This window comes from Paenibacillus sp. cl141a (genome assembly GCF_900109305.1).
Lineage (GTDB): Bacteria > Bacillota > Bacilli > Paenibacillales > Paenibacillaceae > Paenibacillus_AQ > Paenibacillus_AQ lautus_A.
The window spans coordinates 168884-630256 of sequence record NZ_FNZO01000002.1; the positions used below are offsets into that span (position 1 = coordinate 168884).

General features: G+C 51.6%; 439 protein-coding genes, 9 tRNA genes, 6 pseudogenes, 2 riboswitches and 3 other annotated features (2 of these 459 only partly in view). Of the genes and pseudogenes, 330 read left to right on the forward strand and 124 right to left on the reverse strand.

Annotated elements, in window-relative coordinates:
* Positions 1-391 carry the 3' portion of a VanZ family protein gene (locus BMX45_RS05875; RefSeq protein WP_090909525.1) on the forward strand. Its footprint begins 158 nt before the window's first position, so the window shows 391 of its 549 coding nt (coding positions 159-549); the start codon falls outside the window, past its left edge; its stop codon occupies positions 389-391.
* A 6-nt stretch (positions 392-397) separates the two neighbouring features.
* Positions 398-1333, forward strand: a complete 936-nt coding sequence (locus tag BMX45_RS05880; protein ID WP_090908916.1) for an LCP family glycopolymer transferase — start codon at positions 398-400, stop codon at positions 1331-1333.
* Positions 1334-1451: 118 nt separating this feature from the next.
* Here the strand turns inward: BMX45_RS05880 and BMX45_RS05885 are convergent, their stop codons facing one another.
* Positions 1452-3245, reverse strand: a complete 1794-nt coding sequence (locus BMX45_RS05885; RefSeq protein WP_090908917.1) for a glycosyl hydrolase family 28-related protein — start codon at positions 3243-3245, stop codon at positions 1452-1454.
* A 489-nt stretch (positions 3246-3734) separates the two neighbouring features.
* Between BMX45_RS05885 and BMX45_RS05890 the strand changes: the two genes are divergently transcribed.
* Positions 3735-4652 carry an ABC transporter ATP-binding protein gene (locus BMX45_RS05890; RefSeq protein WP_090908918.1) on the forward strand — a complete coding sequence of 306 codons (918 nt, stop codon included), beginning with the start codon at positions 3735-3737 and terminating at the stop codon, positions 4650-4652.
* On the forward strand, positions 4642-5418 hold the full coding sequence (locus tag BMX45_RS05895; protein WP_090908919.1) for an ABC transporter permease: 777 nt from the start codon (positions 4642-4644) through the stop codon (positions 5416-5418). Before BMX45_RS05890 ends, BMX45_RS05895 begins: the two co-directional genes overlap by 11 nt.
* Positions 5419-5554: 136 nt before the next feature.
* On the opposite strand, the gene BMX45_RS05900 is transcribed toward BMX45_RS05895, so the two are convergent.
* A complete protein-coding gene (locus BMX45_RS05900; RefSeq protein ID WP_090908920.1) occupies positions 5555-5974 on the reverse strand; it encodes a bactofilin family protein in 420 nt (139 codons plus the stop codon).
* Positions 5975-6009: 35 nt separating this feature from the next.
* On the reverse strand, positions 6010-6981 hold the full coding sequence (locus tag BMX45_RS05905) for a M23 family metallopeptidase (RefSeq protein WP_090908921.1): 972 nt from the start codon (positions 6979-6981) through the stop codon (positions 6010-6012).
* Between the two features lie 270 nt (positions 6982-7251).
* Between BMX45_RS05905 and cls the strand changes: the two genes are divergently transcribed.
* Positions 7252-8682 (forward strand): cardiolipin synthase, encoded by a 1431-nt coding sequence (gene cls, locus BMX45_RS05910; protein WP_090908922.1) that lies wholly within the window; start codon positions 7252-7254, stop codon positions 8680-8682.
* Positions 8683-8849: 167 nt separating this feature from the next.
* A complete protein-coding gene (locus tag BMX45_RS05915; RefSeq protein WP_015737304.1) occupies positions 8850-9767 on the forward strand; it encodes a YitT family protein in 918 nt (305 codons plus the stop codon).
* 59 nt (positions 9768-9826) lie between these two features.
* Here the strand turns inward: BMX45_RS05915 and BMX45_RS05920 are convergent, their stop codons facing one another.
* Both BMX45_RS05920 and BMX45_RS05925 read right to left on the reverse strand, forming a co-directional pair.
* Positions 9827-10897 (reverse strand): serine hydrolase domain-containing protein, encoded by a 1071-nt coding sequence (locus tag BMX45_RS05920; protein WP_090908923.1) that lies wholly within the window; start codon positions 10895-10897, stop codon positions 9827-9829.
* Positions 10898-10940: 43 nt separating this feature from the next.
* Positions 10941-11522 (reverse strand): TetR/AcrR family transcriptional regulator, encoded by a 582-nt coding sequence (locus BMX45_RS05925; protein ID WP_090908924.1) that lies wholly within the window; start codon positions 11520-11522, stop codon positions 10941-10943.
* Between the two features lie 228 nt (positions 11523-11750).
* On the opposite strand from BMX45_RS05925, the gene BMX45_RS05930 reads away from it, so the two are divergent.
* Positions 11751-12824, forward strand: coding sequence for an SPL family radical SAM protein (locus BMX45_RS05930; protein ID WP_090908925.1), 1074 nt, complete (start codon positions 11751-11753; stop codon positions 12822-12824).
* Here the strand turns inward: BMX45_RS05930 and ligD are convergent.
* Genes ligD through BMX45_RS05945 form a run of 3 tightly spaced genes read right to left on the reverse strand, consistent with a single transcriptional unit; the run spans position 12807 to position 15571 of the window.
* On the reverse strand, positions 12807-13724 hold the full coding sequence (gene ligD, locus BMX45_RS05935) for a non-homologous end-joining DNA ligase (RefSeq protein WP_090908926.1): 918 nt from the start codon (positions 13722-13724) through the stop codon (positions 12807-12809). The genes BMX45_RS05930 and ligD overlap by 18 nt on opposite strands.
* A gap of 5 nt (positions 13725-13729) precedes the next feature.
* On the reverse strand, positions 13730-14635 hold the full coding sequence (locus BMX45_RS05940) for an ATP-dependent DNA ligase (protein WP_090908927.1): 906 nt from the start codon (positions 14633-14635) through the stop codon (positions 13730-13732).
* A gap of 6 nt (positions 14636-14641) precedes the next feature.
* Positions 14642-15571, reverse strand: a complete 930-nt coding sequence (locus BMX45_RS05945) for a non-homologous end joining protein Ku (protein ID WP_090908928.1) — start codon at positions 15569-15571, stop codon at positions 14642-14644.
* 428 nt (positions 15572-15999) lie between these two features.
* Between BMX45_RS05945 and BMX45_RS05950 the strand changes: the two genes are divergently transcribed.
* The 7 genes from BMX45_RS05950 to BMX45_RS05985 all read left to right on the forward strand — a co-directional run bounded on the left by BMX45_RS05950 (position 16000) and on the right by BMX45_RS05985 (position 22170).
* Positions 16000-16290, forward strand: coding sequence for a hypothetical protein (locus BMX45_RS05950; protein ID WP_036665182.1), 291 nt, complete (start codon positions 16000-16002; stop codon positions 16288-16290).
* Between the two features lie 3 nt (positions 16291-16293).
* Positions 16294-16476, forward strand: a complete 183-nt coding sequence (locus tag BMX45_RS05955) for an H-type small acid-soluble spore protein (RefSeq protein WP_090908929.1) — start codon at positions 16294-16296, stop codon at positions 16474-16476.
* Positions 16477-16796: 320 nt separating this feature from the next.
* Positions 16797-17267, forward strand: a complete 471-nt coding sequence (gene tsaE / locus BMX45_RS05960) for a tRNA (adenosine(37)-N6)-threonylcarbamoyltransferase complex ATPase subunit type 1 TsaE (RefSeq protein WP_090908930.1) — start codon at positions 16797-16799, stop codon at positions 17265-17267.
* Complete coding sequence (gene tsaB / locus BMX45_RS05965; RefSeq protein ID WP_090908931.1) at positions 17254-18045, forward strand: tRNA (adenosine(37)-N6)-threonylcarbamoyltransferase complex dimerization subunit type 1 TsaB; 792 nt, start codon at positions 17254-17256, stop codon at positions 18043-18045. The genes tsaE and tsaB overlap by 14 nt, the downstream gene beginning before the upstream one ends.
* A gap of 19 nt (positions 18046-18064) precedes the next feature.
* On the forward strand, positions 18065-18589 hold the full coding sequence (rimI, locus tag BMX45_RS05970; protein WP_090908932.1) for a ribosomal protein S18-alanine N-acetyltransferase: 525 nt from the start codon (positions 18065-18067) through the stop codon (positions 18587-18589).
* Positions 18586-19629 carry a tRNA (adenosine(37)-N6)-threonylcarbamoyltransferase complex transferase subunit TsaD gene (gene tsaD / locus BMX45_RS05975; protein ID WP_090908933.1) on the forward strand — a complete coding sequence of 348 codons (1044 nt, stop codon included), beginning with the start codon at positions 18586-18588 and terminating at the stop codon, positions 19627-19629. The genes rimI and tsaD overlap by 4 nt, the downstream gene beginning before the upstream one ends.
* A 513-nt stretch (positions 19630-20142) precedes the next feature.
* Positions 20143-20481: a binding site (T-box leader), on the forward strand.
* A gap of 165 nt (positions 20482-20646) precedes the next feature.
* The gene (locus tag BMX45_RS05985) at positions 20647-22170 is read left to right on the forward strand and encodes a 2-isopropylmalate synthase (protein ID WP_090908935.1); all 1524 of its coding nucleotides are present in this window, start codon (positions 20647-20649) and stop codon (positions 22168-22170) included.
* 460 nt (positions 22171-22630) lie between these two features.
* On the opposite strand, the gene BMX45_RS05990 is transcribed toward BMX45_RS05985, so the two are convergent.
* Positions 22631-24583 carry an ABC-F family ATP-binding cassette domain-containing protein gene (locus BMX45_RS05990; RefSeq protein WP_090908936.1) on the reverse strand — a complete coding sequence of 651 codons (1953 nt, stop codon included), beginning with the start codon at positions 24581-24583 and terminating at the stop codon, positions 22631-22633.
* Between the two features lie 286 nt (positions 24584-24869).
* On the opposite strand from BMX45_RS05990, the gene BMX45_RS05995 reads away from it, so the two are divergent.
* From BMX45_RS05995 to tatC, 5 genes are all read left to right on the forward strand, one after another.
* On the forward strand, positions 24870-25517 hold the full coding sequence (locus tag BMX45_RS05995) for a 5-formyltetrahydrofolate cyclo-ligase (RefSeq protein ID WP_090908937.1): 648 nt from the start codon (positions 24870-24872) through the stop codon (positions 25515-25517).
* Between the two features lie 3 nt (positions 25518-25520).
* On the forward strand, positions 25521-25997 hold the full coding sequence (gene moaC / locus BMX45_RS06000; RefSeq protein ID WP_090908938.1) for a cyclic pyranopterin monophosphate synthase MoaC: 477 nt from the start codon (positions 25521-25523) through the stop codon (positions 25995-25997).
* Positions 25998-26041: 44 nt separating this feature from the next.
* The gene (locus tag BMX45_RS06005) at positions 26042-26533 is read left to right on the forward strand and encodes a MogA/MoaB family molybdenum cofactor biosynthesis protein (protein ID WP_009593970.1); all 492 of its coding nucleotides are present in this window, start codon (positions 26042-26044) and stop codon (positions 26531-26533) included.
* Positions 26534-26751: 218 nt separating this feature from the next.
* Positions 26752-26988 carry a twin-arginine translocase TatA/TatE family subunit gene (locus BMX45_RS06010; RefSeq protein WP_009593973.1) on the forward strand — a complete coding sequence of 79 codons (237 nt, stop codon included), beginning with the start codon at positions 26752-26754 and terminating at the stop codon, positions 26986-26988.
* A gap of 78 nt (positions 26989-27066) precedes the next feature.
* Positions 27067-27840, forward strand: a complete 774-nt coding sequence (gene tatC / locus BMX45_RS06015; RefSeq protein WP_090908939.1) for a twin-arginine translocase subunit TatC — start codon at positions 27067-27069, stop codon at positions 27838-27840.
* 161 nt (positions 27841-28001) lie between these two features.
* On the opposite strand, the gene BMX45_RS06020 is transcribed toward tatC, so the two are convergent.
* Both BMX45_RS06020 and BMX45_RS06025 read right to left on the reverse strand, forming a co-directional pair.
* The gene (locus tag BMX45_RS06020; protein WP_090908940.1) at positions 28002-28829 is read right to left on the reverse strand and encodes a WYL domain-containing protein; all 828 of its coding nucleotides are present in this window, start codon (positions 28827-28829) and stop codon (positions 28002-28004) included.
* Positions 28798-30129, reverse strand: coding sequence for a helix-turn-helix transcriptional regulator (locus tag BMX45_RS06025; RefSeq protein WP_090908941.1), 1332 nt, complete (start codon positions 30127-30129; stop codon positions 28798-28800). Before BMX45_RS06025 ends, BMX45_RS06020 begins: the two co-directional genes overlap by 32 nt.
* A 203-nt stretch (positions 30130-30332) precedes the next feature.
* On the opposite strand from BMX45_RS06025, the gene BMX45_RS06030 reads away from it, so the two are divergent.
* The 5 genes from BMX45_RS06030 to groL all read left to right on the forward strand — a co-directional run bounded on the left by BMX45_RS06030 (position 30333) and on the right by groL (position 37395).
* Positions 30333-31151: a nucleotidyltransferase domain-containing protein gene (locus BMX45_RS06030; protein ID WP_090908942.1), complete on the forward strand. Its 819-nt coding sequence runs from the start codon at positions 30333-30335 to the stop codon at positions 31149-31151.
* Positions 31152-31169: 18 nt separating this feature from the next.
* Positions 31170-32435 (forward strand): class I SAM-dependent methyltransferase, encoded by a 1266-nt coding sequence (locus BMX45_RS06035; protein ID WP_090908943.1) that lies wholly within the window; start codon positions 31170-31172, stop codon positions 32433-32435.
* 4 nt (positions 32436-32439) lie between these two features.
* Entirely contained in the window at positions 32440-35055 is a 2616-nt protein-coding gene (locus BMX45_RS06040; RefSeq protein ID WP_090908944.1) for a metallophosphoesterase, read from the forward strand.
* 368 nt (positions 35056-35423) lie between these two features.
* Positions 35424-35705, forward strand: coding sequence for a co-chaperone GroES (groES, locus tag BMX45_RS06045; RefSeq protein WP_006212454.1), 282 nt, complete (start codon positions 35424-35426; stop codon positions 35703-35705).
* Between the two features lie 61 nt (positions 35706-35766).
* Positions 35767-37395 (forward strand): chaperonin GroEL, encoded by a 1629-nt coding sequence (gene groL / locus BMX45_RS06050; protein WP_009593977.1) that lies wholly within the window; start codon positions 35767-35769, stop codon positions 37393-37395.
* 86 nt (positions 37396-37481) lie between these two features.
* Here the strand turns inward: groL and BMX45_RS06055 are convergent, their stop codons facing one another.
* Entirely contained in the window at positions 37482-38711 is a 1230-nt protein-coding gene (locus BMX45_RS06055; protein WP_090908945.1) for a site-specific integrase, read from the reverse strand.
* Positions 38712-38777: 66 nt separating this feature from the next.
* On the opposite strand from BMX45_RS06055, the gene BMX45_RS06060 reads away from it, so the two are divergent.
* Positions 38778-39182: a replication-relaxation family protein gene (locus tag BMX45_RS06060; protein ID WP_175495050.1), complete on the forward strand. Its 405-nt coding sequence runs from the start codon at positions 38778-38780 to the stop codon at positions 39180-39182.
* Between the two features lie 689 nt (positions 39183-39871).
* On the opposite strand, the gene BMX45_RS06065 is transcribed toward BMX45_RS06060, so the two are convergent.
* Positions 39872-40708, reverse strand: coding sequence for a hypothetical protein (locus BMX45_RS06065; protein WP_139212434.1), 837 nt, complete (start codon positions 40706-40708; stop codon positions 39872-39874).
* Between the two features lie 22 nt (positions 40709-40730).
* On the opposite strand from BMX45_RS06065, the gene BMX45_RS06070 reads away from it, so the two are divergent.
* The 9 genes and pseudogenes from BMX45_RS06070 (at position 40731) to BMX45_RS06100 (ending at position 45440) form a co-directional block, all read left to right on the forward strand.
* Positions 40731-41078 (forward strand): hypothetical protein, encoded by a 348-nt coding sequence (locus BMX45_RS06070; RefSeq protein ID WP_090908948.1) that lies wholly within the window; start codon positions 40731-40733, stop codon positions 41076-41078.
* A gap of 647 nt (positions 41079-41725) precedes the next feature.
* Positions 41726-42028 (forward strand): helix-turn-helix domain-containing protein, encoded by a 303-nt coding sequence (locus BMX45_RS06075; protein ID WP_175495051.1) that lies wholly within the window; start codon positions 41726-41728, stop codon positions 42026-42028.
* Positions 42029-42397: 369 nt separating this feature from the next.
* Positions 42398-42700 (forward strand): hypothetical protein, encoded by a 303-nt coding sequence (locus tag BMX45_RS06080; RefSeq protein ID WP_090908950.1) that lies wholly within the window; start codon positions 42398-42400, stop codon positions 42698-42700.
* Positions 42697-42882 (forward strand): hypothetical protein, encoded by a 186-nt coding sequence (locus BMX45_RS31715; protein ID WP_090908951.1) that lies wholly within the window; start codon positions 42697-42699, stop codon positions 42880-42882. Before BMX45_RS06080 ends, BMX45_RS31715 begins: the two co-directional genes overlap by 4 nt.
* A complete protein-coding gene (locus tag BMX45_RS30940) occupies positions 42872-42946 on the forward strand; it encodes a hypothetical protein (RefSeq protein WP_368087163.1) in 75 nt (24 codons plus the stop codon). The genes BMX45_RS31715 and BMX45_RS30940 overlap by 11 nt, the downstream gene beginning before the upstream one ends.
* A 359-nt stretch (positions 42947-43305) precedes the next feature.
* Entirely contained in the window at positions 43306-43530 is a 225-nt protein-coding gene (locus BMX45_RS31235; protein WP_175495052.1) for a hypothetical protein, read from the forward strand.
* Between the two features lie 296 nt (positions 43531-43826).
* The gene (locus BMX45_RS06090; protein ID WP_090908952.1) at positions 43827-44267 is read left to right on the forward strand and encodes a NucA/NucB deoxyribonuclease domain-containing protein; all 441 of its coding nucleotides are present in this window, start codon (positions 43827-43829) and stop codon (positions 44265-44267) included.
* A 492-nt stretch (positions 44268-44759) separates the two neighbouring features.
* Positions 44760-44930: pseudogene (locus BMX45_RS06095) on the forward strand (DUF2935 domain-containing protein); the annotation flags it as partial.
* A 120-nt stretch (positions 44931-45050) separates the two neighbouring features.
* Positions 45051-45440, forward strand: a complete 390-nt coding sequence (locus BMX45_RS06100) for a YmaF family protein (protein WP_083829990.1) — start codon at positions 45051-45053, stop codon at positions 45438-45440.
* 462 nt (positions 45441-45902) lie between these two features.
* Here BMX45_RS06100 and BMX45_RS06105 read toward each other — a convergent pair whose 3' ends face one another.
* Entirely contained in the window at positions 45903-46142 is a 240-nt protein-coding gene (locus BMX45_RS06105; protein ID WP_090908953.1) for a WGxxGxxG family protein, read from the reverse strand.
* A 167-nt stretch (positions 46143-46309) separates the two neighbouring features.
* Positions 46310-46996: a hypothetical protein gene (locus BMX45_RS06110; protein WP_090908954.1), complete on the reverse strand. Its 687-nt coding sequence runs from the start codon at positions 46994-46996 to the stop codon at positions 46310-46312.
* A gap of 211 nt (positions 46997-47207) precedes the next feature.
* On the opposite strand from BMX45_RS06110, the gene BMX45_RS30945 reads away from it, so the two are divergent.
* Entirely contained in the window at positions 47208-47372 is a 165-nt protein-coding gene (locus tag BMX45_RS30945; RefSeq protein ID WP_139212436.1) for a sporulation protein Cse60, read from the forward strand.
* Between the two features lie 89 nt (positions 47373-47461).
* Here BMX45_RS30945 and BMX45_RS06115 read toward each other — a convergent pair whose 3' ends face one another.
* Positions 47462-48619, reverse strand: a complete 1158-nt coding sequence (locus BMX45_RS06115; protein WP_090908955.1) for a PsbP-related protein — start codon at positions 48617-48619, stop codon at positions 47462-47464.
* Between the two features lie 562 nt (positions 48620-49181).
* On the opposite strand from BMX45_RS06115, the gene BMX45_RS06120 reads away from it, so the two are divergent.
* The 5 genes from BMX45_RS06120 to BMX45_RS06140 all read left to right on the forward strand — a co-directional run bounded on the left by BMX45_RS06120 (position 49182) and on the right by BMX45_RS06140 (position 54278).
* The gene (locus BMX45_RS06120) at positions 49182-49994 is read left to right on the forward strand and encodes an undecaprenyl-diphosphate phosphatase (RefSeq protein ID WP_090908956.1); all 813 of its coding nucleotides are present in this window, start codon (positions 49182-49184) and stop codon (positions 49992-49994) included.
* A gap of 141 nt (positions 49995-50135) precedes the next feature.
* Complete coding sequence (locus BMX45_RS06125; protein WP_090908957.1) at positions 50136-50771, forward strand: pyridoxamine 5'-phosphate oxidase family protein; 636 nt, start codon at positions 50136-50138, stop codon at positions 50769-50771.
* A gap of 80 nt (positions 50772-50851) precedes the next feature.
* Positions 50852-52057 (forward strand): phosphoenolpyruvate hydrolase family protein, encoded by a 1206-nt coding sequence (locus BMX45_RS06130; RefSeq protein ID WP_254777981.1) that lies wholly within the window; start codon positions 50852-50854, stop codon positions 52055-52057.
* A gap of 129 nt (positions 52058-52186) precedes the next feature.
* Positions 52187-53398 carry a Tm-1-like ATP-binding domain-containing protein gene (locus tag BMX45_RS06135; protein WP_090909526.1) on the forward strand — a complete coding sequence of 404 codons (1212 nt, stop codon included), beginning with the start codon at positions 52187-52189 and terminating at the stop codon, positions 53396-53398.
* Positions 53399-53447: 49 nt separating this feature from the next.
* On the forward strand, positions 53448-54278 hold the full coding sequence (locus tag BMX45_RS06140; protein ID WP_090908959.1) for a phosphoenolpyruvate hydrolase family protein: 831 nt from the start codon (positions 53448-53450) through the stop codon (positions 54276-54278).
* Positions 54279-54457: 179 nt separating this feature from the next.
* Here BMX45_RS06140 and BMX45_RS31240 read toward each other — a convergent pair whose 3' ends face one another.
* Both BMX45_RS31240 and BMX45_RS06145 read right to left on the reverse strand, forming a co-directional pair.
* The gene (locus BMX45_RS31240) at positions 54458-54634 is read right to left on the reverse strand and encodes a hypothetical protein (protein WP_015737268.1); all 177 of its coding nucleotides are present in this window, start codon (positions 54632-54634) and stop codon (positions 54458-54460) included.
* 183 nt (positions 54635-54817) lie between these two features.
* Positions 54818-55135, reverse strand: a complete 318-nt coding sequence (locus BMX45_RS06145; protein ID WP_090908960.1) for a hypothetical protein — start codon at positions 55133-55135, stop codon at positions 54818-54820.
* Between the two features lie 170 nt (positions 55136-55305).
* Between BMX45_RS06145 and BMX45_RS06150 the strand changes: the two genes are divergently transcribed.
* The 5 genes from BMX45_RS06150 to BMX45_RS06170 all read left to right on the forward strand — a co-directional run bounded on the left by BMX45_RS06150 (position 55306) and on the right by BMX45_RS06170 (position 60316).
* On the forward strand, positions 55306-56283 hold the full coding sequence (locus BMX45_RS06150) for a LacI family DNA-binding transcriptional regulator (RefSeq protein WP_090908961.1): 978 nt from the start codon (positions 55306-55308) through the stop codon (positions 56281-56283).
* A gap of 155 nt (positions 56284-56438) precedes the next feature.
* Positions 56439-57365: a prenyltransferase gene (locus BMX45_RS06155; protein WP_090908962.1), complete on the forward strand. Its 927-nt coding sequence runs from the start codon at positions 56439-56441 to the stop codon at positions 57363-57365.
* 16 nt (positions 57366-57381) lie between these two features.
* Positions 57382-58113 (forward strand): DUF6081 family protein, encoded by a 732-nt coding sequence (locus tag BMX45_RS06160; RefSeq protein WP_090908963.1) that lies wholly within the window; start codon positions 57382-57384, stop codon positions 58111-58113.
* A gap of 260 nt (positions 58114-58373) precedes the next feature.
* Complete coding sequence (locus BMX45_RS06165) at positions 58374-58754, forward strand: BlaI/MecI/CopY family transcriptional regulator (RefSeq protein ID WP_090908964.1); 381 nt, start codon at positions 58374-58376, stop codon at positions 58752-58754.
* Positions 58751-60316 (forward strand): M56 family metallopeptidase, encoded by a 1566-nt coding sequence (locus tag BMX45_RS06170; RefSeq protein ID WP_090908965.1) that lies wholly within the window; start codon positions 58751-58753, stop codon positions 60314-60316. Before BMX45_RS06165 ends, BMX45_RS06170 begins: the two co-directional genes overlap by 4 nt.
* Before the next feature lie 356 nt (positions 60317-60672).
* On the opposite strand, the gene BMX45_RS06175 is transcribed toward BMX45_RS06170, so the two are convergent.
* From BMX45_RS06175 to BMX45_RS06185, 3 genes are read right to left on the reverse strand one after another with little or no spacing between them, the layout of a single operon-like run.
* Positions 60673-61593 (reverse strand): glycine betaine ABC transporter substrate-binding protein, encoded by a 921-nt coding sequence (locus tag BMX45_RS06175; RefSeq protein ID WP_090908966.1) that lies wholly within the window; start codon positions 61591-61593, stop codon positions 60673-60675.
* Between the two features lies 1 nt (position 61594).
* On the reverse strand, positions 61595-62428 hold the full coding sequence (locus BMX45_RS06180; RefSeq protein ID WP_009594457.1) for an ABC transporter permease: 834 nt from the start codon (positions 62426-62428) through the stop codon (positions 61595-61597).
* Positions 62421-63623, reverse strand: a complete 1203-nt coding sequence (locus tag BMX45_RS06185) for a quaternary amine ABC transporter ATP-binding protein (protein ID WP_009594445.1) — start codon at positions 63621-63623, stop codon at positions 62421-62423. The genes BMX45_RS06180 and BMX45_RS06185 overlap by 8 nt, the downstream gene beginning before the upstream one ends.
* Positions 63624-63993: 370 nt before the next feature.
* Here BMX45_RS06185 and BMX45_RS06190 point away from each other — a divergent pair, with 370 nt between their 5' ends.
* The 10 genes from BMX45_RS06190 to BMX45_RS06235 all read left to right on the forward strand — a co-directional run bounded on the left by BMX45_RS06190 (position 63994) and on the right by BMX45_RS06235 (position 75058).
* Positions 63994-64563 (forward strand): GbsR/MarR family transcriptional regulator, encoded by a 570-nt coding sequence (locus BMX45_RS06190; protein ID WP_090908967.1) that lies wholly within the window; start codon positions 63994-63996, stop codon positions 64561-64563.
* Between the two features lie 172 nt (positions 64564-64735).
* On the forward strand, positions 64736-66064 hold the full coding sequence (locus BMX45_RS06195; RefSeq protein WP_090908968.1) for an alpha/beta hydrolase: 1329 nt from the start codon (positions 64736-64738) through the stop codon (positions 66062-66064).
* 32 nt (positions 66065-66096) lie between these two features.
* Complete coding sequence (locus BMX45_RS06200; protein ID WP_090908969.1) at positions 66097-66657, forward strand: GNAT family N-acetyltransferase; 561 nt, start codon at positions 66097-66099, stop codon at positions 66655-66657.
* A gap of 168 nt (positions 66658-66825) precedes the next feature.
* Positions 66826-67326 (forward strand): winged helix-turn-helix domain-containing protein, encoded by a 501-nt coding sequence (locus BMX45_RS06205; protein WP_090908970.1) that lies wholly within the window; start codon positions 66826-66828, stop codon positions 67324-67326.
* Between the two features lie 64 nt (positions 67327-67390).
* On the forward strand, positions 67391-68719 hold the full coding sequence (locus BMX45_RS06210; RefSeq protein WP_090908971.1) for an MFS transporter: 1329 nt from the start codon (positions 67391-67393) through the stop codon (positions 68717-68719).
* A 262-nt stretch (positions 68720-68981) separates the two neighbouring features.
* Positions 68982-70094, forward strand: coding sequence for an outer membrane lipoprotein-sorting protein (locus BMX45_RS06215; protein ID WP_090908972.1), 1113 nt, complete (start codon positions 68982-68984; stop codon positions 70092-70094).
* A gap of 272 nt (positions 70095-70366) precedes the next feature.
* Positions 70367-71554 (forward strand): alanine racemase, encoded by a 1188-nt coding sequence (gene alr / locus BMX45_RS06220; protein WP_090908973.1) that lies wholly within the window; start codon positions 70367-70369, stop codon positions 71552-71554.
* Positions 71555-71781: 227 nt separating this feature from the next.
* Positions 71782-72063 carry a CopG family ribbon-helix-helix protein gene (locus BMX45_RS06225; RefSeq protein WP_028406492.1) on the forward strand — a complete coding sequence of 94 codons (282 nt, stop codon included), beginning with the start codon at positions 71782-71784 and terminating at the stop codon, positions 72061-72063.
* A 3-nt stretch (positions 72064-72066) separates the two neighbouring features.
* The gene (locus BMX45_RS06230; RefSeq protein WP_006212388.1) at positions 72067-72417 is read left to right on the forward strand and encodes a type II toxin-antitoxin system PemK/MazF family toxin; all 351 of its coding nucleotides are present in this window, start codon (positions 72067-72069) and stop codon (positions 72415-72417) included.
* A 424-nt stretch (positions 72418-72841) separates the two neighbouring features.
* The gene (locus tag BMX45_RS06235) at positions 72842-75058 is read left to right on the forward strand and encodes a Tex family protein (RefSeq protein WP_090908974.1); all 2217 of its coding nucleotides are present in this window, start codon (positions 72842-72844) and stop codon (positions 75056-75058) included.
* A gap of 266 nt (positions 75059-75324) precedes the next feature.
* On the opposite strand, the gene BMX45_RS06245 is transcribed toward BMX45_RS06235, so the two are convergent.
* Positions 75325-75885 carry a CGNR zinc finger domain-containing protein gene (locus BMX45_RS06245; protein WP_090908976.1) on the reverse strand — a complete coding sequence of 187 codons (561 nt, stop codon included), beginning with the start codon at positions 75883-75885 and terminating at the stop codon, positions 75325-75327.
* Positions 75886-76028: 143 nt separating this feature from the next.
* On the opposite strand from BMX45_RS06245, the gene BMX45_RS06250 reads away from it, so the two are divergent.
* Positions 76029-76499: a DinB family protein gene (locus tag BMX45_RS06250; protein WP_090908977.1), complete on the forward strand. Its 471-nt coding sequence runs from the start codon at positions 76029-76031 to the stop codon at positions 76497-76499.
* 98 nt (positions 76500-76597) lie between these two features.
* Here BMX45_RS06250 and cmpA read toward each other — a convergent pair whose 3' ends face one another.
* Together cmpA and BMX45_RS06260 are read right to left on the reverse strand one after the other, a co-directional pair.
* Positions 76598-76729, reverse strand: a complete 132-nt coding sequence (gene cmpA / locus BMX45_RS06255) for a cortex morphogenetic protein CmpA (RefSeq protein ID WP_015737250.1) — start codon at positions 76727-76729, stop codon at positions 76598-76600.
* 83 nt (positions 76730-76812) lie between these two features.
* Positions 76813-77160, reverse strand: coding sequence for a hydrolase/acyltransferase (locus tag BMX45_RS06260; protein ID WP_090908978.1), 348 nt, complete (start codon positions 77158-77160; stop codon positions 76813-76815).
* A 116-nt stretch (positions 77161-77276) separates the two neighbouring features.
* Here BMX45_RS06260 and BMX45_RS06265 point away from each other — a divergent pair, with 116 nt between their 5' ends.
* The 12 genes from BMX45_RS06265 to BMX45_RS06320 all read left to right on the forward strand — a co-directional run bounded on the left by BMX45_RS06265 (position 77277) and on the right by BMX45_RS06320 (position 85968).
* On the forward strand, positions 77277-77765 hold the full coding sequence (locus tag BMX45_RS06265; RefSeq protein ID WP_175495074.1) for a SprT family protein: 489 nt from the start codon (positions 77277-77279) through the stop codon (positions 77763-77765).
* 26 nt (positions 77766-77791) lie between these two features.
* Positions 77792-77867, forward strand: a tRNA-Asn gene (locus BMX45_RS06270).
* A 3-nt stretch (positions 77868-77870) separates the two neighbouring features.
* Positions 77871-77959 (forward strand) — tRNA-Ser (locus BMX45_RS06275).
* A gap of 364 nt (positions 77960-78323) precedes the next feature.
* A tRNA-Glu gene (locus BMX45_RS06280) sits at positions 78324-78398 on the forward strand.
* A gap of 71 nt (positions 78399-78469) precedes the next feature.
* Positions 78470-78545 (forward strand) — tRNA-Lys (locus tag BMX45_RS06285).
* A 38-nt stretch (positions 78546-78583) separates the two neighbouring features.
* Positions 78584-78666 (forward strand) — tRNA-Leu (locus BMX45_RS06290).
* Positions 78667-78865: 199 nt separating this feature from the next.
* On the forward strand, positions 78866-79198 hold the full coding sequence (locus BMX45_RS06295; RefSeq protein ID WP_090908980.1) for a KGG domain-containing protein: 333 nt from the start codon (positions 78866-78868) through the stop codon (positions 79196-79198).
* 272 nt (positions 79199-79470) lie between these two features.
* Positions 79471-81120 (forward strand): AraC family transcriptional regulator, encoded by a 1650-nt coding sequence (locus BMX45_RS06300; protein ID WP_254777984.1) that lies wholly within the window; start codon positions 79471-79473, stop codon positions 81118-81120.
* 117 nt (positions 81121-81237) lie between these two features.
* On the forward strand, positions 81238-82254 hold the full coding sequence (locus BMX45_RS06305) for an ABC transporter substrate-binding protein (RefSeq protein WP_090908982.1): 1017 nt from the start codon (positions 81238-81240) through the stop codon (positions 82252-82254).
* 40 nt (positions 82255-82294) lie between these two features.
* The gene (locus BMX45_RS06310; RefSeq protein ID WP_090908983.1) at positions 82295-83302 is read left to right on the forward strand and encodes a FecCD family ABC transporter permease; all 1008 of its coding nucleotides are present in this window, start codon (positions 82295-82297) and stop codon (positions 83300-83302) included.
* Positions 83295-84314 carry a FecCD family ABC transporter permease gene (locus BMX45_RS06315; RefSeq protein ID WP_090908984.1) on the forward strand — a complete coding sequence of 340 codons (1020 nt, stop codon included), beginning with the start codon at positions 83295-83297 and terminating at the stop codon, positions 84312-84314. The genes BMX45_RS06310 and BMX45_RS06315 overlap by 8 nt, the downstream gene beginning before the upstream one ends.
* A 22-nt stretch (positions 84315-84336) precedes the next feature.
* Positions 84337-85968 carry an alpha/beta hydrolase gene (locus tag BMX45_RS06320; RefSeq protein ID WP_090908985.1) on the forward strand — a complete coding sequence of 544 codons (1632 nt, stop codon included), beginning with the start codon at positions 84337-84339 and terminating at the stop codon, positions 85966-85968.
* A gap of 98 nt (positions 85969-86066) precedes the next feature.
* On the opposite strand, the gene BMX45_RS06325 is transcribed toward BMX45_RS06320, so the two are convergent.
* Positions 86067-86708: a hypothetical protein gene (locus BMX45_RS06325; RefSeq protein ID WP_090908986.1), complete on the reverse strand. Its 642-nt coding sequence runs from the start codon at positions 86706-86708 to the stop codon at positions 86067-86069.
* A 178-nt stretch (positions 86709-86886) separates the two neighbouring features.
* On the opposite strand from BMX45_RS06325, the gene BMX45_RS06330 reads away from it, so the two are divergent.
* From BMX45_RS06330 to BMX45_RS06355, 6 genes are all read left to right on the forward strand, one after another.
* Positions 86887-87252, forward strand: coding sequence for a helix-turn-helix domain-containing protein (locus BMX45_RS06330; protein WP_090908987.1), 366 nt, complete (start codon positions 86887-86889; stop codon positions 87250-87252).
* Between the two features lie 103 nt (positions 87253-87355).
* A tRNA-Leu gene (locus BMX45_RS06335) sits at positions 87356-87438 on the forward strand.
* A 187-nt stretch (positions 87439-87625) separates the two neighbouring features.
* Positions 87626-88045, forward strand: a complete 420-nt coding sequence (locus BMX45_RS06340) for an organic hydroperoxide resistance protein (RefSeq protein ID WP_090908988.1) — start codon at positions 87626-87628, stop codon at positions 88043-88045.
* A gap of 131 nt (positions 88046-88176) precedes the next feature.
* Entirely contained in the window at positions 88177-88419 is a 243-nt protein-coding gene (locus tag BMX45_RS06345) for a zinc ribbon domain-containing protein (RefSeq protein WP_006212369.1), read from the forward strand.
* Positions 88420-88508: 89 nt separating this feature from the next.
* Positions 88509-88784, forward strand: coding sequence for a hypothetical protein (locus tag BMX45_RS06350; protein ID WP_009594434.1), 276 nt, complete (start codon positions 88509-88511; stop codon positions 88782-88784).
* An 85-nt stretch (positions 88785-88869) separates the two neighbouring features.
* Positions 88870-89295 (forward strand): thiol-disulfide oxidoreductase DCC family protein, encoded by a 426-nt coding sequence (locus BMX45_RS06355; protein ID WP_090908989.1) that lies wholly within the window; start codon positions 88870-88872, stop codon positions 89293-89295.
* 11 nt (positions 89296-89306) lie between these two features.
* Here the strand turns inward: BMX45_RS06355 and BMX45_RS06360 are convergent, their stop codons facing one another.
* The 3 genes from BMX45_RS06360 to BMX45_RS06370 form a co-directional block, all read right to left on the reverse strand.
* A complete protein-coding gene (locus tag BMX45_RS06360) occupies positions 89307-89783 on the reverse strand; it encodes a FixH family protein (protein ID WP_090908990.1) in 477 nt (158 codons plus the stop codon).
* A gap of 40 nt (positions 89784-89823) precedes the next feature.
* Positions 89824-91236 carry a PepSY-associated TM helix domain-containing protein gene (locus BMX45_RS06365; RefSeq protein WP_090908991.1) on the reverse strand — a complete coding sequence of 471 codons (1413 nt, stop codon included), beginning with the start codon at positions 91234-91236 and terminating at the stop codon, positions 89824-89826.
* An 83-nt stretch (positions 91237-91319) separates the two neighbouring features.
* Positions 91320-92180 (reverse strand): thermonuclease family protein, encoded by an 861-nt coding sequence (locus tag BMX45_RS06370; RefSeq protein WP_090908992.1) that lies wholly within the window; start codon positions 92178-92180, stop codon positions 91320-91322.
* Between the two features lie 307 nt (positions 92181-92487).
* Between BMX45_RS06370 and BMX45_RS06375 the strand changes: the two genes are divergently transcribed.
* The 11 genes from BMX45_RS06375 to BMX45_RS06425 all read left to right on the forward strand — a co-directional run bounded on the left by BMX45_RS06375 (position 92488) and on the right by BMX45_RS06425 (position 103744).
* On the forward strand, positions 92488-93645 hold the full coding sequence (locus BMX45_RS06375; RefSeq protein ID WP_090908993.1) for a P-loop NTPase family protein: 1158 nt from the start codon (positions 92488-92490) through the stop codon (positions 93643-93645).
* On the forward strand, positions 93645-94892 hold the full coding sequence (locus BMX45_RS06380) for a TadA family conjugal transfer-associated ATPase (protein WP_090908994.1): 1248 nt from the start codon (positions 93645-93647) through the stop codon (positions 94890-94892). The genes BMX45_RS06375 and BMX45_RS06380 overlap by 1 nt, the downstream gene beginning before the upstream one ends.
* Entirely contained in the window at positions 94893-95750 is an 858-nt protein-coding gene (locus BMX45_RS06385) for a type II secretion system F family protein (RefSeq protein ID WP_090908995.1), read from the forward strand.
* Between the two features lie 15 nt (positions 95751-95765).
* Positions 95766-96638, forward strand: a complete 873-nt coding sequence (locus tag BMX45_RS06390; protein ID WP_090908996.1) for a type II secretion system F family protein — start codon at positions 95766-95768, stop codon at positions 96636-96638.
* 20 nt (positions 96639-96658) lie between these two features.
* Complete coding sequence (locus tag BMX45_RS06395) at positions 96659-96850, forward strand: Flp1 family type IVb pilin (RefSeq protein WP_015737227.1); 192 nt, start codon at positions 96659-96661, stop codon at positions 96848-96850.
* Positions 96843-97517, forward strand: a complete 675-nt coding sequence (locus BMX45_RS06400) for a TadE family protein (protein ID WP_090908997.1) — start codon at positions 96843-96845, stop codon at positions 97515-97517. Before BMX45_RS06395 ends, BMX45_RS06400 begins: the two co-directional genes overlap by 8 nt.
* 83 nt (positions 97518-97600) lie before the next feature.
* Positions 97601-99751 (forward strand): hypothetical protein, encoded by a 2151-nt coding sequence (locus BMX45_RS06405; protein WP_254777986.1) that lies wholly within the window; start codon positions 97601-97603, stop codon positions 99749-99751.
* A gap of 17 nt (positions 99752-99768) precedes the next feature.
* Entirely contained in the window at positions 99769-100758 is a 990-nt protein-coding gene (locus BMX45_RS06410; protein ID WP_254777987.1) for a TadE/TadG family type IV pilus assembly protein, read from the forward strand.
* A gap of 147 nt (positions 100759-100905) precedes the next feature.
* Entirely contained in the window at positions 100906-101418 is a 513-nt protein-coding gene (locus tag BMX45_RS06415; RefSeq protein ID WP_090909528.1) for an A24 family peptidase, read from the forward strand.
* 12 nt (positions 101419-101430) lie between these two features.
* On the forward strand, positions 101431-103287 hold the full coding sequence (locus BMX45_RS06420; RefSeq protein ID WP_090908999.1) for a DUF6382 domain-containing protein: 1857 nt from the start codon (positions 101431-101433) through the stop codon (positions 103285-103287).
* A gap of 271 nt (positions 103288-103558) precedes the next feature.
* Positions 103559-103744, forward strand: a complete 186-nt coding sequence (locus BMX45_RS06425; RefSeq protein ID WP_090909000.1) for a hypothetical protein — start codon at positions 103559-103561, stop codon at positions 103742-103744.
* A 261-nt stretch (positions 103745-104005) separates the two neighbouring features.
* Here the strand turns inward: BMX45_RS06425 and BMX45_RS06430 are convergent, their stop codons facing one another.
* On the reverse strand, positions 104006-106330 hold the full coding sequence (locus BMX45_RS06430) for a helix-turn-helix domain-containing protein (protein WP_090909001.1): 2325 nt from the start codon (positions 106328-106330) through the stop codon (positions 104006-104008).
* Positions 106331-106565: 235 nt separating this feature from the next.
* Here BMX45_RS06430 and BMX45_RS06435 point away from each other — a divergent pair, with 235 nt between their 5' ends.
* The 5 genes from BMX45_RS06435 (at position 106566) to BMX45_RS06455 (ending at position 112157) form a co-directional block, all read left to right on the forward strand.
* Positions 106566-107501, forward strand: a complete 936-nt coding sequence (locus BMX45_RS06435; protein ID WP_254777989.1) for an ABC transporter permease — start codon at positions 106566-106568, stop codon at positions 107499-107501.
* Positions 107502-107582: 81 nt separating this feature from the next.
* Positions 107583-108425 (forward strand): carbohydrate ABC transporter permease, encoded by an 843-nt coding sequence (locus BMX45_RS06440; RefSeq protein WP_090909530.1) that lies wholly within the window; start codon positions 107583-107585, stop codon positions 108423-108425.
* 61 nt (positions 108426-108486) lie between these two features.
* Complete coding sequence (locus BMX45_RS06445) at positions 108487-110022, forward strand: extracellular solute-binding protein (RefSeq protein ID WP_090909002.1); 1536 nt, start codon at positions 108487-108489, stop codon at positions 110020-110022.
* Positions 110023-110063: 41 nt separating this feature from the next.
* Positions 110064-111008 (forward strand): DUF1861 family protein, encoded by a 945-nt coding sequence (locus BMX45_RS06450; protein WP_254777990.1) that lies wholly within the window; start codon positions 110064-110066, stop codon positions 111006-111008.
* Between the two features lie 138 nt (positions 111009-111146).
* Positions 111147-112157, forward strand: a complete 1011-nt coding sequence (locus BMX45_RS06455; protein WP_090909004.1) for a glycoside hydrolase family 130 protein — start codon at positions 111147-111149, stop codon at positions 112155-112157.
* Positions 112158-112356: 199 nt separating this feature from the next.
* Here the strand turns inward: BMX45_RS06455 and BMX45_RS06460 are convergent, their stop codons facing one another.
* Positions 112357-112830 carry a DUF2621 domain-containing protein gene (locus BMX45_RS06460; RefSeq protein WP_009594427.1) on the reverse strand — a complete coding sequence of 158 codons (474 nt, stop codon included), beginning with the start codon at positions 112828-112830 and terminating at the stop codon, positions 112357-112359.
* A gap of 125 nt (positions 112831-112955) precedes the next feature.
* Between BMX45_RS06460 and BMX45_RS06465 the strand changes: the two genes are divergently transcribed.
* The 12 genes from BMX45_RS06465 (at position 112956) to BMX45_RS06520 (ending at position 131467) form a co-directional block, all read left to right on the forward strand.
* Complete coding sequence (locus BMX45_RS06465; RefSeq protein ID WP_090909005.1) at positions 112956-114077, forward strand: deoxyribonuclease IV; 1122 nt, start codon at positions 112956-112958, stop codon at positions 114075-114077.
* Positions 114078-114209: 132 nt separating this feature from the next.
* Positions 114210-115109 (forward strand): formyltetrahydrofolate deformylase, encoded by a 900-nt coding sequence (purU, locus tag BMX45_RS06470; RefSeq protein ID WP_090909006.1) that lies wholly within the window; start codon positions 114210-114212, stop codon positions 115107-115109.
* A 326-nt stretch (positions 115110-115435) separates the two neighbouring features.
* Positions 115436-117796: a DUF7408 domain-containing protein gene (locus tag BMX45_RS06475; protein ID WP_090909007.1), complete on the forward strand. Its 2361-nt coding sequence runs from the start codon at positions 115436-115438 to the stop codon at positions 117794-117796.
* Positions 117793-118722: an ABC transporter ATP-binding protein gene (locus BMX45_RS06480; RefSeq protein WP_015737216.1), complete on the forward strand. Its 930-nt coding sequence runs from the start codon at positions 117793-117795 to the stop codon at positions 118720-118722. The genes BMX45_RS06475 and BMX45_RS06480 overlap by 4 nt, the downstream gene beginning before the upstream one ends.
* On the forward strand, positions 118719-119666 hold the full coding sequence (locus BMX45_RS06485; RefSeq protein WP_090909008.1) for an ABC transporter permease: 948 nt from the start codon (positions 118719-118721) through the stop codon (positions 119664-119666). The genes BMX45_RS06480 and BMX45_RS06485 overlap by 4 nt, the downstream gene beginning before the upstream one ends.
* Before the next feature lie 34 nt (positions 119667-119700).
* On the forward strand, positions 119701-121386 hold the full coding sequence (locus BMX45_RS06490; protein WP_090909009.1) for a phage tail tape measure protein: 1686 nt from the start codon (positions 119701-119703) through the stop codon (positions 121384-121386).
* A 70-nt stretch (positions 121387-121456) separates the two neighbouring features.
* Positions 121457-122446 carry an AAA family ATPase gene (locus BMX45_RS06495; protein WP_090909010.1) on the forward strand — a complete coding sequence of 330 codons (990 nt, stop codon included), beginning with the start codon at positions 121457-121459 and terminating at the stop codon, positions 122444-122446.
* Positions 122443-123390, forward strand: coding sequence for a DUF58 domain-containing protein (locus tag BMX45_RS06500; RefSeq protein ID WP_090909011.1), 948 nt, complete (start codon positions 122443-122445; stop codon positions 123388-123390). Before BMX45_RS06495 ends, BMX45_RS06500 begins: the two co-directional genes overlap by 4 nt.
* Positions 123391-123649: 259 nt before the next feature.
* A complete protein-coding gene (locus tag BMX45_RS06505; RefSeq protein ID WP_090909012.1) occupies positions 123650-125656 on the forward strand; it encodes a vWA domain-containing protein in 2007 nt (668 codons plus the stop codon).
* Complete coding sequence (locus BMX45_RS06510; protein ID WP_090909013.1) at positions 125640-128660, forward strand: VWA domain-containing protein; 3021 nt, start codon at positions 125640-125642, stop codon at positions 128658-128660. Before BMX45_RS06505 ends, BMX45_RS06510 begins: the two co-directional genes overlap by 17 nt.
* Positions 128661-129026: 366 nt before the next feature.
* Complete coding sequence (gene tkt, locus BMX45_RS06515; RefSeq protein ID WP_090909014.1) at positions 129027-131048, forward strand: transketolase; 2022 nt, start codon at positions 129027-129029, stop codon at positions 131046-131048.
* 101 nt (positions 131049-131149) lie between these two features.
* Positions 131150-131467: a pyrimidine/purine nucleoside phosphorylase gene (locus tag BMX45_RS06520; protein WP_015737208.1), complete on the forward strand. Its 318-nt coding sequence runs from the start codon at positions 131150-131152 to the stop codon at positions 131465-131467.
* A gap of 120 nt (positions 131468-131587) precedes the next feature.
* Here the strand turns inward: BMX45_RS06520 and BMX45_RS06525 are convergent, their stop codons facing one another.
* Positions 131588-132514, reverse strand: a complete 927-nt coding sequence (locus BMX45_RS06525; RefSeq protein ID WP_090909015.1) for a copper amine oxidase N-terminal domain-containing protein — start codon at positions 132512-132514, stop codon at positions 131588-131590.
* Positions 132515-132677: 163 nt separating this feature from the next.
* Entirely contained in the window at positions 132678-133574 is an 897-nt protein-coding gene (locus BMX45_RS06530) for an NAD(P)-dependent oxidoreductase (RefSeq protein WP_090909016.1), read from the reverse strand.
* Between the two features lie 197 nt (positions 133575-133771).
* Here BMX45_RS06530 and BMX45_RS06535 point away from each other — a divergent pair, with 197 nt between their 5' ends.
* The 3 genes from BMX45_RS06535 to BMX45_RS06545 all read left to right on the forward strand — a co-directional run bounded on the left by BMX45_RS06535 (position 133772) and on the right by BMX45_RS06545 (position 136466).
* Complete coding sequence (locus BMX45_RS06535) at positions 133772-135127, forward strand: glucose-6-phosphate isomerase (RefSeq protein WP_009589268.1); 1356 nt, start codon at positions 133772-133774, stop codon at positions 135125-135127.
* Between the two features lie 106 nt (positions 135128-135233).
* Positions 135234-135866, forward strand: a complete 633-nt coding sequence (locus BMX45_RS06540) for a YigZ family protein (RefSeq protein WP_009589243.1) — start codon at positions 135234-135236, stop codon at positions 135864-135866.
* A 6-nt stretch (positions 135867-135872) separates the two neighbouring features.
* On the forward strand, positions 135873-136466 hold the full coding sequence (locus BMX45_RS06545) for a TetR/AcrR family transcriptional regulator (RefSeq protein ID WP_015737204.1): 594 nt from the start codon (positions 135873-135875) through the stop codon (positions 136464-136466).
* A 178-nt stretch (positions 136467-136644) separates the two neighbouring features.
* Here the strand turns inward: BMX45_RS06545 and BMX45_RS06550 are convergent, their stop codons facing one another.
* Positions 136645-137046, reverse strand: coding sequence for a secondary thiamine-phosphate synthase enzyme YjbQ (locus BMX45_RS06550; RefSeq protein WP_015737203.1), 402 nt, complete (start codon positions 137044-137046; stop codon positions 136645-136647).
* A gap of 189 nt (positions 137047-137235) precedes the next feature.
* Between BMX45_RS06550 and cysT the strand changes: the two genes are divergently transcribed.
* The 4 genes from cysT to BMX45_RS06570 are packed head-to-tail and all read left to right on the forward strand — an operon-like array spanning position 137236 to position 141001.
* Positions 137236-138051, forward strand: a complete 816-nt coding sequence (gene cysT / locus BMX45_RS06555; protein WP_015737202.1) for a sulfate ABC transporter permease subunit CysT — start codon at positions 137236-137238, stop codon at positions 138049-138051.
* Positions 138048-138845 carry a sulfate ABC transporter permease subunit gene (locus BMX45_RS06560; protein WP_090909017.1) on the forward strand — a complete coding sequence of 266 codons (798 nt, stop codon included), beginning with the start codon at positions 138048-138050 and terminating at the stop codon, positions 138843-138845. Before cysT ends, BMX45_RS06560 begins: the two co-directional genes overlap by 4 nt.
* 1 nt (position 138846) lies before the next feature.
* Complete coding sequence (locus tag BMX45_RS06565) at positions 138847-139911, forward strand: sulfate/molybdate ABC transporter ATP-binding protein (RefSeq protein ID WP_015737200.1); 1065 nt, start codon at positions 138847-138849, stop codon at positions 139909-139911.
* A 31-nt stretch (positions 139912-139942) separates the two neighbouring features.
* Positions 139943-141001, forward strand: coding sequence for a sulfate ABC transporter substrate-binding protein (locus BMX45_RS06570; protein ID WP_090909018.1), 1059 nt, complete (start codon positions 139943-139945; stop codon positions 140999-141001).
* 209 nt (positions 141002-141210) lie between these two features.
* Here BMX45_RS06570 and BMX45_RS06575 read toward each other — a convergent pair whose 3' ends face one another.
* Complete coding sequence (locus BMX45_RS06575; protein WP_090909019.1) at positions 141211-141798, reverse strand: GNAT family N-acetyltransferase; 588 nt, start codon at positions 141796-141798, stop codon at positions 141211-141213.
* Positions 141799-141986: 188 nt separating this feature from the next.
* On the opposite strand from BMX45_RS06575, the gene BMX45_RS06580 reads away from it, so the two are divergent.
* The 4 genes from BMX45_RS06580 (at position 141987) to BMX45_RS06595 (ending at position 145587) form a co-directional block, all read left to right on the forward strand.
* The gene (locus BMX45_RS06580) at positions 141987-143264 is read left to right on the forward strand and encodes a serpin family protein (protein WP_090909020.1); all 1278 of its coding nucleotides are present in this window, start codon (positions 141987-141989) and stop codon (positions 143262-143264) included.
* Positions 143265-143376: 112 nt separating this feature from the next.
* Entirely contained in the window at positions 143377-144405 is a 1029-nt protein-coding gene (locus BMX45_RS06585; protein ID WP_015737196.1) for a TIR domain-containing protein, read from the forward strand.
* The gene (locus BMX45_RS06590) at positions 144402-144638 is read left to right on the forward strand and encodes a hypothetical protein (protein ID WP_009589256.1); all 237 of its coding nucleotides are present in this window, start codon (positions 144402-144404) and stop codon (positions 144636-144638) included. The genes BMX45_RS06585 and BMX45_RS06590 overlap by 4 nt, the downstream gene beginning before the upstream one ends.
* A 151-nt stretch (positions 144639-144789) precedes the next feature.
* Entirely contained in the window at positions 144790-145587 is a 798-nt protein-coding gene (locus BMX45_RS06595; protein WP_175495053.1) for an MBL fold metallo-hydrolase, read from the forward strand.
* Between the two features lie 95 nt (positions 145588-145682).
* Here the strand turns inward: BMX45_RS06595 and BMX45_RS06600 are convergent, their stop codons facing one another.
* Complete coding sequence (locus BMX45_RS06600) at positions 145683-146093, reverse strand: GNAT family N-acetyltransferase (protein WP_090909022.1); 411 nt, start codon at positions 146091-146093, stop codon at positions 145683-145685.
* A 222-nt stretch (positions 146094-146315) separates the two neighbouring features.
* Here BMX45_RS06600 and BMX45_RS06605 point away from each other — a divergent pair, with 222 nt between their 5' ends.
* The gene (locus tag BMX45_RS06605; protein ID WP_090909023.1) at positions 146316-147077 is read left to right on the forward strand and encodes a TioE family transcriptional regulator; all 762 of its coding nucleotides are present in this window, start codon (positions 146316-146318) and stop codon (positions 147075-147077) included.
* Positions 147078-147207: 130 nt separating this feature from the next.
* Here BMX45_RS06605 and BMX45_RS06610 read toward each other — a convergent pair whose 3' ends face one another.
* Together BMX45_RS06610 and BMX45_RS06615 are read right to left on the reverse strand one after the other, a co-directional pair.
* Positions 147208-148014, reverse strand: a complete 807-nt coding sequence (locus BMX45_RS06610) for a Cof-type HAD-IIB family hydrolase (protein WP_090909024.1) — start codon at positions 148012-148014, stop codon at positions 147208-147210.
* Positions 148015-148053: 39 nt separating this feature from the next.
* Positions 148054-148956, reverse strand: coding sequence for a DMT family transporter (locus tag BMX45_RS06615; protein ID WP_090909531.1), 903 nt, complete (start codon positions 148954-148956; stop codon positions 148054-148056).
* Positions 148957-149243: 287 nt separating this feature from the next.
* On the opposite strand from BMX45_RS06615, the gene BMX45_RS06620 reads away from it, so the two are divergent.
* Entirely contained in the window at positions 149244-149954 is a 711-nt protein-coding gene (locus tag BMX45_RS06620) for a metal-dependent hydrolase (RefSeq protein WP_015737190.1), read from the forward strand.
* A gap of 89 nt (positions 149955-150043) precedes the next feature.
* Here BMX45_RS06620 and BMX45_RS06625 read toward each other — a convergent pair whose 3' ends face one another.
* Positions 150044-151045 (reverse strand): lipoate--protein ligase, encoded by a 1002-nt coding sequence (locus BMX45_RS06625; protein ID WP_015737189.1) that lies wholly within the window; start codon positions 151043-151045, stop codon positions 150044-150046.
* A 175-nt stretch (positions 151046-151220) separates the two neighbouring features.
* On the opposite strand from BMX45_RS06625, the gene cobD reads away from it, so the two are divergent.
* The 11 genes from cobD (at position 151221) to BMX45_RS06680 (ending at position 162534) form a co-directional block, all read left to right on the forward strand.
* Positions 151221-152345, forward strand: a complete 1125-nt coding sequence (gene cobD / locus BMX45_RS06630; RefSeq protein WP_090909025.1) for a threonine-phosphate decarboxylase CobD — start codon at positions 151221-151223, stop codon at positions 152343-152345.
* Positions 152346-152427: 82 nt separating this feature from the next.
* Positions 152428-153162: an adenosylcobinamide amidohydrolase gene (locus BMX45_RS06635; protein WP_090909026.1), complete on the forward strand. Its 735-nt coding sequence runs from the start codon at positions 152428-152430 to the stop codon at positions 153160-153162.
* On the forward strand, positions 153159-154136 hold the full coding sequence (cbiB, locus tag BMX45_RS06640; protein ID WP_090909027.1) for an adenosylcobinamide-phosphate synthase CbiB: 978 nt from the start codon (positions 153159-153161) through the stop codon (positions 154134-154136). The genes BMX45_RS06635 and cbiB overlap by 4 nt, the downstream gene beginning before the upstream one ends.
* Complete coding sequence (locus tag BMX45_RS06645; protein WP_090909028.1) at positions 154127-154957, forward strand: histidine phosphatase family protein; 831 nt, start codon at positions 154127-154129, stop codon at positions 154955-154957. Before cbiB ends, BMX45_RS06645 begins: the two co-directional genes overlap by 10 nt.
* 152 nt (positions 154958-155109) lie before the next feature.
* A riboswitch (cobalamin riboswitch) is annotated at positions 155110-155313 on the forward strand.
* Between the two features lie 255 nt (positions 155314-155568).
* Positions 155569-156573: an ABC transporter substrate-binding protein gene (locus BMX45_RS06650; protein WP_009589273.1), complete on the forward strand. Its 1005-nt coding sequence runs from the start codon at positions 155569-155571 to the stop codon at positions 156571-156573.
* Entirely contained in the window at positions 156570-157616 is a 1047-nt protein-coding gene (locus tag BMX45_RS06655) for a FecCD family ABC transporter permease (protein ID WP_090909029.1), read from the forward strand. The genes BMX45_RS06650 and BMX45_RS06655 overlap by 4 nt, the downstream gene beginning before the upstream one ends.
* A complete protein-coding gene (locus tag BMX45_RS06660) occupies positions 157613-158398 on the forward strand; it encodes an ABC transporter ATP-binding protein (RefSeq protein ID WP_090909030.1) in 786 nt (261 codons plus the stop codon). Before BMX45_RS06655 ends, BMX45_RS06660 begins: the two co-directional genes overlap by 4 nt.
* 65 nt (positions 158399-158463) lie before the next feature.
* A complete protein-coding gene (gene cobT / locus BMX45_RS06665; protein WP_090909031.1) occupies positions 158464-159534 on the forward strand; it encodes a nicotinate-nucleotide--dimethylbenzimidazole phosphoribosyltransferase in 1071 nt (356 codons plus the stop codon).
* Complete coding sequence (cobU, locus tag BMX45_RS06670; protein WP_090909032.1) at positions 159531-160109, forward strand: bifunctional adenosylcobinamide kinase/adenosylcobinamide-phosphate guanylyltransferase; 579 nt, start codon at positions 159531-159533, stop codon at positions 160107-160109. Before cobT ends, cobU begins: the two co-directional genes overlap by 4 nt.
* The gene (gene cobS, locus BMX45_RS06675) at positions 160106-160927 is read left to right on the forward strand and encodes an adenosylcobinamide-GDP ribazoletransferase (protein WP_015737179.1); all 822 of its coding nucleotides are present in this window, start codon (positions 160106-160108) and stop codon (positions 160925-160927) included. Before cobU ends, cobS begins: the two co-directional genes overlap by 4 nt.
* Positions 160928-161139: 212 nt before the next feature.
* The gene (locus BMX45_RS06680; protein WP_015737178.1) at positions 161140-162534 is read left to right on the forward strand and encodes an L-cystine transporter; all 1395 of its coding nucleotides are present in this window, start codon (positions 161140-161142) and stop codon (positions 162532-162534) included.
* 134 nt (positions 162535-162668) lie between these two features.
* Here the strand turns inward: BMX45_RS06680 and BMX45_RS06685 are convergent, their stop codons facing one another.
* Positions 162669-163757 carry a M24 family metallopeptidase gene (locus BMX45_RS06685; protein ID WP_090909033.1) on the reverse strand — a complete coding sequence of 363 codons (1089 nt, stop codon included), beginning with the start codon at positions 163755-163757 and terminating at the stop codon, positions 162669-162671.
* Between the two features lie 184 nt (positions 163758-163941).
* Here BMX45_RS06685 and BMX45_RS06690 point away from each other — a divergent pair, with 184 nt between their 5' ends.
* Together BMX45_RS06690 and BMX45_RS06695 are read left to right on the forward strand one after the other, a co-directional pair.
* Positions 163942-164463, forward strand: a complete 522-nt coding sequence (locus BMX45_RS06690) for a GNAT family N-acetyltransferase (protein WP_090909034.1) — start codon at positions 163942-163944, stop codon at positions 164461-164463.
* 129 nt (positions 164464-164592) lie between these two features.
* On the forward strand, positions 164593-165069 hold the full coding sequence (locus BMX45_RS06695; RefSeq protein ID WP_090909035.1) for a GNAT family N-acetyltransferase: 477 nt from the start codon (positions 164593-164595) through the stop codon (positions 165067-165069).
* 62 nt (positions 165070-165131) lie between these two features.
* Here the strand turns inward: BMX45_RS06695 and BMX45_RS06700 are convergent, their stop codons facing one another.
* Positions 165132-165476 (reverse strand): hypothetical protein, encoded by a 345-nt coding sequence (locus tag BMX45_RS06700; protein WP_090909036.1) that lies wholly within the window; start codon positions 165474-165476, stop codon positions 165132-165134.
* Positions 165477-165662: 186 nt separating this feature from the next.
* On the opposite strand from BMX45_RS06700, the gene BMX45_RS06705 reads away from it, so the two are divergent.
* The 7 genes from BMX45_RS06705 (at position 165663) to BMX45_RS06730 (ending at position 173830) form a co-directional block, all read left to right on the forward strand.
* Positions 165663-166820 carry a response regulator gene (locus BMX45_RS06705; RefSeq protein ID WP_090909037.1) on the forward strand — a complete coding sequence of 386 codons (1158 nt, stop codon included), beginning with the start codon at positions 165663-165665 and terminating at the stop codon, positions 166818-166820.
* 172 nt (positions 166821-166992) lie between these two features.
* Positions 166993-167484: a hypothetical protein gene (locus BMX45_RS06710; RefSeq protein WP_090909038.1), complete on the forward strand. Its 492-nt coding sequence runs from the start codon at positions 166993-166995 to the stop codon at positions 167482-167484.
* A gap of 77 nt (positions 167485-167561) precedes the next feature.
* On the forward strand, positions 167562-170768 hold the full coding sequence (locus tag BMX45_RS06715; protein WP_254777991.1) for a hybrid sensor histidine kinase/response regulator: 3207 nt from the start codon (positions 167562-167564) through the stop codon (positions 170766-170768).
* Between the two features lie 110 nt (positions 170769-170878).
* Positions 170879-171802, forward strand: coding sequence for an AEC family transporter (locus tag BMX45_RS06720; protein WP_090909039.1), 924 nt, complete (start codon positions 170879-170881; stop codon positions 171800-171802).
* 111 nt (positions 171803-171913) lie between these two features.
* Entirely contained in the window at positions 171914-172078 is a 165-nt protein-coding gene (locus BMX45_RS31245; protein ID WP_009589346.1) for a hypothetical protein, read from the forward strand.
* A 225-nt stretch (positions 172079-172303) separates the two neighbouring features.
* Positions 172304-172747, forward strand: coding sequence for an Rrf2 family transcriptional regulator (locus BMX45_RS06725; protein WP_090909040.1), 444 nt, complete (start codon positions 172304-172306; stop codon positions 172745-172747).
* A 228-nt stretch (positions 172748-172975) separates the two neighbouring features.
* Complete coding sequence (locus BMX45_RS06730) at positions 172976-173830, forward strand: VOC family protein (RefSeq protein ID WP_090909041.1); 855 nt, start codon at positions 172976-172978, stop codon at positions 173828-173830.
* Between the two features lie 100 nt (positions 173831-173930).
* Here the strand turns inward: BMX45_RS06730 and BMX45_RS06735 are convergent, their stop codons facing one another.
* A complete protein-coding gene (locus tag BMX45_RS06735; protein WP_090909042.1) occupies positions 173931-174446 on the reverse strand; it encodes a hypothetical protein in 516 nt (171 codons plus the stop codon).
* Positions 174447-174651: 205 nt separating this feature from the next.
* On the opposite strand from BMX45_RS06735, the gene BMX45_RS06740 reads away from it, so the two are divergent.
* Positions 174652-175257 (forward strand): winged helix-turn-helix domain-containing protein, encoded by a 606-nt coding sequence (locus tag BMX45_RS06740; RefSeq protein WP_090909533.1) that lies wholly within the window; start codon positions 174652-174654, stop codon positions 175255-175257.
* Positions 175258-175280: 23 nt separating this feature from the next.
* Positions 175281-176087 carry an MBL fold metallo-hydrolase gene (locus tag BMX45_RS06745; protein ID WP_090909043.1) on the forward strand — a complete coding sequence of 269 codons (807 nt, stop codon included), beginning with the start codon at positions 175281-175283 and terminating at the stop codon, positions 176085-176087.
* A gap of 88 nt (positions 176088-176175) precedes the next feature.
* Here the strand turns inward: BMX45_RS06745 and BMX45_RS06750 are convergent, their stop codons facing one another.
* The 5 genes from BMX45_RS06750 to BMX45_RS06770 all read right to left on the reverse strand — a co-directional run bounded on the left by BMX45_RS06750 (position 176176) and on the right by BMX45_RS06770 (position 181935).
* On the reverse strand, positions 176176-178752 hold the full coding sequence (locus BMX45_RS06750) for a rhamnogalacturonan lyase (protein WP_175495054.1): 2577 nt from the start codon (positions 178750-178752) through the stop codon (positions 176176-176178).
* Between the two features lie 325 nt (positions 178753-179077).
* Positions 179078-179893, reverse strand: a complete 816-nt coding sequence (speD, locus tag BMX45_RS06755; protein WP_090909044.1) for an adenosylmethionine decarboxylase — start codon at positions 179891-179893, stop codon at positions 179078-179080.
* Between the two features lie 316 nt (positions 179894-180209).
* Positions 180210-180572 (reverse strand): VOC family protein, encoded by a 363-nt coding sequence (locus BMX45_RS06760; RefSeq protein ID WP_090909045.1) that lies wholly within the window; start codon positions 180570-180572, stop codon positions 180210-180212.
* Positions 180573-180602: 30 nt separating this feature from the next.
* Positions 180603-181061, reverse strand: coding sequence for an SRPBCC family protein (locus BMX45_RS06765; protein ID WP_090909046.1), 459 nt, complete (start codon positions 181059-181061; stop codon positions 180603-180605).
* A gap of 88 nt (positions 181062-181149) precedes the next feature.
* On the reverse strand, positions 181150-181935 hold the full coding sequence (locus tag BMX45_RS06770) for a helix-turn-helix transcriptional regulator (protein ID WP_090909047.1): 786 nt from the start codon (positions 181933-181935) through the stop codon (positions 181150-181152).
* A gap of 188 nt (positions 181936-182123) precedes the next feature.
* On the opposite strand from BMX45_RS06770, the gene recQ reads away from it, so the two are divergent.
* The 3 genes from recQ to BMX45_RS31250 all read left to right on the forward strand — a co-directional run bounded on the left by recQ (position 182124) and on the right by BMX45_RS31250 (position 186281).
* Positions 182124-184007 carry a DNA helicase RecQ gene (gene recQ, locus BMX45_RS06775; protein ID WP_090909048.1) on the forward strand — a complete coding sequence of 628 codons (1884 nt, stop codon included), beginning with the start codon at positions 182124-182126 and terminating at the stop codon, positions 184005-184007.
* Between the two features lie 113 nt (positions 184008-184120).
* Positions 184121-185893 (forward strand): B12-binding domain-containing radical SAM protein, encoded by a 1773-nt coding sequence (locus BMX45_RS06780; protein WP_090909049.1) that lies wholly within the window; start codon positions 184121-184123, stop codon positions 185891-185893.
* A 211-nt stretch (positions 185894-186104) separates the two neighbouring features.
* On the forward strand, positions 186105-186281 hold the full coding sequence (locus BMX45_RS31250; RefSeq protein WP_009589329.1) for a hypothetical protein: 177 nt from the start codon (positions 186105-186107) through the stop codon (positions 186279-186281).
* A gap of 143 nt (positions 186282-186424) precedes the next feature.
* Here BMX45_RS31250 and BMX45_RS06785 read toward each other — a convergent pair whose 3' ends face one another.
* The 4 genes from BMX45_RS06785 to BMX45_RS06800 all read right to left on the reverse strand — a co-directional run bounded on the left by BMX45_RS06785 (position 186425) and on the right by BMX45_RS06800 (position 190032).
* Positions 186425-187390, reverse strand: a complete 966-nt coding sequence (locus BMX45_RS06785; RefSeq protein ID WP_009589359.1) for an alpha/beta hydrolase — start codon at positions 187388-187390, stop codon at positions 186425-186427.
* A 55-nt stretch (positions 187391-187445) separates the two neighbouring features.
* Positions 187446-188414, reverse strand: coding sequence for a type I phosphomannose isomerase catalytic subunit (locus BMX45_RS06790; protein WP_090909050.1), 969 nt, complete (start codon positions 188412-188414; stop codon positions 187446-187448).
* 74 nt (positions 188415-188488) lie between these two features.
* On the reverse strand, positions 188489-189079 hold the full coding sequence (locus BMX45_RS06795) for a tRNA 5-(aminomethyl)-2-thiouridylate-methyltransferase MnmM (protein WP_090909051.1): 591 nt from the start codon (positions 189077-189079) through the stop codon (positions 188489-188491).
* Positions 189079-190032: a tRNA modification radical SAM protein MnmL/YtqA gene (locus BMX45_RS06800; protein WP_090909052.1), complete on the reverse strand. Its 954-nt coding sequence runs from the start codon at positions 190030-190032 to the stop codon at positions 189079-189081. Before BMX45_RS06800 ends, BMX45_RS06795 begins: the two co-directional genes overlap by 1 nt.
* A gap of 311 nt (positions 190033-190343) precedes the next feature.
* On the opposite strand from BMX45_RS06800, the gene BMX45_RS06805 reads away from it, so the two are divergent.
* Both BMX45_RS06805 and trmB read left to right on the forward strand, forming a co-directional pair.
* A complete protein-coding gene (locus BMX45_RS06805) occupies positions 190344-190526 on the forward strand; it encodes a hypothetical protein (RefSeq protein ID WP_015737155.1) in 183 nt (60 codons plus the stop codon).
* Between the two features lie 190 nt (positions 190527-190716).
* Positions 190717-191430 carry a tRNA (guanosine(46)-N7)-methyltransferase TrmB gene (gene trmB, locus BMX45_RS06810; RefSeq protein WP_090909053.1) on the forward strand — a complete coding sequence of 238 codons (714 nt, stop codon included), beginning with the start codon at positions 190717-190719 and terminating at the stop codon, positions 191428-191430.
* A gap of 118 nt (positions 191431-191548) precedes the next feature.
* Here the strand turns inward: trmB and BMX45_RS06815 are convergent, their stop codons facing one another.
* Positions 191549-192676 (reverse strand): MGDG synthase family glycosyltransferase, encoded by a 1128-nt coding sequence (locus BMX45_RS06815; protein WP_090909054.1) that lies wholly within the window; start codon positions 192674-192676, stop codon positions 191549-191551.
* A gap of 666 nt (positions 192677-193342) precedes the next feature.
* Between BMX45_RS06815 and BMX45_RS06820 the strand changes: the two genes are divergently transcribed.
* The 5 genes from BMX45_RS06820 (at position 193343) to BMX45_RS06840 (ending at position 196520) form a co-directional block, all read left to right on the forward strand.
* A complete protein-coding gene (locus BMX45_RS06820; RefSeq protein WP_009589322.1) occupies positions 193343-194581 on the forward strand; it encodes a glycosyltransferase family 2 protein in 1239 nt (412 codons plus the stop codon).
* An 80-nt stretch (positions 194582-194661) separates the two neighbouring features.
* Positions 194662-194808: a sequence feature (ribosomal protein L20 leader region), on the forward strand.
* 51 nt (positions 194809-194859) lie between these two features.
* The gene (gene infC / locus BMX45_RS06825) at positions 194860-195354 is read left to right on the forward strand and encodes a translation initiation factor IF-3 (protein ID WP_009589332.1); all 495 of its coding nucleotides are present in this window, start codon (positions 194860-194862) and stop codon (positions 195352-195354) included.
* A 26-nt stretch (positions 195355-195380) separates the two neighbouring features.
* Positions 195381-195581: a 50S ribosomal protein L35 gene (gene rpmI, locus BMX45_RS06830; RefSeq protein ID WP_007127239.1), complete on the forward strand. Its 201-nt coding sequence runs from the start codon at positions 195381-195383 to the stop codon at positions 195579-195581.
* A 30-nt stretch (positions 195582-195611) separates the two neighbouring features.
* Positions 195612-195971, forward strand: coding sequence for a 50S ribosomal protein L20 (rplT, locus tag BMX45_RS06835; protein WP_006212255.1), 360 nt, complete (start codon positions 195612-195614; stop codon positions 195969-195971).
* 204 nt (positions 195972-196175) lie between these two features.
* Positions 196176-196520 (forward strand): hypothetical protein, encoded by a 345-nt coding sequence (locus BMX45_RS06840; RefSeq protein ID WP_090909055.1) that lies wholly within the window; start codon positions 196176-196178, stop codon positions 196518-196520.
* Here the strand turns inward: BMX45_RS06840 and BMX45_RS06845 are convergent, their stop codons facing one another.
* Positions 196521-196970, reverse strand: a complete 450-nt coding sequence (locus BMX45_RS06845; RefSeq protein WP_015737151.1) for a GNAT family N-acetyltransferase — start codon at positions 196968-196970, stop codon at positions 196521-196523. It lies immediately after the preceding gene.
* 609 nt (positions 196971-197579) lie between these two features.
* Here BMX45_RS06845 and ilvB point away from each other — a divergent pair.
* From ilvB to BMX45_RS06865, 4 genes are all read left to right on the forward strand, one after another.
* Positions 197580-199322 (forward strand): biosynthetic-type acetolactate synthase large subunit, encoded by a 1743-nt coding sequence (gene ilvB / locus BMX45_RS06850; RefSeq protein ID WP_090909056.1) that lies wholly within the window; start codon positions 197580-197582, stop codon positions 199320-199322.
* 1 nt (position 199323) lies between these two features.
* Entirely contained in the window at positions 199324-199809 is a 486-nt protein-coding gene (gene ilvN / locus BMX45_RS06855) for an acetolactate synthase small subunit (RefSeq protein ID WP_009589349.1), read from the forward strand.
* Between the two features lie 164 nt (positions 199810-199973).
* Positions 199974-200966: a ketol-acid reductoisomerase gene (gene ilvC, locus BMX45_RS06860; RefSeq protein WP_036639716.1), complete on the forward strand. Its 993-nt coding sequence runs from the start codon at positions 199974-199976 to the stop codon at positions 200964-200966.
* Positions 200967-201130: 164 nt separating this feature from the next.
* Positions 201131-202669, forward strand: a complete 1539-nt coding sequence (locus BMX45_RS06865; RefSeq protein ID WP_090909057.1) for a 2-isopropylmalate synthase — start codon at positions 201131-201133, stop codon at positions 202667-202669.
* A 268-nt stretch (positions 202670-202937) separates the two neighbouring features.
* Here the strand turns inward: BMX45_RS06865 and BMX45_RS06870 are convergent, their stop codons facing one another.
* A complete protein-coding gene (locus BMX45_RS06870) occupies positions 202938-203918 on the reverse strand; it encodes an aldo/keto reductase (protein ID WP_009589355.1) in 981 nt (326 codons plus the stop codon).
* A 137-nt stretch (positions 203919-204055) separates the two neighbouring features.
* Between BMX45_RS06870 and BMX45_RS06875 the strand changes: the two genes are divergently transcribed.
* Positions 204056-204823, forward strand: coding sequence for a hypothetical protein (locus BMX45_RS06875; protein WP_090909058.1), 768 nt, complete (start codon positions 204056-204058; stop codon positions 204821-204823).
* A gap of 312 nt (positions 204824-205135) precedes the next feature.
* On the opposite strand, the gene BMX45_RS30955 is transcribed toward BMX45_RS06875, so the two are convergent.
* A complete protein-coding gene (locus tag BMX45_RS30955; protein WP_139212437.1) occupies positions 205136-205360 on the reverse strand; it encodes a hypothetical protein in 225 nt (74 codons plus the stop codon).
* Between the two features lie 252 nt (positions 205361-205612).
* Here BMX45_RS30955 and leuB point away from each other — a divergent pair, with 252 nt between their 5' ends.
* The 12 genes from leuB (at position 205613) to BMX45_RS06935 (ending at position 221311) form a co-directional block, all read left to right on the forward strand.
* Complete coding sequence (gene leuB, locus BMX45_RS06880) at positions 205613-206689, forward strand: 3-isopropylmalate dehydrogenase (RefSeq protein ID WP_009593065.1); 1077 nt, start codon at positions 205613-205615, stop codon at positions 206687-206689.
* A 173-nt stretch (positions 206690-206862) separates the two neighbouring features.
* On the forward strand, positions 206863-207402 hold the full coding sequence (locus BMX45_RS06885) for a peroxiredoxin (protein WP_009593058.1): 540 nt from the start codon (positions 206863-206865) through the stop codon (positions 207400-207402).
* 276 nt (positions 207403-207678) lie between these two features.
* Positions 207679-208086, forward strand: a complete 408-nt coding sequence (locus tag BMX45_RS06890; RefSeq protein ID WP_036672645.1) for a hypothetical protein — start codon at positions 207679-207681, stop codon at positions 208084-208086.
* A 326-nt stretch (positions 208087-208412) separates the two neighbouring features.
* Positions 208413-209537: an ATP-binding protein gene (locus tag BMX45_RS06895; protein ID WP_009593063.1), complete on the forward strand. Its 1125-nt coding sequence runs from the start codon at positions 208413-208415 to the stop codon at positions 209535-209537.
* A 78-nt stretch (positions 209538-209615) separates the two neighbouring features.
* The gene (locus tag BMX45_RS06900; protein ID WP_090909059.1) at positions 209616-211133 is read left to right on the forward strand and encodes a leucyl aminopeptidase; all 1518 of its coding nucleotides are present in this window, start codon (positions 209616-209618) and stop codon (positions 211131-211133) included.
* Positions 211134-211211: 78 nt separating this feature from the next.
* Positions 211212-212177: an aldolase catalytic domain-containing protein gene (locus BMX45_RS06905; protein ID WP_090909060.1), complete on the forward strand. Its 966-nt coding sequence runs from the start codon at positions 211212-211214 to the stop codon at positions 212175-212177.
* A gap of 182 nt (positions 212178-212359) precedes the next feature.
* A tRNA-Pro gene (locus tag BMX45_RS06910) sits at positions 212360-212433 on the forward strand.
* A 78-nt stretch (positions 212434-212511) separates the two neighbouring features.
* Positions 212512-212582: transfer RNA gene (locus BMX45_RS06915), tRNA-Gly, on the forward strand.
* Between the two features lie 604 nt (positions 212583-213186).
* Positions 213187-215055 carry a ribosomal protection-like ABC-F family protein gene (gene abc-f, locus BMX45_RS06920; RefSeq protein WP_090909061.1) on the forward strand — a complete coding sequence of 623 codons (1869 nt, stop codon included), beginning with the start codon at positions 213187-213189 and terminating at the stop codon, positions 215053-215055.
* 108 nt (positions 215056-215163) lie between these two features.
* Positions 215164-215440: a binding site (T-box leader), on the forward strand.
* A 66-nt stretch (positions 215441-215506) separates the two neighbouring features.
* Complete coding sequence (pheS, locus tag BMX45_RS06925) at positions 215507-216541, forward strand: phenylalanine--tRNA ligase subunit alpha (protein WP_009593059.1); 1035 nt, start codon at positions 215507-215509, stop codon at positions 216539-216541.
* Between the two features lie 29 nt (positions 216542-216570).
* A complete protein-coding gene (gene pheT, locus BMX45_RS06930; protein ID WP_090909062.1) occupies positions 216571-219021 on the forward strand; it encodes a phenylalanine--tRNA ligase subunit beta in 2451 nt (816 codons plus the stop codon).
* A gap of 259 nt (positions 219022-219280) precedes the next feature.
* The gene (locus BMX45_RS06935; protein WP_090909063.1) at positions 219281-221311 is read left to right on the forward strand and encodes a hypothetical protein; all 2031 of its coding nucleotides are present in this window, start codon (positions 219281-219283) and stop codon (positions 221309-221311) included.
* 93 nt (positions 221312-221404) lie between these two features.
* Here the strand turns inward: BMX45_RS06935 and BMX45_RS06940 are convergent, their stop codons facing one another.
* Both BMX45_RS06940 and BMX45_RS06945 read right to left on the reverse strand, forming a co-directional pair.
* The gene (locus BMX45_RS06940) at positions 221405-221791 is read right to left on the reverse strand and encodes a cupredoxin domain-containing protein (RefSeq protein WP_090909064.1); all 387 of its coding nucleotides are present in this window, start codon (positions 221789-221791) and stop codon (positions 221405-221407) included.
* Positions 221792-222118: 327 nt separating this feature from the next.
* Positions 222119-222478 carry a phage holin family protein gene (locus BMX45_RS06945; RefSeq protein ID WP_015737141.1) on the reverse strand — a complete coding sequence of 120 codons (360 nt, stop codon included), beginning with the start codon at positions 222476-222478 and terminating at the stop codon, positions 222119-222121.
* A gap of 156 nt (positions 222479-222634) precedes the next feature.
* Between BMX45_RS06945 and BMX45_RS06950 the strand changes: the two genes are divergently transcribed.
* From BMX45_RS06950 to BMX45_RS06965, 4 genes are all read left to right on the forward strand, one after another.
* Positions 222635-225004: an endonuclease MutS2 gene (locus tag BMX45_RS06950; RefSeq protein WP_090909065.1), complete on the forward strand. Its 2370-nt coding sequence runs from the start codon at positions 222635-222637 to the stop codon at positions 225002-225004.
* Between the two features lie 110 nt (positions 225005-225114).
* A complete protein-coding gene (locus tag BMX45_RS06955; RefSeq protein WP_009590305.1) occupies positions 225115-225534 on the forward strand; it encodes a DUF350 domain-containing protein in 420 nt (139 codons plus the stop codon).
* A 161-nt stretch (positions 225535-225695) separates the two neighbouring features.
* The gene (locus tag BMX45_RS06960; protein ID WP_090909066.1) at positions 225696-226253 is read left to right on the forward strand and encodes a hypothetical protein; all 558 of its coding nucleotides are present in this window, start codon (positions 225696-225698) and stop codon (positions 226251-226253) included.
* 138 nt (positions 226254-226391) lie between these two features.
* On the forward strand, positions 226392-227600 hold the full coding sequence (locus BMX45_RS06965) for an MFS transporter (protein ID WP_368087164.1): 1209 nt from the start codon (positions 226392-226394) through the stop codon (positions 227598-227600).
* A 167-nt stretch (positions 227601-227767) separates the two neighbouring features.
* Here BMX45_RS06965 and BMX45_RS06970 read toward each other — a convergent pair whose 3' ends face one another.
* The gene (locus BMX45_RS06970) at positions 227768-228994 is read right to left on the reverse strand and encodes an NAD(P)/FAD-dependent oxidoreductase (RefSeq protein ID WP_090909068.1); all 1227 of its coding nucleotides are present in this window, start codon (positions 228992-228994) and stop codon (positions 227768-227770) included.
* A 138-nt stretch (positions 228995-229132) separates the two neighbouring features.
* On the opposite strand from BMX45_RS06970, the gene BMX45_RS06975 reads away from it, so the two are divergent.
* From BMX45_RS06975 to BMX45_RS07030, 12 genes are all read left to right on the forward strand, one after another.
* Positions 229133-229369 carry a hypothetical protein gene (locus tag BMX45_RS06975; protein WP_090909069.1) on the forward strand — a complete coding sequence of 79 codons (237 nt, stop codon included), beginning with the start codon at positions 229133-229135 and terminating at the stop codon, positions 229367-229369.
* A 44-nt stretch (positions 229370-229413) separates the two neighbouring features.
* Positions 229414-229800 carry a spore coat protein gene (locus BMX45_RS06980; RefSeq protein WP_090909070.1) on the forward strand — a complete coding sequence of 129 codons (387 nt, stop codon included), beginning with the start codon at positions 229414-229416 and terminating at the stop codon, positions 229798-229800.
* Between the two features lie 190 nt (positions 229801-229990).
* Positions 229991-230491: an Lrp/AsnC family transcriptional regulator gene (locus BMX45_RS06985; RefSeq protein WP_009590307.1), complete on the forward strand. Its 501-nt coding sequence runs from the start codon at positions 229991-229993 to the stop codon at positions 230489-230491.
* Positions 230492-230505: 14 nt separating this feature from the next.
* Positions 230506-231711 (forward strand): aminotransferase class I/II-fold pyridoxal phosphate-dependent enzyme, encoded by a 1206-nt coding sequence (locus BMX45_RS06990; protein ID WP_090909071.1) that lies wholly within the window; start codon positions 230506-230508, stop codon positions 231709-231711.
* Positions 231712-231829: 118 nt separating this feature from the next.
* A complete protein-coding gene (locus tag BMX45_RS06995; protein WP_009590300.1) occupies positions 231830-232093 on the forward strand; it encodes an aspartyl-phosphate phosphatase Spo0E family protein in 264 nt (87 codons plus the stop codon).
* Between the two features lie 217 nt (positions 232094-232310).
* Positions 232311-232871 carry a cob(I)yrinic acid a,c-diamide adenosyltransferase gene (locus tag BMX45_RS07000; RefSeq protein WP_090909072.1) on the forward strand — a complete coding sequence of 187 codons (561 nt, stop codon included), beginning with the start codon at positions 232311-232313 and terminating at the stop codon, positions 232869-232871.
* A gap of 3 nt (positions 232872-232874) precedes the next feature.
* Positions 232875-233939, forward strand: coding sequence for an RluA family pseudouridine synthase (locus BMX45_RS07005; RefSeq protein WP_090909073.1), 1065 nt, complete (start codon positions 232875-232877; stop codon positions 233937-233939).
* On the forward strand, positions 233936-234298 hold the full coding sequence (locus BMX45_RS07010; protein WP_015737131.1) for an arsenate reductase family protein: 363 nt from the start codon (positions 233936-233938) through the stop codon (positions 234296-234298). The genes BMX45_RS07005 and BMX45_RS07010 overlap by 4 nt, the downstream gene beginning before the upstream one ends.
* 297 nt (positions 234299-234595) lie before the next feature.
* Complete coding sequence (locus tag BMX45_RS07015) at positions 234596-235495, forward strand: 5'-3' exonuclease (protein ID WP_175495056.1); 900 nt, start codon at positions 234596-234598, stop codon at positions 235493-235495.
* Positions 235496-235624: 129 nt separating this feature from the next.
* Entirely contained in the window at positions 235625-235819 is a 195-nt protein-coding gene (locus BMX45_RS07020) for a hypothetical protein (RefSeq protein ID WP_090909074.1), read from the forward strand.
* 94 nt (positions 235820-235913) lie between these two features.
* Entirely contained in the window at positions 235914-236810 is an 897-nt protein-coding gene (locus tag BMX45_RS07025) for an ROK family protein (protein ID WP_090909075.1), read from the forward strand.
* 184 nt (positions 236811-236994) lie between these two features.
* Complete coding sequence (locus tag BMX45_RS07030) at positions 236995-238020, forward strand: HRDC domain-containing protein (protein WP_090909076.1); 1026 nt, start codon at positions 236995-236997, stop codon at positions 238018-238020.
* Positions 238021-238173: 153 nt separating this feature from the next.
* On the opposite strand, the gene corA is transcribed toward BMX45_RS07030, so the two are convergent.
* Entirely contained in the window at positions 238174-239109 is a 936-nt protein-coding gene (corA, locus tag BMX45_RS07035; RefSeq protein ID WP_009594304.1) for a magnesium/cobalt transporter CorA, read from the reverse strand.
* Between the two features lie 442 nt (positions 239110-239551).
* Positions 239552-239680, forward strand: a riboswitch (SAM riboswitch).
* A 131-nt stretch (positions 239681-239811) separates the two neighbouring features.
* Between corA and metA the strand changes: the two genes are divergently transcribed.
* The 22 genes from metA to glnA all read left to right on the forward strand — a co-directional run bounded on the left by metA (position 239812) and on the right by glnA (position 267686).
* Positions 239812-240729: a homoserine O-acetyltransferase MetA gene (metA, locus tag BMX45_RS07040; protein WP_015737127.1), complete on the forward strand. Its 918-nt coding sequence runs from the start codon at positions 239812-239814 to the stop codon at positions 240727-240729.
* A gap of 24 nt (positions 240730-240753) precedes the next feature.
* Positions 240754-241938, forward strand: coding sequence for a PLP-dependent transferase (locus tag BMX45_RS07045; protein ID WP_090909077.1), 1185 nt, complete (start codon positions 240754-240756; stop codon positions 241936-241938).
* Positions 241935-243155, forward strand: a complete 1221-nt coding sequence (locus BMX45_RS07050; protein WP_254777992.1) for an aminotransferase class I/II-fold pyridoxal phosphate-dependent enzyme — start codon at positions 241935-241937, stop codon at positions 243153-243155. Before BMX45_RS07045 ends, BMX45_RS07050 begins: the two co-directional genes overlap by 4 nt.
* 164 nt (positions 243156-243319) lie before the next feature.
* Positions 243320-244453, forward strand: a complete 1134-nt coding sequence (gene mqnC, locus BMX45_RS07055) for a cyclic dehypoxanthinyl futalosine synthase (protein ID WP_090909078.1) — start codon at positions 243320-243322, stop codon at positions 244451-244453.
* A gap of 267 nt (positions 244454-244720) precedes the next feature.
* Positions 244721-245626 carry a putative sporulation protein YtxC gene (locus BMX45_RS07060; protein ID WP_090909079.1) on the forward strand — a complete coding sequence of 302 codons (906 nt, stop codon included), beginning with the start codon at positions 244721-244723 and terminating at the stop codon, positions 245624-245626.
* 463 nt (positions 245627-246089) lie between these two features.
* On the forward strand, positions 246090-248027 hold the full coding sequence (gene thrS / locus BMX45_RS07065) for a threonine--tRNA ligase (RefSeq protein ID WP_009594316.1): 1938 nt from the start codon (positions 246090-246092) through the stop codon (positions 248025-248027).
* Positions 248028-248132: 105 nt separating this feature from the next.
* A complete protein-coding gene (locus BMX45_RS07070) occupies positions 248133-248879 on the forward strand; it encodes a 3D domain-containing protein (protein ID WP_090909080.1) in 747 nt (248 codons plus the stop codon).
* 130 nt (positions 248880-249009) lie between these two features.
* Positions 249010-249210, forward strand: a complete 201-nt coding sequence (locus BMX45_RS07075; protein ID WP_009594314.1) for a hypothetical protein — start codon at positions 249010-249012, stop codon at positions 249208-249210.
* Positions 249211-249409: 199 nt separating this feature from the next.
* Complete coding sequence (liaF, locus tag BMX45_RS07080; RefSeq protein WP_090909081.1) at positions 249410-250501, forward strand: cell wall-active antibiotics response protein LiaF; 1092 nt, start codon at positions 249410-249412, stop codon at positions 250499-250501.
* A gap of 5 nt (positions 250502-250506) precedes the next feature.
* The gene (locus BMX45_RS07085; protein WP_090909082.1) at positions 250507-251589 is read left to right on the forward strand and encodes a sensor histidine kinase; all 1083 of its coding nucleotides are present in this window, start codon (positions 250507-250509) and stop codon (positions 251587-251589) included.
* A gap of 19 nt (positions 251590-251608) precedes the next feature.
* Complete coding sequence (locus tag BMX45_RS07090; RefSeq protein ID WP_009594299.1) at positions 251609-252262, forward strand: response regulator; 654 nt, start codon at positions 251609-251611, stop codon at positions 252260-252262.
* A gap of 162 nt (positions 252263-252424) precedes the next feature.
* The gene (locus BMX45_RS07095; protein ID WP_090909083.1) at positions 252425-254083 is read left to right on the forward strand and encodes a S1C family serine protease; all 1659 of its coding nucleotides are present in this window, start codon (positions 252425-252427) and stop codon (positions 254081-254083) included.
* A 130-nt stretch (positions 254084-254213) separates the two neighbouring features.
* On the forward strand, positions 254214-254900 hold the full coding sequence (locus BMX45_RS07100; RefSeq protein WP_009594308.1) for a response regulator transcription factor: 687 nt from the start codon (positions 254214-254216) through the stop codon (positions 254898-254900).
* A gap of 1 nt (position 254901) precedes the next feature.
* Entirely contained in the window at positions 254902-256356 is a 1455-nt protein-coding gene (locus BMX45_RS07105; protein WP_090909084.1) for a sensor histidine kinase, read from the forward strand.
* Between the two features lie 52 nt (positions 256357-256408).
* The gene (locus BMX45_RS07110; RefSeq protein WP_090909537.1) at positions 256409-257359 is read left to right on the forward strand and encodes a 4-hydroxy-3-methylbut-2-enyl diphosphate reductase; all 951 of its coding nucleotides are present in this window, start codon (positions 256409-256411) and stop codon (positions 257357-257359) included.
* Between the two features lie 252 nt (positions 257360-257611).
* The gene (locus tag BMX45_RS07115; protein ID WP_090909085.1) at positions 257612-258568 is read left to right on the forward strand and encodes an ABC transporter permease; all 957 of its coding nucleotides are present in this window, start codon (positions 257612-257614) and stop codon (positions 258566-258568) included.
* 31 nt (positions 258569-258599) lie between these two features.
* Positions 258600-259496, forward strand: coding sequence for a carbohydrate ABC transporter permease (locus tag BMX45_RS07120; RefSeq protein ID WP_090909086.1), 897 nt, complete (start codon positions 258600-258602; stop codon positions 259494-259496).
* A gap of 79 nt (positions 259497-259575) precedes the next feature.
* Complete coding sequence (locus tag BMX45_RS07125; RefSeq protein WP_090909087.1) at positions 259576-261240, forward strand: extracellular solute-binding protein; 1665 nt, start codon at positions 259576-259578, stop codon at positions 261238-261240.
* 79 nt (positions 261241-261319) lie between these two features.
* Positions 261320-262894 carry a helix-turn-helix domain-containing protein gene (locus tag BMX45_RS07130; protein WP_090909538.1) on the forward strand — a complete coding sequence of 525 codons (1575 nt, stop codon included), beginning with the start codon at positions 261320-261322 and terminating at the stop codon, positions 262892-262894.
* A 38-nt stretch (positions 262895-262932) separates the two neighbouring features.
* Positions 262933-264723, forward strand: a complete 1791-nt coding sequence (locus BMX45_RS07135; protein ID WP_090909088.1) for a sensor histidine kinase — start codon at positions 262933-262935, stop codon at positions 264721-264723.
* Positions 264724-264908: 185 nt separating this feature from the next.
* The gene (gene aroF, locus BMX45_RS07140) at positions 264909-265964 is read left to right on the forward strand and encodes a 3-deoxy-7-phosphoheptulonate synthase (RefSeq protein ID WP_090909089.1); all 1056 of its coding nucleotides are present in this window, start codon (positions 264909-264911) and stop codon (positions 265962-265964) included.
* A gap of 297 nt (positions 265965-266261) precedes the next feature.
* Entirely contained in the window at positions 266262-267686 is a 1425-nt protein-coding gene (gene glnA, locus BMX45_RS07145) for a type I glutamate--ammonia ligase (RefSeq protein ID WP_090909090.1), read from the forward strand.
* Positions 267687-267834: 148 nt separating this feature from the next.
* Here glnA and BMX45_RS07150 read toward each other — a convergent pair whose 3' ends face one another.
* Complete coding sequence (locus BMX45_RS07150; RefSeq protein ID WP_090909091.1) at positions 267835-268875, reverse strand: LacI family DNA-binding transcriptional regulator; 1041 nt, start codon at positions 268873-268875, stop codon at positions 267835-267837.
* Positions 268876-269456: 581 nt separating this feature from the next.
* On the opposite strand from BMX45_RS07150, the gene BMX45_RS07155 reads away from it, so the two are divergent.
* From BMX45_RS07155 to BMX45_RS07190, 9 genes are all read left to right on the forward strand, one after another.
* Positions 269457-270797 (forward strand): ABC transporter substrate-binding protein, encoded by a 1341-nt coding sequence (locus BMX45_RS07155; protein WP_090909092.1) that lies wholly within the window; start codon positions 269457-269459, stop codon positions 270795-270797.
* 105 nt (positions 270798-270902) lie between these two features.
* On the forward strand, positions 270903-271796 hold the full coding sequence (locus tag BMX45_RS07160) for a carbohydrate ABC transporter permease (protein ID WP_009595691.1): 894 nt from the start codon (positions 270903-270905) through the stop codon (positions 271794-271796).
* The gene (locus BMX45_RS07165; RefSeq protein ID WP_090909093.1) at positions 271796-272632 is read left to right on the forward strand and encodes a carbohydrate ABC transporter permease; all 837 of its coding nucleotides are present in this window, start codon (positions 271796-271798) and stop codon (positions 272630-272632) included. Before BMX45_RS07160 ends, BMX45_RS07165 begins: the two co-directional genes overlap by 1 nt.
* 25 nt (positions 272633-272657) lie before the next feature.
* Complete coding sequence (locus tag BMX45_RS31720; RefSeq protein WP_254777993.1) at positions 272658-274301, forward strand: hypothetical protein; 1644 nt, start codon at positions 272658-272660, stop codon at positions 274299-274301.
* Positions 274268-275383 carry a GH36-type glycosyl hydrolase domain-containing protein gene (locus tag BMX45_RS31725; RefSeq protein ID WP_254777994.1) on the forward strand — a complete coding sequence of 372 codons (1116 nt, stop codon included), beginning with the start codon at positions 274268-274270 and terminating at the stop codon, positions 275381-275383. The genes BMX45_RS31720 and BMX45_RS31725 overlap by 34 nt, the downstream gene beginning before the upstream one ends.
* 78 nt (positions 275384-275461) lie before the next feature.
* On the forward strand, positions 275462-276346 hold the full coding sequence (locus BMX45_RS07175; protein WP_090909094.1) for a hypothetical protein: 885 nt from the start codon (positions 275462-275464) through the stop codon (positions 276344-276346).
* Between the two features lie 102 nt (positions 276347-276448).
* Positions 276449-277537, forward strand: a complete 1089-nt coding sequence (serC, locus tag BMX45_RS07180) for a 3-phosphoserine/phosphohydroxythreonine transaminase (protein ID WP_090909095.1) — start codon at positions 276449-276451, stop codon at positions 277535-277537.
* Positions 277538-277669: 132 nt separating this feature from the next.
* Entirely contained in the window at positions 277670-278134 is a 465-nt protein-coding gene (gene trmL, locus BMX45_RS07185) for a tRNA (uridine(34)/cytosine(34)/5-carboxymethylaminomethyluridine(34)-2'-O)-methyltransferase TrmL (protein WP_090909096.1), read from the forward strand.
* A 198-nt stretch (positions 278135-278332) separates the two neighbouring features.
* Positions 278333-278587 carry an AbrB/MazE/SpoVT family DNA-binding domain-containing protein gene (locus tag BMX45_RS07190; RefSeq protein WP_009595823.1) on the forward strand — a complete coding sequence of 85 codons (255 nt, stop codon included), beginning with the start codon at positions 278333-278335 and terminating at the stop codon, positions 278585-278587.
* A gap of 285 nt (positions 278588-278872) precedes the next feature.
* Here the strand turns inward: BMX45_RS07190 and BMX45_RS07195 are convergent, their stop codons facing one another.
* Positions 278873-279958, reverse strand: a complete 1086-nt coding sequence (locus BMX45_RS07195; protein ID WP_090909097.1) for a phosphodiester glycosidase family protein — start codon at positions 279956-279958, stop codon at positions 278873-278875.
* On the reverse strand, positions 279955-280362 hold the full coding sequence (locus tag BMX45_RS07200) for a hypothetical protein (RefSeq protein ID WP_090909098.1): 408 nt from the start codon (positions 280360-280362) through the stop codon (positions 279955-279957). Before BMX45_RS07200 ends, BMX45_RS07195 begins: the two co-directional genes overlap by 4 nt.
* A gap of 381 nt (positions 280363-280743) precedes the next feature.
* Between BMX45_RS07200 and BMX45_RS07205 the strand changes: the two genes are divergently transcribed.
* Positions 280744-281400, forward strand: coding sequence for a DNA-binding response regulator (locus BMX45_RS07205; protein WP_009595829.1), 657 nt, complete (start codon positions 280744-280746; stop codon positions 281398-281400).
* 111 nt (positions 281401-281511) lie between these two features.
* The gene (locus BMX45_RS07210) at positions 281512-282726 is read left to right on the forward strand and encodes an aminotransferase-like domain-containing protein (protein WP_090909099.1); all 1215 of its coding nucleotides are present in this window, start codon (positions 281512-281514) and stop codon (positions 282724-282726) included.
* A 123-nt stretch (positions 282727-282849) separates the two neighbouring features.
* Here the strand turns inward: BMX45_RS07210 and BMX45_RS07215 are convergent, their stop codons facing one another.
* On the reverse strand, positions 282850-283629 hold the full coding sequence (locus tag BMX45_RS07215; protein ID WP_090909100.1) for a DUF2161 family putative PD-(D/E)XK-type phosphodiesterase: 780 nt from the start codon (positions 283627-283629) through the stop codon (positions 282850-282852).
* A gap of 264 nt (positions 283630-283893) precedes the next feature.
* On the opposite strand from BMX45_RS07215, the gene BMX45_RS07220 reads away from it, so the two are divergent.
* Positions 283894-285789, forward strand: coding sequence for a PrkA family serine protein kinase (locus tag BMX45_RS07220; RefSeq protein WP_009595712.1), 1896 nt, complete (start codon positions 283894-283896; stop codon positions 285787-285789).
* 217 nt (positions 285790-286006) lie between these two features.
* Complete coding sequence (locus BMX45_RS07225; protein WP_090909101.1) at positions 286007-287068, forward strand: globin-coupled sensor protein; 1062 nt, start codon at positions 286007-286009, stop codon at positions 287066-287068.
* Between the two features lie 125 nt (positions 287069-287193).
* Here BMX45_RS07225 and BMX45_RS07230 read toward each other — a convergent pair whose 3' ends face one another.
* Positions 287194-288585: a SpoVR family protein gene (locus tag BMX45_RS07230; protein WP_090909102.1), complete on the reverse strand. Its 1392-nt coding sequence runs from the start codon at positions 288583-288585 to the stop codon at positions 287194-287196.
* A gap of 273 nt (positions 288586-288858) precedes the next feature.
* Here BMX45_RS07230 and BMX45_RS07235 point away from each other — a divergent pair, with 273 nt between their 5' ends.
* Positions 288859-290655, forward strand: coding sequence for a S9 family peptidase (locus BMX45_RS07235; RefSeq protein ID WP_090909103.1), 1797 nt, complete (start codon positions 288859-288861; stop codon positions 290653-290655).
* 61 nt (positions 290656-290716) lie between these two features.
* Here the strand turns inward: BMX45_RS07235 and BMX45_RS07240 are convergent, their stop codons facing one another.
* Positions 290717-291700 (reverse strand): cation diffusion facilitator family transporter, encoded by a 984-nt coding sequence (locus BMX45_RS07240; protein WP_090909104.1) that lies wholly within the window; start codon positions 291698-291700, stop codon positions 290717-290719.
* 330 nt (positions 291701-292030) lie between these two features.
* Between BMX45_RS07240 and BMX45_RS07245 the strand changes: the two genes are divergently transcribed.
* The 4 genes from BMX45_RS07245 (at position 292031) to glpX (ending at position 294904) form a co-directional block, all read left to right on the forward strand.
* Positions 292031-292204, forward strand: coding sequence for a GapA-binding peptide SR1P (locus BMX45_RS07245; RefSeq protein WP_090909105.1), 174 nt, complete (start codon positions 292031-292033; stop codon positions 292202-292204).
* A 198-nt stretch (positions 292205-292402) separates the two neighbouring features.
* Positions 292403-293065: a helix-turn-helix transcriptional regulator gene (locus BMX45_RS07250; RefSeq protein ID WP_009595798.1), complete on the forward strand. Its 663-nt coding sequence runs from the start codon at positions 292403-292405 to the stop codon at positions 293063-293065.
* 13 nt (positions 293066-293078) lie between these two features.
* Positions 293079-293885 (forward strand): pyruvate, water dikinase regulatory protein, encoded by an 807-nt coding sequence (locus BMX45_RS07255; protein ID WP_090909106.1) that lies wholly within the window; start codon positions 293079-293081, stop codon positions 293883-293885.
* A 41-nt stretch (positions 293886-293926) separates the two neighbouring features.
* Positions 293927-294904: a class II fructose-bisphosphatase gene (glpX, locus tag BMX45_RS07260; RefSeq protein WP_009595806.1), complete on the forward strand. Its 978-nt coding sequence runs from the start codon at positions 293927-293929 to the stop codon at positions 294902-294904.
* Positions 294905-295001: 97 nt separating this feature from the next.
* Here the strand turns inward: glpX and BMX45_RS07265 are convergent, their stop codons facing one another.
* Positions 295002-295505: a hypothetical protein gene (locus tag BMX45_RS07265; RefSeq protein ID WP_009595848.1), complete on the reverse strand. Its 504-nt coding sequence runs from the start codon at positions 295503-295505 to the stop codon at positions 295002-295004.
* Between the two features lie 236 nt (positions 295506-295741).
* On the reverse strand, positions 295742-296599 hold the full coding sequence (locus tag BMX45_RS07270; protein ID WP_015737093.1) for a DegV family protein: 858 nt from the start codon (positions 296597-296599) through the stop codon (positions 295742-295744).
* A 174-nt stretch (positions 296600-296773) separates the two neighbouring features.
* On the opposite strand from BMX45_RS07270, the gene BMX45_RS07275 reads away from it, so the two are divergent.
* Complete coding sequence (locus BMX45_RS07275) at positions 296774-297631, forward strand: hypothetical protein (RefSeq protein ID WP_090909107.1); 858 nt, start codon at positions 296774-296776, stop codon at positions 297629-297631.
* Positions 297632-297709: 78 nt separating this feature from the next.
* On the opposite strand, the gene BMX45_RS07280 is transcribed toward BMX45_RS07275, so the two are convergent.
* Positions 297710-298621: a hypothetical protein gene (locus BMX45_RS07280; RefSeq protein WP_090909108.1), complete on the reverse strand. Its 912-nt coding sequence runs from the start codon at positions 298619-298621 to the stop codon at positions 297710-297712.
* A 269-nt stretch (positions 298622-298890) separates the two neighbouring features.
* Here BMX45_RS07280 and BMX45_RS07285 point away from each other — a divergent pair, with 269 nt between their 5' ends.
* The 5 genes from BMX45_RS07285 (at position 298891) to BMX45_RS07305 (ending at position 304405) form a co-directional block, all read left to right on the forward strand.
* A complete protein-coding gene (locus BMX45_RS07285) occupies positions 298891-299640 on the forward strand; it encodes a DeoR/GlpR family DNA-binding transcription regulator (protein ID WP_090909109.1) in 750 nt (249 codons plus the stop codon).
* Positions 299640-300551 carry a 1-phosphofructokinase gene (pfkB, locus tag BMX45_RS07290; RefSeq protein WP_090909110.1) on the forward strand — a complete coding sequence of 304 codons (912 nt, stop codon included), beginning with the start codon at positions 299640-299642 and terminating at the stop codon, positions 300549-300551. Before BMX45_RS07285 ends, pfkB begins: the two co-directional genes overlap by 1 nt.
* A gap of 80 nt (positions 300552-300631) precedes the next feature.
* Complete coding sequence (locus BMX45_RS07295; protein WP_090909111.1) at positions 300632-302602, forward strand: PTS fructose transporter subunit IIABC; 1971 nt, start codon at positions 300632-300634, stop codon at positions 302600-302602.
* Positions 302603-302836: 234 nt separating this feature from the next.
* Positions 302837-303691, forward strand: coding sequence for an MBL fold metallo-hydrolase (locus BMX45_RS07300; RefSeq protein WP_090909112.1), 855 nt, complete (start codon positions 302837-302839; stop codon positions 303689-303691).
* Positions 303692-303802: 111 nt separating this feature from the next.
* Positions 303803-304405 carry a YitT family protein gene (locus BMX45_RS07305; protein WP_090909113.1) on the forward strand — a complete coding sequence of 201 codons (603 nt, stop codon included), beginning with the start codon at positions 303803-303805 and terminating at the stop codon, positions 304403-304405.
* Between the two features lie 96 nt (positions 304406-304501).
* Here the strand turns inward: BMX45_RS07305 and BMX45_RS07310 are convergent, their stop codons facing one another.
* The 3 genes from BMX45_RS07310 to BMX45_RS07320 all read right to left on the reverse strand — a co-directional run bounded on the left by BMX45_RS07310 (position 304502) and on the right by BMX45_RS07320 (position 306566).
* Complete coding sequence (locus BMX45_RS07310; protein WP_090909114.1) at positions 304502-305173, reverse strand: bifunctional 2-keto-4-hydroxyglutarate aldolase/2-keto-3-deoxy-6-phosphogluconate aldolase; 672 nt, start codon at positions 305171-305173, stop codon at positions 304502-304504.
* Between the two features lie 65 nt (positions 305174-305238).
* A complete protein-coding gene (locus BMX45_RS07315) occupies positions 305239-306201 on the reverse strand; it encodes a sugar kinase (RefSeq protein ID WP_090909115.1) in 963 nt (320 codons plus the stop codon).
* Positions 306202-306359: 158 nt separating this feature from the next.
* Positions 306360-306566 (reverse strand): DUF1657 domain-containing protein, encoded by a 207-nt coding sequence (locus tag BMX45_RS07320; protein WP_090909116.1) that lies wholly within the window; start codon positions 306564-306566, stop codon positions 306360-306362.
* Between the two features lie 161 nt (positions 306567-306727).
* On the opposite strand from BMX45_RS07320, the gene BMX45_RS07325 reads away from it, so the two are divergent.
* A complete protein-coding gene (locus tag BMX45_RS07325; protein WP_090909117.1) occupies positions 306728-307588 on the forward strand; it encodes a DUF421 domain-containing protein in 861 nt (286 codons plus the stop codon).
* A 167-nt stretch (positions 307589-307755) separates the two neighbouring features.
* On the opposite strand, the gene BMX45_RS32205 is transcribed toward BMX45_RS07325, so the two are convergent.
* The 6 genes from BMX45_RS32205 to BMX45_RS07350 form a co-directional block, all read right to left on the reverse strand.
* Complete coding sequence (locus BMX45_RS32205) at positions 307756-307839, reverse strand: putative holin-like toxin (RefSeq protein ID WP_223260591.1); 84 nt, start codon at positions 307837-307839, stop codon at positions 307756-307758.
* A 284-nt stretch (positions 307840-308123) separates the two neighbouring features.
* Positions 308124-309239, reverse strand: coding sequence for a GerAB/ArcD/ProY family transporter (locus BMX45_RS07330; protein WP_090909118.1), 1116 nt, complete (start codon positions 309237-309239; stop codon positions 308124-308126).
* Between the two features lie 32 nt (positions 309240-309271).
* The gene (locus BMX45_RS07335; protein WP_090909119.1) at positions 309272-309475 is read right to left on the reverse strand and encodes a hypothetical protein; all 204 of its coding nucleotides are present in this window, start codon (positions 309473-309475) and stop codon (positions 309272-309274) included.
* 11 nt (positions 309476-309486) lie between these two features.
* Positions 309487-310653, reverse strand: a complete 1167-nt coding sequence (locus BMX45_RS07340; RefSeq protein ID WP_090909120.1) for a Ger(x)C family spore germination protein — start codon at positions 310651-310653, stop codon at positions 309487-309489.
* A complete protein-coding gene (locus tag BMX45_RS07345; protein WP_090909121.1) occupies positions 310653-312113 on the reverse strand; it encodes a spore germination protein in 1461 nt (486 codons plus the stop codon). The genes BMX45_RS07340 and BMX45_RS07345 overlap by 1 nt, the downstream gene beginning before the upstream one ends.
* Positions 312114-312317: 204 nt before the next feature.
* On the reverse strand, positions 312318-312845 hold the full coding sequence (locus BMX45_RS07350; RefSeq protein WP_009595805.1) for a DUF2062 domain-containing protein: 528 nt from the start codon (positions 312843-312845) through the stop codon (positions 312318-312320).
* Positions 312846-313078: 233 nt separating this feature from the next.
* Between BMX45_RS07350 and BMX45_RS07355 the strand changes: the two genes are divergently transcribed.
* The 14 genes from BMX45_RS07355 to BMX45_RS07420 all read left to right on the forward strand — a co-directional run bounded on the left by BMX45_RS07355 (position 313079) and on the right by BMX45_RS07420 (position 325987).
* Positions 313079-313429: a PadR family transcriptional regulator gene (locus BMX45_RS07355; RefSeq protein WP_090909122.1), complete on the forward strand. Its 351-nt coding sequence runs from the start codon at positions 313079-313081 to the stop codon at positions 313427-313429.
* 2 nt (positions 313430-313431) lie between these two features.
* Positions 313432-314112, forward strand: a complete 681-nt coding sequence (locus BMX45_RS07360) for a permease prefix domain 1-containing protein (protein WP_090909123.1) — start codon at positions 313432-313434, stop codon at positions 314110-314112.
* Positions 314109-314681, forward strand: coding sequence for a DUF4825 domain-containing protein (locus BMX45_RS07365; protein WP_090909124.1), 573 nt, complete (start codon positions 314109-314111; stop codon positions 314679-314681). The genes BMX45_RS07360 and BMX45_RS07365 overlap by 4 nt, the downstream gene beginning before the upstream one ends.
* A 25-nt stretch (positions 314682-314706) precedes the next feature.
* Positions 314707-316029, forward strand: a complete 1323-nt coding sequence (locus BMX45_RS07370; RefSeq protein ID WP_090909125.1) for an LLM class flavin-dependent oxidoreductase — start codon at positions 314707-314709, stop codon at positions 316027-316029.
* Between the two features lie 249 nt (positions 316030-316278).
* Positions 316279-317259, forward strand: coding sequence for an aldo/keto reductase (locus BMX45_RS07375; RefSeq protein WP_090909126.1), 981 nt, complete (start codon positions 316279-316281; stop codon positions 317257-317259).
* A 68-nt stretch (positions 317260-317327) separates the two neighbouring features.
* Positions 317328-318668, forward strand: coding sequence for an LLM class flavin-dependent oxidoreductase (locus BMX45_RS07380; RefSeq protein ID WP_090909127.1), 1341 nt, complete (start codon positions 317328-317330; stop codon positions 318666-318668).
* Positions 318669-318672: 4 nt separating this feature from the next.
* On the forward strand, positions 318673-319449 hold the full coding sequence (locus BMX45_RS07385; RefSeq protein ID WP_090909128.1) for an ABC transporter permease: 777 nt from the start codon (positions 318673-318675) through the stop codon (positions 319447-319449).
* A 41-nt stretch (positions 319450-319490) separates the two neighbouring features.
* Positions 319491-320507, forward strand: a complete 1017-nt coding sequence (locus tag BMX45_RS07390) for an ABC transporter substrate-binding protein (protein WP_015737072.1) — start codon at positions 319491-319493, stop codon at positions 320505-320507.
* Positions 320508-320528: 21 nt separating this feature from the next.
* Positions 320529-321302: an ABC transporter ATP-binding protein gene (locus tag BMX45_RS07395; RefSeq protein WP_090909129.1), complete on the forward strand. Its 774-nt coding sequence runs from the start codon at positions 320529-320531 to the stop codon at positions 321300-321302.
* Positions 321303-321336: 34 nt separating this feature from the next.
* Positions 321337-322179 carry a sulfurtransferase gene (locus BMX45_RS07400; protein WP_090909130.1) on the forward strand — a complete coding sequence of 281 codons (843 nt, stop codon included), beginning with the start codon at positions 321337-321339 and terminating at the stop codon, positions 322177-322179.
* Between the two features lie 138 nt (positions 322180-322317).
* Positions 322318-323187, forward strand: coding sequence for a helix-turn-helix transcriptional regulator (locus BMX45_RS07405; RefSeq protein WP_254778013.1), 870 nt, complete (start codon positions 322318-322320; stop codon positions 323185-323187).
* 68 nt (positions 323188-323255) lie between these two features.
* Positions 323256-324152: a phytanoyl-CoA dioxygenase family protein gene (locus BMX45_RS07410; protein WP_090909131.1), complete on the forward strand. Its 897-nt coding sequence runs from the start codon at positions 323256-323258 to the stop codon at positions 324150-324152.
* Positions 324153-324359: 207 nt separating this feature from the next.
* The gene (locus BMX45_RS07415) at positions 324360-325208 is read left to right on the forward strand and encodes an AraC family transcriptional regulator (protein WP_254778014.1); all 849 of its coding nucleotides are present in this window, start codon (positions 324360-324362) and stop codon (positions 325206-325208) included.
* A 260-nt stretch (positions 325209-325468) separates the two neighbouring features.
* Positions 325469-325987 (forward strand): DinB family protein, encoded by a 519-nt coding sequence (locus tag BMX45_RS07420; RefSeq protein WP_090909133.1) that lies wholly within the window; start codon positions 325469-325471, stop codon positions 325985-325987.
* 74 nt (positions 325988-326061) lie between these two features.
* On the opposite strand, the gene BMX45_RS07425 is transcribed toward BMX45_RS07420, so the two are convergent.
* The gene (locus tag BMX45_RS07425) at positions 326062-327090 is read right to left on the reverse strand and encodes a LacI family DNA-binding transcriptional regulator (RefSeq protein WP_090909134.1); all 1029 of its coding nucleotides are present in this window, start codon (positions 327088-327090) and stop codon (positions 326062-326064) included.
* Between the two features lie 330 nt (positions 327091-327420).
* On the opposite strand from BMX45_RS07425, the gene BMX45_RS07430 reads away from it, so the two are divergent.
* The 4 genes from BMX45_RS07430 (at position 327421) to BMX45_RS07440 (ending at position 331909) form a co-directional block, all read left to right on the forward strand.
* On the forward strand, positions 327421-328470 hold the full coding sequence (locus BMX45_RS07430) for a 2,3-butanediol dehydrogenase (RefSeq protein ID WP_090909135.1): 1050 nt from the start codon (positions 327421-327423) through the stop codon (positions 328468-328470).
* A 204-nt stretch (positions 328471-328674) separates the two neighbouring features.
* Positions 328675-329433, forward strand: a complete 759-nt coding sequence (locus BMX45_RS07435) for an ABC transporter ATP-binding protein (protein ID WP_090909136.1) — start codon at positions 328675-328677, stop codon at positions 329431-329433.
* A complete protein-coding gene (locus BMX45_RS31730) occupies positions 329430-330104 on the forward strand; it encodes an ABC transporter permease (protein WP_254777995.1) in 675 nt (224 codons plus the stop codon). The genes BMX45_RS07435 and BMX45_RS31730 overlap by 4 nt, the downstream gene beginning before the upstream one ends.
* A 50-nt stretch (positions 330105-330154) precedes the next feature.
* Positions 330155-331909, forward strand: coding sequence for an ABC transporter permease (locus BMX45_RS07440; RefSeq protein ID WP_254777996.1), 1755 nt, complete (start codon positions 330155-330157; stop codon positions 331907-331909).
* 142 nt (positions 331910-332051) lie between these two features.
* On the opposite strand, the gene BMX45_RS07445 is transcribed toward BMX45_RS07440, so the two are convergent.
* Both BMX45_RS07445 and BMX45_RS07450 read right to left on the reverse strand, forming a co-directional pair.
* Positions 332052-333056 carry a FecCD family ABC transporter permease gene (locus BMX45_RS07445; protein WP_090909137.1) on the reverse strand — a complete coding sequence of 335 codons (1005 nt, stop codon included), beginning with the start codon at positions 333054-333056 and terminating at the stop codon, positions 332052-332054.
* Between the two features lie 2 nt (positions 333057-333058).
* Entirely contained in the window at positions 333059-334099 is a 1041-nt protein-coding gene (locus BMX45_RS07450) for a FecCD family ABC transporter permease (protein WP_090909138.1), read from the reverse strand.
* Positions 334100-334250: 151 nt separating this feature from the next.
* Between BMX45_RS07450 and BMX45_RS07455 the strand changes: the two genes are divergently transcribed.
* The 4 genes from BMX45_RS07455 to BMX45_RS07470 all read left to right on the forward strand — a co-directional run bounded on the left by BMX45_RS07455 (position 334251) and on the right by BMX45_RS07470 (position 336799).
* The gene (locus tag BMX45_RS07455; RefSeq protein WP_090909139.1) at positions 334251-335267 is read left to right on the forward strand and encodes an iron-hydroxamate ABC transporter substrate-binding protein; all 1017 of its coding nucleotides are present in this window, start codon (positions 334251-334253) and stop codon (positions 335265-335267) included.
* Between the two features lie 136 nt (positions 335268-335403).
* Positions 335404-335859: a MarR family winged helix-turn-helix transcriptional regulator gene (locus BMX45_RS07460; protein ID WP_090909140.1), complete on the forward strand. Its 456-nt coding sequence runs from the start codon at positions 335404-335406 to the stop codon at positions 335857-335859.
* Positions 335860-335924: 65 nt separating this feature from the next.
* Positions 335925-336308, forward strand: a complete 384-nt coding sequence (locus BMX45_RS07465; RefSeq protein WP_090909141.1) for a DoxX family protein — start codon at positions 335925-335927, stop codon at positions 336306-336308.
* Entirely contained in the window at positions 336305-336799 is a 495-nt protein-coding gene (locus tag BMX45_RS07470; RefSeq protein WP_217648110.1) for a VOC family protein, read from the forward strand. Before BMX45_RS07465 ends, BMX45_RS07470 begins: the two co-directional genes overlap by 4 nt.
* 141 nt (positions 336800-336940) lie before the next feature.
* Here the strand turns inward: BMX45_RS07470 and BMX45_RS31255 are convergent, their stop codons facing one another.
* A complete protein-coding gene (locus BMX45_RS31255; RefSeq protein WP_175495046.1) occupies positions 336941-337117 on the reverse strand; it encodes a hypothetical protein in 177 nt (58 codons plus the stop codon).
* A 219-nt stretch (positions 337118-337336) separates the two neighbouring features.
* Here BMX45_RS31255 and BMX45_RS07475 point away from each other — a divergent pair, with 219 nt between their 5' ends.
* Complete coding sequence (locus BMX45_RS07475) at positions 337337-338089, forward strand: exodeoxyribonuclease III (protein ID WP_090909142.1); 753 nt, start codon at positions 337337-337339, stop codon at positions 338087-338089.
* A 114-nt stretch (positions 338090-338203) separates the two neighbouring features.
* On the opposite strand, the gene BMX45_RS07480 is transcribed toward BMX45_RS07475, so the two are convergent.
* Entirely contained in the window at positions 338204-339103 is a 900-nt protein-coding gene (locus tag BMX45_RS07480) for a LysR family transcriptional regulator (protein ID WP_090909143.1), read from the reverse strand.
* Positions 339104-339247: 144 nt separating this feature from the next.
* Here BMX45_RS07480 and BMX45_RS07485 point away from each other — a divergent pair, with 144 nt between their 5' ends.
* Both BMX45_RS07485 and fabV read left to right on the forward strand, forming a co-directional pair.
* A complete protein-coding gene (locus BMX45_RS07485) occupies positions 339248-339997 on the forward strand; it encodes an SDR family NAD(P)-dependent oxidoreductase (RefSeq protein ID WP_090909144.1) in 750 nt (249 codons plus the stop codon).
* Positions 339998-340218: 221 nt separating this feature from the next.
* Positions 340219-341409, forward strand: a complete 1191-nt coding sequence (gene fabV, locus BMX45_RS07490) for an enoyl-ACP reductase FabV (RefSeq protein WP_090909145.1) — start codon at positions 340219-340221, stop codon at positions 341407-341409.
* A gap of 115 nt (positions 341410-341524) precedes the next feature.
* Here fabV and BMX45_RS07495 read toward each other — a convergent pair whose 3' ends face one another.
* Positions 341525-342217: a GyrI-like domain-containing protein gene (locus BMX45_RS07495; protein ID WP_090909146.1), complete on the reverse strand. Its 693-nt coding sequence runs from the start codon at positions 342215-342217 to the stop codon at positions 341525-341527.
* 95 nt (positions 342218-342312) lie between these two features.
* Here BMX45_RS07495 and BMX45_RS07500 point away from each other — a divergent pair, with 95 nt between their 5' ends.
* Together BMX45_RS07500 and BMX45_RS07505 are read left to right on the forward strand one after the other, a co-directional pair.
* Positions 342313-342807, forward strand: a complete 495-nt coding sequence (locus tag BMX45_RS07500; protein ID WP_090909147.1) for a GyrI-like domain-containing protein — start codon at positions 342313-342315, stop codon at positions 342805-342807.
* A gap of 234 nt (positions 342808-343041) precedes the next feature.
* On the forward strand, positions 343042-344454 hold the full coding sequence (locus BMX45_RS07505; RefSeq protein WP_090909148.1) for a sodium/glutamate symporter: 1413 nt from the start codon (positions 343042-343044) through the stop codon (positions 344452-344454).
* A gap of 91 nt (positions 344455-344545) precedes the next feature.
* On the opposite strand, the gene BMX45_RS07510 is transcribed toward BMX45_RS07505, so the two are convergent.
* Both BMX45_RS07510 and BMX45_RS07515 read right to left on the reverse strand, forming a co-directional pair.
* Positions 344546-345403, reverse strand: a complete 858-nt coding sequence (locus BMX45_RS07510) for an AraC family transcriptional regulator (RefSeq protein WP_090909149.1) — start codon at positions 345401-345403, stop codon at positions 344546-344548.
* 135 nt (positions 345404-345538) lie between these two features.
* Positions 345539-346651 carry a DUF3626 domain-containing protein gene (locus tag BMX45_RS07515; protein WP_090909150.1) on the reverse strand — a complete coding sequence of 371 codons (1113 nt, stop codon included), beginning with the start codon at positions 346649-346651 and terminating at the stop codon, positions 345539-345541.
* A gap of 216 nt (positions 346652-346867) precedes the next feature.
* On the opposite strand from BMX45_RS07515, the gene BMX45_RS07520 reads away from it, so the two are divergent.
* A complete protein-coding gene (locus BMX45_RS07520) occupies positions 346868-347629 on the forward strand; it encodes an SDR family NAD(P)-dependent oxidoreductase (protein WP_090909151.1) in 762 nt (253 codons plus the stop codon).
* 252 nt (positions 347630-347881) lie between these two features.
* Here BMX45_RS07520 and BMX45_RS07525 read toward each other — a convergent pair whose 3' ends face one another.
* Entirely contained in the window at positions 347882-348613 is a 732-nt protein-coding gene (locus BMX45_RS07525; RefSeq protein WP_090909152.1) for an MORN repeat-containing protein, read from the reverse strand.
* Positions 348614-348850: 237 nt separating this feature from the next.
* On the opposite strand from BMX45_RS07525, the gene BMX45_RS07530 reads away from it, so the two are divergent.
* Entirely contained in the window at positions 348851-349912 is a 1062-nt protein-coding gene (locus BMX45_RS07530; protein WP_090909153.1) for a suppressor of fused domain protein, read from the forward strand.
* A gap of 147 nt (positions 349913-350059) precedes the next feature.
* Entirely contained in the window at positions 350060-351043 is a 984-nt protein-coding gene (locus BMX45_RS07535) for a diaminopimelate dehydrogenase (RefSeq protein WP_015737036.1), read from the forward strand.
* A gap of 49 nt (positions 351044-351092) precedes the next feature.
* Here the strand turns inward: BMX45_RS07535 and gdhA are convergent, their stop codons facing one another.
* The gene (gene gdhA / locus BMX45_RS07540) at positions 351093-352472 is read right to left on the reverse strand and encodes an NADP-specific glutamate dehydrogenase (protein WP_036674176.1); all 1380 of its coding nucleotides are present in this window, start codon (positions 352470-352472) and stop codon (positions 351093-351095) included.
* A 388-nt stretch (positions 352473-352860) separates the two neighbouring features.
* Here gdhA and BMX45_RS07545 point away from each other — a divergent pair, with 388 nt between their 5' ends.
* Complete coding sequence (locus tag BMX45_RS07545; protein ID WP_090909154.1) at positions 352861-353748, forward strand: hypothetical protein; 888 nt, start codon at positions 352861-352863, stop codon at positions 353746-353748.
* A 92-nt stretch (positions 353749-353840) separates the two neighbouring features.
* On the opposite strand, the gene BMX45_RS07550 is transcribed toward BMX45_RS07545, so the two are convergent.
* A complete protein-coding gene (locus BMX45_RS07550; RefSeq protein WP_009595825.1) occupies positions 353841-354677 on the reverse strand; it encodes a YitT family protein in 837 nt (278 codons plus the stop codon).
* Between the two features lie 320 nt (positions 354678-354997).
* Between BMX45_RS07550 and BMX45_RS07555 the strand changes: the two genes are divergently transcribed.
* The 3 genes and pseudogenes from BMX45_RS07555 to BMX45_RS07565 all read left to right on the forward strand — a co-directional run bounded on the left by BMX45_RS07555 (position 354998) and on the right by BMX45_RS07565 (position 357848).
* Positions 354998-355762: an SDR family oxidoreductase gene (locus BMX45_RS07555; RefSeq protein WP_090909155.1), complete on the forward strand. Its 765-nt coding sequence runs from the start codon at positions 354998-355000 to the stop codon at positions 355760-355762.
* Between the two features lie 134 nt (positions 355763-355896).
* The gene (locus BMX45_RS07560) at positions 355897-356433 is read left to right on the forward strand and encodes an SMI1/KNR4 family protein (RefSeq protein WP_009595770.1); all 537 of its coding nucleotides are present in this window, start codon (positions 355897-355899) and stop codon (positions 356431-356433) included.
* A 224-nt stretch (positions 356434-356657) separates the two neighbouring features.
* Positions 356658-357848 (forward strand): annotated as a pseudogene (locus tag BMX45_RS07565) (multidrug effflux MFS transporter).
* Positions 357849-357938: 90 nt separating this feature from the next.
* Here BMX45_RS07565 and BMX45_RS07570 read toward each other — a convergent pair.
* The gene (locus tag BMX45_RS07570; RefSeq protein ID WP_090909156.1) at positions 357939-358436 is read right to left on the reverse strand and encodes a DinB family protein; all 498 of its coding nucleotides are present in this window, start codon (positions 358434-358436) and stop codon (positions 357939-357941) included.
* A gap of 128 nt (positions 358437-358564) precedes the next feature.
* A pseudogene (locus tag BMX45_RS07575) lies at positions 358565-359295 on the reverse strand (IS5 family transposase).
* A gap of 344 nt (positions 359296-359639) precedes the next feature.
* On the opposite strand from BMX45_RS07575, the gene BMX45_RS07580 reads away from it, so the two are divergent.
* On the forward strand, positions 359640-360866 hold the full coding sequence (locus BMX45_RS07580; RefSeq protein ID WP_139212438.1) for a chymotrypsin family serine protease: 1227 nt from the start codon (positions 359640-359642) through the stop codon (positions 360864-360866).
* A 383-nt stretch (positions 360867-361249) separates the two neighbouring features.
* Here the strand turns inward: BMX45_RS07580 and BMX45_RS07585 are convergent, their stop codons facing one another.
* The 3 genes and pseudogenes from BMX45_RS07585 to BMX45_RS30965 form a co-directional block, all read right to left on the reverse strand.
* Positions 361250-361744 carry a hypothetical protein gene (locus BMX45_RS07585; protein ID WP_175495057.1) on the reverse strand — a complete coding sequence of 165 codons (495 nt, stop codon included), beginning with the start codon at positions 361742-361744 and terminating at the stop codon, positions 361250-361252.
* A 322-nt stretch (positions 361745-362066) separates the two neighbouring features.
* Positions 362067-362195: a LuxR C-terminal-related transcriptional regulator gene (locus BMX45_RS32210; protein WP_090909540.1), complete on the reverse strand. Its 129-nt coding sequence runs from the start codon at positions 362193-362195 to the stop codon at positions 362067-362069.
* Between the two features lie 218 nt (positions 362196-362413).
* Positions 362414-362497: pseudogene (locus BMX45_RS30965) on the reverse strand (IS5/IS1182 family transposase); the annotation flags it as partial.
* A 406-nt stretch (positions 362498-362903) separates the two neighbouring features.
* On the opposite strand from BMX45_RS30965, the gene BMX45_RS07600 reads away from it, so the two are divergent.
* The 3 genes from BMX45_RS07600 (at position 362904) to BMX45_RS07610 (ending at position 365549) form a co-directional block, all read left to right on the forward strand.
* Positions 362904-363929, forward strand: a complete 1026-nt coding sequence (locus BMX45_RS07600) for a leucine-rich repeat domain-containing protein (RefSeq protein ID WP_090909160.1) — start codon at positions 362904-362906, stop codon at positions 363927-363929.
* A gap of 753 nt (positions 363930-364682) precedes the next feature.
* A complete protein-coding gene (locus BMX45_RS07605; RefSeq protein WP_090909161.1) occupies positions 364683-365300 on the forward strand; it encodes a DUF2975 domain-containing protein in 618 nt (205 codons plus the stop codon).
* A gap of 18 nt (positions 365301-365318) precedes the next feature.
* Entirely contained in the window at positions 365319-365549 is a 231-nt protein-coding gene (locus BMX45_RS07610) for a helix-turn-helix domain-containing protein (protein WP_009595835.1), read from the forward strand.
* Positions 365550-365842: 293 nt separating this feature from the next.
* Here the strand turns inward: BMX45_RS07610 and BMX45_RS07615 are convergent, their stop codons facing one another.
* The 3 genes from BMX45_RS07615 to BMX45_RS32095 all read right to left on the reverse strand — a co-directional run bounded on the left by BMX45_RS07615 (position 365843) and on the right by BMX45_RS32095 (position 369167).
* Complete coding sequence (locus tag BMX45_RS07615; RefSeq protein ID WP_090909162.1) at positions 365843-366679, reverse strand: sulfurtransferase; 837 nt, start codon at positions 366677-366679, stop codon at positions 365843-365845.
* Between the two features lie 168 nt (positions 366680-366847).
* The gene (locus tag BMX45_RS07620) at positions 366848-369055 is read right to left on the reverse strand and encodes an acyltransferase family protein (protein WP_090909163.1); all 2208 of its coding nucleotides are present in this window, start codon (positions 369053-369055) and stop codon (positions 366848-366850) included.
* On the reverse strand, positions 369039-369167 hold the full coding sequence (locus tag BMX45_RS32095) for a hypothetical protein (RefSeq protein ID WP_302847874.1): 129 nt from the start codon (positions 369165-369167) through the stop codon (positions 369039-369041). Before BMX45_RS32095 ends, BMX45_RS07620 begins: the two co-directional genes overlap by 17 nt.
* 47 nt (positions 369168-369214) lie before the next feature.
* On the opposite strand from BMX45_RS32095, the gene BMX45_RS31260 reads away from it, so the two are divergent.
* A complete protein-coding gene (locus BMX45_RS31260; protein ID WP_175495058.1) occupies positions 369215-369382 on the forward strand; it encodes a hypothetical protein in 168 nt (55 codons plus the stop codon).
* A gap of 130 nt (positions 369383-369512) precedes the next feature.
* Here BMX45_RS31260 and yhbH read toward each other — a convergent pair whose 3' ends face one another.
* Both yhbH and BMX45_RS07630 read right to left on the reverse strand, forming a co-directional pair.
* Entirely contained in the window at positions 369513-370673 is a 1161-nt protein-coding gene (gene yhbH, locus BMX45_RS07625; protein ID WP_009595852.1) for a sporulation protein YhbH, read from the reverse strand.
* Between the two features lie 165 nt (positions 370674-370838).
* On the reverse strand, positions 370839-371261 hold the full coding sequence (locus BMX45_RS07630; RefSeq protein ID WP_228468856.1) for a hypothetical protein: 423 nt from the start codon (positions 371259-371261) through the stop codon (positions 370839-370841).
* 211 nt (positions 371262-371472) lie between these two features.
* On the opposite strand from BMX45_RS07630, the gene BMX45_RS07635 reads away from it, so the two are divergent.
* Positions 371473-371850, forward strand: coding sequence for a DUF423 domain-containing protein (locus tag BMX45_RS07635; RefSeq protein ID WP_090909164.1), 378 nt, complete (start codon positions 371473-371475; stop codon positions 371848-371850).
* Positions 371851-371932: 82 nt separating this feature from the next.
* Here the strand turns inward: BMX45_RS07635 and BMX45_RS07640 are convergent, their stop codons facing one another.
* Complete coding sequence (locus BMX45_RS07640; RefSeq protein ID WP_235201615.1) at positions 371933-372472, reverse strand: hypothetical protein; 540 nt, start codon at positions 372470-372472, stop codon at positions 371933-371935.
* A gap of 233 nt (positions 372473-372705) precedes the next feature.
* On the opposite strand from BMX45_RS07640, the gene BMX45_RS07645 reads away from it, so the two are divergent.
* Positions 372706-373008 carry a YunC family protein gene (locus BMX45_RS07645; protein WP_090909165.1) on the forward strand — a complete coding sequence of 101 codons (303 nt, stop codon included), beginning with the start codon at positions 372706-372708 and terminating at the stop codon, positions 373006-373008.
* 190 nt (positions 373009-373198) lie between these two features.
* Here the strand turns inward: BMX45_RS07645 and mtnA are convergent, their stop codons facing one another.
* Both mtnA and mtnK read right to left on the reverse strand, forming a co-directional pair.
* Positions 373199-374284: an S-methyl-5-thioribose-1-phosphate isomerase gene (mtnA, locus tag BMX45_RS07650; RefSeq protein WP_090909166.1), complete on the reverse strand. Its 1086-nt coding sequence runs from the start codon at positions 374282-374284 to the stop codon at positions 373199-373201.
* Entirely contained in the window at positions 374281-375504 is a 1224-nt protein-coding gene (gene mtnK, locus BMX45_RS07655; protein WP_090909167.1) for an S-methyl-5-thioribose kinase, read from the reverse strand. The genes mtnA and mtnK overlap by 4 nt, the downstream gene beginning before the upstream one ends.
* Positions 375505-375814: 310 nt before the next feature.
* Here mtnK and BMX45_RS07660 point away from each other — a divergent pair, with 310 nt between their 5' ends.
* The 6 genes from BMX45_RS07660 to sufB all read left to right on the forward strand — a co-directional run bounded on the left by BMX45_RS07660 (position 375815) and on the right by sufB (position 381887).
* Positions 375815-376291 carry a Dps family protein gene (locus BMX45_RS07660; protein WP_009595811.1) on the forward strand — a complete coding sequence of 159 codons (477 nt, stop codon included), beginning with the start codon at positions 375815-375817 and terminating at the stop codon, positions 376289-376291.
* Positions 376292-376720: 429 nt separating this feature from the next.
* Entirely contained in the window at positions 376721-377503 is a 783-nt protein-coding gene (gene sufC / locus BMX45_RS07665) for a Fe-S cluster assembly ATPase SufC (RefSeq protein ID WP_015737018.1), read from the forward strand.
* A 22-nt stretch (positions 377504-377525) separates the two neighbouring features.
* Positions 377526-378830, forward strand: coding sequence for a Fe-S cluster assembly protein SufD (gene sufD / locus BMX45_RS07670; protein WP_090909168.1), 1305 nt, complete (start codon positions 377526-377528; stop codon positions 378828-378830).
* Positions 378827-380047 (forward strand): cysteine desulfurase, encoded by a 1221-nt coding sequence (locus BMX45_RS07675; RefSeq protein ID WP_090909169.1) that lies wholly within the window; start codon positions 378827-378829, stop codon positions 380045-380047. The genes sufD and BMX45_RS07675 overlap by 4 nt, the downstream gene beginning before the upstream one ends.
* Complete coding sequence (sufU, locus tag BMX45_RS07680) at positions 380037-380456, forward strand: Fe-S cluster assembly sulfur transfer protein SufU (RefSeq protein ID WP_015737015.1); 420 nt, start codon at positions 380037-380039, stop codon at positions 380454-380456. Before BMX45_RS07675 ends, sufU begins: the two co-directional genes overlap by 11 nt.
* Positions 380457-380489: 33 nt before the next feature.
* Positions 380490-381887, forward strand: coding sequence for a Fe-S cluster assembly protein SufB (gene sufB / locus BMX45_RS07685; protein ID WP_015737014.1), 1398 nt, complete (start codon positions 380490-380492; stop codon positions 381885-381887).
* Between the two features lie 284 nt (positions 381888-382171).
* Here the strand turns inward: sufB and BMX45_RS07690 are convergent, their stop codons facing one another.
* Positions 382172-383218, reverse strand: coding sequence for an HD-GYP domain-containing protein (locus tag BMX45_RS07690; RefSeq protein ID WP_090909170.1), 1047 nt, complete (start codon positions 383216-383218; stop codon positions 382172-382174).
* Positions 383219-383306: 88 nt separating this feature from the next.
* Complete coding sequence (gene moaD, locus BMX45_RS07695) at positions 383307-384044, reverse strand: molybdopterin converting factor subunit 1 (RefSeq protein ID WP_090909171.1); 738 nt, start codon at positions 384042-384044, stop codon at positions 383307-383309.
* A 111-nt stretch (positions 384045-384155) separates the two neighbouring features.
* Between moaD and BMX45_RS07700 the strand changes: the two genes are divergently transcribed.
* The 10 genes from BMX45_RS07700 (at position 384156) to BMX45_RS07745 (ending at position 394977) form a co-directional block, all read left to right on the forward strand.
* Positions 384156-385589, forward strand: a complete 1434-nt coding sequence (locus tag BMX45_RS07700; RefSeq protein ID WP_090909172.1) for a bifunctional metallophosphatase/5'-nucleotidase — start codon at positions 384156-384158, stop codon at positions 385587-385589.
* A 70-nt stretch (positions 385590-385659) separates the two neighbouring features.
* Positions 385660-386484 carry an undecaprenyl-diphosphate phosphatase gene (locus BMX45_RS07705; RefSeq protein ID WP_090909173.1) on the forward strand — a complete coding sequence of 275 codons (825 nt, stop codon included), beginning with the start codon at positions 385660-385662 and terminating at the stop codon, positions 386482-386484.
* 108 nt (positions 386485-386592) lie between these two features.
* The gene (locus BMX45_RS07710; RefSeq protein ID WP_090909174.1) at positions 386593-387696 is read left to right on the forward strand and encodes an HD-GYP domain-containing protein; all 1104 of its coding nucleotides are present in this window, start codon (positions 386593-386595) and stop codon (positions 387694-387696) included.
* 12 nt (positions 387697-387708) lie between these two features.
* Complete coding sequence (locus BMX45_RS07715) at positions 387709-389970, forward strand: MMPL family transporter (RefSeq protein ID WP_090909175.1); 2262 nt, start codon at positions 387709-387711, stop codon at positions 389968-389970.
* Between the two features lie 137 nt (positions 389971-390107).
* The gene (gene yfkAB / locus BMX45_RS07720) at positions 390108-391247 is read left to right on the forward strand and encodes a radical SAM/CxCxxxxC motif protein YfkAB (RefSeq protein ID WP_009595820.1); all 1140 of its coding nucleotides are present in this window, start codon (positions 390108-390110) and stop codon (positions 391245-391247) included.
* Positions 391248-391272: 25 nt separating this feature from the next.
* Positions 391273-392604 (forward strand): hemolysin family protein, encoded by a 1332-nt coding sequence (locus tag BMX45_RS07725; protein WP_090909176.1) that lies wholly within the window; start codon positions 391273-391275, stop codon positions 392602-392604.
* Between the two features lie 28 nt (positions 392605-392632).
* Positions 392633-393664, forward strand: a complete 1032-nt coding sequence (gene ytvI / locus BMX45_RS07730) for a sporulation integral membrane protein YtvI (RefSeq protein ID WP_090909177.1) — start codon at positions 392633-392635, stop codon at positions 393662-393664.
* A 149-nt stretch (positions 393665-393813) separates the two neighbouring features.
* Positions 393814-394035 carry a spore coat associated protein CotJA gene (locus BMX45_RS07735; RefSeq protein WP_090909178.1) on the forward strand — a complete coding sequence of 74 codons (222 nt, stop codon included), beginning with the start codon at positions 393814-393816 and terminating at the stop codon, positions 394033-394035.
* Between the two features lie 6 nt (positions 394036-394041).
* Positions 394042-394317 carry a spore coat protein CotJB gene (locus tag BMX45_RS07740; protein ID WP_090909179.1) on the forward strand — a complete coding sequence of 92 codons (276 nt, stop codon included), beginning with the start codon at positions 394042-394044 and terminating at the stop codon, positions 394315-394317.
* Between the two features lie 90 nt (positions 394318-394407).
* On the forward strand, positions 394408-394977 hold the full coding sequence (locus BMX45_RS07745) for a manganese catalase family protein (RefSeq protein ID WP_090909180.1): 570 nt from the start codon (positions 394408-394410) through the stop codon (positions 394975-394977).
* 125 nt (positions 394978-395102) lie between these two features.
* On the opposite strand, the gene BMX45_RS07750 is transcribed toward BMX45_RS07745, so the two are convergent.
* On the reverse strand, positions 395103-396458 hold the full coding sequence (locus BMX45_RS07750) for a sensor histidine kinase (RefSeq protein WP_090909181.1): 1356 nt from the start codon (positions 396456-396458) through the stop codon (positions 395103-395105).
* The gene (locus BMX45_RS07755; RefSeq protein ID WP_090909182.1) at positions 396455-397141 is read right to left on the reverse strand and encodes a response regulator; all 687 of its coding nucleotides are present in this window, start codon (positions 397139-397141) and stop codon (positions 396455-396457) included. Before BMX45_RS07755 ends, BMX45_RS07750 begins: the two co-directional genes overlap by 4 nt.
* A 180-nt stretch (positions 397142-397321) precedes the next feature.
* Between BMX45_RS07755 and BMX45_RS07760 the strand changes: the two genes are divergently transcribed.
* Together BMX45_RS07760 and BMX45_RS07765 are read left to right on the forward strand one after the other, a co-directional pair.
* Positions 397322-397714, forward strand: a complete 393-nt coding sequence (locus tag BMX45_RS07760; protein ID WP_090909183.1) for a DUF6220 domain-containing protein — start codon at positions 397322-397324, stop codon at positions 397712-397714.
* Between the two features lie 7 nt (positions 397715-397721).
* Positions 397722-397931 carry a DUF5957 family protein gene (locus tag BMX45_RS07765; protein WP_090909184.1) on the forward strand — a complete coding sequence of 70 codons (210 nt, stop codon included), beginning with the start codon at positions 397722-397724 and terminating at the stop codon, positions 397929-397931.
* Positions 397932-397946: 15 nt separating this feature from the next.
* Here the strand turns inward: BMX45_RS07765 and BMX45_RS07770 are convergent, their stop codons facing one another.
* Positions 397947-398225 (reverse strand): hypothetical protein, encoded by a 279-nt coding sequence (locus BMX45_RS07770; protein WP_090909185.1) that lies wholly within the window; start codon positions 398223-398225, stop codon positions 397947-397949.
* Positions 398226-398414: 189 nt separating this feature from the next.
* On the opposite strand from BMX45_RS07770, the gene BMX45_RS07775 reads away from it, so the two are divergent.
* Positions 398415-399101, forward strand: a complete 687-nt coding sequence (locus BMX45_RS07775) for an HAD family hydrolase (RefSeq protein ID WP_090909186.1) — start codon at positions 398415-398417, stop codon at positions 399099-399101.
* A gap of 108 nt (positions 399102-399209) precedes the next feature.
* On the opposite strand, the gene BMX45_RS07780 is transcribed toward BMX45_RS07775, so the two are convergent.
* Genes BMX45_RS07780 through BMX45_RS07805 form a run of 6 tightly spaced genes read right to left on the reverse strand, consistent with a single transcriptional unit; the run spans position 399210 to position 405891 of the window.
* Positions 399210-400325 carry a YheC/YheD family endospore coat-associated protein gene (locus BMX45_RS07780; protein ID WP_090909187.1) on the reverse strand — a complete coding sequence of 372 codons (1116 nt, stop codon included), beginning with the start codon at positions 400323-400325 and terminating at the stop codon, positions 399210-399212.
* Positions 400307-400831: an N-acetyltransferase gene (locus tag BMX45_RS07785; protein WP_090909188.1), complete on the reverse strand. Its 525-nt coding sequence runs from the start codon at positions 400829-400831 to the stop codon at positions 400307-400309. Before BMX45_RS07785 ends, BMX45_RS07780 begins: the two co-directional genes overlap by 19 nt.
* A 53-nt stretch (positions 400832-400884) precedes the next feature.
* A complete protein-coding gene (locus tag BMX45_RS07790; RefSeq protein ID WP_090909189.1) occupies positions 400885-401991 on the reverse strand; it encodes a YheC/YheD family endospore coat-associated protein in 1107 nt (368 codons plus the stop codon).
* Complete coding sequence (locus BMX45_RS07795; RefSeq protein WP_090909190.1) at positions 401988-403361, reverse strand: YheC/YheD family endospore coat-associated protein; 1374 nt, start codon at positions 403359-403361, stop codon at positions 401988-401990. The genes BMX45_RS07790 and BMX45_RS07795 overlap by 4 nt, the downstream gene beginning before the upstream one ends.
* Positions 403358-404482, reverse strand: a complete 1125-nt coding sequence (locus BMX45_RS07800) for a YheC/YheD family endospore coat-associated protein (protein WP_090909191.1) — start codon at positions 404480-404482, stop codon at positions 403358-403360. The genes BMX45_RS07795 and BMX45_RS07800 overlap by 4 nt, the downstream gene beginning before the upstream one ends.
* A gap of 14 nt (positions 404483-404496) precedes the next feature.
* Positions 404497-405891: a YheC/YheD family endospore coat-associated protein gene (locus BMX45_RS07805; RefSeq protein ID WP_090909192.1), complete on the reverse strand. Its 1395-nt coding sequence runs from the start codon at positions 405889-405891 to the stop codon at positions 404497-404499.
* Positions 405892-406027: 136 nt separating this feature from the next.
* On the opposite strand from BMX45_RS07805, the gene BMX45_RS07810 reads away from it, so the two are divergent.
* From BMX45_RS07810 to BMX45_RS07825, 4 genes are all read left to right on the forward strand, one after another.
* The gene (locus BMX45_RS07810) at positions 406028-407194 is read left to right on the forward strand and encodes a DUF445 domain-containing protein (protein ID WP_090909193.1); all 1167 of its coding nucleotides are present in this window, start codon (positions 406028-406030) and stop codon (positions 407192-407194) included.
* 77 nt (positions 407195-407271) lie between these two features.
* The gene (locus tag BMX45_RS07815; protein WP_009595776.1) at positions 407272-407619 is read left to right on the forward strand and encodes a YlbF/YmcA family competence regulator; all 348 of its coding nucleotides are present in this window, start codon (positions 407272-407274) and stop codon (positions 407617-407619) included.
* A gap of 141 nt (positions 407620-407760) precedes the next feature.
* Positions 407761-408048, forward strand: a complete 288-nt coding sequence (locus BMX45_RS07820; RefSeq protein ID WP_015736991.1) for a hypothetical protein — start codon at positions 407761-407763, stop codon at positions 408046-408048.
* A gap of 179 nt (positions 408049-408227) precedes the next feature.
* Positions 408228-409562, forward strand: a complete 1335-nt coding sequence (locus tag BMX45_RS07825; RefSeq protein WP_090909194.1) for a DRTGG domain-containing protein — start codon at positions 408228-408230, stop codon at positions 409560-409562.
* A gap of 84 nt (positions 409563-409646) precedes the next feature.
* Here BMX45_RS07825 and BMX45_RS07830 read toward each other — a convergent pair whose 3' ends face one another.
* The 3 genes from BMX45_RS07830 to BMX45_RS07840 all read right to left on the reverse strand — a co-directional run bounded on the left by BMX45_RS07830 (position 409647) and on the right by BMX45_RS07840 (position 410939).
* Positions 409647-409958 carry a YtpI family protein gene (locus BMX45_RS07830; RefSeq protein ID WP_090909195.1) on the reverse strand — a complete coding sequence of 104 codons (312 nt, stop codon included), beginning with the start codon at positions 409956-409958 and terminating at the stop codon, positions 409647-409649.
* 147 nt (positions 409959-410105) lie between these two features.
* Positions 410106-410609 carry a sporulation membrane protein YtrI gene (locus BMX45_RS07835; RefSeq protein ID WP_009595061.1) on the reverse strand — a complete coding sequence of 168 codons (504 nt, stop codon included), beginning with the start codon at positions 410607-410609 and terminating at the stop codon, positions 410106-410108.
* A 3-nt stretch (positions 410610-410612) separates the two neighbouring features.
* Positions 410613-410939 (reverse strand): YtrH family sporulation protein, encoded by a 327-nt coding sequence (locus BMX45_RS07840; RefSeq protein WP_009595060.1) that lies wholly within the window; start codon positions 410937-410939, stop codon positions 410613-410615.
* A gap of 178 nt (positions 410940-411117) precedes the next feature.
* On the opposite strand from BMX45_RS07840, the gene BMX45_RS07845 reads away from it, so the two are divergent.
* The 8 genes from BMX45_RS07845 to BMX45_RS07880 all read left to right on the forward strand — a co-directional run bounded on the left by BMX45_RS07845 (position 411118) and on the right by BMX45_RS07880 (position 420328).
* Complete coding sequence (locus tag BMX45_RS07845) at positions 411118-414813, forward strand: DNA polymerase III subunit alpha (RefSeq protein ID WP_090909196.1); 3696 nt, start codon at positions 411118-411120, stop codon at positions 414811-414813.
* A gap of 146 nt (positions 414814-414959) precedes the next feature.
* Entirely contained in the window at positions 414960-415454 is a 495-nt protein-coding gene (locus BMX45_RS07850) for a phosphatidylglycerophosphatase A family protein (RefSeq protein ID WP_090909541.1), read from the forward strand.
* Between the two features lie 156 nt (positions 415455-415610).
* On the forward strand, positions 415611-415799 hold the full coding sequence (locus tag BMX45_RS07855; RefSeq protein WP_006212044.1) for a hypothetical protein: 189 nt from the start codon (positions 415611-415613) through the stop codon (positions 415797-415799).
* A gap of 92 nt (positions 415800-415891) precedes the next feature.
* Positions 415892-416785, forward strand: a complete 894-nt coding sequence (accD, locus tag BMX45_RS07860) for an acetyl-CoA carboxylase, carboxyltransferase subunit beta (RefSeq protein WP_009595062.1) — start codon at positions 415892-415894, stop codon at positions 416783-416785.
* Entirely contained in the window at positions 416785-417768 is a 984-nt protein-coding gene (locus BMX45_RS07865) for an acetyl-CoA carboxylase carboxyltransferase subunit alpha (RefSeq protein ID WP_015736987.1), read from the forward strand. Before accD ends, BMX45_RS07865 begins: the two co-directional genes overlap by 1 nt.
* A 119-nt stretch (positions 417769-417887) precedes the next feature.
* Entirely contained in the window at positions 417888-419315 is a 1428-nt protein-coding gene (gene pyk / locus BMX45_RS07870; RefSeq protein ID WP_009595064.1) for a pyruvate kinase, read from the forward strand.
* A 106-nt stretch (positions 419316-419421) separates the two neighbouring features.
* Positions 419422-419931 carry an acyl-CoA thioesterase gene (locus BMX45_RS07875; protein ID WP_090909197.1) on the forward strand — a complete coding sequence of 170 codons (510 nt, stop codon included), beginning with the start codon at positions 419422-419424 and terminating at the stop codon, positions 419929-419931.
* Positions 419932-419935: 4 nt separating this feature from the next.
* Positions 419936-420328 carry an FxsA family protein gene (locus tag BMX45_RS07880; RefSeq protein ID WP_009595058.1) on the forward strand — a complete coding sequence of 131 codons (393 nt, stop codon included), beginning with the start codon at positions 419936-419938 and terminating at the stop codon, positions 420326-420328.
* A 126-nt stretch (positions 420329-420454) separates the two neighbouring features.
* Here the strand turns inward: BMX45_RS07880 and ytvI (BMX45_RS07885) are convergent, their stop codons facing one another.
* Complete coding sequence (gene ytvI / locus BMX45_RS07885; protein WP_090909198.1) at positions 420455-421573, reverse strand: sporulation integral membrane protein YtvI; 1119 nt, start codon at positions 421571-421573, stop codon at positions 420455-420457.
* 378 nt (positions 421574-421951) lie between these two features.
* Between ytvI (BMX45_RS07885) and citZ the strand changes: the two genes are divergently transcribed.
* The 5 genes from citZ to BMX45_RS07910 all read left to right on the forward strand — a co-directional run bounded on the left by citZ (position 421952) and on the right by BMX45_RS07910 (position 427191).
* Complete coding sequence (gene citZ, locus BMX45_RS07890) at positions 421952-423064, forward strand: citrate synthase (RefSeq protein ID WP_090909199.1); 1113 nt, start codon at positions 421952-421954, stop codon at positions 423062-423064.
* Between the two features lie 146 nt (positions 423065-423210).
* Entirely contained in the window at positions 423211-424503 is a 1293-nt protein-coding gene (icd, locus tag BMX45_RS07895; RefSeq protein ID WP_009595069.1) for an NADP-dependent isocitrate dehydrogenase, read from the forward strand.
* A gap of 14 nt (positions 424504-424517) precedes the next feature.
* Positions 424518-425459: a malate dehydrogenase gene (gene mdh / locus BMX45_RS07900; RefSeq protein WP_015736984.1), complete on the forward strand. Its 942-nt coding sequence runs from the start codon at positions 424518-424520 to the stop codon at positions 425457-425459.
* A 153-nt stretch (positions 425460-425612) separates the two neighbouring features.
* Positions 425613-426038, forward strand: a complete 426-nt coding sequence (locus tag BMX45_RS07905) for a hypothetical protein (protein ID WP_009595065.1) — start codon at positions 425613-425615, stop codon at positions 426036-426038.
* Positions 426039-426324: 286 nt separating this feature from the next.
* Positions 426325-427191 (forward strand): SDR family oxidoreductase, encoded by an 867-nt coding sequence (locus BMX45_RS07910; protein ID WP_015736983.1) that lies wholly within the window; start codon positions 426325-426327, stop codon positions 427189-427191.
* Between the two features lie 129 nt (positions 427192-427320).
* On the opposite strand, the gene BMX45_RS07915 is transcribed toward BMX45_RS07910, so the two are convergent.
* Positions 427321-427695: a hypothetical protein gene (locus tag BMX45_RS07915; RefSeq protein ID WP_090909200.1), complete on the reverse strand. Its 375-nt coding sequence runs from the start codon at positions 427693-427695 to the stop codon at positions 427321-427323.
* Positions 427696-427907: 212 nt separating this feature from the next.
* Here BMX45_RS07915 and BMX45_RS07920 point away from each other — a divergent pair, with 212 nt between their 5' ends.
* The 15 genes from BMX45_RS07920 to BMX45_RS07990 all read left to right on the forward strand — a co-directional run bounded on the left by BMX45_RS07920 (position 427908) and on the right by BMX45_RS07990 (position 444920).
* Positions 427908-429461 (forward strand): fumarate hydratase, encoded by a 1554-nt coding sequence (locus BMX45_RS07920; protein ID WP_090909201.1) that lies wholly within the window; start codon positions 427908-427910, stop codon positions 429459-429461.
* Between the two features lie 162 nt (positions 429462-429623).
* Positions 429624-430595, forward strand: coding sequence for a bile acid:sodium symporter family protein (locus BMX45_RS07925; RefSeq protein ID WP_090909202.1), 972 nt, complete (start codon positions 429624-429626; stop codon positions 430593-430595).
* Positions 430596-430620: 25 nt separating this feature from the next.
* On the forward strand, positions 430621-432438 hold the full coding sequence (pnpS, locus tag BMX45_RS07930) for a two-component system histidine kinase PnpS (RefSeq protein ID WP_090909203.1): 1818 nt from the start codon (positions 430621-430623) through the stop codon (positions 432436-432438).
* Positions 432439-432508: 70 nt separating this feature from the next.
* The gene (locus tag BMX45_RS07935; RefSeq protein ID WP_015736978.1) at positions 432509-433240 is read left to right on the forward strand and encodes a response regulator transcription factor; all 732 of its coding nucleotides are present in this window, start codon (positions 432509-432511) and stop codon (positions 433238-433240) included.
* A gap of 176 nt (positions 433241-433416) precedes the next feature.
* Positions 433417-434595, forward strand: coding sequence for a methyl-accepting chemotaxis protein (locus tag BMX45_RS07940; protein WP_090909204.1), 1179 nt, complete (start codon positions 433417-433419; stop codon positions 434593-434595).
* A 129-nt stretch (positions 434596-434724) separates the two neighbouring features.
* Entirely contained in the window at positions 434725-435729 is a 1005-nt protein-coding gene (locus BMX45_RS07945) for a PstS family phosphate ABC transporter substrate-binding protein (protein WP_009594622.1), read from the forward strand.
* A 58-nt stretch (positions 435730-435787) separates the two neighbouring features.
* A complete protein-coding gene (gene pstC / locus BMX45_RS07950) occupies positions 435788-436720 on the forward strand; it encodes a phosphate ABC transporter permease subunit PstC (protein ID WP_015736976.1) in 933 nt (310 codons plus the stop codon).
* Positions 436721-437596 (forward strand): phosphate ABC transporter permease PstA, encoded by an 876-nt coding sequence (gene pstA, locus BMX45_RS07955; protein WP_009594637.1) that lies wholly within the window; start codon positions 436721-436723, stop codon positions 437594-437596.
* Between the two features lie 47 nt (positions 437597-437643).
* Entirely contained in the window at positions 437644-438399 is a 756-nt protein-coding gene (gene pstB / locus BMX45_RS07960; RefSeq protein ID WP_009594645.1) for a phosphate ABC transporter ATP-binding protein PstB, read from the forward strand.
* A gap of 54 nt (positions 438400-438453) precedes the next feature.
* Positions 438454-439113 carry a phosphate signaling complex protein PhoU gene (gene phoU, locus BMX45_RS07965; protein ID WP_015736975.1) on the forward strand — a complete coding sequence of 220 codons (660 nt, stop codon included), beginning with the start codon at positions 438454-438456 and terminating at the stop codon, positions 439111-439113.
* Between the two features lie 133 nt (positions 439114-439246).
* Positions 439247-441907, forward strand: a complete 2661-nt coding sequence (polA, locus tag BMX45_RS07970) for a DNA polymerase I (protein WP_090909205.1) — start codon at positions 439247-439249, stop codon at positions 441905-441907.
* 144 nt (positions 441908-442051) lie between these two features.
* Positions 442052-442885 carry a DNA-formamidopyrimidine glycosylase gene (gene mutM / locus BMX45_RS07975; protein ID WP_015736973.1) on the forward strand — a complete coding sequence of 278 codons (834 nt, stop codon included), beginning with the start codon at positions 442052-442054 and terminating at the stop codon, positions 442883-442885.
* A 122-nt stretch (positions 442886-443007) separates the two neighbouring features.
* Entirely contained in the window at positions 443008-443748 is a 741-nt protein-coding gene (locus tag BMX45_RS07980; protein WP_090909206.1) for an MntP/YtaF family protein, read from the forward strand.
* Positions 443749-443757: 9 nt separating this feature from the next.
* A complete protein-coding gene (gene coaE / locus BMX45_RS07985; protein ID WP_090909207.1) occupies positions 443758-444357 on the forward strand; it encodes a dephospho-CoA kinase in 600 nt (199 codons plus the stop codon).
* Positions 444354-444920, forward strand: coding sequence for a lytic transglycosylase domain-containing protein (locus BMX45_RS07990; RefSeq protein ID WP_090909208.1), 567 nt, complete (start codon positions 444354-444356; stop codon positions 444918-444920). The genes coaE and BMX45_RS07990 overlap by 4 nt, the downstream gene beginning before the upstream one ends.
* A 70-nt stretch (positions 444921-444990) precedes the next feature.
* On the opposite strand, the gene BMX45_RS07995 is transcribed toward BMX45_RS07990, so the two are convergent.
* Positions 444991-445218: an alpha/beta-type small acid-soluble spore protein gene (locus BMX45_RS07995; RefSeq protein ID WP_006212016.1), complete on the reverse strand. Its 228-nt coding sequence runs from the start codon at positions 445216-445218 to the stop codon at positions 444991-444993.
* Between the two features lie 146 nt (positions 445219-445364).
* Here BMX45_RS07995 and nrdR point away from each other — a divergent pair, with 146 nt between their 5' ends.
* The 6 genes and pseudogenes from nrdR to BMX45_RS08025 all read left to right on the forward strand — a co-directional run bounded on the left by nrdR (position 445365) and on the right by BMX45_RS08025 (position 449948).
* Positions 445365-445838 carry a transcriptional regulator NrdR gene (nrdR, locus tag BMX45_RS08000; protein WP_006212015.1) on the forward strand — a complete coding sequence of 158 codons (474 nt, stop codon included), beginning with the start codon at positions 445365-445367 and terminating at the stop codon, positions 445836-445838.
* 179 nt (positions 445839-446017) lie between these two features.
* Positions 446018-446090: transfer RNA gene (locus BMX45_RS08005), tRNA-Ala, on the forward strand.
* 300 nt (positions 446091-446390) lie between these two features.
* Entirely contained in the window at positions 446391-447062 is a 672-nt protein-coding gene (locus BMX45_RS08010) for a hypothetical protein (RefSeq protein WP_090909209.1), read from the forward strand.
* Positions 447063-447343: 281 nt separating this feature from the next.
* Positions 447344-447976: pseudogene (locus BMX45_RS08015) on the forward strand (Type 1 glutamine amidotransferase-like domain-containing protein).
* A gap of 719 nt (positions 447977-448695) precedes the next feature.
* Entirely contained in the window at positions 448696-449751 is a 1056-nt protein-coding gene (gene vanG, locus BMX45_RS08020) for a D-alanine--D-serine ligase VanG (protein WP_090909210.1), read from the forward strand.
* A 14-nt stretch (positions 449752-449765) separates the two neighbouring features.
* Positions 449766-449948, forward strand: coding sequence for a hypothetical protein (locus tag BMX45_RS08025; RefSeq protein WP_139212441.1), 183 nt, complete (start codon positions 449766-449768; stop codon positions 449946-449948).
* 537 nt (positions 449949-450485) lie between these two features.
* Here BMX45_RS08025 and BMX45_RS08030 read toward each other — a convergent pair.
* Positions 450486-451676 carry a YhgE/Pip domain-containing protein gene (locus tag BMX45_RS08030; protein ID WP_090909212.1) on the reverse strand — a complete coding sequence of 397 codons (1191 nt, stop codon included), beginning with the start codon at positions 451674-451676 and terminating at the stop codon, positions 450486-450488.
* A 211-nt stretch (positions 451677-451887) separates the two neighbouring features.
* Entirely contained in the window at positions 451888-452667 is a 780-nt protein-coding gene (locus BMX45_RS08035) for a nuclear transport factor 2 family protein (protein WP_090909213.1), read from the reverse strand.
* Positions 452668-452862: 195 nt separating this feature from the next.
* On the opposite strand from BMX45_RS08035, the gene BMX45_RS08040 reads away from it, so the two are divergent.
* From BMX45_RS08040 to BMX45_RS08055, 4 genes and pseudogenes are all read left to right on the forward strand, one after another.
* The gene (locus tag BMX45_RS08040) at positions 452863-453474 is read left to right on the forward strand and encodes a TetR/AcrR family transcriptional regulator (RefSeq protein ID WP_090909214.1); all 612 of its coding nucleotides are present in this window, start codon (positions 452863-452865) and stop codon (positions 453472-453474) included.
* Between the two features lie 93 nt (positions 453475-453567).
* A complete protein-coding gene (locus tag BMX45_RS08045) occupies positions 453568-453849 on the forward strand; it encodes an ArsR/SmtB family transcription factor (RefSeq protein WP_015736966.1) in 282 nt (93 codons plus the stop codon).
* 96 nt (positions 453850-453945) lie between these two features.
* Positions 453946-455013 carry an LLM class flavin-dependent oxidoreductase gene (locus tag BMX45_RS08050; RefSeq protein WP_090909215.1) on the forward strand — a complete coding sequence of 356 codons (1068 nt, stop codon included), beginning with the start codon at positions 453946-453948 and terminating at the stop codon, positions 455011-455013.
* Between the two features lie 131 nt (positions 455014-455144).
* A pseudogene (locus BMX45_RS08055) lies at positions 455145-455870 on the forward strand (MFS transporter).
* Between the two features lie 539 nt (positions 455871-456409).
* Here the strand turns inward: BMX45_RS08055 and BMX45_RS08060 are convergent.
* Positions 456410-457345, reverse strand: coding sequence for a ketopantoate reductase family protein (locus BMX45_RS08060; protein ID WP_090909216.1), 936 nt, complete (start codon positions 457343-457345; stop codon positions 456410-456412).
* A gap of 191 nt (positions 457346-457536) precedes the next feature.
* Here BMX45_RS08060 and BMX45_RS08065 point away from each other — a divergent pair, with 191 nt between their 5' ends.
* A complete protein-coding gene (locus tag BMX45_RS08065) occupies positions 457537-458109 on the forward strand; it encodes a TetR/AcrR family transcriptional regulator (RefSeq protein WP_090909217.1) in 573 nt (190 codons plus the stop codon).
* A 569-nt stretch (positions 458110-458678) separates the two neighbouring features.
* On the opposite strand, the gene BMX45_RS08070 is transcribed toward BMX45_RS08065, so the two are convergent.
* The 4 genes from BMX45_RS08070 to BMX45_RS08085 form a co-directional block, all read right to left on the reverse strand.
* A complete protein-coding gene (locus BMX45_RS08070) occupies positions 458679-459590 on the reverse strand; it encodes a DMT family transporter (protein WP_090909218.1) in 912 nt (303 codons plus the stop codon).
* Between the two features lie 44 nt (positions 459591-459634).
* A complete protein-coding gene (locus BMX45_RS08075; protein ID WP_090909219.1) occupies positions 459635-460015 on the reverse strand; it encodes a RidA family protein in 381 nt (126 codons plus the stop codon).
* A gap of 122 nt (positions 460016-460137) precedes the next feature.
* Positions 460138-461136, reverse strand: coding sequence for an alpha/beta hydrolase (locus BMX45_RS08080; RefSeq protein WP_090909220.1), 999 nt, complete (start codon positions 461134-461136; stop codon positions 460138-460140).
* Between the two features lie 42 nt (positions 461137-461178).
* On the reverse strand, positions 461179-461373 hold the end of the coding sequence (locus tag BMX45_RS08085; protein ID WP_090909221.1) for an MBL fold metallo-hydrolase. The gene runs 702 nt beyond the window's last position; 195 of the gene's 897 nt are visible here — the last part of the coding sequence; its start codon lies beyond the right edge, outside the window; its stop codon occupies positions 461179-461181.

Below are 461373 nucleotides of genomic sequence, written 5' to 3' on the forward strand. Positions count from 1 at the left end.
TGAACATTGGTTTTCATGGGTTTCGTTTACTTATGCCGGAGAGATTGTCAGCATCGATGCCAAGGGCGTGCCCGGCTTTGTTGAATTCTTTATCCGAAAGGCAGCCCACATCGGGGAATACTTCGTCCTTGGAGGCCTGTTGCTGCTGCTGTTGACGAATTTGCTGCGAATCAGGGCTAGCATAGTCATACCTGTGTCATGGTGCTTGTGCGCGTTGTATGCCGTTAGCGACGAGCTGCATCAAAGCACATCGGGATACCGCATCTTTAAGGCACAGGATGTTGTCCTGGATTCGATTGCCGCATTGGTCGGAATAATGCTGGTCAGTGCATATACATATTGGAGGTCTATGAAATCAAGGCCAAGGGAAGTGTTAGACCGGAAAGGATGACGAGGCATGAAAAAATGGCTGAAGATTACGGCGGGAGCGCTCGTGAGTTTGACCGTGTTGGCAAGCGGTTATGGTGTGTATGTGTACCAATCCGTCAAAGCGACGGCTGAACATATTTATGAGCAGCGGGAACCCTCGCCGCCTCCCGCTTATATAACAGCCGATCCCATCCTGCAGGAGATCCAGACGGCGGATATTGATCGGCGCGAGCCCTTTACGGTGCTTGTGCTGGGAGTAGACGAACGCCCGAATGACCGGGGAAGGTCGGACGCGATGATTATGCTGTCCGTCAATCCGTCGAAACAGTCGATCCTGATGTTTAACATTCCTCGAGACACTCGCACAGTCATCGCGGACCGCGGCACGGAGGACAAAATTAATCATGCCTATGCGTTCGGAGGCATCCAAATGTCCGTTCGGACCGTTGAGGAATGGCTCCGATTTCCGGTGAATTATTACGTCAAAGTCAATATGGAGGGCTTTGCGAACATCATAGACGCGCTTGGCGGAGTCGATATTGATAACGCATTGGCATTTGATTATGAGGGCCATCATTTCGCTAAGGGACGGCTGCATTTGAACGGCCGGGAAGCATTAGCTTTTTCACGGATGCGTTATGAGGATCCCCGCGGTGATTTAGGCAGGAACTCCAGGCAGCGTCAAATCGTGAAAGAAGTGTTGAACAGCGCGCTTGACGTGTCAACGGTCTTCAAGCTTGAAGCTTTGCTTAAGGAGGTCGGGTCAAGCGTAAAGACAGACGTCCGATTTGATGAAATGAAGACGTTTGTTACCGACTATCGCCAGGATATGAAAACTATCAAACAGATCGAAATTCAGGGAGGCGGGCAGAAGATCGGCGGAGTCTGGTATTATCAAGTGAGCGAGAAGGAACGCCAGCGTATCCATCAACTGCTAAAAGAGCATATGGATCGAAACGAATGAGACGATGAATGCAGGGATGCTTAATGGCTCTGACAATGAAATAGCGGGGTAAAGAGGGTGAAGACGTTAGCGTCTTCACCCTCTTTATGCTTTATTGCATAGATTATCGCCACGCCGATTAACCCAGCTTGATCCAGGTATGGACGCCCTTTGAACGCTGTTTGCAAATATACAGCGAATCAACCCCGTTGCTGTCCTCAACCATGATGATTCGGCCGCGGTGGGCAGCAGAAGCAGCCGGTATCGCAGGCAACGGACTGAGGATCATGCTGCTGGAGCGAACCAATTCGGTAAAGACAGCCGAACTCGCGATCGTTTCCTCCCCGTAAGGAATGTTATTTACCAGATTCGGCAGCACGAATATCGAATGGACTTGGAGATTAAGCGGCTCGTATACCACGAGGTCGACGATGTCCGTGTAGTATTTCTTGAACGTTTTCGTAATGGTAAAGCGTTCGGAGCCGGAAGGAAGAATAAGAGTCAGATCGTTGGTGTCCCCGCCGATATCAATAAATAGCGGCGTTGATTTACCCGACAGGTTCGTGCCTGACAGCACGAAGGTGTAATATTCATGCTTATGCAGACGTTCTACGGTTCTCATACGGAGCTTGGTCTTTGAGCCGGTCGAACTTTGGGTGACGATACAGCCGGATGGAGCCGCTTGTTTAAAGGCAAAGCCGGGGTCAGGTTCGACGGAATACGGGACATCATTCGTAAACATGGCGCTGAGAGACGGGTTTCGAAGCAGGTTATGACCAGAGGAGCCGATATAAGGTACGGTACGTCGTTCCGTTAAATAGAATGCATCCCGAAATGATGTCCGGTCCGCGATATTCTCGACAACTACGCAGCCGACAGGGTCCTTGATAAGCGTGCCGTGTGTCGTATTGGGGTGATTGGCTTGAATCCGGTAGTTACGCGGTCCGAGGATGATATCCTGCGATGCCGTAGAACCCGGATCTACGGTAACGATGTATCCTTTATTGGGATTGTAATCCGTGATCGCGTAGTGATCCAGACGGCATCCGTCAATCCACACGCCTGACGTATGTCCGTAAATTCCCACAAAGCTTTCATAGGTCGCTTCCGCGTGGCATTCTTCGATCGAAACGGCACGGGCATTATCCAGCTTGATGAGTGGAGCGGTCATCACATGATTCGCCGCTTTCGCATCCCTCATGACATCTTCCTCGGTGCGTCCCTCTGCAGGAGAAGCGGGGGGGACGGTTTGTTCGCTCCTTTCGAAGGCCGTTGACGTAATATGAATGCTGTCCGAATTCACAATTTCCAGATGGGGGTAATTTCGCACAGACCTTGAGAAGAAACAGCTATCAATCGTTGTGCACAACACAATATCCTCTAACTTTAAGCCCGTACCCAAGTAACCCGTCTCCTGCCAGAAACGGCAATCGCGAAACGAGATCATATAGCCTCCATAGCCCGAGGTGGGATTCGTCCCGCTTCGCATCCCCTGAATATAAACCCCGAATTTTCCTTCACCGCATGCGCTTGAGAAGAAACGCTCAAACATTTGGTGTGCGCCCTGAGGCAGATAGATGCCTCCGCCCGCAGCGTGGTTAATATAAAAATCTCTAAATAAGATAGTCTCGGCCATGTCTTTATCACTGTATAGGGCATAGTCTGTACCCGTATAAATAATACCGCTGTCATACATTCCGTCCCCGTAGATGGTAAGTCCAATTCCTTGGGTGGCGTTGGTGTTGGGCCTTTCCTGTTTCGGTAATACCAAGGTTTGCGTGATGCGATATCGGCCTTTAGGCATATAGATGACGGAATATGCACCGGAGGCACACGCTTGGATCGCTTGTTGGAAGGCTATCGTATCATCTGAAACGCCATCACCTTTTGCGCCGAAATTTTTCACATTGGCTTGACTGTTCAGTACAGGCATTTTCGTACCCTCCCATCTGTCGGAATGTTATCCTCATACAAAATATGATCAAGCATCGGATGGAGTGATGCCAATTCACCTAATTGTCCTTAAATATCCAGGAAATATTATGTTTTCGTTTGACAAAAGAGTGCAAATTTATTAGGATACATTCTGTATCAACAACCATTATATCAAGCCATTTCTCATTGGGAGTGGAACATTCATGGAAAATGAACTGAAAATGTATTGTATATGTTGTCGGCGGATCGTGTCGATGATCGAGGGAGTCAGCGTGTTTAAAACCGGTTTTTATCGATACGATATGCCTATGGGGATATGTGGAAACTGTAAAACGGCTGCATCCAATGAGCTATTTTACATGGCGCAGGACCTTTGAATGATGGGCTGATTCAGACGGCCTGGAGCGGAGTCTATTAGACTCATGTCTGGTATTGTGTATAATGGGGAATATTGATCTTGTTTCGTTAGGGGCAAAGGAGAATTCACATGAAGCAGGAACCGCTGGTAAGACTGCTCGGGGTTACGAAGAAAATATCGTCGAAGGTTCTGGTAGATGATGTGACCTTTGATATCGCACCTGGGCAAATCTTCGGATTCCTCGGGCCGAACGGGGCAGGCAAGACGACGACCATTCGCATGATGGTTGGGCTGATGTCCATTACCCAAGGGGACATAACCATTGGAGGATACAGCATTCGGAAAAATTATGAGCAGGCTGCTGCCCAAATCGGGGCGATCGTCGAGAATCCGGAAATGTACAAGTTTTTATCCGGTTACAATAATTTGAAGCATTTTGCGCGCATGATGCAGGGGATTACGAAGGAGCGTATCGACGAAGTGGTGGAACTCGTCGGGCTCGGGAACCGGATCCATGAGAAGGTGCAGACCTATTCGCTGGGGATGCGCCAACGGCTCGGGGTGGCACAGGCGCTGCTGCACCGGCCCAAACTTCTGATCCTGGACGAGCCTACGAACGGCTTGGACCCGCAGGGCATTCGGGAGCTGCGTGATTATTTGCGGCGATTGACGCAGGAGGAAGGGACCACCGTATTCGTATCCAGCCATCTGCTGTCGGAAATGGAGCTGATGTGCGATACCGTCGGGATCATCCGTCACGGCAAGCTGGTCGATATCCGGCAGCTTCGCACGGACGAGGGAGAGCGGATGTTTGAAGAGACGGCATTTACCGTCAGCGATGCGGATGCCGCCGCAGCGCTCCTCCAGAACTACCAGCCGATAGCCCGGGAGCATCGCATCCTTGTTCGCGGTGACCGGGATATGATTGCGGACATCAATGCGGCATTGGTCGAAGCGGGCATACGCGTATATGCCATACAGCCGGTAACCCGGTCGCTGGAGGATCAATTTTTGGAAATGACGGGAGGGGGATCTCTTGTTGAATAACTTTCCCCGTCTTGTTGCCAATGAGAATATGAAAATTTACTACCGCGTGCGGACATGGGTCATGATGGGCATACTTGTCTTATTTAATGCGGCCATGCCTGTCATGCTGTACTTGACGGATGCGCCGATGGATGTCTGGACCGTGTTCACTTGGACGGAGAGTTTCACCATATACCTCAGCGCGATCTTCACGGTTGTCATCGCCGCGGATATCGTGGCCGGGGAATTTAGCGGGGGCACCATCAAATTGCTGCTGATCCGGCCGTGGAGCCGGGGGAAGATTCTGTTATCCAAATTCGCGGCCTTGTGTCTGTTCGGGCTGCTCTGTGCGGGAATCACCATGGTGGTGGGCATCGCTGTCTCGATGCTGCTGTTCTCCGGCAATGCCGGATTCTCGGACGGATTTGATGGATCGCCCATGAGCAATTCCCTCTTGCTCCTGCTGACGGATACGATCCAGGTGTTTGTCATTTCGCTGATTGCATTTATGCTCTCCACGGTGTTCCGTTCAGGCGGCCTTGCGATTGGGTTATCGCTGCTGGTCCTGTTCACCAAGGATATCTTCGGTTTTATCTTTAACCCGGAGCGGTTTGTATGGGCGAAGTATTTGCTCTTTCTTCACACCGATCTGAGCGGGTACATCAGCTCGTCCGTCGGGCCGGGAGGCGTGGGGCTGGGCTTTTCCGTAGCGATTTTGGCCGTCTATTGCATACTGTTCATGCTGGTCTCGTGGCTGGCCTTCACCAAGAGAGACGTAGAAGCATAATTCAAAACGATGAGAAAAGAGCTCCTTCCGCCGTGTGGATTACATGGATGAGAAGGGGCTCTTTGATTGTGTCGGCTGTAGGATCCGGCCGAAGCGGATATCGTGTTCGAATTCGGATGGTCGTCCATACGCCGGGTTAGCCTGCTTCCGGACGCTTGAGGGGCAGTGCGGCGTCAGTGGGTTCCGAGGCTTCCTGAGATGAGGTCTGCTGGTCCATCCGGCTTGCCCCGTGAAGAAGCCCGCCCTCCATAACGATCAGGGAAGCGGCATGAACATCCCCGTACATTTGCCCCGTTGTCGTAATCGTCAGTTTATTTTCCGCCGTCACATCCCCATAAACCTTGCCGGCCACGATGACTTCCCGAGCGGAAATATTGGAGCGGGCAATCGCGGCTTCGCCTATGGTGACGCAGCCTTGGCTTTCGATGGAGCCGTTAAAGCGGCCGTCGATCCTCAGGTCATCCTCGCATTGCAGGACGCCCTCCACTTCGCTTCCTGGCCCGATCAGCGTATCGGTCCGCTCTGATGCCCGTTTCTTCTTGTTTTTCTTCTTCATATGTCATTCCTCCTATTCGAAAATGGACGGTGTGTTTATTGCAGATAAGGCAAAGGGTCAATCGTCTGATTGTTTTTGACGACCTGGAAATGAAGGTGAGGGCCCGTGCTTCGCCCGGAGGAGCCCAGCTTGCCAATCGTTTCGCCCTGCTCGACATGATCGCCTGCCGACACGTCCAGGCTGTCCAGATGCATGTACCACGTCTCCAGACCATTCGGATGCCTGATGACGATATACAGCCCCCGCGCTCCGCCGCGTTCCGCTGCCTTCACCTCGCCGGCGCCTGCGGCATAGATAGGATCGCCGGTTTTCCCGGCAATATCGATGCCGGCATGATAGGCCGAACGGCCGGTAAAAGGATCGCTACGATAACCAAAATTCGAGGTGAGCCGCTTGGAGGTGGTCGGCCATAATGAAGGTGTGCCCTCACGCCTTTCCTGGGTTTCCTGGGCCTGATCCAGCGTACGCGGAATATGCTGCTCCATGCGTGAAATCAACTGCTGCATGTTCTCGAAATCATCCCGGGTCTCCCTGGCGAGGTTTAACATTTCATTCTCATGAACGGCAATGAATTCACCGCCGACATGCTGCTTATCCCCGTCAGCGATGGAGGAGGTCTGGCCGGACAGGCTGCCGTGCTTCTCAATAAACTGCTGAAGCTCCTGCTCCAGCTGCTGAACGCGCTCCATCTGGACCTTCGTTTGCTCTGCTTCACCCGATAGCTGAATGATCGCTTTATTTAGGCGTTCGATGGCTTCATTCTTATCGGTGACCGTCACTTCCATTTTTAAGGCTTCCAGGCTTTTCAGCGTCAACTGCTGCTCCAGCCCCGAGATGGTCTGAGCCGACTGGATCTGGAGGGAAACGATCAGTCCGGCGATGGACAAAATAGCGGCCGCGGGCACCGCTATCATCAAAGGTTTGGACAGATGGACCTGTTTGACTGAATGCTGGGCATCCTGAAGCACCAGCAAGGTTAAGCGTTGTTTACGGCGTGCGGTTTTCATGGCATCTCCCTTCCATGCATTATTTATGGTTTACAAGGGCACCCGCTAGACTTGGCCAACTCCTTATCTAGTATGTATTCTATTCTTTCGAAGAACATGTCAAAAATTATTAGATAAGAGAACTTATTCAGTATGGCGCCGCATTGGGTAATTGAATAAATACATATGGAATTGGTCAATGATGTAGTGTAGTTAATTGCTTGTCTTTCATTTCAAACGTTTTGACAAAGGGCTGCTCAATATATTATTCATCGTGAGGAGGCTGCCGATATGGTGTGGCTTCTGGTTGCACTTATTACTTTTATTTTGCAGATGGTTGCGGTGCTGCTGCTTGAGTTTCGAAATCCGTCCAAGGCCGTGGCATGGCTGTTTATTTTATTTTGCCTCCCCTTTATCGGGTTTGTACTCTATTTCTTTGTGGCGCAGGATTATCAGAAACGATTGAAGATTCGCAAGCGGGGTTCCCGTTTGTTTCAGGAAATCAGGGCACATTTGTGGGATCGGGCGGCGGTCGTCCGAAGAAAAGGAGATATGAACAATCCCGGCTTTCATCATAATGACCGTTTGTTCAATCTGCTCAATCACTTGTCGGAGAGTCCCATCACGGGCTGTAATCAAAGCCGGGTGTTGACCGATGGGGAAGAGACGTATGAGGCCATGCTGAACGCCATGGAGGAGGCCAAGGATCACATTCACGTGGAGTTTTACATCTTTCGCCATGACCGGATCGGCACGAAGTTTCAGGACGTCATGATTCGAAAAGCGCAGGAAGGCGTCAAGGTGCGCCTGGTTTGTGACGGGCTGGGCAGTTATAAACTCAAGAAAACATTCATTCAACGCTTCAAAGAATCGGGAGTGGAGTTCTATTTCTTCCTGCCCGCCATGGTCTCGATGTTCAGCCGTAGAATCAATTACCGGAACCACCGCAAAATCGTCGTCGTGGACGGCACGATCGGTTTTCTGGGCGGCATTAACGTCGGGGACGACTATCTTGGCGAATATCCGAATATGGGCTACTGGCGCGACACGCATCTGGAAATAAAGGGGGATGCGGTCTATTTTCTGCAAAATGTGTTTCTGCACGATTGGAAGCTCGCGTCCGGAGAGCGCATTGCGGATTTCGGGCTGTTTCCGGAGCATCAATGCACCGGGGAGGAGCAAGTGCAGATATTGAGCAGCGGACCGGATCTGAACTGGAATGCCATTCAGGAAATGTGCTTCGGGGCGATTTCCGTGGCCAAAGAACGGATATGGATCACCACGCCGTATTTCATTCCCGATGAAGGTATTTATGAAGCCCTGAAGACGGCTGCGGTGAGCGGCGTGGACGTACGGATCATTATTCCGGATCACGCCGATTCCCGCCTCGTCAAGATGGCAAGCTTGTCCTACGTGGAAGAGCTGCTGGCAGCGGGAGTCAAGTTCTACGAGTATGAAAAAGGGTTCATCCATGCCAAGGTGCTCATTGTGGACGAGCTTCTCGGTTCGGTCGGTACGGCGAATATGGATATGCGGAGTTTCTTCTGTAACTTCGAGCTGACGGCCGTACTGTTCGATCGGCTGCCTATTGAGCGGTTGGTTTCGGATTTTAAGGAAGATCTGCAACATAGCAGGCTTATTGATGCGGAGGGTTTCCGTCAGCGCGGAAGATGGCAGAAAGCGGCCGAAATTATGTGCAGGATGCTGTCGCCATTGCTGTAAAAGTAATATTTTACATGAGATGTGAGAATGACGGAAATCCGAGTAAAAAGCAGGATAAACTGCGAAAAATCTATGTCCCGCTTTTATTTATATGATAGAATATTTATATAGGATCCACTTATAAATATATATTAGCTTAGTTTCATAAAGTTGAACGGGGGAGATTTATGTCAAGTGATGTGAAGATTCTGGCGCAAGTGAAAGCGGAGCAGCAGAAGCCGGAGAATCCCAAGGCAGGCTCAGCGACCTTGAAGCTTCTCCGCCGTCTGGTGTTCTTAACTTTCGGCGCGATTTTGATGGCAGTAGGGCTGGAAATCTTTCTGGTGCCGAACAAGATTATTGACGGAGGGATTACCGGAATCTCGATTATGGTTTCCCATATCACCGATATTCCGCTGGGTGTATTCCTGACTTTGTTCAATCTTCCGTTTTTGTTTATGGGATATAAACAGATCGGAAAAACCTTTGCATTATCCACGCTGTTCGCCGTATTGGTCATGTCCGTCGGCACTTATTTCCTGCATCCCGTCGATCCGATCACGATCGATCCGCTGCTTGCGGCCGTGTTCGGCGGCGTGCTTCTCGGAATCGGGGTCGGCCTTGTTATCCGGTCCGGCGGTTCCTTGGACGGCACGGAAATCGTGGCCATTCTGATCAACAAGAGAACGCCGTTCTCCGTCGGCGAAATCGTGATGTTCATCAACGTATTCATTCTAGGCAGCGCAGGTTTCATTTTCGGCTGGGACCATGCCATGTACTCGCTGATTGCGTATTACCTTGCGTTTAAATTGATCGATATTACCATTGAAGGCATTGATCAATCCAAATCGGTTTGGATTATCAGTGATAAGCATAAGGAGATCGGTGATGCGCTGACCCAGCGTTTGGGACGCGGCGTAACCTACCTCGAAGGCGAGGGCGCTTATTCCGGAGACAGCAAGAAGGTTATCTTTGTGGTTATCACTCGCCTGGAAGAAGCAAAGCTCAAATCCATTGTGGAAGACTGGGACTCCCAGGCCTTCGTAGCCGTCGGCAACATCCATGATGTGAAGGGCGGCCGCTTTAAGAAAAAGGCAATCCATTAATACAATCATTTCAGGCTCCACCCGGTGCGAGAGTTAGCGCGGGCGGAGCCATTTTTTGTTTAAAGAGTATCGGCTTGCAGGCGCAGCGCCTTCTTCTCGCGCAAATAATGGCGAATGATTCGCGACATGGCCTGCACGGCGGCGGATTGACCGACGGCCTGGTTCACGGTTCCGGTGAAATAGAGGCCCGACTCCGGGTGATGGAAGGCAAATGCCCCGGATTGGCCCCAGTGGCCGATGAGTCCGCGTCCCAGACTGAAAGGAGATAGCGGCTGTCTTGAAATGCCGATGCCATAGAAGAAGGGGCCGGGAGCAAACAGGAAGTTCCACTGCCTCTGGAGCTCCCCCAAATCACCCAGCGGAAACAAATCCCCGTTAAAAAAGGACCGCAAAAACGTCATCGTTTCCCTTGCCGTGGAGACGATCCCGCCCTCCGCACCGACTGATGCCATATACAAGGGAAGGTCCAGTCGCTTCTGCTTGTAATGGAACGGAACGGGGGACGCATCCTCCGGGTCATGATAAAAATAGGTTTGCGTCAGCTTGAGCTTGTCGAAGATGTATTCCTGGAATACGGCCTGAATGGATTCGCCCTTGATATTCTCGATGATTTGGCCAAGCAGCCGATAGTTGGTGTCGGAATATTGGGCTTTTTTCTGCTGTCCCGGTTTGAATTTAGGCGTTTTCCTTTTGGCCGCGGCCAGGACTTGGTCCAGGCTCCAAGCTCGATCCTTCCCGGCGATCAGATTCGAGAAGACGGTTTCCGAGAAATAGTCCGGGATGCCGGACGTATTGGACATCAAATGCTGAACGGTGATTTCTTCGCCGTAATCCCTGTTCTTAAACCTGTGGAGCCCGGTCATAATCTCTTCGGGCAGGTGCTTGCCAATGGGATCATGGAGCTCCAGCCGCCGCTCGGCGCGTAATTTCAAGAGTACGGCAGTCACGTACAACTTGGTCACGCTGGCAATGAAATAGCGGTCGTCAGGCTGCATATCACCTCCGCTGCCGACTATGGACAATGACCGCTCCTGGTCCTCGACGCACATCACCGTGCTAAACACATTTCTTTTATTGGCGATTTGAGTCACACATGCATCCAGAACCGCTTGTTTCAGGGGTGTTCCCATTCCCGTTCTACCTCCCGCGAACCGTAATTTTTCGTTCTTTTAGTTAGATTCCGTTCTCCTCACGTTTCCGAGCACGCGCAGCACGTATGAACGCTTCAGCGGCTTCGTCCATCATATTCATCATCTGCTCGTCATCCACGTTCTTCGTGAACAGATCGTTTGCCACCATGACGCAGAGACCTGTCTGAAACACCTGCATGTTCAATAAAATAGATTGCAGCTCCTGATCCGAAAATCCGCCGAGCTCCGGATCCTGCCTCATTAATCCGATCACCTCGCCCAGTTGTTCCGGCGTATTCTTCATATGGGGATTGTCCTTCATCATGAGGTCCGGATAAAGCACGGGATATTCCTTGGCAAAGCGGAGACTTGCCATGCCGATATCCCGGAACGGCTGTCCGGATTGCTGCTCCATGATCATGCCTCTGGCCACATGGAAGGCTCTTTCGACGACCTGCTGAAGCAGTTCCTGGACGTCGTTGAAATTGACATAGATCGGCGCGATGGAGCTGCCGAGACGTTCGGCTACTTTTCGGATCGTAATGGACTCGATGCCATCCGTTTTGGCAATGTCGAACGCGGCTAGCACGATATCTTGTTTGGTAAACTTCGTTTTTGGTGCCATGATGTCTACAGCTCCTTAAGTTATTCATATGTAGAACGATCAATATATATCACTTGATATATATTGATTATAATGAGTAATTGGACCGATTTCAATCCGATTCTCATGAAGCGTTCATGGAATCATGATTTGTAAATCCAGTAAAACCCACTTATAATAAGAACATATGTTTGTTAAAATAAAGAATAATGACATAGAGCATGGCAGGTCCAGGGAGGAGGAAGCGGAATGGCTCGTACGCAATATGAACGCATAACCACCAAGCAAACATTAAACCGAGTGAAGGAAGAGCGGATGCCCTTCGATTGGTCCATCAATCCGTATCGAGGTTGCGGACATGGCTGCAGCTTTTGCTACGCCCGCGCATTTCAATCGTTTATCGGGATGGGAGCGGAAGACGAGTTCCAGCACCATATTTTTATGAAGTCGAATGCGGCGGAAGCGTTGGAGAAGCAGCTGTCGAGCGCGGCGAGGAAGTTTAACTATGACATTGAAGCGATGCGGAGATCGATCGGACAGGTGACGATCGGAACGGCAACCGACCCGTACCAGCCGATCGAGGGCAAGGAGACCCTTACGCGGGAATGTCTGAAGCTGCTCGCTAAATACCGCATTTCTACCAGCATTACGACGCGTTCTCCGCTCGTATTGAGGGATTTGGATATCTTGACCCGGATGGAGAACGTGTCCGTCAACATGAGTCTCAACACGCTGAGCGGGGACGTCATCCGGAAGCTGGAGCCGGCATCGCCTCATCCGGAGGCCAGGCTTGATGCGATTCACAGATTATCGGCTGCTGGCATTAGAACAGGCTTGTTTGCGGCGCCTGTGCTGCCCTTTTTGACGGACGAGGAGCCGGAACTGAAGGAGCTCTTGTCCCAGGCAAAGGGAAGAGGCGTTTCCTTTGCGATGATCTCCTTGCTGAGACTGTCGCGCGACGTGAAGAAATGGTACCTCGAAACACTGAAATACCACTTCCCCGAGGTGGTTCAATCCTACCGCGAGTTATATGGACAAGGGGCTTATGCGGAAGAGCATTACGTTCGTTCCTTCAAGTCGATGGCGTCCAGGCTGTTGAACGAATATGGGCTGAGCGGATTGACCATGGGGGCACCTGCTGCCGTCAACCGATCCGGACCGATTGCAGCCTCGGAGAATGATACATCGGATGAAGGGGCCAACGATAACCCTGCGGGGGAATGGGCTGCTCCTGTACGTCCAAGGAAGCTTCCTCAACCGGCGGCCCCGGTTTCCGGAGAGGAACTAACTCCCGATGTTGAGCAGCTATCCTTTCCTTTTTGACGCTGCCTTACCCTTTGGCTTCAGATGCCGGATGACATTTTCGATCGGTTGGGGCGGCAGGGTCTGCAGCAGGTCGCCCTTTTCCCTCAGCCGTTCTTCGATGTTCAGCAGGTGAAACTCCGTGGGAGAAACGTCCTGGCGGACTTCGTCCCACGTGAGCGGCGTGGAGACGGTCCCGAGCCGCCGGGCCCGCGGGGTATAAGGAGCGGCGAGCGTCCTTCCGCTGTAGTGCTGAAGATAATCGAAGTAGATTTTATCGCCGCGGTTCTTCTTCAGCCGCTCGATGGTGAACAGCTTCGGGAACTTCTCCGTCACGTATTGGCCCACGAATTGGCCAACCGTTCGAAGTTCATCGAACGTTACGCCTTCCGGAATCGGAACGATGATCTGCACTCCGGTCGCTCCCGAGGTTTTCGGGACGGAGGACAGGCCCAGGGAGCTGAGCACGTCCCCTACAATGGCCGTCGCCTCCATAATCCGGGGCTCCTCCGGGAGCGTGGGATCCAAATCGATCATCCATTCGCAGGGCAGATGGCTGCCTGCCAGATGCAGGGAAGGGTGAAACTCAAGCGCAGCCAGATTCCCCAGCCAGAGCAGTTCCGGCAGCCCGTTGAGCAGCACGTAGTTAATATTTTCGTGCACATAAGTCTGGACAAAAGGCGGCAGCGGCTCGGGTGCATTTTTCTGGTAGAAGGATTCGCCTTGGGCTCCGTGCGGGTACCGGATGGTCGTGAGCAGCCTGCCCCGGCAGTACCGCAGCAAGAACGGAGAGATGGCCGCAAGCTTTTGCAAATACATGGCCTTGGTAATGCCGGCCTCCGGCCACAGCGGTTTGTCGGGATTCGTAATTTGAATCTCTTGCCCCTCGATCGTCAGGGTGCCTTTAATGGTACGAGCCATATGGTTTACACCCCCTCAATCGATACGAGTTTGGGATGGCGCATCATGCCATCCTGGCTCCACTCGAGAAATGTGACCTGGACTGATAAAGGCTGGTTAAGCCAGGCCAGCTGTTCTTTCTTCAGGTCGGTATGGAGCGATCTCCATATCGCGTCGGCACGATGGTTTTCGGCATATTGCAGCAGTTTCTTCTTCGTTTGCTCATTGAGCCCCAAGGAAGCCCGGCCGATGTAGTTCCCCTCGTCGTCTGCGATGACGAGGCTGGCTACGCGACCTTCCCTGATGATCATGGCGACGGCGGAGGCTGCCATGTTCACGGCAATTTTCTTTTTGTACCAATCCCGATGCTTTTTGCCCTCACGGTAAGGCGAGGAGAGGCGCTTCATGACAATGCCCTCCCAACCGCGCTGTTCCGCCCAGTCCCATAACGGTTCGCCTTCAAGAAACAGATCGGCGGTCAGCAGGCCTGGAATGTCGGAAACCGTCCCCTTGAGACGATGATGACGTTCCAGATAAGGCAGCTTGCGCAAGTCCTCGTCGCCATCCACCAAGAGATCGAACAGCACATAAGTAAACAGAGGAGCGCTCGTACTGACCGTACGCGAACGCTCCCGCTGAAGAACCTTCTGAAAGACGGGGCGGCCAAGCTCCGGATGAAAATACACGACCTCGCCATCCAGGAGAAGACGCCGATCCTGCAGGACGGATAATGCCTGAACGACTTCGGGGTACAGGGATGTTTTGTCGAGCAGCTTGCGGGAATACAGGGATACGCGATTCTGGTCAAGCCCGGCCAGAATGCGTACGCCATCCCATTTCAGCTGATAACCCCAATCTTCGCCGGTCGTAATCTGATCCGTCGAGATCGGAGCCATCGGCTCTTTCGGCAGCAAATTCTGCATCTGTCCCATGCGGCTTTAGGATGGGGAATCGGTTTTCTTGGATTTGGTCGTCCGGCGTTTCGGTTTCGGAGCATCCGCGTCAGCTTCCCCGCCGCTGACCTTGGCTGCAGGCTCTTTGGCAGCGGTCTTCCGGGTCGTTTTACGCGGCTTCGGCTTGGTGCCCGGGTCCGTTCCGATCGGCTTTACGGCCTCGATGCTGGCCTGAAGGGCCGCCATCAGATCCACGACGTTGGTCTCCTGACGGGCAGGGGCAATTTTGATCTCTTCGCCGGACACTTTGCTGTTGATCAGGTCCAGCAGGCGTTCGCGATAATCATCCGTATATTTTTCAGGGTCGAAGGGAGTCGACAACTGGTCAATCAGCAGTTTGGCCATATCCAGCTCCTTGGCGTTGACCTCGGTTCGCTCAGGCAAATTCGGGACCTGCGAAATCGGCCGGATTTCATCCGGGTAGAAAATCGTCTCGATCGACAGGCATTCATCCAGCACACGAATCGCAGCCAAACTGCTCTTGGAGCGAATGGCAATTTTTGCGATGCCGATTTTGCCGGACTGCTTCATCGCTTCCAGCAGCAGCCGGTATGCATTGGCACCTGCTTGATCCGGCGAGAGATAGTAGGTCTTCTGGAAGTAGATCGGATCGATCTCGGTCAGATCGACAAAGTCCAGAATGGTGATGTTTTTGCTGTTTGCTTCGGCGAGCTGATCAAGCTCCTCTTTTTCGAACAACACGAATTTCCCCTTCTCGTACTCATAGCCCTTCGTAATCTCCTCCCAGGCAACCTCCTCTTCACATACCGGACATTTGCGGATGTAGGAGAGCGGGCTGCCGCACTCCTTGTGAATGTACCGCATCGAAATATCCTTGTCTTCCGTAGCCGAGAACATCTTCACCGGCACGTGCACCAGACCAAAGCTGATCGCGCCCTTCCAAACCGTATGCATTCTATGAAACCTCCTATCAAGTTCTAATATGTTTTGGGTATGACCATGTAGTAAGCTCAATAAACGACGACTATAAATTTTTGAACTACCTCTAGTAGTGCGTGTTCAAAAAGGTCGGTTTTCAGCACCGAGGCTTATGCTTCCGATGAGCGTTTTTTCAAAACGCTTCAGTTGGATGAAGCTAGGGACGTCAGGAGCGGAGCGTACGTTTTGGGTACGTGAGCACCGGAAGGCCCGGCTGAATTCAAGATTCGATGCCGAGCTGCTTCCTGATTCGCTTCGTGATCAAAAGCGGACTTTTTGAACTACCTCTAGTAGTGTGCCCAAAAAAAGACTCTAGTATGAGTTATAGCTCAGGATTGCATAATTAGAACCTGTTTGTGGCATATTGACGATGAACGCTGCCTGTAAAAGGAGGTAATCTTCTCATGATGGAGTCTAGAGAAACCGAAACGTCGGAAGAGATACAGAAGGACAGAGCCTCGGACCATTCCGCATCCGAACCGGTGAACGGCGACATGGTGGATTGGAACAGCCTGACCTCGGAGGAGAGCGAGATCTCTCGGGAATCTACCATGTTCGATATTGACCGGATGATTAACGAAGGCCTTGGCGGAGGCAATGTCACGATGGATAACGGACTGATCGGCCCATCCACCACCGACACGATGGAGGTCGTGGACGAATCGCCAAGAGAACCGGAAGAAGGAGGATCATAACGTATGGAGATGCAGCGCGCCGTGGAGATTTTTAACTCCAAGGATACCTACAAGGTGAACCTGGAAGGGGAGCCTGTCTGGATCGAGCAGATCGATCCGCGGAACGGGATGGCTACCGTTCAGGTTGGTTCCCGTCCGACCAATACGCTGACGGTGAATGTGGACCGGCTGAAGGAAGGCGAATAGCCTGATTAAAGGGGCTAAGCTTCCTTACGGAAGCTTGAAATGGCATGAAAACACACCTTGTTCGGGGTTCCGTACTGTCGGAAACCGGATAAGGTGTGTTTGGTTTGCGTATATTTAGCCGTTAACGCAGCCCTCTGAAAAATAATTGGATATCATCCATCAGCAGATCAGGAGCTTCCAATGCGGCGAAATGGCCGCCCCGGTTCTTGCAGCGGATTGGGAGGACCGATATAATGAAGATCAAGTATTTTGAGATATGGGCAAACTAAATAAAGGGTGGGTTATCAGTGAATAATGGCCGTACGGAGGGCCGGTTTCGAATGACTTCAAGCAGTCTGGAGGAGACGGAGCAGCTTGCTGCTTGGCTGGCCGCGAGGGCGGAGGCGGGGACCGTCATCGGTCTGGACGGGGATCTTGGAGCAGGAAAAACGGCATTCTCCCAACAATTTGCACGGCATCTTGGGGTGAACGGGGTTGTGAATAGCCCGACGTTTACCATTATTAAAGAATATGAGGGGCGTCTGCCACTCTACCATATGGATGTATACCGTTTGTCGGTCGATGAGGCGGATGAGCTTGGGCTGGACGAATATTTTTATGGTGACGGGGTTTGTCTCGTGGAATGGAGCAGCCTGATCACCGAGCTTATGCCTGAGCAGTATCTTCATATCCAGCTGGAAACGACGGGCGAAACGAACCGGATCATCACGCTTTCAAGCCAGGGCGGGCCTTATGGCGAGTGGTGCCGGGATTTGAATGAAAAATGGGGTAGCATGAATGAACAACAATGACAAAAAGCCGCAGCAGCGGTTTTTGGCGCTGGATACGTCAACGGCTTCGCTGGCGGTATCCGTGATGGAGCAGGACAAGCTGCTGTCGGAGGTTAACACGAATGCGGACCGCAACCACTCGGTGCACCTGCACCCCGTGATGGATCAGGCGCTTGCGGAAGCCGGCATCGGCATGGACCAGGTAGACGGCATTGCCGTAGGATTGGGGCCAGGTTCCTATACGGGCATTCGCATAGCGGTGACCGCAGCCAAAACATTGGCATGGGCCAATCAACTTCCGGTCGTCGGGATATCCAGCCTGCATGCTTTGGCATGGGGGGGCTTGAAATCCGGATGCAGCGAGACGGCAGCAGAAAAGGGAGTCCACTGGGTCGTTCCGCTGCTGGATGCCAGACGTAGACAAGTGTATACGGCATTATTCGCTGCCGATTCCGAACGCCAAGCGGAAGCGCCGGTACGTATGGAAACGGACGGCATCCGTCTGATGCATTCCTGGGTGGAAGCCATAAAGGAACGCATCAGCAAGCTGCCTGAAGAGGAGCGCCCGGTCTGCATTTGGTTTATCGGGGAAGTGGACCTTCATGCGGAGGCCGCCCGAGGTCTGGTGCCGTGGTTTGGAGACAGGCTCCGGATTCATCCGTACTCGCTGGAGGGCCGCTGGATGGGGTATCTGGGAGCGGCCAGATTACTCGCCGGGGAAGTGGATGATGTGCATACCTTGGTGCCCAATTATACACAGCTTTCCGAAGCGGAAGCGAACCTGCTGCGCAAGCGGTGAAGGGAGCGTAGGATTCGTAATGGACGAGCAGAAGAAGCCGGCGGACGGTGAAGAAGGTTTGTCCTTCCGGCTGATGACCCTGGAGGATATACCGGAGGTTCTCGAGGTGGAGCGCGAAGCGTTTACCGTGCCCTGGACCGAGGAAGCTTTTCATAATGAGCTGAAACTGAATCATTTTGCGCGTTATATGATTATGGAATACGAAGGCCGAACCGTAGGGTATGCCGGCATGTGGACGATCGTGGATGAAGCGCACGTCACGAATATTGCCCTGCTGGAGCAGTATCGCGGACGCAAGTGGGGCGATCGGCTGCTGACGGAACTGATGAAGACCGCTGCCTATATGGGGATGGAGAAAATGACGCTCGAGGTTCGGGTGTCCAATCACGTTGCCCAGCGTTTATATATCAAAAAAGGGTTTAAACCAGCCGGTGTCCGGAAGGGGTATTATTCCGATAACCAGGAAGACGCACTCATCATGTGGGCAGATCTGCCCCCTTATCGAGAGGACGATGGCGAGGAAGGAAGTCAAAGGCTATCATGAAGGATGAAAAAATAGACCATCAGCACAGCTGCATATTGGCGATAGAAACGAGCTGCGATGAAACCTCGGTTGCCGTCGTAAAGGATGGCTGCGAGGTATTGTCCAGCGTCATTGCCAGCCAGATTGAAACGCATAAAGCATTCGGCGGGGTGGTGCCCGAGGTGGCCTCCCGCAAGCATGTGGAGAGCATTACGTTAATTATTGAGCAGGCCGTAGCCGAGGCCGGGATCGAAATGAAGGATTTGTCGGCGATCGCCGTCACGCAGGGTCCCGGTTTGGTCGGAGCGCTTCTCGTGGGCGTCATGGCCGCCAAAAGCCTGGCCTTTGCGCTGGGCAAGCCGCTGATCGGCACGCATCATATTGCGGGTCATATTTACGCAAACCGCTTCGTGGGCGACATCACCTATCCTTGCATGGCGCTGGTTGTTTCCGGCGGCCATACCGAGCTGGTCTACATGAAAGACGAGGGCAGCTTTGAGTTAATCGGCAGGACGCGGGATGATGCGGTTGGCGAAGCATACGACAAGGTGGCAAGGGCGCTTGGCTTCCCTTATCCCGGAGGCCCTCATGTCGACCGTATGGCCTTGGAAGCCGAGGAAGTCGTGGATCTTCCCCGCGTATGGCTGGAGCCGGATTCTTATGACTTTAGCTTCAGCGGTTTGAAATCGGCTGTATTAAATGTCGTCAATCAGAGCAAAATGCGTGGAGAGGACGTTCGGACGGAAGCGATAGCCCGGGGCTTTCAGGAATCCGTCGTGGAGGTGCTTGTGGAGAAGGCGGTTCGCGCCGTCAAAGCATACGATGCCAAACAGCTGCTGCTGTGCGGAGGCGTAGCCGCCAATCGCGGACTTCGTCAAGCATTGTCCGAGCGGTGCGGGCAGGAAGGAATTCCGCTGACGATCCCGCCATATCAATATTGCACCGATAACGGAGCGATGATTGCGGCCGCCGCGCATTTGAAATGGAAGAGGGAGAGCTTTACGCCGCTGGATATGAAGGCTGATCCTCAAATGTCGCTGGAATTTTGGGCGGAACATTAAGCTAAAGCTTCTTGACACGTCTCTGTCCAGAACGTATAATCATGATCAAATTCCAGAATGTTGAAACGCAAAGAACAGGACCAGTAAGGTAAACCTTGGATGAAGAGAGCTGCGGGACGGTGCAACGCAGACGACAGGAGCCTGAACTCACCTGGGAGCGGAGCAGGGGAACCTCGCGCAATGAAATGCCTCTAGGCATAGATGAAACTGCGGAGTTTGACCTTGCTACGGGATGGCCTCCGTGAGAACGGCTGCGCACAAATCCTTTGTGATTTGGCGATGGAGGGGGCTTTAAGGTCCGGGTTGCAATGACCTAGGATTAGAGTCAACAAGAGTGGTACCGCGATAGGATAGCCTGTCGTCTCTTGCATAAGAGATGGCAGGCTTTTTTGCATGCTTAGGCAGCGGGAGGCTCGGATCAGGCAGAAAGCATATAACAACGAAGCCATGTTGAAGAGGCAAAGCTACCTGGTGAAGGGGAGCCGGATATGTATTTGGATAACAGCATATCGTATAAACGCGATGAACGGGAGCAGTAGAAGGGAGCTGTCTACAGAGAGCTGCGGTTTTGGTGCAACGCAGCGGCAGCAAGCTTTGAATCTCGCCCGGGAGCGGAAGAGGGAACGTCTGCAGGTTGGATGATTTGATCCATCCGGATCGGCTGCCAAGAATGCAGATAGGACTCTCTTACGGCGTTCCTCCGTCATCGGGAAGTCCTTTCTCATCATGACCCGGCCGGCATGAGGAGATCATGGACAGTGAGTGGACACGTACGTGCGGCAGCATCGCTGCACAGCATGGCGTGTCAATTAGAGTGGTACCACGGAGGGTCTTTAGCCCGTCGTCTCTTATGATATAAGAGATGGCGGGCTTTTTTGCTGCCGGCAGCAGCAGGGTGGGAAGCGGACGCAAGTCGACGTGCGGACGTGCATTTGAACATAACCAGTAGGATAGAACAACGGAATCCAATCGAATGAAAATCAGGGTTATACCCTAACGAAGGAGGAATATCGGAAGATGAATGAATCCAAGAGAACGATCCGAATTTTCGATACGACATTGCGGGACGGAGAACAGGCACCAGGGGCAAGTCTCCAGCCCGAGCAGAAGATGGTGCTGGCCGGAAAGCTGGCGGAATTGGGCGTTGACGTGATGGAGCCCGGGTTTCCGGTATCCAGTCCCGGAGAGTTCGCCGCTGTGCAGGCCATTTCAAGGCAGCTGCAGCAGGTGGAGATTTGCGGGTTCGCGCGAGCGGTAAAAGGGGATATTGATGCGGCCGTCAAGGCAACCCAGGATGCGGCCAGAAGGCGGATTCACCTGTTTATATCCTCTTCCGACATCCATCTTCGCCACCAGCTGCGCATGAGCCGTTCGGAAGTCGTGGCAAGGGCGCGTGAAATGACAGCTTATGCGAGGCAATTCAGCGATGTGGTGGAATTCACGGCGATGGATGCTTCACGAACGGGCATGGACGACCTGATCGAGATGGTGGAGGCCGTTATCGAAGAGGGAGCCACGATCATCAATCTGCCGGATACGGTCGGATATGCGCTTCCGAACGAATACGGCGAGATGTTCCGGCGCGTGCGGGAAGGCGCCCGAGGCGGGAAGACGGTTGCCTACAGTGCCCACTGCCATAACGATCTCGGTTTAGCCGTGGCCAACAGCCTGGCCGCGATCGAGAACGGCGCGAGTCAAATTGAGGTCACCGTGAACGGGGTGGGCGAACGTACAGGCAACTGCGCGCTGGAAGAGCTTGTCATGGCTCTATCTACCCGGGGTGACATGCTGCGGGCAGAGACGGGCATTACGGCCGAGAAGCTGTACGAGGTATCCCGCCTCGTCAGCGGCGCGATGCATTTTCCGATCGCCTTCAATAAGCCCGTGGTCGGCCGGAACGCCTTCCAGCATGAATCCGGCATTCACCAGGACGGTCTTCTGAAGGATCGAAGCACCTACGAGATTATGGATCCGGAGAAGCTGGGTATTCCGCGAAGCATGATCGTACTGGGCAAGCACTCCGGACGGCATGCCCTGAAGGATCGCTTGGCCCGTTACGGCGTCCGGCTCGAGGGAGCTGAGATGGAATCCTTGTACGATACCTTCAAGGAAGCGGCTGACCGTCAAAAGGTGGTCAGCGATGATCAGCTGCTGCAGATGGTCAGCAGCACATTGGGCAAGCCGGCACAGGTGTACGAACTGGCCGAGGTGCAGGTCATTTCCGGCACGGGAAGCAGCAGGGTTGCCGCGGTTACGCTTCGCCAATGGAGCGACCAGACGGAAGCTGCCTACTCCAGCGTGGCGGACGGTCCCGTGCAAGCCGTCATATCGGCGATCAGCCAAGGAATCAGCAGCGACATCCGGTTTGGCGATCTGGAGCTCCATTCTTTAAGCAGCGGCGAGGACGCGCATGCCGAAGCGGCGGTAACGGTGGAGAAGGCCGGCAAGATCTTCCGCGGCACGGCCGTGCACCAGGATATCGTCATGGCCGCGGGCTTGGCATACGTTGCGGCATGCAACTCGGCGTTGATGTCGGTTTAGGCAGGGAAGCGAATAAGGGACTTCAGCGTGCCTAGCTTTTATTTGCTTAAGATTGGCACAAGCGACCTTCAACCCGGAACGGGGAAGGTCGCTTTTTTCCATAATAATAAAAAGTAGGCCCTATATAGGAGCTAATTATATAGAACATCAAACTCTGTCAAGTTGTGAACAACGTTATCCACATATTCGCCAAAAAATGTGCATAACCGAGAAAATTGTCGATAAATCGGTCTTTTGCAAGACGCTGAAAAGAGGGGACAGGATTTTCAAATTTCCCGGTGGAAACTGTGGATAATGTGAATAACTTAGTGGATAAAGCTGGATATAGGACCGGAGATCCGCATATAACAACAAAAAAATGGCCGTTTCGGCCATTTTCATGGTAAACTTATGCACCATTCCTGGGGATAAGTTTGTGTATAAACGCAACTCTTCATTTGAAACACTTTTGTGAATTTTTTTAGGCTTCCAGCAATGACTCCCATTCGGCAAAAATTTGCTCAAGCTGACTCTTTTTCTCCTCTAACGACTGCTGCCGTTCTTGGAGTGCCATATAATCCTGATAGATCTCCGGCAAGGTCATTTCGCTTTCCAATTGGGCAATGTCCGATTCCAGGACATGAATTTGCTCCTCCAGGCTGGCAAGCCTGCGCTGACGGTTTCGTTCCTCCCGTTTCGCCTGCTTCTCGGCTTCGAAGGAAACGGCCCCTTGCTTCTCGGGCATAGCCTCGGCTTTCCCTTCCTGTTTCAGGGTGTGGCGGGCAAACGGCTCGGAAGGCTCGTTGTTCATATCAAGAATTTCCTGTTTTTTCTCCGTATAGTCGTCATAATTACCCAGGAAATGTTGAATACCGTCCGGATGAAGCTCGATGATGCGTTCCGCCATCTTATTAAGGAAGTAACGGTCATGGGATATGAACAATAAAGTGCCCTCGTAATCCATGAGTGCCGATTCCAGCACCTCTTTTGCAAACAAGTCTAGATGGTTCGTCGGCTCGTCCAAGATGAGCATGTTGGCTTCCAGAAGCATGAGCTTGGCAAGCGAGACGCGTGCTTTTTCCCCGCCGCTTAAGGAGCTGATCTTCTTGAGCACATCTTCGCCGCTGAAGAGGAAATTTCCCAGAACGGTACGAATGCGGGCTTCCTCCATATGCGGATAGGTGCCCCACAGCTCTTCCAGGACGGTGTTGCTCGGATTCAGCTCGGATTGCTCCTGATCGTAATAGCCGATCTTTACTTTTGTACCCCATTGCAGCGACCCTGCCGTCGGTTTCATGGTACCGATCAAGCATTTCAGGAGCGTCGATTTGCCCACCCCGTTGGGTCCGATCAAAGCTACGGTTTCCCCGCGGCTGAGATCAAAGGAAACTTGCCGAAACAGCGGTTTGTCCTGCTCGAACGCAAGCGACAGATCACGTACATGAAGGACGTCTTTCCCTGACATATACTCGGCTTCAAAAGAAAAATGAGCTTTCTTAAGATCGCCCAGCGGTTTGTCAAGCCGCTCCATTTTATCCAGCGCTTTGCGGCGGCTCTGCGCACGCTTGGTCGTAGAGGCCCGTACCAGGTTTCGCTGAATGAAGTTCTCCATGCGGGAGATCTCGTCCTGCTGCTTCTCGTATTGCTTCAGCTGGGATTCGTATTCAGCTGCTTTCAGCTCAATGTACCGGCTGTAGTTGCCTGTATATTTTTTGGAATGGCGGCGTTCGATCTCCACGATGGTGGTCACGAGCCGATTCAGGAAATACCGGTCATGGGAAACGACGAGCAGCGAGCCGGAATAACCGCGCAAATAATCCTCCAGCCAGGTGAGGGTTGCGATATCCAGATGGTTGGTCGGTTCGTCCAGCATCAGCAGGTCGGGTGCCTGCAGCAGTATTTTCGCAAGAGCCAGCCTTGTCTTCTGCCCGCCGCTTAACGTGGCAATGGACGTATCCGGCGAAAAGCTGCCGAATCCCATGCCGTGCAGCACGCTGCGGATGCGTGTTTCGATCTCGTATCCGCCTTGATCCTTGAACCAGTCCGAGCGGATCGCATAACGATCCAGAAGCTCCTGGTATTTCTTCGGATCTTCGCTCGACTTGGGGTCGGCGATTTGCTCCTCCATCTGACGAAGCTCACGCTCCATCGCCAGCAAGGGAGTGAAGACATCCAGCATCTCGTTCCATATGGAGGAATCGGACTGAAGCCCGCTGTTCTGGGCAAGATAACCGACGGTGGTTTCCTTGGCTTTGAAGATTTGTCCGCCATCATAGGACATCTCGCCGGCCAAAATTTTAAGCAGCGTCGATTTCCCGGCTCCATTGACTCCGACGAGGCCGATTCTTTCTCGTTCAAGGACTTGCAGATTGATCCCGTCCAGGACGGGCGTAACGCCATATAATTTCGTAATGCCATTGGCTTGCAGCAGCATGTTATGTGAAACCTCCATCTTCCTATATGATTCTTCCATTAATTCTTCATTATAAGAAAAACGACTCCCGACGTACATGCTAAGACATACTGCGCGTAGACGCTGTTTTTCTGGCGATCTGAATGGTCGCGTGCTTTGGAGCTTATGCGTTTCTTCTATTTTAAATTAAGTGTACATGAAAATGACCGAACAATCGACCATGATCATCGACTTCCGGCATTCTTGGCTAAAGGAAGGAACAGTGGTAAACTAAACATAATTATAAGCGTGAGAGGAAAGATCACGTGTGAACCCTGAGGAAGATTTGAAGCGGGCATCCGCAAAAGCCGCCCTGCGCAAAACGATGGCATTGCGACGGAACGAGTTATCTGAGGAAGAGCGGACCAAGCGGTCGAAGCAAGCCTGCGCGTTTGCTGTGGAGGTGATGGACCATCTCCATCTTCAGAGCATGATGATCTATGTTCCATTTCGTTCCGAGCTGGATTCCCGGCCTCTTATCGAATGGGCGTGGAAACAGGGGATCCAGGTTATCGTTCCACGGAGCTTGCCCCAAGACCGTTCGATGGAATTGTATAAGCTTCAGGCATGGGACGAGCTGGTTTCCGGCGCTTACGGCATTTCGGAGCCTGATCCGTTACGGTCGCAAAAATGGAATCATCCGGGGCCGGATATCATCTGGGTCCCGGGGCTTGCGTTTGACAGAATGGGCGGAAGGCTTGGATACGGAGGCGGTTATTATGACCGGCTGTCGGACAGGCTTAACCAGGGAGCACAAACCGGCGCTCATCGGATCAAGAAGCCCTTGTGGGTGGGGATCGGTTACGAGGTTCAGGTCTTAGAACAAGTTCCTATGGAAGAACATGATAGGGTATTGGACGGTTTGGTTACGGAACAGGGACATAACGTGAAGACCAGACCTGCAGCGGAGGGATAAGAGATGGAACTGAGTCATTTTAATGACCAAGGCAGAGCACGAATGGTGGATGTCAGTGATAAGGATGTGACCGCCCGGACAGCGGTAGCGAAGACAACGGTCCGTATGCATCCGGGTACGCTGGCCCGCATCCAGGAGGGGAAGATCGGCAAGGGAGATGTGCTTGCCGTGGCACAGGTTGCGGCCATTATGGCGGCCAAGAACACGTCGAACTGGATTCCGATGTGTCATCCGCTGCCGTTGACCGGCGTGAATGTGGCGTTCAGCGATAACGCCCAAGACGAGTTATATATTGAAACGACCGTGAAAACCACAGGCAAAACCGGTGTTGAAATGGAAGCTTTGACAGCTGCTTCAGCCGCTGCGCTGACGGTCTATGACATGTGCAAGGCCCTGCAGAAAGACATGATCATCGGCCCGACCCTGCTGGTAAGCAAAACCGGCGGCAAGAGCGGGGATTACATACAAGAAACGACATAGCATAGATACAGGAGATTCGGACGAGTGGGAAGGAGAGAGGGCAGATGGTGTGGAAAACGGCGATCCTGACGGCGAGCGATAAAGGCTCGCGGGGGGAACGCGAGGATACGAGCGCTCAAGTGATCCGGGAATTGGTGGAGGAAGAGCTGAGCGGTGAAATCATCGAATACCGGATCGTACCGGACGAGCAGGACGAAATTATCGCGGCATTGATCGAGCTTACGGATTATTATCAAGTGGACCTTGTTCTCACGACAGGCGGTACGGAGCTGGCGGTGCGGGATGTTACGCCCGAGGCGACCAAGCGGGTCATCGAACGCGAAGTGCCCGGCATTGCCGAAGCGATGCGTGCTACCGTCATGCAGAAGAATCGGAGCGCCATGCTGTTTCGGGGCGTATGCGGCGTCCGCGGCCGTACCTTGATTGTCAATCTGCCGGGCTCTCCCAAAGGCGTGCACGAGAATCTGGCCGCGGTCATGGATCAGCTTCCGGAGGCACTGTTGATGGTAACGGGTCAGTATCGCGAACAGCTCTAACAGTAACCTATTAGATAATTATGTAAATAAACTGTCACGTTTCTGGACTGTATATGTGATTTACATTATGGTATGATAGCGATATATGAGCTTGTTTCACTGCTGAAGTCGGATGATTTTCTTTAGTTAATAACCTGTTGCAGCTGCAGGGCACGATGGATTAATGTCATCCTGAAGTCCTTTTGAAGGCATTAAGCAGGACGAGGAGGAGAACAGATATGAGTACAATTGGAGTGCCGGGCATTATTTTGCTCGTTATTTTGGCGCTGCTCTTGTTCGGACCGAACAAACTTCCTGAACTTGGACGTGCGGTTGGAAGAACATTCCGTGAGTTTAAGGACGGTGCGCGGGAGATTATCGCTGACGATGCACCGGCGAAGAAGAAAGAAGAGGCTCCCCAGCAAGCCGTTGCCGCGGAGCCAGCCAAGATTGAAGACAAGCGTCTTCCGGAATAGAATTAAAGCAAGGCTTGAAGTCCCTTCCTTCGGGAGGGATTTTGTTTTGTCAGGGTCACATACAGGGTGGTGGTTAACTTGTCGGAGCAAGTGAAAGATATGGCGCTTGTGGAGCATTTGGGCGAGCTTCGCAAACGAATTATTATTGTGCTCGTGGTATTCGTAGCGGGCCTGATCGGGGGGCTTTTCGTTGCGGAGCCGATCTATCATTATTTGACGGCGGCCGAAGAAGCCAAGAACTTTGAGCTGCATGCCTTCTCATTCTGGGATGGTATCGGAATCTACATGAAAATTGCCGCCATTTTCTCGCTCGTCATTTCCGTACCGCTGATCTTCTATCAGCTCTGGGCGTTCGTCAAGCCGGGGCTGCGCAAAGAAGAACAGAAAGCGGCCATACGTTACGTTCCGTATGCGTTTATTCTGTTCCTCGTCGGGATCACGTTTGGTTATTACATCGTATTTCCGATGACGCTGTCGTTTACCACGGCGATTACGCAGAGCATGGGGCTTCAGGAAACCTACGGGATTACCAATTACTTGAATTTCATGTTCAATCTCGTATTGCCGCTGGCCTTGCTGTTTGAGCTTCCGCTTGTGGTGATGTTCTTAACGAGAATTCGCATTCTGAATCCGCTGCGGCTTCGCAAGATGCGCAAGGTCGCGTATTTCGCGCTGGTCTTTATCGCGGTCGTCATCACGCCGCCGGACTTTATATCGGATTTCCTGGTCACGATTCCGCTGCTGCTTCTGTACGAATTCAGCGTGTTTCTGTCTTCCGTGATCTATCGCAAGCAATTAGAAGCGGACATGGAACGGGACAGCCGCTACGTAAGGGCTGACGAAGAGGATTGACCGTATTGTTTTTTTGCAAAATAAGAGATCCTCTAAGAATAAAAACACCCGCGAACTTCACTCCTCGGGGAGTATGGTTTGCGGGTTGTTTTTTTGTCGAAAGAATGATGGATTAGAAATCAATGTGCATCATTGCCTTAGTCTTCTTCATGGGAATCATGTCATGGCTGCGTCTTACCTTCATCGTGCGCATATCTCGCCAGAGCCAGTGCTGCGGTTTCTTGCATTCGGGCCAGCAGCGTGCTTCCTTCTACGACTTTCACCCTCAGGCCGAGAAAACGAATCCGCGAAAGCAGAAATTCGCACTCATCCTCCAAATAGCAGACCTGAATGCGGTAGGTATCGGAAGGTTCCTCATAATGCACCGTTTTGTCAAAGCAGGAAAAGGCGTAAAGGATCCGTGACAATTCCCCGTTGTACCGCCGGTGGATTTCAATGATCGCTTGCTTCTCTCGGTTTTCCATCAGCCGCTGCAGCCGTTCCTTGATGCGATCGATCCGGAAGGAGGGGAGCGAAGTCGCTTGTATATATAAAATATGATCGAGTTTCGTGTACATGAGTCCTCTACGGCTTTTGCTGTACCAGATCAGCATCCATTCCCGTTTGATCATGGAATACTCCAGTTTGTATGGGAAACCGGACTGATTGCTGCGCGTTTCTCCAAGCTTCGTGCGGTAGCTTAGGCGAAAGCCCTGATCCTGCATGATCATTCTACGCAAGGTTCGAAGATGCGGATGGTATACGCTTCGTTCCTGTCCCTTGGCTTTCTCCAGAATGATTCCTTTCATCTCGGCACCGCTATGCTCCAAGTGGAGGAGCTCTTTGAGCCGTTCCAAGGTACCGGGCGTAAAGGCGTTTGCGGCCTCGGGGTGCACCAGCATCATTTTCAGCCATCCCCGTTCCTGAGCGGTAATGGCAATCGAGTCGGTTTCCTCAAGCCTAGTGATGATCTGGTAGTTAAATATCTTCTCGAATGGATTCTGGCTCATAATAAGCGGCAATCTCCTTCCATTCCTTAATGAACTCCTGTCGAAGGGAGCGTGGTTTGAGCACCTCGCAGCTGGAGCCGAAGCTGCGGAGCCAAGGCTTAATTTCGCTTGTGCCGTTCACTTCAATTTCGTATAAGAACGAACTCTCGGATTCCATGGTAACGGTCCCCCATTGCCCTTGCGCTGTAACCCGGTTCAGCACGAAATTTACTTTGCTGTCCTCCGGGTTAAAGAATCTGGCTACGACTTTGGTGGGATTCCGGGTATCGGTTACCCAGCTGTGCTCGAATTCGGCCAGCGTTTCCATGAGTCGCTGCTGGAATACTTCTTCTTCAACCACTTCGCCTTCTTCGATTTGAGTCAATCCTTCCATGCGAAATTTCATGAGGCCCTGTCTGCCGTTATGACCGATCAGGTACCAACGTCCGTATTGATGGTCATAGATCACGCGCAGCGGCAGCACCGTTTCCCGAAGCCCTTTGGATTCCCTATGGAACAGCGGATTCGTGTTTTGGGAAGCATAGCGTGAAGTGCTTTTGGGCGATAAATACAGGAAACGGATTCTCGCTCTTTTGGTGATGGCCTGAAAAATGGTGTGCAGATGCGCCTCATCCAATATGCGTGAAGGGTAATGATACTTATAAATATAGGCCGGGGCCGAGTGTGCGGCGATGTCACGATTGCGCAAGGCCCTTTTTAAATTGTCTCGAAGCATATACCCCTGCACGGACGGGAGCTGCGTGTTCGACATGACGTCCACATAATCGTAGAGATCAAGTAGCTCGTCGTCCGACAACGAATCGATGAGATCACGGGCGCTCCTGTAACGGTACGGCCGTTCTGAGCCTGTCTTCACGATCACTCCGACTTCTTCCAGGTATTTGAGATCCCCCCGTATCGTCTTCTCATCGGGCAGGGATTCTCCATCGGGGAAGTGCTCGCCGCATAGGTCGATCAGCTCTTTTGCGGTTAACTGCTGATGCTGCAGCTGGGTGAGGATCATGGACAGCCTTAAGCTTTCCGATGCTTTGAGCGATTTACCGCGGAACAATAGCAGCAAGAGCGGATCAGCGGTTTCATAGTATGAATAGCGCAAGCCTTCGAATAGGGCGACGCTTTGTTCTTCCGAGAGCTGCGGCTGTAGCGATTCAATCCTGTTTTTTAAATTTCGGAGGGTTTTATCATAGGTATGTACCGAAATGCCGAGTCGATCGGCCAGTTGTTGCCGGTTGTATGCGCCGCCGGCCAGCGCCAGAATACGAAGAAATTGGATTTCTTTATCAAAGCTTTCCCGTGCCATGGCGCCCTCCTTCAAATCATATATTAGATCGTACGTGATCCAGTCTGTAACTATTGTAGCAAGGATAGGGAACCGAATAAAGGAAGGAAACGATGACATCTTTTTGTTATCGCCATACTTTTGCCCTGTTGAAATAGGAACGCATGGAAGACAATAAGGCTATCGGAAATCACACGGCAACTACAGAAGGAGGGATTCCGGATATGAAGATAACGCAGGAAATGAAATCGACGATTCAGCAAGAACTTGAGCGAATTGAACGGGAGGAAGGGGTCCTTGTCCTGTATGCCTGCGAATCAGGCAGCAGGGCCTGGGGCTTCCCGTCCGCAGATAGCGATTACGACGTAAGGTTTATCTATATCAGGCCCGTGGAGTGGTATTTATCGATCTTCGACAAGCGGGATGTGATTGAGCGGCCCATCAGCGACAGGCTGGATATGAGCGGTTGGGATTTGAAAAAAGCATTGGGGCTTTTTCGCAAGTCGAATCCGCCCCTGCTTGAATGGCTGGAGTCCCCCATCAAGTATAAGGAGACGCTTGGCATCGCCCAGCAAATCCGCAGCATATCTCCGCTTGCGTTCTCGCCCAAATCTTGCATGCACCACTACCTGAACATGGCCAAAGGCAACTACCGGATGTATTTGCAAGGGGGAGACGTTAAGATCAAAAAATACTTCTATGTACTGCGTCCGATCCTGGCATGCGACTGGATTCAAGCCTACAACGAGATGCCTCCGATGGAATTCGAGCTGCTTGCGGATCGCTTATTAGATCAGGGAAGTGCGCTGAAACAGGAGATTGATCAATTGCTTCTTCGCAAACGTTCGGGTGAAGAGATGAATATTGAACCGAAGCTTCCTATCATTAACGCATTCATTGAAGAGAAATTGAACGAATATGAGTTGCTGGCCAAGGGTAAGAAGCATCAAGATACGGATCTGGACCAAAGACTGGATGCTTTGTTTCGGAACGCGCTGGTTGAAGCCTGGGGAGCCGGAGGACGGCAGTTATTCACGGTTTGACGAAAGGAGAGGGTTAATTTGGCAATTTTACAGCTCACATCAACGAATCCGCAGTTTTCATTTCTCATTAAGAAGAACCCGAACTCCGGTATGCAGCTTCGGAGCGTGAGGCAAGAGATGGCTTACGGTTGGTATTCCGAGTCATCTGCGTTTAACGTGTATTTCAAGGATGCGGATAACGAAATATCCTTTAAACAGCATCAAGGGGAGAGCTTCGAGTATTTGAACGTTTCCCGATATAACACGCCATTGTTTCCGCTGGCTGCCATTGGCGAATTTTTTGCAGCTCCCTTCAAAAATCACGATGAACGGGATACGGAGGGACACGAGCATGTTTTTTATATCAATCTCATTCATATCGAGAAAACGCGTTATATTGAATTTTTTCAGAAGCATCTTGAGGAATATTCATTCTCTCTTCGGCATGCTGCCCATAAAAGCTATGCGCTCACCATAACGACCCAGAAGAGTCTTTACCATCTGCTCCATACGGTCAATGTGTTGTGCCTGTTCCTGGGGATGTTCGGGAACGAGTATCTTGATGCCTCGGAGAAAGTGCTTGAGAAGCATATTCGAAGCCTCAATGTCATCGATGCCCCTTACTACATACGAAGCCTGTTCGTGCGCAATTTTCTGAATAGCCGGGATCGATTCATGCAGTTCAAGCAGGAGCTTGAGTGTACACCTAGATACAGCATCGACTTTGCTTATGGCAACACGGCAATGCAGCGCAGAAGTTACATTGCTCAAGTGCTGCCATTCGACAAGCCGATCCTGGATATCGGCTGCGGCGAAGGATTTTACGCCCTATCTTTTGCCGGAAAAATAGAGGAGACCTATTATGCGGTCGATATTAATGAAGCTTTGTTGGAAGTGGTAGAGCGTAAAGCGGAAGCGAAGGGGTTGGATAATCTGGTGACCTTTCCGTCGGTTGCTCACTTTCTGGAGGGGTATGACGATGAAAGCGTGGACGTTATTTTGACCGAAGTGATTGAGCATATGCCGGAAGCGGAAGCGGCAGACCTTATTCGCCAAGTCGTGCAGGAGATCCGCTTTGGGAAGCTCATTCTTACGACGCCGAATGCCGATTTCAACCCGTATTATGAACTCGAAGGTTTCAGACATGAAGACCATAAGTGGGAAATGGGGCAGAAGGAGTTTATAGCATGGTGTGATGATATCCTGCAGAATCTGGACGTTCAATATGAGTACGTGATGGTCGGAGACAGTGTGGACGGATTGCATACAACGCAGGGAATGATTGTTACGCGGAAGGGGGAGTAAGGCTGTGGAACTGCATACCCAAATGCACACGATTTTTATGATGGTTGGCCCAACGGAGTGCGGAAAGACGACGTTTGCGAAGGAATTCCTGATACCGTCATTGCAATGGAATTATCCTGATCGCAATTATAGGAGCAATGTCCAATATCTATCATCGGACACTATACGTCAGGAGCTGCTCGGCCATGATTATGATAAATACGATCAGGTGATGCTGGAGGCGAGCTCTCATGCGTTTCAGTTATTGTTTGAGCGGCTAAAATTGACGACTTCTTTTCCGATCCAGGCTGACTTTGTTGTGGTGGACACAACGGCCTTGGCCGAAGATTTCCGGAGCAAGGTTCTTGAAATCGCGCATGAGAACAATTACCGAGTAGTAGTTATTTTGTTTGATTATCGGAAACGGGAAGATTACTACGCCTCCGATCGTTCCAAGAAGCTGATATCCACGCATATTAGCCGCTTGAAAAAAGAGGTGCTCCCCGTCCTTGCCCGGGAAGGATATGATGCCATTCATAAAGTGCGAGCTAAGGATTTTCTTAACACGAAGAAGGAAACGGCGAAACCTGCTTACGAAGTGATCGTGGACAATAGAGAGGAGTATCTGTCTTCGATCCTGAGTCAAGAGATGGAATACATTGTAATCGGTGACGTGCACGAGCGCGTGGACGCACTTCAGGGGCTTTTGAGGAGTTATGGTTACGGGGTGACTGACGGAAAGTTAATTGTTCCGGAGAAACAGCGAAACACCAGGATCATTCTGGGCGGGGATTGGATCGATAAAGGGAAGCAAACTCGGGCCATGATCGATTTCCTTTACAATAATATGGAGCATTTCCTTCTCGTTTTGGGGAATCATGAGAACTTCGTTTATAAGTACCTGAAGGGAGAGATCAGAGGCGTTGAGCCATGGCTGCTGCATTCCTATTTTGATTCTACGGAAACGTTAGGTCAGGATGAAGCGCTACGGGAGCGCTTCGATGAACTTGTAGGCCGGGCTAAGCCATTTTATCGATTTGTGGGCCGGCAGGGACCTTCATATTACGTTACCCATGCTCCCTGCCGGAATAAATATGTCGGTAAACTCGACTCGAACTCCCGGCGCCATCAGCGTTCCTTCCGTCTGGAACGGAGCAATCCGGAACTCACAACAGAGCAGCAGCTTCAATTTTTAAGCGAAGAAGCGGTCAGTAATCATCCTTATCATGTGTTCGGTCATGTCGCCGCCGTGAGACCGTTTCGGATCAAGAACAAAATTCACATCGATACGGGAAGTGTGCATGGGCATATGCTGACGGCTGTTCAAATCAGCCAAAAACCGATCTATCGGAGCTTTAAGTCGCCGCTTAGGGAGCAAGACCCTGCGTTCCTTCTTCAAACATTACCGGTTTTGTTTGCAAGATCAGAGCGTAACAGTATGGATCTCCGGGATTTAGACCGCAAAGCCCAGCGAAGATTGTTGTATTGTGCGGAGCATAAGATCAATTTTATTTCCGGAACGATGTCGCCGGCAGATAAGGATTTAGCAAAGGGGGAACTGGAGTCCCTCTCAAAAGGATTAGAATATTACAAGAATCAGGGGATTGAACATGTAGTGCTGCAGCCTAAATATATGGGCTCCAGATGCAGTATATATCTGTTCCGGGATCTGGAGCGCTGCTATGCCGTCAGCCGTAACGGTTACCGAATCAGCGGGATTGATTTAACTTCGGTGTACGAACGGCTGCTGGAGAGATTCTCGTCTCATATGCAGACCGAAGGCATCGAAATGATGATGCTGGATGGGGAACTGCTGCCATGGAAGGCACTCGGCAAAGGCTTAATTGACAGACAATTTCAACCGATCGCGGCTGCGCTTGAGTCGGAAACAAGGTTTCTTAAAGAGACGGGCTGTGAGGAGGCTTACGCTCAGCTCCTCACAGCCTATGAAGCAAGCGGCTTTGAGCATGAACAGTTTCGACTATCCAAATCCGCTCTTATAGAGAAGCACGGGTCGAGCAGCTATCAATCCTATAAAAATATACGGGATGTTCGGAAAGCTTATGTGCCGCTCGGGAAGCATGAGGAAGCTTATCGCATGTACAAGAAGCAGCTCGAACTTTATGCGGGGGACGCGGAATTAGACTACAAGCCGTTTGCCATCCTGAAAGAAATTCGGGATACCGGAGAAGAAGTTATGCCGGGTATGAACATCGCGGCCATGTTCCGTTTCCTGAATGACGACGAGATTCTGGTTCTGGACTTGCGTGATCAGGAGAGCTATGAACAGGCGGCGGCTTTCTTTTCAGCACTGACGACCCGGAACCAAATGGAAGGCGTTGTGATCAAACCGGAAGAGGAGCAGGAGAACGCTGCTCCTTATCTGAAGGTGCGGAATCCGGAATATCTCTCGATTATTTACGGTTACGATTACCGGTTCCCGCACAAATACGCGAAGCTGATGAAGCAGAAGAACACACAGAAGAAGCTTCGCACCTCAATGGCGGAGCATCGGCTTGGAAAGAGCATGCTTAAGGTAAAGTATGACGAGATTTCCCCGGACAATGGGGACTACCAGGAGATTGCAATGCAGCTGCTGTTCGAGATGGAAAAAGAAAAGGAAATCGACCCTAGGCTTTAGCCGATGGGGGACGGACATTTAACTGAACGTTAAACAGCCTGAAAGATGAAACCTTTCTGCGGAAGGGCATGCTTCGGGCTGTTTTTTTTGCCGAATGATGACTAGATCTATGGTTCTATTCCTGCAGTGTTCCTAAAGTCTCAGGCATATTTTGGCTGGTCATGGATACAATGGTGAAGGGGGTTTAGGGACAACCTCTCCCAAAGTACGGATTGCAAAAAAATGATCAAAAATTCATGCAAAGGACTTGAAATTTTAAGACAACTTGAGTATCATAAAATTGGTTGTTAGCACTGAGGGTTGTCGAGTGCTAATACATAAAGCTTTGAAAAAAGCATCACAACATATTTAAAGGAGGCTATTTTTTCATGATCAGACCTTTAGGTGAACGCGTATTGGTAGAACCGATCGAACAAGAAGAAACTACGGCATTCGGGATTGTACTTCCTGACTCTGCTAAAGAAAAGCCGCAAGAAGGTAAAGTTATTGCTGTAGGCAGCGGCTCCCTGAAAGACGGCGCACGTGTACCTTTGGAAGTTAAAGAAGGCGACCGCGTTATTTTCTCCAAATACGCTGGAACAGAAATCAAATACGAAGGTAAAGAATATTTGATTATGAAAGAAAGCGACATCCACGCGATCTTAGGCTAATGAATGCCTGAATATATCCTGTTTTACCATTCTATAATCCACTAGGGAGGTATGTAATACCATGGCAAAAGACATTAAGTTCAGTGAAGACGCCCGTCGCTCCATGCTTCGCGGTGTAGATGCTTTGGCAAATGCAGTTAAAGTAACACTCGGACCGAAAGGCCGTAACGTGGTTCTTGAGAAAAAATTCGGAAGCCCGCTCATCACGAATGACGGCGTAACCATCGCTAAAGAAATCGAGCTGGAAGATGCATTCGAGAACATGGGTGCTCAGCTTGTAAAAGAAGTAGCTACCAAAACCAACGATGTTGCCGGTGACGGAACAACAACGGCAACGGTTCTGGCACAAGCCATGATCCGTGAAGGTCTGAAGAACGTAACGGCTGGCGCAAACCCAATGATCATCCGCAAGGGCATCGACAAAGCGGTTAAAGCAGCCGTAACCGAGCTTGCAAATATCGCGAAAGAAGTGAAAAACCATCAGGAGATCGCTCAAGTCGCTTCCGTATCCGCAGCTGACGAAGAAGTAGGTCAACTGATTGCAGAAGCAATGGACAAAGTGGGTAAAGACGGCGTTATCACCGTTGAAGAATCCCGCGGCTTCTTGACGGAGCTTGAAGTAGTAGAAGGTATGCAATTCGACCGCGGCTACATCTCTCCATACATGATCACCGATACGGATAAAATGGAAGCCGTTCTTGAGAATCCATACATCCTGATTACCGATAAAAAAGTAACCAACACGCAAGAGATCCTGCCGATCCTTGAAAAAATCGTACAGCAAGGCAAACCGCTCGTACTGATCGCAGAAGACATCGAAGGCGAAGCGCAAGCCATGCTGATCGTGAACAAACTGCGCGGAACGTTCAACGCTGTTGCTGTTAAAGCTCCTGGCTTCGGCGACCGTCGCAAAGCCATGCTGCAAGATATCGCTGCATTGACTGGCGGCCAAGTGATTACGGAAGAGCTCGGACTCGATCTGAAAACAGCTTCCATCGATCAATTGGGTACCGCTCGTCAAGTGCGCGTAACCAAAGAGAACACGATCATCGTGGATGGCGCTGGCAACAAGGAAGACATCGATGCTCGCGTGAAGCAAATCCGCAACCAATTGGAAGAAACGACTTCCGATTTCGACAAAGAGAAACTGCAAGAGCGTCTGGCTAAATTGGCTGGCGGCGTAGCGGTTATCAAAGTCGGTGCGGCTACGGAAACGGAATTGAAAGAACGCAAACTGCGCATCGAAGATGCCCTGAACGCAACACGCGCTGCGGTTGAAGAAGGTATGGTATCCGGTGGCGGTACAGCGCTCGTTAACGTATACAACGCTGTTGCTGCTGTTCAAGTTGAAGGCGACGAGAAAACAGGCGTGAACATTGTTCTGCGTGCTCTGGAAGAGCCAATCCGCACGATCGCAGCAAACGCTGGCCAAGAAGGTTCCGTCATCGTAGAGCGTCTGAAAAAAGAAGAGATCGGCATTGGTTACAACGCGGCTACTGATACTTGGGTGAACATGTTCGAAGCTGGTATCGTTGACCCTGCGAAAGTAACGCGTTCCGCTCTTCAAAACGCTGCATCCGTTGCGGCCATGTTCCTGACAACCGAAGCGGTTATCGCTGACAAGCCAGAACCAGAAAAACCAGCTATGCCTGACATGGGCGGCATGGGTGGAATGGGCGGCATGATGTAAAACAGGGTCTGACCCCTTGATTTATAAGGGTTTGTGAGTGTGGGGAAGGCCATTTCCCCACATTTTCCCCACATAAGGTAACATGATTAGAGGCTTCTCATGAGTTCACTGAACTTGTGGGAAGCTTCTTTTTTCATGGTCTTTGTTACGTGCGTATAGACATTACGAGTGGTGTCATCGTCTTTATGTCCGAGACGTTCCATAATTTCGGTTAGTCCGACTTTAGCCTCGGCAAGTAATGAAGTGTGGGTATGTCGGAGAGAGTGAGGAGTTAATTTTTCATTCAAACCGGCAAGCTTAAGCAACCGGCGCATACGATTTTCGATTGTCTTGATAAATTCTGGATAACCAGCATTCAAGGGGTCGGTCTTGGCAATTACAAAATCACCGTCATGGTAGGTAGTTCGGTACTCCATCATGATTTCCTTTTGCCATTTACGGTGTTTCCTCAGCAGTTTGACTACGTCTGGATCTATATCAATCTTACGCTTTGATGTTTTAGTCTTGGGGGTAAGTAATTGATACTCCCTTGTTCTGTTGGTTGGATTATAATACGTTTTGGTGATGCTGATCGTATGCTCGTCCATATCAAGGTCAGACCAGCGTAATGCACAGAGCTCGCCTGCACGCATACCACTGTAGGCAAGGAGCATGAATATGATGTGGTCCTGATCTAAACCCTGGGTTTCTGCCGTATTTAGAAACTTCGCTAACTCCTCTTTCTCCAAATACTTCACCACTTCTTCCTCTTGCTCAATCTCCTCGACGGTCTTCTGTGTTCTTGGCAGCTTAGCGAATTGAGTTGGATTGTTCTTTATCACATCGAGCTCTACCGCTTTGCTGAAGATCATCCTGCCAGTAGAGTGAACACCGGATATTGTATTGTATGACAGGCCTTTCTTCTTACCATTTGCTTTCTGTAGATCATTGAGTGCATCCTGATACATTTTCTTTGTAATGTCCTTCATCTTCACGTTCTCAAAATACCTCATTAAACGGCCTGATTCGTGTTCCCGCACTCGGACAGAGCTAATCTTTACTGTATTCTTATAGATCTCCAGCCATGTCTTAACGAACTCTTTGAAGGTAACATTCTTCTCCTGGACATATGTTCCTTGATCCAGTTCAGTTACCAGAGCTGCAGCTGCCTTTTCGGCATCTCGCTTAGTCCTGAATCCACTAAGCTCTTTCTGTTTACGCTTATTTGTAATCGGATCCCGACCAATATCAACGGTAACTGACCAGGTTGCATCACACGTGCATTTCTTTCCTTTTTCGCATTTACATCCACGTTCCTGAAGTAGGCCATAATACATTTCCCTCCTTAATGATCAGTGTCGATTGCTGGTTAGTGTGCTGGTTGCTCGTAGCTGAGATGTCTTGTGCTGCTTGGCCGGAAGGAGATCGGTAGTTCAAGCTTAAAGCGAAAGACACCGCATGTGCAGCATACGGTCATGAGAAACGAGGTGTTTTTATGGCTGCAGCCAGAGCAGTGGCGGGAGGAATTCACCCTCAAATGGGACGATAACACGATCATTACCGATGCACTGTTTAAATTAGACGGCAAGTATGGGTTCCTGGAGATCGATATCACGCAGTCAATGGCTCAGAATGAAAAGAAGATCAATATGTATAAACGGCTGCGGGTTAGCGGCCGCTGGCAGGCGAAAAACGGGCCTTTTCCTGAAGTGTTGTATGTGACGATAAGCGAATATCGGAAAGAGAAATTATCGAAGATGCTCGGGGATCTGCAGGGGCGGGTAGTAACCGTTAATGACATTAAATGAAATACTTTTATTTCTTTGGTTCCGATTATTGGTTCCCGGATTAAAGGGGATGAGAAGTTAATAAACAAACCCAATTATAGTAAGGGTTTATGGTGTTTTGGAATATCGGGAACCATAACAATTAATCATATTAAGGATCAAAGCACCTCCTTTGTAGGATGGTGCTTCTTTTCGTTCGTCTGCTGTAAAAGGCATCACAGATTCAGACCTTCTGACTCGGAATGTCCGGACGCTAGGGTCCCCAGTCTTGAATGATCCCCCCCATATTCCCGAATCAGACTCGGTAGCTAATTAAAGAAATCTCGAGAAAATTAAAGAACAGCATTTTTGCACTTAATGACAGAAATTCTGTTCTTCCTGGTATGGATCCGCGAGCAGCTAATCGGCTGCCAGCGTCGAAAACGGCTAAAAATCGGAATCGGAGCGCCTGACTATTGCACAAAATTCCGGATTTTAGACATATGTCCATGCGACTGCTGCTTAGGGTGTTGAAGAACTTAATATCGAGGCTATTAGAAAGCTGACAGCGAGTAGAACTTCTGGAGGGAAAGGCTATAGAGTATATTCAGGTGCTTTGAAACACATTAGACGACGACAAAATAACTGCTCCACATCATGTAGATGTGGAGCAGTTATTCGTAAATTTATGATATTAGATCAATTTTTTAAGTTTTTTCATGCGGATTAGATTACCCTTTTGTGAAGCTTGCTTCTGTAGAAATGGTAACTGAATTACTTGTATAGTCTCTGATGATAAAGCTTGCATTCCCATCCCAATTTTCTGTGTGGAGCCCTATTCCGTTATGTCCTGCAAAGGTAATATTGAAATCACCGCTTGTTCTTGCTCTAGTTGATTTAGTCGCAAAATCATGATCTATTTTGGCAGAACCAGTCACGGAGACTAGGGGCAGTTGTCCATACGTACCGGCATTTGTAGCGTTATACACTTTTAGATGCGGTGAAGTTGTATGAGTAGTGTAATAGGTTTTAATCGTAAAGTGACTGTTAGGATAAACCAAGTGTCTGTACTCGAAATCCCAAAGAAAGTCATAACTGCCAATACCATTGGTGTATTCCATTGTTCCGATACTATCTTCGATTTTATGTTCTGTAAGAGTACCAGATAAAACGCTAAAACTTCCGTCAGCATGTTCAATTATCTTTTCGATGAAGTAGTCATCTGTTGGATTAGCGCCGCTATTTTTAGTGCTTAAAATAGTTTCCGACTCCAGATCTATTTTATTTAGTTGAGTTCCTCCTAGTTGCTGAATATAGGATTTCTCAAGTTCGATATCACCAATGACGGCATCCCTGAAGTCATTTTGTAAACTTTTCACTGCTTCTGAATCATAAAATTCATCTAATTTTTGCTTACGCTCATCACCTTTGTATGACTTGTATATATTTAATTCCTGTTTACTTAACTCAGCAGTACGACTATCAAAATTTGCTTTGAGATCTTGCAGCTTTTCCTCTGTACTTTCTACTGGTGCAGCAAATGAGGTTCCAGCAACGACGGAAAACATTAGGATAAACGACAATAAGATCTTGAAAACATTTATTTCCTCCAAAGTATTTTTTTGGATTATTTTTATGTTACCCTATATTTGGGTGGAAAACAACCAGAGAAGAGAGGCGATGAAAATGATGAAGGTAAAATTAAGGATTCCATTGTTTATATTTGCGCTAGGAATTTCGGTGTTTTTATCTAACTTGGTTAGTGGTGCTGAAAATATTGCTTATTTAGTTATCCTGATATCGTTAGTTGCTGTTTTTGAAAAAACGAACTTGAGTGAAAAAAAAGTTAATATCCTATATGGTGTATTAATAGCAATTGCTGGCTTAGCAATTGAATTTTTAACTGAGCCAGGAGATTACCTACAATTCTTTAGTTAATAGTGCTCGGAAAGTGAAAAACAACCCCATTGGCTACTACAAACCGGTGGGGTTTTCACAGTTATTAGCGTGATTCCATCCAGTGTCTGACCAGAATTTATAAGCGGAAATTATGCTCCTAATAATATAAACACCTAGAAACAGGAAAAAGTTATGGAAAGATCCTGATTTTTAGATGTCCCCTTCCTAGTAGACTTCATGCGGAAAGTCAAAGTGTAGACATTTTCAACAAATTCCCGGATTTTAGACATATGTCTGCCTGAAACCAAAGAAATTATAAGCAAAAAAGAACACCATATACGCAGATGGGGTGAATGTACCTCCAAATGATGTTGGGTGTTTTTTCGTAAACCAGTTCTTATGGAATTCAGCTTAAAAAGCGGATGGGTGTTTTGGGTTTCCGCGATTTCCGTCGGTTTGAGCGACAGTATTCTTTTCGCTATCACCAAGGGTGTCCACTAATGCCGACTCCCTTTCATTATTTGACGGTATTAAACGCAACCCCTGAATGACCAGCATAAACCCTTTCGGTATAAGGAATAACAGCGCAAATTGACCAGCATTGAAATAAATAAAGCTTGTCTTTATTAGTGAATTTAAATACACTAATAATCAGTGAATAATATTGCACTATGGAGGCGAGCGCTATGAGCCAAAGGGTTACCAGCGAAGTAAAGACCAGGGATGGAATCAAGTTCAAAAGTGGTGTTGAAAAGATGGGGCTGTCGGGAAGCGAGTTTTCAACTTACTTATATCTCATGCAAAACATACAATCGGATAATCTTTCGGAAGTGAGCTACACAGAAATTGCCGATCATTTGGGAATAAATCGGAGGACTGCCATTAATGCTATCCAGGCTCTTACGGACAAAGGATTAATCAAGAAGTATATTGGCGACGAAGCAAATGGGGGAAGAGCGACCAACGTTTACGAACTTTACCGTCCGTGATCTAGAGGGGGTCAATTCACCCCCACTACAATAATTGAAATTTGCTAGAGGGGCCGACCCACCACCACTAGAGGGGGTCAATTTACCCCCCCCCCCCAAGAAAGAAATAAAAAAATAATAATATAAAACATATAGCGAGAAGCACCTATCCTCATCCTCGCTTAGTGCTGAGCGGGTCCTTCCAGCGCTGTAAACCAAGTGCGGGTGCGGACGACCCCGATCTAGGCCTAGATTTTAATTCAAAAAAACACTTCCGCTTCCGCTTCGGTCTGTCCGAATTGGGGGCGTTTTTAATTTTTGCTTCGAAATTAAGCAGCCGAACTAGCGAAGTGAAAAAAATGATCAAAATTCGGAAGTTGAGGTGAGATAATGGGCAAAAAGAAAGCGGAAGGGATTCGCAGAGGGTTTCTTTTGTCCGATGAATTAATTGAGAGTAACTATAAAATTCATTGGAGGTACGCCATGAAAATAACACGAAATTCTATACCAAAACAAAAGCAATCAGAGGTACAAGATATCAAGGAAAGAGTCACGAAGTATATTCCAGGGAAACATGGGCTTATAGGCATCGTCATACCGAAAATTGTTATTAATCAAGCAAGAAGAGAAGCAGTACGGAAGCAACAACTGTCAGTTGACGACTGCCTGCCCAAGGAGTTTGTAATTAAATGAACACTGAACAACAAATTGAATTTCTGAAAAGAAGGCTCGTTGATCTGCAGCAATATGTTAACCGGGAAATTGAATTGATTATAGATGATATCAAGCGACTGAAGAGAAAAGAAGAAGATCATAAGACCCAAACAAATACTAGGGATTGGTCAACAACAAGCGTACGAACTAATAAATTCTAATCAGTTTCACTATGTGCGAGTAGGGCGAACTATCCTTATCCCTAAAAAAGCGTTTATTAATTAGTTAGAGGGTAATAACAAGGGATGATAAGATATCCAGTAAACTCGGCTTCCCACATTCCCCACACATTTCCCCACATAGTCATTTTTACTCGGTAATATCCGACGGAATCAACAGACCGAAATCCTTGATACACCGGACTTTTTAACAATGTGGGGAAACAGAAAACCGCCCAAAAGCATGGGCGGCATGATGTAAGTAAGGCCTTAAAAAACCTTATAATACCGCTATTTAATAGGCTCCCGAGAGGGAGCCTTTTATTATCAATCACGCGAGCATACTAATATGTGTGGGGCTATCCCCATAGATAAAGACGACAATGACACGCTCGGCAGCATGAGGGCGTAACTCTTCTCGCCTTATTGTTATCTTTTTCTAATATTAATCTTCTTCTCTCCTCATCTGGTAGTGGTGGTGAAAGTGGTGATGATGATGGTGGTGATGATGGATCATATGATGGCCTGACGGGTTACTGTAGGGATGAAAATGTGGGTGATGGCCATGCTCGTGCTCGTGGCCGTAATGATAAGGCTGTGGTTCCCTTTGTTGATTACCTTGAACGCTATAGCTTTGTTGATTCATTTTGATCTTCTCCTTTTCATCATGAGATAGTGCATATTATGTGTACAAATGAATAGTGACACTTGACCTAAATAAATTGGGCGATCAGTATAAGTACCGGCATTCAGAAGAAAGCTGAGAAGGGACACGGCCTCGGCATATATATCACGCCGCTTCTGACATGTTCTGCGGCTCTCCTTTTCGTGATTTACAAATATATGCCAACTTGCTTATACTAAAAAAGCAAACTGAAGGCATCGATAAGAAAATCCCTGTTGGCCTATGCTGGCAGTTTTTTTGTTTTGAATGGGGGAGAATTAGCATGAAAAAGTTATTTTTGAAGTTTGGAACAACGGTCTTACCCTTGTTATTGGTTTGGTTGGTCCTTAATTATTTTCCAGAGTTAGACGACAGTAGTGTCAACCCACCAATACCGGGTACCGTTGTCGAATTGGAGTTTCCAGCGGATACATATCCTGAGACAGCGGACCACATAAAAAAGGCCATTGAATCCGGGCATTCCGATGTTTGTACCATTGATCGAACTGGTGCAGATGATAACAGGAGTTCTTCACTAAAGGGAACCCCTACGAAAAAAGGTTATGATCGGGATGAGTGGCCGATGGCCATGTGTGCCGAAGGCGGAGACGGTGCAAGTGTCGAATACATAAATCCATCTGACAATCGAGGAGCAGGCAGCTGGGTAGGTAACTATTTGGAGGGATACCCGGACGGTACCCAGGTACATTTCATTTTTAGATAGCAAAAAAGCCTACTAGCTAATGCCAGTAGGTTCTTTTTTTATGTTTAGCCGTATTAATCGACTCACATGCTTTACTTCATCTAAGGGCACCCAGACTGGCCCATAAACACTCCGCATCTTTAAGCGATCTGTACAAGAATCCGGTATGCCTTGTAATACTTCGCCATTGGTAAGGTATACGGTTACGCTTTGCTTCTCTCGAATGGCTATTTTTAGTTCTTTATTCCACATCTGATTGATCACTCACCCATGACAATAGTAATAATGTCAGTATATCAGAGGTAGGTAAAATTTACTACGATGCATTGAACACGCGGCAGTTGCAATCTCCACTACGACTAGAAATGTAGCTGCAAGACTAACAGCCCATACTATTAAGCCAATTAGGAATATCCTATACGTTTTAACGCCTAATTGTTTTTTCTACATATTTTTCTAACATAGCATATTGAAACATGCTATCCCCATATACATTGTATCGAGCCACTATAAATGGTTGTCTTATTTCGTGCGCCGAAAGGTGGGGTAGGGTTGTCGGATCCTTTTGTAGTCAGGTCATTAGACGAAATACGTTTTTGGTCACGCATTATGAAAGAACATTCTTTTTTTCTTCGATTAGGATTTAGATGTGAAGATACGCAGTTAATCAATGAGGCTAGCAGATCATGTTTTTCGTGAAGCTGAACGATTCTTATTTATCCTAGACATGTTCGATCGGTCATTATCTGGCATGAAGGTAAACAAGAAAGAAATCATGCATTAATATAAGGGAGGCGCTATTGGATGGAAATAAAAATCACGGGCTTTGTTGTTCATTCCGATAACTCTGATTCCAGTCATTCCCATCAACTCTTTCTAACATCTTGGGATGGAAGACCGGTTAACGTTCATGTCCATCCCTTTCAAGGAGATACCTCTTTTGATGTTGGACATTTCCATCATTACGTGGGTATAACTGAACCAGCTCCAAGCGGCGTGCCACACGTTCATAATTACCATGCCCAAACATCATTTAATGACCAGCACAAGCACATGATTAGAGGAACAACTGGACCCGCCATTCCATTGGCAGGCGGTGGGCACTATCATTATTTTGAAGGTTATACCACCGTAGATGGGAGGATCCCACATGCTCATCGTTATAGCGGAAACACAGGTGATGAACAAGGGTAAATAATAGTTTCGTTCATTATGCTTTTTGTTTTAATATAATATGCCTTTGACTATTACCTCATGCCTTTGCATTATCAGACGCCCTTACATAATATGAAGTATTCCTTCGTTCTCTTTATGCTGCTTGTCATGCTATTGCCGCACCGACCTGGGTTTTTAACAAATCATGATCGTCCTGCTCGTAGTCTTCCGGCAACCTTTTATTCCATCGTATCCAATCCAAATCCGGATTCATGAAAGTATAGCGGCAACTTAGAATGATAACGACGCAAATAACATCCATACCACTTGAAATCAACCCCTTGAAGATTCATACGGAGTAACAAAATAGAAGTTCCGGTAAAGTAGAGTAAAGCATGAAGAATGGGGATTTAAAGTCACGAGTTAAAGGTACCTAAAAAGAAAAATCCTGCTCTTATAAGAGCAGGATTTTGCCTGTGTTGCCTAAGCTTATCGCCAAAATTAATGGCGCTCCGGGGTACGGCGTCTTAACCCGGCAAGACCGGCAAGACCAATTAATCCAAGCCAACCCCAATCTCTATCGTTATCATTGGTGGCTGCGTTGGTGTTATAACTTCTAGCGTTCACGCTGTTTGTGCTCATGTCATTTGCATTCCTGTTGTTGTTATCGGCGGAAACAGGGACAACCAACATGCAAGCAATGCTCATAGCCGCGAGAAAAGACATGCAGATTTTCTTCATGTTAAGGACCTCCTTTCTCAGTTTCTCTTAAATGCATGGGCAGGTACCAAAATTATCTTGCCCCAAATAATCTTTAACGATTCTTTACCAAACGAGTGTACTTCTGCCTTCCGAGTAGTGAGACTGTGCGAATTTTCCTTTTTATCCGCAATTTCACCGGATTAATGTCAATCCATTTCGAAATGGACCGAGCCGCTGTCTCGCGGATCGGTTATTGTTTTGCGGGCGATGAGATTCCCCTCACTGTCCAAACCTTCGATATCAAAAGGTGTGGAAGCGGGCGACGGCAGAAATACGAACCAGATCATCCTTCCAGCTTCCGCAGCAGTCAGCTTAGCGTTATAACTACCTTTGCCCTTGATTTTGACGCTTACTTTTTTTATCGAGGGGTCCAGAATATCCCCGAACACCATGGGAAAAGGGGTAGAGAGATGGTCTAATTCAGGCATGCCCATGTAATTTAACGCTGCTAGGGATTGTGAAGATTCGCCGATTCCATATCCGCCGCCCCAAGCCCATTTCCAACCGATCCGAGTTTTTCGCACATATTCTACTTGCAAATTATGGCTTCCAACTTGGTAAGGTCGTTTCATAAATAAAAGAGTGCCTCCGCTCACGGGCTCGCGGTGAATGACATGCATGGAGGATGGGCCTCTAAACTGTTCGACCGCGTTATCCGGGGTCTTCCCGAGCGGGATATGAAGGATATTGTCCTGCCCCAGCGCTCGCGACATGCGCCGATCCGTTAATCCGCCAGGGCGTTCCATCACATAGATGAAGGCGTAGAAGAGAACGGCCGAAAGCAATATCAGTTTGGCAGCAAACCTGATGATTCGTTTGTGTTTAACTTTCATAATGCGTCCACCACCACAACATTTTTTATCATCATTTCTCTAAATCGAACAACAACTCCACCAATATACCATAATTTGGGGTGTTATTTAGCAGTGCGTGTGGAAAACAGATCAATGGCCCGTGTAAGTTATAGATGATCCGCGTCCGTTTACACGATTCCAGCAGGGAACTCCCGTTTAATGTCGAAGTTTGAAATTAGGGGGTGCTTATATGCTAAAAACATTGAAGGTCGAGCTCTTTAGCGATTCCAATCTGGACGAATTGCAGGATCAGGTGAATGAATTCCTGTATAACATTCATCCTGACGATGTGAAGGATATTAAGCTTTCATCGGCAGACGGAACGTATGATATTTTAGTCATATATAAAGAATAGAGAAAAGCACCCTAAAGGTGCTTTTCTCTATTCTTGCATGACTGAGCTGAAAAAGGGCGCTATTCAAAAAGGGGCATTTCCATTTTCAACTATGGGGTCTTTTCGATGGTCGAAACTCCTATAAGAATGGAATTGGTGGTTCCGCCGCTAATATTTTCGAATGAAAAATAGGTTGCCGGAACTCCCCTCATCGTTACATCATCGTCTTGCAAAATATCGCCGGTAGAGTGGGCATAAAAACCGATAATGGAATTGTCGTTATCATCGACGATGTGAATTTCGGTAACGGTAACGCCCTCGTCGAGTTCCTCTTCGATGATATCAACTACGTATCCACTGACCTCAAACATCTGGTCCAAATAGGGGCTCAGATTTTTGTTGAGGTGACGTGACGTGATGTTGGGATCGACTTCAGCCTTCGCTCTCTTTTGAGCTTCGGGCGTAAGCGCTGGAAATAACTCATAGTGCTCAACAAAGTAGTTATAGGTTAGCTCGTCAAGTGCTCCGTCTTCAATTTCTATTGGGATAATATAAGCCATGATTTCAGCGAATAGGTTTTGTTGTGTCAATTCCTCGGCATTACTGCCATCATTAGTATTCGGGAGTGCAGCCTCTTCGCTAATTTTGACGATTTCGAATGAATCCATTATTTTTTGGACAACCGCCTTACCCCCGTTATCGTAAGCTGTTTTGGAACAGGAAATCGAAAGAGTGTAAAGCTCATTGCCGTTCGAAACAAAATATTGAGTCAATACCACTTGCGCGTTTAACTCTCCTTGAGTATATTCGCTCTCCAGGATCCCGGCTGCTTTCTCGGGAACGTCGATGTAATTCAATTTTTTAAAGTTTTGTATCACCTCTCCGCCAGCTCCATTGGATAAAGCATGGACCGAGGAGTTAGCTGCTTCCTCGGGAGTTGCGGATGATTCCTCGACAATCAAATTTAGATTATCGGCAAAATTGCCCTTGGGATTCGAATCGACAAATGCAGCAACGATTTGAGGCATGTTAAGTTGTGCATCCTTCCATGTAGAAGGATATGAAAAGGAGAAGTTCTCGCCCGTATAGAGTTGGGTTTCCATGTTTCCTGTATCCTCTGCACTTACAGCAGCCGTGTTTTTCGCCACTTCCTGGTCTGCCGGTGCAGGGACGGATGAAGGTTGTTCGGTTGTGTCTTTCTGAGAACTGCATGCAGTCAGGATGATGAGTAAAAGAAATAGTACGGATAATTTTGTTCGGTGCTTCATGACTAGGCTCTTTTCTGTTGTCCCTATCGGCTAGGGTATTTGCTCGACCGGAATAATTCCGCTAGTTGCTGGTAATTTGGTACGCAAGCTTTTATCAAGAATAGGAAGATTATAGAATAGTCTATCAGAACTAGGTATATATTTCTATGTTTCATGATAAATTCCGAGAAATTTGTGGAAATACCGATGATTATGGGAAAAAAGAACCATGTCTTATGTTGATATAACCGTTTGATATCGGACGCCAGAGGTGAAGTCGGCATCCCCAACTTTTTATGTCCCGCTAATGAAGCTTTAAGGTTCCATTAAGCTACGTATTTTATGATGGAATCACCTCTTAACAATAGATTAGGAGCCCCTCTAATTCCGTGGTTAGAGGGGCTTCTCTTGTTTACATATCTTTTTTGCGCAATGGATCAACGGGCGCTTATCGTTTTTCCGGCAGCTTCATGCACCAACGATTACTCTGATCGTGGTTTGATTCTTTCTGTTTTTTTGAGATATGATAGACTAGTATTTTTATCTAAGCTATACCCATTGTTGCAAAGAAAGTAGGAGAGTAATGGAAGATTTCATCTTGTGGTTGAAGTACCTGCTGTTGGGGATCGTGCAAGGGGTTACGGAGCCGATTCCGGTATCCTCCAGCGGTCATTTGATTGTCGCCCAAAGGCTGATGGGCATGGAGCAGAACGGGCTGTCGTTCGAAATACTGACCAATACGGCCTCATTGATTGCGATCGTGTTCATCTTTCGCAAGGATTTGCAGAGATTGATTGTGAATGGCCTAAGTTATGTTCGGACACGACGACCGGAGTTTAAATCTGACTTCATGTTCATTCTGTATATTATTGTGGGTACGATTCCGGCTGTCATCATCGGACTGTTGTTCAAAGACCAGATTGAGGAAATATTCGCTTCGGTTCGCACGGTAGGCGTCGCGCTGCTATTTACGGGAGTCGCCCTTTGGCTGATTCGGAACCTTCGCGGCCGCAAGCTGGATAATGACTTGTCGTTCAAGGACGCGCTTATCGTAGGCTTGGCACAGGCGGTGGCGCTGATTCCTGGGATCAGCCGATCCGGTTCGACCGTCATTACGTCGATCGCCGTGGGGATGAAGCAGGAGACGGCCCTGCGGTTTTCCTTTATGCTGTACATTCCGATAAGCCTCGGCGGCATGGTTCTGGGCGTGTCGGATATCGCATCGGATCCCGATTTTGCTCCGCTGTTCATTCCCTATTCGATCGCGTTTATCGCGACACTCATCTGCACCTATTTTGCGATGAAATGGTTCATGAATATCATGGCGCGCGGGAATCTGAAATATTTCGCTTATTATTGCTTTGTGGTCGGCATTTTGCTGCTTGTCTTCTTATAAGAATGAGGGAAGGCTTCTCATAAGGTTCCTTGAACTTGTGAGGAGCTTTTTTTCATACTGTGGAAGGGAAGCAAGGCGATCATTGCGTAGTATCGGAATATAAGAAAGGTATAAGATGAAGCTAATAGGAGGGTGATTGTGATGTCAAAATTTCCGTTTCAATCGGTCATTTCATCGGAGGAGGAACTTCGAAACTTGTTCGGCGATTCCAATCACGTGGTCAAACATAAAACGATTCATCGATTGGACCATCATTGCAAAGACTTTATTGCGAAAAGTCCCTTGTTGTTTATGGCTACTTCCGACGCATCCGGATCCTGCGACGTTTCGCCCCGGGGAGATGCGGCGGGATTTGTGCATGTGATCGATGAATCCTGCTTAATCATTCCCGAGCGTCCGGGCAATCGACGGTTTGATTCGCTGCGGAATATCCTCTCCAACCCTAGAGTCGGGATCGTGTTTGTCATACCGGGTTTGAAGGAGACCTTACGAATCAACGGCTGCGCCGTCTTGGTAAGGGACGAGGAAATCCTGGACCGGCTTAGCGTACGGGGCAAACGCCCATGGCTTGGCATTGCGGTCTCGGTCGAGGAATGCTATATGCACTGTGCAAAAGCTTTCATGCGTTCGCAAGCATGGGATCCCGATTCTTGGATACCCAGCGATCAGCTGCCGAATCCGTCCAAGATCATCGCGGATCATGTGAATCAACACCATGTGACGGAGGAATCCGTTACCCGGGGAATGCAGGATAGTTACACGAATCGCCTCTATTGATTTTCATTTATAATAGGTATAGCGATATAAAGAAACGATGAGAGATGACGGTCAGATTGAAGATAAGGGGACCAATAACTTTGATAACGACCAGAGAACAGGTATTGGATCGATTATATAGGGGGATACAGACCCAGGAGCGACTGATCGGGGTAGCGGCAGGGGCAGGAATATCGGCAAAATATGCGGTCAAAGGCGGTGCCGATCTGATACTGGCCTTGAATTCGGGCCGTTTTCGGCAGATGGGGCTGGGCTCCCTGGCGGGCTTCATGCCCTATGCGAACTGCAATGAAATGGTGATGGATTTCGGCTCGCGCGAAATTCTTTCCGTGGTCCGCGACGCACCGGTGATATTCGGTCTATGCGGAACGGATCCAACCGTTCAGCTGCCGGGATACTTGGATGCCATTCGCGGAAGCGGATTTGCCGGCATCATCAACTATCCGACGGTAGGAATGATTGACGGACAGTTCCGCGAAGCCTTAGAGGAAGAAGGCATCACGTATCTGCAGGAGGTGGAAGCCATCCGGATTGCCCATGAACGCGATATGTTTACGATGGCCTTCGTATTCAATCCGGAGCAGACGACATGGATGCTGGATGCGGGAGCGGATATCATCTGCGCCCATCTGGGCGTTACGGCAGGCGGGATGATGGGGACCTCGAAAGCATGGTCGCTGGAGAAGGGCGCCGAAATCGCCAGAGAAATTTTTGCCGTATGTGACGACTCGGGCAAGCAGCCGATCAAGCTCGTATATGGCGGTCCGGTCCATACGCCCATCGATGTCCAGTATATGTACGACAACACGTCCGCCATGGGGTACGTGGGCGGCTCGAGCTTTGAGCGAACGCCGACGGAAGAAGCCATCGTGGATGCGACGCATCGTTTTAAGGCAACGGGCCATCTGGAGCAGGACCGCCAGCTGATGGATAAGCTGACGCAACTTGATGAACCGATGGACTATGTTGCCTTTGTGAAAGAATACGTAGCCGAGCATTATGCAGACCCGATTTCAATGACGGAGCTGGCCGAACGGATCCACGTTTCTAGAACGCATCTTAGCGCGCTTTTTAACAGGGAAGTGGGGTGCAGCTTTCCCGAATATATAGCCAAATACCGTATTCACAAGGCGCAGGATATCATGAAGCACAGCAAGCTGTCCCTGGGGAGAATAGCGGAGCTGGTTGGTTACCCGGACTATGTTCATTTCAGCAAGACCTTCAAAAAATACGCGGGCTTGTCTCCCCAGGCCTATCGTCAGCATATGAAAGACAAATATACATAAAGATCGTACATGGATACGATCCTTTTTATTTGAAAGCGCTGTATTATGGTCTTGCAGGGATCACATGCCGGACCCGTCGGTCAGAACGGGGCAAGCGATCCTGAGAAGAGACACGGGGAGGTCTTTACGGTGAAAACCATAGCCATTGCGGGGACGTTTGATACGAAGGGTGCTGAGTTTTTATACGTTAAATCGGTGATCGAGAGCTTGGGGTTACAAACGTTTACGATTCATAGCGGCGTGTTTGAGCCGATGTTCACCCCGGATGTAACCAATATCGAGGTTGCAGGGGCGGCAGATGCGGATCTGCGCGAAATCGCGGCCCGGAAGGACCGGTCGGCAGGGACTGCAGTATTGGCTCAAGGGATAGAACAAATCGTGCCGAAGCTGTATGCAGAGGGCAAATTCGACGCCATACTGTCATTCGGCGGTACGGGGGGAACTTCCATCGTCACCGCCGGCATGCGAGCATTGCCGATCGGCGTACCGAAATTAATGGTCTCCACCGTCGCTTCCGGCAATACGGCGCCTTATGTAGGGACGAGCGACATTATCATGTTTCCGTCCATCGTGGATGTATCCGGCCTGAACTCGTTTTCCACCAAAATATTCACGAACGCGGCACACGCGATAGCCGGCATGGTTAAGTTCGAATCGGCTGCGCCGATGGATAAAAAGCCGCTGATTGCAGCGACGATGTTCGGGGTAACGACCCCCTGCATCGATTATGCCAGAGAGCATCTGGAGTTGCATGGGTACGAAGTGCTGGTGTTCCATGCAACCGGCACGGGCGGGCGAACGATGGAAAGCCTCATTGAGGCCGGATTCATTGACGGTGTATTGGATTTGACGACAACGGAATGGTGCGATGAGCTGGTTGGCGGCGTTTTGGCGGCAGGGCCGAATCGGCTGGAAGCAGCCGGACGCTGCAAGGTGCCGCAGGTCGTATCGACCGGGGCGCTCGATATGGTCAACTTCGGTCCTTACGATACCGTACCGGAGGCATTTCGGGGACGAAACCTGTACAAGCATAACCCTTCGGTTACGCTGATGCGGACCACGGTGGAGGAGAACCGGCAGCTTGGCGGGATCCTTGCGGATAAACTGAATTCGTCGCAAGGTCCTACGGTGTTGATGCTGCCGCTGAAAGGCGTATCGATGCTCGATGTGGAAGGCGAAGCATTCCATGGAACGGAAGAGGATCAGATGCTGTTCGACACGTTAAGACAACGGATAGACCGTGAGACCGTCGAGCTGATCGAGATGAATACCGATATTAACGATCAAGCTTTTGCTGTGGCCGCGGCCGATAAGCTGATGGGATTGATGAAGCGGCAATGAGAAGGGGAAGCCACAGGGCCAAGCATTCAAACTGAAGGAGGAACATATCATGGCCATGCAAACAAGAGCAGAGGTATTAGCGAAACTAAAATCAGAGGTTGGAGCGGGTAAGGTGTTGTTGGGAGCTGGAGCAGGGACAGGGATTTCTGCCAAGAGCGCCGAAGCGGGCGGCGTAGACTTAATCATTATTTATAACTCGGGCCGTTACCGGATGGCCGGGCGGGGATCTCTCGCTGGACTGATGGCGTACGGGGATGCCAATCAGATCGTGGTGGACATGGGGAACGAGGTGCTGCCGGTCGTGAAGCATACGCCGGTTTTGGCGGGAGTTTGCGGTACGGACCCGTTCCGGATCATGGATATTTTTCTGAAGCAGCTCAAGGAGCAAGGGTTCGCGGGCGTGCAGAACTTTCCGACGGTGGGCTTGATTGACGGCGTATTCCGGGCGAATCTGGAAGAGACGGGCATGGGCTATGATCTTGAGGTCGAGATGATCCGGAAGGCGCATGAGCTGGATTTGGTGACCACGCCGTATGTGTTTGACGTCGATCAGGCGAAGAAGATGGCCGAAGCCGGAGCCGATGTCCTGGTTGCTCATATGGGTCTTACCACGAAAGGCACCATAGGCGCGAAAACGGCACTGACGCTCGACGACTGCGTGGACAAGATTCAAGCGATCTGCGATGCCGGAAAAGCCGTCAACCCGGACATTATGATTCTGTGCCATGGCGGTCCGATTGCGGAGCCTGAGGACGCGGCGTATGTATTGTCCAGAACCCATGGGGTGGAAGGATTCTTCGGAGCATCCAGCATCGAGCGTTTTGCCACCGAGGTTGGCATCAAGCAGCAGACAGAGGCATTCAAGAATATTTCGAAATGAAGTCGTAAGCTGGAAAAAGTATGGTTATGATCCTAAGGAACGCAGAAGACTCCCGTCAGGGAGTCTTCTTGGTGTTTTATTGTCCGTTGGACTAAACCAACAAGGCCTGCAAGCGAATTGAAAACGGCGCATGAAATGGACATCCTCTTTCGCGCCCGGCGGCTCGCCTGTCGTCTGGATCAATCATCATCCTTGCGTTTGCTCTTGGATGCAGCCACGGCAAAGGCAATAACGACAAGCGGAATGAAGATAAACCATGGGATCGTAATCGTGGTCCCCAATAGCAGGGCAAACAGCAGCAATACCACCATGCCAATGATCAAGTACAGGCAGCCTCTGCCGAACGTCTCCATCATCCATCAGCTCCTTTTGAGAAGGATAACGCAATGGACAAGTCGCAGGTTTCGCAAAAGATGGCAAAAAGGCAGAAGCCCTGCCCTTGCCATCACGCCCTTTACGGTCACGCTGACAATGAATGAAGGTTTCCACCCAATCACAGTGTAAAGTATGAAAAGCATACCAGATCAAGATCAAATTTTTTATCGCTGTTCCTCTTTTGCGTTCATTTTATAATCCTTCAAAGCGCTAAGATTGGCTCGGGAATTTCCAAGCGGCGGCTTTTTGTCGCCTGGTTCCAGAGGCAGACGGTGAAGCACTTCCCGAAGCAGGGCATGATTCTCCCACACGATTTCATGAATTTCGCCCACCGTATAGAATAAGGCGCCCAAGATTGCGCCGCCAATAAGCCAAGCGATGCCTGTCAGCCAATTGCCCTCCATGATGATATGAATGATGACTCCTCCGATAAAACCGCCGATGAACCATACAGCGCCAAGCGTCTTGAACAGTTTGGGCATGATGATACCTCCATAGGGATGATATCAACAATCGTACCAAAAAAAGTAAGTCATGGATATGGCGCAATACGAACGCCGAGGCCTCAACTGCTGGTGGCTTAATTTTGAATAGAGAAAGCAATCATGATAGTATCAGGAATGAACCAGTGGATGAAGGGGGCATATCGATTGTGGCCAATATTAAAGAGATAGCCAAGCTTGCAGGCGTGTCGGTATCAACGGTATCCCGGGTGCTGAATAACCACCCTTATGTCAGAGAAGAGAAGCGGGCACGCGTGCTGGAAACGATGAAGCAGCTGAAATACGCCCGGAATATGAATGCGGTCCATCTGATTACAGGGAAAACGATGAATATTGCCATCATGCTGCCGTTTATTAATCATGCCTACTTCTCCTTGCTGATGGAAGGAGCCGGCCAAGAAGCGCTTGCCGCTAGCTATCGCCTCATCCTGTGCCAAACCGGGTATGCGCCGGATAAGGAAATGGAAGTGCTGGAGATGCTGCGTAACCGCGAGATTGACGGCATCATTATTCTATCGTCCGCCGTGACACCTAAACAGATCGAAGCCTATTGCGCTTACGGACCGATTGTATGCTGTCAGGATGCAGGGGAACGCTTATTTTCTTCTATATATATAAACCATGCTGAGGCATTTCGCAGTGCCATGCATTATTTGATAAAGCGGGGACATCGCCGCATCGGCTTCACCGTAGGAAGACTGGACAGTCCGAGCACGAGAGCCAGACAAGCGGCCTATGGAGAAGTGCTTCAGGAAATCGGAGAGCCTTACCGCGAGGAATGGATCCTGGACGGCTGTATTGATCTCGAGGACGGTGCAGCGATTATGGATCGGCTGTCGAGCATGGAGGAACGTCCCAGCGCCTTATTGGTGACGGGCGACCATGTGGCCGCCGGGTTAATCTATGAAGCGGAGAAAAGAGGGCTGTCCATCCCGCAAGAGCTGGCCGTCATCGGATTCGACAACCAGCCGATCGGCAAAATGCTGGGCCTTACAACGATCGATAACCGCCTGTTTGATATGGGTACGGAGGCTTTCAGGATACTCTATGCACATATTCAAGGGGAGCAGAAAAAGCCGATTCGCAAGGAGCTTGCTTTCGAGCTGATTGAACGCTCGTCGGTCTAATGGCTGCAAAACCAGATTCTAACAAACGGATTACAAAGTTCGACAATTGTGATATTCTTATTTAGGCAAGTGCTTTGTTTCACAACGCTAAACGTCTGCAAGCGATTTGCAGGCGTTCTATTCTGTATTATTGAAGGGAAAGGAGCATATCAAACGTGGATGCCCTTACACAGTTTAAAAAAGCTTCCCGAATCAAAGTGATTCCCGTCATGCTGATTCCGGTCGCTTTGGGAGCGCTCGGGGCTTACGTATGGACGGGTACATTTCATATAGGCCTTTTTTTATTGACCTTGATCGGGAGCGGCGCTGCCCATTTGTTCTCCAATATGGTGAACGATTTATGGGACTATAAGAACGGAACGGACACGGAAGCGCATGAGCATGTAGATGCAATCTCCACCAACTCCGGGTTTTTGACCAAGGGGGTCTGGTCGCTCCGTAAGTTTGAGATTGTCACCTGGACGCTGTTCGGGATCGCGGCGCTGAGCGGCATCATCCTCAGCTTGATCAGCGGCTGGTGGGCTTTCGTCTTTGGCGGACTCGGCGGGTTGATCGCTTACTTTTACGTCGCACCTCCGATTCGATTCGGTTATCGCGGCAAGGGCTACAGTGAAATTGCGATTTTGCTGTCCTTTGGTATTTTGCCGGTGATGGGCGCATACTACGTTCAAACCTCACATATGGATGTTCGGGCCTTGCTGCTGTCACTGCCCATCGGGCTGCTGACAACGTTGATTTTGTTCAACCATCACTTTTTGCATTGGCAGGCAGACCGTCAGGCCGGGAAGAAGACCCTGGTCGTGGTATGGGGCGAAAAGAGAGCGCTGAACTTCTCGAGAGTTCTGCTGCTGCTGGCATGTCTTTCCTTAATAGCCTGCGTACTGGCCGGGGCGCTACCGCCTTACGCACTGATCGCGCTGATTACGATCATTCCGTTGTATCTTGTCTATGGAAGGCTGAAGGACAGCAACCGTTCCGAGGCGTATTTACCGCTGATGGGCGCGTCAACGATGACCACCATGCGCTGCGGTGGCGTGCTGATCCTGTCATTGATCATTCAGGGAATCATTCAGACTTTGTAAGGAAGAAGGGAAATAGATGGAACAACAACGTGTTTTTGGTGATTTTCACTCCATCCTGTCCGAGAGCGGGACTTGGAAGATCGGCGGGTTCCCGCTGCCGGACGGTTCATTCTGGGAATATCGCGAGCCGAATGCGGTCGTTATCGTCCGCAATGGCATTCTGTACGTACGCGCGCCGCTGAGCCGCCAGAATAACCAGATCCAAATTCTCGATAACGCCAAGCATATGTATTATTCCAACGAAGAAGTGGACGTGCCGGAATCCGGCGAGGTGACCTTCGAGCTGCAAATTCGGGCCCGCACCCAAGGTACGGTTCCCGGCGACTTGTATGACGGCTACGTATCTTTGAACCTGCTTGATTTCAGCACCGGCGCGGCACTGGACTTTTTTGCTTCGAACGACAAATACGCCAGCGTGTATGCGGTCCTGCCGTTCCCGGGCGTGCAGGTGCCGGAATCGGACAAGACCCGTTACTTCTGCATCTTCAAAGAGGAAGATACGCACTTTACGCCGCGGGAATTCAACACGTACAAAATCACGTATAACCGTGCCGAAGACGAAGCGATCTTCTACGTGAACGGCGAAGAGATCCGCCGGGAGACAAACATCCCGATCAAGTTCAACAAATTCACCATTGCGCTTGGCATCATGACCGAAAAAGACCTGACGCCGGAGGGCAGCGTATCCGTGCATGGACAAACCGTCATTGCCGAATATTCTCCCGTGACGGTCACGATAAAAGAGTAGACTTAAAAAAGATCATGCCCATCTGTTGGGCATGATCTTTTTTAAGTCGTGAGAAGGAGGGACTGCAGCAATGCTTGAGGCCGAATCGGGTAAGATAAAGCCCCCGAAAGGCCGAAGAAGCCGAGCCGGAAAGACGGAGATAGGGCAATAAAAGGTTGTATTGAATTCTTCTTCATTGACAATTAACGATTACGATTGTAAACTGTTCATTGTCGACCTATTGATTACATATGTAAATGAAGAAAGAAGGATGATCATCCATGAAAAAATTACCTCGCATTTCGGAAGCGGAATGGGAAGTGATGAAGGTGTTTTGGAACAGGTCTCCTGCATCCGCCCAGGAAGTCATTGAACAACTGAATCCTGAAACGGCTTGGAAGCCGGCCACCGTGAAAACCCTGATTAACCGCTTGCTCAAGAAGGAAGCGATCGGATTTCAACAGACGGGAAAAAGCTATCTCTACTATCCGCTGGTTAGCGAAGAGGAGTGCCTTCGGGCAGAAAGCCATTCGTTTCTTGAACGACTGTACGGAGGAGCCATAAAGCCGATGCTCGTCCATTTTCTCAAAGAGGAGAAGCTATCACGCGAGGAAATCGAAGAGTTGAAGCGGATCCTCGATGAGAGGAAGGGCTCATCATGAATGCCATTGTTGAACGGATACCGTCCGTTGTAAAGTGGATCGTTGAAACCTCGTTCGTGACAACCGTGATGGTCGTCCTTATTTTGGCCATCCGAATGATGTTGAAACATCGTATGCCGATCAAGTGGCAATACGGGATGTGGTTTGTGCTGATGGCAAGAATGATCCTTCCTTGGGCACCAGAGAGCGGCATGAGCCTGTTTAACATGTTCCCGTTCATGGAACGGCAAGCTTCCTCGGCGGTTATGAATTCCGCGCAGGTCATATCCGGAGGACATGCAGGAGGGCTGCCGCCTGTGCATACGTTGCTACCGTCGAATAGAGAAGAGAATGTTGCATCCCCGATCCCTTCAAACGTTGGAATTCCTACGAGGGATATCACTATGTTCGCCATATGGGCAGCGGGCGTGCTCACGTTTGGAGGAGTCCTGCTCAAGGCGAATCGGAACTTTGGACGACGACTTAGAAAGGTGCGTCCCATGCCCGCCGATTCCGATCTCATCCGACTTCTGGATCGATGCAGGGAAGAATTGGGGGTGAAACGCCGTGTTCCGCTACTTGTTTCGGCCGAAGTGGACGGGCCGAGCTTGTACGGAGTCTTGCGTCCCCGAATTTTACTGCCCGCTCATAGCAAGGGGACGTTTTGCTCCAAGGAATTGCGTTATATCTTCCTACATGAACTGGTGCATTTGAAACGCAAAGACATCGCAGTCAATGTGATGATGACCGCATTACTCCTTATACAGTGGTTTAACCCGATTCTTTGGTACGCTTATTGCAAAATGCGGGAAGATCAAGAGCTGTCATGCGATGCGGCGGCGATCTCACGTATCGACGTCAGCGAAGTACAAGATTACGGTTACACGATTGTTAAGCTGCTTGAGCGCAACGTTCAGCGTCTCGTTCCATTACTGGCCGCCGCAAAGTTTTCGCCGGAACAATCCCACCTAAAGAGGAGAGTCATGATGATTGCAACATTCGAAAAGCATTCGAAAAAGTGGTCCGCTGCCGGATTAGTCCTCATTCTGCTGTTAGTCGCCGTGTCGCTGACCAATGCCAAGGCTGAAGCGGAAAACCTTGTCTTGGCCAAGGAACTCGCCGAGATCCAACAAGTCAATGATCCTATTCTTCACGCGATAGATCCCGCTGTTCGCAGCCAGGTTGAAGACACCATCCATGAGGTGATGACCGATCTCGGTATGGCGCTGCCATTAAAGAGAGTAGAGCATGTTCCAAGTCAGAATCAATGGTTTCTCGAGTTCGAAGGCGACGAAACCGGAATGACGTTACTGTGGGTAAACGATGAGACAGGCAAATTCGAGAACGCTTCGATCGGAATCGATCTGCCGCCGGGTCGCGTGGAAGCTGCCTTAATACATCAATACGAAAATGCTTTGGATAAGCAAGGATATGCTAAACAAGCGGATATTACGGTACATCGCGTTATCGACAATATGCTGGACGATGGACCGTATCAGGTGCAGACCACGATAAGCGATGCAAATACGCAGGTTGTTTTCATGGATGGAACAGTCATCCACTTTCACGCAAATGGCTCCTGACACGATAACGAACAAGCAAATGAATATGGAGGAGCATTCCTAGCCCTGCTGCCCGGGTGTCAAAGCCGGCAAGCCTGTGAGTCGCAAAGGAATTCACAGCATTAAAGCCATCCCTGAAGAAAGGGATGGCTCTCTTTGCGGGAAAGATTGGGGGCCGAGCCCAAGAAAAGAGGATGTATCTGTGGAGGAGACCTGGCGTTCGCCTTTGAAACCGGGAAAATACCGCAAAAATATCATCCTGTTTTCCTGGTTTCAACAGCGACCGGAACGGATACATCCTCCCCAGAACAGGCCGACTAATCTTGATCACCTAAAATAAGAAAGCCATCCCACAAACCAAGGGATGGCTTTCATCGTTATTTCAGATCTTCAATCGAATTGGCTTCCACGTAAGACGGAACCACCAGTCCGGTTTTTACGCCTTCCATGTTGGCGCCAAGGTCTTCCACTTGGTCCTTGAATTTATCCCAGTAGTCCGCATGCGTCAGCGGCAGCCAAGCAGCCACGGTGGCGTCCACGTCGCCGTTGGCAACGCCGGTCCACATAGGGCCTGCTTCAACTTGAAGGGCTTCAACTTTGTAACCCAGCTTTTCTTCCATGATCACTTTCAGCAGGTTGGTGCTGGCAATTTCGGAATCCCAAGCCACATAACTGAATTTGAAGCTTTTGCCGTCAACCGGTTGAACGCCTTCGAGCCAAGCATCGACTTTCTCAGCGTTGCTGTCCGCCCATTCTTTGGCAGCAGCCTCAGGGTCTTGGCCTTCTTGGATCGCGGTCATAATCTGACCCATATCGTCGGATGTCCATTTGAAATTGCTCAGGAACTTATAGGCTTCCGGATGATCTTCCTGAAGTCCTAGGCGGGCAACGGTATGAATCTCTTCCGCTTCACCGTAAACCTTCTTCGGATCTTCCAGATACTTCAGATCGTATTTGGCGAACATCCAGTGCGGAGTCCAACCGGTAATAATGATCGGATCTTCGTTCTTGATGGCTTTATCGAGAGTTGCCGTCATGGCCGCACCGGAACCTTCGATCAGTTTCCAGTCGGTCAATCCATATTCCTCAATCGCAGCAGCCGTTGCTTTCATAATACCCGCTCCAGGATCAATACCGATGATTTCATGTTTGACTTGATCGCCGAGGGAAGCGGTGGAACCGCCATCAGCCCCGTTGTCCGTCGTTCCATTCGCGCCGCCGTTTCCGCCCTGACCGCAAGCGGACAGGACCAGAATAGCGGCCAAGCTCAGCAGCATCCAAAACTTCTGTTTCTTCAAATTAAGCACCCCTTTTTTTCGATTTAAATATATTTTGTGTAAAGCGGTCGAGGACAATCGCCAAAATGACGACGGCCAAGCCGGCTTCAAACCCTTTACCGATTTGCAGCTGCGTTACTGCACGATATACCTCGGCACCGATACCTTGGGCACCGATCATCGAAGCGATAACCACCATCGACAACGAGAGCATGATGGTCTGGTTGATGCCGGCCATCAAGGTTGGCATGGCCAGCGGCAGCTGCACCTTGAACAATTTCTGCCCGGAAGTCGAACCGAATGCATCCGCAGCTTCCGTCAATTCGCCGGATACTTGATTAATCCCGAGACGGGTCAGGCGAATCGTTGGCGGAATAGCGAAGATAACCGAAGCAATAACCCCCGGAACCACGCCCAGACTGAAGAATGTGACGGCAGGCAGCAAGTATACAAATGCCGGCATGGTCTGCATAAAGTCCAGAACCGGTATGATCACGCGGGATGCGGACTTGCTATAGGCGGCCCATATCCCTAGCGGAACACCTAGAATGACGGAGATCAATGCTGCCGTGATGACCAGACTGAGCGTGCTCATCGTCTGTGACCAGTAGCCCAAGTTGTCGATCAGCAGGAAGCCGATGGCCGTGAACAAGGTTAACGGCAGACGGCCCAGCAGGTAGGCAATGACGGCCAGGATGACGATGAACAGATACGGATGAGGAAGCATGAACAAATCCGTAAACAACTGCACAACGTTCTCGATAATGAAGGAGATGGCATCAAAGAATCCGGAGAACACGTCTCCCATCCAATCGACCAAGGAATCAACCCAGCTGGCAAGAGGGATCTTAGGCATCTTGCGTCACCTCCTCGTTCTTGGTTTCTCCGGCCAAGGCACCAAGGACGGCACCGCGGACGATAACGCCCATCAGTCGGCCGGTATCATCCACAACGGCCAATGGCACTTTGGACATGCTCGTAATTTCAAACAATTCATTTAGCAGCGTGTCGGGGCCGACGCTCGGTCCGTCCGTGATGAGAATATCCGCAAGCTTGCGGTTATTCTTCATGGCATCCGATGCATCTTCCGCCGTAATGACGCCGAGCAGCTTCTTCGAACGGTCGATCACGAACAGGTTCGAGATGCCGCGTTCACGCATAAGCTCCAGCGCAACCCGAGGCCCGCGATCCATCGTGATGGTTTCCGGACGGCGCATCACCCGTGAAGCGGTAAGCACCTTGGACAGATCCACGTCTTCCACGAACCGTTCGACGTAGTCGTTGGCAGGCTGGGTCAAGATCTCCTCCGGCGTGCCGATCTGCACGATCGAGCCGTCCTTCATCAAGGCAATGCGGTCGCCGATCCGAAGAGCTTCGTCCAAGTCGTGGGTAATGAACACGATGGTTTTTTTCATTTTGTCCTGAAGCTCGATCAATTCGTCCTGCATGTCTCTGCGAATGAGCGGATCCAGTGCGCTGAAGGCTTCGTCCATCAGCAGAATCTCCGGATCGTTGGCAAGCGCACGGGCCAGCCCGACGCGCTGCTGCATGCCGCCGCTGAGCTGATCGGGCATTTTTTCCTCCCAGCCCTTCAAGCCTACAAGCTCAAGCGACTTCATGGCCGCTTCGCGGCGCTTGCTCTTGTCTACCTTTTGAATCTCCAGACCGTATTCCACATTGTCCACAACCGTGCGATGGGGGAACAAGGCGAACTTCTGGAACACCATGCTGATTTTTTTGCGGCGTACTTCCCGCAGCTGTTCCTTGTTCATCTTTCGCAGGTCCTTGCCATGTATCAGGATTTCGCCCGATGTCGGTTCAATCAACCGATTTAGCAAACGGACGAGCGTAGACTTCCCGCTGCCCGATAGCCCCATAATCACGAAGATCTCGCCTTCCTGAATATCGAAGCTGACACGGTTAACGCCAACCGTTATATTTTTCTCTTTTGCAATTCGCGCTTTACTCCAGCCTTGCTCAAGCAATTGAAGCCCTTGTTCCGGGTTCGCGCCGAACAATTTGCTGACTTTGTTAACTTGCAGAATAGCCAAAAGTACTCCTCCTTTTATTGTATAGAGACGCGTCCATTTGTCCGAGTCTTTGCCGCTGTCGTCTCGTAAACCCATGTCACCCATTGTAACAACCGATACGTAAAGTATCAAACGTTATATCCGTACGTAAAGTACGTACAGTAAAAACTGTACAAAGTTATCCTTTGAAATGCTCCCATATGCTCCGATATCCTCCAGAGCGACCTTCTTTACTTTTAAAATAGCTTTCCCTACAATAGATCAGAGAATGTGTGTGGATTCGGCTTGTTTAGATTTCATGGAGATCGTTCACACTACACTTCGAGTCCACCTAGTTTTGTTGTGTTGACATGACTTCTTGGATGGCTACAGTATAGAGGAGGCTGCAAGCATGGGCTTGTACCATTTAGATGATGAACGGCAGGCAGCCGTGCAGAAGATTCGTAAGCGTGTCATTGAAAATATTGGACGAAATATGGACTTGTACGGCATTCCACACTCAACGGGACATTTATACGGATTACTTTATTTTGCAGATAAACCGATGAACCTGGATGAAATGGGACAGGAAATGAAGATGAGCAAGACCAGCATGAGTACAGGCGTGCGGACGCTGCTCGATTATAAAATGGTCAACAAGGTGTGGGAAAAGGGCTCCCGCAAGGATTTGTACGAAGTGGAGTACGACTGGTACCAGACCTTCTTCGATTTTTTCGATATTAAATGGCGCAAATCGGTGGAGAGCAACATTTTGGTCCTGCGCAAAGCGCTTGACGAAACGGAGAAGCTTCGCAAAGCGCATGAGCATGACGAAGAGCTGGTAGCGGTGCTGCAAGAGGATCAGGCGAAGATGCGTGAGGCCGTTGCTTACTATAAATGGCTGGAGCGATTGATTGATACTTTCGTGGATGGCGAAATCTTCAACTATGTGCCGAAAGAGCCGCCTGAGGGCAAATCCTGATCTTGAATATGGGGAAATTCCCCAGTATAATATGAAGTAAGGCAATGCTTACCTAAGAGGTACAACCTGATTTTATCGGGTTGTGCCTTTTTTTGTTATATGGCGCTGCCTTAAGCCAATAAACCGCATGTTAACCGCACATGTGGTGCAAAAATAATCAGGAGGGGTTAGAATGGTCAGTATGTCCTCAAGAATGGTAGAGATCGCAGATTTTCCATCGGTTAGCTTAAGCAATACCCGGAGTTTGTATGTATATCTTCCACCCAGTTATCACGAGAATACGGAGAAGCATTATGCCGTACTCTATATGCATGACGGGCAGCACGTATTTTCGGCGGATGAGCGAGGCGGCTCGTGGGAAATGCACGTCACCGCGGATCGGCTGGTTTCCGAAGGGCGGATGGAGGAGATTATCATCGTCGGCATCGCCACGGTTCCCCATCAAAGGCTGAACGAATATTTCCATGACAACCCGCGGATGCATCAGGTGTTCGATCCGCCGTTTGCCGGCGAACGGTACGAAACCTTTATCATTGAAGAAGTAATGCCTTATATCAACCAGAATTTTCGCACGTTGAGGGGCCCGGAGCATACGGCTATGATGGGTTCGTCCGCGGGCGGGATCGTCACCTACAACATCGGTTTCCGGAGGCCGGATGTGTTCGGTAGCATTGCGGTCATGTCGCCTTATTTCGTCAGAGCCCAATTCGATGAACGGGGCGAATTGAAGGAACATCCCTTTTATGAAAGATACGGTACGCACCCGAATCTTCGGGTTTGGCTGGATATGGGCGGTGCGGAAGGTGTTTTCATGGAAAAATACGCCCGGGAGGAAGCGGAACGCTTGGTTCAGGACGGTTTTGTGCCGGGGGATGATCTCATGCTGTTCCTGGATCCGGGAGCAGCTCACAGCCAAAGCGACTGGGCAGGCAGAGCGCACGCACCGCTGCTGTATTTTTTCGGCGACATTGGTGAACCGGTCTCGATCAAGCTGGATGGCGACGGCGTCGCAGGGGTAAACGGCCCCGTCAAGCAACTGAATCCGGTCATTACATACGACAGCGGATTTGTTCAAACGTTGATGAATGGGACATATCATGTTGAGTCTCCGGAATTGCTCACGATACTGCCGGACGGAACGCTTAAGCCACGAACTCCCGGCAGCACCCGGATTACGCTGCAAATGGGAAACTTAAGCGCGGATAAAGAGATTACGATCGTTGAAGAACTTCCGGAATTCGTGAACGTCGCGATTGAGGTGAAGGTACCGCCTGCAACGCCCGTTTCTCCCATGATCTATGCCGGCTTTGAGATTCCGTACAGCGGAGAGGGCGTTTACAGGGGAAGCGCGATGGTGCCGCACGGTTTGTCTTTTACGTTCAAGGTATCGCGAGGGTTTGGATTGCATGAGAAGATCGGGGATCCCAAAGTCAAACGGCGTTCGTTTACGGCATCGTCCGACTTGGAGCTGTTTTACGAGGTTGAGGACTGGGATGTTTAAAAGATGGATTGGCAATTGGAGGTTGAATCAGCATGACCATCAGATCAGCAAGGCCACAGGATGCGGGTGCGGCAGCCAGGCTGCTGTATGACGCACTGCACGATGTAGCTCATCGGTTAACGGGGGAAGACAGCGAAGAGAACGCGATTGAAGTGCTGGAGCATTATTTCCGGGCGGACGAGGGCAGGCTCAGTTACCGACAGTCTGCCGTGAAGGAGATCGACGGCGAGGTGGCCGGCATCATCGTTGCTTACGGCGGCGATCAAGCGGTCGAATTGGATCGTCCCATCTTGGATCGGCTGCGGAAGCTGAAGAGCGACCCTACCGTAACGCTGGATCAAGAAGCGGATGAGGATGAGTACTATATCGATACGTTATCCGTTTCCCCGCAGTTTGGAGGCAAGGGAATCGGTTCGGCGCTCATACTTCATGCGGAGAACCGGGCGAAGGAACTTAAGTACCATAAAATTGCCCTCGCCGTGGTGACGGACAATGTTCGTGCCCATTCGCTGTACGACCGAAAAGGATATAAAACGGATAAGGACATCATGATTAACGGGCATGTTTATCATCATATGGTCAAGCCCGTGTAGAAAAAATAAACAATGTATAAACCGCCTATTTACAAATGGTAATAGGTGGTTTATTATTGTGACATACCGATCTAGAAAATTAGATTGATAAACTAAATTAGATCAAACGAAAATAATCGTATGAATAACAAGTTTAGAATGAATAATACAATTAGAATGGAGAGTGGCATGATGGATCAAGATCAAAATCAAAGCATCGAAATATCGGTGGAGCAAGCGAAGCTGCTTGGCAGCGCCCAGCGGGTGAAAATTCTCGGAACCATGCTGGATACGGCCAAAACCTCCAAGCAAGTCGCGGATGAATTGGGAGATTCGCCGGGAAGCATCCACTATCATATCCAGAAGTTATATGACGGCGGGCTGATAGATTTGGTGGAGACCCGGACGGTCGGCGGCATCGTTGAGAAATATTATAAATCCAAAGCGAAGTGGTTTAACACGAAGGGAACGCAAACGATGGACCCGGTTCTTGCCGAAGATTACGACGCGGCGACCCGAACCCGAATTAGCTTGAGGCTGCAGCTGAACGCCGACCAATATGAAGAGATGACAAAGGAATTCAAGGAACTGCTCGAAAAATGGGTGAATAAGACCATCGCGACCAAAGGGGAAGACAGCAAGGAGTATGCCGTTGGGATCAATGTGGTTTCGACGGAAACGTTCAAATAGGAAGGGGCCTCGCAGCCTCTTCTCCTAAACTATAAAATTTTAATAAATAAGGGAGTGTTTCTCTGTGGAGATTTTAAAGAATCGCAATTTTCTGCTGTTGTTCATTGGCCGAATCCTTACGAATATCGGTGACAGCCTGTATGCTGTAGCGGCTATGTGGCTGGTATACGATCTGGGAGGTTCGACGCTGTATACAGGACTTGCCGGCCTCCTCTCGATTCTCCCCCGGATCATTCAATTGTTATCCGGCCCGATGATCGACCGCGTTCCCATACGGGGGCTTCTGGTGTCAACCCAGTTATTTCAAGCGCTTCTTCTGTTGATCGTTCCGCTTGCATTTTATTTCGACTTTCTGACGGTCGGCCTTGTACTGGCGATTACGCCGATTCTATCGACGCTGAATATGTGGGTATATCCGGCCCAAATGTCGGCCCTTCCTAAAATTCTCGAAAAGAAGCAGCTGACGCAAGGCAATTCGCTGTTCTCCCTGGCCTACCAAGGCATCGATGTCGCTTGCAATGCCATATCCGGCGTATTGATTGTCGTGCTGGGCGCAGTATCCCTTTACTTATGGAATTCCATTGGATTTTTCGTCGGAGCGTTGTTGTTTGCGCAATTGAAAATCAAGAAATCCATCAAAACTTCTGATAACAACGAAAATAAAACAACCTCGAAAGAGTCCCTAACTTCAAAAACGATGCAAAAGGCTCTTAGCCATTATTGGGCCGACATGAAAGAAGGTCTCCGTTACATCCTGGCAACCCCGCTCGCACGGGTACAGATGGGGATTATCGTCATTAATGCCGCAGGCGGCGCTACCTTCACGGTGATGCCTGCGTTCGCCGACAGCCTCGGCGGAGCCGGCGTGTACGGGATATTGCTCATGGCCCAGGCTTGCGGAAGTTTGCTGGGAGCGATCCTGGCTCCGTATATGAAGCTGGAGCGCCTGCCGCTTGGATATCTTTTTGCCGGAGCATTTTGTTTATCGGGTGCTGCCTGGTGCCTCAGCGTGTTCACCCCTTGGACCTGGCTTGTCGTTCTGGTGTACGGCCTGGCATGGTTTCCGGGAGGCATTACGAACGTCATCATCAATTCGGTCATTCAGAAGGCGATACCCGAGAAAAGATTGGGCACGGTGTTCGCGGCAGCAAGCGGACTCAGCGGAATTGCCATGCCGCTTGGCAGCCTGATTGGAGGTGCCCTTGGCGTGGTTGCGGCCAGCTCCTTCGTGATCGCGGGATGCGGAATCGCCGTGTTCTGCGTAGGGATCTACTGGGTCTTCGACTCGACCACCCGCAGCCTTCCGTCACCTGACCAAGTGGATGAGGAATGGTTCGCGCCTTATACGAATGCAACGCCTGAGAAGTCCGTCTCGTTGCATGCTGCCCATTAAGATGGCTGACTTGGATGAGGTTGATGCTTGTTGAAGAACAAGTCTCGGATAGGGAAACCCATCCTGAAATTTCAATAACGAGCCCGGATGAATCGGCGATCGAATGGATTCATCCGGGCTCGTTTTTTACGCATTGAGCGATCTTAAGCCCGCGCCGCAGTCCGCTGTAATCATGCTTGTCAGGCTAGTCTGCATAATGTGACCAAGTCCCTCATAGACATGTATCAATCAAGTCAAAACAAGTGTTGAAGGGGATGATGACATGCGCCGGATTTCATGGGTGCTGCTCGCGGTAGTATTATGCTTAACAACAATACTGGCGGGATGCGGGAAGAAAAATGCAGACAGCGTTGTGAAGGATCTGGGCAAGGTGGCTGATAAGCTGGAAAGTGCCAAGGGCGCTTACCAGGGAGCGGGCGTTATGACCATACATACCGGTTCGGCGCCGCAAGAGTATCAGGTTGAGGTATGGTACCAATCTCCATCTTACTATCGGATCAGCTTAACCAACGGGCAAAAGGATATTACGCAAATCGTGCTTCGCAACGATGACGGAGTGTTCGTGCTGACGCCAAGCTTAAATAAGAGCTTCCGCTTCAAGAGCGACTGGCCGGATAATCAGGGGCAGGTATATCTGTATCAAACGCTGCTGAGCAGCATTCTGAGCGACAATACGCGCCAGTTTGCCGAGGACAAGGACAGCTACGTGTTTGATGTAGCCGCCAACTACCACAGTCATTCCTTGATTCGTCAGAAGATCTGGCTCGCCAAGGACAACTACACGCCGAAACAGGTACAAGTATCGGATTCGGAAGCCAATGTCGTCGTTGAAGTGAAGTTCAATACCTTTACATTCGATACGAACCTGACCAAGGATTCGTTTGATACCAACAAGAATCTGAGTGCCATGAACGATGCGAAGGGGACGATTGCGGAAGTGGACGAGAACGGGGTACCGGTGGCTTCCACTACGGAGGGGAACGGCGCTCAGGGAACCGAGGGCTTGACGGAAACGGCAACCGGCGGAGACATGGGATCCTTCGGCATCATCTATCCGGAATATGTGCCTGCAGGGGTTACGAACAAGGACACCATGGAAGTTCCGGAGAGCAAGGACCATGCGGTTATTCTGAAGTACGACGGCGTATACCAATACACGATCATGGAATCCAGACCATCGGATCGTGCGGTTTCCCTCGTTCCGGGCGAAGCGGTTTATATTGATTTCACGACGGTCGGCCTGCTCACCGGCGATCAGCAAAGAACGCTGACTTGGAGTTCGGAAGGCGTGGAATACCGGATCACGAGCGCCAATCTGCCTGTCGAAGAAATGAAGAAAGTCGCTGCTTCCATGCAGGGAGAATCGGGTAAATAATACGAAGTAGGCGGATACCAAGCATTGAAGGAAGGCAATCTTCCGACAATGAGGCCATTCGCCTATTTCCTCCAAATAAAGGAATTTGGGCAGGGGACTTCATCGATATTTTGCAGTGATTCCGACGTTTCACCAAGTTTCGCCGTCCGGATGGAACCACGAGCTCCATAAATAAGCAGTTTGTCTCAATTGACAGTTGCTCCCGGGAACATTACCATTAATCTATTGTAAAGCATAATGCTTTTTTCAAAATGGTAAGAAGGTGACTGGAATTGCAAGCGATATATCGACCTACCCTGGCGGAAATCAACCTGGACCATTTGCGCGCCAACTATAACGCTTTTCGTGAGGCGCTGCCGGATCACATGAAATTGCTTGCTTGTGTGAAGGCGAACGCTTATGGTCACGGAGCCGTAGAAGTGGCACGCGAACTTCAGCAACTGGGTGCGGCATACTTAAGCGTGGCTTTCCTTGATGAAGCGCTTGAGCTTCGGCAAGGCGGCATCTCTGGCCCGATCCTGGTGCTCGGTTATACCCCACCGGAGGCTGTTGAGATCGCTTACGAGTATGATGTAACCATAACCCTGTTCAGTTCGGAAGTGCTCCAAGCGATAAAGGCACTGCCGGTCAAGCCGGAGAAGCCGCTTAAGGTACACATCAAGATTGACAGCGGAATGGGTCGTTTGGGCCTGCTTCCCGGCGAGGATGCGATTTCTTTTATAGAAGAAGCGTTTTCGCTGCGACAGGTTGTGGTCGAAGGAATGTTTACCCATTTTGCAAGAGCGGATGAAGAGAACAAAGACTATACGTTGGGACAGTATCGCCGTTTCCGGGGCGTTGCGGACGCTCTTCGGGATAAGGGTTGCCATATCCCGATCATACATACGGGCAACAGCGCTGCTGCGATCGATACACCTGAGCTATCCTATAATATGGTTCGAGTCGGCATCGGCTTGTACGGACTATATCCTTCGGACGAGGTGAATCGAAAGACAGTGAGCCTCCGCCCTGTCATGACGCTAAAGACAAAGCTTGTCTACGTCAAAAATTTACCTCCGCATTCCGGCATCAGCTATGGGACGAAGTATGTAACGGAGCAGGAAGAACGAATCGGGACCCTTCCCATCGGTTATGCCGATGGCTTCTCTCGTATGCTGAGCGGTAAAGCGGAAGTGCTGATACGCGGCCGCCGCGTCCCTGTAGTCGGAAATATCTGTATGGACCAATGTATGGTATCGCTCAAATCTTTCGCCGAGGAGGCGGAACAAATCAAAGCTGGTGAAGAGGTTGTACTCATCGGCCAGCAATCTGGCGAATGCATTACGGCAGATGAGCTGGCAGCCAAGCTGGGGACGATCCACTATGAGGTCGTCTGCATGATTGCCCACCGGGTACCGCGTCTTTATATACGCGATGATATACCGGTAAAGACTGTAAATGCGCTCTGGAACAACCTTTAAAAAAAGCATGTCGCCATAAGTTATTTATTCAGGAAAGAAGGAATACGTACAGATCTTCCCGAATTAGGAATATGTCGTTTAAGTCTGTACGAAAGTGTCGATTGTAGTTTATAATGATATGCAGCATACTTGATATACCTTCGGCATATATATTCTTTTGTATAATTTTCCTTGAATAATGTAATACTGGTGCACAGGGCGAGAAGGTTGTGGGGGTGTAATAGAAGGTGGCCAATATGCAGAACACCAAACGAATCATGATCAGTTTACCGGATCATCTTTTGCAGGAAGTGGACGGGATCGCTCAGCTGGAAAATTCCAACCGCAGTGAGCTTATTAGGCAGGCCATGAAGTTGTACCTGAATGAACGGAAGAAACGTTACATTCGTGAATCCATGCAGCGGGGTTATATGGAAATGGCCAAAATTAACCTGACCATGGCTTCTGAGGCGTTTCACGCGGAGGAAGATGCAGACAACACTCTAGACCGCTTAGTAAGCGGGGTGTAGACAGTGATCGTTAAACGGGGCGACGTATTTTTTGCGGATTTATCACCTGTTGTCGGTTCTGAGCAAGGCGGCGTGAGACCGGTCCTTGTCATTCAGAACGATATCGGCAACCGGTTTAGTCCGACTGTGATTGTTGCAGCCATTACGGCACAGATTCAAAAAGCCAAGCTGCCGACTCACGTCGAAATCGACGCGGCGTCGCATGGATTTGACCGGGATTCCGTCATTTTGCTAGAGCAGATCCGGACGATTGATAAGCAGCGGCTAACCGACAAAATCACCCATCTTGATGATGAAATGATGAGCAAGGTGGATGATTCCTTGCAAATAAGTCTGGGCTTGATTGATTTTTGATTCAATCAAAGGCGTTGCATGTTCCACATAGAACGGTTACGGCCAACAAAACCCTCAAGGAGTATTCCTTGAGGGTTTTTATATGGCGGTGAGGCGCGTTTATCCCTTAGGGACGATCGATTACGCGTTTGTAGGTATGAGCACGTATGCCGTGGTGACCGCTGCTGCAATGAACAGAAGGCAAACAACAGACCAGGCAATCGCATATTTGTCATTCATCGAAGGTGACCTCCCGATCGTAATGGGGTGTGGATATCCGGCAGCAGCATGTTCGTAGTAACAGAATATAAGCCGAAACTTAAAATTAGATGAAATTGACATTAAATGCAGCTTAAAGCCTTGCGAAGTGAGCGATGGAGTGGAAATAAGCGCTTAAGTTTGGGATAATAGCAAATATAGTTTCATTGAAGAAAGAGGGATATCATTGTCTGAATTAGAAGCTGTTGTGGAAGTAAATGAAGAACAGATTCGCAAGGAAGAGTCGAAACGGATCGTGAAGCAGATCGCGAAGGAGCTTCAATTGTCCGAGAAACAGGTGCGCACGACCGTTGAACTTCTGGATGAGGGCAATACCATACCGTTTATTGCGCGTTACCGTAAAGAAATGACAGGCGAACTGGATGAGAACCAATTGCGTGATATCGAAGAGCGGACAGGTTATTTGCGCAATTTAGAGGTCCGCAAGCGGGAAGTCATCCGCATCATAGAAGAGCAAGGCAAGCTGACGGAAGAGCTGAAAGCATCGATTACGGCGGCTGTGAAGCTGCAGGAGGTGGAAGATCTCTACCGTCCGTATAAGCAAAAACGCAAGACGCGGGCGAGCGTCGCCAAGGAAAAAGGGCTTGAGCCGCTGTCGGAGTGGATATGGTCGCAGCCGAAGCAGGCCGATGCGATGGTGGAGGCTGCGAAATATATCAATGAGGAGAAAGGCGTGGCTTCGGCGGAAGAAGCCCTCCAAGGCGCGATGGATATATTGGCGGAGAACATTGCCGATGATGCAGCCGTTCGTTCCTGGGTACGCCGGTTCAGCCTGGATCATGGCATTTTGACGTCGGAGGCAAAGGATACCGAAGCGGAATCCGTGTACGAGAACTATTACAATTACCGGGAATTGGCGAAGAAAATGCCGCCGCATCGGATACTGGCCATTAACCGGGGCGAGCGCGAGAACATTTTGAAGGTGGGGCTGGAGGTTCCTTCCGAATCCATACACGGGTATATCGGAAAGCAGGTGCTTAAAGGGCCATCGGCCGTGACGGACATTCTGACGGCGGTGATCGAGGACTCCTACAAGCGACTCATTGCCCCATCGATAGAGCGCGAGGTGCGCGGGGAGTTGACGGAAAAAGGGGAGAACCAGGCGATCTCCATCTTTGCGGGGAATCTGCGCAGCTTGCTGCTGCAGCCGCCGGTGAAGGGGCGCCGCGTGCTGGGCGTCGATCCGGCTTACCGTACCGGATGTAAGCTTGCTGTAGTCGATGACACGGGCAAGCTGCTGGAGGTAGCCGTCACGTATCCGACGCCGCCGGCCAACAAGAAGCGGGAGGCTGCCGCGAAGTTCAAGGAGCTGATTGCGAAATACGGAATCAAGCTCATTGTCATCGGGAACGGTACGGCATCCCGCGAAACGGAGCAATTCGTAGCGGAAGAAGTCATTGCGGAGCTCGCCGACCCAGAGCTTGCTTACCTCATCGTTAATGAAGCCGGGGCGAGCGTGTATTCGGCTTCGAAGCTGGCGCAGGAAGAGTTCCCGGATCTGGATGTGGCCGAGCGCAGCGCGGCCTCCATTGCACGCCGCGTGCAGGATCCGCTGGCCGAGCTGGTCAAGATCGACCCGAAGTCGATCGGCGTGGGCCAATATCAGCATGACGTAACCCAGAAGCATCTGGAGGAAAGCTTGAAAGCCGTCGTGGAGTCTGCGGTGAACCATGTCGGGGTGGATGTGAATACGGCATCGCCATCGCTTCTCTCATATGTGGCCGGCATCAATGCCACCATAGCGAAAAATATTGTGAAATACCGGGAAGAGAACGGGAAGTTTGTCAGCCGGAAGCAGCTGCAGAAGGTTCCGCGTCTCGGTGCCAAGACTTATGAGCAGTGTGTGGGCTTCATGCGGATTTCGGAAGGCGAGAACATCCTGGATCGTACTCCGATCCACCCGGAATCCTATGCAGTGGTTGACCGTTTGTTCCAGGAGCTTCAGGTTGGCCTGGACAAGCTGGGAAGCAAGGAGCTGGCTGAGCTGCTGGATGCCCAGCAGCCGGAGAGCCTGGCCGTGAAGCTTGAGGTGGGCGTGCCGACGCTTCGCGATATTCTGGACAGCCTGCAGCGTCCGGGACGCGATCCGCGGGAGGAACTGCCGCTGCCGATTTTCCGCCAGGACGTGCTGAAGATCGAGGATCTTGTGCCGGGAATGGAGCTTCAGGGAACGGTACGCAATGTCATCGATTTCGGCGCCTTTGTCGATATCGGCATCAAGAGCGACGGCCTTGTGCATATCTCCCAGCTGAGCGATGGATTTGTTAAACATCCGATGGATGTCGTCTCCGTGGGGGATAACGTGACCGTATGGGTGCTGAACGTGGATTTGAAGAAGGGGCGCGTCGGATTGACGATGCGCAAGCCGAAAAACCAAGGATAGAACTAAAGTGAGCTAAAGAAGAGCCGTATTCTCCTTTTGGGAGAAACGGCTCTTTTTTTGCATCATACAAAGTTTGTTCTGGAGGGTCTTGGGACATAACGATAGCAATGACTTCATGATCCAGTGTACCTGGCTGAAAACCGGTACGTTCAACTGCTGATTGACCCAGAGTATTTCTGCTGGCGTCCCCCTTTTAATGCTCATGACTGATCCCCGGCTTTTTCGACATGTATGTTGCGATATACTGCGTCAGCTTAAACGAACGGCTATTCCCCGGGCTCTGACTGCTGCTTTTTCTTCGCTCGAAAGCGTCTGACCTTCATCAGATTGCCGCACATTTTATCGTCGCAATAACGTTTGGAGCGGTTTCGCGTATCGTCGTAATATACCCAGAGGCAATCCGGATTGGTGCAGATGCGAAATCGCGACAACTCGCCTTGCTCGATGGTTTGCGCAAAGGAGCCGGCGATCTCGGCAGCGGCTGCTTGCAGGCCTGGATTTTGCGGAATATAAGAAAGCATCCCTTTATGCTCCTCATCGATCTTGAGCTGCCGAATGACCGGCCCTGTCGCCATCCAGCGGTTCAACTCCTCTACTTGCTGGTGGGAGGGAAGAGCACCCCCAATGATGCGCTGAACGCATGTTCGCAGGAAGGAACGAAGCTGCCGGAGAAGTTCCAGTTCATCCGAAGTCAGCGGAACGGCGATGTGGAGCTCATGCTCGCTAATAAATTCAGTGAGCCAATCCTCACGGGCGAGCCGGTCCTCGGATCGGCCGCTGCCTCTCCAGTCATGCCATTCGCTGTTTATAAAATCATCCCATAACATGAAGCTCATCCTTTCTTGCTCATTATTGTAACAAGTAAATAATCATGTTGCTAGTTACTTGTAATGGGATCTGAAGTGTGTTAATTTTGATGTAACTCTCTATTTTATTTATGGTGGTTACAATCTAAACGGAGGCGATGGACATGAACATGAAGGAATTGCTGCTGCAAAATTGGGATTATGCGATGGATCAGGAGGATTGGTATCCTCCGATTCTCCCCGCGCTGAAGGAGGTTACGCTGGAGCAGGCATTGTGGAAGCCGGAAGGGGAAGCGGCGAATTCCATTTGGGAGAATGTGCAGCATCTGCTGTATTACAAGCAGCGTCTGCTCGGAAGATTGGAAGGAATTCCGCTTCATAATGAAGGGATAGGAAACGACGAGACGTTTCAGATCCATGACACCAGTGAAGAGGCCTGGGATACGGCCCGGGAGCAGCTTCAGGAGGTCCACGCTGCTTTAAGACAGAAGTTCGAGGCCATGACGGAAACGGAGATTATCGAATCGCCGCAGCGGATACTCAGCTTAATCATGCATGACGCATATCATACGGGGCAAATCGTTTTTATTCGGAAGCTTCAGGGCTCCTGGCCAGCTAGACGAAGCGAATTATAGGAGCGGATTCCACGAATGCAGTCCACCTATTACCATGCAAAAATAAGCCGGACAGGAGCGTCCGGCTTATTGTCAACCTTATGGATCGATTGCAGGCCCTAACGGGCATTCGAATTTTCTTCACCTGGGGAATTCCGGTAAAAGTACCAGCATTCGTTCAGCAGCTTGATCTGACGTCTGTCCTTCTTGCGGAAAGCGCGTGTCAACTGATTGCAGAGCCATTGCGGCAAGGGTATCTCCTCCTCTTGCTATTTCCATCTGTATGGATAGCATATGGGGAAAATGCCCAAAGCGTGCAGGTCTACCTCGATTATTACGCTTCTTCCTCGTACCATTGCTCGAGCTGGGCTTGAAGGGCCCGAATTTCGGTAAGCAGCGAGATGAGCGGATATTCCTTTTCGTTCAGGGAAGCAAAGGCCTGCTCAAGCTCATTTATGTATTCAAGACCACCCTGAATGCTCAGCGATTCCTGCAGCAAATCCAAATGGTCGCATTCGGCTACGGCAAGAGGCAGCTGAGGTTTGCCTGCGGCGGTGAGTTTATCGATTTCCTTGTTCAGGCGTAAATTCAGGGCACTGAGCTGGTAAGCATAATCACTGGGCATTTCGACAAAGAATAGCTCGTCCTGACCCTTTAAAATAACGTAGCGCATATTCGGCATGATTGCAGGTTCTCCCTCCATACTTTCTACTTGACAGTGTAGCCCAGAGAGAAGTTAAAATTCAAGTAGCATTTATCGGGGCAAAGGAAGGATCAGACATAGTGACAACGAACGAGATGAGTAATGAGGAGCTGCAGGCCTGGGTCGAGAAAATCTCGCTGGAGAGCTTTCGGGTTCCGTTCAGGCATCAGGCTACGTTTAATCGGCGATTGTCTTCGACCGGCGGCCGCTATTTTATGAAAAGTCATCATATCGAGATCAATCCGCATCAGCTGGCCACGCACGGCAGGGATGAGGTGGAGAAGATCATCAAACATGAGCTGTGCCATTATCATCTGCACATTGCGGGCAGGGGATATCGCCATCGCGATGCCGATTTCAAGAAACTGCTGCAGGCCGTTGGAGGAAGCCGTTTCTGCAAATCGTTGCCGAAGGGCAAGGCGGCGGGCCGACGGCAACCGGAACCGTACCGATACATGCTTCGCTGCAGCGATTGCGGAACGGAATACCTGCGTAAACGGAAGATGGATCCCGCCCGGTATCGGTGCGGAAAATGCAGTGGGCGTCTTACGCTTCTGAAGCTTGACTCCCCTAAGAAGTCATGATAAATTATTAGTATTCAACTTCACGTTCCCTGATAGCTCAGTTGGTAGAGCACTCGACTGTTAATCGAGTTGTCACAGGTTCGAGTCCTGTTCGGGGAGCCATATGGAGAGATACCCAAGTGGCTATAAGGGGACCCTCTGCTAAGGGGTTAGACTGCGTAAGCGGTGCGAGGGTTCGAATCCCTCTCTCTCCGTTGAGCATTACATTGAAGAAAGCTCCCATCACCAAGTGATCGGGAGCTTTTTTTGCATAGGGATGAGAACCCAGATAGGGTTCGTCGGAGCATAATCAGCGTTAGGGATACTTCGCAGTCTCGACCGAAGGGAGAGTATCCCTCTCTCTTTCGTTGTAAGCTCAAGGGAAAATGCATATGCATACCATGTGAAGCGTGAAGAAAACAGCGTTCAAGAAGGGAAGTTGACACCGGATTTTTTAGGCTGATTTACGGGCCGAAAAAGCTCCATAAATCAATTTGAAAATTCGCGAAAAAAAAGCTTGCCAGCATTTTTAAAATTATGCTATACTCAATCTTGTCGTCACGGCGACGTGGTTAAGATGGCCCGTTGGTCAAGGGGTTAAGACACCTCCCTTTCACGGAGGTAACAGGGGTTCGAATCCCCTACGGGTCACCACTTTCTATATAACTTCGGGATGAGAACCCCGAGTATTCCTTTCTATATGGCAGCCGCACGATTGTCATCGAGAGCCATTAGCTCAGTTGGTAGAGCACCTGACTTTTAATCAGGGTGTCGAAGGTTCGAGTCCTTCATGGCTCACCATTTTTACTTAGTACGAAAAGACGTATCCCTTATATTATGCGGTAGTGGTGGAATGGCAGACACGCTATCTTGAGGGGGTAGTGGGTGTATACCCGTGGAGGTTCGAGTCCTCTCTACCGCATACCATGTTGAAGAAGAAGCTTCACGCATAGCGTGGAGCTTCTTTCTTGATATATCAGGATTTTCATAGAGATTATCCAGATTTTGGACGTTTTTCCTTGCGCATTTATGCAAAACCGGTGTTTCATCTCTGGTCAAGAGGTTAATATCATATCGTGGACGAGCAACAACTTCCAAAAACCTATAAGGAGTGATTCAGAATGGCTAATAACAATAATGGAAAGATGAGCCGTGAAGAAGCAGGACGTTTAGGTGGAGAAGCAACAGCGAACAACCATGATAAAGAGTTTTACCAAGAGATCGGACGGAAGGGCGGCGAAGCGACATCCCGCTCCCATGACAAAGAATTTTATCAGGAAATCGGCAAAAAGGGCGGAGACTCCACGTCAAACTCCCATGATAAGGAGTTTTATCAAGAGATCGGCCAAAAGGGAGGCGAAGCGACTTCCGACTCCCATGGCAAGGAGTTCTATGAGGAAATCGGCCGCCAAGGCGGCGAGGCTAGAGCCCGGCAGCGCCAACGGGGAAATTAATAATAATTCAGCGGATGTGAGAAGAGAGTCCCCTTGGAGAGGGCTGAAACTCTCTCATTCAAAAGATCCGCCTTTAGACATACTTGTAAATAGCAGCAGCCATGACTCCTTAAAGGGAGATATGGCTGCTTTCTTTTTTAGCCTGACTATCATGGCGCATTATGGAAAAGACGAAGAACGTGCTGGACAATTGATATGGTGTATGATAATTATATGATAATGATAACCATTCTCATTTAAGGTTGGGGTCTGCAATGAGGTTAAACCTATCGATGAACACCAGCAAGGGAGAGCTACGAGAATACAGCGGGTTCATGGCCCGTTTATGGAATATGGATATTGTTCATGGGCAAGGAATGTCCTTGGAACAACAGTTGGCCGTGCAGCCGGCCTTAATCGTCCCGCTTTGTGGAGAGACCTGTTTGCAGCAGGCAGAGCAAGTGACACGAATGAATAAGGGGTGCGTTTATTTTTGCGCGGCGGGATCTACTTTTGGTATTACGAGCGGTGAGTACTGGAGTTCCGAGGGACAGGAACAGGCAGCAGTCGCGATCCTTCATTTTGGCTTCTATGAAGGGATGTCGGGCTGCGGTCGGTTGCATGAAGTGGACGGCACGGCATTCATGCCCTATGACGGCATCTTTGTCATCAGCTCCCCGGACCGCTTGAATCTCGTCTGCCGGGCGATGTATAAGGATTTTCACAGCATGGATCCCATGAAGCAGTGGAGGGCTCAGCTGGATTTTCAGGAGCTGCTGTACACGATGATGGCCGAATGCAGCCCATATGCCAAGAATGATAAACGGCAAGCGCTGGAGCGGGTGAAGGAGTATATCGAAGAGCATTACGATGAAGATTTAACGATCGAGCAGCTGGCGAATCTCTCCGAGCTGAGCCCCAAGTATTTTGTAGAGGTCTATAAGAAGACCTATGGGCACAGCGCAATGGATTATTTGGCGAGCGTCCGTTTGAACAAGGCCAAACAATTGATGCTGGGTTCGGATTCCTTGCTGCGTGAGGTTGCCCATATGGTGGGGTATAAGGATGAATTTTATTTCAGCCGCAAATTTAAGAAAGCTTTCGGGATCTCGCCCTCCGCCTATATGAAGACAAGGAAAAATAAACTGGCGATGTACGGCTCAACGAGCCTATTGGGTTACGCCATGCCGCTGGATTTCACGCCGTATGCGGCTCCGCTTCATCCGAAGTGGTCACAGCATTACTATAACCATCTCGGCCCGGATATTCCGGTCCATCTGGATGCATACCGCCAGAACCATAACAAATATGCGAATCTGGAAAAGCTGGCCACGGCACGTCCGGAGCTCATCGTGTGCGCGCAGGGGGTTGAGGAGTGGGAGAAGGAGCAGCTTCGGCAGATTGCCCCTCTCTATGAAATGCCGGGAGAGCAGGAAGGATGGCGGCTCAATCTGCTCAGTCTCGCCAAAATGCTGGACAAGCTGCCTGAAGCAGAGCAGTGGATTGAAGCGTTTCATCACAAGATGTCGGCTTACCGGGAGAAGCTCCCCTCTAGCAATAGGGAAACCCGCACGCTTTTGACCGCGCGCCTGCATCAGGATGAACTTCGGGCATACAGCCATCCGGGCATGAAGGAAATACTATTCGATGATTTCGGTTTTCAGCCGGCCCTGCCTATGGATCAGCAGAATGAGGGGTGTTTGACGATGGAGCAAATCAGGGACAGCCGTGCAAACCATCTGCTTCTTCTGATCCGTCAAGATTCCGAAACGCTTGCCTATTGGAGAAGACTGCAGGCGACGCCGGAGTGGATGACCATCTCCGCGGTGAGGGAGGGAACGTTCCATCAATTATCCTCATATCCTTGGCGTGAGTATTCGCCCATTGCAATGGAGCAGATGGCGGAGGAGGCCTTCCGGTTGTTTTCCGGAAAATGTCCATGAGGAATCCGGTTATTTGTCCATGGTGCAAAAAGAGCAGATCCGATAGTATGATCAATAATGATAATCATTATCAATTATTAAATGATCATGGATCATGGAAGGGGTAACTGGAGAGAGATGAAACGGATGAAAATGGTTTTGGGGTTACTGCTGGTACTTGCTTTGGTACTATCTGCTTGTGGCGGAGGTAACGAGGCTAAAGATACAGACGGAGCAAGCACGAGTAATGCAGGAAGCACGAACACCGCTGAGGAGAATAAAGCTTCGAAGGAAGAAACACCCGCTGCGGGCGAAACCAAAGTTGTGAGATATCTTGATCAGGAATACACGCTTCCTGCCAAAACGGAGCGGATCGTTATCACGGGTGCCGTCGAAGCCATGGAGGATTCTATTGTACTGGAAGTGAATCCGGTCGGAGCGATCAGCTTCTCGGGCTCTTTCCCTCCATTGTTTGAGTCGATTACGAAGGATGCCCAGTCGGTAGGCGAGAAAACGGAGCCGAATTTCGAAACGATCCTCTCGCTTAAACCGGACGTGATTTTGGGATCTTCCAAGTTCAAGCCGGAAGTCGTGGAACAACTGAATAAAATTGCCCCGACGATACCCTATTCTCATGTATCCACCAACTGGGAGAGCAATTTGAGATTGCTGGGCGAGTTGAGCGGCAAGCAGGAACAGGCTGAGCAAGAGATCGCTAAATATAAAGAGGATCTGGAAGCCGCAAAGGCAACCATCGGAGACAGCCTGAAGGACAAGAAGGTTTTGGCGCTAAGGGTTCGTGCGGGGGAGATGTACATTTACCCGGCTGGGGTATTCTTTAATCCGGTATTGTACGAAGATCTGGGAATCGCCGTACCGGCTGAGGTTGAAGCCGCTCAAGCGCAGGAGCTGGTCTCCAAAGAGAAAATGGCTGAGATGAATCCGGATTACGTGTTTGTCCAGTTCTCTCCGGACGAGAACAAGGATACGCCGAACGCACTGGAAGAGCTGCAGAATGATCCTATCATGAAAAACCTGAACGCGTTCAAGAACGGAACGGCTTTTGTCAACGTGGTTGACCCGCTTGCTCAAGGCGGTACCGCGTACAGTAAAATCGAGTTTCTGAAAGCTGCCGTCGAAAATCTTACGAAATAATATCATTCAGTCCAGTATAAACGTATAAGGCGTGTTGTTCATGGGGTTCAAAAAATCGCTGCCGGCGTTCATCCTTGTGATGGCCCCGGCAGTCTGCTTATTACTCATAGCGGCCTCCATCCTGTATGGAGCCAAGAATATTTCGATGGATACCGTCTGGGACTCCATCTTCGCTTTTGACCTGGAGAGCATCGACCATCAGATCATTATGAGCTCCCGGCTGCCCCGAGTCGTCGGGGCTATGTTGATCGGTGCTTTTCTGGCGGTTTCGGGCGCTCTTATGCAGGGGATGACAAGAAACTATCTAGCCTCCCCCTCCATTATGGGGGTATCGGACGGTTCGGTGTTCGCGGTGACCTTGTTCATGGTATTCATTCCGAATGCCAGCTCCAATATGTACATTGTCAGTTCATTGGTTGGTTCCGCGATCGGTGCAGCCGTCGTGTTCGGATTAGCATGGCTTATTCCAGGGGGGCTCAGTCCGGTTCGGCTGGCTATACTCGGAACCGTGATCGGGACGTTTCTTAGCGGAACGGCCGAAGCTTTGGCAGCTTATTTTCAGATTTCCCAAAGCATCAGTTTTTGGTACAATGCCCGGCTGCATGCCATGGATCCCGAGCTGATCAAGCTGAGTATTCCGTTTGCGATCGTCGGTTTGTTCCTCGCCGTGGTTTTGTCCAAATCGATTACGCTGCTCTCCCTCGGGGACGAGACGGCCAAGGGGCTTGGCGTCAAAACATGGCTGGTCAAAGGCCTCGCGATGCTGGCGGTGGTGATCTTGACGGGCGTATCGGTGGCGCTGGCAGGGAAGGTTGCCTTTGTAGGCTTGATTGTCCCTCATATTGCACGGTACTTATCGGGCTCCGATTACCGATGGATCGTACCGGTGTCGGGCGTGCTTGGCGGCATGTTCCTGGCGCTGTGCGACATCCTCGCCCGGTTCGTGAACAGCCCTTTCGAGACGCCGGTCGGTGTCATCACTTCGCTGATCGGCGTGCCGTTCTTCCTCTATCTGATCAAGACGAGGGGAGGGGCTCAGCGTGCGTAACGCATCTAATCGGTTCCCGATAGTGCTGGCAGGCGGGATAGCGGTCGTATTGGCAGCCGTTTATTTCAGCCTGACCAACGGAACGTTTGACATGTCCATCAAGGAAGTATTCCAGACGCTGTTTCGGATGAAGCCCAATTCGGACTTTGATCTTGTCGTGTTTGAATTCAGGCTTCCCCGAATCGTGCTTGGCGCCCTCGTCGGGTTTGCGCTCGGTATGGCCGGTGCCGTCATCCAAGGGGTAACCCGCAACGGGCTTGCGGATCCGGGCATCCTCGGCATCAATGCAGGCGCCGGCATGGCGGTCGTACTGTTTATGTTCCTGCTGCAAGGGCAGATCACGATGACCGGCTGGCTCGGGGTGATGATGATGCCCATGTTCGGCATCGCGGGCGGTTTGGCAGCGACCACGGCCATATACATGTTTGCGAGAGAAAACGGAAAGCTGGACCCACAGCGGCTCATACTTGTGGGCATTGCGATCGCATCCGGCTTTGGAGCCGTTACCATGTATGTTTCGCTTAAAATGAACCCGAAAGATTATGAGATGGCGGTTGCCTGGCTCGCCGGCAGCCTTCATAGCGCCAACTGGAAGTTTGTGGTGACCATGCTGCCGTGGCTCGTTATTTTGCCGCCTGTCATCTGGCTTCGCTCTCAAGTGCTCGACTTGTTTCAGCTGAGCGAGGAAAGCGTGAAGAGCGTCGGGGTATCCGTCGAGCGCGAGAAAAATAGATTGCTTCTGTGCAGCATCGGCCTGGTGAGCGCCAGCGTAGCCGTATCCGGCAGCATCGGGTTTGTCGGCCTGATTGCTCCGCATCTGGCCAGGCAGCTTGTCGGACTGCGGCACAGGCATATCATCCCGATCAGCGGCCTTGCCGGCATGGCGATTGTTGTCATAGGCGACTTCATCGGCAGGACGATATTCGCTCCGGCCGAGCTTGCTGCAGGCATTGTGGTATCCGTGATTGGGGTTCCGTATTTTATTTATTTATTAATTCGCATGAGAAAATAAAAGCAGCTTTCGGGAGGATCACATGAATCGTTACAAGCAGCTGGCAGTTGAGGGCAGAGAGCTTACACTGTATCTGCCTCCTTCCTATCTGGACTCAAACCGTTCCTATCCTGTTGCCTATGTTCAAGATGAAGGAGATATGTTCACGGACTGCCTGAACTATTTGAATCATTTGTTTGCGGCAGGCCGGCTGGAAGAGGTCATCCTGGTCGGAATCTCGACAACGAACCGGAATCGTGAGTATACCCCTTGGCCGGCTGAGCCTTTGCTGGAGAGCAATCCTCCTTTCGGCGGGGAGGGGAGAGCTTATGTCGATGAGGTAGCGGATGTCATCAAAGCATACATAGACCATCAGTACCGAACGCTTCCAGCGCCTGAGCATACGGCCATCATCGGAGGTTCCTTTGGCGGTTTGATCTCGATGTTCGCGGGATATTGGCGTCCCGATACCTTCGGACGAATCGGCATGCTGTCGGCTTCGTTATGGTACGAGGGGGTGATGGACTACATCCGGAAGCAGGGAAAATGGCCGGCAGAGCAGCGGGTGTATATGTCCGTCGGACAGCTTGAAGGGGCGTACAAGCAAAATGCGCAGAAAAACATGTTTGTGAACAACGTGGAGGCCCATCGGTTCTGGCTTGAGCAAGGGGTGAGCCCTGAGCGGCTGCAGCTGGCGGTAGATCCTGACGGAACCCATGATCCTATCTTTATGTCCAGAAGATTTCCGGATGCGCTGCGGTGGTTGTTCGTCGGGGAAGCAGAGGAGCAAGCATCGGCGAAGGGGCGAGCTCAATATGAGGATCCGAATTATCAGGAAAAGCACGAATCGCATAATAACCAAGATAACCAAGATAACCAAGTAAAGGCCTCGTTGTTTTCCGTACCGGGAACGCTGACCTGGTCCATGCAGTCCGACGAGACGGGCCGCGAATACCGCATTTTCATCGCCGAGCCGATGGGACCGCCTCCTGAGGGAGGTTATCCCGTGTTATATTCGCTGGATGCCAATGCCACCTTCGGCACGCTGGCCGAAGCCATCCGCCTGCAATCCCGCACACCTCGTGGCATTCCCTCTGCGCTCATCGTCGGCATCGGCTTTGACAGTGACAGCCCTATCGTAAGCAGCGAACGCTTCTATAACTTTACGGAATATGCCGATCCCGCTGAACTGCCTGTCCGGCCAAACGGCATGGATTGGCCGGAGACGGGCGGGGTGGAGGCGTTCCTTACCTTCATCGAGCAGCAGCTGAAGCCGGCCGTGGAGCGACGGTATGCAGTGAACCGATCGAAGCAGGCGCTGTTCGGACACTCGCTCGGTGGATTTTTCACTTTGTATACCTTATTCACCAGACCGGAAACCTTTTCGCGGTATATTGCGGCATGTCCGTCGGTGTGGTGGAAGAATTACGCGCTGTACCAGCGATGGGAAGAGGGGAAAACCCGTTTAGGACAAAGCGGGGAGCGCAAGTCGCTCCGCTTGTACGTGGGGGCCGAGGAGAAGCCGTCCATGGTGAAGGATGCCAGGGAACTCTATGCCTTTCTCAGAGGGCATGAAGATGTGCTGGAGACGACGTTCGACGAAATTGAGGGTGAGGGGCATGTTTCGATATTGCCGGCCCTCATAAGCCCCCTGCTTCGTTTTGTGAATGCGTAATCAACCAAAGAATGCCTCAATCATAAATAAGCAGCTTCGAATCCAGTGAACATCGGGATATCGAAGCTGCTTATTCTGTGTTGTATGCAGACGGGTCGTTAATCGGGCAATTCCGGATCATCGAGAATGGAAGAATATTTCGGGTATAATCTGCGAATGCAATCCGGACAAATATCATGGGTAAACTCAATGGGGAGGCGGCTCTCCAAATAGCTCTCCACAGGCTCCCATTCATCCGCTTGGCGAACATATTTGCACACGGCACAGATCGGGATATGTCCTGGAAGAGGGAAGCTGTGGGCCAGCGCTTGTTCCAGCAGCAGTTCCCTGTGCTTGAACTTCGTAATATCCGTGAACGATATCATGGCTCCGTGAACACGGCTGTCCTTGTTCATCATCAGCGGCAGCACCTCGCACAGAACCCAGTTCTGCCGGTCATTCCATTCCACGGCATATTCAAAAGAATAATCAGGCAGCTTGCCCAGTATCACTTCCTTTACGGAGGGCAAATCCACCTCCTGGGAAAATGGATCGAATACAGAACACAAGTGCCGGGAAGTCATATCGAAAAAAGATGCTCCATGCCACCTAAAGTCAGGCGGGACACCGTATTTTTCGGCCATGGCAATGAGCGGATCGTTGATTTTGTCTATGATGCCATCCGGGGTAAGAACCATCAGCCCTTTATTCAAGGAGTGTACTGCATTATTCCAGGATGTGGTCATGGTATCGTAGGGCAATTTACTCGCTCCTCGTACGGAATAGACTCATGAGTAAAAGATACGACGATCCATGAGTACTATGGTATAATTTAGGCAATATATTTAGATTATACACGTAATTAAGTCATTATGCAAGAAAAAAAATACGTACATAAGATATTTTTCTTTTAAAGAGAAATAGGAAGGCGGTTGTTTGATGCAGTCTATTTACCAACGAATCGAACATCTCATAGAAAGCCGGGGTATGACCAAGAAGGCGTTTTGTGAAACCCTCGGGATCAGCACAGGAAATTTTGGTGACTGGAAGAGGGGAAAAACAACGCCGAGCACGAATAAATTGATTGAGATTGCAGCATTTTTTTCCGTCAGCCTGGATTGGCTGATTATAGGAAGAGGTAGTCCGACCAACCGTGTCAAGGAAGCTCGCGGGGAATATGAAGTAGATCCGGAATCTTTGGATCCTGCCTTAATGTCTGGTCTGACAGAGCATGAGAAGGAATTTATCCGCGAATACATCGAGTTTTCGGCTTATCGGAAGGATAAGCGCAGCGACAAGAGCTAGCTGATGAAAACGGCCAACCCAAAGGCCCAGATTTTGGCGCTTTACTTTTGAACAAGAGGGCAGTATAATAGGGAATGTTCGCTGCAGAACATCCCTTATACATGCGGTAGTGGTGGAATGGCAGACACGCTATCTTGAGGGGGTAGTGGGTGTATACCCGTGGAGGTTCGAGTCCTCTCTACCGCATACTTTATAAAGAAGCTGTTTATCAAGTGGAATTCCCTTTGATAAGCGGCTTTTTTTGTTATGTTCTTCGCGTGCAGGAATAACGCTGCATCTATGGTGAAATGCCCTGTTTATCGTTTCAAATTGCCCTGAAAGTTTAAAGAGTACATGTAGAGACCATAATAGGGCATGAAGGAGATGAACGAGCATGAAACCATTATACACAGCAGATGTTAAAGTCGTCGGAGGGCGGGAAGGCTCGGTTGAATCTGCCGATGGCGTTCTCAATCACAAATTAAGCATGCCGAAAGAGCTCGGAGGTCCGGGCGGAGCCGGAACCAATCCGGAGCAGCTGTTCGCGGCCGGTTATGGCGCCTGCTATGAAAGCGCCTTGGCCAACATCGCCCGCAAGGAGGGCGTCGAGCTGAAGGATGTCGTGATCCACTCCCAGGTGTCGATCGGAAAAGACGAAGGCGCTGACGGCTTTAAGCTGGCAGTGAAGCTGAAGATCGAAATGCCGGGCATCGAACGAAGCCAGGCGGAGGATCTCGCGAAGAAAGCGCACGCGTTTTGCCCATATTCCAAAGCAACCCGGGGCAACATCGACGTGGAGTTAAGCGTAAGCTAACGATGGAGGATTCGGATGGCTCTCTAAAATGGGGGTCATCCTTTTTTGTCGGCTAAAGACGCTCAATATGAAACTTTTTACATGATACGCCGTACTTCAGTTAAAGCTATGCATTGAAAGGGGCGCTTGGAATGCGAATAGAACAAATGATAGAGGAACGGTTTGTATGCAGCAAATGCGGAGGGAACCACTGCCAGACGAAAGAGGTCTCGATGTCTGGGGCAGGCTTGAGCAAAATGTTTGATATCCAGCACAATCATTTCCTATTTGTTTCCTGCACGAACTGCGGATATGTGGAAGTCTTCAACCCGGATATATTGGAAGGTAAAAAGAGGGGGCAGCTGGGCTCGATCCTGGATGTGTTCTTCGGTTGACATCACCCTTAAAATTCTTTAATATGACTAAGTACCAGAAAGTACAAACCAGTCATAAGGAATTTAAATAAAATAAACGGGTGATGAACATGCCATACAGACCGCAGATTGCAAATGTGACCACAGCTGGAAGCAATGAAAAGGAAGGGCTTTACGAATTCATTATCCACACGGCTGACGGAACGGATATTCGCGTATTCTATAACCGCTTCCCGGAATGGAAACTGACTGCGCTTAGCCGACTTGGGAAAGTACCTTGCCCGGTTTGTCGTAAGGATTTCATATGCAAATGCATGGAGAAATTCTCGAACGAATTCGACCAGCAGATGAGAGACGGCGAGTGGCTGAACAAAGCTGCTGAGTAATAAACCAATAAGCGTACTTGATCAAGCGTAGGAGAGGGCTCCTGCGTTTTTTCTTTTTTTATGGCGTGAAGGGAGCGAATAAAATATGAAGGATCGTGCAACCGAAAATCATGAGGAATATGCAATTGTGCTGGTTGATGGCGTGTGTCATATGTGCCAGGGGCTGACTCAATTCATTATCAAGCGAGATCCCCCGGGGGCTTTCCGGTTCGCTTCGCTGCAATCCGAGATCGGTCAGGAGCTGTTGAGGCAGGGAGGGCTCGATGGAGATTCCCCGGAGACGATGGTGCTGATTGAACAGGGTAGATATTACACCAGATCGACGGGAGCTCTTCGGATTGCGCGGCGTCTTCGCTTTCCTTGGCCGCTGTTGTATGTCCTGATCCTGATTCCCCCTTTCTTCCGGAACCTGGTGTACCGCTGGGTGGCAAGGAACCGTTACCGGTGGTTCGGGCAATCCAGTGAATGCATGGTCCCGACGCCGGACATTCGGCGCCGGTTTTTATCCTGATTCCGCTTGTTTCAATGATGATGTTCTGCCGTGCCTTCTTGGAATGTCGGAGTTCCCGCTTCCAGGTAGGCGAGCTCGGCCTCGGACAGTTTGCCGACGGCGAACGGTTTCTGGGGAATGATGATGGAGCCGTTGTTGCCGCTGTGCAGCTTGATGAAATACAGCCCCTCTTTTTCGAAGGTTTTGGTCACCGTATACACGCCATCACCCACCTCGACCGCATCCGTCATGGGATCCCGCAGGGAACCGTCATGGCTCCACAGCTCGTAGTGGACAAAATCCGCATCGGGCACTCTTTTGCCGTCTTGGGTAAGGATAATCTCGATGGTCTCCGGCTGTTGGACGGATAATACATCCGGGATGTTCACCTCGGCCATCAATGGGATTTCTTTTTCATACCAGTCGGCTGCCTCGGGACTGGCCGAACAAGCGCTCAGCAGCAGAACCGATAGCAGTACGGTTATAATAATACGGCCTTTCACGATCATGAAACCGCCACCCCTTATATTTGATTGAGTCCTAAGCGAATCAGGCGTTCAGGAAAGCCTTGATCGCCGGTACCTTTCGTACGATGGCGTAATCGATGATCCACACGATGATGAGGGACAAGCCCACAAGCGGGAACAGAATCCCCAAAGCGATAAACAGCAGCAGGAACAGCCTCATGCTCTTGGCGCTTGCCTCGGGCGCTTTCGGAGCCCCCAGTCCGTGGTCCGGTTTTCGTTTCCACCACAAGTACAAACCGCTTACCGCAATGAGAATGATGCCTAGGCATATCAGCAAACTGAAAATTTGGTTGACGATGCCGAATTGGGTTCCTTTGTGCAGCGTAATGCCCAAGGCAACGGCTTTGCCGACGGATCCGTAATGATCATAGCGATAATCCGCCAACACCGCTCCGCTGTACTGGTCGATATGCAGGGTGGCTTCGTCCTGCGCTTTCGGCGGATAGGCCGACAACGTATACACCCCGTCCGCTTGCTGTGGGATGCTGATGGTGTAACTCGGATGCATTCCCTCGCTTCGGGCTACGTACATGACATCTTCAATCGGAAGCGGCATAAAGTCGGAGATGGTGGAGTTGGGAACCTCCAGATTTTCGGCCGCCCAAGGCACCTCTGCCACTTCCTTCGTCCGTACCACATGGGAGGATGGCGCACTGCCCGACCAGATGGAAGGAGGATAGCCGGCACCGGTATTGGTTGCTACGATTTGGAAATTGCTGCCCCACAGGCCTGACCAAGGTAATCCGGTCATGACGAGAAACAGCATGCCTGCTGCGATCCAGAATGCGGGAACGGCGTGCAGGTCCCGGCGAAGAATTTGCTTGCCCTTGCCAAGCCTCGGATACAGGATCCCTGCGAGGCTTCTTTTCTTTTTGCTTTTGTTTTTATTTTTCGGGAACCATAAAAACAAACCGGTGATGATGAGCACGATCGCCCAGCAGGCGGCAAGCTCCACGATCCGGTCCCCGATGGTTCCGACCATCAGCTCGCCGTGGAACTCCTCGATTTTGTCCATGATCCGGTCTTTGTCTTTCAGTTCGCCCATCTTTTCTCCCGTATAGGGGTCCATGAAGACGGTCATGGATTCGCTGCCCGAGGTCAGACTGATTTCCGTGGAGCGGGAATCCGACTCGCCGGGGCGGTATTTCGTGATGGTAGCGTCAGGGTAGAGCTCTTTCACTTGTCCGACCAGCTTGCTGGGCGTTACCCGTTCGGCTTGTGGGGTTACCGTGTAGTAGTCCCGATATAACGCTTGTTCAATCTGAGGCTTAAATAAGTAAACGGAGCCGGTTACAGCCAGGATGATCAGAAAAGGAGCGAACATGATGCCGGCATAGAAATGCCATCTCCAGACGGTTTTGTACAGTGGGGCAGAGCTTGGATTTGCTGATTGATTTTCATTGGGTTTGGCTGCCGGCGTTTTCTTTTTCCCCATGGCTCGTGGCTCCTTTTCAAATACGGCTAAAATTTATATAAGATGAACATATGCGTTCATTTCATATGCAATCAGGTTCATAGCTACTTCAGCGGTGCCCGGAAACCGGCTTGCTCGGCTTCTTCCTCGCTGCAGAACCACTGCTCCTGCTTCGTGCGCTCATAGTACGGGGATTCGGGCGTATGATAGATTTTCTCGCCCTTGGAGTTGATGTTGCCTTTAATGTCGCAGGCTTGCTCGGACGGTTGGGGCTTCTCGGTAGGCGCTTGGATTGCTGTGGCGTCAGGGTTGTTGTTCTTATTCGTATCGTCCTGTTCCTCGGGATGGAATCCGTCTTCCTGGGCGTAGTTCTCTACGCTCCATATGCCGAGCCCCTTGTCCCGGCTGATTCGCTGCAAATCATCGAATTTGTCCACATAGCGCGTGTTGGGCGGATAAATGTAGGCAACGCGGGCCAGTCCTTCCTCAAGCAGCGATTCCTGGACCATTTTCCCGTCGGCATACACGTAAGCGAGCAGCCTGGAGTATTTATCCCGGTTCGGACCGATATCGAACTCCAATTCAAGCCGATCGGCTTGTTCCACGAGCTCCTTCGTAAAAGCCTTGGCCTCGGGCCCGAACGGCTGGACGCCCAGTTTCGGATGGCTTGTCTCGGGCGTGTCGACCAGCAGCATGCGAACATTCTCTTTTTTGCCTTCGAACATGACGCTGATGGTGTCGCCGTCAACGGCTTTGACCAATTCCACGGCAACCCGCGGCAGGTTCAGATCATCGGTGGGATAAGTTGTCTGCTTGGCATTCGTTGTGCCGGCGTCTGTCTTGGCTTCGGATGTACGTTTCGCTGCGGTTTCTTCGTTCGATGTCGCAGGGGACATCAGCGGCTGGCTGCAGCCGGATAATAACAGCAGGGCGGTTAGAAAAGCGGCTAGTATACGTTTGTTCATGGGTGTCACTCTCCAAGCTTGGAAGTATTGGTTTAGATGGTTTAGGAGTTTATATATGTTAATTCTATATAAGAAGTTTCTATATAGAGAACACTCGTTCTAAGCCTATATAGTAGGACATTTATCCTTGCTTTGACAATAGTGATTAAGGGCTATCTCTACATAAAAAATAAAGTCTTGCCGTTCTCCTGCAACTGTGATATTCTAATGTCAAATTAGAACAGACAACGGAAGCACCGTTCATTGTCCGCGATTTCGCGGCTTTGACGGTGCTTTTTTTGCGTTGTTACAGAGGAGAGGGATTGGCATGATGATACCGGCCCGACTTGTGCTGGCAGTGCAGGATTCCCGGTATGTCGAACCGCTGCTGAATTATGTGCATGGAAGCTCCTACGGATCGGCTCTGCAGGTGACCGCATTCACCCGCGTAGAATCATTCCTTCATTATATGGACTCGGGGGAGAAGCCGAATTTGGTCGTGGGGGATGCGGATATGCTGGAGAACTGGCTCAGCCAGAGGGAGGCATCGGTTCCATGGCTGCTCCTAAGCGAAGGCCATTCAGCGCTTTCTCTTATGGAGGGCTGCGACAGCACCCCCAAATACCAGCCGCTGCCTCAGCTGCTGGACATCATGGTAACCCGTTGCAGGCGAAGCGGGGGAACGCTGGAGAAATTGAATTCGGGATCAACACCGGTGATCGGCATCGTCTCTTCCCTGGGAGGGAGCGGGAAATCAACGATCGCCATGAACATGGCGAAGCAGCTTGGCGTGCTCGGTTTGAGAGTTTTCTATCTCAATTTGGAGAGCGTGAACAGCAGTGCGTTGTTTCCGTCCGGATCCGTCGGCATGGAGGGGAGCTTTTCGCGATTACTGTATGACGTTAAGGCCTCCCAAGAATCGGCTTCCGAGACGGAGCTGTCGATAGCTCCCTATATCATCAGGCATCATGGCTTGAAGTGCGATTCCTTTGAGCCCAGCTTCAACGTTAAGGAAATATCGGAAATGACCGTGGACGATACATCCCTGCTGTTGACCTCCCTGATATCATGCCATCATTACGATGCCATTGTGGTGGATACCGAGGGGGACTCGGGGGAACGATTGCAGGCGGTTCTCGAACAGGCCGGACTGCTGATCTGGGTGCTGTTGGATGATTTGATCAGCATGCATAAGAGCGGCGTATGGCTGGATCAATTGGAGCTTAAGAGCCCCGCCCAGTTCGGAAGCGTGAGGAAACGGAGCCGCTTCATCGTCAACCGGTACACGGGTCAGCTTGTTAACGGGCTTCCCCGCAAGGATATGAGCATAGACGGCGTGCTGCCTTATATCCCTTCATGGAAGCAGCTCCATCGGGAAGATCTGCTGTTGTCCTCGCCGATCTATCAAAGGGAGGTATTGAAGCTCTGCCAGCAGCTGCTGGAGGGCTCGGGTATCATGCCGGTTCATGCGGGCGGTGGGAAGTGATGTTGGAGGATCCGTTTAAATCGGTTCGGGATCAGGTTCGCTCCGAGCTTGATATGAGTGCGAGCGTTAACAACTCGGAATTAATGGCCCGCATCGAGGAAATGGTGTGGAGAAGACGCGAGCTCATGGAGCTGACCGCAGCCGAGAAGCGGAGGCTGGTGCGGAGGGTATTCGACTCTTTTCGCGGGCTGGATGTGCTTCAACCTCTGGTGGACAACCCCCGGATTACTGAAATTATGATAAACAGCCACCAGGATATATTCATCGAGCAGGACGGCGAGGTCAAGAAGCTGCCGCTCCAATTCGAGTCCCAGAGCCGGCTGGAGGATATCATTCAGAGCATTGTGGGTACGGTAAACCGGGTGGTGAATGAATCGACGCCCATCGTTGACGCGAGATTGAAGGATGGCTCCCGGGTGAATATCGTGCTCCCGCCCATCGCGCTGAAAGGGCCGACCATGACGATCCGCAAGTTTCCGGAATCGCCGATGACGATGGATGACCTGGTTGGAAGGGGAGCGCTGACGGAGGAGGCGGCAGAGCAGCTCCGGATATTGGTTAAGGGCAAGTATAACATTTTTATAGGCGGCGGGACGGGGTCGGGGAAGACGACTTTCCTGAATGCGCTGTCGCAATATATTCCGCCTGATGAACGTGTCATTACGATCGAAGACTCGGCGGAGCTGAAGATCGTGACGGTCCCGAACCTCGTGTCGCTGGAGACCCGGAATGCCAACACGGAAGGCCGGGGGGAGATCGCGATGCGCGATCTGATCCGTTCCTCGCTGCGGATGCGTCCCAATCGGATCGTGGTGGGCGAGGTGCGGGGCAGCGAGGCGCTGGATATGCTGCAGGCCATGAATACCGGGCATGACGGAAGTTTGTCGACGGGGCATGCCAACAGCACGCAGGACATGATCAGCCGTTTGGAGACGATGGTGCTGAGCGGTGCGGATCTTCCGATCAGCGTAGTCCGCCAGCAGATTAGCTCGGCGATTGATATATTTGTGCATTTATCCCGGTTAAGGGATCGATCGCGACGCGTAACGGAGATTAGCGAAGTGATTGGAATGAGCGACGGCGAGGTGGTGCTGAACCCGCTTTACCGGTTTCGTGAAACGGGCGAATCGGGCGGCCGGGTGATCGGGCGCCTGGAGCCTTGCGGCAATCCGCTTCAATCGGCGGACAAGCTTCATATGGCCGGGATTACGGCTTGGCCGCTGCAGAAGACGATGGAGGTGACATAAATGAAACGCTCCGGCAGTCCTGCCTGGATGTCCAAAGAGGGCCAAGGCGGCCGAGTGATCAAGAGGAGCAAAGCCGCCGGTAAACCCGAGCATGCAGCGGGGGCTCGAACCCATGCCCTTCCGGATTACAGTGTCTATCATCTCTCCATGAGGCAGAGAACGGCATGTGTGATCCTTGGCGGCCTTTTGTTTTGCTTCATCGGTTATCTGTTCTATCACAACCTGATATTGTCGCTGCTGCTGGGAGCGGGGGGGCTGATGATCCCTAAATTGTGGCGGCGGTTCATGCTGGAACGCAGACGAAGGACGATGAATCTTCACTTCAAGCAAGCTCTCTATTCCTTGTCCTCGTCCCTGTCGGCCGGCCGCTCCGTGGAGAACGGGTTCAGGGATGCCGTTCAGGACTTGCTGCTTCTGGATCCCGGGGGCAGCAGCGATCTGATCTTCGAACTCAAGGTCATTGTGTCCCGTTTGGAGTACGGTGAGCCTATTGAAGTGGCACTGCAGGATTTTGCAAGAAGGGCGGGGATGGAGGATTTAACGAATTTTGCCGATGTCTTCTCGACTTGCAAACGCACAGGCGGGGATTTGGTCGAAGTCGTGCGCAGAACCTCGTCCGTCATCGGGGAGAAGCTGGATATCCAGCAGGAGATATCCGTGATGATTGCACAGAAGCGATTCGAATCCAAGGCGCTTCTAGCCGCCCCGTTCCTCCTGCTGCTGTTCATGAATATGACATCCCCCGATTATATGGAGCCCATGTACAGCGGATCGGGGATCATGATCTCTACTTTTGCACTGGCGGCTTTAGGAGGCTGTTTCTTATGGATCACCAAAATGATGAATATCAAGGTGTAAGGAGGTGAGGCGGGAATGCTGACATGGATGTCCGGCGTGCTGATGGTTCTGCTTGTGGGTGGTTGGGTGGTGCTGAATCAAACGTGCGGCGAACGATACCATCGTCTTGGCAGATTGTCCATGGATGGGCTCAGGCTGCAGCGGTTAGCGCCGCCTCTGTTGTTCCTGCTGGAGCGGGGGAAGGTTCCGATGCGCTTCCCGATTGTATTCTACCGGATGCAGGGCTCCGTTCAGAAGATCCATGGCCTGCGGCACAGCGCGGAATTGACGTTGTTATTTATGGCCGAGGCCCTTGCGTATACATGGCTTATTTTGATCGGCGGCTGCTTGTGGTCATTGCTGTCCGGGGACGTAATCGGACTTCTGGCTGGATTGGCATTGGGGGCATTGCTGCCCGTCGCTTTGATGAAGGACCTCCATAAAAAGGTCACGCTGCGTGAGCAGGATATCGTGATGGAGCTGCCGGAGCTTCTGAACAAAATTGTGCTGCTTGTCGGCGCCGGCGAGACGGTGCAGAGGGCGATCATTCATTGCGTGGAACGGAACGAGGACGCGAGCCATCCCCTGTATGCTGAACTGAAGAGAATGGTGCTTGAATGGGAGGGAGGCCATCCGTTCCAGCAAGCCTTCGAGCAGTTCAATAAACGGTGCGGCGTTCAGGAAGTATCGATATTTACAACAACCGTCCTGCTTAATTTTCGGCGCGGCGGTAATGACTTTGTCCTGGCACTGCGGGATTTGTCCAGAGTGCTGTGGGAGAAGCGCAAGGCCATTGCAAGAACAAGGGGCGAGCAGGCCTCCTCGAAGCTGGTGCTGCCAATGGTGGTCATCTTCATGATCGTGATTGTTTTGCTCGGAGCGCCTGCATTTATGATGATGAACATGTAGAAGGGACCGGTGTACGAAATATGATGTTAAACATGGCGAAGAACGGGATGAAAGCTTTTTGGAAGGATGAGAAAGGGATCGGAACGCTTGAGATGATCCTGATCCTCGTCGTTATTTTGATTATCGCGCTTATATTTAAAGATCAGATTACGGCCTTGGTGAACAACTTGTTTAAAAACGTGAACAACAAGAGTAAAGAGTTCCTTGAATAATCGGCTGCAGAGAAGATGGAAGGACGATACGGGGAGCTTCACGGTTGAAGCCTCCCTGGTTCTTCCCATCGTGCTGACGGTGACGATTTTGCTTCTGTTCCTATGCTTGTATATTTATCAGCAGTCCATGCTGGTTCAGGCATCGGCAGCTGCTTCTGAAAGGACTGCGTATATCTGGGACAACAGCCATAAGATCGCTGCCTCGGGATCCGTGGAACAGGGCCGCCATGATGCGTTATATTGGCGGTTAACCGACGATAACGTTGTCGGGACCTTATTCGGTTTGGCGGGGGGAGACAGTACGAGGTCGATTACACTGCCGCAAGGGGAGGTTGAGGGCGGAAAATTGCCCGAGCTTAAGATGTCCAAGGGCGGCACGGCCGTGCCTTCCAGCATGGCTGGAGAGATGCGTTATACGAATCAGCTGCTCATGCGAAAAGTAACGACGTCGTTAAACGAGCAGGTCTCTCTGACGCCAATCAGCCGAATGCTGGACGATGGCGGCCAGATCAAGGTCAACTCACAATCGATTGTGGTTGATCCCGTTGAATTTATCCGCACGGTGGATTTGATGCGGTATTACGGATCGAAGTTTCAAGGCGGGAGAAACGGAACGGATAAGGCAGCCGCAGGAGAAGTTCTACAAAAGTTCGGAGGTTCGCGATAGTCATGACGAAGCAAGGGAAAGCGCGGTCTAGTCGGAGAAGGAGAGAGGTGGGCCGATCGCCTGATGGATCTGTATCTGTTTTTTTGATTATCGCTCTGGCAGCCGTATTTATGTTTGTAGCCATATTCATTGATTTCTCGCGTATCGCGGCCATGAAGGTGCAAAGCGAGAGGCTGACAAGAGCAGCCGTACGCTCCGTGATGTCATCCTACGATCCGCAGCTTCAGAAGGAATACGGACTGTATGCCCATGGAGGCACCAGCGGGGATCTCATTATGGGCAATGTGCTGAATGACAGCTTGAATCCGGGAGACCGCAGCGATGCGTTCCGGTTAATGGCGATGGAACTCGATAGCTCGGGGCTTGAATTGCAGCGTCCATTGGGCGCTTATGACATCTTCAACCGGCAGATCATCGAGGACATGAAGTATAAAGCGCCGATCGATTTCACTTTAGAATTAGTGGGCAAGTTCAAACCGCTATCGCAGTCCATGAAGGAAGCTTCCAATACGGTCGATGTGCTTAAGAAGCTGCGCAAGCTGTATGACAAGCGGGAAGCGGCGCTGGATGAGATGCTGGCAAAACAGCGCAAGGCAGGAGAGCATGCGATCCAGCTATCGAAGCTGGTTATGGATCCGCCTGGACAACCAATCAACGATACTTCGCTTGGGGGCAGCATCCAAACCGCTGCCGACGGGGCATCGCAGTATGAGGATTATAAAGATAAACAACAGGAGGACGCGGACAGGCCTCCCAAGGAGAAACAGTATACGCTTCTACTCATGGCTTACCGGAGCGGAATGTCTTCCATCGGCTCGCAGATATCGAGAGAGGCCGGACGGTTTCAGCGGGAGAATGACAAGCTTCTAGCGGATGCGCAGCAATTATGGGAGGAAGCCAGGAGTTTGAACGAGGAGATGAAGCAGGCCATCAAGGAATCCGAGAACCGTTCATCTAATGCGGGGTATGACCAAGTGACGAATGACATAACGCCGGGGTCTGCTGCTTCCCCCGGGTCAGAAGCGGAGATGATCCAATCCATTCGGAAGCAAGCGGACAAATTAATTCATAGCGATGACTTCTTAAACGGCTTTCGGCAAGAAATCGACAACCAGGAGCGTCGATATCAACAGGTTGTCCGAGCTGTGGCCGCGCTACAGTCTTCATTGGGCGGGGAGGGGATGAAGGGAGCCGTACTCGGAGCTAGCCGCGAATTGCAGAATTACATTTCTAATTATGGGGTATCAGGCAGCGGAAATATCATGGATCGGCAGCAGGCGGCGTTGGAGCAGTTTCGCACATCGGATAAGGAACGGAAGGCGATGGAGAAGCTGGCCAATCAGAAGCTGAAGCAGGCATCCAAAGCCATCGAGGCGATCAACGGGCTGAATGGACAGCATCAAGCCATTAGTGATGAGTTTCGTGAACTCCAGCAGTACTATGACGAAAGCCTTCAATTTAATGCGGAAGCGGACAGCATGAGTAAGGGAAAGCCACTGGACGACGATCCGTATGATGCCGGCAAACAAGCAATGGATAATATGGACGGTATGTTTGGATTTATGGGGAACGTGCTTGGCGGTGTTAGGGATGAACTGTTTCAGAATGAGTACGCCGTTCATTATTATCAGCATTTCGATGTCGGGAACTTATCCGGAATCGTTGACGGGTCCAGCACGGGAGAGGAGATAGTGCAGGAGTTCGCTATCGGGAACCAGGAAGTGGAATATATTCTGTACGGATTTCACAACCCCGCCGGGAATATATCGGCGGTTTATGCAGAAATCTTCGCTTCCAGGCTCGCCATTCGGACGATGGAAGGATTCGTCGTCAACAGCAAATTAGGAAATCCGTTGGCGGTTTTGGCGGCAGCCATTCTGTATGGGATTGAGAAGGCTATCGAGGATATGATCCAGCTGTGTCAGAAGGGAAGCGTTCAGCTTTCCAAGTATGTACCCGTTGAGCTTACCTACAGGGATCATTTACGAATATTTTTGTTTATTCACAGCAATAACGAGAAGAAGTTATCGCGCATGCTGGCGCTGATACGATTAAATACCGGCATCAATCCAGCGGAGCGATTTACTTATGCTACAGGGGAAGTTAGGACGGCCATGCGTTTATGGTTTCTTCCGGGAGTGACGAAGTCGATCGGCGTTGCATTCGGAAGCGACGGGGATGAAGTTCAAGGAAGTCGGTACTTGGTCAAGCGCAAGGCGGATTTTTCCTATTAGGATTAGGGGTTACTTGAATGAAATGTTTATCGGTATTACGAAAGCCTTTGCGTAATAGTAAGGCGTCGGCGGAGCAAGGAAGCATGGTCGTGGAAGCTGCGCTTGTGCTGCCGATGTTTATGTTTTTTGTCATTTTTCTCATATATATCGTGCAGATGACGTTGATATCGACGGCGCTCCAAAGCACCGTTTCCGATACCGTCAAAACCGTAGCGGCCCATATGTATCCTGTTTCGCTAGCCGTGCAGGCGAATGCAGGGGGTAACGGAACAGGCGAGGGCACACCCAGCACGTCCCATTGGGAAATACCCAAATTGTCGCTGTCCGATTGGGTTTCGAAATATAGCGACTCGCTTCCTTCTCCTGCTAAGGAGTGGATCACGGAAGCCGTCGCTTCAGGTGAGGAGCCTCTGCAGCAGCTTAAGAACCAAACCGTGGAAGCCGTACTCGATCCCGTGGTCAAGCCGATGATGAAGCCGTTTATGCCTGACCGCCTTCTGGATTATGACCGAATCCATGTGTCCAATGTTCACATACCCAATTTGAAGAGCGGCACGAGTCCTTATTTTGGCATTGAGGTGAATTATGCCCTTCCAATCCGGGTTCCTTTCTTGAACAAACGCATCGTGCTGCAAGCGAAGGCTCAGGAGAGGCTGTGGATTGGAGACACGGGAGAAGGCGGGGGAGATTCGGGGAACGGGGACGGCTCAGAGAACGGAGCCATTGAGCTGTTGGAGAAGCCGAATCCGGCCGTCGCAAGCAAGCAGGCTAAAGTAAAGGTGAAAGTAGAGGCAGGGGCCAGCGCTCAATTATCAGTCTATTACAAGAGCGGTCAGAGCACGGCTAAATATTTGGGTTGGAAGACCGCGGATGATAACGGCTATATCGAATGGGAATGGAACGTGGGGTTTAATACAACGCCGGGGACTTGGCTGTTCGTGGTTGAGACGGCAGACGGGCAGCGGATCGAGGTGCCGTTTACGGTGGTAGCGCGGTCGGGTTCATGAGAGGTTCAAGAGCAAGGTTATGAAATATAGGGTTCTAAAGTAATATCCAAGGAAAGTCTTTCCACTAGAAGCAATTCGTTGTGCGTCAATAGTTAAAGTTCTATTCAGACTATTCCTTGAATAGTCGCGCAGGGGAGGTTGATGGGTGTGGCCGTTGCCTTTGGTATTTGTGCCGTTTATCTGATTGCGGCCTTTATTACAGATCTTCGTTCCATGAAGATACCGAATGCTCTAACCGTACCAGCTATGCTGTCCGGCCCGATCTTTCATGGCGCTCTGAACGGATGGGAAGGCCTGCTCTTTTCTTTGAAGGGTCTTGGAGCTGGGTTTCTCATCTTGTTGATCATGTATTTTATAGGGGCTGTAGGAGCGGGCGACGTTAAGCTGTTCGGTGGGATCGGCGCCTGGACCGGCTTGTGGTTTACCTTGCAGGGCATTATGTATTCTGTCCTTTTTGCCGGTGCCATCGGTTTGCTCATTCTGCTCTGGCGGCGGGAGACGATGAAGCGAGTACGCCGTGTCGTTGGCAGTATCGCCGGAGTTTTTGTCATGAAGAGCTGGTTGCCATGGCGCAACAGCCAGGAGGAGCACTTGCGATTTCCCTTTATGATGGCTGTTCTTCCTGGCATGATCAGCACGTATCTAGTACTCCACATGTAGGAGGCGGCGCTTATGTTCGGATTAAAGGCGGATTTTATGCAGAACGGCGGGACGATCATGGTGCTGGACCGGGATGAAGGGATCCAGTCAGCAGAATTGAATCATGTGCAGCTGGGTATGATCCGTTCTTCGAGAATCCCGCACTTTTTGAAGCTGCATATGAAAGAAGTCGATTACAAAGTAACCTTGGAATATGATATCACTGGCAAAAAGATGCTGTCTCAGGCATTGAAGAGCGAGCGCATGACGTTGACCGAGTACTACGGGCTGCTGCTGCAGATCGCTACCGCATTGGAGGACAGCAGGCTGTATATGCTTCAACCCGAGAATTACATACTTCATGAGGATTTTCTGTTTGTTGAAGGTTCCCTGCATCTTGGCACATTATATTTAACCTATGTTCCCCTTGCCGTTAATGAGACAACCAGTAACCGTCTCCCTGTAACGCTTAAGGAGCTTATGACAAGGCTTCTCCTATCGGTCTCGGAGCTGAAAGGAGGAGGGATACAAGCATTGATGTCCTTCTGCAGTGAACAGAGCTTCAGTTTGCCGGGACTTAAGCGGCTTGTCATTGAACTGCTTGCAGGAGAAGATGGTGAAAGCGAACAAGCAGGAACGCAAGCGAAGATGGCAGTGCCTGCACGTGTGAATGAAGGATTGCCCTATACCGATATTCCCTCAAACAGCAGCGTCTCTAGGCCTGCCTTCTCATTTGCAGAGCCGGCTCACAGCCGGAGTGCGGCATTGCAGACGGAGAATGACGGCAACACAGATAAACAGAGTTTAATTCGAAGCCTGACGGAACGTACCAACGAGATGTTTGGGAAAAGCGGGCGAAACGAAGAGGGTAATTCTCACGCCGGTCGCCCCCCATCAGGTCTTCCCGCGTGGTCACCTGGCACAGATGATTCAAGTCTTGATGAAGCGGAGCATGGCAAATCTTCGCCGGTTCGGACCTATATTTTGCTAGGATGTTTGCTCGCCGCAGCGGGAGCATGGAGAATGTTGTACATGAATCAACCGGGTCCGCTGATGCTGGGGCTATCGGTAGGGATTACGATTCTGCTCGCCGTGATCGCTTGGCTCGGCTACACGGGCAAACTCCGGCTGCACTCACGGCGAGCGGAGGATTGGTCCGGTTCATTGCCCGTGTTTGAATCTACAGAGCTAAATCCGCAGGAGCATGCCAAGTGGAAGTCCGTCCCGCGTTTTGAGGCTGATCCCTTATCAGGTCTTCTTACGGGAAAACAGGCAGCGGACTCAGGGAAAGCATCAGAAGCAGAGCTTGGTGAGGGGAATGAGCATTGGAGATGGCAGTTTCCTAAATCTCCATTTAACATTGAGCGGGATCACCCTCCGGCGGGATCTTCTGCACAGTCTTTGCGGGACCAGGCTTTTTCGCGTTCGCCTAACGCCGGGGCAGGAGATTCTTATAGGGAAGAAGGGGATTATTATGCCCAGCTGTCCCAACGGACGGAGGTGCTTTCGTCCTCTGGTGGTGGGGGAGCTACCGTGCTGTTAAGTCCAGAAACCGCCGTTCGTCCGTCTGGGCAACATTCGAGGGACTATCTTGAGCTTAACGAACCGAATGCAGCCGTTCCGCAGCGAATTGAACTGCATCAGCCCCATTTCATCATCGGCCGATCTCCCGACGTCGCCCAATTTGTAGCTGAAGGTGTGGGGACTTCACGGGCACATGTCGAACTTTCGCGCGAAAGCGGTGGATACGTCCTGAAAGATCTGGGTTCCAGAAATGGTACGATGTTGAAGGGAGAATCCATGGTGCCTTATAAAGAATACCCTCTGATGGAGGGCGATGCCTTTATTATTGCCGGATGGACGTTTACCCTGCGCAGGGGGTTATATTAGTACGGGATTATTATAGTAGAAATAAGATTTGCGAAGCTATTATTCTATGAGGTTAGAGGGGTTTTGGATTATTGCAGAAAACCAAAGGTGTACCCTAATTTTTAGAGGGGCCCTTTGGTTTTTTTATTTTTTACTAGATTTATAAAAACTTCTGGTATGGTGATTATGGTAAAATGTACCGATTAACTATTCATGAGACTAACTATATGTTAACGATGAAATAAACAGCATCTTGTGTATTTTGATTCATGTGTATAAGGAGGACTTTGATGTGTCTGAAGATCTAAATAAAGAAATATTGAAAGAGCTAAAAGAAATCAATAATAAACTAGACACCTTGAACTCGTCCAAAGGAATATCAGGAACTCTAAAAGTTATTGCCCTGATATTCGGGTTTTTAGTGATAGGACCTTTGCTTGTAGGGATAATGGTGTATCTATTTAATTTAACTGGCTAAGGTAAATAGCCCCTGCCAGAAGCCCAGACGGACAATCCCGGAAGGGGCTTTATAAGCTTCAACAAGAGTAACTCGTCCAGCGACGCTGGTATGGCAGGTAGCCGATGCTTTTTTGTGTAGAATCATCTATAGGTAAAAATGAATTCTTTTTGTATTGTACCTTGAGAACAGCACTCTACTCATGGAGATCGCTGTCATAGCTGGAGCTGAAAATTGAGCCGCAGCACCAGTTTTTCTCGCAAACCGAAAGCTCTAATTTGTTTATTCTCCAGCCCTTTCATTGCCTCTTATCGCCTCTTGCTCGCGGAAGACGGAAGGAGTTAGGCCGTATTTTTTCTTGAATAGAGTGGAGAAGTAAGTGATATTGTACATTCCGACCGATTCACTGATTTTGGCTGCAGTCTCATGAGTGGAAGCAAGCAAATCCCTAGCTTTCTCCAGCCTGATGTGATTCAGGTATTCACTGAACGATTGACGGGTTGCTTTTTTGAAGAGCTTACCCAAATAGCTTGGCGACAGGCCGGCAATGTTGGACACCAGCTCCAGAGATAAGTTTGGCTCGGCATAATGTTCCTGGATGTAATTCTGCACTTTTTCAATGATATCATTGTGCTTCTGGGCATTCATCCAGAGATTCTTCTCTTCGATTAATGTGCAAATATTAAAACAATAGCGATTGAAAGTTTCCTTGATGTCCGTCAGATGTTCGGCGGATTCAATTTCGGTCACCGCATCCAGATACTCGTTGAAATTGGAATCCGGCACATGCTGCAAATAGTCAAAGTGTTTAAGTAAGGATAGCATGAGCTGGGTGCTGTATGTAATGACCTGATTGATTGAACCGTTAGAGATCTGTTCCACGAATTGTCCGATTGCATCCCGGATTGCTTCCGGCTTCCCGGACTGCACAGCATCGATTAGCTTCTTCTCGAAGGCGCTGGGATAACTTAAGGCCGTCATCATATGGGGCCGTGTTGTTACGGCATCCAGGATCGATTCCTTCCCGTAGATTAGCCGGTATTTAACATACTGCTGCGCCGAAGTGTAGGAGTAAGAAATATTTTTCCTTCCGTAACTTATATCCCCTATGCCAATGGATACCGTCACCTTGAAGTAACGGTTCAGAAAACCCTGAATATTGCCCAAGGCAGCCTTGAGCTCCTCAGGCTGTTGGTTGTTCGTACACTGAAGGATTGCGACGGCTTCATTTCCCCCCATAAACAGGTAATCACATGCTCCGATAGGCTCCAGCATCTCTTTTGCAATATTGCCTAGAGCGAAGAGCAGCAGCGGCTGCTGTTCCGTCTCCATCCTCCCTCTTGTCGGTTCCAACGCATTGATTTTGAATACAAGCACGCAAAAATAAGGCCCCGATACTTGCTTGTCGATATCCCGAATTAATTCGCTCGGAACAGAATGTTCCAGCGGATGACCCCAGAGTAACGAAAGTAAGTAATGCTCACGAATCGTTCGGGAAGAGCGGTTGATCACGAATTGCATCGATTTTTCACGTTCCTCCAACGAATGGAAAACCTCGGTCATCATCTTATATTCATCTATGAACGGCGAATCGGAGACTGGAGAATCCGTGTCCGGCATGATCCTTTCAAACAGCGTCGATAACGGTCTATAAATGCTCTTGGTCAGAAAAATAGAGATCAGCAGACCTGCCAGTACGATTCCGGCTGTCACAAGCAGCGTAACGTTGCGGAGACGGTCAATGTTGGAGATGAGTCCGGAGTAAGGGGAAACGCTTACAAAATACCAGTCCATTTTCTCCGACTTCACATAAGTGACCAGATGCTTTTTATTTAGAATATTTGTTGTGAAGCTGTTCTCTTCCTTGTCCTGATTTAGAATTTGCTGCACATACTGTTCCTCGGACCAATCTTTCAGAAATAAACTTGAATCGGTATGGGAGAGCACTTTGCCCTCTTTGTTGATGACAAAAACGTTGTTGGCGGAATCCGTTTTGCTGATTTTGCGGATTGTCGTCAGAATCGACTCTTCTTCCACATTGATATAGATAAGCGGGTTGTCGGAGGTGTTAAATGAAAAATCCGGGTACAGCAGAAAGGTCAGGAGCTGAAGCGGCGTATCGTTGTTGCGGTCGGCAACGGTCAAGCTGCGCGGATAGAATTCCATGTACCGCTCCGCGCTAAGGGTGATGAGCGAAGAGTCGAATGGAAGCCCGGCAGTATCGACGGCTGTTCCCGTAGAAGGCCGGTAGATCCCGGCACTGTAAATATAGGGATATACACTTATAATCTGGTTCATTTGTTGGAATATCCGATAATTGTTCGTCTTGTCCTCCAACGTGTCATTCAGGAATGAGGTGATCTCCGGCTGGATGAGCAGCGCATTACCGATTGTCATGACTTGGTTATAGACGACCTCCGAGGCGTAAGTGATTTGGGATAACATGGCTTTGGAATTGCGGTCGATCTCCTTGACGGCGCTTTTGGAGAAGAGAAGGAAGAGGACGCCGGACAGCAGGCTGACAGTTAGTAGAACGAGCAGGAAATATGAAATTGTAAGTTTTTGAAACGCCTTGTATCGAACAAGCCGATTCATGGTGTTCCGCATGAAGAATTCCTCCCAATTCCGTTAATATAACCTCTTCACTATAGGACATATATGGCTAAAAAGGTACTCCTTCTCGCAAAAATGAAAGCCGTTTCGATAATTTGAAAGCCCTTTAATCGAATCGTGAAAGCGATATCCTGTATTTGAAATTGGAAACGCTGACCCGCTGCGATAGAGTTAGAGCAAGCGTCAACGCAGCCCAAAAATGTACACTGCAAAGAAGGAGGATAAGAAATTGGAAAAGAGACAGCGTCCGGCATTCGGCATGTTTTCTGATATCCGTAGGAATGGAACATCTTACTTGCTGGTCCTTCCGGCAATGGTTTACACGTTTATTTTCGGGTATATGACGTATCCGTATATACTGATTGCTTTCCAACGATTCAATTATACAAAGGGCATATTTCATAGCGAGTGGGTAGGATTAAAGAACTTCGAGTTCTTTTTCGGGTCGAGCAAGGCGTTTACGGTCACCTTTAACACCATCTTTCTAAATTTGCTCTTTATTGTCTTTGGAACGCTGACGGCACTGGCCATCTCACTGATCCTGAACGAGCTGCGCAAGAAGCTGTTCGTCAAAATCAGCCAATCCATGATGTTGTTTCCGAACTTCATTTCCTGGATCGTCATCAGCTATGTGCTGTATGCTTTTTTTTCTATGGATATGGGGATCGTGAACAAATTGCTGAACCAGCTTGGCCTCGCCTCGGTCAACTGGTACACCGAGCCGAAGGTATGGCCGGCTGTTCTTACCGTCATGCATGTGTGGAAAGGAGCAGGGATGAGCGCCATCATTTATCTTGCTACCATCACCGGGATAGATGAGACGTTGTATGAAGCAGCCGAGATTGATGGGGCTAACCGGTGGCAGATGTGCATGCGCATTACGATTCCGTTGATGATGCCTACGGTGGTTATACTGATGCTGCTCTCGGTCGGCAAAATCATGTACGGCGATTTCGGGATGATCTACGCCTTGATTGGCGACAATGGCACCTTGTATTCGACCACGGATATCATTGATACGTACGTATTCCGCTCTTTGCGTCAGATTGGCGACCCTTCCGAAGCTATGGCTGTCGGATTGTTCCAGTCCGTCATCGGGTTTATCCTAGTCTTCGGCACGAATGCCATTACCCGCAAATTTTTTAAAGATGGCGCGCTGTATTAGAATCCGGTTTCGGCGATAGATTCCCGAAGAAAGGCTTTAGGAGGTATAGAAGTGAAGACGTTTTCATTCAGCAAGACGATTATGTATGCTCTCATTACGATTTATTCGGCGCTTTGTTTGCTTCCAATGCTCCTGGTTCTGATGATCTCGGTCACGGATGAAGATGCCATATTGAAGAACGGATACAGCCTATTCCCGGAGGAGTTCTCGTTGTATGCCTATAAGCTAATCTTTACAGGGGGTTCCCAAGTCATGCATAGCTACGGTATTTCCATCTTTGTCACAATTGTTGGTACGGTGCTGGCGATTCTGATTACGTCCATGGCTGGCTATACGTTGGCGAACAAAAATGTGAAATACCGCAATCCATTGGCGCTCTATTTCTTTATTACCATGATTTTTTCGGCGGGAATTGTTCCCTGGTATCTGATGAATCGGTCGCTTGGATTGACCAATAACATCTTCGCTTTGATCATTCCGTCGCTGCTGTTCAGCCCGTTCAACCTCTTCCTTGTGCGGAATTTCATGAGTGGGATTCCCGACTCGCTGCGAGAGTCGGCAAACATAGACGGGGCCAGCGATATTACGATTGCCTTCCGGATCTATCTTCCTTTATGCAAACCGGTATTGGCGACGATTGCGCTATTCTACGGACTGGATTACTGGAACAATTGGTGGAATGCAATCATGTTGATTGACAGCAAGGATTTGTACCCGCTGCAATTTATGCTACTGCAAATGCAATCGGAGATCAGCATGCTGAACGAGATGACGATGCTGGCCGGAACAAGCGACATCACGCTTCCTTCAGAATCGGTCAAGATGGCAACAGCGATCGTGACAATCGGGCCGATCGTCTTACTCTATCCGTATTTGCAAAAGTACTTCGTGAAGGGCCTGGTTATTGGTTCTGTCAAAGGCTGATATACTCCCCTTCGGGGTTAACATACATTAAGCACTTTATAGAAGGAGGTCAATATTTAATATGAAAAAGTATGGTGTGTTTCTATTGGCTGTGGTTCTTGTGCTTTCGACTTTAATTGGATGCGGCAAGGGAGACAATTCTTCAGTCTCCAATTCAGAGAATGATGAGAAGCCTGCCAATACGGTCAAAATCAAATATTTAGTTCCAGGCACAGAGCCGAAAGACTACAAGGAAGTGTTCCAAAAGGTCAATGAGAAGCTGGCTGCGGACGGTGTCGGCGTTGAGGTGGAAAAAATATATATCCCATGGGATGCGTGGGATCAGAAGCTGAACTTAATGCTGTCCACCGGGGAAGATTTCGACCTGTTCCACGTCATGCAGGACCGCACGCCGTTCTCCAGCTATTATAACCGCGGTGCACTGGCGGATATCACGGATGCGATCGAAAAGCATGGAGAAAATCTGAAGAAATATATTCCGAATGATATCTTCGACGGAGCTAAAATCGATGGCAAGTATTATGCCGTTCCCTCTTATTGGGTTGAAATGGCGAGTGAAGGTCAATTCAATATTCGTCGTGACATTCTCGCTGAGAATAATCTCGAAGAGCCGACGACACCAGCTGAATTGATCAGCGCTTGGGAGATTGTCATGAAGAACTGGAAGGGAAGCAATAAGCCCTATCTTGGCACACGCGCCGACTTTGACCCGATCTACCTGCATACGTCCATCCTGCATCGGACTTATGACACGTTCCCGTTTACCGTGAAGGATAAGTTCTTCTATGTGAATCAAAGCGGCGAGGTTAAGTCTTGGATTGAGACCGAAGAGTTCAAGAAAGATGCGTCTTTCATGCGCGAACTGTACACAAAGGGCATTACCAATCCCGATATCCTGGTCATGAAGCAAGAGCAGGTAGATGCCCAACTCGACAGCGGTGAATGGTTCGTCCGTTTGGGAACTGGCGGAAGCTTGAACGGGCTCAAGAAGTACAATCCAGAAGCCACTGTAAACGATATCGGCGTTGTATGGTTTAACCCGGAGAAAGAATATATGCGTCCGCTCACCTTCAAGAACGGAAATGCCGTACCGGTAAACAGCAAAAATCCGGAAGCGGCCGTCAAATTCATGGATTGGATGCTGGCAAGTCAAGAAAATTATGATCTTGTACAATATGGCATTGAAGGCAAGCACTACACCAAGGACGGTGAGAAGGGCTTTAAGCCGATCAAAGACCCGAATAACAATAATAATCCGGGGTATAGAGGTTCTGATTCGCAAAACGGCAACGTAAACTTTATGCGATTTGACTTCGAGAATAGCATTCCAGATAACAACAAAGTCTTGTTTGAGCCAAATCCGAATGCAATCAACAGCATCGCGGCGAATTTTATTTTTGACCCGACGAATGTAAGGGCCGAATACACCAATATTTTGTCGGAAGCTTCGGCAAGCATCACGCCGATTTATATGGGGGTTCAAGAATACGATAAGGCCTTCCCGGCTGCACTAGATAAAATGAGGAAAGCCGGTCTGGATAAAGTGGTTGCGGAATACCAGAAGCAATTCCAGGAGTATCAAGCTTCACTTAAATAAACGAGTTGAAAAACAAAAGGAAGGTGTGGAGGAATTTGGCCTTGCAGAAGCAACGAATTGAATTTGAAGCGACAAAAACGATCTATGAAAGTGCAACCTTGAAATTTCATGGCGTGGATGGTTTTGATGTCTACAATATTTCGATTCCATTCAAACGCGATGGGAAGCGCTATTTGTTCGGGCGGGTAGAACGTCGCGAGGAATGGGCCCGCTCTTGGGTTCGCCTGTTCGAGGAAACGGGACAGGACGAATGGACGTTGGTGAAAGACAGCATGATCTATACGCTGGAGGACCCTTACATCAGCGAAATCGGTGACGAGCTTGTCATGGGCGGGACCCATGTGCAATATCAGAGCGGAAAATACAGCACGTTTTTCGGCTATTTCTTCCGAGGCACCGACATCCATAATTTGTACTACTTCACGACCGGCCCTAACAAAATGAAGGATATCCGCCTTGTTCCGTTGTCGGACGGCAGGATCGGCGTCTTCTCGCGTCCGCGCAGCGCCGAGATGAGAGGCAAATTCGGGAGCGAATCCATGATCGGCTTTACGGTCGTTGACAGACTGGAAGATTTGACTGCGGACGTCATCGAGAACGCACCTTACATTCATGGCATCTTCGGGGAAGGCGAATGGGGAGGCGTCAATCAGGCGTATCTGCTGGACAGCGGCAACATCGGAATCATTGGCCACATTTGTTACCTGGATCAGGATGAGCACGGAGGGGAATTGAAGGTGTACCTGAACATGGCCTTCGTCTTCGACCCAACCACCCGTGAGTCATCGAATCTCCATGTGATCGGTAGTCGTTCCTGCTACCCGGCAGGACCTGCCAAAGCACCGTATTTGGTGGACTGTGTTTTTTCTGCGGGCATTGTCATGCGCCCGGACGGCAAGGCTGATCTTTACAGTGGTCTTAGTGATTGTCAGGCAGGACGCATTACGATCGACGATCCGTTCGCAGGATACGGACGCCTTGTTTAGAGGGAAATCATAATGACTGCGCCCTCGCATGATGACTATGACGCACCAAGACTACTAAGCCCATGCTTCCGAGGCGAGTTTTGCTCAAAGCTGATGCCTGAAGCAACGCTCACAGAACTTTTAGGAGGATGCTGATTGATGAAAACCACAAATATACCTATCATTGAAGCGCTGGCGTCCAGCCCGATTATTCGCCGTCACCCGGCAAATCCCGTACTGGACGCGGCACGTGTGCCGTATCCCACCGCACTTGTCTTCAATGCAGGCGTCGCTAAGTTTAACGGCCGCTACATCATGGTATTCCGCAATGACTACGGTTCGCTGGAGAAGCAGACGATCGAGCCGAGCCATACGACGGATCTCGGCATCGCCTTCAGCGACGACGGCATTCACTGGACGGTGGGGCCGAAGCCGATCTTCAAGCTGCACGACGAAGAGATCGTGCGCGCCTATGATCCGCGTCTGACGGTTATTGACGGCCGCTGCTACATGTGCTTCGCCGTTGATACGCGGCACGGCATCCGGGGAGGTATCGCAGTAACGGACGATTTTGAATCCTTTGAAGTATTGAGCATGTCAACGCCAGACTTGCGAAATATGGTGCTATTCCCGGAACGGATCAACGGCAACTACGTCCGGCTGGAACGGCCGTTCACGGTGTATAGCCGCGGCGGAGTAGACCGGTTCGACACCTGGATCTCGGAGTCGCCGGATCTGATCTATTGGGGCCGTTCCGAGCTCCTGCTGGCGGTGGAGCAGGTGCCGTTCGCCAATGATAAGATCGGTCCGGCCGCACCGCCCGTGAAGACGGATAAGGGCTGGCTCACTACGTTCCATGCGGTGGATATTGATTCCGCTAGAGGGAAGAACGGCTGGGAGCCGACCTGGAAGAAGCGGTATACTGCCGGCATTATGCTGCTCGATCTTGACAATCCGAAGAAGATCCTTGGCATGAGCGCATCGCCCCTGCTTGCGCCCGAGGCACTGTACGAGACGGATGGGGGCTTCCGCAATGATGTCATTTTCCCCGGCGGCATGGTGCTGGAGGAGGATGGGGAAGTGAAAATCTATTACGGGGCCGCCGACACGGTGGAATGCTTGGCTACCGCTCATGTGGACGATCTAATCCGGCTCTGTTTGGAGGGATAAGGATGGGGCAGGCGAAACGAGGCATCTTTCCGTCTTCAAATTAGTCAAGAATGGCATGATACCTGCGGTTCGGATTATATCCTGATGTGGAACAAACCAGCCCGTGGGGCATGTACGGAATTCAACCGCCATGCACCACGGGCTGGGCTTTGTTTCCTTTTTTTGTAAGTTTGGCCGATCCATTAAACTCAACAGACTTCTACTTATTGATCAAATGCTGATAAGGCTTGTAGTCGATTTCCTTCTTCTGGAGGAAATTCATCAGGAATTTGTAATCCCGCTTCGGCGTAGCCACGATGTAACCTTTGATGCAGTGATCCCGGGTGACTTCGGTTGCGCCGGATTCGACGGCGATTTTGCCGATTTCGGCTGCAATGGAGTGTTTGGCGATATCCCGGAACGGTCCCGGAACAGGCTGCACCAGCTCGTCCAGAAATGCTTTGGATTCATCCGTCCACAGCGGGCGGCTTCGCTCTACCCAGTAATTTTGCCAATCGAGCTTCGATTTGCCGTCAGCCTTGGGAAGCACTTTCAGAAACTTGCGGAACATGAAAAATCCGCCGATGCCCATCAGCCCGAGCATGACCCATCCCCAAAAGGCAATGGAGTTCATGAACCATGACGGCGGCGCACTGGACGACAAATATCCCATGACGGCCCCTGTGCTCTTCATCTGTATATCACCTCAATGATTATTGTCACATGACACTTTCATGAGAATTATAACGCATTTCTAGATTTATTTCGATATACAAGCTAAAATAGGTGTAATTGTGTGTTAAAAAAGGGGGATGCAGCATGTTGAAAATTGGTTCCCACGTGTCGTTTTCGGACAAGGGATTGCTGACTGCGACGGCTGAAGCCACGTCTTACGGCTCAAGCTCGTTCATGATATATACCGGCGCTCCGCAAAATACGCGCCGCAAGCCGATCGACTCCATGTTTATCGAAGAAGGCAAAGCCGCCATGCAGGAAAGCGGGATTGAAGAGATCGTGGTCCACGCGCCGTACATTATCAACCTCGGATCGTACAAACCCAATACGTTTGAGCTGGCGGTGAGCTTTCTGCAGGAGGAGATTCGTCGTACGCATGCGGTCGGCGTGAAGAACATTGTTCTCCATCCCGGCGCATATACCGACAAGGATGCGGAATACGGCATCGACCGAATTGCTGAAGGTCTTAATGAAGTGCTCGGCGGTACGGATGAGACTGAAGTGAAGATTGCGCTTGAGACGATGGCCGGCAAAGGTACCGAAATGGGACGCAGCTTTGAAGAAATTGCTTCCATTATTGATAAGGTGAAGTACAACGACCGTTTAGCCATTTGCCTGGACACTTGCCATATTCATGATGCGGGATATGATATCGTGAATGATCTGGACGGCGTGCTGAAGCAGTTCGACAAGCTGATCGGACTCGACCGTTTAACGGTCGTCCACGTGAACGACAGCAAGAACCCGCGCGGAGCGGGCAAAGACCGTCATACGCCGATTGGAACCGGATGGATCGGGTATGAAGCCATTCAGAGAGTGGTTCATCACGAGAAGCTCCAGGGCAGACCGTTCATTCTCGAAACGCCGTGGATCGGTAAAGATCCAAAAACCCAGCGTCCGATGTACGAGATCGAGATTGCGCTTCTGCGCGGAGATGTGGAAGGCCGTTTCGGTCCAGCTTTCACGCAGCAAGTGGAAGAGCTGGGTGCTTTCTTTGCCAAGGAAGGCATCGAGTCCCGTTCATTTGTACTGGATACCTGGACGCTGCTGAAGAATGATGCCAAAGCCAAAAAGGCCGATCCTCGCGAACCGATGGAGCGCCTGTACGATATGGTCATGGCAGCCGGCCTGCTGTCCGACCTGTCGGAGGAGCAGATCAATCAGCGCCTGATCGCTTGGTTGTCTGGTGTTTCCCTGACATCCTAAGTTTCATTAGAAATGGCATATTAGTAAGAAACGGAGGCATTCTCAAGAAAACGTCCGCATGCTGCGGATTGTTTTTCTTGAGAGGTGCCGTTCATGTTCATTGCAGATTTAAAAGGAGGATCACCGAGTCTCATGGAAATTCACATCAAGAAGGACCTGCCGTCTGCGGCAGGTCAGTACCCTAATCGTGCCCGCATGCTGATCTCCTGTCCGGATGGACCGGGAATCGTGGCAGCAGTATCCCAGTTCCTGTACCAGCATGGCGCCAATATCGTTCAGTCTGACCAATATACGATGGACCCGGCCGGCGGCATGTTTTTTATGCGGGTTGAGTTCGATCTGGAGGACTTGAACACGAAGCTTCCCCAGCTGGAGGAATCCTTCCGGGAAGTAGCCGATCAATTCCGCATGGAATGGAATATCTACCATGCCGCCCGCAAGAAACGCCTGGCGATTTTTGTTTCGAAAGAGGATCACTGCCTTGTAGAACTGTTATGGCAATGGCAGGCTGGCGACCTGGATGCGGATATCGCATTGGTGGTCAGCAACCATCTGGATATGAAGGAATACGTGGAATCCTTCGGTATCCCGTATCACCACATTCCGGTTACGGCGGATACGAAGCCTCAAGCGGAGCAGCGTCAGCTGGACGTGATCGGCGATGATATCGACGTGATCATCCTTGCGCGTTACATGCAGATTATTTCGCCAACCTTTATCGACCATTACCGGAATCGGATTATCAACATCCACCATTCCTTCCTCCCGGCCTTCGTCGGCGGCAAGCCATATGCGCAAGCATATAACCGCGGCGTCAAGATTATCGGGGCAACCGCCCACTACGTAACCGAAGAGCTCGATGGCGGACCGATTATCGAGCAGGACGTGCAGCGCGTAAGCCATCGGGACGACGTCAATGAGCTTAAGCGCATCGGACGCACCATCGAACGCGTGGTGCTGGCAAGAGCCGTCAAATGGCATGTCGAGGATCGGATTCTGGTCCATAACAATAAAACGGTTGTATTTAGCTAGTCCCTGTTATTCCGACGATTCATCATAGAGAGTACAATGGAGCAGCCTGACACTTTAACGCTGCAATGGATTACCCCTTGATCCCGCTCCTCTTCTTGGAGCGGGATTTTATTTTGTATTTGACTTAAGTAATAACGCTAATTTGTTGCCAAAAGCTGAAAAAATGGTTCCTTGGAGCTTTTTATGGAAGTAAACGTCAAACTTTTTATAAATTCGACTCGTCAATATAGTTGAGCTTGTGAAGAGAGTCTTTACATACATCTTCTAAAACCTATGGATCGTTTGTCTTTGAACAGCAATTTATATGCGGAGAGGGGAATCATCAGTTGTCGTTTTATACAAAGAAAACGTGGATGCTGCTGCCGATGGTGGCGCTGCTGATTGTGGCAACGTTATCTCTGTCGATTCCGGCAGGAAACGTCTACGCCGACGGAGCGAAGATTGGCATTCAATCCGAGGTGGGCTACCAAGGCAAAATCAAACATGAGAAATGGAATCCGCTCAAACTCACCTTAACGAGCGACCGGGATATATCCGGCGATGTGGTTGTACAGATTCAGAACTACAACGGCTTCGGATATCAGACTTCTTATGTTCAGCAGGTGGATCTGCCGAAGGATACGCCGAAGGAAGTCGTGATCGGCATTCCGGGAGCCGTACTGAATAAAGACAATAACCAAATCCTTTTCTATGAAGGTTCTTATACGAAGGGGAAGCAGGTTCCGTTTGCCACAGGCAAAAATTACGTGCAGGCTTCTCCGTATCAAGGCGCGCTCATGGCCGTCTTGTCCGATGATCCGGACACGATGAATTTCATGAACGTCCTGAACGGCAAGGGCAGCAGCGTGAACGTGTTCCCGCTTAAGGACGCGAGCGTTCCTACGGATGCGATGCTGCTGAACGGGCTGGACGTCATCGTAATGAACAATTATGCATCCGATACGTTGTCTGAGCCTCAACAAAAGGCGATTACGGATTGGGTCAATGGCGGCGGCACCCTGGTTCTGGCCGGGGGCGCAGGGTATGCCAAAACGGCGGCGCCGTTTGCCGACATATCGCCGGTCACTGCGAATGGCACCGCGACCGTGAACTCGCTGGATGAACTGGAGAAGCTTGGCGGGAAACCGCTGAAACTGGATGGGCCATTTACCATTTCTACGGCGAAAGCGGTGGAAGGTGTCCAAATCGGGATTGCCGCGGACGGACAACCTTTGTTTGCCTCGAAGGCTTATGGCCAGGGTAGCGTTCAATATGCCGCTTACGATCTGGCGATGGAGCCGGTAAGCTCTTGGGCAGGCCATCCGGACGCGTGGGCATCGGTACTGCGCAATAACCTGCCGATGATGAATTCGCAGAATGGCATGTATTACAATTCGCTCATGGACAATTTGAATTATGTTCTGGAGTATTTCCCGTCGCTGAAGATGCCTTCCTTCACGCTGCTGCTGTGGATGCTCATTATTTATGCGGTCGTCGTCGCGCCGCTGCTCTACTATATATTGAAGAAGGCGGACAAGCGGGAATGGGCGTGGTTCCTGATTCCGATCATTGCCGTCATCGCGAGCGCTTCCGTCTATGCGGTCGGCTCGTCGGACAAGACGCGCGAGCTCGCGCATACCATCAATCTGATTGAACTAAATGGCCAGGGAGATGCGGTGAAATCGACCGCTTCTGCATTTTTCACGCCTCGAAGCGGGGACTATGCCTTGGAGTTTGGGGAGAATACGTATTTGAAAACGGGGCAGTCCCGGAACACGTTTGGAGGAACCGCCGAGAACAAGAGTTTTGTCCGGGTAGGGCAGGAGTCCACGACGCTGGAGCTTCGGGACATGTCCCAATGGTCATTGGCCAAGGTATGGGTGGACCATCAGGGTACGGAGGAGATGGGGCGTCTGGGCATGGATTTAAAGCTGGATGCCAAAGGGAGGTTAAACGGTAAGATCACCAATGACACCATTAACGATTTGACCGAGGTGGTGCTGGTTGTCGGAGGCAGTGCCTATAAGCTGGGAGATATCAAGAAGGGCGAGGCGGCAGCCATTCCTCAGGATCCGAAACAAATCATCAAATTTACGGGCGGTGACTTGTCCGGGATGCTGTACCCATACTCGCAGAATGATCCGAAACAGCGGGAGCGCGATATTTTGTCCAACTACGGATACTCGAAGGGAATGGTCAACAAGGATGCTTACATTCTGGGATGGAGCAAAGACCATTTGACGAATTATACGCTGAAAGGGGCCGAGGTGGACAGCGATCAGCTCAATTTCTGGATACAGCCGGTGGAAATGGATTGGGGACTGAACGGGGAAATCAACATTCCTTACGGCTTCCTGTCTCCGGAGATATCGCAGGTGAATTCGCCGATGTTCGGGGTGTATCCGCACGGGGTTGAAATGGGACAAGGCAATCTGATCGCCGAATTCCCGCTCATATCCGAAGGCCAAGTGAAGTATTCGGAGTTGTCCATCAAAGGCACCAAATTCAACAACAACGTCACGATGGAGATCTGGAACTCGAAGAAGAGCGAATGGGAGCCTGTTACAGACGCGAACAATGTGCATACCATTAACCAGAATCCGGAGCAGTATATCGTGGGGAATCGCATCCGATTCATGATCACTGCCAAGGATCAGACCAACTTTATGATGCCGGAGCTGTCTGTGAAGGGGGAGGCCACTCAATGATCGAGATTAGAAATCTGAGCAAAAGATACGGAGCGTTCCATGCGCTGAAAGATATCAGTCTTCATATCGAAAAAGGGACGGTATTCGGATTTGTCGGTCCTAACGGAGCAGGCAAATCCACGACGATGTCCATATTGGCTACCCTGATGCTTCCTACCTCGGGCGTTGCCAAAGTCGGCGGCTATGACGTGACCCAGCATCCCAAAGAGGTCCGCAAGCGGATCGGTTATATGCCCGATTTCTTCGGCGTGTACGATCAGCTGAAGTCTACAGAATATCTGCATTTCTACGGGGCAAGTTACGGCATCCCGCGCGCCGAGCGGGAGCAGCTCATTCCGCAGCTGCTGGAGCTCGTCAATCTGAGCGACAAGGCGGATACGTACGTCGACAGTCTCTCGCGGGGGATGAAGCAGCGTTTATGCTTGGCCCGGTGCCTGGTGCATGATCCGGAGGTATTGATCCTGGATGAGCCGGCCTCGGGGCTGGATCCGCGGGCGCGGATCGAAATGCGCGAAATATTGAAGGAACTGAAGCTCATGGGCAAGACCATCATCATTTCATCGCATATTTTGCCTGAGCTGGCCGAGATGGTGGATGAGATCGGGGTAATCGAGCATGGCGAGATGGTTGCCCAAGGCAAGGTAGCCGATATTCAGAGCCGCCTTCGCGTGAAAAAAGTCATTCATATCCGCACGCTGGAGCGTGAAGAGGAGCTGGCCGAGAAACTGCGTGACGAACCGTTCGTCACGTCGGTATTAACGGATAACACCGGCGTCCATGTTCATTACGGCGGGGATGATGCGCAGCAAAGCGCCCTGCTTCGGCAGGTGGTTTCCTGGGAAATTCCGATTGTCTCGTTTCAGGAAGCGCAGAGCAATCTGGAGGATGTATTCCTCGAAATTACCAAAGGAGGGCCCCGCGAATGAATTGGAGCAGAAAGCTGATCAATCCGGTCATCGACAAGGAATTCCGGCTGCGGATGCGTTCTACGCGTTCCATGCTGTCGGTGTTGTTTTATGTATTGGCGCTAGGCGCCATAGCCATGGGCTTCATTTATCTCTTCTTATATTTGGGACAGCAGGGGTCTCAGCGATTCGATCCGCAGATGAGCCAGATGATGTTCTATGTCCTGAGTTTCGCCCAGCTTGTCCTTATCGCGTTCATGGCCCCTGCGCTTACGGCGGGCGTCATCAGCAGCGAGCGGGAGAAGCAAACGCTGAGCATGCTGCTGACGACGCAGCAGAGCTCGGCTACGATCGTGCTGAGCAAGCTGGTATCGGCACTCAGCTTCATGACGCTGATCGTGCTGGCTACGCTGCCGATCTACAGCATTGTGTTCCTGTATGGCGGGATTTCGCCGAAGCAGCTCGTTTCCGTGTTTGCTTTTTATTTATTCGTGATGCTGCTGCTCGGTTCGCTCGGCGTAATGTTCTCCACGTTATTCAAAAGAACCATCGTCGCGATAATCGTCACCTACGGGGCCGGACTGATCATCTTCCTTGTTACGGGCCTGCTGTACTTGTTCTTCATGGGAATCGAACAGCGGAATATGTATCAAAGCGGGCAGCCGATCGTGCCGGGCAGCTATTCTTGGGTCGGTTATGTGCTGGGCCTGAATCCGGCCGGGGCGATGATGAGTTTGTTCAACCCGTCTTTCTCGGAGGACGCGTTCTTGCTGCGGGGAGGAAGCCTGAACAGCAAGGCTCCAATCGAATTGTGGCTGGAATTTTTCATCGTGTATTCGGTGGTGATCGTTCTTGCCCTGTGGGTTGCCGTACGGAATATCCGTCCTGTCGCAAGGCGCAAACGCAAGGATAAGAACGAAACCCAGCTGCCGCAGGAGCCGGAAACGGCGGGGAACGAAGCGTAACATCATGCAAGGAGTACGGTGAGGAGGGATAGCAATGGACAACATCATGCGTTTTATCGAAGCCGCAAGACGGCGGCTGCAGCGGTTCCGCGTCATCACGTATGCATTGTACGGGCTTATGGCAGGATTGGCCGCGCTGCTGCTGCTGCTGGTGCTTGGGAGATTCGTGCCTATAGCCTGGCTTCCCGTCGCATCCGTGGCCGTTCCTTTGGGGGCAGGCTTCATAGGCTTGTTATGGGGATGGCTGCATCGGGTGCCGATCGAAGAAGCGGCTTTAGCGATGGACCATGTTCCGGATGGAGCGGAGCGAAGCGATATGATGGTGACGGCGCTGTCGTTCAAGGAGGAAGAATCGCTGGCCGCCAAATGGCAGCGCGAGCAGGCGGAGCGTTACGGTGCGCGTTTTGCGGAACGGCTGCCGGAGCGCCTGCCTTCCCCTAGCCGAAAAAAACAGCTTCTGATCTGCGTTGCTTCGCTTGCTGCCGTACTCATCCTGGTGTTCGTCCCGAACCCGATGGATAAGAAGGTGGAAGCTGCCAAAGAGGCGCAGAGCTGGATGAAGGAGCAGGCAGCCAAAACCGAACAGCTGGCGGAGGAGCTCCAGAAGGAAACGCTGGATCCTGCCGATCGAAAAAAGCTCCAGGAAAAGCTGGATGAACTGAAAAAAGCGCTGGAGCAGGAGAAGCATCCTGAGCAAGCGCTGGAGAAGCTGGAAGAAGCCATGAAAGAGCTGGAGAAACTGGCGAAACAGCAGGAGGAAAAAGCGAAGGCGCTGTCAGAGCTGGCTAAGCAAATGCAGCAGGAGAAGGCGCTGTCCCAGGTGGGGAAAAAGCTTGCCGAGGGCATGGCCGATGAGCTGAAGCAGGAAATGAAGAAACTCACCGAGCAGGTGAAGAAGATGTCCCAGGAAGAGAAGAACGAGCTGTCCGATGCTTTGAAAAAGCTGGCTGAGGAAGCTGCCAAGCAGATGGAAGACGGCAAGCTGGAGCAGGAGCTCAAAAAAGCGGCCGATGCGCTGAAGGAGGGCAAGCTGCCGAAGGAGCTGGAAGAAGCGCTCCAGCAGCTCGCCGAGGAGCTGGCGAAAGCAGCGCAAGCCAAAGCCGCGTCCGACAGCCAGTCGCAGTCCGCTTTCTCGCTGGCGTCCTCCCTTGCTTCGCAAGGATTGAGCTTGGCCGATCAGATGGCGGCTGCAGGGATGTCGGTATCCGATGCGTGGAGTAACGGCGGCAGTGCCGAGGCGTTGGCTCAGGCCGGCTCGGGTGCAGGCTCAGGAGAACAAGGAGAGGGTTCGGAGGGAGCCCCAGGTGAAGGCGGCTCCGGTGCAGGCCAAGGTCAAGGCTCCGGCACAGGCAGCGGCTCCGGATCGGGAAGCGGCTCGGGCTCAGGAGCAGGTTCCGGATCGGGCGGCAGCGGCGGATCGGGAAGCGGCACAGGCAGCGGAGCCGGTCTTGGCTCAGGCGGCCGCGAGCTCGTGACCATCCCTAGGGATTACAAGGGCAGCGGCAATGTGCAGAACGATTCCGGCGAGATCAAGGGCAGCGGCGGAGATATACAGAAGGGCGGCGTATCGCCGACGGTCCCGGGCATGTCCAGGCCTTATGAGGAAGTGTACCGCGATTACGAGACCGAGGCGCGCAAATCGTTAGACCGCAATCAGCTGCCGGACCAGATGCAGGGGTTAGTTGAGGAATATTTCATACAGATCAATCCGAACCCGTAGGGATCGAAGAGCCGAGCACCAAAGCTAGAATGAGAACTTGAACTTTACCAAGAAGATGGAGGTTTCGTCCATGTCGGATATTGCAGTGAGACCACAGGAATGGATGGAGAAAATATCAGGCCTGCGGGAACATATCGGCAAGGTGATTGTCGGACAGCAGGATGTTGTGGAGCAGATGCTTTGGTGTATCTTTGCGGGGGGCCATGCCCTCCTGGAAGGGATTCCAGGTCTCGGCAAAACGATGCTCGTCCGCACCGTGTCGGAGGCGTTGGACCTGTCCTTTTCCCGCATCCAGTTTACGCCGGATTTGATGCCGAGCGATATAACGGGCACCAATATTCTGTCGTTCGGGCAGCATGGGGACACCGGGATGACCTTTCAAAAGGGTCCGCTGTTCAGCAGCATCGTGCTGGCCGATGAGATTAACCGCGCCACGCCCAAAACCCAGAGCGCCTTGCTCGAGGCGATGCAGGAGAAGACCGTCACCGTGGGAGGCGTAACCCATCAGCTGCCAAAACCTTTCTTCGTTCTGGCCACGCAAAATCCCTTGGAGAACGAGGGGACGTATCCATTGCCGGAGGCCCAGCTTGACCGCTTTCTGCTGAAGATCGAAGTATCGTATCCCAGCGCGGACGAATTGAAGGAAATCGTGAAGCGGACGACGTCCTCACACGAATTCCAGGTGGAACGGCAAATGACCGGGGACGAGCTGCTGGAAATCCAGCGCGGGGCAAAGGAAGTGTTGGTTGCCGAAGAGATTCTGGATTATGCGGTTCGTCTGCTGATGATGACGCATCCGGAGGAGGCGGCTGCACCGGAGGCTGTCCGTAAATACGTCCAATTCGGTTCCGGACCGCGCGGCATTCAGTCCATTATCTCGGTAAGCAAAGTCCGGGCCTTGTGCAGCGGGCGGATGCATGTATCCACGGGCGATATTCGGGCCGTGGCTTTATCAGCGCTGCGCCATCGCTTGTTCCTGAATTTTGAGGGGCAGGCGCTCGGCATTACCACGGACCATGTCATTCGGGAGGTTCTGCAAGCGCTGGAGGCATCCGCGTGAGCGGGGGCGCGCACCTGCTTCCTCCGGAATGGCTCCCCCGTCTGGAGCGCTTGAGCCTGGATGCCAAACGACGGGTCGCCGGAACGCTGCAGGGAAAGAGGCGATCCCGCCGGCTCGGCTCGTCCCTCGAATTCGCCGATTACCGCGTGTATTCGCCCGGGGATGATGTCCGCAGGTTTGACTGGGGCGTCTATTCCCGTACGGGAAAAGCCTTCGTTCGTCAATTCATGGACGAACAGGAGCTGACCGTGAGCCTGTTCGTGGATTGCTCCGCATCGATGGGGGCCGTCATGTCATCCCCTACGGAACCAAGCACCGCCGATCCGGCGGGAACGAAGGGCAGCCCTAAATGGCTGCTAGCGCGTCAACTCGCCGCAAGCATCGGCTACATGGCGTTGTCGTCTTACGACAGGCTGCAGGTTGCCTGTTACAGCCGTTCGATTAACGCCCGTCTTCCGATCATGAGAGGAAAGGGCTCGGCCCATCGCCTGTTTTCGTTCCTGCAAGGGGCAGAAACGGGAGGCGAGGGCAGTTTGGGCGCAGCGCTTGCGGTTCCTGGCGCACTGCCCCGGCAGCCGGGAATGACCTGGGTGTTCTCCGATTTTTGGCTGGAGGGCGGCGAGGAGGAATTGTTCAGGTCGCTTTCCCTTTTGTCCGGTACCGGACAGGAAGTGGTGCTGGTGCATGTATTGTCGCGGGAGGAGCTGGAGCCTAAATTATCCGGCGATCTGCGGCTGGTGGACAGCGAAACGATGAGCGGCAAGGAAGTGGCGCTGACGGGCAAAGTGCTGGATGCTTACAAGGAGGAGCTGGAGCGATACCGGACGATGCTGTCCCGCGTATGCGCGGAACGGGGCATGTCTTACGTGCTCATTCCGGCGGATATGCCGCTTACGGACGCGATGTTCGGGGTGCTTGCGGGAGCTGGTCTGGTTACTGGATAGAGCGGGACTCCTGTAGAGGCGCTGTCCATGCATTTGCCGGATTCCTTGTGCTTTCGGAGGTTTGGCGACAGGATAACACAGATGATGCACAAGCGATTGCTTAGCAGGCTTCACCAGGACCTGTCTGCGATCGCAAGAAACGAACAAGCTGAAAACTGGTTCGAAAAATAGGAAGAAATGGATAAGCCTTCATCCGATGCTCGGGGAAATACAGGCATGTCTCGTTAGTCAGGGTCCATGGGAGTAAGGAGGGGACACGTTGGGGATTCAATCTTGGCTGAGTCTATGGTTCGGTTTAACGCTGCCGGCCATCGTGCTCATGTATATGTTCAAGCGGAAATATGTGGATACAACCGTTCCCAGCCACTTGCTGTGGGAGCGGGTGCTCCGGAACCTGGAGGCCAACAGGCCGTGGCAGAAGCTGCAGAATCGGCTTCTGCTGTGGCTCCAGCTGCTTGCTGCGGCATTGATGGTCTTCGCACTGATGCAGCCCTTTATGCAGGTGTCCGGCGGAGGCAGCGCCCATGTGGTCATCGTTGCCGATACCTCGGGCAGCATGAGCGCGCAGATGCAGCCGTCCGCTGAAGGCGGAGCCGCAACCAGGCTGGAATGGATGCAGCAACGAATTAAGGAATATGTGAAGGACCGAGGGAGACGGAGCGAGATCACCCTGCTGTCCGTAGGAGCAAGTCCCATGACGCTTGTATCCCATGAAAGCGACCGTACCGCCATCGATAAGGCCGTGGATGATTTACGTCCCTATTACGGACAGGCGTCCTACAGGGAAACCTTATCGCTCGCTTCGGCGCTGACGCGGGAAGAGCATGATGCAGAGGTCGTTATTTTTACGGACAGCTACTGGAAGCCGGACACGGCCCCCATAGCGTTTCAGGTTCCGGTTTCCGTTGAGAAGGTGCAGGGCGATCTTCCGCATAACGTGTCGATTGATCAATTCGGCATTTCACCAAAAGGCAATGCGGATTCATCTTATGCGGCGGTGGCTGTCCTCAGCACGAATGCCGAGGTATCCGTATCGGCCGAAGTGAATCTTTACGGAGATGAACAGCTGCTGACCAGCAGGATGCTTGAATTGGAGCCGGGTAAGAGATTAACCGAATCCTTTTCCGATCTGCCGTTTGCTGAAGTGTACCGACTTGAGTTATCCCAGGATGACGGGTATGCGGCAGACAATCATTCCTTTGCGTTCGGTTTGGGTCACGGATCTTCGCGCGTCCTGCTGCTGACTTCAGGCAATCTGTTCTTGGAGAAGGCGCTTCAGCTGAGCGGTGCCGAAGTCACCCGGGTAGCTTTGGACGAGTCCAAAGCTAAAACCGCCGAGGATAACGGCAGTGCGGATAAGGAGGCGGGTAAGGGCAGCGCAGCTGCGGATGTGCCGCCCGTGCCTGAAGGCGAATTTGATCTGCTTGTCATTGACGGGAACGTGCCGGAAGGGTTCCGGCAAGGGAAGTGGGCGGATCTGACCGCCAAGACTCCGTTATGGACGATTGGCGGAGAAGGTGCCAAAGTCGGCAACCAAGGAGGACGCGCCGTGCTAGCCAAGCATCCGGTGACTGCCTATGTCACCTTGTCCGGGGTCTATTTTGGTACGCTGGTGGATCAGGCCCCTGCATGGGGGGAACCCGTCATCAAGCTGGGGGATCAACCGATCGTCTATGCGGGAAGCGAAAACGGGCGGTCGCGATTATCCTTCAATTTCCTGCTTCAGGATAGCGACCTTCCGTTATCCCCTGAATTTCCGGTTATGGTCAGCAATGCGCTGGAGTGGATGACCTCAGGCAAGGGAAGCGGGCTTGGCCGATATATGGCCGGCGCGCAAGCGGATATTCCGATTGCAGCGGATACGGTAGCAGCCAAATGGATCCCTAAGAGCGGTCTTGCTATGGCTGACGGCCTCCCTGCCGCGGAAGCCTTCCGGAATGAGCAAGGGATATCGCCGGTACAGCTTGTGCCGGAATATCCGGGGCTGTACGCTTTTGAACAGCAGAATGAAGCGGGCGAGAAGCTTAATTATTGGCTTGCTGTAACTGCAGACCCGTACGAGGCGGATTGGAGCAACGATCAGGGCCCGGCGGTAAGTCAAGCGGCAACGAACGCGGGTGAGTCTGAAGCGGGAGATGGTTCCGGCACTTCCGGGAGTAACGAAACGACGAACCGTGCCGGCTCGTTAATGCCATGGCTGGCCGCTTTGGCACTGGCTGTGATCGCAGCGGAATGGGGGGTGTACCAGCGTGGGCGTTCAATTTAGCCAACCATGGTTGTTGCTGCTGCTGATTCCGGCAGGTTTATTTCTCTACTATGCCTACAAATCGGATTTCCGATTAAGCGGTTTTCGCAAAAAACTGGCCTTATTCTTTAGAACCTGCGTCATTTTATTATTAATCCTTATGATTTCGGGTTTGCACGGCTTTACCGTTCTCAGGGATAAACAGGTCGTGTATCTGGCTGACCGTTCCGACAGCATGGGGGATTCGGCCCGGATCACGAGCTGGATCAACGATTCCCTTGCGGCAAAAGGCGAGAAGGATGGCACCGCCGTTGTTTCTACGGGTCTTGAAGGCGCCGTGGAACGGCGTCTATCCCCTGCGGAGAATGCGGGCGCTTCCTTGAACGCGCTCCTGGAGCAGCGGTTTACCGGGCTGGAATCCGGTCTTCAGCTGGCCGGCAGCCTGTTCGAGGGCAGGAGCGATTCCCGAATCGTGTTGATCTCCGACGGGGAGGAGAATGTGGGCAGCATGGCGGCGGCAGGAAGGCTGCTGAAGGATCGGGGGATAGCCGTTGACGTGCTTCCGACTCCGAAGCAGGCCGTCCAGGATGCTGCCGTGGAGGAGCTGAAGGTTCCGGAAAAGCTGTATCAGGCGGAGTCGTTCTATGTGGAGGTCATGGTTCGCAGCACATTCAAGACCTCAGGCGAGCTGCGCATTTACGAGGATAACCGCGAGATCGGCCGGGAACGCGTGGATGTAACTCCAGGCGAGAACCGGTACGCCGTGAAGGGCCTGGCCAAGAACCCGGGACTCCACCGTTACCGTGCCGAAATCTTCATGGACGGGGATGAAGCCTCGGCCAATAATGCGGCATTCGATTTTACCCGGGTGGAGGGTCCGCCGAACGTGCTGATCGTGGAGGGAACCCCGGGCACGTCGGGCAATATCACGGCAGCGCTCGAGTCCGGCATGATCGGCACCGAAGTGATTCGGCCGGAGCTGCTCCCGCTGGAAGCGGCCAAGTATGCCGTGTACGACAGCATCATCTTTAATAACGTTTCCGGCAGTGACGTCGGCGGCAAACAGATGGAGCTGATCGAGCAGGCTGTCCGTAGCTTTGGCATCGGGTTTATGATGGCGGGCGGCGAGGACAGCTTCGGGATGGGCGGATATTTTAAAACCCCGATCGAAAAGGCGCTGCCGGTCTCGATGGAGCTGGAAGGCAAGCGTGAGATTCCATCGCTTGGCCTCATACTGGTCATCGACCGTTCGGGCAGCATGGAAGGAAACAAGATCGAATTGGCCAAAGAATCGGCCATGCGCACGGTGGAGCTGATGAGAGCAAAAGACACGGTCGGCGTCGTCGCCTTTGACGATCAGCCGTGGTGGGTCGTACCGCCGCAGAAGCTCGGTGATAAGGAAGAGGTGCTTAGCAGCATCCAGTCGATTCCGAGCGCCGGAGGGACCAATATCTATCCTGCCGTTTCCTCGGCGCTGGAGGAAATGCTGAAGATTGACGCCCAGCGCAAGCATATCATTCTCATGACCGACGGTCAGTCCGCGATGAATTCCGGATATCAGGATCTGACCGATACGATGGTGGAGAACAAAATCACGATGTCTTCCGTGGCGGTCGGGATGGATGCGGACACCAACCTGCTTCAATCCTTGGCGGATGCGGCCAAGGGCCGCTATTATTTCGTTGAGGATGAAACCACGCTGCCGGCGGTATTCAGCCGGGAGGCCGTGATGCTGGCCAAATCCTATATCGTGGATAAACCCTTTGTCCCGGCCGTTCAGAACCCGGGCGATTGGGCGAGTTTGTTCCAGCAGGGCGTTCCGGGGCTGTATGGTTATGTCGCGGCAACGCCGAAGTCTTCCGCCCAGACGGTTCTGTCCAGTCCGGAGCCGGACCCGATCCTGTCGCGATGGCAGTACGGATCCGGCCGGACGGTGGCATGGACGAGCGATTTAAGCGGGAAGTGGTCCAAGGAGTGGGTGTCGTGGTCCGGGTTCGCCGATACGTTGACCGAAATCGTGAAGTGGACGTTCCCGCAGTTTACGTCGTCGCCCTATGAAGTCACTACCGAGACGGCCGGCAACCAGGTGAAGCTGCAGGTCATCGCCAATGGCGAGAATTCGCCGGAGAAACTGAATGCGGTGATCGGGGATGACGAGGCCGGCGAGCAGACGGTGGAGCTCATTCAGGAGGCGCCCGGCCGTTATACCGGACTCGTCAACGTCTCCAAGCCGGGAGCCTTCCTCATGTCCCTTGAGGATGCGAGCGGGGAAGAGCCGCTGCAAGCTGCGCCGGGCACCGGCTTCGTTGTGCCGTATTCGCCGGAATACCGGCTATCTTCCGGCAGCGGCGAGGAAGCGATGAAACGGCTGGCCGAAGCGACCGGGGGCCGCGTGTTATCCTGGGATGACCCGGCCGAAGTGTTCGACCGGGAGGCGACCTCGCGGATGCAGCTCCATGATTGGAGCTACCCGCTGCTGGCGGCGGCCCTGCTGCTGTGGGTCGCCGACATCGCCGTGCGGCGCCTGGCTCTGCCATGGGGCGCCATCGGCGCTAGGCTGGCCGCCCTGCTCCGCAGGCGGCCGGCCCCTGCCGGCGAGGCGGCGCCTGACGCCGGCCTCGAGCGGCTGGCGGCGCGCAAAGCCCGCGCCGCCCAGTTCTACGGCGGCAGCTCCGCGAAGCCGCCGCCGCAGGCCCCGCCCGCGCGCGAGCGCAGCGGCGCGGGCCACGTTGCCGGGGGCGGGAGCTCCGCCCCGGCACCTAGCGCAGCTCCGGCAGGCCGCAAGGCCCCGCCGGAGGCGCGCGATTCGCAGCGGGCGAATGCCCCGCTGCGGGAGGAGCGGCCGGCGCAGGCGAAGCCGGCCGCAAGCCAGGGCGCGCGCAAGGGAAGCGCGCCCACGCCGCCACCCCCGCCGCCGAAGGCGCAGGGGGACGGCAACGGCCGGCCCGGGGAGACCGAGCCGGCTCCGGAAGGAGGCTCCTCCATGGATCGCCTCCTCAAAGCCAAAAAACGCGGCACGCGCTGATGTGCCGCCGCAAGCTTCGGTCCGGCTGTCGATGTGCAGCTTAGGCCGAAGCTTTTTCTTTGCTCCAATGCAGTAACTTTTTCCATGCTGCCGATGTCCCGAAAATCGTTTGACGGATGTCGAATCCGGTTATAACCGGACTATTAAGGGAAATAATGCAAGAGGGATGTCGGCAGTCCTGACGACTTTTACACAACATTGACAATTACGTTATGGAAATGAAAGACGTGTGGTGATACAATAAGAGTCAAAATGATATTCTCAACATTCCTAACTGCTCTGATACCAAGCGAATCGGGGCTGGAGGGACGTAAGAAGCCTTCATTTTCGAAGCTTACTATGGAAAAGATTTGAGGAGGACGAATCATGACAACTGAACATAACCAAACGATCGACAACCTGTCCATCGCAACGATCCGGACATTGGCGATCGACGCGATCGAAAAAGCCAACTCCGGTCATCCGGGCATGCCGATGGGATCCGCGCCTATGGGCTACCAGCTGTTCGCGAAGACGATGAATCATAACCCGGACCAGCCGGCGTGGATTAACCGCGACCGTTTCGTCTTGTCTGCAGGACATGGCTCCATGCTGCTCTACAGTCTGCTCCACCTGAGCGGCTATGACTTGTCCATTGAGGACCTGAAACAGTTCCGTCAATGGGGAAGCAAAACACCGGGGCACCCGGAATTCGGCCACACGGCCGGCGTTGATGCAACGACAGGTCCGCTCGGACAAGGCGTGGCCATGGCTGTAGGTATGGCAATGGCCGAGGCTCACTTGGGTGCGACTTACAATAAAGACGGCTTCAACGTGGTCGATCACTATACGTACGCGATTTGTGGCGACGGCGACATGATGGAGGGCGTGGCTTCCGAGGCGGCTTCGCTGGCAGGTCACCTGAAGCTGGGCAAATTGATCATGTTGTACGATTCCAATGATATCTCCCTTGACGGCGAGCTGAACCTGGCCTTCTCCGAGAACGTGGCGAAGCGTTTTGAAGCATACGGCTGGCAAGTGCTGCGCGTAGAAGACGGCAACGATCTGCCTGCGATCGAGAAAGCGATCGAGGAAGCGAAAGGCGATTCGAACCGCCCGACGCTGATCGAAGTGAAGACGGTCATCGGTTACGGCAGCCCGAACAAACAAGGTAAAGGCGGCCATGGCGGTACGCACGGTTCTCCGCTCGGAGCCGACGAAGCGAAGCTGACCAAGGAATTCTATAAATGGGTATATGAAGAGGACTTCTACGTGCCGGAGGAAGTGCGCGAGCATTTCGGCAAAGTGAAAGAACGCGGCATTGCTGCGTATCAAGCGTGGGTGGATCAGTTCGCGAAATACAAAGAGGCTTATCCGGAGCTGGCTGCGCAATTCGAGCGCGGCGAATCCGGCGAATTGGCTGAAGGATGGGACAAAGACCTTCCGAAATACAGCGCGGACGACAAAGCGGTTTCCACTCGGGTGGCTTCCGGTAAAGCGCTGAACGGTTTGACGGCAGGCGTACCGCAGCTGCTTGGCGGATCGGCTGACCTGGAAAGCTCCACCATGACTCACCTGAACGACCTGGCATCTTTCACCGCGGAGAGCTATGAAGGCCGCAACGTGTATTATGGCGTTCGCGAATTTGCGATGGCTGGCGCGATGAACGGCATCGCTCTCCATGGCGGATTGAAAATTTTCGGCGGTACGTTCTTCGTATTTACCGATTATCTGCGTCCGGCCATTCGTCTGGCTGCGATCATGAAGCTGCCGGTTACGTATGTGCTGACACACGACAGCATCGCTGTCGGCGAAGACGGCCCTACGCATGAGCCGATCGAGCAATTGGCTTCCCTGCGCATTATTCCAGGCGTGACCGTTATCCGTCCGGCAGATGCGAATGAGACTTCCGCTGCATGGGCTTATGCGGTGGAGAACACGGACCGTCCGGTAGCCTTGGTGCTGACTCGTCAAAATCTGCCGATCCTCGCAGGCACGGCGGACCATGCGCGTGAAGGCATCAAACGCGGAGCTTATGTTGTTTCCGACGCGAAGGATGGAAACGTGCAGGCTCAAATCATTGCAACGGGTTCCGAGGTTCAGCTTGCCGTTAAAGCACAAGCGGCATTGGCCGAAGAAGGCATTGCTGTACGCGTCATCAGCATGCCGAGCTGGGATCTGTTCGACAGCCAGGATCAGGCTTACAAAGATTCCGTGCTGCTTCCTGACGTTAAAGCCCGTCTTGCCATTGAAATGGCTCATCCGTTCGGATGGGAGCGTTACGTTGGCGACAAAGGCGACATTCTCGGCATCAACACGTTTGGCGCTTCCGCTCCTGGCGACCGCGTCATTGCCGAGTACGGATTTACCGTTGAGAACGTGGTTAGCCGCGTAAAAGGTTTGCTGTAACAAGACCCTGATTTAACTCCATATTGATTTTCCGGCACCCGTATCATGCGGGTGCCGTCCATATATCAAGCCATACCTATTTTGGAGGAGGAGAGTTGTCGATGTCTCAATTCAAGAATGCGACCGTCACGAAAGCAGCCAACGTGTACTATGAGGGGAAGGTAACCAGCCGCACGGTGCTGCTGGAGAATGGGGAAAAGGTCACGCTCGGCATCATGCTGCCGGGAAGCTATGAATTCGGCACGGACGGCCCTGAAATTATGGAAATCCTGTCCGGCGATTTGCGTGTTCTGCTGCCCGGGGAGCAAGAGTGGTTGGAGATTCAAGAGCCCGCGACCTTTAACGTGCCGGGCAATTCAAGCTTCAAGCTGGAAATCCGCACCGTGACGGATTATTGCTGCTCTTATCCAACGATGTAGGAGGACAAGCGGCGCCTAAAGCAGTGAATATGCCAAAAAGGCTCGAGCCGATGGCTCTGAGCCTTTACTGTCAATGCCGGATGTCAACGCAGGCCGTTAAGGGCGGTTGATATAATGGACTTATTCCTCCGGGATCGTCACGATCTCGCCTTTATATCCGGGAGCCCGGTTGTCAAGCTCTACGTATCCTTCGCCCCATTCTTGGCCGCGATCGAGCAGGCGGTAGCTGGTGACGCCGGAAGGGTATCGGAATACGAATTTGGCAAGGGTCCAATTGCCCGTATCCGGCTGCTTGCCGATCTCCGCTTTTAACGCAGGCAGGAAGAACAGCTTTTGGTTTGCTGGTGCCTTGGCGGAATAATCCAGCTTGCCCTGCCATTTCAAATATTTGACGCTGCCGCGGATTTCGAAATAGCTGGCGATATCGTTATCTACCAGGAAATAGCGTTGGGATTGGCCTTTGGGAAAATAATAGTCCACGCCCTGCATTTCCATGGGCAGCATGTCCAGCTCAGGTTTCTTCAATTCGGATGAATAAGGAAGCTTGGCTGCAGCGTTCCTGGCGGTGGCCAGATCGGAGCTCTTTAAGTCGGCGATGATATCGGGATCTGCCTTATTGATATACGCTGTTTTTAGAGAGCCGTTCCAATAGACGCTGGCATCGAAGGCTTGGGCAACGGCCCTTAGGGGAATCAAGGTCTTGCCTTTATGCAGCAGCGGGGCTGCAGGGAGCGCCTTCTTAACGCCGTTCACTTCCATGCTGGTGCTTCCGGCCGCGAGAATCACCGTTCGGTTATCGCCTTGAATGGTCACCTGTTTCTTCTGGTTGTCGTATTTCATGACGTAGTTACCCAGAGGCTTGAGATCGGTAAGGGTAACAAAGGTGGTGCCCTGCCTGATCAGCACGTCGCCACTTGCGGTTACGTTGTTAATGGTAGCGGATGGTTTAACTGCTGCAGAAGCTGGCGAAACGGCTATTGCAGGGGACAGAACAGCGGTTAGTACGACAGCGGCTGCCATTGCTTTTAATCGTTTGGTCCATTTCATGTTGTAAATTCCTCCTTTGCATAGTAGACGGAAGTGAAACGCAAAAAGTTTCTTGCCGAGAGGAAAATGATGGAATGGTCAAAAAAATAGCTCCTTCTTCCTAGTCCGGATGAACCGAAAACTAAAAAGAAGGAGCCGTTATAGATGCATGGCTTGTCTGGCATTAGGGCTGCTGGCCGCCGATTTTCTGACCGATCCAAGCTTCATAGCACTTCACGACGGCAGAGAGATCCTCATCGCCATAGCCTTCGCTGGCACCAGCTTGAAACAGGCTCTTGGCCAGGTTCAGCATGGGCGACGGCATCCCGACGCCATCGGTGAGCGAGGAGGCCAGCTTCAGGTCTTTGAGCATGAGGGCCAGCGAGAATTGATTGCTGAAATCGCCTTCGATGATTTTGCGTCCCTTCAGCTCGGCCGCTTTGCTGCCTGCCGATCCCAGCTGCACGAGCTCCAGGAAGTTGTCTGCCGGTATGCCTGATTTCGCGGCGATGGCGAAGCCTTCGGCCAGTGCCAGGTTGTTAATGCCCACAATCGTATTGTGCGCGAGCTTGGCCACGGCGCCGCTTCCGTTAGGCCCCATGTGAATGACCTTTTTGCCCAGGGTGTCAAAAACGTCGGCTTGCGCTTCGATGACGGCGGCATCACCGCCAACCATGAAGACCAAGGTGCCATCAATCGCTGCAGGCTTGCTGCCGGTTACCGGGGCATCCAGGAAGGAGGCGCCGAGGCCGGAAACGGCGGAGGCAATTTCCTTAACCAGGCTTTCGGAGATCGTGCTGCAGTCAATGACGGTCATCCCGCTCGTCAGGGAGCCAAGCAGGCCGTTCTCTCCGTAGAATACATCCCGGATGGATTGGTCGTTACTTACCATCGTAATGACAAGATCTTGCCCTTCGGCGGCTTCCCGAGGCGTCTCCGCGATGGAGGCTCCCTGTTCGGCGAGCGGACGGCATTTCTCGTGGGTGCGGTTATATACCGTTACATCGTAATCCTGCTTTAACAGATTGGAGGCCATGGGAGCGCCCATGGTGCCCAGTCCGATAAACCCGATTTTTTTCATAGTCTATATCACCTTCGATTATGGATTCCTGATCCACTCTATCTTAGCACGGGTTCCCGAAACGAAGCCAGTCTTTGCAGGGAATGGAAGGGAGAAGGAGTCCCGCGCATGAAGAATAGATGACAGTTGGCCCGTGAAACTTGCGGTCTTTATTAAATTAAAGTATCCTATTTCTAAATTCACAGGAGGTTTAAGGCATGTCTAAAAAAATCAAGTTTGATTACAGTAAAGCACTGACCTTTGTCAATCAGCATGAAGTTGATTATTTCGCTGAGCCGATCCGCACAGCTCATGAACAGTTACATAACGGTACGGGAGCCGGCTCCGATTATTTGGGCTGGATCGACCTGCCGACTCAGTACGATAAAGAGGAATTCTCCCGCATCCAGAAAGCGGCCGCCAAAATCCAAAGCGACTCGGACGTTCTGATCGTAATCGGAATCGGAGGCTCCTACCTGGGAGCGCGCGCAGCCATCGAAATGCTGTCGCATTCGTTCTATAACGAGCTGTCGAAGGACCAGCGCAAGACGCCGGAAATCTACTTTGCGGGCAACAACATCAGCTCCACGTATGTTTCGCATCTGCTTCAGTTGATCGAAGGCAAAGACTTCTCCGTCAACGTCATCTCCAAATCCGGCACAACGACGGAGCCGGCCATCGCTTTCCGTATTTTCCGTGCGGAGCTGGAGAAGAAATACGGCAAGGAAGAAGCGCGTAAACGCATTTACGCTACGACGGATCAAGCGAAGGGCGCCCTCAAGAAGCTGGCAACCGAGGAAGGCTACGAATCCTTTATCATTCCTGACGACGTGGGCGGACGTTATTCCGTGCTGACCGCAGTAGGTCTGCTTCCGATCGCGACGGCAGGCATCAATATCGAAGAGATGATGCAGGGCGCGGCTGACGCCTCCAAGGAGTACAGCAGCCCGAACGTTGCCGAGAACGAGGCTTACCAATACGCAGCGGTTCGCAACGCGCTTTACCGTAAAGGCAAAGGCATCGAGATCCTGGTGAACTATGAGCCTTCCCTGCATTTTGTATCGGAATGGTGGAAGCAGCTGTACGGCGAGAGCGAAGGGAAGGATTATAAGGGGATTTACCCGGCATCCGTCGATTTCTCTACCGATCTGCACTCCATGGGTCAATTCATCCAGGAAGGCAGCCGCAACATCTTCGAAACGGTCATTCAGGTGGAGAACGTATCCGAGCATATTACGATCGAATCGGATCCGGACGATCTGGACGGATTGAACTTCCTGACCGGGAAAACATTGGATTTTGTCAACAAAAAGGCGTTCCAAGGCACCATGCTGGCCCATACAGACGGACAAGTTCCGAATTTGATTGTGACAATTCCAGATTTCACTCCCTATTCGTTCGGATATCTGGTATACTTTTTCGAAAAGGCCTGCGGTATCAGCGGCTATCTGTTGGGTGTCAACCCGTTTGACCAACCGGGCGTAGAGGCGTACAAGAAAAATATGTTCGCGCTGCTCGGCAAACCTGGGTACGAGAAAGAGAAGGCCGAATTGGAAGCTAGACTTTCCGAATAACCCGACACTTTCATTGGATTAGACGCAAGACGCTGAAGGAAGCAGTCCGCTGGCATATCATTGCCGTGGACTGCTTTCTTGGCAATATAGAGGTGGTTGTTGTTTCATGCTGGATCGTTACAAAACGGTGCGTCAGGCGGGCTCCAAGGAGATCGTCATCAAGAAATCGCGTTTCATCGGGCATGTGATGCCGGTAGAGACCGAAGAGGAAGCCGTCGCTTTTATTGAAGAGATCAAGAAAAAACATTGGAATGCTACGCACAATTGTTCCGCTTACATGATTGGCGAGCGGGATGAGATTCAGAAGCAATCGGATGACGGGGAACCGAGTGGAACGGCCGGCAAGCCGATTCTCGAGGTGATCCGCAATCAGGGGCGGAAGAATGTAGCTATCGTGGTCACGCGTTATTTTGGGGGCATTATGTTGGGTGCGGGCGGGTTAATCCGGGCGTACACCGACGGAGCCGTGGCTGCGATCGAGTCAGGCGAACCGATTACAAGGGTTCTTCACCGGGAGATTTTCGTGGAGCTGGATTATACCTGGCTGGGTAAGGTGGAGAACGAGCTTCGTAACCGGAACGTACGCATGGGAGAGACAAATTTTGCCGACACGGTGACTTTGACCTGCTTGCCGCTCGATGGTGATGCGGAGAGCTTTATGACTTGGATGGTGGATTTGACACAGGGGCAGTCCTTGATCACGGAGGGAGAGCGGCTTTATTTTATTGAAGGGGAATAAAATAATATGGCAAGAAGAGCAGTCGAACGCGAGTTGTCGAGAGAGCGGATACTGGAAGCAGCCAGGCATTTGTTCATAACCAAAGGATACAGGGCCATTTCGATGCGAAGCATCGGACAGCATTTGGGTTATAGCCACGGCTCCTTGTATTATCACTTTAAGGAAAAGGCGGAGCTATTCTACGCCATTGTCATGAAGGACTTTAATGATCTAAATGATTTGCTGTTGGAGGTCTCGGTAAAGCCTCCCTGTGACGGGGTATCGAAGCTGGAGCAGCTGATGCTGGAATTCGTTCGTTTCGGTCTGGATAATCCTTACCAGTACGAAATCATGTTCATGATCCGGGACGAAGAGCTGCTGTCCTACTGTCGCTCTGAGCAGGGACGCTGTTTTGAAATGTTTGCTATGCTGGTGCGTCAGTATTTGCTGGAGGAGAATTACAGTGAGGAAGAACGGCGAACCGTTCCGCTGACTTTGTTTTTGTCGCTGCATGGATTTATATCATATTATATTCAGGACAGAATCGGTTTTGATGAGATTAAACCAGCCGCTCTTACCCATATCAAAGTGTTATGCCGGAGTCTGTACAGCAGGGTCTGATGTTTACATGCTGCCAAGACGTGCAGCTTGACACTTCAATCCGTTACAACGGCCTAGCGTTGAAACGTCAATCACCTAATGAACCATAAAACAGACAGGTCCGCGCTCCCTTGCATGCACCTGTCTGCTTTTTGTGCTTTTATTTCATTCGCTTGACTGTCGGCATCCGTTGCCGGTTTTATCCTTCCATGATCTTCACATGATATTGGCGCTGCCTCGGCCCGTCGAATTCGCAGAAGTAAATCCCCTGCCAGCGTCCAAGAAGCAGGTGCCCGTTCTGAATGATCACGGTCTGCGAAGGGCCGCAGGTGATCGATTTAAGGTGGGAGGCCGTGTTGCCCTCCGCATGGCGATACTTGGGATGATTCCATGGATAGACCTCATCCAAAGACATCAGCACGTCCCGTTTCACATCGGGATCGGCGTTTTCGTTGATGGCGATTCCCGCCGTCGTATGCGGACAATAAATCAGGACCGTTCCTTGCTGGACTCCGCTTTGTTTCACAAAAGAGTGGATCTCCCTTGTAATATCCCTCATCTCATCGCGTCCTTGCGTAGCCAATTCACCGGTATACAGCATCTCAATAACCTCCTCAACTTTTTCCATTTCTTTTATTTTACCCGATAAAGTGCAAAAGATGGATTGACGATCGGATTCAGCTTTTGGTAAAGTATGTGTAAAGTAAAACCAAGTATACAAATAGGAAATATAAAGATGGTTTGTGGAGGAGTCGACCGGAATGCCATCCGGAGGCGGGAGGGATACGAGATGACAACATGGATTCGTCATAAAGGTTGGACTTGGGGTTTTCGAAGCACTGTACTGCTTTATTTTCTTGCCTTGATCGTACTGCCGATCTTTGGGGTGTATGTGCAATCATTCTCTGCGGGATGGGGCCATTTTGCGGAAAGCGTAATGGATCCGATCGCCTGGAAGGCCGTGCTGCTTACCATTAAACTGGGCCTAATCTCTACTTTCATCAACGTGCTTATCGGAACGATGATTGCTTGGGTGCTCATACGGTATCGATTTCCGGGAAGGACGCTGCTGAACAGTCTGGTGGATCTGCCCTTTGCGCTGCCGACGGCCGTTGGCGGCTTGATGATTTTGCTGCTGCTTGGGCCGGGGAGCCTGCTTGGAGGCCTGGCGGAGAAGCTCGGCTTTGAAATTGTGTTCCATCAGCCCGCGATCGTGGTCGCCATGCTGTTTGTCACGTTCCCGTTTGTAATCCGGGCGGTTCAGCCGCTGCTGGAAGAGCTGGATCCGCTGGAGGAAGAGGCCGCCTATACGATGGGCGCTTCCAGAACGAGAACCTTTTTTAAAGTTATCCTGCCCTCGATGCTGCCGGGAATTATCAGCGGAGGGATGCTGGCCTTCTCGAGGGCATTGGCTGAATTCGGCGCCGTTGTCCTGGTGGCCGGCAACATTCCAGGCAGGACGCTGATCGCTTCGGTATTTATTTTTGGCGAGGTGGAGAGCGATAATCCGGCCGGAGCGGCTGCCGTATCGATTCTGCTACTTACGCTCTCCTTCATCATCCTCTGGGTGATCAATGCCGTGCAGCAGAGGGGGAGACGAGCTTGAAACGATTATGGATCGGACTTACGTATGCCGTATTTGTCATTCTGCTGATCATTCCCCTGTCCCGAATCGCGATCGGTGCGTTCGATAAGGGGCTGGACGGGTTTGCGGAGGGTCTGTTCAGGCCGGAAGCCCTGCATGCCCTGATGATGACGGGCCTGATTGTGGTATTCGTTACTTTTTTGAATGCGTTGTTTGGCATCATGATGGCGCTGTATCTGGTGCGGGCAAATTGGCTCAGCCGAAAGATCAAGGGCATTCTGAACAGCATTGTCGATCTGCCTTACGCTGTTTCGCCGGTCATCGGCGGATTGATGATTGTGCTGCTGCTGGGACCCGACAGCATCATCGGCGGTTTTTTTGAAGGGATCGGGTTTAAGGTGGTGTATGCGTTCCCCGGCATGGTGATTGCGACGCTCTTCGTCACGTTCCCGCTGATGGTTCGCGAGGTGATGCCCGTCCTGCAGGAGATCGGAAACGATCAGGAGCAGGCGGCATCGACGCTTGGGGCTTACGGGTGGACCACGTTCGTGAAAGTAACGTGGCCCTCCATCCGGTGGGCCGTCGTATACGGCCTGGTGCTCACGGTAGCCCGTTCATTGGGCGAGTTCGGCGCCGTACTGGTGGTCTCCGGCAACATTATGAACAAAACCCAGACGGCGACGACGCTTGTGTATCAGGACGTGGAGAATTTCAACGTGGCTGCGGCGAATGGAGTGGCGCTGGTACTGGCCGCCTTCTCCGTAGGTCTCTTGCTGCTGATGGAATGGGCCAAAAAAAGAAAGGATGTGCATTGATATGCATGTGGAAGTTCGCGATTTGAACAAGCATTTCGGTACGTTTCACGCCGTCAAGAATGTCAGCTTCGAGATTGAAAAGGGACATCTGATCGGGCTTTTGGGGCCCAGCGGAGGCGGTAAAACCTCCATCCTGCGCATGCTGGCCGGGCTTGAGAATCCGGATTCCGGACAAATCTCCTTTCATGGCCAAGTGGTCAATGACCTGCCGCCTCAGGAGCGCGGCATCGGCTTTGTGTTCCAGAACTATGCCTTGTTTAAGCATATGACCGTGTTTGACAACATCGCTTTCGGCTTGAAGGTGAAGAAGGCCGCCAAGGCCAAAATCAAAGACCGGGTGATGGAGCTGGTGGAACTGACGGGCTTGAAAGGCTTCGAGAGCCGCTACCCGCACCAGTTATCGGGCGGACAGCGCCAGCGCGTAGCCTTTGCCAGAGCGCTTGCGCCCGAGCCGCAGCTGCTCTTATTGGATGAACCGTTCGCCGCGATTGATGCGAAGATCCGCCAAGAGCTGCGCTCCTGGCTTCGCGAGCTGATCGAGCGGGTCGGCATCACGTCGATTTTTGTTACGCATGACCAGGATGAGGCGATTGAAGTCGCGGACGAAATCATGATCATTAATCAGGGGCGCGTCGAGCAGAAGGGGACGCCTTGGGATATTTACAAGGAGCCGAAGACGCCGTTTGTCGCTTCCTTCATAGGCGAGTCTACCGTCATTTCTAGCGCTGCCGAGCTGAAGGGATTTGAGGCAGCCGCTAACAAGAATGCGACGCGCGCATTAATTCGCCCGGAATATATCGAGATTGGAAGCGAGCATGATTTCAGCGTGCTGTCCGCCACGGAGACGGGGATCGTCCGCCATCTGCATTTCCGCGGCAGCGAGTGGCTGGTGGAGGTGGAGGTCAAGGGACATAAACTGATCACCTACCGGTCGCTGGAGAAGGAAACGCTGCAACCGGGCCAAGAGGTCCGCGTCCTCGTTCACCGGGCATACCTCTTTAACGACGAGCACAGCTGGATCGAGGAAAATCGCCTGAAGGTCGATCCGATGCCGATTATGATCTGATGATGCTAAAATAACGAAGGGAAGTGGATTCATGCGGATCTTGAATATGAAACGAACCTCATTCCTGCAAGTGGGCATGGCGCTTCTCTTCAGTTTGCTTATCGCAGGATGTGCCGATGATCAGCCCGTCAATGAAGATGCGGTGTCGCAGCCGGGCGAGCGAACGATCGTGCTGGGCGCGTACAGCGTGGCCAGGGATGCGTTGTCCGAGATTATCCCCGCTTTTCAAACCGAGTGGAAGGCACAGACGGGAGAAACCATTCGTTTTCAGGAATCCTACGAGGCCTCCGGAACACAGGCGCGCGCCATTACGGGCGGGTTTGAAGCTGACGTCACGCTGCTTGCCATGGAAGGGGATGTCGATAAACTCGTCAGGGCAGGACTCGTCGACAAGGAGTGGAAATCCCAGCCGTATAACGGCATGGTGACACGCTCGATTGTCGTTCTCGGTACCCGCGCTGGAAATCCGAAAGGGATACGGGATTTCGACGATCTGACCCGTTCGGACGTCAAGGTGCTGTATCCGAATCCAAAGACTTCGGGCGGAGCGCAGTGGGACATCAACGCGATATACGGCGCCGGCCTGAAACAATCGGAAGAGAATGGAACGCGTGATCCTGCCGAAGCGAAAGCCTTCCTTGAAGCGGTTCACCGCAATGTGGAGTCGCTCGATAAAAGCGGGCGGGCTTCGATGGCGGCATTTGAATACGGGGTCGGGGATGTGATCGTTACGTATGAGAACGAGCTGCTTGCCCGGATTGCCCAAGGCGTCCAGTATGACATTGTTGTACCGCAGCATACGATGCTGATCGAGAATCCGGCCGCAGTCGTGGAGCGGTTTGCTAAGAAACACGGCACTGAGGATGTATCGGCGGCTTTTGTGGAGTACTTGCGTACGCCGGAAGCGCAGAACATCTTCGTGAAGCATGGCTTCCGTCCCGTCGAGGAATCGGTGTTTGAACAGACGAAGGAGCGGTTTGTCAACCCGCCGGGGCTATTCGATATCGAGTATCTGGGCGGATGGGACCAGGTGCGCGAGACGCTGTATTCGAAGCGAGGGGTTTGGTATCAGGTGCTGGCAGGGCTGTGATGCCTGGTGGAATATGGAGCGATTAATAGGTTCATGAGGGTTCGTCGCGTGCTGAGTTGCGTTTCATACATGGCCCGTCGGCGACAAAAAAGAGATAAAGCGAGCCGTTCAGGATACCTATCCTGACTGGCTCGCTTATTTGTACGTACAGAACATTAGCAGTCGTCTGAATGACGCCTCCTATTTTGCAAATATGCCACGTATACAGATTATTCCGTACCATCTGGCTCTATAACGGTTGCTTTGCGCGCTTCCCATTCTTCTCGCAGAATGCCCATGCGAATGGAGTCGTAATAGACGCCGTCGTAATACCGGCACTTTCGCATACGGCCTTCGAGCTGCATGCCCACCTTTTCCGCACAGCGCATCATTCGCGGATTGCCGGACCAGGTCGTAATGCCGACACGGGCGATGGTGAGATTTTGGAACAGGCAATCTACCCACAATGACAGTGCTTCCGTACCGTACCCGCCGCTCCAACGGCCCGGGTCATAAATCAGGATGCCGGCTTCCAGCCAGCGCGAGGCCTCATGCTCCCAATAGAACGTGACGATGCCAATCGTTGTGCCCTCGACTTCGATGAGCAGATCGCTCGGAAATTGATCGGTTTCGAAGTCGGCATTCCACTGCGTTTCAAAAATTTCGTAGGAAATCTGCTTGAGCGGAAAATAGGGGGCGTCGTATTTTTTCCATTCCGGGTTCTTCGTGCCATAGATCAGATTATATAGAACAGGGGTATCCTCGGGTTTCCTGGATCGCAGCGTCACTTTGTTGCCTTCAAGACGAATTTTTTGCATATGTGGAAATTCCTTTCGCTCTGCATGTCTTTTTAGGTATGTTGCTGGAACTATCTATTCATTGTAGCGGTGATGAAGTGGATTGCCAACTGAATTTGGATAAATGATCCTTTATATGAAACATTAGGAGTGTTGATTCCGTCAATAGCAGATAGATCAAAAATCTGGCATTGAAGGGGGACAAGGTAATGCGGAAAAAAAAGATACTCACAGGCCTATGTTTGCTTGTTGGGCTTACCGCCTGTGCTCAGGACAGCGGGATCCAGCCAGTGGAATCGCAGGGCATTGCGCATAAGCAGACCCAAGTGAAGGAATTGTCGGCGCAGGAACGCAAAGAGGTATTAGGCAAGGTCGATGCCGGCATGGTGAAAGCGCAGAATGATTTTGGTTTACGGTTGCACCAGACGTTATCGGATAACCCTGAGTACACGAGCGATAACCTGATTATTTCTCCATACAGCATCACGCAGGCCTTGGCACTGGCTTATAACGGGACTGCGGGCGATACGGCTGCCGAGATGGCCGATATGCTGGGCTGGAGGGGCATGAATGATGCAGGCATCAATGAAGGCAACCGCCAGCTGCGCTCCTTGCTGGAGAATGGAGGCGGCGTTGTGCTGAACGTGGCCAATTCCGTTTGGCACCGGCCAGGCCTTAAGCTGAAGGAGGCTTATGCGGAAGCCGTAAAGGACAGTTACGGCGCGGAGGTCAGGGAGACGGACCTTCAGCAGGAGGACGCGATGCATGCAATTAACCAATGGGTGAAAGACAAAACCAGTGGCATGATCCCTAAGATATATCATGAGCCGCCAGGCGGCGTTGCGGTCCTGATCAATGCCATATATTTCAACGGCGGGTGGACGGATGAATTTGATCCGGCAAATACCGTGGATGAAGAATTTACGCGATCTGACGGCACCATTCAACAAGTCCCTATGATGAAGAGGGAAGATAGATACAGCTATAAAGAAGGAGAGTCCTGGCAGGCCATCCGAATTCCATATGGAGATGGCCGCATGCACATGCTGGTCATCCTGCCGAAGGAATCCTCCACGATCGATAAGCTGCATCGGCAGCTGTGGAAGGATGCCTCTGTCTGGAAAGGCGATTACTCGTTCGAAACGGTTCAGCTCAGTCTGCCCAAGTTTAAGGCGGAGCAGAGCTTCGAGCTTCCGGATGCCCTTAAGAGCCTTGGCATGGTCAAGGCATTCGACGCGGCCGAGGCTGATTTTAGCAAAATGGCCGAACAAGGAGATGGATTTTGGATCGATCATGTCACACACCAGACGATTGTCGATGTCAGCGAAAAAGGGACAAAGGCCGCAGCTGTTACAGCGGTGGGAATAACGGAAAGCGCCGAGCCTACCGAGCCGATCGCCATGAAGATCAACCGCCCTTTTTTCTTTGCCATTGAAGATCGGGACACGGGTGCATGGTTATTTATGGGGTCTGTTTTGAAACCGTAGCATATACTATACCAACATGCGCCTGCCATAATTTTCACCCAAAAATAGGCAACTTTGTTATAATGGTCGAATAAGACTAAAATGTATAACAAAGGGAGAATAGGATGTGCCTATGACCATACCGAAGCCGAATTTATTCATAGGTTCTTCCAGAGAGGCCATTAAGTATGCAAGGGCGATCCACGAACAGATCAAACGCTCCGCCCAAGTGACGCCTTGGTACGGGGGTACGTTCGGGGCGAATATGTATACGATGGAAGCTTTGGAGAAGCAGCTGGCGTCCAGTGATTTTGGTGTGTTCGTCTTTTCTCCGGATGATGTGGCGCTCATTCGAGGCAAACATGTATTTGTTACCCGCGACAACACGTTGTTTGAGATGGGGCTGTACTGGGGAAGGCTCGGACGGCGAAGGGTATACTGCATCATTCCGGATCAGGTAGAGGCAGACAGCAGTTCCGTTCAAGACGTGATCGTTAAGGATTATCACCTACTCTCCGACCTGCAGGGCATTACGCTGCTCGAATACGAGCTTCGAAGCGACGATGATTACAAATCTGCCGTCGATGTCGCCTGCGGGCATATTCTGAGCGCGATCGAAACTGAAGGATTCTATAACAACCCGAGCACATTGATTGAACAGAAGGATGCGGAGCTGAGACGCAAACAAAGCGTGCTGCATTTTTTCTGGGAATATAACCGAAACGTGCATGTGAGCGATGAAGCGGAAAAATATCATGCACTGAGTGAAGCCGTCCGAAACTCCTTGCTCCCGCCGGCTGCAGGGGATTTCCGGGTGACCGGCGCAGCCTTTTGGGGACGAAGGGATGAGGGCATTGCCCAAATTGGGGGTAATGTAGGTAAAGGACGGTATTTCCCGTTCGATGGGAAAAAGGATCATTCGCCAAGCAACCAGTCGATTTACGTGATCGATGTCTATAATAGTGGAAAATGGGCATTTTATCACGAAGAGGAAGTTGCGCAGGTGTATGTGTTCTGCTATCCTTTAGGTGTAAATCATGTATTGTCCGTGCATTTTACGGGACATGAGATTCTTACGGATGAAGATCTCGCGGAGGTTGTGGAACAGAATCGTGAGCTGCTTCGTACCATCAGGCATTTAGTTGGAGGGGATTCGTCGTGAGCAGGAATGAGAAGAAGAGAACGTCAGGTCATCCGCAGGGGTCCGCCAATGGCAGCAGCTGGGTGGTTCGGGGGCCCGTACCGATGATGAGTACGCTGAAATCCCGGAAGCGCTCGGTCAGACGCTCAAGCAAGAGCAGTGTATATGTCGGTCCTTCCGTGGAAGGTGTGGATAAGAAGTACGTCAAGGTCATCAGCGGAGCTGTTGACGATAATAAGCCCTCGTTTGCTTAATGAATTGCTATCATAAACGTATCGTATGGCAGGAATGACGAAAGACCGTCCGGGATGAGCCCGGCGGTCTTTGTTTTTTTCTTCGTGCGCTAATACAATAAAGGGACAAGGTTTGCTTAACTGTGAAGGAATCAATACATAAAAATGGGGGATGCGTGTGAGCGGAGATACATTAACTTTTCTGGGAACCGGGGATGCGATGGGCGTCCCGCGGGTATATTGCGATTGCGAGGTATGCACGGAAGCGAGGAATACGGGCGTGAACCGGCGATTGCGCTCCTCGGTGATGGTGCAGTGCGGCGAAACGTCCTTTATGATCGACTGCGGTCCGGATTGGCGCGGCATGATGGAGGGGTTCGGAATTCGGAAAATGAGCGATATGCTGATTACGCACGCCCACTTTGATCATATCGGAGGCCTTCCGGAATGGAGCGATGCCTGCAGATGGCAGAGGGAAAAAGGCCGGCTATACGCCCCAGCCGAGGTGCTGGACCAGATTGTCCGCCAGTATCCGTGGCTTCCGCGGCAGATGGAGATGACGCCAGTCGATGATGGATTTACATTGGCTGGCTGGGAGATTTCGTGCTGGAAAGTAAACCATGGCAAAAACGGGTACTCCTACGCCTACCGGTTCCAGAAGGACGGGTACATATGGGTATACAATTCGGATTCGATTGATCTCAGCCCGAAGGAAAAGGAGCCGCTGAAAGGCGTGGATCTCCTGGTGCTGGGAACCAGCTTTGTTCATGAAACCGCCCAATTCGAGACCCGCTCCGTCTATGACATGAAGGAAGCGGCAGAGTTGCTCGCCGAGGTGAAACCTCGCCAAACGGTGTATACCCATATGTCGCATGACGTCGACGTTCGGAAAGAGCTGCCTCTGCCGGAGGGAGTCCGTGTGGCGGTGGCAGGGATGACCGTGAAATTGAATAGTGAAAATATGGAGTAGTCCGGCCATGTGTGCGGCTCGGCGGCTCCCAAGCAGAGACCTATAGCGTGAACATACGGCAGGATGGCCGCTTTAAGTCGCTGAAGGGATTTCACTCAGACAGATCCGGCCATGCCGTATCGTTCAGGGTACAGCAGCTTGAAGCCGGCCTGTTGATACAGCTTGATTCCGGGAACGTCCGTGATGAAGGTGACCTCGGCTCCGCTTGACGCTATTTTTTTCAGGCGGGCGAGCAGTTCGGACACGATCGTATCTTCAAGCTCTTGATCCCGATAGGATGCCGCGGCCATAACATCTACCAGTTGAAAATACAAAGCGCCGTCGCCGATCACCCTTCCCATACCGATCAGCCGGTCATTGCCGTCCCGGGCAAGGACGGAGAGCAGGCTGCGGTTGAGAGCCGTCTCTGCGATCGATTCCTCGACCTCAGGCAGCCCTGCATCGAATCGGAGATCGATATATTCCTTAAGCTGTGGAACTTCCTCGGTTATGTGCATATTCATCATGATCAGCCCCTCCCGCTGTTAAGAATAAATTCAACTTGCCTCTACACCAACCAATATACTACATTGATGCAAGTGGGAAGCTGCCGGGCGGCGAATTCGCCAGCACTCTTGTTGATGCTGCACAAACCTTATCAAAGCACTTTAATGTTTTAATTTAAGGTTTGCCAATGGCCCGCGATTCTGGTAAAGTAGGTTCTCAATCGTGGTCGGGGAGGGGACGGCATGCATTACTACAAGCCGAAAGACATCGCCAAAGAGCTGCATATCAGCACGAGTGCTTTAAGGCATTACGAATCTTGGGGAGTGGTGCCCTCACCTGAGCGGAACGAGAAGGGGTACCGTCTATACACGAAGATGCATCTCGCCTACTTCCGGTGTCTGCGGGCCATGTTCCCCGGGTTCGGTTATGCCGTAACCTATGATGTGATTCGCCATATCCAGAAGAGGGAGATGGATGAAGCCCTTTGGCTCGTGAACGGGGAGCAGGTCAAACTGCAGCATGAAAAGACCATTGCGGACGAAACGCTTGCCCTGCTTGAGAATCCCGGGCTTGACAGCATCAGGGATAAAAAGCTGAAGGCGCATATGACGATCGGCGAAGTTGCCGAATTGACCAACGTGGAGTCGTCCGCCATTCGTCACTGGGAGAAGGAAGGCTTGATCACTCCCGATCGCAACCCCGAGAATGGATATCGGCTGTACAGTCCTTCACATGTCCGGCAGATTTTGCTGATTCGCTCGCTGAGGCGGACCGTATATTACCTGGAGAGCATCAAGGAGATTATTCAGGCCGTGGAGCATCAGAGCATTGAGCAGGCCAAAAAATTGGTCCGCGAAGCGTTGTCGGTCATTCATCAACGAAATCTGCAGCAATTCAACGGCATTCATAAGCTGATGGAGCTGTGCATGGAGGTAGGCTTGCTGGAGTTCGACGATGCGGCTCTTCTGAAGCCGATTCTAACATTTAACCCGGATCGGGAATGATCGACAGGTCGCGGCGGCCTTGCGTTTCCCAAGGAAACGGTTTGGGCACCGCATTGGCCCGGTTTATGGACAGGAACAAGCCCCCATGAATATCATGGAGGCTTGTTTGCGCAGCTAGTTATTGTTCGTATTAACCTTGGTTGAGCACGAATTTATCAATGACATGCTTCACGCCGTCTTCGTTATTCCCCAACGTAACGTAATCGGCAATCGCCTTAAGCGGCTCAATCGAATTGCCCATAGCGACGCCAAGTCCGGCTGCCTCCAGCATTTCGTGGTCGTTCCAGGAGTCGCCGACAGCGATGGTTTCCTTGAGGTCGCAGCCAAAATGATCGGCCAGGAAGGTCAGCGCATGTCCCTTCGTGCCTTCCTTATGCATGAACTCCAGAAAATGCGGCTTGGATTTGGTAATATGCACTTCATCGCCGAGCAGCTCGCGGAATATAGGGATCAGTTCATCGAGATAGTCGGGATCGTCAATAATGAGCATTTTCGGTGTCGGTTTCCGAACCATCGTCATAAAATCAGGCTCGATATAATAAGGCGTCCGGTTCAGGGCGCAGTAATCGATCAGCTTCTGATTCTCTTCGCGGGCATACAGCTTGTCATCGATGTAGGTTTGCAGATGCAGATTGTGCTCCACGCAGTATTCAAACAGCTTTACGGCAGCGTCGACGGGAACGAAGCGTTCATAGAGAACCTTTTCGTCGAGCAGGTTTTTGATCAAGGCACCTTGGTAGGTGATGATGGGAACGTTGAGTCCGGTTTGACGGGCAATCGCCTGGGCTGACGCATAGGCACGTCCGGTTGCCAGCGTCACGACGACGCCGTGGGCGACCGCTTGCTCAAGCGCCCGCTGGACGCCTGGGGTTACTTCCTTATCGTCATTGATCAGGGTGTCGTCAATGTCGATGGCCATCAATTTGTAAGTTGTCATGGGTATCTCTCCTTTTTGATTCTGTCTCTGTCTATAACTCTATTGTACCTTCTGTGGCGCAGACTTCAATTCCGCAATCACCATTCCCGCCAAAATGCACAGGCAACCGATGCCGCCGAAAAGCGTAAGCCGTTCTCCGGCAAACAGAATTCCCGTCAGTGCCGCGAATACGGGCTCCGTTGCATAGATGATGGCTACCCTGGACGGCATCGTGTATTTTTGGCAGACGGTTTGGATCCAGAAGGCGAATGCGCTGGTAGGGCCGATGGATACAGCGAGCGCCCACAGCACGTTTGGCTCGGTCAGCTTCTCCATCAGATCCGCTGCATGGCCCACATGTTCGGTTAAAGCGGAAGCTATCAGGCTGAATACCCCAACGACGGCCATCTGGAGCGCTGCCAGCAGCAGGGAGGGATATCGGCCGGCATAAACGCCCGTATAACCGATATGGAGCGCAAAACCGATGGCGCAAACGAATACGAGCACATCGCCCTTGTTCAGGCTCATGCCGGATCCGGCGAAGGTGAGCAGGTACAGGCCCGCTGCAGCAAGCAAGGCGCTGATCCAAGTGAATCTGGAGATGGAGTGCTTTAACAGCGCGTACGATATGAAAGGCACCAGCACGACGGACAAGCCGGTAATGAAACCTGCATTGGACGTGGTCGTGTACAGAAGGCCCGCCGTTTGAAAGGCATAGCCGATAAACAAAAAAAGACCGAGCAGGCAAGCATGCAGCAGCATCCTGCCGGATATTAGCTTCCACTGATTCCGGTAAAAGAGGGTGATAATCAATGCGAGGAGCAGGGCCGCTCCCAGAAAGCGGGCCGAATTAAAGGCCATAGGCGGGAGGACGCGCACCGCATACTGAACGATGAGGAACGTGGATCCCCACATCATGGCAACCAGAAGCAGGCTGATGTCGGCGATACGTGAGCGATTCACTAGGTAGTCATCCTTTCCGATGATGCGAAACTCAAATTGCAGCTTCCCGTACTTTCGTCCCCGGGCGTAAGCCATGGGCAAGTGATCAAATTGTATCCCATATGAGCGGATCGGACAACCATTTTTAAGCCTGCAAAAGTGGAAGGGGTAGACAAAAAGAGGATGATTTTGCTATACTAATGAACCGAACGTATATTCTCATGACCCTGGGCTATCGGACGTGGAGATCAGCAAGCGATCCATCGATTCCATAGTCAGCATTGAGCTTAGAAAGGAAGAATGTCATCATGATGGGCAGAGCTCATTTGATTATCAGCACAGGGGTCACGTTATCCGTCATGGGCATGAGCGGAGTGCCTGTCACGTTGCCTGCCGCGGCAGTGGCTTTGGTCAGCTCGCTGCTTCCCGACATCGACGAGCCCAACTCCCTGCTGGTGCGCAAGGCGATTCCTTCCGGGCTGCTGCGAATTCTACAGCTGGCGATGATTGGCGCTGCCATATTCGTCGTATTCTACGGCAAGGAGTATGCGCCTTGGAATATCGCCCTGGCCGGGCTGATCGGGGTTGTTTCGTACCTGCCGAGCCGGACGCTGCGCCATGTCGTCATGTTCCTGATCGGCTTGGGACTGATTTCCTTCGGGCAGGGCTTCAGCCCATGGAATACGATCGCAGGCAGCGTGCTGATTGCAGGCTCCTTGGTGACCCATCGGGGGTTAACCCATACCGTCTATGCCGCAGCCGGATGGACGGGCCTGCTGTATTTTGCGTCACAGGGCAAGATCGGCGGGGAAAGCTTATGGTTTGCCGGCGGTTTATCCTACTCGATTCATTTGCTCGCAGATGCGCTGACCAACCGCGGAATCCGTCCGCTTCCTCCGTTCAAATGGAGAATCAAGCTGAAGATCATGAGCACCGGAAGCAAATGGGGACGCACCGTAGAGAATGCCTGCATTGTGCTGACGCTGGCCCTTGTTTGGTACGTGTTTATGGCTTCTTAAATCCGGGATATGCAGTTTTACAATGAAAAAGCCTCCCGCCCTTATGCAATGCATACGGGGCGAGAGGCTTATTTAGATTTCAGCCGGATCTATTCCTCAAGAAAGATGAGGCCGATCAGATCGTCGAGCTCGAGGTTGCCGAAGTAATGCTTGACGTCGATGCCGGATAGCGCGGTGCGCACCGCCGTTTCTTCGTACCGTTTGCCGCGAAGCAGATTCTCGATATCCGCGACATCGCCGACGCCGAAGAAATCGCCGTAAATTTTAATCTCTCCGATATGCCCTTCACGGATGTCCATGCGGATATCGATGATGCCCACCGGGAACTTCCTCGCATGCTTCACGTTGCTCTCAGGGGACAGCCCGTAGTTCCAATCCCAATTCTGGTAGCGTTCCTTCGAAATCTGGTTGATGATCTCCCAATCCTTCTCCTGAAGCACGTATTGCGGTACTTGATCCGGTTCCATCCCGAAGATCGAGCGAAGCAGCTCCGCGCGGAACTGTTCAATGGTCATGTCGGTGCCAAGCAGCTCCTTGATGTTCGCTACGCGGCTGCGCACGGACTTGGTGCTCTTGGATTTGAATTTTTCCGGATTGGCATTCAGCGAGGCCTGCACGTCATCCAGATTCAGATCGAACATGAGCGTGCCGTGGCTGAACATGCGTCCCCGCGTCGAGAACTGAGCGTTCCCCGAAATTTTCTTCTCGCCGACCTGCAGGTCATTCCGGCCGCTGAGCTCGGCTGGCACGCCCATCTTTTGCAGGAAATCGATGACCGGCTGCGTGAACTTCAGGAAGTTGTGGAACGACTGGCCGTCGTCCTTCGTAATGAAGCTGAAATTCAGGTTGCCGAGATCGTGGTACACGGCTCCGCCGCCGGACAGCCGGCGCACAACCTGGATGTTGTTGTCGCGAACGTATTCCTGGTTGATCTCTTCGATCGTATTCTGATGCTTTCCGATGATGATGGAAGGCTTGTTGATATAAAAGAGAAGGTAGCTCTCGTCCATGGACAAGTGCTTAAGCGCATATTCTTCAATCGCTAGGTTGATGGATGGGTCGTGAATCCCCTGATTATCGATAAATAGCATAGCATCCTCCGTCGTCACAATTCAAAATGTGGTGCTTCCAGACTATTGTAAACCAATTTGAAGGCAGAGACAAAGCATTCCATGTTGACGAGTCAGGGACGGTAGCGACATAATGATGGCATTACATAACGGCGGGGCTTGCAAGAGCCATGGGCATGGAACAGGAGGAGCCCTTATGAGCGATAATAACCAACCTTTGATCGAGGTGTACGGACACGGCGGGGACGTGGAGACGGCGGCGGCTGCATATGGAAGGGCAGCCTCGGCTTTTCTGGATTACAGCGCCAATATTAACCCGTTGGGACCGCCCCAAGGGGTCATGGCAGCGTTACAAGAAGGGATGAGCGCGGTGATTCGTTATCCGGATCCGGGGCACCGCGAATTCAAGAGGCTGCTCGCAGAGGAATTGAACACCGATGACCGGCGCATTCTTGTCGGAAATGGAGCTGCAGAGTGCATGGCACTGTTGCTGCTGGGCCTGCAGCCTCGAACGGTCGGCGTGGTCGATCCCTGTTTTTCCGAATACCGGGAGTTGTCCTTGAAATTTGGTTCGGACATTCGCTCCGTGTGCGGTCAGCCGGAGCGGGACTGGCGTGCGGACAAGGCAGATATGATGGAACTGATCGCCTGCACGGATCTCGTATTTGTGGGACAGCCGAACAATCCGAACGGGGTTCAGTACAGCCTGGAGGATATTCGCGAGCTGGCGGCATGCGCTGAGCAAGAAGGGACCTGGCTGGTGCTGGATGAGGCCTTTATCGATTTCATTCCGCCGGAGGACAGACAGACGTTGATGCCGGAACTGCAGGACTATCCGCGGACGATCATTGTCCGGTCGATGACCAAGTTTTATGCGATACCGGGCCTGCGGCTCGGGTATACGGTTGCCGACCCCGAAGTGATACGCGCCATGGCAGGCAAGCAGGTGACGTGGAGCGTCAATGGACTGGCGCTGCTTGCGGGAGAGGCTTGTCTTGGCAGCGGCAGGGAATATGAACTGGATACGCTGCAATTGATTCGCTTGGAACGCGAGAAGCTAATACATGGTTTACGAGCGCTGGGGCTTGACGTTACGCCGGGGGAGGCCAATTTTCTGCTGATGGAGCTTCCACAGCCTTGGAATGCAGGGACGTTCCAGCAGGAAATGGGCAGGCGGGGCGTGCTCGTCCGCAGCTGCGCCATGTACCCGGGTCTCGGTGAGCGCCACATCCGGTTAGCCGTTAAGGATGCCGGTTCTAACGACAGACTGTTGGCGATAACCGCGGAGGTCCTTGGAAATCCTTCTGCTGACGCGACTTAGGGATTTCTAGCAGCAGATCCATATGAAGAACGCTACAGGTACAGTTGGTTCAGATATTTAAGGAGCAGGGAGAGAAAAAAACATGGCAGTACCTTTTCTGAAAGGCAGCAATCGTCCATATTGTTCGGATGCATGGCCGGGAGCCATCGTGTCCTTAGATTCGGAGCAGCAGCATCCGCATATTCGGATCTCGCTTCCGAGTCCGGCTGAATCCATAAGCAGCGCCATATACGGCGGCGGTTTTCTGCACTTGGACCATATCGTGAACCGTTATGTCGACAAGCATTACGATTGCAGCGATCCGATAAACGATATGGTTGACTTTATGGCTGGGCACGGCTATCCGGCCGATTCCACGGCAGGATTGATGACGGCGGTAAAACTGAAATATGCCTCCATTCGGGAGGCTCGGGGCGAGCAAGCTTCCGTTCTATGCTGTACTACCGCGGGCGTGGGCAATGCTGCCCGCGCCGGGTCGAGACGCACGACCTTCGCGGCTTACCAGCCGGGCACGATTAATGTCGTGCTGGTGGTGGACGGAAGGCTGACGCCGGCTTGCATGGTGAACGCCATGCTGACGGCAGCGGAAGCGAAAGCCGCGGCGCTGCATGACCTGGGGGTGAAGGATCATGAAACCGGAGCCGCCGCCACGGGGACGACGACGGATGCGATGGTCCTTGCGGTCAGCGGCAATACAGCCTATGGCGTGAACCATCATTATGCCGGAACCGCGACCGATCTGGGCGGCATGATCGGACGTCTTGTCTACGACAGCGTCACGGAGAGCATCGCCGCCGAAAGAGAGGATCGGATATGACCGTCGTATGGGTCATATGGGCGGCGGTTGCGCTGGACCTGCTGATCGGAGATCCGAGATGGCTGCCGCATCCCGTCATCGGCATGGGGAAGGCGATCCGAAGGGTCGAAGGTTGGATTCGCCAGCGGACGACTTCCGCCCAGGGACTGAAGCGGGCGGGGATATTGCTGCCGGTGATCGTGGCCGGCGGCTCCTTCGTGCTGTCATGGCTGCTGCTGGAGCTGTGCGCGGCGATTCATCCTTGGCTTGCCTGGGGGACGGAGATCGTTCTCATTGCGACTACGATTGCGATCAAGGGGCTGCGCGAGGCAGGCTTGGAGGTCTACGGCCATCTTCGTTCCGGGAATATCGCCGAGGCCAGGCAAGCGCTCAGCATGGTGGTCGGGAGGGACACCGCTCATCTGGATGAGCCGGAAATTGTGCGGGGGACGGTGGAGACGGTTGCGGAAAATATCGTGGACGCGGTCATCGCTCCGCTGTTTTTTGCCCTGATCGGTGGGGCGCCGCTTGCGATGGCCTACCGCGCCGTGAATACGCTGGATTCCATGGTCGGTTATAAAAACGAGAAGTACCTGCATGTAGGCTGGGCCTCCGCCCGGCTGGACGATCTCGCCAATTGGATACCGGCACGCCTGACCGCCGGGCTGTTGACCATCGCGGCGGCGATGTTCTCGCTGCAGTGGAAACAAGCGATCAAGATGGTTAAACGAGATGCGCGTAAGCATCCCAGTCCGAACAGCGGCTTCCCGGAATCGGCCGTTGCCGGTGCCCTGGGGATTCGCCTGGGAGGCGAAAATTCGTACCAAGGCGTGATCTCGTTCCGGGCTTACATGGGGGACCCCGACCGACCGCTCGAAGCGGAGGATATCCGGGTGACAAACCGTCTGCTTGTGGGCGTATCGGTTTTGTTTACGATGCTGGGTACCGCGGTGCTCGGACTTGCTGCCGCGGCAGGAGGAAGCCTATGGATATGAGGATCATCCTGCATCTGGTCCGCCACGGCCGCACGTTGTGGAACGAGGAGCGCCGTTATCTCGGCCATGAGGATCAGGGAATCCTGGCTGAGGGAAGGGAACGGCTCCTCCCGCTGCGGGAGGAACTTCGTTGCAGGCATTTTGTCCGGATCTATTGCAGCGATCTCCTCCGCTGCCGGCAGACGCTCAATGTGATTTTATCGAATTCAAAAAGGGGTGCTGTTCCTGATGATGACATATTGGGCCGGTTTATACCGGGCGTACGATATGACCCGCGGCTGCGCGAACTGGATTTCGGGGATTGGGAAGGAAAGACCTACGAGGATTTGAAGACGGATTCCCTCTACCGGCGCTGGATCGATAACCCTGCGGAAGTTACGCCGCCCAGCGGGGAGAGCTGGGAAGCTTTCGGTTCCCGCGTCCAGGCCTTTTTGTCGGGATTGCATTTGGATGTGAAGGAATTGTTGCATGTGGAAGAAGCTCCGGATATCCTTGCACAGGCACAGGCACAGGCACAGGCACAGGCACAGGCACAGGCACAGGCACAGGCACAGGCAGAGGCAGAGGCACAGGCACAGGCACAGGCAGAGGCACAGGCACAGGCAGAGGCAGAGGCCAGGCGTGGTGATGTTGGCCGTGGAACGCTCGCTGAAGGAGTTGACGTGCTTGTGGTCACCCACGGCGGCGTTATTCGCGAGATGGCCGCGGCTACCGTGCCGGATACGGAATTCTGGGCGACGTCGGTTTTGCCGGGCGAGGTGCTCAAGCTGCAGCTGACATGGGACGGAGCACGGTGGCGGGGCGTACGGTTAAGCGAATAAAACGAAAACGTATGATTTCGGTCGGAATAGGCGATAACGGGCTAAATCGGTGTCATGACGCAATCGAAACGCCCGAAACTTTCAGTTGTAAGGGGATGGTTTATCGCCTATAATCTTGTGCAGAGAAACCATGCTTGGCCTATCATCCATAAATTCATATGATTTGCGAGGGTCCCGGACAGAGGGCGTTATTGTTATCTGCCGGGTTAATAGGGAAGCCGGTGCAAGTCCGGCACGGTCCCGCCACTGTGAAGCAGGGACTTTTCCATATGCCACTGAGCCTTTAGCGCTTGGGAAGGCGGAGAAGTCGTTACAACCTGCAAGTCAGGAGACCTGCCCTCAGCGAATGAAAGACGGTCCTTCGAGGAGAGGATTACGTTTACCGGACGCATGGAGCCATGCGGACGGAAGTTTAAGGCGCCATCGTTGAACGGTTATCCCGGCGTCCTTATGATACAAACGTAATCCCTGAGTCCTTGTCATCGAGGAGTCGGGGATTTTTGCTTCTTAGGGTATGAAGATTGAACGTTTCTTACCAGTTAAGGATCGGTCGAAGGAATTTAGACACGCCTGCGCCAGGTTCTCAATTATGTTTAGGGGGATTCCAAGAGATGAAAGCATTAAACAAAACATGGTCCGTACTTCTGGTAGCCATACTGATGGCCCTGGCCTTGATCGGCTGCGGCGGCGAAGAAGCAGCACCGAAGGATGCGACGCCGCCGGCACAGCAGCAAGAGCAGAATAACGAAGCGCCGGCGGATTCGGCGGAAGAGCTTAAGACCACGTATCCGCTGACCGTCAAGGATTCTACGGGCGTGGAAATGACGTTTGAGAAAGCGCCGACCAAGATTGCGTCCCTGACTCCGTCCGAGACGGAAAAACTGTTTGCATTGGGACTGGATGAGGAGATCGTTGGCGTATCCGATAACGACGATTACCCCGAAGCGGCCAAATCTAAGCCTAAACTGGGCGGGTTCCAGGTGAACGAAGAGGCTATTATCGCAGCCGACGCCGATGTGGTATTCGCGGCTTCGATGAATGCCCAGAATGCCGAGAAATTGCGCGAGCTTGGCGTTACCCTGTTCGTCAACGATCCGAAAACCATCGATGCGGTGATGGAGAACATCGAGCTGATCGGTCAAATTACGGACCGTCAAGCCGAGGCGAAAGCGGTCGTCGATCAGATGAAGCAGGAATTGGCTACCGTTACGGAAGCCGTGAAATCCGTGAAGGATGAAGACAAGAAGAAAGTGTACGTGGAGTTCTCTCCGGGATGGACCGTCGGCAAAGGCGAGTTCATGGATGAGATCATTACCGCAGCTGGCGGCGTCAATGCAGCCGGCGATGCGGAAGGCTGGTTCGAAATCAGCGAGGAGAACATCATCGCCGCGAACCCGGACGTTATTCTGTACACAGACGATGTGGTGGACGAAGCCACCAAGAAAACATTGGACCAGCTGATCAAGGAGCGGGGCGGCTGGGATCAGATCGAAGCGATCAAGAACGATCAGGTCATTTCCGTGGATGCCAATCTGCTCAGCCGTCCGGGCCCGCGCGTGACGCAAGGACTGATTGAAGTGGCGAAGGCCGTTTATCCGGAATTGATGAATCCATGAGTAAAAAACTTGCAGGATTCGGTGCGGCCGGCCTGATCCTATTACTGCTAACCTTGGTTGTCAGTCTCGGAATCGGCTCCGTTCACCTGCCTGTGAGAGAGATTGGAGCGATGCTCCTGCACCGGCTGCCGGGAATCGGCGATTCCATCGTTCCAGGCTGGGAAGCTTCCTCCGAGCAAATCCTGATGAAGGTGAGATTGCCGCGGATCCTGCTCGGGATGCTTGTTGGAGCCTCCCTGGCGGTGGCCGGAGCCGCCTTTCAAGGCGTGCTTCGCAATCCGCTGGCGGATCCGTTTACGCTCGGTGTGTCCTCGGGTGCTGCGCTTGGCGCGGCATCCCTGATTTTTTTCGGAATGGAATATTCCTTTGCCGGAGGTTACACGCTGCCGATTGTAGCGTTTCTGACCGGAGCGGGCACCCTATGGGCCGTTTTGCTGCTGGCAAGGGATCAAGGAAAACTGCCGATCCATGGGCTCATCCTGTCCGGGGTGGTGATGCAGTCCTTTCTGGGCGCCGTCGTTTCGTTTCTGACGGTGATGTCCAAAGATACGGTGAACCAAATCCTGTACTGGACGATGGGAAGCCTGAGCATGCGCGGATGGTCGTATACGGCCATCCTTTTCCCGTATTTTGCAGCGGGTTTCGTATATCTATGGAGCAGGTCTCGGGCGCTTAACATTTTGTCGCTCGGGGAACGGCAGGCCGCTCATATGGGATTGAATGTCGATCGGCTGAAGACCAGCGTGCTGATCGTTGCTACCCTGCTTGCCGCCGCAGCCGTATCGGTTTCCGGCGTGATCGGGTTCGTCGGGCTTGTAGTGCCGCATATGATTCGGCTGATCACCGGCTCCGATTACCGCGTGATTGTTCCCCTGTCGGCGCTGGGCGGCGCGATTTTCATGGTTTGGTGCGATACGGCAGCCCGCTCCGTCTTGGCGCCGACGGAAATCCCGCTCGGGGTGGTCACGGCATTCATAGGCGCCCCGTTCTTTGCTTATCTGCTGTACCGGAACAAAAAACGGCGCAGGGAGGGGTTATCATGATTACGGCCCAAGGGCTTGGCAAAGCCTATGGCAAGGCGTCGATTCTATCCGGGGTGGACCTTCACATTGCCGAAGGGGAATGGTGGGGGATCATCGGACCGAACGGCAGCGGCAAGTCCACCCTCATGCAGCTGTTATCCGGCGTGGAGAGTCCTACGGAAGGAAGCGTGACGCTTCTGGGCAAGGAGCTTGGACGCTATAACCGGAAGGCACTGGCCCGAATCGTGGCGGTGCTGCAGCAGGAGGGACTCGACCCTACCGATTTTACCGTCCGGGAAGTGCTGGAGATGGGGCGATTCCCGTTCTTGAACTGGCTTGGCCGTGAGGATAAGGATGCGGCCCCGCTTATCGAGGCCGTTATTCGAAAGCTGGATCTGAACGGCCTGGAGGAGCGCCGGCTTACCGAGTTAAGCGGAGGACAGCGCCAGCGTGTCGCTTTGGGCAAGGTGATGGTCCAGGAGCCTTCGCTGCTGATGCTGGACGAACCGACGACCTATCTGGATATCCGCTATCAGCTTCAGTTCATGGATATGGTGGCGGAATGGCGGAACTCGTCCGGCATTACGGTGATCAGCGTACTGCATGACCTCAATCTGGCTGCTCAATTCTGCGATAAGCTCCTGGTTCTGGATCAGGGACGGATCGCAGGGGTGGGCAAGCCGGAGGACGTGCTGACGGCAGCGTATATTCGCCGGATTTTCCGGGTGGAGCCCTCCATCGTGACCCATCCCGAGAATGGGGCTCCGCAGGTGCTGTTAACGGCGAACAGCACCTGGTCCTAATGCGGTGTTGCCGCAGGTTCAGCCGCGTTGTAAGATTTAGGAGCAAGAGGAAGGAGGTTGTTTCATTGACGGATACACTCATAAGTCGTTTGAAGGGAATCACCGCTAACATTAAACCGCTGGATACCGAAGCGCAGGCGGAAACCGCCGCCTATTTGGATACGTTGACGAAGCCTCCGGGCAGCTTGGGCAAGCTGGAGTCGCTTGCGATCCAATTAGCGGGAATCACGCGGGAAATGAAGCCCTCGTTTACCAAAACTTCCGTGGTTGTCATGGCCGGCGATCATGGGGTGTGTGATGAAGGAATCAGCGCATTTCCGGCCGAGGTGACGCCCCAAATGGTGATGAACTTCCTGAATGGAGGGGCAGCCGTTAACGTGCTGGCCCGTCAGGCGGGGGCAGACATTCATTGCGTGGATATCGGCGTAGCGACCGAGCTGACGCATGAGAGGCTCCTGTCCCGGAACATTGGCAGAGGAACCGCCAATATGGCCAAAGGACCCGCAATGACAAGGGAAGAAGCGCTGCAATCCGTAGTGACCGGAGCTGAGGTGGCGGCAGAGCTGGTTAAACAAGGCACGCAGATGTTCGTAACCGGAGAGATGGGCATCGGGAACACGACGCCAAGCGCGGCTATTTTCTCGGTTCTGTCCGGCAAGCAGCCGTCCGAGGTTGTGGGACGAGGAACCGGCGTGACGGATGAACGGTTGAACCATAAGATTCGTGTTGTGGAACGGGCGATACAAGTCAATGCGCCTCATGCCGATGACCCGCTCGACGTGCTCTCCAAAGTCGGGGGCTTCGAAATCGGCGGATTGGCCGGATTGATTCTGGGTGCGGCTGCTCATGGCTGTCCTGTCATCATTGACGGATTCATATCCAGTGCCGCGGCGTTGGTTGCCAAATCGATCTGCCCGGATGCCCTTCCTTATATGATTGCTTCCCATGTTTCGCATGAACAGGCGCATGTTCTTTTGCTGAAAGAGCTGGGACTTCAGCCGATGCTGCAAATGGACATGCGCCTTGGCGAGGGGACAGGCGGGGTGCTGTGCCTTCATCTGGTCGAGGCGGCGTGCAGGATCGTGAACGAGATGGCGACGTTTGAGAGCGCCGGCATCAGCGGAGGAACTGTATGAGTCATCATGGAAGCGTATTGGTTACGGGCGGGGCGAGGAGCGGGAAGAGCTCGTTCGCGGAGAAGCTGTGCATGAAGCGCGCCGATTCCGGTACATATATAGCGACTGCGCAAGCCTATGACGATGAGATGCGGGAACGGATCCGGATTCATCAAGACCGCAGGCAGGATTCAGCCTATGGTTGGCAGACGGTGGAGGAGCCTGTCGCACTGCCCGAATTGCTGGAAACGCTCGGTCAGTCTGCCTCGGATGCCCCTGCGTTGGTAGTGGACTGCCTGACGCTGTGGCTTACGAATGTGTTGCTGCAGGCCGAACCTGAAGGCACGGCCGTCATGGAAGAACGGCTGGGGCTTCAAATCGGCAGGCTGGCAAGAGCGGTCCAGGTTTACCCGGGCATGGTTATATTGGTAACAAACGAAGTGGGTTCAGGGATTGTGCCCGAATATCCGCTGGGCCGGATTTATCGCGACTGGGCAGGGATCATGAATCAACGGCTGGCCCAGGTCTGTGACGAGGTATTTCTGGTGACCGCGGGAATTCCAATGGAAATCAAGAGCAGGGAGTATCGGATATGAGCAAGATGATCGAAGCGGCTGCGGCCGCTTTTCAATTTTTATCGAGGCTTCCCGTGCGGAGGGAAATTCCCTTTACGCCCGAAGTTCAACAGCGGAGCGTCGTTTTTTATCCTTTCGTAGGGGCAGTCATAGGTGTTATCGTTGCCGCATTGGGACTGGGCTTAAGCTTTGTGCTGCCTTCCTTTCCTGCTGCCGTCATCCTGCTGGCTGCATGGGTAGCGCTAACCGGAGGGCTTCATCTCGATGGGTGGATGGACAGCGCGGATGCGCTGCTGAGCCATCGGTCGCGCGAACGAATGCTTGAAATTATGAAGGATAGCCGGGTAGGCGCGATGGGGGTCATGGCCTGCATGCTGCTGCTCCTTCTGAAAGCTTCCTTAATTATGTCCGTTTGGGATTTGTCTGAGGGGGTATGGAAGCAAGAAGCGTGGCTGCTGGTGCTCGCTCCGGTCTGGAGCCGCTGGTTTATGGTCCACGCCATGTATCGATGGCCGATGGCACGGGGAAGCGAGGGGCTGGCAGCTTTGTTTCACGGACTGTCCGTTAGAAGGAGGTCGCTGGCAGGCATAGTCGCGATCCTGTTAACGCTGGTCGTCATAGGCCTTCTCTGGTGCACGACAAGCACACTGGATCTTGCGGCGATTGGAATCGGAGGAATCCTCGTCATCCCGTTGGCAGCCTGGGCCGTTGGAAGTTTGACGGCCGAACGGATGAGCCGAAGACTCGGGGGACTGACGGGAGATACCTATGGGGCGTTGAATGAATGGATCGAAACGATTGTGTTAATTTTGGTAGTTCTCCTTTTGAAGTTTACATGATATGATAGTAGAGCAATGTGGTGGTATTCCGATCAACATAGTCGTCATAATTCGCGTCAACAGAAAAATAACGTTTTTGACAGGAATTTTCTCAAACGGGTAATGATATGTTTAGAGTGGGCTATGAAATGGATATGAATACATACTAGCGCACTTATGACATGAGGATGACGCAGTATATCCTTATTTATAGAATGGGAGGAATCATTAGGATGGAAACGCTTTGGGTTATCATCAATGTCCTTGTTCTGATTCTGCTGGTCGGTATTTTGTACTGGATGCAGAGAAAGCATTACTCGTTTACCAAACGCGTGTTTGCCGGACTTGGACTGGGTGTGTTGTTCGGAGTGGCACTGCAGCTCATCTACACTTCGACCTCCGATGTGGTGGTGAAATCCACCGATTGGTTTAATCTGGTTGGCTACGGTTATGTCAGACTGCTGCAGATGATGGTCATTCCGCTGATCATGGTGTCGATCATATCGGCCATCATGAAGCTGAAGGGCGGAAAGAACCTGGGCAAAATGAGCGGACTGATCATTACGGTGCTGCTTCTGACGACGGCGGTAGCCGCCGCTGTCGGAATTACGACCGCGCTGGCGTTCGATTTGTCCGCCGTCAATATTCAGGGCGGCGCTGCCGAGGAGCAGCAGGGCGCACTGCTGCAGGAACGGCTCGGGGATGTCGAGGGCCGTACGCTGCCGCAGCAGATTCTGGATTTCATTCCGAGCAATCCGTTTGCCGACATGACGGGAGCACGAAGAACTTCGACGATTGCGGTCGTCATATTCTCGGCATTCATCGGGATCGCCGTGCTCGGGTTGGACCGTAAAAATAAGGAGCAGGCGGAGACCTTCCGCAACATGATCTCCGCCGTATACGGCGTGGTCATGCGTATCGTGACGCTGGTGCTTCGTTTGACGCCTTACGGGATTCTGGCGCTGATGGCTAAAACGATCGCCACGACCGATCTTGCGGTGATCATGAATCTGATCGATTTCGTTCTGGCTTCGTACGTGGCCTTGATTGCCATGTTCATTATCCATCTGGTGCTGCTGGCGATATTCGGGTTCAATCCGTTCAAGTACGTCAAGAAGGTGTTCCCGACGCTGACCTTTGCCTTTACGTCGCGTTCCAGCGCGGCTACGATCCCGCTTAACGTGCAGACCCAGAACAAAAAGCTGGGCGTCTCGGAAGGCATCGCGAACCTTTCGGCATCGTTTGGCGCCACGATCGGGCAGAACGGCTGCGCGGGCATTTATCCTGCCATGCTGGCCGTCATGATTGCCCCGACAGCCGGCGTGGATCCGACGTCGTGGTCGTTCATCCTGACCTTGATCGTGGTCGTTATGATTAGTTCCTTCGGCGTGGCGGGTGTCGGAGGCGGAGCTACCTTCGCATCGCTCATCGTGCTCTCCACGATGAACCTGCCGGTTGCCTTGGCAGGCCTGTTGATTTCCGTTGAGCCGCTGATCGATATGGGACGGACGGCACTGAACGTGAATGACTCCATGACGGCCGGCGTGATAACCGGGAAAGTCATGAATGAAGTGGATAAAGACGTGTATAACGACGACAACATTGAACTGGATATGGTTCAGGCATAATGAACGCATTCAGGGGAGCCATCTTGTAGGCAGTGTTTCTGCCTTCAAGATGGCTCTTCTGCGTGAATAGAGAAAAGCCCGAATACCGTAAGCGAAACGGTGATTCGGGCTTTTTTTTCATGCTGAGCATAGTTTTATCCGATGACGGTCAGTTCTTTCGGGAAGGAGGTCAGCACCTCGACGCCATCGCCGGTCACGATGACATCGTCCTCGATTCGCACGCCGCCGACGCCTTGCAGGTAAATGCCGGGCTCGATGGTGAAGACCGCCCCAGGCTGCAATATGTCCTGATTCAACCCGTGAACGGACGGATATTCGTGGACATCCATGCCAAGCCCGTGACCTAGGCGATGTACGAAGGCATGGCCGTAACCTGCGTCGTCAATCACTTTGCGTGCCGCTTGGTCGATCGAGCCATAGGTCACGCCGGGTTTGACGGCCTGAATCCCGGCCAGATTCGCAGCAAGAACCGTCTCATAGATGTTAACGGCTTCCGGCTTCAGATCGCCTACCGCAAAGGTACGGGTAATATCCGACGCATAACCGCCGGCGTATACTCCCAAATCGAACATGAGCAGATCCCCGGCTTCGATTTGGCGCGCACCCGGAACGCCATGAGGCAGGGCGGTGTTGGGGCCGGATAATACCATCGTGGCGAAGGAGGGCGCGTCCGCGCCAAGCTTTTTCATCAAGTATTCCAGTTCCGCGACAAGCTCCAGCTCGCTGACGCCGATTTTTACCCGGGCCAGGCCTTGCGTCAGAACATCTTCGACCAGCCTAACCGCATTTTTGATGATCTTCACTTCCTCGGCAGACTTTCGAATCCGAAGATCCCGCAGCGCAAGGCCGACATCTTCGATGCGGTCCGCGTTCACATGCTGCCGCAGCTGTTCATAGCGGGAGACGGTCAGCTGATCCTTCTCCAGCGCCAGCGTTCCGGCGGTGCCTTGAATCTGTTCCTTAAGCAAAAGGTAAGGGTTATCGGTATCCTGATGAGTGACAATGTTCTTCACGGTTGAAGCGGCCTCGGCCGCATTCGCATCCAATGCCGGCACGATAAGCACCGGATCATTAGCGGAGGAGAGGAGCAGGCCGAGAAAGCGCTCATGGGGATCGCTCGCAAAGCCGGTCAAATAATAAACATGCTTGGGGTCTGTCACCAGGACATGATCCCAGCCCTGATCCTTCATGGATAACAGCAAACTTTGCAATCGTTCGTTCATCCTGTTCATTCCTTTCTTTACTCAAAGACGTTCATCATGCCGTTAATGTAAGGGTATCGCGTTCCATCGCGTAAGTAAAGTTTTCCTCGTGAATGAATCGCGCTTGAGAAAATAGAAGCGTTTTTCCGTTACCTCTTGTACAATAGATCTCGTAATAAAGACATCTATTCGGAGGTAGAACATCGTGACGCATCCATACCGTATCGATTATGCCGTCAAAGAGGATTTGCCGGCCATTGTGGACATTTACAATTCAACGATTTCAAGCAGAAAAGTAACGGCAGATCTGGAGCCGGTCACGGTGGAGAGCCGCATACGCTGGTTTGAAGAGCACAGCAACGATTTTCGCCCTCTTTGGGTCATGCGATCGGATGACGGGCTGGTTGCGTGGATGAGCTTTCAATCCTTCTATGGCCGTCCCGCCTATAACGGGACAGCTGAAATCAGTATCTACGTTAACGAGAAATATCGCGGCGTTGGTGCCGGCAGCCTATTGATCCAGAAGGCCATCGAGGAGTGCCCGCGTCTACGCGTCAGCAACCTCGTCGGATTCGTATTCGGTCATAATGAACCAAGCCTCAAGCTGTTGAAGAAGTTCGGCTTCGACCAGTGGGGGCTTCTCCCAGCGGTTGCGGAGCTTGACGGAGTCAAGCGGGATCTGGTTATTGTAGGACGTGCGATTGAAGTATCGATACGTGAAGGATAAATTTCAGGTCCATAAGAAGAGTCATCGCAGCGCGAAGATGAAGATACGTGCAAACCCTTCACGGTATTCTGCATTCCAAACCCTAACCAATATCCAGTACACTTGGGGAAAACAAGGGACGAAAAGGGTGTGAAGGATGTGAAGGCAGAGATTCGCATATATCAAGCAGAGCTGAAGGATCTGGACAAAGCGGCCTCGATGTTGAATCAGTATCGACAATTTTATGAACGGGAAGATGATCTGGACGGGGCCCGGCAATATATCAGGGAAAGGCTGACCCATGGCGATTCCGTCATATATTTAGCGGACTGCACCCGCTGTGAAACCCTGGTCACGCCAGGCTTTCTACAGTTATATCCATCCTTCTCGTCGCTATCCATGTCCAGGTTATGGATTCTGAATGATCTGTACGTGGATTCCGAATATCGCGGGCTTGGCATTGGAAGGGAACTGCTTCATCAAGCCCGTGCGCACGCCGTTCAGACCAAGGCCAAAGGCTTGACCCTCTCGACGCAGCTTCACAACACGGCGGCTCAACGCCTGTATGAATCCGCAGGATATAAGCGGGACGATGAATTTGTGCATTATCATTTGGGTTTATCCTGACCCAAGGCATCCATCCATAACAAACAAAGACGATACCCCTAAGGAGTTATCGTCTTTGTTCTTTATTGATAAATCGAGCGTATTTTTCGAAAAACCTCAACCCGGGCAATTTTCAGCTCCCACATTTGGTCCAGCAGCTTCCGCTGCATATCTTTATCGTCTGTTGCTTTCAATTCATGATACAGGGCAGACATCCGTTCATTGATTTGATCCACGCATTGCCACAGCTCCTGTTCCGTGCATTCCTCCGACTTCGCTTGTTCCTCGCCCAGCGATTCCTGCATGTGGTGAAGCGTACGAATGATGTCTGCTTGCCACTTCCGATCTTTCAAGCGAATCGCCAAATTGAGAAGATCCAGATAATCATCAAGGGACAGAGATGTCGGTTCTTTATCGCCATGTTCCATGTTGAATGCCCCCTTAGCAAACGTATAAACCTGTTTATACCAAGTATTATACTTGGAATTATGAGTTTTTCAAGTGAAAAAATAAGAGAATATTGTCATAAACATGCTTTCGATTGTTGCAACCATGCGCAGGAATCAATATAGTTTACATAGGACCGTATTTTTCCAATCCAAGGAGTTATATGAATGAAGGTAATTCTCGTAGATGACGAACCGTTGGCCTTGAAGTATTTAGAACGTCAGCTGTTAAAACTGGATACCATGCCTATAGATGTAATCGGTACGTATACGAATCCTTTTGAGGGGCGAAAGGAAATTCTTGCAAGGGACGTGGATATCGTATTTTTGGATATCAGCTTGCCGGAATTGAACGGGATCGAGCTGGCGGAGCAGCTGCTGGAGCAGAAGCCCCATCTCTGCGTTGTATTTGTGACGGGATATCACGAATATGCAGTTACCGCATTTGAATTGAATGCCGTCGATTATATCGTCAAACCGGTCCAGATCGATCGAGTAGCCAAAACGATGGAGCGGTTGCGAAGTCGGATTGCGTCCAGACCGGAAGAGGCCCTGAACCCCAATCGTAAAATTCGGATGACGATGTTCCGCCAGGTTATGATCGAACAGCCGAACGAGCAGGGGCAATTCGCCATGCTTCATTGGCGGACAACCCGGGCCCAAGAAATATTCATTTACTTGCTGCAGCATCGGGGGCAACTGGTGCGCAAGTCGGCACTGATCGATATGCTATGGCCGGAGTTTGACATGGATAAGGCCTATCCCCAGCTGTATACCGCCATTTATCATATCCGGAAAACACTGGAGCCCTATGGTACCCGATTTCAAATCACCAACACGACGGAAGGCTACGTGCTGAATGTGGAAGACGTGCAGCTGGACATCGAGGAGTGGGAGAACTGGTTCATGGCGAACCCCTCGGTGTCGGCCGATTCGATAGATGGCCATCTTGAAATGATGAAGCTGTATACGGGCGATTACCTGCAGGAATATGATTATTGGTGGGCGGAAGGCGAGCGTCAAAGACTGAAGGAGCTGTGGCTCAGCGTATCGTCATCCATGGCGGAATGGTATGTGGATCAGGAACGCTTCGAAGAGGCCGTACTGTGCTTCGCCTCGATCCAGCGGCTGCATCCCTTGGAAGAGAAGGCCTATTTTTCATTGATGAAAATATACGGCTTGCAGGGGAACCCGGCCCATGTGCACCGTCAATTCAGCCTGCTGCGTCAAGTGCTGGAGGATGAGATGGGTGAGGAGCCCAGCCCTTACATCAAGAAATGGTATGACGAGTGGAGCGATGGAATCCAAATCACCCATATGCAATAAATGACCTAGCCAAGCCATCATAAGATAGGGAATCACCGGTCGCTATGACCGGTGATTTTTTGTATGTCAACCGAATGGCTGTTTTTTTTGGTTCCTGTTCAGAAATTGTAGAGGACCGCCTCTTATACTGTAGAGTGTGAACCATAAGAATCGGGAGGTACAATATTCGGTTATGAAATTCATTCGGAAATTTAAGGAATCTTCGCTGCATAAAGCCATGGGGCTGGAGCTTGGCACGTTTCGGGAGATCGAGCTGGATGCAACCAAGGATGTCCAGCATTGCCGAGGCTTCTATGTTTACTTCAACGGCAAGCGGATTGGCATCGTTGCAACGGACGAGGGACCGGTATTTCTGTGTGATCAGGAGAAGTTTTTGCTGGGTGAGCGTACCGTTCATTTTTTGCTGCAAAAAAATGCCGAGTTTAACACGTTTATCTTCATGTGGAATGGGGGCGTGAAGCTTCAGATTCCATATTTGCGGTCGTTAATCGAATATAACGGAAGATGGGTGGATGATTCGATATTCGACTTTTTTTCGTGGATTTATGAAGCTTCCGGGAGAAAAAGATTCTACTCCTACTATACGGTGAAGCATGTATCCGCTGACGAATTATGTCCGCACCAGCCTCTTCAGCGTGCGGGCAAAACGCTTTCGATTGTTTAGGCGGCCTGGCGAACGCGTAGATTCATGTGAACTTTAGGGAATAGGAACAGACAATTGCATCGTAACGATGTAAAATAATGGACAGTTATGTAGTGTTATTGATTCTTACAACGTTATATAAAGGACTGTTAATATTGTCGATCTATTCCAATATCCAATCGAAGCCCGTCTCCGGCAGAAGGTTGCTGGGGATCACTTTTCTCTTTATCGTGATTTTACTTTCCGTTCGCTTGGTCTGGTTCAACACCATTACGGTACCCGAGGAACTTCCATTACGGCAAGGAGTGCTGGATCTTCGGGCTTGGCCGGCGGACGACCGGAGCAGGGTCGCCCTGAACGGGGAGTGGGCCTTTTATCCGAATCAATGGAAGGGCCGTGATGGAACGTCCCAAGGAGAGCCTGCGGGAGCCGACCCGCGCTGGATACAGGTTCCGGGGCCATGGGAGGGCGTGAACGAGAATGGAAACCAAATCGGTTACGGGACCTACCGCCTCAAGCTGCTCGTACCGGATCGGAACAAAACTTACGGCATCTGGATCAGCGATATCCGTACGGCCTATCGTTTGTATGTAAACGGGGAATTATTGCACGAATCAGGACGTCCGTCCGATCTGCCAGAGACCCATGTGGCCAGAATCGTCCCCCATATGGAACTCATCCCCCCTACTGGCGGTGATGAGCTGGATATCATCGTGGAAGTGAGCAACTATCAGTATGCCGATTCAGGCGGGATCCGGCTGCCGATCCAATTCGGAACGGCGGAAGCGGTGATGAGAGGAAAAGCCTTCTCCGAGAACATGCAGCTGCTGGTGTGCATCGTGCTATTGCTCCATGTCATATATGTTTTTATTTTGTACTTGATCGGCTATCGAAGCAGAGGGCTTATTTATTTTGCCGGGCTTATTCTGTTTACGCTGCTGGCTACGCTGAGCGACGATGATAAGCTACTGTTGGTGTGGCTGCCCGGCATTCCTTTCGAATGGGCGGTGAAGCTTAAGGTTATTGCTTACGTCGCGATATCTTTATGCTTGATTCTGTGCACCAAGCATTTGCTAAAGCCGAGGATCAAGGAGGGCTTTTACCGGGCTTACACGATGTTTGTGGTTTCGTATGCCGCAGTCTATTTGCTGCTTCCGTTTCATCTGATGGTCCATCTCTCTAAATATTTGACGGTGGTATTGTTAAGCGCCGTGCTGTTCGTGCCTTCGCTGGCCAGGAAGGCGGTCAGCGAGCGGACGGAAGCTGCGATCATCATCTTGCTGTCGGCGGTTGCGGTTTCCTGCAACATTATGATAAGCGGAATTTTAAGATTCCGGTATTTCAAGGAACTGCCTTTTTACCCGATCGACCTGATCGTTGCGTTTCTCGGGTTTGCTTCCTTCTGGTTTATCCGGTTTACCAGAAACAGCGTCATGCTTAGGGAACAGGCCGAGCAGCTGCAGCGAGCGGACAAGATGAAGGATGAGTTTCTGGCAAATACGTCCCACGAGCTGAGAAATCCGCTGCACGGCATCATCAACATGGCGCAAACGCTGCTGGAACGCAAAGGTAGCGTATTGGAGCAAGAGGGTCGCAATCAGCTGGAGCTGATCACCGGCATCGGCAGACGGATGTCACTGCTCCTGGACGACTTGTTGGATGTTTCATTATTGAAGGACAAGCGCGTTCGGTTGAATGTGCAGAGCGTCCACCTCGGTTCGGCTGCTCAAGGCGTGCTGGACATGCTCCGTCCGATGGCGGAAGGCAAGCGAATCGAGCTCGTATGCGAGATCGCGGAGAAGGGCCCCAAGGTATGGGCGGATGAAAGCCGCTTGGTACAAATCATGTTCAATCTGGTTCACAACGCCATCAAATATACGGAGGCCGGACGTATCACGGTGGCTGCCGAAGTCATGCAAGGAAAGGCTTACGTCCACGTTCGCGACACGGGGATCGGTATGGACGAAAAGACTTTAAGCCGAATATTCCTTCCCTACGAGCAGGGAGATTCCCGTTTTGCCGCTTCGGGAGGCGGTTTGGGGCTTGGACTGGGCATCAGCAAGCAGCTGGTTGAGCTGCATGGAGGGGATATTTCCGTAACATCCGCTCCAGGGCAGGGAAGCAACTTCACGTTCACGCTGAAAGTGGACGATATGATGAAGCAGGAGAACGCGGATAAGCAGGAGTTTATCGCGGACTCCCCGGCTTCAAATCCAGAGAAAGAGAAGGAGACGCAATCGAATATGTCAGATATGCACGAACAGGATGACGCCGAATCGGAGGCTCTGGGGCTTGCCCGTCCAAGCGACGGCAGGCTGCTTATCGTTGACGACGATCCGGTTAACCTCAAGGTCATCCATCATTTGCTTGCAGACGAGGGGTATCGGGTCGTGACCGTTACCCGCGCCGAGGAAGCTCTTCAGCTGTTGGAGCAGGGAGAATGGGATCTTATCATCTCGGACGTGATGATGCCCCAGATGTCGGGGTATGAACTGTCCAGGACGATTCGGCAGAGGTATATGCTATCGGAGCTTCCCATCCTGCTGCTGACCGCCAGAAACCGGCCGGAGGACATTCATATGGGCTTCATCTCCGGAGCCAACGATTACTTGATAAAACCGGTGGATCACCTGGAATTAAAAACGAGGGTACGCGCCTTGCTGGAGTTGAAGCGGTCCATTAAGGAGAGGCTGCATATGGAAGCGGCTTGGCTCCAGGCCCAAATCCAGCCGCATTTCCTGCACAACACCTTAAATTCGATCGCTTCGCTTAGCGAGGTGGATCCTTCCCGAATGATTGCGCTCATCGCAGAATTCAGCCACTATCTGAGAGCCAGCTATGATATCAGCAACCTGGATCGTTTCATACCGTTGGAGCAGGAGCTTGGCTTGGTTCGCTCTTACCTGTATATCGAGGGGGAGCGGTTCGGGGAACGGCTGCGTGTCCGTTGGCATATCTCCGACGAGGTTGCCGTGCAGCAATGGAAGCTTCCTCCCTTGACGATGCAGACGATCGTGGAGAATGCGGTCGTTCACGGGGTATTGGCACGGACCCAGGGAGGGACCGTAACCATCCGCATCGTACGAGAGGCTGAATCAGCAAAGGTGATCATCGCGGATGACGGCGCGGGGATGGATCCCGAGAAGCTCCGAAGGATGCTGGGAAGCGGACATCGCGCCACCAAGGGAGTCGGGCTTATGAACACGGACCGCCGTTTGAAGCAGATTTATGGGCAGGGGCTCATGATCGACAGCTCAAGGGACAGAGGAACCACGGTGTCATTTGTCATCAAGAAGATGGCATAATCAAAGCCTGAGCCTATTAAACCTATAGTCTTTGAATCTTGGACGAATGCCGCAGGTTTAGGTTAGGATGTAGAGATGATGATATTTTACTTCGTATAAGGGTGGACTTCATGATCTCTTCTTTTTTGGCTACGATTTACAGCGTATTCCTTCCGATATCGCTGCCCGTCATCGGCGGAGCGCTGCTTAAGCGATTTAAAGGAATTGAAACCAAGGGGCTCTCGGCCCTGTCTTTATATGTGCTGAGCCCGGCACTGATCTTCGAGACGCTGGAAAAGGCTTCGATCACCTCGAACGAGGTGACGGTGACGGTTGCCTTTTGCCTGTTGAACGTGATCGTCCTCTGGCTGCTCAGCGCCTTCGCAGGTAAAATGCTGGGTTTGTCCCAGACGGAGAAATCGGGCCTCGCTTTGACCACCATTTTTACCAACAGCGTGAATTACGGGCTTCCCCTCGTGCTGCTTGCATTCGGGCAGGCAGGGCTGGATAAGGCTTCCGTGTATGTCATCGTGCAGATCATCATCATGAATACATTAGGCGTGTATTTGGCAGCGCGGTCTCATTTTTCGGCCGTAAAAGCGATCAAGACCGTATTTACACTTCCTTCGGTTTATGCAGCAGCGTTTGCCGTACTCTTCCGGTTGACGGATTTCCAACTCCCCGAAGGGTTGAATACCGGTGTTTCCATGCTGTCCGCCGCCTATGCCCCGCTGGCTCTTGTCATACTGGGAGCCCAGATGGTTGGGGTTCGGGAGGGTGGAGCGTCGCTCGCCGTCTCAAAGCGCGGATTCTGGTCGGGCATGGCGATGCGAATGCTGGTGGGCCCGTTGGTGGCTTGGGGATTGCTCGCGATGTTATCCATTGAGGGAACCTTGTTTGCAGTCATTCTGATTCTGTCGGCGATGCCTGCAGCCGTGAATGCGGTCATCCTTGCCGAAGAGTACGATGCCGCGCCCAAGCTTGTATCCAGGTGTATTCTGTGGACCACGCTGGCTTCTTTTATCGTTCTGCCTGCCATGATTGGCTTTCTTTAAGATTTCTCGCCTCCGGAAGATTGGTTCAACTCTTGGACTAGCGTGTAAAGAGTAGTAAGCGTCAAGAGATAACCATCATCTGCGAATCCGAATCGGATGGAGGTGGAAACTATGAGCAGACCGCGTGACCGAGACGTGGAGATCGAGACCCGCAATATCGAGGAGCGTAACGACTCCAGCAGGGTAGCTTCTACGTTGATCAAGTATGTTGCTTATCTGATCATCTTTTTTGGTTTCTTGTACTTCCTGATCAAATACGTATTCCCGATGTTCTAAGTTCAGGCCGGGTTACGTCGTGAGAATAAGCCTCTCCTTAGCCACAAGCGGGATGGAGGCTTTTTTCATGAAGCTAGGGCAGGATCGCAATGTGCATAATGGATGGATGGGCAAGTTTTTCCTATTATTCCATGGACACGGCGGGAGCGTTGACTTTGGAGTCTAATGTAACTATGATGGTTACATGCTAGTCATCTGAAGATTTGGACCGTCAGGAGGGATCGCATGAACATAAGCAGCCGATTTGCAGTGGCCATTCATATTCTTTCCGTGCTGGAGATGAATAAGGCTGGCGTCAGCACTTCAGATTATATTGCGGAGAGTGTGAACACGAATCCGGTGGTCATCCGGCGGATTGTCGGCATGCTCAGCAAAGCGGGCCTGGTCGAGGTAAAACCCGGCGTAGCGGGAGCGAAGCTGGCTAAGCCTCCGTCCGGGATTACGTTGCTGGATATTTATCATGCCGTTCATGTCGTGCAGGAGGGTTCCCTGTTTGGCATTCACGAGAATTCGGACACGAAATGTCCTGTTGGCAAACATATTCAAACGGCGATCGTTCCGGTGTTCTCGGCCGCCCAGAAGGCCATGGAAGATACGCTGCATGAGGTGAATTTGGAGCAAATCGTCCGGAAAATCCATGCATCTGCTAACGGAATATCCAGTGAATAGATGATATATGATCCATGATACGCTCAATCCTTGCAGGATGGGCGTTTTCTTTTGGGCCTGGTTGGTGTGTGCCTTTGTTCATATGTTAATTACTGGGTTTGACAACAGGATGGTCCTGTAACTATAATGATTACAAGTAAGATGTAACTGTTTTGATTACAAGTTAAGCCTGTCGCAGACCTGAATATATTTTTTGAAAAAATCAACAACAATTCAAGGAGTGAGAATATGACAGCCATTATACATCCATCCACAAAGCTCGGACCCGTCTCTCTTCGGATTCGCAATCTGGCACAATCGGTACGCTTTTACACGGAAGTCGTTGGATTAAAAATGCTGCGCCAGCATGGCCGGGTGGCTGAATTGACGGCGGACGGCAAGCAGCCGCTGCTGATCATTGAGGAGGTTTCGGACCTGATAAGACCGCAGACCCGGACGGCGGGGCTGTACCACTTTGCGATCCTGGTACCGGATCGGGAATCGCTCGGGCTCGCGCTTGCCAATCTGATCGCCCATAACATGCCGGTCGGCCAAGGCGATCATCTGGTCAGCGAAGCGCTGTACATCAATGATCCGGACGGAAACGGCATCGAGATTTATGCCGACCGGCCACGGGATACCTGGAAGCGCGATGCCAAAGGGGAATATGTGATGGCCACCGACCCGGTCGATGTTGAAGGACTGCTGGCTCTCTCCAAAGAGAAGGAATGGCTTGGACTTCCGGAAGGGACCGTCATCGGGCACGTGCATTTCCATGTGTCCAACCTGCAGGATGCCCGCGCATTTTATTGCGATGTGCTGGGTTTTGAGCTGACCGCCCATTATGGGGGAGCTGCGTTGTTTATATCTGCAGGAGGATACCATCACCATATCGGACTCAATGTTTGGGCGGGACTCGGGGTACCGAATACGCCTCCGAACGCTGCGGGAATGGAGAATTATACGATCGAGCTTCCGAGCCATGAGGCGCTTGAGGCGGTAACCGGCCGTATTCGCGAAGCGGGGCTGCACCTGGAACAGCGGGACGGTGTTTGGGCCGTTCAAGATCCTTCGGACATCTGGATCCGGTTGGTTGTTGCATAATATCATACGAACGAAGAAGCCTGTCCGCTATATTAGCGGCAGGCTTTTTTTAATGAAACATCACCGTTAGGATGATCAGGCTAGACAGAAAGCAGGGTAGCTAGATCCGGTTTAATTCAGCCAGCGTACGGAGCATGAACTCCGTGATATTCGGAATGTCTTCCATTTGCTCTTCGTTGATTTTGCGGGGAAAGCGAAGCTCGATCGTGTCATGGATGGGAACCGCATCGTCGCCGTAGGCGTAGCGTATCGTTTGCACCGGCGGGAGCTCGGGATTCCATATCTCTTTAATAATCTGCGCGATAACCGGGCACGAGTAGGCAGGATCGGCAATGTTTTTATGAAAGCGGAGCTTCAGCTCGCAGCCCGGCTGTTCTTCCGGAATTTCCAAAATTTCGGCCGCCAAATCCCGCAGCCCGGTCTCCAGGCAAATTTCGGCTGAAGCACCGGATTGCTGAACCAGCTCGAACCGGAGGCTAAAACTTCTGGACAAGGTCGCCATGTCCAGGAGGTCCTTCCGGTCGGTAACGCGGATGATGTCATCGAGATTGTCGAGGTCATATACCGCATTCTCGATGCCAACCTTTAGATTTTCGAATATAGTCGGGTCAAACATGGAGGCACATCCTTTGATGAACATAATGTCGTAATAGACGATTGTGGATACTATATCACAGCCGCCAGGCGAAGGGGAATGGCTCGTCTGATAAGCCGGAGACCTGCGTCAGAATTGACCGATAGATCAAAGTCATGGTAGGATGAAATCCAATAACAGTAAAAATTAATTTACCGGTAAAATGTATGGAGGTGTTAAAATGAAAATGACTGGCGTCTATAAAATTCAAACCCATGAGCAGCTCAAAGCGATTGCGGATCCTCTCCGCACCAAAATGCTGATGAATCTGGTGAAGGATGCCTACACCGGACAGCAGCTGGCCGAGATGCTCGGCATCACGCGGAACAATATTTACTTTCATCTCAAGGAGCTGGAGAAGCATGGCATCATCCATGTGGTCAGGAAGGAAGAGAAGAACGGTATCGTGCAGAAATACTATCGTGCCGTTGCAAGCCGCTTCATTCCAGAGGATCATTTGCTGCCAAGCCTGGATTTGGTGGAAACCTCAAGACAGGTATTCATGGAGACGCTTGATGTAACGCGGGCCAAAATCGAGACTGCCCCGGCTTCTTCTTTTGCACTGGACAGTACGAGTGAGCACCACAGGAAAAATCTTGCGGAAACCTACCGCTTTCGTGCAACGCAGGAAAGCTTCCATGCTTTTGTGGAAGAATTCAAGGGGCTTCTGGATAAACACTTCACGATGGAAGGCGCCGAATCCGGCAGAAGCTCACTTTCTGAGGAGGAGAAGAGCTATTATATGTCGTTGATAGCATTCCAAGATGATCATGAGAATATCACCATTCGATAATCCTGGACGGGGGATACATACATATGGACAATAATCAATATACCATCGTGATCGATGATGCGTGGTTTACGGTATCGCAGCTGGATGAGGGCACGTTTGCCATCAGTGAGTACGGGCATTGGGAGAAGGTGCATTCGTTTCTGTTGATAGGGGACGAGCGTGCCGCATTGATCGATACGGGCCTTGGCATCGACGACATGCGGCGGATGACCGATCAGCTGACGGATTTGCCTATCATGGTACTGACCACGCATGTTCACGCAGATCATATCGGCAGTCACGGGCAGTACGGGGAGATCTATGTGCATGAGGCTGAAGAGGATTGGCTGGTCAGCGGCATTAAAAAGCTTTCGATTGAGCAAATCCGCAAGGATATATCGCGCGATATTACGAGACCCGTACCGGCTTCCTTCGATCCGGCAGCGTACACCCCTTATCGGGGGCAGCCGACCGGCCTGCTTCGGGATGGGGACGTCATCGAGCTTGGCGGGCGAAGTCTGGACATCTACCATACGCCGGGCCATTCGCCCGGACATATTGCGGTATTTGAACCCAACCGCGGGTACTTGTTCACTGGCGATTTGCTGTATGATGAGACGCCGGTATATGCCTTCTACCCGACGACAAGTCCCGGAGATCTCGTTAATTCGCTGGAGCGGATCGCGAATATCGAAGGCGTAAATCGGATCTTCGGTTCTCATAATACGCTTGGACTGGACCCGGCATGGCTGGACGTGGTGAAAGAAGCCGTGCAGGAGCTCCGGGAAAAAGACCTTGTCCGATTTGGAACGGGCATTCACCGGTTCAACGGATTTTCGGTTCAATTCTAATATTGCCATGAAACAAAGCCGCCTCCGGATCAGCAACTGGCATCCGGAAGGCGGCTTTTAGGTTAGGAATTGTCTTTAGGCGATTAAGCTATTTCCACATGCTGATGAGCGTCCATGCCTGATAGGACAAGTTCATCCGGGCTCTATCCGATATCGCACCGGGTTTCTTATGCTCCTCCAGCTGAGAAACGAATGTATTTAAAAATTTGAGCGCCTGTTCCCTAGAGCCCTTGCTCATGTGATGCTCTGCCTGTTTCAAGGCATTGCGCAACCGGGACAGCAGCGGGTTAGCCAGGTCCCCTGAGCGGGAATACTCGCTCACCAGTTGATCCAGCACGTTCAGCATGCCCGGGGATTGATAAACGGGGATAGGAACCTCCGAGAAATCCGTATCGGATGCGAAATAAAAGCTGGTGTAAGAGGGCTGGTTATACGTTGTATTTTGTCTGGCAACCTCGACCCGATACTGCGGATCATGCATGAGTGTATAGAGCTTACGGTCGGTGACCTCGGTGCTCAGGTAAATCCGGAGGGCCGAGCTGTCCGTGGTCCGGACCACCAGTTCCTCTCTCCAATCCCCGAAGAGATCGGCGACGAGGGCAGGATTTCCCTTCGTCCCGTTATTGGCGCGCGTGCCTTCTGCAGTTAGCAACGTCCCGTTGCGCCAGCTTTCGATGACCGGTGTCTGATCCAAGTTACCATTCACGATCTGGGTGGTCATATCCGCAGACCATTTGATGTTCATGTTTGTGCCCGGCATGGTCGTAGAGAGCTGTTCTCCATCTGCAGACCACGTGCCGACGGCCCATGTTTCGAGTCCCCGCTGATCGGGATCGATATCGCCGATCATGCCGCGTCCGGTGTCTTTTCCGGTATAGCCGCCGTAGAGGAGCACGCCTGTTGCCGCATCACGGAGGGAATAGCCGTAAGGGGCGTAGGCACCGCCTTCATGAACCATGAAAATCTCAAGACCCGGCCGATCCGGATCGATGTCGGTGACGTGCATGGCGTCCCCATGACCAAGGCGGGCCATCGCTCCCGGATCCGCGCTTTGAGGAGGGAGCACATCCATGGAGCTGTACAGCAGCGTGCCGTCATGGTCAATCGTTGCCGAACCGTAGACGATTTCCTGTTTACCGTCGCCGTCGACGTCAGCCGCGCTTAACGAGTGGGCCCCTTGCGTCGTTAACGTACCGAATGCGGCATCGGTCCCGTCCCGGCCATGCGGACTGTCGTTAAACGGATTGGTCATCGGGGTCCAGCCGCTGTCCACAACCCAATGCTCGCTTAAGCGCCGGCCATCCCACTTGTAGGATACGAGTGTGGATCGGGTGTAATAACCGCGGGCGAATACGGCAAAGGGTTGTTCCCCGTCAAGGTAAGCAACGGCGGCAAGGAAGCGATCCACGCGATTGCCGGGTTCGATCCGGGCCATGGCATAATCGCCCCACATGAGACCGTCGTCATGCCTGCCGGGTTTATACCGGATCGTCTCGAGCTCTTTGCCGGATGCGCCTTCAAATACGCTGAGATATTCCGGACCATCCAAGATGAACCCTTCGAATGACCGGAGATTGTTGCGGGCGCTTCGCTGCGGCGCATAGGTGTCCATGAAGTGATCGACCAGGCTTTCGGCATCGGTACGGGATAACGGATAATGGTACTTCTTATCGATGCCGAAGCTTTCTTCGAGCGTGGCCGGCCAGCGGCCGCTTACGACCTCTTCATGCTGATGCCAGTTCATGAACAGGTTTACCATGTGCTCGTAGTTGCCGGATTTGCTCAGCCGGTAATCGTCCTGATTGGAATATCCGGCCTTCATATCCTCGGGCAGCAGCGTGATGTATCTCTGGGAGATCATGTTGCCGGCTGGATCATAGCGAAGAATCTTGGTGCCCGGTGCCGTTTTGAGCATCATTTCCGCTTTGCCGTCCCCGTCAAAGTCATACACCATGAACTGCGTATAGTGGGCGCCGGAACGGATGTTGACGCCGAGGTCGATCCGGTACAGCAGGATGCCCTCCAGTGTATAACAGTCAATGTACGTGTTGCCGGTATACCCGATTTGGGAAACGTCCTTGGAGTTGGAAGGGTCCCATTTGACAAAAAGCTCGTACTGCCCATCGCCGTCCACATCGCCGACGCTGGCGTCATTGGCAGAGTAAGTATAAGGCTCCCCGGCCGGGGTGACTCCGCCATCCGGCTTGTTTAGCTTCAGATCGTAATAGGGGGAGGACCAGGGAGTGGAGGTGAGGCTCTGGTCGACCTCTTTTCCATTAACGACGGCAGATACGTAATAGGAGGATGATGACTTGCCGGATCGGTCCAGGTAATTAGTGCTGTTTTCGACGACGGCAATCTGGGTGCCGTCCCGATAGACATGAAAGGTCGGACCGGTAAGCCCCGTTTCGCCATATCCGGTTACTTCTCCGGCAAGCAATCGCCAGCTCAGAAAGTTGCCTTCTGAAGTGGAGGCCGATACGATCCCCCTATCCAAATACTCCAGCTGAATCCGGCTGGTGTTAGTGGCGCCTTGCTGCGTGCTGCTTGCCGCTTGATGCGAGGGCGCCGCTAACGACTCGATGCTCCCTGTGATGATCATGGGGAGCGTAAGAGCCGCTGCCAACAGCTTGCGATGCAAGCCGAGTTTACTTCCATTCTTCATGTTCAGCCACCTTTCTCCTTGTGGTTCGGATGCTGGCGTGCAGCATTCCGTATGCGATTTCACAAATGGCTGTGCGACTCCTCCTTTCTGGTTGGAATGGGGTAATAAGTAAATCACTTTCATTGTATGGAACCTGGGTGAATGACAACATACAAAAAACAGGCCATTTGATTTAAAAAACAGAGTGAATTCTAATCCCGAAAGTCGATTTCTAGGGTAAAGCTATAGAAGCCAAACAGGCCGGGCTCCTGGGAGCCCGGCCTGTTTGCTTGCTCGCATGAAGGACATGCAAGAAAAGAATGGCCGCCGCAGGGTAGCAAGCCATTCAGTAACTCCGGTCCATGTTCTTGCCGTAATAAATCTCGTCCATCTCCAGATTGATGCGTTCGGTGATTTCCTGCTGTTCGGCCTCGGACAGCTTATCCTTCGTGTAACCGAACAGATAGTTGTCCAGATCGAACTGCTTCAGCTTGCACTTGGTATGAAAGATGTTCTCCTGATATACGTTGACGTCGATCATATCGAACAGCTCCTTGGCTTCGTCCGGAATATAGTTCTGGATGGAGCTGATCTCATGGTCGATAAACAGCTTGTGTCCATGAATATCCCTCGTGAATCCCCGGATTTTATAGTCTATCGTCATAATATCCGTATCGAAGGAGTGGATCAGGTAGTTCAGGGCTTTGAGCGGTGAGATTTCCCCGCAGGTCGACACGTCGATATCGGCCCGGAAGGTGCTGATGCCCTCGTCCGGATGGAATTCCGGATACGTATGGACGGTAATATGGCTCTTGTCCAGCTGGAGGACCACGTTATCCGGCAGCGGCCCCGGCGATTCGTCATAGGATTCCTCCGGCACCTCCACGACGGGGCCCTCGGAGACTAGCACCGTCACGCTGGCGCCCTGCGGGATATAATCCTGCTTGGCAATGTTCAGGACATGCGCGCCGATGATTTCGGCCACATGGCTCAATATTTTCGTCAGCCGATCGGCGTTGTACTGCTCATCAATATATTCAAAGTACGCTTCCCGTTCTTCCCGGGTCTTCGTATAGCAGACGTCATACATATTAAAGCTGAGCGATTTCGTCAAGTTGTTGAACCCATGCAGGGTCACGCGTTGTTCTGGTGTCATATCCATATGAATTTCCCCTTGTGTAGTTAATATATCAGTTCGAGTACATATTATCTCCGAAACCGTCGATTCCTAATCTGTCCATGCTCCGCCTTCCGAAGCAGCATTACTATGTTCTTACCCGGATCGGGTTCAACGTTAACAGAGGCGGAGGAATACCGGAGGGGAAGCAGCGGCGGCTCCCAAACCCCAAAAAGGCCAACCGGATTTCTCCGGCTGGCCTTATCTATCAGAACGACATCTGCTGCATGCAGCTTATCCCTCTGGCGTTTATATGGATTCACTTCATATGCTTGAACTTTGATGCTGCGAAACGGATGGATTACTCCGTAAATTCCAGCAGCTCGATCACATTGCCAAACGGGTCGCGGATGGCGCTGTACAGCCCGGGAGGGCACGGCTTGGGCGTATCGAAGATGACGTCGACGCCCTTCGATTTGTAGTTCGCAATGGCTTCGTTTACATCCGGGGTCTCGATTCCGATGATCACCTGTGCCTCATGCGGGTATTCCGTATTCGTTGGACGGTCGCATTTCTGCAGAACGAGGGACATGCCCTCATGCTTCAAGCTGACGATCTGATCATCATAAACCCTCGAGATTTCGAATCCCAGAATGTCGCAGTAAAACTGTTTGGCTTGCTGTATATCGCTTACATTGATCGATAGAACGCATAGGTTTGGCATATGCTCGCACTCCTCCGCTCATGGTTTGTTTTACTTGCAGCACAGAATCCCGTTCCCGGATTCGATATTAGATTTCAAGCTGGCCAGCATCCCCTTCCACGCATCGATATGCCACTCCCGGGCTTGCCGGGACGCTTCGGAATCCTTCCAGCCTGTATGCTCCAGGGTAATTCTCGTGCCGTCCGCCTCAGGGGAAAAGGCAACCATAACCGCTGTCAGCTCGCCTTGATTCATCGTTTCCGCGAAGGGATCGGGTCCCTTCCATTCAAAAACAAGCACGCGTGGCTCGTCATACCGCAAAATGGTACACCCGGCGGTGCACATCGATTCGCGATCGGCGGGGTTAAAATACAGCTCGAATTTTCCGCCCGCTCTCGGCTCGATTTCCGCAGCCGGCGCAAACCACTCGGTTATCCTTGCGGACTCGGTCCATGCTCGCCACAGGAGCTGCACATCGGCCTGAATGACGGTTTCTTGAATAATGGTCATGTATATTCCTCCATTATATAGCGCTGATTGTTCCAGACAACTCTTCTTGCCGTTCCATTATAAATGGACAAGTACATCGAAAATTCTTCTACCTTGCGCTGTTATTCCGATCCTTCTCAAACAAGAGCAGCGGCAGGTTAACCACAATCGGCGGGTCATGGGGCAGAGGCTCACGTAAGGCAATCTTCACGTCAAGATCGGTTCCCCTGTCGATATGGACAGGCTCCTCCAGTTTGCCGCGCAGGGATTTGTCCAGCAGAAAATAATCCTTTGGATTGAGGCTCCAGGGGATGCCCGCGGCCAGCACGTAATACGTGCCGGCCGGCATGCCGGTTAAGGTGCAGGTCCGATTCTTGAGGTTGACGGCCGTACCGGTTACGGGCTTCTGATCGGGCACGGGCCTTGGGAACAGACCGACATAAATCATGCCGCGGAACGCCTCGGGAGCTTCGATCCGGCAGCGGATCCGGGGCAAAGCCTGCGATTCTTCCCTTGCCCAGGCTAACGGTTTATGCTCATATTGATTCACATAACGATGAAGGGACTCGGTGTTGGAGCGGAACTTCTTCGGAGACAGGCCGACAAGCTGCTTAAAGCGAGTGTTGAAGGTCCCCGGACTTACCAAACCGATGTTCATTCCGATTTTCACAAGCAGGGAGGGGCTTTGAAGGAGCTCGGTTTTGCCCGATTCGACCCGGAGGGCGGACAGGTACTGCCTGACGGGAATGCCGGTTACCCGCTTGAATATCCTGGAGAAATGGTAGGGGCTGTACCCCGCGAGATCGGCGAGCAGCTCGGTTGTCATCGGCTCGTCCAGATGCTCCTTCATATATTGAATGGTTTGCCGCACGGCTTCGGCATGATCATCGTTCATTAGGGATCACCAACTTCGTTTTAATGGCTCTACAAGACAGGAGACATATTTCCACATTTATGAAATTCTGCTCGTCGAATGCAATTTCCTTCCCCGATTCGGTTGCCCATTCATGGAAAGGCCGTTAAACTTAAAGGATGAGGGCTTTCTAAAACGGAAAACCAAGGTGAAATAAGGAGTTTATATCCATGAATGTGGAAACAAATGATAGAGAATCGATGAATATGGACACAGCGCGGGAATACCTGCAAAAATATTACGGCTATCCCGATTTTCGGGACGGACAGAAGAAAATCGTCGCGAGCCTGCTAACCGGCCAGGATACGCTCGGGATTATGCCGACGGGCGGGGGCAAATCCATCTGTTATCAGATCCCGGCACTCCTCAGCCCAGGCTTGACGTTGGTCGTATCGCCTCTGATCTCCCTGATGAAGGATCAGGTGGATGCACTTACAACGGCGGGCGTGGCGGCGGCTTATATCAACAGCACGCTCAGCGGCAAGGAAGTGAACGAGCGCATACGCGCGGCCAAGCGCGGTGACTTGAAGCTGTTATATGTCGCACCGGAACGGCTTGAGCTGGATTGGTTCCGTGAGGAGATGGCAGGCCTCGACATTTCGATCGTTGCTGTCGACGAAGCGCACTGCGTATCCCAGTGGGGTCATGATTTTCGGACCAGCTATCTCTCCGTGGCTCCTTTCGTGAAGGGGCTGCCGAACCGCCCGATTGTCGCGGCCTTTACGGCGACGGCTACGCCGGAGGTTATGGAGGACATGCAGCGCCTGCTTCGACTGGAGCAGCCGCAGGTATTCGTGACGGGACTTGGACGCGACAATCTGGAAATGTCGGTGCTTCGGGGCGAGAACAAACGGGAGTTCGTGCTGGATTATGCGGCCTCGCATACCCACCAGCCAGGCATCATCTATGCTGCCACCCGGAAAGAGGTGGATGATTTATGCCAGCGCCTGCAGGCGAAGGGGCTTCTTGCCGGACGTTATCATGCCGGCATGAGTGATGCGGAGCGAGCGGACAGCCAGGAGGCCTTCCTGTATGACGATATTCGCGTCATTGTCGCAACGAATGCGTTCGGCATGGGGATCGATAAATCCAACGTTCGGTACGTCATCCACTACAATATGCCGAAAAATATGGAGTCTTACGTCCAGGAAGCCGGCCGCGCCGGGCGGGACGGAGAGCCCAGCCAGTGCATCCTGCTGTTCAGCGCCCAGGATATCATGACGCAGAAATTTCTGATCGAACAGAACCCCCAGGAGGGCGAGCGGAAGCAGAATGACTATCGAAAGCTGCAGCAGATGATCGATTACTGTTACACCACAAGGTGCCTGCGCAGCGCGATGCTGGATTATTTCGGGGAAGAACACGAGGACAAGCCCTGCGGTACGTGCAGCTCCTGCACGGACGACCGGGAGCTGGTGGATATCACGGTGGATGCCCAGAAAATCTTCTCCTGCATTCACCGGATGCGCGAGCGCTTTGGCGTGTCGATGATCGCCTCCGTGCTGAAGGGCTCGCGGGCGAAAAAGGTACTGGAATATGGCTTTGACCGGCTTCCAACCTATGGCGTCATGTCGAACCGGACGGAGAAGGAAATATCCGAGACGATCAATGTGCTCATCTCGGAAGGGTTCCTGGGGCTGACCGAAGGCCAATATCCCGTCGTGAAACTTCAAAGCGAGGCGGCCGACGTGTTAAAGGGCCAGCGCGAAGTGATGCAGCGCGTTCCGCGGCCTTCCAAGGCTGCAGGCAGCCAGCGCAGCGGCAGCCGCCGCGACTACTCGCCGTCTGCCGTTAACGAGACGGTGTTTGAGCAGCTGCGCTTGATTCGGCGCGAGCTGGCAAGCAAGGAGCATGTGCCGTCCTACATCATTTTTAACGATGCAACGCTGCGCGAGATGAGCGTGGTCTGCCCGCAGAGCGAGGATGAGATGCTGAACGTCAAAGGGGTCGGTGAAGTGAAATTCCGTAAATACGGACGTCCGTTCCTTGAGTTTTTCCTGAATGGCCAGGGCGCGTCGAATGACGGTGACGATTTATATGATTATGAAGAATAGGCTTGCATGTCAGGCGGAACTTATGGCGTATTCCCGTTTTATCACTCAGGATAAAAGCGTTCGGTACCGTTAGGTAATAAATAACATTATGTAGAAGGAAAGTGGGCCCTACCATGAAAGTCATACTATCAACCTTGAATGCCAAGTACATTCATACCTCCTTGGCCATTCGCTGCCTGAAGGCATACAGCGAGAAGGATTTCGATATCGAACTGACGGAGTACACGATCAAGGACCCCGTGATGAATATCGTCTCCGACCTGTTCCAGCGCAAGCCGGATGTGATTGGATTCTCGTGTTATATATGGAATATCGAAGAAACGATTAAAGTGATCGATATTGTGAAGAAGATTATGCCGGAGGTCACGATCATACTGGGCGGGCCCGAGGTGTCCTACGACACGGAATATTGGATGAAGCGGCTGCACCATGTCGATTTTATCGTCATGGGCGAGGGCGAGGAGACCTTCCATCACTTGCTGCAAACGATCGAAGGGGACAGGAAATTCCATTTTGTGTATGGCGTGGCATACCGCAAGCAGGACGAAATTATCGTGAACCCGGGAAGACCGAAGAGCATCCTGGCCGAGCTGCCTTCCCCGCATCGTTTTCCGGAGGATATCCCACATCTCGGGAAGCGGGTCGTCTATTTCGAGACCAGCCGGGGCTGTCCCTTCAGCTGCCAGTTCTGCCTGTCGAGCATCGAGGTGGGGGTTCGCTATTACGACATTGAACGGACCAAGGCGGACATTCTCTACCTGATCGAGAACGGGGCCAAATTGATCAAATTCGTGGATCGGACGTTTAATATTAAGCGGGATTATGCGCTTGAAATGTTCGAATTTCTGATCGAGAACCATGGCGGCTGCGTATTCCAGTTTGAGATCACGGCGGATATCATGCGTCCGGAGGTCCTGGAATATTTGGCGAACCATGCGCCTCCCGGCATTTTCCGGTTTGAAATCGGCGTGCAGTCCACGAATGATCCGACCAACGAGCTGGTGAAGCGCCGCCAGAATTTCACCAAGCTGTCGCGCACGGTGACGATGATCAAGGAGAGCCGCAAGATCGACCAGCATTTGGATTTGATCGCAGGGCTTCCGGAGGAGGATTACAATACGTTCCGCAAAACGTTTAACGACGTGTTTGCCCTTGGACCCGAGGAACTGCAGTTAGGCTTCCTGAAGATGCTGCGGGGAACCGGGCTGCGGATCGATGCGGACAAGTATAACTACATCTACATGGACCATGCTCCGTATGAGATCCTTGGCAGCGACGTGCTTCCGTTCTCGGATATCGTCCGGTTGAAGAGACTGGAGGACGTGCTGGAGAAGTATTGGAATGCCCACCGAATGGACCACACCCTCAATTATTTGATGAAGCATGAGTTTACGTCGCCGTTCGATTTCTTCCAAGAATTTGGCGACTACTGGGAAGGACAGGACTGGCAAAAAATCGGCCATCAGCTCGAGGACCTGTTTACGCGGTTAACAGCCTTCCTGGAGTTTCGGAACACGCCGAACATGAACGTGGTCTCCGGTCTGATGAAGTTTGATTATTTCCTGGGCCATAAATACAAACCGCGCAAAATATGGTGGGATCATGCCCAAGACAAAGCGCAGTGGAACGCCAATGTTCGCAAAATCGTGGAAGACCCCGCGGCACTATCCGCCGATTTCGCCGATCTTGGGATCACGGAGCGCGATCTTCAGAAGCATGCGATGATCGAGGTGCTGCCATTCAACCTCGACGATGCCATTCAAGGAGGTACGGGCTATCCGGACCATGCGGTGCACGCCACGATGCTGCTGGTATTGTACCAGCAGAACGAAACAGGGCAGCCCCAGTACTACACGATGCCTTTGGAGTTAGCGACGCAGGCATAATAGGGGATACGAGGGACAAGTCTTTTCCAAGATTGGTTGTGACACGGACTGGTTGTTTTGGCGTAATTGCCTAATTTCCGCTGCCAGGAACTGGCGGCCCGCTCTTTAACGACCCTTTTGCGATCATAACGTCTATCTAAAGGCGTTTCCGGAATAAAACAGCCCCGGCATCGGTATTCTAATTGGCATCAACCGATGAGGAGGGGATGTTATGAGCGACAATCGGAAGGGGCAAGAACAGCTTTCGTCTGATGAGCCGACCATCGCACCGGGCATGGAAACCAATGACGATCTGCGCGAAGAGGCTACCGAGGACGAGGTAGCGCATGGAGAGTACACCGAGGTCACGCAATTGATCATCGATCGCACGCCGAGCGATGAAGAGTAAGGTGCTTCGATTGAGCCTTTACGCTGCCAATGTCAAAGGTTCTGTATACACTAACGAACTGCTTAGCAGCATAATAAAAGGGATGCCCTGGATTTTCAAAAAAACCGGGGCATCCCTTTTATGTGTTGTGGCATCACGCTTTGTTACATCACTCGTATCGATTCTTGCGGTACATTGTCCGAGCCGGAGGTGTGCCGTTCGAGCCAGTCGAGCACATCGGCTGCCACATCGGCACGGTTGGTCTCGTGCAGCATTTCGTGGCGGCCGCCCGGATACAAACGGTATTCGAGGTCCTGAACGCCATGCTTCCGGTACAATTCGATCAACCGCCGCACGCCTTTGCCGCGGTGTCCGACCGGATCATCCTCGCCCGAGAAAATATAGACAGGTTTATCCTTCGGAAGACATTTCATCAATTGAGGCTGGTGGATCTGTGACAGCAGCTTGAAGAAATCACGAAAGAAGCGAGCGGTGCACACCTTGCCGCAGTATGGGTCGTTGATATACTTATCCACTTCGGCTTCATCCCGGGATAGCCAATCGAAAGGCGTGCGAATAGGACCGAATCCTTTGTTGTAAGGACCGAAGACCAGGGCGTTCAGCATCAGGCTCCGGTGCGTGTTTCCTTGCAGGCGCATTTGTGCAGCCGCCAAGCTCATGCCGAACGTCAGTAGTCCCTGGGGACCGTTGGTGCCTGATAGGATGAATCCGTCGAATAATTCACCGTCCGAACAGATGATTTTTTGCGTCAAAAAGGATCCCATGCTGTGCCCCATCAAATAATGCGGAACGCCGTCATGGCGCTTCTTGAGCTCGGCAGCAAGAAGCAGCTGGTCTTCAATCATTCCTTCAAAACCGTCTTCCCCGGCATCGCCGAGATGCGTAAGCCCGGCCGTTAGCCCATGGCCACGGTGGTCGTTGCAGTATACGGCATAGCCGTGCTCCGTGAGCAATTCGGCAAGCTCCTCGTAGCGCTTGCCGGTTTCGCACATGCCATGCGCGATTTGCACAATGGCACGAACGGGATCATCCGGGCCGGGCAGCCATTCATATACAAAAACATGCATACCCTGCGTATTCAGCATCGTAAACGTGTCGGTTTGCATCATTAGGGCTGGCACCTCCACAAGAACGAATGGTTTATATCATTTATTTATACCCTGTTTAAGGCAAATATGAACGCAGAACCGTGGATTGCCCGTCCAATGTATAGGCCCCCAGATTCGCAGGCAGCAGGAAGCACTGCCCTGACGTGTAATCGATGGAGCCGTTATCCCAGCTGAGGGTTCCTTGGCCGTCGCATACAACCACGATCGTGAAGCTTTCCGCGGAAGTGGACAAGGACCATGCACCGCTCACGACGCCTTTTTCCACGACGAAATACGGGGATTTGGCAAGCTCAAGCCATTCTCCCGGCGCCGTTCCTTCCGTGCTCATGGTGGTTGCGCCCGATCCTTCATAGGCCGTCACGTTCAAGGAATCTTCGATATGAAGCTCGCGCGGCTTACCGTCAAGGCCCGGTCGATTATAATCGAAAATCCGGTAGGTCGTATCCGAGTTTTGCTGGATTTCCGCCACCACAACGCCCGCGCAGAGCGCATGCACGGTTCCTGCAGGTATGTAGAACGTATCTCCGGCTTTTACGGGCACTTCTTGAAGCTGGTCCATAACGGTGCCGTTTTCCATGGCTTCCTTCAAGGTTTCCCGGTTCACGCCTTCTTTCAGGCCGTAGATGATTTTGGCGTCCGGTTTAGCATCCAGCACATACCACATTTCGGTTTTGCCAAGCTCGCCCTTCGGAAGCCCTTCGTAGTCATCGGTCGGATGGACCTGAACGGAGAGGTTGTCATTGCAGTCAAGCAGCTTGATCAGGAGCGGAAAACGTCCGTTAACCTCGGAGAATCCTTTGCTTCCGAACCATTCCCGTCCGAATTGCTCCCGGACCTCATCCAGGCCGCGTCCGGCAAGCTCGCCGTTCACGATGCTGGTCGTGCCGTTTGGATGGTCAGCGATCATCCAGCCTTCCCCGATATGTCCTTCAGGAAGATCCAAGCCAAACTGCTCTAGTGCCCGGCCTCCCCACACGCGTTCTTTAAATTCAGGCTGGAACAACAATGGATATGGTTTTGTCATTGTAATCATCTACCTTTCATCATGTTTGGAATATTCTATGGATGTGAAGTGCGGTACCTCTCCTAGAACTTATATCATATCGGCTTCTTTCGTTCCAGTGCAATGAGATATGGCGCTTCGGAACGCTGAAGGCCGCGATACAAAATCGTTTGCACTTTGTGCTGGGGCAATTCACCGGCCCAAGCTTGGACCGCGTCCGCTTCGGCATCGCCGCCCTTGTGGCCTGGATACAGGACGATGGTGATAATGCCCCCGGGGCGGAGCAGCTCGATCGCAGCCTCCAGGGCCGTGAGCGTACTGGCGGTCTCCGTCATGATCCGTTTATCCGATGAATCTGCCGGAAGGTAACCGAGATTGAACATGATCGCACCCATGCGGCCGTGCTCCATCTCAGGTACGCACTCCCTCATAAGCGAATGGCTCTGAAGAAGAAGGCTAACCTCCGCAAGGGTGCCGGGCGGCTCCTTGTCCAGCCTTTCCCGAGTCAGCTGCAGCGCCTGCTCTTGAATATCGAAGGCATACACTTTGCCCTTGGAGCCCGTGCATTTGGCTAAATACAGCGTATCGGCCCCGGTTCCGGCGGTTGCATCCAGCGCGATGTCTCCGGGACGGAGCCTTTCGGATACCAGTTTGTGGGCAAAACTCAAAACCGAGAGAAAGCCCATCAGGATACCTCCCACAATTTACCCTGCCACGTATTCCGGCGCTTAAGCTCGGCGTCGATGCCGTTAAGCACTTCCCATTTTTTGAGACTCCACGTCGGTCCGATCAAGAGATCCCGTGGAGCGTCTCCGGTAAGGCGGTGGACGATCATTTCCGGAGGCAAAAACTCCAGGCTATCCACGATAAGGCTGATGTATTCGTCCTGCTCCAGGAATCGCAGCAGCCCGGCTTCGTATTGCTTCACCATCGGCGTCTTGCGCATAAGGTGCAGCAGATGGATCTTGATTCCCTGCACATCCATCTTGGAGACCGCCCGGCCGGTGGCAAGCATCATGTCATGATCTTCTTGCGGAAGCCCGTAAATGATATGTGTGCAGACCCGGATATGATGTTTGCGCAGCTTCTCGACGGCTTCCAGATAACATTCGGTATCATGGGCCCGGTTGATCAGCTCGGAAGTGGAATCATGGATCGTTTGCAGACCCATCTCCACCCACAGATAGGTTCGCTCGTTCAACTCCGCCAAGTATTCCACGACATCGTCAGGCAGGCAATCGGGACGTGTGGCGATCGATAAACCGACAACCCCCGGCTGCTGCAGAATAACTTCATAATATTCGCGAAGTTCTTCAACCGGAGCATACGTGTTGGTATAGGCTTGGAAATAGCCGATATATTTGGCGTTCGGCCATTTCTGGTGCTGCCGGTCACGGATGGTGTTGAACTGGGTAACGAGATCATCCCGCCGCCTTCCCGCAAAATCGCCGGAGCCGCGGGCGCTGCAAAAGGTGCATCCGCCCTTGGCTATCGTGCCGTCACGGTTCGGACATGTAAAGCCGGCATCCAGCATAACCTTGAATACCTTCTCCTGGAATTGGCCGCGCATCTCGTAATTCCATGTATGAAAACGTTTGTCGCCCCATAAGGTCGGGGCAGGTATAAGTGGTGTGCTCATGTTTGCTCCTTTATAACCGCTTAAGTTGAATTGAGACAGGTTCAGCCAAGGCCCCTGGCAGCCCCTAATTTACTGGCCTTTTACTTAAATGAAACAGCTACGTCCATTGTAACAAAAAATAAAGGGTTGCGTTATATACAGGTCTTCAAGCCTAATTAAGACGTTGTTACTTGAATGGATTGCATATAATTGGTATATTTAAAATAGAAAAATAAAAAGATGTTTCAAGCAATTTTGGCATGGGTATATAACGGATAGGATTCATATTTGTGTGACGTCATGGATACAATAATACCGTGAGGTGATTACGAATGAATTCATCGACAGTAAAGAATGACAGTAAAGACAAAATCGCTGTGGAGCTTACCCCGAATGAAGCCCTAGCCCTTACCGGCGTGGAGTTTAACTCCGATCAGGGAGTCAAGGCTTCGGCACGTCGCAAGATTCGGGCCGCCTTTGAGAAGACGTTTGATTTTACGTCGGAAGAAAGGTAGACTATTCACAGTTTAACTATCGCGGAACCCCAATTCCAAATATAAGAAAAAGGAACCTAAAGCCTCTGCGTTGAGCAGAGCCTAGGTTCCTTTTTCTATGGGCTCTTTACTTTTGGGATCAACTTCGTCACAATAAATGCAGTATCGGGATATCATTCTAAATTTACTTGGAAAGTTTCGGAGGTATGACATGCGTTTACGCGGAAGAAAAGGTATACGGGAAAATCTGGAGCAGCAGGAAGACCTGGTCGTTTTGGACCCCGGTCAATATAGAGGGAAGTGGGCTTCGTTATTTGGCAACGACCTTCCGATCCATGTCGAATTCGGCATGGGCAAGGGCCAATTTATAAGCCAGATGAGTTACAAGCATCAGCAAGTGAATTTCATCGGCGTCGACATGTACGACGAGCTGATTCGCCGCGCAAGCGAGAAGGGGCGCAACGTCTGGGCCCAGGAGGGAATCGATACTCCGCCGAATCTGAAGCTGGCGCTGTTTAATATCGAGAATGTCGAGGAGGTATTTGAGCCCGGCGAAATTGAACGGTTATATTTGAACTTCAGCGATCCGTGGCCAAAAACAAAGCATGCACGCCGTCGTCTGACGCATCCGCGTTTTCTGGACAAGTATTCCCGGATCCTGAACGAGCGGGGGGATATCCATTTTAAGACCGATTCGGTCACGCTCTTCGAATTCTCCCTGAATGCATTTGCCGATTATGGTCTGCAAATGACGAACATTTCGCTGGATCTGCATCGCGACGGGTTGAACGAAGAGCATGTCATGACAGAATACGAAACGAAATTCGTCGGCCAGGGCATGCAAATTCATCGCTGCGAGGCGATTGTAGGCAAGGAAGCCCTTGCTTCATACCATCAGAATCGCCTTGAAAAATACGGAAAATAGCATCTAAATGTGATAGTTTCTCTCTATGATAACGTTTACAAGTATTATAATAGAAGAAAATCTATCCATTCGGGTGATACGCTCGCGATCGTACGCAGCAAAAAAGGTGTGCTCCTTATCAGGAGTACACCTTTTCGTTTTCCAGCATGTCGATGATGCTGCGGGCGCTTTGCATGGGATGAAAGCGTTCGATGTCCTGCAAGTTTTGCGCCCGTTGTTCTTGGATCAGGTCGTATTGATGAAGCAGCTTGTTCATCCATTTGCCCAGAACCTCCAGGGAATGGATGGGCTCTCCCAAGCCCTGCGCCGTGAAGTACTGGCAGTTTTCTTCTTCCTGTCCCGGAAGGGGCTGATGGAACAGCATCGGAATTCCTTTGGCCAGGCCTTCGGTGCATGTCATGCCGCCGGGCTTCGTAACGAGCAGATCCGACACCTCCATCAGCTTGTCGATCTCCCGCGTAAAGCCCAATATCCGGATATTCGGATGCTGGAACCTGGAATTGCTCTCCATCTCCTCGCGTCCCTTATCATTGTTGCCGAGGCAAAATATGATCTGGACTTCTTCTCGCCATCGGGTCAGAAATTCATGCACAACTTCGTCATTCATGATGCCCCAGCCTCCGCCCATCACCAGCACGGTAGGCATATCGGACAGGTTAAACCGCTCCCGGATTTCCTCTTTGCTCGGATGCGTCCAGAAGTCGGGATGGATCGGTATGCCGGTGACCTGAATTTTGGCTTGGGAAACCCCGCGATTGAGCAGCTTTCGCTTCACTTCCGGCGTGGACACGAAATATCGGTCGACCTCAGGGCTGATCCATGTATCGTGAGCATCATAATCGGTTATAACGGTACACAGGGGCACATTAGTGCCCAACCGTTTCAAACGCGAGATAACCGCACTTGGTATGAAATGGGTGCACACAATGATGTCGGGTCGGAGCTGCCTGACCACGTTCTTGGTACTTGTATAGAACATTCGGTGAAGCGCTAAAGCAGTAAAACGGTTAAAGGATTTTTGATGGCGGTACATGTACCCGACCAGTCTTGGGCGAGTCGTAATGGTCTTTCTGTAGGCCGAAATGATCAATGGAGCGATTTTAGGGTTCAAGAAGCTCCCGAGCTCGAGAACTTTGGTCTGTACGCTAGGGGACAACTGGCGCAGGCTGCTGGAGAGTGCATGAGCGGCCTGTGTATGGCCTGCACCGAACCCTTCAGATAACAGCAAGACTCTTTTTTTAGCCACTACTTTTCACCCGTTCTGCAGCGTTATTCTTTAACTTTAACATATCGATTTTGGGAAGAGAAATCAACCACTTCCCCCTTGTAGGCAAGGGACTTTGGTCCCGGAAACGACCAATTGATTCGGCAAGCTTCTCGCTGGACCCTTGCTACTTAAGGAGTTAGCCAGCAGCGCGCATTTTGTAGAAAATCAGGGTCCGTGGTCTTTTGACTTGAGTAGGAGATGCCGCTACAATGATTCAAACGGACGTCAAAAAGTTTATTAGAGAGAGAGAGCACTGAAAAAACGAAAACTTTTTGGTTGTCTGTTGCGTTTATTTATTGGCGGACAAGTCGAAAAAGATAAAATGGGCAGCCAAGAGAAATAAAAAGCAAGAAAACGGATGAAAATAAGAACTAAAGCCGTTTGAAACGAAGCTTGCTGGCATACGGGAATGCAAGCTGAGCTCTTTTACGAAGTTTTTCCGTAAATTAGAGCATTCCACGGTTTTGACAAAAGATTCAAAAGTGTGGAAAATCGTGTATGACGTGCGAAGTTGCCCCGCGGCACCGAGGCTACTAGAAGGACAGACACAAGTCACAGGGTCATATCAACAACAAAAATGCGAAGAACTTAGAGAGAAAAAACAACAAACATTCTCGGGTTATAAAAAGGGGGTAACGGAGAATCATGACAGACGCCATCTTTATCGCGCTCCAACTATTCTTGGCCGCGGTGGGTGTGTACCAGTTCGTATTCTCTTTGTTTGGTCTGGTCAAAAGAAAGAAGAAACAACAGTTTGAACCCAATAAATCATTTGCAGTGTTAGTTGCTGCGCATAACGAAGAGCAGGTTGTCGGGGCATTAATGGAGAACCTGAAACAGCTTAATTATCCGAAACATCTGTACGACGTATTTGTCATTTGCGACAACTGTACAGACCGTACAGCAGAGATCGTCCGTGCCCACGGGATGAACGCCTGCGTGCGCACGAATCAGAATCTTCGAGGCAAAGGCTATGCCATCGAATGGATGCTGAAAGAGCTCTGGGCGATGCCGCGCCAGTATGACGCGGTCGTTATGTTTGATGCGGATAATCTGGCGGATCCGAATTTCTTGAATGAAATGAACAACGATCTTTGCTCTGGAGCGAGAGTTATCCAGGGATATATCGATACCAAGAACCCAGAGGATTCTTGGATCACCGCTTCTTACGGGGTTTCCTACTGGTATATCAACCGCTTATGGCAGCTGTCCCGCAGCAATCTGAACATGGCCAACTTCCTCGGCGGAACGGGAATGTGCTTCGAGACCAATCTCTTGAAGGAGATCGGCTGGGGTGCTACCAGTCTGGTGGAGGATTTGGAGTTCACCATGCGCAGCGTCATGCGCGGCGTGTATCCGAAGTTTAATTACGACGCGAAGGTATTCGACGAAAAGCCGCTTACGTTTAAGGCCTCCGCCAGGCAACGTCTGCGCTGGATGCAGGGTCACTTTACAGTTGCCCGCCGTTATTTCTTCCCGCTGCTGTGGCGTGCCATTAAGGAACGCAGCCTTGTGAAGCTGGACTTGGCCCTTTACGGAGTCAACGTCTACATCGTGCTGCTGACTTTCTTGTTGACGGCCATCATCTGGGTTGACAGCTCGTTCTTCAATGGTCCGAACATCGCGAACCTGTACGGTTATTTACCGCTGTGGCTGAGCTTTACGGCGATTGCGGCGAATGTGTTCACGTTCATGATTGCGATGATTCTGGAGAAGGTGAAGTATAAGAAGGTATACATGTATCTGGTGCTGTTTCCGATTTATCTGCTGTCTTGGTATCCCATCACGGTATACGCGTTCTTCACGCAGAACAACAAGCAGTGGAGCCATACGGAGCATACCCGGGTAGTGCGCCTTGAAGAAGTGCAGAGCAAACAAGGCTAATCCAAAGTTTTTATTCCATTTGTGTTGACAGATGTTAGGATGACCTGTTATACTATCCTAGTCTGTTAAACAGAATATCTGATTGCAAGCAGAAGCGCCGCTTCTCACCTGACCGACATGCGTTGGCTGGTTTGATCACGAAATCAATGAATGGATTCAACTTCATTTGTGAGATGAGTATCAAATAGGGATGTCGGTGGTTAACCCGTCATCCCTTTATTTTTTGCAAACAGGAACAACAAGTAATTTGGAGGTGGAGGACTATCAGTAAGGAACATATGATCAATGACGAGATTCGGGCCAAAGAAGTACGTTTGGTTGGTGCCGAAGGTGAGCAAATCGGGATCAAGCCGATTCGTGAAGCACTGCAAATGGCAATTGATCTCAATCTGGATCTGGTGAACGTGGCCCCTCAGGCGAAACCGCCGGTATGCCGCATCATGGACTACGGTAAATTCCGCTATGAGCAGCAGAAGAAAGAGAAGGAAGCACGGAAGAACCAGAAAATTGTGGACATCAAAGAAGTATGGTTCCGAGCCAACATTGAGGAGCATGATTATCAAACCAAGCTTCGCAATGTCGTTAAGTTTTTGAAAGACGGCGATAAAGTGAAATGCTCCGTGCGTTTCCGCGGCCGTGAAATCACCCATGCTAACATCGGTCAGAAGATCTTGGAGCGCGTGAAAACGGAAGTGGCGGATCTCTGCGTCATTGAGCGTCAACCGAAATTGGAAGGCCGCAGCATGATTATGATTTTGGCTCCAAAAGCCTAAGAGAAATTAGAGGAGGAAGTACTACAATGCCTAAAATGAAAACACATAGCAGCCTGAAAGGCCGCTTCAAAATTACCGGTACTGGTAAAGTTAAACGTTATAAAGCTTACAAAAACCACTTGCTTTCCCACAAATCCAAGCGTGCGAAGCGCGTATTGTCCAATAGCCCTGTCATGGCGCCTGGAGATGTTAAACGTTTGAAGCAAGGTCTGGCTAACTTGAAATAGTAAACAACAATTATTGGGAGGTCTTTTGATATGGCACGAGTTAAAGGCGGATTTGTCGTTCGTCGTCGACATAAAAAAGTATTGAAGCTTGCGAAAGGTTATTTTGGTTCCAAACACCGCATTTTTAAAACAGCTAACGAGCAGGTTATGAAATCCCTCGTTTATGCATACCGCGATCGTCGCAATACGAAGCGTAACTTCCGCAAATTGTGGATCGTTCGTATCAACGCGGCTGCTCGTCAAAACGGTCTGTCCTACAGCAAATTGATGCATGGACTGAAGCTTGCTGGCGTGGACATCAACCGCAAAATGCTGGCTGATCTGGCTGTGAATGACCTGAACGCGTTCAATTCCTTGGCTACTGTAGCTAAAGAAAAAGTGAACGCTTAATTATACGTGTATGAAAAAACCGCCGTAATATTACGGCGGTTTTTTTTATTTTGCGTCCCCGCGCTTTCGTACATCATTTCGGCGGCGCGGGTGCTCGGCTCATGAAGAGCATCGCCTATCTTTTGCTATCGTGAGGGCCATGAAACAAGCAAGGGAACTCCTTCCGGAATAAATTGAAATGTATATTAGCTGAGGAGGGATCTTATGCACAAGCCTGTCAGCAAGGCAAAAGTGAAATCATATGTGGGCAAAGAGATCGTGGCGTATAAGAAAGACGGGACTATGGTGACGGGCAAGCTGGTACGCGTCTCCGGCAACCGCCTTTTTGTGGAACCGGCAACCAAGGGGAAAAAGGTGAAAACCAAGGCAATTATTCCGCTCGCGTTGTTTGACCTTCTTGCCATTGGTACGGCCCCTTATGCATATGGCGGCGGGTTTGGAGGCTACCCTGGCGGCTTTGGACCGGGTTACGGCGGCTTCGGGCCGGGCTTTGGACCAGGCTTTGGACCGGGTTTTGGACCAGGATTCGGGCCAGGCTTCTTCTGGTAATTAGAGGAACCAAATCTTTTCCAACTCATAACATCGGCTGGGTTCGATCATTCTGGTCACCGTATAGCCAAGCTTTCGGTAAAAATGAAGGCCGGTGTGGTTGCCGATGTCCACCATGACTTTGGCACGTTTGCATCCGCGGGATACAGCGAAACGTTCGGCATGTTCCATCAAACGGACACCCCACCGTTTTCGCTGTGCGGTGGATGCGACGGCCAACATATCGATATACAGCAGCTCGCCGTGCATCATGAAATGGATAAAAGCAACGATTTTTTCGTTATCCTGAGGCGAAGCGACAAGGGTCACGCCGCGCCGTAAACGAGAGGGAATATCCTTGCGGATGAGGTCCAGCTCTTTTTTGGTCATATGGGAAAGCGGGACGAGTTGGGACTCGATGAGCTGCAGAATCATCGGATCATCCTGGTCCGGTTTTCGGTAACGGATCATCGTGTTGTTTCCTCCCTTCACCGCGGTTAAGTCTGCTCCATTTATCATATGTAGCAGGGTTTCATAGGGTGTTTTGCTTCAAGGCGGCGGAGGAATTGCGCCCTTTGCGAATGAAAACCTTTCATCGGAAGTAAAATAAATGTGTTGACTTCTGGATTGAATGAATCATATAATGTTTCTAAACATTTTAACGAACATATCCAATCGGCAATGATGAGGACGAAGTTTAAAGGGCTCTTTTGCTCAGAGAGTGGATGGATCAGCTGAAACCACCACCAAAACCCCTTTTATACGAGCTCACCTCGGAGCTGTTTCCCTGAAAGATGCTACGCTATGACTTTATCGCATTAAGTCGTAACAGCGTTTATTAGGGGGAATCGTCTTAGTCCGCGTTACGGACTGCAGATATTGAAGACCTGTGTTCATGCGTTCTTCATACCTGCTGAGGCTCTGCACTGCGAGGTGTAGGGCAAATATGGGTGGTACCACGGAAGCTAAACCTTTCGTCCCTCACACGGAGATACTCCGGGTGTGGCGACGAAAGGTTTTTTTGTTGCTTGAATCATGGATGAAAGAGAAGAGTGCCAATATTTGAGAGGAGGATGACTGATGAGCGCGCAAACTCCAGAAGTGCGGTCTACAGAACAATTACGAGAGAAATGGTTGAAGCCTGAAGTGATTACCGGTTCGGAAATCTTGCTTCGGAGTCTTCTGCTCGAAGGTGTCGAGTGCGTCTTCGGATATCCGGGCGGAGCCGTCCTGTATATCTACGATGCGATGTATGGTTTTAAGGATTTCAACCATGTCTTGACCCGACACGAGCAAGGTGCCATTCATGCCGCTGACGGTTACGCCCGCGCAAGCGGCAAAGTCGGCGTATGCATAGCAACTTCAGGACCGGGGGCAACGAACCTTGTGACCGGTATCGCAACAGCTTACATGGATTCCGTTCCGCTCGTTGTTATTACCGGTAACGTTGCAACAACCCTGATCGGCACGGATGCTTTCCAAGAAGCGGATATTACAGGCATCACGATGCCGATTACGAAACACAGCTATCTGGTAAGGGATGTTAAGGATCTGCCAAGGGTGATACACGAGGCCTTCCATATCGCCTCAACCGGCCGCAAAGGACCGGTGTTGATCGACATTCCGAAGGATGTATCGGCGGCAACCACGCTGTTCCAGCCGGAAGAGCGAATTCAGCTGAGAGGATATAATCCTCGGACGGTGCCGAACAAACTTCAGTTGGATAAACTGGCCCGCGCGATCGAGGAGGCCGAGCGTCCGATGATTCTTGCCGGCGGCGGCGTGATTTACTCCGGTGCTCATGAAGGACTGTACGAATTCGTGAACAAAACCGGGATTCCGATCACGACGACGCTTCTCGGCCTTGGCGCCTTCCCGACAGGTAACGATCTGTGGACAGGAATGCCGGGCATGCACGGAACCTACACATCGAACCATGGTATTCAGCAGTCTGATCTGCTGATCAACATCGGGGCAAGGTTTGATGACAGGGTTACCGGCAAGCTTGACGGATTCGCGCCTCACGCGAAGATCGTTCATATCGACATTGACCCGGCCGAGATCGGCAAGAACGTGCCGACCGATATTCCGATTGTCGGTGACGTGAAGACGGTGCTTGAGATGCTGAACCCGATCGTTTCGTACGCTGCGAAAGCAGACGCGTGGAGAGACCAGATCCGCAAATGGAAAGCCGAGTATCCTTTCCGTTACGTCGATTCGGATACGGTGCTGAAGCCGCAATGGGTTATCGAAATGCTGAACGATACCACGAAGGGCGAAGCCATTGTAACGACTGATGTTGGTCAGCACCAAATGTGGGCCGCGCAGTATTACAAGTTCAACCAGCCGCGTTCCTGGATCACCTCCGGCGGACTCGGAACGATGGGCTTCGGATTCCCGTCCGCGATCGGGGCACAGATGGCGCATCCGGACCGCCTGGTCATTTCGATCAACGGAGACGGAGGCATGCAGATGTGTTCGCAAGAACTGGCCATCTGCGCCATCAACAACATTCCGGTGAAAATCGTTGTCATCAATAACCAAGTGCTCGGCATGGTTCGACAATGGCAGGAACTGATTTACGATAACCGTTACAGCCACATCGATCTGGCAGGCAGCCCTGATTTCGTCAAGCTGGCCGAAGCTTACGGTGTCAAAGGACTTCGCGCCACGACGAAAGAAGAAGCTCAGCGTGCTTGGGCCGAAGCGATGGAAACACCAGGACCCGTCCTCGTTGAATTCGTTGTTGAGAAGGGCGAGAACGTGTATCCGATGGTGACGCAAGGGTCGACAATCGATCAAATGCTGATGGGGGATGCGTAAGATGAGTACAAAACATACCATTGCCGTACTAGTAAACGACCAGCCGGGTGTCCTGCAGCGCGTATCCGGATTATTCGGACGCCGGGGCTTTAACATCGAGAGCATTACCGTGGGGCAGTCGGAGGAAATCGGCTTGTCCCGGATGGTGATCGTAACCACCGGAGACGAAACGACGCTGGAGCAGGTAGAGAAGCAGCTTTACAAGCTGATCGATGTCATTAAAGTCATCAATCTGAGCTCGAAGCCGATGGTTGCCCGGGAGCTCGCCCTGATCAAAGTAAAAGCCGAGCCGTCGGCAAGACCGGAAATTATGGGCGTTGTCGAGACCTTCCGCGCATCCGTCGTGGATATCGGCACGACCAACCTGATGGTTCAGGTTGTCGGCGATACCGTCAAAATCGATGCGATGATCGAGCTGCTTAAGCCTTATGGCATCCAGGAGCTTTCCCGCACCGGGGTTACCGCGATGATTCGCGGCAACGCGTAATGATGTAACATTATTCTTTTTATCCGATGACAAAGTTATTGCAATATAAGCGTTAGACACCTGCATGGCATGAGCGGGTGTCTCAGCAGATCGGGTAAGCAGCGGTCTATTGAGATACCCGCTCATCATGAAGGGTCTTTAAAATCAAAGGAGGACTTATACAAATGGCAATTACTACTTATTATGAACAAGATGCAGAACTCAGCGTGCTGAAAGACAAAACAATCGCGGTTATCGGCTACGGAAGCCAAGGTCATGCCCAAGCGCAAAACCTGCGCGACAGCGGACTTCAGGTTGTCATTGGTCTTCGTGAAGGCAAATCGTTCGACAAAGCGAAAAACGACGGTTTCGAAGTACTCCCTGTAGCGGAAGCCGTTAGCCGTGCGGATGTAGTACAAATCCTGATGCCGGACGAAACGCAAGCATCGGTGTACAAAAACGATATCGAGCCAAACCTGAAAAAAGGCGCGGCACTGATGTTCTCCCACGGTTTCAACGTTCATTTCGGTCAAATCGTAGCTCCTAAGGACAACGACGTTCTTCTGGTTGCTCCGAAATCCCCGGGTCACATGGTTCGCCGTACGTACGTTGAAGGCTTTGGCGTACCTGGATTGATCGCAATCGAGAAAGACGCGACTGGACAAGCTAAGGCGATCGGTCTTGCTTATGCAAAAGGCATCGGCTGTACTCGCGCAGGCGTTATCGAAACTTCCTTCCGCGAAGAAACCGAAACAGACTTGTTCGGTGAGCAAGCGGTATTGTGCGGCGGTGTATCCGCATTGGTCAAAGCAGGTTTCGAAACGTTGACCGAAGCCGGATATGCGCCGGAAATGGCATACTTCGAGTGCCTGCATGAACTGAAGCTGATCGTGGACATGATCTATGAAGGCGGTCTAGCAAGCATGCGCGACTCCATCAGCAACACGGCGGAGTATGGCGACTATGTAACAGGCCCTCGCGTGGTAACCGAAGATACCAAGAAGGCAATGAAAGAAGTCCTGTCCGATATTCAACAAGGTAAATTCGCCCGCGACTTTATCCTTGAGAACCAATCGGGACGCGCTTTCCTGACAGCTACTCGCCGCAACGAGTCCGAGCATCCGATCGAAGTGGTGGGTGCAGAGCTTCGCGAAATGATGCATTGGATCAAAAAATAAGAATATATAGAATTCATAAGGAATTCTTCGGGGTTTGGGGCAGACCGGCATGAGATGATGATGCTGCTGCCCGGACCCGTCAGATTAAGCAGCCGGCGGCAGGGGATTCTATCAACTGCCGCCGGATGTTTACGTCATGAGATAAACTTCAAGGAGGTGCCGACATGCGAAAGATTTATGTCTTTGATACAACGCTGAGAGATGGTGAGCAGTCTCCTGGCGTGAATTTGAACACTCGGGAAAAGGTGGAAATCGCCCTTCAGCTCGAAAAGTTAAAAATCGACCGCATGGAAGCAGGGTTTCCAGCGGCGTCACCCGGTGACCTTGCAGCTGTGAATGCAGTGGCACGCGCGGTTAAGGACGTTACGGTCATTGGATTGTCACGCTCCAGAGAAAATGACATCGATGCGGTTCGCGAAGCGCTTCAAGGCGCCCAGGACCCGTGCATTCACGTGTTCCTGGCCACTTCGCCGATTCACCGCAAGTTCAAGCTGCGGATGGAGAAGCAGCAGGTGCTGGAAACGGCGCAGGCTTCGATCCGTTACGCTAAGAAGTATTTTTCCAAAGTGGAATTTTCCCTGGAGGATGCGGGCCGGACCGAGCTGGATTTCATGGCCGAGGTCGTCGCCATGGCAGTGCGCGAAGGCGCCAATGTCGTGAACATTCCGGATACCGTGGGATATTTGAACCCTTCGGAATACGGGGCCATCTTCAAATACTTGAAGGAAAATGTTCCGGATATCGAGAAGGTTCAGCTGAGTGCGCACTGCCATAACGATCTGGGCATGGCCACGGCGAATACCCTTGCCGCCATTCTGAACGGGGCCGATCAGATCGAAGGCACGATCAACGGAATCGGTGAACGTGCAGGCAATACCGCGATCGAGGAAATTGCGATGGCGCTCGAGACGCGTTCCGAATTCTTTGGAGCGAAGACGGGGCTGGCCTTAACCGAAATCGCCCGCACGAGCCGCCTTGTGAGCAAGCTGACCGGGATGGTTGTGCCGGGCAACAAAGCGATTGTCGGCGCGAACGCATTCGCCCATGAATCCGGTATTCACCAGGACGGTATGCTGAAGGAGAAGACAACCTACGAAATTATGACCCCGGAGTCCATCGGACTTAAAGAAAGCAAGCTGGTATTAGGCAAACATTCCGGCCGCCATGCTTTCCGGGAGAAGCTGCTGGATCTGGGTTATGAGCTGAACGAAGAACAGGTGAATGACGCATTCGCCAAATTCAAGGTGCTGGCCGACAAGAAGAAGGAAGTATCCGATGAGGATCTGCTGGCTCTGCTGGAGGAGAAACTGATCGATACGCCGGAGGTCTTCAAGCTGGAAACGATCTTTGTTGCTTACGGCAACGAATCAACGCCGACGGCGCGGGTGCGCATTGCGACAGAAGATCAAACGATTGAAGAAGAGGCCGAGGGCAACGGTTCCGTGGACGCGATCTATAACGCGATCGACAAGGTGACCGGAGAAGAGGTTACGCTTGCGGATTATTCCATCAAGTCCGTAACGCACGGCAAGGATGCCCAAGGTGAAGTGCATGTCGTGCTGTCCCAAAATGACGTGGCCGCGCAAGGCCGCGGCTTGAGTACCGACATTCTGGAAGCGAGCGCACGAGCCTACGTCGATGCGGTGAACGTTCTGATCGAGAAACGCAAAACGTTTAGCAGGCGCGAGCGCGCTACGCTGTAATCATTCTTGGCGTGGCGGAAGCTCTGCTCTCCGCATGAGCGCTGAAGGTGCATGCCATAAAAAAAGAGGGGCCGCTATTGAAGCGGCCCCTCTTTTTTTGCTTTATTAAACTGTGGGTCAGACGTGTGGCCAGACGTGGAATGCAGGTATCAAGACACTAGCATCGAGGTTTAAACGGCCTCATAGCGGTGCGCCGATACCGGATTGAAGCAGCTGAACAACGAGATAAGACAGGGTTTCGCTTGGGCGTCGATGCGGAGTCCGCATCTTACCAGGCGTAGGCCTGCGGAGCGGCGCCGCCCGGACCCGGGAATATTTCATCCAAGCGCTTCATCACGGATTCATCGAGTTCGATCTCAAGCGAGCGCAGGGAGCTTTCGAATTGCTCCAGCGTACGCGGTCCGATAATCGGTCCGGTAACGGCGGGGTTCTTCAGCACCCAGGCAAGAGCGACGTTATCCTGCGGTTCGCCAAGTTCTTGGCAGAGAGCGGCAAACTGTTCCAGCTGCGCGCGGTGCTTCTCTACGCGCTCGGCATTGCCTCCGCTGCGCGAGCCCTCGATTTTTTTAAGGGCATTGCGTCCCAGCAGTCCCCCGTCCAGCGGACTCCAAGGAATCACGCCGAGACCCAACTGCTGTGAAGCGGGGAGCACTTCGAGTTCCGGCAACCGGCAGGTCAGGCTGTATTTGTGCTGCTCGGAAACGAGACCGAGGAAGTGACGGCTCTGGGCCGCGGCCTGCGCAACCGCAATCTGCCAGCCGGCAAAGTTGCTGGATCCGACATATCCGATTTTTCCTTGATGAACCGCAACCTCAAAAGCGCCCCACAGCTCGTCCCAAGTGACGGAAGGATCGACGTGATGCATTTGGTACAGCTCGATATGGTCGGTCTGCAGACGCTTCAGCGACCCTTCGAGATGACGGCGAAGTTTATAGCTCGACAGCCCGGCTTCATTGTTGGGGCCATCCAGAGGATCACTCATGGAACCGTAGAATTTAGTAGCCAAAACGACTTTTTCGCGGCGGCCTCCGCCTTGGTTAAACCAACGTCCGATGATGGTTTCGGTCAGGCCGGAATTCTCGCCCCAGCCGTAGATGTTCGCCGTATCAAAGAAATTGACGCCGGCGTCAAGCGCTGCATCCATGATGCGAAAGGCTTCCTTTTCATCCGTGGCAGGACCGAAATTCATCGTCCCCAAACACAGACGACTTACTTTCATGCCGGATTTACCTAGAGCTGCGTACTTCATAATCGATGATCACTCCTTGGTCGTTTAGGGTATAAGGCAAATTCACCCCTATTGTAGCGTATTGGCAGAAAAATGTAACTAACGGCGTTCTGGAAACGTTAGTATGGATAGGGACTGATTTTACGAGGAGGGGTAGGATGAATCGATTAGTTCCTTTCAGGATACTTTCATTGCTTGTTGTGTTAACCTCGGCGTTGATGATCAGCGCTTGCAACCAAACAGAGCCCAAGACTGCTGTCGATACTGATTTCAAGGAAACCATGTCTGACCTGACCAATCTTCAATCCATATCGCTAACGGAAAGTAACAAACAAATCATTAGGGAAACCTTTGATTCGGTGAAAGTGCTTCAAGACAAATTACAAAATCATCCTAGCCCAACTTGGGTTGTAGATAAAGAGGACGTGAAGATATCGCTGAGCGAATTTGTTCTGGCGAGGATAAACAGAGACTTAATATTTGCCCTAAACCAAGTGAAAGAAATTCCTTCCGATGCCGCATTACTGAAAGATATGGTCATCACGCAACTAACGGCGAATTACGCCAGACAGTCGGGCGTGGTCGTAACGCCCAAAGAAGTCAGTGAGGAAATCGAATTTCAAAAAGCAGCGCTGGATGAAGCTGATCCCAATGACGACAACCACCGGTTGATTCTTTACATCATGGAGAACCGAATTCGCATTTCGGGTAAGACGGAAGAAGAGTTTTGGAACAGTGCGGAGGTGTATGAGGATTACGAAACCTCATTGTACAACAGTAGATTAATCGCAAATATTCTGTCCGACGAGAGCACGAAGGGGATGGACAGCTATTATGAGCTACAGGAAAAGCTGTTCAACGATTTCCAGAAGAAGCATTCCATTCAGGCTCCAGATTTTAACGAATTATTACAATCAGCTTCCTAATTCTGCTCCCTCCTTTTCGATACCATATCCTTGTTCCTACAGCTAGTCTCGTTCCTGCTCCTTTTTCCTTCCTCTACCTACAAAGACTAGGACCAACCAAGAATCTCTTTAAGTTGTTACCCTCCGGATGTTACCTTCAAGAGCCGCCCAATCATTTTGCATAGGGCGGCTCTTCTCCCCCCCACCACCCTTGTGGTCAGGGAGATGTGCTCTTCTCCAGTGACCTGCCAATCCATTAGCTTCGAAGCAGCGGAGAGGACGAATCGATTCCGGAAAAGCGGAGCGGTCGCCTTTGGAGCCGAATTTCAACCCCTAACATATAATCCAGAAATTCGGCGACAACAGCGATTGGAGGAACGATACGTACTCGGAGCTTCCCGCATTAACTCTTCGAAGCTCTCGCATAAACTGCTCTCGCATAAACTGCTCTCGCATGAACTGCTCTCGCATGAACTGCTCTCGCATGAACTGCTCTCGCATAAAGCTGCTCTCGCTAAAGCCGCTCCTGTACAAGTAGACCACGCATAAAGCACCCACGAAGCTTTACTCGCATTAAGTCTTACTCGCCTTAGGCCTTACTCGCATTAAGTCGCTCTCGCGAAATTAGCTCTTCGAGCTTCTGTACAACTTCTATGACGCCGTCTCCCTGATCACATTCCCCCTACTTATAGGCAAAACGAATTAAGTTCATAGTTTCTATATCTTGGTCAATCAAGGGGAAAGTATGTTACAACAGTAACTAGATGATTAAATACGACCAGTGTATATATAAATAAGGAGTGACAAAGGATGGCAGAAACGAAAAAAATCGCGGTAATCGCGGGAGACGGCATCGGTCCTGAGGTAGTGGCGGAAGCGGAGAAAATCATTAAGCGTACCGAAGAGGTATTCGGACTTTCATTCACGACGGAACATGCGTTGTTTGGCGGCATTGCGATCGACGAGAAAGGAACGCCGCTCCCGGAAGAAACGCTGAGCGTATGCAAAAGCGCCGATGCGGTATTGCTCGGTGCGGTAGGCGGACCGAAATGGGACAACAACTCGAAGGAGCTTCGCCCGGAAACCGGATTGCTCGGCATCCGCAAAGAGCTTGGCCTGTTCTCGAACCTGCGTCCGGCCGTCATTTTTGACTGCTTGAAGGATGCATCCACACTGAAGCCTGAGGTTCTGGAAGGAACCGACTTGATGGTTGTTCGTGAACTGACGGGAGGCATATACTTCGGCGAGAAGTTCAGACGCGAAGGTGCAGGCGGAGAAGAAGCGGTAGATACCTGCGTATACAATACCGCCGAGGTAGAGCGCATCGTGCATCAAGCCTTCGAGATTGCACAGAAGCGCCGGAAGAAGCTGGCTTCCGTCGATAAAGCGAACGTGCTGGAAACGTCCCGCTTGTGGCGCGAAACCGTAAACCGCATCGCTCCTGAATATCCGGACGTCGAGCTGGAGCACGTGCTGGTAGACAACTGCGCAATGCAGCTTCTGCGCCGCCCGTCCAGCTTTGATGTCATCGTAACCGAGAATATGTTCGGTGACATTCTGAGCGACGAAGCAGCCATGCTGACAGGATCCATCGGCATGCTGGCATCCGCATCCATGGGCGAAGGAGCTTTCGGTCTGTACGAGCCGGTACACGGTTCGGCTCCGGACATTGCCGGCCAAGGCTTGGCGAACCCGATCGCAACGATTCTTTCCGTAGCGCTTATGTATCGCCTGACGTTCGGATACGAGGATGCGGCTGACGCCATTGAACGCGCAGTTGCCGAGGTGCTTGATGCAGGACACCGGACGGCAGACATTGCCGTTGATAGAAGCAAGGCGCTCAGCACCACGGAGATGGGCGATTTGATTGCCGCGGCTATCCGTTAATAGAAGAAGCGTGCGTTCAAGAAAACTTCTTATTTATAATAATTATAATAAAGTAACGTCTACAATCTTGACTTTGATTAGCCTCGATGATAACATTTCTATTAAATGTTCATAGAACATACCATGTAGAAAATACACGTATTTTCTTACATATGTTAAGGAGGAATTCAATCATGGCAGAACGTTTGGTTGGTAAAGCGGCTCCTGATTTCACAATGGAAACTGTATCAGGAGACGGTAAAGATTTTGGTAAAGTCAGCCTGTCCGACTACCGCGGCAAATGGCTCGTATTCTTCTTCTATCCGCTGGATTTCACTTTTGTATGCCCAACTGAAATCACGGCTCTCAGCGATGCTTACGATCAATTCAAAGCATTGGATACGGAAATTCTGGGTGTGAGCGTTGACTCGATTCACAGCCACAAAGCTTGGATCAACACAGCTAAAGAAGCTAACGGTCTGGGAGCATTGAACTTCCCGCTGGCTTCCGACATCACCAAGAACGTAGCTAGAGACTACGGCGTTCTGATCGAAGAAGAAGGCGTTGCTCTGCGCGGCCTGTACATCATCGATCCAGAAGGCGAATTGAAATATCAAGTTGTTAACCATAACGACGTTGGCCGCAGCGTAGAAGAAACGCTTCGCGTGCTTCAAGCACTGCAATCCGGCGGATTGTGCGCAATGAACTGGAAGCCGGGCGACAGCAACCTGTAATTTTATTTTATGAAATAGCAACCCTCATTACCTGACATTACTTGCAGGTAATGGGGGTTTTTTCACTCTGGTTTTATTGGATGAAATAGGGGAAGACTTTTGTTTAGGAAACCGCGCTTGCGTTAATATATAATTAAATAAATAGGTTGGCCGGCTTATGATTAGGAAATCATGCCAAAATTTTAAATCAAGGTTTTTTTCATGAAGGAATTAGCCTGCCTGAAAGCGAATACAATATTGAAACGATTGAGAATCCACAAAAGGAGGGTGAACGATATGAGTTTTTGCTGTGGGGCTAGTATGATGGGTACAAAGGGTACACTGAAGCATTATCGCACTCAAGTACATAATGTTCCCCTACTGTCTTGTCCGGTCTGCCATCGCGTCGAGGTTCATCATCGGGTTGAGAATGAGTATGAGATATTGGCTGAATATGCCCATGGTGACGGTGCATCCCAGGTGGATTTTCAGGATTACGTGATGGAAGATGAGGATGCCATTTTTGAGAATGTGATCAATCGGGAGTCGGAGGATCCGCTCACGGTTGTTCAGAGTCAGATTGATATGTCGCTGGATCTCCTGGTGGTTGCCAAATGGATGGAGGACGAGAAGTGGCAGGGCGAACTGAAAAGACGGCTTGCCGTGATGAGCCAGCGCAGGCTCCGACTCCAGAAGCAGCCTTAATTAGGGATTAATAAAGCCTCGTGAATGCCCGGGGCTTTTTTAATGTTTCAAATCAAGCGGATTTGGGTAATTACTTACATTAGCTGTGCAATGACGGATGTTATATCAATTACATAAACCAAAATACATAAGTAATGACAATGGTATTTTTATGCAATTATCCATTTTTCGACAGGATTTCTGATTGACGATTCTTTGTTTCGATGACTATCATGGAAGGAAGCAGATTCGGGCTGCTTCTGATTCAGAGGCGGACAAGCTCATTTTTTTCGCATGTTTTTTGTCGGTTTGGTGAGTTCAACTTTTCAAGAAAAGGGGGAGCCATCTTGTTGAGTCAAATCCGTGAATCTGAGCTGCAGGCAATTCGTTCATTTCATTCCAGTCAGCTTATTAGGAACAAGTATGAGAACATACTGGAGAATCTCGACAGCGGGATTATCCTCTTTGATAGTGATGGAGTGTTGGCATTTGTTAACGTGCAGATGGCAAAACTGTTAGGCGTATCCCGTAAATCGCTGACAGGCTGTACGCTGACCCAGCTATTGCGTCATCCCCAGCTCTCCAGATTCAAGAAGAAAAAAATACTTCGCATTTTTCGGGAAACGGTATTCCATCGCCGAAGATTCCATGAATTGGTTGATGAATTCGGCAGATCGTGGCTGATCACGATGACGTATGGGGACCAAATGGAAGGCGATTTTCTGATCAGCGTGAAGGATGTATCGGATTTCAAACGAATTGAGCAAACCGCTTATCAGAACGATAAACTGGCCATGCTGGGAAAAATCTCGGCTTCCATTGCCCATGAAATCCGAAACCCGCTGACATCCATTCGAGGCTTTATCCAGCTGCTGCGTCCGCATCTCGTAAGTTTGGGAAAGGACGAGTATGCCAGAATCATACTAACGGAGATCGATCGCGCAAACGATATTATATACGAATTTCTCAATTCCTCCAAACCCTCGGCTCCAGAGACCAAGATTGTATCCGTATCCTCATTATTGAAGGAAGTTGTTCTATTAACAGAGAGCGAAGCCTTGATGAAGGGATGCCAGATCAATCTACATACCGATAAGACCCCACCTGCGTTTATTTCCGTTGATGTCAAGCAGATCAAACAGGTGATTCTGAATATTATTAAAAATGCCCTCGACGCCATAAATGAGCATCATGACGAGAACATTACCGGGATGATTGATATTTCAGCCCGTGACACGGGCAAACATATTAACATTTGTATCTCGGATAACGGGGGCGGCATGGATCAGAATACGCTGAACCACCTCTTTAATCCCTTTTTTACGACGAAAGAGAGCGGCACGGGACTTGGATTGTCCGTGAGCTACAGCATCATCCGAAACCATGGCGGCACCATTGCCGTGGATAGCCAGGTTGGGGCTGGGACCGAGTTTGTGATCACGTTTCCCAAGCTGGACGTGTCGGAAGTCTGAGAGGATATGCAACCGATTTGAATACAAGAGCAGCTGTTCCAATGGAATGGCTTTTTCTTTTTTAGGAGGAGAAGAGACATGAAATGGACATATGAAAGCAATTTAACAGCCGGGCAAGTACAAGCGGATGCCATCATCGTTCCCGTTACTAAAAAACAAGCGAAGGAGGGCGGCATTTCCGCGGCCTGGGATCCGCTATTAAAGCAGTTGGCGGATAACCGGCTGTTCGACGGCACCGTCAACCGGTCACTCGTATGGCCGGAGAGCATTTCGAGCGGATCGCGCCTGTTAATATGGGTAGGCCGTCCCGAAGGGATCCTGACATCCGAGCAGCTGCGTTTGGTTGCGGCTCAAGCAGCTAAGGCGGCCGTAAAATCGGGAATACGCAGCGCGGCGATTCAAATTCCGCATACGATGGTCAGCTTCACCGCCGAACAGACGCCCCGCGACGCTGCTCAGGCTTTAACCGAGGGATTTATCCTGGGAAGCTACCGGAAACCGCATTATAAACGCGATGCTTCCGAACGTACGGATTTAGAAGAAATCCTCTATTTTATAGAAGGAAATACGGAAGCGGAATTTGAAGCCGCGTGGAAGGAAGGCATGTCGCTGGGCCAAGCGATTGGAGAAGCAACCTGCCTGGCACGAGATTTGACGAACCTTCCCGGCAATAAACTGTTACCGGAAGACTTGGCCCAGAAGGCGCTTCAGCTGGCGAAGCGGTACGGCTTCGAAGCACAGGTCCTGGATGAGGAAGCCATGGTCGAGAAAGGAATGGGCGGCCTCTTGGCCGTAGGGAAAGGCAGCATACATCCGCCGCGCATGATTACGATCCGTTATCAGGGACGGGAGACATGGGACGATGTGATCGGCCTGGTCGGCAAGGGGATCACATTTGATACCGGCGGCGTTTCGCTGAAGAGGGCAGCCGGAATGGAGGATATGATCAGCGATATGGGCGGGGCGGCTACAGTGCTTGGCGTTATGGAGGCTCTCGGGCGTATTCGCCCCAAGGCGAATGTCGTGATGGTGATCCCGTCTGCGGAGAACGTGATGAGCGGCGGCGCCTTTAAACCCGGCGATATCGTGACGACGCTGAGCGGCCGTACCGTCGAAGTGCTGAACACGGATGCCGAGGGCCGCATCGTGCTCGCGGATGGAGTAACCCATGCCAAACAGCTCGGTGCTTCGCGCCTGATTGATGTGGCCACGTTGACCGGGGCGGTCGTTTCGGCGCTTGGGGATATCGCCACCGGGGCCGTAACCAATGACGAAACCTTTTTGCAGGAGCTTATCGCTTCTTCCCGTAGGGCCGGCGAAAAAATATGGCCGCTCCCATCCTATCCGGAGTTTTGGGATAAATTGAAGAGCGAGGTGGCGGATTTGCGAAATCAAACTGGGCGAGAAGGCGGGACGATCACGGGCGGTCTTTTTGTGGGTACGTTTGCTGACGGGCTGCCTTGGGTTCATTTTGACATAGCAGGTACGGCTTACTTGTCCAAGGAGCGGGGCGTGGATTCCAGAGGGGCAACCGGCGTGCTCGTCCGAACCATCAGCGACTGGATACTCAGAGACGCCGAGGCCGTCAAGGATTGATGCACATGTTATGCTTTACTTTTCAACCGGCATTCAAGTATGATGAAGAGAAAATTGCCGAGAGGAGTTTAGCTTAGAATGATTAAGAGTAGTCAGACAAAGATTGTAGACTGTACCATTCGCGATGGCGGATTGGTGAACAACTGGGATTTTAGCGTAGAATTCGTGCAAAATTTATATGCAGGCCTGAATGAGGCTGGCGTGGACTATATGGAAATCGGTTATAAAAATTCGCCTAAGCTCCTAAAAGGCGCTGATCAAGCCGGCCCGTGGCGTTTTTTGGATGATGAATTCCTTCGAGAAGTTATTCCCCATAAAGGTAAAACCAAACTGTCCGCACTGGTCGATATCGGCCGGGTAGATGAGGATGATATTTTGCCGCGCGAGGAGAGCCTGCTGGATCTCATCCGCGTTGCATGTTACATCAAAGACGTGGATAAGGCGCTTGCGCTGGTTCAGACATTCCATGATCGCGGTTACGAGACGACGCTGAACATTATGGCCCTCTCCAACGTGATGGAGAATGAGCTGCTGGAAGCCTTTGAGATGATCAGGGAGAGCGACGTGGATGTGGTATACATCGTCGATTCTTACGGAAGCCTGGATCATAAAGACATGGAATACCTGGTAAATAAGTTCAAGACGCATCTGCCGAACAAACGTCTTGGCGTTCATACCCATAACAATATGCAGCTGGCGTTCTCCAACACACTGGTAGCCGCCGACCTTGGCGTTGAGCTTCTGGATGCGTCCGTGTACGGCATGGGCCGTGCAGCCGGCAACTGTCCGACCGAGCTTCTGGTTACCCATTTGAAAGGCACGAAGTACGAGCTGCGCCCGGTACTGGACATTATTGAGCGCTTCATGATCCCTCTTCGCGAAAAAGAGGAGTGGGGTTACATCATGCCCTACATGATTACAGGCACCCTGGACGAACATCCGCGCTCTGCTATGGCACTTCGCGCTTCGGACGATAAAGACAAAATTGTGGATTTTTACGATAAATTGACGACGCCGGAAGTGACGTTCGACAAAAAGAAGTAAGGATGACTAGGGCGTCTTTGCATCTTATATAAGTGTATGAAAGTGCAGCATCTTTCCCCATTCGGAAGGGTGCTGTTTGCTTTCTAGTGCCCAAGAATGCATTTTCCATAAAATACATGTTGAAATTGCTTGTCACGCATGGTATATTTATTTTTGTCTTCAAAAGACAATATGTTGATTATCGGGACGTAGCTCAGCTTGGTAGAGCACCTGGTTTGGGACCAGGGGGTCGCATGTTCAAATCGTGTCGTCCCGATTCGCTTATGATTTAGGGCCTCGCAAAAAGTAATCGGCATATGCTCCAAAGCATAGCGGCACTTTTGTAGGTGGATATGCGGGTGTAGTTCAATGGTAGAACTCCAGCCTTCCAAGCTGGTAGCGTGGGTTCGATTCCCATCACCCGCTTATAGTTACATGGAAACCCTTGGTATCAAGGGTTTTTTTGTTGCTTCATTGCATAACTGGCTGCAGAAGCTGCTTGTTATCTTAGACGGGGCAAAGTAGTAAATCCTTGAGAAATCAAGGAACTCTGAATGTTATAGGATGCAGGCTCTGCAGATAGCCCTTTTACATTTTAGAAATATCTGTTATAATGGCCATAATTTCATTCCAAGAATGCGAGGTAACCTAGTCCAATGAAGTAAGACACCCTTTTCTCTAAAACAACTGCATGTGGTTTTGCAGGCGTTTCTCTACGGCGGTAGAGGGAGAGATTTGGCGTGTCTGAACAATGTGACTGGGGTACCTCTTTTTGTTATGCCGGAAACGGTACTCTGATACGATACCAATCACATATACGGAACCGAGTGCTGCTTTTGTTGACGGGCGAAGGGTAAGGACATTTCATCTCAATACCCGTCAGGGCTGGCCTGGAATGAACAGCCGAAGAATTGAGCAGTGGCGCGCATTCGTCCCGTTATTCAGATCCAAACGATCCTCTCTCATGACAACCGCCGCAGGCCATCGCCTGCGGTTTTTGATGTTTTTCACAGAGAGAGGATGAGGCTATATGACAATGATTCTAAAAGCGAAGGATATCAGCATGGAACTTCAAGGAAAGCCGCTGTTAGAAGGCATTCAGCTGGAAGTGGCCGAAGGAGAGCGGATCGCGCTGTATGGGCGCAACGGTACAGGCAAAACAACGCTCCTCTCCATCCTGGCCGGTGAGCTTGAGCCGACCTCCGGCGTTGTGGAGGCGATCCTTCCAAGAGAGCGCTGGGGCTGGCTGAGACAGCAGGATGAACCGGAGGAAGGCGATATGAGTGCGATCGATACGGTGCGCAGCCGCAGTCATCCTACGTTATGGGAGCTGAAGCTTCGGCTTGCGGGAATCGAGCAGCGGATGAATGGCGGCAGCGCAGCGGAAATGGAGCAGCTGCTAGAGTTATATGGCAATCTGCTGGAGCGTTATGAATCCCGGAACGGTTTCCAGTGGGAGACCGAGGTGGAGAAAGCGATGACGATGCTGGGCATCGGGCCGGAGGTGTGGCCGGTGTCCTATCGCGAGCTGAGCGGAGGCCAGAAAACGAAGGTGATGCTGTCGGCGCTCCTGGTGTCGGCCCCGAAATTTCTGCTGCTTGACGAGCCGACGAACCATCTGGACAGTGAAAGCCTGGTTTGGCTGGAGCAGTGGCTGGTGTCGACCTATAAAGGAACGGTGCTGTTTGTATCCCATGACAGGGAATTCATTGACCAGGTGGCGACAGCGGTCTGTGAGCTGACGTCGGAGGAACTCCGGCGTTACCGGGGAGGATACACGGATTACCGGCGCGAAAAGGAACGCGAGCAACGCGAGCAGGAGACGCTCTATCGCAAGCAGGAGCTGGCCCGCAAGGCGCTTGAGGAGTCGATCCGAAGATACGAGGAATGGTTCCATAAAGCGCATAACGCGGCCGGGGACGTGAATGAAGTCAAGATCACCGCCAGTTTCTACAAGGCCAAAGCGAAGAAGAACATCTCCAGATACCATGCCAAGGAAAAAGCACTGGAACGGCTGGAAGCCGAGCGGGTGGATAAGCCGCGCAGCGGGCCCAAGCTGAACATGGAGCTGGAAGGGGAGGCATTCGGCGGCCGAACCCTGGTCCAAGTGAAGGACATCTGTTTTGGATACGGAGATCAACGGCTTTTTAATAAACTCACCTTCTATCTAAACCGCGGGGACCGGCTCGCCATAAGAGGCCCCAACGGAAGCGGAAAAACGACGCTGCTCAAGCTGCTGCTGGGGGAGATCGATCCGCAGGAAGGCCGGATTACCCGGAATCCTTCCGTCAAGATCGGCTATTTTTCGCAGGAGCTTGAGGGGCTTGAACCGGAAACCACGCTGCTGGACAGTCTTCTTGTCATTCCCGGCATGACGGAGAGCCGTGCGCGTACCCTGCTGGGATCGTTTCTCTTCAGGAGAGACGACGTGTTTAAGAAGATGGGACAGCTCAGCATGGGGGAGAAGTGCAGAACGGCTTTTCTCAAGCTGTATTTCAGCGGGGCGCATCTCCTCGTACTGGATGAACCCTCGAATTACCTGGACGTGGATACCCGAGAGGTGATTGAACAGGTGCTCGTAAGCTTTCCGGGGGCCATCGCGCTTGTATCGCATGACCGGTATTTGGTGCGCAAAATCGCGAACCGGCTGCTTACGCTGAAGCCTGGGGAAGCTCCCGCATGGTTCGAGGGAAGCGTCGGCGAGGAGGAGGAACAGGCTGCGCGAACCGGGGTGATCAAGGGAGATACGGAGAAGGACAATCGCCGAATGGCGCTTGAGTACCGGATTCAGGAATTGCTGGGGTTATCCGCTGATGGACTTGAGGCCGGGGATGAGGCAAGCTGGCTTGCCGAAATTAGAGAGCTGCGGGCCGAGCTTGCCGGGCTTTTGTCGGATTAAGTCCAAGGATCTCGATTAATATCGGCCCGATGAGGTTAAAATGGGGAAATGAAACTTGCCATATGCCGAAAGGTTGCATATAATAAACCCTATATATTTGCATAAGTTCTAAATGCATGGATGGAGAAAAGTAGCCAGTGCCTCTTTACAGGGAAGGGATGCCGTGGATTGAGAGTGTCCCTCAAAGAATCAGGCTGGTGAAGTTCGCTCCGGAGCAGTTCCCTGAACACGGCAGCCCGCCGGTTGAGTAGGGGATAACGGGTCCGATTCGTTACGTCGGTCAAGTGAGCATGATGAGGCATACTCGTGCCCAAGGCTTTTACCGTCTTGGTTAGGGTATGATGCATGTTAACAAGGGTGGTACCACGGTCTCTTCGTCCCTTTTCGGGAGGAGAGGCCTTTTTTGTTTTCAGAACAATGATGGAGTTTACAAAGGGGTGTGCGAATAGCCATGAAGGAAAAATTGGAAGCTTTAAAGCAGGAAGCATTGGCTCAATTGCAGGATGTTACCGATCCGCAGCAGCTGAATGATTTGCGGGTGAAATACCTTGGCAAAAAAGGGGCCCTGACGGAAATCCTGCGCGGCATGGGAGCGCTCAGTGCAGAGGAGCGTCCCGTTATCGGCCAGGTGGCCAATGACGTTCGCGGCGCGATCGAGGAAGTCATCTCCGGCAAGCAGGAAGCGTTCCTGCAGCAGGAAACCGAAGAGCGTCTGCGCGCAGAGAAAGTGGACGTGACCCTTCCGGGACGCAAGCTCAGCCAAGGTGCGGTGCATCCGCTCAGCAAGGTGATCCAGGATATCGAGGATATTTTCATCGGGATGGGATACCGCGTAGCGGAAGGACCCGAGGTGGAGACGGACTATTTCAATTTCGAGGCGCTCAATCTGCCGAAGAACCACCCGGCACGCGACATGCAGGATTCCTTCTATTTGACGGAAGATCTGCTGATGCGGACCCAGACTTCCCCGGTGCAAGCCCGGACGATGCTGTCGATGCAAGGAAAAGCGCCGGTCAAAATCATCTGTCCCGGGCGCGTATTCCGCCGGGACGACGATGACGCGACCCATTCGTTCCAGTTCCATCAAATCGAGGGTCTCGTGATCGGCGAGAACATTCGCATGAGCGATTTGAAAGGGACGCTGCTGCAATTCGTTCAGGAAATGTTCGGCGATAACACGCAGATCCGTCTGCGTCCAAGCTTCTTCCCATTCACGGAGCCCAGCGCGGAAGTGGACGTATCCTGTGTCAAATGCGGCGGCAGCGGCTGTCGCGTATGCAAGCAAACGGGCTGGCTAGAGATTTTAGGCTGCGGCATGGTTCATCCGAAGGTGCTCGAAATGGGCGGTTATGACCCTGAGAAGTACAGCGGATTTGCTTTCGGTATGGGGGTTGAGCGGATTGCCATGCTGAAATACGGCGTGGATGACATCCGCCACTTCTTCAACAACGATACGGCATTCTTGAATCAGTTCACGCGGATCTAATTTTAACGATAAAGGGAAGTGAATAGACAATGAGAGTTTCAACCGATTGGTTGTCCGATTATATTTCGCTCGAAGGCGTAACCTCAGAGGATTTGGCAAGCCGTATTACATCGGCCGGCATTGAAATCGATGTGATCGAGAAACGGAATCAAGGCATTAACAACGTGGTCGTAGGCTACGTCAAGAGCAAGGAGAAGCATCCCGATGCGGATAAGCTAAACGTGTGTGTCGTCGATGCAGGCCAGGAAGAAGATCTCCAGATCGTATGCGGAGCAAAAAACGTGGATGCTGGCCAGAAGGTGCCGGTAGCGCTTGTGGGCGCGAAGCTGCCGGGCGGGCTGGATATCAAAAAAGCCAAGCTGCGCGGCGTGCTGTCCCAAGGTATGATTTGCTCGGCCAAGGAACTGGGCATGAATGACAAACTGCTGCCCAAAGAGCTGCAGGAGGGGATTTTGGTGCTTCCGGCTGACACGGAGATCGGCAAACCGATTGTGGATGTGCTGGGCCTGAACGATGAGATTCTGGAGCTGGACCTGACGCCGAACCGTTCCGACTGCCTCAGCATGCTGGGCACGGCTTACGAAGTGAGCGCCATCCTCGGCCGCGAGCTGAGCCTGCCGAACCCGGAGAAGGAGATGCTGGAGGTTCATGATGCAGCAGCCGATCATATCTCGGTTACGATCGGAGCGGATGAGCAGTGCAGCCATTATGCTGCACGCTATATCACGGGCGTAACGATAGCTCCTTCCCCGCTGTGGATGCAGAACCGGTTGATGGCAGCCGGCGTGCGTCCGATCAATAACATTGTGGATATTACCAATTATGTGATGCTGGAATACGGCCAGCCGCTGCATGCTTTTGATGCGGATCAGCTGAAAGACGGGGCGGTTCACGTGCGCTTGGCTGAGGCCGGCGAGACGATGGTGACGCTGGATGGCGCGGAGCGGCGCCTGGAGCCGCATATGCTGGTGATTACGGCAGGCGGCAAGCCGGTGGCCTTGGCTGGCGTTATGGGCGGACTGGACTCCGAAGTAACGGACGGAACGGTGAATATTTTCCTGGAGTCCGCTAAATTCGATGGCGGCACCGTCCGCAAAACCTCCCGTCAGCTGGGACTTCGCTCAGAGGCAAGCTCCCGCTTCGAGAAGGAAGTGGACCCGGCGGCAGTGATCCCTGCTTTGAACCGAGCGGCTGCACTGATGGCGAAATATGCCGGCGGGTCCGTTCATCAAGGAATCGTCGAAGCAGGAAGTGCGCAAACCGAGCCGTCCGTGATTACGTTGTCGCTGGAGAAGCTCAATCGTTATCTGGGCACGGAGCTGTCTTTGCTTGAGGTCAAAACGATCTTCTCCCGACTGCATTTCCCTAGCGGGGATGCGGGCCAGGGATTGGTGGATATTCAAGTGCCTTCCCGCCGCGGCGATATTACGCTCGATGTGGACCTAATCGAAGAGATTGCCCGCCTGTATGGCTACGACAACATACCGACCACGGCGATTGAAGGACCGACGACGCCGGGTTCGTTGACGGAAGCGCAGGCCATCCGCCGCTCGCTTCGCCGCCTGCTGACGCACAGCGGATTCCAGGAGGTTCTGGGTTATTCCTTCATTCATCCGCAGCAAGCGGAAGTGTTCACTTCCCTATCGGAAGGCGGGAAGGCGGTTAAGCTGGCGATGCCGATGAGCGAGGACCGCAGCGTGCTGCGTACCAGCTTGCTGCCGCAGCTGCTGGATATCGCGGTGTATAACCATAACCGCAAGCAGCCGGACCTGGCTCTGTTTGAAATAGGGAACCTGTTCCACACGCAGGAGGAGACGTTGACCAAGCAGCCGCAGGAGCGTCCGGTTCTCGGTCTGCTGCTGTCAGGACGCAAAGGCAGCAAGCAGTGGAACGTCCAGCCGGCCAAAGTGGATTTCTTCGATTTGAAGGGTGCGCTTGAAACGGTGCTCGATTATCTCGGCGTTCGCGCTGACGACATTGCTTACGAAGCGAACGGGCCGGCAGGCTTCCATCCGGGACGTTCCGCTTCCGTTTACGTAGGCCAGGGTGAGAACAAACATCTGCTCGGCGTGCTCGGACAAATTCATCCAAAGACGCAGCAGGAGCTGGATTTGGAAGATACCTATGCCGCCGAGATCCTGCTTGAGCCGCTCTATGATCTGACCAATGCCCGCGTCGCTTACCGCGATCTGCCTAGATTCCCCGGCATGGAGCGCGATCTTGCCATCGTGGTGAATGAGGAAGTAGAAGCCGGCTCCCTGATTCAAGTCATCCGAGAGAATGCCGGTGAGCTTCTGCAGCAGATTCAGGTGTTTGACGTCTTCACGGGCAGCAAGCTGGGAGAAGGCAAGAAGAGTGTTGCGATCTCCTTGACGTACCGCCATCAGGAGCGGACGCTGACCGATGAAGAGGTTGCCGGGGTTACGGAAAAAGCAGTCGCTGCTCTTCAGCAAACTTTTGGCGCAGAATTAAGAAAATAGCAGGAATTGTGAACGTCCGCATCGAATCCATTACATCAGAGATTCGATGCGGGCTTTTTTGCTCTAAATTGAATTGGGATTTGCATCGGAAGGCCCGCAGGGTTCATAATTATAAGCACAAAACTGTGTTATCATATACCACACTTCGGTCTGTACTCTAGAGGTTCGTCTGTAGATGTTATCTCATATATAATGGATGCAGAGGATAGACCATTTCAGACATCATAGAATTTACACATAATAGAAGGAGGGCACAATTTTGACTACATCTGACCGTAAAAGCGTTACCGTAGACATCTACGGAACTTCCTATAAACTCGTTGGAAACAGCAGTGATTATACCAGACAGGTAGCCAATTACGTGGATGATCGCATGCGTACCATATCCAAGGCGCACTCCCGGTTGGATACCCCGCGCATTGCCGTCCTTGCCGCGGTACATATGGCTGAAGAAGCTTTGCAGAAGCTGGAGTATCAGAACGAGGCCAAGCAGATGACGGCGGAGCGGAATGAGCTGCGAACGGAACTGGCCAAGGTGCAGGGACTCCAAATCGAGCAGCAGGAGAGACATCGTCAGCAGCTGGAGCAGCTGGAGCGCAAGCTGGCGGAGCAGACAACGCTGGCTGAAGAATACAGGAAATCCAAGGAGAACCTGACGGCGGAGTCGGAGCGTACGAAGGAGCTGCTCCAGAAGGAATCCGACCGGGTGGCGGAACTTTTGAAGGAGAAGCAGCAGCTTGAGGTGCGTCTTAAGGAGCAGCGCGAGAAGCTGGAGGGCGGCCACAAGCAGGCGATGGAAGATATGAAACGCCGTTATGAAGGGCAAATTTCACAGTCCGCGCTCACGCATAAGCAGGCCGTCGAGAAGCTGGAACAGAGTTTGCGGACTTCTGCGAAGCAGGCTGAAGAGAAGCTGGCTGAGCAGTTGAAGAAACAGGAGAGCACTTATAAACAAGAGGCGCTTCTGAAAGAACAGCAGCACTCGAAGACGGTGCAGGATCTGAAGCAACAGCATTCGAAGACGGTGCAGGATTTGGAGCAGAAGTACACGAAGACGGTGCAGGATCTGGAGCAGAAGTACACGAATATGGTGCAGGATCTGAAGCTGGAGCACTCGAAAACCGTGCAGGATTTGGAGCAGCAGAACTCGAAGACCGTGCAGGATCTGGAGAAACAGCTTGCGGAGCAGCGCAATCGCGGCGGCCAGCTGCACTCGCGGTTGTCGACCGCGGAGAAGGAACTGAACACGGTGAAAGCGGAATCGGACAAGCTGAAGGAAGAGCTCCATTCGTCCAGGCAGCAAGCCGAAACTTCCTCGCAGGAACTGCGTTCCTTCCGTACGAAGGCGGAAGGGCTGGCGAAGGAACTCGAGGCCCTGAAGCAGGAATCCGGCAAGTCGGAGGAGGAGCGTCGACGTCTGCAGAAGCTTGTGGTGGATGCGAATCAGACCTCCCGCAAGCAGCAGGAAGAGCTGCAGCGTCTAAGCGGCGAGCTGCAATCCTGGCGGACGCTGGCCGATCAGCGCAAGGAGGAGACCGGTGAGCTCGAGATGAGAATCGTCGAGCTGATGGAATTGAACGAAAGCCTGGAAGAGGGAATGAAGGGGCTTCAGGATGAAATCCATGTCATGAAGGACGAAGCGGACCGGATCCTTTCCGAGCGCCGGAGCGCCCAGGAGGAATTGAAGGAGCTCCAGCTCCGCAACGAAGAGCTGGAGAAACTCACCCAGGACGCGGGAATCCGCGAGGAAGAGACCGGCAAACTCTACGCCATGCTGGAAGAAGAATACGATACGGTGTCGAATCAGCTCGATGAGCTTCGCAAGAAGGCGACCGCCAGCGAAGAGCGTGCAAGCGAACTTGCCGAGCAGTTGAGAGAGTCCGAAGAGCGCGCCGTTCAATGGCAGGACCAATACCAGCAATGGATGGCGGAACGGGAACAGCTGGCTGCAGACAGCGAGAAGCTGGCCGCAGAGCGCGATGAATGGAAACGAACCAAGCTTGCGCTGGAAGAAGAGCTTCAGTCCTGGCAGCAGGAGATTGCATCCGCGCGTCAGGTCTGCGACCGTCTGGAAGGCGAGAAAAGCGAAGCGGCACAGCAGTATTCCGAGCTTGGCGAACAGTACGAGCTGGTCATGCACCAGTATCGGCTGCTGCAGGCAGAACAGGAATTGAAGGCGGAGCAAGCCGCGCAGCTTGAAGAAGAACACCGCAAGCTGAAGGAAGAGTATGCGAAGCTCCAAGTTGAATATAATGAATGGATCGAGTTGATTGAGCAGGATCAGCGTTAGGCCATGACGAAGATGTGAACCTGAAAAAACCTCCGGATCAGAGAGAGGAAACTCTGGCGATCCGGAGGTTTTCATTTTGCATAGCAAGCCGCGCTATTCTTCGACGATCAGTTTGGATATCATTTTGCTGTGACCGGCTCCGCACATAATGGAGCACGAAACCTCGAATTCTCCTGCCTTGTCAGGCGTAACGACGGTTGAGTTGTTCTTTCGGTCCAGCTGCAGGCCAAGCGCAGGAATCATAACGCCGTGGTTGCCGTCTTCGTTCTCGTAAGTAATCTTGACGGGCACCCCTTTTTTGAGGTGATATTCGGCTTGGTCAAATTGGAAGTTGGAGCCTTTAATCAGGAGTTCCGCTTCCGGTGCTACGCCGGTATCCGTGATCCCCGAATTGCCCTCGGACCCTTGTTGGTTTCCGCCGCAGGCTGCCAATACAAAAAGGAGCATACATGAAACAAGTAGTGCTATGCCTTTTTTCACTATAATCTCTCCTGACTATGAAATAATTGTGAAAATTAATTTCCAATCTTTATGATAGCTCAGAACGGGAGTGGACGCACGCGCCTGTTATGAAAAATTGGTGAACGTGAAGCGTTTGCAACGAATTGTATGGATTTACGTTATAATGTAGGGGAAACATAGTCAAAGAGGACGGGAGCATGCTCGAACACGGACAACCCCCTGTCATTTAGCAACAGGGGGCTGATGTGGGGAATGCATCGATGGATTTAACCGCGAACCTGGGATCGTTTAGGAACAGGGCTCCGTCAGGATCCTTTGACAGAAGCGAGCGGGCGGCCTTCTATCTTATTCTTTGCGGTTTTTGCCTGCTTCAAACGGGGTGGAGATCGGAATGAACAGATCGATGATCCCGATGACCAGTGCAGCCAGCAGAGCGCCCAGAATGGAGACGCTAACGCCTCCGACGATGAACTGGGCCAGGTAAATGACAAGCGCGCTCACAATGAAGCCCACGATGCCGCGTCCAAACGGCGTGACTTTTTTGCCGAAGATGCCCTCGATAGCCCAGCCAAACAGGGCGATGACGAGTGCAAGCAGCAGGGCGCTTCCGAATCCGCCGACGGAGAATTGAGGGACGATCCATCCGACGACCATAAGGACGAGAGCGGCTACGATAAATCGAACGACATGCCCGAGAAATTGCATGGTACCTGCCTCCTTAGAATAAGACTGGAATGTTACGCAGAATTTATTTTGTTCAATCGGACGTTAGGTTATGTGTGGAAGGATTTTGGATTCCATGGCGATTTCGCATAGCGTTCGATATAATATAGGCATTGATTGAGAGGAGTTGTGAACTTCTTGAACGACAAGATTTTGCACACTTTAGAATACCGGAAAATTTTAAATACATTGACGCAATATACCCAAACCTCCATGGGAAGTTTGAGGGCGGAAAAGTTAATGCCAGAGACCGACCTCGAAGCCGTGAAGGATCTGCTCGCGGCCACCGACCAGGCTTACACCGTAGACAGGCTTAAGGGCAACCCGTCCTTCCGCGGCATTACCGACATCAACGATGCTTTGAAGCGGGCCCGAATCGGAGGCACGCTGAATCCGCATGAATTGCTTGCCACGTCGAACACGATTCACGGGTCGCGACGAATCAAACGGTTTATCGCTGCGATTCATGAGGATGAGAAGATTGATATTCTCTTTAATTTAAGCGATCTTATTTCGGAGCAGAAGCCCCTGGAGGATGCCATTCGGCTCTGCATTGATGAAACGGCCGAGGTGCTGGACTCCGCAAGCGCGGAGCTGTCGCAAATCCGGAGGGAGCTGCGAGGCGGAGAGGTACGCATCCGTGAGAAGCTGGAATCCATGATCCGTTCGCAATCGGTGGCGAAGATGCTGCAGGACCAGCTGATAACGATACGCGGCGACCGATTCGTCATTCCCGTCAAAGCGGAGTATCGCTCCCACTTTGGCGGTATCGTGCACGACCAGTCCGGCTCGGGTGCGACGCTGTTCATCGAACCGGAGTCCATCGTGGCGATGAACAACAAGCTGCGCGAGACCCGGATGCGGGAAGAGCGGGAGATCGAAGTGATTCTGCAGAAGCTGACCGCCCAGGTCGGCGAGCAGGCTGAACTGCTGTCCATAGACGTCGATCTGATCGGGCAGCTCGATTTTATTTTTGCCAAAGCCCGTTTAGCTCATGTGATGAAGGCTTCGCTCCCACGGATGAACGACAGAGGATATATTAAGCTGCGCAGAGGCAGACATCCCCTAATACCGGCGGACCAGGTCGTGCCGCTGGACGTGGAACTGGGCAATTCCTATACCTCCATCATCGTCACGGGCCCGAATACCGGCGGTAAGACGGTTACGCTCAAAACGATCGGTTTGTTAAACCTGATGGCGATGTCCGGACTGTTTATCCCGGCCGAAGAAGGCAGCCAGATGTGCGTGTTCGATGCGATCTACGCGGATATTGGCGACGAGCAAAGCATTGAGCAGAGCTTGAGTACCTTCTCCAGTCATATGTCCAACATCATCCGCATCTTAAGCCAGATGACGCCGAAGAGCCTGGTCTTGCTCGATGAAGTGGGGGCGGGGACCGACCCGGCGGAAGGTTCGGCTCTGGCGATTTCCATTCTGGAGCATATCCACCGCATGGGCTGCCGCATGATCGCGACGACGCACTATTCCGAATTGAAGGCGTACGCCTATGAACGCAAAGGCGTGATCAATGCCAGCATGGAGTTCGATATCAATACCCTAAGTCCGACTTATCGGCTGCTGGTGGGCGTTCCTGGACGCAGTAACGCGTTTGCTATTGCAGAACGTCTGGGATTGCCGGGATCCATTCTGGAATTTGCCCGCGGGGAAGTGAAGGAAGAGGATCAGCGGGTGGAGCATATGATTGCATCCCTCGAGGAGAACCGGCATACCGCTGAAGTGGAGCGTGAGAAGGCGGAACAGGTCCGGAAGGAAATGGAGGAACTGCGTCAACGTCACCAGCAGGAGCTTCAGAAGCTCGAGGAGCAGAAAGACAAACTCGTTGATAAGGCTCGGGCGGAAGCAAGACAGATCGTGGACAAGGCGCGGAGCGAAGCCGAGGAGATCATTGAGGACCTGCGCAAGATTGCCCAGGAGGAAGGGGCTTCCGTTAAGGAGCACAAGCTGATCGCGGCCAGAAAGCGCCTGGATGACGCCGAGCCGCAGCAGGGCAAGAAAACGGGCGGCCAGCGTTCTGCGAAGCAGCAGCGCAGCATCGAGCCAGGGGATGAGGTTCGGGTATACAGCCTGAATCAGAAGGGGCACGTCGTGGAGATGTCCGGCTCGAAGGAAGCCGTCGTTCAGCTTGGCATTATGAAGATGAAGGTCGCGCTGGACGATTTGGAGCTGCTGTCGAATCCGGCGGCCAATGCCAAGCAGGCACCGAAACAGCATGCCACCGTCCTGAAGCGGACCCGCGATGCCAACATCCGGAATGAGCTGGATTTAAGGGGAGCGAACCTGGAAGAAGCGTTGATCGAGGTGGACCGGTTCATTGATGAGGCGTTTTTGGGGAATCTGGGACAGATCTACATCATTCACGGCAAGGGAACCGGCATTTTGCGAACCGGCATTCAGGATTATTTGCGCAAGCACAAACATGTCAAGAGCCATCGTTTAGGCAATTACGGCGAAGGCGGCAATGGCGTTACGATTGCCGAGTTGAAATAAGAAATCAGGAACCGTTTTCTCCTTCAATCGTATAACATATCATCAATAGGGTTCAGAACGACGGGATGCGAAAGGTGCCGCATCCCGTTTATCAGGGAGGAAATAAGGGAATGACGGAAGCGATTGATCATTTGCTGACCCATCCGCTTGGGGTGCTCGTCGGCTATTTCTCGGTTGCGATACTTGCACTTATTGTTTACTTGTATTGCTTTGAATTGGTTACCAAGTACAATTGCTGGGATGAAATACGCAAAGGAAATGTTGCCGCGGCCATGGCGACCGGCGGCAAGGTCTTTGGCATCTGTAACGTGATGAGGTATAGCATCACGGCTAATACGTCCATTTACGGCATGATTAAATGGTCGTTCTTCGGGTTTATACTGCTTTTATTGGCTTATTGGCTGCTTGAATTCTTGACGCCTGTGTTTTCGGTCGATGAAGAGATTGGCAAGGATAACCGGGCAGTGGGCTTGATCGTGCTTCTTATCACCGTATCTTTGTCTTACATTATTGGAGCGAGCATTACTTAAGGGCTTCGGGAGGAAAAGAACGATGAAATATTTACCGCGGATATTGTTTGCGGCAGCCATGATTTTTTTCGTGGCGGGTATTGTATACTTAATGTCTCAATAAAAATAACGTAAAGAGGGCCATTCATGGCCGTTTGAATAAAGAAAGGGATGAATGACCGATGGAACCGACGGTTTGCCCATGGTGCCAAAGTGAGATTGTATGGGATGAGGAGATAGGTCCCGAGGATACCTGTCCTCACTGCGCGAATGAGCTTAAAGGCTACCGCACATTGAATATCGCATTGCAAGATGAAGATGAAGAGGACGTCGGGGAGGAATATGAAGAGGCTTATGAGTCTTCCGACGAGGAGGCGCGCGATCTTCAACGCATCTGGGGCTCCGACCATGAATCGCTGTCATCGCTTCGCACCGTGGATAAGTACGGGGAAGATCACGATCTTTTTGCATTCGAGGAGACGGTGGAGGGGATCCTGGACCAACAAGAGGAAGTGCCCGAGTGTCTGCATTGCCGAGAGTATATGCTCCATGCAGGAACGCAGCGCGTGAGCGGAGAAGGCTTCCAGCCGGTTCACGCACCCTTGATACAAGCTCCCATTCTGCAGCCTCCGTATGATCTGAACGTTTATGTATGTCCCGGATGTTTCCATGTGCAGTACAATTTGGCAGAGAACGACCGGCTTCGGATGATCAAGAGTTTCATCCATAAAAAGGAATAGAGTTGCGGAGCGGCGCTGTTGCCGATCCCGCGGATGACATAAGGAAACTGCCGGCGGCGGTTTCCTTTTTTTTGTTCATGAAGTGGAGCGCGAAGGGGTAAAATACCTTGGACTTCAAGTGAAAGGGCAAGGGAGGAACTGTATATGAAGTTGACAAAGGACCCCCAGGCTATGCTTCTGTTATCGGTTCATGGGTTGTTTATTCTATCGAGCGCATTGTCGGGTACGTTCCTCAACGTATACTTATGGAAAAGCCGCCAGGATTACACCATGCTCGGCTGGTTCACGATTGCGCAGCAGGTGGCGCTTGGCCTGACGTTCTGGGCCGCCGGCAAATGGGTGAAGGAGCACAACAAAATGAATGCGCTTCGCCTGGGAATTGCCGTGTCCGGCTTGTTTTATCTATGCGTGCTGTGGGCAGGGAGGGACGCCGTCCATTACATTTGGCCACTCGGCCTGCTGTTCGGGGTGTCTTTAGGATTGTTCTGGTTGGCCTTTAATGTGGTTTACTTCGAGGTTTCGAGTGCGGAGAACCGGGACTGGTTTAATGGCTGGATCGGGCTCCTGGGCTCCATAACGGGGATTATCGGTCCGTGGCTGGCAGGCTGGATCATCACGCTGATGCATGGGGATCAGGGCTATCGGTTTATTTTTACCGTGTCGATGGCCATCTTCGCCGTAACGGTGGTCATGAGCTTTTTTCTTCGTAAAAGGCCGGTTCAAAGCGATTATCACTGGCTGGAAGGGGTAAGCCGCCTCAAGGAAGGCGGCGTTTGGAAATACGCGGTATTAGGCTTGGCTGTTCAGGGAATCCGGGAGGGCGTGTTCTCCTTTCTCATCACGCTGCTTGTTTTCGTGGCGACGGATCAGGAGTCCAAGCTGGGGCAATTCGCGTTGATTACTTCGGCCGTTTCACTGGTCAGCTACTGGGCCTGCGGGAAATGGTTCAAGCCCAAATTCCGTAAAACCGGCATGCTGGTTGGTTCCGTGCTGATGCTGCTTGTCATCATGCCGCTGCTATTTACGGTCAACTACACTACGCTGCTGGTGCTGGGAATCGGGACGTCGCTCTTCATTCCGCTGTACATGATGCCGGCTATATCGGCCAGCTTCGATCTCATGGGCGTGAATCAGGAAAACGTGGAGAAGCGGGTGGAGCTGGTCGTGCTCCGGGAACTCAGTCTGACGATAGGCCGAATTACGGGCTTGTTGGTTTTCATTCTTGTACTGTCATTCAGGCAGGATACGTTAACGATAACATTGCTGCTGCTGTTTCTGGGAGCGTCCCCCATCGGATCGTGGCTGTTCATACGAAAGCTGTTTCCAACCAAAGGACAAGCCGCCTGAACCTGATCGCAACGATGAGAGTCAGGGAGGTCATGCAATGAGCGAAAGTTGGATAACGCAGGTCAGCGAAATTTTTAAATAGAAGGCCGCGACGCGGAGGCAAATCGTACAAACCCAAAGAAGGTATCTCCAAGGCAGCGGGGCCTATGAGGGGATACCTTCTTAATTTATGTGAAGTTCAGGTCGATCGGACGCTTCAAAGAAAACCACTTCAGTTCTTCGGGCTCTCTGCCGACAATCGTCTCGGCCAGGAGATCGGCGGCGATCATGCTGTAAACCATACCGTTTCCGCCATAAACCTCGATGAAGTAGCTGTGCGGATACTGCGGATGTCTGCCGATCAGCGGGATGCCGTCTTTGGTGGAAGCAAACACGCCAGCCCAGCTGCACGCCATTTTCACGTCCGTCATCGTAGGGAACAACTTATGAATTTCAGCCAGCAGTCTCTGGCTCCTTGGCTCGGCGTATTCCTCTGGTTTGCCTGAAGGAGGCAGCGGCTCATCCAGTCCACCGGCCATGATCCGCTGGTCCGGCGTTGTCCGGAAATAGAGATATGGACGGTCGGTCTCCCATATGAGAGCCCGCTCATACCACGAAGACAGATCGGGAACAGGATCGGTCATAATGGCATAGGTATTGAGAAGATCCACTTGATAATCCGGTTTCCATTCTTGGGTGCTGTACCCGGTAGCCCAGATTACGTGTTTGGCTGAAATGCTTCCCTGATCCGTGATGACGGTGACATCGCTGTCTGTATACCTGGTTTCTTTCACTTCGCTGTTTTCATAAATTCGCAGCCCCTGATCGCCGGCATCTTGAAGAAGATGATGTCCGAGACGGTAGGGATTGACTTCGGCATCGCCGCGGGTATAGATGGCGGCTTCCTTTGAGAACGGAAATTTAGCCTTCACATCATCGCGGTCCCAGTACTGCACGTCGAAGCCCTTGCGTTTGAGGAGGTCATACTCATGACGAATCAAGCCGATATCTTGAGGGTTGCTGGCATAGTAGAGGCTGCTTCGAGAGATCAACCCGGAATCCCTTGACAACGTATTGGCGATTTCAGTGAGCCGACGTATGGCATTTCTGCACATCATGTAGAAGGCGGTCCCCCGGTCCTCGCCAAAATGTTGAATCAAATTCGAAAGGGGACAGTCGTTGGAGATTTGCAGCAGTCCCGTATTGGCGGAAGTGCTGCCCTCGCATACTCGATTTTTCTCCAGGAGAATGGCGTCGACGCCTTGCACGCTCAGGACATAGGCCATCAGGGCACCGCTGATACCGCCTCCGACGACCAGCACGTCGCAGCTCAGCCGGTCCGAGAGCACGGGGTATTTTTTTACCGGTTCGGTGTTTAAATATTTCCAGGGCGTTGTTCCGCCGGTCAGTAACATGATCCATCCCCTCCCATCGTCACATCGCAATTAGTTTGGTCGTTCCTTCCGCATTTCATGACACGTGCGACATAGATTTGTACAACGGTGGCATACTAGGTCCTGTCAACCTAAATGGAAAGGGGAACAACGAACCGTATGACACCCAATCAGCAATTACAGCCTCTAACTTCAAAAGAGCTGGATTATATCGTGGACTGCATTTCCAACGAGACCATGCTGGCCAAGCATTGTGCCGCTACGGCGGCAGCCAGTCAGAACCCTGCCATTCAGCAGGCACTGCTCGGATTCGTCAAGCGACATGAGCAGCATCTTGATATGTTGGTGAACTCCCTTCAGACCCACAGCAGCGTTGCGCCCAGCCAGCCGCAGTAAGCGGACAGTGCATAAGCTACAAACCCAATTAAGGAGGAACTACGATGGCAACCCCTAATGGATCTTCATTCCTGCCCGAAGAGGATTTGCTCAGCCCGATACTGGGAGAGCTGAAACGGGCCGTTCGAGAATATACGACAGCCGCGACGGAAGCTACTTGCCCTGACGTGCGTCAAATGTTTACCCATTTGACCACGGATACGCTGAGTCTGCAAGGCGAATTCTTTAATATGATGAAGCAGCAGAACATGTACACCGCAGGCACGCATGCGCTGAAATACGATGTGGACAAGCAGCATAAACAAGCGCAGCAGTCCGTACAAAAAACTCGGGAAACGATAAATCAAAAAACTTCAAGCATGGGCGCGTATGCGCACAATCCGAACGTTGAGCCCCATGCAACCAATGTATCCCCTGCTTCTTATATGTAATGTAACCCAACCATCTATGGTTAACGCAACGATTTCGCCGATGACACCTCCAGCATTCGCTGCGGGCATGCATCGGTTTTTTTCTTTTGCACATCCCGTGTAAGTTATTGTAATATAAGTATTAATCTCTGTTTCGACAAAACCGGGTGTCACGAGCGGTTATTCGGAATAAGTGCTGGAGGATACGTACATGGAAGAGCTAAGCGAATTGAAACTGAAGGTGCTTGACCTGCTGAAAGAGGACGCGAGAAGATCGCCGGCTCTACTCTCTACTCTACTCGGTGTAGAAGAGGAAGAAGTAAAGACCTCCATTGCGGAGCTTGAACGAGATCACGTCATTGTCAAGTACGCCACCGTTGTCAATTGGGGCAAGGTGGAGGACGAGAAGGTTACGGCGCTGATCGAGGTTCAGATAACGCCTGAGCGCGGAAGAGGCTTTGAAGGAATCGCGGAACGGATTTATTTGTTCCCGCAGGTGAAGTCGGTTTATTTGATGTCAGGCGCCTACGACCTGCTGGTCGAAGTGGAAGGCGGCAACCTGCGTGAGGTGGCCAATTTTGTTTCCGAGAAACTGTCGCCTATTGATTCTGTATTATCGACCAAAACGAATTTCATTTTGAAAAAATATAAACAAGACGGGATTATTTTTGAAGAACGTCAAGAAGACAATCGTCTCCTGATCTCGCCGTAAAGGAAGCGTGTGCTATGATTTTGAACGAACAGCAGCTTGCAGAAAATAACAGGAAATCGATGAGCTCCTATTTGGCGCCTAGAGTCAGGGATATTCAACCCTCCGGAATCCGGAAATTTTTCGATCTCGTCAGCGGAAACAAGGATATTATCACGCTAGGCGTCGGGGAGCCAGATTTCGTAACGCCGTGGCATGTACGAGAAGCGTGCGTATATTCATTGGAGCGCGGGTTTACGGGCTATACGTCCAATGCCGGCATGCCGGAGCTGAGGGAAGCGATCGCGGAATATTTGAACGACAGCTTCCACGTAACCTATAATCCTGCTAATGAAATCATCGTTACCGTTGGCGGCAGTGAAGCGATTGATCTGGCGCTGCGAGCCTTGATTGTTCCTGGAGATGAAATTCTGATTCCGGAACCTTGTTACATTTCGTATTCACCGATCGCTTCAATCGGCGGCGGCGTGCCCGTCGGCATCGAAACGACGGCGGAGCATCATTTCAAATTGACGGCCGAAGCGCTGGAAGCGCAAATCACGCCCAAGTCGAAGATTCTGATTCTCTGCTATCCAAGCAATCCGACAGGGGCGATTATGACTTACGAGGATTGGCTTCCGATTGCGGAAGTGGTGGAAAAGCACGATCTGATTGTAATTTCCGATGAAATTTATGCCGAGCTCACGTATGAAGGCAAGCATGTCAGCTTTGCCTCGATGCCCGGTATGATGGACCGCACCATACTGGTCAGCGGCTTTTCGAAGGCGTTTGCTATGACCGGCTGGCGTATGGGTTATGTGTGTGCCCATTCGGATCTCATTGCCGCTATGCTGAAAATTCATCAGTATACGGTCATGTGTGCACCGGCCATGGGGCAAGTCGCTGCGCTTGAAGCATTGCGTAACGGCATGGGGGAGAAGGACCGAATGGTCGAATCCTATAATCAGCGGCGCAGACTTGTTGTGCAGGGGCTGCGAGAGATCGGTCTGGATTGCCATGAACCCCAGGGAGCATTCTACGCCTTCCCAAGCATCAAAGGAACGGGACTCGGCTCGGAAGAATTTGCTCAGCGATTGCTGACCGAAGCCAAAGTGGCTGCAGTGCCGGGCACTGCTTTCGGGCTTGGCGGGGAAGGTTTCATTCGCTGTTCTTACGCTACATCCATTGCTCAACTGAATGAGGCATTGGAGCGAATGGGCAATTTTGTGGGAAAAATAAAGTAGGCAAGGAATTCGTTGAACTTTTTCCTTGAATTAACAAAAAATTCACTTTTCATTGACGAAAATTATGTTATAATTTTATTTTGGGGGCAGAATTTTACTTTCCAAGGAGGGATCACCAGTGTTTTGTGATTATGAATTGTCAAACTACCGTGGTGATTATACGGCTGAAGACAATAATCACGGTAAATGGTCAATTAAATCAGCCAAATCCACTCCTCAGGAAATTACCTTGGAAGACGAAATTCACATGCTCCGCCGAAAGATGGAGCAAATATTTTTGGAAGAGCAGTCCTTCACGTCTGAAATTGTGATCGAAATCAGCAGTTTGCTGGATTTGAAGATCAACGAATATATGAAGGCCCATCCCAAAAAGAAACTCTAACATATTCCACCATTAAATAATACAAGGCTGTTCCTAGAGTGAGAATACTCGTGGATCAGCCTTGTTTGCGTTTAAAACCAAACGCCAGCCTAAAGCACTTCCCTCAAGGCATTATCCGGCCTTGGTTTATTTGGCCTCAGCGGGAACGTGATCCGAAATTATGCTATAGTGAGCATAATAAGATGTTCGTTCAAGATATGAAATGGAGGAAGATGTGATGAAGGTATATACAAGAACGGGAGATGCGGGGGAGACTTCGATTATTGGCGGTCGCGTGCCTAAGGATGATCCGCGCATCGAAGCGTACGGCACGATCGATGAATTGAACAGCTTTGTCGGTCAGTCCGTGTGCTTGGCCAAGGAAGCCGATTTTGAGGAGCTGTTTCTTCAGCTCGTTCAAATCCAGCATGAACTGTTCGATTGCGGCTCGGATCTGGCTTATGCAAAGCCGCGGGAGGATAAACTCAAGGTCGGTGCCGAGCTTGTGGATCGTCTGGAGGCGTGGCTGGATGCATTTGAAGAGAAGAACCCTCCGCTTGAGCGCTTTATTCTGCCGGGCGGAAGCGCCTTGTCTTCTTCGCTGCATGTATGCCGGACCGTATGCCGCCGCGCAGAAAGGCTGACCGTTACGCTGCAGCGAACCACCGAGATCAATCCGGAGGTCCGCCGGTATTTGAACCGGTTGTCCGATTATTTCTTTGTTGCCGCACGGGCAGCCAATGTGCATGCCGGTATACCTGATGTTGAATATGAGCGAAGCGGAAAGGTGTTCCGGTAATAGATGAGTCTGTACTATCCGCCAATACGCTATGTCGTACCCACACACGAAGACGGCATGCTGCTTAAGACCATTTTGCAAAAAAGAATAGGGGTATCCCGCAAGTTGCTCTCCCGCCTCAAATTGACGGAGCAGGGCATTACGCTGAACGGGACCCGCGTATATATTAGCGTTAAAGTGCAAGCGGGCGATTTGGTCGAAATTCGGATGGAGCAGGAACGTTCCAACGATATGCTGCCCCAGCCCATGGAGCTTCATATTCTGTACGAGGATGAGCATCTGCTTGTCTTGAACAAGCCGGCAGGGGTCATCGTGCATCCGACGCACGGGCATTATACCGACACGCTGGCCAACGGCGTCGTTCATTATTGGCAGGAGAAGGGCTGGAATTACCGGTTCAGAGCGGTTCACCGGCTCGATCAGGAGACTTCCGGCGTACTGGTAATCGCGAAGAATGCGTATATTCATCAGCATGTTTCCGAACAAATGATTGCCGGCACCGTCGATAAGAGGTATGTCGGTTTTGTGCATGGAAGACCTTCTTCGCAGACAGGCGATATTGACGGTCCGATTGATCGGGATCCGTTGGAGCCCCACCGGCGCATCGTAACTCCGAAAGGATATCCTTCGCTTACGCGGTATAGGGTATGCGAAACTTACCCCTCCGCATCCATGGTGGAATTGAAGCTCGAAACAGGACGGACGCATCAAATTCGGGTGCATATGCTAAGCATCGGTTGTCCATTGATCGGAGATCAGATGTACAGGCATCCCGTATACAGCGATCAGGAATTGTTACCGCATGCGCCGGAGAGGGTTGAGGATTCCAATGGGGCCGTCGGGTCATTGGATCCGTTAGCCGCAACGATCATGAGGCTGGACGGCTATATGGACAGGCAGGCGCTGCATGCGGCAAGCCTGACGCTGATGCATCCGATAGAGGGGAAGACGATGGAATTCACGGCCCCGCTGCCTGAGGACATGAAATCATTGGGATTAGCGCTCGCGCAAGAAGCTGTCACTTCATTATGTAACACTACAACATTAGAGGGAGAACCTATTGAATGAGCAAACTGAAAGTATATCAATATCCGAAATGCGGGACTTGCCGTAACGCCGTGAAATGGCTGCAGAACGAAGGACATGAGCTGGAGCTTCAACATATTTTCGAACAACCGCCAAAGAAGGATGAGTTAGCTGACCTGATCGCCAAGAGCGGACTGGAGCTAAAGAAATTTTTCAATACGAGCGGCGAGGTATACAAGGAAATGAACCTGAAAGACAAGCTGCCCGGCCTTTCCGATGAGGAGAAGATCGAACTGTTGTCTTCCAACGGAAGATTGATCAAGCGTCCGATCGTGACCGACGGCAGCAAAGTAACCGTCGGCTTCAAAGCGGAGCAATATCAGGAGGCGTGGCAGAAGTAACGGTCGTTTTTGGGACATGACAGACACAAAAGACAGGCTGCGGCAGTGATTGATTACGAGATTCGCGGAATCGGTTTGCCGAAGGGCAGCCATTCGCCGGCAACGATGTCGTCCTGCTGATGAAGGCAGAGCATTCCATGGTCTTTCGACCATCGGAATGTTCTTTTTTTTGTGAGCAGCCCACGATAGGAAATTCAAAGAAATAACCTGTGACAAGCCCAAGTCCATATAAGGATATGGTATAATGACAAGGTATATTTTAAGGTTATACCAGAGAAGTTAAAGTTAGGAGCGATCATGACCGTGATACCCAATCCACAACACCCATCCTTAATGCTCGTCGACGGGATGGCTTTATTATTTCGTGCTTATTATGCAACCGCGTCCAGCGGTTATATCCGCCGTACCAAAGCGGGCGTGCCGACCAACGCGATATACGGTTTCCTGCGGTATATGTGGGATGCCATCGATAAATTTCAGCCTACCCATGTGGCTTGCTGCTGGGATATGGGCTCAAAAACATTCCGTACGGAGCAATTCGCCTCGTATAAAGGCAATCGTCCGGAAGCGCCGGATGACTTGGTTCCACAGTTCTCGCTGGTTCGCGACGTGACGGAATGCCTCGGGATCCCGAATCTGGGCGTTGTGGGTTATGAGGCCGATGACTGCATCGGTACGCTTGCCAGACGGTTCGGCGATAGCATGAACGTCATGATCCTGTCGGGCGACCACGATTTGCTTCAGCTCGTGAACGATTCGACTTCGGTCATCATTATGAAAAAGGGGCATGGCAATTATATGCACTATACCCCGGAGACGCTTTATGCCGAAAAGGGTCTTTCTTCAAGACAGGTGATCGATGTTAAAGGTCTGATGGGAGATACGAGCGACAATTATCCGGGCGTACGCGGGATCGGCGAGAAGACGGCAGTCAAGCTGATCCAGGAATATGAATCCGTGGAAGGCATCCTTGCGAATCTCGATTCATTGACCAAAGGGGTTCGCACCAAGATTGAAGCGGATCTGGAGATGCTGCATCTGTCCAGGGCCCTGGCCGAAATTCATTGCGAGGTTCCGATGGAATGCGAGCTCGATTTGTGCCGCCTGAGCGTGGATCACGAACGTGCGTTAACCAAACTGGAGGAGCTGGAAATGAAAAGTCTGGGCCATCTTTTTGGGGTGGCGGTCGTTTCCTAGCCACTTCGGTCGAAGACGTCGTACCGGAGACATCCGCAGCAGGCCGAGGCACTTCTTCAATTTATCCGGAAGCCTAAAAAGAAGCGGGCTTCTTCACGGTGGCTGGATCGTGTTTATGGAGATGTCGTCGTGGCCACGACGGATATACTTGGTATGCCGGAATGGCAGTCGATAAAAAACATCACTGCTGTCCAGCATCAGTGCCTTTATACTGGGATTAGCGGCGCACGCTGGATGTCCCGGCGCGCGTATGTCGGCAAAACGGCCGGCGAAATGCTGCGTCTCGGAACGGGCAAAGGCAGAGATAGAGGCAGGCAGACTTGACGGGAGCACAATGTTTACATATGCTTCGAATAGAGCTTGTTAGCAACCATATAGAGAACAAGGCACAGCACATCGTGGAGAGGATGGAAGAAGCATGAGTTTACTTGGAGCAATTGAAGCAGGAGGAACCAAGTTCGTTTGTGGCGTGGGTACGGAGGATGGAACGGTTGTAGAGCGAGTGAGCTTTCCGACGACAACGCCTGAAGAAACCATGGCAAACGTCTTTAACTTTTTTGCGGATAAAGATATAGAGGCAATCGGAGTCGGTTCGTTCGGACCGATTGACCCGGTGAAAGGCAGCCCGACCTATGGCTGCATTACAACGACGCCGAAGCCGCATTGGAGCAATTACAATATCGTCCAAGCATTGGAAGAGCGTTTTGACGTTCCGATCGGATTTGATACGGACGTAAACGGAGCGGCTCTTGGAGAATATACGTGGGGGGCGGCCCAGGGACTGGACAGCTGTCTTTATATCACCATCGGAACGGGAGTAGGGGCAGGCGCCGTGGTATCCGGCGAACTGATTCACGGCTTGTCCCATCCGGAGATGGGGCATATTTACGTCCGCCGTCATCCGGAAGACAAATATGAAGGCACTTGTCCTTATCATGCAGACTGTTTGGAGGGGCTTGCTGCGGGACCGTCTCTTGGCAAACGCTGGGGTGTTCCCGGCGTGGAATTGACGCCGGATCATCCGGCTTGGGAGATGGAAGCTTATTATCTCGCTCAAGCGCTGATGAATTATGTCCTCATCTTGTCCCCTCAGCGGATCGTGATGGGTGGAGGCGTGATGAAGCAGGAGCAGCTGTTCCCGCTGATCCGCACGAAGCTTCAAGAGCTGCTGGCAGGATATGTTCAGCATCCAAGCCTTCATGACGGGATCGATCAATTCATCGTTCCGCCGATGCTCGGCGATAATGCGGGTCTCTGCGGCGCATTGGCATTGGCCAAGCTGGCAGTGGATGAAGCCAAGAGCATTCAAGCTTAGCCTGATTTCTTATATAGGCAAGTTTAAAATGGATTGGATTCTATTACAGATTATGGTATTATAGTTTCAACAGTATAATGTATGGAACGAAGGAAGCACCTTTCTTGCCGCTGTGCGGAGGAGAGGTGCTTTTTTGCGTTGTTCCGCCTTTATACTGATTGCGTAAACGGGAGGTTATCGAGGGATGCAAATTGTGTTCATGAATCGGATGAGCGGAGCGGATGAGTCAGGTCATCTCCGTTCGGCTCAAGTATGGATCGGCGAGGAAGAAGGAGGATGGCGGCTCGGCTGGCGGAATATGGAACCGGACGGTGAAGTTTCCGATGACGAATGGTATGAAGGCAACTCATGGAATGAGCTGCTGTGCGTGTATCGGCACCAGCTTGCGAAGAAGCTCGGAGAAGGCTTCCGCCCGCTAATCGAAGGGGTATTTCATGAACCGGGGGAGACCGGGAGCAAGAATCTCGGCACTCAGAAGCTGCAGTGTTACAGCGAGCTGTATGGATCGGAGGAGCTGTACACGGAGCTGTGCGCCTGGCGGAGGAGAAAGGCCGCATCCGGAAGAAAAGCGCCCTATTTCATTGCCAGCAACCGGGTGCTGCGCATGATCAGCGCCTTTGTTCCCCAGAGTGAGGAAGAGCTGCTGCAGCTTCCGGGAATCGGGGTTAGCAAGGCTTCGGAGCATGGGGTGGAATGGCTGGAGATCACAGCGAAAACCGAGCGAACCACAACGTTTCCATTGGATTGGGTGGATGCGCAGCTGCCGGAAGAGGAGTTCTTGTCCTGGCTGTATAAACAGAAGGAACAGAGATTTCAGCAGGAGCTTGATCGCTTCCGAACTCGCCGTGCGATGCTGATTGGCATAGCCGAGGGCGCTTCGCTGACCGAGCTTGAAGCGCGTACCTCGTTGTCGCGTCGGGATTTGGTCGAGGAATTGGAAGGGCTTGAGAAGGAAGGCTATGATACGGAGCAACTGCTCCAGGTCGAATTGAACACGATGACGGCTTCGGAGCAGGAAAACGTATGGAAGGCGTTTGAAGAATTGGGCGATACGTTTCTTAAACCTGTGTTACAGCGGGTATACGGACAGGGACAAGCCGAGAACGCAGAAGCAGAAGAGCTGGGCGGAACGGAGAGGCTGTATGAGCGCCTTCGTCTCATACGGATCCGCTTTCGGCGGGATCAGCCCGGGAAAGCGAATGCCGGTTAATCTGCCTTAAACGAAGTCAGGACGGATTCTCCTGGTTGCCGGGAGATCCGTCCTGATGCTAATTCGCCGTGCATGTAGATTGAGTTTTAGTTGCGGCAGTTCGTATGAACCGCTGTGAGCCGGCCAGTACTCTCCCCTTTTGATCAGGGTGTCTCATATCCAATCCTTTTTACGGAACAGATAAAACATGAGCGCGCCGGCAAAAACCATGATGCCGATAACCACATAATAGGAATATCTCCAATGAAGTTCCGGCATATACTCAAAGTTCATGCCGTAGATGCCCGTAATCAGCGTCAATGGAATAAAGATCGTTGTAATAGCGGTAAACACGCGCATGATTTCATTGGCCCGATTGGCGATACTGGATTGGTAGGCTTCCCGAAGGTTCCCCATGAGATCCCGATAGGTCTCGAACGTTTCGGAAATTTTAACGGCATTTTCATAGATATCGCTAAAGTATTTCTGCAGCTGGTCATCGATCAGCCGAAGATCTTTTTTGTTGAGCGTATTGATAACTTCCTTCTGAGGTCCAAGCACCTTTTTCAACCAAAGAATCTCGCTTCGCAGACCGATGATCTCGCTAAGATGGGATTTTTTGGTATGCATCAGAATGTCTTCCTCCAGCTTTTCAATCCGCGCTTCAATTCGGTCCCCTACGGAGAAGTAGTTGTCCGTGACGAGGTCGATCAAGAGATAGAGGAAGCGGTCAGGCGTGCTGACTTCATCCTCCCAGAGAAGCGGTTTGACGGTGCGAAGCTCGTGGATCTTTTGCTTGGTCACCGTAATAATAAAATGCCTGCCCAGGAAAACATTCAATGCCCGAAGGAAAATCTCTTCATCGTCAAACCGGATGCTGTTCACGACGATAAAATAGTGGTTCTCGTATATTTCAATTTTGGGACGCTGCTCCTCTTCGCTGAGGCAATCCTCAACGGCAAGATCATGCAGGGAGAAGAGGGGCTGCAGTTCAGCTAAATCATCCACGTCCGCATCCAGCCAGTAGAAGCCGCTGGCCGGAGCTGTCAGCGTCATTTCGATGTCATCAACAGGGGTAAATACGCCCGAATCGACCAACCGGATTTTCATCTGATATCACTCCTTTGTCTAATCCAAGCTGCTTAAGTCAAGCAGTTAAGGCACAGGATATCAGCCCACCGGTGTACGGGCATAAATCGAGGAAGGTTAGAATACGATAAAAAGCGCATGAAAAATAACGCTGCCCTCTGCCGGTAAGCTGATCTTGATCCTATGCGGTTGTGCGTCTTGTGCATCCAGTTTCTGGCTCGGGTCACCGTCCATCTTCCATGTCACCTCTTTCATACTCGGTTTTAAACAGCACTTGTCTAGTATAACGCCGGGTGTAGGACCTTTCAAGTGAAATCCGGAGCAGTCCAAGGGCCATGATATAAGGTATGGAAACCTTTGGTGAAGTGTGACAAACTCATGAAAAGGTTCTTGACGAAAAATTGAGGATGATTTAAAGTAGGTATCAATTACGAAACAATTCCAAACAACTGAATAAAGCGAAATCTTATCAAGAGCAGGTGGAGGGACTAGCCCTATGAAACCCGGCAACCGGCGGCAACATCGCACGGTGCTAATTCTTGCAGGAGATACGACGATTGTATAAGCCGTTGTATAGCCTGACAGATGAGAGAGGCGCATTGTGATACGTATATGATGACCTTTCTCTACTTCGAGAAAGGTCTTCTTGCGTTTATACAGTCTAACGCTCTTTCTCACAGCTTTATGGATGTATCATTTCATATTTCGAAGGAGTGAGCCGAGATGCCAATTAAAATTCCGGATGCCCTGCCGGCAAAGGAAGTTCTGGCTGGAGAAAACATTTTTGTCATGGATGAGAGTCACGCGTTTCATCAGGATATCCGCCCGCTGCGGATTGCGATCCTGAATTTGATGCCAACCAAGGAAACGACAGAGACCCAGCTGCTGCGATTGATCGGGAACTCCCCGCTCCAGGTGGATGTCGTCCTTCTTCACCCGAGTTCCCACGTATCGAAGAATACGTCGGCCGAGCATTTGAAATCATTTTACAAAACCTTTGAAGAAGTGAAGAACCGTCGTTTTGACGGCATGATCATTACAGGAGCTCCGGTCGAGCAGCTGGAGTTCGAAGAAGTGAATTACTGGGATGAGCTTACTGAAATTTTTGAATGGACCAAGACGCATGTGACCTCTACGCTCCATATCTGCTGGGCGTCGCAAGCCGGGCTTTATTATCATTACGGCGTGCCGAAATACAGCCTCGAGGAAAAATGCTTTGGCGTGTTTCCGCATACGATCAATGAAGCGTGTACCAAGCTGCTCCGCGGATTTGACGAAATGTTCTTTGTCCCGCATTCCCGTCATACGGAAGTTCGGCGCGAAGACATAACAGGCGTGGACGATTTGGTTATCTTGTCCGAGTCCGAGGAAGCAGGGATTTATTTGGTATCAAGCCGGGACGGCAAGCAGATTTTTGCCACAGGGCATTCCGAGTATGATGCGGACTCCCTGAAATGGGAGTATGACCGGGACGTTGCCAAAGGCATGGACATCGCGCTGCCTCGCAACTATTATCCGAACGATGATCCAACAAGAACGCCTCCGTCCATATGGCGCGCGCATGCAAACTTATTATTCACTAATTGGCTCAATTACTATGTATATCAGGAAACGCCATATGACATCGGTCCGCAAATATAAAAGCGTACGGGAGGAGAGTTTGTGATGGAGAAGAAACCTTTGAATATAGAGAGCCGGCTGGCACAGATCGGATCGGTGCAGGAACCGGTAACCGGCGCTGTGAATTTTCCGATTTATCAGGCTACGGCATACCGCCATCCTAAATTAGGCCAGAGCACGGGGTTTGATTATGCCCGCACCAAGAATCCGACCCGTTCGGTGCTCGAGGATGCTTGCGCCGAGTTGGAATCCGGTGACGCCGGCTTTGCCTGCAGCTCGGGCATGGCGGCCCTTCAGACGATTTTTGCGCTGTTCGGTCAAGGCGACCACCTGATCGTATCGCTCGATCTGTACGGAGGAACGTATCGGCTGCTGGAGCGGATCATGTCCAAGTTCGGGGTAACGGCAACCTACGTGGATACAAACGACTTGGATGCGCTGGAAGGATCCAGACGACCGAACACGAAGGCCGTATTTATCGAAACGCCGACGAATCCGCTCATGATGGTTACAGATATCGAAGCCGTCTGTACGTGGGCAAGACGCCATCAATTGATCAGCATCGTGGATAATACGCTGCTAACCCCGTATTTCCAGAGACCCATCGAGCTTGGGGCGGATATCGTCATACATAGCGCCACCAAGTATCTGGGAGGGCATAACGATGTGCTGGCAGGCATTATCGTGACGAAGGGCAAGGAATTATCCGAGGAGATGGCCTTCCTTCATAACTCCATCGGGGCGGTGCTGAGTCCTTCCGATTCCTATCAGTTAATGAGGGGAATGAAGACACTCGCGCTTCGCATGGACCGACACGAATCGAATGCAACCGCGGTGGCAACCTTTTTGACAAGCCACCCGGCGATCGGCGAGGTATATTACCCGGGGCTGCCGGATCATCCGGGGCATGAGATCCAGAATCGCCAATCCAGCGGCAACACGGGCATTTTCTCCTTCAAGGTGAAGGACGCCCGCTATGTCGAGCCGGTGCTGCGGCACATCAAACTGATTGCATTCGCAGAAAGCCTCGGAGGTGTCGAGTCCCTGATGACATACCCGGCCGTCCAGACCCATGCGGACATCCCGCTTGAGATTCGGGAAGCGATCGGCGTGGACGACCGCTTGCTTCGGTTCTCGGTCGGCATCGAGCATGCGGATGACCTGATCGCGGATTTGGATGCTGCGCTGGGCGCGGCTATGGCAGAAGTGGAAGGGAGCACGGGAGCATGAGCATCGATAAAGGACCATCCGGCTTGGAAACCCAAACCAAGCAGGTATCAGCAAAACGGGGACACGAAGAAGAACTCCGTTTCGAGACGAAATTATTGCATTTCGGCGGGGAAATCGACCGGGCAACCGGCGCCTCAAGCGTTCCGATCTATCAAGCCTCGACGTTTCATCATGAAGACGTCTTTAACCCGCCGCTGCACGATTACAGCCGCTCCGGCAATCCGACGCGGCAGGCGCTGGAAGATTATATCGCCCTCTTGGAAGGAGGCGTGCGCGGCTTCGCTTATGCTTCCGGCATGGCGGCGATCTCCAGCTCGTTCATGCTGCTGTCCGCGGGCGATCACATGATCGTGACGGAGGACGTATACGGCGGAACCTACCGCCTGCTGACCAGCATACTGAGCCGTATGGGCATCGAGAGCACCTTCGTCGACATGACCGATCTGGATCAGGTGAAGGCGGCCCTCAAACCGAATACAAAAGCGGTTTATATGGAAACCCCTTCGAACCCGACCTTGAAAATTACCGACATCGGCGCTGTCACGGATTGGGCAAAGGAGCAAGGCCTGCTTACCCTGCTGGACAATACGTTCATGACGCCGTTCTATCAGCGCCCGATCGAGTTCGGCGTGGATATCGTCATCCACAGCGCAACCAAATTCCTTGGCGGACACAGCGATGTGCTGGCAGGTCTCGCCGTAGCCAGAACCCAGGAGCTGGGAGACCAATTGAAACAGCTGCAAAATGGTTTGGGCACGGTGCTTGGGGTCCAGGATTCCTGGCTCCTTATGCGGGGCATGAAGACGCTCAGCACTCGGATGGCCCACTCCGAGCAAAGCGCGGCCAAGCTGGCGGCCTGGCTGCAAGGGAGAAGCGACATTGAGCAAGTGTATTACCCTGGCCTCTTGAATCATCCGGGACGGGAAGTCCATGAGAAGCAGTCGAGCGGTTACGGCGCGGTCATCTCCTTTGACGTCGGCTCAGGCGAGCGTGCGAAGCAGGTGCTGAACCGCGTGAAGCTGCCGCTGGTAGCCGTCAGCCTGGGAGCCGTGGAGAGCATCCTGTCGTATCCGGCGATGATGTCCCATGCGGCCATGGGCGAGAAGGTCCGGCATGAGCGCGGCATTACCGACGGTTTGCTCCGCTTCTCGGTCGGACTGGAGGATGTGGATGACCTGATTGCCGATTTGGACCAGGCCTTTTCTGCCAGCAACTAAAGATTTTTAAGAAGCGATAATCTCATTTGAAGATTTGCCAAATCATAGAATTCGGCATCCTGTCACGGACGGGATGTCGTTTTTAATGGCGGAATGTGGTAGGATGGGATAGATGAAGTTTTACTGGTGATTTGTATTTTGTTTTAAGTAGGGAGGCTGCAAGAATGAGTGCGGTAAACCGTATATTGGATAAAGCTTTACGCGGTGAGCGTTTAAATTTGGAAGATACCGTGACCCTTTTTGAGAGTGATGAGATCGAGAAGATTGGCCATGCGGCGGATGTGATGACCAAGCGCCTGCATCCGGATCCCATCACGACGTTTGTTATCGGCCGGAATATCAACTACACCAACATATGTGATGTATTCTGCCGTTTCTGTGCTTTTTATCGCAGACCCGGCTCTTCCGAGGGCTATGTTCTGCCGGATGAGACGATCTTCCAGAAGATTCAGGAAACCGAGGACGTTAATGGCACTGAAATTTTGATGCAGGGTGGAGTCAATCCGGATTTGCCTTTCAATTATTATACGGATCTGCTTCGCAACATTAAGAAGCGGTTTCCCAACATTACGATGCATTCCTTCTCCCCGGCGGAAATCATGAAGATGGTGGAGATCTCCGGGCTCACACTCGAAGAGGTAATGCGCGAGCTTCACAGCGCGGGTCTGGACTCGCTGCCTGGCGGCGGTGCGGAGATTCTGGATGATCGCATCCGCAAAAAAGTCAGCCGTTTGAAAGGTACATGGCGCCAATGGATGGATGTCATGCAAACGGCCCATAAGGTCGGCATGAACACGACGGCTACCATGGTCATCGGTCTTGGCGAAACGATGGAGGAACGGGCGCTGCACATGCTTCGCGTACGCGAAGCACAGGATGAATGCATCCAGAACGGGTATGACTCCAAAGGGTTCCTGGCCTTCATTCCGTTTACCTTCCAACCGGACAACACGAACCTCAAGCGCGAGCGCGAAACGCCGGAAGCGTACCTGAAGACGGTAGCCATCGGCCGGCTTGCGATCGACAACGTGCCGAACCTGCAATCGTCCTGGGTAACGATGGGGCCTGAGGTCGGCAAGCTGTCGCTCAGCTACGGCTGCAACGACTTCGGCAGCACGATGATGGAGGAGAACGTGGTGTCTTCCGCAGGCGCCGTGTACAAGGTCAACATTGAATCGATTATTCAATTAATTCGCGAGACCGGCAACATTCCGGCTCAGCGCAACACCCGGTATGAAATCCTTCGGGTGTTCGAGGATAGCAGCACCGTGGAGCGCGACTTCGTAATGCAGAACTAATCGCATATTATAACCCTAAATCCGTAAGACGGGCCGACTCGGCCCGTTTTTTATTTAGATATCAGAAAGTATAAACTCCAAAGCATGATTCTTCCTGAGATCGCAATGAACAATAACATTAAGAGCGGCAGGCCTTTCATTGGAATGTGCGTGGATAAACATTTTTAATATGCGCGCCGGGACTTGCTTGTTTTTCCAAGCAGGAGTTCCGTATATCCCCGAGCGGGTCCCCATATACTGAAAAGGGAACTCGAAAGGAGTGATTCCATGGAACTGTTCAGCATTTCTGTCGTTACGCGGACGGAGGACGAGAAAAAGGCGTTCCACCGCATATTTTCAGACAAGCAGAAAGAGCTACATAAACAGTGCAAGCCGCTCAAATTCACATTCAGCGCTTCGAATGACCGCGTGATTTGGACGTGCTCCGGCAAGCTTCCGCTGTCTTCGTGGACCGCATCGGCTGACACGCTGCGCCGGCTTGCTGCCGAAGCAGTCACGGCTTATATTCTGGAGGAGAAGGAGCAGGAGATTGCTGCACGGTTAATGTTCGCGGAATTCGAGTTTGATGATGAGGAAGAAGCAGGGCGGATCTTGCAGTGGTTTTTGATGCTCCTGCAAAAAGAAGACGGCCCGACCGGAGATTTCTGGCAGAGCCGCAAACGCAAGCTGTCCGAAGGCATATATCAATGCCTTAATGAGGCGCCGGAGCTCAATCTGGACGGTTTCATGACCTTCCGGCTTCGGTCCTATGAACAGGAGCTTCGCGAGATGGCCGAGTACGCGGTGGATGAGTTCATGCTTGATCAGCAGTATGAGGAGTTCGTAAGCCTGCTGAAATATTTCGTTTATTTTCAGGAGCCCAAAATGCCGCTGGTACACGTCATTCATAAAGGGGGAGAGGACTTTTTGCTGCTGGACGGCAATCTTCGCCCGATCGAACGCCCTCGTGACGACGGACTGGTTATGGAAAGGCTGGATCAGGAGATGGAGATTGAGGATATGGTCGTCAGCACGCTGATTTCGGTATCTCCGGCCCGCATGATTATCCACACAAGACAGCCGGAGCTTCCCGTCATCGCCACATTAGCCCATATCTTTGATAACCGGGCCGAAGTATGCTGCAGCTGTCCAGAATGCAGCGCGCTTCTTGGAAGCGGACGAATGATGACTTGACGCACCGAAGCGGTTAGGATTATAATTACTGATAAATTCACGTAAAAGCTTTGACAAAGACATGAATCAATCCGGATCCGACCGCTCAGAGAGAGGAAACCTCGGCTGCAATTTCCTCCGGTTCGCCATTGATTCACCCCTTTGTAGCTGTGTCGTCGAACCCGCAAGTCATCAAGAATGCGGATGAGTAGGCTTCACCGGTTCATGACCGTTACTCAATGCTGATGAAGGATCTTAATCGATTATGTACCGGGTACATAAGAGGTTGGAGAGATCGAATTAGGGTGGAACCACGGGTATAACACTCGTCCCTTCGCGGGACGGGTGTTTTTTGCATGTTCCGGTATCCTTCGCTGAAGTTCAGGCATGCTTGTGAACAGCCCAAGGCCTTGCTTCACGGGGAGACTAACGCGTCCTTCATATATGGAAGAAACGTGAAAACTTTTTTGGGGAGGAATGCAAGGTGGCTATTAGCATTAAACTGCCTGACGGCTCCGTACGGGAGTATGAGGCTGGCAGCAATATCGAGGATGTGGCTGCGTCGATCAGCAGCGGACTGAGAAAGAATGCCGTTGCGGGAAAAATGGACGGGATCGTCGTGGATTTATCCACGCCGCTTCAGGACGGAGCGCTGATCGAAATCGTAACGCAGGATACGCCCGAAGGGCTTGAGGTGATGCGCCACAGTACAGCGCATTTGCTGGCTCAGGCAACCAAGCGTTTGTATGGACAGAAAGAAGTCAAGCTTGGCGTAGGGCCGGTCATCGAAGACGGCTTCTATTACGACATGGACCTGGAAGAGCCTTTGAATCCGGAGGATCTGCAGAAGATCGAGAAGGAAATGGAACGCATTATCGGCGAGAACCTCCCGATCGTCCGCAAGGAAGTGAGCCGTGCGGAAGCGCTGCGCATTTTCGGCGAGCTTGGGGATCCATACAAGCTGGAGCTGATCAACGCGCTTCCGGAGGACAGCATCATCACGATTTACGAGCAGGGCGAATTCTTCGACCTTTGCCGTGGACCGCACGTCCCTTCAACCGGCAAAATCAAGGTGTTCAAGCTGATGAACGTGGCAGGCGCATACTGGCGCGGCGACAGCAAGAACAAAATGCTTCAGCGTGTTTACGGTACGGCGTTTGTGAAAAAAGCGCAGCTCGACGAGCATCTTCGCCTGCTGGAGGAAGCCAAAAAGCGCGACCATCGCAAACTGGGCAAGGAATTGCAAATGTTTACGTTCTCTCAGCTCGTTGGACAAGGCTTGCCGATCTGGCTGCCTAACGGCGCGAAGCTGCGTCGTACCCTGGAGCGTTATATCGTGGACATGGAGGAACGCCTGGGTTACCAGCACGTGTACACCCCTGTACTCGGAAACGTGGAGCTGTACAAAACCTCCGGTCACTGGGAGCACTATCAGGAGGACATGTTCCCGAAAATGGAAATGGACAACGAGGAGCTTGTTCTGCGTCCGATGAACTGCCCTCACCATATGATGGTATATAAGAGCGATATGCACAGCTACCGGGATCTGCCGATCCGCATTGCGGAGCTTGGCATGCAGCACCGCTACGAGATGTCCGGCGCACTGACCGGCTTGCATCGCGTGCGCGCGATGACGCTGAACGACTCGCATATTTTCTGCCGTCCGGATCAGATCAAGGAAGAGTTTGCCCGGGTCATTCAGCTGATCATGACGGTCTACAAGGATTTCGGCATTCACGACTATCGCTTCCGTCTGTCTTACCGGGATCCGCAGGATACCGAGAAGTACTTCCAGAACGACGAAATGTGGGAAATGTCCCAGCGCATGCTGCGTGAAGTAGTGGAGAGCCTGGACATGCCGTTCTATGAAGCGGAAGGCGAAGCTGCCTTCTACGGACCGAAGCTTGACGTTCAGATCCGCACGGCACTAGGCAAGGAAGAAACGCTGTCCACCGTTCAGCTCGACTTCCTGCTGCCTGAGCGCTTTGAGCTGGAATATGTCGGCGACGATGGCCAGAAGCACCGTCCTGTCGTAATCCACCGCGGGATTCTGGGCACCATGGAACGCTTTACGGCCTTCTTGCTTGAGAATTTTGCAGGGGCGCTGCCGTTGTGGCTTTCCCCGGTACAGGTCAAAGTCATTCCGGTATCCAACGCCTTTGAAGACTACGCCAAGGAAGTGGCCGAGAAGCTTCAATTCGCCGGTATTTCCGTAGAGCCGGATCTTCGCAACGAGAAGCTGGGCTACAAGATTCGCGAAGCACAGCTCGAGAAGATTCCATACATGTTCATCGTTGGCGAGAATGAGAAAAGTGCCGGAGCGGTTTCCGTCCGCAAGCGCGGCGAAGGGGACATCGGAGCCCAGCCGCTGGACGAAATCATCCTCAAGCTGCGTGAAGAAATTAACACCCATGTGGTTTAGTTTAGCCGTAAAAGATAAGTAACCGAGGAAACATGCAGACCTCTGCCATGACGTATATTCTATTCGAGAAGTGGGAACCCTCGCTAGTAAGGGGGAGGTATTCACATGATCCAATGGAAAACATGGCAGAGGTTTTTTGCTGGTTTTATTTTATCAGCCATCTTGTTCAGCGCAGGCTCTACGGCAGTAGAGGCCCGCAATTTGATTCTAAGCGAATCCTACGAATCGACGGACACCCGAAATGTGTATGAACCGTCAGAGGAAATACAAGGCTCCGATTACGTGGAGATGTCTCGCTTCTATGCGCTTCGCGTGGTAGGTTTTAGTGATATGAATAGATATTTGGAGGTTCCAAGTACGGGGCCGAAGACCAGTGAGCCCGGCAAGAAACGCGAGTCCATGCCGGTGCTTGCCCCGAGGGAGGATCAGGTGCTGCATACGGTGAAGGTAACCGCTACGGGATACACGGCAGGTTACGAGTCGACCGGGAAGAAGCCGGGACATCCCCAGTATGGAATCACCTACTCCGGAGTGAAGGTCAAGCGGGATCGAAATACGCTGTCTACGATTGCCGCGGATCCTGATGTATTTCCGCTCGGCAGCATTCTCTATATTCCCGGCTATGGGTATGGGATCGTAGCGGATATCGGGTCAGCCATCAAGGGCCGGAAGATTGACCTCTATTTCTCCACCACCAAGCAGGTGTTTAAGGAGTGGGGGAAAAAGGACGTTGAGGTGCAGGTCATCAAAACCGGAAGCGGCAAATGCACGGAAGCCATGCTGAGAACCTTGGAGGACGCGATTGAGACCTATCGTTTCCTGCCATCATCCGTGCTGGAGGAAGCCATTTAGGGATTTTGCTGCGCGTCTTTGGCAGTAAACATTTAAGAATAATGACACCCTGTTCATCACATACTACTTTTCGGGGGCCAAACCCCTGAAGAGGATGATGGTATCGCAAATGAACAGGGAGGTGAATATTGTGGCTAAAAAGAACAAAGTGCAAGAGAACTTTAAAACACCTAACGAAAAGTTTAACGCTGAGTTTGCTGAAGAGACCAGCATCGCCAGCAACCCAAAAGGGAACTCCAAAGTACAGGAGAACTACAAAAAACCGAACGAGAAGTTTGACGCTGAGTTTGGCGATCTGAACACACCAGGGGACCATTCTGCAAACCGTTAAGGTGTAGATGTCAACGCCCGTTCGTGCAGCAATAAGACCTTCGCTTAAAGCGGAGGTCTTTTATTATGGACTGATACCCATTTATATCCAGGGACTCGGTCTCGAGACTGAGATGAACTTCATTCCACCGCCGCTAACCCGTTCATCGCAATATGTTGTACACTGTAATTAAGAAAAAATAGAACTGGAAGGTTAGGGGATGACCATGAGTAGAAAAGGATGGAGCCAGCTTAGCAACGGATTGCTGCTCATCGGCATTGGTGTGGTGTTTCTTCTTAATCAGCTCGATATTATACATGTGGACCTTGGTTATATATTCTCGACCTTTTGGCCGGTGTTCATCATCTGGTTCGGACTGCAAAGCTTGATTTATGCCCGTGGCGGAGCATTGTGGGGTTCGATCGTACCGATCGTCATCGGATCGTACTTTCTCGGAAGAAATCTGGACATGGTCCATTTCTCTTTCGGCGATTTGATCAAATACGCGATTCCGGTCGTCCTGATCGGGTACGGATTGCAGGTTATTTTCAAACCGAAGGATCATACGCCGCCGCCATCGCCGCCAAGTCCGGATGATTTCGGCTCGCATCGTCGGGACGATTACGATATCCCGGAGCCGCCTGAAGCGCGTCCGCTGGAATCCTCTCTGGACGAAGAATTCGAGCGAAGATTCGGTAAGCCAGACAAGGCTTATAAAGAGTCGGAGTTCGAATCAAGAGACTCGCACGATTCAAGCAAAGGGTACCGCTGGCAGGGACAGCAGCATGAGCGCCCGCGCCAGGAACGTCCGGATCGCAGCAAGTTCAGGGTTCATGTGGATTTTGACGATAACGGCAAAAGCTACGGCGACGGATCGGAATATAAGGATGAACACCATCAACATCATCATCACCAATCCTGGCATAGCCATGATACGGTGAACAAGTCCTCTTTTATCGGGGACGTGCACATGGGGAAGGATTATTTCCAGCTGAAGCCGACGAATATTTCGCAGTTCATCGGCGATACGGTACTGGACCTGACCAAAGCTCAAATCCCTTACGGCGAAACGAAAATCAACATCTCGGCGTTTATCGGGGATGTCAAGGTGTTCGTTCCGAACGATTCGGACGTCGGCATTCATGTCACGACCAATTCCTTCATCGGCGATATGAAGGTGCTGGAGGAGTCGCGGAGCGGCTTTATGAGCAATGCCGGCCTGGAAAGCCCGCATTACAGGGAAGCGGGCAAGAAAATTCGAATTACCGTGAGCGTATTTATCGGTGACGTCAAAGTGAATAGGGTAGGTTAATCGTTATGATGGGGATATTGAAAAATACCAAATGGGTGATATTGTTTTATTTTCTGTTGATCGGAGCCGGGGTTGCTGTTTTCCTGTACACAGCAAACCAATCCGGCTACATACATATTGAAGATAACCGGCTGTGGGTGTATTACACAGTCGGTGTACTTCTGTTTACGGGGATTGCGGGATACATCGCGGGACAGCGCATTCAGCGGCCGCTGGATCTGCTTCATCTGAACATGCTGCAGGTTGCCAAAGGAAATCTGAACGTCCGGCTGCCTGCCATGGAAGACGGGTCTTTTGCCAGAGTGTACGATGAGTTTAACGGGATGACGGAAGCGCTGGAGAAGAAAATGAAGCTGCTGCAGCGCCTCGGCGAGCAGGATGTCATTGAGAAGGAGATTGCCGCGGAAGCCGCGGTCCTCGAGGAACGGCGCCGGATGGCAAGGGATCTGCACGATACGGTCAGTCAGCAGCTGTTCGCGATCCATATGTCGGCTTCATCCCTTCCGGCGGTACTGAAGCGAAACCCGGAGCAGGGCGACAAAGTGCTCGGCCAGTTGATCGAGATGTCCCATGTGGCGCAGAAGCAGATGCGGGCGCTGATAGCGCAGCTTCGGCCCGTGGAGCTGGAAGGCAGAACCCTTGAAGAAGCACTGGAACGGTGGTTTCCGGATTACTGCCGCCAAAACGGCCTGAAGGGCATGAAGGATGTCGAGCTCTACGGCGGGGTGTCGGATGCGATTGAGCATCAGCTCTTCCTGATCATCCAGGAAGCGGTGGCTAATATCGTGAAGCATGCCGGTGCGGGCCTTGTCAGCATGTCGCTTCGCGAGGACCAGAAACGCGTGATTTTAAGCATCAGCGATGACGGTGTCGGCTTTGACGAGGTGGCAGGCAAGCAGGGTTCGTACGGGCTGTCGACGATGCGCGAACGGGCCGAAAAGCTTGGCGGACAGGTCGATATTATAAGCAAGAAGGGCGCAGGAACGACGGTACGAGTGAATATTCCGTTATTTGAGGCCGAGGGCAATACCGGAGCGGCGGCGGAAGAGAACCAGGATGAGGAAGTGCTGGCAGAGCCAGTGGAATAGAGAGGGGACAACAATCATTATGGGTACGATTCGGATATTGCTGGCTGATGATCATGATATGGTTCGCATGGGGTTAAAAACATATTTATCGTTGGATCCAGGGTTTGAAGTGATCGGAGAAGCAGCGAATGGCCAAGAGGTCGTCGATATGCTGAGAAACGGGGAAGAGGCTGACCGCCCGGATCTCATTCTAATGGACCTGATGATGCCGGTGATGAACGGGGCGGAGACCACGCGCGCGGTTATGTCCGAATTCCCGGATCAGAAGATCGTGATTCTGACCAGCTTTCTCGAAGACGAGCTTGTGGTCGAGTGCATTGAAGCGGGGGCAGTCAGCTACGTGCTTAAGACGGTTTCGGCTGACGAGCTCATTTACGCCCTTCAGGGAGCGTTCCGGGGCATGCCGGTCATGACCAAAGACGTCTCGGAAGCACTCACCAGGGGAATCCGCCGGCATATGGTGAACGGGGATGAATCCGGCCTTACCGAGCGGGAGAAGGAAGTGCTGCTCCTGATTGCCGAAGGCAAGAGCAACAAAGAGATCGGCGAAGAGCTGCATATCAGCATCAAGACGGTCAAAACCCATGTCAGCAATCTGCTGATGAAGTGCGAGCTGGAGGACCGTACGCAATTGGCGATTTATGCCCACCGGAAGGGCTGGGTCAAAATATAGCAATATGTTCTTTTGGTGAGGTATGACCGGGAAGCGTCCCGGTTTTCTTTTTATCTGCCTTTTAATTGTTTTTAAGGTACTATTAAGGTTTATAGTACACAATAAGAACAGTTAATCAATTAGACCACTTGGAAGCAAGTGATTTTAATAGGAGGTAGACCAATGGACGACCAAAGAAAGCGTTACGGGTATCCGGATGATGAGGGAATGAACAACGAAGCGAATAACAATGAAGCAACGAGACGTGAGGAAGCATCCACGGAGAATTCTTCTTATTACTATTCTTACGGACCGTTCCAGTCCATATCGAATAACCGCGACGATGAGAAAACGGAACGGCCTTACCAGAGCCGGGAACCCCAGGAAGTGGAGGTTACCGCTCCGCAGCCCGTTAAACCGATTCCATCTTCCAGCTTCTCGCAGGCCCATTCCTCCGGAAGCCAAGGTGGCGGCGGGTCTATGGATTCCATGAAAAGAAACAAAGAATGGAACTACAGCCAGAAGCCTAAAAATTCCGTGAAGACCGTGCTGTTGTCTTTCCTGGCAGGTGTCCTCGTGATCTCAAGCCTGATGTTTGCCGCTGACCGCACGAATCTGTTTACGCCGGATGCGGCGTACTCATCGGAGCCAGCCCAAGAAACTTCGGCTAACGTCGAGGGTAACGGTGGAGATAACGGCGGAGCTACTACCGCATCAGCGATGATCCCATCGAATCCTGGCGACGTATCGGCAGTGGTGGATCAGGCGAGTCCGGCGGTCGTGCTGATCGAGACGCTTGTAAACAGCAGCAATAGACAAAACACGAATCCGAACATGAACGATCCGTTCTGGTACTTCTTCGGCGGCGGTCAATCGAGCCAGGAAGGCAATGGCGGAAACAGCGGAAACGGTGGAAGCAGCAACAACGGAGGTCAGGAATCCCAGCTTCAGCCTTCAGGCATCGGTTCGGGCTTCATCTTTGAGAAGTCGGGATATATTTTGACGAATGAGCATGTGATCCATGGCGCAGATGTGATCCAAGTGACGGTACAGGGTACCAAGAAACCTTATGAAGCGAAGCTGCTCGGTTCCAGCTATGAGCTCGATTTAGCCGTTTTGAAAATCGAAGGGGCGGATTTCCCATCAGTACAGCTAGGTGACTCCGACTCGCTGAAGGTTGGTGAATGGCTTGTTGCCATCGGCAACCCGCACGGTTTTGAACACACGGTAACCGCTGGTGTACTTAGCTCGAAGGAACGCGAGATCGATATTCAAGGCACGAACGGCGAACAAGACCGCAATTATGAGCACCTTCTCCAGACCGATGCTTCGATTAATCCGGGTAACTCCGGCGGGCCGCTTCTCAATCTGAAGGGTGAGGTTATCGGGATGAACGTAGCCGTCAGCGCGGAAGCACAAGGGATCGGGTTTGCGATTCCTTCCAATACGATCAAGGAAGTCGTGGAATACCTGAAGAATAATCAGGAAGTGCCAAAAGAGCCGGTTCCATTTATCGGAGCGAATCTGGGAACGGTCACTCCGCAAATTGCCCAGTCCCTGGGTACCGACGTAACGGAAGGCTCTTACGTTGACAGCGTCGTATTCCGTTCGCCGGCTTATGAAGCGGACCTGCGCCAATATGACATCATTGTGGGCGTGGACGGCAATAAATATCCGACTTCGCAAGATCTGGTTGAATTCATTAAATCGAAGAATGTTGGAGATAAAATCACGCTGAATGTGGTTCGTAACGGCAAGAACATGGACCTAGCGCTAACGATCGGCGACAAGAACGATTTTGATCTAACCCAACAGCAGCAACAACGGCAACAGCAGCCGTAACCCTGGATAGGCGTGACAACAAGCGGAAGGGACCGTTCCCTTCCGCTTGTCTTGTCCTTGAAGCGACCGATATAATGGGATTGTAACGTCGTACTAAATATAACGCTAAGAAGATAGAGGAGATGCCGCTATGCGATCCCGGATTTTGATTGTAGACGATGATGAGAAGATTATTTCCATGCTGCGCAGAGGGCTTGCGTTTGAGGGCTATGACGTCCTGACCGCATCCAACGGAGCTGAAGGATTGAAAGTGATATTGAGCGAGGACCCGGATGTCGTCGTTCTGGACGTGATGATGCCTCAAGTCGATGGATTTGAAGCGCTGCGCAGACTCCGGGAGGGCGGAAGCACGATACCGGTGCTGATGCTGACGGCTAAGGATGAGGTGGAGAACCGGGTGAAGGGGCTGGATACCGGGGCGGATGATTATCTGGTCAAACCCTTTGCGCTGGAGGAGCTGCTTGCCCGCGTCCGGGCTTTGCTGCGCCGCAAAACCGGGGATGATACCTCGAACCACCGACTGACCTTCGAGGATCTCGTGATGGATACGGATGCGAGGGAAGTCATTCGAGGCGGGCAGAGACTGGAGCTCACGGCCAAGGAATTCGAGCTGCTGCACCTGTTTATGCAAAACCCGAAGCGGGTGCTGTCCCGCGATTTGATTATGGATAAAATATGGGGCTATGACTACAGCGGGGAGTCGAACGTGCTGGAGGTTTATATCGCCATGCTCCGGCAGAAGACCGAGGAACATGGAGGTAAACGGCTGATCCAGACGATCCGCGGAGCCGGCTATATTTTAAGAGGAGATAACTAGCATGTCCATTCGGTTAAGACTGACAGCATGGTATACCGGCATTTTGTTCGTGACACTGCTGATATTCAGCTCGGCGGTGTATGGGTTTGTCCATTTGTATACGTATGAGGAGTTAAAGCAGCGGATTGAGCAGCAAGCTCAAAAAATAGGTTTTACGCAAGGGGCCGTGGAAGTGCTGCCTAATAGATCTTCCGCAATCAGCTTAGAGGAAGCGGATCTGTATGTGCAGACCTATACATTTTACAATGGGAAATTATGGCAATCCCAGAATATGGCTTTTAGTGGTATCCAATTTGAAGTACCTTCAGTAGAGAAAGCGTTAAATTCAACTAAGCATGCGTTTAAGCGTGTTACGGTGAATGGAAATTCGTTCTTGGTATTTGAAAATCAGGTTGTGGAGACAAACTCAGGGAAATTATTCGGTTGGATACAAGTCGGAGCAAACACGCGCACCATCGAGCAAACCCTGGACAGACTCCAATCCATCCTCATCATGGGCTCGGCAGCGACACTCGTGATCGCATCAACATTAGGTTTATTCCTGGCCCGGAAATCCATGAAACCAATCGGCAAGGTCACGGAGGCAGCGGAGCAGATCCAAAAAGGCACCGACCTTAGCGTACGGATCGAATACGACGGGCCTCAGGACGAGATCGGTCAGTTGATCGGCACGTTTAACGGGATGCTTGAGAGGACGGAGAGCTTCTATAAAGAGCTCGAGGATGCCTATGCGGCACAGCGGCGCTTCGTATCGGACGCTTCCCATGAACTTCGCACCCCGCTGACCACCATCCGGGGGAATGTGGATCTCCTGCAGAAGATGTGGACCGTAGCTCCCGGCGAGAGAGCAGATATGGACGAGGAAATGATCAAACAGATCTCGGTCGAAGCGGTAGGCGATATATCCGATGAAGCGAAGCGGATGAGCCGGCTGGTGAACGATATGCTGTCCTTGGCGCGGGCCGATACCGGGCAGACGTTTGAGCTGGACCCGGTGCCGCTCCAGCCGTTGGTTGAAGAGGTTGCACGGCGCGCTCATTTCCTGGAGAAAACCGCAGAGTGGCATGTCGGAGAGCTATCTGTCTTGAACGGTGTTTATGTGGAAGGAAATAAGGATTATTTACAGCAGATGCTGTTCATTTTTATCGAGAATGCGTTCAAGTACACGCCTGAGGGTGAGGTCAGTCTTGATGTTGTTCTGTACAAAGGTCAGGTGGGCTTGCGGATTTCGGATACGGGAATCGGTATGGATAAGGATGAGGTTCCGTTCATATTCGAACGCTTCTACCGCGCGGATCAGTCGAGAGGCATCACGAGCGGAACCGGACTTGGGCTGTCCATCGCCAAATGGATCATCGATGAACATAAGGGCTCTGTCGAGGTCGTTACCCGAAGAGGGGAAGGCAGCACCTTTATCGTCTGGCTCCCCGTCGTCTTTGCTCCTCCCCTGGAATAGGGTATAATAGACTAGATCGTTTATGTATTACAACGGAAAGCAGGTGGGGATCATCGAAGTCTTGAAAATATCACCGAGAGGTTATTGTTACGGTGTCGTCGACGCCATGGTCTTGGCGCGTCAGGCGGCGCAGAATCTGGATCTTCCTCGGCCTATTTATATATTGGGCATGATTGTGCATAACAGTCATGTCACGCAATCCTTTGAGGACGAAGGCATCATTACCCTGGACGGTCCGAATCGGATGGAAATCCTGGGCCAGGTGGAGAGCGGGACCGTTATTTTCACCGCACACGGAGTCTCTCCCGAAGTACGCAAGCTTGCGCGGGATAAAGGGTTGACCACGCTCGACGCCACTTGCCCGGATGTGACGAAAACCCATGATCTGATCCGGGATAAGGTAGCCGACGGATATGAGATCATTTACATCGGGAAGAAGGGGCATCCCGAGCCGGAAGGGGCGATCGGGATCGCACCGGAACACGTGCATCTGATCGAGAAGGAAGAAGAAATTGAACAGCTTCAGGTAAAAACATCCCGAATCATCATCACGAACCAGACCACGATGAGTCAATGGGACATCAAGCATATCATGAAGAGCCTGCTCGATAGATTCCCGGGAGCGGAGATTCATAATGAAATTTGCCTTGCAACGCAGGTGCGTCAGGAAGCGGTAGCCGAACAAGCCGGTCAGGCGGATTTAGTGATCGTGGTAGGAGATCCTCGCAGCAATAACTCGAACCGTCTTGCGCAGGTATCCGAAGAGATAGCAGGAGTACCGGCCCACCGCATTGGCGATGTGACGGAACTCAAGCGCGAATGGCTTGAAGGAGTAGGCAAAGTGGCAGTTACATCAGGGGCATCAACACCGACTCCGATTACGAAGGAAGTCATCGCCTATTTGGAACAGTATGAACATGATCAGCCGGAAACTTGGGAGATCAAGCGTACGGTGAATATGAGTAAATTGCTTCCGCCTGTTCGGGTGAAGAGCAAATCATAGTTAATGCCATCACAAGCTTATTTTTCAGACCCATCGCAATGATATTTGCGGTGGGTCTTTTTACGTTTATGGAAAGCGATCGCACCCATCATTTCACCCCCTCCCAAATATTCCATGACGTGTAAGCGTTTCAATTCTCGATTGAATACTATCATTTTTCGTTGAATAGGCAAATGTTTATATCCGATCGTTTATTCTACAATGTTAGACATCAGATAAACTTCATGGCATAGAACATACGGGGGGTTGGACATGGCGCAAATATCCGTAGAACAGAAACCTGTTCCGAAACGGAAGAAGGAAAGCTTATTGCTTCGCTTTGCTAAACAATGGGACATACAGTTAATGGTGCTTCCTGCACTGGCACTCGTTTTTGTGTTTAGTTACATACCGATGTACGGTATTTTAATGGCTTTCCAAGACTTTAACATTTTCAAGGGGATGGGCGACAGCCCGTGGGCCGGATTCAAGCATTTCGAAATGTTTTTTGAATCGCCGGAATTCATGACGGTCATGAGAAACACAATCGTCATCAGTTTGCTCAAGTTTCTTATTGGTTTCCCGGCACCGATTCTGCTGGCGCTTATGCTAAATGAAGTTCGGCATATGTTCTTCAAGAGACTGGTGCAAACGGTCAGTTATCTTCCGCACTTTCTGTCCTGGGTTATCGTTTCTGGCTTTGCGATTTCGCTCTTGTCAACGGATAACGGCAGCGTGAACATTTTGCTGCAGAAGCTGAATTTGATCGAAGAGCCGATCAACTTCCTGTCGCTACCGGAATATTTCTGGGGAATTCTCGTAACGACAGGGGTATGGAAAGAGATTGGGTTCTCCTCCATCGTATACTTGGCGGCGGTTGCCGGAGTTGACCCGCACATGTATGAAGCCGCTGACATGGATGGCGCAAGCAAATTCAGGCAGATCTTCACGATTACGCTTCCATCGATCATGCCGGTCGTCGTTATTTTCATGATTCTTGCCATAGGTAACTTGCTGACTGCAGGCTTCGAAGACATCTTGCTCTTGGCTAAGAACCCGGTATTGCGAGAGGTATCCGACGTTATCGACACATATGTCTATCGAATAGGCATCGAGAACTCCCGATTCTCATATGCAACGGCCGTAGGCTTGTTTAAAGCGGTGATCAGCGTCATGCTTCTGACGATTGCCAACTTGATTGCACGCAAATCAGGAAACAGCTTATGGTAAGAGATCATTATGAGGAAGGGAGCGGGTAATAGTGGTACGTCTAGCATTTGGCGACAAAGTGATGATGGTCATCATTTATATCTTCTTGGCATTCTTGGCCTTTGTAACGTTTTATCCGTTTTGGAACGGACTAGTCATATCCTTTAACTCAGGTTCAGATACGGCAATGGGGGGCGTTACCTTCTGGCCCCGTGATTTTACGCTTGAGAATTACGGCATCGTGTTTCAGGATAACCGGTTGCTGAATGGTTTCAAGATTTCGGTGCTTCGTACCGTGATCGGAACGATTTCCTCCATACTGGTAACCTCCATCTTCGCTTACGGGATGACCAAGCGGGAGCTGATCGGCCGCAAATACTACATGATTATGTGTATCGTAACGATGTATTTCGGCGGCGGCTTGATCCCGACGTTCATGCTCGTTCGCGGCTTGGGTCTGATGGATTCCTTCTGGGTGTTCATTATCCCGGGTTTGGTAAGCGTGTGGAACATGATCATCTTCCGGACATTCTTCAACGGTCTCCCAAGCGGTCTTGAAGAGTCCGCCAAAATCGACGGCTGCGGCAACTGGGGCATTTTCTTTAAGATCATACTGCCTCTGTCCGGTCCGGTCATCGCAACCTTATCGTTGTTTACGGCGGTTTCCCATTGGAATGAATGGTTCTTGCCGAGTATCTACATCAATAACGAGAACTTGCTTCCGATCCAGACCATGCTTCGTCAAATATTGAACTCCAATATTATGTCTGAACAGATGAGCAACCTGGATTCCGCTTCGCAGGCGGTGCTCTCCCGGATGCAAAGCGTAACCTCCAAGTCGTTGTCCATGGCAACCATGATGGTGGCAACGCTTCCGATTATTATGGTGTATCCATTCGTACAGAAGCACTTCGTTAAAGGTGTTCTGGTAGGTTCCCTGAAAGAGTAGGGAAAACAATGCGTGTTGTTTGAAGCCTTAAGCTTTAGACATAAATATCAAGTGTAAAAACGAAAGGGGAAATTAGAGAATGAGGTTGAGAAAGAAATCGCTGACCACGTCCATGACGGCTTTGCTTGCGGCAGCGCTGATGCTTTCTGCATGCGGCGGTGGAACCAAGACTGCTGATCCAGCGCCTGCGGGCGAAAACGGAACCAGCACGCCTCCAACGGAGGCATCCGACAAGTTTGTGCTTGGCGAAACTCCGCTTGAGTTCAGTTTCTACGGCCATTATAACGAGTACACCATGCCGCCATGGGGACAAGACGAATCTTCGAAATGGATTAAAGAGAACAAGAAGGTAACCGTCAACGCGATCCATTCGCAAGGTAACGCACAGCAAAAATTCAATACCATGATCGCGTCCACGGAGCTCCCGGACGTGATGTGGATGGACCGTGGTCCGGACGTAGAGAAGCTGCGTCAAGCCGATATGCTCGTACCTTTCGATGAATATCTCGATAAATATCCTAACCTGAAAGAGTGGATGGGCGACGAAGGTCTGAACATGCTTCGCTCTCCGGACGGCAAGCTGTATCAGTTCCCGAACTGGTATACGAACCAACCGAACGGTAATTCAGGTTATGTTGTAAACAAGAAGATCTACAAAGAGCTTGGCGAGCCTAAACTGGAAACGACGGATGATCTGTATGAATACCTGAAAGCCGTCAAAGCGAAATACGGCGATCAAGTGGTTCCTTATGAACCGCACGTACAAGGTCAAGGCATCGAGGTGCTGTACTCTGCATTTGCAGAAAACGCTCTGACTCGTTGGATCAGCATCCGCGGCGTGCCTAACGGCGATAAGCTGACTTCGATCTTTATGGATCCGATTTTCCGCGAGTCGATGCAGTATTCCGCGAAGCTGTTCCGCGAGAAATTGATTTCTCAGGATGCCATGACCCAAACGGCTGACCAAGTAAAAGAAAAAGTGAACACGGGACGCGTTGCTGTGTATGCCGCTTCGAGCCCGACGGAAAATGCAATGAACGCCCACGCTGAATTGATGGCGAAGGATCCGGAAGCCGGTTACTTCATGATCTGGCCGATTCACAAGGAAGGCCTGGACAAGAACAAGATCTTCCCAGGTACTTATACGCAATTGGGTTGGAACGTAAGCGTCATTACGAAATCCGCTAAAGATCCCGAAGCGATTTTCGCATTCTTGGATTGGTACACAGGTCCTGAAGGCCAAAGCGTTCTCATGTGGGGGCCGCCAGGAGGATATTGGGACGGATTTGAAGAGGATGGCGTAACACCGAAGTTCACCGAGAAATATGTAACGGATGCTGCCGGTCTCGGCAAGCTGCAAGCCATCACAACGAATCTTCACTGGAATGGTAACACCGTGTTTGTGGATACAGCGAAAGCGAAATACGAGAGCACGTTGCCGGAAGAGCAGCGCAACTGGTCCACTCGCTGGCAATATGAAATCACTTGGAAAACTCAAGCCAATGCTACGGAGTACATTAACCTCGATCCGGCTCCGGACAGCGAGGAAGGAATTATCCGTCAACGCGTAGAAGATATCTTTACGGAATCCAGAGCGAAAGCCCTGTACGCGAAGGATGATGCCGAAGTATTGGCAATCCTCGACAAGGCTGAGGCCGATGCTCAAGCTGCAGGATACGATAAGCTGCTTGCATTCAAAACAACGAAATGGCAAGAAAACGTTGCTAAAATGAAAGGCCAATAACTAATGTTTGCTTAAACCAAGAAGGGTATGCTGCTTATGCAGTATACCCTTATCGGAATTTATGGGGGAGATGATGCCCGTGTATAAAGTGCTGCTGGCAGACGACGAAATACTGGACCTAGAGGGCATGAAGAGCTTTATTCCATGGGAAGATCTCGGAATGAAAGTGATCGATTCGGTCAATAACGGCTTCGCTGCTTGCGAGGTGCTCGAAAGAGAGAAGATCGACATCCTCGTTACCGATGTACGCATGCCGAATATGACCGGGCTTGAGCTTGCTCAGCGGGCACTGAAACTGCAGGAGGAACTCCGGATTATCTTCGTAAGCGGTTACCAGGACTTTGGTTACGTAAAACAAGCGATTGCATTGAACGCATGCAGTTATGTGTTAAAGCCGATGGAGGATCAGGAGCTGATCGATGCATTAACGAAGGTGAGGATGGAACTGGATCGCCTACATGAACGCAAGGAGACGGAGGAAGCTTACCAGCAGATGATCCCCATCCTCAAAAATCAGTATCTCCTGCAAATCCTTCAGCGGCCCTATGACGGAGCCATCCTGGATATTATCAAGCGGGAGTACCGGCTGACAGAGCTTCACTGGCCGGTCTGCGTCATTCTGCTGGAGCTTGATAATGTGAGCACCTGGCGAACCGGCTCGCTCGATTCCGAGGAAAAGCGGAGTGCCATAGAGGAGTATTTCACGAGACTGCATAAACGGCTTGAACAGCGCGGCTTTGAATATATATGCAAGGTAACCGATCAGCGAACGGCCGTACTCCTTAACGGGGGCCGGGGCAAGGAAGAGATTCAAGCCCTGTTGGAGAAATTAAAACGGGAATATAACTATTCGATGACGGTCGGGGAAGGCAGGGCGGTCCATCAGCTGGAGCAGCTTCACACGTCGTACATGGAGGCTTTGGACGCGCTGGATTATAAGATGTTCCGGGGCAAGGGCAAATGGATCCTGTACAGCGAGGTGCCGACCGAGGACCGGGAAGACGTAAAAAGCCTCGACATCCGTCTGGATGCTTTATTTACAGCCATGACGGAGTATGATATCGTTCGTATCTATGACGAACTGGAAGCGATTCAACTGCTGGCATCCAGCATCCGATCCAAGTTCACCATACGCAATTTGGCCGTGTATATCATGGTGAAGCTGGAAGGACATCTGCAAGCGATGAACGAAGAGTTATATCGCATGGCAGGACTGGAGCTCAAAAATCTGGATATTCTGCTTCAATTCGAAACGATGGATGATATTTTCTCATGGCTCCGCATGAAGGCAATGGAAATTTCGGAAATGCTCAAGAACCGCAAATCAACCAAGAATGGCAGGCTGGTCGAAGAGATTATAGAGAATATCCAGGCCCGCATGCACGAGAATATTACGCTGCGGGATATGGCGAACCGGTTTTCTTTTTCACCGAATTATCTCGGGGTACTCTTCAAGGAAGAAACCGGGCACAACTTTAGCGATTATGTGATCAAGCTCCGCATGGAGCGCGCCAGGGATCTCCTCAAGACGACCAAGCTCAAAATATATGAAATTGCATCACAGACAGGTTATCAATATCTGCCTTATTTCAGCAGGCAGTTTAAGGAAATGTATGGAATGACGCCTCTGGAATACCGGCGCAAGCACTCGTAACTAGCAAAATTCAGATTAGATATGGGGTCAAACAGGCTATGGCGGGGAAATTCGAACGAATACGGGTCAAGATACCTTTCGGATACAAGTTAATGTTTTCGTACTGCGTATTTATCATTATACCGGTGCTGCTTGTCGGTCAGATAGCGAATCAGGTCTTCGTGAAGTCCACCCGAGAGCAGACGTATAACAACATTCAGGGCACGCTTCATCAGATGAGCGAGAACATATCGTATAAGATGGAGGACATGATCCGGATATCGGATATGCTTTATTTTGATACGACCTTTAACAGCCGTCTGCGTTTTACCGAAAGCGCTTGGATAAGCTATGACACCACGATCAACGTGCTGATTCCGAAGCTGGAGACCGCGGTAAGCACGGCGAACCGAAGGATCTGGTTATCGATCTACCTGCGCAATGACGACCTTAGGGAGATCTATGACAGTTATACGTATACAGACCCGCTGGACTCCAACAAACGTCTGTTTGATATTTATCAATATGACAGGCTGGAGGACCGCTCCTGGTATAAATTATATCCGAAGGAAGAGAATTACGGCGTAACCCTGCAGTGGAAACAGATTGAGGACGATGTGAGCAACGGACGCATATCCTTGCTGCGGCGGCTGGTGGATATCAGTTCGACCATCAAACCGCAGGAGATCGGGTTCATGCGGATGAACGTCAGTATGACGGACCTGTTTGAAAGCATGGATTACAAGAAGATCGGTGACGGGACCGCATTGTATTTATCGGATGCACAGGGTCGGGTCGTTCTTTCATCAGGGGGAATATCCACCAACGTTTTCAAGGAGAAGGAACTTCGCAAGAACGGGGACCTTCTGATTCGGAAGCCCATTCCCCAGCTCGGTTGGGATTTGATTGCCGTCGTGCCTGCTCAAATCGTGGAAAAGGACACGGTCAAAATACGTAATCTAACCTATCTGATCTGTCTGATCTGCATCGGCATCTTCTTCGTGGTCAGCATCGTGGTCTCCAGATATTTCAGCCGCCGGGTGTCCAAAATCGTATCCGTGCTGGACTCGTTCCAGGAAGGCGAATTCCATAAACGGGTATCCTTTAAGGGGAATGATGAATTTACGCATATTTCCTCTGCATTGAACGATATGGGCAGCAACATCGGCAAGCTGATCAATGAGGTGTATCTGGCCGACCTGCAGAAAAAGGAAGCGGAGCTGGAGTCGCTGCACGCGCAGATTAATCCGCATTTCTTATACAATACCCTATCCTCCATCAGCCGCCTCGCGCGGTTCGGGATGCTGGATAAGCTGCAGCGCATGGTAATGGACCTGGCGAAGTTTTATCGTTTGTCGCTCAACGACGGCCGGAACATCATATCCGTGAAGAATGAATTGGAACAGGCTCAAGCGTACGTGGACATTCAAAAGATTAAATACGACGACCGGATGCAGGTTACCTATGATTTTGAGCCCGAGGTGGTCCGGTATGAAACCGTGAAATTGATTTTGCAGCCGTTTATCGAGAATGTGCTCGAGCATGCGTGGACCGGAGACTATATTCATATCCGGATAACGGCCAGATTGCTGGAAGATGCTTTGGAATTCAAAATCATCGATAATGGCGTCGGTTTCCCGCCAGGCCGCGTGCTGGATAATACAGGGGGACAGGATCTGACCAATGCGGGTTACGGCATACGAAACGTAGATCAACGAATCAAGCTTCACTACGGCAGCGAGTACGGGGTCACGTTATTCAGCCGCGCCGGCATCGGGACAACGGTAAGAATTGTCATACCGCTGGTGAAGCGAACCGTAGCGGAAGGACGCAACAAAACGCTGATGTAACAGGCGAGGAATATCTCCCGATCGTGAAGGCCTGAAGAATGGGCTTGACGAGGGGAGATTTTTTCTGTATATTTACTTTATCGATTAAAAGCATAAAAGCTTAAAAGCGAACAAGTGCGAAAGTGATTATCCATGGATTGAAATCAAATTCGAAATTGGAATTCATTCAGAAAGAAGGTTTATTTATGATCGTCATTACATCCAATCAAATATCAGAGGAGCAAGTTCAGCATATCGTTACCGAAATTGAGAAGGAAGGGCTCCAGGCTCACGTATCGAAGGGGGCGGATCGCACGGTGATCGGCCTGATTGGCAGCGTGAACCCGAAGCTTGCGGAGCATCTTCGCCAAATGAAGGGCGTAGAGAATGTAGTTAAGATCTCCAAGTCCTACAAGCTTGCCAGCCGTGATTTCCATCCGGACGATACGGTGATCGATATTAAGGGAACCAAGATTGGCGGCGGCAATCTGGTTGTCATGGGCGGTCCATGTGCCGTTGAATCCGCGCAGCAGATTGATGAAATTGCGCAGCTGGTGAAAGCAGCAGGCGGACAAGTGCTAAGAGGGGGCGCATTTAAGCCTCGTACGGGGCCATACAGCTTTCAGGGCGTTGGCGTCGAAGGTCTGATCATGATGGCGGAAGCCGGGCAAAAGCATGGCCTGTTGACCATTACAGAGGTGATGACGCCCGAATACGTCGATATCTGCGCGGAGTACGCCGATATTCTGCAAGTGGGCACCCGCAACATGCAAAATTTCGATCTGCTTCGGAAACTTGGCACTTGCGGCAAACCGGTATTGCTGAAAAGAGGCTTCAGTGCAACTTATGACGAATTCCTGAACGCAGCGGAATACATCCTGGCCGGCGGCAATCCGAATGTCATGCTCTGCGAACGCGGAATCCGAACATTCGAAACTTATACCCGCAATACGCTGGATTTATCTGCCATTCCTGTTTTGCAAGGATTGAGCCACCTTCCGGTCATCTCTGACCCGAGTCACGGAACGGGCCGGCGCGAGCTGGTCGAACCGATGTCCAAGGCATCCGTCGCGGCCGGAGCCGACGGTCTTATCATTGAAATGCATACGGATCCGGACAATTCGATGACAGGCGACGGGGTCCAATCCCTGTTCCCGGACCAATTCGCCGCACTGCTTAAAGACTTGGAGAAGCTGGCTCCATTGGTAGGAAAGAGCTTTGCCACGACCAAAGCGCCTGCTTCCGAATTCGCGCGCGTATAACACGTGTTACCTGCTATAATAGTAAATTCGAGCACAGCGGCAGGAACACAATGAATGGCTTCGCCATCCCCTAATTTATAGTAGAAGGCATCTGCATCCTAACCGCAGGTGTCTTTTTGCTGCATTTACTTTAATTGGTTTTTCATGTCATGTAATATGACACCATTTTTAAAAATACCTTACATAGGTATTGACGTCAGGTTATCTCCCGGCATATAATGACGAAAAGAAATCGAAAGATTATGAACATTGTTAAGCTGTTTAAGTCTTAATGTTCGGAAATTGGGAGGAAGAGACATGTCGGTAGAGAAAGTATTGCAAACCATTAAAGAGAACAATATTGAGTGGGTCGATTTTCGTTTTGTAGACTTGTCGGGACGGGTGCATCACATTAGCTTGCCAGCTTCAGAAGTAGACGAAGAAACTTTCGTGAACGGGGTAGCGTTTGATGGATCTTCTATTCCAGGCTTCCGCGGCATTGAAGAATCGGATATGGTCATGATGCCTGATCCGGGGTCTTGCTATATTGATCCGTTTACAGCACATCCTACACTTAACATTATGAGCAACATCTATACTCCGGAAGGCGACGCTTATGAGCGTGATCCGCGCGGAATCGCGGCTCGTGCCGAGCAATACCTTCAAGAAGCCGGCATCGGAACAGCAGCCTTCTTCGCACCGGAATCCGAGTTCTTTCTGTTCGATGAAGTCCGCTATGAAAGCTCCATGAACAGCTCCAGCTACTTCGTAGACTCCGAGGAAGCCCAGTGGAATACGAACCGCAAGGAAGAAGGCGGCAACCTGGGATTCAAAGTAGGGGTTAAGGGCGGATATGTTCCTGTGGCGCCAGTGGATACTCAACAGGATATCCGCAGCGAAATGTGCCGTCTCCTCGACGAAGCTGGCCTTCGCGTTGAGCGTCACCACCATGAGGTGGCAACTGCCGGACAGGCCGAAATCAATTTCCGTTTCGATACATTGAAGAAAACAGCTGACAATTTGTTGATCTATAAATATATCGTGCATAACACAGCCCGCCAATACGGCAAAACGGCTACGTTCATGCCGAAGCCATTGTTCGGGGATAACGGTAGCGGCATGCACGTTCACCAATCCATTTTCGACGGCGACACTCCGCTGTTCTACGAAAAAGGCGCTTATGCGAACCTGAGTGAAACGGCGCTGCACTACATCGGCGGTATTCTGTACCATGCGCCTGCCTTGATCGCTTTGACGAATCCGAGCACCAACTCCTTCAAACGTCTGGTACCAGGCTATGAAGCACCGGTTAACCTCGTATTCTCCAAGGGCAACCGTTCTGCCGCAGTACGGATTCCGGTTGCTGCCGTAACGCCTAAAGGCTGCCGCATCGAGTTCCGCACACCGGACTCCACAGCGAACCCTTACCTTGCATTCTCAGCTATGCTGATGGCCGGTCTGGACGGGATCAAGCGTAAAATCGATCCTACCGCGCTCGGTTACGGGCCATTCGATAAAAACATTTACGAATTGTCCGACGCCGAGAAGAAGGAAATCCGCAGCGTACCGGGTTCCCTGGACGAGGCATTGGATGCACTTCAAGCAGACTACGAGTTCTTGACAGAAGGCGGCGTATTCACACAAGAATTCCTCGAGAACTTCATCGACTTCAAGCGTGCCGAAGCCAAAGCGGTTAACATCCGCGTTCATCCGCACGAGTACTCCCTGTACTACGATATCTAATAAACAGGATTATTAAAGAGCCTGGGGCATGATGCCCCAGGCTCTTTTTGGTGGTATCGATTCGTGACTGAAACCAATCCTAACATGGCTCTAAAAGACAAGGGGCTCATTAAGGCCTAACGCTCTGGCGGCCCCTTTGCCCGGATGTTTATCCGAAATACCCGTAGTGATGTGTGTTGCTCCCGCAAGATTCGCGGACGATGAGTTCGGGCTCGACGACAAAGGAACTGACGGGGGACTGTTTATGGATGAGGTCGTAGAGCATGAGTGCCGCCAATCGGCCGATTTTCTCTTTGTTTTGCCGAATCGTCGTTAGTTTAGGCGTTGTGTACTTGCATGCCTCGATATCGTCGCAGCCGATGATCGACATGTCGTCAGGGACATTCAGACCATGTTCTTGAAGCGCTTGGATGGCGCCGATAGCAATCTGATCCGAGGCTGCAAAAATGGCGCGGGGCAGGGAACCTGCCTTAATCAGCCGTGTCATCGCTTTATATCCGCTGGCCTCATAGAAATCATCCCCGTTCAGGAACCACTCGGCGCGAGCCGGAAGGCCGAAGCTGTCCATGGCGTTGCGATAACCCGCCTCTCGCATATTGGAGATTTCGGACTCCTTGCTGCCGCCAATGAAGCCCAAGTCTCGGAAGCCCTGGAGATAGAAATGCTCCACGACCTTCGAGGACATCTTGTAATTGTCGGACATGATATGACCCGACATTTCGCCGAACAGCTCAATATCGACCCCGATGCAGGGAATATCGCTCTCATCCAGCTCCTTAATCGAGGGCTCGATTTCCTCGCCGGATATAATGACACAGCCGTCTACCTGATAATGGCGGCACCGTCCGAGATAATCGGCATCCTCCCCCTGGAATTTCTCGTTCGAAAAAAACAGCAGATCGTAACCGAGAACGCCCATTTGCTTCTTAAAAGAATTCAGCACCTCAACAAAAAACGGGTGGGTAAAATCAACGTTCAGCTTTCCCGCAAAGATGACGCCGATTAGATTGGATTTTTTGGTTGCTAACGTTTTTGCGGAATTGGAAGGGGTATATCCCGTTTCTCTCATAATTTCCAACACGCGAGCTTTGGTCTCATCGGATACATCACTGTAGTTGTTGATAATTTTGGAGACGGTCGATACGGAGACCCCTGCCATTTTAGCGATTGTTTTGATGTTTAACGCCATGCGAAACGCCCCTTATTCTGTTTATAATGTCATTTCCATTATTTTCGTTAATTTTCGCTAATGTTTATCATGAATTTCCTTTATGCGTAATGTTTAGGGACAGAAAAGTTATGAGATACGTGTTTTCTGTCTAACTGAGGAGTGTGTTTTGAACGAATTTCCCATGATCCAATGAAATGATGACGGTTCACCTATGGATAAGGGCTTATCCAAGCCAAGGTTTACCATCCGGTGGCCATGTTATGCCACACAGATTCGAAACAGTTTCGTAACTCAGTGTATCTGCTTTAGCGAGGTAAGTCAATGAAAGAGAACAGGCATAAGGCTTGTCATAGTAAGAAAAAAGGATTGTCTCTGTTCGTTGGGAGAAAAGTATCGGAAACGATAAAAAAAAGCTTTGACAAACAAAATATTATGCGTAATAATAGGCCTCACGAAACCGCTTTCGGTATAATTCGCTCAATTACGAAAATTAATAATCACAGTTTCGTAGCATCAAGATTGTACAGGCCAAGAAAAAGCGGAATCATGAATCCGGTTTCATAATGAATTGCAATTTAATTTCAGGGGGTAACGAACAAATGATTAAGAAGTTATCAGCATTACTTTTGGCTGGCGCTCTAACCTTCTCGCTGGCAGCTTGCGGAAGCAGCGATTCAGCCGATCCAGGCGCACCTGCCAAAGGCGATAAAAAGGTCATCAAAATTTTACACTGGAAACAAGATAACATCAATAAAGCGATTGAAGAGATCAATAAGAAATTTGAAGAGAAGTATCCCGAGTATACGGTAGAGTATACCACTACGGGTCCGGATGACGAATACAAGCAGGCGCAGAGAGCAAGAATCACCGCCAATGACGTGGACGTTCTGGCCGATTTGTCGGGAATGAGACTCTCCCCGCAGGAATGGACGCCGGGCGCTAAAGTACCCGATTGGCAGCAATGGATCGATACCGGATTGATTGCGGATTTATCCGACCAAGCCTTCATTAAGAATTATAACGCAAACGATATCGAAAAAGCCGGAACTTATAACGATAAAGTATATGCCGTTCCTACAGGCAAGGTTGCGATGTCCGGTCTCTTCTACAATAAAGAAATCTTCGAGCAGAACGGCTTAAGCGTTCCGAAAACGTGGTCGGAGTTCATCAAGCTGAACGATGACTTGAAAGCCAAAGGCATCACACCGATTGTTGTAGCAGGTAAAGACGTATGGCCTTTGAAACTTCCAGTGTTCGCCCTGCAGGCCAAAATCCTGGGCGGCGGAGACCAGCAGAAATGGATCGAGGGCGTGTGGAAAGGCGAGACGGCTTATAACGATGAAGAAGCCATCGAGGTTTTGGAAAAAATGAAGACGCTTCAAGACAATTACATGATCGACGGCTTCATGGGGATCGATTATGCAACGGCGCCTTCCTATTTTGCAACAGGAAAAGCTGCGATGCTGGCTGACGGCTCTTGGGATGCCCCAACCGTTACGGCAGCTAATCCAGAGCTGAAATTCGGTTACTTCCCGCTTCCGGCTACCGAGGATGCAGCGAAGAACGCCTCCTTTGTCGGCAAGTATGACGTAACATGGTATGCGGCAGAGAAAGGTCCGAACAAAGAAGGAGCCCTGAAGTGGCTTGAATTCTTCTCGGAGCCGGAAAATTACACGACATTCGTGAAGGCAGCCGGATTCATTCCGACCCAGGACAACATTCAGACGGAAAGCGACTTCATTGACAATGAACTGACTCCTTATCTCGGCGAGTTCGAATTGGCGTACGAAATCATGATGATCAACCGGCAGAATATCGGCGAGCATCTGGCTGCAGAAGGCGTTCACACGGAATTCCTGGCACCGGGCGGACCATATAAAACGGCAAAAGAGCTGGCTGACATTCAGCAGAAAGAATGGGAAGCAGCCGCTCCGAAATAAACTTCTTCTATTATAAAGAGACTTGTATAGAAAGAACCATACTGTAATCGGGGTCTGTGCAGCAGGCCCCGACATGCATTGAAATGGATTTGCGAGGTGAGAGAGATGTATCCATTTGGAAAAGGGTTTAACCGCTTCATACCATTATTGCTGCTATTGATACCGATGGCGTTATACATTGTTTTTTATTTCGGGCCTTCGATCCTGACGGTCATCTATTCCTTTACCGATGTGAAGAACCTGCCGGGCAGCACCTATCAATTCGTCGGACTTGATAATTACAGGGAGCTCTTCTTCTCGGGGAACTCGGGCGAGCGGTGGCGCTCGATCGTAAATACCCTGATCTTCATGTTCGTCGTGACGATTGTGCAAAACGGGGTCGCCCTGTTTATCGCCGTAATCATTAACCAGCGGCTGAAAGGCGATTACTTCTACCGTGCGGTATTCTTCCTGCCGGTCGTACTCGGCGTAGCCGTGGTTGCGCTGATCTGGGGGATGATGTTCGATCCGTTGAACGGACCGGTCAACCGCCTTTATGACGCTCTCTTCGGCTATCAGGACATGTTCTTCGGCAGCTTTACCCATGCGTTCGGTTATATTATTTTCGTTCAGATCTGGATGTACATGGGCTACTCCATGCTGATCTTTCTGGCTGGCCTCCAATCGGTTCCGAAGGATTTATACGAGGCGGGTCATATCGACGGCACCAACAAGTGGCAGTCTTTCCGCCACATCACCTTCCCCCTGATCGCTCCGTCCTTCACGGTGAATATGCTGCTATCCATTATCGGCGCCATGTCGACCTTCGATATCATATTGGCGACAACGGACGGTCGCTTCAATACTAGGACGATGGCTTACGACGTGTACAAGGAAACGTTCCGGGGAAGCTTGGAAATGGGCCTTCCTTCGGCACTGTCCGTGATCCAGTTCCTGATTATTCTCCTGTTTGTTGTCGTAGCCGTCAGACAGACGCGTAAGAGAGAGGTGGAATATTGATGCGAAATTCCAAAACCACGCAAACTCTCTCTTATGCCGTCATAGGTTTGCTGCTGATTCTGTACGTCGTTCCGCTTCTGCTCGTCTTCAATGTATCGCTCAAATCCTTCAACGAATACTTGCTCAACCCGATCGGAATCGTGAAGAACATCGAATGGGGCAACTATTCCCAGGCATGGTCTGAAGGCAATTTCGCGGGTTATTTTGCGAACAGCCTGATCTATACGGTGACGGCGACGGTGCTGACCATCATCGTATCGTTGTTTGCGGCGTTTCCGGTCGCACGCGGTTATGTGATGTGGAGCGGCTTTATCTACATGTTCTTTTTGCTGTCCCAGTTCCTTCCGAACCCGATGGTTGCGCAGTATAAATTGATGCTGTCCTTCAAGGAAAGCGTTTCGTTCTTCGGGTATGATACCAAGCTCGGCTATATCCTGCTGAAAACGACGGGGACGGGCGTGGTGTTCATGATGTTCGTCGGTTACATCAAGTCGATCAGCCGCGATTTGGATGAGGCTGCAGGCATGGATGGCTCCGGCTATATCCGTTACTTGTTCCAGATCATTCTGCCGCTGATGAAGCCGGTGATCGCAACGGGCGTCATTCTGACCGCCATCGGAATCTGGAACGATTTTGTCGGGCCGATCATGTACCTGCCGAGTCCGTCCAACTATCCCATTACGTTCGGCCTGAAAGAATTCAGAGGGCAGTACGGGAATAACTGGCCGCTGCTTGCATGCGGAATTATGATCGTTGCCGCACCATTGATCATTCTGTATACGTTCATACAGAAGTATCTGGTGGACGGTGCCCTGGCAGGAGCCGTCAAATCCTAAGGCATAGAGGGGAAGAAAAAGCGATATGAAATCAACGGGATGGAAGTTCGAGGGGGATCAGGGCGTCTTTACGCTGCGTCATCCTGAACTTCATAACTATTTATATTTTCCTTTGGTCAACGAGGCGGGCATGATGTCGGCCATCACGCCGAATCTTCACGGCGAAATGACCAGCAGCCACAATACGTTTTTGATGTCGCCGGTATCGGTGGAGGATCTTCATAATTCCAAGTCCGCGCGCAACTTTTGGGTGCACATCGACGGGCATGGTGCTTGGTCCGTATCCGGCAACTCTGCGAAGCAGAATGCGAACCGGTTCATGCATCAGGAAGAAGAGGGCCAATTGGAAGCAGGGTTTCTATGGCACAAGCTGAAGCGGATGAACGGGGAGGCCGGACTGCAAACGGAAGTTACCAGCTTCGTGCCGGTGACGGATGACCAGATCGAGTTAATGAAAGTAACGCTGACCAATGTAGGCCAGCAGACGCTTAAACTTACCCCTACCGCGGCTGTTCCGCTGTATGGCCGTTCGGCGGATGATCTGCGGGACCATCGTCATGTGACATCCCTGCTGCATCGGATTTATGTCCATCGGGAAGGGGTCGAAGTGCAGCCCGTACTCTCGTTTGACGAACGGGGTCACCGTATCAATCGCGTATCCTACAGCGTGCTGGGTGCGGAGGGGGACGGCTCAGCCCCAATCGGTCATTTCCCGGTGCTCGAGGAATACATCGGGGAGGGCGGAGCTCTCGATTGGCCTGAGGCCGTCATTGCCAATAAGCCGGCATATGCCCAGGCTGGGGACTCCATGGAAGGGTACGAGGCCCTTGGCGGCCTGCGGTTCGCGGAGGCCCAGCTGCGGCCCGGTGAATCCAAAGCCTATGTTATGGCAATGGTCATAGCGAAGGATCGCGCAGACATCGAAAGGCTGTCCGAAACGTATTTATCGGAGAAGCGATTTGATGAGCTGCTTGCGCAGAACGAAGCCTATTGGAATGAGAAACTGAATACGGTATCCTTCCAGACCGGTGATCCGCAGCAGGATCTATGGATGAAATGGGTGACCCTGCAGCCGATCCTGCGCCGTTTATACGGAAATTCCTTTCTTCCCTATCATGATTACGGCAGAGGTGGCCGCGGATGGCGCGACCTGTGGCAGGATTGCCTGGCCTTGATGATTATGGAGCCTGCCGAGGTTCGGTATCTGCTGCTCAATAACTATGCGGGCGTCCGGATTGATGGAAGCAATGCTACGATCATCGGCACGAAGCCGGGTGAATTCGTTGCTGACCGGAATAACATCCCGCGCGTATGGATGGATCACGGCGCTTGGCCGTTCATGACCACGCTGCTTTATATCGATCAGAGCGGAGATATGGATTTTCTGAAGCAGCCGCAGACCTATTTCCGCGACGTATTCGTAAAACGCTGCCAGGAGAAGGACGCCGGATGGCTGCCTGAGCACGGGAATCGACTCTTGACCGTCAGCGGCGAGGTGTACGAAGGTACGGTCCTGGAGCATATGCTGCTTCAAAATCTGGTGCCGTTCTTTAACGTCGGCGAACACAACAACATCAAGCTCGAGGGAGCCGACTGGAACGACGGCTGGACCTTGCTCCGGGCAGAGGGGAGAGCGTGGCCTTCACGGCGTTTTATGCCAGCAATTTGATGCAGCTTGGCGATCTGCTGCTGGCGTGGCAGGATACCGAAGGCGTCGAGCATTTGGAAATCGCGGAGGAAATGGCGGTGCTTCTCGATTCGGTGACGGATCCCGTCTCGTACGAGGATGTGCAGGGCAAGCTGAATTTGCTGGATAGCTATTATGAGACCGTCAAGGTGTCCGTGACCGGAAACAAACGGAAATTCAGCGTTGCGGACGTTGTGCAGGATTTGAAGCGGAAGGCGGATTGGCTCGTCCAGCATTTGCGCTGCAACGAATGGATCACGAGCCAAGAAGGGTACTCTTGGTTTAACGGGTATTACAATAATGACGGCGCCCGCGTGGAAGGCGATCATCCCCTGGGCGTGCGCATGACACTAACAGGCCAGGTCTTTGCCGTTATGGGCGGAATTGCGGACGATGAACAGGTAGGGTACATCACGAAGTCGGTTGACCGTTACTTAAAAGACCCTAGCATCGGTTACCGCCTCAATTCGAACTTTGGCGAGATCCAACAAAACCTCGGGCGGGCATTCGGCTTCGCGTTCGGACATAAAGAGAATGGGGCCATGTTTAGCCATATGAGCGTCATGTACGCCAATGCGCTTTATAAGAGAGGTTTTGTCCAAGAGGGCCACGAGGTATTGCGTTCGATTTATGATCTGAGTCAGGATTTTGAACGCAGTCGCATGTATCCGGGCATTCCCGAGTACATTAACGAGAAGGGAAGGGGGATGTATCCCTACCTTACCGGGTCGGCAAGCTGGCTGCTGCTGACCATGCTAACCGAGGTGTTTGGAGTGAAAGGGAACCGGGGACATCTTCGCCTGGAACCGAAACTAAGGTCTGCTCAATTCGATGCCGATGGCCATGCCGCGGTCACTACCGGGTTTGCCGGAAAACAGCTTCAAATCGTATACGGCAATCCAAACCGGTTGGATTACGGAAGCTATGCGATCCAATCGGTTACGCTGAACGGTGAAAAGATCCAACTGCGCAGTCAAGAACCCGCGGCCGTCGAGCTGGATCGCAGCATGCTGTCCTCGTTATCCGGCAGCGAGCGGGCTTTGATTCACGTCGAGCTTGCCTGATACGCACTTCTAACAATTACGGAAGCCCTGGCAGACAAGTCGGCCGGGGCTTCTTCATCATGAATGGAGCGATGGTTTGTGGGACATCAACTAGCGAACGGACGATTGGAAGTCGAAATAGCGAAAGTCGGACGTTATCAAGGCACGCGTTTTGACCGCACGGGTTTCATCACCCAGGTGAAATTGACCGAGAGCGGCCATACCTTCTGTGTTCATGAGTTTGCGGAAGGGTTTAACCCGCAGGCCGGGTCCGGGTTATGCAACGAGTTCGGACTCCATGAAGGGATGGGGTACGCGGAGGCCGAAGTTGGAGACTGGTTTCCTAAATTAGGGGTGGGCCTTCTTAAACGGGTCAGCGAGGCCCCGTATAACTTTCAGTATGCGTATCCGGTGGAGCCTTTCGATGTGGAGGTCATTTCGGGTGACTCAAACATCTCCTATACGGTTCGTTCCAGGAGCATGAATGGTTATGCGGCAAGACTGGTGAAGAAGATCTCGATTGAAGATACCGTATTAACGATAGATTACGAGCTTATGAACGAAGGAAGCCGAAGGATCGATACGGAGGAGTATGTTCATAATTTCATAGGGATCAACGAGGAAGCGATAGGACCCGAGTATAAGCTGAAGCTGCCGGTTCCTGTCCGGTTTACGGAGGTCGAATCTGACTATACCTCGGACTTGCTGTCTGTCCAGGATAACGAGATAGGCTGGACCGCCAGACCGCATAAGCCCTTCTATGGAAGAATGAAAGGCTTCAACGGCAGCGATTATCCGTATTCATGGGAGCTGACGCACAGTGCCCGCAGGGCGGGGGTAAGGGAGATCAGCGATTTTCCGGTTGCGCATATGGCCCTGTGGGGGACCGGACACGTTATTTCGCCGGAAGTGTTTGTTCGATTAAGCCTGGCACCCGGAGAAAAGAGATCTTGGAGCAGAAAGTACCAATTCTTCTGCTGGTAACCGGAACAATTTAATGTGAATAATTACACTTGAAGGTCTATGGGATTGTTGCTATGATTAGCGTTAATTAGCATTCATAGTAGAGAAAGGGTGGAGAGTCTTTTGAGCAAGAGAGCATACAATTTTAACGCAGGACCTGCTGCATTGCCGCTTGAAGTGTTGGAGCGAGCCCAGGCCGAATTCGTCAATTACGGAAATACCGGCATGTCGATTATGGAAATGTCTCATCGCGGCGCCGTTTATGAAGCCGTTCATAACGAAGCGCAGGAGCGCCTGCTGTCCCTGCTGGGGAATCCATCCGGTTACAAGGTATTGTTCATCCAGGGCGGCGCAAGCACGCAATTCGCCATGATTCCGATGAACTTCCTGGGTCAAGGCCAGGTTGCGAATTACGTGATGACGGGAAGCTGGGCGGACAAGGCTATTAAAGAAGCCAAGCTGATCGGCGATACCCATGTGGCGGCATCTTCCGAAGAGAGCAAATACATGACTCTGCCCCGCATTCAAGACATTAAGCTGTCGGACAATGCAGCTTATCTCCATCTGACTTCCAATGAAACCATTGAAGGCACCCAGTTTAAGGAATTCCCGGATACCGGTTCCGTTCCGCTCATCGGTGATATGTCAAGCGATATTCTCAGCCGTCCATTCGATATGAACCAGTTCGCGATGGTGTATGCGGGTGCGCAGAAGAACCTTGGACCATCCGGCGTGGCGGTTGTGATCGTCAGAGAGGACATGATTACAGATTCTCCTAAACATCTTCCGACTATGCTTCGTTACAATACGTATTTGAAAAATAACTCGCTGTACAACACACCGCCTTCTTTCGGCATTTACATGATCAACGAAGTGCTGAAGTGGATTGAGGAGAAGGGCGGCCTCCAAGGTGTTCAAGAGTTGAATCGCAAGAAAGCGGCTCTGATCTATGATGCCATCGACAGCAGCGAAGGCTTCTACCGCGGCTGCGTGGAGGCAGAGGTGCGTTCCGATATGAACATTACGTTCCGTCTTGCCTCCGAGGAGCTGGAGAAGGAATTCGTGAAGGCATCGGAGCAAGCAGGCTTTGTCGGCCTCAAGGGCCACCGCAGCGTCGGCGGTTTGCGGGCTTCCGCATATAATGCCGTTCCTTATGAGAGCGCTCAGGCCCTCGTGGAATTCATGCAGGAGTTCAAGAATAGCCACAGCTAATTTCATGAGATTAGAAGACGATAACCTTCCGCCAAGCTGGCGGAAGGTTATTTTTGGATATTCCGGGAATTCGGAAGGGAATCGGTTATAATAAGATTAAAAATAAGCAGAAGAAAAGGTGGACTTATCAACATGGCATTACACATCGTACTAGTCGAACCGGAAATTCCAGCCAATACGGGCAATATCGCCAGAACCTGTGCCGCTACGGGCACGCATCTGCACCTGGTCCGTCCACTCGGCTTTAATACAGACGACAAGACATTGAAACGGGCCGGACTGGATTACTGGTACGCCGTACATATTGAATATCACGATTCCTTTGAGGAATTGCAGGCGCTCTATCCGGAAGGGCGTTATTTCTACGCTACGACGAAGGCTACCCAGCGTTACATGGACATCGAATATCAAGATGGGGATTTTTTGGTGTTCGGCAAAGAAACCAAGGGATTGCCTCCGGAACTGCTGGCCGCAAATGCCGAGCATTGCATCCGCATGCCGATGACGGATAAGGTCCGATCGTTGAATCTGTCCAACTCTGCGGCGATTATGGTATATGAGGCATTGCGCCAGCTGGATTTCCCGGGTATGGAATAAGAACAGCTGAAAAATCGCGCATTTTTGGGGAAAATCATCCAGTATACCTAGTTGATGTTGAAAAAAACTAAGAAATTCTTAACATCCAGCAGGATTCGACAACTTTTTATCGAACTATTATACTAGGCCCTTGTTATCAGTTCTGGAACTGTGGTGTCAGAAATCACTTGTTGAAAATGAAAGAGGTGTACAATCGTTATGAAACCTGCTGGTGTTGTCCGTAAAGTTGATCAGCTGGGAAGAATCGTTCTGCCTAAGTCTCTGCGCAAGAGATATCAAATGAACGAGGGGGATCCCGTAGAAATCCTTGTACAGGGGGACCATATTATATTGGAGCGCTATCGCCCGAAATGCGTCTTCTGTGGCTCCATGGACGGCGTAAGCGAGTTTAAGGAGCGCTATATCTGTTCGCAATGCATGTCCGAAATGCAGCAGCTTCCTAAACATGCCTAGTCTTATATAAATAATGAAATTCCTTTTGAGCATCGCTGCTGAGCGGTGCCTTTTTTGTCCGAGAAAAAATAAAACTCCCCCGATATACGAGGGAGTCGCCTTACAGGCCTTTGGTTTTGTCATCATTGTATGCCGCGGTCCAAATGCCAACCATATAAAGGGCGAATACGAGCATGACGATCCAAAATGTTAATGAGAACGACATTCATGCCACCTCCTGCTAAGCTAACTTTATTATAACCACCTTGGGCCAAAAAATAAACGAGAATATGAGTGCCGACTCTATCATTTGAAAAACAAGAAGTGCGTGGGGACCGGCCGCAGACTGCCGTCCGACGGCTTGTTCACGACGCGTCCGTTCAGAACAAGGGATGCGGAACCGCCGCCATCCAGGTTAAAGGCGTCGATCACGCCCATTTTTTTCAGTTTGGTTTGCAGCTCTTGCAGCGTGGCTCCCGATTTTCCCTTCTCATCATATCCTTCGGTAACGAGGATGAGCAGCTGATCGTCCTTGTAATTGCCGATGACCGTGCGCGGTGCCCGGCCGGGAGTCGTTTTCCATTTGTCGGGGATCGTCGTTTTCCTGCCGTTTTGGAGCAGCACCGGCACAAAGGTGGCCCCGAACATCGGATCGAGCCGGTCAAGGTCGCTCTGGCTGTAGAACTTGCCGCCGATCAGCTTGCCGGATTTGCTCAGGCCGACAAAGGCCAGATCCTTAAAGCTCGGTTGAAATCCCGAGACGTATTTGCCATCGTAAAAGGTCGTGCTCAGCGGATGTCTGCCCCCGTTCCCGTCAGCGTATCCGCCGGCATTAATCCCCGCAACGGCGCCATGCCGGCTTACGGCGCGCATCGTGGTTTCGACGGATCCGGGCCTGCCGCTTTCGCTGCCAAGCGACATCTTCATGGCGGAAGGATCCTTCAGTTTGACCTTCATCGCATAGCCGTGATAGGTGCCCGGATTGATCTTGTACAATTCGATTCGAATCCGGTCGCTGTTGACCGTCTCGATCGGGACACCCAGTTTGGCTGTAATCCGGCGATTATAGATTTGCTCCGGCCGCGCGGCCTGTGATTCCGCTGTTTGGAGAATGGTTCCTACCGTAGCGGTCGTCTGCCGATAGAGCTTGGCCGTTTTTTCAATGGAGGATATCGTCTGTTCTGCTGAGACTGCAGCTTGATCCAGATCCTGCTTGATCACGGCGGATTGTTCCGATATGCTGCCAGACGGTATGTACTCCGCGGTTTCGTACGACAGGCGCGGCGGCTCGGTGATTAACCACATGCACAGCAGCATCCCGATAAATGGTGCAATGGCAAGCATAAACGTACGGTTTAACTGTTTGGGACGGATATACTTCAGTTTTCTCACTTCAGCAGCTCCATCTTGCGTTCCAGCTCTTTCAGCTGTTTCTCGACCTGGCTTAATTGACTATACAGCTTGTTGCTGTTGTCCGTCTTGCCGCTAGCCTGATCCTTGGTAAAGGTCAGCAGCTCATTAAACGACTGAACCTTGCTCTGCATCTCGTCCATTTCCTGAACCAGCTCGTTAAACCTTTGGTCGTACTCCGCTTTGAATGCCGCCATCTCCTGGCGCGTGTCCTGCTGCAGCTGCGCCACGACTTGCTCTTTCAAATGATTGCTATATAGGTAGGCTGCGGTGGTACCCAGCCCGATCAGCACAATCCAAAATACCCAGAACCATTTGGCCGATGGCCCCTTTTGATGCACTTCCTCACGGGATTTATAGGGGGTATTGTTTTCCGGCTCCAACATTGGCATTTCATCACCCCTCAAAATCTATCATTTTTTCCAGGTATCATTCTATCATGTCAGGATTACTTTCGCAAAGACGAACCAATAGCACTTGTTTTTATGAAAAATAGATTGCTTAGAAAGTTAGAGTGGGATACAATCTGTATAGATTTGATTATCAATTAGGATACATATAAGACATTCGCCATGCATGCCGTCATAATCCCTGCGCCTATAGGATTAATTAACCTTTTTTCTATGCGAGTAACAGCGGGAATTTGCGTCTGTCCATATCTGCAAACAACGGGAATTCGCAATGACGGTAACGCAAGGAATTGACGGCGCTTACTTAATAGAGATGCTAGGGAGCCAAGTTTGTTGATACAGGAGGTCTATTAGAAAATGAATCAGGTTTGGCGGGTAGTTATCGTCGGCAGTCAACCTACAAGCATGCTGGGAACGAAATTGATTTTGGAAGAGCAGCAGGATCTGCTCGTTGAGGGAATGACATCCTCGGGTTCGGAAGGGCTTCGAATGGTCGAGGATTTGCTTCCTGACTTGGTACTATTGGATTATCATTTGTCGGATCATACGTCCGAAGCGGTGTTGGAGCAGATGAAGCTGCTGTCACCGAAGACCCATGTCGTTATTATGACCGATAATGACGGGCTTCCCTTGCTCCAGTCTTTGATCAGTCGCGGCGCGAGCGGCCTGTTGTCCAAGCAGGCGTCCACTTTCCAGCTCATACATATGATTACCGGACTTCGGGAGGGCGTTGCCTCGCTGCCGCTCGACTGGGTAAGGCAAGGCATCTGGCCGCTGACGGCCTCTGCGATGAACGAAGGCGGGCTCCAGCTCTCCGAGACGGAGGCTTTTATAATGGAACGGATCGTCCAGGGCATTACGTACGACAAAATCGCCATGGAAATTCAGGTAAGCCGCCGCTCGATCGACAACTACCTTCGCAAAATATACGTGAAGCTCGGGGTTTCCACACGTGCGCAGGCCATCGAGAAGTATGCCCTGTACACCCGCCAAGGCAGGCAAATTTATGCCTAATGCAGAATTAAGGTTATAATATATAAATATCAGGAATACCTTTTAGAGGTTATATAAGAGGCTCCTGAATACAAAACCGAGGTTTTGATAACGGTTAGAGGGGGGACTTCCATGCAGTATTCCTTTGCTTCCCGTGCACAGACCCTTTTGTCATCCCCGCTGCGCGATATCAGGGAACTTGCGAAGCGGGATTCTTTTATTTCCTTGGCGGAAGAGCTGCCGGCCGAAGAGTTATTCCCTTTGCATTCGCTGGCAGAGGCGGCGACAGCGGTGCTGTCCGAGGACCCGCTGGCCCTGCAGTACGGTGAGGCGGAAGGCTATGGGCCGCTCCGCGAGTGGCTGAGCGAGGACTTCTCCCGGCGGAAAGGCCTGAGCGTCCAGCCCCAGCATATTTTGCTGACGACAGGCACCCAGCAGGCCATCGATTTGCTGGTCAGGGTGTGCGTGGACCCTGGGGATCCGGTGCTGGTGGAGAACCCGACCTCCCCCGGACTGCTTCAGGTGCTGCGTCTTCAAGGTGCCGTCATCGTTCCTGTGGAGGGAGATCATGACGGGATGCTGCCCGAGCATCTGGAGGCCATGATCCGGCAGCATAAGCCGAAGCTGCTTATGGCCGCGCCTAATTTTACCAATCCGACCGGCGTCATGTGGAGTTTGGAACGGCGTCAGCAGGTGCTGAAGCTATGCGTCTCGCATGGGCTTCTTGTCGTGGAGGATGATTCGTACGGCGACCTTCATTTCGCGGATGCCAAGAATCCGAAGCCCCGCCTTCCTTCCATTTTCTCGCTCGAAGAGCCGCAGGGAGGACATGTTCTGTATGTGGGCTCTTTCAGCAAAACCGTTGCCCCCGCGCTTCGAACGGGATGGGCCGCCGGGAGCCGGCGATTGATCGAGATGATGACGGCCGTGAAACAGATGGCCGACTGGCAATCCAGCATGCTCAACCAGCGGATGCTGCACCATCTGCTGGAATCGAAGCATTTTAAGCTGGAGGATCATATTGACATGCTCAACCGGGAGTACGCAACGAGGCTCAAGCTGATGGTGGAACTGCTGAAGCGCAGCGCATGGAAGGATTCGAGGTACGCGGTACCGCCTGGCGGGATGTTTCTCTGGGTGCAGTTGCCCCCAGGATTGGACGGGGATGCGCTCCTGAGGGCGGCCTTGCTGAAGGGAGCGGCCTTCCTTCCGGGCTCGATGTGCTCGGCGGCAGATCGAACCAGGGAGTGCATCCGGCTGAATTTTACGCATCCCGGGCGGGATGAGCTGCTGCTCGGCATGAATCTTATCAGCGAAGCCGTGATGGAATTTACGGCCCGGAATTAGACATGGAAGATTCCTTTTACGAACGCGTTGAACATAGCAAAGCTGCAGATCGAGCCAGGCTGATAGGCTCAATCCGCAGCTTTTTTTCATGGGCGGATTCGTATTTCAAGATCCGTTCTATAATTATGATTTCAATACGGTGGCATAGTCTGCCAGGGCCTGCACGCCTGCCGGCGTCAGCACGTAGCGTCCGCGGCTCACCCGGCGGAACCAGCCGTAGTAGTTGCGTTGCAGAATGTCTGCCGCCGAACCCACGCCGCTCCGATCCCGAACAGCCGCGGGAGAAATGCCGGGCGACACTGCAGGGACAGCTTTTTCTTGGAGTTCACGCCCATCGGGAGCAGCTTCGTGCATGCTGCGCTGCTCCGCTTCCGCTGCATTCATGGCAGCAGCAACGCGCAGCGTTTTCTCACGGTAAGCCGTCACCAGCTTGGCCCTCGTCACCCCGCCCGTGTTGTAATCGCCGCTGCGCTCCCGAAACTCGTACAGCAGGCGTTCCTTGCGCCTAATGGCAGTGCGGCCCTTCTGCACGGCCATCTCCGGCTCGCAGAGCACTTCGACGAAGGGCGCCTTGGTTTTGTAGAAGGTGACCGTGATGAGCCCCAATCCCAGTCGACCGCAAAGCCCCGTCAGCTCGGACCAGCGCTGGTTGACCGCTCCTTTCTTCGCCCGGCTCTTCTCGACGGCCAGGTATACGTACGGGGTCAGCTTCAGCCGCTCAATGCCCTGGAGCAGAAGAGCCAGATTGAACGTTTTTTTCAGCTCCACGATCAGCGGTTCATCGGCCCCGTCTTTCATGCCGACCAGATCGCAATTCCGTACCTCGCCTTTGACTTCATATCCGTTTAATTCAAAAAAGGCCTTCAGGGGAGCGTACAGCTCGGCTTCATGCTTTATCGCCATGATGACTCTCCTTTTAATCGAAAGTTGCTAATGTTACGTCAATGTAATTTCAGTATAGCATGGGGACTGCTTTCGCGGCGTACCCGAGTGTAGAATGAACCGGTGGTTAGATAAAAAAGCATAAGCGTGACTTCGAAAATAAGGTCAACTATTCCAAGCAAGCCGCATAGGTATGTAATACACTTTTTCGATAATGGAATGTTTTCTAATGACGCTGTGGAATGGAAGCCAATCCCCATAAACAGACTCATAGGAGGTAGCGATATGGATATTTTCGAACGCATAGCATCGTATCGGGCAGAAGGCGACCGTTTGGCGTGGAGCGGCACATTCAGGGAATACATTGAAATACTTAAGAAGGATCCCTCTCCAGCCATGACGGCCCATGCCCGTGTATATGACATGATCGAATCCTACGGTTTCGAAGAGAGCGGGGGCCAGAAAAAATATAAGTTTTTTGAACAGGAAATCTTTGGCCTCGACCGGGCTGTCGAGAAACTCGTGGAGGAGTACTTCCATTCGGCAGCCCGCAGGCTCGATGTACGCAAACGCATACTGCTGCTTATGGGACCTGTCAGCGGCGGCAAATCCACGCTTGTCACGATGCTGAAGCGCGGCCTCGAGAAGCATTCCCGTACCGACCGTGGAGCGGTATACGCGATCGCCGGCTGCCCGATGCAGGAAGAGCCGCTGCATTTGATTCCGACGGAGCTAAGACCGGAGATCGAGAAGGAGCTCGGCGTCCGAATCGAAGGGAATTTGTGCCCGGCCTGCCAGCTTCGGCTTAAAACCGAGTACGGCGGCGATATCGAAAAGGTTGAGGTCGAGCGGATATTAATCTCCGAGGAGAACCGGGTCGGCATCGGCACGTTCAGTCCGTCGGATCCCAAGTCGCAGGATATTGCCGATTTGACCGGCAGCATCGATTTCTCCACCATCACGGAATACGGCTCCGAATCGGATCCGCGCGCCTACCGGTTCGACGGCGAGTTAAACAAAGCGAACCGCGGTTTGATGGAATTCCAGGAGATGCTGAAATGCGACGAAAAATTTCTATGGAACTTGCTCTCCCTGACCCAGGAAGGGAACTTTAAAGCGGGCCGGTTCGCGTTGATAAGCGCGGATGAGCTGATCGTGGCCCATACCAACGAATCCGAGTATAAGGCGTTCATTGCCAATAAGAAAAACGAGGCCCTGCAATCCCGGATGATTGTCATGCCGATCCCATATAATCTGCGAGTCAGCGACGAGGAGAAGATTTACTCGAAGCTGATTGGCCAAAGCGACATGAAGCATATCCATATCGCGCCGCACGCGCTTCGTTCTGCCGCGATATTCTCCGTCTTGACGCGTCTGAAGGAAACGAAGAAGCAGGGCATGGATCTGATCAAGAAGATGCGCATGTACGACGGGGTGGAGGTTGAAGGGTATAAGGAAGCGGACCTGAAGGAGATGCAGAATGAATATCTGGAGGAAGGCATGTCCGGCATCGATCCGCGTTATGTCATCAACCGGATATCCAGTGCTTTGATTAAGCAGGATCTTCAGTGCATTAACGCGCTGGATATGTTGCGGGCGATCAAGGATGGGCTGGATCAGCATGCGTCCATTGCCAAGGAGGAGCGGGAACGCTATCTGAATTTCATTGCCGCCGCTCGCAAGGAGTATGACGATCTGGCCAAGAAGGAAGTCCAGAAGGCTTTTGTGTATTCCTTCGAGGAGTCCGCCAAGACGCTGTTCGAGAATTATTTGGATAACATCGAAGCGTTCTGCAACTGGACGAAAATCCGCGATCCGTTGACCGACGAGGAGATGGATCCAGACGAGAGATTAATGCGCTCGATCGAGGAGCAGATCGGCGTGTCAGAGAACGCAAAGAAGGCGTTCCGGGAGGAGATCATGATTCGTATCTCGGCTTATTCCCGCAAGGGCAAAAAGTTCGAGTACCACAATCATGAGCGCCTTCGGGAAGCGATTGAGAAGAAGCTGTTCACGGACCTCAAGGACATCGTCAAAATTACGACCTCGACCAAAACGCCGGATGCCGTGCAGCTGAAACGGATCAACGAGGTAAGCTCCAGGCTGATCGAGGAGCATGGGTACTGCCCGGTATGCGCCAATGAGCTGCTGCGTTACGTGGGCAGCCTGTTAAACCGGTAAGACGAATACGAAAATAGCAGAAGCGGAATGTCTGGAGAAGTCGCCTGTGGAATTGGGTGGCTTCTCCTCGTTTGGAGGGGATTGCCCGATTGGAGGTGCAAATCTACACACAATTAGGACTTTGGGATTATGCCGAGGTGGTAAATATAGGCTATAATGGACCCTAAGTACTTGAAGCTGTGATATGGATCACCTATTTAGGAGTGGATTTTTCGAAATGATTGATGTTTCCCCGAAAAGACGCCAGCAGTTGGAGTATATCGGATTGGACGAGCAAGGATTGGAGCTTCTCGCAAATCATCGCGAGGTATTTGCGAAGGTGGTTGAAGAGGTCGTGGACCGGTTTTACGCGCAGATCGGAACGCAGCCGCAGCTGATGCAGATTATCGGACGCACCTCGACCGTGGAACGGCTTAAGGAGACCCAGCGGGTGTATTGGATGTCGCTTGCTTCAGGTAGAGTGGACGATGCTTATATTGCCGAACGGATTAAGATCGGACAAGTTCATTCCAGAATCGGCCTGACCACGGACTATTACCTTGGAAGTTACATGGTTTATTTGGATATTGCCGCCGATTTACTGAAGAAGCTCGTACCGGATCAATGGATTCAAGTGGTGCATGCCCTGAGCAAAATGTTTAACCTGGACTCCCAGCTCGTATTGGAAGCTTACGAAATGAAAGAGAAAGAGAAGATCAGCAACCTGGCTTCGGATCAGCAAAAAATGTTGGAAGCGATTACAACTGCAGTTCAAGAATTGACGGCCATGATCGTGGAGCTGGATCAGAGCGCGGCGCTGATGGCCGACAACGCCATGAAAACAGCGGAGGCGCAGGATAAGGCGCATACGCTGACTTCCGAGCTGGGCGAAGAAATTTTGCATATCGAGCAGATGGGAAGTTTGATACGGGAAATTTCGGATCAGAGCCACCTGCTCGGCCTGAACGCGGCGATCGAGGCTGCCCATGCCGGGGAGTTAGGCAGAGGCTTCGAGGTGGTCGCCGGTGAAGTGCGGAAGCTGGCCACCAACTCCAAGAAGGCGATGGATGAGATTCAGGACAAGGTCAGCGGCATTATTCGCAAGCTGGGGCTCGTGGAGCAGGAATCGGAGAAAACGTTCATGAACGCGCGTAATCAGGCAGCAAGCTCGCAGGAATTGGCCGCCTTCGTGAAAATGATGGAGAAGCTGGCCGATGATTTGGAATCGCTTCAACACGAATATGATATTCGGAAGCACGATATCGAGATCGAAACCTCATCCGAGAAGGTCAGCGTATAACAGGGGTCAAGAAGCGAACGGATGACGTGCCTATACGTAAACGAACAGCAGCACCCGCGAATGGATCAATACTCATCGCGGGTGCTGCTGTGATATATACCGCTGTTTTGCTGCTTCAACCGCCGTTAAATAAACCGTCGATGCAGCTTCTTGCCGTCATAGGAGAACAGAATCGGTTTGCCTTCGATGATGCTGTGCAGATGCACGGGTTTGCCCCAGAGCCGGTAAACATAAGGGATGGTGCGCTCCATATACTTCAGGTCGAGCTCAATGCCCTCGTACAAATGCTTGATCATCAGCTCACCGGAACGGAGATGATCGCCGTCGGTCACGACGAGAAACGGCGAGCCGCCGTTTACGCGGGAGACGACCAGCTGATCGCGGATGTTTTCCCATGCCTTGTCGGTGATTTTCCACTCCGGCCCTTTTTTCTCGAAGACATAGAGGTCCAGGTCCTCCACGAGTTCCTTTGTTAAATAATTGCGCAGGAAGGAAATATCGGAATCGTATTCGCGTACATCAAACATCTTCTCCCGATCCCAGCGGCGCTCGATATCCTCGAAGATTTTCAGTCCGAGGTAGTAGGGATTCAGGCTGTGGCGCGACGGCTGTACGACCGAGGCGTTGAGCTTGGCGAACTCCACCGTTTCCTCGCTGGTCAGGTCCATTTCCCGCAGGATACGCTGATGCCAATACGAAGCCCAGCCCTCGTTCATGATTTTGGTTTCCATCTGCGGCCAGAAATACAGCATCTCCTCGCGCAGCATGCTCATAATGTCCCGCTGCCAATCCTCCAGAATGTCGGAGTGCTCCTGAATGAACCACATGATGTCTTTTTCCGGATCGGGCGGGAAGCGCTTGGGCGCAGCCGGCAATTTATCGGTTTGTTTGTCACCGTCTTCGTCCATTTCCCATAAATCGTCATACCGGCCGGGAGGCTTCTGCCGCTTGGCTTCCTCCTTCTGCTCCTGCATCCGTCGTGCCGTGTAGCGCTGTTTATCGAGTTTATCGGGTCTCACGATATGGGGATCCACATGCTCCTGAATCGCCAGCACGGCGTCGATGAACTGCTCAACCGCCTCCGTGCCGTGTTCGATCTCATAGCGGGAGATGCGCTCCGCCGTGGCGGACATGCTCTCGACCATATTGCGGTTGGAGACGGAGAAGCGGGCGTTGTTTTTGAAAAAATCGCAGTGTGCAAGGACATGGGCGACAATGAGTTTGTTCTGGATCAGGGAGTTGCCGTCCAGGAGAAACGCATAACACGGATTGGAGTTGATTACGAGCTCGTAGATTTTGCTTAGGCCAAAGTCGTACTGCATTTTCATTTTATTGAAGGTTTTACCGAAGCTCCAGTGGCTGAACCGGGTAGGCATGCCGTAGGCGCCGAAGGTGTATATGATGTCTGCCGGGCAGATCTCATATCGCATAGGGTAAAAATCAAGGCCGAAGCCTGTAGCGATCTCGGTAATCTCCGCAATGGAACGTTCCAGTTCCGCGATCTCGTCTTGGTGCACGAGAATCCCCCCTTCGTCATTAAAAACATGGTTCTTATCATTTATATGGAATCCTGCAGCAGATATGCGGGCAGAAGAGGGGGCGCCGGGAATATATACAGGCCTCTGTCAAAATTTGTGCATCATCTCGGTCTGCAGACTTAGTAAACTACCCGACTATGTAACGGTGACCCCCGGAATGCTTTGCGTTATAATGGGAATAATCCAGCGGTTTGGAAGACTTGCCCATTTATTAACCGATGGATAATAAGATGAGGTCAGGGAGGCAAATGAATGATCGAATTTCCTAAGTCCGATGTGGAGCAATTTTTTCAAACGTATGGCATTCGTACCTTCGGAATCAGTGCAGACGAGTCACGGCTTGTATTCAGCAGCAGTCTAAACGGAAAGTTCAATTTATGGGCCATGGAGTTAGAAGGGGAGACGTCCTACCCTTATCCGCTTACATACAATGACCAGATCGCAAGCTTCATTAAGCTGGACCCGGAAGGGCGGCATATCTTGACGGCGTTTGACCGCGACGGGAATGAGAATTATCAGTTTCATGCGTTGCGCTGGAACGGCGGCGAGCCGCTGCCTTTGTTCGAAGGGGCGGATGCGGAGGACAAACATTATTTTGTGCATCTGTCAGAGGACGGGAAGCGACTGTATTATGTCACGTCGAAGGGGAATCCGTCCTTCCTGAATTCGCGCGTGTATCATCTGGACACCAAGGAGGATCATTTGCTGCATGAGGGCGAGGGGACATCGACCGAAATGTGTGCCGTGAGCCCCGACGAGAAAACCATCGCATATACGAAAATGTATGCCAACACCTACTATGTTAGTTACGTGAAGCGAGAGGGCGAAGAGCCGTTGTGCTTGACGCCTGCGCCTGAACAGGTGCATATTTCGGGGGATGTGCTGTTTGTCAGCAATGACCAGGTCATTTTTGCAACAGACTATGAATCCGAATTTTCTTATGTGGCCCGTTACGACATCCCGCAGCAAAAGTTTGAACCCCTGTGCCGCATCGACCGGGAGAGCATACAGCTCTTGCGCTTCCATAAGGATTCACAAACCCTGTACATCGTTACGGAAAAAGGGGTAGAGGATCGACTGTATGCCTATTCGCTCGACAGCGGTGAGTTAACCGCCATTCCTCTTCCATCGGACATCGTGGAGCAGCTGAACGTCACAAGGTCCGGCAATCTGTACCTGCTCGCCCGGGGTGCGGTGAAGCCGCTTAACATTTACCGTTATGCAGACGGCTCATGGAGCACGATCACAAAGAACGTGCTGACAGGGTTGACCGATGAGGACTTGGTGACGCCGGATGTCGTGACGTATCCATCTTTTGACGGGATGGAGATCGAGGCCCTCCTGTTCCGCGCCAAAGACAACGTGGCCAACGGTTATACGGTGTTTTGGCCGCATGGGGGCCCGCAAGCCTCGGAGCGCAAGCAGTTCCGCTCCATGTTCCAGTATATTCTGGCCAAAGGGTATCACATCTTCTGCCCGAACTTCCGGGGAAGCACCGGTTACGGCAGCTCCTTCGTGAAATTGGTGGAGCAGGATTGGGGCGAGGGACCGCGCAAGGACTGCTTGGCAGGCATGGATTGGTTGTTCGAGCAGGGAATATCGAGCCGCGAGAAGCTCTTCGTGATGGGGGGAAGCTACGGCGGTTATATGACGCTGCTGCTGGCGGGCCGGAATCCGGAGTATTTCAAGGCGGCCATCGACATCGTCGGGGTCAGCAACCTGTTTACCTTCTACGATTCGGTGCCGGAACACTGGAAACCGATTATGGAGCGCTGGATAGGTGATCCCGAGAGGGATAAAGAACGCTTCATCAAGGATTCGCCGATTACGTACCTGGATGATATGGTGAACCCGATGCTCATCATCCAGGGAGCCAACGATCCGCGCGTTGTTAAAGAGGAGTCGGACCAAATCGTCGAGGCCTTGAGAGCCAAGGGCCGTGACGTGGAGTATCTTGTGTTCGAAGACGAGGGGCATGGGATTACGAAGAAGGCCAACGAAAAGATCGCTTATGCACGGATAGTCGAATTCCTAAAGCGCAATCATTAAGCGTCGCATAAAAAAAGAGGCATGCCCGAGGTCCAAACGGACCCTGAGTCATGCCTCTTCCTTATTGACCCGGATGCTCCAGATCCTCTCTTGGATTCCAGAGCTTGATTCCGTCGTCCTCCAGTATGCCCAAGGTCACGTCCGAGATGTTCGGATCCTGGGTCAACAGGGCGTTGATTCTCATTTTGGATTGCCCGGCTTCGGCCAGGGTCATCCCTTTTTTCAGCTCGATGTAGGCTTCCACATGATAATTACGGCCTTCTTGCAGAATACGCAGACGATTGATGTCACGCACATCCGGATCGGCAAGAATGATTCTGGAGATCTTCTCCTCCACATCCTTCGGAGCGGCCACCCCGATTAAACCGACCATGTTGTCATATCCGACCTTAAAAGCTACGCCTACCATCAGACAGCCGATCAGGATCGTGGCGATTCCGTCCAGGATGAGGAAATTGAAGAAATGCGCGAACACGATGGCGATCAGCGCGAAGAGGGCGCCAAGCGTTGCAACAATATCTTCATAGAACACAAGCCGCGTCGGCGGGGCGGCGCGGCCGGCATTTTTGAAAGCGGCGGGCAGCAAGGAAAGTCCTGATGCTTCGGCGCCGGTTTCCTTCATAATTTCTTTCATGGCTTTAACCAGGATGGAACCGTCAATGATAACAGCAATGGCCAGCACAATGAAATTGAGCCAGAAATTCGTGGCTTCTTCCGGATGTTTTAACAGCTTGAAGCCCTTCAGTATCGTTTCATAGGCCATGATGGTGACCACGATCACCGCGACCATGCAGACCAGGTTAATGACCCTGCCGAAGCCGGTGGGGAACTTCTTGGTCGGCTTCCGCTCGGCCAGGACGCTGCCTACGAATACGAATCCCTGATTCACGGCATCAGCCACCGAATGCATGGCGGAGGCAAACATCGTCCCGCTGCCGCTGATGGAAGCGGCAATCCCCTTGATGATGGCCAATCCCGTATTGCCCAGTGCGGCAATGGCGGAAGAGGTATTTCCTTTCTTAATGAGCTGCCATGTGTTATTCAATCCAAACCCTCCGTCTATAATGTCGATTTTTAGTGGAATCCGAAGTATATATTATCATATCATGCCAAATTAAGGATATCCCTCTCTTTTTAGATGAAATAAGATTACACAAAAATTACTTAACATGTTTTTTGTAACATTAAACATGATTTACTCATATCTTTATTTCTTGCCCAATACATTAAGAATATAGTGGAAAATAAAGGATGGGTGAAGCGAAGGAGTTGGGTTAGCGGTCTTTGGCATGAAGTGGAGAATCGTTTGTGACCCCTTGATATCCAAGCGGGAACTGCCTTGCAGCAAAGGGAATAAACATGAGGAGGAAATGTTATGAAAGCGTTAACAAGTCCAGTGGCAGCCAAAGGCAAGGCGAACGAGGAATGGGGCCTGATCATTTGCTCCAGATGCGATGAGATGGTAGACACGATTCCAACCGACGGAGTGAAAATCATTTATGGATTTTGCGGAAAAGGGGAATGCAAGGGCACGGACCTTCAGGACTGAATGATCGTGGCGATTAGCGGAATGATTAACCAGTATGCATGCTTAAGGGAGGAATCTTCCTGAGAGCATGCTTTTTTTGGATTTATAACCTTTTTTGATGGGTATGACAAAAATTATTGATACTTTATTCTGCATTTTTAGGTGAAAATATGTTGCATATATATTATATATGACGTATTATATCGGCAAGTAGAGGAAATGCACGCAGGAGGGATCACTATCGAACTGACGACAAGGCAGCAGGATATCGTCGATATCGTAAAAAAACATGCACCCATTACAGGAGATCAGATTGCGGAGATGCTGAATGTCAGCCGAGCCACTCTTCGCACCGATTTATCCAAGCTTGTGGTTCTGGATTATATTGATGCCAAGCCCAAGGTCGGGTACTTTCTGGGAAAGCGGGGAACGCGGGACCGGGAGGAAAAGTTTCGCCTTCTCAAAATGAAGGTTGGCGATCTGCACGGCGTTCCGGTGATTGTGCGTGAGACCACGACGATTCACGAAGCCGTTGTATCCTTGTTTCTGGAGAACGTGGGAAATTTGATCGTTACCGATGCCGACGGCCATCTGGCCGGTATCGTGTCCCGTAAGGATCTGCTCAAGGTAACGCTTGGCAACCCGACGGCCTCCTCCATGCCGGTAAGCCTGATCATGACCCGCCGGGCCAACGTAACAACGGTGCAGCCGGAAGACACGGTGCTGGATGCCGCACGAAAAATCATTAATCATCAAATCGATAGTCTGCCAGTGGTCGTTCCATCCACCACGGGAAATCCGGGGGAGCACTGGAAGGTTGTCGGTCGGATCACAAAAACGAATATTATCAAAATGCTGCTCGACATGGTAGCCGAGGAATAATGGGAGGAATCGGATGAATCAGGCATTAACTCATTTCATAGCAATCTGTTCGGACTCCATCGGGGAGACGGCTGAAGCGGTTGTTCAAGCTACCCTGCGCCAATTCGAGCTTCCGAATACAGAGGTTAAACGTTATATGAACGTTCGCGACGAGGAAGAATTGACCGAATTGATGGAGGAGGTGGCTAGGCGCGGAGGATTTGTGGCTTATACGCTCGTTCAGCCGGAGCTTCGCGAGGTCATGCGGGAAGAAGCCGTCCGGCTCAACATTCGCACCGTGGATATCATGGGGCCGATGATGCAGGCCTTTGCCGACACGTTCAACGACTATCCCAAGCGGCTGCCGGGCCTGCTTCACCGCTTGGACGACAGCTATTTCCGGCGGGTGGACGCGATGGAATTCGCCGTCCAGTATGACGATGGCAAGGATGTCAGCGCCATTTTGAAGGCGGACATCATCCTGCTGGGCGTATCCAGGATCTCGAAGACGCCGCTGTCGATGTTTCTCGCACATAAAGGCTACAAAACGGTCAATTTTCCGATCGTGCCGGAAATGTCGCCGCCCTCGCAGCTCAGAGAGGTCACGAACGGCACGATCATCGGACTTACGATCGAGCCGGAGCATCTTCTCAAAATCCGCAGCGAGCGCTTAAAGGTCATGGGACTGCCGCATCAGGTGCAGTATGCAGCCCTGGAGCGGATCCAGGAGGAGCTGGATTACGCCTTGTCGCTGTACGAGGATCTCGGGTGTCCCGTCATCGACGTCACGGATAAGGCAATTGAGGAATCCGCAGGACTGATTATGAATTATCTGAAATAAGCAGCATCGGTTAGGAAAATAGCAGAAGGAGGGATTCAATCATGGAGAGTTCATTAGCATTGGAGCTTGTAAGAGTGACGGAGGAAGCAGCGCTGCAATCCGCCCGCTGGACAGGAAGAGGTGACAAGAACAGTGCTGATGAAGCAGCAACGGTAGCGATGCGCAAGCATTTTGATTCCGCAGCGATGGATGGGGTCGTGGTCATAGGGGAAGGCGAGATGGATGAAGCGCCGATGCTGTATATCGGAGAGCGCGTAGGGAACCGCAAAGGTCCGAAGATGGACGTGGCGGTGGATCCGCTCGAAGGAACGGAAACGGTGGCGAACGGGCTGAACAATGCGTTGTCCGTGATTGCCGCGGCTCCACGAGGAACCCTGCTGCACGCGCCCGATATTTATATGCATAAACTTGCGGTCGGCCCGGAGCTTGCGGGCAAGCTGAGTTTGAATGACCCGATTGAGGTTACCCTTCGAAAAGCATCGGAGATCTTATCCAAGCCGCTGTCGGAGATGACCGTATCCATTCTCGACCGCGAGCGTCACAGCACGATGATCAGGGCTTTGCGAGAATCCGGGGTAAGGATTAAGCTGCTGAGCCACGGCGATGTCATGGGAGCGATCGAGACCTGCACGGACAGTGAGGTCGATCTCTACGTGGGCTCCGGAGGGGCACCGGAAGGCGTTCTGGCCGCAGCCGCCTTGAAATGCCTGGGCGGAGAAATCCAGGGACGGCTCATACCGGAGACGCCGGAGGATTTCGTCCGATGCCAGGGCATGGGATTGAAGCATCCCGAGCAGCTGCTGACGATGGAGGATATGGTAGGACGGGAAGGCGTGCTGTTCGTCGCCACCGGCGTGACGGCTGGAGATTTCCTGCGCGGGGTTAAATATATGCCGGGTCAGCGGGCCGAAACGCATTCGGTCATGATGTACTCCGGCACGAGAACCGTCCGTTATATCCGCAGCGTCCACCATCTGTTCCAAAGCAATGAAACCTTAGCCGCCGCTGCATCTTCTTGATGGATATGGGCGGCATCCGCTAAATAAAAGGCACTCCAAGGTTAGCCAACCTTCGGAGTGCCTTTATGCGTTGTTGACGGTTTGGCAAATCGTGCGCTCACCCGTGCCTCTTACGCCCGAGCATCAGCCAAGCTCCTCCAAGCACAAGCAGCACCGCGATGACAGGCTGAACGACCGAGAGGTAATTGAGTACGGGTCCGATCGAGAATACCACGAAGAACAGCAGTGACAGGACGGTCAGAATGTTAATCGGGATGAGCAGCCACTTGTTACGCGAACCGAACCAGTAGAACTCGAACAATCCGGCCGCAACGGCAAGAATAAAGCCGGGCCACATCGACCCCCAAGAGTCGAACAAGGAAGCGATTTGGCTGACAATACCGGCTGTGAGCAGAATGCCGCCCGGTATCAACAGCCCGATTCCCTGACGTCCGACCAGCGAGAAGTACATCCAATGAAAAAACAGGCCTAACGGGATCACGAACAGGGTAGGCCAGAACGTGGCAAAAATGGAACCGGCGCCTACGGTACCGCCTTGGTTCAAGAGCAAGTATGCGCCAAGCAGGATGAGCAGAGGTGCTAAGATTGTACGTTTCGTCATACAAACTTCGTTCCTTTCCTTATATAGATTGATTATTCCAAGAATACCATGCAAGGGATGGGGTGTCCTCGGTCCTTCGGGGAATGTTTCACCTAGACTTTGGTCTAGGATGGACATGTTTAACCTATTGGAGGCTCGTTTAATAAGTTCCTAAACGTTCTGCTTAGACGAAGGACAGAAAAGACAGCCCTGCAGCAGAGAACAACCAAGCAGAACTGTCTTCGGATATAAACAATTTATGATGGCTTCTTGGTATACATCAGACCGACGGTTTGAGGACCGCAGTGGCTGCAAATGACGCAGCCGGCCGTAGAAATGCTGACCTGTCGTGCGCCTGTCTTTTCCTGCAGTTCCTTCTGCAGGAATCGGGCTTCCTCCTCGGCCATGGTATGGACAACAACTATCAGATCATTGTCCATCTTATCCACTTGAGCCAGTGCATTCTGAATCATTTGATCCAGCGCCTTTTCTTTTTTGCCGCGCACCTTGTAAGCCGGGATCATGCCGCCGTCCACGACTTTGATCACCGGACGGATTTTGAGCAGGCTGCCGATGATGTTTTGCATGCCGGAGCAGCGTCCGCCTTTATACAAATAATCGAGCGTATCGACAACGAATTCGCACTCCACTTCGTTTACGGTACGGCTTAATAGCTCCACAATTTGCGGTATCGACGAGCCTTCATTGGCCGCGTGAACTGCCTTCATAACAAGCAGTCCGATGCCGGAGGAAAGATTGCGCGAGTCAAACACGGTAACCCGCCCTTCGGGCAGCTCGCCTGCAGCTATCAACGCATTTTGGTAGGTGGAAGAAAGCTCTGACGAAATGCTGAGGAACAGGATATCCTCGCCCTGTTCAATCGAAGGCGAGAAGGCCGCAATAAAGTCGGACGGAGAAGGTGCCGCTGTTTTGGGCAGGCTGCCGATCTGATCGACTTTGGCATACAACTGTTCCGGTGTAATGTCGACTCCATCCCGTAAGGATTGTTCTCCGAATACGACGTAGAGCGGAACGATGCCGATATTATATTCGTCTATCCACGAAGGTGGTAAGTCGCAGGTGCTGTCAGCAAAAATTCTAATTTTACCAGGCATGAACATCTCCCTTTATCAACTATTTGAGTCTGTATTACTACTAGAATACCTTGTTTGATCAGAAAAGGAAATGCTCTTGTCGTTTTGAACGCGAATGCGAAGGAATCGCCCAAAAAGCGGGAATTGTGCAACATTAACTCCAGGATTCCCGTTAATCATAATGGAGGTGGTTATATGGCAAAGCGAAAGCGTTGGAGCAACATAATCACAGCAGTTGCCGCAGCTATGCTGCTCTTGGCAATGACGGCATGCAGCGGCGAAGGCCCGACTTCTCAGCCGCCGGCGGATCCGAATCCGGTCGAGGAGCCCAAGTACGAGATTAAGCAAGGAACCGGTACTTACGTAGGTCAAATCGATAATAATTCAATCGAAATCGAGACCGCCGATGGTCCGACCGCATTCCGGCTGGGTGAGGGGATGGATCAGATCATATCCAAACTTCAGGGAGAAGAGCCCGTCTCCTATGAGTACAGGGAACAGCCGGTTGAAGGCGAGGAAGATTTGAAGCAGTTGATCCTCATCAAATTGAAAGTTGACAACGAAGGCGGCGGCTCGGGTTCCGAGAACGCGCAGCTTCCGGAAACCAAGGATTTCGAGCTGGAGCTGGAGGGCATGAAAGAAACCAAAACAGCCAAACTGGCCGAGGGTGACGGCTACGCGCTGTATATATTCGATATTTTTTCCTTTGATGCAAAAACCAACAGGCTGACCATGAATGTGGACCCGGATTATTACGTCGAGATTACGAAGCTGCCTTCGGATTATAACGCGGAAATACTCAAGCTTGAGGCGGAGAAGGAGCTTGCGGAGGTTGGCAAAGTCCATGAAGCTGAGGGCAGTGAAAGGCACAAAGTCATGAAGGATGCATCCGTGTATATGATAGGCGAAGGCGAGGGCCTGACCAAGATGTACATTGTGGATGAGTTTGACGGACAGGGTTATATATTCCGCGTAAATAACCCTCACCGCGAACCTTCCGAAGGATTTGCTACACATGCTTTTACATCCTTGGGCTCGATTGTTAATCGATAATGTCATGCAAACAGCCCCTGTCGTTTGGCCATAAGGCCAAGCAGCAGGGGCTGTATCGATATTCGAAAGGGTCCGACGTTACTTGGACGTCTCCAAGTATTGCTTAATGAAGCGCAGTGCATTCGCGTCGCGTTCCGTGCCTTCGCGAATCCCCGCAAACATTTCTTTCTTCAGGACGGGCAGTTCTTCGCCAAGCGGGCTGCCCATAATATCCACGGCATACACATGCTCCGCGCCGTCTTCCTCATTTGTACCCTTTACCAGCATCTCCGGGGCAAGCAGTTCCTTCAGCTCACTTTCGACTTCCGCTTCGAGCGGGCGTACCATGCCTTGATTGCCAATCCAATCAAAGGCGGTTTGATCCATGATATACAGATCAGGACGTTCGGTGGACAGCACCAGCAGTGCCTTTTGCAGCATGGCGGCATCCTGCGGATTGTTGGAATCCAGGGGAGGCACGTAGTTAATGTTAACGGTTACGCGTTTCCAATCGGGAAATTGGGCCAAAATTGCGTCTTCGATCGGTTTAAGGTCCTGTCCACCATCCTGGCTCATATAAGAACCGAGGAACATGACTTCCAGGTCAACCGGGGGCAGGCTGGCCAGCCGTTCCTTCTCTGCCTGATGGTTGAAAATGCTGATCACGATATAAATGAGAACACCCACCAGGGCAATGCCGCCGAGCACGTGGAATTTATAATAACGGAAGAAATGGTCGGTTTTCTCCGCCGTCCCGGCAAACCTCTTGTATTTGCCGTACCGTTTCTGATTCATCTCTTCCAAAGCTTTACGGTTCTCTTCTTCCAGGATGAATTTATAGGCTTTGGTGATTTCGGCAAACTCGGCTTCGATCTCCTCCGCCCGGTCCGGCTCCCGTCTTTGATGCGAACGGGTTTGGCGCATGAGCAGCGTATACCGGTCGTCAAGCTGTTCCTTGGTTGCATCCTCCGGCAGACCGAGCCGCTCATAGGCTTCTTTCAGTTGGTCCATTCATGTCACCTCTTCTATACTGTGAGAGTTTCCTAGTTACCAGTATATAGCGTAGAGGCAGCAGGTTACAAACGTTTATGAGATGTTTCGACGCTTCTCGGCTTGCTATGGGGCATACTGTCATCTATAAGAGGAAACACTCCAACTTGGCAGCTTGCCGGGATGGTAAATTATTCATCGATTTCCTGAAGGATCGTGAATGTTTTTGAAAGTTTTAGATTGTTTTTTGGGGCGAATATGATACTATATGCTGTAGAGGGGGATTCATTATGCTGACGGAAGAAAGATACCGAATCATATTAGAGCGCTTACAACAGCGCGGTGTCGTGAAGCTGCAGGAATTGGTAGAACTCCTTGAAGCTTCGGAATCGACGGTAAGGCGAGATTTGATCGACCTTGAAGAACGTCAATTGCTAAAGCGTATTCATGGCGGAGCCGCTCTGCCGAGCCCAAAGATACAAGAACCTGGAATTGAGGAAAAAACGTTCAAAAACATTCAACAGAAAAATGCGGTTGCCCGGTTGGCTGCAGCACAGGTTGAGGATGGAGAAAGCATTTACCTGGATGCGGGTACGACCACGCTGGCCATGATTCCGTTCATCGACGCCAAAGACGTCACGGTTGTCACGAACGGTTTATCCCATATCGAAGCGTTGGTCAGCAAGCGGATCAAAAGCTATCTGCTGGGCGGCATGATGAAGATTCATACCAAAGCCGTCATCGGAAGCATCGCGCTGCAAAATATGGACAACTTCCGTTTTGACCGGTGCTTTCTGGGCACGAACGGCGTGGATGCGGAGATGGGCTACACCACCCCCGATCCGGAAGAAGCCTTGATCAAGCGGCGGGCCCACCAGCTGTCCGCTTCCAGTTACGTCCTTGCGGATTCCAGCAAAATCGGAGAGGTTTCCTTCGCCAAATTGCTGGACTTGAACGAAGCGACGCTGATTACGGAGTCCTTGCCGGAAACATGGAAGAAGGTCATTTCACAGAAAACCAAAATAATTGAGGGATCATAATGATATATACCGTTACACTGAATCCTTCCATTGATTATATCGTGGAAGTTGAACATATCGAGCTTGGCGGATTGAACAGAATGACCCGGGACATGAAGTTTCCGGGCGGGAAAGGAATTAACGTATCGCGGGTGCTGAACCAGCTGGGAGCCGATAATACGGCTATCGGTTTTCTTGGCGGTTTCACCGGCCGTTATATCGAAGAGATGCTCGGTAAGGAAGGAATCCGCACGGATTTCGTGAACATTGCGGATGATACCCGAATCAACGTTAAGCTGAAGCATGGCGGAGAGACAGAGATCAACGGCTTGGGACCCGATATCCGGGAAGACGAAACGAAAGAGCTGCTCCATAAGCTGTCACAGCTTGAAGCCGGCGATATCGTTGTGCTGTCAGGCAGCGTGCCGCCTTCGCTGGGTTCAGACTTTTATGGCCGTCTGATCGAAGCGTGCCGAAAGGGCGGCGCAGAATTCGTCATGGATACCACCGGCGAGGCTCTAATGAAGGCATTGGCCAATAAGCCGCTCCTTGTGAAACCGAACCACCACGAGTTGGCCGAGTTGTTCGGCGTTGTCATTGACTCAAGGGAGCGGCTTGTGGAGTACGGACGGAAACTGCTTGAGAAGGGCGCGCAGCATGTCCTAATCTCCATGGCGGGAGAAGGGGCGCTGTTCATCACGGCCGATCAAGTCTATCACGCCCATGTTCCGCCGGGTACCGTCCGCAATTCGGTCGGTGCCGGCGATTCGATGATTGCCGGATTCGTCGGCACGCTTGCGAAGGGCCAGGGCCCGATCGAGGCATTCCGGACGGGGGTCGCCTCTGGAAGCGCTACGGCGTTCTCGGACGACTTGGCGGCAAGGGAAGCGATTGATGAGCTGCTTCCTCTGGTTAGGATCACGGAGTGGTGAGCCGCTTCACATCAAATAACCGGTAATGGGCGGTAATGGCGCGGTTATCACCACGAAGATTTCAAGGGAGTGTGAATCACATGAGAATTACGGATTTAATGATACAAGAAACAATGATCATGGATCTGAAGGCGGTCACGAAGGAGGCTGCCATCGATGAACTGATCGGGAGTCTGGCCGCCAGCGGGCGGATCAACGATCCGGTATTGTTTAAAGAGATGATCCTGAAGCGTGAAGCCGAATCCAGTACGGGGATCGGCGGCGGCATTGCGATGCCCCACGCCAAGACGAAAGCAGTTAACGAGCCGACCGTCGTGTTTGCCAAGAGCAGCGAGGGCGTGGATTTCGAAGCGCTGGACGGTGAGGCGGCGCATGTATTTTTCATGATCGCCGCTCCCGAGGGAGCGGGAAATACGCATCTGCGTACCCTTGCAGCGTTATCAAGGCTGTTGATTGATGCGGAATTCATCGCAGAGTTGATGAAGGCGGAGACGCCGGCGGAGGTAACGGCTTTATTCGACTCCAAGCAGGCGGTTGAAGAAGCCGCCAAGGCTGAGAGGGAAGCGGCCAAAAAAAGGGAAGCCGCACAAAAGGAAGCGGAGAACCAGCATCGGGAATCCGACATTGCAGCCCAAGCTGACCAACGGGAGGTTTCTGCCGGGGCCTCGACTCCGTTTGTGGTTGCCGTAACGGCTTGTCCGACCGGCATTGCCCATACGTTTATGGCCGAAGACGCCCTTAAGAAGAAAGCCCAGGAGATGGGCGTAGAAATCCGGGTGGAGACGAACGGCTCGGAGGGCGCGCAGAACATATTGACGGAAGAGGAAATCCGCAGGGCCTCAGGCGTCATCATTGCCGCCGACAAAAACGTGGAGATGGCCCGCTTTAACGGAAAACCCGTTCTCCAGCGTCCTGTCAGCGACGGCATCCGCAAATCGGAGGAGCTGATCCGCAAGGCGATGGGCGGCGATGCGCCGATCTACCGCAGCGAAGGCGGCGGTGAGCCGAAAGCGAAGGACGCGGAGAAGGGCAGCATAGGCACGAAAGTGTACAAGGACCTGATGAATGGTATTTCGCACATGCTGCCGTTTGTCGTGGGGGGCGGCATTCTTCTGGCCATCTCCTTCCTGATCGAGCAGCTTGCCGGCGAGGATCATCCGCTCTTCCAGCTGCTGCAAACGATCGGCGGAGGAGACGGTGCCTTCCACTTCCTGATTCCGGTTCTGGCGGGTTTCATAGCGCTCAGCATTGGCGATCGTCCGGCATTGATGCCCGGCATGGTCGGAGGCCTGATGGCCCTCAATTCCAATTCGGGATTCCTTGGCGGTCTTGCGGCAGGTTTCTTGGCCGGTTACGTGGTTATCCTGCTGCGCAAAGCGTTTGCGGGGCTGCCCCGAGCGCTTGACGGCTTAAAGCCGATTCTGTTGTACCCGGTCGTCGGCCTGCTTGTTACCGGAACGATCATGTTCTACTTGTTCGATCCGTTCTTCAGCTGGATCAATCTCGGCCTGATTGATATTCTTAACAATTTGGGTACCGGCAACGCGGTGATTCTCGGTCTGATTCTGGGCGGGATGATGTCGATTGATATGGGCGGTCCCTTCAATAAAGCGGCTTATGCATTTGCGATCGGCGTATTCACATCCAGCGGCAACACGAACGGAGCCATGATGGCTGCGGTCATGGCCGGCGGGATGGTGCCTCCGCTGGCCATTGCTCTGGCCACGACGTTCTTCAAGCATAAGTTCACGGAGCAGGAACGCAAATCGGGCGTGACCAACTATGTGATGGGCCTTTCCTTCATAACGGAGGGAGCGATCCCGTTCGCCGCGGCCGACCCGCTGCGCGTACTGACATCCTGTATTCTCGGTTCCGCGGTGGCAGGCGGGCTGACGCAGCTGTGGAGCATCAACGTTCCGGCCCCGCACGGGGGAATCTTTGTCGCTGCTCTTGCCAATCATGCGCTCCTATTCCTGCTCTCGGTTCTCATTGGTTCGGTGATCTCGGGTGTGCTGCTTGGAGTTTGGAAGAAGCCGCTTGAACGAAAATAGACTCAATTACACGGGTTCAAGGCAAGCCATTCAGCTTACCTTCGACCCGTTTTTTCTTATGACGGCAGGCCCTGATTTTCTGATATAAGAACGCTTAGGAATGGTGTGCCGACGGGAATAAACGGAGGATCCGCGATTCTCTTGGGGAACAGAATCTACGAATATCCGGATTTATACTGGGTACGTCATGGTATAATCTAGTCATGTTAGGAACAGGAAGGAGAGAGGACAGAGATGAGAGAACAGAACAGCAGCAGCCGGGGGCCGGAGCAGCTGATCGATGAAATCAACCGGACGTCTACAACCTATGGGATGGCGGCCGTATGGTTTTTGGGCCAGGAGAGCGTTGTCCTGAAGGGCGGGGAGGTTGTCATCTATATCGACCCTTATATGTCAGCCGACCTGGAACGGAAAGCGGGATTTCAGCGCGCGTTTCCGGCTCCGCTGCAGCCGGAGCATATTACGAATGCAAACATGGTCCTGATCACCCATGAGCACGATGATCATATGGATCTCGGAACGATTGCGGTCATCGCCAAACAGAATCCGGAAACAGCGTTTGTTGCGCCGGCATGCTGCCATGAAGCGATGCGCGGTGCCGGCGTTGCGCCGGAGCAGCTGTTTGCGGCCGTATGCGATGAATGGCAGCAGTTTGACGGCTTTCGTCTGATGGCGATTCCGGCTGCCCACGAGACCTTGGACGAGCATGAAGAGTTTGGACACCGATTCGTCGGTTACCTGGTGGACATTCAGGGCGTGTTGATCTACCATGCGGGAGATACCGTAGTCTATCCCGGATTGGTGGAAAGGTTGCAGGCGCACTCCATTGATATCGGGATGGTGCCGATCAATGGGGGAGATGCCTTCCGCCGGAAGGACGGCATCGTCGGGAACATGGGCTTCCGGGAAGCCGCGGAACTTGCCGCAGCGTCGGCATTCGATTTGACCATTCCGATGCATTACGATATTTTTCCATGGAATGGAGAGAAGCCGGGGTACTTCGTGGATTATTGCTATGAGAACCATCCGTATATGAAAACCAAGGTGATGGCACGCACCGAGCGATTGCTTTATGTAAAAGCGGAGTAAGCGATAACATTCCAATGGAATTTTTTTTCAAATACGGGACAGCGAGTTCGCAATTTTTCGAAATGACAAGCATATGAATAAGACATGCCTTTATAAATGGAGATGTGGGATATGCTGTCATTTCGAAAACATGTCATTATCGTGATCGGAAGCTTTCTGATCGCGATGGGGACAAATTTTTTTCTTGTCCCGCATAAAGTTCTGGATGGCGGAGTTATCGGGATTGCTCTGATCGCCAACTACGTGTTTGACCTACATATCGGATTCGTAATCATTTTGTGCAGCATCCCCATGTTTATCGCCGCCTGGATGTTAAACCGCGAAATTTTTTACAATAGTCTGTCAGGCATGCTGATATCTTCGTTTGTCATCGATTTGCTCTCCCCGTTGCAAACGGATTTTTTGCGTTTTTTTGCTCCCCATGTGATAATCAGCGCGCCCATAGGCGGTGCGTTGATCGGAGCCGGGCTAGGATTGATGCTGAGGAATGATGCAAGCACGGGCGGAACGGATCTGTTGGCTCATTTTCTGGCAAGGTATCTGCCCTTGAATGTAGGCGTCATTATTTTGCTGATGGATGCCATCATCATCGGATTCGGCGGCGTTCTGCTCTCGGGAAGCACCTTTGTGTACTCCATTCTGACGATTGTTGCAGGCGGTTTTACAACGGGCATGATTACACAGAAACGATGGTTTTCGAAAGAGAAGGATTAAATAACGACAAGCCTATCAAGATCGACTTGATAGGCTTGTCGTTATTTATGAAGATGAAACATGCAGCGAAGGCCATCTATGAACTACTGCATAAGGTTATTTATGTGAGGTTTGAGCTTCCTTAAAGGCGTGGATGTAAGCACGGGCCTTCTCCGTAATCAAGTTGAAGTCTCCGCTCTTCAGCGCGTCTTTAGTCAGATCGGATCCGATTCCGACCGCGAATGCCCCGGCCTTGATCCATTCATGCAGATTGTCCAAATTCACGCCCCCGGTCGGCATGATATTGGCCTGCGGCAGCGGACCCTTCAGAGACGGTATGACGGACGGAGAGTACAGATTGCCCGGGAAGAGCTTAACGACATCGACGCCAAGCTCAAGCGAGGCAACGATATCATGAACGGTAACGGCACCCGGCATGACCGGAATGCGATAACGGTTGCAGAGCATAATCGTATCGCGGTCGAACCCTGGGGAGACCACGAACTCGGCACCGGCCAGGATCGTGATTCTGGCTGTTTCTGCATCCAGAACCGTACCGGCGCCGATGATGGCATAGTTGTCCGCTTGCGGGTCTTTGGAAGAGTACATTTTGGATAACGTCGTAATGGCTTCCGTAGCGAACGGTACGGTCATGGTAACCTCGATGACCTTGATGCCGCCTTCAATCGCGCGTTGAGCAATCTCTACAACCTCATCGGGAGAATCGCCGCGCAGGACCGCGACAACGCCAGCCTGATGGATCTGTTCGATCAGTTTCAATTTTTTCATGTTATACACTCCTTCTTAATCTATGCATTCTATTAGATGATGGCTTGATATCCAATCATAGCGGGTCAACGTTCGATATGGGCGGCATTTCCTCGCCGCTGCTGAACTTCCTCCCAGGTCGGAAGCGCTTCCCAGTCACCTGGGGCTTGGATGACGAGGGATCCGGTTAATCCGCCTAGGGACAAGGCCTCCTCCGGTGTCCAGCCTTTGGCGATGCCTGCCAGGAAGCCTGCGCAGAAGCCGTCTCCCGCGCCAACGGTATCCACTACGTGCTCCACACGCTCAAAAGGAAGGGAGTAGGTCCCGGTTTCCCGAACAATAACGTTGTTTCCGTCGAAACTCTTGATCACGGACATGCCAGGGAGCTGACGCAGACGGTCCAGGATCACCTGCTCGTCCTCCGTTTCGAACAACAGCTTGCATTCATCATAGCCAGGGAGGAAATAATCACAGCTTTCGGCAAGCTCCAGCAATACGGGGCGAGCCTCCTCAATGTTCCACAGCTTCAGCCTGAGGTTCGGATCAAAGCTGATCTGGACGCCATGCGTTTTGCATACGGAAATGACATGCCGTATCGTATCCAGGCAGCTGCTGCTTAAGGCGGCGGTGATGCCCGTGAAATGAAGGATGCGGGCCTTGGCTATGTATTCGGAGTCTACATGGTCCGGCGTCATTTGGCTGGCGGCAGAGCCTTTGCGGTAGTAATAGACGGAGGATTGACCGCGAACGTTCTGTCTCAGCATAAGGCCGGTCGGTGCCGCATCCGTTTGTCTGGCGCTGGAAACATCGACCCCTTCACCTCGAAGCGTTTTCAAAATGCCGGTTCCGATCGGATCGTTGCCGAGCTGACCGAACCATCCGCTGCTGCAGCCAAGCCTGGAAAGCCCGATGGCGAGGTTGCTTTCGGCGCCGCCGAAGGACTGGGCCATGGTTCCTCCCTGGCCAATGCCCCGTGTGCCTTCGGGATATAATAATCCCATTGATTCGCCGAACGTGATGACATCGATAGGACGCATACCATTATTCATAGAATCTACCCCCTTATATTCAGTCTCCGTTATTAACACTTTACCCTGATGGTGAGGATAACTCAATAAAAAATAACACAATATAAATAACCTCCTATCCGGGAAAGATAGGAGGTATGCATGGGCTTTCAGCATAGGAGAAAGCAAAGAAACAATGCTTAGAAACCTTTATACTGAGGCTCTTCCTGTTCAAGCTGCTGAACCCGCTGGGCCACTTGGTCTACGACTTGCTGCGTTTGTTGTGCCGCGGAAGTGAACAGATCCTTGGCATTTTGATCTTGCGTAGACAGCGCAAATTGCTCAAGGCTAGCCTGAGCGCTTTTTAAGGATGAGAGGCATGTTTTCACATCGGAAGCTACGGTCATTGGTTTTTATCACTCCTTTCATGCGTAATAATGTACGCATTTTGGAGAAGAACATGCATGAAGCATGGCAAGGAAAATAATGGTGTGATTTCAAATAGGATATTTGACAATAATCTATATAGTGATTGCTATGTCATTACATCGAAAGGAAGGTCGTTGTTGTGCCTCAATGGTTGGAAATCGTACTTAGAACCGTATGTGCCGTGGTCGTGTTGTTTCTGATGACGAAAGTGCTTGGCAAGCGTCAGGTTTCGCAGCTTTCTTTTTTTGAATATTTAACGGGGATTACGATCGGTAGCTTGGCCGCCTATATCTCCTTGGATCTTGAAGCGAACTGGTATTTGGGATTAATTGGGTTGGGCGTATGGGTAGGCTGTTCATTACTTATCGAATTCCTGCAGATCAAGAGCAAGAAGGCTCGGGACTTTATCGATTTCAAAGCGACGGTGCTTATTAAGGATGGAAAGATATTAGAAGATAATTTAAAGAAAGAGAGGCTGACGTCAGATGAGTTAATGGAGCAGCTGCGGAAAAAAGATGTATTTCAGGTCGCTGATGTGGAATTTGCCATCATGGAGTCGAGCGGGGAGATTAACGTTCTGCAGACGCGCGAAAATTTGCCTCTGACCCCTAAAGATCTCGGAATTAAGGTAGCTCCTGAGAAAGTTGCACAAGCCGTCATCATGGACGGTAATGTCATGGATGAATCGCTGCGCGTGATGGGTTTCAATCGGGGATGGCTGATCGAAGAACTGGACAAGCAGGGCGCCAAGATTAAGGATGTATATTTTGCCCAAGTAGATACCTACGGACAATTAACCGTCGATTTGTATAACGATCAGATCCAGGTGCCCCAAAACGAGGAACGGAAGCTCTTGTATGCAAATTTAAAGAAATGCCAGGCGGATTTGGAATTGTTCAGTCTCAGCACGAAAAGTAAGAAAGCTAAGAAAATGTATGAGGAGAGCTCCAAACGGATGGAGAAAATTTTAGCCGATGTACAGGCGATTCTGAAGACGTAATGGACGTCGCCGAGTCATAAATCCGCAAAAACCGGAATAGGATATTTTTGTGTATCACAAAAGGAGCCGGTTGCCGCCGACTCCTCGTACAGCAGATCTTCGCCCGCAAGGTGGATATTTGCTTGCAACCAGACGTAAGAAATAGATTCATCTGTTCCAGGACGGGTCTATTTCTTATTATGGAAGGCAAGGATCGAAACGACCAGAGTAGCGAACGAAATCATTAAAGCCAAAGCTTCATTCACGCCCATGCCGATCACCTCCTGCTGCCACCCTTGCTTAGCTGGTCTACTGTACTATATAATATGCCAATTGCTTACAATAAAAGAACCTTTTTGTAGGAAGCGCTTACATAAAAGTTGGTTTTTTGACGAGATCAGAAAGCATAAACATCGGAGATTTATCATACTTTTGAGAAAATTTCTTCTTAACCATGTTGATCCGTAAGATGGGAGCGGCTGACGGCCGCTCTTTTTCATGCTGAATTTCGAAAGACGAACAGGATGGAAGGCGGTTCATTACAAGTTCAAGACTCTCAAGCGGGTTTATGATCAGGCTTTGGTCTTGGTTTTGGTCTACGCTTGCGTTTACGGAAAAGGGAAGCGACCCAATAGAACATCGGGATTAACTCCATAAAAATAAAGAACATCGCCATCCCGAAGGAATTGAAGTCCTGGAGAAAGAGAATCGGATTTTGCGAGTATTGGTATGCAATCACCATTGCCGTTCCTCCGATGATCGCGATCAGCGGACCGTCCATCTGCTTCAGGTTTAGGAGCTTCGCCAGACACCTAGTGCTCACGTGGATGAGGAAGGCGCTGTGAAAGAACATCGAGCTGCTCCATAACCCAATGATCAGCGGATCGGCATTGCCAAGGAACCCTCTGGCTGCACGCATTAATTCGACGAGCGGATACTGCAGCTCGCGTCCCAAATAGGGTCCGAAATTCAGCAGGGCCGAAGCCCATTGGAGCATCACGGCTACCGTGACCAATAGTCCCGCCGTAGCAAGGTTGCGAAAGGATTTTTTGTTGAATTGGATATAGGGAGCCAGAAAGAGGAACACGAGCCATTCCGCGAAGAATGAAAGGCAGAACAAGCTGTCCATGAGTACGGATCCATAATTGTGATGCCTGACCATCGCAATCATCATATCGAAATGCGCTTCCTTAAAGAAAAACATATTCATGGACACAATGGCAACGACGATGACGAGAAACAGCCCGTCGGAAATATAAATCATCGTCTCCATGCCCCATCTAGCCGTAACCATCACGACAAGGCCCACAATCAGGAGGACGAACCATTGTGGGGACTCCCGCATGTAATTGGTATCGAAGAATAATGTGAAACCTTCGATATCCATTCCTATGTAATTGATTGACCAGAAGAATACCAAAGCGACAATCGGAAAGTGGATCCATTTGCTGACCAGGGCGCTGCCGAATTCGATCCAGGGTTTCCGTGGATCCCACTGTCCGACCTTCAGCATAAACCAGAGGAAGATCAGGCTCACCGCATAACCGCCCAGAATCGCGGCCCATCCCAAATATGCCGAATTCCACAAGAGGGGACTGATTAGAAATCCCGTAGGTATGGCATTAAGATAGACAAATCCTAAACGGAACAGCTGCCAAGGCGTATTGCGCATGTCGGGTTCGTACCTCCTTTCGTTTTTAGATGTTACAGCTTATCCAGCCAGCCGAACAGCAGCATGATCAGATGATTAGGGGTCAGCCACTCGTGAGTGTATAGGGCGATTACATTCCAGACGGAAAAGACAAGGATCAGAATGAGCATCGTCCATTTTTCACGGGAAGACCTTACCTTTTTCTTTGCGAAGTACCATTCCGTCAAGGCGTATACGAGGAACAGAAGAGCCAGCATGGCACGCCTCCTTATTTCGGGCTCTTTTTGAGTATGGACCCGAAGTTTCGAATTTTGATGTCGGTAACCACCTGAATCTCAACTTCGTTCTTGTAGTAATCAGACCAGTCGGAGCGAACCTTCTGCCAATGATCGGGATAGTTCCAGTCCACCAGCATTCCGAGCTGGAGGACATCTGCACCGACCCGCTGCGAGGTATGGAGGGCCTTTCTGAGGTGACCTGCAATGAGTTCATTGAGCTCATGCTCAATAAGCTGTTTAGTCTGAAGAAGATCCAATTGAGTTTGAGTTTGCTTGTACACCACGTCTCCTGTCCCGCTTAGCTTGACGGTGAACACCGGATGGCCCGATACCATGCGTACGGATTTGCTGGAGCGGGTTGAAATCAGGAAAGTGCTGGCTTTGCTTTTTTCATCCCATGAAACGGTATACAGGGGGGCTTTTAATTCGTTTACTCCCCAACTGACGGCAAGCGACTCCTCCATAGGAAGGGTGGCCACCAGCTTATGTTTATGGAACAGCGCCGTGCCTTGAATTCCCGTCCACGGCTCCAGTCTCTCCTGGTCAGCAACCATTGGCTTCATGCCTGCCGCCAAATAGGTAAGGGCATACCCTTGATTGCCCGATTCGGCATAGAGGCAATCCTTCAGGTTCGTGGTGATCATGTTGTGCTGGTCCGCAAACCGGATGAGCACCTCGGAAGGCATTTGTTCAAAGACCGGTGTCAGCTCAGCGACTTTTTTCGCATCGCCGGGCGCAACCATGATATAGATGCTCAAGTTCGTTGTCGGTTCCCGATTGAGCCATTCCATCAGATCCTCTAGTCCGGCTTCCGCATAGCTTTTGCCAACGACAACGACCTTAGTGTGGCTGAAGTCGAAACGGCGTGAAAGATCCCGTTGAATCAGGTGGAGGGCATCCTGCACGGTGGTGGACGATCTGGTTACCATGGCATACGGATCTCCACCGCCCTTCCCGCCTGCTTGACGCCCGGATGTGAGCCGGTTAGGCAAGGGCGCGCTGATCGTAACTTCCACGCTTTCGTCTTTCGGGCTTTTATTCACGTACATGGCAAATACAAAGGTTTGCTCGTTGATCTCAACCTTGGTCAGGTTGAAGCCGCAGCCTGTCAACAACGATAATGGCAGCAGAATTTTCAACCATTTGAGTAGAAGCATTATCGTTTTCGTCTCCTTAAATTGTTGGATGATGCATAGGTTTTAGGCCTGTTCTTCATCAGCTTGGACGGCGCCCGCACGAAGGTGTCCTTCCATTCCGATAAAACAAGGGGTGCAACGGGCTGCAGATACGGCGTATTGAACGACTTCAGGGAAGCCATATGTCCATACACCAGGAAGGCGGCCGTAAACACGCCGATCAGACCGAGCGTTCCTCCAAGTATGAGGATGGGAAAGCGCAGCAAGCGGAACGCCAGCCCCAGCTCGAAGTGCGGAATGATGTAAGAAGCGATGCCCGTTATCGAAACCACGATGACCATGGGGTTCGATACGATCCCCGCTTCCACCGCGGCCTGTCCGATGACAATGGCGCCGATGATGGATATCGTCTGCCCGACGGGCTTCGGGATACGGGTCCCGGCTTCCCGCAGCGCTTCAAATGTCAGTTCCATGATCAGCGCCTCCGCTAAGGCGGAGAACGGTATGTTTTCACGCGATGCGGCTAAGGTGATCAGCAAATCGGTTGGTATGATGGATGGCTGAAATGTTGTGATAGCGACATACAGGGCGGGCATCAATAATGAAATAATCGCGAACATGAACCGGACGATCCGAATCCAGCTGGAGGAGAAGAAGCTGTGATAATAATCCTCGGACGACTGCAGCAGGGAAAATAGGGTGACGGGCACGATCAGCGCCGAAGGCGTTCCGTCCTGCATGATGCCAACCCGGCCTTCAAGCAGGGATGAGGCAACAGAATCGGGTCGCTCCGTGTATTGAAACTGAGGAAAGGGGGATTTTACGCCTTCCTTCATTTGTTCGGACAAGGTACTGATCCCGAATGTCCCGTCGATGGACATGCTGCTCAGCTGCCGGTCCACTTGAGCGACGATTTCGGGTTTGCACAAACCATCGACGTACACCATATAAACGGCGGTCTTGGAGTAGTCGCCGATCTGGTAGCGCACGGTTTTGAGATCCGTATGTTTGATTTTGTGCCGGAGCAGCGATAGATTTGTTCCGATGTCTTCGATAAACGCTTCCTGCGGCCCATTTACCACCAGCTCGTTCTGCGATTCCGAAACCGACCGCTTTTGATATAACACAATGTCGAATAAATAAGCCTCTGCCAGCTTCTCCACAATCACGACGGCCCTGCCTTCAACGATCATATCGGCAATATACTCGGCCGAGGAAGAACGCTCGAACGGAACCGACAGCATATCTCCCCGATCCATGCGGTCAATGAAATCAAGGAAATCATGCTGAACCTTCGCAGCTTCCTTAATCAACGGTTTGACGATGTATTCATGCAGGGTGCTGATATCCACGATAGGTTCAATGTAGATGACTGTGCACGTCGATCCATGGAGACGCAAGGATTGGTAGATGACATCTTCGCAATGTTCCAGCCGCATTTTAATAGGATCGAGCAGCGCGGGCCGTAAATTCGATTTCATTGAAACTTCCCTCCTTTGCCGGTATATAGTAAGGCTCATCCTCTTTAGAATGCCGTACTTTTAGCAACTTATACCGATTTTTCCAGAGAAAACGGCTAACGGCTGAATGGTAAATCACGAATAGACCGAGACAATTGAGCTTGAACGGTATAAAAAAAGCGCCCGGAATAGAATTCCGGGCGTTTTTACAGGGGGAGCTTCGTGCTAAGGCTTCGATTTTCCTCTGCGAATGGATTCTTTGATCTTGTGGAGCAAGGGTTTGCGGTAGACGGAGAGCATGATTCGCAGCAAAATGTAAAGGATCAGCGTAGATAGAACACTATTGATCAAGGCGCCGACGAGAAAGTTAACGCCCATGTCGCCCAACCTGCCGAAATGGTCCGTTTCAACGATATAATCCGTCTCCGGAACGGGAACCGTGAGCGCATCTTCGATTTCGAAGGTCGCGGGAAACGTAGTGAACAGGTGCACAAACACGCCGATTCTATAGTTTAGATAGAACAGGATCGGCCACAAGACGGAGCCTGCGGAGGCCGCAAGGAAGGCGGAGGGGATGTTCCCCCTTACCATGCGAGCCAGCAGCGGAGCCAGCAGCAGATCGATGCCAAAGGTGGGATACCAGCAAGGGAAGAAGCCGACAGCAAAGCCGAGAGCGATCCGATGATCGCTATTTTGCATGCGAAGGGTCCGGAGAATATAGTATTTCAGTCGTCGAATGTATTTATGAAGCAAAACCGTTTCCTCCTGCGGGGACTGATGGGATACAGATATATTGAGATCTCTTGCACAGCTTGTTATGGGATCCTATTTATAATAGGAAGAACTTTCAAGAATTATATAGTAGACGCTCGCAAACCGTCAATCCAAGAAGAGCGTAACGGAATATATGCGTGTAATATTACTTTGACATGCATAGTAATGTGCGTTATATTATACCCATTCCATCCGTTAGGAGGTTCGGGTATTTGATTGAACCCTTACATAACAGTGACTTGATACGCGGCAATATTGATACCTTTATTTTGCATGTCCTATCAGACGGAGACAATTACGGCTATCAGATCATTAAGGAGATCGCGATCCGGAGCGGGAATCGATTTGAACTGAAGGAGCCTACATTGTATTCAAGTCTGAGGAGGCTGGAGAAGCAGGGGTTGATACGCTCCTATTGGGGAGAAGAAACTCAGGGCGGGAGGCGTAAATATTACAATCTCAGCCAGGAGGGAATGAAGCGCTTGCTGCGCAACCAAGAAGAATGGAAGGCGGCACGCGAGATTATCGATGTTCTGATCGGAAATGGAAAGGAGCTGAAATAGCAATGACCAACAGACATGATCTGGAGATTTTTGTGGATCGCCTATTCGCGAATCAACGCAAAACCAAGGAAGTTGTGGATCTGAAGAATGAGGTTCTCAGCAATTTGGAGGCGCGGGTCACGGATTATATGGAGAACGGCATAGCATATCAGTCGGCGATCAGTCTGGCGATCGAAAATATGGAAAACATCGAAGCTCTGATTGACGACAACCAAAAAATTTACAGCTACCGTTTCCGTCATGACCTCCTTCAGAGCGCCCTTATTTATTCCTTGCTGGCCTGGATCGCTACCATTCCGGCCCGGTTTTTGCCAAACGGGATATGGGTGAACACGCTCCTCCTCTGTTTGGCTGCATTAACCGGTGCGGCGTATCTTTCCATGTCACGGCATCTGAAACGGTATGAAAAGCAGACAGCTGTCATCAATGCAGGCAGATTGAACCAATGGAGAAAGTGGGCATGGTGGCTGTGGTCGATATTTATCGTGGTTATATCCATGTACACCTTCGTAATTCAATACGGCAGCGATTTATGGTTTGGGCGAGAACTGTCGGTCGATGGGCCTTATTCGTTCTACGTGACCGTCATGCGGTATGTTATCCCGATGACGTCGGTCTTCATTCCGCTGCTGGTCCAGAAAGCTTATAAACTAACGGTTCAACTTGAGGTGAATGAACCATGAGCAGAAAGAATTGGCTGATCGTCGTCCTGCTGCTGATCGGCATCGGGGGCATGGCGGCCCTGGAGGGATACATCAAGCCCAAGGCTAATGAACAGGCGGTTCAATATGAAGCGGAGCAGAATGATCCGTTGACGCACGATATACGGAATTCGCTGAAATTCGCCAGCCCATATATGGGCAATGCCGGGAACCTGATCAATTTGAACGCTTCGCTTCCCATGCGTGACATGGAGCGCACATTTCAGCTGTATCCGGAAGAATTGACCGCCGAGCTTCGATTCAAGTCCACGGTCGGCGATCTGAACGAGGACATGCTGAAGCAGACGCTGGTCTATAATTCCACTGCGAATTTTGCCATGATTGATAATTTGGATACACTGATCTTCAAGTTTGAAGACCGGTCTTTCACCATCCGTCGGGATAAGGTGGAGGCATGGTATGGCATCGGGACGGGCCTTGCGTCCTTGCGGGAAGCCGTGACATGGGAGAAGGAAGTGCAAGCCCGTCTTCACGATAACAAGTATGTCAGTGAATACGTAGATAACCTGATCGAGATCAAGATTCTATAGAGATAAACCGGGGGGAGTGAACGTGATGGGTTCAGATCAACGCCAATTCATCCTAGGCGCTTTTTTGATGAATTACGGCCATCATATCGCTGCATGGCGGCATGCCGATTCGGCAGGGGTCGGTGCGATGGACTTCGGCTTCTACAAACGCTGCGCCCAAGCAGCCGAACGCGGGAAATTCGATATGGTATTCCTTGCGGACAACAACTCGATCCCGTTGATCGAGGATTTACGGACGAATGTCAGCTTTCTGCAGCCTGAAGCGCTCACCATGCTGAGCGGCCTCGCCGGAGTGACGGAACGTATTGGATTAGCCGGAACGGCCTCTACAACCTTCAACGAGCCGTACGGATTGGCCAGGCGTCTGTCTACGCTGGATCATATCAGCGGCGGCAGGGCCGCCTGGAATGTGGTGACCTCCACGAAGGATGCGGAGGCACGCAATTTTGGATCGGCGGAATTAATGGAACACGACAAACGGTATGAAAGGGCGGAGGAATTTCTACGAGTCGTGACCGGTTTATGGGACGGCTGGGAGGACGATGCCCTTGTATTGGATCGGCAAAAGGCGGTCTTTGCCGATACGGCACGGATTCATCGGGCGCATCATGAAGGCGAGCACTTCAGGGTGGAAGGGCCCTTGAACATGCCCAGATCTCCGCAGGGGAGGCCTGTCATCATTGAAGCGGGAACCTCGGCTGCCGGAAGAAGGCTGGCGGCTCAAACGGCTGATGTCGTGTTCACGGCCTGCGAGAGTAAGGAGGATGCGATCAAGTATTACCGCGAGTTTAAGGACTTGCTCATGGAGTATGGACGGGAGAGGGAAGAGGTCAAGGTTCTGCCGGGACTGCAGATATTCCTTGGGGACAGCGAAGCCGAAGCTATGGCATGTCACCGGACATTCAGCGAGCTCATTCTGCCGGAGGCAGGGGTGAAGTATGTGTCCCAGCTGCTGAATGCGGATTTGACCGGATATCCGGTAGACGGCCCGCTGCCCGAATTGCCGCGGGAAGGAAACAGCAGCCGGGCGATCATGATTATGGATACGGCCAAGAAGTCAGGGATGAGCATTCTGGAGCTCGGCCGGCATTACGCGGTGGCGAGAGGACATATGACGATGGTTGGCACTGCCCTGCAAGTTGCCGATATGATGGAGGATTGGTTTCGCAGCATGGCATGCGATGGATTCAACATTATGGCCCCTCTGCTCCCGAGCGGGCTCGAACAGTTTGTGGAGCGCGTAGTCCCGCTGCTTCAGCAGCGGGGGCTGTTTCGCGAGGAATATGCGGGCAGGACATTACGGGATCACCTCGGGCTGAACCGGCCGCAAACCCAACATGAAAAATAATTGACGACAAAATTAGACGGTGTTATAATCCTACTTAACATATCGGAAATGATAGAATTAGAGGATTTGTTTATCTACCCAACCAACGGAGATGAACGAGACGTTCGATTCTAAGTAACATTTATAACGCTAATATGATTGATGCACATTCTACCGGACAACCGGAGATGCATCCTTGGATCAAGTTGTGATTCGAGGGGTGTCTCCGGTTGTTTTTTTATGAATCCAGCAAAGTGAGGGGTTGTCATTATGCAGTATAGAACACTGGGCAGAACCGGGGTTCAAGTGTCGGAGGTAAGTCTCGGGACGATGTCTTTCGGGCGCTGGATCGATGAGAGGGCTTCGGCCGCCGTATTGGATCAGGCGCTTGGTACTGGCATCAATCTGATCGATACGGCTGACGTGTACGGGACGGGCATGGATAACGGAAACGTCAAGCAGCTCGGGGAATCGGAAGAAATTCTGGGCAGGCTGCTGAAGGAGCGAAGACAGGACATTCTCCTGGCAACCAAGCTGCATAATCGCATCGGACCCGGCATCAATGACCAGGGCCAAAGCCGCTATCATATCAACCGTGCGCTGGAGAACAGTCTTGCCCGGCTCCAAACGGATTATATCGATCTCTATCAAGTACATCGGTTTGATGAGTTAACCCCGCTGGACGAGACGCTTGAGGCGCTTACGGATCTTGTACGGCAGGGGAAAGTGCGTTACATCGGCTGCTCGAACTACGCGGCTTGGCAGCTGGCCAAAGCCCATGGCATCAGTGCGCTGCATGGCCTTCGCCGGTTCGAGAGCGTACAGCCGGAATACAGTCTCATTACTAGAGAGATTGAACGCGAGCTGATTCCCTTTGCCCAGTCTGAGCAGGTCGGGGTAATCGTGTACAGTCCGCTCGGCCGGGGCATATTGTCCGGCAAATATCGGGCGGGCGAAGCTCCCCCAACGGACTCGCGCCTAGCTGCAGGCGAGCAGCGGTTACGATTGCTGCTGAACCAGCGGCATGCGCTTTCCATCGTGGAAGGGATCCGGCCGCTGGCCGAGCAGCGGGGATGGACGCTTCCGCAGTTCGCCCTGAATTGGGTGCTCAGCCGCCCTGGCATCACGTCAGCCATTGTCGGGGCATCGAAGCCTGAACACATCGCGGATACGCTGAAGCATTCGGATGAACGGCTGACAGAAGAAGAACTGCAGGAGATCGACCGCTTGACGGAGGATTACCGCGGATAAAGCTCAGTACCTATTCGGCATGATCATGATCAACCATAACCAATATGGATCAGGAAGGTGACACAACCATGAGTTCAAAACGTCGTCAATTGCATCTTGGATTATTCTTATTCGGGACGGGCTATCATCCCGCGGGCTGGAGACTGCCCGAAGGCAAAACGGACGGGGCTTACGATCCCCAGTTCCTGAAGGAGGTCGCCCAGAAGCTTGAAAAGGCCAAGTTCGATTTCTTTTTCCTGGGGGACCGATTGGCCACGAGCGCGGATATGCAGCATTTATTCCCTTCCCAAATGACGCGGCTGGAGCCGTTCACCATGCTGTCCTATCTGGCAGCGGCAACGGATAAAATCGGTTTGATCGGCACGGTGAACACCACCTATGCCGAGCCTTACAACATCGCACGCTTCACGGCATCGCTGGATCATCTCAGCCGGGGCCGGGCATCATGGAATGTCGTGACAGGCTCCGATACGCGGGCTGCGCTGAATTTCAGCCGGGAGAAGCATTGGGATAACGCCAAGCGGTACGACTATGCCGAGGAATTCATCGAAATCGTCAGCGGACTGTGGGACACCTGGGAGGATGACTCCCTTCCGCGGGACAAGGCAAGCGGCGTGTTCGCCGACGGCAGCAAGGTGCATGCCCTGGACCATGTCGGCGAGCACTTCTCCGTCGCCGGGCCGCTGAACATTCTGCGTCCGATACAGGGACAGCTTCCGCTGATCACGGCAGGAACCTCCCTGCGCAGCCAAATGCTGGCGGCCCAATATTCCGACATGGTCTTCACCGGAACGAACGTCAAAGAAGTCGCCGTGAAATTTTACAAGGAAGTGAAAGGGCGCCTGCCGGCATATGGAAGGGAAGCTTCGGATTTGAAGGTTCTCCCCGGGCTGGTTCCGATCGTGGGCCGGACGGAGGAAGAAGCACGGGCCAAATATGCGGAGCTGAACGAACTGGTGGTGACCGATTTCGATCTGGGTCCCCTTTCGGATAAGATCGGAATCGACTTGAGGGGATATTCGCTGGAGGATCGGCTGCCTGACCTATCCGCTTCGGAAGCCGCACTGCACTGGGCCGACTTGGCTAGAGGGGCGAACGGACGCGAGGATATTACGATCAGGGACCTGTTCTATTTCTTCACCGTCACGGTCCGCGGGCATCTGCTCGTGGTCGGCAGCGCGCAGCAGGTAGCGGATATCATCGAAGAGTGGTTCCGGGATGAAGCGGCCGACGGGTTCAATGTTTGCCCTCCCTATATGCCTGGCGGCCTGGATCTGTTCCTGGAGCTGGTTGTGCCGGAGCTTCAGCGGAGAGGCTTGTTCCGCACCGAGTATGAAGGCAGCACCTTCCGGGAGCATTTGGGACTGAGCCGCCCAAGGAACCGTTATGACCTGATTGCGAAGGGGTGAGCGGATGGGAACGAGGAAAGCCAAGAAATTCCCCGGCATCTGGGCGTGGCAGGGGGCGTTGCTGCTGGTCATACTGGGGATCTGCGAGGTTCTGGTTCGCACGGAGACCGTCAGCAGCTTGTATCTGCCTGCGCCTTCCCAAGTATTCCGCGAACTGTTCAAGCTGTTCGGTGACGGGGAGATCTGGAAGCACCTGTACGTCACATTGGCCGAGTTCGTTGCGGGCTACGGCCTTGCCGCCCTTGGCGGTTTGGCAGTCGGCATGGCTCTGGTGCTGATCCCATGGGCGGAGCGCTTCTTCCGGCCGTACCTTTCGGCGCTGATGGCGATTCCGAAGGTGACGATCGTCCCGCTGCTGGCGCTCTGGCTCGGGATCGGGATCACGCATAAAATATCGATTGTGTTCCTGTTCTGTTTCTTTACGATCACGGTCAATACGATGACCGGAATCAAACAGACGGCGGATAACCATCTGAAGGTCGCCAAAGTATTCGAGGCGACGCGGTATCAGACCATCATGAAGGTGATATTGCCATCGGCTGCGCCCACCATTTTTGCCGCTCTCCGAATTTCGGCCGCTACCGGACTGGTCGGGGCGCTGTTCGGTGAGATGCTGGCGTCGAAGGATGGCCTTGGCAATATTCTCGTGAAGGCGACATCGCTGTACAATACTGCGCAGGCTTTTGCCATTGTAGCGCTGGTTACCGTCGTATCCGTACTTATCATTTCATTGATCGATTTGTTGGAACGCAGCGTTTTTTTGAAATGGAAATCATCATAAACCATCGGGCAAAAGCACCACTACCAGGGGGAGAGAACCATATGAACAGAAGAGGAATACGTCCATACCTAATAGCACTTGCGGCGCTATGGCTGATCGCCATGACGGCCGGCTGCGCAAGCGGTCAAGATAACGGCAAGGAAGCGGCACCGTCCGCCGGGGACGGAGAGAGCGCGGCAGGCGCCAAGCTGGAGAAGATCAGGTATGCTCCGCTTAGCGGGGTCAGCGGACTGGCGGTGTCCTTCGGGGCGGAGAAGGGATTCTTTGAGGAGGAAGGACTCGACGTCGAATTTATCACCACCAAGGACCCGATAGCCGGTCTGACCAGCAAGGACATTGACGTGGTCGACGTGGCCACGACGACGGCGATCGTGGCTGCGGGCAAGGGCGCTCCCGTCAAAATCGTCTCCTCCATGTTCCGGACCAAGGGGCCGTTCTACCTGATCGCCTCGCCGGAGATCCAGAAGGTGGAAGACCTGAAGGGCAAGAAGGTGGGCATCGCCGTGTTCGGCAGCGGCCTGGAGGTATATACGCAGGTCATCCTGAAGGAGCACGGATTGAGTCCGGACGATGTGACCTTCATTGCCAACAGCACGCATCAGGCGGCTTACGCGAGTCTGGAAACCGGACAGGTCGACGCCACCATCATTCATGAACCGTTCGCTTCTCTTGCGGAAAAGCAGGGAAAGGGCCATATCATCGCTACAGGCTGGGATTACCTGCCGACCTTCCACACCGGGGTGCTGGCGGCCCGCGACGGTATTCTGGAAGAGAAACCGGAATTGGTCGAGAAGCTGCTGCGAGCTTACTTCAAATCGCAGGAGTATGCGAAGAGCCATCCGGACGAGTTTAAGACTTACTATCTGAACAACATCGAGATCGATCCCGAGGTGCTGGATCTGGCGCTGAAGCGCGAAGAGGTGCTGTGGGAGAACAATCCGGACGTGGACATCAACGCGTTGAATGATACCCAGCAGATTCAGAAGGAGCTGGGCTTCCAGGATGAGATCTACAAGGTGGAGGATATTCTGGACCTCAGGTTTATTCCGAAAAAATAAAGTATGGCAGGAGGCGTTCCTATGTCCGGCTTTACGGTTGAAAATGTCTCGAAGGTCTATGACGGCGACCTTCCAACGATATCGCTTCAAAATATTAACCTGCAAGTGCGGGACGGCGAATTTCTGTGCGTCCTCGGGCCCAGCGGCTGCGGAAAAAGCACGCTGCTGGAGCTGCTGGCGGGATTGCAGCTTCCGACGGAGGGCGACATTTTGCTGGATGGCGAGAAGGTTCAGGGGCCTACGCGGAGCTCTGGGGTCGTATTCCAGGATGCATCCCTGTACCCGTGGCGCACCATTTCGCAGAACGTCGGCCTTGGGCTGGAGCTCGCCGGCATGAAAAAAGCAGAGCGGCAAACGCTCGTGGACAAATATCTGAACATGGTCGGCTTGGAGGGGTTCGGCTCGAAATATCCGCATCATTTATCGGGAGGCATGCGGCAGCGAGCGGGGATCGCAAGGGCGCTCGTAAGTAGTCCCAACATCCTCCTGATGGACGAGCCGTTCGGCGCGGTGGACCATCTTACCCGGCTTCAGCTTCAGCAGGATCTGCTCCGGATATGGCAGGAGGAGCAGAAAACGGTGGTGTTTGTGACCCATGACGTATCCGAAGCCGTCTTTCTCGCAGACCGGGTCGTCCTGCTGTCCCCGCGCCCCGGGCGCATTCACCATATTTTCGACGTTCCCCATGAGCGTCCGCGCAAGCGGGAGGATGCCAGCCTCTTGAAGATTCAGAACGACATCTATGCTGCGATTTATGACGTCAAGACGGAAGAGGATTTGGAATTTACGATTTAAACGGCAGCTTGATATCAGAAGGGACGAGGAGCTTATGTCAAATATCGTAAGCAAGGAATGGGTGCTGGAACAGTTGCAGTCGAATCCGGGTCAGCTTGTCGTTGCGGACGTCCGATTCAGCCCGGGCGATGCGAATTACGGCTACGAGGCTTATCAGCGCGAGCATGTGCCCGGTGCCGTATTCGTTGATTTGAAAAAGGATTTGACGGATTCTCCAGGCGAGCACGGCGGCCGGAGCCCCTTGCCGCATACGGAGGAGCTGGCCCGGCGGCTCGGCAAGCTCGGGATCGATGCGAGTACGCCCGTCGTTGTCTATGACGATGACCTTCGCCCGGAAGGTGCGCGGTTATGGTGGATTTTGAAATACCTGGGCCACGGTTCGGCATATATATTGGATGGAGGATTCGCCGGCTGGAAGTCGGCCGGATATCCGCTCACCTCGAAGAGAAGCGAGGCGGCTCCGCGCGTATTCCAGCCGAACGCGCGGGAGGAATGGCTGGCTGATGTGAATGAGGTGAGGGCAAAGATCGGCAAAGCCGGCGTGACCCTGCTCGATTCAAGGGATTGGAAGCAGTTCACGGGAGAAACGGCACCACAGGATCCGGTGGCCGGACATATTCCGGGAGCGGTGCATGCCTATTGGAAGGACGGGATTCATGATGACGGGACGCTGAAGGGGGCCGAGCTGCAGCGGGAGCGTTTTGCCGGGTTGTCCTTCGATGATGAAGTGATTGTATATTGCGGATCTGGATTGTCGGCTTGCCCGAACGTCCTGGCTTTGCGGGAAGCCGGGTACCGCAAGGTGAAGCTGTACGCAGGCAGCTGGAGCGATTGGATCAGCTACAAGGACCATGAGATTGCCGCAGGTGAAGTTTAATCATGGATCATGCTGAGGCTGCCGCAAGTTAAGGTGCTTCTCGCAGGTTATCCCGACTTGACGTAAGGTTTATCGACGGTATAGTTGAAATCATAACCGTTCGAAATCGACATGCGGCAAGGGGGATTAACAACCTTGATGGAATGTAAAAGTTTTATTGGCGCGCATGATGAACATTGGGAAGATGACGGCTTAAGAAGCCACCAGGAACTTGAGATTACGTTGATAATGGAAGGTAGCGGTCGCTTTTGCGCGCACGGCAGGGAAGCGAGAGTGGAATCCGGGAACGTGGTTCTCATTCCGTCCGAGGTTCCCCATTCGTTCCACGCGTTGTCTCCTATACGCTTCGGCGTGCTTTTGGCAGACCGCATTCCGTCTGACGTGAAGGATCTGTTCGACAGGCTTATTCAGGATGGCGGCACTCGTATCATCGCCCTGTCCCGTCTGGATCGGGACCGCTATGAACGCTTGTTCCGCGAATGGCTGAGAATCCGTTCTGCTCCGTTGAAAGACCCGATTCGGAATTATGCGGTCTGGGTGGAGCTACTTTTATTGTTTCTTAACGAACACGCCCATTCCGATCATCAGGCGCTGTCCATCTCGTTCATCGGCGACTACATCCGTCAGCATATCCGGGATCCAATACATGTCTCTACCCTGGCGGAAATGGCGGGACTGTCCGAGGATGGCTTCCGCAAGCAGTTCGCCAAAATATACGGCATGACCCCGAAGCAGTACCAGCAGCAATGCAGGCTTGCGGAAGCGAAGTGGCTCTTAAGCTCCTCCGATAAAGACCTCCAGTCGCTTGCCGAATCGGTTGGCTTCTCCCAGCTTCACTCGTTCTCGCTCTGGTTCAAAAACTGGAGGGCTGCCCCCCATCGGAGTGGAGAAACCGGCAGCGCCTATATCATCACTAACGCGTTTACGATAGCCTACCGCGGATGCAGACGGGTTTTGCGTAAATTTGGTTCGGTTTTCGGTAACGACTTCCTCTTTCGGATCCAATAGGATAAGGATACTTGAAGCGTGGATGTTTCGCTTCAGGTTATCCTGACGGACAGAAAGGGAGGTTTGTTATGAAGGTGACCATCGGACAACGGGAACTGGAGTGGGGAGGTAAATACCTCACGGAATTAAGAGACTGCAATGACATGCTGGAGGATACGGTCGCGCTGCGAAACCGGCTGCGGGAGGATGGATATCTCCTGATTCGCGGTTTCCATAAGCGGGAACAGGTCTTGAACGCAAGAATGGAGTTCTTGAATAAACTCCGGGCCATGGGCAGGCTGGATCCCCATGCCCTTGTCGAAGACGGGATCATCGGATCGGAGAACAAGGGCGGAATGTGGGGCGGCAGTACCGAAGAATTACAGCCGGATTTCCCCCAGTTTTTGGACGTTGTCAATTCGCCAGCGGTGCTGGACTTCTTTGGACGATTGCTGGGCGGAGCCGCGATGACATACGACTACAAGTGGCCGCGCGCCGTCGCTCGCGGAGGCAATACCGGCGCTCATTACGATGTTGTGTATATGGGTAGAGGCACGAAGGATTTGTACACTATGTGGACGCCGTTTGGGGATATCCCTCTTGAAATGGGAACGTTGGCGATGTGTCTCGGGTCCCAGCATTTTACGAAAATCAAGCAGACCTACGGGGAAATGGACGTTGATCGTGACAATGTTGCCACGGGCTGGTTCTCCGAGGATCCCGTCGAGATTGTGGACCGTTACGGCGGGCAATGGGCGACGACCGCTTTTGAAGCCGGAGACGCCATTATATTCGGAATGTATATGATGCACACCTCGCTGAACAACAGCACCAACCGGTACCGAATCAGCGCGGATACCCGTTATCAGCTTGCATCCGAACCGGTGGATGAGCGATGGATCGGCCGCAAACCCAAAGGTCATTATGCTTGGGGACGCACACCGCAGAAGTCCGTAGCCGAAGCCCGCAAGGAATGGGGAGTATAAGAGTTCTAATGGCTTAGGCTCAGATTTGCAAGTAGAGTACATCGCAAAAAAGAACACAAAGCTCGTCGACCAGATCACTGGAGGCATGGCCATGAAGCCGTGCCTCTTTGTTGTTTTTAAGCGGTGAAGGCAGGCGTATCATGCTCGGCATGTTGCATTTGGCAGGAAGCATTTAATTTGAGGCGGGAGGGATTTCATGTGAAGGAGATGGTCTTCGAGCATGCTAATATGAAGTACTGCATACCTTCGGACATGGAAAGAAAGGGCGGAATCTGGATTCTCCGTGCAGGCCGGAGTTTGGCCAGGCCCAACTACAGCGTCGGCCCCAAAATATCCGAGAACTATGCGCTGCATTTTGTCCTGAACGGGAAAATCTCGCTGGCATTCGGGGATAAGGTGGTTACGTTGTCGGCAGGGGATGCCTTTTGCCTGTTTCCACATACGAGGTACAGTTATTGGGAACCGAACGGCGATCCCGAACCGACGCTGCGCATGCAGTGGATCGTCTTGGACGGAGAAGCAGCGGAGAGCGCTTTGGCCCGAATCGGGCTGCACCCATCCGCGCCCTTTCTGCATAACGTGATGAAGGGCGGGCTGCAGGCGGTGCTGGATCAAATTTACGGGTGCGTGGATGACGATACCATCGGTCACGAGTTTGGACGGCAGAAGCGGTTGTATCAGCTGTTTGAACTTTTGGCTGCCGTCCCGGCCAAAAGAGGAACGAAACCGAATTGGCTCGAACAAAGCGTGCATTACATGGATTCCCACTACATGGAAGGGATCACGGTGACGGATGTGGTCCATCAGGCCGGGGTGCACCGGACGCATCTGTACTGCGAATTCATTCGGGTGCATGGCATCAGTCCGAGCCATTATTTGATGAAGCTGCGGATGGAGCGGGCAGCGGTTCTGCTGACCGAAACCGACGTGTCCGTGACGGAGGTGGCGTTCTCGCTGGGATATTCCAATCTCCACACGTTTTCGAGAGCATTCGCTAAGTATTATCGCATATCGCCTACCTCGTATCGGCTGCTGCATGCGCCGGTTCCGACCTAGGTGAACGCAAAAAAGGCATGCCGCACAAGGCTGTGACAGGGAGTTGCTTGGAACCTGTTGCGGTCTTTTTTTGTTGGAACTAGAACCATACGATGATTCACGCTTATTTGGCCGCATATATGTTAGAATGGGATTAGGTTAATTTCAGGAGGCGTTCGAGATGAAAACAACAATCGTTCACGGGCAAACTTATATGGGGATTAGCGCATAATTGCCCTTAAACTGCGTGCTTCCCCGCCTATGAAAAGGGGAACAACGATTTGAAAACATGGATCTTACAGCAGTATGATTACCACGTATGGGCAAACCGGAAGGTTTGCGAATATTTGCAGGGGCTTTCGGAAGAGGTATACCGCAAGGAGATTGTCAGCGTCTTTCCATCCATTTATGACACGATGGTGCACATCTATGTCATTGATTCCGGCTGGCTGTCGTTCTTTAACTCGGGCGGAGTCGCGGAGATGTCGCCTGCGTACTTGGAGAGTCTGAAGGATTCGATTGCTCGGCTGGTTGCGGAAACGGAAGGCAAGCGAATCGAAGAATTGGGCCGGTTAATGGACGATCTGGCGGCACGCTTCCGGTTGTTTATCGAACAGCACGAGAATCTGCACACCATTCATCCATCCGGAGATTTTAGAGCCAGCTGCCTGGATTATATTCAGCATATGGTCAATCACGGGACCTATCATCGGGGGAACGTAACCGCCATGCTCCGGCAAATCGGACATCCCGGCACGCCTACCGACTATGGCTATTATTTGTATACGTTAAGCCATTAAGCGTTCATGATTCAAAGTGGAAAAGAGCCCGGAACATCGCGTTCCGGGCTCTTCTTTACGGGTCCGAATCACGCCTAGTCGGTTGTTGCGTTTCGGATCACGGACACGCTCGATTCCCTGACGATAAGCCGCGGCTCGAATTGCACGCGCTCATATTGGCCTGTCTTTTGCTCTCGAAGCCGCTTCAGCAGCAATTCCGTCGCAAGCCGGGCCACTTCATCACCCATGATGGACACCGAACTGATCTGCGGCGTCGTGACGGTGGTCCATGCATTGTTATCGATGCCGACGACCGCCACATCGTCGGGAACCCGAACCTTCAGCTCCTTAAAACGGTTGACGATGCCGATGGCAACCATATCGTTAACCGCATAGATGGCGTCCGGCATATGCCTCAGGCCATAGAAATAGTCCGCCGCGCGAACCCCCGTCTCAAACGAGAAGTCCTCCCCGAAATAGACAAGCGACGGATCGATTTTCTGCAGCGACTGTTCATAAGCCCAATACCGCTCTTCGATTTTATCCTTGGGCGCACCGGCGTAGGCGATTCGGCTTCGCCCGATTTTCAGCAGATGCTCCATGACAAGCCTGCCCTCCTGGCGTGCGAGGCCGACGATATCGGCTCTATACTCTTCACCCAGTTGTTTTCCGTAATTAATGATGGAGATGGGGAGGCTCGATTTGTTAATGAGGTCGCCAAGCGTTTTGGGATAGGCCAGCGGCATGATAATCAGGCCGTCCACGTGCAGTTTTTTGATATCCCTCACGATTTCCAGCTCATTCCGTGCGTTCCCGGCCGTATTGATCTGAACGACCCGATAGCCGTGCTGTTTGGCGGTCTGTTCGACCGACCAGGCGATTTCCGGGATGATCGCATTTCGGATGTCGGGCACGGCGAGAGCGATTTGATTCGTCTGGCGGACCTTCAGGCTTTGAGCGGAGGTATCCGGACTGAAGCCGATTTCCTCGATCACCTGCATGATCCGCGCTTTCGTTTTTGGACTGATGCCCTTGCTGTCGTTGATGGCTCGGGACACGGTTGCGATACCGACGCCCGCTTGCTTGGCGACATCTTCAATCGTTACTTTTTTGGGGTTCACCATATTCGATAAATTCCTCTCTATATCGGAAACGTTTCCTGTGAATGTGCGAATACACGATGGGATTGGAGCCAATAACTATATTATAACATTAAGCTCGTCCTTCCATCACGGGATTCGCAGGGGGAACTACGGAAACAAGCAAGCGATGCTGCATCAATCGCTGCATTTCCATGGCAAAAGCAGGGGAACGGCAGTCTGCAGTTGTCCATGACATTTCATACATTTTCGTGGAACGGGTTTGACAGATTGTCAAAACTGTGACATATTTGATTTCGGAAACGTTTCCTATTTCATTTTTTATTTTTTCGAACCTATAAGGAGATGAGGACGATGCAAGCATTGCGCTGGCATGGAGTAAAGGACCTGCGTTTGGAGACGATCGCGGAGCCGCAAGCTACGAACGGAAAAGTGAAAATCAAGGTCGAGTGGTGCGGGATTTGTGGCAGTGATCTGCACGAATACGTGGCCGGGCCTATATTTATACCTGAGAATACGCCTCACGCCCTTACCGGAGAACAGGCTCCGGTGGTAATAGGCCATGAGTTTTCCGGCCAGGTTGTCGAGGTTGGCGAGGGCGTTACGAAATTCAAGGCTGGCGACCGCGTGGTTGTAGAGCCTGTCTTTGCATGCGGAAAATGCGAAGCTTGCAGACAAGGGAAATACAATCTGTGCGACAAAATGGGCTTTCTCGGGCTCGCTGGGGGTGGCGGCGGATTCTCCGAATATGTAGCTGCGGATGAGCACATGGTTCATAAAATTCCGGACAGCGTTTCTTATGAACAGGGAGCTCTGGTGGAACCTTCGGCAGTGGCGCTGTATGCCGTGCGCCAAAGCCAGCTGAAGGCCGGGGATCGGGCGGTCGTATTCGGTGCCGGGCCGATCGGCCTGCTTGTCATCGAAGCATTGAAGGCAGCGGGGGCATCCGAGATTTACGCCGTGGAGCTGTCCCCGGAACGCAAGCAGAAAGCCGAGGAATTGGGGGCTATCGTCATTGATCCGAAGGCCTGCGATGTGGTAGAAGAACTTCATCGACGTACCGGTGCCGGAGTCGATGTGGCATTCGAGGTGACCGGGGTTCCGCCGGTTCTTACCCAAGCGATCAACTCGACGAAGATCGGCGGACAGATTATGATTGTCAGCATCTTCGAAACCTCCGCTCCGATCGTGCCGAATGACATCGTGATGAAGGAACGTAACATTACCGGAATCATCGGCTATCGCGACGTATTCCCTGCTGTTATCAGCCTGATGGAAAAAGGCTTCTTCCCGGCGGATAAGCTGGTCACCCAGCGGATTAAACTGGATGAGGTTATCGACCGGGGCTTTGAGGCTCTGCTTAAAGAGAAAAACCAGGTGAAGATCCTGGTGAGCGCTCACTAATATCGAAGCTGCGCTTCGCAGCTGTATGGCTTATGAAAGACCGCGTAACGCGGTCTTTTTTTCTTTGGATGTTTATGCCAATAAGATATCAAACTGATCAATTACATTCCATGGATTCCATTAGATTACATATATAACCAAATCTGATATACTCATAGAGTATTTTATCCAGGTATAGACAAATAAATCGAGTGGAGGGATTGGATGAATCAGAAGAGTTTGTTATCGGTTCGCAATATCCACAAAACCTATGATGGAGACGGATTTAAAGTTCAAGCTTTAAAGGATGTGTCTTTTGGGGTTGCGGAAGGTGAATTGGTGGCCATCATGGGAACCAGCGGCTCCGGAAAAAGCACCCTGCTGAACATTATCAGTTCCCTGGATACGCCAAGCTCAGGTACCATCGAGTTAAAGGGAAAGGTCATGGACAACATCTTTGTGGAACCTCATGCAACCCACTACCGGCGTGAAAATATCGGTTTTGTATTTCAATCTTTTCATTTATTGAATGATCTAAGCGTAGAAGAGAACATGGCGATTCCCTTGATTTTGCAAGGGGCATCGGAGGCGGAAATTCAGCACAAAGTCCATGACATGCTCAGTCTGCTTGGACTTGAGAGCTGGAGGAAGAAACGGCCTGTTCAGCTGTCAGGGGGACAGCAGCAGCGGGTCGCCATCGGCCGGGCGCTGATTACGAGTCCGCCGCTGCTGCTGGCAGACGAGCCTACCGGCAATCTGGATTACAATACCTCAAAGGAAATTCTTGAAGCTTTGGTGGAGATGAGAAGCGCCTTCAATCAAAGCATGATTATAGTAACGCATGATCCGAATGTAGCGGTTTATGCGGATCGGGTGTTATTTTTCCATGACGGTCAAATCGTGGATCAGTATCAGAGCAGCGGAGAGCGAAAGATGGATCCGATATTGAACATATTCAAGAAGATGATGGAGTTATCCGCATGATTCATTCACTGCGAGGCATAGCCCTTCGTATACTGGCCCGTAACAAGTCGATTCTGTCCTTTCCCGTGATTAGCATAAGTTTGGCCGTGTTTCTGATGATCACGATGTCTTCATTTATGGCGAATGCCAACCGTTCCATAGACCACGAAGTGAAACAGCAGTATGGCGATGTCGACATGATGGTGGGATACACTAACGAAGTGGACCATGAGACATCAGATCAACGCATTATGGATTTAATGCAGTCCACGGGCGGGGTGCGACAGGTCTCTCCGGTCATGCTGTCCCACATGTTCGTTAATGATCTTGCTGCACCTGTAGCCGTTGCCGGTATTGATAATGATGCGTTGTCGATGAGCCGATATCATTTCACAGCATATCCGGGACGCGAGGAGTTGATTGTGAACGAGTCGCTTGCAGAGGAGTTACAGCTGCGGGTGGGCAGTCGGATGAAGGTTGAAGGGAAAGCGTACACAGTCACGGAGATCATTGGCGATTCGGTTGCCGCTGCAGGTACCATGTCGGATCTGCTGCTTATGAACCGGGAGGAAGTCCAGCAGATTAAGGCTGCAGGAGCCCAGCATGATGCGGTGTCAAGTTATGTGATGGTGCAGGCGGCGGATGATACCGATCTGTTGGTTCTGAGTGAGCAATTACAATGCCCGGGCTAACGATCGAGATTGTCGCGCAGAATTCAACATTGAAAGCCTCTTTGTCTCTCTTGGGCAATTACATCCTGGTCATCTCGGTCCTGATTGTTATGGTCATTTCCCTGCTGATCGTGTCCAATTTCGAAGGCATGTTGCATAAATACCGCTTCCAATTCGCCGTTCTCAGGTCTATGGGCGCGCAAACCGAACAGTTGTTTAAGATGGTGTTCATCCAATGCACGGTTACGAATGGGGTCGGTGTTCTGAGCGGTTTGCTGGTATCCCTACTAGGTTACACTTACATTATCCCATGGATATCCGGACTGTTTCTGGTTCCGCTGACGGATAGCCGTTTTGATGTTGGAGTTGCGACGATGGTAGCGGTGGCAAGCTTTATCATCCTGGAGTTATTTATGTTGATTCCTGCTTACAGAAGCACCGAGATACTGCCGCTTAAGATGCTGGAGATGAACCAGAATACCGATTTTAAAGGGCGGAAGGGACGAAAAACATTAGGGAAAGTGCTGATGGCCGCCTGCCTGTTTTTCATCCTCTTTGGGATCGTATTCTCGGGTACGCCGTCAGCTAACCCGGAGTTAAGCTTTTTAATAGGATTTCTATTGTTCGTATGGTCCGTGTTTACGATGGTTCCCGTATACCTTCCCGGTGTGTTGGCTAAGGTGTCGCCTGTGTTGAAGCTGCTAGGGGGGCGCGTTTCGTATGTTGCAATCAAAAATCTTGTGCCGCAGGTCAAGAAAAACACCTTCGTTATTCTGACGATCAGCCTTGCCATGATGATTGCCGTCATCGGCTCATCTCTTCTGAACACGATACAGCATAACGATCGGAATTATATCAAGAAGCAGTATGCCGCGGATATTCGGGTTGTCGACCGGCTGGAGAGCTCGTCATCGATTGACCCTGATCAATTAAAGCAGCGGATATCGCAATTGGAAGGGATCGAGGAAGTAAGCACGGTCAGCCGGTTAAGTCCCGCCAAAAAGGAGAATGGCGAAAGAGTCGATTATGTTTTGGCTGATTTGGATGAACTGGCCGCGCAGCGGCTGCTCCCGGATATTTCGAACGTGACGAATGCCGTCATCGTGTCCAAACGTTATGCTGAGGTACATGCGCTAAGCATCGGCGACCCGATTCGTTTATCGGTATATCAAGACGAGGATCCAGAGAACTTCAAGAATGCGGGAACATTGACGGTAGCGGCCATTACGGAGCCGATTCAAAGCACAGACATGTATATCGATTGGTCGAATGCAGCCTTCCATACGAAGTTTACGGTTTTTGGTACAGCTTATATAACACCAGTGAACGAGATTGCGGCATTAAATCAGCTGGAAGGCATCAAGGGGCAGTTCCCAACGGTGGATATCAGCAGTTATGCCCAAGCTCTGGAGAATTCAAGCAATATGTACACGCGGGTATGGTCCTTTTTCCTAAGTGCTATCATTGTGATTATGCTAAGCGTGACCATCGGCGTATTTAATTCCCTGATTAACAACATCTATAGTAAGCGTAAAGAATTTGCGGTATTACGGGCTATATCCGTGGACAAAAAGGGTCTTGTTCAGATCATTCTAACGCAGGTGCTGCTGTACCTATATATCGGAATGTTTGTAGGAGTCACGTTAGGGATTATTCTGTTATATGCTTGTAGATTGATTGACACGTCACCTATCCATATAAATGCTCCATTCGTGGCCATTATTATGGGAATCATGCTTGCGCTGGCGCTTGCCGTATTTATTCCGTATGCAAGCAGTCTCGCGAATAAAAAGGTTGCGTCCGAGCTGAATCATAGCCACGTATAGCGGTTGTACCAGAAATTGGATGGGAGTAGGTCCCACAGGCAATTTAATATTCAAGCTCAGACGCATGATACTAAACAACGGCGATTTCCTCCTGCATAGACCGGGAGCGATCGCCGTCTTTTTTAGTTAGACCCATTCCACCTTAATCCTTGATCAACAAATAAATAAAGTAAGGCGCTCCGAGACAGGAAACGACCAAGCCGACCGGGATTTCGTAAGGGGCCATCAGGTTCTTGCCGATCATATCGGCCACAAGCAGCACCAGCGAGCCGAGAAGCGCGGAGACAGGCAGCATTCCCTGATGACGGGGACCCACCAGCTTGCGTGCCAAATGCGGAGCTACGAGTCCGAGGAACGCGATGCCGCCGCCAACGGCGACGCAGGCGCCCGCCAGGGCAACGGAGATGAGCAGCAGCGTTCTTCGCTTGCGCTCGACCGTAACCCCAAGCCCCGCAGCCGTGTGGTCTCCCAGGTTGAGCACATTCAAATTTTGCGATTTATATACCGCCCAAGGAACCAGGAACAGGATCCACGGAAGGATCGCAACGACATACTCCCAGCTTGCCCCCCAGATGCTGCCGGACAGCCAGATGGTGGCCTGCATGAAATTGTTAGGGTCCATCATCAGCTGGAATACGATAATCAGCGCCCCGAAGGCCGCGTTGATGCCGATCCCCACAAGCACCAACCGGATCGGCGTGACGCCTTGCTTCCAGGCCAGCGAATAGATGAGGAAGGCTGCAAGAAATGCACCGACTAGCGCGGCAAAAGGCATGATATAGACGGACCATATGCCGGAACTGAACGAGCTTCCTTGAAAATAAAAAATATACAGTACGACGGCCAATCCTGCCCCGGAGTTGATGCCCAGAATGCCCGGGTCTGCCAGCGCGTTTCGCGAAACGCTTTGCAGTATGGCGCCGGAGACGGCGATTCCCGCACCGATCAGGATGGCAATGACCATGCGTGGCAGGCGAAAGTGCATCAGGACGGTATAATTCTGTTCGGAACCTGTCCCGTTGAACGCTTTGACCACTTCGGCCAGCGGGATTTTCATCGTCCCCATATTCAGGCTGACCAGAAATACGGCAATGATAGCCAGCAGTAGGATCATGGATACGGACATGATTTTTCTCGTTGTATTCATCGTTACAGCCCTCTCCCTTCGCGCCGTGCAAGATAGAGGAAGAAGGGAACGCCGATCATCGCCGTAATTGCGCCGACCGGCGTCTCGAACGGAGGATTGATCATCCGCGCACCCACATCGGCAAACACCAGCAGAAGTGCTCCCATAACGGCGGAGCAAGGGATGATCAGCCGATAGTCGGGTCCGACGATGAAGCGGACGATATGCGGGATGACGAGCCCCACGAATCCGATCGTTCCGCCTACAGCCACCGCTGCGCCTGTCAGCAGCAGCACAACGAGCGTCCCCAGGAACTTGACGGTTCCCGTTTTTTGGCCAAGCCCGGTAGCGACTTCCTCGCCCAGGCTCATGACGGTAATGGATCTGCTGAGCGCCAGCGCAATCAGCAGCCCGACGATGGCGACGGGGATCAGAAGTTTCACGTTCACCCATTGCACGCCCGACACGCCACCGGCATACCAGAAGCTGATATCCTTGGCAACGTTAAAGCGGATGGCAATGGCCGAGGATATCGAGCTCAGCAGCGCGGTAACGGCTGACCCGGCCAAGGCCAGCTTGACAGGCGTCAATCCCCGTTTGGATAACGAGCCGATCAGCAGCACAAGCCCGGCCCCCAGGCCGGCGCCTGCAAAAGATAACAGCATGAGCGCAGTAATGGATGGCGACTCCATAAAGGCAAACCCGATCGACATCATGAAGGAGGCACCGGCGGTGACGCCCATAATGGAAGGGGAGGCGAGCGCATTCCTTGTCATGCCCTGCATGATGGCTCCCGATACGGCCAAGGAACCGCCGATCAGCGCAGCTGCCAAGGCCCTTGGCATTCGAAGTCTCTGGATAATCTGGTGCGGGGTGGAATCGGCATCGAAACGGACAAACGCCTCCCATATGGTGGACAGTTTAATGTTCGACGCGCCATAGATAATCGAAGATGCCATCGCGGCAGCCAGCAGAGCAAGCCCCAGGAGAATGACGGCCGCCGCTGTTTTGGGACGGTAAATGGATTTTGCGGTTGTTTTGTGATTGGGATGATTTGCCTGCATGTTCACCTAAACCTTTATGTTGATAAAAATATTGAAATAACGTATTGTAAATGAGAATGAATTTCATTATCATGGTTATTGTTATTATATCACTTCATCCGTAGAATGCTAGTGATTGCGCCAAAAAAATATACATAGGGGGAAACGAAAAATGAGTCTTTTCAAGAAAAAAATATGGATTATCGCAGGACTGCTGGCGGCTTTAACGCTGCTTGCAGCTTGCGGAAACAGCAAGGACGCAGCCGGTAACGAGCCGACGGGGACGCCAACGCCAAGCGAGCAGAACGGCGGCACCGAAGCGAAGCCGGAGGAAGGAAGCACGGAAGTGAAGACGGAACGAACGTTGACGGACGCCATGGGCCATGAAGTGAAAATTCCGGCGGAGCCGAAACGGGTGATCGCTTCTTACTTGGAGGATAACCTGGTGGCATTGGGCATTACCCCGATCGCGCAGTGGTCGGTCAAGGGCGGAAGCGTGCAGGATTATCTGCAGGATGCGTTAAAAGACGTGCCGACCATCGAGCATGATCTTCCCTTTGAAGCGGTAGCAAGCTTTCAGCCGGACCTGTTGATCATGGACTCCGCTTCCATGGTAGAAGGCAACAAATACAGCCAGTACAGCAAGATTGCTCCTACCTACGTCATCGGCAACGAAGTCAATAACGATTGGCGCGAAGAGCTGAAGAAAGTGGGCGAAATCTTTGGCATGGAGGAGGAAGCTAAAGCGGCGCTTGACCAATACGAGCAGAAGGCCAAGGATGCCAGGGAGCAACTCCAGCAGGCGATCAGTGGTGAATCCGCTGCGGCTATATGGCTTGTCGGCGGCAAATTGTTCGTTGTCAGCGAGACGCTGTCCAGCGGCGCCGTTATGTACGGCGACTTGGGACTCACCGTACCGGGTGTGGTGAAGGAAATCTCGGCATCGGCTACCGGCAACTGGTCCTCCATTTCCCTGGAGAAATTGGCCGAGCTCGACGCGGATCATCTGTTCTTTATTAACAGCGACGGCGAAGGCGCCGAGGTGCTTCAGGATCCGCTCTGGGCGAATATTCCGGCCGTCAAGAACGGCAACATCTACGAATATGGAAAAGATACAAGCTGGCTCTATACCGGCACGATTGCCAACAGCCAGATCATTGATGACGTGCTGGAAAGTTTGGTGAAATAATAGTTATATCGCGTGCAGCCGTCTGCCGAGATGATCGGGAGACGGCTGTTTTATAGTTAAAGGGATTGACATCGGAAGGGGAATTTGCATAATATAATAATTAGAATTCTAACTATATAATCGAGGCGATGCCGTAATGAAGCGGGAAGCACAGCAACATGAATGGAAGTGGGATCAAGGGCCGATCGGCCGTTTGGTCAAAAACAGTTATATTACGCTTCGGCGTGAAATGGAGAAAGAGTTGAAAGCGACTGGGCTTTCCCATACGCAGTGGAGTGCACTCGGGGCAATCCGTCATTTTCCGGGTATTACCTCTTCCGAGCTGGAGCTGGTACTGATGATTGAACGTCCTAGCGTGACCAGCCTGATCAACGGTTTGGCCGCCAAAGGACTGGTTATCCGCAAAGATCATCCGGAGGATGGGCGCTATAAACGGATATTTCTAACGGATGAAGGTTTGCGGTTAGCGGAGGAGACCCAACATCTGGCAGCGGATGTAGACCGCCATGTCAGGGAAGGGATGACGGAGGAAGAATTCGAGACATTAAAGAAGCTGCTTGTGAAAATGGTCGGTCTGTTCGAAAAAGAGTGAGAAAGGTGCTCTTTTTTTTGAGAAAATAGTTAGATTTCTAATTACTAGTAGAGGAGCAATCGTAAATGAAAAAATGGCTGATTGTTATCGGCTGGATTGTCGTTTGGGGGACCGCTTTGTTTTATGCTCAAAACGGCATTCAGAAGTTGATGGGGGCGGGCCAAATGGTTGAGATGTTTCACGAATTAGGTTACCCGGCCTGGTCAAGGATCGCGGTGGGACTGCTTGAGGTTGTGGGCGCCATTCTGCTGGTCATTCCTCGAGCAACGTCCTATGCAGCGGCAGTCTTGACCTTGCTTATGGCGGGAGCGGTTCTATCTGAGTGGAGGGTAGGCCAAACTTTTGAAGCATTGCTGGCTGGCCAGTGGCTCGTCATATTCATTTTAATTTTGTTGTTCCGTTATCGATTCGTCTATAAATCCAATAAAAAGGAGCTGGATATGCCATGAGTCGTCCTTCTGAGGATATTGTGCATGGAGAGTTGCATTGGCAGGGGTTTCATCACATCGCTTTGGTTACTCGTGATTTAGATGCTACGCTTGATTTTTATGTGAACTTGCTCGGCATGCAGGCAGGGGATATATTTCGGGCGGTAAAAGGCCGTGGAAGACATTGTTTTGTGAAGCCCGGAGACACGGAGACGTGGGGGATACACTTTTTCGAATACAAGGAGGCGCAAATATTCCAAAGCGCAGAGACGTTAAAGCGTTTAGCACAGGAACCGGAATCTGAGGATTTATACCGTTCCTTACCGGGGGCGCTTCAGCATATCGCGTTCGCCCTGCCGTCGGAGGAACATGCGCTGGCTTTGCGGGATAAACTCCGTCTGCACGGTGTTGTTATGACCGATATTTATGATCTGGGCGGCATCCGCAATTATATATTCATCGATAATAACGGCATCCAGCTGGAGGCAGTCTGGCCCAGCAATCAGGCTTGAAAACAGAACATAAAGTGAAATAACGTAACAAAGGAACGGAAGAGTTATAGCTGATAGGCATCGAAAAAACACCCGTTACGTTGAATCGGGACTGACCCCTGTTTGTGAGACAGGAGGCAGTTCCGATCAGCAAGGAATTTCCTATTCCTGATCCCGACAATGCTCTTCGGCCGCGGAGGTGAACTCCTCTTCGTTCTCGGAAGCCAGCTTGTCCCCGTATTGATCCAAACGTTCAGGGCTGCTGGAAGGACCGTCGTTCTTAGGCTTGCTGTTTCTGCCAGTCATTTTGCTGTACTCCTCCTTTTGTGGGATTCTCATCGACTGGGTGCGAAATGACCGCACTTCGTTTACGTTTATGTTGTTCCTGATTTGGGGCGGGATTATGCACGCAAGGCCTCAACTTATCGTTTCATGAAGTTATGATGAAAGGGAGCGAAGCGTCTTGTTCGTTTCACCCGCGACATGATACCATTATAGAATTTAGAAGATTCATAGATTCAACGCGCAAAACGATATGGATACCACGGAGGTTACGATATGAAGCTAGTATCATGGAACGTCAACGGATTGCGGGCCTGCGTAACGAAAGGCTTTATGGATTATTTTAATGAGGCGGATGCCGATATATTTTGCGTGCAGGAAACGAAACTGCAAGCGGGACAGATCGAGCTCGATCTGGGTCCGGAATACCAGCAGTATTGGAACTATGCGGAGAAAAAGGGGTACTCGGGAACGGCGGTATTTACGAGAATCGCCCCAATGTCCGTTCGCTATGGCCTGGAGGAAGACAGCGAGCCCGAGGGCAGAGTGATCACGCTGGAGTTTGAGGGCTTCTATCTCGTGAACGTATACACGCCGAACGCGAAACGCGACCTGAGCCGGCTGGATTATCGGCTGGAGTGGGAGGAACGGTTCCGCACTTACCTGCTTCAGCTCGACGAACGCAAACCCGTGATCGTATGCGGGGACCTGAATGTGGCGCATCAGGAAATCGACTTGAAAAATGCCAAATCCAATCATGGAAATTCCGGCTTCACGCTGGAGGAGCGCGGCAAAATGACAGATCTGCTGGCAGCGGGCTTTATCGATTCCTTCCGTCACTTCTACCCGGACCGTACGGACGTATACAGCTGGTGGTCCTATATGGCCAAGGTGAGGGAGCGGAATATCGGCTGGCGCATCGACTATTTCCTGACGTCTGCCCGTTTAGCCGAAAAGCTGAAGGATGCCGAGATCGACTGTCATGTGCTCGGAAGCGATCATTGCCCGGTGAGTTTGACGCTTGAGTAATTCATTAACATAAATACCGATCTTGTTAAAAAGCCAACCGGCGAACGGGGAGACTGGGAATAATGCCACGACCCGATTTGCCGGTTGGCTTTTCATTCGGCGAACCTAAGCCCCTTAACCAATCTGATGCTTCAGCTTGTCCAGAAAGATCGACGCCGGCTTCGACAGGTGGTGGGTTCCGAGCTGTACCCACCCGAAGGAGGAAGCGGCGAGGCCGGGGGGCATCTCCAGCTCCAGCGTCACGATGTTTCCCGAAGGAACGGAAGCGAAGCTGGTGAAGGACAAGTCGACCCCTACCGTAACCGCCACATTCTCTTCGACGAGCTTCTGTATGACCCTCGTCTGGTTGGTGGAGAATAGCACCTCCATGTCCCCGTACTGCTCCTGGAATACATCCATCAGCTTGAACAGATTGTCATCCTTATACAGGACCAGGGGATATTCACGCAGTTCTTCGGGCGTGATCGATTGCCGCATGGCGAGAGGGGATTGGCGGCTGACCCCCACCACGAATTTGCTCTCGAGGAGCTTCCCGAAATGCAGGCCGCGATGCTGATGAATGATGGATTCATCGACGAAGATCAGACCGATATCCGCGTGATTCTGCTTGATATCCTCAATAATATCGAGCGTCGCTTTCTCCGTGATATCGAGTTTGATTTGCGGAAAGTCTTTTTTGAACCGGATAATGGCATCGATGGACAGCGTTAAAGGCACCGGAACGGTAGCAATCCGCAATGACCCGCCAAGCAAATTAGAATAGCCTTCGGCCTCCGCCTTGAGCTCCTGAAATTGCTCCAAAATGGCATAAGCTTTCTGCAGAATCCGCTGACCCTCGGCTGTAGGTACGGCACCAAGCCGCGAACGGGTGAACAAAGAGAAACCAAACTCGTCTTCCAGGCTGGACACGGCTTGGCTCACCGCAGAAAGGGTAACGTTGCAATTGTGGGCTGCCTTGGTTAACGATCCTGTCTTGGCCGTCTCCACGATATATTCCAATTGTTCGAGATTCATATGACCTCATCCTTAAATTTAAGTTAAGTAACATTAATTATGTTTAAATTTACTTAAATATAACCCGGTATTACTATGAACACAAGGACATGGACACACAATGTTCAAATCATAACGCTATTTTACCCTAGGAGGTCATTGATAATGTCAGAACAACGTGTAGCGGTAATTACCGGCGGAGCGAGCGGAATCGGCCGCCAAGTCTCCTTTACATTCGCAAGAAAAGGCGATCGCGTCGTCGTTGCCGATTTTAATGAAACTGCCGGGCAAGAGACCGTCGATATGATCAAAGCAGAAGGCGGCGAAGCTTCATTCGTTCAAGTCGACGTTTCCAAACAAGAAAGCGTGGAGGCGCTTGTGGATAAAGCGGTTGAGCTCTACGGCCGCATCGACGTCATGCACAACAATGCCGGCATTGGCGGCGCCGGGCCGGTCCTTGAACAAAACATGGATCTTTACCATCGCACGATTAACGTGAATCAGCATGGGGTTGCCTACGGTATCATCGCGGCAGGCAGAAAAATGAAAGAACTGGGCATTAAAGGCGTTATCATCAACACGGCTTCCGTATTCGGCTTCTTGGCTTCGCCGGGAACATTTGCTTACCATGCGACAAAAGGTGCCGTCATCATGATGAGCAAATCCGCTGCGCTTGAACTGGCGCCATACGGCATTCGTGTTGTGGCTGTTGCTCCTGGAGCCGTCGATACACCGATCATCCAGGGCTATAAAGATTCCGGCATGCTGGATTCCATGAGAGCCAAAGTCATGGGCGGAGAATTGACGCAGCCCGAAGTGGTCGCCGATACCGTGTATCTCGTGTCGCTGGATGAAGCGGCTGCGATTACGGGCAGCGTGGTCATGGCCGACCAGGGTTATGCTTCATTCAAATAATCCGTTTGGTGTTTTATGGTAGCAGATATAGCGCATTAAACATAAAGAACCTCTCTTTGGAAGGAATGCAGGCTGAAGCCTCGTCACACCAAAGGGAGGTTTTCTTGATTTTCCCGTCAAAACATTTCCTCTCTCCGCAAAAAACAGTTAAAATAGAGGGGAACTTGGCAGACCATACATAGGTATGAAACGACGGATACGAAAAGAGAGGTATATACAATATGATCATTAAACCTAGAACACGCGGATTTATTTGCACGACATCCCATCCTGTAGGCTGCGAAGCCCAAGTGCAGGAGCAGATCGATTATGTACTGAAGCAGCCTGGAATCGAAGGGCCGCGCAATGTGCTGGTCATCGGCGCCTCCACGGGGTACGGCTTGTCGGCCAGAGTAGCTGCCGCATTCGGCGCCCGGGCGAATACCGTAGGCGTATATCGTCCAAGTCAGGCCACCGAGAAACGGACCGCATCGGCGGGCTGGTACAATTCGGCCGCTTTCGAGAAGGCAGCTGATGCCGCCGGCTTGAAATCGTACAGCGTGACGGGAGATGCCTTCACGCAGGAGACCAAAGCCAAAACGGTTGAACTGATCCGCAAAGAGCTGGGCCAGGTCGATCTCGTGGTCTACAGCGTTGCGTCGGCTCGACGCACGCTCCCTGAAACGGGCGAGACGGTCAGCTCGGTATTGAAGCCGATCGGACCGGCGTATACCAACAAAACGGTTAACTTCCACACCGGTGAAGTGACGGAGGTTACGATTGAACCGGCGACGGAAGAGGAAGTGAAGAACACCGTTGAGGTCATGGGCGGCGACGATTGGGAATTGTGGATGAACGAACTGGCAGAAGGCGGCGTATTGGCTCCTGACGTGACCACGATTGCGTTCTCCTATATCGGCTCCGAGATTACCAAAGCCATTTATCGGGATGGATCCATCGGACAAGCCAAGGATCACCTGGAGGCCACGGCGCTGAAACTGAACGAGAAGCTTGCCACCGGAGGCGGACGCGCTTATGTGACAGTCAGCAAAGCGTTAGTGACTCAATCGAGCTCGGCGATTCCGGTCGTGCCGCTGTATGTATCGGCGCTGTACAAAGTCATGAAGGAAAAGGGACTGCACGAGGGCTGCATCGAGCAGATTTACCGTCTGTTCTCCGATCGTCTCTATAACGGGCAAGAAACCCCGGTGGACGAGAAGGGCCGTATCCGTATCGACGATTGGGAGCTTCGCGAGGACGTTCAGGCCGAAGTAGCCGAATTGTGGAGCAAAGTGACCAGTGAAAATATCGAAGAATTGACCGACCTTGCCGGTTACCGCCGCGAATTCTTCCAGCTGTTCGGCTTTGAAACCGACGGCGTGGATTATGATGCGGATGTAAATCCCGTGGTCGACAATCCGAAAGCCATTTAATTGAGCAAAGGCGAGCTCCGGAAAAGACCGGGCTCGCTTTTTTATATCGCCAAGGGGTAAGCCTGAATATGCGCATCCCCCAGCGTACCATTTTACCGGAATGAAGTTCCCTGACTCAGGTTATAGGGATGTAGATCTGGGTCTTCGAGGCATGCACCGAGGTTCTCAGTTCCAGGCTGTAGTGTTCGGGGTTCGGCATAAGCCCGCGTTGTTTCAGCAGCTGAAGAACATAGGAATAGGACTGGTCGGTATCCTCCCGTTCGGAATGACCTTCATGGGTGTACATCGCATATTCCTGGGTCGGCAGGGTTAAACTCACCATCCGCTCCGGCATATCACGGATCGTGCTGACCTCGAACCCTGCTACATAATGATAGATCGGCTGCCGGTTCAGCACAGCAGCAATAAACAAGGGGTTCGGCGTTTTATGGCGGATATAGGGAATCTCCTCCATCCGGTTTATAAGCTCCTGCCACAGCCTGGGCTTGAGGGCCTGAGACATGTAATAGGCCGTGAAGGGGAGCTTCATCTCCAGGCCGACGATCAGCGTCCGCGGTTTGATGATCCGCTGAATGGTCTCGTTCGTCTGCTCGGTTCGTTCCCGTTTCTGCCGAGAAGTCAGAATGGAATAGCCGCCATTCTTTCCTTCATTGGCGTATAAGGGGACGCCTAGCCGGGACAGTTCATGAAGATAGCGGAGCATCGTACGATACGAGACCGAGAATTCCTCGGCTAACTCGCCGACGGTGAAGTTCTGCCGTTCATACACTCGCTGCATGACGTTAAGGATCCGTTCGGTTTTGGGCATAAATCTGCTCCTTGGGTATTTTTTATACTGTGACAGTTTCTGGCATAGTCCAAGTATATAATGAAACTAAAAAGAGGATAAAGGAGTATTTACCAATGAACATCGATCAACGAAATGAAGCAGCGGTTACGAGAAAACCGGCATTTCAGGCCGTCGGTTTGAAGTGGGAGGGCACATTTGCCGAGGCAGGCGCGGGCGGAATCCGGGCGGTGCAGCGGACGCTGCAAGATCGGCTTGCGGAGATTCCTCACGCAATCCATGCGGACACCCTGCTAGGGTTATCTTACCACGCGGCTCCCGGGGGGGATGGATTCATCCATTATGCCGTCGTCGAAGTGGAGCGGATTGAGGAAGTACCGGAAGGGATGGTTACGATATCCGTTCCCGCATTAACCTATGCCGCTTGTTCCCATCGCAAAGGGCAGAGCATCGACCAATCTTACAACAATATCTATGCCTGGATTGCGGAACAAGGCTACTCGGAATACAATCCGGATCATTTAACGCATTTTGAACAGTATCCGATGAGTCAAGACCCGTACACGGATGACCCTGAGTTTATGATCATGATTCCCGTTCAAACGGAATAGCCGGATCTGACAGGAACATCGCAGGCAACGAAGGACGGGCTTTCTAGCCTTATATACAAACTTATGCGAAAAGCTGCAAACCGCTCTGATGAAGAGCGGTTTTTTATATTTCGATCTTGATGCGTATGAGGATATCTTGTTTATCTGCCTGCCGAACGCGTTAATCAGTATAGAGTAAACGATTCAAAGCACCTTCCCCATACATGACAACGACGACGAGGAGGAATGCCTGGGATGTCTGCTGAACAAATCGGCATGAGTTTGCTGTTGATCTGTCTTGCATTGTTGGTAGGAAAATGGGTGAGAACCCGTATCGGGTCTTTCCAGAGGTGGTTTATTCCCGCCTCCATTATCGCTGGACTGCTGGTATTGCTGCTTGGCGAGGAAGTGCTTGGAAGGCTGGTCCGCTTTATCGGATTTGAGGATGCTGCCCTGGCCCAGGGGCTGTTTCCCGAATTTGCGCTGGAAGTATGGGGAGCGCTGCCGGAGCTGCTGATCAGCGTTATTTTTGCAAGCTTGTTTCTGGGCAAGGAGATCCCCGGCGTGAAGAAAATATGGGAGATTGCCGGACCGCAGCTGACTTTCGGGCAGATGATGTCCTGGGGGCAGTACGTGCTCGGGCTTCTGCTGGCGGTGCTTGTGCTTGTCCCGTTCTTTGGCATGCCGCCCGAAGCCGGCGCTTTAATTGAGATTTCCTTTGAAGGCGGACACGGAACCGCAGCCGGACTTGCCGGTACGTTTGAACAAGTCGGTTTTGAAGAGGGAACGGATTTGGCCCTCGGACTTGCAACGGTCAGCATGCTGAGCGGCGTTATCATCTGCATCTTCCTGATTAACTGGGGTGCCAGAAACAATAAGACTGAGCATATTGAGAAGCCGGGTGACATGCCGTCTGAGGAGCTGAAGGGAATGGTTGCAGAGAAAGAGCAGGGATCTGCGGGCAAGCTGACGACAAAGCCTGAATCCATTGAGCCGCTGACCCTGCACATCGGGTTGATTGCCGCTTCCATTCTGATTGGATACGTTGTGCTTGAAGGATTCATTCTGCTTGAAAGATGGACGTGGGGGCGGAATACGGACATGGAATTTATGACGTATGTCCCGTTGTTTACGTTCGCGATGCTCGGAAGCGTACTGATTCAAATCGTACTGGGGCGAATGGGAAAGAGCTATTTAATCAGCCGCGGGCTTATCGTACGGATTCAAGGCTTGGCGCTGGACCTTCTGATCGTCAGTGCGCTGGGCACGCTGTCCCTGTCCGTGATCGGGGATAATCTCGTCCCGTTTCTTATGCTCGCGGCGGTAGGGCTGGGATGGAGTGTGTTCACCTTCATGATTTTTGCGCCCCGCATGATTCCGAAGCATTGGTTTGAGCGGGGAATGGCCGATCTGGGACAGTCGCTAGGCATGACGGCCACAGGGCTGCTGATGCTGAGAATCGTGGATGGAGACAACCGTACTCATTCTGTCGAAAGTTTTGGCTATAAGCAGCTGTTGTTTGAGCCGATCTTGGGCGGAGGTTTGTTTACGGCACTCTCGGTGCCCTTGATTTATCAATTTGGCCCCTTTCCGGTGCTCATCGGCACGGCATTGTTGACGGCGGGCTGGTTGGCGCTGGGGCTGTTTCATTTCGGCAGGAAAACATGATGGGGACTCACTGCACCATGGTCGGCCGTAAACCCTATGATTTATGGCCTTTGATGCGGTGAGCCCCTAAACATGTCTTCAGCAGCAATACTTATTGCGACTTTCGAATGACAGGAACCCATAATTCGTTCTTATACTCATCCGGGGGAAGATAGCATTCGATTGCAGGCAGCGGCGCAAGATCGTAGGCATGGGACGGAATCCACTCGGTGTAAAGACGCTTCCACATCTCCGCAATGCCCTTCGGATCTCCTTCCAGTTCGAATACCGCCCATGCAGCGGCAGGGAAATGCCGCAACACCATCGGTTCCGGAGGATTATGCGTCGATACGACGGACATGATGTAGTCGAAATACTCGTTCTTCCCGTAGTCGCCGTCTGCACAAACCCCGAGAATTCCCCGGATGGGATGATCTTGTGCACGGTAGTTCCACAACTTGTCGAAGATGCCTTCCGCATGGGCGTCTTTCCAGAGAAGGGGAACATCTTCATAGGCGCGCTGCGTGCTTACTTGCTTCTTGAAACCGATAACGGAAAATGCCTTCATTTCTTCGATTCTGTAATTCAATTCGGCAGCCCCTCGCATGGAGAATTGAAAGGAGATGCGGGGATAGGCCTTTAGCTTGGTACCGGCCTGGCGAGCGGCCGTTGGCGTTGTGCCGTGCATGTTCTGGAATGCACGCGCGAACGCTTCCGGAGAATCATAGCCGTATTTAAGTGCAAGGTCGATGACCTTGATGTCGCTGTTTTGCAGCTCGAATGCGGCTAGTGTCAATCTCCGTCTCCGTATGTATTCGGAGAGCGTGACATCCGTAATGAACGGAAACATGCGTTGAAAATGGGATGCGGAGCAGCAGGCGACCTGCGCCGCTTCAGCGTAATCGATCTCTTCGGTTATGTTCGCTTCTATATAGCCGATGGCTTCATTCATCCGCTGGACCCAATCCATCCGGTCATCATCCTTTCTAAGATCAATATATAAGAAGCTGCAGCGGATAGGCCTAGCCGTTTCTGTACAGATTTCGCTAGCCATGCTATTCCGCGGGCGGGGATTCCGTTTGAAACGCTGAGATGCAAACGCCGCTTAGAGGTCTGCGGCATTCGGATTCGGATGTCCATATTTTACGAGCACATGCCACAGCTGTTTGAGATGCTGAAAAGTCTCTTCATAGGTTCCCCAATCGCTCCAATGGCTTGGATCATCCTCCAGGTGAGCAGCCGCTTTGCCGATGATGGCCGCATCCAGGATGCCTTTCGAGCCTGCGTACCTCTGGTCGACCCGCTTGGCCAGCGGCGGCATGGCGGGTCCCCGGAAGTCATCGGGGACATCCTGCACGGCAAGAGAGAACCCCGGATGCCAGGACAGGGCAAGATGATATCGCTCACACAGCGCATGGAGCAGGCGGCCGATCGGGGTATGCTTGTAGGACGGATCGGCAACCAGGGCCTCCGCATCGCTGGACAAGTCGATGGGACCATGGATCTGTGCTTCAATATAATCGTCCAAGGAGCGGCCGACCGGTCCGGAGGGACCGGTATGCGAGGAAGGAAGATGAATCAGCCGCTCCAGCATAGCTGGAATATTTTTATTCGGAGAACCCAGGGCCGAGCCGGTGGATTCCACTTGCTGCAAGAGCGCAGCTAGAATCGCATCCCACTGACGGAGGGTGCCTACAAACTCGGGGGCTGCATGACTGTCACCGAATGTAAAGGTGCTGCGCTTCAATATGCCCGGGGACAGCACCAGAAAACAAGAACCGAAGCGGGGAGACGCCCCGTCAGCATAATTCATGAGATTGAGTGCGCCGTACTTCGGCCGCTCGTCATGGCGAACGCCGGGCTGCTGGTAGGCTCCGCCAAACAGGAGCCGTTCCCATTGGTCGCGGTCGCCGCCCGGGTAGGCCGTACGGCTTCCGTTGGTCACGCTCGTGATGAATTGGTTATGATATAAGCCTTCCGTCAGGAGTGATTCGATGACGAAGCGGCCTGTAGGCAGTATCCGATCCGGATGGAAATTCAACGTGACACGGGCATGCTTTTCGATGCGCGTTAACAGTCGGCGCATCGTAACGGGATCTTTTCCATGTTTTCGTAAAATATGCTCCGTCATGGCCGCGGTGCTCTTCCGTGTGCTCGCCGCTAACGATTCGACATGAAGAATCGCTTGCTGCTGCGCTTCGGTTAACCGTTCGCTCATTTTTGGCTCCTCCATACCTTCATATCTAAAATACAACGATACGATATCCCTCACTTCTATCCCTGAGGGGGAGATTCCTCTATGGATGCAATTTTCGTGTTTCAGGAGTTGTGGACAGCCTTTGCTCTCAGAACATCCGAAATGATTGCCCGAGGCCAAGACGTCATGCTTTAATGTAACTACACAAACGAATCCAAGGTGATGGAGGTTTACCCTATGCAGCCCAATTTCAGCATTCAGGATAAAATAGCAATCGTGACGGGTGCCAGCAAAGGCATCGGTTACGGACTAGCCCAAGCGCTCGCAGCGGCAGGAGCCAAGGTTGCCGTCATGGCACGAAGCAAAGCGTCGCTGGATCGGTTGGTTGAGGAAATCTCCCGGGCGGGAGGCCAGGCCAAGGCCTATGAGCTGGATGTACGCAATGTGGGGCAGGTCCGATCCGTATTTAGACAGGTAGCCGAGGACTTTGGCCGGCTAGATATCGTGGTCAATAACGCGGGTTTGGGAGAGGGCATGCTCGCGGAAGACATTACGGAAGAATATTGGGACGAGATGATGGACGTTAATTTGAAAGGCGTATTTTTCTGCTGTCAGGCTGCCGGCCGCCTTATGCTGGAGCAGGGTTATGGAAAAATCATCAACGTCAGCTCGCAGGTCAGCGTCGTCGGGATTACCGAAGGCGCTGCCTATTGCGCCTCCAAGGGCGGCGTTAACCAGCTGACGAAGGTGCTGGCGCTGGAGTGGTCCAGCCGAGGCGTCAACATCAATGCGGTGGGTCCCACCTTCATCCATACGCCGGGAACGGCCGAGAGATTGGACTCCCCTGAGTTTCAGGACGGCGTATTGGCGCGGATCCCGGCAGGCCGGATCGGCACCATAGGCGATGTGGCCGGCGCCGTTATCTATTTGGCATCACCGGCCTCCGACCTCGTGACGGGCACCTTGCTGCTTGTAGATGGCGGCTGGACGGCACAATAGGGATGACGGAATAAGCCTGAGTGAGCAGAATCCGGCGGCCCGTCAATTCTTTGATCGTTTGCCCTACAGCCAACCTGCGCCGCTTGGCGCTGTCAATTAAAGGGCCAAGACGATGGAGACGCGTAAGCGGCGAATCGATAAGACGATCACGATGCTGAACGAGGGACGGGCGCAGCAAGACGGTGAATTCACTCCGGTTAAATCAAAGAACCCGGTTCTGCCTTGGCAATACCGGGTTCTTTTTATGGCGGGTTATTTTAACGGAACCTGCTTGGACAATGCTTCGAATTGCTGCAGATGCGGAGCAATCTTGGTTTGAATGTTCTTGAAATATCGGAGCGCGGCGTCGTTCTGACGCTGCTCGGCTGCCGAATTGGCCGGGAAGATCGAGTAACGATGGTTGACGGAACCATTCTTGTATTGAGCGCTGAACATCGTTCCGCTCGCCCAGTTTTTTTTCATGTCCTGATTGGTGCCCATAATCACGAGCAGTTCCTGGCCCTTCTTGTAGGTAAAGCTGTAGTCGGGATCGGCCACGGCATGAATCACATCGTATCCGTTTTGGAAGACGCCTGCCTTGAATGTCCCTTTCTGGATCTGGTTCCATCGGACGGACCCGTCCGGCAATGTCACCTTATGGGTCAGGATGCCTTCGCCATCCATTTTGTCATGGTTCCAGCGGCCGCTGTACACCACCTTATGCGCTTCGCCGTCCAGTTGGTATTCGTTAATGTATTTACCGCTCCCGGCACGCTTCCCGTCCATGAAATCGCCGGAATATTGTTTGCCGTCGCCCCACTTGATGGTGCCGCGTCCGTTAGGCTGGCCGTCAGCCGCTTCGCCGTAATAGGACGTCCTTTCGGAGATTTGTATCCATTCCTTGGCGGAGGCCGCGTCGGCAGAGTCCGGCTGCAGGGCCAGCGAAGAGATTGCAAGCGAAGCGGTGAGCGTTATGGTTACTAATAATGCCGTTAATTTTTTCATGAACATGTAGGCTCCTTAGTTGATATGGTACTATTATACACTTCTCTGGAAACTTCTTCATGCCCCAATATGTCCTATATAATGAAGTGAAGGAGGAGGCTGGGCTATCGTCCTGAAGCTTCCTTGCTTGTATTATCGGTAATTGTTGAATGCGCCGCCTAATGGAAGGGGATATGATTTAACTGGGGCGGATAGGGTGAAGTTTAGGATGGAAACGATAACGGGAGGGAACAGGATATGACATATGAAGATAACGCACCCGGCTGGGACGCGATTGACGATGCACTGCTGAAGCGATATGGAGAGCAGGAGCCGAAGCATTACGGAGCGCTGATTCCGTATGCGCTTGGAGGACCTGATCCGCTGAATGGAATCAGCGCTTATGTCTCGGATACGCCAATTCCGCATTGGCATATGGTTACCTATGGTTTTAGCGAGCTCTATGATAAAGAATCGGATCATCTGGAGGAGAGCGGTTACGGCTTTGAATTGACGTTCAGGCTGGCTAAGCCGGAGGATGAGGAAGAGCCGCCGGCGTGGGCGTTAAATCTGCTTCAGAATATGGGGAGATACGTGTTTAACAGCGGGAATATTTTTCGCTCGGGCGATTATTTGGATGCCAATGGACCGATCTGCCTGGGTGCCGATACGCAGCTGACCGCACTCGCCTTTATCGAGGATCCCGAGCTGCCGGCCATGGAAACACCGAATGGGCGGGTCGAATTCCTGCAGATGATCGGCATTACCCGGGAAGAGCTTGAGGCGATGCAGACCTGGAATACGCTTGGCGTGCTGCAAGCTTGTGCAGAACATATGCCGCTTTACATAACGGATTTGAATCGGGATTCATTTCTTAAGGTATCTTCGATCTCGGAAACCGTGGATAGAGGAATGAAGGAGGAAGGCTCGAACACCGGATTTCTCTATGTGAGCCAGCTGGCTTTTGAACCGGGAAAAAAGGGCTGGTTAAGCAAAACCCCGGCTGCGCTCCAAATCGGCGCCAAGCAGGCGGGCATCATCGGCAAGCTGCTGCAGGGGCGAATTCTGAAGGAGAAGAGCTTGAGCCTTGTAGGTCCGGAGGTTCGGGTCGTATTTGAGCCGGGGAACGAGAGCCGCTGGACCGCGGAGGATGGAGATGTAACGTTGATCCTGGACGATCGGACGGCGGGTGAATTCTCAAGCCGTTTGGTTCCGCAGGTCAGCACCTTCGAGCTTTCCGGTTTACCTGGAATCCGAATTGAAATCGTGAAGACGGAAATCAAAGATCAGGAAGGAAACGTTGTTCAAGTTATCGGCTAGCAGGTGAAAATATGAATGACGCAGCTAGAAACAATTTCCTCTTCATATAAAATAGTTTACAATTAGTGTGATGTCTATATACTTATACTTTAAAGCAGTACATAAACATCATGTCAAAGCAAATGGACTGACAAAGGGAGGATAACATTGAACGCAACTATTAAAGTAGGGATCGTAGGTTATGGAAACTTGGGCAAGGGCGTGCAGAAAGCCATCGGGCAAAATCCGGATTTGGAGCTGGTAGCCATCTTCACGCGCAGAGACCCGCAGCAAATGCCGGCCAATTCCGGTGCACGTTTCGAGCATATTTCAGTGGCAGAGCAATATATCGGGAAGATTGACGTGATGATTCTGTGCGGCGGTTCGGCTACCGATTTGCCGGAGCAAACGCCACAGCTTGCCAGCATGTTCAATACGGTAGACAGCTTTGACACGCACGCTAAAATTCCTGAGTTTTTCCAGGAGGTTAACAAAGCCGCGATGGGCGGCGGCCATATCAGCGTCATCTCGACAGGCTGGGATCCGGGCTTGTTCTCCATGAACCGTCTGCTTGCCGAAGCGATTTTGCCGGAAGGTAAAGATTATACGTTCTGGGGCAAAGGCGTAAGCCAAGGCCACTCCGATGCGATCCGTCGCGTACCCGGAGTGAAAGCAGGCGTTCAATACACGGTTCCTGTAGAAGAGGTTATTAACCAGATCCGTTCCGGCGAGACACCGGAGCTTGCCACTCGCGAGAAGCACCGGAGAGATTGTTTCGTCGTTGCGGAAGAAGGCGCGGACCAAGAGCAAATCCGTCAGACGATTGTGTCGATGCCGAACTATTTCTCCGATTACGATACAACCGTTACCTTTATTACGCAAGAAGAGCTTGAGGCTGAGCATGCCGGAATGCCTCACGGCGGATTTGTCATCCGCAGCGGGGTTACCGGAAACGGAAGCAAGCAAATTGTTGAATTTGGCCTGAAGCTGGACAGCAACCCTGAATTTACGGCAAGCGTGCTCGTGTCTTATGCAAGAGCTGCGCATCGCTTGAGCAGAGAGGGACAGCAGGGCGCCAAGACGGTGTTTGACATTCCGCTCGGGTACCTGTCGCCAAAATCGGCCGAACAGCTCCGCAGCGAGCTCCTATAAGCTGCAAAAAGCCCTGCCGCATATGCGGCAGGGCTTTTTTTTGTGTGATTTATACGATTCCTTGCGCGATCATGGCATCGGCCACTTTGATAAAGCCTGCGATGTTGGCACCGGCCACAAGATTGCCGGCTACGCCATACTCTTCTGCAGCATCTACCGCACTGGTGTAAATGTTCTTCATGATTTGATGGAGCTTCGCATCCACCTCTTCAAACGTCCATGACATTCTCATGCTGTTTTGGCTCATCTCGAGAGCCGATACGGCAACTCCGCCTGCATTGGCGGCTTTAGCCGGCCCAAACAATACGCCCTTGCTGATGAAAAGCTCAATCGCCTCCAACGTGGAAGGCATGTTCGCGCCTTCGCCGATGGCCTTCACTCCATTCGAGATGAGGGTTTTCGCAGCGTCGGCGTCGAGCTCATTCTGCGTGGCGCAAGGGAGTGCGATATCGCATGGAAGCGTCCAGATTCCCGTGCAGCCTTCGGTGTATACGGCATGCGGATGAATCTTCACGTATTCGCTGATCCGCAGACGATCCCGCTCCTTGAGCAGCTTGACGGTTTCAAGGTTAATTCCTTCCGGATCATACAGATATCCGTTAGAGTCGCTGCAAGCGATGACGTGCGCACCGAGCTGCTGTGCCTTTTCGATGGCGTAGATGGAGACGTTGCCCGAACCGGACACCACGACGCGGCTGTCCTGGAAGCTAAGGCCCTTCGCAGCCAGCATCTCCTGTACGAAGTAGACGCAGCCGTAACCGGTTGCTTCCGTACGTGCCAGGCTTCCGCCATAAATGACGCCTTTGCCTGTCAGCACGCCGGCCTCATGCCCTCCGCGGATGCGTTTGTATTGACCGAACATATAACCGATCTCACGAGCGCCCACGCCGATATCGCCCGCAGGCACATCGGAATCAGGTCCGATATGACGGTACAGCTCGGTCATGAAGCTCTGGGTAAAACGCATGACTTCCTGATCGGATTTGCCTTTCGGATCGAAGTCCGAACCGCCTTTGCCGCCGCCGATGGGCTGGCCGGTGAGCGAGTTTTTGAAGATTTGCTCAAAACCGAGGAATTTGACGATGCCGGCATAAACCGACGGATGGAACCGGATGCCGCCTTTGTACGGACCAAGTGCGCTGTTAAACTGAACGCGGAATCCGCGGTTGACTTGCGTTTTGCCTTGATCATCCACCCAAGGTACGCGGAAGGTGACCATGCGCTCCGGCTCGACAAGGCGCTCCAGAATGCCGTGTTCCCGGTATTTCGGGTGCTGGGCTAACACAGGGACGAGAGAATCCACAAATTCCCGGACGGCTTGGTGAAACTCGGACTCATGCGGATCGCGGGCTACAACTTGGTTATAGATGGATTCCACATATTCTTGCGCGGCAGTAAGGGGTGAAGTTACAGAAATATTCGTAGTCACTTTTGCGATGCACTCCTTCAAATCGTTAAAGTAGAATTGCGAGAAAAATCGTTGGTGTTGCAGGAAAGGGACGTCCGTCTTGAACCATTTGTACAAAACCATTAAAAGTTTGCACTCAGCATTTTTAAGTTAAAAAGAATTTTATAGAATCTTGCCTCGTATTACCAATAAAATGTTTTTTGCAAACTCATTAAATATTTCTATGAACCTGTCATTAGGTGTAAGTTAATCAGCCATTATCCCGTGTTTTATGTAGCGAAAATGCAAAAAATCATCCGATTTTGTCATGGAAAAATACAAATAAAAGGAACTTTGGCATCAACTTTTTCGGCCGTTTTTTCGTCTGAGGTTATGGAAGAGTTGGAATCTTATTACAGGAGCTGAAGGCATGAAAAAGATATGGGCAGCGCTGTTCATGACAGCCCTATGTACCTTGACCGCATGCGCGGATTCGGAGAACGGGAAGGTCGAACCCCCATCCGTTTCGAGCGTGGAGCCGGCCCCTGACGTAAAGGAGGACCCACCCTTGGTGATCCGGGACGTGGCTGCCTTACAGGAAGGGACCTTTGCATTTTCCGACGAAACGGGGCATAGGCTGCTCGTTAATCCGGATGCCGCTATTCAGGATGAAGAAGCCTCGCTGATTGCCATCGGCCAGGGCGGCGAGCCGCTTCCGGTCCAATATGCGGGTGAGCAGCAAGCGACGGAAGAAGATAACGGCAGGCAAACTTCGCAGAATTTCAGCCATCAGGCCGGGCAACTGTACGAGGTGACGGAGGGGACGGCCGCCCCGAATGCAACGTACTTCATCATACCAAAGCGCCATATTCCGGAAGAGGCACTGTTGACCATCCAGCCGGCCAAGCCGGAGCAGGCAGATGGACAAGTGCTGCAGGAGATCAAGAACAGCAAGGGGAGAGCGGTAGAGCAGGCATGGCCGCTTATTCAGCTTCCGGACGGAGAGTCCCTCTATCTGGTGCAGTTCGTCAGAGAAGGTGACGATATGCTGGCCAGCTTGGCGCTGAAACGCGAGAGCGGCTGGCTGTATTACGATTATTCGGCGAAGTACGATCCGAGCTCGACGTGGAGAGTGGATGACCAAGGAGAGGTGCGTCCGGCCATGTTCTCCTTTCTGTTTGCGGCAGAATCGGAGCTTGGTCTTGTGCTTGGCGTGCAGTGGATGGGCACGGAAGGTGAGAATGTTTCGCTTCTGTCCGTATCGGACGATGCGATTACGGATCTCGGGTTGGAATATGGAAGATATATGTCCCCCTGATCCTTCGATGGAGCCGAGTTATTACGAAAAAAGATCGAAGCCCGCCTTTAGCGATGGTTTCGATCTTTTTATATCTAACGATAAGTTCGGCTTTACTTGGAAATATCAATAAATCCTTCCCCGAACACGTCACGTACGTCGTGGATGGTAACAAAGGCGTTTTTATCCTCGGCACGGACGATTTTTTTGAGCATGGAAACTTCCTGTTTGCTGATGACGATGTAGAGTACGTCTTTGGTCTGACCGGTGTAATATCCGTACCCCCGGAGCACGGTTACCCCACGGTCCATAATCTCCGTAACCCGAATGGCAATGCGGTCATGATGTGTCGAGATGATGGTAACGGCTTTTTTGGGATTCAAGCCCTCAATGATGAATTCCATTGCCTTGGTGCCGATGTAGAGGATGACCACGGTGAACATCACCTTCTCGATCCCGATTACGAAGACGGACAGTCCGGCCACGATCAGGTCAAAGAACAGCAGGGCATAACTGATATTCCAATCCCAATATTTATTGGCCAGACGAGCCAGTATCACCGTGCCTGCCGTCGTTCCGCCCACACGGACGATGAGTCCGATCCCGACGCCGGCGAACAGTCCGGCGAAAATGGCGTTGATCACCGGCTCATCCGACGCGATGCGCCAGTTCTCCGTCAAGTGCAGGAATAGGGAATGAAAGGCAACGGCGATGATGGTGTAAACCGTCGTTTTTTTATCCAGCAGCTTGTAGCCGATCATCAGCAATATCCCGTTAATCACAATGCCGACCAGCGCCGGCGACCATTTCAGTACATAAAACAGGATGATCGATATCCCGGTTACGCCGCCTTCGCCAAAATCGTTCGGAATGACGAATAAATTGACCGCCAGCGCAAAAATAAATGCCCCGATGAGCAGCATGATCATATCAAACGCTCTTTTTTTCATACGATATACCTCCATGACTTTCAACAAGCTCACAAAAAAAGCGATTAAAGGAAAAACTCATCCTTTAATCGCTTTATGCAAACATAGGTTGCGCAGCTCTTTTGATATACTCATTATAATAATCTTCACATGGAATGTAAATGATTTTTAATTTTCATAAGCTTGCAGGTCGCCGCTAATGCCCTGCATCCAGCCCCCCTATCCAGGAGTGGCTTTTTTATAATGTTTGAAATCGAGCGGAGAACGGGAATAGGAGCGCAACATTTCGAAATGGGGCCTGTGATAAAACTAAACTGAAAGAAGAAGAGGAGATGATGAGAATGAAAACATTGAATGGAAAAATTGCCTTGGTTACGGGCTCCAGCCGAGGCATTGGGCGTGGTATCGCGACACGATTGGCGAAGGAGGGAGCGTTGGTAGCCGTTCACTATGGCAAGAACCGTGAGGCGGCAGAAGAGGTCTTGTGCGAGATTACGCAGGCCGGAGGGGAAGCTTTCTTGGTAGGAGCGGATCTTGCCTCCTTGGATGGGATAAGTACTCTGTATGGTGTGCTGGATGAGACGTTGAAAGCACGAACCGGAAATACGCATTTCGACATTCTGGTCAACAATGCTGGAGTCGGCTTGATGGAAACCATAGAGGATACCACGGAGGAAACCTTTGATGAAGTGATGCGAATGAACGTGAAGTCGCCATTCTTCATCATTCAGCAGGCTCTCCCACGCCTTCGAGACGATGGGCGCATTATCAACCTATCATCTGCAGTAACGCGAATCTCCTTGCCCGGTATTCCGGCGTATTCGATGACAAAGGGGGCCATTAATTCGCTGACCCTCTCTCTGTCGAGCCAGTTGGGTACCCGTGGAATTACGATCAATGCGATTCAGCCCGGATTCGTTGCTACCGACATGCAGGCCTCCATGCTTCAGGACCCGGCCTCTTTCCAATTTGGGGCCAGCTATTCGATTTTCGGAAGATGGGGTGAGCCTGGGGATATCGCGGACATAGCTGCATTCCTGGCATCTCCGGACAGCCGATGGATCACCGGTCAATGCATCGATGCCAGTGGAGGATCCCATCTGTGACCGCCGCCGTTGCCGCAAATCCATGAACATAGAAAGCACCTGATTCCCGCGGCATGATTTCATTTTCCAGTATTTCCTTTATAATGTTTGAAGAAGTTGCGAGGAAGGAAGTATTGGGACGGAGGCAGGCGAAGATGTGGAATATCGATTTTGAGCACGCGTACGACATACGCGCGGGTGCCACCGAAGAACAAATTGCCCGTTTTGTTATGGAATGGAATACAGGGCTTTCCGTGCAGGAGATGGATGAAATCAAGGGAAGGCAAGTGAATCCTTTTCACAAAAGCTCCCCCTTCTACGATCAATATGTTCCGCTGGATCCTGCAGGCTGGAAGCTGCCTCGGCGAAACTTTCCCGCCAGCTATTTGGATTTATTGAAGTATTCCAACGGCGGGGAATTTCAACAGGGAGCACGTCTTTTCCAGTTCTTTGACACGGATGACCTGAGGGAGATGAACCTGGCCTACGAGCTGCCGGAGTATATGCCTGGTGCGGTGTCGTTTGCGATGGATGGAAGCGGAAACCATTATATGTTCGATATGAGGGAAGCGCCGACAAAGGGCGAATATGCGATTTTGTTCGCGCATTCCGGCAACCTGGGGTATGAAGACTGCGAGCGTGTTGCGGATTCTTTGCCTGCGTTATGCACGGAGACTTGGGAGCTGTATTGAGCGTACCATGAGAGCTGGCAGGGGATCGTATAGCCTTGGAGCAAGAGCCCACGCGTGACGCGTGGGCTCTTGCATTTAACGTTCGGCCGACGACGTATCGGATCTCGTACAGGTGAACTTTCAATGCTTTCATTTACTAGACTAACCAAATGCAAACCCCCGATCCCGTAATTCCTTTGCCGGCAAACTAGAGATTTTCTGAAACGATAAGGGGGAGTTTGGCTGTGCAAAGAAAAATCTCAAAACCGTCGCTGCTGTTGATTATTGTTCTTGTGGGTTTCCCGCAAATAAGCGAAACGATATATACGCCTTCCTTACCGGATATCGCTCATCATTTAGGGGCGAGCATAATGCGATCCAGCTTACGCTCAGCGTTTACTTTTTGGGCTTTGCCTGTGGCGTATATTGCTGGGGGAGGTTGTCCGATTCCATCGGACGGCGCCCCGCGATGCTGTGGGGCATCCTGGTCTATGGGTTGGGCAGCCTGGGCTGTTATCTGTCCGGTTCGGCCGAATGGTTATGGGTCAGCCAGTTCATACAGGCTTTTGGTGCCAGCACGGGCTCTGTCGTCACGCAAACGATTTTGCGCGAGACCGTAGAAGGAGCCAAACGCCATGCGGTGTTTGCCCAGATTTCGGCGGCGCTGGCGTTTACTCCTGCGATAGGGCCGCTGATAGGCGGATGGGTAGATCAATCGCTCGGCTTCCGAGCGGTTTTCTTCACGCTGGTAATATTGAGCGCAGCCGTATTGACCTACATCTGGATTTCCCTGCCCGAGACCAGAGTACAGGCCGCCTCGAGGATTAACACGTTCTTGGTGGTCAAGCGTCTGCTCTTCGATCGCAGAGTATGGGGATTCGGTTTTCTTATTGGAGCGACCAACGGCATTTTGTTCAGTTATTATGCGGAGGCGCCCTTTATTTTTATTGAATTTTTTAAGATGAGACCTGCTGCGTTCGGTTTCTTCGGAATTTTTGTGGCGATGTCCTCGATTTTCGGCGCGCTGCTGTCGAAAAGGCTGCTGACCATGCTCAAGGCAGAGCGCATTATCTTGCTCGGCACGTTCATTACGTCGGTGGGAGCCCTTTGCTTCACGGGTTTTGCCCTTAGCGGGATCAAAGCCACCGTGACGGATTTGGTGTTGATTATCCTGTATTTTTATTATTCTGCTCGGCATCGGAATGGCCATTCCCAACTGCCTCAGCCTGGCGCTGATCCATTACGGAGACGTGCTCGGGACGGCAGGGGCCATCTTCGGATTGGGTTATTACGTTGTCGTCAGCCTGATAACGAGCGGCATGAGCTTTCTTCACGACGGTTCGTTAGTCGCCATGCCTTTGTATTTTCTTGGGCTGGCCGCGGTCATGGTCTTGGTGAGCGGGAAGCTCGCCCGACAAGCACGAAGCAGCTCATAGAAAAGCATTAAACTAAACAAGTCGCAGAGTGCCGGCGGTTATGCCGGTGCCCTGCGACTGTTTGATGTTGTCCGCTCGGGAAGTTTTAGTTCATTGCGCTGCCTCGTCGGCAGATGGACCGTAGATGCCCGGTACCGGAATATCGAGAAGCCGCAGATATACCCCTAACTGAGCCCGATGATGAACCATGTGGCTGAAGCCGAAGGTGCGGAGCGCAATCGCCCGCGGCGCGCGGAGGATGATATGGTCGCCGTGGCGCAGCGTCCATTCCTCGGCGAGCGTTTTCTCGTCGCATTTGGCGAGCAGCTGCTCCAGCTTGCCCACGTTCGCGTCGAATTCCTCCAGAACGTCGGCGCGTTTTTCCAAAGCCTCCCGCCGCAGCGGCACGGTCGAAAGATCGAACTCCGGGTACTGAAAAATTGCGATTTGCCAGTTGAGCAGGTTAATCAGGTGCGTGGCCAGCCCGCCGAGCGACATCGATTTCTCGTGCGGCTTCCACGACATATGCTCCTCGGGCAAGCGTTCCAGAACGCGGCGCGTATGAGCCAGTTCCTGCGCTGCATCGCCGATGATCAGTTGTTTTACCATAATAATCCTCTCCCCTCATATGGCTTAGCATACTATATTTTCCGGTTGGGAGGAAAGCTCTCTTTGACGCTTACTTTCTAGGGCGTGTATGCAAACCTAAGCGAGCCAAACCATAATGGATGCCAGCGTTAAAAAGCCCTGAATGAGCTTGCTAACTTATCAAAGCGAGTCGCCAACCGACGATAATGTTTAACTTTATTGAAGAAACATTCAATGATATGCCGCTCCTTGTAAGTTTCTTTATCCCATTTCCTTGTTTGCGGCGACTTTTCTTACTGGGTATCACAGGCGCGGCGGATTGCTGCTCTATTAGCTGAAGAATTTGATTGGTGTCGTACGCTTGATCAGCTAACACCTGTTTTTTCGTTAGATCCATTTGCTTTAACATTTCATAGCCAGTTACCGAATCGTGGCATTGGCCTCCTGTTAACTTAAAGCGCAAAGGATTACCTAGCGCATCCACCACGGCGTGAATTTTGGTGGTTAGTCCGCCACGGGAACGCCCTATTGCTTGCTTGAGGCCCCCCTTTTTGCTCCCGCTGCATGTTGGTGAACACGGATGCTCGTCGCGTTAATCATAACGCTTTCCCAATCAGGTTCCGTAGAGACATGCTCTAAGATATTGTCCCAAATGCCGGCGATTTTCCAACGGAGAAATCGGCTGTAAACGCTGGACCAAGAGCCGTAGTATTCCGGTAAATCCCGCCAAGGTGCACCGGTTCGTGCAATCCATAACATGGCATTCAGCATATGGCGATGGTCTTTCGGCGGTCTCCCTCCTTGTGGTTTTCGTTCCGGCGGCAGTGGGTCTTTAATCATTTTTCCATTGGGCGTCATGTATTTCATATCGTCTCATCATACTTCTTATTTACCCGAATTATGGCGTCACAGTTTGCATATACGCTCTAGAATAGTTGAATAAAGGCAGGCGACCTCGTTAACGGCGGCCTTCTTGTTTTCTATTGAACGACATTAGCTATTCATCTTTTATTATCACATCGATTTCGCTACTTTTTTGTAACTTTTTTGTGTATTAAGTAGTTAATACATATAGAGTTAAATACACAACTGGTAAGGGATAAATGAAAATCATACGATTGAAAGGGGGTTCTTATTTCGATCTAGATTTCTAAATTTAAATAGATAAGGAGAATACAAATAAAAAAAAGAAAAATAGCTCTTCTTACTTTAATGATTGCGTTTATGTTTCAAACTGTTGTTTTTGCTGAATACGAGGAAGAGGAATTTATCCATGTCAGTAATAATTCAGAAACTTTTCTGCCGCTAGATGATAAACAAAAAAAACAGCTAGAATTCGAAAAAGCATATCTCGAATTGATTCTCTCAACAACAAATAAATACTTCGGTAGTCCAGAAGGATTTGATGAATATGGTGAGATTTATATTGAAAACAATGAGAAGCCGCATCTGGTCATTGCCATTGCATATGAAAATATGCAGGTTAACAATTTCATAGAGGAAGTGAAATCTGTATTACCAGAAGATTTAATATCTATTCGCAAAGTTAATTATTCAAAAAATGATCTGCTAAAAGTACAAGATGAACTTGTTCAATTTATTGATTCCGGAAATACAGAATCATTAGAAGGATATACAATAATACCTTCTACGAAGGATCAAAAGGTAATACTTTCAGTACCTAATAAAAATACAATATCAATAAATACAAATAATAATTCTCTTATTACTAAATATAGTGATTTAATTGAAGTACAAGAAGGCTCTTTGAATATACCAGCAAAATCCAGAAGCGATGCATTTATAGAAATGGGCGGAGGAATCAGAATCAGTGTTGGCTGTAGTACAGGAGCTACAGCTACAAAAGATACCAGGGAATTTTTAATAACCGCCGGTCACTGCATTAAAAATATCGGTTCTACAGTAAGTCAAGGTGGAACTAATATCGGGACACAGCATTTATCTGGATATTACAACGGCGGAACAGATGTTGGTCTTATTCTGCTAACAAATACAAACAAAAGAATCGGAAATAAATATTATTACAATGAAATAGCTAATGCAGAATATGATGAAAAATACACCTCAGCAAGCACTGCATTAACAGGTCAACTATTATGCAAAACTGGTATTACTACAGGCGTTACTTGTGGCACAGTTACATCGACAAGTGCCACTTCACAATACGACGGTATAGCCTTATCGAATCTAATTCAGATATACAAAGAAGGTGGCGGTGTAATATTAGGTGGAGACAGTGGTGGAACAGTCTTTAATGCATACAATAGATGGCAAATTGTTGGTCTAGTACAAGCGAGGAATTCCGGTAACAGTGGTACACCAGAAGGTACATGGGGATATGTTACGAAAATATTACCAGCCTTATCTGCAGGAGGAGGAGTATCATTGTATACAAGCGATACACCTAAGGCTGTTAATCCTAACAACTAATATATTTCAGACTAAAAAATCACATCAATTTTTTTGTAGAGTATGCTCAAATTTTTACAATCACTTTGTCTTAAATCGTCGAGTTGGTTTACGTGATATTAACAACTACGATGCATTTTTCTCCTTACGATTTTCAAAATGGGATAACAACTGCCTTGCAAGTAGACAACTCACCTTGGCAAAGTATGTGAATGAAGAAATGGCAGCGTTAGGTTCATCCCTGCGCTGCCATTAGTTATTTTACTGATTGATGCCAATTTTTTAAGTAGATCATAAACCTTTGAAAGAAGCACAACCTCCAAGCTTACTGTTGGACAGCCATTAACAAGTTTGAACAGGACAGATCATCTCTTCAACAACTATTTACGAAAAATGATGTTAATTTAGTCTTCACCTTCAATATAATCAATTAATGAATTTAAGGATTTATAATTTTCTTTTGGTGAAAGAACATAAAAAAATCCTGAATCTTCTTCTTTAAAAAAGGACCCCCCTCCTCCGAAATTTAGTACTATATAGGATCCATCTATTTTTTTTATGCGTACTTCTCTGTAAAAGTCCGCCGGTGGAGAATCATCGGGATCCATTGCATGATTGTGGTTTAAAATATTTATTATTTTATTAATATTATTTTCCTCATGTGTTTCTCCGGCAATATCATCTGAATCCAACATGTGCGTTGTCACACTTACAACTTCATTGGCCGATATACTGAAAGCAGGTATTTCTGATTGGCTTACTTCTTGACGATATTCAACCACATTCTGGTTGGATGAAGATTTACAAGACACCAGAATAATTAACAATAGTACAATTAAAATGATGAAACCTCCAAGCCATCTCATTCCTTTTCCCCTCTCATTTTTATCGATTTTCATTCTATAATAAATAACGCCATTAACTTCCCAAATGTTGCAATCTACGCTCAACAACGATGTGATACTCAGCGATACAAGATTGAATAGTTTGATGCGCTGCCAGAACGACAAGACAGTCTCGTACCGCCAGTTCTTTGGCATACGCTTTACCGATTCCGCATGAAGCACGGGTGACTACAGCCAGCTTGTTTCTATATGCCTACTTGTTAAAGATACAAATCCTCCTTTAAGAAATGTAAAGGCTCGTGAAACGCCATTATCGAACGGAAGTATTCCGATATCAAGCTCGATACCCCGAGCAAGCTTTTCAATTGATTCTTTTTTATTTTACAAGCTTCATTCGAATGGTAGTGACCACTGCCTGTGTGCGGTCCTGCGCCCCAAGTTTTTCTATGATATGGTGGATGTGCGTTTTTGTTGTGCCTTCAGAAATGCATAAAATCGCAGATATTTCGTTGTTTTCTTTCCGTAAGCAAGCAGCTGCACTACTTCCGTTTCACGCTCCGTCAGGACGCCAAGCAGCCGTTCTTTGCCGGACGAATCTGGCTCCTCCATGCCCGAAGTCAACATTTGGTCTAGAGCGCGTTTGGCCGTGCTGCTATTGAACAGGGTTGCCCCCCGGTGCATGGCCCGAGTCCCTACCGGGATAAGGCAAATCAGATGTGGCTCATCCACCACGGCGTGAATTTTGGTGGTTAGCCCGCCACGGGAACGCCCTATTGCTTGCTTGAGGCCCCCCTTTTGCTTCCGCTGCATGTTGGTGAACACGGACGATCGTCGCGTCAAATCATGACGCTTTCCAATCAGGTTCCGTGGAGACATGCTCTAAGATTTTGTCCCAAATGCCGGCGATTTTCCAACGGCGAAATCGGCTGTAAACACTTGGCCAGGTCCTTAATCTTTTCCCATTGGTCATCACGTATTTCATATCGTCTCATCATACTTATTATTTACCCAAATTATGGCGTCACAGTTTGCATACACGCCCTAATAGAGTTTTTAGAATTGCATAGAAGCTGTCCTCTTCATCGACACGAAGAAGGACGGCTTCTTCTCTTCTGTTGAAGTGGAAGATTTGCCCATATTTTGGTACTATGTTAACTAGATTTAAGGCGGAGTTGAGGCTCCCAGATCAGTTCAAAGAATGGAGGCGAACGAAATGAGCGAGCCGTGGGCTGCATCGATGAGCGGTGCTCCCTGGAGCACGGACAAAATGCATAGTGCCGTTAAACAGCTGAGAAACCGTGCAACCATCGGTTTTGTTGTCGGGGCAGACGATGCGGAAGATCTGCTGAAGCTGGACGAGCAGGTGTTTTCCAAGCGTCCGGACTTGATACTGCATATTTATCATGCAGAAGCGAACGGAAGATATACCGATGAATTTCTGAAGACGCTCGCGGGACTGAAGTTTGTTGCTGCTTTACATTTGGATCTGAAACAGCGGCAGGATTTAACCAGGCTGGGCGCGATGGATCGAATGAAGTTTCTTAAGTTACGCTCGCCCAAAACGCAAAGCATCGATTTTATCCGGAGCTACAAGTTTCTAAAATACCTGGAACTCAGCGGTAAATTCGATGATCTAGCGCCGATTGCCGACTGCATTCGCCTGGATACGCTGGTCCTGAACTGCTCCATCGATCAACTGGATTTTGTCGTGGATTTGCCCTTGATGAAGTATTTGGCCCTAGACAGCTGTACCGTGAACGGTTCGCTTAACGTGTTGGCCGAATCGAATGTAAGCATGCTGAGGTTGTCCTCCGTCCGCAACCTGGTGAATATTGATGACCTGGCTGCATTGGATCATCTGGTCTTTCTGCATTTGTCGCTGCCGAAAGTCGAGCGCTTGTGCGATTTCTCGCATATGCGAAATCTTCGGCAGCTTGAACTGGATTATATGAAATCCTTGCAGGAGATCGGGAATCTGTGGACCGCGGACCGGTTGGAGGTTCTAATGCTGAAGGAGATTTCTACAAGGATCAAGGCGGAAGCCTTGGGCGGCTTAACAACAATGGAGTGCTTGCGCCAGCTCGACTTCCGGTTTATCGATTCCGGCAAAGGCCGAATTGCTGCTCTCCGCAAGCGGATGGCCGAAGCGGGCAAAGAGTCTCTTCTTTACGAGAATATCCCTGAGGAGAAGCGGATACGCTCGATGGCTCTTGAGCATCTGTCAGGAATTTTAATGTAGGAAAGAATGCAGATGATCAACAAAATAATGAAAAGCCCGCTACCATAGCGGGCTTTTCCCGATTTCAACCTAGTGATTCCGTCCCGGTCGCCACGGGGTTCTCCTCATAGCTGATCCAATCGCTCCAGCTTGCGATCATGGCAGAAAGTGCCTACACAACAGGCCATGCGAGTTACGTAGGGGCATTGGTCCCAGAGCCGGTCTTGGACCCAGTCAGCCACATTGCTACGAGTGGTCTCCCTTTTGTAACCTCGCCAGAATACACCGTATAAGCTATACCTGACCCGACAGACGTATCGCGACCAACAGCATCAACCTCTTGATATACACAGCATCACATCCACAATGTCCACATCTGCCCATGTACCTCTGGGCACTCTTCAGTTCCTCGCCAGCAAGCACCTCAGAAGACCATAAATAAGGATAAAAGCGAGATCAGCACTGCCATGGGTGTGACACGGGTACACAGTATCACGCCACATCTAGCAGTGTATGTAGGTGAGCGCAGGAATCTATGCCTCAAGGTTAGTTTCATTGGGATATGCTGTCCACTTGAACCCACTGTACCGGTAATTGCTTCGGTAATTCGATCTTCCACTTTGTCTAAGAAGTTTGGCGCTAAGCGATCCGTGCACGCCTTACCATCATAAAGCAGCTTATTTTTAATTTAATGTTTATCATTAAATAGTTATTGTTTTTCATAAATGAATCATTTAGTATATATTGTAAGTTCACATGAAAAGGAGATTGCGCATGAACGGAATTGAATTCAAAGCCAAACCTGGCTTCAAAAGAATGCACACTGCGCTTAAGATCGGATACTGGGGAAGAATCGGGCTGCTCATTGCATACGTCTGTTTCAATCTATGGCTCGGATTGAAGCCCCAGGAGATGTTCGACGCAGAGAAGGGAATCGCGCACTGGTTCTTTTCAGTACCATTATCGGATACGGTGACGAAGAGCGTCATGGTGCCTTTCACTTATTTTCAACCGATCAATCCCGACATGTTTGATGCCAAGAACGCTTATCTGGTCGTCAGCTTGACCAATGCCACACTTGTCTTCTGTGCCTACATCTACTCGATCGGCCAGATTCGCTATATAATAGGAAGCATACTTAGCGGAAACAGCCCGTTTAGTCTGGCGAATGCGGCCCGTCTGAAAAGGCTGGGAATCATCGTTATCCTGTATTCTTTGCTGGCGAAGCTCGTTCTCAATATTCTGATCTGCCTGTTCGTTACTCGCATCTTCTCAATCAATCTGGGCGGTATCTCTTTAATCGGAATTATCATCGGCATACTAGTGCTGTTCGTCTCCGAGATTTTCAAGTACGGTGCTCTTCTGCAGGAAGAGCATGATTCGACTTTATGAGAATGGAGACTGGTGATAGTGCCGATTATTATACGTCTGGACCGAGTTCTGGCCGACAAAAAAATGAAATTGAATGACTTGGCTGACAAGGTAGGGATCTCGAACGTCAATCTGTCCAATCTGAAAACGGGGAAAGTGAAGGCGATCCGGTTCTCTACCTTGGAAGCGATCTGCGAAATTCTAGACTGTCAGCCGGGAGACATTCTGGAATTTGTTCCGGCCGATAGCGACAGCTGTGAAATTGATTGAAGGTGCCTATTCTCCCTTCCATTGTTTTTTTGGCAAGCTTATCATGGGACTTATTGTTGATCGAAAGTTGATTACTTTTGTCTGTTGTTGACTCAGTGGGAGCCGCCTTTCTGCTATGTAAAGCATGCCAAGGCGACTACTTCATGGGAGGTATGCTCAAGACAAAGTACACATGGATCAACCCTTCTTGTTGACTCCTCGTTGACTCGGAATATCTCAGAGCACTGTGTACCGAGGGTACACCACCCTAGCCCCAACAAAAAGAACCCGCGCAGAGCGCGGGTTCTTGCAGGTTATTCTTCCCCAGTCGCCACCGGGTTCTCCTCATAACTGATCCAATCGCTCCAGCTGCCCGCGTACAGCTTTACGTTGCCGTACCCGGCTTCCTCCAGGGCTAGCACGTTCGGACAAGCGGTGACGCCGGAGCCGCAGTATACAATGATCTCGGCATCTTGCGGGATGTCCGAGAAATGCTCGCGGATCGCTTCCGCATCCTTCCAATGTCCGGAATCATCCAGGACGCCTTTCCAGAAATAGTTCACAGCACCCGGAATATGCCCGGCTTTGGCGTCCATGGGCTCCTCCAATCCGGCATATCTACGCGGCTCGCGGGAATCGATGAGTGTTTTGCTTCGCTGCTGCGACGCCTTGCGTACTTCATCGACGCGGACCAATTTATCGGGCTTAAGGTGGATGCCATATGTAACCGGAATGACGACCGGCTGTTCGTCCGTTACCGGATACGAAGCGTTCTTCCAAGCCGTAAACCCTTCATCCAACACGTAGGCCTGCTCGTGGCCCGTATATTTCAGCAGCCACCATAGCCGGCTGGCCATCGCGCCGCCCTGGTCGTCGTAGATCACGACGCGGCTGCTGCCCTGAATGCCGGACTGGCCAAGACGTTGTGCGAGGCGATCCAGGTCCGGCAGGGGATGGCGGCCGCCATGCTCGGTAATGGGGGAGGAGAGGTCCTTCTCCAGGTCGAGGTAAACCGCCCGCGGAATATGCGATTCCTCGTATGAGGCTCGGCCGCTTTCCGGCTTGCCGAGGGCAAAACGGCAATCGACGATGACCAGATCCGGTTCATAGAGTCTTGCCAGCAGCCATTTCATTGTCACGATATTGTTCATATGCCAAGACACCGCCTTCAATTAAGAAATGATGAGATTAAGTAACCGAATTATATCATATTGCTGCTTGCGTATACGTATATAACTAAAAAGTCGACCTGTCTCATCGAATGATGAGATCAGGTCGACATATAAGAATGAATGATGGCAAGAATCAGGACAAACCGTTTATTTCTTGATGGCTTGAAGCAGCATGGATGTGTAGGCCTCGGCACCTTCCGGCTCCAGATGGACGCCGTCGGACCGGAAGTATTCCGGATGGTCCTTACTGGCTGAATACCAATCCACCAGCGTAACTTTCGGGTTCCGTTCGGCTGCTTTGGCGAGCATGCCGTTAACGTTCTGTTCCCAATCGCGCGGAACGCGCGTATTGATAAGCAAAATCTGTTTGGCCGAATCCAAAGGGCCCAGCAGGGAATCGAGATCCTTTTGCGCGAAGGCGCCGTTGGTTCCGAGCCCGATGATGACAATGCCGCCGTCAATCCGATTTTCGGATCTCAGGGCCGGAATCAGGTCATCGGCTTGACGCATTTGGCGGCCAATCACCGCATCGACGTGAATGCCGGGCAGCGATTTTTCCAGATAAGGGGAGACCCCGAGCATCACCGAATCCCCGATGGCCGTGATGGCGGATTTGGTTACCGGTGGCTGCTCCGGCTTCGTCGCCGGCTTGGCAGGATCGTTCTTGTCGCCGGGAGCTCCGCTTGCCGGGTCCTTGGATGGATCCGGCTTATCGACCTGATCCCCATTCGGCTCGCCAATCTTATCGTCATCCGGTTGATCCGGAATCGGTTTCCCGGAGTCAGCCTTATCCATAGGATCGCTTTCTCCGCCGGTTTGCTTGTCTTGGACGTCTTGGTTGTTCTCTGCCGCTGGGTCCTGCACTTCGTTCTCATCAGCATCGGCGTCGTTATTGCCAGAGTCCGCCGCTCCGTCCGGAAGCGGAGCCTTAGCATCTTCATCCCTAGAATTCGGCTCCTTCACTGTATCCGGTTGATTCGTTGGCTTTACGGCAGGAGGCGCTGCGTTGTCTCCGTTCGTGTCGACCGGTTGCGGCGGTTCGGCCGTAGCAGACTCGGTGCTTGGAGTCTGAGCCGCTTCCTCCGGAGCAGGGTCATCGATGTTCAGCATGGCAGCGATATCGCCCACCGTTCTTGCAGAGGACACGCTGCTCATCATCCCCGAACAGAATATGCCGATCAGCATAAGAGAGCTCAGGGACACGACCCAGCCTCTTAACGAAATCGAAGCCGGGCGGCGGCGAAGCGAGCGGGCTTTAAGCCATAATTTAATGAGACCGCCATGCCGTATCGGTTCTTCGACATACTTCCAGGATAGCGCGGCCAGCAGAACGCTTGCGGTGATTTGCAGCGCAGTCTGAAGCAGACTGAGATCGCTAGCGCCGGAATCAGGCGAGGTCAGGATCATGACCGGGTAATGCCATAAGTAGATGCCATAGGAACGAACGCCGATCCACAGCAGCGGCTTCCAGCTTAACAAGCGGCTGATGGAAGCGGCAGGGTGGGCCAGCACCGCTACGAGCACGGCACCGGCCAAGGAAAACAGGAACATGCCACCTTGGTACAGGAATGCATCGTAACGGTCCACCTGCCACATCATGTAGAGAATGATAAGCATTGCCGCGGCGCCCGTCATGTTGAGTTTATAGCGGATGCCTCTTGAAGCGCGGGAGGACAGCTTCCAGCTGGGCCATACGATGGCCAGCCCCGCTCCGATCAGCAGGCCGAACGCCCGGGTATCCGTACCGTAGTAAACCCGGCTCGGATCGTCGCCCGGTTGATAGATCACGGCCATGAGGAGCGCGGAAATCGCGGCACCGGCGGCAATGAACGCAAAGAGCTGCCCTCGGCGGGGAAACAGCTTGAGCGCCGCCAGCATGATAACCGGCCACAGCAGGTAGAACTGTTCTTCCACCGCTAGCGACCAGAAATGCCCCAGCGGAGAAGGCGGGCCAAATGATTCAAAATAGGATTGCTGCTGAAAAATAAACTGCCAGTTGCTTATGTACGTAACTGCTCCGAGCACTTCGCTTCGAAGCGTAGCCAATCTTGACCGGTCGAACAGCGTTACCCATACCACAAGGATGAACAGCATGAGCAGCATCGCCGGCAGGAGACGCCGGAATCTCCGTATCCAAAAATCCTTGAGATCAATCCGTCTATGATGATGCCATTGCGAAGCCAAAATATCCGTAATGAGGTAACCGGACAATACGAAGAATAAACTTACCCCGAGAAACCCGCCGCCAGCAAAGCCAAAATTCCAGTGGTATCCCATCACTCCGATTAATGCGAGGGCCCTCAGTCCGTCAAGACCGGGCATGTAACGTGAATGGGGTTTATCGGATATCGGCACGGAAGATCACTCCTCTCGAGGGATCTGCGCTCATGCCGCCCTGTAACAGCCGCTGCGATAATATGTAGGACATATTCTCAAACGTCTGGGTGCTGGATAGTCGATGTGTCATTTGGAACATGGTAAACCTTCCCTTTCCTTTATAGGAGGATATTTCATATGCAGGAGACGTTTATCGAATCCTGTAATATCCTGCAACAAGATGTCATAGCTAATACTACCATCCTTGGAAAAACAGAAGGTGACAAAAAAATGAACCTACGGCTACATTGTGATGTCAATAATAAGACAGATTTTTCATTTGAAATGACAAGCAATTATGCTTGACATATCCATTATTCGGCAATGGGCTGTTAGCCGTATCGAAGGAGGCCATAAGAAAGAGGAGGTCCCTGCCTCCTCCAGTGTCCAGGTCAACCGATATTTATTTTTTTTCTTTCACTTATCGACTTTAGAATCAGGTAGCGGCTCCTTGCCGTTTCCGAAAAAAGGTCTTGAGCGCCTCGTACACTTCCCCTTTGTCCTTTATGACATGGTACATGAATTGGTCCAGCTTGATATTTTTATACGCCGACATCAGCGTGCTGCTGCGATTGTATTGATTGACCTCGCCGTAACCGAACATGTTGCTCACCTTCAGCAGCTCCCCGATGAGTTTGACACAGCGTTCATTATCGGATGTGAGATTATCGCCGTCCGAGAAATGGAAGGGATAGATGTTGTATTTGGAAGGAGGGTACCGGTGGTGAATGATATCCAGCGCCTTCTGATACGCGGATGAACATATCGTACCGCCGCTTTCGCCGCGCGTGAAGAACTCCTCTTCGGTCACTTCCTTCGCTTCGGTATGGTGGGCGATAAACACGATTTCCACCTTCTCGTACTGCTTGCGGAGGAAACGGGTCATCCAGAAGAAAAAGCTGCGCGCGCAGTATTTCTCGAAGGAACCCATGGAACCGGAAGTGTCCATCATGGCGATGATGACCGCATTGGATTCCGGTATGACGGTGTCGTCCCAGGTTTTGTAGCGCAGGTCGTCCGGACTGATGCCGTGAATGCCGGGCTTGCCGTCCCTCGCATTGCGGCGCAGATTCTCCAGGATGGTGCGTTTCTTATCGATGTTGGACATGATGCCTTTTTTGCGGATGTCGTTGAACACGATGGACTCCGTCTCGATCTGCTCTTTATCCTTGGGCTGCAGAAGCGGGAGCTCTAGCTCCTCAAACAGCATATTCTCCAGCTCTTCCAGGCTGACCTCGGTTTCCACAATATCCTGTCCCGCCTGGTCACCGGCCGATTCTCCTTTTCCGGGCTGGGCCGCTGAAGGGTCGCGTCCAAGGACGTCCCCAACCTGACTGTCACCGTCGCCTTGACCGACATGCTTTTGCTTCTGGTAATTGTAGATGAAACGGTATTCGTCAAGGCTTCGGATCGGAACTTTAATGATCTGCTTTCCGTCGGACAAAATAATGTTTTCCTCAGTAATAAGGTCGGGCAGGTTGCGTTTGATCACTTCGCGGATTTTATGCTGGTGACGTACCTGATCCTGATAGCCTTTGCGGTGCAGCGACCAGTCTTCACGGGATACGACAAACGACAGAGCGTCTTCATTTTGCACGGACAGTCACCTCCCAAGTGTAGCCTTGACACGGTTGCCGTCTTTTCGGCTGTAGTATCTCATTATATTCGGGAGAAAGAGCGATATGTGAGTGTGAATCCGTGTTTGCCATGAAAAAGACACTTAACCTGAAATGGATCAGGCAAGTGTCCTGGTACGTAATCCTTATGCGCTTAATACGAATAGGAAAAGGGCGCCGATGGTGACGATGACTACGCCGTTCACGATGGTGGCAATGACGGCGACGGCACGCTTGCGCGTCTTAGAGAAGCAGCCGACAATGCCAAGCGCCAGGCCGACGATATTGATGATCATCACGAGAATGAAAACGGCCGCCAGCGTGGTCATCGCTTCAAGCGTTTCCTGAGTCGGCTCCAGGATCGGCCCGTTTTCCGTCATGTAAGGTTCAATCATCGTGGTGCCGAGCGCGCCGAGCAGAATATAACCAAGCAGCGTCACGATCGACAGAATGAATGATGCAATGCCGAAGCGGGAGTTCTTTCTGTCCTCGGGGGGAATGAAGGTGGTTTTAGGTCGCTTGGGCGAATCTTGCCCCTCGGATGGGGAGGAAGGTGATTGTTGATCCATGTACATAATCGCTCCTAACTTGAGATTCATTCTTAATGGGTCCATGTAGGGTTTCCAAATAAAAGACATCCTTATTAATCTTTCACAAAATGGCCCTGAAATCAAGTCCAAAGCGCTTACACGCCGGTGGAAAAGCGTACGCGAATCCGTTAAACTTAACATGATTACATATGGACACGGGTGTCCGCTGTCAAAAAGGGGTTGAAAAAACATGAGTCGTGCTTTCATCGCATGGGGCTCGATCCTGATGGCATTGTCCGTCGCCATTGGAGCATTCGGCGCCCATATGCTGGAGGATATCATTACGCCGGACGAGCTTGCCACCTATGAGACGGGCGTCCACTATCATATGATTCACGGACTGGCGGTCCTGATTACGGGGATTGTGGCCAAGGTGCTGGGCGAATCCCGGAAGCTGCTTTGGGCGGGGGCTTTATTCATCGCGGGAACCGTTATTTTTTCCGGCAGTCTCTACGTGTTAAGTATATCCGGCATCAAATGGCTAGGGGCGATTACGCCGATCGGCGGCGTATCCTTTATCGCAGGCTGGCTGCTCCTGATGTCCTCGGCGCTGTCCCGTAAAAACTAGTACTCAAAAAAAAGAACGGCTTCACCGATCCCTGATAAAGGGCGGCGATGCCGTTTTTACATACCTATGGTATGCTGCCGACTCAGCTCACGCTGAACTCGTCGATTTCATTGAGTTTGAAGGTATATACCTGCTTCTCATCGACATGATAGACGTTGACCAGGAAATTGCTTTCGTCATAATTGAGTATTCGGCAGGGTAGGCTTGTCTGCTTACCGTGGCGGTTGGTTGTCAGGCGAACAAGGCGATTGTCCTTACTGTATACTTTAATCCATTCAAAGGGATCATTTCCGGCGAGTGGAGTTTGGACAGGAGGTGCGCTTGCAGCGATCTTTTTTTCCGGCGAGGATATCGCAGGCGGAGCAGGTTTCTCATGCTGAGTCGTAGAAGAAGCCATCTTCCGGGAGGCATTGCTAATAACGGAATCTTTCTTGGCTTGGACCAAGGTGTTGATAATTTCTCCAAGTTCCATTCCGGACTTAATCCGGAAATCGACGACTTCGGCCTTGTCGTTCAGCATTTCCAGCAAATATTGCAAAGCCAGTGCGTTGGAGGGACTCTTGACCAGAATATCAACGTTGAATAAAAAGCCGTTATCATCGGTGACAGGTATTGTGTTCATAGCTTTTATCATTCACCAGCTTTCACAGGTTTTCTACTGAATCAAATATACCATAATTTTCGAATTTTCATAGTCCTAATGTCACGGATATTTCATTTTTATTCTATTATATCGAGAGACGTTCGCACCATAAACATAAGACGCCCTTGCGTAATATCAGAGACATTCGCACCATGTCGGTTCAAAGAGAATAAACATAATTCTAAGCCGATGTGAGGGGAGGTTTGTTTATATTGGTGACTTTACTGCCGATCGAGATTGAAGGACATACCGTTATGGGCTTCGAGGTCAAACTTCCGAAAACTACGCTGCTGGCTGTATACACTTCCCGCGGTTATATTATGTGCGGTGCCCTCGATGTGGGCCTTCTGAACGAACAGCTTGCAGACCGCAAAATTATTGCCGGGAGAGCCGTTGGGGTTCGCACATTGGAACAACTGCTGGAGGCACCGCTGGAATCGGTAACCTTGGAGGCGGAGAAGTGGGGCATTCATCCCGGCCTCGCCGGCAAGGATGCGATCCTTCGGATGATCTGAGCACAACAGGCTTAAGCGGTACAAGAGTGATTCCGGTGCGGATCGCTCTTTTTTTAATGAGATAAGCGATGCTTTTGTCAGCTTCACCAGGGAAAAAAATGCGCCGAAACGCAATCAAAGAGAACAAACGGACAATCGGCAGGGGCCTTTTGTCCGTTTGTTCGTTGATGGCGTGAAATCTTGCAGCGGCTTACTCGAATAAGCTTTTCAAGCTCTCTTCGTAAGGTGCTTGCACGACGCCTTTTTCCGTTATGATCGCCGTCACGTATTCGTTCGGCGTAATGTCGAAGGCAGGGTTGTACACTTTAACGCCATGCGGAGCGGTGCGCTTGCCGAAACCTTCCGTGATTTCTTCCGCCGGCCGCTCCTCAATCGGAATATCGGCACCCGTCTTCGTATTCAGGTCGATCGTGGACAACGGGCACGCCACATAAAAAGGTATGCCATGGGCTTTAGCCAGAACCGCAACCCCATACGTACCGATTTTGTTGGCGACATCGCCGTTTGCGGCTACGCGATCCGTACCGACGATAACCGCTTGTATCCAACCTTTGGACATGACCATGGCGGCCATGTTGTCAGCCAGCAGCGTTACGTCGATGCCGGCCTGCTGGAGTTCAAAGGCGGTCAGGCGGGCGCCTTGCAGAACGGGTCTCGTCTCATCTGCGAACACCTTGATGTTCAGGCCCTGCTCATGGGCCAGATACATTGGCGCCAGGGCGGTCCCGTATTTGGCGGTCGCCAATCCCCCCGCATTGCAGTGAGTGAGCACACCCATGCCGTCCCGGAAGAACGGCAGCGCGTTCTCGCCGATGCGGCGGCATACATCCTCGTCCTCGGCCCGGATGGCTTCGGCTTCGGCGAGCAGCGCCGCGTTCAGACCGGCCGTGTCGAGATCCGAAGCCGAAGCCAGCTTCTCGGCTGCAAGCTTGATACGGTCCAGCGCCCAGAACAAATTGACAGCCGTCGGTCTGGACGTTGCGAGATAAGCGCAGGTTTTTGCGACTTGCTGAAGCCACTCCTCCTCGCGACCATCGGCTTCCACCTGCATTCCGCCGAGTACGGCGCCGAATGCTGCCGCGATGCCGATCGCCGGTGCGCCGCGGACTTTCATGGAGTGAATCCCTTCCCAGACTTCCTCTGGCGTATAGAGCTTAAGATAGACGATCTCTTCCGGGAGCAAGCGCTGATCCAGAAGGACCAAATGGTCTCCTCCCCAGTAAACCGAGCTTAGCGGTTCATAGATGCTGGTATTGTCGGTAGTCATACCGCTCATATCGATACCTCATTTCCTTTGGATGCTTGCGTGATCAAGGTCAGTATGTCCTCGAAGGACTTGATGCTGCGGTGATGGCGCACGAGATTTTTGCCGATGGCGAGCGCTTTGCGCTGTGCAGTCTCCCTGGCCTTATCATCTGCGATAGTGTCGATGTCCGCAACATGGGACAATCCGACGATACGCCGAATCATTTTGCAGCCCGCGAATCCTGCGGCATCCTTCAAAACCTGCGACACATAATGATCCTGATAGCCTGGCGTGCTGGACATCTCGTCCAAGAGATCATCGTTCCACAGCGAGCGGAAGTTGTTCTCGAAGTGGGTCCAAACGCCGCTCGCCATCTCGAGGAGTCGGGCCTCCCTGGCGGCCAGCGTCTGCTCGTCCCCGCTCCAGCCCGGCTGTGCGGCGTAGTTGAGCAGGAGGTTGCCGATCACCGCGCCAATATCGAATCCCATCGGGCCGAAATATGCGAATTCCGGATCGATCACCTTGGTGGATTCCGGCGTGACGAAGATGCTGCCCGTATGCAGATCCCCGTGGAGCAGAGCTTGAGCATGGGTCAGAAACTTATGGCGCAGCAGCGCGACTTCGAAGTGAAGCGGCAGGTCGGCGCGAAGGGCTTCCGCTTCATCGGCAATGCTCTGTTCATAGTTGTTGTTGGCGGATTCACGGTATGGATCCTCAAAGATTAAGTCTTCGGTTATTTTGCATAGATCCGGATTAACAAAACGGCCGGCAAGTTCCTTCTTCTGCTGCTGGTTCATGCCCAGATCCGACGTATAGAACAGGGTTCTGGCCAAAAACCGGCCGATATGCTCCGCAAACTTGGGATAGGCGATGCCTTCGATAAGGCCTTTGCGCATGATGGTGTACTCGCTCAAGTCTTCCATCACGGTGTAGGCGAGCTCATCCGAATAGCCGTATACTTTCGGCACGAGGTCAGGGCACAGGGAGTACTCCGTCTCCAGGGCGAGACGTTCGATGCGCGCGCGGTCGAGAGACAGCGGCCAGGATTCGCCTACGACTTTTGCATAAGGAACAGCTTGCTTGATAATGATACTATCAGCCGTATTTTTGGCGGTGACATGAAACACCAGATTGAGATTGCCGTCGCCGATTTCGCGGCATTCGAGTTCGGCATGGTCCGGGAACCGGCCCGGTATACTTCTAGCTAATTGTATCGCTTCGTCCGCGTTCAGCGGATGATATGCAGACATGGATGGTCACCCCCAAATATAATAGAAGAAAAAACAAAGCCAACTTTTTTGCTTGGTATTACCTAGTATAACGTTTTTTCGCGAATTTTGTATAATTTTTTGGCAAGTCTCAAGGTCAGCCGAACCTGATTCGCTTCGCAGTCCTAAGGGTAAACTACAAATAGACGCCCAAGCACAGGATGTACTCATATATTAATGAAGGAATAGCATTAGCAGATGGTTCCAGTTACAATGGGGATACACCGATCTGCCGAATGTTCCTTTGACGCAGTACAGGGTGCATTTCATATAGAAAAGGAAGGGATAAACCATGGCAAAAACTACATCTGGTAAAGCTGCAGGAAAAACAAAAAACGCAAGTCTGGAGCAATTGCTCAATCAGCAGGTTGCGAACTTCAACGTGCTCTACGTCAAACTTCACAACTATCACTGGTATGTAACCGGAGAGCAGTTCTACTCCCTTCATGTTAAATTCGAAGAGCTGTATGACGAAATCACGCTTAAAATGGATGAGGTTGCGGAGCGCCTGCTTTCGATCAAAGGCAAGCCGGCTGCAACGATGAAAGAATATCTGGAGCTTGCGACCGTTCAGGAGGCATCCGGTAACGAGGATACCCGCGGCATGGTACAGGCCTTGGTCGAGGACTTTGCTACCGTATCCGAGGAATTGGCGGAAGGCATCGAAATGGCAGAGGAAGCCGGAGATGCGCCGACAGCCGACATGTTCACCGGGTTCAAGGCCGATCTCGAGAAGCATATGTGGATGCTGCGCTCATACCTTGGATAAAGCGTGATTCCAATAGAATGATATCCCAATTCATTCGCTGCAGCTTGAGACTCGTTAACGAGTCCTTATAGCTCGTGTGTCCCCGACACCGTCTGACGACGCGCGGTTGACGCCGCCCTGCCTAGATGTCGTGGCGACACGGGGAGCCTCAGCATATACGGCGGATGAAAAGGCGGAATGAAACAGGCTTGGCCGGTTAATCGGTCAAGCCTGTTTTTAATGGTTACAGTTGTCCGAATGTTGTCTCCAAAAGGCTTGTCCGGTTGAAATACGTCATTTTTTATTATAAAATGGCTTGAGAATCATTGATAATCAGTTTAGAATGATTATAAATAAAGAATCACTTTTTGTTTTATGAAATCAGGGCGTACAATCCTGTTATCATATGGGACAACAAATACACTACCTATTCAACGGAGGGAATCTAATATGTCAACCAAGTTTGTCATTGAAGGATTGAAAGCAACGATCGAAGGCAAGGAGATCCTGAAGGGGATCAACCTTGAGATGAAGGGCGGAGAAGTTCATGCCATCATGGGACCAAACGGAACGGGTAAAAGTACGTTGGCTTCCGCGTTGATGGGTCATCCTAAATATGAAGTAACCGAAGGTAAAGTATTCCTCGACGATGAAGACGTGCTGGAGATGGAAGTAGACGAACGTGCACGCGCAGGCCTGTTCCTGGCCATGCAATATCCGAGCGAAATCGCCGGCGTGACGAACTCCGATTTCCTGCGCAGCTCCATCAATGCACGCCGCGGCGAAGGCAACGAGATTTCCCTGATCAAGTTCATTCGTCAAATGGAAGGCAAAATGAAAGAGCTCGAGATGAATCCCGAGTTTGCTCACCGTTACCTGAACGAAGGCTTCTCCGGCGGTGAGAAGAAACGTAATGAAATTCTGCAAATGATGATGCTGGATCCGAAAATCGTCGTGCTTGACGAAATCGACTCCGGTCTGGATATCGATGCTTTGAGAATCGTGGCGAACGGCGTAAATGCCATGAAGTCCGAGGAGCGCGGTTTCTTGATTATTACCCACTACCAGCGTTTGCTTAACTATATCACGCCAGATTACGTACACGTTATGATGCAAGGGCGCATCGTGAAATCAGGCGGCCCTGAGCTGGCTGAGCGTCTGGAAGCGGAAGGTTACGACTGGATCAAGGAAGAGCTGGGCATTACGGATGAAACTGTAGGTCAAGACGCGTAAATAGACGGGAGGAGGAAACGATATGACTACACAAACCATTCTTCCGGTCAACGCTGAGGCTTTGAAGGCATTGTCCGAAAGTAAGCAGGAGCCGGCCTGGCTGACAGACAGCCGTTTGGCAGCCCTGGAACTGGCCGGCCAGTTGGAACTGCCCAAGCTGGAGAAACAACGCATCGAGCGTTGGAACATCCACAGCTACGGTGAATATAAAGAGAGCAATAAACTCGCTTCCCTTGACGAATTGCCTGAGCAAGTGGCCAAACTCGTCGAAGGCTCGAGAGAAGGCGGGTTGGTTATTCAACGCAATTCCGGAACCGTATATGCAAGCCTGGCACCGGAACTCGCAGCCAAAGGCGTGATTTTTACCGATTTGGAAACAGCGGTTAAAGAACACACGGATTTGGTTAAACCTTATCTGCACCAAGCGCTTAAGAGCGACGAGCACGCCATGGCCGCTCTGCATGCTGCCGTATGGAACGGCGGAGTATTCCTCTACGTTCCCAAGAATGTGGAGGTCGATGTTCCGCTGCAAGCGGTCATGCTGACCGACGATGCTGAAGCAACGTTTGCTCCGCATGTGCTGATCGTAGCCGAAGCGAACAGTCAGATTACTTATGTAGACAACTACGTATCGGATTCCCTGGCTGCGCCGGTAACCCATAACGGCGTGGTGGAAGTGTTCGCTAAGAACGGCGCGAAGGTGCGTTACGCATCCGTTCACCAATTGGCCGGAGAAGCAACGGATGTCACATTCCGCCGTGCGGTGCTTGACAACGACGCTTCGATCGAGTGGATCGTCGGCGAGATGAACGATGGCGATACAGCCAGCGACACCATGAGTATTCTGAAGGGCAACGGCTCGACATCCGATGCAAAAATCATTGCGGTAGGTTCCGGATCCCAGAAGATCAACTACACCACGCAAGCGAAGCATTTCGGCAAGAGCTCCGCATCCCAGATGATCACCCGTGCGGTCATGCGCGAAGAAGCACAAGCCATCATCAACGGCATTACCAAGATTGAGAAGGGTGCAACGAAGGCGGACGGACAACAGACCGAACGCGTTCTGATGCTCAGCCCGAAAGCCCGCGGCGACGCGAACCCGATTCTGTTGATCGACGAGGACGACGTAACAGCCGGTCACGCAGCGTCCGTAGGACAAGTGAACCGGGAGCAAATTTACTACCTGATGTCCCGCGGCATCTCCCGTTCCGTTGCAGAATCCCTGATTATTTACGGCTTCTTGGCTCCGGTTGTCAGCGAAATTCCGCTCGAGGGACTTCGCGACCAGCTGCAGGGGCTCGTTGAAAGGAAGCTGGGACAATGATCGCCTCCGTCCGTGAGCAATTTCCCATTCTTCACCAGGAGATCAACGGACATCCGCTGGTATATCTCGACAATGCCGCGACATCGCAAAAGCCGCAAGTGGTCATCGATGCCGTCAAGCGGTACTACGAATGGGAGAACTCCAATGTGCACCGCGGAGTTCATACGCTCGGCAGCCGTGCTACCGATGCTTATGAAGGAGCCAGGGAGAAGGTTGCCCGTTTCATAAATGCCGAGAGTTCGGAGCAGATTATATTCACCCGCGGCACGACGACGGCCCTGAATCTGGTGGCTTCATCCTACGCACGCTCCGTTTGCGGTCCTGGAGATGAAATCGTCCTGACGGAAATGGAGCATCACAGCAATCTCATTCCGTGGCAGCAGGCGGCCATCGCCGTCGGCGCTACGCTGAAATATATTCCTCTGCAGCCTGACGGCACGATCCGTGTCGAAGATGTAGAGGCACTGGTGACCGAACGGACGAAAGTCGTAGCCATCGCATACGTGTCCAACGTCATGGGCGTCGTGCATCCCGTCAAACAAATCGCGGAAATCGCGCATCGGCATGGTGCCGTTATCGTGGTGGACGGGGCGCAAAGCACGCCGCACATGAAAGTGGACGTTCAAGACCTGGACTGCGATTTCTACGCTTTGTCCGGACACAAGATGTGTGCTCCAACAGGTATCGGCGCATTATACGGCAAGAAGGCGCTGCTGGAATCAATGGAGCCGATCGAATTCGGCGGAGAGATGATCAATGACGTCGGGTTGTACGAATCAAACTGGAAGGAGCTCCCTTGGAAGTTTGAGGGCGGCACGCCCATCATTGCTGGAGCTGTCGGACTTGGCGCCGCGATCGATTTCCTGGAGGAAATCGGAATGGACGCCATCGAACGGCATGAGGCTCAGCTTGCGAACTACGCCATGGACCGGATCTCCGAGATCGAAGGCATCTCCATTTACGGTCCCCGTAAGCGTAAAGTGGGCCTAGTCACATTCAATCTTGGAGACGTTCATCCGCATGACGTGGCAACCGTTCTGGATGCCCAGGGGATTGCGATTCGTGCAGGACATCATTGCTGTCAACCGCTTATGCGTTGGTTAAAAGTATCTTCCACGGCACGCGCGAGCTTTTATCTGTATAATACAGAAGAGGACGTTGATCGATTAGTTAGCGCCTTAATCCAGACAAAGGAGTATTTTGGCGATGCAACTTGACGATTTGTACAGACGTGTCATCATGGATCATTATAAGAACCCCCGCAATCGCGGCAAGTTTGAAGAAGATGCGGTAACCATCGATTTGAACAATCCGACTTGCGGAGATCGCATTTCCTTGCAGCTTAAGGTAGAGAACGGCGTGGTCGCCGATGCCAAATATACGGGGGAAGGCTGCTCCATCAGCATGTCTTCCGCTTCGATGATGACGGACGCCGTAAAAGGAAGAACGCTGGACGAAGCCATCAGTTTGGCGGACCGCTTTTCTTCCCTTATGAAAGGCGATGAAGTGGATTTTGACGAGTACGAGGATATTGAAGCCCTATCCGGTGTTAACAAGTTTCCTGCACGCATTAAATGCGCAACACTTGCTTGGAACGCACTCCGAAAAGGAATTGACGCGAAGTAAGCGAATGAACAGATCGATAGGGAGGTAAGTTAAATGGCTAAAAAAGCGCCAGAAATGGAAGAGTATAAATATGGTTTCCGTGACGAGCACAAGGCTATTTTCCAAACCGGTAAAGGTTTGACGCGTGAAGTCGTTACGGAAATATCCAAAATCAAGAACGAGCCGGAATGGATGCTGGAATTCCGTTTGAAGGCTCTGGAGCAGTTCGAGAAAATGCCGATGCCTCGTTGGGGCGGCGATCTCGACGAGCTGGATTTCAACGATATCCAGTATTATGTAAGACCTTCCGAGAAGCAAGGCAAGACGTGGGAGGAAGTACCGGCCGAGATCAAGGAAACCTTCGATAAGTTGGGGATTCCGGAAGCAGAGCAGAAGTTCCTGGCGGGCGTATCCGCGCAGTACGAATCCGAAGTGGTCTACCACAATATGCAAAAGGATCTAGAGGATCAAGGCGTTATCTTCATGGATACCGATACGGCTCTTAGAGAGCATCCGGAGATTCTGAAAGAGTACTTTGCAACGGTCGTACCTCCGACGGATAACAAATTCGCGGCTTTGAACAGTGCGGTATGGTCCGGCGGAAGCTTCATCTATGTGCCCAAAGGCGTACAGTGCGAAATTCCGCTGCAAGCCTACTTCCGGATCAACTCCGAGAATATGGGTCAGTTCGAACGCACGCTGATCATTGCCGACGAGGACAGCTTCGTGCATTACGTTGAAGGCTGTACGGCTCCGATCTACAGCACGAACTCGCTTCACAGTGCCGTGGTTGAGATCATCTGCAAAAAGAACGCGCGTGTTCGCTACACGACGATTCAGAACTGGGCACCAAACATCTACAACCTCGTAACGAAGCGCGCGGTTGCGGAAGAGAACGCAACGATGGAATGGGTGGATGGTAACATCGGCTCCAAGCTGACGATGAAATATCCTGCTGTCGTCCTGAAAGGACGCGGTGCCAAAGGAATGGTGCTTTCCATCGCGGTTGCGGGCAAAGGCCAGCATCAGGACGCTGGGGCGAAAATGCTCCACCTGGCGCCGGATACGACGTCCACGATCGTATCGAAATCGATCAGTAAGCATGGCGGTAAAGTAACATACCGCGGTCTCGCCTCGTTCGGCCGCAATGCGGAAGGCGCGAAAGCGAACATTAAGTGCGATACGCTCATTCTCGATAATGAGTCGACGTCCGATACGATTCCTTACAACGAAATCAAGAACGACAACATTACGCTGGAGCATGAGGCGACCGTCTCCAAGGTATCCGAGGATCAGTTGTTCTACCTCATGAGCCGCGGACTTACGGAAGACGAAGCTACGCAGATGATTGTTATGGGCTTCATCGAGCCGTTCACCAAAGAACTTCCGATGGAGTATGCCGTTGAAATGAACCGCCTGATCAAGTTCGAGATGGAAGGTTCCATCGGCTAAATAGTTCATATGAAGACAGGAGCGAATCACTCAGGGATGGGTGATTCGCTCTTTTTTGCGCTTGAATTTATGGGAGTGCAACCGAGGCGTGGACCAGGTACGTTTGTTGCACAGGCCGGTTGGATACTCGTCTTCGATTTTGCCAAAATCCAACAAGATTTGATGTGAAAAACATCACAAGGAAGACGCTAAAAACGCCAGCCTCAAGGCTGACGGCAATACGGGTTATTCAAGCAGGGAAGCAAGCGATTTAGCAGCTTCCGGATTAGCTTTAGGGACACGGCTCACAACAGAATCTCTTGAATCTCGGTATGATATTCCTTGGAGAGGTCGATGAAACGATCATCGGTCTTTACAAGCGGACGGAAGTAATCCGAAGGATGGTTCATAACGATGATGCCGGATTCGCCCGTCGTCAGCAAAACCTTTTTGCCGATGAAATTCGGCAGCATCTGCTGAATGAAAGCGTGCGTCGGCTTGCCGTTCAGCTTCCCGAAGCTGAGACTGTACAGCTCGCGCAGAACGGTTAATAGTTGCTGCTTGGACTGATAGACCCGGTTCGTTGTCATGGCGCTGTAGACATCGGCTACCGCGCAAATATGAGAGTACGGATGAATCTGGTCTGCATGGAGCGCTCGCGGATAGCCCGAACGGTCATCCCGTTCATGGTGCTGAAGCGCGACCATGGCGGTCACCTTATCATCCATGGATTCGGCGATCATCTCGTAACCATAGATGGTATGCAGCTTCACTTCCTCGAATTCCTCGGGGGTCAGCTTGCCGGGCTTGTCCAGGATATCCCTTGAAATCTTACTCTTGCCGATATCATGGAGATAGCCGGCCTTGCCGATTTCATAGGCCTCCTTGCCGGAGTAACCCATCCAATCCGCGATGTAGTAGGATAGCATCCCTACTTGAATAGAATGCCTGTAGGTATAATCGTCTGTTCCATTAAACAGCAGAAGCAGGGATACCACGTCCGTATGCTCGTTCAGCGAGCCGACCAGTGGCTGGAAAACATCGTCTACAACGGATTCATTGAATTTTCCGGATTGGGATGCTTCCGTAAATAAGGCGGAGCATCCGTCAAACGCAAGGTTAAAGTGAGGTTTAACCTTGTTGAACGAGTCCGAAATTTCAGATAACGGATCGAGGGATACGGACAGCGCGCACGGTTGTATTTCTATGTAATCGATGCCGTGCTGCAATAGTTTGGATATATCCTCCGAACGAAGCAAAGCTCCTTTTTGCAGAACATGAACGCCGTTAGTGTTGTAAGCATCCTGCTGTATTTGATCACCGGGTTTCAGGTCCGTGACATGTACTCTCAAATCATTGCACCTCTTGCCCTTATATAAGTAAAAAGATCAAAACTATCTTAGCAAGAAAATTATGGTTTTACAATGATATAATCGCGGCTTATTGCCTAGCTGTTGGGTCCCAGGGTCCTGTCTGCGTCCCTTTCCACTCCGATCCATCGTCCCATATCTCCTTCTTCCAGATCGGAACGGATCGCTTCAGCTGCTCGATGGCATATCGGCTTGCTTCGTAACAGGTTTCCCGATGCGGTGAAGATACGGCGATAACGACGCTCGTTTCCCCGATTCCGACCGTACCGATACGGTGGGAAATCGCGCATTTGGTGCCGGGCCATCGGCCGTGGATATCCATGCAGATTTGCTGCATTTCTTTCAGGGCCATCGGAACGTAAGCTTCATACTCCAGCGTTACCGTTCGCATCTGACCGGTTATCTCCCGCGTCGTGCCTACAAAGGAAAGCGTTGCGCCATGGTTATCATCATGCACTTTGGCGATGGTTTCTTCCACGGACAGCCGGTGGCAGGAGATGATGCACGTTCCGTCTGAGGAGGAGCTGGAGCCTGTGTCCTGCAGGTTGGTTCCATCCCCGCCGGACACAGGCGGAATCAGAGCCACCTCGTCCCCGCTCTGAATAAGCTGATCCGGCAGCGCATATTCTTGATTGACCGCAACGAAGGCCGTGGCTATCTGGGATTGGGCATCAGGATAAGCCTCGCTAAGAAGCAGCTTCAAATCCCCGGTCGCAAGGGGGAGGGCGGGTACGCTGAATGCAAGTGAAGCCGTGCCGATGCGATCGGCTAATCCGGCGAAGAGCAGTATGGAAATGGTTGTCGACATTTTGATCACCTCGTAATTCTTATGGGCTACAATATACCATATTCTTCGCTAAAATGTTATGCTTGTAAGACCGGAAATTATCGTAAAAGTGACTTGGGAGGGGGCCGCCAGATGGGGCTTGAAAGCAATAAACAAAAGCTGACCATATTATATACCAACGATATACACAGCCATTTCGAGATGATGAGCAATGTGGCGGCACTTATTTCCCGGGAAAAGACGGCTGCCGGCGATCAGTCGATCGTGCTCGATATCGGAGACCATATGGATCGCGCATCGGTGGAAACCGAAGGCTCGATGGGGCAAGCGAATGTGGATGTCATTAATTTGACAGGATACGACGCGATTACGATCGGCAATAACGAAGGCCTGACCATATCGTATGATGTTCTGGAGCATGTATATGCCGGACTGCAGTGCCCCGTCGTTTGCTGCAACATCAGGGAGACGGAGAGCGGCAGTCCTCCTTCATGGATGAAACGGCATGTGATCCTGGAGCGGGATGGCATTTCGATCGGGCTCACCGGGGCGACGGCAGCTTTTGCAGGATTTTATCAATTGTTAGGCTGGGAAGCCGGAGACCCGGTGGAGGCCATCGCCGAACAGGTTCGGGCGCTTCAGGGCCAGTGTGATATCGTTATCGTTTTATCCCATTTAGGACTAACGATTGATAAAAGATTAGCAGAACATGTGGAAGGCATTGATGTCATACTTGGCGGCCATACCCATCACATGCTTGAGGATCCGCTAATGATCGGGAAGACAGCCGTATGCGGCGCTGGCAAATTCGGACAATACGTAGGTCGCCTCGTTATGGAGCGAAATGACGTTGGTGAACGGTTTACCTGCGTAGAGGGAACCTTGCTGCCTGTGGATAAAAGCTTGATGGAGCCCATCGTGGAGCAGGCCATCCTGAAACATCATGAGCTGGCCAAGGAGAAGTTAACCGAAGCCGTGGCCGTGATCGACCGCAGCCTGCCGATCCATTATGAGGAGGAATCGCCGTTTGCGAATCTGTTGGCTCAGGCCGTGCTGCAGCACACGGGTGCCGAAATTGCGATCGTCAATTCCGGGCAGCTGCTGGGACCGCTGCCGGAGGGTGAAATCAGCACCGGGATGCTGCATGGTTTGTGCCCGTCACCGATTAATCCCTGTGTCGTGAAATTGCGGGGAGAACACATCTATCAAGCGCTTGAAGAGAGTCTGCTTCCGGAGTTCAGCGGAAAGAAGATCATGGGCTTCGGCTTCCGCGGGTATCTGTTAGGCGGCCTGGCCGTCGATGGATTAAAGATCCGATATGACAAGGATGGAGCGCCTTACCGGAAGATCAAGCAAATCTCCTTCAAGGGACAACCGCTGGAATGGCAGCGGGAATATCATGTGGGAACGCTCGACATGTTTACTTTTAAAATCGGATACGAGACCCTGGCGCTTGGAACGGATACGGTTTATATGCTGCCCGAGTTTATTCGAGACCTGCTGCGGAGCGAGCTTTCGCGTCCCGGATCGCTTGAATCGTCCATGATTCCACGCTGGATATCCTGACAACCCCCGACTAACTTCCTTTGGCCGAGCATACATATGATGAGGACAAAGGTAAGGGGAGGGGTAGGACATGGATTTTATCACATCCATCATACTGGGGATCGTGGAAGGACTAACCGAATTCATTCCGGTGTCTTCCACGGGCCACATGATCTTGACGGCCAAGGTGCTCGGTTACGACGACCAAACGCCGATCATGAAGACGTTTGAGGTTGTCATTCAGCTGGGAGCCATTTTGGCCATCGCGATTGTTTATTGGAATCGGATTTTGAATCTGCTCGGGTGGAGCCGAAGCGAGCCGTTGACCCGGAAAGTGCCTCGGAGGCGATTGAACCTGATGCATATATTTTTGGGGATTGCTCCGGCCCTGCTGGTTGCGTTTTTTGCTAGGGATTTTATCAAAAGCCTGTTCCATGCGCAGACGGTGCTGTTTGCGCTCGTTGCCGGCGGCAGTTTTATGATTTTTGCGGAATGGTACAATAAGCATAAAGTCCAAGTGACCGCGCATGATATGGATGATTTGACATATAAGCAGGCCTTTCTGATTGGGATCTACCAGATCATATCTGTCTTATGGCCGGGCTTTTCCCGTTCGGGGTCCACGATCTCCGGGGGCATGCTTAGCGGTGTGAGTTATAAGGCATCGGCCGATTTCTCGTTTATTATCGCGATTCCCATCATGTGTGCCGCATCGGGATATGAATTGCTGGATTCTTACCGATATTTTACTTTAGATACGATTGGCGTATTTCTAGCCGGTTTTATCGTTTCGTTTGTTGTCGCTTATTTTGTCGTCTTGGCCTTCATGAAACTCATACAGAAGATAAGGCTTACTCATTTTGCGATCTACCGTTTTGGTCTCGCCGCCGTTTTTTGGCTGTTCATCATGCATTAAACAGGAGTAGACACCAGAAGGAGATCCGGCTTCTTCGTATCGTGATCCACTGAAGACTGGACGCTATATCCCACACAAGTTTCAGAATAGCAGAGGAAGTGACGGATTTTGCGTCTTATACCTATCAACGCGTTGAGGCCGGGCATGGTTCTTGGTAAGAAAATATACAATAGTGACGGTTTAATCCTGCTTGCCGAGGGCGTGGAACTGACAGCCGGGCTGATCCGCCGTCTGGGCACGCTGGAACTCGGGTATGTATACATCGAGGATCCGATGACGGAGGATATCGTGGTTCCGGAGCTGTTGACTGAAGAGACGCGGCTGCAGGCGATCCAATCGATTCGGACCAGCTTCAAGAACCTGGAGAGCCAGGCTGCTCTGAAAGGCAGCTTCCTTCATTTGGGCAAAACGTTCTCCGGGATGATGGAGTCCATTATGGATGAAATTTCGGAGCATGATGAGGGCATGGTGCTGCTGACCGATATGAATACGAATGATTACAACCTGTACCGTCATTCTCTGAATGTATGCGTCTATTCGACGGTTCTTGGCGTGTCTTACGGGTATAACCGGGAAGAGCTGAGGGTGCTCGGCCTGGGCGCCCTGCTACACGATATCGGCAAAACGCGGATCAGCCAGAAGCTGCTGAATCATCCAGGACGGCTTAGCGAGGAGGAATTTCGCGAGGTCCAGAAGCACACCGAGATCGGCTTCAAAATATTGAAGGACGAGCCCAATATTCCGCTGTTATCAGCGCATTGCGCCCTGTCACATCATGAGCGCCTGGATGGCAGCGGTTATCCCCGGGCTTTGAAGGGACCTGATATCCATGAATACGCCAAATGGATCGCGATTACGGATTCTTACGACGCGATGACCACGCAGCGGGTGTACAAGCCTGCTTTGCTGCCGCATGAAGCGGTGGAGGTCATGTACGCCGGATCGGGAACGCTGTATGAACAATCATTCCTGGCCATGTTTCGGGATCGGGTAGCGATATATCCTCCCGGGATCACCGTGAAATTGCATACGGGTGAGAATGGAGTGATATCGAGGATCCACGCGCATGTGCCGCATCGCCCCGTTGTCCGCGTATTGACGGATGCCGAGGGCACCCCGTTATCCGCGCCTTACGAAGTGGATTTATCCGAAACGCTGGCTGTTATGATCGCCGGCATCGGACAGAGCACCATAGATCAAACTGGAGCATAAGGAGGTTGACTCGTGAGACGTAACGGCCATGCAACATTGCTGCATACATGGGGGCGACTGATTTACCGCTACCGTAAAGCCATTGTTGTAACCTGGCTTATTTTGTTTTGCGTGCTGCTTCCGTTTGCTTTCAAGCTGCCGTCCATATTGCAGCATAACGGGTTTACGCCGAAGGATAGCCCGGCCCAGATCGGAATCGAGAAGCTGGAGGAGGGTCTGGGATTGTCGGCTGCCTCGCTGGATATCGTTGTTGTCAGTCGACATGATGAGAACCTGACGGCAGGGACGGCGCAGAGGCGGATACTGACAGAGCTTGCGCCTTTGCGTGACCGCCCATATGTCAGGGATATCTATATGAATATGGCAGCTCATAAGGCAGGCCAGGATCATATCGTGTCCGTGACGGTGCTGCTGGATCTGGATTCCTCTAAAGCCCTGCAGCAGTTTGAAGAGATCAAAGACTCGGTTCCCGACATCACGGGAGCGGATACGTACATAACGGGCAATACCGCCATCTTCGCCGATATGAATCAAGCCGTCAAGAGCGATATTATCCATGCGGAAATGATAGGCATTCCTGCAGCCTTGCTCATCCTGGCGGTCGTATTCGGCACATTGACTGCGGCGCTTCTTCCTTTAATCGCCGGAATTGTCAGCGTGGCAGTCACGATGGGCATTCTGTATTTTGTCGCATTGGCCGACGGCTCGATCAGCAATTTCCTTCCGAATGTCGTCACGATGCTGGGTTTGGCTGTAGGCATTGATTATGCCTTGCTGATCGTTAGCCGCTTCAAAGAAGAATTGCGGACACGGAGCGGGGATGTGGGATCCGCCCTGGCTGTCACTTGCGCAACCGCCGGCAAAGCAGTGATGTTCTCGGGTGCTGCCGTGTTGATCGGTTTTGTGGCGATGAGTTTCATCGACCTGCCGATCTTCCGCTCTTTCAGCATAGGCGGTATTACCGTTGTGCTGTTCTCGGTGCTGGCCGGCAACACGCTTCTTCCGGCTTTATTGGGGATGCTGGGCACCCGCATCGATGCGCTCCCTCTCTTTCCGGCCAAACTTCGGGCGCTTCGGGGCCGGCAGACCTCGGGCATGTGGAGAAGGATATCCGGTTTTGTCATGGCCCATCCCGTGACCATCTCTGTAGCAGCGATCTGTTTGCTGCTGGTGGCAATCTACCCGGTCCGAAACATGAGCATTGCCATCCCCGCTGCCGAAGTGCTGCCCCCCGCCTATGAATCCCGTTATGGCCACGACCTGCTTACGCAGGCTTATGACGAACGCGAATTGAATTCGATCGTTGTGGCGGTGGAGCTTCCTTCCTCCTATGCGGACCCGCAAAGCATCGAGCTGATGAAGGCGTACACGGATGATATCAGGCTCATGCCGGGCGTGAAGCGGGTAGAGAGTTATCTGAGCGTTGGCAGGGGGTCGGTGGAGGAAGTATCGAACGTTCTGTCCCGCCAAGAGATCCGCTCGCAGCTGGAGCAGCATCGTTTTGTCAGAGGGAATATGGCAGCCGTTGCCGTGACTCCGGAGCATGAGGAATCCCATTCACTCACGATGCAGCTTGTCCAAGCCCTGCGGACCATGGATACGAATGAGTTGAAGACCTACGTCACCGGAAGTCCCGCGTATAAACTGGACATCATGGAAGCCATCCAGCAGAACATTTCCTACGTCCTGGTATTTGTATTTGCGGTGACTTATATCATCCTCCTCTTCGCATTCCGGTCGATCGTGCTCCCTTTAAAGGCCAGCGTCATGAACATGCTCAGCCTGGGCGCCGGACTCGGTATCGTGGTGTGGGTATTTCAGGAGGGCATCGGTGCGGAGTGGCTGGGCGTTTCCTCTACAGGGTCCATCTTCGCGCTCCTGCCGGTCCTGATATTCTGCGTGGTGTTCGGCATATCGATGGACTATGAAGTCATGATGCTCTCACGGATCATGGAGAACTATGAACGGACGGGGGATAACGAATTCAGCACGGCCGAGGGCTTGGAGAGTACGGGCGGTCTGATTACCAGCGCGGCTCTGATTCTGGCCGTCGTTGTGGGTGCCTTCGTATTTACGGACAATGAAGTGATGAAAGCGATTGGTTTAGGACTGACAGCAGCCATTCTGCTGGACGCGACCGTGATTCGGGTGCTGCTTGTGCCTGCATTCATGAAGATGCTGGGCAGAGCGAATTGGTGGAGTCCCGCATGGTTGTTCCCGGCATCTAAGCTTGCTTCCAAGGAACGTTCAGACAAACGGGGGGAAGCCGGATGATTTCCAGCCGAACCAAGCAGAAGCCTTCTGTTTGGGTATGTTATAATCATATAATGGACATGATCAAAACCGTAGAGTACATCCAAGCAAGTTGTACTGACTGAATCGGTAATTCAAAGAAATAAGGTGAGTGAACCATGAGTAATACAGCACAGCCGTTTCCATCAGCCGTAAGGCCCATTTCGCCGAGTTATGATCCGTGGGATCCGATAACTTCCCTGCGCGAGCATGGCCGCCACGTGCTGACCAGCGTGGAAATGACAGTGACGCATCTGTGCAATATGCGCTGCGAGCATTGCGCTGTCGGTGATATGCTCGTCATGAAGGAAGCCCCGATGCTGCCCCTGGATACGATGCTGAAGCGGCTGGATGAGGTAGAGCATCTGCAGACGATCAGCTTGACGGGCGGTGAACCGGCGTTTTTGGGCAAAACGGTGGATAACGTGATTGTTCCCCTGCTCAAGTACGCCAAGGAACGGGGAATCCGGACTCAGATCAACTCCAATCTGACACTGGATATTGGCAGATACGAGAAGATGCTGCCCTATCTGGACGTTATGCATATTTCGTTCAATTACTTGAACGGGGACGACTTTTATGAGGTCGGATTTGCGAATAGCGCTCGTCCCGTTTCCAAGGAAACGGCATACAAGATGTATGACACGATGCTGGTCAATTCGGAGAAACTGAGCGCGGCCGGCATGTACATATCCGCCGAATCAATGATTAACTACAGAACGCATACGAAGCTCGGCGGCATTCATAAGCTGATCAAGGACATGGGCTGCAAGCGGCACGAGGTTCATCCGATGTATGCTTCGAACTTTGCATCCGCGCTGCCCGTCTTGTCTTTGGCCGATACGAAAGCCGCCATCCATCATTTGCTGGATGTCCGAGACAGGGACATGTGGATGCTGTTCGGAACGCTGCCGTTCTATGCCTGCAGCTCGGACGATCATGACCAGGAGATCATTCGCCGCTTACGGCAAGAACCGAACGTAACGGTTCGGAACGATCCGGACGGCCGTAACCGGGTGAATGTGAATTTATTCTCGGGCGACGTGTACGTAACGGATTTTGCTGATATCCCGGCTTTTGGTAATATTAAGGAACAGAAGCTGGATGATATTTTTGACGCATGGTCAACAGGGCATCCGTTGAATCAAACGGTCAACTGCCACTGCGATGCAGTGAGCTGCTGCGGCCCGAACCTGTTGGTAGCCGACATGTACTATCGGGGTGTGGATTTCAAGTCGAGAAAAGCAAAGACAAACTAGAACCCTAGAAAGAAGGCGTGTCATCATGGCAGAGGAATTTGAGGTCGGGAAACTGATTTTGAATTTACTCTTGGTTTTCCTGCTCGTTTTGTTGAACGGCGTGTTTGTTGCCGCCGAATTTTCACTCGTGAAAATGCGCCAATCCCGGCTGACGCAGCTCGTTAGCGAAGGAAACCGGCTTGCCGGCATTGCGCTGAAAGTAAACCAAAAGCTGGATGCTTATTTATCCGCCACCCAACTCGGGATTACCCTGACTTCCCTGGGACTCGGCTGGATCGGGGAGCCCGCCATTTCCGAATTGCTGGTAGCTCCCATCATGCACAGCATCGGCTTTGCGGATGAGCGATTGATCAGCACGATATCGGTCGCGGTGGGCTTCTGTATTATCACCTTTTTGCATATTGTGTTAGGGGAGCTTGCACCGAAATCTTTGGCTATTCAGCGGACGGAGGGCACCGCACTGCTTCTGTCAGCGCCGCTGCTCTGGTTTTACCGCATTTTTCTGCCGGTGATTTGGGTGCTCAATGCTTCCGCTAACCGTATTCTGAAGCTGGTCGGCATCGAGCCCGCAAGCGAGGCCGAGGCGGCCCACTCCGAGGAAGAGATTCGGATTCTGATGACCGAGAGCGCACGGAGCGGTGTCATCGACGAGAACGAGATGAAATTGATGGACAACCTGTTCGATTTTTCCGATTTGAGAGCCAGGGAAATTATGCTGCCGAGAACGGATATGGACGTATTGTTCACCAACTTCACCTTGGAGGAGAATCTTCGGATCGTCAACGAGACGAAGCATTCCCGTTACCCGGTTGCAACGGACAACAAGGACCGCATCGTCGGATTTGTCCACATTACGGATCTCCTGCTGGCAGAGCCGGAGCAACAGCGTGATCTGACATCCTTGGTGAGACCGATTATGGACGTATCGGAATCCATGGAGATCAGCCAAGTGCTGCGGAAGATGCAGGCAAGACATGAGCAGCTTGCGCTCGTGGTGGACGAATACGGAGGGACTGCCGGCATTCTCACGGCCGAGAAGATTCTGGAAGAGATTGTCGGAGACCTGTACGATGAGTTCGAAGATGAGCGGCCGGAAATCGAAGTGTATGATGAGTCCTTTTCGGTAGACGGGCGAATGCTCATCGAAGAAGTGAATGATTTGACCGGCTTGATGATTGATGAGCATGACGTCGATTCCATTGGCGGTTGGTTGTTCAAGGAGCTGGAAGGGAACCCGGCAGTCGGGAAGAAAACCACCTTTGACGGGGTGGTCTTTGAAGTTGAGGAATCTACCCGGTTGCGCGTAACCCGCGTCATGATTCATCAGAAGCTGGAAAGCAGCCTCACCCAGAACTAGCAAGACTCTATTTGTTAGGAAGTGGATTATGTCGATTAAGCAGCTGATCTTTATCGGTCTGGGGCTCCTGTTGCTGTACGGAATGTTTACGGTCGGAGCTCCGTTCCTGTTGGCTATCGTGATTGCTATTGCACTGGAGCCGTTAAATCGGCTCTTGATGAAAAGGCTCCGGATGAACCGCATTGCGGCCGCAACCGTGACCAGCACGCTATTTCTTCTCTTGATGCTGCTTCTGGCTTATCTGATCGGGCTTCAGGTGTTTAACCAGCTGGTCGAATACTGGAGCAGGGCTCCGCAATATTTTGCGGGGGCCAATGAATTCCTTCAGCATACGATTATTCAGGCTCAGGACATGCTGAACGGCGTTTCGCCGGGCCTTGCCGACAGTCTTACCGAATTTATGTCGAATATTTCTTCCTATGTGCAGTCGCTGGTCAATTCGGTATCTTCAACCTTCCTGTCCTTTGCGAAGACGCTGCCTAACCTGTTTGTCACGTTCATCGTATTCTGCGTGGCGGTATACTTGTTCGCGTTCAGCCTCGATACGATGCGCGAAAAGGTATTGTCGCTGTTCGACGAGTCTTCCCAGTCGCAGGTGAATGAAGTGCTGCTCAGCCTGAAAAAATCGATATTCGGCTTTTTACGGGCCCAGCTGATCCTTAGTTTGTTCACGTACGTGATCACGCTGCTCGGCTTGCTGGTATTAGGTATCAATTACCCGCTTGCCATCGCCCTGCTTGTCACGATTGTCGACATCCTGCCGATCCTTGGCGTAGGCTCCGTACTGATCCCATGGTCCATTTACCTGCTCGCGGTAGGCGATATTTTTACGGGGATCGGCTTGATTTTCCTGTTCATTCTGATTACGGTGATCCGCCGCGTGCTGGAGCCGAAGGTCATTGGGGATGCCGTCGGCATCGGCGCATTACCGGCCCTGGTCAGCATGTATGTCGGATTTAAGCTGGTTGGCGTGATCGGATTTTTTATCGGCCCCTTGGTCGTCATTATTTATTCCGCCATGCGTAAAGCGGGCTTGTTCCAAATCAAGATCAAATTCTGAGGACAACTTGATGCGAACCCTTTTCCCGGGAATATTCCAGGGAAGAGGGTTTTTTTGTCATTTTTGAGTTCATTTTCTGGGCGGAAGACATATGTTAAATACGAAGAGTCCTTGATAACGACGGATCGTAACGATAAGGAGGAATACCCTTGAAGGAAAACCCTGAGGTGCGCGTATACCAGGTATTTCATTCGCCATTTGATCCTTGCCCGCCTAAGCCCTACAGAACGTATGTGGTGCCTGTTAACCAGTTTATCGTGTTTCAACCGCCCGGCCTGCCGCAGTTTAGCCCTGCCGAGGCATTGAGACACGGAACGTTATGGCCGTCCTTGTATAGCCCGTATACCTCGCGAAAATTTAAAGGAGAGTGATCGGCCGTGAACGAAGCCAGACCTCAGGTTGGAGATCGGCAGTATTACGAAATGCTCGAGCAGCTTCAAGCATTGGACTTTGTCCTGGTGGAGCTGAATCTGTATTTGGACACCCATCCGGATGATCTCAAGAGCATCGAGCAATTCAACAGGCTGACGCAGGAAAGGACAGTGCTCGCGAAGCAATTTCAAGAGCTGTATGGGCCGCTGCAAAATTTTGGCCGTGCTTTTTCCAAATATCCGTTCGAATGGGCCCAAGGTCCTTGGCCTTGGCAGGTTTGACAGTGTTGGCTAGCGGGCTGCAGCTTTCTCCATCACCAGCATGCAGCCCTCACGAAGAGGAAAAGCGAGAACAAGGAGGCGGAAGAGCCCATGTGGGTATATGAAAAAAAGCTTCAGTATCCGGTGCGCGTAAGTAAATGTGATCCGAGAATGGCCAAATTTCTGACGGAGCAATATGGAGGCGCTGACGGCGAACTGGCCGCTGCCCTGCGTTATCTGAACCAGCGGTATACAATTCCAGACAAAGTCATCGGATTGCTCAACGATATCGGAACAGAGGAATTCGCACATCTCGAGATGATTGCCACGATGGTGTACAAATTGACGAAGGATGCAAGCGTGTCTGAGCTGGAGGCAGCCGGATTGGGTGCGCACTATGCCAATCACGATCATGCGCTATATTATGAGAACGCCGGCGGCGTACCTTGGACGGCAACCTATATTCAAGCTAAAGGTGATCCGATTGCCGATTTGTATGAGGACATTGCGGCAGAGGAGAAAGCGCGCGCTACATATCAATGGCTCATCGACATGACGGATGACGTGGATTTGCAGGACAGTCTCAAATTTTTGCGGGAACGTGAAATTATTCATTCCATCCGCTTCAGGGAAGCCGTAGAGATCATCAAGGAAGATCGGGCAACGAAAAAAATATTCTAAGCGGGAGAGGATATTGTTTCGACATCCGAATGTATAAACCATGACAGGCCCGGTCGATATCTATCCGGGCCTGTCATGGTTTATGTTTGATCTGATTTATGGGGGCTGTGTTATCCCGTGCGTTTCTACTGATCCGAGTGATCATGATAGGGCAGCCGGACCCTAAACGTAGTTCCTTGCCCCAATTTGCTCTCTGCCTGAATGGTGCCTCCATGAGATACGATGAATTCCTTGGCAATCGCAAGACCTAGTCCCATGCCGCCTTGATGCCGCGCACGCGCTTCATCCGTGCGGTAGAAGCGGTTAAAGAGATAAGGAAGATGCTCTTCTTCAATCCCTGTGCCCGTATCCCGAATATCAATCCGAAGCATGCCGGATGGGGAGTCCTCTAACAGCGAAACATGGACAAGCCCGCCATGGGGCGTATACCGGATCGCGTTGACGAACAGATTCAGGAACACCTGGGTGATTCGGCTCGGATCAACGGGTACGGAGGTGCGTTTCGTAGCGCTTGTCAGTCGCAGGGCCAAGTTCTTAGCCTCCGCCTCAGGCTCTAACCGTTCCCGTATTTGACTCAGCAGAACCAGCATATCCGTTGGTTTTCGAACCAGCGGCAGCTGCTTCGCTTCGGCTAAAGATAATTGATGGAGGTCACCCACGAGCCGGGTTAAGCGAATCAATTCGTCCTGGATGGGAAGGAGCAGTTCGGGCTCGATCGGCTGCCGGTTCTGTTGAAGCAGATCCAGCTTTCCCCTCACGATAGTCAGCGGTGTTCGAAGCTCATGGGCGACGTCAGCCACCAAATTGCGGCGGACCATTTCCGATTGTTCGAGCTTGGAAGACATTCCGTTAAAAGCGACGGCGACCCTCCCGTATTCGTCCTCCGAAGTGACGGGGGCCTGAATGCCGTACTCGCCTTGACCGAGGCGTTCGATGGCCGGGACGAGTTTCCGCAGGGGCGCCGTGAGCCTGCGCGATATCCAGTATGCCGCGCCGAGGGATAGCAGGACGAAGAGGATGGTGCCTACGCCCAGCAGAATGATGATGGATGTGGGCGTGCCGATCCGAAGCTTGGTCAGGTTTGCCACATCCGTATCATAATAATACAGCTCCGCGACCGTCTCGCCTTCAACATGTAACGTTCGCTTTACCCCCAGTCGTTTGATTAGCTGCTCAACAGCCTCCCCCTCATGCAAGAGGGTTTGTTCCCCGGATACCAGCAGGATGCTCTCCTGGCGGTCCTCCGAACGGGGACTGTCCGCTAACCATGCCTGATCCTGAACGGCACGGAAAGCATGCCCATTCTTTACGTAGTAGCCGACCAGCCGGTCCTGGAGCTGATCCAGCTCTTCTTCGCGAGAGGTTTGCAGCATGACATCCATGGAATCGCGGATCACGATATAAGTAAGAAGGACGAAGATGGTGCTGAAACCGATAATGAACGACGAGAGGACGATGAAGATTTTGCGGCCCACGCTCATGGCTGCTGCTCAAACCGGTAACCGAATCCATACACCGTTTTGATAAAAACGGGCTCGGCCGGGTCATCTTCGATTTTTTTGCGGATCCGGCTGATATGGGCGTCCGCGGTCCGTTCATCATTGTGGATATCATCCTCCATGGCCGCCTGAAGCAGCTGCAGACGGCTGTATACCACGCCAGGCCTGGAAGCAAGGGTCAGGAGGAGCTTGAATTCGGTAGGTGTAAGCAGGATCTCCCGGTCATGTTTCCATACCCGGCATTGGGTTTCCGAGATCGTTAAATCGCCGCGCTTCAGCATATCTTCAGTAACTGATTCGCCTTCTATTCTGCGATGGACCGACCGAATGCGCGCAGCCAGCTCTCGCAGGGAGAAAGGTTTGGTCATGTAATCGTCGGCGCCTACCTCCAGCCCGATCAGCTTATCGGTTTCCTCAATCCGGGCGGTAACCATAATGATGCCGACACGGCTTGATTTTCTGAGCTCCCGGCATACTTCAATGCCGCTTAATTCCGGCAGCATCCAATCCAATACGACCAGCGCCGGCTTGGCGTCTCTCGCTTTGGCCAAAGCCTCCGTGCCGGTCGCAGCGGTAATGATGTGAAATCCCTCCTGACGGAGGAACGGCTCCATAAATTCAATAACTTTCCGTTCATCGTCCACAAGAAGCAAGGTATGTGCCATGCAAGCATCCTGCCTTTCCATTGATTCGTTAGGTTCAGCGGTAAATCCACCCCATTATATACGGTTTCCAGCCGCAATTGGAAAATTTCACGGAATCCGCAAGCCATCATCACAAGATCGCAACATTTCGATGATAGGATGATCTCGTAAAAATTTTTAAATCGAGAGAGGGATATCGACATGACGCAACAAGCTGTAAGAAAAACACCGCTGGCCGTATGGATTTCGTTAGGGCTGGCATGGTTATTTGTTGTTTGTATTGCTGTTCAGACGTTAATTGCCGGCATGGCGCTGTTTCACGACGGATCGATGTGGAGAAGCCATGCCCTGTTTGTCCATTTTTTTGAAATCGTGCCGCTGCTCATGCTGATATTTGGTTTTGCAGGCAAACTGCCCGCCCCGTATAAATGGAGATCACTGGCTCTGTTGTTATTGGTCTTCAGCCAATACCTCACGGCCAACCTGCCTGGCGCAGGGGCATGGCATCCGGTCATTGCCATCGGATTGTTCTGGCTTGCCGTGGATACGGCACGTGGTGTCCGCCCGTCCAATCGACAGGAACAGATGGGATAATACGAACATGAGAAGCCTTGCCGTGCTGGTTATGGCTTTAATCGGAGGTTTTGCAGGCGGGATCGTTCTGAATGCAGTGATCGCCGTTACGTCGCACATGGTATTTGGAGGAGACGAGGACGGGTTGAAGGGGCTCAGATATCTGCCGTTTGTTACCTCGGCATGGTACGCCGCTACTTTAATGATCTGGCGGCCGCGCCAGGAATTTGAACAATAACGCTTCGTTCCGGCGTTACCCTTCAACCGCCAGCGAGATCCAAACGAACAGGATATAGAACAGGATCGGTATCACAATCCCCAGGGACAACAGGTACCATACGAGCGGTGTCCGAACCATCTCCTTCACCAGGGCGATCGGGCTTCGGACATATCGGCCCTTCTTAAGCCGGCTAACCATCCGCTTGAGAATGGCGGCTTGCTCACGGGGATCGTACCGGTCCAGCTCTGCCAGCAGTTCGGCTTCCAGCAGCCCGATGGCCGATGCTTCACCAGACTCCCTTGTTTCCGGCATGTTCATCCTCTCCTTTCTTCGCACTTATTGTATATATAACAACGTTAAAGCCGCCTTGGTTACGCATGATGATAAAGACCAAAAGCAGCCGTAATGGGGAAATGGGATTTGCAGATGTGATATGGTTCCTATATGATGAGGGGAGATTGGACTAGAATCAGATTATATGGAGCGAAGGGAAGGACAAAATTGGAGAAAACAGCTACGTTAATCAAGCCGGAAGCGATGATATTTGACATGGATGGAACGCTGTTTCAGACGGAGACCCTGCTGCTGCCCGCCTATCACAAATTGTTCGACATTTTGCGCGAAGAAGGGCACTACGAAGGAGAAACACCGGATGAGGAGCTCATGCTTGGATGTCTGGGGATGCTGCTCGAAGACATCTGGAAGAAGGTCATACCGGATGCGACGCCGGCAGCCCATAACCGTGCAAACGAGCTGCTGCTGCAGCTGGAGCTCGAAGGTTTAAGCGATGAAGCAGCCGTTTTGTATCCTGAGGTGAAGGAGACGCTGGAGGAGCTTCATCGGCGCGGCGTCCGATTGTTTGTTGCCAGCAACGGCCTGGAGGATTACGTGAAGGGCATCTCCCAAGCGAGGGGGCTTATGCCGCTTTTTGAAGGAATCTACAGTGCCGGAGAGCACGGAACGGCTTCGAAGGTGGATTTGGTCAGATTGCTGCTGGATCAGCATGAAATCAAGGATGCCTGGATGGTAGGAGACCGGTCATCGGATGTTGAGGCGGGCAAAGAGAACGGACAAACCGTCATTGGCTGCCGCTACGCAGGTTTTGGCAAGGATCAGGAGCTGAAGGGATCGGACGTTGTCATCCATTCTTTTTCACAGCTGCTGAAGCTTCATGACCAAGCCGAGTAGATTGGATAGGAGTCACAAAGGCTGTTCCCAAGGGTAGCATGCAACCCTCTTGGAAACAGCCTTTGTGCGTGTTTCGGATTCTAGTATTCGATTCTCCGGGATTTGGCCTTAAGCATTCTTCGCGGATTTTTTTTGACTGTATACCCACAATGCATATTCTAAGGGCTTCACCATGGATTCACGGTAGGCAGCCGTATCGCCGATCTGGGAGAATACTTCCCTTGATGGCTTAGGATTCACCTCCAGGAGAAGAACCCTTCCGGTTTTATCCACTGCCAGATCCAGCGCAAGCTCGCACAAGCCTCCGTATTGTCCGTCCAGAAATTGGGCTATGGCCACGCCGAGGGAATCGGCTTCCTCGCGAATGCTGGCGCGCTTTGCCGGATCTGCGATCCATTTGCTTAACAATTCTTCCATCATCGTCGCGCTTCCGCCGCCATGCAGGTTGGAGGTTACACTTCTCGGCGCCCCGACGCGTCCCACACAGCCGGTCACCTGCCATTGACCGCTTCCGTCTTTCTGCACGAGCATTCGGTAGTCATGCACTCTTCCGTCCGGCAGCTCCAGCTGTATTCCCTCTTGGACGAGGTATCGGTCTTTATTTCCCCAGCCCGATAAATATTGCGCCAAATGGCCCGATGGCATCCGTTTCGGCTTAATGATGCTCCGATTGGAATTGCGTCCCCGGATTTCGTACGTGCCGGTAACGCCCGGCACCTTCGCAATCCGCAGGATTCCGCGTCCGCCCGTTCCGTTGATCGGCTTAAAATAAACGACAGGGTGAACCTGGAGCATCCGGTGAATGTCACTTGTGCTCGTAACGATCCGGGTGTCCGGCAGATGGGGCCGGAAGCGTTTTTTGGTGGACAGTATTTGATGAATCGTCCATTTGTTGCGCAGCGGACGGTTCAGAAACAGCAAGTACCGGTAGCGGGAACGAAAGCGCAGCAGCTGTTGAAAGCGCGGGCTCTTTTGAATGCGGCAGCGGTCAAAGATCATGTCGGGAAACGGCCGCCACCTCCGGCTCCATCTTTGATGGTCAGGGTCGTACTCCATGGCGTTGATCAGCCCTCGGGCACTGTTGACCTCGGCGGGGGTGAAGACGTAGACGTCCAGCCCCATTGCCTTTCCTTCCTTGATCATATGCTCGTAGATATGCCGTTCCTCCAGCTTTTTCCGTTCATCCAAGTAAAGCGTCATAATACCTAAGACGGGTTTCGACACAGAGGTTCACCTTCTTGAATAGAGTCAGCATTAAATGGTTGGTGCAGGGGCAGGACTCCGCTCATAATGAGCGGAGGTTTTCCTGTAGGACCTTGCTCAAGAGCAATGGCCTGCATCCCTGCATGAAAGCACATTTGCAAACTTGCCGTATGATCTGCAGCCACTTTGCATCGCAGCCGCCCGAACCTGGATAATTGCGAGCGGATCAGGGAAGAACCGATTTGCCGGTTGCGGTATAGAGGGTGCACAGCAATCATACAGGCACTTTCTCCATAATCCGCCGCAAAGCAAATTCCCACCGGTATGCGCCCGATATCGCCCCGAACCGTTGCCGCCATGATCGAAGTGCCGGGCTGCAGCAGCTCGTCGTAGGATAACGATGCGAGACGCTGATAATCTTCACGGGTTAGACGCTTGTTGCTGTAACGCCGGAAGAACTCGCTGCATTGCTGTCTGGCATGCGGCCATTCTTCCGGGCTTGCGAGAGAGAGGCATGAGATTTCCACATGATCCCCTCCTTTCCGTGCATCTTTGGCCGGTGCTTGAGACCGTGCAAGATTTACTTTTGCTTGATCAGATAGTCGGAATATTGAAAAATCCGCTCCAGTGATTTTTTGCGGATCGCCGGTTCGTCAAATTTCATCGGTCTTGAATTCGCCTCGAAGAACCAAAGGACGCCTTCGTTATCGATTCCGAGGTCCATGGACATTTCCCCATGGATCTGCCCGGAGCATTTCTCAATCTGCCGTGCCATATGCACGGCTGCCTTTCTAACCTCGCTCAGGATGGCATCGGACCGTTCCGGACCGAATACGACCGGCAGCAGCTTCTCCGGGTCCTCAATCGTTCCTCCGCGGGGAACATGCGTGGTTATGCTCTTGGCCCCTGCCATGCGTGCTCCGATTCCCGTGACCGCCCAGAAACCCGAATCGTTCTTTTGCACAAGAATGCGGAGATCAAAGGAGCGGCCATGGACCTGAGCCAGCTCGATTCCCTGCTGAATAAGGTATGAGCTTCCTTTGGTTTCCTGATAAACCCGGTTCCAGAGCCTTTCCAAGGAAGCCGCTTTGTACGTGGTACTGTTTTTGTTATTCTGAATCTGGATGCGGTAGGGAAGCGATTTGTTTTTCTGGTAACGAATCCTCATAATTCCTTGACCGGCCTTGCCATCCTCCGGTTTTAGATACAGGTAGGGTTTCCGCTTCATCATCTCACATAAAGTCGGATACCCCTTCAAGCGCTTAGTGAGAGGCGTCCACTGCTTGGTTAACCGCGATTTGTTCAGCCAAGCGAACAGTCTCCACTTATTAAAGAAATGTGGGTTGTAGAGATCGATATGGGGATGGCTTTGGCATTCCTTGATTTTGCGGCGAACCCATGGCAGGGCTTCATCCTCACGGTATGGAATCCGGTTATAGATAACCTGGGGCAGAGGACATAACCTCTGCTCCCAGGAATGGTCGCTCAACAGCATATAACCTTTGACAGCATCCGTATCAAGCTTCAGATCGCGCACCGTGACCACATAGACCAGAAACCCCATATCTTTTCCCGTCTTGATGATTTCCTGAAAGTTTTGCCGGTTGCCTCTGAACATGGTTTGCGTATCGTGCATGGTCAAGATTGCTACAACCGGTCTTCCATCACTCTCCACTCGGCTGATCACGAATCATTCCCCCTGTGGAAGCCGCTCAGATACAAACTGTGATCAAAAATATGCTCGACTGATGCTCTTCCTTCCGCTTTAAGTGAAGGGTGGCTGAAAATCGATCTGCCCGGCTTCGAATTCGCTTCAAACATCCAGATTCTCTCGTTATCGTCTATTCCGATATCGAACCCGATTTCCCCAAGCAGATGCGGGTGGTGATTCTCGATCGCTTCCGACATTGCAATGGCGGCTTCCTTGGCGCGCTCCAGCACATCACGCGATCTGGTTCCAAAAGTGCGGGAGAGCGCCAGTTCCGGCGTCAACAGCGAGCCGCCGTTCTTGATATGCGTGGTGACGCTGCCGCGTCCGGCTTTCTTGGCGCCGATGCCCACCACGGCCCAACGGTTTCTGCTGTTCTTATGCATATGGAACCTGAAGTCGATCGGACATCCGTCGATTTCAATGAGACGGATTCCTTGCTGGATGACGTAGTTCTTCAGCTTGGCACCGTGCTTTGCCTGAAGCATCCGCATCAGACTGTTAAAGTTCGGGAATTTGAGCAGCGTGTTGCCGCCGTTTCCGTGATAGCGGGCATAGTATCCTTTTTTGGGAAGATAGGTTAACCGGTAGATACCCAGGCCTAAACTTCCGGCAGAAGGCTTATAATATACGAAATGATGGCGTTCCATCATATCCTTAATCCGCTCGGGACTAGGATTGTTGTAGGTTTCCGGCAAATATTTGCCCGCCTGCAGGTCGCCGTCCAACTGCGAGTAGACATCCGATTTATTGAAGAACGCCCAATTGAAGAATTTGATGTTGCGTTTGCCGAATCGGTCCCTCAGTTGGTTGGTAAAAGGGGAGAAGTCGGTTTTCCGGCTCGGTAGGCGGTTATAAACGACATCAGGAAGCGGAACGGTCTTGCGAATGAAGCCGCCGCCGGAACCAAGCATATAGGCATGAACGGTTTCGCGCTGCCAGTTAATATCCCGTGGGGCAAAGGCATATACGAACATTTTTTTGTTGCCTTCGCGAAGCAGCTGCCGGATATACGAAGTGCGGGCTCCAAAAGGACTGGATGGATTTGGGGGACCGTCGGACAGAACCCCGACCACGGGCCCCAGTTCAAGTTCTCCCTCACGGGGGGAGTGGATATACACAGGACCCTGTCTGGGAACGTTGATGCTGTTTCGGACTCCGCTGCTTAAATAGATGTGCTTTCCCGACCGTTCGATCGGTTTCACGGCAGCGGACACGGTATTGGTGCCAATGCGAAGCTTTATCGATTTCTTGCTTGATAGCCCCAGGCTCTTGAGAAGCGAACCGGATAAAAAGACGACTTTTTCGGGCTGCTGCGAGAAATGAATATTTCCGAAATTCAAACTCATGTATTTACCCTCCTAAGTTGTCGAAGCAATAAATAACGGGCGTATTGAATCGGATGTTCGACGGACAGCCGGGCTGCGTGACCATCTCCCGTTAGTGTAAATGCGCGTCGGCCTGGTTTGGAGTTGACCTCCAGAATCCAGACCCGACCGCTGGTATCCACGCCAAAATCGATTCCCAGCTCGCCGAGCCGGCCGAATCCTTCCTCCAGCAGAGCTGGAAGCTGAGCGGACAAATCCCGGATGGTCCGCATGATCTCCGTGGCCTTTTCTTCTCCGAATTCGGTCGTTAGATAGGGGAGGGCGGGAAATGCCGTGCCTCCGCCATGAAGGTTTGAGGTTAATCCTTGGTTGGCTCCTTGCCTAACAGCGATTCCTGTGACGGACCATAAGCCGCGATCATTCTTTTGAACCAATGAACGGATATCGTACGGGTGCCCGTTACCGTTGCGAAGGTTCAGGAAAGGCTGAATGATAAACCGGCGGCGGCCGGTAAATCTTCTCACCCATTCGTTCATCTCTTGTACGGGGATGGTCTGCTGGAACATGCGATTGCCCCGATCCCTTCCTTGCAGTCTGACACGCTGTTGATCTGTCAATGCGAGGTACAAGGTGTGACGGCCCTGAGAGCCTCCGCTTGGCTTCATGAAGAGACGTCCGCCAAAGGCGGGCAAAGCCCGGCTCAGTGATTCGGCTCCCGTATAACTTAAGGTTGCCGGCAAATAAGGCTTGATGGCTGAGGAGCGCTTTAACAGTTGATGAACCTTCTGCTTGCCCGGCAGACCGCGTGACCACAGCTTAACGCCAAGCTGCGACATTCGGTTCAGAAGTTCACCGGCCGCGGCCGTTTCCTCGCCGCTTCGGTGCAGGCAACGGTCATAGACGATGTCAGGAAGCGGGAAGGTGCCGGTGCTCCAGCCTTCTTCCGGACTAAAGCGATATCCTTTTATCCTGTCCGCACCTGAAGGTGGTGAGGCATCATCCGGACAAAAAACAAATACCTGCATGCCGAGTCTCTCGGCCCTCACGCTTAGTTCGCGGAGAAATTCCTTCTCGGCAAACGGAGGGAAGCCCGGTTTGCGGCATGCCATGACACCCAGGGTGCCTATTATCTTTGAGGACATAAGGTTCTCCTTTTTTACAAACCCGTCAAGTATTGACAGTATTGAACGAGTCGTACGGCAGACGGCCTTACTTTGGAGTCGGCATTCAATGGCGCATTTTCGCCTTTGGAAGGCTTGGAGTTGACCTCCAGAAGCCAAATGCGTCCCGAGGTATCAATCGCCAAGTCGATGCCCAGTTCTCCGAAATGATAAGGAATGGCAGCCTCCAATCCATGAGCGATATCGAGCGCCGCTTGGTTCATTCGGGCGGGAGCCGTTTGCTTGGAGGATAACGGAATGCTGCTCATGGCCAGCGCGTCTTTGACGGAAGATAGCGTACCGCCTCTGGCGAGATTGGAAACAAAGTGGTTTCCCCCGGCAATTCGGGCCACGACCGAGGTTACTGCCCATTTGCCGTTTTTGTCTTTATGAACAAGCGCGCGAAAATCGACGTTTCGCCGGTTGATGCGGATTAAATCCAATCCTTGCTGAATTTGATAACGCGATTTTTTTATTTTTCCGGATAAGCTGCTGAACAGCTTTGGAAGCGAGGAGTAGGTGCTCTTCTTGGATCCTTCAAGAGAGGTCGTCATCGTTTGGTAATGGCCGTTCTCTTGCCGGGATATCCGGATGATTCCCTTTCCCAGACTTCCCCGCACCGGTTTCAGGAAGACCGTCCGATACGCGGCGCACATTTTTTTGAGAGTCGGATAACCACTGAGCAAATAGGATTCCGGCAAATATTTTTGGAGCTTCGCATCGGGTCCGAGCGCCTCGAAGACATCGGATTTATCGAGGAATTTCTCGTTAAAGATGTGGGTGCCGAATCGTGATTTTACTTCTCTCATAAAATGCTGTACGCTAGGACTATTCTCCAGTTTGCGGGTAGACAGCCGGTTATTAATGACGTCAGGAGCTGGAACGCTGCGCTTTTTCCAACCCGCGTCATAGATAATTGCTTCAAGTGTTGACGGGTTCGAACCGATCATGTCAGGGGTGAAAAAGTACACATATGCGCCTTGTTTCTTGGCCGCGTTTACCATTTCCAAACAGAAAGCCGAAATCGACCCGAAAGGTTTATCAGGTTCATCCGGTAAAAAGCGGCTGACCATGACACCGATGAGCGGACCGAGCTTCAGCATTTTTTCCGTTGGATAATATCTGACATTCAACGTGGTGCGAGGAAGCAGTTCCAAACTGCTGAATATGGTGGGGCTTAGGGCCAGCGTGTTCGATTTTCCTCCTGAAGTAACGCGGATTTCCTGCTTGAAGGAGCCAAAGGCAAGCTGTATCGGTGAATCTGTCGGGATACGGAGCTGTCTTATGAGCCGGTCACCAAGCTTGATATCGTTATCCGGAAGCTGGGCTGAGCGGATTAATTGAACCGATATCTTGGATTTGGTGTTGGATTTGATCTTGGATTTGCGCATGATGGATCTCCTTCCGACAACAACTGGATACTTAAGTGAACAGACGAATACTTCATCTGATCATTGCATGTAATGCATCATATGAGGACATATATCCCTTGGTGATTGTACTGCTCGGGAAAAAGGAGTGCTGAAGATGCAGAACTGGCTGTTTATTTTGGTGAACGTGTGCGTTGCTGCTTTTGTTGGCGGCATAACGAACCACTTTGCGATAAAAATGCTGTTTCATCCCCGCGAAGAAAAAATCATCCTGGGCCGCCGCGTACCCTTTACCCCGGGGCTCATCCCCAAGCGCAAGGACGAGATTGCCGAGTCGCTGGGGCATGTGGTTTCGGATTACCTGGTGACAAGCGAGGGCCTTCAGGATCTGATTCGCAGGCCGGTGTTCCGCAGCAAGATGGAGGAAAGCCTCCGGCGGAAGCTGGAGGAATGGAGCGAATCGGAGCTGAGCTTTGGGGATTTGGCGCTGAAAGTATGGAGCCCCGAGCAGTGGGAGCAGATGAAGGTCCGGGCGGAACAGCTGGCGCGCGAGCTTACGGCCCGAGGTGCCGCTGCCATATGGCACGGCTATGGACTTGAGGCGAAGCCGCTGAAGGAGCTCGTTCCCGGCTGGTCGGAGGAAACGATCCAGGGCTGGAGCGCCGCCGCAGCCGATACCGTGCTGAAGGAACTGAAGCATACGCTCTTGTCGGCAAAGGGGCAGCTCATGCTGTCGGACGTAGCTTCTTCGCTCATCGATAAGGCGGGCGGGTTTCTCGGTACGATGGCCTCAATCTTTGTGGATGAGGATAAACTGGTACAGAAGATGACCCCTGTGCTGATCCAGCAGCTGGAGGGAGAGAAGGTCCGCAAGACCATCACGGACATCATCTCCGGTAAGCTGTCCCATTACGGGGAGATGCCGATCGGTGATATCATTGAACATGCATCGGATGAGCCGGGGCTTGCGTGGCTGACCCGGACATTGGATGACAAGCTTCCTTGGTCCACATGGATTCAGCGGATCGAGCTTCTTCGCGTTGGCGAAGCGATCGGCCCGCGCATGCCGGCTATCGAGGCGGCCCTGCCGGGAATGCTCGATAAGGGGCTGGGCTTCTTGGAGCGAAGCGTCCCGGGGGCCATGAAGGCCGTTAACTTGCCGCAGCTCGTTCAGGAGCAGGTGGAGAAATTTCCGATCGAGCGGCTGGAAGAGGTCATACTGAGCGTATCCGGCCGCGAGTTCAGGGCCATTACCTGGCTCGGGGTTCTGTTGGGCGGGATCATCGGATTATTCCAATCGCTGCTGACGATGCTGTGGAGATGAGATGTTAAGAGTTAAGATGTGGCAAAGCGAACGAACAAAACGGCTGCTTTAGCCGAACATAGGGGAGGAACCCAAGAATGAACATTTATGACAAAGCACATGATTTGGCAAAAGCAATGAAGGAGAGCCAGGAGGTAGAAGAGATTACCTCCGCGATGAAACTCGTGGATGCAGATCCGGAGAGCAGACGCATGCTGGACGATTTCCGCCAGCGCCAGATGGAGCTTCAACAGCGCATGATGTCCGGAGACATGCCGGCCCAGGAGGAAATGGAGAAGATGGAGAAGCAGTTCGAGGTGCTGAGCCTGAACCTGAACATCCGCCGTCTGTTTGACGCCGAGCGGCGCCTGAGCGTCATTATCGAAGACGTGAACAAGATTATATCGGACAGCCTGCAGCATCTGTACGGACCGGCGCAATCCTAAGCGATCTCGTTTGTAACCATGGTGCGGCGGTTAACTTCGAAGACCATTCGAACATATTTTTAAAAACTTGTCTCATAAATTGCGCAAGCTCCTCATAGAGTAGAAATATAGATTTCAGAGAGTAGAGGAGCTGCGTTTACAATGAAAAAAAAGAAAAACAAGTTTAAACACACCGCATATTTATTGGTTGCACTCGGCATGCTGATATACGCCCTCCCGAGCATTTCTTTCTCCGGCGGGTTCTCTTGGGTTTCGCTGTTCGGTGCTGTCTGGGCGGGGTTTGCCCTGCTCGTGATCGGATCGCATCTCTATTATCTTATCGGAGTAGATGAGGCGAAGCAGAAAGCACTGGACGCAATCCGGAAGGAGAAATTGAGCCAGTGGGAACTGAAATGGCCTGAGGAACAGAAGAGCCAAGAAGCCAATTAAGTGGCGGATCGCAGCGAGAGCTGCGGTAAACAAAAACCTCCCTTGAAGCCGATGCGGCTGGATTATCGATCCGCCATCCTTCAGGGGAGGTTTTTTTGGATTTGACGGGTATGGGAGCGTCAGCGGACGTGATATAATAGATACAGTATAGTACAGATAGTGTTATGGGGGTGTAACAGTTGGACGTTCGGGATGATACGATTACAAAACACGAGCAGCTGGTTCAGTATATTGAAAGTTTGAAGGTGGGAAGCAAAATATCGGTGCGGCGGCTGGCCAAGGAGATGGGCGTCAGCGAGGGGACCGCATACCGGGCGGTGAAGGAAGCGGAAAGCCTGGGCATCGTTGTCACGAAGGAACGGATCGGTACGGTTCGCGTGGAACGGAAGCCGCGGAACATATCCGAGCAGCTTACGTTTGCCGATGTCGTTGAGATCGTGGAAGGGCATGTGCTTGGCGGTGCCGAAGGGCTGAATAAAAGCCTGCACAAGTATGTGATCGGCGCGATGAAGGTCGAAGCCATGATCCGCTATATCGACGCCGGCAGCCTCATGATCGTCGGTAACCGCGAAGATGCCCATTCCCTGGCATTAGAGCAGGGGGCAGGCGTGCTGATTACCGGCGGTTTTGGCACGAGCCGGGAAGTGAAGCTGCTGGCAGATCAGCTCGATCTGCCTATCATCTCGTCCCGACATGACACGTTTACGGTTGCCTCCATGATCAACCGGGCCATTTTCGACCGTTTAATTAAGAAGAAAATTATGCTGGTGGAGGATATTGCCCATGATAAGCCCAGGAATCACCAGCTGAAAAACTCCGTCACGGTTCAGGAATTCAAACGTATTTCGCAGGAGACGGGGGAAAACCGGTACCCGGTCACGGACGAATGGAACCGGGTCATCGGCATCGTCGGGGTTCGCGACGTGGAAGGGCTGGCCGAAACCCAGCCGATCGAGAAAGCGATGACCCGCAATCCGGTGACGGCCAGCATGAAGACCTCCCTTGCGTCAGCCGCGCAGATCATGATGTGGGAAGGGATCGATTTTCTGCCGATCGTGGACCGGAACCGCAAGCTGCTTGCCACCGTCACCCGGAAAGAGGTCCTTGGCGCACTACGGGATGCGCGGAACCAGCCTCAGCTCGGCGAGACGTTCGATCAGCTGATCTGGAACGGGATTGCGGAGGATCGGGATGAGGAAGGGCGATTGTTCTTCCACGGCTTTATCACGCCCCAGATGGCCTCGGAACTCGGAACGATTTCGCAAGGGGTGCTCACCACCGTGATGAGCCAGGCGGCCGTGAAGGCAGCCAAGGATATCAGCGGCTGGGATCATGTCCTCGATCATCTGTCGACGTATTTCATCCGGCCTGTGCAGATCGAGGATCCGATTGTCATTATGCCGAAATTGCTGGAGCTCAGCAGGCGCACCTGCAAGATGGAGATTGAAATCCAGCATCAGACGAGCCTGATTGCCAAAGCGGTCATGACGATGCAGGCGATCGATCACGGCTAACGCGAAACTTTCCCGACTAATAAAAAAGGGCACCCCGCCGGCCTTGTGGACCATGCGGGATGCCTTTTTTCAATTCAGCTTCATTCAGCCGGCCGTTCGCGAATTCTTCAGTCTGCTGTAATAGGTGCGGCTTCGAATGCCGGCAAATATATTGAATGCGCCGAGCACCAGAAACGCCGCTTCTACAATGACAGCTGGCGTGGAGCCGCTGAACAGGAACATGCACACCAGCGAAAGGGAAACCAGCATAATGCCCATGCAGAGGTTCATCATGGACATATGAATTCCGCGGTCGACCGGATCCGCTACTCGCCGTGCACGAATGCTATACAGCGCGGCAGCTACGACGGACAGGACGAGGACAATGTACAGGATATAGTGGATGACGGTTATCATGGAATGGAAGGCTCCTTTATATTCGGTAACATGCTCAGAGTGTGGCTAAAAGTGTGTGTTCATGTGCTGCCTCGTGATCAAAAGATGACTTTTGAACAACCTCTAAAAGCATGTTGGATTTGATCATTTACAATAGTATGTATTGTATCATGATCCCGTTGACTTTGCATCCAGATGATCGACGCCGACCCAGATTTGCAGCACGCCTTCCATGACAAGCATAGTTTTGATTTGGACCTTGTAATCTTTTTCCCGGACCGTATAGATTTTGTCGCTGAGGAGCGAACGGGTCAGCTTGCTGTCCGTATCGATATCAAACACGTTGCGGCCGCGAAGGGCGGCCAGATCGTCGCTCATAAGCCTGACTAGCTCTTTGATGATGACGGGATCAAGAGGCTCCCTGTCGTTTTGTTCGCTGCGGATCTTGATTTCCTTGATGACCGTGGATTGTTTATTGTATTTTTTTAACGAATCGATATCTTTTTCATACTGCGTTATTTTGAGCTGCTGTTCCTGATTCGTTTCCCATAATTTATTGTAGGCTGCATGATAAACCGAATTGTAGAGGATGCTGCCGACGACCATCCCCAGCACGAAGATGGATGCGACCTGATAGAAGGGACGGAATCGGTGGGCCGGAGGTACGCGCATGGATCAGCTCCGGCTGGAGCACACCCATTTGACCAGCTCGCTGCCCATATGTGCTCCAAGAAATGCAAAACCCAGATATAAAACCTGCTTGATGGCAGGGGATAGATTGCCGACTACCATGTTGCTTTCAATGACCCGCATCGGATCAATAGTGCCTCCGATGGCGGCGGCAAGCGCCCATATCTTAATCCGGTCGGCCACTTCTATCATGGTCAGGGTCGGGGGCTGCAGGGACAGCACGGCGCCCACGCCTCCCACCATGGCCCCCCCCAGCACGATGCCGAAGGCTATAAAAAAGTCCAGGATCGCTTTGGATAAAAAAACGCTCATGCCCTCATGTCTCCTTTCTTCTCTCGGTGGATGTCACGGCAACCGCCTGTCCACGTATTCCCTAGTTTCATTCTATGGGCGGGCCTAGCGGGATTATGATAAAATAGTATAAAGACTTTATAAGTTATTTCTGAGTTGATTTTAAATATATATGTACCGGCGAAAGGAAGGCGTTACGATGAGCTCTTTCGTGCATTTGCACGTGCATAGTGAATACAGTTTGCTCGATGGAGCGGCACGTATCGGTGACCTGGTGCGGGAAGCGGCGGCGCTTGGCATGAAATCGCTGGCGCTGACGGATCATGGCGTGATGTACGGTGCCGTTCCGTTCTATAAAGCCTGCCTGGCGCAGGGCATCAAACCGATTATCGGCTGCGAGGCCTATATCACGGCAGGCTCCCGCAAGGAGCGGGGAAGCCGCAAGGACCAGCCGATCTATCACTTGATTTTGCTTGCCAAGAATGAGACCGGCTATCGCAATTTAATGAAGCTGTGCTCGATCGGGCATTTGGAGGGGTATCATTACAGACCCCGAATCGATATGGAGGCGCTGGCCGCCCACCATGAAGGAATCATATGCCTCAGCGCCTGCTTGGGAGGCGAGGTTCCCCAGCATCTGCTTCATGGACGCGAGGCGGAAGCCAAGGCGGCTGCGCTTCGTTACCAGGCGATTTTTGGAGAGGATTATTATCTGGAGCTGCAGGATCACGGCATTCCCGAGCAGAAGCGCGTGAACCCCCAGCTGATTCAGCTGAGCCGCGAGACCGGCATTCCGCTGGTAGCGACCAATGATGTGCATTATCTGACCGAGAACGATGCCGAGGTTCAGGACGTCCTGATCTGCATCGGCACGGGAAAGACGGTCGAAGATGAAGACAGGCTGCAGATTCAGACGAACCAGCTCTATCTGAAGAGCGGCAGCGACATGGAGCGTCTGTATCCCCATGTGCCTGAAGCTATATTGAATACGGCTAAGATTGCGGACCAGTGCCATTTGGAGCTGGAGTTCGGCAAATCCATTTTGCCGGAATACAGCTCGCTTCCGGAAGGGAAGGATGCTGCGGAATACCTGCGGGATCTCTGCCTGAGCGGATTGCGGGAACGCTATGAAGGCACGGAACGGTGGCAGGATGAAGGGCAGCGCAGCGAGCTGGAGCAGCGCCTCGATTATGAGCTCGGCGTTATCGAGAGCATGGGCTTCAGCGATTATTTCCTGATCGTATGGGATTTTATCGCCTATGCCCACCGGAAAGGCATCGCGGTCGGACCCGGAAGGGGTTCCTCGGCAGGAAGCCTAGTGGCTTATACCCTGCAGATTACCAATGTGGATCCGATGAAATATAAGCTGTTGTTTGAGCGCTTCCTGAATCCGGAGCGGATCACGATGCCGGATATCGATATCGATTTCAGCGATGAGCGCCGGGACGAGGTCATCGATTACGTGGTGGACAAATACGGGAAAGAGCATGTGGCCCAGATCATTACGTTCGGTACGATGGCCGCAAGGGCAGCCGTCCGCGACGTCGGGCGTGCGCTGAATGTGCCGTTCGGGGATGTGGACAAGGCGGCCAAGCTGATCCCTAACCACCTGGGCATCAGCATTGAAAGAGCGATGGAGCAAAGCCCGCAGCTGAAGGAGCAGTACGAGACAAAGCCGAAGGTGCGCGAGCTGATCGACATGGCGATGAAGGTCGAGGGCATGCCGCGCCATGCATCGACGCATGCGGCCGGCATCGTCATTTCCAGGGAGCCCTTGACGGATGCGGTGCCGCTGCAGGAAGGCAGCGAGAAGACGGCGCTGACGCAGTATTCCATGGAGAATTTGGAGAGCGTAGGTCTCCTCAAGATGGATTTTTTGGGCCTGCGGACGCTGTCGATCATCGAGCGCACGCTGAGATGGATTCAAGAATTGACCGGCAGAGAGCTTGATTTCGAACAAGTGCCGGATGACGACCAAGCGACTTACGAAATGCTGGGCCGGGGGGAGACCACGGGCGTATTTCAGCTCGAATCCGCCGGAATCCGGCGGGTGCTGAAGGATCTGAAACCTTCGGTGTTTGAGGATATCGTATCGGTGAATGCCCTGTACCGCCCGGGTCCCATGGAATTTATTCCGAAGTTCATTCAGGCCAAGCACGGCCGGATCGAGCCGGAGTACCCCCATCCGGACCTGATCCCGATACTCGGCGATACGTACGGCATTATCGTATACCAGGAGCAGATTATGCAGATCGCTTCGACCATGGCGGGCTTCTCGCTCGGGGAAGCGGATCTGCTGCGCAGAGCGGTATCGAAGAAGAAACGCGAGGTGCTGGACCGCGAGCGCAGCCACTTCGTTTCAGGGAGCCTAAAGCTGGGCTATACCGAGGATGAGGCCAACCGCGTGTACGACATGATCGTCCGGTTTGCCAACTACGGATTCCCGCGCGCGCATGCAGCCGCTTATGGCGTGCTGGCCTTCCAGACGGCTTATCTCAAGGCGCACTATCCGGTTCCGTTCATGGCTTCCATGCTGACAGCCGTCATGGGCAGCCATCGGAAGGTAGCCGAATACGTGCTGGAGGCGCGGCGCATCGATATCGAGGTCATGCCGCCGGACGTCAACGAAAGCGGGACGTATTTTACGCCGGTCATGAGCCGTTCTGCTGCCGAGGGCGGCGGGATCCGATTCGGGCTTGCCGCCATCAAGAACGTCGGCACGCAAGCGGTGGAGAATATCGTCGAGATCCGGCGCGAAAAGCCGTTTGAAAGCCTGCTTGATTTCTGCCGCCGCGTCGACCTCCGCGTATGCAACAAGCGCGTGATCGAGTCCCTGATCCAGGCGGGCGCCTTCGACTCCTTGCAGGGGCACCGCTCCCAGCTGGTCGCCATGCTGGACGAAACGGTGGAAGCGGCCGTGAAGTGGAGAAAGGAGCGGGATGATCTTCAGATTCAGCTCTTCGACTTCGTGGAAACCGCGAATTGGGACATTGAATACCCGGACATCCCGCCTTATACTGCAAGTCAACAGCTTGAATTCGAACGCGAGCTGCTGGGCATGTATTTATCCGGTCATCCGCTGGACGGCTTTGAAGAGACGCTGACGGAGTCCGGAGCGGATCGGCTCATGGATCTGCATGAAGCGGAGGATGAATCGATGGCTACGGTTGCCGGCATGGTGGTCTCGCTGAAGACCATTACGACGAAACAAGGGAAAGCGATGGCTTTCATGGAGTGCGAGGATCAAATCGAGCGCTGCGAGGTGGTTCTCTTTCCGGAAGTGTGGAAGCGCAGCGCGCACCTGATTGAAAAAGGCGCCCTGCTCGCGATCCGGGCCAAGGTCCAGCTGCAGGACGAAGGCTTCAAGCTGCTGGCCGAAGAAATCGCTCCGCTTGAAGCGCAGACCCTGGGCCAGCTCGTTCGGAGGAGCAAGGTCCGGGGAACGCAGGGCGGCAGAGGCAGGGCCGAGGGAGCAGGCCGGGGCGCCGCGTCAGGCGCAACCGGCAAGCAGGCGGCTTCGGCCGGCGAACCAAATGCCGTTCTGAATTCAGCGCAGCCGCTTGCCGCCACGAAAGGCCAAGACCTGCCTCCGATCGGAAAGGAAGTTTCGGGCCTTAACCGAACGTCCGGGAAGGAATCTGGAGCAAACGCATCGAATCCTAAAGCAGAGCAGCGCGTGTTTGTAAAAATAACGGCCGATGCGGAGCGATCGGAGATGCTGGTCAAGCTGAAAGAGCTTCTGCAGCGGCATCCCGGGCCTGTGGCAACGGTGTTATTTTATGAACGAAGCCAGAAGGTGCTTGCGCTCAGCGATGCCTATCGGATCAAGCCCTCGCAAGAGCTCATTGCCGAAATGGAGAACATGCTGGGCAAAGACACCGTTAAAGTGAAGTGACATGAAAATTTAAGAACGTTTCCCATCCCTCCCGCATACAATTAGGACACTACAAGAATGTTGGCCGAGTATTCGCTTGAAGAAGGCACTTCACGGCGATGACCGCAGTGACAGAGCAACGGCCAAAGACGCGGGGGGGATTTGTGGTGTCAATGGACTTGGCAGAGAGCATGCTCAGCCGCAGAGGAGTCAGCGTAAACTCCATCGCGGATATTGTGTTGAAGCTTCAACAGCGTTACCATCCGACGCTAACCATCGCGCAGTGCGAGGAAAGCGTGCGGGCTGTCCTCGGGAAGCGCGAAGTGCAGTATACCCTGTATACGGGCATTGCGCTGGATGAGCTGGCGGAGAAGAAACTGCTGCCGGAGCCGCTGCAATCAATTATGGAGCAGGACGAACCGTTGTACGGTGTGGATGAGACCATGGCGCTCGGTGTCACAAGCATATACGGCATGATTGGACTGACCAGCTTCGGCTACCTGGATAAAGAAAAAATTGGCGTGATTGAGATATTAAATGAAAAAACGGACGGGATTCATGTGTTTCTGGATGATCTCGTTGCAGGCATTGCCGCCGCCGCTTCCTCGCGAATCGCGCATAACAATCCCGATGCGGCCCATTATGCCGCGGGATCTGACTGATTTGCGCGAGTGTTGTCGAATCGCTGCATAGGGTACGGATTTGGCTTTCAGCCCCCCTGCTCTCTTTGTTGAGGTAAAAACTGAAGTATGTTATCATTATCCATTATATCGGCTCAGGATATGCCTGTGGGACGAGATTAGGGGGATCTGAAAGGCATGTGGACGGTTATCTATATTGCGCCAACTGCAAAGGTGGCGGAAATGATCAAGACCAGGCTAACGGAAGAAGGGTTTTTGGTTCAAAGCCGTCCTGTGAATCTTTCCAAACAGCAGTTTGAGATTTTGGTACCCTCCGGAGAGCTTGAGGAAGTACAGGAAGTGTTGAATTCGATATTGCACCCCTAGTTTCATCTGGGTTACATAGCGAAGCTTAGCGTACGGATCGGCGATGTGCTATTGCGGCGGCCATTCAAATTTACGGCTGGAGAGGTGTAGTTGTGTTTAAAGACTTGTTTCAGAAAAAAAGAAAATACGCAACGATCCCATCGGAACGACTTGGGACGGCAGGGCAGCCTCAGGAAGGCGAACGCCCGAAACGGGAAATTCCGGAAGGTCTGATGAATAAGTGTGCCAAGTGCGGCACCATTCAATACAGCAAAGAGCTCGAGAAGAATCTGAAGGTGTGTCAGGAGTGCGGGCATCATATGCGCTTGAACGCGGTTGAACGGATTGCCATGACGCTGGATGAGACAGGCTTTGAAGAGTTTGACGCGGAGATGATCTCGGTGGACCCGCTCAAGTTTCCGGGATATGCGGCCAAGCTGGAGCAGCAGAAGATGAAATCTGGACTGCATGATGCGGTGATTACCGGCCAAGGCTCCATCCTGGGCCAGCCCGTTGTGGTGGCCGTGATGAGTTTTGACTTCTTCACGGGAAGCATGGGCTCCGTCGTTGGGGAAAAAATCACCCGTGCGATCGAGTTTGCGACGGACAAGCGTTTACCGCTCATTATTTTTTCCACTTCCGGCGGCGCCCGGATGCAGGAGAGCATTCTCAGTTTGATGCAGATGGCCAAAACAAGCGCGGCCCTGTCCAGGTTCAATGAACTCGGCGGGCTCTACATTTCAGTGATCACGGATCCGACGACCGGCGGCGTGTCCGCCAGCTTTGCGACGCTTGGCGATATCAACATCGCCGAGCCGGGAGCCGTATTCGGCTTTGCGGGCCGTATCGTTATTGAACAGACCATTCGCCAGAAGCTGCCGGACGATTTTCAGACAGCGGAGTTCAATTTGGCGCATGGTCAGCTTGACATGGTTATTCATCGGAAAGATATGCGCTCCATGCTTGGTAAACTGCTGGAGATGCATACCGTGAAAGGGGGATTCTGATGTCAGGCGAATTGCCTTTTGAAATGCCACTTGCCGAAATGCGCAAGAAGATAGATGAACTGAAACAATTCGGACAGGAAAAAGGGATCGATTTCACGGATGAAATCGCCCGCCTGGAAGAACGATATAGTCGTTTGGAAGAAGAGATTTATTCCTCGATTTCGCCTTCCCAGAAAATGCATCTGGCCCGTCATCAGCAGCGGCCGACGTCGCTTGACCTGATCCAGCTGATCTTTACGGATTTCATCGAGCTGCATGGAGACCGTCTCTACGGGGACGACCTTGCCATCGTCGGCGGCTTGGCCAAACTTGACGGCGTTCCGGTCACGGTGGTCGGCCAGCAGCGCGGCAAAGACACGAAGGACAATATCGCCCGTTTCTTCGGAAGTCCGCATCCGGAAGGCTTCCGGAAAGCCCTGCGGCTTATGCAGCAGGCGAACAAGTTCAAGCGCCCCATTATCACGTTTATTGATACGAAAGGCGCATATCCGGGTAATACAGCAGAAGAAAGAGGTCAGTCCGAGGCGATCGCCCGCAATTTACGGGAGATGTCGTCTCTTGGGGTGCCTGTTGTTTGTGTGGTCATCGGCGAAGGTGGAAGCGGCGGTGCTCTTGCGATGGCTGTAGGCAATCGCGTGCTGATGCTGGAGCACGCCATCTATTCCGCCATCTCGCCGAACGGCGCGGCATCCATTCTATGGAAGGATGCGTCCAAGGCGGACCAGGCCGCGGAAGCGATGAAGATCACCGCCAAAGACCTGCTTGAAATGGAAGTCATCGAGGAGATCATTCCTGAGCCTAAGGGCGGTGCGCACCGTAACTACGAGGAGACGGCTGCTGCCATTCGGAGCGCCCTGATCAGCCAGCTGAAGGAGCTGTCCGTGATGGATGCCTGCGAGCTGAAGGAAGACCGGTACCGCAAATTCCGCAAGATCGGCGAATTCGACTTTGCGAAGGCGGAACCGGAAGACGTTATCCTCTAAAAGTCTGATGAGTATGTGACGATATGACAAAGTTCCTATACAAATGAGACTTTTTGTAGTAGATTTAGTTGTTGGAAAAAGAGATATAGAGAACCCTTTAATAAACGGAGGAAACCCAAATGCGCAAAACAAAAATTGTATGTACCATCGGTCCTTCCAGTGAATCGTTGGAAAACACCAAGAAGCTCATTATGGCCGGCATGAACGTGGCTCGTTTGAACTTCTCCCACGGCGACTTCGAGGAGCATGGCAACCGGATCAAGAACATCCGCCAAGCTTGCGAAGAGTTGAACAAAACGGTAGCGATCCTGCTTGATACCAAAGGACCGGAGATCCGTACAGGCAAACTTGAAGTGGAACCGATTGAGCTTGTACAAGATGAATATATCACCCTTACTACCGAGGAAATCCTTGGTGACAAGAATCGTTTGTCCATTACTTATAAAGAGTTGCCTCAAGACGTTCAAGTCGGATCGACGATCCTGATCGACGACGGTCTGATCGGTCTGACCGTGGTGGAGATTCAAGGCACCGAAATCAGATGCCGCATCGTTAACGGCGGAACCATTAAGAGCAAAAAAGGTGTTAACGTGCCGGGAGTCGCGATTTCCCTCCCAGGTATTACGGAAAAAGACGCCAACGATATCATTTTCGGAATCGAGCAGGGCATCGATTTTATTGCCGCTTCCTTCGTTCGTAAAGCAAGTGACGTGCTGGAAATTCGCGAATTGCTGAAGAAGCACAATGGCGAGCATATCCAAATCATCTCCAAAATCGAGAACCAGCAGGGCGTTGACAACCTGGATGAAATCCTGGAAGTATCCGACGGCTTGATGGTAGCCCGTGGCGACCTCGGCGTTGAGATTCCGGCTGAGGAAGTTCCATTGGTTCAAAAACGCATGATCGAAAAATGTAATCTGGCGGGCAAACCGGTCATTACGGCTACGCAAATGCTGGATTCCATGCAGCGCAACCCGCGTCCTACCCGTGCGGAGGCAAGTGACGTTGCCAATGCGATTTTCGACGGAACCGATGCCATCATGCTCTCCGGCGAAACGGCTGCAGGTAAATACCCGGTGGAATCGGTATTGACGATGTCCCGCATCGCGGAAAAAGCCGAATCCGCACTGAACTATCGTGAATTGTTCTTGAAACAGCGCATTGCACAAGAAACCAGCGTAACCGAAGCGATCAGCCAATCGGTTGCGATTTCGGCACTCGACCTGAATGCCAAAGCGATCATTTCGTCTACCGAATCTGGTCAAACAGCTCGCATGGTATCCAAATACCGTCCACAGGCTCCTATCGTCGCCGTTACGACTCAAGAAAGAACGCTGAGACGTTTGGCACTGACTTGGGGCGTAACGCCGGTTAAAGGCGAGCAGGCTTCTTCTACGGACGAGATGTTTGATTATGCGCTGCAAGGCGGTGTGAAATCCGGGCTCGTGAAAGAAGGCGACCTTGTTGTGATTACGGCGGGCGTGCCGCTGGGACGTTCCGGTTCCACGAACCTGCTGAAAGTGGATCAAATTCCACAGCAGAAGTAGATTCATCATCAAGAATCCGCTGGATTCTGAATATAGCTGCATATAAGCAATGGACGACGTTACTTGTCGGCCATTGCTTTTTGCATACATGAGGGGGAAGAAGACGTTGGCTAATCCATCCGTACCGACGCGAAGCCGCTGGTTCTGGACATCCTTTCGGGTGCGTTATCAGGAAAGCGATCAAATGGGTGTCGTATATCATGCGAACTATTTAAACTGGTTTGAGATCGGGCGTACCGAAATGATCCGTGAAATGGGATTTACGTATCGGGGAATGGAAGAAGAAGGCGTCCTGCTCCCTGTAGTGGATCTTGACATCAAGTACCGCCGGCCGGCGCGATATGATGATCTCGTGACGATATTTACAAGAATGACTGCTTTCTCCCCGCTGCGAATACACTATGAATACGAGGTCCGTCTGCTGAGTGAGCAGGAGCAGGCGGATTTGGGAGCGAGAGGTTGGCATACCGAGTCCGAGCTCCCCGGAGCCTTGTTAACGGCAGGATCGACCCGGCATGTATGGCTGAACCGGGAGTGGAAGCCGGCCCGACTGGATAAATGCGCGCCAAAGCTGTATGATGCATTGAAGGATACCCTTTTGGGGAGGAAGGAGTAGCTTCATGTTCAAATGGATGCTGGCAGCGATTATTTTTGTGCCTACTATTGAGATATTCGGCTTTCAGTTTGTTGCGGACCGCGTAGGCGGCATGAATACATTGCTTTTGACACTGCTGACCTCTGCCGTCGGTGTGGCCATGATGAGATTCGAAGGCCGCAAAGCGATGGAAGACGCCAAGCAGAGAATGAATACAGGCATGGTTCCGGGTGCTTCCATGGCGGATGGCCTATGTATATTTGCGGGTGGAGTGCTTCTCATTCTGCCGGGCTTTGTAACTGACATTATCGGCTTTACGTTGATATTTCCGTTGACCCGCCCGCTGTATCGGATTTTGCTGTTGAAATGGATGAAGAAAAATATGAAAAACGGCAAGATTACGATCTTTCGCAGATAATACAAGCAGACATTACCATAAGACCGGTCCCGCAAGGGGCCGGTCTATTTTATGCAGGGAGCAACCTAGTTACGATGTTCACATTAGCCCAATGATAAGATAAACCAAGCCGTTTCTTAGCGAGGGCTACCTGAACCTGCCCCCGATAATGTAATTCCTCAAATCCTTGAACACATGGGCCCGATGAAAAGCATCCAGGATGACAAGCGACACGGGACCGATGACCAGTCCCAAAATCCCGAACAGCTTAAGTCCGACGAACATGCCCAGCAGAGCGGCAAGGGGGTCCAGCCCGACGCTGCTGGCCAGCACCTTGGGCTCCATGATCTGACGGACGACCAGGATGATGCTGTACAGGACCGTCAGCCCGATGCCGAGTGTCAGGTCGTCAGACATAAAAGCATACAGCGACCAAGGAATCAGGACGATGCCGACACCCAGGTACGGGAGAAGATCCACCAAGCCGATCAGAAGCCCGATGGAGAAGGCGGAATCCACGCCGAGCGCATAGAGCGTGATCGTGACGATGACGGCCGTAATGGATATAAGAATCAGCTGGGCTCTGGCAAATCCGAACAACGCTTTTTTCAGATCCGAGAAGATATAGTTCACAGGTTTGCGAATGACGTCGGGCAGGAGACGGAGCAGCGCGCGGTTATGACGTTCCCAGCTGTTGCTGAGAAAGAACGTGGACAGCAACACGACAATGAAAATCGTCCCTAAATTCGGCAAATAATAAATAATTTGCAGGATACCGTTAAAAATACCGGTAACGAGGTCGGTCACGGCCGTGCCAATCGTCTGCGTCGTGCGGGTAATGTTTTGGTTGATGGTATCGTGATAATTCGGGTTGTTCTGATAGAAACGGCTGATTTCATTGACGATATTCTGGAAGCTCTCATTCTGCGTCCAGGCTGTCAGCCATTCCATCCAGGCGTCAATGTGGAGATTGAAGGACTGGGACAGGGCAATCAGTTCCTTGACCAGCCTGCTGACAGCCGCGGTAAGAATCAACAGGGCTGCGCCGAAATACAGGAGCAGGGACATCGTGACGGCGATCCAGCGCGGCATTCTCAGACTCCGCTGGAGCAGGTTGACGCAGGGGTTCATCGCATAGGCGATGATCCAGGCCAGAAGGAAGGGATAAAGCAGCGGCAGCAGTACATATATCAAATAGGCGATCCCGAAGATGGAAGACAGCACCCACACTCCCCGGCCCAAACGTTTAAGCATCAATCGTTCCAATGAATCACACTCCTTTGCAGCTGACTTGGAGGGACGAGCAGAAAGGCTTATTCTATACGTATGCAGGGAGTGTCAATATAAGGATAAAGAGTTCAAAAATGCTCGTCTTCATGATTCGACAATGAGAATTATCACAGGTATAATGGAATTGTAAGTGATTTCAAAAAAATGTTTATGGTATCGATAAAACAATTTGATGCGGCGAATGTCGCTGCTCATGTTCACATATCAGACAAAATCCAGTATGATATGAGAAGGTTTGCGACTAGGACCATAGCAATTTTTTGCGCGTTTTTCTTTTTTATCTGGCTTCATGAAAATGTTTTCATGATTGTCAAAATAGTTCAGTTTATCCCGATCATAAAGGAGAGATGTTGCATGACAGCTACCAAGGGTTTGGAAGGCATTGTAGCTACCACCTCCGCGATTAGTTCGATCGTCGATGGCGTTCTGACTTACCGTGGATATGATATTGACGATCTCGCAGAACATGCAAGTTTTGAAGAGGTAGCCTACCTGCTCTGGTTCGGAAAGCTTCCGAACGTAGAAGAGTTAAAGGCGCTTCAACAAGATTTGAGCAACTATGCCGCCATTCCGGATGAGCTTATCCAGCAGATCAAATTGTATCCGAAGGACGGCAATACGATGGCTGCGCTTCGTTCGGCTGTATCCGCGCTCGCTCTGTACGACGCCGAAGGCGACGATATGAGCCGTGAAGCGAACGAGAAGAAAGCGGTTAAACTTCAAGCTCAGCTTCCGACGATCATCGCTGCCATTGCCCGCGTTCGTCAGGGCCAAGAGCCGGTGGCTCCGAAAGCAGGCGCCTCCATCGCGGAAAACTTCCTGTATATGCTCAGAGGCGAGGATCCTGACCAGACTTCCATTAAGGCACTGGATCAGGCGCTCGTATTGCATGCGGACCACGAGCTTAACGCATCCACGTTTGCGGCCCGCGTGACCGTAGCCACGCTGTCCGACATTTATTCCGGGGTTACTTCCGCCATTGGCGCGCTGAAAGGCCCTCTGCACGGCGGCGCGAACGAAGCCGTCATGAAGATGCTGAACGAAGTCGGTTCGATTGATCGGGCGCAGGCGTACATTCAAGAGAAGCTGGACAACCGTGAAAAAATTATGGGCTTTGGACACCGCGTATACAAAAACGGCGATCCGCGCGCGAAGCATCTCCAAAAAATGTCGCGCGAGCTTGGCGAAATGAAAGGCGATACCACGTTGTACGATATGTCGGTGCTGATCGACGAAACGGTTACCAACCAAAAAGGCCTGAAGCCGAACGTCGATTTCTATTCCGCCTCCGTCTATACGCAGCTTGGCATTGAACACGAATTGTTCACGCCGATTTTCGCGATCAGCCGCGTATCCGGATGGACCGCGCATATTCTTGAGCAGTATGAAGGCAACCGTATTATCCGCCCGCGCGCAGAGTATACGGGGATGACCGATCAAAAATATGTGCCGATAGAACTTCGCTAAGTGGCTGACAATCATGTACAATAGGCTAGAGAACCGCTTAAACGCGAGTGAATCGCGGGTGGCGGATTTCTCTATGCCTATTGCACACAGTATCACATTGAAATGGCTAGAGAAAAGAACCATATTCGAAGGAGGAACTCATACTCATGAAACTGGAAAAATTCGCACTGCCGACTGAAGGCGAGAAAATCACGATTGATAACGGAACCCTGCAGGTGCCTAACAACCCTGTTATTCCTTTTATTGAAGGCGACGGCACAGGCCGTGACATCTGGAAAGCTTCCAAGCGCGTCCTGGATGCAGCTGTAGAAAAAGCGTATAACGGTTCCAAGAAAATTGCCTGGTATGAAGTATTTGCCGGTGAGAAGGCATACAATACATACGGTGAGTGGCTCCCGAACGATACGCTTGAAGCGATTCGCGAGTACATCGTTGCAATTAAAGGACCTCTTACAACGCCAATCGGCGGCGGTATCCGTTCCCTGAACGTAGCCCTTCGCCAAGAGCTGGATCTGTACACCTGCTTGCGTCCTGTCCGTTATTTCAACGGCGTACCGTCTCCGGTAAAACGTCCTGAACTGGTCGACATGGTTATTTTCCGCGAGAACACGGAAGACATCTATGCAGGCATCGAATACAAAGAAGGCTCCGACGAAGTGAAGAAAGTGATCAAGTTCCTTCAAGACGAAATGGGAGCAAACAAAATCCGTTTCCCGGAAACTTCCGGTATCGGCATCAAACCGGTGTCCTCCGAAGGTTCCAAGCGTCTTGTACGCGCAGCGGTTGAATATGCGATCAAGCATGGCCGCAAATCCGTAACGCTCGTTCACAAAGGCAACATCATGAAATTTACGGAAGGTGCCTTCAAAAACTGGGGTTACGAAGTGGCTGAAGCCGAATTCGGCGATAAAGTGTTCACTTGGGCCCAGTACGATATCATCAAGGACAAAGACGGCGTAGATGCAGCTAACGCTGCTCAAAAAGCGGCTGAAGAAGCCGGCAAAATCATCGTTAAGGATGCGATTGCCGATATCGCGCTGCAGCAGGTTCTGACTCGCCCAACCGACTTTGACGTCATTGCGACATTGAACCTGAACGGCGACTACCTGTCTGACGCTCTGGCTGCACAAGTTGGCGGTATCGGTATCGCTCCGGGCGCTAACATCAACTACGTAACAGGACATGCGATTTTCGAAGCGACTCATGGTACGGCTCCGAAATATGCAGACAAGGACGTAGTTAACCCTGGTTCCGTTATCCTCTCCGGCGTTATGCTGCTTGAGCACCTCGGATGGCAGGAAGCGGCTGACCTGATCTACAAAGGCATGGAAACGTCCATCAACAACAAAACCGTGACTTACGACTTCGCCCGCCTGATGGAAGGCGCTACTGAAGTGAAATGCTCCGAGTTCGCAGACGAAATTATTAAAAACCTGTAAGGAGGAGATTCATCGTGGCAATTACTCGTAAAAAGATTACGGTAGTAGGTGCTGGCTTCACAGGTGCGACTACCGCCCTGATGCTGGCTCAAAAAGAACTGGGTGATGTGGTGCTGCTGGATATCCCGCAGCTCGAGAACCCTACCAAAGGTAAAGCGCTGGATATGCTCGAAGCAAGTCCCGTTCAGGGATTTGACAGCAACATAGTCGGTACATCCAACTATGAAGATGCAGCTGATTCCGATATCGTAATCATTACAGCAGGCGTAGCCCGCAAGCCGGGCATGAGCCGCGATGACCTCGTCAACACCAATGCAGGAATCGTGAAGTCCGTATGCGAGAACGTGAAGACTCATGCACCGAACTCCACGGTCATCATCCTGAGCAACCCGGTGGATGCCATGACCTATGTGGCATATAACACGCTCGGATTTCCCAAGAACCGCGTCATCGGTCAATCCGGCGTTTTGGATACGGCAAGGTATTGCACCTTTATCGCGCAAGAGCTGAACGTATCCGTTGAGGATGTCCGCGGTTTCGTTCTGGGCGGCCATGGCGATGACATGGTTCCTCTCGTTCGTTACTCCAGCGTGGGCGGCATTCCGATCGACACGCTGATTCCTGCTGAACGCATTGAAGCGATTGTGCAGCGCACCCGGGTCGGCGGCGGCGAAATCGTCAATTTGCTGGGGAACGGCAGCGCCTACTACGCGCCTGCGGCTTCCTTGGTCCAAATGACGGAAGCAATTCTGAAGGACAAGAAACGGATTATTCCGGTTATTGCCCTTCTGGAAGGCGAGTACGGTTATGACAACCTGTTCATGGGCGTACCGGCCATTCTCGGCGGAGACGGCATCGAGCGCATTTTCGAGCTTGAGCTGACCGCCGAAGAGAAGGCGGCGCTGGATAAGTCGGCGGAATCCGTGCGCAACGTGACTTCGGTCGTGAACCTGTAGTTTGAATCAGGATTCACAAAATCGTCTAATAATGCAATCCCGTCCCGTGATTCGGGGCGGGATTGCTTTTCTTTGGATGATCTGTCCAGTATAATAGGAGACGATGAATTCGATGTAACATAAATCACACTAACGACTTTGGAGGAATTGTTTATGTGGAACGTGACATTTTTTCTGCATATGGTCGGTACGGCGGCGCTAGGGTTTTACTTGATCCTGCCGTTTGTTGTCGGCGGTATTCAGAAGCTGTCTCTGGGCGCTCAAGAAGGAGCCGTGAATACGATTCGGGTTGCGAACCGTTTTGCGCAGTACGGCTTGGTCATTCAGCTGTTGACTGGCGGATACATGATGTCCCAGGGCGAGTATTCGGTTCCTTGGATGATCATTGTAACGGTGTTGCTGCTGGCGATGTTTGCGATTGGAGGCATTATGAGCAAGCCGCTCAAGAATGCGCTTGCAGGCATCCGCGAGAAGCGTGAAGTGAAGGAAGAAACAAGCAAGCTCGGCACGCTTAGCGCCTTGCTCGCCTTGCTGCTTCTGGTTATGATCTTCTTCATGGTATTCAATCATATCATCTAAGAACAGCTACATACGAAGAGAAGCCGTCCGTTAATTCGGGCGGTTTTTTTGATATTACAGCAATTAGATATTCCGAGGGTTCCCGCAAAACAGCGGACTGGACTTTGAGCGCAAGGCCCCGTTAAGAGGGGGATTTTGTTACGGGAAAAGCACCGTGCTTACGTTTGATCCCGTTTATTATGGGTAAAAACAATAGCGAAGGGCTTTTTATGAGAATAAGAAGCCGCGTCGAACGCATCCTATGAGAGGTAGTTTGAGATACTGACCTGAAAGGAGAAATGTTCATATGCCACAAGATCAACAGAAGCAGACATTGCCGCCCCAGCATCAGGATCACAGACCCGGAACCGAATCGGAGATGCACCCGAAGCCGGAGTTTGAAAGTAACGAGTACAAAGCAGCCGGTAAGCTAAAAGGAAAGGTAGCGCTGATTACCGGGGGCGACAGCGGGATCGGCCGTGCGGTTGCGGTCTACTATGCCAAGGAGGGCGCGGATGTATCCATTGTGTATCTGAACGAGCACAAGGATGCGGAAGAGACCAAGCGACAGGTAGAGCAGGAAGGACGTAAATGCCTGCTGATCGCCGGCGATGTCGGCGACGATGCGTTTTGCCGCGATGCAGTCACCGAAACCGTAGAGAAGCTTGGGAAGCTCGATATTCTTGTCAACAACGCAGCCGAACAGCATCCGCAGAAGAAGATCGAGGACATTACCAAAGAACAACTGGAGCGGACATTCCGCACGAATATTTTCGGGATGTTCTATTTGACGCAGGCCGCGATGCCGCATCTGTCCAAGGGAAGCTCCATTATTAACACGACCTCTATTACGGCTTACCGGGGAAGCCCGCAGCTGTTGGATTATGCATCAACCAAGGGTGCCATCGTGGCCTTTACGCGTTCCTTGTCGATGAACGTGGTCGGTCAAGGGATCCGGGTGAATGCCGTTGCGCCGGGACCCATCTGGACGCCGCTGATTCCTTCGACGTTCCCGGCGGATCAGGTAGCCGAGTTTGGGGCGACTCAGCCGATGAAACGTCCGGGTCAACCGGAAGAATTGGCTCCTGCTTATGTATATCTGGCATCAACGGACTCCTCCTACGTGAGTGGTCAAGTGATTCATGTGAACGGCGGCGAAGTGATTAACGGTTAAAGCATTGATTTCAATTGCGCCTAGTAAACATACTCGATGACAAAATAGAGCGGGCATCCTGGGCTTCAGCCCGGATGTCCGCTCTTTATCATGGGAGAGGGTTAGGAGAGATTACAGGCATACGGAGAATCAGATGGTTCTAAAACCGTTCGGAAGCCGTCCGGTATCGCGGATCGCCCGGATTTGAGCCAGCGTCAAACGGCGGTTCGAACTAATAATGGACTCTGGCTCTTCACCGCCGATGATATCGTCCAGATCGCCGATGTTGGTGCTGCCGCGGAATACTCTGAATCTGCCCCTGAAATTCGGCTCCGAGAACAGGACCAGGGTTGCGTTAACGTTGGGGGAGAAGAATCTTAAGCTTTCAATGTCGCCAAAAGCTCTCTCGAGATTCCGGATCCCTACATTTCCACGCACCACAAATCGCCGTCCTCTGTAAAACTCATTTCTGAACAGGGAAAGTCTTGGAAAAACAACCTGGGAGACTGTAACTTTTCTCGTCATAGCAATCACCTCCTTTCCTTAACCAATATATGAGAGATTCATAGATTGGTATGGTTACTATGACCGGCAATTCAACACATTTTCTCGTCTCTTTCATTTTTTTAAGTAAACCCTTTCATGTGCGAAATGATATGATAACAATATTGGCAGTTTATAATGATTCTTTTATGCTATTAGGATTGGGTCATGAAAGAGAGGAGTTTACTGACGCTATGAAGTTATTTGAAGAGAGCATGTATCGACTGATTGTAGAAACCTCCACGAATTTGCCCGGAGACGTGCGGAGAGCAGTCAACCGTGGACGAGCGTCCGAGGATGCGGCAACGCGAGCGGGGCTGGCACTGGCAACGATCGCTCAAAATATCGAGATGGCCGAGCAGGAAGTATCGCCGATCTGCCAGGATACGGGCATGCCGACGTTTATCGTGCATACACCCGTGGGTGCAAATCACATCGAAATGAAGAAGGCGATCTATGCGGCGGTGGTTCGCGCCACGAAGGATGGCAAGCTGCGTCCCAACTCGGTGGATTCGTTGACAGGCGCCAACAGCGGGGATAATCTCGGTCCTGGTTCGCCCGTCATCCATTTCGAGCAATGGGAGCAGGATAAGGTGGACGTTCGTCTCATCCTGAAAGGGGGCGGCTGCGAGAACAAAAACATCCAGTACAGCCTTCCCGCAGAGCTTGAAGGATTGGGAAAAGCGGGACGTGACCTCGACGGAATCCGCAAGTGCATCATGCATGCCGTGTATCAAGCCCAAGGTCAAGGCTGCAGCGCCGGATTTATCGGCGTAGGTATCGGAGGCGACCGCACGACCGGATACGAGCTTGCGAAGCATCAGCTGTTCCGGCATGTGGAAGACGTGAATCCGAATGAGGATCTGGCGAAGCTCGAAGATTACATATTGGAAAATGCAAACAAGCTGGGGATCGGCACGATGGGCTTTGGCGGAGAAGTCACGCTGCTCGGCTGCAAGGTCGGTGCGATGAACCGCCTGCCGGCAAGCTTTTTTGTATCGGTGGCCTATAACTGCTGGGCGTTCCGCCGTCAGGGCGTCCTGATTGAGCCGGAAACCGGGGAGATCGCGGATTGGCTGTATGAAGCAGGCAGCGAGGTGCAGATGAAGGCAAACTCCGAAACGGCAGCGTCCCGAGTCGAAGAATCAGCGCCAAGTGATTCCCAGGGGCGTGAAGTAGTGCTTCAGACGCCGATCAGCGAGGAGCAGATCCGTTCCCTGCGCGTCGGGGACGTGGTGGTGATCCGAGGCGAGATGCATACCGGACGGGATGCGCTTCATAAATACCTGATGGATCACGATGCCCCTATCGATCTGAACGGAGCCGTGATTTATCACTGCGGTCCGGTTATGATGCAGGATGAAGAGGGATGGCATGTCAAGGCGGCAGGCCCGACGACCAGCATTCGGGAAGAACCGTACCAAGGCGATATTTTGAAAAAATTCGGCATACGCGCGGTCATCGGAAAAGGCGGCATGGGAGCGAAGACGCTTCAAGCCTTGCAGGAGCATGGCGGCGTGTATCTGAATGCCATCGGCGGGGCCGCCCAGTATTATGCGAGATGCATCAAAAAAGTAAACGGCGTGGATTTCATGGAGTTCGGCATTCCGGAAGCGATGTGGCATTTGGAGGTCGACGGCTTTGCCGCTATCGTTACCATGGATTCGCACGGAAACAGTCTTCATGCCGATGTGAGCAAGGATTCCGCACAGAAGCTGGCGATGTTTAAAGAGCCGGTGTTCTCCTGATTCATATCATGATGAGTAAGCATCGATTGGCCATCACGTGCCGGTCGGTGCTTTTTTGTTGAGCATAAGCAGGGAGCCTTATTTCTAATTTTCGTTGCGGTTCGGATCGCTCCGGTTTATGATGAAAGTCAAATACGTCAATTCAGTCATAGGAGGAAACTGTTGAGAAGTTTTGGACTGGCCTTTGCATCTTGGTTTGAAAAGTACACCTTTCTCTTGATTCCCGGGTCGCTGGTGCTAGGCTGGCTGCTCTCGGACGTGCTGCTGGACTTTGTTCACTGGATTCCTTATCTATTCGGTTATATTACGCTGGTCATGGCGCTTGGCTGCGGCATCCGCCATCTGCAAGGGGTGCTGAAACGCCCCTTTGCCGTCATGCTGACGCTGTTTCTCGCCCATGCGGCCGCACCGGTGCTCGCCTATGGATTGGGCTCGGCCGTATTCGGCGCGCATTCGGACTATACGATAGGCTTGCTGCTGTTCGCGATCATTCCGCTCGGGATATCCTCGGTGATGTGGGTCGGAAGCTCCGGCGGCAGCGTTCCATTCATCTTGGCGGTGGTGGTGCTGGACACCATACTCAGTCCCTTGGTCGTGCCAGCTCTGATGGATATGTTTATCGGAGATGCACTGGTTGCATGGAATGCATCCGAGCTGATACTTGATTTGCTGACCATGGTGGTATTGCCCACTCTGATCGGGGTGATGCTGTATGAGGTATCCAAAGGACGGATCAAGGAGTGGTCGGCTCCCGTGACGCAGCCGATATCGAAGCTGTTTTTCATGCTTGTGGTGATGCTGAACGCGGCTGCTATCGCTCCCCATGCCGCAGGCATGAAGGAGGAAATGCTGGTGGTCATCCCGGTTGTCGTCGCGCTGATCGTGATCTGTTATTTACTCGGCTACTTTGGGTCCTATGCGATGCCGGGACGGGCACAGGACATGCAAATTACATTTACCTACGCGTCCGGCATGAGGAATATATCCCTCGGGATGGTGCTTGCGACATCGTATTTTTCACCCCAGGCGTCCATTCCGGTCGTGCTGGGCATTATGTTTCAACAGCCGGCGGCAACGGTCATTCACGCACTGTTCCACCGAAGACGGACACGGGCGGTAAGCTATCCAAAATGATTATGAAGCAGAAAGAGGAGAGACCATGAGGCAGTATCGCAACCGTTTGACTCTGATTATGCTTACTTTAATCGGGTTATCCATGCTTGCGGCAGGCCTGGCTATGGTGACAGTGTTCAAACAGTCCCATATTCAACTGCTGGAGGATAATATGGTCCGGGAGATTCGGCTCCTGCAGACCATGATGGAGTTCCCGGATACGGACGGCCCGGAAGCCGTTACGTATTATACCGACAGATCCTTGCAGCTGGAGGAGTTGTCCGATGCGAGAGTGACGTTCATACTAAAGGACGGCAGGGTGATCGGGGATTCGGAAAGCGACCCGATGACCATGGATAATCATGCTTATCGCGAAGAGATGCTTCAAGCGGTCAAAGAAGGCCGCGGGAGTACCATCCGCCGCAGCGATACGCTTCAGCAGGATATGCTGTATGTCGCGCTCCCGGTCAAGGCCGGGGAGAATTTCGACGGATTCGTCCGGTTGTCCGTCAGTCTGAAGGAAGTCGATCAGGGAGTCAAGCAAGGCTGGACCGTCATGGGGATCGGCCTGCTGGTGTTATTTCTGATTGCTGCCTTGGTGAGCTACCGCGTCGCTCAAGGGTTGACGTCGCCGCTTGAGAAGATTACTCGCGTAGCTAGACGGATCTCGCGTCTGGAATACGATGCGAGAGTGAAGATTCACCGTAAGGACGAGATCGGTCAATTGGCGCAAGCCATCAACGGAATGGCAGACAGCCTTCAAACCCAGCTGCGGACGATACGGGATAACGAAGACTTGCTGCAAAGCGTCCTCAACAATATGACAGGGGGCATCGTCTTGGTTAGCGGAGCCGGCCAAATCATCCTTGTAAACCGCGCCGCTGAGAAAATGCTCGGCATTAATGCCGAGGTGATTACCGGGAAATCGTACCGCGAGCTGAAGCAGCATTATGAATTGACCAAACTCATGGAGGAAGGCCTTGAAAGCCAAGCGGACTTCCATGAGGAACGCAACGTTTATTATCCGGTGGAATCGATTATCCGCATTGACGGAGTGACGATGATGCAAGAGGAAGAGCAGGAGCCTTATCGGCGCGGGATGCTCTTCCTGCTGCAGGACGTTAGCGATATCCGCAGGCTCGAACGCATGCGAAGCGAATTCGTTGCCAATGTGTCCCATGAGCTGAAGACCCCGCTGGCTGCGGTGAAAGGGTTTGCCGAAACGCTGCTCGGCGGCGGAGTTACCGATGAGAAGACGTCACGTTCCTTCCTTCAGATCATCTATGACGAATCCGAACGGCTGAACCGTCTGATCGGCGACATTCTGGAGCTGTCCAAGATCGAATCGAAGCGGATTCAGATGGACTACTCGCCGATTCATCTGTCGGCGTTCTTCGATACGATATCCGAAATGATGCGCACGGTAGCGGAGAAGAAGCGGATCAGCCTGGAGCTCGACGTTCCGGAGGAGCTGTTTATGGAAGGCGATGAGGATAAGCTTCGCCAGATATTCATGAATCTTCTCTCGAATGCCATCAGTTACACGCAGGAGGGCGGACGAGTAAAATTAACGGCGCGTGAAAAGCATCATAACGGGAGTGCTGATGATTTCGTGGAATTCGTGGTCAAGGATTCCGGGATTGGCATTCCGAAGAAGGATCTGCCCCGCATTTTTGAACGATTTTACCGGGTGGATAAAGCGCGTTCGCGCGGATCCGGCGGAACGGGGCTCGGCCTATCGATCGTTAAGCATCTGGTGGATCTTCACCACGGAACCATCAAGGTGGAAAGCGAGCTGGGCATCGGAAGCTCCTTCATCATCGAGCTTCCGATCCTGCAGGAAACCCACGATACAGGGAGTTAACACTCCGTTAACATTCTGTTGATATACTTGCATGAGCAGTCCAATTAACAAGATAAGGGCGGGGGTACCATTGACGCAACGCATGCTTGTCATCGAAGATGAGCCGACACTTTCGCGGCTGTTGTCTTACAATTTGACGCAGGAAGGCTTTCAAGTCGAGGTAGAGGAACACGGTACGGCAGGTTACGAGAAAGCGTCACAACATGAATACGATTTGATTCTGCTGGATGTGATGCTGCCTGGCATGAACGGCTTTCAAATCTTGGAGAAACTACGCAGTAACGGAATTACGACGCCGATCATCATTTTGACCGCGAAGAACGCCGAAGAGGAAGTTGTTCAAGGTTTGAAGATGGGCGCGGATGACTATATTACCAAGCCGTTTGGCGTGTCCGAGCTGCTGGCTCGCGTATCGGCCGTCATGCGCCGGGTGTCCGGCCATGCTGACGAGGTAAAGACGACGGACAATCAAGGCAACGTCATTTCGCTTGGACAGCTGGAAATCTATCCTGAGAAATACGAGGTGCGGCTCGGCGGTCAGAGCATTAATCTCCGTCCGAAAGAATTCGAGGTGCTGCTCTATCTGGCCAAGAAACCGGGCGTGGTGTTAACAAGGGACGATCTGATGAACGTGGTCTGGGGCTTCGATTATATCGGCGGACAGCGAACCGTCGACGTTCACGTGAGCTCCCTGCGCAAGAAGCTTGAACTTGATCCTGAGTCCGTACACATCGACTCCATCCGCGGAGTTGGTTATAAACTTGTGGTAAATCCCATTAAAGGCTCCCATCATTCGATTTGAAATGATGCGGAGTATTTTTTTTGGGTCTTTGGGCGGGACCTAAGCATGTCCAATGTCTCATATTCCTGCAACATCCCTCCTTCGTTTACACTCCATTCATCATTCGGGAATATTCCCATAACACTTGTCCGTTAAGATGCGTCTAAAGGACCAGATCAATCAAGGGGTGAGAGCGCATGACACTGCTTCAATGCCAACCGAATCTGACAGAGAGAACCGAAGCGGAAGTAGAGGCGGCAACGGATGGGCAATCAGCAAGCAAACCTGAGGCAGGCGCATTATATCGGCAGTACATAAGAAAGGTCCCTATTATCCGAAAATCCGAAACCTGCCTCGAGGTGCTGAATGTTTTTACGAAGGATCAGCATATCCCTTGCGTTATTTATTGCGATGAGGCAGACAGACCGTCGGGGCTGATCATGCGGGATGTTTTTTACCGGCGAATGATGGGCCGGTTTGCCGTTGACCTGTATTATTCGAGGCCGGCCTTCCAGTTTGGGGACCATCAACCGATGAAGGTCGATGTGACCGAGAAGGTAGGAACACTGCTGCAACGGGCCCTGCAGCGCCCGGATTCGAAATTTTATGATTGCGTCCTGATGACGGAGGCTGACCGCCTGCTGGGCGTGCTTACCGTACGGGATTTAATGAGTCTGTCAAGCGGTCTCCAAACGGAAGCGGAAGAGAAGCGGGAGCTGATTCTTCAGGAAAGCTTCCGGCATACCGGGAACATCCAATCCTCGTTGACCGAGGTTCGAGCGGCGGCAGCCAGAACGAATGCGGAATGTATACGGATGAGGGAATGGTCCCAGACGGGTAAGAAGAAGCTTGACCATGTCCGAACCTCTTATCTTGGCCTTGTGGAGGATATGACGAAGCGTGAAGGGCAGGCCGCCGAGCTCGCTGCGGATGCCAGCCGCATTTCCTCGATAACCGGCATGATTACCGAGCTGGCCAATCAAAGCAGTTTGCTGGCAATGAATGCTTCGATTGAAGCTGCGCATGCCGGAGAGCATGGGCGGGGATTTCAAGTGGTCGCGGCAGAGGTGCAGTCGCTGGCCAAACAAACGCGTAAGCTGTCAGGGGATATCGCCCAGCTGCTGGAGCACATCCAGCGGCTGGCGGGAGATACAGCCGTTGGCGCCGTATCTTCGCTGAAGGAAATCCAGTCCTGTGAGGGGTATGTAACGGAAGGCGCCGATATGTTTAACGAAATGGAGACCGCCGTCGAGAAGGTTCAGAAGTCGGGGAATCAGGTTTATCAACTGGCGGAGGAAACCGTTAGGCGCGTGGAGCGGGTGAAGGATGAGCTCGCCGGATTAAACGGATCGTTAGAAGAAAAGCCGAGCCTATGAATCTAGTTTCATCAAAATATTTTACACTGCGTTTACATTTCTCAGAAACTGTTATTACATTACGGGATTATTATCAATATTGTAAGTAGGAAGTTAGAGACAACAACCATTTTGAAGGAGTGGATTCGTTTGTTTAAAAGAAGGGGTCGTAAACCAGCAGGCATTCTCGTACTGGTATTGATGCTGAGCACGCTTTTGGCGGCATGCGGCGGAGGAACAACTTCCGGCGGTGCTTCCGGAGAAAATACAGACAACGGTTCAGCACAGCAAAATGAAGGAAGTACAACAACAGCTTTGTCGGGAACGATTGAAATTGACGGTTCCAGTACATTGCATCCATTGACCGAAGCCATTGCCGAAGAGTTCGGCGCAGCTAACCCGGATGTCCGCATTCCGATCGGAACAGGCGGAACAGGTGGCGGTTTCAAACGCTTCAACAATGGAGAGATTCCAATCTCCAATGCATCCCGTCCAATTAAAGACAGTGAAGCTGAAGAAGCAAAATCCAAAGGCATTTCCTATCATGAGGTTCTGGTAGCTTATGACGGACTATCCGTTGTTGTTAACCCGAGCAATGAATTCGTAGATAAATTGACAGTAGATGAGCTGAAGAAAATTTACGAGCCGAACAGCACCGTAAAAACATGGGCTGACGTTCGTGAAGGATGGCCGGCAGAGGAAATCAAAATTTACTCTCCTGGTACAGACCACGGAACATTCGACTACTTCACAGAAGCGATTAACGGTGAAGCACAAGCAAGCAGAAACGACAGCCAAATCACGTTCAGTGCCGATACCAACGCAGTCGTACAAGGGGTTGCTGGCGACAAAAACTCCATCGGATACTTCGGATTCTCCTTCTATGAAGAGAACCAAGACAAGTTGAAGCTGGTTCCGATCGATAACGGTACAGCTACCGTAGCTCCAAGCATGGAAACGATCAAGGATAACAGTTATGCTCCATTGTCCCGTCCGCTGCTGCTCTACGTAAACGATAAAGAGCTTGAGCGCCCGGAAGTGAGTGCATTCATGACCTTCTACCTTGATAATGCCGCTAGTCTTGCTGGCGAAGTCGGTTTCGTACCGCTTCAAGACGAACAGTATCAAGAAGAAAAAGACAAGTTGGCAAAATAATAAAGATTTCATGCCCGAAGGGAATCCTTCGGGCAACCCATAGAAAGGGAAGAGGAGAATGAACAAAACTTCACCCGTGGCGGCAAACACTAAAAGCATGACATTCCGTCGAAGCAAAACGCGCATCTCAGACAAAATCATTCCAATCCTGCTCGGCTTGTGTGCCATGCTTTCGGTGTTTACCACCATCGGTATTGTATATACGCTTCTACAGGAATCCGTGATCTTCTTCAAGGAAGTGCCGGTATGGTCCTTCTTGACCGGAACGACATGGAGTCCGATTCTCCCTCCAAAAGAATTCGGCGTGCTGCCCCTGCTGGGCGGTACATTGCTGATTACAGGCATTGCGATCATTTTCGCAGTGCCTATCGGCTTGGCATGCGCTATTTATCTCAATGAATACGCTCCTGCCCGGGTTCGGGGGGTTGTAAAGCCAGTGCTTGAAGTGTTGGCTGGTGTACCAACGATTGTTTACGGATATTTTGCGCTTGAAACCGTAACGCCATTCCTTCAAAAGATTTTTCCCGATATGGGGATATTCAATGCGCTTAGCGCAGGTCTCGTGGTCGGCATCATGGTCCTGCCGATGATTTCGTCTCTAAGCGAAGACGCGATGCGTGCTGTTCCCAAGAGTCTTCGTCACGGGGCATACGCGCTGGGTGCTACCCGATTTGAGGTTGCGCTGAAAATTGTGCTTCCAGCCGCTCTGTCCGGGGTCGTGTCCTCATTCGTATTGGCATTCTCGCGCGCGATCGGCGAAACGATGATCGTGACGGTGGCTGCAGGCGCCACGCCGCAGCTGACGCTGAATCCGCTGGAAAGCATTCAGACGATGACTTCGTATATCGTTCAGGTAAGCATGGGAGACGTTCCGCGAGGAACGATTGAATACGGCACGATTTTTGCAGTAGGTTTGACCTTGTTTGTCATCACCTTCTTGCTTAATATATTGGCGCAGTGGGTCGCTCGCCGCTTCAGGGAGGAATACTAGATGGAACAATTGAATCTGGGGGACAGCAAAGGAATCAACCGGAGACGCCGTAGTGACCAGACGCTGCACATGATTTTCCTGGCTTGTACCAGCATCGGTATTCTTGTTTTGATGGCTTTAATCGTGACGATCGTGATGGATGGCGTTCATCGGCTCTCGCCTGAGCTGTTCACCAACTTTCCGTCGCGCATCGCGGATAAAGCAGGACTGAAATCGCCGATTGTCGGCACGATTTATTTGCTTTTGCTCATGGCTCCGCTGTCCTTCGTACTGGGCGTGGGCGCGGCCATCTTTCTCGAAGAGTATGCGGGCCGCAGCCGCTGGGTTCGGCTCATTCAGCTGAATATCAGTACGCTTGCAGGGGTTCCTTCTATTATATACGGCATCCTGGGGCTGGCGATTTTCGTGCGCGGCATGAATCTTGGCCGCAGCCTGTTGTCCGGGGTATTAACGATGACGCTGCTCGTGCTCCCGATTATTATCGTTGCGGCGCAGGAGGCGCTTCGCGCCGTGCCTAAGAACCGGCGTGACGCTTCATATGCGCTTGGCGCAACGAAATGGCAAACGGTATCCAGCGCCGTGCTGCCGTCAGCGATTCCTGGAATTATGACCGGGGTTATCCTGGCCTTGTCTCGTGCGATCGGCGAAACCGCACCGCTTATCATGATTGGTGCTTTAACGTACGTGGCCTTCTTGCCGGAAAATCTGCTCGATTCGTTTACTGTCATGCCGATCCAGATCTTTAACTGGGTATCCAGACCAAGTGAGGCATTCCACGAGCTGGCAGCTTCGGGTATCATCCTGCTGCTCATCATGCTGTTCATCATGAACATCGCAGCCGTGTGGATTCGGAACAAGTATTCGAAGAACATCTAAGAGACGCATAGCAGATCTAATCGTGAAAAAGGAGACATGAATAAGATATGGAATCCATCATACAGATAAAAAAATTGAATTTATACTACGATACGTACCATGCGCTTAAAAACGTCGATCTGGACATTCCGGAGAAAACGGTGACGGCATTCATCGGACCGTCGGGCTGCGGAAAGTCAACGCTGCTGCGTACGCTGAATCGGATGAACGACATGATCCCTTCCACCCGAATCGAAGGCAGCGTGCAAATCGGCGGGACGGAAATCTACAGCGAGGAGGTCCACGTCGAGGCCTTGCGCAAGCAGGTAGGGATGGTGTTCCAGCAGCCGAATCCGTTCCCTAAATCGATCTATGACAACATCGCTTACGGGCCGCGCCTGCACGGCATCCGCAATAAAGCGGAGCTTGACCAAATCGTGGAGCAAAGCTTGAAGCAGGCTGTGCTGTGGGACGAAGTCAAAGATTATCTCAAGCGTTCCGCGCTGAGCCTGTCCGGCGGCCAACAGCAGCGCCTGTGCATTGCCCGGGCCCTTGCCGTACAGCCGGATATCCTGCTCATGGATGAAGCCACGTCCGCGCTGGATCCGATCTCGACGCTGAAGATCGAAGAGCTGGTGCAGGAGCTGAAGAGCAAATACACCATCGTTATGGTTACGCACAATATGCATCAGGCTGCACGCGTATCCGGGCAGACGGTATTTTTCCTGAATGGCGAAGTGGTTGAATCCGCGAACACGGATACGCTGTTCTCGACGCCGTCGGATGCACGTACCGAGGATTATATCTCAGGCCGTTTCGGTTAAGGCCGTTATTACGACAATGATCTTTCTTAAAAGTAGATAGGAGGAGCATCATACATGATCCGGAGAATTGAATTTGATCAGCAGCTTGATGAGCTGAGAAGTTTGCTGCAGGATATGGGCAAGCATATGGAGGAGGCGCTGGCAAACAGCGTGGAGTCCCTCCAGACCTTGGATGCGGAGAAAGCGCAGGCGGTCATCAAGAACGATGTGCAGTTAAACAACATGGAAGAGCAAATCATGGACATCGGCTCCCGCCTGATCGTGACCCAACAGCCTGTGGCAAAGGATTTGCGCCGAATATTGGTTGCTTTCCGGATTGCAAGCGACTTGGAGCGTATGGGAGACTTGGCGCGGGATGTCGCTAAAGTTACGATCCGTCTGCAAGGCCAGAAACTGATCAAGCCTCTGGTGGATCTTCCGCGGATGTCGGATATGGTGCGTGCGATGGTTTCGGAATCCATCGAATCCTATCTGACGGAAAATACGGATCTGGCTTATAAAATGGCACAGGATGATGATCAGGTCGATCACTTGTACAGCGTCATTCTGCAGGACCTGTATTCGCATCTGACATCCGATCCGGATTCGGCCAATCAAGCGATGCTGCTGATCATGGTGGGACGCTACATCGAACGGATCGCCGACCATGCAACCAACATCGGCGAGAGCACGGTGTACCTCGTAACGGGTCATCGTCCCGACCTCAATCAATAGCGAAATGTTAGTCAAACGCTGGCGAAAGCCGGCGTTTTTTTTGCGATTCACCGTTAATCGAACGGATTGTTCGGATTTGGCGTTAACCTATGTTATCATGTGGAAAGGAAGTAATATTGGTGCGAGGTGTTCTATGGACAAGCTGATTCTGATTGATGGAAATAATATCATTTACCGGGCATTCTTTGCGATGCCGCCGCTGACCAATGCCAGCGGACAACAGACGAATGCGGTTTACGGCTTTACGACGATGCTGCTTCGCTTGATCGAGGAGCATAAACCGACGCATATGATGGTGGCATTCGATGCCGGCAAGGAAACGTTCCGTCATGCGGATTATCAGGAGTACAAGGGCGGCCGACAGAAGACGCCGCCGGAGCTCTCAGGACAATTCCCGCTGCTGAAAGAGCTGCTGAAAGGCCTGGGCGTCTCTCAATTCGAAATCGGCGGCTATGAGGCAGACGACATTATCGGTACGATTACCCGCCAGGCTGACGAAGCCGGCCGCAAGGTGATGGTCGTCTCCGGGGACAAGGACATGCTGCAGCTGGCTTCGGAGCATACCACGATCGCGATGGTCCGCAAAGGCGTCACCGAAATCGAGTATTACGGACCGGAACAGATTAAGGAGCGGTATAACCTGACGCCTGATCAGATTATCGACCTTAAGGGATTGATGGGCGATGCTTCCGATAATATTCCCGGGGTTCCGGGAGTAGGGGAGAAAACCGCGCTGAAGCTGCTTCATGAATTCGGATCCGTTGAAGCGGTGGTATCCCGGACCGATGAGCTGAAGGGCAAGATGAAAGAGAAGATCGAGGAGCATGCGGATTCCGCCATACTGAGCAAGAAGCTGGCTACAATCTTCCGCGAAGTGCCGCTGGAACAGTCGCTGGATGAAATGGCATTTACGGGCCTGAATGAGGAGACGGCTGGTCCCGCACTGGCGAAACTCGAGTTTAAATCGCTTATTGAACGGTTGAACCTGAGCACAAGCGGTGCTGCTGGTGATGCGGCGGAGTCGAAGCCTGAAGCGAAGATCGACGTGACCCTTGTGGACGCAAAGGGAATTGCCGAGGTTGCGGATCATCTGGCACAAGTGACCGTGCTCCATGTGGAAACGCATGGGGACAACCCCCATCATGCGGACGTGATCGGACTGGCACTCGCGACGGAGGAGCGGCAGTACTTCCTCCCGTTTGACGTGCTGAAGTCGGAAGAGGCGGAGCCTGTCCGTGCTTGGCTTGCCGATAGCGAGATCCAAAAACGCGGGTATGACCTGCACCGTATTGACCTGGCGCTGCATTGGCAGGGCATCGCCTTTGCCGGTGCGGCATTCGACGTTCACCTGGCAGCCTACCTGCTGGATCCGACGGAATCCAATCAAACCCTTAGCGGTCTGGCCTCAAAGTACGGTCTGGCCTATCTTCAAGCCGACGAGGACGTGTTCGGTAAAGGGGCCAAGTACAAGGTTCCCGATGTGGAGAAGCTCAGCGAGCACATGGCCAGAAAATGCCTGGCCATATCCGAACTGGTTCCCATTCAGGAGAAGGAGCTGGCTGCAAATGAGATGCTCCCGCTGTTCCATGATCTGGAGATGCCGCTTTCGCGCATTCTGGCCGATATGGAGAAGCAGGGAATTGCCGTGAATGCGGAGGATTTGAAGGAGCTGGGACGCGAGTTCGAAGGGCAGATCGCGAAGCTTGTTCAGGAGATCTACGAGATCGCCGGAACGGAATTCAATCTCAATTCGCCTAAACAGCTCGGCGAAATCCTGTTTGTGAAGCTGGAGCTGCCGGTCATCAAGAAGACCAAAACCGGTTATTCCACCGATGCCGAGGTGCTCGAAAAGCTGGCGCCTTATCACGATATCGTCCGCCTGATTTTACAGTACCGTACTTTGGCCAAGCTGCAATCCACTTACGTGGAAGGACTGCTGAAGGAGATTTCATCCGTAACCGGCAAAGTGCATACCTACTATCGTCAGACTATTGCCGCTACCGGCCGTCTGAGCAGCCAATACCCGAATTTGCAGAACATTCCGATCCGTCTGGAGGAAGGGCGCAAGCTGCGCAAGGTTTTCGTTCCGTCGGAACCGGGGTGGAGCATTCTGGCGGCGGACTACTCCCAAATCGAGCTTCGCGTGCTTGCGCATATCTCGGACGACGAACGGCTGAAGGAAGCCTTCGTCCACGACATGGACATCCACACCAAGACGGCAATGGACGTGTTTGGAGTCGGCATGGATGAGGTGGACTCCAATATGCGCCGGTCCGCCAAGGCCGTTAACTTCGGCATCGTGTATGGAATCAGCGACTATGGCCTGTCCCAGAACCTGAACATTACGCGGAAGGAAGCGGCATCGTTTATCGACCAGTATTTCGAGGTGTTCCAGGGCGTGCGGCGCTATATGGACGTGATCGTCAAGCAGGCGAAGCAAGACGGGTATGTGAAGACCTTGCTCGAACGCAGACGGTATCTGCCGGAGATTAACGCCAGTAATTTCAACCTGCGCTCTTTTGCGGAGCGGACGGCGATGAATACGCCGATTCAGGGAACGGCTGCCGACATCATCAAGCTGGCCATGGTCCATATGGACAAGGCGCTCCATGAGCGCCAACTGAAGAGCCGCATGCTGCTCCAGGTGCACGATGAATTGGTGTTCGAGGTACCGGAGGATGAGCTGGAGGTCATGAAGGAATTGGTGCCGGACGTGATGAGTCAGGCGCTGAAGCTGTCCGTGCCGCTGAAATCGGAAGTCAGTTATGGCGAGAACTGGTACGAGGCGAAGTAAAAGCTGCCCGGCGTGTAGCGGATAGGGTTCATAAAGGGGGATCATGGAGTGAAGAGGGAGGCGGTTATGCACCATACCTTTCCACAAAACCATGGTCCCGCTCTGTCCCAACTTCCGGTATAATGGGGATGAGGTGAAGTCATTATGCCGGAATTGCCGGAAGTAGAAACCGTGAAACGAACACTTAACCAATTGATTAAAGGTAAGCATATAGATCATGTATCCGTGAATCTTCCGCGGATTATCCAGCGTCCTGACGATATCGAGGCATTTGCTTTTATGTTAAAGGGCCATACCGTGGAAGGCGTGGAGCGCCGCGGGAAGTTTTTGCGGATCTTGCTGGACGGGCTGGTGCTCGTTTCGCATCTTCGGATGGAGGGGCGTTACGGGGTGTACCGAGCCGAGGAGCCGGTAGAGAAGCATACCCATGTCATCTTCCATTTCTCGGACGGGACGGAGCTGCGGTACAAGGACGTGCGCCAATTCGGAACGATGCATCTATTTGCGCCAGGGGAAGAGTTCCAGCATGCTCCCCTTGCCAAGCTTGGTTATGAGCCGCTGGACGACACGTTTACGTTCGGAACCTTCAAGGAAGTCATCGGTACCAAGAAAACGAAGATCAAGGCGGTGCTGCTGAATCAGGCATATGTGGTCGGCATCGGCAATATATATGTTGATGAGGCCTTGTTCCGGGCCAAGATTCATCCGGAGCGGAACGCGAACAGCCTGAAGGATGCCGAGCTCAAGCGATTGTATCATGCGATCGTGGATACGTTGTCCGAAGCTGTCGACGCGGGCGGATCTTCCATCAAGTCCTATGTCAACGGACAGGGCGAGATGGGGATGTTCCAGAACAGCCATCAGATTTACGGTCGGAAGGACAAGCCGTGCCATGCATGCGGCGGCCCGATTCATAAGATCGTGGTCGGCGGGCGGGGGACCCATTACTGTCCGAAGTGTCAGCCGGTCAAGAAGTAATTGAATAGGCGTGCACCCATTCCTGCTTCCCCACATATAATGTGGAACATATGTGGAGCGCATCGGGCAGCTCTTCTTCATGAATGAGCAGCTTGATGTGGAGCTTTGGAGGAGGGAAAAGGGTGCTCAGTCATATTTTCTCGTCTGCCCTGCTGGCCATGGCGTTAAGCTTGGACGGATTTGGGGCAGGGGTTACATACGGTCTGCGCAAAACAAGGATACCGCTGCTGTCTGTATTGATCATCTCGCTGTGTTCCGGTTTGGTGCTTGGCGTCTCCATGCAGGCAGGCGCGCTGCTGCAGCGGTTCTTATCCCCATCTGCGGCATCCGTGATCGGAGCTGCCATTTTGATACTGCTGGGCCTATGGTCTTTATATCAGCAGGTTCGGAGAAGCAGCGAGCCTGAAGTGCAGCCGGCATCCGCCGTGGATTCTACCGCATCGCTTACGGAAACGCTGGGAGCCATTCATCCAGGGGCACCGCGTCGTGAAGTTACCACGGCAGGCCAAGAGCAGCTTCAGCGAGCAGTATTCTCCCTTGAAATACCGAAGATCGGCGTCGTCATTCAAATTCTCCGCAGCCCGACGAAAGCGGATCTGGACGACTCCGGCAGCATCTCTCCATGGGAGGCGATGTGGCTGGGGATCGCGCTGTCGCTCGATGCGTTCGGAGCCGGGCTCGGCGCAGCGATGCTGGGTTTCTCGCCGCTAGGCACTGCAGCCGTGGTTTCCTTGTTCAGCGGGATATTTCTGGTGCTGGGCATGCGGGTTGGCCTCCGTTTTGCGGCCAAGGGCGGCATGCGTTTTATCTCGTATCTGCCTGCTTTTTTATTAGTTGTCATGGGTATAATGAAGCTGTTATGAGGTGAAGTCATGAATATCGGTTTAACCGGAGGAATAGCAACAGGCAAAAGCACCGTGTCCTCCATGTTGGCCATGAAGGGAGCGCTTCTCGTCGATGCGGATATCATCGCCCGGGAAGTGATGCTCCCGGGTCATCCGGTGCTGGGTAAAGTGACCGAACATTTTGGACAAGCGATCCTGTTCGAAGACGGTACGTTGAATCGAAAGAAGCTCGGGGAGATGATCTTCCATCATCCGGAGCAAAGAGCGGCATTGAATGAGATTACGCATCCGGCAATCCGGCAGGAAATCCGGGAACGGACGGAGGCGTATGAACGGCAGCATCCCGATCGGCTCGTGGTAGCGGATATTCCATTGCTGTTGGAGGCACGAGAAGCCTATCCTTATCTGAAGCAGATCGTTGTCGTCTATGTCCCGCGCGAGATGCAGCTTGCGCGTTTGATGGAGCGGGACGCGCTTACCCGGGAAGCGGCAGAGGCGCGTCTTAGCAGCCAGATGGACATTGAGCAGAAGAAGCTTCGAGCGGATATCCTGATCGATAACAGCGGCACGTTGGCCGAAACGCAGCAGCAGGTGGACAACCTGTGGAACAGGCTGGTTCTGATATGAAGTGGCTTCGTAAAAAAAGGGTGCTGCTCCTGCTGTTCGTTTCTTTTGTAGCGCTGTTGTTCCTAAGCTCCAATTGGATGACCCTGCTGTATCCGATCCATTATAAAGATGAGATCCGCAAACATGCCGCTTATTATGAGGTCGATCCGTTTCTGGTGGCCTCGATCATTCGGGTGGAAACGAATTTCAAGCCGGGCAAGGAATCCAAGAAGGGGGCGCTGGGCATTATGCAGCTGATGCCGGATACGGCGAACTGGGCGATGGAAATGGCCAAGCTCCCGTCGGTAAACCTGCAGAGCGTAAAGAATGAAGTGGATGCGAACATCCAGCTGGGCACCTGGTACATTCAGAATCTGCACAAGGAAATGGACGGCAATCCGATTGCCGCCATCGCTGCTTATAACGCGGGCCCCGGGAACGTCAAGAATTGGATCAACAAGGGCATGTGGGATGGAACCTATGAGAACGTGAAGAGCATACCCATTGGGGAAACCCGGCATTATGTACAGCGCGTGATTTATTATTATAATCAATATACGGATGTTTATAAGGGCGGCTTCTAAAGAAAAAAAAGAGCGCTGGACAGGCTCTTACATCGAGCCGCCAACACTCCTTTTTTTAAGGAAGAATCAATTATTGACCGGAGTATTGACCAGCCAATTGTTGCTCGGCCAGGGTTACAAGACGCTTTGTGATGTATCCCCCGATCGAACCGTTCTCATAGGAAGTCATGTTACCTTGGTATCCGTCTTGTGGAATGGAGATACCAAGTTCTTGAGCTACCTCGTATTTCAGTTGCTCAAGAGCAGCGTTTGCGCGAGGAACAACCAGGTTGTTGGAGTTGTTGTTGCTTTGTGCCATGTTAAGTTCACCTCCTTGGGTTGGTAAAAGTATTATGTCTCGGGTCTCGCATTTTCATAACATAAAAGACAAAAGTTTTGCTGGTAAATTTTTCTGATGCCCATTAAGGGCGAATCACGCTGAATACAAAGGAAGTGAGACAACTTATGAAGTGTCCATATTGCAGTTATGCCGGAACGAAAGTGCTGGATTCCAGGCCTGCCAACGAAAATAAATCCATCCGCCGCCGCAGGGAATGCGAGCAGTGCAGCAAGAGATTCACAACCTTTGAAATGGTGGAGGAAACGCCGCTCATCGTCGTGAAAAAGGACGGAAGCCGCGAAGAGTTCAGCCGGGAGAAGGTGCTCCGCGGTTTGATAAGGGCATGCGAGAAGCGTCCCGTATCCGTGGACCAGCTGGATATGATCGTATCGGATGTCGAGAAGGCGCTGCGCAATACCGCAGCTGCGGAAGTGGAAAGCCGCCAGATCGGGGAGCTTCTGATGGAGCGGTTATATCCGGTCGACGAGGTGGCTTACGTTCGGTTTGCGTCCGTATACCGGCAATTCAAGGATATCAATATGTTCATGAAGGAACTGAAAAGCCTGCTGTCCAAAGATACGGACGTACAGGAGCTGTAAGAGCGCCGCGGTTCTTAAACAACTCTGGTGCTCTTCCGGCGCTCTCATGGCGCCAAATTCTCATCATCGATAAGTGACATTATATAGAGAAGGAAAAAAGGCACAGCGCGTTATCGAAAAAGTTCTGAAAAAGTGTTGACATGCCTGCTGATTTTTTATATGATATAGAAGTCGCTTACGGGGCCTTAGCTCAGCTGGGAGAGCGCCTGCCTTGCACGCAGGAGGTCAGGGGTTCGATCCCCCTAGGCTCCATATTACTTAAACATTTAACAGCCTGTGTTGGGCTGTTTTTTATATATTTTTTTGTTTTGTGCAATTCGTCGTACAAATCACGTTCTTATTCAGGGAATATGCCCACAAAATTAGAGACTTGAATGGTAAGTCGGAGGGATTTGTACGATGAATCGTACAAATCGAATCGAAGAAAAGGTTAAGTGTAGGTTTTGTATGATAACTCGTATAAAGTAGTCATTTGGCGAAGCACGCCTCGATCATTTCTGCCTGTGCAGGAAGGACCGGGGCGTTTTTTTATTCTAAAAGGAGGCGAAGATGATGAGTTTTGAAACCGAACATGCTAAATGGATCCACTGGCATTTGAGTCGTCGTACCGGAGAGCGTAAAGACGCATTGAAGCGGGGGCATGGCTATGGAAACCAACTGTTTGCAGAAAAGATCTGGTGGCCGCTGACGGGGCATTTTCATGGCTTGCATCCGGAGTACGAGTTGTTGGATTGGCGAGGACGGTCATATTTTGTGGATTTCATGTGGATATTGGGAGCGCTTCGCTTTGCAATAGAGATTATGGGCTATGGCTCACACGGCAAAGAGCGAACCAAATATCGGATGGATCTGAATCGGGGATTGTTCCTGCAGTCCCAGCAATGTCACGTGATATCCATTTCACTTGATGAAATGAAAGAAAACCCTTCGTTCATTCAAGCGATTCTGCGCAATATGTTGGCACCGTATTTCACTTCCGGCAAGCCTATATTGCAATCGTTTGCTAAAATTGAACGAATGTTGATGCGTTATGCAGCATGTCATAACCGAAGCGTTCGACCATCAGAAGCGGCAATCGAATTGGACCTTCACAAGCAAACAGTCATCAAGTACTGCCGTGAGTTGGTGCGAAAGGGGAAGCTTCGACCTGTCCCTGCCGGCAATTCAGGGAAAGTGTATCAATATGAGCTTTTAGGATCCGTCATTCATTTTGAAATGATGTAATCAAAGCCCTCGCCCCTCTTAAGGACAACAACCGTGTGAATCGTCCGCGTGGAGAGAGTGACCAAGAGAACAAAAAATCGCCAAATCTTGTAGATGGAAGTTACCACACCACCAACTCAAGAAAGGGCGATTTTTTGTTGTACACAAAATTACGTATTCTACAAATTTGGGATGCTGATAGTGAGTGATTGCATATAAAAATCAAAACCGCCGCATTTCTATTCAAAAAGAAGATTGTAGAGGGGGGCTAATGGAACTAGAGAATACAAAAGACAGTCTACATTGCTCAAGTCGTCAATCTCATTTTTCAAAAATAATAGCAATCTGTAGTAAATGTAACCCTCTGCATCCCCACGGCGATGTACGGACACCCCTGGGTCGGCCCCGGCGTCAAAACCTGGGAGTTCATCAGCGGGAAAGAAGAGAATCCCATGGTAAATCTGGGGTGGAAGTCCGTCGGCGTGCTGGAGCTCACTACGCTGCCAAGCATCGACGAAGACCGCTGGGTGCCGTTGGTCCGTGAGACGGACGTCCTGCTGGTGTCGGGCGGAGACGCTCTCTATCTGTGCCACTGGATGCGGCAATCCGGGCTGGCAGATCTCTTGCCCTCGCTGCAGGCAGTCTATGTGGGAATGAGTGCTGGGAGCATGGTGATGGGACCTAACATCGGAGAATTCTTTGTTGGTTGGACTCCACCCAACGGTGGTGATGAAACGTTGGGACTGGTCGATTTTGCAATGTTTCCTCATCTGGATCATGAGATGCTGCCGTATAACACAATGGCTAATGCAGAAAGATGGGCCGCCGGGATGCAGGGGCCGGCGTATGCAATTGATGATCAAACTGCCATCAAAGTAATCGATGGAGAGGTCGAAGTTGTATCCGAAGGGCATTGGAAACTGTTTACGCCATGATCTTACTATGCTGCTAGCTTTTTGGGTGCAATCTCGAATGAATCGAGTACTTCAGATCAATGTGGAGGTATTCATCGGGAATCCATTCAAGTATACTACTTTTACATTTTACAGCCTGTGTTGGGCTGTTTTTTGCATTTTTTTGTTTTGTGCAATTCGTCGTACAAATTACGTGCTCATTCAGTGAATATGCCCGATTTTGTACGATTCATCGCACAAAATTAGTGAATTGAATGGTAAGTCGGATGGATTTGTACGATGAATCGTACAAATGGAATCTAAAAAAAGATTAAGTATAGGATTTGTATGATAAAACGTATAAAGTAGTCATTTGGCGAAGCACGCCCCGATCATTTCTGCCTGAGCAGGAAGGACCGGGGCGTTTTTTATTCTAAAAGGAGGCGGAGATGTGAGTTTTGAAACCGAACATGCTAAATGGATCCACTGGCATTTGAGTCGTCGTACCGGAGAGCGTAAAAGACGCACTGAAGCGGGGGTATGGCTTATGGAAACCAACTGTCTGCAGAGAAGATCTGGTGGCCGCCACACCACCAACTCAAATTCACCGATTTCAGGGTGCAAAAGTTGAGTTAAGAAAAAATTTAACTTCCCTTACACTTTCCTTTAATTCTTCCATTCAAACTAGCAGTATGACCACGATTGACGTTCATAATAGAAGTAATTTTTTTGTTTCATATTACAGTTCAGGAGGCTGTTACATGGAGAAAATGACGGTTGCGGTATTGTTTGGTGGCTGTTCCGGCGAGTATGAGGTTTCTTTAAGCTCAGCGGCTGCAGTGATCGAACATTTGGATATTGAAAAGTACAATCTTGTATTAATCGGAATTACACGAGAAGGATCATGGCTTAGATATAGTGGGAATCTTGAGGATATCCGCAATGACCGCTGGCATGCGCATCCGAGTTGTATTCCTTCCTTTTTCTCGCCTAGCAGGGAAATAAAAGGACTCATTGAGCTTGTTCATACGGAATATCATGTGACGCCGGTTGATGTTGTATTTCCGGTACTTCACGGGAAATACGGTGAGGACGGAACCTTGCAAGGATTATTGGAATTAGCGGGTATACCGTTCGTTGGATGTGACATGCTGTCATCCGCAATATGTATGGACAAGGAGTTGGCCCACACGCTGGTTCGGGCTGCAGGTATCGATACGCCACGTTCCTTGACGGTCTATCGCGATGGGAGTATGGAAAAGGTATTGGCAGCAGCTGAAGAAGAGCTGGGGTTCCCGCTGTTTGTCAAGCCGGCTAGGTCCGGGTCTTCTCTAGGCATTACGAAGGTGCATGACATGAAAGAGTTGGCAGCAGGGACAGCCAATGCCTTTACACACGACACTAAAGTCGTCATTGAGCAAAACATAAACGGATTTGAAGTGGGCTGCGCCATTCTAGGCCATTCGGATCCTATAATCGGCGTGATTGATGAGATTGAACTAGAGGGGGGATTTTTTGATTATTCCGAAAAGTACTCCTTGCACACTTCGAAGATTCACTTGCCTGCCTGCATCGATAAGGACACGGCAAACAAAGTCAAAGAAACTGCGCTCGCTATATATAAAACGCTAGGCTGCAGCGGGTTTGCGCGGGTAGACATGTTCCTTACCCCTGACGGAAGGATTGTGTTTAACGAGGTCAACACAATACCGGGTTTCACGTCGAACTCCCGCTATCCGAGGATGCTCCAAGCCAGCGGCTTGACCTATGCGGATATTCTCGACCAACTACTCCATCACACGGTTGCAGAGGTTTGAGACTTATGGAGAACATGAACATTTGGCATGGTATCCGCAGGCCATATCTGCAATATGCTGCAGAAATTGAGCTTGAACGAGCAGCCGTTCATCGTGGACATCTCATTCTAGTAAATCGCGATCATCCTGTTCAGATGGTTCCGCAAGCATTGAATCTGCTTCCGCTTAAGGACATTCAAGCAATTGGTGTACAGTAACCAATGAAGTACTTAGCGGAATCGGAGAACGGGTTGAAAGAGTTTATATCAATTAGATTGTGATCCTGAAGCAGACAAGCTGACGATCGAAGAAGTGATGAAAGCGAGAGACCTTGATTAGAAAAAATTCATAGATTTAATTAAACTTGTCAATGACCAAGCTATAGGTATTCTAGGTCAAATAGATGTTTTTGGTCTGGATGAAAATATCAATACTCTGTGCAAAAATGTAATTTATCATTATTGAGGATTTCGATCACAGTATTTTAAGAGAATACTTCCTGAATGATACTGAAATAAGCAGGGACATTAGAATCGTAGAGACATAATGTTGAAAAGGCCTTGAATGACAAGGTTTCCTTCTACTATTCCCTTAACATACAGAACCCTATCTCTCCACTGGCAGCGATGAGGTCAGGGGTTCGATCTCCCTAGGCTCATACGAAGAGGAACCCTTGAGAAATCAAGGGTTTTTTGTTTTTTTTTATAACTTTTTAATACTTTCCGGAAATGGTCTTGGGGACGAATATTGAGTTCTTACTTTATTTTATCGCCTGTAACCGAAGTAGGAGCGGCATCTGTCGCTCGATTAACCTTAAATCCGGATGAGAGCAGCAAGACCAAAAATCCACCGGCGACGCCCCATAAAATCAAGCCGTTTGAGTGAGCTGCGTCCAGTCCGCCGAAGTACATGACTTCCCGTAGCCCTCCTGCTGCGAACCGCAGTGGCGTCCACGAATAGATCCAATCTCGCGTCGTTTGCGACAAGAATTCCGGAGCCATGTTCAGGAGCGGCACGGAGAAGAACATCAGCAGTACGAGCAGCGGTATTGCACGGAATCCGATCCAATTCAGCAAGGAAGATTGCAACAAGAAGAACGCCGATCCAGCCAACCATAAGAACAACCACGTCTCCCCCGCGTTAGCCAGTTCCATCCCGTACCACGACGAAGCCATCCATATGGTGAAGCACGAGGCTATGCCAACGATCGCAAGCCCTACGATAGCTTGCAGCGCGCTGACTGTCCATCTCCTTGAACCCGCGGCGACCGCCTTCTGGCTAGCCAGGAGCAAGACGACTCCGGACACCATGCTGCCGATCCATATAATCTGGGTCAACAAACCCGGCGCATTCCCCGCCGCATGATTCACTCCCGGTGGATGCACGACTTCCTCCAGAACGTTCACCGGTGTCATTAAAGCTTTAGCCGTCTCAACCGGAATTTGCTCCGTTTGCTGTCCGATCTGCCCAAGCAGCTGCTGCAACAGTTCCCCATTGATCATTTTCATCGCTTGCCCCATTGCCTGTCTTACGACCATCGAGGCTTGAGTGTTCATACCCTCGTTGGAGATGATTCTCACATTAGGGTGAATCGGCGAGTGAGTTGCTAACGAGAGTAAACTGCTGCTCAGATCCGCAGGAATCACAATCGCTCCGTAATATTCGCGTTTATCCAGTCCTTCCCGAGCCTTTTCCTCGGAATCCACGACATGCCAGACAAACGGCATTGCCGGGCTCGACAGCAACTTTTCCTTGATCATTTCCCCTATCGCAAACGTTCCTCCGGTCGGCAGCTCCGCCGGCTTGTCAAGGATAACAAGGGCCACCGGGACCTCCTTTGGCTTCGATCCAAGCACCGATCCCATCATCGCTAACCCGAATACGGTCAACACGATCAGGACGAGCACCATGCCCAGCCACATCATTTTTTGTGTCAGCATTTTCATGATCCACTACTCCTTGTCTCTTTATAATGAACATATGGTTGGTTATCAACGGATCACACGGCACTTCATGGCAATAAACAAAAATAGCGTTGCTGCAGCAACGCTTCTGTATCCACTTGATTACAAAATTGAATGCTCAAGTACATTCGGAAGCGCAAGACATCACCGCACTTACATTTCGGCGATGCCTTGCGATTTAGCTGCACCAATTTCAAAATCTACTGTTCGAATTTTTTCGTTTTTCTGCCGGCAGTATGGCCTCGATTACGTCCCAATGCTCAGCGATCTTTCCATCCGCTACGCGGAACAAATCGTAGAAAGCAGTATGTTGACCATCAAACAGACCTTCACTCATTGTAAGAACAAAATCGCCTTGACCGATAATTTGATGGACCTGAGTATATTGAAACTCAACATTTTTCTCCTTCAGAGCCTGCAAAGCAGTATGAAGACCTGAAAGGCCGTCTGCAATATGCGGACTATGTTGAATGTAGTGATCTCCATCAAAGTAAGAGGCCAGCAGGTCAGGGTTCTTCCCGAGCAAAATGTTCTCAACATAGCTTTTGACAATTGCTTTGTTGGCATCCGTCTTGTCGATATCCTTAATCGTAACCGGTCCGTCGATCATCGTATGATTGCTTGGTGTCTTCTCCACCATCTCTTGCAAATTGTCCCAATGCTCGACGATCAGTCCATTCTCAAAACGGAAGAGATCAAATACGATTTTAGGGCCGTGAAAATGATATACAGAATGAAGAGCCACATAATTTCCGTCAACTAAAGTACGCTTAATGCTTACCTTAGTACCAAGTTCCTTTAAATGATCAAGTGCGCCAAGCATGGATTCACGACCATCGAGTAAGGCCTGGTTATGCTGAATATATTGGTCTGGATGAACGTAAGCCGTAATCGCTTCGGGGTTGCCGCTCTCAAAACTTTCCAGTACGGCGACTGCCTTACGAACAAGTTCATGTTGATGGTTGGATGTCATTGGAATATCCTCCTTGGATTTTTTTTGGTCATTAGATAAATAATGAACATTACGTTGTTTATTTATCTGTTGCTCATTATAATAGAGGCTAATATAACGCTCAATATTCAATATTTTAAGTTATGATGGATAACAGACAGCTCATAAAACTTTGTCGCTTAACGACCTAAATAAATTTAAGGGGGAACGAAAATAATGAACAAGAAAACCGACCTAAGAATACTGCGCACGAAACAATCGATTCGAAAGGCGTTTTATGAGCTTATTCAGGAAAAGGGATATGAATCGATAACGATCCAGGATATTGCCGATCGGGCTATGATCAATCGAAACACATTTTATCTCCACTACCAAAATAAGCCTGATTTATTGGATACATGTATGAATGAATTGTTGAGCGAATTAAAGGATGCGGTCATTCTTTGTCCCATCAGCATGAATCCTTTCCGTATTTCTCTACTCGAAACAGTCATGCAAACCGTACTGGAGCATATCTGCCTAAATTTGATCTTTTATCATTCCATGTTAATTGAAGAGAATAGAATCTATCCGTTTCAAGCGAAAATGGAAAATATCATTAAAGATAAATTAATTGAGGGGTGGAAACCTGCTCAGGGAAACTCCCCATTAGCGATATCCAAGGAATTGCTGATCGAATACCTCGGAGCGGCTTTCATGGGGATTGTCATTTGGTGGATTAAAAACGATAAGCCCCTTCCTGCAGATGAAGTTTCGTCTCAGTTTAGCAGAATCGTTGCCTACGGGCATTTAAGGGCTGCCGGCATCGCCGTCGAGGATTATAATTAGGGAGGTATACGCCCTTTACATTTGAACAACATGGTGCTAAACTTGATTTCGATAGTTATAGAACTGCAGGATATGTGCGGGGAGGTGGATACAGTGGGAGAAAATCAAGAAGCTATCGGGCAAGCGGTTAAAGTGTATAAAGCTTTGGGGGAACCCACCCGGCTAAAAATCGCTTTACTGCTCGCGAAAGAGAGCAATTTATGCTTCACCGCCGTCGGTGAAAGGCTTGAATCGGTTGCAGGCTCGACGCTATCGCATCATTTAAAGCAATTGACGGACTCTGGCTTGATTGATTCTCGCAAGAATGGATCGTTTATTCACTATAACGTCAATCGAGAAGTAGCGGAAAAATTTGCGCCGTTTTTGCTGGCGTAATTTTTTTGAAAATCATTTCTATATATTTAGAACAGTAGAAATGGTGGGACTCTTTGCTAATCATCCCTATTCCATATTAAGAAGGAGAGAATAACTATGAGCGGTCAAACGAATACGATGGAGATTGGAATGAGCACCTTCCTCCATGCTAATCCCGGAAATGGCGGTGTCTCGCATGCCGAGAGGCTGCGCCAAGCGATCGAAGAAATCCAATTGGCAGATCAGGTCGGCCTTGATGTTTATGCCATCGGCGAGCATCATCGCATCGAATACACAAGCTCGTCGCCAGCCGTCATTCTGGCAGCAGCTGCAGCTACAACGAAGCGGATCCGGCTCTCGAGCGCAGTGACGGTGCTATCTTCGGACGATCCGGTGCGGATATATCAGGACTTTGCAACGTTGGACGGTCTGTCGAACGGGCGAGCTGAGATCATGGCCGGACGGGGTTCGTTCATCGAATCTTTCCCGCTATTCGGCTATGATCTGAAAGATTACGAGGAATTGTATGAAGAGAAACTGGAACTGCTGTTGAAGATTCGCGCTTCCGAAAAGGTGACCTGGCGTGGCGGTCATCGCCCGGCGATTGACAACATGGGCGTCTATCCTCGTGCACAGCAGCAGCCTTTGCCTGTCTGGATCGGAACAGGGGGCAGCCCGGAATCGGCGGTTCGGGCCGGCTTGCTGGGACTTCCGATTGCCTTCTCTATCCTGGGCGGAGCGCCGCAGAGATTCGCACCCTTAGTCGAGCTTTATAAAGAAGCCGCCGTGAAAGCTGGTCACGATCCGAATAAGCTGCAAATTGCTACACATTCGCATGGCTTTATTTCGGATACGGCACAAGAGGCAGCTAAGCGGTATTACCCTGTCATGGCTGGCCAAATGAACCATATTGGACGTGAACGAGGCTGGTCTGCCTATACACGTGACTCGTACGATTCAGCCCGCAGCCTTCACGGCGCTCTATACGTCGGTGATCCCGAATACGTCGCAGAAAAAATCGTGCTGCTGCATAAGAATCTTGGCTTGACTCGCTTCATGATGTACATCGATTTCAGTTCATTGCCGCATCGCGACTTGCTGCGGACGATTGAGCTTCTCGGCACCAAAGTAGCGCCGATTGTCCGTAAGGAGCTCGCTCGTCAGACGCAAGGCCATAAAGCTTAAAACAGAGTACGAACGCTTGGAACGAGGAGGCTTGATTGAGCCGAGAAATGTAAGTCGGCGAATTGAGCACTCATTTTTTTGAATATGATTTCTATAAATTTAGAAATATAGAAATGAAAAGAGGAGAACATATGAGAAATTCATGGAAAATTTATATTTTAGCCATTGTCAGCTTTTTAGTCGGAACATCGGAATTCGTGATTGCCGGCATATTGGATATGCTTGCAAGTGATATTGGAGTGTCGGTAGCGGCGGCCGAGCAGTTGATTACGGTCTACTCGCTTTCTTATGCCATCGGCACCCCGATTCTTATTGCACTTACGGCAAAAATGGATCGAAGAAAGCTGATGCTGTCGGCTTTGGGATTATAACGCCGTTTCTTCTGGACATTACGGGAATGAGTGAAGGGATGGTAAACGTCGGGTTTGTTTGCGTTTGGGCTGGCCAGTCTCATCGGCTCCCAAGCTGGCGGTTACGGTGCAGATAACTGGGGTATCCCCCGTACGATGATTGGAGGCTTGCTCTTTCACTCGGGAATATTATTACTGACGGCGTTCTCCCATTCGTCCATGATCGTGTTGCCTTTGCTTATGTTATGGTCCTTTTTCGCTTGGTCGACGGGACCGGTTCAACAAGTTTATTTAATCGGCATGGCTCCTCAGTCTTCAGGGATCATCCTGAGTTTGAATAATTCTATTGTGCAGTTGGGCATGGCTGTAGGGGCTGTAATCGGAGGCATCGTTGTTGAAAGCATCTCGCTAGCATCCGTTGGTTTGCTTGGCGGAGCTTTCGTTGCCATTGGACTCATCCCGGCTATGATTTCATTATCCCTGCGTCGCCGATCTGCAGCTGCGTAACGAAACGGAGTGTAACCGGCAAAGCTGAAGTTTGAAAACCAAGTTTCTATATAAGTTGAACAATGATATCAGCAGAAGGAGGTAGCGGTGAAGGTGCTTTCGTTTCGGAATCATGTGCTTGCTTCTCCCGCATCCTATCACTCGCTTCCCTTTGAATCACAGACAGAGCAGGCCGCCGATTACTTCGGTGGCCTTCTGTGCATGTTATGTAAGCTTGATTATAGCTTCTGGATCGGGTATTAAAAAGGTAGGTAACTATGTATTTTCGCCGATATACCCGTTAAGCTGAACCGTATCATAAGTAGGGCGAAATTTGGGGTGTCGTGAAGGGGGAGGCTTATAGGTTCGTTATTGAGTAGGGATGCTAAAGAAATTTGTTATCCCCTCGACCCTGATAAATCAATGGAAGTATGAGCAACATGAACGTCGGCTCCCGCGAGTGGGTCATTATATTCGCGCAGGATTACGGTCTGCTGAATTCAATGCTCATCTCACATCTGACATTATAGATTAGAGACAAGAACATGTGATTAACTCCATTATTGTAAAGGGGTGTAATTGTAAAGCTTGTCCCAATTTGGCGTGGCTATGTTCGCTCTTTTCTTTAAGTCAGAAAAAGCTTGGTACAACGAAGTCATTTCGTTGGCAGATACCGCCTTATCGCTTAGCGTGGTTCTGCCGATTGGGGTTGCTAATAAAATTTTCAGCACGGTAAAAACCACCTTGCGATATTTTCGGACTAACTGTTGCTGATTCGCAGGCGTAATTGAATAACCATTTTTTATCAACACTTGATGGCCTTCATCTATTGCGTCAATGACGTGGGTAAGCAGGATTTTGTCCCTGGCCGCTTTGCGCAGATTCCCATTATATGAAACGGCAATGCGATTCAAAGGCAAGATCATAACGAAGTGGCTTTTCAGCCATTCATCCATATTTGTAAAGGTGATCGTATTATACCTTGTGTTCTTTAAAGCTTGGTCAATGACCGATCGCCAATTTAGTTGCTCTCCCAAGCCGCCGAAAACCAAGGACACCTTTGGACCGCGCAAGCAATTTACCCGACCGTTCTCTCTCCATCCGGCAAACGACTGAAAAGCAAAGGCAACCTTTTTCTCTACGGGGCTATTGGATTGCAAATAATGCCGCATTTCAATGGGACTTGCATTATTGCCCATAATAACAATATGTTTGCTTTGATTCGCTGCAAGGGCAGGAAGGACTGCTTCGAAATCCGGATATTTCATCACTACGAAGATAAGATCATAAACATCCTCCGGCTGTAATTCACGAATCACGTTTACTTTATCGACCGTTGTTCGGAGCTGTAAGTAATGGCGGATCACATTACCATTCTGCTGTAACTCATCCGCCCGCCGCCCTCTGGCTAACATTGTGACTTCGTTGCTCCCGCGCACTAACTCGTGAGATAAATAACTTCCCAATACCCCTGCTCCGTAGACCAGTATTCTCATGGTATTCCTCCATATTGATTGTTTTGGAAATAAAAAGTTTTTAAATATTTGACGGTTGTATTAAAAAACTTTCAAATTGATTGTATCTCCGTTCAGAATGTTTCGTCAATGTATTTTTAATTTGAAACCATTAAATTTAAAAACCTTTCGAAATGTGCTACATTGATTTATGCGGGATGGAGGAATGTTTAATGAATAAATTTGAAATAAGGACTCAGAAAAAGAAGACGGCAGTTGTTAATGCGGCATTAAAGCTCTTTAAAGAAAAAGGTTTCGTTCATGTCAGCATAAAGGATATTGCTGCTGAGTCCGGCGTATCATCCGTATCGCTGTATAACTATTTCGAAAGCAAAGAAGGGATTGTCAAGGAATGCGCGAACGTTTTGATGCAAAATACCCTTCATATGGCCGAAGAGATCATGAACCAAGACATCGATTTCAAGGATAAAATCATTCAAATCATGGATATTTGCGCCGATCAGGACTATCAATTGCTTAGTTCGCCTGGCGCCGTCGAGGACCATGTGTTATCGAGTCTATATAGTGAAAATACGAATAGAATTAGAATTCAAATGCTTCAAGAGCTTATTGAACTTGCGAGAAAGGAAGGAGCTATCCACTCTTCCATTTCTCTGGAGACTGTTCTTGAATTGTTAAACGCGATTGGAACCATTCAATTATCTTGGGCAAAATCAGGAAACTATAAAGAAAAGATGGCTGAGATGAACCGTCTGCTGTTATTTGGGTTGATTGGCAATGGTTAATGTTCGATTTGCGTAATGTGGGTATGTGTTGGATGCGTGGGAGTGGGATGAGGTTATTTATGGATCTCTAGAGATTTCGACACTTCTCGCTTGGCGGAATCGCTGGGTAACTTCACGGAAAAGACGGAGTGCTTTTCGATTTCGCTCTATAGATGATACGGTGAACCGTACCATAAGTAATGACGAAAAATTGCTCTGTCTTATGAAACAAAAAGGATGGGAAGGAACTTCTGAGACTCTTGGTTTCAGAGGTTTCCTTTTTCTAATCTGAGCTCTTGCAGTGCATGATACGACCTTACTCACACTGCGTGGGATAAACACTCTTGGTTGAAGTTGGAGAGAAATATGGGATTGAGTAGGATTCTAAGCGCCTGTGCATTAAAGCACCCCAAAAAATCAGGAAGTGAAAATGCGTAGTTAACAACATACTCTCTGAACGCTACCCTAATTTTGCAGTGCTGTCTTTTCCATTATAAAATCCAAAGGGAGCCCTGATATAAAGGGCTCCCTTTGGATTGTCGTAAGTCCTCAATCTTTTTCTTGTGAGCCTCGATTACTGTGTAGGCTTATTATCTCTCGGTAGGGGATAATTTCAGTTTATCGTCTTGTGTTTTCCTTGTTCTCTGTCCCTGAACAGTGGCTAGAACTACGCCGGAAATGATAAGAACAGATCCTGCCACTTGCGTTAAGGAAATCGGGGTGCCGAGCGTGATATAACCTAAAATCATGGCGACAAACGGTTGTAAATTCAGAAACAGGGAAGCTTTAGCCGCCCCTACCTTGCGAATCTGCGCATTCCAGATTACGGCGCATAAGCCCTGAATAAGCAGCGCCGAACCGACCAAGAGAACCCACCACCAAAAGTGAGGCTGTAATTGTACGTTAGGCTCGCTCCAGACCGCCACCGGGTATACCGAGATGCAGCCGAGTACGGTGGTATACACCGTTGCGACAAACGCATCCATACGTTCCGTCAGCTTTTTCATGAGGATCATAGATCCCGACAATGCCAACATACAGATAAACATGATCCAGACGCCTTCGGTAATGGCTGTGCCCATGCTTCCGCCAGTTCCAACCACGAAGAAGACACCGGCGAGGGCGACAATTGAGCCTGCAGCCATGCGTATCGTTAACGGCTCTTTCAAAAATAAGCGGGCAAACAGCGCCGTGAAAATTGGAGCTAACGATAAGATGAGCGAAGCTGTGGTTGCGTCCGTTGTCCGGAGACCCGTAAAGAAAGAAACTTGGTGAAGCAGCATTCCGATTAGAACAAAGGGGACCAAATAAACGGAGTCGCGGAACGTAATCTTCGTCAAGCCACGGGTTGCAACCAAATAAATAAGCAGGAACGCCGATGAAACCAGAAGCCGGTATGCCGACAAATGTAAGGCGGGGAATGCTTCCAGCAGCAGCGAGCCTAAGACGAAGTTGCTCCCGTAAAGGGCTGCGCAAAACAAGAGAAGCAAATAAGTTCGCAAGCAGATGCGCCTTCTTTCACAGAAATAGGGATAATGGAGCGGATTTAAATGCGTTTGACTGCGATAAGCTCTATTTCAATCTTGGCGCCTTTTGGAAGTTTAGACACTTCTACGGTTGCTCTGGCAGGGTGGTGATCGCTGAAATATTGGCTGTACACTTCATTCATTTGCTGAAATTGCTCTAAGTCGGTCATGAAAACGGATGTTTTTACAACGTCTGCTAAAGATAATCCAGCTTCAGCTAAGACGGCTTGCAGGTTCTTTAATATTTGATGGGTTTGGTCAACGATGCCTTCTTTCAGGTTTCCTTCGGCATCAATCGGAAGCATGCCCGACGTATACAAGGTATTTCCTAAAGCGATGGCCTGCGAATAAGGGCCGATAGCTGCGGGTGCTTTTGTTGTTGTAATAGCGGTATGGCTCATCGTATTTAATTCCTCTCCGTCTCTTGGATAAATGGGTGAAGAAAAAGGCCCAAGGCAACATTGCCCGGGCCTCTCTTTAGGCAAGCAATATAATCTTGAAGTTCGCTTGTGCAGCGGCAGCTTTACTTCGCCGGCGCGTATGCTTCATCCAAGAAACCGCAGATGGCTTGAAAAGCCTGAAGTCTGTTTTTCTCCAGCAATACCATGTGCGTCCCTTCACCGATTTCCACCCAGCGGCGATAAGCGGCCCCTGTCAGGGAAGTGAAGAAATTCTGGGCCAATTCAAGAGGGACATCGATATCCCACTCGGCATGGACAAGAAGGACAGGAACCGTGATATCCTTAGGATCATAGTAAGCTTTGCCAGCCGTCCAGTATTCGCGGATATCCAGAATAGGGCCGTTGGTCGCCCGGATATGCTCGGGATGATCGGTTAAGCTCCCCGGATCCGAAGCAAGAGTGGCTTCGACCCATTGTTCAAACCAGCCGTCCGGAATCAGATCACCGCGTTTATGCTCTGGCGCCGCGCTAAGCCAGCGTTCCTTCGTGTTGCCGGCAGCAACAAGGCGATACGAACCGAGCGGGCCTCCGGTATCGATCGGAACCGGTTTGGAGCTTAGCCATTGCGGCGCAACAAGCGTAAGCTTGTTTACTTTCTCGTTGTTTTGGCTGGTATAAGCTCCCGCAACCGTTCCCCCCCAAGACATACCCAGTATGTTGACCTTCGTTAAATTCCGGCGTTTCAGAACGTAGTCTACGGCTGTACCAAAATCCCGAACCCCTGTCTCCGTGCGGACAAGCGGCGGATTAAGGTCAGCAGGCTGCTCCATCTCGGGCGGTCTTGTCGAGCCGCCGTAGCCGCGAACGTCCACGGCATAAACGTCATAGCCATGGCTGGCAAGGTAGTCCAGAAAAGTGAAGCCGTCCAGCTCCACGTCGTACAGACTGCCAATTGAATAGGTAGCGCCATGAACCATTACGATTGTTTTTTCGTTAGAGAAGGTAGTCATGGAAGCGGGACGTTTATTTCGTATATAAAGCTCGATTCCGGGCGTATCGCTCGGGATACGCAGGTCTTCGGTCACGATAGGGTTATCTTTAAGAAAATCATGGGTTGTCATAAGCTCAGCGCCTTTCGTATTGGACTTTGTTGTCAGGCTGTATTAAATAAAGTTCCACTTATACTTGCCCCCGCTGCGAGTCACGTACCCCGCCGCGGTTCCGGGGAAATGCGTACTGAAATAAATGACTGGGCGATCCGCGATGAGCTCCAGCACCTGGAGCCGTGAACTACGCGCTTGATCGGTAAATTCGCAGTACATGGAATTCCATTCCGGATTATAGACCTGAAACGGATG

Bases quoted from the DNA above. Each gene is read 5' to 3' on its own strand.
- BMX45_RS05880 (WP_090908916.1), top strand. From the start codon at position 398: ATGAAAAAATGGCTGAAGATTACGGCGGGAGCGCTCGTGAGTTTGACC.
- BMX45_RS05885 (WP_090908917.1), bottom strand. From the start codon at position 3,245: ATGCCTGTACTGAACAGTCAAGCCAATGTGAAAAATTTCGGCGCAAAA.
- BMX45_RS05890 (WP_090908918.1), top strand. From the start codon at position 3,735: ATGAAGCAGGAACCGCTGGTAAGACTGCTCGGGGTTACGAAGAAAATA.
- BMX45_RS05900 (WP_090908920.1), bottom strand. From the start codon at position 5,974: ATGAAGAAGAAAAACAAGAAGAAACGGGCATCAGAGCGGACCGATACG.
- BMX45_RS05905 (WP_090908921.1), bottom strand. From the start codon at position 6,981: ATGAAAACCGCACGCCGTAAACAACGCTTAACCTTGCTGGTGCTTCAG.
- cls (WP_090908922.1), top strand. From the start codon at position 7,252: ATGGTGTGGCTTCTGGTTGCACTTATTACTTTTATTTTGCAGATGGTT.
- BMX45_RS05915 (WP_015737304.1), top strand. From the start codon at position 8,850: ATGTCAAGTGATGTGAAGATTCTGGCGCAAGTGAAAGCGGAGCAGCAG.
- BMX45_RS05920 (WP_090908923.1), bottom strand. From the start codon at position 10,897: ATGGGAACACCCCTGAAACAAGCGGTTCTGGATGCATGTGTGACTCAA.
- BMX45_RS05925 (WP_090908924.1), bottom strand. From the start codon at position 11,522: ATGGCACCAAAAACGAAGTTTACCAAACAAGATATCGTGCTAGCCGCG.
- BMX45_RS05930 (WP_090908925.1), top strand. From the start codon at position 11,751: ATGGCTCGTACGCAATATGAACGCATAACCACCAAGCAAACATTAAAC.
- ligD (WP_090908926.1), bottom strand. From the start codon at position 13,724: ATGGCTCGTACCATTAAAGGCACCCTGACGATCGAGGGGCAAGAGATT.
- BMX45_RS05940 (WP_090908927.1), bottom strand. From the start codon at position 14,635: ATGGGACAGATGCAGAATTTGCTGCCGAAAGAGCCGATGGCTCCGATC.
- BMX45_RS05945 (WP_090908928.1), bottom strand. From the start codon at position 15,571: ATGCATACGGTTTGGAAGGGCGCGATCAGCTTTGGTCTGGTGCACGTG.
- BMX45_RS05950 (WP_036665182.1), top strand. From the start codon at position 16,000: ATGATGGAGTCTAGAGAAACCGAAACGTCGGAAGAGATACAGAAGGAC.
- BMX45_RS05955 (WP_090908929.1), top strand. From the start codon at position 16,294: ATGGAGATGCAGCGCGCCGTGGAGATTTTTAACTCCAAGGATACCTAC.
- tsaE (WP_090908930.1), top strand. From the start codon at position 16,797: ATGACTTCAAGCAGTCTGGAGGAGACGGAGCAGCTTGCTGCTTGGCTG.
- tsaB (WP_090908931.1), top strand. From the start codon at position 17,254: ATGAACAACAATGACAAAAAGCCGCAGCAGCGGTTTTTGGCGCTGGAT.
- rimI (WP_090908932.1), top strand. From the start codon at position 18,065: ATGGACGAGCAGAAGAAGCCGGCGGACGGTGAAGAAGGTTTGTCCTTC.
- tsaD (WP_090908933.1), top strand. From the start codon at position 18,586: ATGAAGGATGAAAAAATAGACCATCAGCACAGCTGCATATTGGCGATA.
- BMX45_RS05985 (WP_090908935.1), top strand. From the start codon at position 20,647: ATGAATGAATCCAAGAGAACGATCCGAATTTTCGATACGACATTGCGG.
- BMX45_RS05990 (WP_090908936.1), bottom strand. From the start codon at position 24,583: ATGCTGCTGCAAGCCAATGGCATTACGAAATTATATGGCGTTACGCCC.
- moaC (WP_090908938.1), top strand. From the start codon at position 25,521: ATGGAACTGAGTCATTTTAATGACCAAGGCAGAGCACGAATGGTGGAT.
- BMX45_RS06005 (WP_009593970.1), top strand. From the start codon at position 26,042: ATGGTGTGGAAAACGGCGATCCTGACGGCGAGCGATAAAGGCTCGCGG.
- BMX45_RS06010 (WP_009593973.1), top strand. From the start codon at position 26,752: ATGAGTACAATTGGAGTGCCGGGCATTATTTTGCTCGTTATTTTGGCG.
- BMX45_RS06020 (WP_090908940.1), bottom strand. From the start codon at position 28,829: ATGAGCCAGAATCCATTCGAGAAGATATTTAACTACCAGATCATCACT.
- BMX45_RS06025 (WP_090908941.1), bottom strand. From the start codon at position 30,129: ATGGCACGGGAAAGCTTTGATAAAGAAATCCAATTTCTTCGTATTCTG.
- BMX45_RS06030 (WP_090908942.1), top strand. From the start codon at position 30,333: ATGAAGATAACGCAGGAAATGAAATCGACGATTCAGCAAGAACTTGAG.
- groES (WP_006212454.1), top strand. From the start codon at position 35,424: ATGATCAGACCTTTAGGTGAACGCGTATTGGTAGAACCGATCGAACAA.
- groL (WP_009593977.1), top strand. From the start codon at position 35,767: ATGGCAAAAGACATTAAGTTCAGTGAAGACGCCCGTCGCTCCATGCTT.
- BMX45_RS06055 (WP_090908945.1), bottom strand. From the start codon at position 38,711: ATGTATTATGGCCTACTTCAGGAACGTGGATGTAAATGCGAAAAAGGA.
- BMX45_RS06065 (WP_139212434.1), bottom strand. From the start codon at position 40,708: ATGTTTTCCGTCGTTGCTGGAACCTCATTTGCTGCACCAGTAGAAAGT.
- BMX45_RS06075 (WP_175495051.1), top strand. From the start codon at position 41,726: ATGAGCCAAAGGGTTACCAGCGAAGTAAAGACCAGGGATGGAATCAAG.
- BMX45_RS06080 (WP_090908950.1), top strand. From the start codon at position 42,398: ATGGGCAAAAAGAAAGCGGAAGGGATTCGCAGAGGGTTTCTTTTGTCC.
- BMX45_RS31715 (WP_090908951.1), top strand. From the start codon at position 42,697: ATGAACACTGAACAACAAATTGAATTTCTGAAAAGAAGGCTCGTTGAT.
- BMX45_RS06090 (WP_090908952.1), top strand. From the start codon at position 43,827: ATGAAAAAGTTATTTTTGAAGTTTGGAACAACGGTCTTACCCTTGTTA.
- BMX45_RS06100 (WP_083829990.1), top strand. From the start codon at position 45,051: ATGGAAATAAAAATCACGGGCTTTGTTGTTCATTCCGATAACTCTGAT.
- BMX45_RS06105 (WP_090908953.1), bottom strand. From the start codon at position 46,142: ATGAAGAAAATCTGCATGTCTTTTCTCGCGGCTATGAGCATTGCTTGC.
- BMX45_RS06110 (WP_090908954.1), bottom strand. From the start codon at position 46,996: ATGAAAGTTAAACACAAACGAATCATCAGGTTTGCTGCCAAACTGATA.
- BMX45_RS30945 (WP_139212436.1), top strand. From the start codon at position 47,208: ATGCTAAAAACATTGAAGGTCGAGCTCTTTAGCGATTCCAATCTGGAC.
- BMX45_RS06115 (WP_090908955.1), bottom strand. From the start codon at position 48,619: ATGAAGCACCGAACAAAATTATCCGTACTATTTCTTTTACTCATCATC.
- BMX45_RS06120 (WP_090908956.1), top strand. From the start codon at position 49,182: ATGGAAGATTTCATCTTGTGGTTGAAGTACCTGCTGTTGGGGATCGTG.
- BMX45_RS06125 (WP_090908957.1), top strand. From the start codon at position 50,136: ATGTCAAAATTTCCGTTTCAATCGGTCATTTCATCGGAGGAGGAACTT.
- BMX45_RS06140 (WP_090908959.1), top strand. From the start codon at position 53,448: ATGGCCATGCAAACAAGAGCAGAGGTATTAGCGAAACTAAAATCAGAG.
- BMX45_RS31240 (WP_015737268.1), bottom strand. From the start codon at position 54,634: ATGATGGAGACGTTCGGCAGAGGCTGCCTGTACTTGATCATTGGCATG.
- BMX45_RS06145 (WP_090908960.1), bottom strand. From the start codon at position 55,135: ATGCCCAAACTGTTCAAGACGCTTGGCGCTGTATGGTTCATCGGCGGT.
- BMX45_RS06160 (WP_090908963.1), top strand. From the start codon at position 57,382: ATGGAACAACAACGTGTTTTTGGTGATTTTCACTCCATCCTGTCCGAG.
- BMX45_RS06165 (WP_090908964.1), top strand. From the start codon at position 58,374: ATGAAAAAATTACCTCGCATTTCGGAAGCGGAATGGGAAGTGATGAAG.
- BMX45_RS06170 (WP_090908965.1), top strand. From the start codon at position 58,751: ATGAATGCCATTGTTGAACGGATACCGTCCGTTGTAAAGTGGATCGTT.
- BMX45_RS06180 (WP_009594457.1), bottom strand. From the start codon at position 62,428: ATGCCTAAGATCCCTCTTGCCAGCTGGGTTGATTCCTTGGTCGATTGG.
- BMX45_RS06190 (WP_090908967.1), top strand. From the start codon at position 63,994: ATGGGCTTGTACCATTTAGATGATGAACGGCAGGCAGCCGTGCAGAAG.
- BMX45_RS06195 (WP_090908968.1), top strand. From the start codon at position 64,736: ATGGTCAGTATGTCCTCAAGAATGGTAGAGATCGCAGATTTTCCATCG.
- BMX45_RS06200 (WP_090908969.1), top strand. From the start codon at position 66,097: ATGACCATCAGATCAGCAAGGCCACAGGATGCGGGTGCGGCAGCCAGG.
- BMX45_RS06205 (WP_090908970.1), top strand. From the start codon at position 66,826: ATGATGGATCAAGATCAAAATCAAAGCATCGAAATATCGGTGGAGCAA.
- BMX45_RS06215 (WP_090908972.1), top strand. From the start codon at position 68,982: ATGCGCCGGATTTCATGGGTGCTGCTCGCGGTAGTATTATGCTTAACA.
- BMX45_RS06245 (WP_090908976.1), bottom strand. From the start codon at position 75,885: ATGTTATGGGATGATTTTATAAACAGCGAATGGCATGACTGGAGAGGC.
- BMX45_RS06250 (WP_090908977.1), top strand. From the start codon at position 76,029: ATGAACATGAAGGAATTGCTGCTGCAAAATTGGGATTATGCGATGGAT.
- BMX45_RS06260 (WP_090908978.1), bottom strand. From the start codon at position 77,160: ATGCCGAATATGCGCTACGTTATTTTAAAGGGTCAGGACGAGCTATTC.
- BMX45_RS06265 (WP_175495074.1), top strand. From the start codon at position 77,277: ATGAGTAATGAGGAGCTGCAGGCCTGGGTCGAGAAAATCTCGCTGGAG.
- BMX45_RS06295 (WP_090908980.1), top strand. From the start codon at position 78,866: ATGGCTAATAACAATAATGGAAAGATGAGCCGTGAAGAAGCAGGACGT.
- BMX45_RS06300 (WP_254777984.1), top strand. From the start codon at position 79,471: ATGAACACCAGCAAGGGAGAGCTACGAGAATACAGCGGGTTCATGGCC.
- BMX45_RS06305 (WP_090908982.1), top strand. From the start codon at position 81,238: ATGAAACGGATGAAAATGGTTTTGGGGTTACTGCTGGTACTTGCTTTG.
- BMX45_RS06310 (WP_090908983.1), top strand. From the start codon at position 82,295: ATGGGGTTCAAAAAATCGCTGCCGGCGTTCATCCTTGTGATGGCCCCG.
- BMX45_RS06320 (WP_090908985.1), top strand. From the start codon at position 84,337: ATGAATCGTTACAAGCAGCTGGCAGTTGAGGGCAGAGAGCTTACACTG.
- BMX45_RS06330 (WP_090908987.1), top strand. From the start codon at position 86,887: ATGCAGTCTATTTACCAACGAATCGAACATCTCATAGAAAGCCGGGGT.
- BMX45_RS06340 (WP_090908988.1), top strand. From the start codon at position 87,626: ATGAAACCATTATACACAGCAGATGTTAAAGTCGTCGGAGGGCGGGAA.
- BMX45_RS06345 (WP_006212369.1), top strand. From the start codon at position 88,177: ATGCGAATAGAACAAATGATAGAGGAACGGTTTGTATGCAGCAAATGC.
- BMX45_RS06350 (WP_009594434.1), top strand. From the start codon at position 88,509: ATGCCATACAGACCGCAGATTGCAAATGTGACCACAGCTGGAAGCAAT.
- BMX45_RS06355 (WP_090908989.1), top strand. From the start codon at position 88,870: ATGAAGGATCGTGCAACCGAAAATCATGAGGAATATGCAATTGTGCTG.
- BMX45_RS06360 (WP_090908990.1), bottom strand. From the start codon at position 89,783: ATGATCGTGAAAGGCCGTATTATTATAACCGTACTGCTATCGGTTCTG.
- BMX45_RS06365 (WP_090908991.1), bottom strand. From the start codon at position 91,236: ATGGGGAAAAAGAAAACGCCGGCAGCCAAACCCAATGAAAATCAATCA.
- BMX45_RS06370 (WP_090908992.1), bottom strand. From the start codon at position 92,180: ATGAACAAACGTATACTAGCCGCTTTTCTAACCGCCCTGCTGTTATTA.
- BMX45_RS06375 (WP_090908993.1), top strand. From the start codon at position 92,488: ATGATGATACCGGCCCGACTTGTGCTGGCAGTGCAGGATTCCCGGTAT.
- BMX45_RS06380 (WP_090908994.1), top strand. From the start codon at position 93,645: ATGTTGGAGGATCCGTTTAAATCGGTTCGGGATCAGGTTCGCTCCGAG.
- BMX45_RS06385 (WP_090908995.1), top strand. From the start codon at position 94,893: ATGAAACGCTCCGGCAGTCCTGCCTGGATGTCCAAAGAGGGCCAAGGC.
- BMX45_RS06390 (WP_090908996.1), top strand. From the start codon at position 95,766: ATGCTGACATGGATGTCCGGCGTGCTGATGGTTCTGCTTGTGGGTGGT.
- BMX45_RS06395 (WP_015737227.1), top strand. From the start codon at position 96,659: ATGATGTTAAACATGGCGAAGAACGGGATGAAAGCTTTTTGGAAGGAT.
- BMX45_RS06410 (WP_254777987.1), top strand. From the start codon at position 99,769: ATGAAATGTTTATCGGTATTACGAAAGCCTTTGCGTAATAGTAAGGCG.
- BMX45_RS06420 (WP_090908999.1), top strand. From the start codon at position 101,431: ATGTTCGGATTAAAGGCGGATTTTATGCAGAACGGCGGGACGATCATG.
- BMX45_RS06430 (WP_090909001.1), bottom strand. From the start codon at position 106,330: ATGCGGAACACCATGAATCGGCTTGTTCGATACAAGGCGTTTCAAAAA.
- BMX45_RS06440 (WP_090909530.1), top strand. From the start codon at position 107,583: ATGTATGCTCTCATTACGATTTATTCGGCGCTTTGTTTGCTTCCAATG.
- BMX45_RS06445 (WP_090909002.1), top strand. From the start codon at position 108,487: ATGAAAAAGTATGGTGTGTTTCTATTGGCTGTGGTTCTTGTGCTTTCG.
- BMX45_RS06455 (WP_090909004.1), top strand. From the start codon at position 111,147: ATGAAAACCACAAATATACCTATCATTGAAGCGCTGGCGTCCAGCCCG.
- BMX45_RS06460 (WP_009594427.1), bottom strand. From the start codon at position 112,830: ATGAAGAGCACAGGGGCCGTCATGGGATATTTGTCGTCCAGTGCGCCG.
- BMX45_RS06465 (WP_090909005.1), top strand. From the start codon at position 112,956: ATGTTGAAAATTGGTTCCCACGTGTCGTTTTCGGACAAGGGATTGCTG.
- purU (WP_090909006.1), top strand. From the start codon at position 114,210: ATGGAAATTCACATCAAGAAGGACCTGCCGTCTGCGGCAGGTCAGTAC.
- BMX45_RS06480 (WP_015737216.1), top strand. From the start codon at position 117,793: ATGATCGAGATTAGAAATCTGAGCAAAAGATACGGAGCGTTCCATGCG.
- BMX45_RS06485 (WP_090909008.1), top strand. From the start codon at position 118,719: ATGAATTGGAGCAGAAAGCTGATCAATCCGGTCATCGACAAGGAATTC.
- BMX45_RS06490 (WP_090909009.1), top strand. From the start codon at position 119,701: ATGGACAACATCATGCGTTTTATCGAAGCCGCAAGACGGCGGCTGCAG.
- BMX45_RS06495 (WP_090909010.1), top strand. From the start codon at position 121,457: ATGTCGGATATTGCAGTGAGACCACAGGAATGGATGGAGAAAATATCA.
- tkt (WP_090909014.1), top strand. From the start codon at position 129,027: ATGACAACTGAACATAACCAAACGATCGACAACCTGTCCATCGCAACG.
- BMX45_RS06520 (WP_015737208.1), top strand. From the start codon at position 131,150: ATGTCTCAATTCAAGAATGCGACCGTCACGAAAGCAGCCAACGTGTAC.
- BMX45_RS06525 (WP_090909015.1), bottom strand. From the start codon at position 132,514: ATGAAATGGACCAAACGATTAAAAGCAATGGCAGCCGCTGTCGTACTA.
- BMX45_RS06530 (WP_090909016.1), bottom strand. From the start codon at position 133,574: ATGAAAAAAATCGGGTTTATCGGACTGGGCACCATGGGCGCTCCCATG.
- BMX45_RS06535 (WP_009589268.1), top strand. From the start codon at position 133,772: ATGTCTAAAAAAATCAAGTTTGATTACAGTAAAGCACTGACCTTTGTC.
- BMX45_RS06540 (WP_009589243.1), top strand. From the start codon at position 135,234: ATGCTGGATCGTTACAAAACGGTGCGTCAGGCGGGCTCCAAGGAGATC.
- BMX45_RS06545 (WP_015737204.1), top strand. From the start codon at position 135,873: ATGGCAAGAAGAGCAGTCGAACGCGAGTTGTCGAGAGAGCGGATACTG.
- BMX45_RS06550 (WP_015737203.1), bottom strand. From the start codon at position 137,046: ATGCTGTATACCGGTGAATTGGCTACGCAAGGACGCGATGAGATGAGG.
- cysT (WP_015737202.1), top strand. From the start codon at position 137,236: ATGACAACATGGATTCGTCATAAAGGTTGGACTTGGGGTTTTCGAAGC.
- BMX45_RS06565 (WP_015737200.1), top strand. From the start codon at position 138,847: ATGCATGTGGAAGTTCGCGATTTGAACAAGCATTTCGGTACGTTTCAC.
- BMX45_RS06570 (WP_090909018.1), top strand. From the start codon at position 139,943: ATGCGGATCTTGAATATGAAACGAACCTCATTCCTGCAAGTGGGCATG.
- BMX45_RS06575 (WP_090909019.1), bottom strand. From the start codon at position 141,798: ATGCAAAAAATTCGTCTTGAAGGCAACAAAGTGACGCTGCGATCCAGG.
- BMX45_RS06580 (WP_090909020.1), top strand. From the start codon at position 141,987: ATGCGGAAAAAAAAGATACTCACAGGCCTATGTTTGCTTGTTGGGCTT.
- BMX45_RS06585 (WP_015737196.1), top strand. From the start codon at position 143,377: ATGACCATACCGAAGCCGAATTTATTCATAGGTTCTTCCAGAGAGGCC.
- BMX45_RS06595 (WP_175495053.1), top strand. From the start codon at position 144,790: ATGCGTGTGAGCGGAGATACATTAACTTTTCTGGGAACCGGGGATGCG.
- BMX45_RS06600 (WP_090909022.1), bottom strand. From the start codon at position 146,093: ATGATGAATATGCACATAACCGAGGAAGTTCCACAGCTTAAGGAATAT.
- BMX45_RS06605 (WP_090909023.1), top strand. From the start codon at position 146,316: ATGCATTACTACAAGCCGAAAGACATCGCCAAAGAGCTGCATATCAGC.
- BMX45_RS06610 (WP_090909024.1), bottom strand. From the start codon at position 148,014: ATGACAACTTACAAATTGATGGCCATCGACATTGACGACACCCTGATC.
- BMX45_RS06620 (WP_015737190.1), top strand. From the start codon at position 149,244: ATGATGGGCAGAGCTCATTTGATTATCAGCACAGGGGTCACGTTATCC.
- BMX45_RS06625 (WP_015737189.1), bottom strand. From the start codon at position 151,045: ATGCTATTTATCGATAATCAGGGGATTCACGACCCATCCATCAACCTA.
- cobD (WP_090909025.1), top strand. From the start codon at position 151,221: ATGAGCGATAATAACCAACCTTTGATCGAGGTGTACGGACACGGCGGG.
- BMX45_RS06635 (WP_090909026.1), top strand. From the start codon at position 152,428: ATGGCAGTACCTTTTCTGAAAGGCAGCAATCGTCCATATTGTTCGGAT.
- cbiB (WP_090909027.1), top strand. From the start codon at position 153,159: ATGACCGTCGTATGGGTCATATGGGCGGCGGTTGCGCTGGACCTGCTG.
- BMX45_RS06645 (WP_090909028.1), top strand. From the start codon at position 154,127: ATGGATATGAGGATCATCCTGCATCTGGTCCGCCACGGCCGCACGTTG.
- BMX45_RS06650 (WP_009589273.1), top strand. From the start codon at position 155,569: ATGAAAGCATTAAACAAAACATGGTCCGTACTTCTGGTAGCCATACTG.
- BMX45_RS06655 (WP_090909029.1), top strand. From the start codon at position 156,570: ATGAGTAAAAAACTTGCAGGATTCGGTGCGGCCGGCCTGATCCTATTA.
- BMX45_RS06660 (WP_090909030.1), top strand. From the start codon at position 157,613: ATGATTACGGCCCAAGGGCTTGGCAAAGCCTATGGCAAGGCGTCGATT.
- cobU (WP_090909032.1), top strand. From the start codon at position 159,531: ATGAGTCATCATGGAAGCGTATTGGTTACGGGCGGGGCGAGGAGCGGG.
- cobS (WP_015737179.1), top strand. From the start codon at position 160,106: ATGAGCAAGATGATCGAAGCGGCTGCGGCCGCTTTTCAATTTTTATCG.
- BMX45_RS06680 (WP_015737178.1), top strand. From the start codon at position 161,140: ATGGAAACGCTTTGGGTTATCATCAATGTCCTTGTTCTGATTCTGCTG.
- BMX45_RS06685 (WP_090909033.1), bottom strand. From the start codon at position 163,757: ATGAACGAACGATTGCAAAGTTTGCTGTTATCCATGAAGGATCAGGGC.
- BMX45_RS06700 (WP_090909036.1), bottom strand. From the start codon at position 165,476: ATGGAACATGGCGATAAAGAACCGACATCTCTGTCCCTTGATGATTAT.
- BMX45_RS06705 (WP_090909037.1), top strand. From the start codon at position 165,663: ATGAAGGTAATTCTCGTAGATGACGAACCGTTGGCCTTGAAGTATTTA.
- BMX45_RS06710 (WP_090909038.1), top strand. From the start codon at position 166,993: ATGAAATTCATTCGGAAATTTAAGGAATCTTCGCTGCATAAAGCCATG.
- BMX45_RS06715 (WP_254777991.1), top strand. From the start codon at position 167,562: ATGGACAGTTATGTAGTGTTATTGATTCTTACAACGTTATATAAAGGA.
- BMX45_RS06720 (WP_090909039.1), top strand. From the start codon at position 170,879: ATGATCTCTTCTTTTTTGGCTACGATTTACAGCGTATTCCTTCCGATA.
- BMX45_RS31245 (WP_009589346.1), top strand. From the start codon at position 171,914: ATGAGCAGACCGCGTGACCGAGACGTGGAGATCGAGACCCGCAATATC.
- BMX45_RS06725 (WP_090909040.1), top strand. From the start codon at position 172,304: ATGAACATAAGCAGCCGATTTGCAGTGGCCATTCATATTCTTTCCGTG.
- BMX45_RS06730 (WP_090909041.1), top strand. From the start codon at position 172,976: ATGACAGCCATTATACATCCATCCACAAAGCTCGGACCCGTCTCTCTT.
- BMX45_RS06735 (WP_090909042.1), bottom strand. From the start codon at position 174,446: ATGTTTGACCCGACTATATTCGAAAATCTAAAGGTTGGCATCGAGAAT.
- BMX45_RS06740 (WP_090909533.1), top strand. From the start codon at position 174,652: ATGACTGGCGTCTATAAAATTCAAACCCATGAGCAGCTCAAAGCGATT.
- BMX45_RS06745 (WP_090909043.1), top strand. From the start codon at position 175,281: ATGGACAATAATCAATATACCATCGTGATCGATGATGCGTGGTTTACG.
- BMX45_RS06750 (WP_175495054.1), bottom strand. From the start codon at position 178,752: ATGAAGAATGGAAGTAAACTCGGCTTGCATCGCAAGCTGTTGGCAGCG.
- speD (WP_090909044.1), bottom strand. From the start codon at position 179,893: ATGGATATGACACCAGAACAACGCGTGACCCTGCATGGGTTCAACAAC.
- BMX45_RS06760 (WP_090909045.1), bottom strand. From the start codon at position 180,572: ATGCCAAACCTATGCGTTCTATCGATCAATGTAAGCGATATACAGCAA.
- BMX45_RS06765 (WP_090909046.1), bottom strand. From the start codon at position 181,061: ATGACCATTATTCAAGAAACCGTCATTCAGGCCGATGTGCAGCTCCTG.
- BMX45_RS06770 (WP_090909047.1), bottom strand. From the start codon at position 181,935: ATGAACGATGATCATGCCGAAGCCGTGCGGCAAACCATTCAATATATG.
- recQ (WP_090909048.1), top strand. From the start codon at position 182,124: ATGAATGTGGAAACAAATGATAGAGAATCGATGAATATGGACACAGCG.
- BMX45_RS06780 (WP_090909049.1), top strand. From the start codon at position 184,121: ATGAAAGTCATACTATCAACCTTGAATGCCAAGTACATTCATACCTCC.
- BMX45_RS31250 (WP_009589329.1), top strand. From the start codon at position 186,105: ATGAGCGACAATCGGAAGGGGCAAGAACAGCTTTCGTCTGATGAGCCG.
- BMX45_RS06785 (WP_009589359.1), bottom strand. From the start codon at position 187,390: ATGATGCAAACCGACACGTTTACGATGCTGAATACGCAGGGTATGCAT.
- BMX45_RS06790 (WP_090909050.1), bottom strand. From the start codon at position 188,414: ATGACAAAACCATATCCATTGTTGTTCCAGCCTGAATTTAAAGAACGC.
- BMX45_RS06795 (WP_090909051.1), bottom strand. From the start codon at position 189,079: ATGGGCTTTCTCTCGGTTTTGAGTTTTGCCCACAAACTGGTATCCGAA.
- BMX45_RS06800 (WP_090909052.1), bottom strand. From the start codon at position 190,032: ATGAGCACACCACTTATACCTGCCCCGACCTTATGGGGCGACAAACGT.
- BMX45_RS06805 (WP_015737155.1), top strand. From the start codon at position 190,344: ATGAATTCATCGACAGTAAAGAATGACAGTAAAGACAAAATCGCTGTG.
- trmB (WP_090909053.1), top strand. From the start codon at position 190,717: ATGCGTTTACGCGGAAGAAAAGGTATACGGGAAAATCTGGAGCAGCAG.
- BMX45_RS06820 (WP_009589322.1), top strand. From the start codon at position 193,343: ATGACAGACGCCATCTTTATCGCGCTCCAACTATTCTTGGCCGCGGTG.
- infC (WP_009589332.1), top strand. From the start codon at position 194,860: ATGATCAATGACGAGATTCGGGCCAAAGAAGTACGTTTGGTTGGTGCC.
- rpmI (WP_007127239.1), top strand. From the start codon at position 195,381: ATGCCTAAAATGAAAACACATAGCAGCCTGAAAGGCCGCTTCAAAATT.
- rplT (WP_006212255.1), top strand. From the start codon at position 195,612: ATGGCACGAGTTAAAGGCGGATTTGTCGTTCGTCGTCGACATAAAAAA.
- BMX45_RS06840 (WP_090909055.1), top strand. From the start codon at position 196,176: ATGCACAAGCCTGTCAGCAAGGCAAAAGTGAAATCATATGTGGGCAAA.
- BMX45_RS06845 (WP_015737151.1), bottom strand. From the start codon at position 196,970: ATGATCCGTTACCGAAAACCGGACCAGGATGATCCGATGATTCTGCAG.
- ilvB (WP_090909056.1), top strand. From the start codon at position 197,580: ATGAGCGCGCAAACTCCAGAAGTGCGGTCTACAGAACAATTACGAGAG.
- ilvN (WP_009589349.1), top strand. From the start codon at position 199,324: ATGAGTACAAAACATACCATTGCCGTACTAGTAAACGACCAGCCGGGT.
- ilvC (WP_036639716.1), top strand. From the start codon at position 199,974: ATGGCAATTACTACTTATTATGAACAAGATGCAGAACTCAGCGTGCTG.
- BMX45_RS06865 (WP_090909057.1), top strand. From the start codon at position 201,131: ATGCGAAAGATTTATGTCTTTGATACAACGCTGAGAGATGGTGAGCAG.
- BMX45_RS06870 (WP_009589355.1), bottom strand. From the start codon at position 203,918: ATGAAGTACGCAGCTCTAGGTAAATCCGGCATGAAAGTAAGTCGTCTG.
- BMX45_RS06875 (WP_090909058.1), top strand. From the start codon at position 204,056: ATGAATCGATTAGTTCCTTTCAGGATACTTTCATTGCTTGTTGTGTTA.
- leuB (WP_009593065.1), top strand. From the start codon at position 205,613: ATGGCAGAAACGAAAAAAATCGCGGTAATCGCGGGAGACGGCATCGGT.
- BMX45_RS06885 (WP_009593058.1), top strand. From the start codon at position 206,863: ATGGCAGAACGTTTGGTTGGTAAAGCGGCTCCTGATTTCACAATGGAA.
- BMX45_RS06890 (WP_036672645.1), top strand. From the start codon at position 207,679: ATGAGTTTTTGCTGTGGGGCTAGTATGATGGGTACAAAGGGTACACTG.
- BMX45_RS06900 (WP_090909059.1), top strand. From the start codon at position 209,616: ATGAAATGGACATATGAAAGCAATTTAACAGCCGGGCAAGTACAAGCG.
- BMX45_RS06905 (WP_090909060.1), top strand. From the start codon at position 211,212: ATGATTAAGAGTAGTCAGACAAAGATTGTAGACTGTACCATTCGCGAT.
- abc-f (WP_090909061.1), top strand. From the start codon at position 213,187: ATGACAATGATTCTAAAAGCGAAGGATATCAGCATGGAACTTCAAGGA.
- pheS (WP_009593059.1), top strand. From the start codon at position 215,507: ATGAAGGAAAAATTGGAAGCTTTAAAGCAGGAAGCATTGGCTCAATTG.
- pheT (WP_090909062.1), top strand. From the start codon at position 216,571: ATGAGAGTTTCAACCGATTGGTTGTCCGATTATATTTCGCTCGAAGGC.
- BMX45_RS06945 (WP_015737141.1), bottom strand. From the start codon at position 222,478: ATGCAATTTCTCGGGCATGTCGTTCGATTTATCGTAGCCGCTCTCGTC.
- BMX45_RS06955 (WP_009590305.1), top strand. From the start codon at position 225,115: ATGACGGAAGCGATTGATCATTTGCTGACCCATCCGCTTGGGGTGCTC.
- BMX45_RS06960 (WP_090909066.1), top strand. From the start codon at position 225,696: ATGGAACCGACGGTTTGCCCATGGTGCCAAAGTGAGATTGTATGGGAT.
- BMX45_RS06970 (WP_090909068.1), bottom strand. From the start codon at position 228,994: ATGTTACTGACCGGCGGAACAACGCCCTGGAAATATTTAAACACCGAA.
- BMX45_RS06975 (WP_090909069.1), top strand. From the start codon at position 229,133: ATGACACCCAATCAGCAATTACAGCCTCTAACTTCAAAAGAGCTGGAT.
- BMX45_RS06980 (WP_090909070.1), top strand. From the start codon at position 229,414: ATGGCAACCCCTAATGGATCTTCATTCCTGCCCGAAGAGGATTTGCTC.
- BMX45_RS06985 (WP_009590307.1), top strand. From the start codon at position 229,991: ATGGAAGAGCTAAGCGAATTGAAACTGAAGGTGCTTGACCTGCTGAAA.
- BMX45_RS06990 (WP_090909071.1), top strand. From the start codon at position 230,506: ATGATTTTGAACGAACAGCAGCTTGCAGAAAATAACAGGAAATCGATG.
- BMX45_RS07000 (WP_090909072.1), top strand. From the start codon at position 232,311: ATGAAGGTATATACAAGAACGGGAGATGCGGGGGAGACTTCGATTATT.
- BMX45_RS07005 (WP_090909073.1), top strand. From the start codon at position 232,875: ATGAGTCTGTACTATCCGCCAATACGCTATGTCGTACCCACACACGAA.
- BMX45_RS07010 (WP_015737131.1), top strand. From the start codon at position 233,936: ATGAGCAAACTGAAAGTATATCAATATCCGAAATGCGGGACTTGCCGT.
- BMX45_RS07015 (WP_175495056.1), top strand. From the start codon at position 234,596: ATGACCGTGATACCCAATCCACAACACCCATCCTTAATGCTCGTCGAC.
- BMX45_RS07025 (WP_090909075.1), top strand. From the start codon at position 235,914: ATGAGTTTACTTGGAGCAATTGAAGCAGGAGGAACCAAGTTCGTTTGT.
- BMX45_RS07030 (WP_090909076.1), top strand. From the start codon at position 236,995: ATGCAAATTGTGTTCATGAATCGGATGAGCGGAGCGGATGAGTCAGGT.
- corA (WP_009594304.1), bottom strand. From the start codon at position 239,109: ATGAAAATCCGGTTGGTCGATTCGGGCGTATTTACCCCTGTTGATGAC.
- metA (WP_015737127.1), top strand. From the start codon at position 239,812: ATGCCAATTAAAATTCCGGATGCCCTGCCGGCAAAGGAAGTTCTGGCT.
- BMX45_RS07045 (WP_090909077.1), top strand. From the start codon at position 240,754: ATGGAGAAGAAACCTTTGAATATAGAGAGCCGGCTGGCACAGATCGGA.
- BMX45_RS07050 (WP_254777992.1), top strand. From the start codon at position 241,935: ATGAGCATCGATAAAGGACCATCCGGCTTGGAAACCCAAACCAAGCAG.
- mqnC (WP_090909078.1), top strand. From the start codon at position 243,320: ATGAGTGCGGTAAACCGTATATTGGATAAAGCTTTACGCGGTGAGCGT.
- BMX45_RS07060 (WP_090909079.1), top strand. From the start codon at position 244,721: ATGGAACTGTTCAGCATTTCTGTCGTTACGCGGACGGAGGACGAGAAA.
- BMX45_RS07070 (WP_090909080.1), top strand. From the start codon at position 248,133: ATGATCCAATGGAAAACATGGCAGAGGTTTTTTGCTGGTTTTATTTTA.
- liaF (WP_090909081.1), top strand. From the start codon at position 249,410: ATGACCATGAGTAGAAAAGGATGGAGCCAGCTTAGCAACGGATTGCTG.
- BMX45_RS07085 (WP_090909082.1), top strand. From the start codon at position 250,507: ATGATGGGGATATTGAAAAATACCAAATGGGTGATATTGTTTTATTTT.
- BMX45_RS07090 (WP_009594299.1), top strand. From the start codon at position 251,609: ATGGGTACGATTCGGATATTGCTGGCTGATGATCATGATATGGTTCGC.
- BMX45_RS07095 (WP_090909083.1), top strand. From the start codon at position 252,425: ATGGACGACCAAAGAAAGCGTTACGGGTATCCGGATGATGAGGGAATG.
- BMX45_RS07100 (WP_009594308.1), top strand. From the start codon at position 254,214: ATGCGATCCCGGATTTTGATTGTAGACGATGATGAGAAGATTATTTCC.
- BMX45_RS07105 (WP_090909084.1), top strand. From the start codon at position 254,902: ATGTCCATTCGGTTAAGACTGACAGCATGGTATACCGGCATTTTGTTC.
- BMX45_RS07115 (WP_090909085.1), top strand. From the start codon at position 257,612: ATGGCGCAAATATCCGTAGAACAGAAACCTGTTCCGAAACGGAAGAAG.
- BMX45_RS07125 (WP_090909087.1), top strand. From the start codon at position 259,576: ATGAGGTTGAGAAAGAAATCGCTGACCACGTCCATGACGGCTTTGCTT.
- BMX45_RS07135 (WP_090909088.1), top strand. From the start codon at position 262,933: ATGGCGGGGAAATTCGAACGAATACGGGTCAAGATACCTTTCGGATAC.
- aroF (WP_090909089.1), top strand. From the start codon at position 264,909: ATGATCGTCATTACATCCAATCAAATATCAGAGGAGCAAGTTCAGCAT.
- glnA (WP_090909090.1), top strand. From the start codon at position 266,262: ATGTCGGTAGAGAAAGTATTGCAAACCATTAAAGAGAACAATATTGAG.
- BMX45_RS07150 (WP_090909091.1), bottom strand. From the start codon at position 268,875: ATGGCGTTAAACATCAAAACAATCGCTAAAATGGCAGGGGTCTCCGTA.
- BMX45_RS07155 (WP_090909092.1), top strand. From the start codon at position 269,457: ATGATTAAGAAGTTATCAGCATTACTTTTGGCTGGCGCTCTAACCTTC.
- BMX45_RS07160 (WP_009595691.1), top strand. From the start codon at position 270,903: ATGTATCCATTTGGAAAAGGGTTTAACCGCTTCATACCATTATTGCTG.
- BMX45_RS07165 (WP_090909093.1), top strand. From the start codon at position 271,796: ATGCGAAATTCCAAAACCACGCAAACTCTCTCTTATGCCGTCATAGGT.
- BMX45_RS31720 (WP_254777993.1), top strand. From the start codon at position 272,658: ATGAAATCAACGGGATGGAAGTTCGAGGGGGATCAGGGCGTCTTTACG.
- trmL (WP_090909096.1), top strand. From the start codon at position 277,670: ATGGCATTACACATCGTACTAGTCGAACCGGAAATTCCAGCCAATACG.
- BMX45_RS07190 (WP_009595823.1), top strand. From the start codon at position 278,333: ATGAAACCTGCTGGTGTTGTCCGTAAAGTTGATCAGCTGGGAAGAATC.
- BMX45_RS07200 (WP_090909098.1), bottom strand. From the start codon at position 280,362: ATGTTGGAGCCGGAAAACAATACCCCCTATAAATCCCGTGAGGAAGTG.
- BMX45_RS07205 (WP_009595829.1), top strand. From the start codon at position 280,744: ATGAATCAGGTTTGGCGGGTAGTTATCGTCGGCAGTCAACCTACAAGC.
- BMX45_RS07210 (WP_090909099.1), top strand. From the start codon at position 281,512: ATGCAGTATTCCTTTGCTTCCCGTGCACAGACCCTTTTGTCATCCCCG.
- BMX45_RS07215 (WP_090909100.1), bottom strand. From the start codon at position 283,629: ATGGCGATAAAGCATGAAGCCGAGCTGTACGCTCCCCTGAAGGCCTTT.
- BMX45_RS07220 (WP_009595712.1), top strand. From the start codon at position 283,894: ATGGATATTTTCGAACGCATAGCATCGTATCGGGCAGAAGGCGACCGT.
- BMX45_RS07225 (WP_090909101.1), top strand. From the start codon at position 286,007: ATGATTGATGTTTCCCCGAAAAGACGCCAGCAGTTGGAGTATATCGGA.
- BMX45_RS07235 (WP_090909103.1), top strand. From the start codon at position 288,859: ATGATCGAATTTCCTAAGTCCGATGTGGAGCAATTTTTTCAAACGTAT.
- BMX45_RS07245 (WP_090909105.1), top strand. From the start codon at position 292,031: ATGAAAGCGTTAACAAGTCCAGTGGCAGCCAAAGGCAAGGCGAACGAG.
- BMX45_RS07250 (WP_009595798.1), top strand. From the start codon at position 292,403: ATGCACGCAGGAGGGATCACTATCGAACTGACGACAAGGCAGCAGGAT.
- BMX45_RS07255 (WP_090909106.1), top strand. From the start codon at position 293,079: ATGAATCAGGCATTAACTCATTTCATAGCAATCTGTTCGGACTCCATC.
- glpX (WP_009595806.1), top strand. From the start codon at position 293,927: ATGGAGAGTTCATTAGCATTGGAGCTTGTAAGAGTGACGGAGGAAGCA.
- BMX45_RS07265 (WP_009595848.1), bottom strand. From the start codon at position 295,505: ATGACGAAACGTACAATCTTAGCACCTCTGCTCATCCTGCTTGGCGCA.
- BMX45_RS07270 (WP_015737093.1), bottom strand. From the start codon at position 296,599: ATGCCTGGTAAAATTAGAATTTTTGCTGACAGCACCTGCGACTTACCA.
- BMX45_RS07275 (WP_090909107.1), top strand. From the start codon at position 296,774: ATGGCAAAGCGAAAGCGTTGGAGCAACATAATCACAGCAGTTGCCGCA.
- BMX45_RS07280 (WP_090909108.1), bottom strand. From the start codon at position 298,621: ATGGACCAACTGAAAGAAGCCTATGAGCGGCTCGGTCTGCCGGAGGAT.
- BMX45_RS07285 (WP_090909109.1), top strand. From the start codon at position 298,891: ATGCTGACGGAAGAAAGATACCGAATCATATTAGAGCGCTTACAACAG.
- pfkB (WP_090909110.1), top strand. From the start codon at position 299,640: ATGATATATACCGTTACACTGAATCCTTCCATTGATTATATCGTGGAA.
- BMX45_RS07295 (WP_090909111.1), top strand. From the start codon at position 300,632: ATGAGAATTACGGATTTAATGATACAAGAAACAATGATCATGGATCTG.
- BMX45_RS07300 (WP_090909112.1), top strand. From the start codon at position 302,837: ATGAGAGAACAGAACAGCAGCAGCCGGGGGCCGGAGCAGCTGATCGAT.
- BMX45_RS07305 (WP_090909113.1), top strand. From the start codon at position 303,803: ATGCTGTCATTTCGAAAACATGTCATTATCGTGATCGGAAGCTTTCTG.
- BMX45_RS07310 (WP_090909114.1), bottom strand. From the start codon at position 305,173: ATGAAAAAATTGAAACTGATCGAACAGATCCATCAGGCTGGCGTTGTC.
- BMX45_RS07315 (WP_090909115.1), bottom strand. From the start codon at position 306,201: ATGAATAATGGTATGCGTCCTATCGATGTCATCACGTTCGGCGAATCA.
- BMX45_RS07320 (WP_090909116.1), bottom strand. From the start codon at position 306,566: ATGACCGTAGCTTCCGATGTGAAAACATGCCTCTCATCCTTAAAAAGC.
- BMX45_RS32205 (WP_223260591.1), bottom strand. From the start codon at position 307,839: ATGGGCGTGAATGAAGCTTTGGCTTTAATGATTTCGTTCGCTACTCTG.
- BMX45_RS07330 (WP_090909118.1), bottom strand. From the start codon at position 309,239: ATGCGCAATACGCCTTGGCAGCTGTTCCGTTTAGGATTTGTCTATCTT.
- BMX45_RS07335 (WP_090909119.1), bottom strand. From the start codon at position 309,475: ATGCTGGCTCTTCTGTTCCTCGTATACGCCTTGACGGAATGGTACTTC.
- BMX45_RS07340 (WP_090909120.1), bottom strand. From the start codon at position 310,653: ATGCTTCTACTCAAATGGTTGAAAATTCTGCTGCCATTATCGTTGTTG.
- BMX45_RS07345 (WP_090909121.1), bottom strand. From the start codon at position 312,113: ATGAAATCGAATTTACGGCCCGCGCTGCTCGATCCTATTAAAATGCGG.
- BMX45_RS07360 (WP_090909123.1), top strand. From the start codon at position 313,432: ATGACCAACAGACATGATCTGGAGATTTTTGTGGATCGCCTATTCGCG.
- BMX45_RS07365 (WP_090909124.1), top strand. From the start codon at position 314,109: ATGAGCAGAAAGAATTGGCTGATCGTCGTCCTGCTGCTGATCGGCATC.
- BMX45_RS07370 (WP_090909125.1), top strand. From the start codon at position 314,707: ATGGGTTCAGATCAACGCCAATTCATCCTAGGCGCTTTTTTGATGAAT.
- BMX45_RS07375 (WP_090909126.1), top strand. From the start codon at position 316,279: ATGCAGTATAGAACACTGGGCAGAACCGGGGTTCAAGTGTCGGAGGTA.
- BMX45_RS07380 (WP_090909127.1), top strand. From the start codon at position 317,328: ATGAGTTCAAAACGTCGTCAATTGCATCTTGGATTATTCTTATTCGGG.
- BMX45_RS07385 (WP_090909128.1), top strand. From the start codon at position 318,673: ATGGGAACGAGGAAAGCCAAGAAATTCCCCGGCATCTGGGCGTGGCAG.
- BMX45_RS07390 (WP_015737072.1), top strand. From the start codon at position 319,491: ATGAACAGAAGAGGAATACGTCCATACCTAATAGCACTTGCGGCGCTA.
- BMX45_RS07395 (WP_090909129.1), top strand. From the start codon at position 320,529: ATGTCCGGCTTTACGGTTGAAAATGTCTCGAAGGTCTATGACGGCGAC.
- BMX45_RS07400 (WP_090909130.1), top strand. From the start codon at position 321,337: ATGTCAAATATCGTAAGCAAGGAATGGGTGCTGGAACAGTTGCAGTCG.
- BMX45_RS07405 (WP_254778013.1), top strand. From the start codon at position 322,318: ATGGAATGTAAAAGTTTTATTGGCGCGCATGATGAACATTGGGAAGAT.
- BMX45_RS07410 (WP_090909131.1), top strand. From the start codon at position 323,256: ATGAAGGTGACCATCGGACAACGGGAACTGGAGTGGGGAGGTAAATAC.
- BMX45_RS07415 (WP_254778014.1), top strand. From the start codon at position 324,360: ATGGTCTTCGAGCATGCTAATATGAAGTACTGCATACCTTCGGACATG.
- BMX45_RS07425 (WP_090909134.1), bottom strand. From the start codon at position 327,090: ATGGTGAACCCCAAAAAAGTAACGATTGAAGATGTCGCCAAGCAAGCG.
- BMX45_RS07430 (WP_090909135.1), top strand. From the start codon at position 327,421: ATGCAAGCATTGCGCTGGCATGGAGTAAAGGACCTGCGTTTGGAGACG.
- BMX45_RS07435 (WP_090909136.1), top strand. From the start codon at position 328,675: ATGAATCAGAAGAGTTTGTTATCGGTTCGCAATATCCACAAAACCTAT.
- BMX45_RS31730 (WP_254777995.1), top strand. From the start codon at position 329,430: ATGATTCATTCACTGCGAGGCATAGCCCTTCGTATACTGGCCCGTAAC.
- BMX45_RS07445 (WP_090909137.1), bottom strand. From the start codon at position 333,056: ATGAATACAACGAGAAAAATCATGTCCGTATCCATGATCCTACTGCTG.
- BMX45_RS07450 (WP_090909138.1), bottom strand. From the start codon at position 334,099: ATGCAGGCAAATCATCCCAATCACAAAACAACCGCAAAATCCATTTAC.
- BMX45_RS07455 (WP_090909139.1), top strand. From the start codon at position 334,251: ATGAGTCTTTTCAAGAAAAAAATATGGATTATCGCAGGACTGCTGGCG.
- BMX45_RS07460 (WP_090909140.1), top strand. From the start codon at position 335,404: ATGAAGCGGGAAGCACAGCAACATGAATGGAAGTGGGATCAAGGGCCG.
- BMX45_RS07465 (WP_090909141.1), top strand. From the start codon at position 335,925: ATGAAAAAATGGCTGATTGTTATCGGCTGGATTGTCGTTTGGGGGACC.
- BMX45_RS07470 (WP_217648110.1), top strand. From the start codon at position 336,305: ATGAGTCGTCCTTCTGAGGATATTGTGCATGGAGAGTTGCATTGGCAG.
- BMX45_RS31255 (WP_175495046.1), bottom strand. From the start codon at position 337,117: ATGAGAATCCCACAAAAGGAGGAGTACAGCAAAATGACTGGCAGAAAC.
- BMX45_RS07475 (WP_090909142.1), top strand. From the start codon at position 337,337: ATGAAGCTAGTATCATGGAACGTCAACGGATTGCGGGCCTGCGTAACG.
- BMX45_RS07480 (WP_090909143.1), bottom strand. From the start codon at position 339,103: ATGAATCTCGAACAATTGGAATATATCGTGGAGACGGCCAAGACAGGA.
- BMX45_RS07485 (WP_090909144.1), top strand. From the start codon at position 339,248: ATGTCAGAACAACGTGTAGCGGTAATTACCGGCGGAGCGAGCGGAATC.
- fabV (WP_090909145.1), top strand. From the start codon at position 340,219: ATGATCATTAAACCTAGAACACGCGGATTTATTTGCACGACATCCCAT.
- BMX45_RS07495 (WP_090909146.1), bottom strand. From the start codon at position 342,217: ATGCCCAAAACCGAACGGATCCTTAACGTCATGCAGCGAGTGTATGAA.
- BMX45_RS07500 (WP_090909147.1), top strand. From the start codon at position 342,313: ATGAACATCGATCAACGAAATGAAGCAGCGGTTACGAGAAAACCGGCA.
- BMX45_RS07505 (WP_090909148.1), top strand. From the start codon at position 343,042: ATGTCTGCTGAACAAATCGGCATGAGTTTGCTGTTGATCTGTCTTGCA.
- BMX45_RS07510 (WP_090909149.1), bottom strand. From the start codon at position 345,403: ATGGATTGGGTCCAGCGGATGAATGAAGCCATCGGCTATATAGAAGCG.
- BMX45_RS07515 (WP_090909150.1), bottom strand. From the start codon at position 346,651: ATGAGCGAACGGTTAACCGAAGCGCAGCAGCAAGCGATTCTTCATGTC.
- BMX45_RS07520 (WP_090909151.1), top strand. From the start codon at position 346,868: ATGCAGCCCAATTTCAGCATTCAGGATAAAATAGCAATCGTGACGGGT.
- BMX45_RS07525 (WP_090909152.1), bottom strand. From the start codon at position 348,613: ATGAAAAAATTAACGGCATTATTAGTAACCATAACGCTCACCGCTTCG.
- BMX45_RS07530 (WP_090909153.1), top strand. From the start codon at position 348,851: ATGACATATGAAGATAACGCACCCGGCTGGGACGCGATTGACGATGCA.
- BMX45_RS07545 (WP_090909154.1), top strand. From the start codon at position 352,861: ATGAAAAAGATATGGGCAGCGCTGTTCATGACAGCCCTATGTACCTTG.
- BMX45_RS07550 (WP_009595825.1), bottom strand. From the start codon at position 354,677: ATGAAAAAAAGAGCGTTTGATATGATCATGCTGCTCATCGGGGCATTT.
- BMX45_RS07555 (WP_090909155.1), top strand. From the start codon at position 354,998: ATGAAAACATTGAATGGAAAAATTGCCTTGGTTACGGGCTCCAGCCGA.
- BMX45_RS07560 (WP_009595770.1), top strand. From the start codon at position 355,897: ATGTGGAATATCGATTTTGAGCACGCGTACGACATACGCGCGGGTGCC.
- BMX45_RS07570 (WP_090909156.1), bottom strand. From the start codon at position 358,436: ATGGTAAAACAACTGATCATCGGCGATGCAGCGCAGGAACTGGCTCAT.
- BMX45_RS07580 (WP_139212438.1), top strand. From the start codon at position 359,640: ATGTTTCAAACTGTTGTTTTTGCTGAATACGAGGAAGAGGAATTTATC.
- BMX45_RS07585 (WP_175495057.1), bottom strand. From the start codon at position 361,744: ATGAAAATCGATAAAAATGAGAGGGGAAAAGGAATGAGATGGCTTGGA.
- BMX45_RS07600 (WP_090909160.1), top strand. From the start codon at position 362,904: ATGAGCGAGCCGTGGGCTGCATCGATGAGCGGTGCTCCCTGGAGCACG.
- BMX45_RS07605 (WP_090909161.1), top strand. From the start codon at position 364,683: ATGAACGGAATTGAATTCAAAGCCAAACCTGGCTTCAAAAGAATGCAC.
- BMX45_RS07615 (WP_090909162.1), bottom strand. From the start codon at position 366,679: ATGAACAATATCGTGACAATGAAATGGCTGCTGGCAAGACTCTATGAA.
- BMX45_RS32095 (WP_302847874.1), bottom strand. From the start codon at position 369,167: ATGACACATCGACTATCCAGCACCCAGACGTTTGAGAATATGTCCTAC.
- BMX45_RS31260 (WP_175495058.1), top strand. From the start codon at position 369,215: ATGCAGGAGACGTTTATCGAATCCTGTAATATCCTGCAACAAGATGTC.
- BMX45_RS07630 (WP_228468856.1), bottom strand. From the start codon at position 371,261: ATGGATCAACAATCACCTTCCTCCCCATCCGAGGGGCAAGATTCGCCC.
- BMX45_RS07635 (WP_090909164.1), top strand. From the start codon at position 371,473: ATGAGTCGTGCTTTCATCGCATGGGGCTCGATCCTGATGGCATTGTCC.
- BMX45_RS07640 (WP_235201615.1), bottom strand. From the start codon at position 372,472: ATGAACACAATACCTGTCACCGATGATAACGGCTTTTTATTCAACGTT.
- mtnA (WP_090909166.1), bottom strand. From the start codon at position 374,284: ATGAGCGGTATGACTACCGACAATACCAGCATCTATGAACCGCTAAGC.
- mtnK (WP_090909167.1), bottom strand. From the start codon at position 375,504: ATGTCTGCATATCATCCGCTGAACGCGGACGAAGCGATACAATTAGCT.
- BMX45_RS07660 (WP_009595811.1), top strand. From the start codon at position 375,815: ATGGCAAAAACTACATCTGGTAAAGCTGCAGGAAAAACAAAAAACGCA.
- sufC (WP_015737018.1), top strand. From the start codon at position 376,721: ATGTCAACCAAGTTTGTCATTGAAGGATTGAAAGCAACGATCGAAGGC.
- sufD (WP_090909168.1), top strand. From the start codon at position 377,526: ATGACTACACAAACCATTCTTCCGGTCAACGCTGAGGCTTTGAAGGCA.
- BMX45_RS07675 (WP_090909169.1), top strand. From the start codon at position 378,827: ATGATCGCCTCCGTCCGTGAGCAATTTCCCATTCTTCACCAGGAGATC.
- sufU (WP_015737015.1), top strand. From the start codon at position 380,037: ATGCAACTTGACGATTTGTACAGACGTGTCATCATGGATCATTATAAG.
- sufB (WP_015737014.1), top strand. From the start codon at position 380,490: ATGGCTAAAAAAGCGCCAGAAATGGAAGAGTATAAATATGGTTTCCGT.
- moaD (WP_090909171.1), bottom strand. From the start codon at position 384,044: ATGTCGACAACCATTTCCATACTGCTCTTCGCCGGATTAGCCGATCGC.
- BMX45_RS07700 (WP_090909172.1), top strand. From the start codon at position 384,156: ATGGGGCTTGAAAGCAATAAACAAAAGCTGACCATATTATATACCAAC.
- BMX45_RS07705 (WP_090909173.1), top strand. From the start codon at position 385,660: ATGGATTTTATCACATCCATCATACTGGGGATCGTGGAAGGACTAACC.
- yfkAB (WP_009595820.1), top strand. From the start codon at position 390,108: ATGAGTAATACAGCACAGCCGTTTCCATCAGCCGTAAGGCCCATTTCG.
- BMX45_RS07725 (WP_090909176.1), top strand. From the start codon at position 391,273: ATGGCAGAGGAATTTGAGGTCGGGAAACTGATTTTGAATTTACTCTTG.
- ytvI (WP_090909177.1), top strand. From the start codon at position 392,633: ATGTCGATTAAGCAGCTGATCTTTATCGGTCTGGGGCTCCTGTTGCTG.
- BMX45_RS07745 (WP_090909180.1), top strand. From the start codon at position 394,408: ATGTGGGTATATGAAAAAAAGCTTCAGTATCCGGTGCGCGTAAGTAAA.
- BMX45_RS07750 (WP_090909181.1), bottom strand. From the start codon at position 396,458: ATGAGCGTGGGCCGCAAAATCTTCATCGTCCTCTCGTCGTTCATTATC.
- BMX45_RS07755 (WP_090909182.1), bottom strand. From the start codon at position 397,141: ATGGCACATACCTTGCTTCTTGTGGACGATGAACGGAAAGTTATTGAA.
- BMX45_RS07760 (WP_090909183.1), top strand. From the start codon at position 397,322: ATGACGCAACAAGCTGTAAGAAAAACACCGCTGGCCGTATGGATTTCG.
- BMX45_RS07765 (WP_090909184.1), top strand. From the start codon at position 397,722: ATGAGAAGCCTTGCCGTGCTGGTTATGGCTTTAATCGGAGGTTTTGCA.
- BMX45_RS07770 (WP_090909185.1), bottom strand. From the start codon at position 398,225: ATGCCGGAAACAAGGGAGTCTGGTGAAGCATCGGCCATCGGGCTGCTG.
- BMX45_RS07795 (WP_090909190.1), bottom strand. From the start codon at position 403,361: ATGAGTTTGAATTTCGGAAATATTCATTTCTCGCAGCAGCCCGAAAAA.
- BMX45_RS07800 (WP_090909191.1), bottom strand. From the start codon at position 404,482: ATGTCCTCAAAGATAATAGGCACCCTGGGTGTCATGGCATGCCGCAAA.
- BMX45_RS07805 (WP_090909192.1), bottom strand. From the start codon at position 405,891: ATGCGCAAATCCAAGATCAAATCCAACACCAAATCCAAGATATCGGTT.
- BMX45_RS07810 (WP_090909193.1), top strand. From the start codon at position 406,028: ATGCAGAACTGGCTGTTTATTTTGGTGAACGTGTGCGTTGCTGCTTTT.
- BMX45_RS07815 (WP_009595776.1), top strand. From the start codon at position 407,272: ATGAACATTTATGACAAAGCACATGATTTGGCAAAAGCAATGAAGGAG.
- BMX45_RS07820 (WP_015736991.1), top strand. From the start codon at position 407,761: ATGAAAAAAAAGAAAAACAAGTTTAAACACACCGCATATTTATTGGTT.
- BMX45_RS07830 (WP_090909195.1), bottom strand. From the start codon at position 409,958: ATGATAACCGTCATCCACTATATCCTGTACATTGTCCTCGTCCTGTCC.
- BMX45_RS07835 (WP_009595061.1), bottom strand. From the start codon at position 410,609: ATGCGCGTACCTCCGGCCCACCGATTCCGTCCCTTCTATCAGGTCGCA.
- BMX45_RS07840 (WP_009595060.1), bottom strand. From the start codon at position 410,939: ATGAGCGTTTTTTTATCCAAAGCGATCCTGGACTTTTTTATAGCCTTC.
- BMX45_RS07845 (WP_090909196.1), top strand. From the start codon at position 411,118: ATGAGCTCTTTCGTGCATTTGCACGTGCATAGTGAATACAGTTTGCTC.
- BMX45_RS07855 (WP_006212044.1), top strand. From the start codon at position 415,611: ATGTGGACGGTTATCTATATTGCGCCAACTGCAAAGGTGGCGGAAATG.
- BMX45_RS07865 (WP_015736987.1), top strand. From the start codon at position 416,785: ATGTCAGGCGAATTGCCTTTTGAAATGCCACTTGCCGAAATGCGCAAG.
- pyk (WP_009595064.1), top strand. From the start codon at position 417,888: ATGCGCAAAACAAAAATTGTATGTACCATCGGTCCTTCCAGTGAATCG.
- BMX45_RS07880 (WP_009595058.1), top strand. From the start codon at position 419,936: ATGTTCAAATGGATGCTGGCAGCGATTATTTTTGTGCCTACTATTGAG.
- citZ (WP_090909199.1), top strand. From the start codon at position 421,952: ATGACAGCTACCAAGGGTTTGGAAGGCATTGTAGCTACCACCTCCGCG.
- icd (WP_009595069.1), top strand. From the start codon at position 423,211: ATGAAACTGGAAAAATTCGCACTGCCGACTGAAGGCGAGAAAATCACG.
- BMX45_RS07905 (WP_009595065.1), top strand. From the start codon at position 425,613: ATGTGGAACGTGACATTTTTTCTGCATATGGTCGGTACGGCGGCGCTA.
- BMX45_RS07910 (WP_015736983.1), top strand. From the start codon at position 426,325: ATGCCACAAGATCAACAGAAGCAGACATTGCCGCCCCAGCATCAGGAT.
- BMX45_RS07915 (WP_090909200.1), bottom strand. From the start codon at position 427,695: ATGACGAGAAAAGTTACAGTCTCCCAGGTTGTTTTTCCAAGACTTTCC.
- BMX45_RS07920 (WP_090909201.1), top strand. From the start codon at position 427,908: ATGAAGTTATTTGAAGAGAGCATGTATCGACTGATTGTAGAAACCTCC.
- pnpS (WP_090909203.1), top strand. From the start codon at position 430,621: ATGAGGCAGTATCGCAACCGTTTGACTCTGATTATGCTTACTTTAATC.
- BMX45_RS07940 (WP_090909204.1), top strand. From the start codon at position 433,417: ATGACACTGCTTCAATGCCAACCGAATCTGACAGAGAGAACCGAAGCG.
- pstC (WP_015736976.1), top strand. From the start codon at position 435,788: ATGAACAAAACTTCACCCGTGGCGGCAAACACTAAAAGCATGACATTC.
- pstA (WP_009594637.1), top strand. From the start codon at position 436,721: ATGGAACAATTGAATCTGGGGGACAGCAAAGGAATCAACCGGAGACGC.
- pstB (WP_009594645.1), top strand. From the start codon at position 437,644: ATGGAATCCATCATACAGATAAAAAAATTGAATTTATACTACGATACG.
- phoU (WP_015736975.1), top strand. From the start codon at position 438,454: ATGATCCGGAGAATTGAATTTGATCAGCAGCTTGATGAGCTGAGAAGT.
- polA (WP_090909205.1), top strand. From the start codon at position 439,247: ATGGACAAGCTGATTCTGATTGATGGAAATAATATCATTTACCGGGCA.
- mutM (WP_015736973.1), top strand. From the start codon at position 442,052: ATGCCGGAATTGCCGGAAGTAGAAACCGTGAAACGAACACTTAACCAA.
- coaE (WP_090909207.1), top strand. From the start codon at position 443,758: ATGAATATCGGTTTAACCGGAGGAATAGCAACAGGCAAAAGCACCGTG.
- BMX45_RS07990 (WP_090909208.1), top strand. From the start codon at position 444,354: ATGAAGTGGCTTCGTAAAAAAAGGGTGCTGCTCCTGCTGTTCGTTTCT.
- BMX45_RS07995 (WP_006212016.1), bottom strand. From the start codon at position 445,218: ATGGCACAAAGCAACAACAACTCCAACAACCTGGTTGTTCCTCGCGCA.
- nrdR (WP_006212015.1), top strand. From the start codon at position 445,365: ATGAAGTGTCCATATTGCAGTTATGCCGGAACGAAAGTGCTGGATTCC.
- BMX45_RS08010 (WP_090909209.1), top strand. From the start codon at position 446,391: ATGAGTTTTGAAACCGAACATGCTAAATGGATCCACTGGCATTTGAGT.
- vanG (WP_090909210.1), top strand. From the start codon at position 448,696: ATGGAGAAAATGACGGTTGCGGTATTGTTTGGTGGCTGTTCCGGCGAG.
- BMX45_RS08025 (WP_139212441.1), top strand. From the start codon at position 449,766: ATGAACATTTGGCATGGTATCCGCAGGCCATATCTGCAATATGCTGCA.
- BMX45_RS08030 (WP_090909212.1), bottom strand. From the start codon at position 451,676: ATGAAAATGCTGACACAAAAAATGATGTGGCTGGGCATGGTGCTCGTC.
- BMX45_RS08035 (WP_090909213.1), bottom strand. From the start codon at position 452,667: ATGACATCCAACCATCAACATGAACTTGTTCGTAAGGCAGTCGCCGTA.
- BMX45_RS08040 (WP_090909214.1), top strand. From the start codon at position 452,863: ATGAACAAGAAAACCGACCTAAGAATACTGCGCACGAAACAATCGATT.
- BMX45_RS08050 (WP_090909215.1), top strand. From the start codon at position 453,946: ATGAGCGGTCAAACGAATACGATGGAGATTGGAATGAGCACCTTCCTC.
- BMX45_RS08060 (WP_090909216.1), bottom strand. From the start codon at position 457,345: ATGAGAATACTGGTCTACGGAGCAGGGGTATTGGGAAGTTATTTATCT.
- BMX45_RS08065 (WP_090909217.1), top strand. From the start codon at position 457,537: ATGAATAAATTTGAAATAAGGACTCAGAAAAAGAAGACGGCAGTTGTT.
- BMX45_RS08075 (WP_090909219.1), bottom strand. From the start codon at position 460,015: ATGAGCCATACCGCTATTACAACAACAAAAGCACCCGCAGCTATCGGC.
- BMX45_RS08080 (WP_090909220.1), bottom strand. From the start codon at position 461,136: ATGACAACCCATGATTTTCTTAAAGATAACCCTATCGTGACCGAAGAC.